The following is a 461,373-nucleotide window of genomic DNA, read 5'->3' as shown; positions in this document are numbered from 1 at the left end:
AGCGCGACCAACTCGGTGATCAGCATCGCGGCCGACGCTCCGTGCTCCGGTGCCTGCGACCGGACCAGGCAGGTGAGCAGGAACAAGCCGGCCATCACCGCGTTCACCAGGTTGAAGGCGACCGCTGTGCGGCGGGTGCGGTCGACCGGTACGTCCCACAGGTCGATCATGCCGGCCACCGCGGTCAGTGCCGCGGCGACGAGGGCCGCGACGCCGGTCCAGTAGCCGACCTCGCCCAGGAACGCCGGCCCGCCGACGACATCGGTGAAGTCGAAGACGGTGGCGCTGACGAAGAGCCCGAGTGGGAACGTGACCAGCATCGGTTGGATCGGGTGCCCCTGCACCCGCAGCCGGCTCTGCATCGGTCCTCCCCCGGGTCGGCGCAGCTAACGTGACCAGAGTGCTACCCGAGGCCGGTCGGGACGAAACGACGCCGCCCGACTCGCCGCCGAGAGAGAGAACGGGCACCGCCGGGAGAGCGGGCACGGCCACGGGCACAGGCACCACCGCGGGCACAAGCACCGGAGAACGGGCACCACCGCGGGCACACGGACCACCACGGGCACAGGCACCGCCGGGAGGTTGATCGACTCGGGTTTCAGAAAACCGGGCCATCCGCGAACCCCGGACACCCCGGATTCAAGGAACCCGAGTCGATCAAGCCGAACCGCGAACGCCGACCCGCGGGCGAGCCGCGACACGCGGTCCGGTCAGGCGTCGCGGGGGCGGGAGACCGTCCGGACCAGTCGCTCGGCCACCTCGCGCAGCGGGATGTCCAATGACGACGCGGCGGTGCGCAGCACGTCGAGGGCCTCGGCTGGCGGGCACCCGCGCTGAGTCATGATCACCCCGACGGCCTGGCCCACCACCCCGTCGTGCAGCAGCGAGGCGTCCTGCTCGCTGGCGAGCGTGAGTTGCCGCCTGCGGTCGCGGACGGCCGCCAGCAGCAGGCCGGCGTGTTCGGCGAGCAGCATCGCGGTCAACTGGTGTTGCGGGGTCAGCAGCTCCGGCGACGCGGCGTAGAGGTTGATCGCGCCGATCACCTGGTCGTCGATGTCCACGGGCGCGGAGATGACCCCGCGCACGCCGAGATCACGGGCGCGCGCCGTCCAGACCGGCCAGCGGGTCTCGCCGGCCAGATCGGCGGCGAGGATCATCTCGCGGCGTTGGATGGCGCTCATCGCCGGCGAGTCCGGCCCGTGCCGCAGGTCGTCCAGCCCGGCCAGCCGTTCGTCGGAGGCGGCCACACCGGCGGGTTCGCCGGCGCGCAGGGCGGTGAACCCGCACCAGCGCACTCCGGCCACGGCGTCCCGGGTGACCCGGACCAGCGCCAGCAGCGCCTCGTCAAAGTCGGTCAGGGCGATCAGGCCGGCGGTCAGCTCCCGTAACAGGGCCGCGGTTTCCAGGACACCGAGGGTCTGCACCGGCTCCCGCGTGTCGAGGTTCACCGGTTCGCAGCCTCCGTGTGCCCTCGCGCCCGGCCCGCGATCATCGTCACCTGTGTCATCGTCTGCTCTCTCCCGACTCGACCGACCAGCGCTACTACCCGAGGAAAGCTGGGTCGAAACGACGTAAATCGGGGCCCCTGCCGCACGCGGAGGCACGACAGGGGCCCCGATGGCCTACGTCAGCGCGAGGTGCCGCTGAGTCGCCGCCCGATCGACGCGATCAGCCGGTCCAGCTCGGAGCCGAACGGGTTGTCGTGCACCAGGTACGTCCAGGTGGCGGTGGGCCGGACCAGGGTGCCGTCGTCGGGCTGCCAGTCCTCATCGAATTCGGTCTCGGTGAAGGTGGCGATGGTGCGGGCCTCGATCTCCGGGATCAGGTCGTTGAACGCCGGCACGGCGGCCCGGTGGAACTCGTCCAGCGGGTCGAGCCGGCCCAGCGCGCGAAGGTGCACGCCCTCGCGGACCTCCGACAACTCGGCCAGGTGCTCGGCCCAGAGCCGGTCCAGGTGGAAGAGCGCGATCGAGCGGGCCGCACGGGCGAGCAGGTCCTCGTCCATCTCGCCGGCCTTCTCGGGCTCCTTCTCCAGCAGCATCACGGCGGCCACGTCACTGGTCAGCAGCCGCTCGCGGCGCGCGGCGAGAGCCTTGCGCTGCTGCTCGATCACCACGCTGTAGCGCCAGGTGTTGCGGTGGATCTCGTGGTTGACGCCCTCGGCGACCCGCTGGGCGTGCTCCACCGCGTAGTCGACCTGCTCGTCGGTCACCAGGCCGTCGGCGTTCATCCGCGGCGACGCCGGCACCGAGTCGGCGGCGTGCCGGACGACCAGGTCGTCCTCCAGGCTGACGAAGAAGACCGAACCGCCCGGGTCGCCCTGCCTGCCGGCACGACCCCGCAGCTGGTCGTCCACCCGGCGGCTGTCGTGCCGGCCGCTGCCGATCACGTAGAGGCCGCCCAGCTCGGCGACCCGCTCCTGGTCGCGTCCGTCGCTGCCGCCGAGTCGGATGTCCACGCCCCGGCCGGCCATCTGGGTGGAAACGGTCACCGCGCCGTACGCGCCGGCCTCGGCGATGATCGCCGCTTCCTCGTCGTCGTTCTTGGCGTTCAGCACGACGCAGGGCACCCCGGCCGCGTTGAGACCGGCGGCCAGGCCCTCGGACTCCTTCACGTCCAACGTGCCGACCAGCACCGGCCGCCCCTTGGCGTGCCAGCGCTGGATCTCGTCGATCAGCGCCTCGTCCTTTTCGGCCCGGGTGGCGTAGATGCGGTCCGGCTCGTCCTCGCGGATGCAGGGGGTGTTGGGCGGGATCACCGCGACCTCAAGACCGAAGAACTCCCGCAACTGGTCGCCGACCAGCACCGCCGTGGCGGTCATGCCGCAGACCTTCGGGTAGAGCGCGATGTACGCCTGCATGGCGATCGTGCCCAGCACCTCGCCCTCGGCGGTGGCGTCCAGGCCCTCCTTGGCCTCGACCGCGGCCTGGAGCCCGTCCGGCCAGCGGCGGCGCTGGGCCACCCGGCCGCGCATCTCGTCGACCAGCTCGACCGAGCCGTCCCGGACGATGTAATCCACGTCACGGTGCAGCAGGGCGTGCGCGTGCAGCGCCACGTTGACCGCGGAGAGCTGCTCGACGTGCTCCTCGTCGTACAGGTCGATGCCGAGCTTGGCCTCGATGGCGGCCAGGCCGGCGGAGGTGAACGCCACGCTGCGGCCGTCGTCCGCAACCGTGTAGTGCTTGCCCTTGCGCAGGCCACGGACCAGTGCGGCGGCGGCGTGCACCGGGTCCTGCTCGCCCGGCACGGCGCCGGCCAGGACCATCGGCACCCGGGCCTCGTCGATCATGATCGAGTCGGCCTCGTCGACGATCGCGGTGGTCAGGGCCGGTTGCACCCGGTCCTCCACGTCGGTGACGAGCTGGTCGCGCAGGTAGTCGAAGCCCGCCTCGCTGACCGAGACGTAGGTGACGTCGCAGGCGTACGCGTCGCGCCGCTCCTGCGGCGTGGAGGCCTCGTTGACCCAGCCGACGGTGAGGCCGAGCAGGGTGTAGACCGGCTCCATCCACTGGGCGTCGCGGCGGGCCAGGTAGTCGTTGATGGTGAGCACGTGCACCGGCCCGTTGCCGAGCCGGACGTGCCCGTACGCGGCGATCGTGGCGGTGAGTGTCTTGCCCTCACCGGTGGCCATCTCGGCGACCTTGCCGGACAGCAGCGACATCGCGCCGAGCAGCTGCACGTCGTACGGCCGCTGGCCGAGGCCGCGGCGGGCGGCCTCGCGGCCGATCGCGCAGATCTCCTCGTAACCGGTGGCGGCACCCGCGGCCTCGGTCAGCTCGGCGTCGTCCAGCGCGGCGAGCTCGTCCTCGCGCGCCTCGACAGCCGGCAGCAGCTTCTCCAGCGGAGCAAGATCCACGGTCGAGCCGGGGCGCTGAAGGAACCGCCGGAACTTGCTCTTGAACCGTTGCGACACACCCATGAGCGGCAACGGTACGCGATTCCGGCCGGCTTGCGCGGCCCGGCCGCCGGCAAGTCGACACCGAACGGGGAGAGCATCTCGACCCCGGCCGGGGAGCGCAGGTCGGCCCCCGAACGGACGGAGTCAGCCGACCAGCAGTTGGTGGGTGGCGAGCTCCCGGTAGAGCGGGTCGGTGGCGGTCAGTTCGGCGTGGGTGCCGACGGCCACCACCCGGCCGCCGTCGAGGACGACGATCTGGTCGGCGTCGACGACCGTGGCGAGCCGGTGCGCCACGATCAACAGTGTCCGGCGGACGGCCACCGCGTCGATGGCGCGGCGCAGCGCGGCCTCGTTGCGCGAGTCGAGGTTGCTGGTCGGCTCGTCCAGCAGCAGCACCGGCGGACCGGCGAGCAGCGCGCGGGCGATGGCCAGTCGCTGCCGCTCACCCCCGGAGAGCAGCACGCCGCCCTCCCCCACCTGGACGTTCAGACCTTCGGGAGTGCGCTCGGCCAGGTGCGCGAGGTTGACCTCGTCGAGCACCTGGCGCAACCGGTCGTCGGTGGCGTCCGGGGTGGTGATCAGCAGGTTCTCCCGCAGCGTGCCGGCCAGCACGGGCGCCTCCTGCTCGACGTAGCCGAGCCGGGCCCGCAGCGCGTCGCGGGGCAGGTCCCGTACGTCGTGGCCGTCCAGTCGGACCGCGCCGGCGCTGACCTCGTAGAAGCGCTCGACCAGGGCCAGCAGGGTGGACTTGCCGGCGCCGGAGGGGCCGACAAGCGCGGTACGCGTACCGGCGGGCACCGCGAAGCTGACCTCGTGCAGCACCGGCTCGCCGCCCGGGTAGCCGAACCCCACCCGATCGAACTCGATCATCGGGGCGGGCCGGCGCGGGGTGGTCGTCGCGGCGGCGGGAGTGGCCCGGTCGGCCGCGCCCTCGGCGGGCACGGCCAGGATCTCCTCGATCCGCTGGAGGGCACCCAGACCGGACTGCAACTGGGTGTACGCCCGCAGCACCTGGGCCAGCGGCAGCGCCAGGAGGAACAGGTACATGACGAAGGCGACCAGGTCACCGACGGAGATCGCCCCGGCGGCGACCCGTGCCCCGCCGATGCCGAGCACCAGCAGGAACGCGCCCTGCACGGTGATCGAGCCGATCGGGCCGACCAGTGACTGCACCCGGGCCACCCGCAGGCCGGCCTCGTACGCCTCCCGCGCGCTGCCGGTGACGGTCTCCGCCTCCCGGGTCTCGGCGCGACTGGCCCGGATGGTCCGGGCCGCCGAGATGGCCCGCTCCACCGCCGAGGTCATCTCACCGATCCGCTCCTGGGCTGCTCGGGCCAGCGCCCGGACCCGGCGGGCGAAGGTGGCGGCGAAGCCCAGCCCCAGTGCCACCCCGAGCAGGGTGACGCCGAACAGCAGCGGGTCGAGCAGCACCATGGCGATGCCGGCGCCGACCACCGTCACCGCCCCGGTGACCGTCTCGAAGAGCCCGGAGGTGACGACCGCTCGCAACAGGGTGGTGTCCGAGCCGACCCGGGACAGCAGGTCGCCGGTGCGCCGTCGGTCGTACTCGGCGATGGGCAGCCGCAGCAGGTGACCGGCGAGCCGTCGCCGGGTGCCCAGCACCAGCCCCTCGGCGGTGCGTTGCAGCAGGTAGTCGCGCAGCCCGCCGATGGCCGCGCCCAGCACCACGAGCGCAACCAGCACCGCCACCAGGTCGGCGACGGCATGGTCGGCGCCGATCCGGTCGAGCACCGTGCGGGTGAGCAGCGGCTGCGCCAGCGACGCGGCCGCGCCGACCAGCGACAGCACGCCCACCACGACCAGGGTGCCGGTGTGCTCCCGCAGGTACGGCAGCAGCGCGCCCAGACCGACCGGTCGGCCCGCAGCGGCGCCACCGGCCGACCGGTCTGTCGAGGTGCCGCCGGTCGGCCGGTGCGTCGAGGTGCTCATGCCGGGAACGGTAGTCCGCCGCGTCACCCGGGCGGGCGCGCTCCGGCCCGCCGGGTCGGTCCGGCCCGCCGGGTCAGGTGGACAGCACCACCTGAAGCTCCTGGCGACGACGGTCGGCCAGATCGGTGAGCAGGGTGGGCGCCTCGTCGAACGGCACCACCGCCGAGACGAGGTGCTTGCGCATCACGTCCCCGTACGTCCGGAGCAGGTCGATGGTCTCGGCGGAGAGCCGCTCGCGGTCCCAGGTGGGGGCGAGCCCGCGCGGCACCCGGCCGATCTGCGCGCAGCGCAGCGAGAGCCCGTTGTGGTGGAACTCCTCACCGAGCCGCACCGCGTCGGCGCCCTCCTGGTAGAAGGCGAGGTCGATGACCGTGCCCTGGGGGCGCAGCAGCCGCAGGGCGAGCTGCAACGCCCACGCCTGCCCCCGGCACTGGAACACCACGTCGGCGCCCCGGTCACCGGCGGTGTGGGCCCACCGGGTCTTGAGCACGACCGCCGGGTCGTCCGCGTCCGGGTCGAGGGTTTCCAGGCCGAGCGCCTCGGCGACCTGGCGACGGTGCGGGGTGGGGTCGAGCACCACCACCGAGGCGGCGCCGTTGCGCCGGGCGAACAGCGCCGTCAGCAGCGCCACCACCCCGGCGCCGACCACGGCGACGCGCCGGCCGCGTACCCCGTCGCCGAGGGCGCGGACGTCGGTGCCGTGCAGGTCGGCCGCGGCGTGCAGCAGACCGTTGGCGCAGATCGGGCCCATGTGCGCGACGTAGACACCGAGCAGCGGATCCAGGTCGTCGGGCAATGGCACGAACCGCTCGGCGACCGGGTCGGCGAGCCAGCCGGTGCGGTGCCCGTACGTCATCGCGCCGACGGTGCCCACGGCGACGGCCGGGGTGTCGCTCTCCACCACCCGGCCGACCTGCATGTAGCCGAGCCGGTTCACCGGGTACGGGGTGCTCGCCTCGCCGGGTTGGAACAGCCCCAGGTCCGCGTTCCAGGTGACGTTCAGGTAGGGGTTCGTGCCCTTGACGTAGCTCAGCTCGGTGCCGGCGGAGACGCCGCTGTGGAGCGTCTCGACCCGGAACGTGCCGGGACGCAGCGGCGCGGCGTCCTGCTCGACCAGCTCGACCCGGCCGGGGCCGGTGACCACCACGACCTTGTCACGCATCGACGGTCACCCCCGTGCTGATTGCCGCCGGGGCGGTCGGGGTGGCGAGCCGCACGGTGGTGCCGGTGCGGGCCGAGTCGGCCACCGCGAGGGCCAGCCGTTGGGTGGCCAGCGCCTCGGCGTACGGCACACGGACGTCGTCGCCGATGCCGCGGACGGCGTCGACGAAGGCGCGGTCCACCGCGATCCGGGCGGCCTCCGGGTCGGCGGGGACGTGTCGTTCCCCGTCGGCGTCGCGGATCGTCAGGCCGTCCTCGGTGAGCGAGAGGGCCAGCCCGTCGGCGAGGATCTCCAGGCCGGCGCGGTGCTTCCAGCCCAGCACGCAGGCCGCGCTGAGGGTGCCGACCGCCCCGTCGGCGAAGCGCAGCGCGGCGGTGGTCACCGAGTCGATGTCGGCGCCGTCGACCGGCGGTGGGGTGCCGTTGCCGTACGCGGTGACCTCGGTCACCTCGCCGGCGAGCACGCGGATCAGGTCCAGCACGTGGGCGGCCTGCTCGACCACTGGGCCGCCGGAGCGGTCCCGCCGCGACCACCACGCCACCGGGGGCACCTTGTCGAGCCAGGCGCCGCTGATCATCCGCACCGGGCGGTCGGCGAGCAGGTCGCGGGCCTGGTCGAGCACGCCCAGGTAGCGCCAGTGGTGGCCGACGGCGGTGCGCAGCCCACTGCGCGCGACCAGGTCGGCGATCCGCTCGGCGGTGCCCAGGTCGACCGCGACGGGCTTCTCGACGAACATCGGCACTCCGGCCTCGATCACCGCCTCCTCGGTGGGACCGTGCGCGAAGGGCGGGACGCAGACGTACACCGCGTCCGGGGCCGCGGCCAGCAGTTCGGTGACGTCGCGGTAGACCTGGCCGCCGTGCTGTGCCGTCAGCGCTGACGCCGCCTCCGGTGCCACGTCGGTCACCCCGATGAGTTCGACGTCGTCGAACCCGGACAGCACCCGGGCATGGCGCTGTGCCACTCCGCCAGCGCCCACGAGACCAACCCGGCATTTCCGCATTCGACAACCTCTTTCGAGAACGTTTCCCTTTTCGATGGGAGCAGTCCCCTGGGGTGTCCGCAATCAAACGTTCATGCCCTGGGAACGCGACAATGTCACCGTTGTGATCAAGCTGATGCCCTGGAAGCGGTTAGCGCGTGGTGGCGAATGGGAAGTAACAGTGTCGCTATTTCCACGCACGAACAGAGGGGGTGCCCGTGCGGGATACGACCGTGTCACCGGTGGTGGAGGCGTGGGCCACGTACCGGACCACCTCGGCGGCGGACTGGCCGGCACGCCGGCTGCTACGCGCCAAGGGAGGGAGCCGGGTCAGCGTGGTGCTGCCGGCGCGCAACGAGGAGGCCACCGTCGGCGCGATCGTGTCGACCATCCGCGAGCACCTGATGGACCGGGTCGCCCTGGTCGACGAGCTGATCGTGGTGGACTCGCGGTCGACCGACCGCACCGCGCAGGTGGCCCGGGCCGCCGGAGCGGAGGTGGTCAGTCAGGACGAGATGACCCGAGGGCTGCCGCAGCTCACCGGTAAGGGCGACGCGCTCTGGGCCGGGCTCGCCGCCGCCGAAGGGGACGTGGTGGCGTTCATCGACGCCGACCTGCGGGAGTTCCGGCCGCACTTCGTGAGCGGGCTGCTCGGCCCACTGCTCACCGACCCGTCGGTGGATTTCGTGAAGGGCTTCTACCATCGGCCGCTGGTGGGCACCGCCAGCGTGGAGCCGGACGGCGGGGGCCGGGTGACCGAGCTGATGGCCCGCCCGTTGCTCAACCTCTTCTGGCCCGAGCTGGCCGGCTTCGTGCAGCCGCTGGCCGGCGAGTACGCGGGCCGCCGTGACGTGCTGTCCCGGGTGCCGTTCGTCTCCGGGTACGGGGTGGAGACGGCCATGCTGATCGACCTGCTCGAGCTGGTCGGGCTGGACGCGTTGGCCCAGGTCGACCTGGGCGAGCGCAAGCACCGCCACCAGGACACTGCGGCCCTCGGCCGGATGTCCGCCCAGATCATGCTGACCGCCTGGTCCCGGTTGCAGCGGCGCGGCTGGGCGGCCCCCGGCGCGACGCCGGAGGCGTTGCTGACCCAGTTCCGCCGCGGTGGCTCGGACACGCTGCCGAACCTGGACCGGGAGATCGTGGTCAGCGACGTGTCCATCGAGGAACGCCCGCCGCTGGCCGAACTGCGCCACCGCGTACCCCGTCGCCGGGTGGCCGCCGCGTGAACGCCAGGAAGGGACGAGCGCGATGAGCCTCACCGTGTTGATGAACGCCGGTCCGTGGCTGTCCGTGCCGCCGCCCGGTTACGGCGGTATCGAGAACGTGATCGCCACGCTGGTGCCGGAGCTGCGGCGACTCGGCGTCCGGGTGGTGCTCGCCTCGGTGGGCAGCAGCACCCTGCCCGTGGACGAGCAGATGTCGGTCTTCGACGACGGGCAGTTCGCGGCGTTGCAACGGCCGTACAACCAGGTCTGCGGAATCGCCCAGGCGCACCTGGCCGGTGTGGTCCGGGAGCTGCACTCCCGCGACGACATCGACCTGGTGCACGACCACGTGGAGGCGGTCGGCCTGGCCACTCTCGCCGCGATGGGTCCCGCCGGCCCGCCGACCCTGCACACCCTGCACTGGGACCTGGCCAAGCACCCCGCGCTCTACGGCGGCCTGGACGGTGGTGACCGGGTCCGGGTCAACGGTGTCTCCGCGTCGCAGCTGGCCCGCGCCCCGCTCGCGTTGCGGGAGCACTCGGTGGGGCACGTGCACCTGTCCACCCCGCTCGCCGTGCAGGCCGACCGGCGGCCCCGACCGGAGAAGGGCGAACATCTGCTCATCCTCGGCCGGATCAACCCGGGCAAGGGGCAGGACGTGGGTGCCCGGCTGGCACACCGGGTCGGGTTCCCGCTGGTCCTGGCGGGGCCGGTCGGTCCGTACCATCGGCCGGCCGATCTGGCCGCCGCGGGCGATGAGGCCCGGCAGAACCCGGACGTGCGGTTCTTCCTCGACGAGGTGGCGCCGCACGTCGACGGTGACCTGGTCCGCTGGATCGGCACCGTGGCCGGTCAGGAGCGGGACGACCTGCTCGCCAGCGCCCGCGCGTCGCTGTTCCCGTTGCGCTGGGAGGAGCCCGGTGGCACGGCGGTGGTCGAGTCGCTCGCCCTGGGCACGCCGGTGGTGGCGACCGCCCGGGGCTGCCTGCCGGAGCTGATCGAGCACGGCCGCACCGGGCTGCTCACCACCGACGAGGAGGAGCTGGGCGACCTCGTGGTCGCCAGCGACCTGCTCGATCCCGACGAGTGCCGGCGGGTGGCCGCGCAGCGGTTCACTCCGGCGGTGATGGCCCAGCGCTACGTCGAGCTGTACGAGCGGGTCCGCCAGCTGTCCAGCGCGCCGAGGCTGCTGCCGGCCTGAACGTCAGCGCGACGGTGACTGGGCGGTGGTTTGTCGGCGGCGGCAGCGGGTAGGCGGCAGCGCTCATGCCCGCCGCGCAGCGAGGAGCCGGGAATGGTCGGACCGATGGCCCACTCCCGGGCCCGACCCAACCCCGCCGACGGCAAGCCGCTGGTCCGGCGCGCGGCGGCGACGGTCGGGGTGCTGTTCCTGCTGATCGGTGTGCTCGGCTTCGTGCCGGGGATCACCAGCGGCATGGACGACCTGCGCTTCGCCGGCCACGGCTCGGGCGCCTTCCTGTTCGGCGTCTTCCAGGTGTCGGTGCTGCACAACCTGGTGCACCTGGCGTTCGGGGTGGCGGGGCTGGTGCTGGCACGGACGGTGACCGGCGCGCGGACGTTCCTGGTCGGCGGCGGCGCCGTCTACCTGGTGCTCTGGCTGTACGGACTGGCGGTGGACCACGACACCGGGGCGAACGTCCTACCGGTGAACGACGCCGACGACTGGCTGCACCTGGGCCTGGGCATCGGCATGATCGCGTTGGGTCTGCTGACCGGGCGACCCCGCCGGTGACCTGCCTCGCCCTCGGCGCCGGGCCCGTTTGATCCGCTTCCACCCCGGGTAGTGGGGAGATCCCGACCCCGGAGCGAATCGAGGGCACCAATGTCGAGCCGGATCACCTGCGAGGTGTGCACCACGGCACCGGTGGCGGTCGTCCGACTCACCGGCGCCCTGGACCTGGGCACCATGCGGTCGGTGCACCGCGCGCTCAGCGACGCGCTGGTCGACCAGCCGGACGCGCTGGTGGTCGACCTGGCCGAGGTCGATGTCAAGGACAGGCTGGCGCTGTCCGTCTTCGCCGCGACGGCTCGTCGGGCCGAGGAGTGGCCGGCCGTGCCGGTGGTGCTCTGTGCCCCGTCGCCGGTCGCCGCGCGTTGGCTGTCCGAGTCGTCCACGTGCCGGGTGGTCCCGGTGTCCCCGGACTGCGCGGAGGCGACGCGCGTGGCGGGGGCCACGTTGCGGATGCGGGCCCGGCTGGAGCCGGTGGCCGAGGCCTGCCGACGCGCTCGGGAGCTGGTCACCGACGCGTGTACGCGGTGGAATCTGCCCGACGCGTCCGGCCCGGCCGCGCTGGTGCTCAGCGAGCTGGTCGGCAACGTGGTCCGGCACGCCGGCACGCCGATGCAGGTGACGGTGACCCTGCGCCGGCCGTATCTGCACCTGGCGGTCGTGGACGGCAGCAGCGCGCAGGCCCGGGAGGGCGGGACGGACCTGCACGCCGAGGGCGGGCGGGGGTTGCTGCTGGTCCGCGAGCTGGCGCAGCGGTGGGGCAGCGTGCGGGCCGGTCAGGGCAAGGCCGTCTGGGCGATGCTGCCCGCGACCTGAGCGATGGCGGTGGGGTGCGCCGGTACTGGCGATCTGACCGAAATTACCGCTCTGGGCTGGTTACATGGGGAGAGGGTCGGGTAGGCACGCCCGTCCTTTCTGCCGTCACGACGGGGTGAGCAACCATGCCCAAGCGGGTAACCACGGAACCCGGTCGAGATCGGGGCCCGGCGATCCTGGCTCCGGCCCGTTTCGGGGGCTTCCCCGGAGCGGTACGCGCACCGGTCCCCGGCAACTCGTTAATCAAGTTCCTCGCCACCACCGACCACAAGCAAATCGGCCTGCTGTATCTGCTGACCTCCTTCGGCTTCTTCGTCCTGGCCGGCCTGGAGGCGATGGTGATGCGGGCCGAACTGGCCCGCCCGGGGATGCAGTTCCTGTCCCCGGAGCAGTACAACCAGCTCTTCACCTCGCACGGCGCGGTGATGCTGCTGCTGTTCGCCACGCCCGCGGCCTTCGGGTTCGCCAACTACATCGTGCCGATCCAGATCGGCGCGCCGGACGTGTCGTTCCCCCGCCTCAACGCCCTCGCCTACTGGTTGTACCTGTTCGGCGGGCTGATGGTCGTCGGCGGCTTCCTCACACCCCAGGGTTCCGCCGACTTCGGCTGGACGGCGTACACGCCACTGAGCAGCTACGAGAACTCCCCCGGGGTGGGCGCGAACATGTGGGTGCTCGGCCTGGTCGTCTCCGGGCTCGGCACCATCCTCGGCGCGGTCAACCTGATCACCACGATCCTGACCCTGCGCGCCCCCGGCATGACCATGTTCCGGATGCCGATCTTCACCTGGAACATGCTGTTCACCAGTGTGCTGGTGATCCTCGTCTTCCCGCTGCTGGCCGCCGCACTGCTGGCGCTCTCCGCGGACCGGTTGCTCAACGCCCACGTGTACGACGCGGCCACCGGCGGCCCGATGCTCTGGCAGCACCTGTTCTGGTTCTTCGGCCATCCCGAGGTGTACATCATCGCGTTGCCGTTCTTCGGCATCATCACCGAGATCATCCCGGTCTTCTCCCGCAAGCCGATCTTCGGCTACACCGGGCTGGTGCTCGCCACCATCGCGATCACCGTGCTGTCCATGACGGTCTGGGCGCACCACATGTTCGCCACCGGGCAGGTGCTCCTGCCGTTCTTCAGCATCCTGAGCTACCTGATCGCGGTGCCCACCGGCGTGAAGTTCTTCAACTGGATCGGCACCATGTGGAAGGGGCAGCTCACCTTCGAGACACCGATGCTGTTCGCCATCGGCTTCCTCGTCACGTTCCTGCTCGGCGGCCTCACCGGCGTCCTGCTGGCCAGCCCGCCGGTCGACTGGCACACCCACGACAGCTACTTCGTGGTGGCGCACTTCCACTACGTGGTGTTCGGCACCGTGGTCTTCGCCCTCTTCGGCGGCTACTACTTCTGGTGGCCCAAGATGACCGGGCGACTGCTCGACGAGCGGCTCGGCAAGTTGCACTTCTGGACCATGTTCATCGGCTTCCACGGCACCTTCCTCGTGCACCACTGGCTGGGCAACGAGGGCATGCCCCGCCGGTACGCCGACTACCTGCCCACCGACGGCTTCACCACCCTGAACACCATCTCCACGATCTTCTCGTTCATCCTCGGCGCGTCCACCCTGTTCTTCATCTACAACGCGTGGAAGTCCTGGCGGTACGGGGCGGTGGTGACGGTGGACGACCCGTGGGGCTTCGGCAACTCGTTGGAGTGGGCCACCAGCTGCCCGCCGCCGCTGCGCAACTTCGACCGGATGCCCCGGATCCGGTCTGAGCGCCCCGCCTTCGACCTGAAGTACGGCCCGCTCGTCGCCGACCTGGGCCGGGACCTGCCGCAGCGCACCACCAAGCCGCCGCAGCAGTTCGCCGACGAACTGCGGATGGAACACCACGCCCCGGAGTCGCCGTCGGCCGAGGGCGCGCACGGTGCCCGCGACGCAACCGACTACCAGCCGGCGCCGCGTTCCGGTGCCCGACCGGTGGACGTGCCGGAACCCGAGGGTGTCCGTCGGCCCAGCTTCGAGGAGAGCGACCCGCCCAAGGACGCCGACGACGCGCCGAAGCCGCACGAACGCTGGCGCCACCCGCACAGCGACGGCAACCCCGAGGAGCACTGACCAGGGGTACGCGCAGAGAAGGGCCGACACCCGCCGGGTGTCGGCCCTTCGCCCGTACGTGTGCGGTCAGTCCCGGGCCGGCGCCAGGCCGGCGGCGGTGAGCGAGCGGCGCACCGCGGGCTGCACCCGGGTCAGCCGCAACGGCACCCCGGTCCGCTCCGCCGCGTCCCGTCCGGCCATCAGCGCGGCGATTCCGCCGGCGTCGAAACCACCAGCGCCGACCAGGTCGACGACCACCTCGCTGGGCTGGCCGGTGACCGCCTCCAGCATGGCCCGGCGCAGCTGGTCCGCGCCGTCGCGGTCGATCTCGCCGCCGACCTCGACGACCACCCGGTCGCCGTTCTGCTTGACCGAGATCCGGGTCTTGCCCGGGTCGGGCTCGGCGGCGCCGTTCTGCCACGGTGGCGGCGCGTCGGCGAGCATCGCCTGGCGCAGCCAGGTGAGCGCCCGCGACAGCAGCCGGGACACGTGCATCTGCGAGATGCCGAACCGGGCGGCGATCTCCGCCTGGGTCTGGTTGCCGTAGAACCGCATCGCCAGGATGCGCCGCTCACGCCAGGGGAGCCGGTGCAGCAGGCCGCTCACCGTGACCCGGTCGTCGACGGATTCGAGCGCGTTGTCCGACTCGCCGACGAGGTCCCCGAACTCCGCGGAGCTCTCCCCGCCCACCGGGGCGTTGAGTGAGGCGGGGCTGTAGCCGGCCGCCGACTCCAGCGCGGCGAGGATCTCCGCCTGCGGGGTCTCCAGTCGGGCCGACAGCTCGGCCACCGACGGGGCCCGGGACAACTCGCTGGTCAACGCCGCGGTGGCCTGCCCCACCTCGAGGATGAGGTCGCGCAGCCGGCGGGGCACGTGCACGCCCCAGGTCCGGTCCCGGAAGTGTCGTTTGATCTCGCCCACGATGGTGATCGCGGCGTACGCGGTGAAGGAGCCCCGTTCCGGGTCATACCGGTCGACGGCGTTGACCAGCCCCAGCCGGGCCACCTGCTCCAGGTCCTCCAGCGGCTCTCCACGACCCCGGTACCGGCGGGCCAGGCGCCCGGCGAAGGGCAACGCGAAGCGCACCAGGTCGTCCCGGGCCTCTCCCCGCCGCTCCGGCGGCAGCCCTTCGATCCGGGCCGCGTACGCCAGTGCCGCCGCGTCGAGATCCTCCAGACCTCGATCGGTGGGTGGTGGTGTGGTCGTGGTCGTACTCGTCTGTCCGAACATCCGCGCCTCCCTCAGGAAGGTCCCCCGCCCGGATCGGGAAACCGGTCGTGCGCGTGGTCGAGCCACGCACCGGGCCGGAAAAGTGGGTCAGTGACTGGGATGCCAGCGGGCGACACCGCCTCTACGCAGCGCAATCAGGCCGTCGCAGCCAGCGATGTTCCCGCTCCGTAGGTACTCAATCACGGGACCCAGGGTTCGCGAGGATGTTTCGGCGTCCTCCGTCTCAGGAGACCAGCAACCCCTGGTGGCCGCCGCTGTCGCGGAGCACGGCGAGGGCCTCGGCGGCCCCCAGCGGGGGCGGCACGGGCAGGTCGTACGGCTGGGCACGCATGACCTCGGTGGCCCGGCGGGTGGGCACGGAGGTCACCGGGTACCCGCGGGCGCTCGTCCGGTCCAACGCCCGACGTCGTCGCCCGAACCCGGCCACGGCCAGCCACTGGGGCAGCCCCGCCAGTGCGGGCGAGCGCATCCCGGGCGGCTCGGGCAACACGTCCACCGAGCTGAACGCCTCGCTGCCGGCCAGCCACCACTCGGCCTCGTCGACGGTGCGCCGGGTGGCGTTCTCGCACCAGTACGGCACCAGCCCCGCCCGCACCACCTGCCACGGGTCGAGCAGCCGGCCGCATTCCACCACCAACCGGTCACCGGTCTTACCGGCGCCGCGCAGCCACCGCCGGTACAGGTCGGCGACCCCCGCGCTCAACGCCGCCGGTCGGGGCACCAGCACCCGGTGCAGCGGGTGCTCGTGGCGTGCCGACCAGTCCCGCGCGGCCGTCTCGAAGCCCGGGTCGACGCCGTGCTCGGCGTGACCCGCCGGTACGGACACCTCCGGGGGCTCCCACCGGGCCACGCTGCCGCCGACGGAGCGCAGGACCTGCCGCAGCGCGTGGCTGTCCGGGTGGAAGTCCACCGGGTCCAGCCCGCTGGCCGGGCAGCCGACCTGGAAGCTGTGTCCGGCGCCGCGCTCCAGGACCGGCCAGGTGCGCGCGTCGTGGACCAGCAGCACCGGGGCGCCGGGGAGCAGGCGGTCGGCCAGGAACTGCGCGTACGCGGCCGGCAGGGCCCTCCACGCGGCGGTCAGCGCCACTGTCGCGCCGGCCAGCGCGCCACGGCTGGCCGGGCAGTGCACCTGCCGCAGGTGCAGGTCGGCGTTCCCGGCGAGCAGTCGGGCGGCGAGTGTCGCGCCGTGCTCCAGGGCGGCCGCCGGGCGGTCCACCGCTCCGTCGGACCAGTGCACGATCATGTCGAAGCCGGCCGGCAGCAGCGGCACGCCGAGGGCCACCGCGAGGTGTGCCGCACCGCCGTGCGGGGAGCCGATCAGCACTCCCGGGTAGCGCCGGCGGGGGTACTGGTCGACGAACCAGCGGGCCACCCGGGCGGCGTCCACCTCGTCGGCCTGGGCCACGGTCAGCGCGACCCGACCGGCGGCGCGGGTGACCGCGGCACGGCGTACCGGCTCGGGCGCACCGGGGAACCGCGACGTCGGCCCGGTCTGGCCGAGGTCGGCGCAGTCCACCCCGCGCAGCGCCCGGGCGGTGGCGGCGACCAGGACCCGGGCGGCGCTGCCCGCGGCCACGACCCGGTCGCCGGCCATACCGGCGCCATCGGCCGTCAGCCCCTTGTGCACCTTGTGCACCGGGCCCACCTTGCCTCGTTCGCTCACCACGCGGCCCGGCTTCCCGTCCCGATGGGGTTCAAACGGGGCATCACCCACCCGGCGGCACATTCCGCCGGTCGGCGGGGTGCCCCGGTCATCCTCGGCGTTCGGCGACGATCGACGGGAGCGGGCCGGCAACCGCCTTCTCCCACCTGCCGGGACATGGACGGTGATCGACTCGGATTTCCTGACATCGGGGTGTCCGAGTCGACGGGATACCGCGGTTTCGGCAAACCCGAGTCGATCTCGGCCGTCACCCTGAGGACGGCCGAAGGACGGCCCGGGTTTCGCCCGGGCCAGGGCGGGCACTTCCGGGGCCATGCGCACCGACGACACCAGCGAGCCAGCCGCCGCCACGATCACCCCGTACGAGGACGGCCCGCTGCTGGTCCGCGGCGACTTCGAGCTGGTCACCCCGGACGGCGAGCGCATCGACGCGCGCCGGGGCACTGTGGCGTTGTGCCGGTGCGGCAAGTCGGCGCTCAAGCCCTTCTGCGACGGCACCCACAAGGCGATCAACTTCCGCGCGGGCACCACCCGCCAGGGGTGACCGCACGTCGCCACGTCACGCAGCGAGAGCGCGCGGACGGGCCACACCAGAGGAAGCACGCCACCTTTGCTCTGCACCCGTCCACGCGACGGTTACGGAGCGTGCGTGGCGCGTGGGCGGGTGCAGAGCAAAGGGAGCCACCCGCACGGCAAGCCCCCGCCCAACGGCCGGCGCTCTCGCAGGCCCACACGGGTTGGCGTGATCCGTCGGCTTCCCGGGTGTGACGAGCCCTTCGGATCAGACGAGCGCGGACGGGGCCGGCGGGGCAACCGCGGGCGACGCGACAAGCGAGACGGTCGGTGGCACGGTCGGCGGAGCGGGTGGCCGCAGCGAGCTGCGGCCGGCGGCCCAGCTGTCCAACAGGTGCGCGGCGAACAACCGGTCCACCGCGAGTCCGGCCGCCGCGCCGAAGAGCACGTCGGGGGCGAGGGTCGGCTCGACACGGACCAGGCCGCCGCACATGTCGTGCGCGGCGATCTGCTCGTGCACCGCGTCGGCCTCGACGTGCTCGTCGTAGAAGCGGGTGGCGACCTCGTCGAAACCGAGGCGGCGTAGCCCGTTGCCGTAGCGGCGGTTCGGCAGCGAGGACGTCATCTCGAACGCGGCCAGGTGCCCGAGCAGCGCGCCGCGCAGCCGTCGGTGCAGGCCGAAGAGCGACATCAGGTTGTTGGTCGCCAGGGTCACCGCCGGCACGGCGTCCAGGTGAGCGGCGTACGCGGTGTCCAGCCCCAGCCGGTCGAGGGTGCGGCGGAACAGCTCGGCGTGCATCCGGTCCAGCTGGCCGTTGCCGTACTCGTCGGTCTGGATCTCCACGAGCGCGGCCTTGGCCGGGCCACCGAGGCGGGGCAGCGCCCAGCTGTGCGGGTCCGCCTCACGCAGGTGGTAGATGGAACGGTGGACGACGAACTCGCGGAACTGGGTGAGGTCGGCGCGCCGTTGCAGCGTCGCGGCCAGCGGCGGCCCGTCGTCGGCCGCGACCAGCTCGGTCAGGCCGGCCGCCACCCCGGCGGCGGGCACCGTCGGCGTCCCGACCAACCGGCGCAGTGCCGCCTCGAAGACCCGTTCGCAGCGGGCGCGCAGCGCGAGCAACGTCGGCTGCCACTCCCACGAGTCGTCCACCCCGAGCCAGCCCCGGTAGTGCAGCTCGTAGCAGAGGAACAGGGTCAGTTGCAGGTCCTCATCGGTGATCGGATCCGCCGGGTCGAGGTCGACGCCGAGACCGGTCGGCAGGTCGTGCGGCGGGCGCCGCAGAGCCTCGACCACCGCCGCGGAGAGCGGGCCGCGCGGCCGCGGCAGGATCGCCGGGCCGTAGCGGCGGTCAGCGGTCTCGGACATGGGACCTCCAGCATCGTTGGGCCGCTTCTGATGCCCTGGCCCAGGGCGGCTAAACGAGGTCGTCGGCGTTCGCGGTGAGCGTCACCTGCTCCCGAACCTTCCGGGCGGGAGCGCCTTCGGCGTACAGACCGCGTAGGTCGGCGAACGCCGGTTCCGGCGGCGCCAACGACACCGCCGGGTCGACAACCGCCTCCAGTACGCAGGGACGGTCCGCCGCGAGGGCCTCGTCCCAGGCCGCGCCGACCAGCTCCGGGCGGTCCACCCGCACCCCGTGCAGCCCGAGCAGCCGGGCCCAACCGGCGTACGGCACGTCGGGTCGGCGGCGGGTCGGGTCGGTCGACGGCTCCCGCCCGCCACCCATGCCGTTCTGGTCGCGGTTGTTGAGCACCAGCACCACCAGCCGGGGGTCTCGCCACTGCTGCCAGTGGTGCGACACGGTGATCAGCTCGGCGAGCCCGTTGAGCTGCATCGCCCCGTCGCCGACCAGCGCGATCACCGGTTGGTCGGGGGCGGCGAGCTTGGCGGCCACCGCGTACGGCAGAGCGCAGCCCATCGAGCCGAGCGTGCCGCACAGGTGGGCTTTCACCCCGGGTGGCAGGGTGAGGTGCCGGGCGTACCAGTAGAGGACCGAGCCGACGTCGACAGCGACCGCGCCGCTGCCTGGCATCCGGGCGGACAGCTCCTGGAGGACGAGTTGCGGGTTGACCGGGTCGGCGGGTGCGGCGACCCGCTCGGCGGCGACCTCCCGCCACCGGTCCACCGAGCTCTCCACGGTGGCGCGCCACTGCTGCTCGGGCCGGCCGCGCAGGCGGGTCAGCAGCGCCCGCAGTGTTTCGGCGGCGTCACCGACCAGCGGCACGTCGGCCGGGTAGCGGGTGCCGATCCGGCGGCCGTCGATGTCGATCTGCACCGTGCGGGCCTGCTCGGGCATCGGGAAGTAGTCGGTCCACGGGTCGTTGGTGCCGACCATCAGCAGCGTGTCGCAGCCACCCATCAGCTCGGCCGCCGCCGGGGTGCCGACCTCGCCGAGCACCCCGGTGTGAAACGGCAACCGCTCGTCGAGGACCGGCTTGCCCAGCAGTGAGGTGGCCACCCCGGCGCCGAGCCGGTCGGCGATCTCGATGATCTCGGGGGCCGCGTCCCGACCGCCCTGGCCCACCAGAATCGCGACGCGCTGGCCGCCGCCGAGCAGTTGGGCGGCGGCGTCGAGGTCCACCTCGTGGGGCAGCACCCGGGCCAGCGGCTCACCCGGGGTCGCCGTGATCACCCCGGCGGCGTACGTCTGCAGGTCGGGCACCACGGCTTCCTGCAACTGCCGGGGCAGCACGACGCAGGTCGGGCTGCGGGTCGCCGCCGCCGTCCGGAACGCCTGGTCCAGCAGCGCCCCCACGTCCTCGGGGCTGCGGCCGTAGCGGACGAACTGGTTGCACACGTCGCCGAAGAGGCGACTCAGACCGATCTCCTGGTGGGCGCCGCCGAGCGGCCCGGAGATGTCCTCCCCGACGATCGCCACCACCGGCTTGCTGTCCAGCTTGGCGTCGTAGAGGCCGTTGAGCAGCTGGACGGCGCTGGGCCCCTGGGTGGCGAGGCAGACCCCGATACCGCCGGTGAACTTGGCGTGCCCGGTGGCCATGAACGAGGCGGTTTCCTCGTGCCGCGCCGGGATGAACGCCGGCTCACCGCCGGTGCGGTCCAACGCCTCGATCAGCGGGGCGATCGCCTCACCCGGATACCCGAAGGCGCGGGGCACCCGCCAGGCCAGGAGCCGCTCCACCACCAGATCCGCGACCCGCCGCTCAGCCATTCTCGCGCCCCGGTGTGCTGGGGTCGACGTAGCGCAGCACCGCGCCGACGCCGTCTGTGAGCTCGGGTGCCTCCTCGGGGCCCAGCACGGTCAGCGCCGCGTCGGTGCCGACGAGTGCCCGGACGAGTGCCGCGTCGGCGCGTACCCGCTGCGGGTCGGTCACCGACATCGAGGCCAACTGCCCCGGGTCGACGGCGATCTCGGTCGGCTCGGCGCCGATCCACAGCTCGCCGTTGGCCGACGGGTCGTCCACGATGATCATCGTGTCCACCTGGTTGCGTTGCAGGGCCGAGACGACCGCGTCGAGCCCGCCGCCCACGTCCTCCTGCACACCGAACCTGTCCAGCGCGGCGCTGATCCGTTGATCGGCGACCTCCGCGATGGTCTGCACGGTGAGGTCGTCCAGCATCGTCTGGTCGGCGCCTTCCGCCCGCGAGCCCGCGTCGGTGCGCACCATGAGGTCCTGCCAGCGCTCGGGCATCTGGGCGGCGATCATCCCCGTGGCCCGGACGTCCCCGGCGATCACCACCACCTCCGCGCCGACCTTCTCGGCCAGCTGCACGGTCGCCGCGGTGACGTCGCCGGCGTTGCGGTGCCAGGCCTCCATGGCGGCCTTCTGGTAGATGTCCTGGGACCAGCCGCCGGGCTGTGGTTTGCGCAGCGGGAAGGTCTCCCGACCGACGACGTGGGCCCGCCGGGGCACTCCTCCGGCGCTGATCGCGATGGCGTCCGCGCCGATCCGGTCGGCCAGCACCCGCACCCACGCCACCTGTTCGCCCCGCTGGGCGAGCAACGGCATCACGTGCGGAAGCGGCGCGTAACTGGCCAGGTCGCGCAGTGGTGGCGCGGACAGGTACTCGGAGAGCACCACCCGGCCGTGACTGGCGAAGACGGCCAGGCCGTATTCGCCCACCATCGGGTCGTGGCCACGGATCACCCGGTCCAGCGCGGCGATGCTCGCCTCGTCGGCTCCCTGTTCCATGAGCCGACGCTCCAGGGCGCGCCAGCGCAGGTCCAGTGCGGGATGGGCGTCCTCCGTGTTTGCGGAGGCGTCCAGATACACCGAGCACCACGGCCCGGGACGGTCGTAGAGCGGGCGCAGGAAGGACAGCTGCATGCTCGACCCCTTTCCAGCTCGGCCCCCCGCTTACCCGGGTCGCCCGGGATGTCACCTCGTGGCCGTGAGCCCGTGACCAGGTTTCATTCACGTCGTTCAACCGAGGACGTCGATACGATCTGTGAACACATGCGGACTCTCGGTGGTGGGAATGGACAGCGGACTCGAAACCCGACGGATCGTGCACCCGACGGAGCGCATCGTCACCGGGCGGTTGATCCGCCTGCTCGACGGCTACACGCGCGAGGTGCGCATCGGGCAACCGGTGCTGGTGGCGGTGCTCGCGGCGGCGGCGTTCGCGCGGCTGCCCGCCCTGCTGCTGCGCTCGCTCTTCTCCTTCGGCGGTGGCGGCACCCGCCGGCGCTGGAAGGAGTTGAAGCAGGGTCCGGAATATCTGGTCACGCCGGTGCGACTGCGTAACACCGCGGGGCAGCTCTGCGAGGTGGAGCTGCACGGTCACCTGCCGCAGAGCGCCCTGCACCCGGCGGACCAGGTGCAGCTCACCCTGCGCCCGCAGCGGGACCCGGAGCTGCCGCCCCGCATCGAGCGGATCGTCAACCTCACCACGGGGCAGCTGCTGACCCCGCGTACCGCGACGCTCTGGTCGCACCTCGGGCCGCCGCTGCTGTTGCAGGCGTTCCTGGGCGCGCTGCTGCTGGCCGGCGTCGTGGCCTGCTCCGCGCTGACCTGACCGCTCAGGCAGGCGGCCGGCGGGTCAGCCGACCGGGGCGGGCTCGCGGGCCGGTTGGCGGTCGACGCCGAGCATCCCCCGGCGGCGGGCCCAACGCTCGAAGGCCAGGGTGGCGAACGGCGGCACCGCGCTGGCCAGAGCCACCGCCGTGGCCAGCAGGCTCCACCGGCGCAGCCGGGCCACGGCCAGCACCAGCAGGACGTACGCGACGAAGAGGCCGCCATGGATCGGCCCGAAGATCTTGACACCCAGCTGGTTGTCCGGCGGGCCGTACTTGACCAGCATGCCGACCAGCAGGGCCAGCCAGGAGCAGGCCTCGGCGATCGCCGCCGCGACGAACAACCGGGTCACCTTCTCGCGCATCCGCACGCCACCACCTCTCAGGGCCGTAATGCTAACGGGGCGGCCTGACTGGGCTATCAGGGCGGGCAGGTGGGTAGGAAGGGACCATCGGGTCTTTCCCCGCCCGCCGAGGACGTGCGAGGTTAGGGGGGACCAGCGGTGACAAGGTGGTGACCATGGGCGAGGACGTCGGCGTACGAACCTTCAGTCGAGAAGACCGGGCCCGTTATCGCGACAAGGTCCGCCGCTGCCTGGACGTCTTCGCCGAGATGCTGCGCGAGTCTCGTTTCGACGTGGACCGGCCCCTGACCGGCGTGGAGATTGAGCTGAACCTCGTCGACGAGGCGTCGAATCCGGCGATGCGCAACGCCGACGTGCTGGCGGCCATCGCCGATCCGAGCTTCCAGACCGAGTTGGGCCAGTTCAACGTCGAGATCAACGTGCCGCCGCGCCGGCTGGCCGGCACCGGCACCGCCGACTTCGAGGAGTACGTGCGGGCCAGCCTCAACGCCGCCGAGGTGAAGGCCCGGGCGATCGGCGCCCACATGGTCATGATCGGCATTCTGCCGACACTGCGCCCGGAGCACCTGACCGCTGAGACGCTCTCGGCCAACCCCCGCTACAAGCTGCTCAACGAGCAGATCTTCGCGGCCCGCGGTGAGGATCTGCCGATCGCCATCAGCGGCGTGGAGCGGCTGGCCGTCACCGCCGACACGATCACCCCCGAGGCGGCCTGCACCAGCACCCAGTTCCACCTGCAGGTCAGCCCGGCCCAGTTCGCCGACTACTGGAACGCCGCCCAGGCGATCGCCGGCATCCAGGTCGCGGTCGGCGCGAACTCGCCGCTGTTCTTCGGCCGGGAGCTGTGGCGCGAGACCCGCATCCCGCTGTTTCAGCAGGCGACCGACACCCGGTCGGAAGAGATCAAAGCCCAGGGGGTACGCCCCAGGGTCTGGTTCGGCGAACGTTGGATCACCAACGTGTTCGACCTGTTCGAGGAGAACGTGCGATATTTTCCGGCGCTGCTGCCGGTCTGCGACCCGGAGGACCCGACGCAGGCCCTCGCGGCCGGCGAGGTGCCCAGCCTCGCCGAGTTGCGCCTGCACAACGGCACCGTCTACCGGTGGAACCGCCCGGTGTACGACGTGTCGCGCGGCCGACCGCACCTGCGGGTGGAAAACCGGGTGCTGCCCGCCGGCCCGACCGTGCTGGACACCATCGCCAACGGCGCCTTCTACTTCGGACTGGTCCGCGCCCTCGCCGAATCGGATCGGCCACTGTGGTCACAGATGTCGTTCAGCGCCGCCGAGGAAAACTTCACCAGCTGCGCCCGGCACGGCATCGACGCGCAGGTGTTCTGGCCCGGCCTCGGCTACCTGCCGGTGACCGAGCTGGTGCTGCGCCGGTTGTTGCCGATGGCGCATCACGGTCTGGACCGGTGGGGCCTCGACCCGGCCGAGCGCGACCGTCTGCTCGGCATCATCGAGCAGCGCTGCCTGACCAGCCGCAACGGCGCGACCTGGCAGGTGGAGACGCTGCACCGACTGGAGTCCGCCGACCACCTGGACCGGCCGGAGGCGCTGCGCGAGGTGGTCCGCCACTACGTGGACCTGATGCACAGCAACCGGCCGGTGCACGAGTGGCCGATCCCGTGAGCGCCCCGGGTGGCCCGATCCGCGCGGGGCTCAGCCTCGCGGGGTGGGAACACCGAAGAGGTCGATGATGCCGCCGGGAAGCTGGGCGAGCAGGTCGTGTCGCTCGTCGTCATTCAGCGCCTCGGCGACGGTACGCAGCACCGCCTGGGCGTGTTGACGCACATGGTCCGCGTTCGTGACCTGCTCGCGGTCCCCGACGTTCTTCAGGAACTCGCTGACATCCCACCGGCGGCCCTCCGGATTGCGAGTGACGGACCCGCTCAACCGCTCCGGTAGCTGTGCCGCCAGGTTGTCGGCCTCCCGTCCGGCGAGCCGTTCACCGAGCACCGACAGGACGGCCTGCACGGACCGCACTGCCTCGTTCTCACCGAGGCCAGCGCGCTGTCGTACCGTGGCGATCATCTGCTCGTACTCCATGCTCCGCTCCTTCGGTCTCCTCGACATGCCGTCAGGCCTGCCTGCGGACGAACGGGGCGAGTTCCCACGCTCCCTGCCGACAAACGGGCCGCGCGCGGACCGGGCACCGGTGCTGGCACCCGGTGACCGGGTCGTGTCGCCCGGCAGCACGCCCAACCCCACGAACATGGCCCGCGGCATCGAGATCCTGCGCAGCTGGGGCCTGGAGGTCGAGCTGGGCAGGCACGTCTTCACCAGGTACGGCTACCTGGCCGGCACCGACGCGCAGCGGCTGGCCGATCTGAACGCCGCGCTCACCGACCCGGGAATCCGTGCCGTCTTCGCCGCCCGCGGCGGTTACGGCACGGTGGAGCCGGGAGTCCGCCCGCGCTAGTCGTCGCTCAGACCTGCGGCGTCGGGTCCCAGGGGGACGGGTCGTCGCGCAACCGGCTGTACAGGTAGCCGTCGCGCCACTGGCCAGCCCGAAACTCGCTGGCCCGTACGACGCCCTCAAGCTGGAAACCGGCCTTCTCCAGCGCCCGTTGCTCGGCGACGTTCTCCGGGTGCGTACCGGCCTGGATGCGCTGCGCCGGGCTGTGCTGGAAGAGGTAGTCGCAGAGCAACGCCTGCGCGCGCCAGCCGATGCCCCGACCGCGCCACGACGGCAGCAGGACGATGCCGATCTCCCAGTACGACGCCCGTCCCGCGTAACGTCCGGCGCGGTAGCTGACGAGGCCGGCGGCAGCCCGTTCCTGTTCGACCTCGACGACGAGCCGCCCGTCGTCCTCACCGAGGTAGCCGTCGACGGCGAACCGCCGCGCAGGCGCCCCAGCATCCCGGAAGCCGGCCCAGTTTAACCCGATCAGGCCCGGCTCGGTGCAGAACCGCCGGAATATCGCCAGGTCGGGCTCAGCCACCGGCCGCAGCCGGACGGCGAGATCGACTGGGACCGGCACCGAGGTGTCACCACTCTCCATGACGACACGCTAGCTGCCGGGCAACGGGAACGCTCCCGGAGCTTGCGCCGCCTGCCCGCAGAGCGACCTGCGGCGGTGGCCGAGCCGGTGGTCGGCTCCTGTAGAGCTGAATCGTCTGCGACATCAGCTCCAAAGGCAGTGCGCGAAGCACTCCCCCGCCGGCGGACCTGCCGCCCGGTCAGGCCTTGAGCAGCACCTTCGTACAGTCGTCCTGCTTCTTCTGGAAGATCTTGTAGCCCTTCGGGGCGTCGCGCAGCGGCATGCGGTGGCTGACGATGAAGCTCGGGTCGATCTCGCCGCGCTGGATGCGCTCCAGCAGCGGCCGGGTGTAGCGCTGGACGTGGCACTGACCGGTCCGCATGATCAGTGAGCGGTTCATGAACGCGCCCATCGGGAACTTGTCGACGAAGCCGCCGTACGCGCCGACGACCGACACCACCCCACCCGAGCGGCAGGCGAGGATCGCCTGGCGCAGGGCGAACGGCCGTTCCGTCTCGACCTTCGCGACCTGCTTCGCCCGGTCGTACGCGTACATGGCGGCGTTGCCGTGGTGGCCTTCCAGACCGACCGCGTCGATGCACGCGTCCGGTCCCCGGCCGGCGGTCATCTCGTTGAGGGTGTCCAGCACGTCCGTCTCTTCGTAGTTGATCGTCTCGGCGCCGGTGTGCTCCTCGGCCTTCCGCAACCGGTACGGGAACCGGTCGATGACGATCACCCGCTCCGCGCCGAGCAGCCGGGCACTGGCCGCGGCCAACAACCCGACCGGCCCGGCGCCCCAGATCGCGATCACCTGGCCGGGTTTGATGTCGCACATCTCGGCGCCCATGTAGCCGGTCGGGAACACGTCGGCGAGCATGACCGCCTGGTCGTCGGGGATCTCGTCGGGCACCTTCAGTGGGCCGATGTCGGCGAACGGCACCCGGGCGTACTCGGCCTGACCGCCGGCGTAGCCGCCGAGCAGGTGGGAGTAGCCGAAGATGCCGGCCGGCGAGTGCCCCATGATCTTCTCGGCGATGCCGGCGTTGGGGTTGGAGTTCTCGCAGACCGAGTAGAGGCCGCGCTGGCAGGACGAGCAGTGCCCGCAGGCGATCGGGAACGGCACCACCACCCGGTCGCCCGGCTTGAGGTTGCGGACCTGCGGGCCCACCTCGACGACCTCGCCCATGAACTCGTGGCCGAGGATGTCGCCCTTGCGCATCGCGGGGATGTAGCCGTGGTAGAGGTGCAGGTCAGAGCCGCAGATCGCGGTGGTGGTGATCCGGACGATCGCGTCCCGGGCGTTCATGATCTTCGGGTCGGGCACGTCGATCACCTTGACGCTGTCGGTGCCCATCCAGGCGGTGGCCTTCATGGTCAGTCCCTTTCGGATGCGTGGGCGGTCAGCGGCGCGACGTCGGCAGCGGCTGGGCGGGACGCTGCATCGCCTGCTGGCGTACGGAGATGCCGTTGGGGCTGCCCTCGGAGCGGACCACCTCGCCGGTCTCCAGCACCTGCTTGAAGCGGCGCAGGTCGTCGCGGACCTGCTGCTCGGGCTCCTCGCCGAAGAGCTTCGCCACCACCCGCCCGAGCGCGCCGGCCGGTGGCGCGTAACGCAGCTCGACCCGGACCTCGGTGCCCCGGTCACCGGGTGCGGGCACGAACCGGACCCGCCCGGCGTTGGGCACCCGGGTGCCCGGCAGCGAACGCCAGGTGATCGACTTGTTCGGCTGGTCGTCGATGATCTCGGCGTCCCACTCGACGCGGTGACCGGCCGGGCCGCGGGCGATCCAGTGCGAGCGGCGCAGGTCGTCGGCGCGTACGGACTCCAGGTGCGCCATGAACCGGGGCAGGTTCTCCATGTCCCGCCAGAACCGGTACGCCTCGGCGGGTGAACGGTTGACGGTCACGGCGATCTCCATCCGGATCATCCGGGCCCGGGCCCGTTGGGCCTGCCCGATCCGTACGGCGGAGAGCACGTCGACGGCGGTGATGCCGGCGATCGCGAGGGTGCTCAGCGCGACCCGGCGGCGTCGTTCGCCGCTGCGGTCCGCGAGGGCCCGTCCGAGCAGGGTCAGGTCCATGGCGTCGCCGGCCACCCGGCTCCAGGCCCAGCCAGCGGGGCGGCGGCCGCTGAGCAGGCCGGCGGCGCTGCCCAACTCCCGGAGGCCGACGGCCGGAAGCACGGCCCGCGCGGACGGGGAGTCGTCCACCCCGGTCAGTCGCGCAATGGGTCCGGGCGCGACCAGGGCCCCCACGCCCAGCGCCAGGCTCAGCAGGCCGAGGGCGCTCGGCAGCGTCGCCGGCACCGGCCCGTCCAGTTCGGGCAGGAGCACAGTGTCGATACGGGTCATGCCTGGTCCCTTCCGGTGGACGTGACCGCCGGTCGGCCGGCGGAGCGGCGGTGGTCCCGCCCCCGTGACGCTATGCCGTAGCCGTGACGCGCGCGCCCGGTTCGGGGCAGAACGCCCGATGTGAGGAGCGTGTGCGGATGCTCCTGCCACGACAGACCTGCCGGCCTACCACGCCCAGCGGAGCACGGTGATCAGGCCGACGACGGTGAGCGCCACCAGGACCAGCCCGATCACCGCTGCCACCAGGCAGCCCAGCTCGTCCTGCCACGAGCTGCGCTCCGCCGGCCGGGGGCCGGCCTCGGTCCAGGTGACCGGGGCGGGGCCTTCCCGCTCGGCCTGCTCGACCAGCCGGCCGAGCCGCGCACCCGCCACCGGCCCGAGCCGGTCGGTGGGATCGGCGGTCACCGTCAGCAGGCGCACACGTTGCCAGGCACCCGGGTAGGACCGCTCGAACGCGGCGATCTCCTGCGCGCTGGCGTCCTCGGTGAGGAACCCCCACCGCCCGGCCTCGGCCACGTTGCCCACCTGCCGGTACAGCGCGGCACGCCGGGCGCGCAGCTCCAGGTCGTCGGGGTACGCGGCGTTCAGACTCGCCAGGCGCTGCATCGCGGGGTGGACGTGCCCCCGCCGCAGGTCGGCCTCGACCTTCGCCAGCACGTGCTCTCTCGCCATGGCGGACATTCTGAGCGGTACGCGTGCCGCGCCGACAGCCGAATATCACCGGGCCACATATTCTGGCCGGCCACCGGAACCTTCTTCCCGGCCCGTTGGTGGGAGTGGTGGAGAAGGGGGGTGACGGTGTCCGACGGCGATCTGATCTCCGAGCTGTACGCCGGCTGTTTCCGACGCCTGGTGGTCCAGCTGTACGCGGTGACCGGCGACCTGACCGAGGCGCAGGAAGCGGTCCAGGAGGCGTTCACCCGGGCGCTGGTGTCCCCCCGGCGCTTCGCCGCGCTGGAGAACCCGGAGGCGTGGTTGCGCCGGGTCGCGGTGAACTGGGCCCGCAGCCGGTACCGGCGCCGCCGGGTGCTCGACGGGCTGCTGCGCCGCATCGGCCCACCGCCGGCTGTCGCCGACCACTCCCCGGAGCACCTCGCCCTGCTCGCCGCCCTGCGTGTGCTGCCGGAGGGGCAGCGGCACGCCCTGGCTCTGCACTACCTCGTCGACCTGCCGGTGGACGAGGTCGCGGCCACGCTGGGCGTCTCGTCCGGGACGGTGAAGTCCCGGCTGTCGCGGGGCCGGGTCGCCCTGGCGGCGCTGCTCGCCGACACCGACACCTCCGACGCCACCGGCACCAGCACTGGCACTGGCACTGGCACCAAGTGCGCCACCGACGCTACGGAAACCGGGAGGATCGATGTCCGGTCGTGAGTTCTCCGGGTTCGACGTGGACACCCTCACCGAGGCCGTGTCGCCACCGCCCTTCGACGCGCTGCGGTCCACCGCCCGGTCCCGCCGGCACCGGTCGGTCGCGATGGTGGCGGCCGCACTGGTCGCACTGGCCGGGCTGGCGGTCGTACCGCTGGTGGCGGGGGCGGACGGGGCCGACCCGGTGGTCCCCGCGCAACCGTCGCCCGTGCACGGGGACGACTTCACGCTGACCGGGCCCGAGTCGGGGGTCGACGTCGACGTGTCCGAGGACGGCTGCGTCGTGCGCTTCGCGTACACCGGCGACCGCGGCCGGACCTGGTCGGACTGGGACGCGGCCCGGTTCCAGGGCGCCAGGTGTGTGGCCAGTTCCCGCACCGCGACACCGTCCGGTCCCGTCGAGGTCGCCGTGCTCAGTGACCGGTCCTACCTGGTGAGCGACGTCGGGCTGCTCCGTCTCTCCACCGACTACGGTCGCACCTGGCGGGACGGAAACTCCGCGATCGTCGCCGTACCCAGGTTTCCGGAGACGGCCCGGCCGGTCTTCTGCGGGTTCGGTTGCGAGCCACTGTCCGAACCACTCGCGGTGGATCCGTCGAACGGGACCGTGTACCGCCTCACCACGGCACCCTCGTGGCGTCACCTGTACAGCCTCTACCCGGCTGCCGACGGCGCCATCTGGGCGGTGTACCGGATGGGAGGCGTCTCGGGGTCGAACGTCGCCCGCAGCGCGGACGGAGGCGCGACCTGGACCACCTGGGACGCGGGCGACGACGCGAACGTGGTCGCGGTGGTCGGGCTCGACGACCGGGAGGGGTACGCGCTGGCGGAACCGCGGACGACGAGCGGCGGGATGCGGCTGCTGCGCACCACGGACGGCGCGAAGACCTGGACGGACACCGGCGCCGACCTGCCGCAGCAGACGTGGGAGCTCACGGTGGGGTGGGACGGCTCCCTGCTCGCGATCACCTCCGACGGGGGCACCGAGCCCAAGCGGCTCGCGCGGCTCCTGGTCAGCCGGGACGACGGGCGGCGCTTCACGGTCGCGCGGGAGTACGGCCCGGCTGTCGGGTCGATCAGTGTGACACCCGGGTACGCCTGGCTCTTCGGCCGCGACGACGGGTCGGAGCCGGACCATCTGATCGTCACCACGGACGCGACCACCTGGACCCGCTTCGCGCTCAAACCCTGAAAAACGGCGTGCCGCCCGGAGTTAACAGTGACCCGCAGCGGGTAGCCGGCATCCGCTGCTACCGGCGGTCGGGGAGGTGGGATGACGGCGACCAGCGCCTTCTTCGAGCGGTTGACCGTTGCGGGCCAGGACCCGCGGTTCAGCAAGGTCTGTGGGAGCGTGCGGTTCGACATCGGGGACGGAGGCCACCTGGAGCAGTGGCTCCTAGTCATCGATCATGGCCGGATGCGGGTGACGAGAAGCGGTGGTCCCGCCACCACCGTGATCCAGGTGTCCGCGCGGGTAGCGGACGCGATGGCGCGAGGTGAGGTGAACGGCCTGGCGGCGATCACCCGCGGCGACATCCTGGTCGACGGTGACCTCGGCCTGGCACTGCGGCTCGGGCGGCTCTTCCCCCGCGAGGCGGGGCCGCTTCAGCGCGACGACCCCGACAGCGGCAGGTGACCGATGAGGGACATCGCGGGCACCGTGGCGTGCATCGACGGGAACACCTTCATGGTGTCCGACTCCAGTGGCGATGTGGAGTCCTCCCCCGCCACGCCGGTCGGGCTGTTCGCCGCCGACACCCGCTTCCTGTCCCGCTGGATGCTCTTCGTCAACGGCGAGTGCATGACCGCGCTGTCGGTGGACGACAGCCAGTACTACGAGGTCTCGTTCTTCGTGGTGCCGGGCGCGGCGGTCGACTACGTGCAGGCCGACGTGTCGGCCATCCGGCGCCGGCGCATCGGCCCGGACCTGACCGAATCGCTGACGATCTTCAACTACGGCGAGCGGGACACCGACCTCGACGTACGGCTCGAGGTGGCAGCCGACTTCGCCGACATCTTCGAGATCAAGTTCGACGTCGGTGAGAAGGTCGGCACGCACTACACCCACGTGGGCCCGAACGAGTTGCGCCTGGGCTACCGGCGCGGCACCTACCAACGTGAGGTGGTCGTGTCGGCGAGTGAGCCGGCCGAGTTCGACCCGGATGGCATCCGCTTCCGGGTCCGACTGCGCCCCGGCGAGCAGTGGTCGACGCAGTTGCAGGCTGACATGCGGGCGCTGCGTCCGGACGGCGTCGACCTGCGCTCGGCTCTGCGGGCTCTGCGGCCGGACGACTCCACACTGCCCACCAGCCTGCGGGCCTGGGTCGAGGCGGCCCCGACGCTGGACACCGACAGCGTCGCCCTCCAGCAGGTGTACCACCGCAGCCTGGTGGACCTGGCGGCGCTGCGCTTCGCACCGCTCTCGCTCAGCGGCGCCGCCGTACCCGCGGCCGGGTTGCCCTGGTTCATGACCCTGTTCGGCCGCGACAGCCTGCTGACCTGCCTGCAGACCCTGGCCGTCACCCCCTCGTTGACCCCACCGACGCTACGGATCCTCGCGTCGCTCCAGGGCGCCCGCACCGATGACGTGCTGGAGGAGGACCCCGGCCGGATCCTGCACGAGCTGCGCTACGGGGAGTCGGCCGCGTTCGAGGAGCAGCCGCACTCCCCCTACTACGGCACGGTGGACGCCTCACCCCTGTTCGTCGTGCTGCTCGACGAGTACGAGCGGTGGAGCGGCGACACGGCGCTGGTGACCGAGTTGGAGCAGGAGGCGCGAGCGGCCCTGGCGTGGATCGACCAGTACGCGGACCTGACCTCCACCGGCTACATCTGGTACCAGCGACGCAACCGCGCCACCGGCCTGGACAACCAGTGCTGGAAGGACTCCTGGGACAGCATCTCCTACGCCGACGGGCGGCTGCCGGGCTTCCCGAGGGCCACCTGCGAAACCCAGGGGTACGCCTACGACGCCAAGATCCGGGGAGCGCGGCTGGCCCGTACCGTCTGGGGTGACCCCGAGTTCGCCGACCAACTGGAGCGTGAGGCGGCGGCGCTGTACGACCGCTTCAACCGGGACTTCTGGTTGGAGGACCGCGGCTACTACGCCCTCGCGCTCGATCACGACGGCACTCCCGTCGACAGCCTGTCGTCCAACATCGGGCACCTGTTGTGGAGCGGGATCGTGCCGCCCGAGCGGGCCCCGCGGGTGGTCGAGCACCTGATGGGTCCGAGACTCTTCTCCGGTTGGGGCGTGCGTACCTTCGCCGACGGGCAGGGCCGTTACAACCCACTCGGCTATCACAACGGGACGGTCTGGCCGTTCGACAACTCGTTCATCGCCTGGGGTCTGCGCCGGTACGGGTTCACCACCGAGGCGGGCCGCATCGCCGAGAGCATCCTCTCCGCCGCCACCTACTTCGAGGGTCGGCTGCCCGAGGCCTTCGGCGGGTTCGACCGCGACACCACCCGGTACCCGGTCCGGTACCCGACCGCCGGCAGCCCGCAGGCGTGGTCCAGCGGAGCGTGCATGCTGCTCATCCGGACCATGCTCGGCCTCGATCCGCACGAGGACCACCTGGCCGTGGCCCCCGCGCTACCGGCCGCCTTCGGGCGGATCGCGCTCCTGGACATCCCCGGCCGCTGGGGCAAGGCCGACGCCTTCGCCCGCCAGCGCCCCAACCAGCCCTGACCAGCCCTGGGAAGATGATCAGAGCAGGCGGCACCCTCAGGCGCTGCGGAAGGTGCGCCGGTAGGCGTCCGGCGGCACGCCGACGGTGCGGTGGAAGTGTCGCCGCAGTGTCGTGGCGGTGCCCAGGCCGGCCGCCTCGGCGATGACGTCGATGCTGTCGTCGGTGTTCTCCAGCAGCTCCTGGGCGCGGCGGACCCGCTGCGTCGACAGCCACAGCAGCGGGGTGGTGCCGGTGACCGCCCGGAAGTGCCGGGCCAGGTTGCGCGAGCTCATGTTCGCCTGCCGGGCCAGGTCCTCGACGGTCAGCGGTCGGTCCAGTCGTTGCAGCACCCAGGGAAACAGGGCGGCGAGCGGGTGGTCGTCGCGGGCGGGCACCGGGGTGGTGACGTACTGGGCCTGACCGCCAGCGCGGTGCGGCGGCACCACCAGGCGGCGGGCGACGGCGTTGGCGACCGTCGAGCCGTGGTCGCGGCGGATCAGGTGCAGGCACAGGTCGATCGCGGCGGCCTTGCCGGCGGAGGCGAGCACGGTGCCGTTGTCGACGTAGAGCACGTCCGGGTCGACCCGCACCCGGGGGTAGCGGGCGGCCAGCGCCTCGGTGTGGGCCCAGTGCGTGGTGGCACGCAGCCCATCGAGCACCCCGGCGGCGGCCAGCACGAACGCGCCGGTGCACAGCGAGACCATCCGGGCGCCCGCCGCGTGGGCGGCGCGCACGGCGTCGAGCAGGTCGGGCGGCACGTCCACGTCGACGTCCTCCACCGCCGGGATGATCACCGTGTCGGCGCGAGCGAGTCGGCCCAGCCCGTCGTCGGGCTCCATCTGGAACCGCCCGACCCGGACCGGGCCGGGGCCGCAGACCACCACGTCGTACCACGGGTCCGCCTGGCCGGTGGGGTCGCGGGCGAAGACCTCGCAGGCCATGCCCACCTCGAAGTGCAGCATCCCGTCGGTGGCGGCGATCGCGACAGTGGCCATGTCCGAAACTGTACGGGTCATGGCGTTCCCGACACTGGTTGGTCGTCGGCCGCTGCTGGAGGCTGTACCCAGTCGATCTTCCCAGGGGGCAGCAATGGGTCAGCGTGTGGCGGTGTTCGGGGCGTACGGGCACACCGGACGGTTCGTGGTGACGGAGTTGCGCGAGCGAGGGTTCGTGCCGCTGCTGCTCGGCCGCGACGAGAGCAGGCTGGCGGCGTCGGGGCTCGCCTACCGGGTGGCGTCGGTCGACGATCCGGCCTCGCTCGACCAGGCCCTCACCGGCGCGGACGCCGTCATCAACTGCGCCGGCCCGTTCGCCTCGACCGCCGCGCCGGTGATCGAGGCCGCGCTGCGCGCCCGGATCCCGTACGTGGACGTGGCGGCCGAGATCGAGGCCAACGTCGACACGTTCGCGCACTTCAGCGAGCCCGCCCGGGTCGCCGGCGTCGCGGTGGTCCCGGCGATGGCGTTCTTCGGCGGGCTCGGCGACCTGCTGGTCACCACGGCGATGGGCGACTGGACGTCGGCCGACGAGGCGCACGTCGCGTACGGGCTGAGCAGCTGGCACCCGACGGCCGGGACGGTCGCCGCCGGCGTCGTCTCCCGCGAGCGCCGCGACGGCCGCCGGGTCCGCTACACCGGCGGCCGGTTGGAGTACCACGTCGGCGAGCACGACCTGCCGAGCCTGGCGTGGGACTTTCCCCCGCCGCTGGGCCGGCGCCGGGTGCTCGGTGAGTTCACCATGGCCGACGTCGTCACCGTCCCGAGCCACCTGGCCATCCCCGAGGTCCGCACCTACATGGCCGCCGACGCCGCCACCGACCTGACCGCCGCGCAGGCACCGGTCGCTGTCGACGAGTCGGGCCGCTCCGCGCAGACGTTCACCGTCGACGTCGTGGTGCGGCGCGGCGACACGCGACGGCGCGTCGTCGCCACCGGCCGGGACATCTACGCGGTCAGCGCGCCCCTGGCCGTCGAGGCGGTCCGCCGCATCCTCGCCGGTCAGACGAGGGCGAGCGGTGTCGCCTCCGCCGGGGAGATCTTCGACGCGCCCGACTTCCTCCGCGCGCTGTCGCCGTCGGTTTCCGTCGACCGGCACCCCGACGAAAATCGACCCGAACTCGTTACCCAGAATGCGTAATAAGCCAATAGCACGGCACACCGCAGACTTAAAACAAACTTAAGACCGCACGCGTGAAAAATTGTTATCCCGAGCGCCGGAGCCGGCCACCAGCGCCTTCGCGGAGCAGCCTCCTTAATTCTTTCCCCGTGAGTTGATGCAGGCTCCTGACGTGCACATACTTCTCCCGACCGGAGCGTTATCACCGACTCAAAGGACAACACTGGTAATGCGGACTCCCCCCGCGCACGTCGCACCGCCGGATCGGGCGCTGAAGCGTCATCGGCTTACTCGCATCACGCTCGCCTCCGCGGTTGTCGCCGCGCTCGGCGCCAGTGGCATCTACATCGCCGGCGCCCAGGCCGAAGAGGTCGACGTGCCCGGCCGGGTCCAGGCGGAGGCCTTCGCGGCGCACTCCGGCGCGCAGACCGAGGGCACCGGCGACACCGGCGGCGGCCGGAACGTCGGCTGGTTGGCCAACGGCGACTGGTTGCGGTACGACAATGTGTCGATCACCGGCGCCGACCTGGCGGCCCGGGTTTCCTCGCACAACGCCACCGGCGGCACCGTCGAGCTGCACCTCGGCGCGCAGGACGGTCAACTGCTGGCCGCCTTCCCGATCGCCCAGACCGGCGGCTGGCAGCAGTGGAAGACCGTCACGGCGAAGGCATCCGGTGTGCCGACCGGCGCGCAGACCGTCTTCGCCGTCATGAAGAGCGCCTCGCCGTCGGACTTCGTGAACCTGAACTGGTTCACGTTCGGTCCCCCGGCGGGCACGTCGCCGAGCGCGTCGGCCAGCGCCTCACCGACGCCCACCGCCTCGTCCGCGCCGAGTGCCACCCCGCCGGCGTCGCCCTCCGCGTCGGTGCCGCCGAGCGCACCGGCCGGCGGTTGGGTGCCGGTCGACCAGACCAAGTGGAACAAGGAGCTGGCCGCGTTCAACGCGCTCAAGCCCAAGGCGGTGCCGCCGGGCACCACCCGGGTGCCGGAGTTCCACACCGACTGCGGTGTCGCGAACTCCGCCGCGGACGACCCGATCGTCCTGCCCGGCCTGTCGGGCGCCTCGCACATGCACACCTTCTTCGGCCCGAAGGTCGACGCCTTCACGACGACGGACAAGCTGTTCGCCGCGGCGAACACCTGCAACGCCCCGGGAGACAAGAGCGCCTACTGGACCCCCGAGCTGCGCAAGGACGGCAAGCCGGTCCCGATCAAGAGCATGCGCATCTACTACGGCTCACGGGTCAAGGACCCGTCGACCGTCAAGCCCTTCCCGCCGGGCCTGGTGGTGGTCGAGGGTGACGCCAAGCGGCAGGTGGACACTCCCAAAAACGCCGGCAGCAACCAGTTCTGGTGCGCGGGCAGCGCCGAGATCGGCCGCAGCGCCGACGGCAACTGGCCGAGGTGCGCCCCCGGCGGCAACCTGATCTTCCAGCTCGTGTTCAAGGACTGCTGGGACGGCAGGAACATCGACTCGCCCGACCACAAGTCGCACATGGGCGACCCGGTGAACGGCGTCTGCACCGGCAAGTACCCGGTGGCGGTGCCGGACCTGTCCTTCATGGTCAACTACGAGTCGCTGGGCGGTGACGGTCTCAGCCTCTCCTCCGGCAAGCCGTCGTCCATGCACGGCGACTTCATGAACGCCTGGGAGCCGGAACGCCTCGCCGACCTGGTGAAGTCCTGCCTCAACCAGAACGCCAAGTGCGGCATCGACACGACGTTCGCCGGCGGCTGACCACCGCGCCAACACCGTTGTCGACGGAGGGCCCTCTCGCTCAGGCGAGGGGGCCGTCCGGCATCGTGCCCGTCCCCGCCCCGTCGCGACGCTCTCCGGTCCCGTCGCGAAGCTTCCCGGTCCCCTCGCGAAGCTTCCCGGTCCCCTCGCGGAACGTGAGGATGGATGTCGCCGTCAGCGCGACGGCACGGTCGTCGTCCTGGGACAGGCCCACCAGCGCGCGTGCGGCGGTGCTGCCCGGGATGTCCGCCAGCGCCTCGGTCAGCCGCCGACGCGCGGACGGGGCCAGGGTCCCCCAGGCGAGGCAGTCGACGAGCCTGGTTGCGATCCGGTCCGCCTCCGCGGGATCGGACGCCAGCACGCCCAACACGTCGGCCGCCTCGGCGTCCTTCGTCTCCTCGACGACCATGTCGATCAGCGTCGGGACCGCGTCCGCCGCCCCTCGTGCACCGAGCGCCAGCGCCGCGTACCTGCGGACCACGACGTCGGGGCTCGCAAGGGCGTCCCGCAGCACGTCGGTCGCCGCGTCGTGCGGGATCTCGGCGATGGTCTGGACGGCACGCTCGCGTACCTCGGCCTGCGGTGAGCGGAGGCCGTCCGCGAGCAGCGCCAAGCCGCCATCCCCCGACTGTGCCAGCGCCCATCGCAGGGCTCCGGCGACGTTCGGGTCGGTCTCGTTGAGCGCCGCCTCCACCAGTGCCTCCACGGGCACCTGAGTCCCGTCGACCGAGGACAGGGCCGCGCGCTGACGCCTGCCCGCGCTCGGCGAGCCCAGTGCCTGTAGGAGCGCGACGACCTGGAGGACGTCCTCCCAGCCTGCGGGTTCGGCGGCATCGATCCGACGCAGTCGGGTGAGCAGGTCCAGCTCATCCGCGATGCGCTGTCGCGTCCGCTGGATCAGGTCGTCGACGAGGTCGGAGGGTGTGAAACCGGGATCATCGAGTGCCCGCCGGACGTCACGCAGCGACAGGCCCAGGGACCGCAGGCTCTCGACCTGGAAGATCAGCCGGATGTCCTCGTCGGAGTACTCCCGATAGCCGGCGCCGCTCCGACCGGTCGGCCGGACCAGGCCGAGCGAGTCGTAGTGCCGGAGCATGCGGGCGCTGACCCCGGACCGGCGCGCCACGTCACCGATCAACACCTGCGCATCATCCCTCCTCACCGATCGCGCCGAGGGCCACCACGCGCTTCGCCTCCTCGATCGCGAACTCGACACCGGCATCCGGGTCCCGCGCCAGCCGTTCCGTCGCGATCGCGTGCGCGCGTACGTGCGGGTCAAGATCCGTCATCGCGGCGCGCAGGATCGGCATGGTCACCGCACCGAGCGCGACCAGCGCCCGGCTGAGGCTCAACCGCGTGTCCCGCGTGCCGCGCCCGAGCTGGGTCGCCAACACGTCGGCCAACTCGGGCTCGTCACCCGGGGGCACGAGGACGACCGCCGCTCGCCAGGCGCTTCGCGCCACCTCGTCGTCCGGGTCGGTCAGAAGCGCCCGTGTCAGCGCCGGCCAGGCCCGCCGATCGCCGATCTTGGACAACGTGTGCAACGCCTGGCTCCGGGCCTGCGCGCGCTCCGAGCGGAGTTGGTCGGTGAGCTTCGGTACGGTCAGCGCGGGCGGGTGGCGGATCAGTGCCCAGGTGAGCATCTCGCGTACGGAGAACTCGGGCTCGATCGCGCACCGCTCGACGAGGGTGTCGACGAACAGCGGGTCCGGGGCCGTGCCGACCGCCAGCGCCGCGCGCAGACGCACCGACGGGTCGCTGTTCTCCAGCGCCTGAAGCGCCCGCATGGTGTTCGTGTCCTTTTCCGGGCTGGTCATCGGGACCACCTCCTGGACCCCACTGAAGACCTTGCCACTGTGTCAAGGTCAAGGCGGCCGACGGGCACCCTGCGGGTCACCCGGAGTGCGGCGCTGGCTCGTCGGCGGACGACACCGGCCAGCGCCGTCGGTCGCGCCACGGCAGACGGGTACGGCGGTGGTAGGACAGGGTCACTCCACCGTCCAGGCGACGCCGGGAGGTCGGACGCGCGCGGACAGTGGTCCGCCTGCGGCATCGGTCAACCCGACCCGGCAGACGAGTGTCCCGCTGCCCTCGTGTGCGGCGCGCAGCAGCTCGGTCGGGATGTCGGTGAACATCAGCTTCGCTCGTCGGAACATCGCGAAGCCGTCCTCGGTCACCGCTCCCCAGCTCAGATACAGGAACCGCGCCCCGGGCCGCCCGTGCACCCAGGGGCCGCCGACGTCGAGCATCCCGTCGATCTCGCGGCTGGACACCTCGAAGCACCAGGTCGCCGTCGCCGCGTCGGCCGGCACCAGCTCGACCACCTCGGCCTTGCGCTGCACCCCGACGTGCACGTTGCCGAGCCGCAGTGCGTCGGCCTCCGCACCGGCGCGCCGCCCGGGGAGGTCGCTGCCGTCGATCCGGATCCGCATGCTGGCGACTCTAGTGAGGCCGGACGGGGGTGTGCGGCGGCCAGGCGGGTCACGGCACCGCCCGGAACGAAAAAAAGCAAAGGCAAGGAGATAACTCTCCCTGCCACTTCTAACGTATATCGCACCTGGGGGCTTGCGGCAAGACCCCGGTCCTGGCGCAGAATCTGCGGCCGGACCAGCATCAAGACGTAACGGGGGGCACGACGTGGGTGTGTTGTCGATGGACGGGGACCGCAGCGACCTCGCAATGGTGTTGGATCTTCGAGAGGTTGACGAGACGCAGGTAGCGGTCGTGGGTGGCAAGGCCGCGCACCTGGGCGGGCTGTCGCGGATCGACGGCGTCCGCGTGCCGGCCGGGTTCTGCGTGACGACGGCCGCCTTCCGGCGGGTCATGGCGCAGGCGCCGTCGATCGACGACCGGCTCGATCAGCTGTCGCGCCTGGGCCCGGACGACCGGGAGGCGATCGGCACGCTCAGCGCGGAGATCCGCCGGAGCATCGAGGAGACTGCGTTTCCGGACGGGCTGGCCGCCGCGATCACCGGCGCGCTCGCCCGGTTCGGCGACGAGGCCGCATACGCCGTGCGGTCCAGCGCGACGGCGGAGGACACTCCCACGGCTTCCTTCGCGGGCCAGCAGGACACCTATCTGAACGTGGTGGGGCCGGAGGCGGTCCTGCGGCACGTCAGCCGATGCTGGGCGTCGCTGTTCACCGACCGGGCCGTCATTTACCGCCTGCGCAACGGCATCGACCACCGCGCGGTCCACATGGCTGTCGTCGTACAGCAGATGGTTTTTCCGGATGCGGCCGGAATCCTGTTCACGGCCGACCCGGTCTCGGGCAACCGGAAGGTCGCGACCGTGGACGCCAGCTTCGGGCTCGGCGAGGCCCTGGTGTCCGGCCTGGTGAACCCGGACGTCTTCACGGTGCGCGACGGGGAGGTCGTCACCGGGGCGGTCGCCGCCAAACACCGTGCCGTCGTTGCCCTGCCGGGCGGCGGTACGCAGGAAGTGGCGATCGACAGGCAGCGGCAGGAGCAGCCGGCACTGACCGAGGAGCAGGTCGTGCGGCTGGTGCGGCTCGGGCGACGGATCGAGGCGCATTTCGGCCGCCCGCAGGACATCGAATGGTGCCTGGTCGACGACGACTTCCAGATCGTGCAGAGCCGGCCGATCACCACGTTGTTCCCCGTTCCCGCGGCCACTGACGAGGAGAACCACGTCTACCTGTCGGTTGGTCACCAGCAGATGATGACCGACGCGATGAGGCCGTTGGGGCTCTCGATGTGGCAGTTGACGGCCATGGCCCCGATGCTGGAGGCCGGCGGGAGGTTGTTCGTCGACGCCACCCGGCTGCTGGCCTCGCCCGCGAGCCGCGCCGGCTTCCTGGAGATGGTCGGGAAGTCCGACCCGCTGATGAGGGACGCGTTGGACACGATCGTCGACCGCGGAGACCTCGTTCCGACGCTCACCGGCGACGGTGGTCCGGCCAGGCTGCCGAGCGGCGGCGCGTCGATCGAGACCGACCCGGCCATCGTGACCGAGCTGATCGAGCGCAGCGAGGCGTCCATCGCCGCGCTGCGGCGCGACATCGCGACGGTGACCGGTACGGCGTTGTTCGACTTCCTGCTGGAGGCCTTCCAGGAGCACAAGCGGATCCTCGGTGAGCCGCTGAACATGCAGGCGATCATGGCCGGCATGGAGGCCACCTGGTGGCTCAACGATCGGCTGTACGAGTGGCTGGGCGAGAAGAACGCCGCGGACACCCTCACCCTGTCCGCCCCCGGCAACATCACGTCGGAGATGGGCCTGGCGCTGCTCGACGTCGCCGACGAGATCCGTCCGCATCCGGAGGTGGTGGCGTTCCTGCGGAGCGTCGAGGACGACGGCTTCCTCGACGAGCTGCCGAAACTCGCGGGCGGGACGGAGGCGCGCGAGGCCATCGAGGCGTACCTCGACCGGTACGGCATGCGCTGCGTCGGCGAGATCGACATCACCAGGCCGCGGTGGAGCGAACGCCCCAGCACGCTCGTGCCCGTGATCCTCGACAACGTCCGGCTCTTCGAGCCGGGCGCCGCCAGGCGGCGCTTCGAACAGGGGCAGCAGCAGGCGCGACAGAAGGCGCAGGAGGTGGTGACGCGCCTGCGTGCGCTGCCGGACGGGCAGCAGAAGGCCGACGAGACCGAGCGGATGATCGACCGGGTACGGACCTTCATCGGCTATCGGGAGTACCCGAAGTACGGCATCATCTGCCGTTACTTCGTCTACAAGCAGGCCCTGCTGGACGAGGCGGAGCGTCTCGTGCGGGCCGGTGTGCTCACCGACCGGGAAGACGTCTTCTACCTCACGTTCCAGGAGTTCCACGAGGTCGTGCGCTCGCACCAGGTGGACGACGGGCTGATCCGGCAGCGCAGGGACGCGTTCCGGTCGTACCAGGCGCTCACGCCTCCCCGGGTGCTGACCTCGGACGGCGAGGCCATCACCGGGGCCTACCGACGCGACGACGTGCCGGCCGGCGCCCTGATCGGTGTGCCGGTGTCCGCCGGGACGGTCGAGGGACGCGCCCGCGTCATCCTCGACATGGCACAGGCTGATCTCGAAGCGGGTGACATCCTCGTCACGACCCACACGGACCCCAGCTGGACGCCGCTGTTCGTCGGCATCGCCGGCCTGGTGACGGAGGTCGGCGGGTTGATGACGCACGGCGCGGTGATCGCACGGGAGTATGGCCTGCCGGCTGTCGTGAGCGTGCTCGACGCCACCCGGCTGATCCGCGACGGGCAGCGGATCCGGGTGCACGGCAGCGACGGGTACGTCGAGATTCTGCCCGGGTCGGCGGCCCAGGAGGAGGAACGACGATGACGATCTCTGTCCGGCTGGCGGCCGTCGTGGCGACGGCGTCGACAGTGGTGTCGCTGGCGGGGTGCGGCACCGGCGACGCACCCGAGGCCCGGACGACGGCCAGCCCCGAGGTGACGGCAGACCTGTCGCCCGCCGCCGAGGCGACGGCCAGCCCGTCGCCGGCCGCCGAGCAGGAGTTCCAGCGGCTGGAGCAGACGTTCCAGGCGCGGCTGGGCGTCTACGCCGTCGACACGGGCACCGGCCGCACCGTGGAACACCGACCCGACGAGCGGTTCGCGTACGCCTCGACGTGGAAGGCGCTGGCCGCCGCCGAGGTGCTGGACGGCACCACCGACGCCGAGCTGGACCGGGTGGTGCGCTATTCGGCGCAGGACCTGGTGTCGCACGCACCGATCACCGAGAAGCACGTCGCCGAGGGCATGAGCCTGCGTGCCCTCGCCGACGCCGCCGTGCGCTACAGCGACAACACGGCCGGCAACCTGCTGCTGCGTCACCTCGGCGGCCCGCAGGGGTTCGAGAAGGAGCTGCGCGGGATCGGCGACACGGTCACCGACCCGGCCCGCTACGAGACCGCCCTCAACGAGGCGACGCCGGGCGACCGGCGGGACACCAGCACCGCGCGGGCTCTGGCGGCCGACCTCCGGGCGTACACCGTGGGGGATGCCCTGACGCCCGCGGACCGCGACGTGCTGCGCGGTTGGCTGAAGGGCAACACCACCGGCGCGGCGCTGGTCCGCGCCGGGGTGCCCGCCGGCTGGGTCGTCGGGGACAAGACCGGGACCGGAGGGTACGGCACGCGCAACGACATCGCGGTGATCTGGCCGCCCGACCGTGCCCCGATCGTCGTCGCCGTGCTGTCCAGCCGCGACAAGTTGGACGCCACCCCCGACGACGCGCTCATCGCCCAGGCCACCAGCGTGGTCGTCGCCCAGCTGTGACCGCTCGGCTGGCACGAGCTCAGCCGACGAGCAGGAGCACGCTGATCGCCAGCATCACCAGGGCGGTGCTCGCGTGGACGCCGTACGCGATCGCCTTGGGCCCCTTGCTGCGCAGCACGATCAGCGCGTCGCCGGTGGGTATGACGGTGGCGGCCAGCATGAACCAACCCAACAGGTCCGGTGTCGCTCCGAGGATCAGGACGAAGATGAAGAGCCCCGACGCGATGTCGCGCACGCCCTTGACGGTCAGCCAGGCCTGAAAGGTCCGGTCGTCGCTCGGCGTGCCGGGGATGCCGAAGCCGGTTGCGGCCTGCGGCGCCCAGAAGACGCGCGCGCCGATGACGATGATGCCTACGCCGATCAGTGCGGCGAGCACGGTGGCGACGGTGGTGAGCATGGGTTGTCTCCCCTTGTGACGGCAGCGCCCGCAGCGACTGTTGCCGGCGCTAGTTGCGCTAGCAACGCTAGATCTAGCTGCGACAGGAAGTCAAGCGCTGCTAGGATGCAGTCATGTCCGGCATCAACGAGCGCCGCGAACGCGAACGCGCCCACCGTCACCAGCTGATCGTCACGGCCGCGCGCGAACTCGCGGAGACCGAGGGCTGGGAGGCGGTGACGACGCGACGCCTCGCCGAACGCGTCGAATACAGCCAGCCGGTGCTGTACAGCCACTTCAACGGCAAGGAAGCGATCGTGACCGCCGTCGCCATCGACGGCTTCGGCGAACTCGCCGCCCACCTGCGCCGCGCGCGACTGGCCTCGCCCGAGCCGGGGCAGGCCCTGCGTGCCGTCTGCCGCGCCTACCTGGATTTCGCCACCGAACGACCCGCCCTCTACCAGGCCATGTTCGTCCTGCCCACCGACCTGAGGTTCGGCAGCCCCGAGACACCGCCTCCCCTGCGGGCGGGCTTCGACGAGTTCGTCAGCTGCTTCGACCCGGACGACGAGCGCCGCGAACTCATCGCCGAGGTCACCTGGAGCGCGCTGCACGGCATGGCCGTCCTGTCCGACAGCGGCCGCATCCCCCCGGACGGGCAGGACGCACGGCTCGACTTCCTCGTCACCCAGTTCACCGCTCCCCGCCGGGCCGGAGACGTAACGAGCGGTGAGGTGGGGTGAGACGGACCAGGATGGAGTGTCGCTCGACGGCCCTTCGGCCTGACTGCGCACGTTGTCCGCCGGTGTCATCATCGTTCGATGAACGTTCGTCGCCTGGCGGCCGTCGACATGCACGGCACCCGAGGCACCGCCCGCCGACGGCGCATCATCCTGGCCGAGTTCCTGGTCGGCGTGGTTGCCATGGTGGCGCTGGGCATCTGGTTGCTGGCGTCGTCGAGCAGCCTCGGCAGCCGGGCGATCGGCCTGTGGTTCACCGGGGCAGGGCTCAACTACGCTCCCCTGTCCATCCACGCGCTCGCGCTGATGCGGCCGGGTGCCCTCGATGCCGAACTGACCGGCGTCGACATCGACCGGGAACGGCGCCGCTACACCGTTCTTCAGCTGTGGGTCTTCGTGCCGCTCGCACTGGTCGTCTTCGGCATACGCGACGCGCTCGCCCGGCGTCGGGCGGCTCGATGAGGCCCAACCCCGGTCGATCATGGAGCTGCGGTGCTCCGCAAAGCCACAATTCATCCCCGGACGGGCACCACAACTGGGGTCTCCCCCGGGCTAGGGGGTTGTGCGTAGCGCCTGGGCGACCGCCACGGCCCCGTCGCCGCCAGGATTGGACCGTCAGTCCGCGTTGCCGTCGTCGTACGTCGTCTGGTGGCGACGGATCTCGGCATGGTGGTCGACCGACCAGGCCGCCAGAGCCAGGACGGTCGAGAGCAGTGACCTGCCCAGGTCGGTGAGGGCGTACTCGACGCGGGGCGGAACCTCGGGGTACGAGGTCCGGGTGACGAGGCCGGTGCGCTGGAGGTGCTTCAAGGTCAGCGTCAGCATGCGCTGTGAGATGCCGGGGATCGCGTCACCCAGATCCGAGTAACGGACCGGCCCGTCGGCGAGCGTGCCGATGATCAGGACACTCCATTTGTCGCCGACGAGGTCCAGGACCTCGCGGATGAAGTCGGCGTCCTCGTCGTTCCAGTGCGCACAGGGCCCCGGAACTGCCCGGACGTTCGCCCGGACGTTGGTGCGCCTGCGCCGAAGATCCCCTGCCCTCATCCCCTGCCACCTCTCCGCCAGCCCCTTGCCACGAACATGAATGTACCTTTTGCGGCCTTCCAATTCTCACGCATGATGGCGCTACGAACAAGAAGTGAGAATAGAGGAGGAGTGCCATGAAGATCGAGTTCTGGTCGGACATCGTCTGCCCGTACTGCGGGCTGATGGACCACCGGCTCCACCAGGCCCTGGACCGGTTCCCGTACGGCGATCAGGTGCAGGTGGTCCACCGGTCCTTCCAGCTTCACCCCGACCTGCCCCGCGAGGGCGTCAGTCAACGAGAGTTGATCACGATGGCCGGGGCCCCCGCGACGACCGTCGACCGGGTCCTGCGGCCCATCGAACGGGCCGCCGAGGCGGAGGGCCTGACTCCCTACCACGCGGTGGACCGCACGCTCGGGCCGACGGACCTGGCCCACGAGCTGCTCGCCTACGCGACCGACCAGGGCTGCGGCGCCGAGATCTGGACGGCGATGTTCCGCGCGCACTTCGGGCAGGCCCGCAAGCTGTGGACCGCCGAGGAGGTCCTCGACTTCGCCGCCGAGGTGGGCCTGGACCGCGACGGCGCCGCTGAGGCCCTGCGCAGCCGCCGCTACCGGGCCCGGGTGGCGACCGACCAGCGCGAGGCAGAACGCCTCGGGGCACGTGGCGCGCCCTTCCTCGTGTTCGACGGCCGCTTCGCCGTTCCCGGGGCGATCGGCACCGACGACCTGCTCGCGGTCATCACCAAGGCGTGGGCCGAGAGCCATCCCACACCGCAACCACTGCCGGTCCTTGGCGGCACCGAGGGCGTGTGCACCCCGGACGGCTGTGCCGTACCCGACCGCACCAGCTGAGCCGCCCGCGCCCGTCGATCATGGACTTGTGGTGGGCGACAAGAGCCGCGAACCGTCTGCAAACGGGCACCACAACTCCATGATCGACCCGCCCGATGATCGGGTCAGGCCGACGAGCGCGCCGATGGACATGACCGAGGAGGAGGCGGTCGCCGCAGGGATGCCGGAGTGGGCCGGCATCTCCCACGAGCAGATGAACGTGGTCGGGCAACCGGCCCGCCCGGAGTACGCGCGAGCCCTCGGCATCCCCCTCACGACCTTCGCAGAATGGACGCGCGAAGCTCTGCGCGATTCGTCGCGGGGATGAGTAGCTGACGTGGGGCGGGCCTCATCGGGCTGCCCGTGGCCCTCGCCGTCCCGTACGGCGGATCATTGCCCTAGCGGGTGGCCTTGTCACTGAGGGACCGCGGGTATCGGAAGGCACTCAGCAGTGCGGTGACGACAGCAGCCGCCAGCAGGATCCTCACCACGTTGTACACCACCGTGTCGCCCGTGGAGTGCGGCGGGAAGACGTCCTTGACGAGCCAGCCCACGCCCAGCCCCAGCCCGAGGAAGGCGTACATCGCGGCCCGCAGGCGCGGAAGGTGCTGCGGGCGGCCGAAGATTCGGGGCACCGTATTGCCGCCACGGCTTTTGACGAGCAGAACGGCGGCCATGGCCAGGTTGGCGGCGGCGCACACGACGACCAAGGCCTTGTCCACGGAGTCCATGGGCCCAGACGGTAGCGCAGGGATGCCCGCGGTCAGGAGCGACTGACGTTGCATTTTGCGTAGCGCATTGGTGGGCGCATTGAGACACTGCGCCGGTGACCGGTCCTGGACTGCCGCAACCGCTTCTGCCTCGCGCACTGAGGCCCGGAGATCTCATCGTCATCGCATCGCTGTCCGGGCCGCTGCATGCCGTCTACGAGCCCGATCTCGACCAGGCGGTGGTCGTGCTCGAACGGATGGGATTCCGCGTACGTCGAACACCGCTGCTCCAAGCGGGGCGTCACCATTGGTGGAGCGCGGGCACGCCGACGGAGATCGCCGGAGAGTTCAACGCTTTGCTGCGTGACCCTGAGGTGCGCGCCATCGTCGCGCATGACGGCGGCCAGACTACGCTCGGCTACCTCGACCTGATCGACGTTGAGGCGATCGTTGCCGATCCCAAGCCGATCCTCGGCTACAGCGACATCTCGCTGCTGCATCTGGTGCTCTACGCACGCACCGGTCTGGTCGGGTTCCACGCCGACATGGCCACACCCGGGCTCGGCGGGGCATGGCAGCGTGCGCCCACAGCGCGCCAAGCCGAGCTGGAAAAGCTCTACGTGACGCTGCTGACCGGCACGGAGGCGATCGGCGCGCTGCCGGTCACGCCGTCGTGGGAATGCTGGCGGGCGGGTCGCGCCGAGGGCCCGTTGATCGGTGGGGTGCTCAATCGCATCATGCGGGCGCAGGCGACGCGGTACGCGCTGCCTCTCGAATGGTTCGACGGCGCGGTGCTGTTCTGGGAGGAGATGGGCGGCTACGCGTCGTGGGTGTGGAGCGACCTGCAGGTGTTGCGGCACTGCGGCATCCTCGACCGGATCGCCGGCATGGTCGTGGGAGTCCCGCACGCGATCGACGGACTCGGAGCACCCGACGCGTCCCCAACCCTCCCCGAGATCATCTTCGAGGTCCTCGGCGACCGTGACATTCCGGTCCTGGGCAACGTCGAGTTCGGACACGCCGGCCCGAACCTGCCGATGCCGGTCGGCCTCCGCGTCGCCGTCGACGCAGGGCAGCGGACGTTGTCGCTGCTCGAACCGGCGGTGCGGGCGCACGCAACCACGACATCGACCCGCTGAGCCGATCAGAAGACCCGCAGCCTCGGTGTGCCCGCGGTCGGCTCAGGTTCTGGCAACCACCGCTGTGGCTCGTCGGCTCATAAACTAATCTATGAGTATCGATTGCTGCCGGTTCTAGGAGAGGAATCCCGATCGTGAACGTCGGTAACCGAACCCTTCCGCGACTCCTCTCCATCCTGTTGGCCGCCGTGCTCGCCACCGGCCTGTCCCTGGTCGGCGCCGGGCCGGCGGCGGCCGGGCAGACCAGTCTGCGGGCCGCCGACCCGAGCGTGATCCGCGTCGGTGCCACCTACGTCTCCGTCCAGTCGCTCAACGGCGGGATCGCCGTCCGGCAGGCGACCTCCCCCGACGCGCTGGCTGCCGCAGCCGCGCGGCAGGTGTGGACGGACAGCCGCAACCTCGGTGAGGTCTGGGCCCCGGAGATCGTCACCGATGGCGGCCGCTATTACATCTACTTCTCGGCTGGGCGCGGCACCGCCCACCGCATGTACGCGATCCACTCGGCGTCGCCGGCCAGCGGCTACACGGCCGAGCGGCAGCTCGCGCTGCCCGGCGGCAAGTGGGCCATCGACGGCAGCCTGTTCACCTTCAACGGTCAGCGATGGTTCGTGTGGTCGGGTTGGGCCGGCGACACCAACGTCGAGCAGAACATCTACCTCAGCCGGATGAGCGACCCGCTCACGCCGACCGGCAGCCGGTACGTCATCTCCCAGCCGCGCGAGAGCTGGGAGCGTGTCGTGGGCAATCCGTTCATCAACGAGTCCCCCGAGGCGATCAGGGACCCCAACGGGCAGCTGCACATCGTCTACTCCGCCAACGGCAGTTGGAGTGACCAGTACTGCCTCGCCGACCTGCGGCTGCGGGCCGGCGGTGACCCCACGTACGTGTGGGACTGGTACAAGTCGAACGGCTGCCTGTTCGGCTCGAACCGGTCCACCATGATGGCCGGTTGGGATCCCACCCTGTACGTCAACGGGCCTGGCCACCACAGCTTCGTGCTGCTCAACGGCGACATCGCCACGAGTCCGCCCGCCGGGCCGAGGTTCCCGCTGATGTACCACGGCGTGCCCAAGGGCACCGCGTACTCCTGGGCGAACCGGCACTGGTACACGGGCACCTTCTGCTGGTGGGGCAACACCACCTACCGCCGCGCCAACGTGCCCGGGCCGACGGCCGACACCGGTTTCAGCATCAAGTTCTTCGAGTGATCGCTGTGTCTGCCTACGCTCACCGAAGCATGGCGAGAGCTTGATCGAGGCCGGCCAACATGGACCCTATTTGTTGGAGTTCCTGGGCAGCGGCAACCAGCGCCGGCGCCGAGGTGGTGTGACGCCTGCTCCTGCTACCGGATCCTCATCCATTGGCTCCACGATGACGGGCGGATAGCTGATGTGGATGACCCGGATCATGGAGCCGGGGACGTACAGCTTGACGGCTGCGGAAGGCGTCCTCACGGCGTAGCCGGTGCCACTGAAGAACAGGGGGCGCTGCAGGACGAGGTCGCGGCGATCCGGGTCCTCCTCTATCGCCGCATGTCGAAGGTAGCCTTCCGCCAGCCGCCCGTCGTTGAGTTCCACGGCGAGGTACGGCTCGCGACCCTTGGGCGACCGAGTCGCGAGAACGCGGACCGACATCACTCCGGCGTTGACGTGACCAACCCTGGTGGGTGCCCTGCGGCCCAGCACTTCGCCGGCCACAATGCACAGCGTCACGCTCAGGAGCAGCACCAGCCCGGCGGACAGGACGACGTGCCAGGCCGAGGCTCGTAGCGCCCGAGGATCCACCACCAGTTCGTGGAGTGAGATCAACCACGGCACGAAGCTCCCCAGCGCGAGCACCAGGACGCTGGCGACGAAGGTGGCGAGCGCGCCCGCGCTGAAGAACTCGATGATCTCCCTTGTGGGGTTGGGTTTGTCAAAGAGGACGTGGCGCCGGTATGTCTGCACGAAGCAGAAGCCAGGTGCCAGCGCGGCGATGAGAACGGCGACTGTTACCGCGTTAGCGGGCATCGGCGCCGCCTACGACGAAGGTGGGAGAGGCGGCGGTGGAGTCACCGGCGGCGGAGGTACCAGCCGTCCGGCTTCGTCGTCGTCCTCGATGGCGTCCTTGCTCACGTACGAGCGCCAATCCAACCCGAGGTCGTCGAGGTCGTCGAGCCCGTCGGGGTCAGGATTGGCGGGTTGTCGGGTCGTCATGTCATGAACCTCCACGCGTATCGCTGGGACTGCGACGGTTGACACCGAGGACGACGAGCCCGGCCCAGAGCACCGGCGGCGCCTCCGGCCGGCTCTCTCGCCACTGGCGTTGCGCCCGCCGAAGCGCAACCGACGGTGGTACGCCGGAGCTGAGCAGACCATAGAGGTGACCGAGGATCGCCGCCGTCGGGTGACTGTATTCGGGTTTCGTGGCCACCCCGTCGGGCAACGGAAACAGCCCACCCAGCACCGTCTCGGCACCCCTGCACAGAGCCACGGTCGGGATGCCCAGCGGGTCGGTGCCCTGACGTTGGTCAAGCTCGGCCGAGAGACACGCGTTGATCAGCAGAAGAGGGGGGAACCTCAGCCCGAGCATGCGTGCGGCCGACAATTCGATGCCGTCATCCAGGGCGAGGGCGTGAGCCAGACCGGGGCTTCCGTTGCCGTGCACGGTCATGGCCAGCAATCGGAGTGGTGAGCGTGCGTCACCGTCTCGCAGCACGGACAGCAACGTCTCGGGCGTCGTCAGAAATTCGACCGCGTCCCCGTAGGCGCTCGTCAGCGCTTCCCTTTCGATCCGCATCCCGTCAGGGTTGACGTTGGCGAGATAAGCCGCCGCCGGACCGTGTGACATTTCCTCCGCGTCCGATGCTGCCTCGTCCGCCAGGGCCAGACTGGGTAGATAGCTCAGGGTCGCGTGGTCGGCGAGGAACCGGTCCGTTCCTTGGTTCTCCACGGCCAGGGCCGCCCACGGGACCCGCCACAGCACCGGATCCGGGACGATCAGCAGGTGCGGCACGTCCCCGTACGGGTCGCTGCGGCTGAGGATGCTCAGGAGGCCCGCGGGCAGGAGGAGTGCCGCGAGCTCTGACCACTGGTCCCACTTGCGGGTCGCCAGCCGACGGTAGTGCCGGCTGCCCTCCCAGCCGTTTGCCTGGGCGCGGAACGCGGTTGGCAGCGAGCCGGCGGCTTCGTCAATGGCCCGGTCCGCGTGGCCGTCGGAGCCGTTGCCGGCGGGCCGACCGGGTGCCCGCATGAAATCGCGGATGATTGATGCCTGACGGTCCGTGGCCGTGTGGAGGTATGGAACGCGCACGCCGTCCGGGGAGGTCCAGATGCCGGTGATGACCAGCTCACCGTCGTCGTCGAACAGCCTGGCCTGCAGCAGATGCGAGCCGGGAGGGACCCTGCCTGCGGGCGTTCCGGGCGCTGTCTGGGCAGTTCCCTGGAACATGCGACGGAATCGGATCGAAACCAGGCTCTCCAGCCGCTCGTAGGCGGCGAGGCTGACGAGCCCCTTCCGCTCCAGGTCGCCGGGCGATCCGGTCGCGGACTCCTCGTCACTGATCGCGTCTTCATAGCTGGCTATCTCGCCGAGCAGTCTTGCGAGTTCCGGTTGAATGTCATCTGCCTGGCCGTTCACTGCGATGCCGCCTCGGAGGATCTGCCGCAGAGCGGTCCGGCTACTCAGGTCCATCACCTCGGCGAGGAAATCCAGGGCCGCGTCATCGCCTCGTTCGTAGCGTTCGTGGGCGAGCCGGAGTGCGATCAGCTCCTGCTCACCCATCGCGCTCACCAGGTGAGCCTGGGCGTCTCTCCACCCCCAACCAGCTCTGACCTCGCTCACCAAGCGCATCATCACCAGGTAGGCCTCCAGTGCGCGCACCTCGTCACCGCGGAGGGTGAACACGGTCGCTCTCATCAGGTGATGCCGGATCCAGGAATTGGGGCCGGCATTGTCCATCCGGTAGGCCTCGGCAGCTTCCAGCAGGTAGGTGTCTGCTTCGTCCGACCCGCCTTCGTCGGCGGCCACGCCGGCCAGCAGGTCGCACACATTGCCGAGGACGGTGAAGGCTCGCCATTTCCGGCTGAGTGCCCGCGCCTCCAGCGCATGCGACACCGCAGCCGCGTTATCGTCGGTCTGAACACAGATCACGGCCAGGTTGTATTCGATCCGCACTCGATTCAACCGGTACATTTTCCCGCCGGCAACGCTGATCGCCTGGGTCATCGACGCCCGGGCTTCGTCGTATCTTTCCTGAGCCAGATACAGATTCCCCAGCCCGGTGAGAGCTTCACCCAGAGCGGACGGGTCTTTGTGCTCGCTGAGATATTCAACGGCGGCCTTGAACTGCCGTTCGGCAAGCGCGTGGTCGCCTTGGACGAGCGCCCAGGCGGCACGCTGCATCGCGATGCTGTGCAGCACCTTCGGATATTTTCGGATTGCCGGATGGTTCGCGGCACGGTCCTGGAGCTCCCTGGCGGCCGCCAGCTCACCGCGTCGGGCCTCCACGTCTGCCTGCGCCACGAACTTCAGAAGCGAGTCCATCAACTGGATGTCACGCCAGCGAAGCAAGCCTCCCGTCGCGCGCCAGAGGTTCATCCTTGTCTTAAGACCTAGGCCGACGAGCACCAGTCCACCGATGACCGTCACCTGTGTGCCGAACTGGAGCCAGGTGCAGTAAGCCAGCGCGGCCCAGCTCGTGCAGGTGAGGAGTGGTCTGAATGCGCTTGCGTATATCCGGAGGACGGCGGCGTAGCCTCGGGTCGCAAGGCTGGGCAGATATACCTTATCGTTCAGGGAACGAGAGAGTTGAGCGACGATGAAGAGAGTCAAGAGCTGAAGAACGCTGGGCGACTTCTGACTGAGGATGACGCTCACGAGGAGAGTCAGGATGGCGATCTGCGCGACGATCAAGGCGGCGAGCAATCCTTGACGCCCCGCGCTCACTTCGCCTTGCTGCTCCAATTTGTAGGCTTGGGGCGCGCTGTCGACCATGCTGCGATCACCCTCCCTCGTCATCGATCCTGAGGAGTCTGAAAACCCGGGTAGGAGGCATCGCTCTCGATGGGCAAGCCTGTCACATCAGATTGGTCCTCGGGCTCGACGGATGCACCTTTCGCGACGTACCTACACATTTCCATGATGGACAGTCGGATCCCAGACAGCGCGTCAGGCACCAGGGCGAGCATCGGTGAGCCTTGACCGACTCGGCCGACCAGAGTCCCGCCGCCCCCACGCGGCGCGGTGTCCACCGAACGGGCGAAGATCGCCACGCAGGTGTGCTGCTTGAGCGACGTTCTTCGACCGCGGCGGGACCTCTTCGGGTTCCGCCGCGGTCCCGCGTTCCGGACCGGCGGCGAGATCGACTCGGGTTCCGTGAAATCGGGGTGTCCAGTGACCCAGGACTCCCCGACTTCCGTGTAGGCGAGTGGATCATGACCGGTGGGCGGCGGCACCCCGACCAGGCCGGCCGGCGCCGGGTTCGCGCCGGCGATCGCCGTACGTGCCAACAGCCGACACCGAACCTGCGGCGGGCGACCAGATTCAATGTCGCTTTAACCCACCTTATAGATAGCCGTCCCTGCAAAAGCGACTAATTCCGGCGGGGCGCAAAATAGTGACGCCGATAGATATCGTTGCGAAACATTTGTTCGGAACGCATAGACGGAGGTGTCGGTGAGGCACAGAAGACGATTGCGCTCAAGACTTGCCGCTGTGGTGGCGGCACTGGTCGTCGCACCGGTGGCGCTCGCCGCCGCCCCCGCGTCGGCAGGAGAGAAACGCCTGTGGGAGGTGGAGGTCGCCAAGATCCCCACCGCCGAGTACACCCGCGACGCCAAGGTCTACATCACCGAGTCCCTCCAGGCGCTGCGGCCGTACGTGGACGGCGGTTTGGGGCACAGCCGGATCGCCCCGGTCCTGGCGGACGTCGAGAGCCGGTATTTCGACGGCGCCCGACTCAAGAGCGCCACCGACGGTGCGACGGCGTTCGACAACCTCCAACATCTGGAGTCGTTCCTCAAGAGTCGGCTCTCCGGTGCCAGCCCGCCCAACGGCGAGGCCGAGCAGGCACATGTGGTTGCGCTGGTGGAGACCCTGTTCGGGTTGCGCCTGCTGGCGGACGCCGCGATCCAGGATGCCGAGGCGACGATCGGGCCGTTCCGGGCCAGTCCACCACCCGCGCCCGCCCCAGCGGGGCTGACTGAGGCGTTCGCGGATCTGGATGCGGCCAAGGCCAGCCTGGCCAAGGCCGACACGATGCTGGTCAAGGCCAACCCGGAGCCGGCGACGGTCCACGCGTCCAAGGCCTGGGCCGACGGCTTCCGCGTGTTGACCCGGCTGGGCATCACCTACGGCGGTGACCACGATGGCGACGGGGTCGTCGATGTGGTGGAGCTGCGGTTCGGGTCCAGCCCGCTGTTGGTCGACTCCGACGGTGACGGGTTGACCGACAAGTTCGAGATCACCGAGTTGGCCGGCTGGACCCGACCCAACGCGGTCGACACCGATCAGGACGCGGTCGCCGACGGTGCGGAGGACGTCGACGGTGACGGGCTCACCAACCTCGACGAGCAGCGGATCGGCACCTCGCCCACCGACCCGGACACCGACGGCGACGGCGCCACCGACGGCGCCGAGGTGGCTCAGGGTAGCAATCCGCTGGTCGCCGACCAGCCACGCGCTCCGCCGACGCCCGGCGACGTCCCGCCGATCGTTTCCAACCCGACGGACACCGACACCGACGGCGACGGCCTGCCGGACCTCGTGGAGGAGGACGGTCTCACCGATCCCAACAACGTCGACACCGACGGCGACGGGCTCTCGGACTTCACCGAGGACGACCTCTCGATCAACCCGCGTGTCCAGGACACCGACGGGGATGGTCTACGCGACGACTACGAGGTCGCCAACGCCGACTCCCAGGGCCTCGACCCTGGCCGAGTCGACGAGCAGATCAGCAAGTGGACGTACGTTTCCGACTTCCTGCTCGGCATGTTCGCCGGTGACTTCGCCGAGAAGGACTCGATGGCGTGGCTCGCCGGCAACCTGTGCGGCGGTGGGCTGAGCGTCATCCCGGTCGTCGGCTGGATCCTCGGCGGGCTCGCCGACATCCGCGACACGATCGCCGCGCTCATCCACGGCGAGTGGGTCAGCGCGGGTCTCAGCATCCTCGGCGTCGTCCCCTACGTCGGTGACGCGGTCGCCATCCCCGCCAAGGTCTCGAAGTTCGTCCTCAAATACACCCACCGCCTCACGCCGGCGGCGCGGTTCATCGCCAAGTACGACAAGATCCCCGACACCGTCAAGGAGCTCACCTACGAGCTCATCATGCCGGAGGTCTGGGCAGCCCTCGTCGAACCGGAGGGTCTGGCAGCAGCCGCTGCCGGCAGAGTCAGCAAGAGCAATTTCAATCGGCTGCTCAGTGGTGAGCGCACCGACCTCCAGAAGATTCACTTCGCGCTCAAGGCGGTGGGCAGCAACGGACAGAATCTGCACGTCCCCGGACCCAACGTCCGATGGGCCACGGGCCGTAACGACGGTCAGAACATCTTCGTCGACGAAATCATGGGATACCGTCAGGACAGAACTCGCGGCCAGCCCCAGCTCTGGCTGAGGCAGGCCGGCGTGCCAGGGCAGTTCGAGCCCAGCGGCCGGTCGGCCGACTATGGCGAGCACACCCCCGAAGGCTGGGTCATCCACGAGGTCAAGACCGGCGTCCCGACCGAACATGACCGCCACAACCTCATTCAGTGCGATGAGGACAAGTGGTACTCCGACCCGGCCAACCAGGACAAGATCCTGGAGGACAACAAGATCAACCCGCAGTTCCGAAACACCAGGATCAAGGGAGCCCAGTGGCACTTCATGCCACACGGTGGGTATAACTCACTCGGCCCATCAGATCTGGTGCTCGATTGTCTGAAGAAGAACAACATCCCCTTCACCATCCACTTCCCGCTGGACTAGCCGGGTTCCGTCGGGGGCCGGGCCGCCAGCCCGGCCCCCGACGCGTTCACCACGAAGGACCACGAACCCATGACCTCTGAACCACCCGCGTACGCGGTGCCGGGCGTCGAGTCCGAGGACCCCACCCACACCCCGGGCTACTTCTTCTACCGGGTCGACCGACTCGCCGGCTTTCCCCCGGTCGCCGCGGCCATCGGCCGCGCCCCGAGTGTCATGCCGGCGATCTGCTCGGACGACAGCGCGATGCGGGAGGCTTTCGCTCAGAGCCGCGGCGCGCTCTGCCGGCAACTCTGGGTCGGCACCGACGACGGGCTGCACTGGGAGTTGAGCTTCGGCGACGGAGTGAAGTTCATCGTCGACCCCGGGGACGAGCCCGTGGACTTCCTCCGGGACGCGCTCGTGGCGCAGCCGGGCGTCAGCTCAGCCGAGCACTACTGCGACGAGAACTTCAAGGTCGAGACGACCCGGGTGCTGCGCGCCGACGAGATGGCCGCCTACTTCATCGACACCGTCGTCGCCGCCCACCGCGAGTTCGCCCGCAGCCAGGGCATCGACCTGCCGTACTGAGGCACCGGCCTACGAGACAGTCCCGCCGGCCAGCGCGAAGCTCACCAGGATCGCGCGTGCCGGGGGCCCGGGCGACATCGCGGGCAGCGACTATGTGGCGTTCGACGATGCACGCAATTTCCGCGTGCCGTGGCTCAGGCCGTCGAAGAGGATCGCGGTGATCTGCCGGGCCTCCTCCTGCCACCCGTCGGTGGCACGCATCTCGCAGATGCCGCCCATCGCGCGCAGCAGTGTGCGCCCGGTGACGTCGTCGCGGATGCTCGCCGCTGCCGCTCCCGCGGCGAGCAACTCATCGAGTGACTGCGCCATCCGGGTGCGGGCGTCGTCGAAGACTGGGGAGTCCGTGGCCATGATGCTCTCCAACGCCTCGGCCATGCCCTTGCCGATGGCGGCGTGGTCGACGAGCAGCAACAGGAAACGACGCAGGGCTTCGTCCGGGGTGTGCTGGCCGAGGAGTTCCGCGGGGGCGGCGCACAGTTCGTCGACCTCTTGGCGGTAGACCGCCTCGATGAGGGCTTCCCGCGTGGCGAAGTGGCGGTAGAGCGTCCCCACCGAAACTCCCGCCTGTCGCGCGATCTCCTCCACGCCGGTGTCGGCCTCGCCGCCGAGGAACATTCCCCGGGCCGTGGTCAGCAGCGCCTCGCGGTTGCGGCGCGCGTCGGCGCGCAGCGGCCGTGATGTTGGCAACAGATCCTCCGCAAGGTGAGTCCGACTCCGCTTATGCTAGTTTTCCGGAGTCCGGTTCACCTTACTGCAGAGGTACACACATGACCTACTCGGAAGACGGCCTCAGCGGCCTTCGCGTGCTGGTCACCGGCGGCAGCCGTGGCCTGGGCGAGGCGACCGTCCGCCGTTTCGCCGCCGCCGGGGCAACGGTCCTGACCGCCTCGCGGGGTACGCCCCCGGAGGACCTGCCGGCCACCCACTTCCCCGCCGATCTCGCGACCGAGGACGGGGTGGCCGAACTCGGCCGGCTGATCATCGACCGCGTCGGCGGGGTGGACGTGCTGGTCAACAACGCGGCTGGTGCGAGCGCACCCGCGCCGACCCTGCAACGCTCCGACGCGTCCTGGTATTCGGACCTGGAGATGAACCTGCTCAGCGCCGTCCGACTCGACCGGGCGCTGGTCCCCGGCATGGTCGAACGAGGTTCCGGCGTCGTCGTGCACGTCTCCTCGATCGCCAGCCGGCTGCCGCAGCGCACCGAGGCGTCCTACGCGGCGGCGAAGGCGGCACTGAATGTCTACAGCCGCGAACTGGCCACCGAGGTGGGCCCGCACGGGGTACGTGTGGTGTGCGTCCTGCCGGGCTTCGTGGCCACCTCCGGCGCCGTCGAGCACCTGACTCACATCGCCGACCAGCAGGGCATCGGCCTCGAAGAACTCAAGCAACAGATCGTGGAGCACCTGAACGTTCCGATGGGTCGGCCCGGCGATCCGGAGGACGTGGCCGAGATGATCGCCTTCCTCGCGTCCCGGCGTGCGAAGTGGATCACCGGCGCGGAGTTCCGCGTCGACGGCGGAATCATCCCGGTGGTCTGACATGACCATCAACCTTGCCGCCATCATCATCGACGCGGCCGACGTGGACTCCGAGAGCACGTTCTGGCACCGGTTGCTCGGCGGCTCGATCACGAAAACCGAGAACCATCACTTCCTGCGCGTCGACGGGTTCCCCGCAGTCGTGATCCAGCGAGCTCCGGGACACGTTCCGCCGGCCTGGCCCCAGGACGGCGCCCAGCAGTTGCACGTGGACCTGGCCACCGACGACCTCGCCTCAGCGGACAGAGCGGCGCTCGAAGCCGGCGCACGTCGGCTGCGTCCCACGGACGACGCCGATCTCGCCACCCACCAGGGCAGCCGTGTCTACGCCAGCCCCGCCGGACACCCTTTCTGCCTGCGGCCTGCCTGACACCTCTGGTGGTCCGACCGGTCAGCGGGTGAGGCCGACCAGCGTCGCCAGTCGCGCCACGCCGGCCGGTGCCGGCTGAGCGCGGGCGATCTCGGCGATCACCGTACGCGCCAAAGGCCGGCACCGAACCTCGGCCGGCGCGACGCTGTCCGCGTCCACCAGGGCCCGTGCGGCGCCGCGCAGGTCACCCACCTGGAGGTACGCCCGCGCGATTGCGACGACCCCCGCGGCCCGGTCGGTCCTTCACCAGCAGCGACGAGGTGTTCCTGGGCGATGGCGGACGAGCAGATGATCGATCCGGTCAAACCGGCGTCGTTCACAACGGCTCCGACCCACAATGTGCAGGGCGGTATCCGCGGCCGCCATGCGCAGCGCCCGGTTGTGGCTGGGTCATCACCGCAGACCGATACGAAAGACCCAGGAACCCCGAGGGGGACTTTCCTCGCAGTGAGATCAATCGGCCGTGGCAGCAGGTAACCAACGGTCCGACCCCACCAGCGTCAGCCACTCACGCGGTGCTCATCAGATGCTCATTGGTCTGCGGCAAGGTCGAGAGGAGCGCCTGCCGACTTGCGGCAGGCGCACCGGTCGGCGACCACTCACTAGGAGAACAGCACGTGGACCTGCAGCTCAGCGGCAAGACCGCATTCATCAGCGGATCCAGTCAAGGCATCGGTTACGCAATCGCGAAGGCCCTGGCCGGCGAGGGTGTGAACGTGGTCCTCAACGGCCGTGACCCGGCAAAGCTGGCCGAGGCGGTCGACGTGTTGCGTCGGGAGGCGCCCGGCGTATCCGTCACTGGCATTCAAGCCGACTTCTCCGTTGTCGATGACGTCGACAGGCTGTGCGACGAGCTGCCCAGCGTTGACATCCTCATCAACAACGTCGGGCTCTTCGAGCTCAAACCTTTCGACCTCATTTCCGACGAGGAGTGGCGGCTCTACTTCGAGGTGAACGTGCTCAGCGGGGTCCGGCTTGCGCGGCACCTCATGCCGGCAATGCTCGATCGGGGGTGGGGCCGGATCGTGTTCGTGAGCAGCGAGTCGGGCGTCAACATCCCCGCCGACATGCTTCACTACGGCACGTCCAAGACGGCGATGCTCGCACTGGGTAACGGCCTGGCCAAGCTTACGAAGGGCACTGCGGTAACCGTTAACTCGGTGCTGGGCGGCCCCACATATTCCGCCGGCGTCGCCGAAACGGTCAAGTCGCTGGCCGATGCCCAATCCCTGCTGGAGGACGACCTGAAAGTGGCGATCATCGGCGCCAACCAGACCTCCCTGCTGGGACGCTTCATCGAACCGAGTGAGATCGCGAACACCGTGACCTTCCTCGCCAGTCCCGCCGCGTCCGCAATCAACGGATCGGCGGTACGCGTCGATGGAGGTGTGCTGACAACGATTCTGTGAGTCCGCGGCGGGATTGACCCGCCGAGGCCCGCACCGGTGGCTGCGTCGGCGGCAGGTCGTGGGATCACCGGGGCGAGCCCACAGTAGGCGGCGAGGTGGCCCGGGCGGCGAAGCTGCTGCCGTCGCCGGTCGAGCAGGAGCCGGGCTGCGGTCCTGCTCGACCGCGATGCGGGCATCGGGGTCAGGACCGCTCATCGTCACGCCCCGGCGTAGCCCCGCGCCGTCGTCCTGGGCCGGAGCAGCCGGCCAGTCAGCGGGTGAGGCCGACCAGCGTCGCCAGTCGCGCCACCCCGGCCGGCGCCGGGTTCGCGCGGCACGGCCACCGCGACGGCAAGGGCCCGCCGCCGACAAGGCGAGACGTGGCGATTACTGGCGCTGAAGAAGATTCTCGCTGAGACTACGGCGTTGCCCTTCAGCGTCGACAGGAGAGCCAGATGAACCGTTCGCCACGGTGGATGCTCAGTGCCCTCGCCGTTCCGCTGGCACTGCTCGCTGGGTACGGCGTTGCCCGGGTGGGTCACGCGCCAGCGCAGCCCGCGGCCGAACCGGTGCCCGACGTGGCGGAGTACCCGTCGATGACCGCGCTGCGCAAGGTCGAACAGGCGGGCGTCGCGTATGACCTCACCTGGGCGATCACCGGGTCACCGCTGATCGTCGTGGCCCCGCACGGTGGCGCGATCGAGTCACGCACGAGCGAGATCGCGGGTGCGATCGCCGGCAGCGACCACTCCCAGTGTCAGTTCAAGGGCAAGTTGCCGAGTGGACAGAACCACCCACGGCTGCACGTCACCAGCACCAATTGGGACGTCGAGGAGTGCCTGATCCTGATCGCTGAGCGCCGGCACGCACTGGCCGTTCACGGCACCTCCCTACCGAACAAGGTCGCCTACGTAGGCGGACGGGACGTCAACACGGGTGCCGCGCTGGCGACCGCCCTGCGCGCCGCCGGCTTCACCGTGGTTCAGCCCGCACCTGGCGAGGTCGCCGGCACGTCGGTCGACAACTTCGTCAACAAGAATGCCGACGGTGCCGGTGTCCAACTCGAACTGACCCTCGATCTGCGGATGGAGCTGTTCCCGACGAAGGACGGCCCGCCGTCGACGCGCGGGCAGGCCTTCGTCGACGCCGTGCGGAACGTCTACGCCTAGCGGATCTTCTGGCTGCTCACCGATTCAGGGCGGCACCTGGACCTCGACGGCTTGGGGGCGGAAGAGAACCTGCGGCGGACCGGGCCTGGTCACCCAAACCTGAACAGCGGACACCCCCAGGTCCTCCGCGTGAGGCAGCCGGTCAGCGGGTGAGGCCGACCAGCGTCGCCAGTCGCGCCACCCCCGCCGGCGCCGGGTTCGCGCGGGCGATCTCGGCGATGACGGTACGCGCCGACGGCCGGCACCGAACCTCAGCAGGCGCGACACTGTCGGCGTCCACAAGGGCGCGTGCGGCGCCGCGCAGGTCACCCACCTGGAGGTACGCCCGCGCGACATCAACCAGGTATGCGCCCCGATACTCGGCCGGCAACCGCCGCCACGCCTCCCGCCGAACCAACGACAGGTGCCTGCGCAGCGCCTCATCGGCGTCACCCCGCTGCGCCGCTGACACCACCCGCGCCAGGTCGACGGCGATCGGCCCGAAGCTGGTGCGGTGCGTGTCGTCGTACCCCCGAAGGTTGGTGGCGACGCCCGCGGCCCGGTCGGTCAACTCCTCAGCGCGGCGGGCGTAGCCGCAGCCAGCGGCGGCCAGTGCGGCCTGCACCAGCAGCGTCCCGCCCACAGCCCGCTCCCCCGCCCACCACCCCCGGCCCTCGCCCCCGTGATCATGAGGTTGGCGGGTGGTTTAATCTCCATCCGGCCCGTCAACCTCATGATCACCGAAGCGGGACGGGGTCGGGTCGGGGGTGGGCGGGAGGATGCGGTTCGCGGCCGTGAGGGTCGCGGCCAGGGCCAGGCGGTCGCGGTGTGACGCGCGCAGCGCCTGGGCAACCGAGATGGCCGCCGTTGCCGCCAGGATCGGGTTGTCGCCGGCGGCGGCCATCGCCCGGTCGGCGGCGAGCCAGGCGAGGTCGGCCTCGCCGAGCTTCACCAGCAGCAACGAGGTGATCCGGTACGCCTGCACCAGCACCTCCGTCGACCGCGCGCCCTGAGCGGCGTCGAGCAGACCCGGCAACACCCGCACCAACTGCCCGTAGTGCGCGTGCTGGTAGGTCAACCAGGCGTACCCGACCTGCCTCCTGACTTCCTCCGTCGTCTGGGCCGGGGCCTGCGGGATGTCGTAGCGGGCGAGCGCGGCCCGGATGTCGTCCACCCCGTCCGGAGGGCCGGCGGGCGTCGGCCGCTGCTGGCCGAGCAGCACCTCCGGGTCGACCCGCAGGACGTGGGCCAGTTCCTGGATCACCGAGTACCGGTCCAGGGCGCGGGCGCCCCGCTCGATCTTGTCCACCCAGCTCTTCGACCTGCGCAACCGGTCGGCAAGCATCTGCTGCGTCATCGACCGCCGCACCCGCCAGCTCGCCACCCGGCGGCCGATGGGGATGTCATCGCTGGTCACGCCGCCACCGCCGGTCCGGGACCGCGCGGGTCGTGTCCTCAACGGGTACGCGCTCCGCCTCGGCCTGGGCTAGAAGGCGCTGTTTGGCAGCCTCCCGCTCGGCCGCCTCACCCTTGTTCTCTGGAGCGTTGTCGTCCTGACTGCTCATCCCCGCCTCCTCCGGTGGAGACCCAGCAGCTCAGGATCGACCGTTGCCGTGCTGGACCATCAGGACGTGCTCACGTCCCAAACCGGACAGTAGGGCGGATTGGTGATGTCGCGATTACTGGCAGTTATGCGGCCAGGTTGATGCCGATGCGGCCGGCGAGCAGGCGCAGCTCGTCGGGGATGGCGCGGCGCTGGGCGCGCTGGGCCAGGGTCACCACGGCATCCCGTGCGAGGGGGTTAACGGCGAACGGAATCGGGGCGGCCCGCTCGGCCTGTACGAATGCGGGAAGCGCCTCGACGTCACGGCGACCGCCGTCCGCCATGGCGCGACCGAGGTCGAGCCAGTAGGACTGCTGGCGGATCGAGGCTGCGAGCACCTGCGGCCGGACCGTCCGAGACAGCTCAATGACCCGGCCGGATTCGCCCTGCTCGGCGGCGATGGGCATCTGCCACAGCCCGACGTTGGTTGGTCCGAACCCACAGCCGTTGAAGCCCGCGCCGTCGACCGGATCCCCGAGGGTCGCCGCCTCCCGGGCCGCCTCTGCGAGGTGATCGCGAGCTACGTCCAAGCGACCGCTGACTGTTGATGTCAACGCGGCCGAGAGATGGAGCTGTCCGAGCATCTGTCGTACCCGCTCGTCGGTGGCGTCAGCTTGCAGCTCGGTTAGTGACCGGTCGGCGGCACGGGCCGCGACCGGTGCGGACTCAATCGGGAGGCTTTGCGCATAGGAGAAGCGGGAGGCTGCGATCCATGCCGGGTCCTCGGCGTCTTCGGCGACCGCTCCAGCGAGCCGGGCGGCGTTGAGGGCCAGGTGGCGGTAGCCGAGGTTTCGCAGGCAGGTCGCGGCTTGGTAGGCGGCCTGGACGAGCACGGTGCCGCCAATGGCAGCGGCTTCAAACAGGAGACTGGGCAACATGCGCGCCATCGTCGGGTAGTTACACGAGGTACGAAGCTGCTCGGCGCGCGCGATCTCGGCCGCCAGGCGATCCATTGTGTAGGTCGACGGGCGGCGCTCGCCATCCTCGATCTCGATCAGGGCCGACCAGATCGCCGGCACGCACTCAGCGGCACTCTCGCGGGCGGGGTCACCGGACTCAGTGCCTTGGCCGAGCAGGTCGGCCACCGTGACCTGGAGTGCAGCAGCGAGAGCCACCAGAGTGGAACGACGGTCAATGGTCTTGCGACCCGACTCGACCTGCGACACGTACGACTGAGTGACACCAGCGAGTCCGGCGAGCACGGCCTGAGTCATGCCACCACGGCGCATCCGCCAGTATCGAATCCTGGCACCGATGGTGTCCGGCTTCATCACCATATCTACACCACCCCCAGGTAAAGGAGTCGATTGCGGTGCTAAGCCTCCACCCCCGCACGGTACACCGCAGAGCATCGAAGTAGTGACGCTGAGCGGCCATGTGCGGCTGCCCGCCGGACGCGTCACACCAATCAGCACCCTACCGCTCGTCGCTGCTAAGCCCGCAGACGGCATCGCACCAGGTAGAACGTAGTTCAGTGTCCTGCCAGCTAAGCCAGAGGCGCGCTACCGGGCATCAAGCGGCGGGAACATAACGGAAGAGCGTGACCCTGGCTGCAACCCGCCACGTCGAGAAGAAGCTCTTTGCCGCCGACGCCACCGCATCCGGGCCAGGCACCACCGATCCGCCTACAAGAGTCTCGACAAGATTCCGACAGAAACGACCCCTCTTCAACTCTTCACCGCATAATGTCGACCATAGTTAAGCCTATATCGAAGGACGATCGATGCCGAGGCTAATGAGCTTCCCTGATGCCGTTCGAATTATTGGTGTGGGTGATAGCAAATTAATCAAATGGATCGACGGAATACTGTCGGCCGGACTAGCAGCTGCGGCCCCGGCCACCGGTGGTCTTACCATCGGCCTATTCGATCCCAAAAATGACCTTGTTAAGTGGTTAGAGCGGCTGCGAATTGCATATTTGGATAAATTAAGCGGCGCCAGCGGCCGCCCCCGCGGCGAAGTCATGACCGCCTCTCACACTATTCTTCTGGTCTCCGCATACTTTGACACGCTGGCTGCCGGAACATGGCTCGAAGAGGAAATACTAACCCCAGACCAACAATGGCATTCGATTTTTCGCACCCTTCCGCCAGCCACCGGGAACGAGATCATTCGGCATCTCCTACAAGAACCGCCCCCTGCACCAACACCGGGACTTTCGCGAGAAGAATTTCGCACTGCTCTACGTGATTTTTTCACTACGCCCACGCGAGAAGTTCTACAGATGCTGATGAGGCATCCGTCATTCGAGCTGCAATCCGCAAACAACCAAATAGTGCTAGACGAATTCATCAATTACAAACTCCCAGCCAAGGCAATGGAACAATATGACGGCTACGTCCTTCAACTTGCAGGAATAAGCCAAGAATTTCTCTGCTGGACCTTGATTAATGAACATACGGCAACTTTCGGCGAACTCGGCCACGTCGCACAACGACTGAATGAACTAGACAAAGGGCTTGCAGGAATTATCGAGGCCCTGCCAGCTGTTTCGTCACAGTTACTAAGCCGACAGCGATGGACGGAATTGGCTAATGGATATCGCGCGATGCTTTCTAGGCCAATTCTGCCGCCTGGCTCACACGGCTCCCCGGCCGGGCTCGTAATTCCCAACCTAGGAGAGGCATACGTTAACCACGCCTTCCGGGCAGTCACTTACGACCCAGAAAAACATGTAGTGCATGATGACCATTGGTGGGGTTCCATCCCTCAACATGAAGAGATCCAAGGGTTTCTCGCCGCCTGCCTTGCCGAGCCCGCTGCAACCGAACAGCCGATACTGCTACTTGGTCACCCGGGCGCAGGAAAATCGGTCATGGTCCGCGTGCTCGCCGCACGACTGGCCGAACTCAGCTATCCAACTGTCAGAGTTGACCTACGGCGGGTCGCAGCTGACGCCTCTGTGCACCGACAGATTTCCGAGGCACTAGCGCTAGCCCTCCACCGGACAGTGGAGTGGGCCGATTTGGCCGACGTCACGGATGGGGCTGTCCCAGTAGTCCTTCTTGACGGTTTAGACGAACTAATCCAGAGCAGTCAGGCGAGCCGGAGTGACTACCTGGAGCAGGTTTCGGAGTTCCAACGGACTGAAGCCGACCGGGGATTTCCACTAATCGTACTAGTGACGAGCCGCACGACCGTGGCTCACCAAGTACGAATTCCACGTGGCGCAACAGTAGTTCACTTAGAACCGTTCGATGACCGACGCATTCGGACATGGGTGGAGATCTGGAACAGCAACAACGTGCGGTATTTCAACACCGAGATGATCGACTCATTAGCTCCCAAGGCGGTCCTTCGGCACCGCCATTTAGCCTGCCAGCCTCTGATGCTGCTGATGCTCGCTCTATACGACGCCGACGGTAATGCCTTACAGAAGGAACACGAAAGACTCGGTGACGCCGAGCTCTACGACCGCCTACTCAACTCCTTCGGGCGGCGAGAGGTACAAAAGCTCAATCCGGCAGCGTCAGGTAGTCAGATAGACGACATGGTCGCTCAAGAATTATTGCAACTATCAGTTGCCGCTTTTGCGATGTTCAATCGGGACAGCCAGGTTGTCACTGAACGCGAACTTGACAGTGACTTATCCGCAGTGACACACGATAACAACGCCCGGAGCAGGCCCTCCGACCGTCAAAAGCTTACTCCCGGCCAGCTGCTGATAGGTCGTTTCTACTTTGTACACGCCTCCGAATCCACCTACCAAAGGGTGGGCGAGGGGTCAATGCGGGCCTATGAGTTTGTGCACGCGACCTTCGGTGAATATTTGGTTGCGAGGCTAACCACTCAGACCTTGCTAGCGATGGAGGCGACCCACAGCCACCAACGTCGGGTCTTGCCGATTGGAGTTACTCGTGCCGACGACGAGCTCCTCACAGCACTACTTTCCTACCAAGTGCTGTCAATGAGGCGACCTGTCGTGTCGTTCGTAAGGAGCCTCCTCGCGGAGATAGATCAGGTTGCTCGAAGCAACGTCCGCATACTGTTGGTTGAGGCACTAGCGGCGAGCCTGCAGTCATACGACGTTGGTAGATTCGCTGAATATCGACCGCGTGAACTTGATTTAACCGCGCGGCTCGCCACCCGAAGCGCGAATCTAGTGCTACTGTTGCTTATCACGTATCGAGGCGAGGCAAGTTTTATCGACCTTTTTCCTTACAGTTCTGAACCATTTAGCGAGTGGCAACGGCTGACCACGCTGTGGCACGCCTGCCTTGACCCCAGCGCATGGACCTCACTTACTGAAGTAATAGCTGTGCCTGAACTACATGCGGCAACCGGTGTTTCACTCAAAGTCGACCTAACGTCCGAAAGTGGTTCTTACGTTGACGAATTGGATCGGGCTAACAATCTCACCGGAAATCCGCTCCAGATCGGACTCGCGGAAGCCACTTTCCACTTGCGCATCATGGATCAGCCGGTTATTCTAGCCAACCGGGCTGACTACCCTAAAACTCCTGCTGCCGCATTGATGGGACTCGCCATTAGTGGCCCTGATGACTGGCACAGCGCCGACAATTCTTACGTCATAGCGGGCGATGCCAACCAGCTCGTCCAGCGCTGCCTTGACCATGCGGATTCACTGGGGCCGCAGATCCGCTCTCCCTATCTTTATCTGACGTTTAGACAGCTACGCCTGCTCCCAGCCCCCCCGAGGTGGGAGCTGCTTCTCACTGCGACGCAACTTCTGACTGCCTGCAGTCCAAGTCCCTCCAAGGGGGAATCCGCGCGAGCGTTGATTGATGCGCTGGCCGAGTGGCACTACCACGGCGCCGTCGATGGCGACGAAATGGCCGAGCTAGCCCGCATTGTCCTGCCGTGCGCGACCGAAATAGTTGAACCCCTCGCACAGCAGCGAATCAGCATTGAAAATTTCAATCTTGCCGTCGCCTTGGCGGAGTTGGGCATAATCGCCCCAACCGACTCGCGAGTAGGACTCCAAGACATTCTAGAAAATTCTGGGGCCGCTTGGCGGATAACCCGTGGTGAAGTCTGGAAGATTGCTCGCCTAATCCGGGCAGTACGGATTTCGCAAAGCGCAGGAGCGGCCGTGGGGGCTCTTCGGCTTTTGCGAATGCTTCCGAGGCCCAAGCTTCGGCGTCTCCGAGTGCGGGATGTGCTCGCCATACTCGCCCTTGCCAATAAGTCTGATCCCCAATTCGCATCCGAAGCTGCGGCGGACTGGCAGATACGAACGCGGGCTTAACTATCCCAATCGGATCGACGCTGCTAAATTTCTGCAATCGACATTACTTCTGGGGCGGGTCGCCGAATCCTGCCCTACCAAGGCACACGCCAGAGCGTAGACACAATCCGATGACAAAACACCAGGTGAACCACCCCAGTTGGCGTTTTCGTAGTTGCGGAACCGCCAGCAACCCGCTCAGTTGCGAGAACAGCACGAAGGTGGTTGACTTTTCCCACCTGATGCGTGCTCTTGGTGATTGGCCTTGATGGTTTCATCCTGTTTTCAAGGACGTCGATAGGTAACTGTGCCGGTCGCCGTCAGATTTCTGAATTTCCGGCGAGCTGCACCTTGCTACCGATAATGCTTCGCGATGGCCAGCTATACCGACGTCGTCGAGGTCGCCAACTAATCAAGCCGTGGACCAAGCGCAGAGGACCCAGCTTCACCAGCAAGCAAGGGGCCGCTGCCCCACGTTCCGGCCCACGCTTATCCTCGTCGAACGACAGCCTCAAGGGCGTTTGACCCCCGAGCTGTCCTGAAGGCTGCCGACCATCCGACAGCGTCGGCCAATGCGGCCTGAGGAATGATGCCTGAACATTGACCTCGGGACGATTCGCTTCTTTTGTAGGCGCTCGCGGCAATTTGCACGGCGGTGCGAGTGATCCGAACACCTTACTACCCCGTCACAGGGCCACGATCGCCGCAGTCTCCGCCGGCAGCTCGATCCGGTCCCGCATCACCGTGACCCCCTCCCCCGTAGCCAGCAGCACCCGCCGCGCCACCCCCGGCAACGACACCCCCTGCCCCCGCCCCGCCAGGTTCGCCACCACCAAGGTGTCCCCCCGCCGCATCACCAAAAACTGGTCCCCGTGCTGCACCGATACCGCGTGCATCCGAGGATCAGACAGGTCCGGCAAGGACCGACGCAGCCCAATCAACCGCTGATAAAACGACAGCATCGAAGCATGCTCGGGCTTGTCCAGCTCCGCCCAGTCCAACCGCGACCGCACGAACGTCTGCGGGTCCTGCGGGTCAGGCACGTCCCCCTCCGGCCACCCGTGCGACGCGAACTCCCGCCGCCGCCCGGTCCGCACCGCAGACGCCAACTCCGGCTCCGGGTGCGACGTGAAGAACTGCCAAGGCGTAGAGGCAGCCCACTCCTCCCCCATGAACAGCATCGGAGTGAACGGCGCGGTCAGCAGCAACGTAGCCCCGACGCGCAGAAGTGAAGGCGACAGCGTAGCCGAGATCCGATCCCCGGTAGCCCGGTTCCCGATCTGGTCATGGTTCTGCAAATAGGCCACGAACCGGTGCCCCGGCACCCGAGGATCGACAGGCCGCCCATGGTGCCGGTTGCGGAAGCTGGACCAGGTCCCCGCGTGGAAGAAGCCACCGGTCAGCACGTCCGACAGCGTCTCCAGGGAGCCGAAGTCCCCGTAGTACCCCTGCCGCTCCCCCGTCAGCAACGTGTGCAGCGCGTGGTGAGCGTCGTCGTTCCACTGGGCGTGCAGCCCGAACCCACCCGCCTCCCGAGGCGTGATGAGCCGCGGGTCGTTGAGGTCGGACTCGGCGATCAGCGACAACGGCCGCCCCAGGTGCGTCGACAGAGCCTCGACCTCAATCGCCAGCTCTTCGAGCAGAGGAACAGCCCGGGTGTCGGGCAGCGCGTGCACGGCGTCCAACCGCAGCCCGTCGACGTGGTAGTCGCGCAGCCACATGAGCACGCTGTCGATGATGTAGCGGCGTACCTCGTCGGAGTGCGGGCCGTCCAGGTTGACCGAGCGGCCCCAACTGTTGCTCTGCTCGGCGAGGTAGGGCCCGAACTGCGGCGCGTAGGCCCCGGAGGGCCCGAAATGGTTGTAGACGACGTCGAGGATCACCCCCAACCCGCGAGCGTGGGCGGCGTCGACGAACCGTTTGAGGCCGTCGGGGCCGCCGTAGGGCTCGTGCGGGGCATACCAGCAGACGCCGTCGTACCCCCAGTTGTGTTCGCCGTTGAAGGCGTTGACCGGGAGCGGCTCGATCAGGTCGACACCCAGCGAAACCAGGTGGTCGAGGCGCTCGATGGCCGCGTCGAAGGTGCCGTCCGGGGTGAAGGTGCCGATGTGCAGCTCGTAGAGGATGCTGCCGGGCAGTTGCCGGCCGGTCCACGAGCTGTCGGACCACGCGAAGGCCGCGTGGTCGTAGCGTCGGCTCGGCCCGTGCACTCCCGCAGGCTGCCACGGCGACCGGGGGTCGGGCAGCGCGGTTTCGTCGTCGTTCAGCAGAAAGGAGTAGTCGAGGCCGGCGTCGGGCACCTCGACCCGCCACCAGCCGTCGGCGGCGGCGCGCATCTCGTGGTCGGCGTCGCCGGCCAGGCGCAGCCGCACCCGGCTGGCGTCCGGGGCCCAGACGGAGAACTCGGTCATGAAACGGCCTCCTCGGCAGCGGTGGGAGGAGCCAGCAGAGCGACGGGGTAATCGGCCAGAAGAGTGTCCAGCGGCGTCTCCCCGCCACTGTAGACCCGCCCGGTGAACAGGTCCTTAACCTCGTTAACGGGAAGCGACAGGGCGGTGTCACACCAGCCGCCGGCGCGGGCCAGGCCCAGCGGGAGCCGGGTCGCCACGGCGATCACGCCGCCCCGGTCGAACGCCACCACGTGCCGGCCCACCGGCCCGTGCGCCGGCACCGGCCGGTAGCCGGTGAACAGCTCCGGGTGCGCCCGCCGCAACCGCAGGGTCCGCGACACGACGAGCAGCTTCGCCGCGCCGTCGGTGTCGATCGGGGGACGCCAGCCGCCGTCGATCCGTGCCAGCAGCTCTCGGCGTACGTCGAAGTCGACCGGGCGGCGGTTGTCCGGGTCGACGAGGGAGTTGTCCCACAGCTCGGTGCCCTGGTAGGTGTCCGGCACGCCGGGCATGGTGAGTTGCACGAGCTTCTGCCCGAGGGAGTTGCACCAGCCGGCCGGGGTGATCGCCGCGGCGAGTTCGGTCAGCTCGTCGTGCAGGCTCGGGTCGTCGTACATCAGGTCGACCACGGCATGCAGGGCCTGCTCGAACGCCGGGTCGGGGTCCGCCCAACTGGTCGAGGCCCCGGCCTCCCGGGCGGCCTTCTCGACGTACGCGTGCAGTCGCTCCCGCTCGATGGGCCAGGCGCCGACGGCGGTCTGCCAGAGCAGGTGGGCGAACGACGGGTCGGGCAGCGGGGCGTACTCCATCCAGGCCTTGACCTGCTCGGCCCAGCGGCCCGGCAGCTCGCTGAGCACGGCGAGGCGGGCGCGGACGTCCTCGCCGCGTTTGGTGTCATGGGTGGAGAGGGTGGTCATGCTGGCGGGCCAGCGGACCTGGCGGGCGGCGGCGAAGCGGTGGAACTCCGCCGGCGGCACCCCGAAGTGGGCGGGACTGTCGCCGACCTCGTTGAGCGCCACGAACCGGCTCCACCGGTAGAACGCGGTGTCCTCCACGCCCTTCGCCATCACCGCGCCGGTGAGCTGCGGGAACCGCTGGCCCAGCTCGTCGTCGGGGTCGCGCAGCCGGCGGGTGACGGCGTCCAGGGCGGTGGCCAGGTCGGGGCGGCGGCGGCCGGCCTCGGAGCGGGCGGCGGCGAGGTGCCGGGCGCCGTGCGGCGGGTAGCCGCGGTAGACCGGGAACGCGGCGGCCAGCTCGGCGAGCGCCGCGCGGGCCTGCTCGGTGGGCACCTCGGGGGCGAGGGCGGCCAGCCGGGTCAGCTCGGCGGCGAGCAGCCGGGTGGCGGCGGCCAGTTTGGTGGCGTGGGTCAGGTCCTCCCAGGAGGTGTGCTGCCCGGTCAGGCGGGTGTCCAGGGCGGTGAAGTCGCCCTCGGCGTCGGTGTCGATGAAGAGCCCGCCGACCGCTGCCAGGGCGTCGTAGCCGGTCGTGCCGTCCACCGGCCAGTCCGGCAGCTCCTCGCCGTACTCCAGGATTTTCTCCACCACGAGCCAGGCCTGCGGCGCGGCGGCCCGCAGCCGGGCCAGGTAGCCGGCCGGGTCGCGCAGGCCGTCCGGGTGGTCGACGCGGATGCCGTCGACCTCCCCGGCGGCGGCCCACCGCAGGATCAGCTCGTGGGTGGCGGCGAACACCGCCGGGTCCTCCACGCGCAGACCCGCCAGGCCCGCGATGGCGAAAAATCGGCGGTACGTCAGCTCGGCGTCACCCCGACGCCAGGAGACCAGCTCGTAGTGCTGCCGGTCGTGCACCTCCCCCGCGCTGCCGTCGCCGGTGCCGTCGGCGATCGGGAAACGGTGCTCGTGGTAGCGCAGCTCGTTGTCGACCACCTTGAGGTCGTCCAGGGCGGCCGGGTCGTCGGCCAGCACCGGCAGCAGCAGTCGGCCCCGGTCCCAGTCGATGTCGAACCAGTCGGCGTACGACGAGTCGCGCCCCCGGCGCAGCACGTCCCACCAGGCGGGGTTGGCCGCGGGGACGGCGACCCCGGCGTGGTTGGGCACGATGTCGACGACCAGCCCGAGTTGCTTGTCGCGCAACGCGCGCAGGAGCCGCTGCCGACCGGCCTCGCCGCCCACCTCCGGGTTGACCTCCCGGTGGTCGACCACGTCGTAGCCGTGCTGGGAGCCGGGGGTGGCGGTCAGCAGCGGGGCGGTGTAGAGGTGGCTGACGCCGAGGTCGGCGAGGTAGTCGAGGATGGCGCCGGTGGCGTCCAGGTCGAAGCCGGGGCGGACCTGGACGCGGTAGGTGGCCTTGGGAGGGGTGGCCGGCATGTCAGATCGTCCTCTCCAGCACGACGAGGGACCGGTCCGGCACCCGGATGGTGCCGCCCGCGCTGATCACCGTGGCGTCGCCCGGCTCGGGTTCGGCCGTGCTGATCACCCGTTCCCACTTCTGGCCGTACTCGCTGCCGGGCATGGTGAAGTCCAGCGGCGCGTCGTGGGCGTTGAAGCAGAGCAGGAACGAGGCGTCGTGGTGTTTCTGGCCGTACTGGCCGCGCTCCCGGATGCCCTCACCGTTGACGAACAGCGCCACCGAGCGGCCGAAGTCGTTGCCCCAGTCCTCGCCGGTCATCTCCCGCCCGTCCGGGGTGTGCCAGGCCAGGTCCGGCAGCGGCTCGTCGCTGCCGCGCCCACCCACCGGCAGGCCGGTGAAGAACCGGCGGCGGCGGAACACCTGGTGCCGTTTGCGGAACGCGGTCAACGTCTGGACGAACTCCAACAGGTGCTCGTCGACGTTGTCCCAGTCGACCCAGGCCAGCTCGCTGTCCTGGCAGTAGACGTTGTTGTTGCCGTGCTGGGTGCGACCCAGCTCGTCGCCGTGACCGATCATCGGCACGCCCTGCGACAGCATCAGCGTGGCCAGGAAGTTGCGCCGCTGCTTGGCCCGCAGCGCGAGCACCGCCTCGTCGTCGGTGTCGCCCTCGACCCCACAGTTCCAGGACCGGTTGTGGCTCTCGCCGTCCCGGTTCTCCTCGCCGTTGGCCTCGTTGTGCTTGTCGTTGTACGACACCAGGTCATTCAGCGTGAAGCCGTCGTGCACGGTGACGAAGTTGATGCTGTGGAACGGGCGGCGCCCGTCGTCCTGGTAGAGGTCGGCCGAACCGGAGATCCGCGACGCGAACTCGGCGAGGGTCGCCGGCTCACCGCGCCAGAAGTCGCGGACCGTGTCACGGTATTTTCCGTTCCACTCCGTCCACAACGGCGGGAAGTTGCCCACCTGGTAGCCGCCGGGGCCGACGTCCCACGGTTCGGCGATCAGCTTCACCTGGCTGACCACCGGGTCCTGCTGCACCACCTCGAAGAAGGTGGACAGCCGATCGACCTCGTAGAACTCGCGGGCCAGGGTGGCGGCCAGGTCGAAGCGGAAGCCGTCGACGTGCATCTCGGTCACCCAGTACCGCAGCGAATCCATGATCAGTTGCAGCGAGTGCGGGCTGCGGACGTTGAGGCTGTTGCCGGTGCCCGTGTAGTCGACGAAGTAGCGGCGGTCCTCCTCGCTGAGCCGGTAGTAGCTCGGAGCGTCCACACCCTTGAAGCTCAACGTCGGCCCGAGGTGGTTGCCCTCGGCGGTGTGGTTGTAGACCACGTCGAGGATGACCTCGATGCCGGCCGCGTGCAGCGCCTTGACCATCCCCCGGAACTCCTGCACCTGCTGACCGAGCCGGCCCAGTGCCGAGTAGCCGTGGTGCGGGGCGAAGAAGCCGATGGTGTTGTAACCCCAGTAGTTGCGCAGACCCAGGTCGTTCAGGCGGTGGTCATGGACGAACTGGTGCACCGGCATCAGCTCGATCGCCGTCACCCCGAGCCGGGTCAGATAGTCGATCATCGGCGGGGAGGCGATGCCCGCGTACGTGCCGCGCAGCTCCTCCGGGATGTCCGGGTGGCGCATCGTCAGCCCGCGTACGTGCGCCTCGTAGATCACCGAGTGGTGGTAAGGGGTGCGCGGCGGCTTGTCGTTGCCCCAGTCGAAGTACGGGTTGACCACCACCGACTTCGGCATGAACGGCGCCGAGTCGGCCTCGTTCATCCGCTCCGGCTCCGCCATGTCGTAGTCGTAGACCGCCGGGTCCCACTGGACGTCACCGTCAATGGCCTTGGCGTACGGGTCGAGCAGCAGCTTGTGCGGGTTGCAGCGCAGCCCGTTCGCCGGGTCGTACGGGCCGTGCACCCGGTAGCCGTAGCGCTGGCCCGGCTCGATGCCCGGCAGGTACGCGTGCCACACGTAGGCGTCCACCTCGCGCAGCTCGACGCGGCGCTCCGCGCCGGTGTCCCACTCGTCGAAAAGGCACAGCTCGATCCGCTCGGCCACCTCGGAGAAGATGGCGAAGTTGGTGCCCATCCCGTCGTAGGTTGCGCCCAGGGGGTATCGCTCGCCCGGCCAGACCTGCATGTCGCTCCTTCAACCCATGGTGATGTGCGCACCGGCCGACGCTGCCCCGCGCGCACGCAGGTAGTGCCCCCGGCCCGGGCGCACCAATCCATCCTTTCAGGCGGTGCCCGGAAACCACCTGTCTGATGCGTGTTAAACCCTCAGGTGTCCTCCGTCACGATGACCCATTTAGAGATGCGTTCTTGGGCCGGATGGACTTTCCTTGTTCGGGGCGAGCGTCCGCGCGCGCCCGCCAGGCCCTCGGCCACCCCTTCCACACTCACTCCGCCGCCACTGATGCCGGCGCGTACCACCATGCATGGACGGAGATTGATGTGACGACCCTGCGGGTCGACGAGCAGCTCGCTGCCACCAAGGACCGGACCCACCGGCCCACCGTGACCTCCCGGCCCCAGCTTCCCGGTCTTGGTGTGCAGCCCGGCACGCCCGTGCCGACGCAGGCCGGCCCCGGAGTGCCCCCGCAGACCCGCCGCATCCTCATGCTGTCCTGGGAGTACCCGCCGGTGCTCGTCGGCGGCCTCGGCCGACACGTGCACGCGTTGTCGGTGGCGTTGGCCGCCGCCGGCCACGAGGTCACCGTCGTCACCCGCCACAGCGAGGGCGCACCCCTGGAGGAGTACGCCGACGGCGTGCGCATCCTGCGCGCCCCGGAAGACCCGGTGACCTTCCCCCTCGCCACCGGCTCGCTGCTGGCCTGGACCATGGCCTTCAACCACACCCTCACCCGCACCGCCCTGCGCGCCACCCAGGCCGGCTCGTACGACGTCATCCACGCCCACGACTGGCTCGTCGCCCACACCGCGATGACGTTGCGCGACCACCTGGACATCCCGCTGGTCAGCACGATCCACGCCACCGAGGCCGGTCGGCACCAGGGCTGGCTCCCGGAAGAGATGAACCGCACCATCCACGGCGTCGAGCAGTGGCTCACCAGTGAGTCCGGCCGGGTCATCGTCTGCTCCGGCTACATGCGCGACGAGGTGAACGCGCTCTTCGGCGTACCGGCCGCGCGGGTCGACGTGGTCGCCAACGGCGTCGAGCCGCACCGCTGGCGGGTGCCCGCCCGCGCGGTCGCCGCCGCCCGCGCCCGCTTCGCCGGAGACGGCCCGCTGGTCACCTTCGCCGGCCGCCTCGTCTACGAGAAGGGTGTGCAGCACCTGATCGCCGCGCTGCCCCGACTGCGGGACCGCCACCCCGGGCTGCGCGCCGTCATCGCCGGCGACGGCCCGTACCGCGCCGAACTGGAGGCCGAGGTGCACCGCCGCGGCCTCGGCGGCATGGTCAGCATGCCGGGCTTCCTCGGCGGCACCGACCTGCCGGCCCTGATGGCCGCGTCCGACTGCTTCGCCGTGCCGAGCATCTACGAGCCGTTCGGCATGGTCGCCCTGGAAGGCGCCGCAGCCGGCGCCCCCCTCGCGGTCGCCGCCACCGGTGGCCTCGCCGAGATCGTCGAGCCGGGCGTCACCGGCATGACCTTCCGTCCGCACGACACGGACGGGCTCACCGACGCCGTGGACGCCCTGCTGTCCGACTCCGACCGCGCCCGCGTCATGGCCCGACGCGCCCGCCGGATGGTCCACGACCAGTACGGCTGGTCGGCCATCGCCCAGCGCACCGCCGCCAGCTACGCCGCCGCCATCACCTCGGACGCCACGTTCACCGCCGAGCGCGCGGAGCAGCGCATGTCCCAGGGCCGCGCCCTCCCGGCGCTCCCCGAAGGCAACCTGCTCGCCGCGGCGGGCCTGCGCTGAGCCGAACGCCACGCCGCACGACGCACGACGCACGCCGCTTTTCCTTGATCGACTCGGTTTTCTTGAAGTCGGGGTGTCCCGGTGCTGAGGACCCCCCGACTTCCTGAAACCCGAGTCGATCACGCCGGGTCCCGGTGCACGGAGCGGCCGGGTCAGTCAGTGCCACGCTGTCCGGCGCGGACCGGCTGCGCCTGCCAGGATGTGCGGATGTCTCGTTCTGTCGACGCACTGGATGCCAGCTTTCCGGTTGCCGCCTCGATCGCTCTGGACCTGATCCGACGCGCGGAGGTGACCGAGCAGTGGTCACGCCCGAGCGCGCTGCCGCACCTGTCCGTGGGAGGCCTTGCCTGCCACCTGGGGCGTCAGGCGGTACGGGCGGCGGAGCTGCTGCCGATGCCGACCGACCTGCCCACCCTGGAGTCGGCCGACAACCACTACGAGCGGGCGGCCTGGGTCACCGAGGGTCCTCCGGACGAGGCGTCGGTCGCCTCCGGTTCCGACGAGGCCGAAGCGGCACGGGGGCCGGCGGAGCTGCACGCCCGCTGCGCTGACGCGCGCTGGCGGAGGTCGGCGACCTGCTCTCGCGCGGCGCCGCCCGGGACGTCGTACCCATCCCGTGGCAGGGCTGGGCCCTGCGGCGCAGCGAGTTCCTCCTCACCCGCCAACTGGAGATCGTGGTCCACTCCGACGACCTGGCGGTGAGCATCGGCGTACCCACGCCGGAGTTCCCAGCGGAGGTCTTCGCCCCCGTACGTGACCTGCTGGTGCGGCTTGCCGTACGCCGCCGTGGTCAGTCCGCGCTGATCAGCGCCCTGAGCCGTAGCGAGCGAGCCCAGAACATTTCGGCCTTCTGACGCCCCGCCATCGTCCTTCTGACGCCCCGCCATCCTCGCCGCCCGCCCAGGCCCGCCCAGGCCCGCCCAGGCCCGCCAACCAGCGTGCCGGAGCGTGATCGACTCGCCTTTCAGCAAGTCGGGCCATCCGGTCGGCGGAGCCGGCGCGTGATCGACCCGCCTTCCTGAAAGTCGGGGCATCCCCCGACGTGATCGACTCGCCTTCCAGGAAATCGGGCCATCAACCACACCCGGACACCCCGACTTCACGAAAACCGAGTCGATCAAGCGCCAGCCGGCGAAGACCGGAAGGCCAGCCGGCAAGACCGGAGGGCCAGACCCGCGGAAGACCGGAAGGCCCGACCTGCGGAGACCGGAAGGCCAGGCCCCGCGGAAATGCGGCAGGCCGTCGACCTGGATCGGTCGACGGCCTGCCGGTGTTGCGGAAAAGCGGGGAAGACGGACGTCAGCGGTCGGCGAAGGGGACGTAGTCCCGCTCGGCGGAGCCGACGTAGACCTGCCGCGGACGGCCGATCTTCGTCTCCGGGTCGCTGATCATCTCGCGCCACTGGGCGATCCAGCCAGGGAGCCGGCCGAGCGCGAAGAGCACCGTGAACATCTTGGTCGGGAAGCCCATGGCCTTGTAGATCAGGCCGGTGTAGAAGTCCACGTTCGGGTAGAGCCGCCGGGAGACGAAGAAGTCGTCGGCGAGCGCGATCTCCTCCAGCTCCATGGCGATGTCCAGCAGCGGGTCGGGCTTGGCCATCCGGCCCAGCACGTCCTGCGCGGCCTTCTTGACGATCGCCGCCCGCGGGTCGTAGTTCTTGTAGACCCGGTGGCCGAAGCCCATCAGCTTGACGCCGTCCTCCTTGTCCTTGACCTTGCGGACGAAGGACCGGACGTCGTCACCGCCGGCGTGGATCTGCTGGAGCATCTCCAGCACCGCCTGGTTGGCGCCGCCGTGCAGCGGGCCGAACAGCGCGTTCACGCCAGCGGAGACCGAGGCGAACAGGTTGGCGTTGCTGGAGCCGACCAGGCGGACGGTCGAGGTGGAGCAGTTCTGCTCGTGGTCGGCGTGCAGGACGAAGAGCATGTCCAGCACCTTCGACATCACCGGGTCGACCTCGTACGGCTCCGCCGGCACGCCGAACGTCATCCGCAGCAGGTTGTCGACGTACCCGAGCGAGTTGTCCGGGTAGAGCAGCGGCTGCCCGATGGACTTCTTGTACGCGTACGAGGCGATGGTGGGCACCTTCGCCATGAGCCGGACCGTCGAGATCTCCACGTGCTCGGAGTCGAACGGGTCCAGGCTGTCCTGGTAGAAGGTGGACAGCGCGCTCACCGCGGAGGACAGCACCGCCATCGGGTGGGCGTCCCGGGGGAAGCCGTCGAAGAAGCGGCGCATCTCCTCGTGCAGCAGCGAGTGCCGCCGAATCCACTCGGTGAACTCGGTCAGCTGCTGCTCGCTCGGCAGCTCACCGTAGATGAGCAGGTACGAGACCTCCAGGAAGGAGGACTTCTCGGCCAGCTGCTCGATCGGGTATCCCCGGTAACGCAGGATCCCCGCGTCGCCGTCGATGTAGGTGATCGCGGATGAGGCAGCGGCGGTGTTGACGAAACCGGGGTCGTACGTGGTCATCCCGGTTTCCTTCAGCAACTTGCTCACCCCGATACCGGCGGGGCCCTCGACCGCGGGATGTACCGGCATCGACAGCTGCCCACCGGGGTGATCGAGCTTGACTTCCGTCATGTGGTTCCTCGCTTCGCCGGCAGATCTACGTTGAATTGCCTTCGCTTCTACCGTAATTGCGGTTCGGGGGACAACGCCCGCCGTGGTTCGGCGGTGAGGCATGCGTCACCCGATTCCCGACCGGGCCGCCGGGAAACCCGGTATCCCGCTGGGCGGGACACGGGCCGGACAGCGGCCGGACGGGGGCGGGACAGGGGTGCAACAACACCCGGTGGCAGATCACGAGAGGGCAAGGCGTCGCAGCGTACCGTCCGTCGCGATCTCGTAGACGTCGAGCTGGTTGGTTCCGGTGCGAAACAGCCTGTCGTCGGTGAGCAGCGCGGCGAATCGGCGTCCGCCGGGGTCGGCCGGCACGACCGGGACGACGGCCCCGATCCGGCCGTTGACGGCCACCGCGAGCAGGGTGCCGTCCGGGATCCGGTCCGGGACGTCCCCCCAGACGAGCGCCGGAAGGGTGCCGGTGTCCGGGTCCATGGCCGTGAACGCGGCCAGGTCGGCGATCCGGGCGCTGCCGGCGGCCGGGCCGGCGCGCACCTCGGTGCCGACCAGGGGGTGCGGTGTGGGCAGCGGCGGCGGTGTGGGGACCCCGCCGGGGAAGGTGACCGGTTCGCCGGGGCGGTCGTAGAAGTGTTTCCTGCCGTCGGTGCGCGGGGCCTGCCGGGCGGAGCGGCCGTCGACGCGCCAGGGCAGCCGGATGTTGGCCTCGTCGGCCACGGTCGGCAGCAGGTCGACGTGTTCCCAGTTGCGGTCGTCCACCCGGCCGGTCTGCTGCCGGGGTTCCTTGACGAACATCGGCACCCAGGCGACCTCGCCGGCGGCGGCCTTGATCGCGTCCATGCCCCGGCCCTGTGCGCCGGGGCGGAAGCTGACGCCGTGGTCGGCGGTCACCACGACGAGGGCCTGGTCGTAGAGGCCGCTGGCGCGCAGCGTCCGCAGGGTCTCGCCGATGAGCCGGTCGGTGTAGCCGAGCTGGGCGAGGTGCCGTTGCCGGGCCAGGTCGACCCAGCCGGCGCCGTCGTTGGGCAGGTCCTCGGGGGCGTCGTAGCGCGCTCCGGACGGCAGGTATGCCCACGGTGAGTGCGGCATCAGCAGGTGCAGGAAGTGCAGGGTGGGCCGGGGCGTGGGCTTCAGCCCGGCCAGGAAGCTGGTGAAGCGGGCCGGCTGGTTGTCGTCGAGGCTGTCCCAGCGGAACTTCGGGTCGGCCGGCACCGGCTCGGCGGCGTCCAGGCCGGCCTCGGCGCGGGTCTGCTCCCGGTAGGAGTCCTCCGGGTCGACGGCGCTCTCCGTCGGCCCGGCGATCCGGCCGAGCAGCTTGCCGGTCTCCCGGACCAGCACGCCGAGCCCCTGCTCGGGGGTGACCGGCTGTTCGCAGCGGCTGGGCGGGCAGAGCCGGGTGATGCTCTCCTCGACGCGGATGTCGTACAGGCCGCCGAAGGCGGTGAAGATGTTGTCCGGGTACTGCGAGTAGTGCGGGGCGACCGGCTTGGTCGGGTAGCGGCCGGTGAGCATCGCCGGCAGCGCGTTGGGCGTCCACCCGCTGACGCCGGTGGCGTTGCGGTACCAGGTCGAGCCGCCGGCCAGCTCGGCGAAGTGCGGGTACCGGGTCGCGTCGATCCGCCCGTCGGCGCCGAGCAGGCTGACCAACGGCAGCTCGTCGAGGATCAGCATGACCACCGGTGGGTGCACACCGGTGCCCTGCGCGGTGCCGGCCGCGCCGCCGTCGCCGCGGGGCAGCACCACCGCCGAGGTGGGCGAGGCGAGCAGGAAGAGCGCCAGGAAGGCCACCGGCCCGGCGGCGGCCAGTCGCAGCACCCGGCCCGGTGCCCGCCACCGCCGGTGCGCGGCCGCGCCGGCGGCCCCGGCCAGCATGGCCACCAGCAGCAGGGGTACGCCCCGAAGCGGCGTCACGTGTCGGCCCACCTGCACGGCGAGGGCGGCGAGCAGCAGGCCGACCAGCCCGGTGTGGGTGAGGGCGCGGGCGGTCCGGCCGGCCAGGCGGCTGAGCGCGCCGAGCAGCGCCACCGCGACCGTGGGCAGCACCGCCACCAGGGCGACCAGCAGCAGGATCTGGGCCGGGTCGGCGCGGTGGAACAGGAAGAAGTCGGGGCTGCGGCCGAGCACGTCCAGCAGTGGCTGGGTGACCACCAGGCCGACCAGCGCCGTCACCTCCAGCAGCCGGCACAGCTCGCTCCGCCAGCCCTGGTACCACCGCGTGGAGGCCGCTGGCGACCGCTCGTCCGGGGTCGGCGGGTCGGCGGCGGCGGCTTCAGCCACCCATCACCGTCCGGTAGAGCGTGCGGGTGCCCGAGGGCAGTTCCAGTCGATCGGTGATCCGACCCCGGGCGGCCAGCAGCGTCTCGAAGGCGTCGCGCCGGTAGTCCGGGAAGAGGCCGGCGGGCTTGTTGGCCAGCAGCCGGCTTGCCATCGGGTCGTCCGGGTGGACGAACTCCACCACCACCGCGCCACCCGGCGCGGTCAGCCCGGCCAGCCAGTCGATGACCTCCGGCAGCGGCACGTTGCGCCCGATCGCCAGGTGGTGCACCACGGCAAGGGCAAGCACCACGTCGGCGGACGCCCGTTCGGCGAAGCCGGCCCGCTCGATGCCCCGCCAGCCGCCACCCGGTGACGGGTCGGCGAGATCCAGCACCAGCGGCAGGATCCGGCGCTGCCCCTCGGAGCGAAGCTTGCGGTACAGCTCGTCGACCACGGCCGGGTCCTGCTCGACGGCGACCACGTAGTCGGCGTGCCCGGCCGCCAGCCGGGAGTACCGGCCGTCGTTGGCGCCGAGGTCGAGCACCAGGCGGGGGCGGCCACCGGCGGCCACCGAGGCGGCGACGAACTGCTCCTTCGCCACCCGGTCCCGTGCCGAGTAGCCGCAGGTGCGCTGGTAGTCCGACCAGTGGGTCCCGGCCGGGCGATGGTCCAGCTTGCGGACCAGTTTCTCGATGCCGCGTACGGTGGCCAGCAGCAACTCCCGGGAGAAGCCGGCGGCCCGCAGCTGGTCGCGGACGTCGCTGGTGCTGGCGGCGGCGTTGCGCTGCTGCATGGCGCCGTGCAGGTGCAGGTGGGTCAGCACACCGGGGCGCAGCCGGCGGGCCCCGCCGAAGAGCGGGCGCAGCTCGTCGGCCTCAATGCCGTCGACGCGGGCGCGCAGCCACGGTTGGAAGTCGACGCCCAGGTGGGCGGTGAGCATCAGCGGGTAGAGCATGGTCTGGCAGAACTGCCGGTAACCGGCCCATGGTTCGCCGTCGCGGACCGGTTCGAAGGAGCCGATGTCGATGAAGACCGGCTCGGTGCCGTGCCACTGGAGGTTGTACGCCGAGCCGTCCTTGGTGGTGAAGCCCTCGCCCAGCGCGGCCCGCAGGATCTCCACGTGCAGCAGCGCGGCGTCGCGCAGCATGCCGAACGACCACTCGTACGGGTGGGAGACGAACGGGATGCGCTCATGGCGCAGCACGGCGGCCCACGGCGCCCCGGTCGCGGCGGGCACCAGTGTCGACGGGGCGTCCTCGGTGGCGCAGACCTTGCCCGCGGCGACGAGCGCCGGGAAGAACCTGCTGCCGGTCAACGCCCGCCAGTGCTCGGCGGCCTGGGTGTCCAGCCCGCGCAGCACCTCGTCGCCGACGTGGAAGACCCGGTTGGCCGGGTCGCGGAAGGAGGCCGGCTCGGGCCGTACCTCGGTGGGTGAGATCGCCATCGCGGGGACCGGCCCGCTCACCGCTGGTCGGTGGGTTGCCGGCGGAACCGGTCGACCAGCCGTCGCCAGTAGAGCTTGGCGGCGACCGCGGCACCGGCCACCCCGCCCACGACCGCCTGCACGATCAGGCTGCCGGATCCCGCGTCCAGGTAGGCCAGATGTCTCACCGATCGCTCCTTGCCCTCGCCGTCTTGATACCGGCGTCCCGGGCGTACACCGATGAGGCTTTTGACCCAGAAAGCCGGACTTGTCCCTCACCGTACGCTGGTCGTCATCGCCGTCGCGGGCACATCGGCGTACTCCCAGCCTCGCCACAGAATGTGGCCGGGAGCCCGGACCTCGCCGGTACGCTGCGGACGTGCGCTGGACGGTCGTGGACGCGCCGCTGGACTCCTCCGGCGCTGGGCGCGGTGAGGAACGGGCCCCCGCCGCGCTGCGCGACGCCGGCCTGCTGGACGCCCTGGCCGCCGACGACGGTGGCCGGGTGGACGAGGCGCGCCTCCGCGACGCTGTCCGCGACCCGGCGAGCGGGGTGATCGGCGCCGCCGGCCTGGTCCGGGCCGGCGCGGCCATCACCGCCCAGGTCGTGGCGCTGATCGCCGACGGCCGGCGGCCCCTGGTGCTCGGCGGCGACTGCGCCATCCTGCCCGGCATCTGCCGTGCCCTGCCGCCGGCTACCGAGCTGTGGTTCGTCGACGCCCACCCGGACTTCCTCGACGGCGTCACGTCGCCGACCGGCGAAGCCGCCGACATGGACCTCTCGATCGTCACCGGGCACGGCCCGGTCGCCGCCATCGGCTGCGACGGCCCGCTGCTCGACCCCGGTCGGGTCCACCTGCTCGGGCACCGCCCGGCCACCGACGACAGCAGCCGTGCCGAGGCCGCCCGGATCGACCCGGCCATCCACCAGGTGCCCGCCGCCGAGTTGCTCCGCCGGGGCGCGGGCACGGTCGGGGCGGGCCTGGCCACCGGCGGGGACGGCCCGGCCTGGCTGCACCTCGACCTCGACGTGGTGGACCCGCGGGACCTGCCGGCGGTGACCTACCCCGAGCCGGACGGCCCGCGCTGGGCGGATCTGATCGCGCTGGTCACGCCCCTGGCCCGCGCCGACCGGCTGCTCGGGATGAGCGTCACCGACCTGAACACCGACGAGGACCCCGACGGGCGTCACACACGACGCGTCGTCGAGGTCCTCGCCGAGGTGCTGGGCGGCTGACCGGCCGGCGCCTCAGGCGCGCCGGTGGTGCATGCCGAGGCGCAGCAGCACGAAACGCAGCACGGTGGCGGCCAGGTTCGCGGCCACCAGCACGGCCAGCTCCACCGGCCGGGCGGGAGCGGCGTGCGCCGCGTGCAGCACGGCCAACGATCCGCTGGTCAACGCGAGGCCCAGGCCGAAGGCGAGCAGCCCCTGAAGGTGGTGCCGGCCGGCGTGCCGTCGCCCGCTGATGCCGAACGTCAACCGTCGGTTCGCGGCCGTGTTGGCCACCGCGGTCAGCAGCAACGCCAGCAGGTTCGCCGGCTGCGCGCCGAGCGCGCCCCGGGTGGCCACGAAGAGCACCAGGTACGCGAGGGTGCTGGCCACCCCGACAGCCGCGAACCGGACCAGCTGTCGAGGCAACCCCACCGGCACCTGCCCCGCTGGCACACCGAGCGGCGCCCGGCCGGTCTGCTCCGGCCGCACGGTCAGCGGCACCCGGCCGAGCTGTGCGCGCAGGTCGGTGAGCGGCAGCGCGCCGGTCAGCAACGCCCGGCCCAGCCGACCCATCCCGCGCAGGTCGGCCAGGGCGGTGGCGACGATGTCGACCCGGCTGTCCGGGTCGTCGACCCAGTCCACCGGCACCTCGTGGATGCGCAGCCCGGCCCGCTGGGCGAGCACCAGCAGCTCGGTGTCGAAGAACCGAGGCCGTTGTAGCCGAGGGTGAGTTCCAGGACGCTGTTGCCCTGCGACCCGCCGATGTACGGCCGGGCTGGCGCGACGCCGTGCGCCGACTATGCGTCAGCTGTGGGATTCGGCAACCGGACGGTGAACACGGTCCGCCCCGGGCGGCTGTCCACCTCGACCGTGCCGTGGTGGGCCTCCACGACGGCCGCCACGATCGCCAGACCGAGGCCGGTGCTGCCGTGCGCCCGGGACCGGGAGCTGTCGCCGCGCGCGAACCGCTCGAACATCTCCGGTTGCAACTCCGCCGGCACCCCGGGCCCGTCGTCGGCGACGGTGAGCACGGCGCTGCCGGCGTCGACGGCGAGCGTGGTGGTGACGGTGCTGCCGGGTGGGGTGTGCACCCGGGCGTTGGCCAGCAGGTTCGCCACCACCTGGTGCAGCCGGGCGGCGTCACCGGGCACCCGGATCGCGACCTCGGGCAGGCCGAGCTGCCAGTGGTGTTCGGGGCCGGCGACGTGCGCGTCGCTGACCGCGTCCACCACCAGGGCGGTCAGGTCGACCGGGTCGACCGCGAGCGGCCGGCCGGTGTCGAGCGGGCCAGCAGCAGCAGGTCGTCGACGAGGCTGGTCATCCGAGTGCTCTCCGACTCCACCCGGCGCAACGCGTGCGCCACGTCGGGGGGAACCTCGTCGCGGCCACGCCGGGCCACCTCGGCGTAGCCGCGGATCGCGGCCAGGGGCGTGCGCAACTCGTGGCTGGCATCGGCGACGAACTGGCGTACCCGGGTCTCGCTGGCCTGCCGGGCGGAGAGCGCGTCGGCGACGTGGCCCAGCATCCGGTTCAGCGCCGCGCCGACCTGACCGACCTCGGTGCGCGGGTCGGTGTCCGCGGCCGGGACGCGGACGGCGAGCGCCACCTCGCCGCGGTCCAGGGGCAGCTCGGTGACCCGGGTGGCGGTGGCGGCCACCCGGTTGAGCGGGCGCAGCGTGGCCCGGACGATCAGCGCGCCGGCCGCCCCGGCGACGACCAACCCGACGGCCGCCACCCCGACCTGTGCGGCGACCAGCGCCCAGACGGTCTCCTGGACGCCGGAGAGCGGGACCGCGACGACCCGTACTCGACCGTCCCAGTACTGGCGGGCCACGGCCCGGTAGTCACCGCGATCCCCGAGGTCGACGGTGCGCGGTCTGGCGTCGACCGGCAGGGCCGCCAGCGCGGCGACCTCGCCCACCGGCACGGACTGCTCGTCCGGGAACGGATCGGTGCTGGAGGCGCTGTTGGTCAGGGTCCGGGCGGCGGTCACCCGGCCGTCGGCGATCTCGGCGACCACCGCGCCGGACGGCAACCCGGGTGGGATGCCCGGTCCGTTGCCGGGGAAGGCCGGCCGTCCCGGACGGTCGCCCCGCATCGCCGTCGCGGGAGCCAGTTGGGCGTCCAGCCGGTCGATCAGGAAGTGCCGCAGCGCCACCGTGGTCAGGCCACCGATGGCGACGCTGACCACCGCGAGCAGCGCGAGAAGGGCAAACACCAGTCGGGTACGCAGGGAGCGGCCGGCCAGCCAGCGGCGGGCGGCGCGCATCCGGCGGCGTCTACTCGGCGGGTTTGAGGACATAGCCCGCGCCGCGCAGGGTGTGGATCATCGGTGCCCGGCCGGCGTCGATCTTCTTGCGGAGGTACGAGATGTACAGCTCCACCACGTTGGCCTGGCCGCCGAAGTCGTAGTTCCACACCCGGTCGAGGATCTGCGCCTTGCTGAGCACCCGGCGGGGGTTGCGCATCAGGTAGCGCAGCAGCTCGAACTCCGTCGCGGTGAGGGTGATGAGTTGGCCGTTCCGGCGCACCTCGTGGCTGTCCTCGTCGAGGCTGAGGTCGCCGACGGTGAGAACGGCGTCCTCCCGGGTGGCGACCGCGAAGCCGGAGCGGCGCAGCAGCGCCCGCAGCCGGGCGATCACCTCCTCCAGGCTGAACGGCTTGGTGACGTAGTCGTCGCCACCGACGGTCAACCCGGCGATGCGTTCCTCCACCGCGTCGCGGGCGGTCAGGAAGAGCACCGGCACGGTGGGGGCGTGCTCGCGCAGCCGGCGCAGCACCTGGAAGCCGTCCAGGTCGGGCAGCATCACGTCGAGCACCACGGCGTCCGGCTGGAACTGCCGCGCGGCGCTCAACGCCGCCATGCCGTTGCCGGCGCTGCGGACCTGCCAACCCTCGTAGCGCAGCGCCATCGACAGCAGGTCGGTGAGGGTCGGTTCGTCGTCGACCACCAGCACCCGGACGGGTTCACCGTCGGGGCGGCGCAGCTCGATCCGGCTCGGCACGGCCTGCCCGTTCATGACCATGTCCCCCATCGTGGCCGCGATGCCTGTGCCGCGCCCCTGTGGAGGCTGTGCGCCAGCTGTGCGGCCGGGCCGACGGGACGCCGGCGTCGCCACCGGTCAGCCCCGCCTCGTGGTCACTCGGACACCCCGTACGCGTCGGTGCGCACGAAGCGCATGCTCCAGCCGCCCGCCTCGTCGGGGCGGTCGCGTTCGTAGAGGTGGTCGGGGCCGGGCTGGACCGGACCGGTGCCGTCCGGGTGCCGCATGATCCAACGCGGTGGTGGGGCGCCGTCGGACCCGGCCGGCAGCAACCGGACCAGGCCGTCCGCGGGCCCGCCGACGAAGCGTACGGTGACCTCGCTCATCGCAGCGCCCTCTCGGGTGACCGTGCCGGCACAATCGGTGACACCGGCTCTGGCTCGCAAGCTACCGCACCCGCCGCCGTCGGCGCAGCGCGCTGCGCGCGGGGGTTGCCCCGGACACCGCTGCGGTTTGCCCAGCTCGGAGGCCGGGTACCGCGACCGGTGCACCCGTCGTCGGCGGGGCGGGGACGAGGAGTGGTCGATGCGCAACCTGGACGGGCGGTATGAGCTCGAGGAGCGCATCGGCGTGGGTGGGATGTCCGAGGTGTGGCGGGCACACGACCAGGTGCTCGACCGGTCGGTCGCGGTGAAGCTGATCCTGCCCGGCCCGGACGACCAGGACGGCCCGGTGGACCGGATCCGCGCGGAGGCCCGGTCGGCCGCCCGCCTGGTGCACCCGAACGTGGCGAGCGTGCACGACTTCGGCACCTCGTCGACCTGGCCCGGCCGGCCGGTGCCCTACATCGTGATGGAGCTGGCCGAGGGTGAGACGCTCGCCGCGCACCTGCGGGCCGGGCCGCTGGACTGGCGGATCTCGGTGCGGGTCTGCGCGGAGGTCGCCGCGGCGCTGGCCGCCGCGCACGCGGAGGGCATCGTGCACCGCGACGTCAAACCGGCCAACGTCATGCTCACCCCGGCGGGGGTGAAGGTGCTCGACTTCGGCATCGCCATCCCGGCCGGCGCACCGGACCCGCTGCCGACGGGGGTCGTGCTGGGCACCCCGGCGTACCTGGCGCCCGAGCAGCTGGACGGGGAGCCGGCCACCCCGGCCGCCGACATGTACGCCCTCGGGGTGCTGCTCTACTACTGCCTCACCGCCCGCCTGCCGTACGACGCGGTCACCGCCAGCGAACTGCTCGGCGTACGCCGACGTCAGCCACCGGAGCCGCTGCCCGAGATCGACGGGCTGCCGCCGGAGGTGGTGGAGTTGTGCCACTCCTGTCTCGCCGACGAGCCCGGGCAGCGGCCCACCAGCCTGGTCGCGGCGCTGCTGCTGGCCGAGGCGGTGGACGCCCGGGTGTACGTGCCGATGACCATCCCGACGGCCCGCCAGGCGGCCGCGACCTCACCGTGGACCGAACGGGCCGCAGCGGAGCCCACCGAGGCGGTGGCGGTGTTCGACGAGTCCTACCGGGGCGCCGGGCGCTGATGCGGGTAGGGCCTCCGGCGTTTCGCCGGGAGGAGGCCGGGTAGCCGAGCCGGTGAGCGACGGGAGAAACGCGATGCCGGAAAAGAGTTCCTGGCTGCGTGAGGCCACAGCGACCGCAGAGGGCGGTCACGTACGCACCGACGACGGCGGGCTCTCCACCGCGCTGGCTTCGCCGCTGGCGCCGCACTGCACCGGGTTGACCCCGGAACAGTTGCTGGCCGCGGCCTTCGCCTCCTGCCTGCACCACGCGGCGGTGGAGGTGGCCGGGGAGATCACCGACGAGGCGCACACCGTCCAGGTCCGGGCGGAGGCGAAGCTGGGGCGCGACGACGACGGGCGGTACCGAGCCGACGTGCACGCGGAGATCTCGTCCGCCGGTCTGAGCCGGGATCAACTGGCCGACCTGGTCGAGTACGCCGACCGGCTCTGGCCGTTCTCCAGCGGCGACACCAGCCGGCACCGGCTGACCGTCACGCCGGCGGAGAACGGTCGACACTGAGATCCGGGTGACCACTGGCCAGGCGCTACGGACCGTTCGACGGAACCGTCACCGGCCGATCGGCTGAGCCTGCCGCGCGGCCGAATGCGGGGCGAGAATCGCAGTGGCGTGGTCGCATTTGACCAGCAAATCGGTAATACCCGTCTAGCCCGATCCGCGAGGTTGATCGTCGTTGCGGCGCCTTCGCCCCCTGAAATCCCCAAGATCGGGACAAACTGTGGCGCAGGCCACTGTACGGGCGGGCGAGATCGAGCAATTGGGTCTTTAGCCTCGTCAGGTGCATCCCGACGACCCCTCCGACCAGAAGCTGACCGACGCGCGCCCGACCACCCAACCGGGCGACGCCGCATCAACCGAACGGACGATCGGCCGTCACCGCGTCCCCGAACCGCCCCGGCGCACCCTGCTGGGCTCGACCCCGGTGCGGGTGGCCCTGGCCACCGGTGTCACCTGCTGTCTCAGCCTCGTCGCGGTGGCCACCGCCCGGGGCAGCGACGACGCGCCCCGCACTGTGGAGCCGCTCGCCGAGGCGGTGGCCGACCGTGCCGCCATCGCCGACGAGCGCGCCTCCCGGTCGCTGGACCGCGACCTCGCCCCCGCGCGGGTCCTGCCCAGCCCGACTGCGGCGTCGCCCACCCCGCGCCCCACCGTCGTCCGCAAGGCGCCCAAGAAGCCGGTCAAACCCCGCCGACCCCGACCGGTCGCCGGCCTCGACCAGGCACAGATGGACAACGCGAAGACCATCGTGGACGTCGGCCTGGACATGAAGATGCCGCGCCGCGCCCTGGTGGTGGCACTGGCCACCGCGATGCAGGAGAGCAACCTCTACAACCTGGCCAGCGACGTCCTGCCGGAGTCGGCGAACTACCCGAACCAGGGCAGCGGCTCCGACCATGACTCGGTCGGGCTGTTCCAGCAGCGACCCAGCAGCGGCTGGGGCACGGTGGCCGAGCTGATGCGCCCGTCGTACGCCGCACGGGCCTTCTACACGGCGCTCAACGAGATCCCCGGCTGGCAGGACATGAGCATCACCTACGCCGCCCAGTCCGTGCAGATCTCCGCCTACCCCGACGCGTACGCGCAGCACGAGGACCGGGCGACCACTGTCGTGGCGGCGCTCACCGCCTGAGCCGGGCACCCACGCCACGGCCCTCCGGCGTCAGCGACGGCCGGGCGGCTGCTCCGCGCCCGCGTCCTGCCCGCCGACTCCCACCCGACTTCCCGGTACGCCGGCAGCCGCGGTCGGGGTGTCGGCGGGCACCTGGTCCACCGTCACCTGGCTGAGGATCTCGTCCACCCGCGCCTCACGTCGCCGGCGGGCGTACAGCGCCGCCTCGAAGTCGCGTCGGGCCTGCACGGCGTCGGCGTACGCTCGCTCCCGCACCTGCCGTGCCTCCTCGCGGGCCTCGGCCAGCTCGGCACGGGCCTGGGCCCGGAGGTCGGCCGCCTCGCGCCGCGCGCCGTCACCGGTGTGCCGGCCGCCGGAGGTGTCACCGAGGTCCAGCCTCTGCAGGAGCCCGCTGAGCCAGGTGGCCTCCTCGCGGATCTCGTCCCACTCCCGGGTCGCCCCGGCCGCACCCTGCGCCCGCGCCGCCAGCCGGGACAACCGGATCCCCAGCTCGTCCAGGCAGGAATCCACCTGCCGCTGGTCGTAGCCGGTCTCAACGACGGAGAACCTCATACTGTCGCCCCCCAGGCAGCTGCTGTTACTTCCCCACCTGGATCCTCGGCCCAGAGGGCGACGGCCGAGGGGGTTCGGGAAAAATGTTCAGCATGCGTGCGCGGCGGGGCCGGCGTCAGATGCGCTTGGGCAGCACGACCACCCGACCGAAGAACTCGTCGATGCGGCGGACCACATCGTTGAAGTCGTCCAGGTCGATCGGCTTGGTGACGTACGCGTTGGCCTGCAGCGTGTAGCTGCCGACGATGTCGGTGTCGGCGTTGGAGGTCGTCAGCACGACGATCGGGATGGTCCGCAGATCCTCGTCCTGCTTCACCGCGCCCAGCACCTGTCGACCGTCCATCCGCGGCATGTTCAGGTCGAGCAGGATCACGTCCGGCCGGCGGGCGTGCTCGTGCCGGCCCTCGGCGCGGAGAAACTCCATGGCCTCCTCGCCGTCGCTGACCACGTCGATGACCTTGTCGACGTCGGAATCCGCCAACGCCTCCTCGATCATGAGCACGTCGCCCGGGTCGTCGTCGACCACCAGGATGCGTACCGGCTGCGCGCTGTCTGCGCCCATAACTACCTGCCTCGGGTCGGCGGAGACGGGACCGGACGGTCACCGCGCTGGCGGGGAAATGTAGCCCATCAGGAGGCGCTGCGCGACGCGGGGTCGACCGCCTCCGGTTCGTACCGCAGCACCTCGGCCAGGCCGGTGACCCGCAACACCCGCTCGACCCGGCCACTGGCGCCGGTGAGGCGCAGCCAACCGCCCTCGGCCGCAGCCCGGTTGTCTCCCCGGACGAACACGGCCATCCCGGTGGAGTCGCAGAACGTGAGGTCGGTGAGGTCGAGCAGCACCCGGGTCTCGCCGGCGGCGGTGAGCCGGTCGATCGCGGCACTCAGCTCGGGAGCGGTGCTCAGGTCCAGCTCGCCCGTGAGCCGCAGACAGGCGCCAGCGCCGTCGCGCTCGACGTGACTGATGCTGAACGTCACCGTGCTCCCCCTCGCTCCACCCGTCGGGTGGGACGTTTGCAGTGCGGCAAGTATACGCAGGGTCGGCTCGCCGGCCGACTGGCGCGGTGATCGGCCAAGGATGACTGGTGACGGGCCCTCAGCGGTCGGCGGCGGGCAGCGCGGCGCGCCCCAGGGCCAGCACACGCACCGCCCGGGGGAAGTCACGCAACGCGACGCCGTAGTGATCCAGAGGCCGGGCGACGGCGCCGGCGGGCACCCCACGGCTCAGCAGGATCTCCGACAGCCACTCCACGAACTCGGTGAACAACGAGGGGTCGTCGACGTAGACCGCCGCGGCCAGGAAATCCACTATGTGACCCAGGTCGCTCACTGTCGCGTCCAACTGGGTGGGGCTGTAGGCCCGAGCCGCCGGCACCCGCTCCCGCAGGTCGGCCAACGCGCCGTCGATCAGCTCGCCACGACGCCGCACCAGGCTGGCGTACTCGTCGTCGGCCAGGTGGGCCAGCCGCGCCGGCGGCACCCCGCGCAGCGCCCGCTCGTCGGCGATCAGCTCGGCCGCCGCGGGCGCGTTCGGCGCCCAGGCCACACCGAGCCGGCGCGCCCACCGACCGTCCGCACCGAACCCACGCCCACCGACCACCACCGGCACGTCGGAACGACGGCAAGCCTCGATCATCCGGTGGGCGTACGGCAACCGCATCGGCAACGCGCACGCCAGCGCGACCGCGTGGGCGTCGTAGCGGTGCAGGTACGACACGAGGTGCGCCGCCGGGACACTGGCGCCCAGGAAGGTCACCTGCCAGCCACGCAACCGCAGCACCTCGGCCACCAGCCGGGGCGGCAGCGCGTGCCACTCGCCGTCCATGCAGGCGACCACGACGCGCCCGCCGGTCGGGCGCGGGTTGGCATGCGCGGCGACCGCCGCCACCACCTGCTCGCTGATGTGCGTGGCGGCGTGCTCCTGGGCGACGCTCCACTCGTTGCGCGCCCAGCGCTCGCCCACCTCGGACTGCGCGGGCGCGACCAGGTCGAGCAGCACCCGCTCCGCCGGCACGCCCGCGTCGAGCAGGCCGATCGCCATGTCGATCGCTGCGTACTCGTCGGCGTCGGCCAGGCAGTCCAGATAGCCCGCGTACGCGTCGGTCGGGTCGGCGGCCGTCGTGGCAGCGGTCACGCGTCGGTCTCCCTCGGTCGGTCGGTGACGGCCTGCGGGGGCACCGAGTGCAGGTGCCGCGACCCGCGCCCACCCGGACCGGTCGCCCGCAGCGCCAGCACCGCGATGTCGTCGTGGTCGCCGTGCGCCAACCAGTCGCAGGTGACCTGCTCGACCCGCTCGGCCAGGGCCGGCGCGGGCATCCGTTGGCAGCCGGTCACGGCGGCGACCAGGCGCTCCGTGCCGAACTGCTCGTCGCCGCGGCGGCCACCCCGGGCCTCGGTCACCCCGTCGCTGTAGAGCAGGCAGGTCTCCCCCGGTTCGAGCCGTACGGTCACCTCGCCGACGCGGGGGTCGGGCACCACACCGATCAGCATGCCGCTCAGCGGCACCGACTCCACCTCACCGGAGGTGCGCAGCACCAGCGGCGGCAGGTGGCCACCGCCGGCCATGGTGAGGGTCAGGCCGCCGTCGCGCTGTGGGCGGGCCACGCCCAGCACCATCGTGGCGAAGCGGCCCTGGCCGTGCGCCTGGGTGGTTTCCAGCAACGCGTCGTTGAGCAGCCGCAGCAACCGCCCGGGGTGCGACTCCAACCGGTGCAACGCCTGTAAGCACTGACGCAACTGGCCGGTGAAGACGGCCGCCTCGACGCCCTTGCCCGACACGTCGCCGAGGAAGAACACCGAGCCCCCGTCGGCGAGCCGGTGCGAGCCGTAGAAGTCGCCGCCGATGCGCAGCCCCGCCTGGGCAGGCCGGTACGCGGTGCCCCACTGCACGCCCGCGGCCTCGGCCGGCTCGACAGGCAGCAGGCTGGCTTGGAGGGTGTCGGCCACCTCCGCCTGGTCGCGGTAGAGCAGGGCGGTGGTCAGCGCCGCGCCGGCACGGGCCGCGAACGCCCGAGCCAGCTCGACGTCGGCCTCGTCGTACCAGCGGGTGGAGCGGCGGGCCACCAGCAGCACGCCGACGGGCGCGTCGCGGCCGGGCAACGGGACGACCCGGGCAGCGCTCTCGGTGCCGACGAGCCCGGGCAGCCAGCCGGCGTCGACAGCCTGCTCGACCAGCCAGTCGACCGCGTGCGGCTCGACCCCGGTCAGCCCGTCGGCGATGGCGGTCGGCAGGTCCCCGCCGGCCAGCACGCCGCTGTCCACCGTCGGGGCCTCGTCGTCGGAGCGTGAGGCCCGCCACCAGCGGGCCCGACCGCCACGGGGAGCGAGCACCAGCACGGCCACCTCGGCCAGTGTCGGCACGGCGAGGCGGACGACCGCGGCAGCGGCCCGGTCGGGGTGCAGTGGGTTGCCGAGCTTGTCACCGACCACGGCCAGGAACGCCGAGCGGGCCCGCTCGGCGAGCAGCGCGTCGGCGCGGCTGACGCTGTCGGTGACGTCCTCGACGTACCAGCAGCAGCGGGCACCGGAGAGGGGCACCTGGCGGGCGGTGAGCCGACGCCCGTGATGGGTGAAGCCCCCGGCGTCGCCGTCGCTCAGCCCGGGCACGCCGGCCGCGCTGAGCAGCTCGCCGGACGTCACCTCGGGCAGCAGTCGTTCGGCCACCGGACTGACGTGTCGTACGACGCCGTCGGCGTCGCAGACGACAAGGCCCTCCCGGAAGTGCTCGACGACCTCGAACCAGTCGGGGGCGGCGGGATCCCGGTCGGGGGCGAGCGGCGGCAGTGCGGCGGTGGATCGGGGCGTGACGTCGGCGGACCACGCCGGGGGCCGTGTCGTACTCGGCGTGGGAAGCCGTCCGTCGCCCGGGTCCCAGTCCCTGACGTCGGTAGCAGTCACCAGCTGAGCCTCACTCCTTGTCGTCCACCCGAACCCGTGCCGGAACCGGCGTCCATGGTCAAAAGTCTCCGACCACCCTACGCCGGTACGCGGAAAGCGGCACCTCACAGCCGTTGCCGGCGTCGCCACCACGGCCTGAGGGACACCGGACGGTCGAATGGGCGCGCGGATGTCGCCCCCGGCGTTGCGTTCTCCAGCAGGGCTGGGAACATGGTGGGATGTCCGATCAGCTGCTGACCATCGAGACGACCCGGCTCGACGCCGGGCGCGTCCTCCTTCAGCTGACCGGCGAGCTCGACTACGACACCGCACCCGAGCTGACCGCCGCGGCGGCCGACCTGGGTGGCGACGAGGTGCTGATCGACCTGACCGGCGTGAGCCTCTGCGACTCCTCCGGGCTCAGCGCGCTGCTGGTGGTGCTACGGAGCGCCCGGGCGCTCCGGCTGACCGGGGTCAGCCCGCAGTTGCAGCGGATGCTCGACCGCACCGGCCTGGCCGAGTTGCTGGCCGTCGAGCACGCCGACGACCTCCGCGCCACCGGCTGATCTCCGGCCACCCCGGGACGGGGTGGCCCCCGACCCTGGGACCTGGGGTCGGGGGCCGGAGGAATGTCTAGGGTGCCGTCATCGCCTGGAGCCGGGGTCCGCTCTCACGCAGCTCGCCGGTCGAGGGCGGTTCGACGTCCTCGGGCTGTCCCGAATCGGGCGTCTGGTACAGGTAGCGGACGAACTGCCCACCCGCCTCGTTGTCGTCCGCGCCGGGCCACTGGCCGATGCAGTCCATGCCGACCACCTCACGGCCGGTCCCGTCGGCCTCCTCGAGCAGCGCCCACAGGCTCACCGGGTAACACCTGGTGAGATCGGCCGTGAGTTGCCAGCGCGCGTACCAGCCGGGTCGAGCGGGGACGATCTCGACGATCTGCTTCATGACGACCTTCCTTCCGCGTACCTCGGAAGAACTCCGGTCCTGAGCCGATCGTGCGGGCCGTGCGGGTGAGCACCCCTCACCCCGGCCGGATGAAGCGTGGCGCAGGTCGGTCCGACCCGGCCGGCGGCCTCCGTTTCCTTCTCGGGGACGGCGGGAAGGCGACCGGAGCAGCCACGATCCCCAGCGGAAGGGATGCCAGCATGCGCAAGCAGATGGAAGGCGACAACCAGAGGCGCCGGGCTCTGGCCCGGCAGGCCCGCGAACAGAGTCGCCAACCCAGTGAGATCGGTGCCAGCCTGAGCGCCTCCAAGCAGCTCAAGAGCCTCGATGCGGGCAAGCGAGCCGGCCCGCCGGCGGCCGGGCCGCACAAGCCGGACAGCACGCGTGGCGGGCCGGCACCGCCGCCGCTCGGCAGCGCCGACAACCCGCGGCCGCAGCCGTCCCCGCCCAGTGGCGCGGCCGGCGTGCGCAGCATGGGCTACCACGACCTGGTCGACGAGGTCCGACGTCGGGCCGGGGTCGACTTCAAGACGGCCAAGGTGGGCACCGAGGCGACAGTGCTGGTCCTCGCGTTCGCGCTGGAGGCGGCCGAGCGGCAGCGGCTGCTCGCGGCCGTGCCCGCGTCCCTGCACGACGTGCTGCCGGTCGACGGCATCGAGCGGCACCGGGACCTGCCCGGCTTCCTGGCCGAGGTGGGTCGGATCAGCGGCAACACCCCGGAGCAGGCCCGCTACCAGGCCGAGGCGACGATTGCCGCGCTCGCCGAGCAGGACGGCGACCTGGTCGAGTCGTTGCACGTACCCGACGGTCTGCGGGACCTGCTGAACCCACCGGAGGCCGGCGGCGGCCTCGTGGGCGCCTCCACCACCACGCCCACCCTGGGCGCGGACGAGATCAGTGCGGCACTGGACGACCTGCCGTACTGGGCCGGCGACAGTCAGGGCCTCTACCGGGTGGTCGCGCTGCCACCGGACAACCTGGACCGGGTGCTCGCCCGGCTCGACCGGCTGCGCCAGGACAACGGCCGCGGCCCGAGCATCGGACGCCCCGGTGGCACCGCCGCCGTGTTGACCGTACGGACCAGTCAGGCCGACGGGGTGACCGCGCTCGACGTGGACCTCGCCCACCAGATCGACGACGCGATCGACGAGGTGGGGGCCGGGATGGCCGGCGGCTGACCGGCAGCCCTGACCCGGGCGGGCCGGCGGACGGGGAGCATCCCCGCTCCGCCGGCCCGTCGGCCGTGCCGGGTCACCGGCGTCGTGGACCGTGGGTTCGGCTAGCGTGCCGCTCATGAACCGCGCCGCCGACCGGCTGGAGCTGGTCGCCGACCCGGTCCGCCGGACCGGGCGGACACTGCTGTCCGCCGGGGTCGAGCAGTCGTACGTGGATGTCTCCGATCCCCGGCACCTGCACTTCGAGTACGTCCGAAGGATCGCCTCGGCGGTGGAGGTGGCGGCCCCGGCCGGCGTCCCGTTGAGCGTTCTGCACCTGGGTGGCGGCGCGTTGACGCTGCCCCGGTGGCTGGCCGCCACCCGGCCCGGCTCCCCGCAACAAGTCGTCGAGCGGGACCCCGCCGTGGTGGAGCTGGTCGCCCGGGAGTTGCCGCCGCTGCCGCCGCAGGTGCGGGTGGAGGTCGCCGACGCCCGGGACGCGCTCACCGCCACCCCGGCCGGTTCCTACGACCTGGTGATCGCCGACATCTACCGGGCGGCCCAGATGCCCCGGCACGTGCGCACCGTCGAGTTCGCCGCCGACGTGGCCCGCACCCTCCGCCCGGGCGGGACGTACCTGGTCAACGTCACGGACCTGCCGCCACTGGTCGGCACCCGGGCGCAGGTGGCCACGTTGCGGGCGGTCTTCGCCGACGTGTGCGTCCTCGGCGACCGGCGGATGCTGCGGGGCCGGCGGTACGGAAACCTGGTGCTGGCCGCGACGTCGCGCCCCGGAGGTCTGCCGGTCGGGCGGCTGGCGGTGGCGGCCCTGCGTGACCCGGTGCCCGGCGGTCTGCTGCACGCCGCCGCGCTCGACACCTTCGTCGCCGGCGCCCACCCCGTCACCGACGACGACCGCTGAGCACCTACGCCCCGCCGGCTCGCGTCTGGACCAGAACACACCGGTCGCGCCCACAATGCCGGGTTTCCGACGGCGAGCGCGGGGAAGGCGCGGCGGATGAGCAACGCCGACGATCGGGTGACCGCCCGGCACACCCTGATCGTGATCGGCCTGGTCCTGGCGACCGCGTTCGCGCTGGCGTTCGTGTACGCGACCCGCCGGGTGCTGGTCTGGGTCGTGGTCGCCGCGTTCTTCGCCGTGGCGCTCAAGCCCCTCGTGGACCGGCTGCAACGGCGTCTCGTGCGGCGTCGGGCCCTGGCCACGCTGCTGGTGTTCCTCGCCGCGTTCGTGCTGGTGGCGCTCCTGGCCGCGCTCATCCTGGTGCCGTTGTTCGGGGAGCTGGGCCGGTTCGCCGACCGGGCGCCCGAGCTGCTGCACGACGCCCGCGCCGGCCAGGGTCCGCTGGGACAACTGCTGGAGCGCACCGGCGCGCGACGCTACGTCAGCGAACACTCCGACCAGCTCCGCGACCTGGGGACCCGACTGCGTCAACCCGCGGTGGGCGTGCTGCGCGGCGTCGTCGAGACGGTCGCCGGGCTGGTCACGGTCGTCGTGTTGGCGTACCTCATGGTGTTGGAGGCGCCGCGGATCACCCGCGGCCTGCTCGCGGCGGCCGGGGACGGTCAGGGCGACCGGCTGCGCCGGGTGGGCCGGGAGGTGTCGCGCACCGTCACCGGTTACCTCACCGGCAACCTGCTGATCAGCGTGATCTGCGGGGTGTTGACCTACGTGGTGCTGGCCCTCACCGGCGTGCCGTTCGCGGCCGTGATCGCCCTGCTGGTGGCGGTGACCGACCTGATACCGCTGGTCGGTGCGACGTTGGGCGCGGTGATCGCGGCCGGGGCCGGCTTCCTGCACTCCCCCACGGCCGGGATCGTCGTGCTCGTCTTCTTCGTGGTCTACCAGCAGGTGGAGAACCACCTGCTCCAGCCGCTCATCCTGTCCCGGGCGGTCCGGCTCAACCCGCTGACCGTGCTGGTCAGCGTGCTGCTCGCCGCGGAGCTGGCCGGCCTGCTCGGCGCGCTGCTGGCCATCCCCGCCGCCGGCATCGTGCAGACCCTGCTGCGCGAGTACGGGCCACGCCGACTCCGGCCCGCCCCACCCGCCGGTCCGCAACCGCGGTCACGCCGACCGGCCGGTCCCGCCCCGCAGGGCTGACCGGCCGGGTGGTGCGAGGTTCAGCGGGCCCGGGTCGCGACCTCGGGTGAGGTGCTCTCCAACGGCACCGCGTTGGCCGGCACCAACCCCAGCTGGACCGCCGACCGGGTCAGCGCGGCGTCCAGCGCCCAGTCGGCGGTGACCCGCGTACGGTTTCCCGGCATCGCCATCAGGTGGTACGCCCGGGTGACCGCCTTGGCCGGCAGCCCGCCCAGGTTGACGTGCAACGGGTTCGCCGCCGCGTCCTTGCCACCCAGGTCGACGACCCAGCCCAGGTCGTGGTGCTTGTACGGCTTGCGCTTGCCGAAACCGTAGGACGCGGCGATGTTGTACGCCGCACGCTTGCCCTGGCGCTGCGCGTGCTGGGCGGTCATCCCGCAGACCTTGCCCGGGTTCACCAGGTCGGGCACCGCGGCGGCGTCGCCGCACGCGTACACCTCCGGATAGCCGGGGACGTTGAGGAACTCGTCGGTGACCAGTCGACCCCGGTCGGTCCGCAGGCCCAGCTCGTTGACGAACGGGTCGGGGCGCACCCCCACACACCACACCAGAGTGCACGTCGGCACGTACTCGCCGTCGGTGAGCTTCACCCCGTCGCAGGTCGCCTCGGCCACCGAGGTGCCCATCCGCACGTCCACCCCACGCCGGTTGAGCACCTTGTGCGAGGTGTCCGACATCCGCTTGTCCAGCTCCGGCAGCACCCGCGACGCGACGTCGAGCAGCATCCAGCGGGGGCGGACGGTGAGCCGGGGCCGCTGGGCGTGCAGCGCGTCGGTGAACAGCTGCCCGTGCGCGGCGACCTCGGTGCCGGTGTAGCCCGCGCCGACCACCACGAACGTGGACCGGGCCTGCTGCTCGGCCGGGTCCTCGGCCTGCTCGGCCAGCTCAAGCTGACGAACGATGTGGTCGTGCAGGTAGACGGCCTCGGGCAGGCCGCGGAAGCCGTGCGCGTACTCGGTGACCCCCGGGATGGGCAGCAGCTTGTTGACGCTGCCCACGGCGAGCACCAACCGGTCGTACGCCAGCCGGTTCTTCTCCCCCTCGGCCTGGGTGAAGCCGACCCAGCGGTTCTGCAGGTCGACGTGGTCCGCCTCGCCGATCACCACGCGTACGCCCTTGAGCGTCCCGGTCAGCGGCACCGCGATCCGTTTGGGCTCGACCACCCCGGCCGCCACCTCGGGCAGCAACGGCAGGTAGAGGAAGTAGTCGGTGGAGTTCAGCAGCACGATCTCGGCCCGGTCCCGGGCGATCCGGCTCAACGTCTTCGCCGCGTGGTAACCGGCGAACCCGGCCCCCACGATCACCACACGAGGTTTCGTCATTGCGGGCCGTTTCCCGTCGGAGCCCGGGACAAACGTCGGACGCGCCAGCCGAGGTCAGCTGGGTTGGAGCCGGACGTGGCCGCTGGTGCGCACCGCCTCCACGCCCCACTCCTGACCGAAGGCCCGCACCCGGTCGGCAGTGATCCGCCCCAGTTCCTCGGGGATGTCCGGGTCGAGCACCAACCGGCCCTCGACCGGGTTGATGCCGAGCATGGCGCGGATCAGGGCCAGCGGCGTGCCGGCCGCCCAGGCCTGCGGGCTGCACGCGGTCGGGTACGGCACGGCGAACAGCAGCCGTTCCCGGTCGAACCCGCTGAGCGCCTCCGGCAACCGGTGGCCGAACTGCTCGGCCGCCTCGAACATCGCCAGGCTGATCCGGTTCGACTCGGCCCGGTAGCCGTACCGGGCCAGGCCGAGCGCGGCGATCGAGTTGTCGTGCGGCCAGACCGTGCCCAGGTGGTAGCCGAGGGCGTTGTAGAGCCGCTCCTCCCGGGACAGGGTGCGGATGCCCCAACCGGAGAACATGTCCGGCGACATGAGTTGTCGCACCACCGCGTCGGCCCGCTCCGGCGGCACGATTCCGCTCCACAGCAGGTGACCCATGTTCGACGTCTTGGAATCGACGCGGTTCTTGTCGCCGTCCAGCGCGACCGCGTAGTAGCCGCCCCGCTCCTCGATCCAGAAGTCCTGGTTGAACCGCGCGTGCAGGGTGTTGGCCTCGTCGCGCAGCCGGCGCGCCAACGTGGGGTCGTCCAACGGCCCGTCGAACAACTCGGCCAGTCGAAGTTTGGCGTCGTAGGTGTAGCCCTGCAGGTCGGAGGTGGCCAGCGGGAGGACGGGGATCCTGCCGTCGGCGAAGCAGACGCCGTCCGGGGAGTCCCGCCAGCACTGGTTGCCCAGCCCCTCGGGCGACCGGGTCGCGTACTCGACGTAGCCGTCGCCGTCCCGGTCGCCGTAGTCGTCGATCCAGCGCAGCGCCGCCACCGCGTTGCCCCGCAGGAGTCGGACAGTCTCGTCGTCACCGGTCCAGCGCCAGTACTCGGAGAGCAGGATCAGCCAGAGTTGGGTGGCATCGGCGGTGCCGTAGTACGGCCCGTACGGTTTCTCGCCACTGCGGGTCAGCTCACCGCTGCGTACCTCGTGCAGGATCTTGCCGGGTTCCTCGTCGGTGAAGTCGTCGCACGTGTCGCCCTGGAGGCGGGCAAGGGCGAGCAGCGCGCCCCTCGCCAGCGCAGGCCCGGCGACCAACGTCTGGTAGGCGGTGATCAGGGTGTCCCGTCCGAAGACGGCGAGGAACCAGGGCAGTCCCGCACCGGGCAGCATGATCCGCTGGCCCTTGACCTCCAGGTCGAGCCGCAGCGCCGACAGGTCGTCGCGGGACTGGCGTACGGTGCGCTCGAGCGGCACGTTGTCGCTGCTCAGCACCGCCCGGTCCTCGGTCCACCGGCGCAGCGGGTCGTCGGCCCGGCCGTGGACGATGTCGGCGATGTCGCCCCGGACCGGCTCGACGACCCCCATCCCGGGTGGCAGCGGAACGTGCAGGTCGACCTGCCACTCCTCGCGGGGGCCCAGATCCAGCTCCCAGATCAGGTCGTCGCCCTCGATGCGATCTGCCGGCCTTGAGCAGCACACCCGGGTCTGCGCGGAGAAGTCGCCGCGCCGATAGGAGAAACACAGCTCGGACCCGTCGGCGGCGTGATCACGGGTGATCTCGGCGGAGCGGTCCCGGACCGTCGACTTGACCTCGAACAGGTCGGCGAAGTCGGCGGCGACGGCCAACCGCAGCTCCACCCGGACCGGCTCCAACCGGAACGAGACCAGCCCCACGCGCTCGTGAAAACCGTCGCCGACGTAGCGCAGCCGCCGCAGGCCCAGAGCGTTCGGCGGCAGCCCGGGCAGCTCCGGGTTGGTGAGCACGTGCTGGGCGGAGTAGTGGTCGATCGTCTCGGAGCGCAGCACTAGCAGCTCGCCGCCGTTGACGGTCAGGTTCCAGCCGCTGATCAGGCGGGTGTCCAAGTGGATGAGCCCGCCGATGCTGCCTGTCGGGACATCCCCGCACGCGTTGGAGTAGAGGAACGTGGGCCCACTGAGCACCGCGAGGGAATCGGGGCCCAGCTCGGGCGGAATAGCTCGTTGGTCGCCGCTGTCCCCGTCCGCGACGAGCAGGCCGGGGGTGGGATCGGCAGGGGTCGCACGCACGGCAGACATGACACCCACCGTAGGAGCATCGACTACCAGGAGTCATCACCCGCTCCGGGTGAAAGCTGTTGCCGCGCCGCTCAGCGGTGGGTCCGCGACCCGTCGGGCTCGGCGGCCGACCCGCTCACGCCGAGGGCGCGGTGATCGCCCAACGCTCGTGGTCGCGCCAGGCGCCGTCGATGAACAGGTAGTCCGGGGAGAAGCCCTCCAGCCGGAAGCCGAGCTTGCGGGCCACCCGCCGGGACGGCTCGTTGCCCGGCTGGATGTTCGCCTCCAACCGGTGCAGCCCCACCGTGGTGAACGCGTGGTCGATCACCAGGGCGACGCCCGCCGACGCGTGCCCGGTCCCGCTGTACGGCCGGAACGCCGCGTACCCCAGGAACCCGCCGCGCAGCGCGCCCAGCACGATCCCGCTGATGTTCACGTAGCCGGCGATCTCGCCACTGGCCCGGTCACAGATCAGGTAGCCGGCGCTGTCCCGGCGGCGGATCCGGCGCAGGTAGCTGTCGTACTCCTCGGGGCTGCCAGGCGCGACCAACCACGGGTGGTGCAGGTCGTGGCTGCGCCGCACGGCGGCGACGAACTCGTCGGAGTCGGTGGGCCGGGGCCGCCGGATCGCGGCGGGACCACCGGTACGCAGGTACCTCACGGCGGACCACTCTGACCGACCGACGCCGCCGTTGTCCAACCGGCGGCCGGCCGTCGCCCCGCGTCACCGCGGCGTGGCGTCGGTGCTCTCCCGGGGCAGCACGGTGTGCGGCGCGACGATGTCGGCGAGCGCGGCGTCGGGTTGGCCGATCCGGACGGCGAGGCGGGCCACGGCCTCCCGGGCGAGAAAGCCGGTGTCCACAGCGACGGTGCTCAGGGTGGGCCGCGAGTAGCGCCCCTCCTCAATGTCGCCGATGCCGATCACCGCGACGTCGTCCGGGACGCGCAGCCCGACGTCGAAGGCGGCCCGCATCGCACCGATGGCGAGCGGGTCGGAGGAGCAGAGGATCGCGTCCGGGCGATCCGGGCCGACGAGCAGTTCGCGGGCGGCCCGGTAGCCGTCGGCCCGGCGGTGGTGCTGCGCCGGCAGCAGCCGACCGGGCACCGGCGCCAGCCCGGCCCGACGGAGCGCCCGGTGGTATCCGGGCGTACCCGGGTGCGGGCTGACTGCGGGGCGCTCACCGATCGCGGCGATCCGGCGGCGACCAGCGCGCAGCAGATGGTTCGTCGCGTCCTCGGCGGCCTGGGCGACATCGATGCTGACCCGGTCGCACCGCTGATCGGGGGGTGCGCTGCCGATCAGCACGACGGGTGGGCCGGTGGCGGCGACAGCTCGGCCCACTTCGCCCGGCGTGACGGGGGCACCGACCAGGACGCCGTCCACGGGGATCATGCGGGCGTCGTGCAGGCCCGACGACGTGGGCTGATCTTCGTGCGCGACGACGACGCGGTAACCCTGCTGTGCCGCAGCGTGGACGACCGCACGGGCGAGGTCGCCGGCGTACGGCAGGTCGGTGGTCGGTAGGACGAGGGCGAGCACGCCGGTGCGCCCGGTGCGCAGGTTCCGGGCGGACGCGTTCGGCCGGTAGTGCAGCTCGGCGACGGCCGCCTCGACCCGACGTCGCACGTCGGGGCTCACGTGGGGATAGCCGTTGACCACGTTGGAGACGGTCTTCACCGACACCCCGGCGAGCCGGGCCACGTCCCTGAGCGTGGAGGCCACGAGCCGCCCTTCCCGACCGACATCACACCAGCAAAACCATTTCACTGGTGTAGTTCCGGCCCTCGCAGGCGATTTGACACCTGTCAAGGCGATACGGTGGTGTCAAGAAGAGGGAGGTGGTCGGTGGACGACGACGCAGCGGTGCCGGCCGCCGCCCGGCTGATCCGGGACTTCGTCAACACCGTCGAGCAGCAGATCGACCACGAGACGCTGACCAGCCCCGACCACCTCCGCGACTGGTTCGTCGAACGGCAGCTGATGCCGGCCGGCACGCACCTCGGGCCCGCGGACCTCGACCTGGCCGTCACGGTCCGGGAGGGCCTGCGCGCGGTGCTGCTCGGCCACGCCGGCCACCAGGCCGACCCGGGCGCGCTCGACCGACTCAACCGGGCGCTGGCCGGGCTGCCCGTCACGCTGCGCTTCGCGGACGACGGCCACCGCCTGGTCACCACCGCCGGCACTCCCCTGGGCCAGGCCGTTGCCGGTCTTGTCGACGCCGTCCGCCGGGCCGCCGAGGCCGGCGCCTGGGCGCGGCTCAAGGTCTGCGCCCGCGACACGTGCCGCTGGGCCTACTACGACTCCTCCCGCAACCAGGCCCGCCGCTGGTGCTCGATGGCCGGGTGCGGCAACTACATCAAGATGAAGCGGGCGTACGCCGTCCGCACCGGCCGCACGCCGCCGATCTAGAGGCGCGCTGGTTCCCACCACGCCGCGTTGACGGCGGTCTGGGCCACGGGTTCGATGATTTCCCATACCTCGGCGATCAGCCCGTCGGCGACCCGCAGGACGTCGACGACCACGATCTCCGGTCCCGCGTCGGGTAGCCGGCGTCGCGAGTGCACCACGACGTGATCGGTGTCGGCCAGCAGGTGAAGGATCTCGACCTGCATGCCGGCGGTCGGGCCGAGCGCGGCATGGACAGCGGCGAGCCATTCCGCCTTGGTCGAGGTGGTCGCATCCGACCGGTGGTGGAGGAAGTCGTCGCTGAGGAACGAGGCGAGGGTGTTCACGTCGCCCGTCTCGATCAGCCCCGCCAGCGCCCGTTGGACGATGCCCTTGTTCTCAGTGGTCATGGGCCCCAGTGTTTCCACGGCCGTGGCGGTTGTCGATGAAATCGCACTTCATGGCGTACGGCGCGACGATGAGTACGCTCCTGATCGTGTACACGGTCGGGGCACTCCTGCGGCAGTGGCGGCAGCGCCGGGGGCTCAGCCAGCTCGACCTGGCGATCGCCGCGGACGTCTCGGCTCGTCACGTCAGCCTGGTGGAGACCGGGAGGTCCACGCCGAGCGCGGACATGATCCTGCGGCTCGCCGACCAGCTCCACGTGCCACTGCGGGATCGCAATCGGCTGCTGCTCGCCGCCGGCTTCGCGCCCCGGTACGCGGAGCGTCCGCTCGACGACACCGCTCTGTCGGCCGCCCTCGACGCGGTCCGCCGGGTGCTCCAGGCGCACGAGCCCTATCCGGCGCTGGCGTTCGACCGCCGGTGGAACATCGTGCTGACCAACCGCGCGGTGGACCCGTTCTTCGCGCGCGTCGCGCCCGATCTGCTGCGGCCACCGGTGAACCTGGTGCGGCTGGGCCTGGACCCGCGCGGGCTCGCTTCCCTGGTCGTCAATCTGGCAGACGTGCGAGCGGTGTTCCGCACCCGGATCTCGCGCCAGCTCGCCATCGCCCCCGACGCGGAACTCACCGCGCTCTACGAAGAACTGCTGCACCAGGTGCCCGAGGACCCGGTGGGCCAACGGGTCGACGCCGACGTGGTGATCCCGATGATCCTCCGGATCGACGGACGGGAGCTGCGGCTGTTTTCCACCATCACCACGTTCGGCACCCCGATGGACGTCACGATCGACGAGATCGCCATCGAGTCCTACTACCCGGCGGACCCGCAGAGCGCCGCCTACTTCACGCGGTAGACCCCGGCTGTCGGGGCCTCAACAGGCAGAACGCGGTGCCGTCGGGATCGGCCATCAGCACCCGGCCTGTGTCGCTCCCGCCGGCGTGCAGGAGCGTCGCCCCGAGCGAGAGCAGCCGGTCGACCTCGGCCCGCTGGTCACCGTCGGCAGGCGGGGCCACGTCGAAGTGCAGCCGGTCCCTGCCGCCGTTGGGCATCATCGGCGGCCCACCCCAGGTGATCTTCGTGCCGCCGAGCGGCGACTGGATCGCGGTCTCCTCGTCCTGGTCCCACACCAGCGGCCATCCCAGCGCTTCGCTCCAGAAATACCCGACCGCCTGCGAGCCGTCGCAGGCGAGCGCTCCCGTGAACCCGCAGCCGGCGAGGAAGTTGTTGCCCGGCTCGATCACGCAGAACTCGTTGCCCTCGGGGTCGGCGAGCACCACGTGCCTCTCCTCCGGGAGCTGACCGACGTCGGTGTGCTGTCCGCCGAGCTCCAGCGCCCTGGCCACCGTCCGCTGCTGCTCCTCCAGGGAGCCGCTGGTCAGATCGACGTGCATCCGGTTCTGCACGGTCTTCGGCTGCTGGGCCGGCACGAAGCGGAGTCGAAGCTCGGTGTCGGCGCCGGGCAGGACCAGGACGCCGTCCCGTGGGTCAGCCACCATCTCCCGACCCAGGAGCGCGGCCCAGAACCGCCCGAGACGGACGGGGTCGGCTGCGTCGTAGCTGATCGCGAACAGGTGGGACGTCATCGCTTCGCTCATCTCCGATCCGGCAGCACGCCGCGCGGTCCATGGAGCGGCAAGCCTAGGGACGAGTAGGGTCGCCCGCACCCGAGTATTCGGCAGGCCGCGCGGCGCTGTGATCCACTGGCCCGGTGAGCCCATCCCCCTCAGTCCTGCCGACCGACGTCGAGGTGCGACTCGGTCGGGAGCGGAACGTCTGGCTGTGTACGGTGCGGCGCGACGGCTCCCCTCACCTGACGCCGGTCTGGTTCGTCCACATCGCCGGGACCTGGTGGATCGGCGCCGACAGCCGCAGCGTCAAGGTCCGCAACGTCCTGGCCGATCCACGGGTGTCCCTGGCCCTGGAGGGGGGCGACGCCCCGGTCGTGGCCGAGGGCGACGCGCGCGTGCACCGCGACGGGTTCCCGAGCCCGGTCGTCGAGGCGTTCGCGAGCAAGTACGACGGCTGGGACGTCAGCCGACAGGTCGGCCTGGGCAGCGAGCGAGTGCTGCTGGAGATTCCCGTCCGGCGGTGGCTGCTCGCCGGAACGGCACGGTAAACGTGTGGATCGTCGGTGCGAGAATCGTCCGGTGGACGATGAGCTGACCACGGCCCTGGCCCGCGTACGGGACGCGTTCGCCCGGTACCCGCGCCGGGCGGTGCTCGGCGGTTGTCCGCACTGTGAGGGCTCCGTGATGGTCGACGAGCACGACCTGTTCTCACTGACCATCAGCCTCGGCAGCACGGTCGGCGACCGTGATGACGTGAAGAGCCTGCTTCCCGTACTCCTTGAGCGTCTGCTCGTGTCTGAGGAGCTGTACCCGGTCATCGTCCTGGGCACGGTCTCCCATCAGGAGTGGCGCACCTGGCCGCGCGTCGAGCAGGAGGCCGTCGACGCGTACCTCGACGCGGTGTGGCGGTCGTTGCTGGCGGACCATCCCTCCCGGCTCGGGTCGTTCACCGACCCGGCGACGTTCCTCGACGCGGCATGCGCGGCCGGGGAGCGGATGCAACGGTTCCTTGCGGTCTGGGACGCGACGCTCACCTCGTCGGCGGACCGTCACCTGGCCGCGGCGGTCAGCAGCCTCAACTTCGCCCGTCCGAAGCCGGGCGTCCTCGGCGACTGGTTACGCCGAGACACCGTCCGCGACCGCCTGCACCGCGCGTTCGAACGGGACCACGACGCGCCCTGGGCCGACGACATCGCCCGGGCCTACGACCTCCTGGGTGCCTGAAAGGGTTGACCGCTTCCCCTGGCCGAGCGGGCGAACCACTGTGCCAGCCACGGCCATTCTGCCTCCGGCGGGCAACGCCGACCGGGCCGGTCAGAGCGGGCCGGGGAAGGGCTGCTCCATCGGCATCGGCACCTGGAGGAACGTGGTGCCGCGCATGTCCAGCCAGGCCCGGTCGGGCCCGCGGACCAGCCGCAGCATCACCTGCTCACAGGACGGGCAGCGCGCGACGAGGCCCGGGGCGTGCGAGTAGACGTGCAGGCTGGCCATCGAGCCGGTCATCCCGCAGCTTTCGCAGCGGCCCGTCGCGCTGCTCAGGTCCACGGTGAACAGCTCGCGCATCGGGCCGTCGAGCATGTTGCCGTCCAGGTACGACATCTCGGTCATCGGTTCTCCTCGACGTTGCGGGGGCGAGCGGTCAGCCGGTGGGACCGAAACGTTCGGTCTTGACCTGCCGTGACGGGTGGCCGAGCCCCACCAGCAGATCGGCCACGGTTTCCACGAACGCGGTCGGGCCGCAGACGTAGGTGAGCGGTTGCAGGTCCGGTGGCCAGCCGTGCGTGTTGACGTCGGCCAGCCCGATGCGGTGCGGTTCGCCGCGCCAACCCTCGGGCGCCTCCCGGGTGTAGACGTACGCGATGTCCAGGCCGAAGTCGTCGCGGACCCGGCGGCGCAGCTCGTCGGCGTAGATCACGTCGCCGGGGGTGCGCACCGAGTAGATCAGCCGGAACGGCGCCTTGTTGCCGGCCGCCCGGCGGGCCCGGATCATCGCCATCAACGGCACGATGCCCGAACCGCCGGCGACGAGCTGCACCGGCGCGGTCTCCTCCGGCCGCCAGATGAACCAACCACCGAGCGGTCCGCGGACCTCCAACGGGTCGCCGTCACCAAAAACGTCGATGAGGTACGGGGACACCTCGCCGTCGTGCACACGCTGGACGGTCACCTCGACGCGCGGCCCGCCCGGCCCGTCCACGACGGGCCCGGCGATGGAGTACGACCGGGCCGCCTGGTAGCCGTCCGGGGCGGTCAGTCGCAGGTCGACGTGCTGCCCGGGCAGGTGCCCCGGCCAGTCCGGGACCTCGAGCACCAGGGTCTGCGCGGTCGGCGTCTCCACCCGGCGCTCCACCAGCCGGGCCACCTGCCACCGGTTGGCCGTCCGGGGCGGTCTGCTCGTCGCCACGGCGCGCTCAGTCACCCTGGTACCGCTGTTCGCGCCACGGGTCGCCGTAGTCGTGGTACCCGGCGGTCTCCCAGAACCCCGGCTCGTCCATCGTCTTGAGCCGGATGCCGCGCACCCACTTCGCGGACTTCCAGAAGTACAGGTGCGGCACCAGCAACCGCGCCGGCCCACCGTGCTCGGCGGGCAGCGGCGCGCCGTCGAAGGTGTGCACCACCCAGGCCCGGCCGCCGCGCAGGTCGTCCAGTGGCAGGTTGGTGGTGTACCCGCCGTAGGAGTGCGCGAGCGCGAAGTGCGCCCCCGTGTCCACGTCGGCGAGCAGCGTGTCCAGGGAGACGCCCTGCCAGTTGGTGCCGAGCTTGGACCAGCGGGTGACGCAGTGGATGTCCACCATCGGCGTCTCCTGCGGCAGGGCCATCAACTCCTGCCACGACCACCGGTGCTCGCTGCCGTTCTCGGCGGCGATGACGAACTCCCAGGTGTCCAGGGAGACCCGGGGCGTCGGGCCGGCCGAGAGCACCGGGAAGTCCTCGGTCAGGTACTGACCGGGTGGCAGGGCCGGCTCCTGCGTTCGGGGCCGACCCTGAAAGCCCGGTGACACGATTCCCATTGCACAGTCGTACCACCCGCGCCGGTGAGAGCGGGAGCTTTCCCGCGTACCTCCTCGTCGCCCCGGCGGGGCGCGGTCAGTGCCGCTCCGCGACCACCTTGCGGTCCTCGGGCAGGTCGCCGCCGCGGGTGGCGCGCAGGCTGGTCACGGTGACCACCACCAGCACACCGATGATCACGCCGAGCGAGGCCAGGGTGGGGATCTCCGGCACGCTGTCCCAGATGCCGTGCGCCCAGTGCAGACCCAGCTTGAGGCCGATGAACGCCAGGATGATGGCCAGGCCGTAGCTGAGGTGCACCAGCCGGCTCAGGGCCGCGTGCAGGACGAAGTAGAGCGCCCGCAGGCCGAGCAGGGCGAACGCGTTGGTGGCGAAGACCAGGTACGGGTCCTCGGTGATGCCGTAGACCGCCGGCACCGAGTCGACAGCGAAGACGATGTCGGTGGCCAGCACCGCGACGACCACCAGGGCGAACGGGGTGAGTGCCCGCTTCGCGCCCTGCCGGACGGTCATCCTGGTGCCGTGGTAGTCGTCGACCACCGGCATGAACCGGCGCAGCAGCTTCACCGCGCGCATGTTGTTGATGTCGACTTCCTGCTGATGCCCGGACATGGCGTCGCGCAGCAGCTTCACCGCGGTGGCGATGAGGATGATCGCGAAGAGCAGGAAGGCGAAGTCGAGGGTCTGCAACGCCGCCGCGCCGAGGGCGATGAAGACGGCCCGCAACACCAGCGCGCCGGCGATGCCGTAGAGCAGCACCCGCTGGGCGAGCACCGCCGGCACCGCGAACGCGGCCAGCAGCAACATGAAGACGAACAGGTTGTCGACCGAGAGCGATTTCTCCACCAGGTAACCGGTGAGGTATTCCACGCCCTGCTGGGAGCCGAAGCGCGACCAGATCCAGGCGCCGAACGCCAGCGGCAGCGCGATGTAGAACGCCGACCAGCCGATGGCCTCCCGCATCGACACCTCGTGCGGGCGACGCGTGACCAGGAAGTCAAGCACCAGCAGCAGGAGCACGCCGATGATGGTGACCGCCCACAGCGTGGGCGTGCCCACCGACGACAGGTCACTGGCGGCGGACAGGTATGACACTTCGCTCATGTGGGGTCTCCTCGAACACCGTCATGTTCGAGGTCTCCTTCACCCACCACCTGATGGGCAACCACCCGAGGCGCGCCGGGCGCGCCGTACTGACCGGAATGGTTCGTGGGAAGTACTCCCCTCGCACGACAAGGTTAGGCCAGGCTGAATCGCCATGCCAAGCGGGACATCGATGGTTGCCCTGGTAAACCGCTGTGCGTGCCCCGGACGACCGCTGTGCGTCGTGCCCGTCAGCCACGGCGCAGCGTCGCCCCGGGAGCCATCGCCTGCTCGACCAGACCCCGGTAGTCACGCGGCAGCTGAGTCGCCACGTCGTCGAACTCGCCGCCGGTGATCGCCTCGCGCAGGGTGGTGAAGACCGCCCGGCTGGCGTCCCGAGCAGCCGGCTCGTCCACGCCGGCCCGCAACGCGACCCGGGCGACGAACTCGGCCGCACCGAACCGGTCGGCCTGCTCGGTGCTCGGGCTCGGCTTGAGCACCAGCTGCAACGGCTGGGGCAGCTGGGCGGCCAGGTCCAGGTTCTCACCGCCGGTCAACCGCTCCGCGAACGTCTCCAGCACGGCCCGGGTCAACTCGACCGCCCGCTCGGACGACGTCGCGGTGCGCTGGGAAACCTGGTCGATGAAGGTGTCGTAGTTCATCGCGTACTCCCTTGGCTCGCGTCGGCGCCTGCGGGTACCCGCGACGGCCCGGTGGAAACGGCGCCGGTTTCCTGCGCCGGGTGGGCGTGACCGGCCGGCGGTCGGGTAACCGCCGCCGGTCGTCACCACATCGATGCCCGAGGGAGCCCATGCCATGGCGAGCTACGCCGACGTCCTGCAGTACCTGTCGAGCCTGGACTACCCGGCCGAGAAGAACGACGTGGTCCGCGAGGCCGAACGGGAAGGCGCCCCGCCGGACGTTCTGAAGGCGCTGCGCGCCCTCCCGCCGGTGGACTACGCCAACGGGACCGAGGTCGCCCGGTCGGCCGGGATCGAGGCGGCGCCCGAGGTGAGCCCCGCCCAGCGGGCCGAGCAGGCCCGGGACAAGAAGCACAACCGGGTCTCGCAGCATCTGCGCGGCATCTGACCCGGCGGCGGCGCCCACCACCCGACCCGGGAGCGTCCCGAATGACCCAGACCGGCCCCGACCGGCCAGCGGACGTACGTTTCCCGGCTGCTGCGAAGCAGCTCGCCGTGGTGGCGGTGGTCGGCGTCATCGCCGGCGGCGTTTTCACGCTGATGCTGCCAGTGCCGCTCGCCGCGCTGGCCGGCTGGGACGTGGGCGCGCTGAGCTGGCTCGTGCTGGTCTGGCACAAAATCTGGCCGATGGACGCCGAGCGGACCGCCCAACTGGCCGTACACGAGGACCCGAACCGGGCGATCCGGGACGCTCTGCTGCTGGTCGCCTGCCTGGCCAGCCTGCTGGCCGTGGGGTTGGTCGTGGCCAGCGCGCAGAGCGCGCCACCCGGAATGGCCCGCGAGCTGCACAGCGGCCTGGGCGTGCTGAGCGTGGTGCTCTCCTGGTTCGTGGTGCACACCGTCTTCGCCGCCCGTTACGCCCGGATCTACTACACCGGCCCGGACGGCGGGGTGAACTTCAACCAGCCCGAGCCCCCGCGCTACTCCGACTTCGCGTACGTGGCGTTCACCATCGGGGCGACGTTCCAGGTCTCCGACACCAACCTGACCAGCAACGAGATGCGTCGTACGGTGCTGCGGCACTCGATGGTGTCGTACCTGTTCGGCGCGTTCATCATCGCCGTGACCGTGAACCTGCTGGCGGGCCTGGCACGCTGAGGCTGAGCCGTTGGAGTGGCGCTGTTGGCTGGCTGAGCGGCCTGGCGACCCCGGGGGCGTCACGGGGTGGGGGCTCGCCTGAATCGCCGGGACAGGCGGGCGCCCCTGGTCACGAACCGCGACCTAGGGCGCCACGCAAACCTGCCCAGGCGGTGAGCCGCTTCCGAACCGGTCGCGGTCACCAGGCGGTGGATGCCCGCTCGAACCGAGCGGTCAGCACTGCCGGGTACAACCATACGACAGAACATCCTCCGTTTGGTCAGAATTTGGCGAAGTGTGGGCCAGGGCACGTCACGGCCTGCCGGTGACCTCCGCGTACCGGTGCTCAAGGTCGACCCGGGCCAGCGCCCCCACCAACCAGGCCAGTTGCTCCGACTCGCCGCTGGCCAGGCCGGCCAGGTCGTTCGCCGACCTGCCCAGCCCGAGCCGACGGGCCGCGGCCAACGCCCGCCGGTCGGCGACCGGGGCCACCTCCCGCCACAGTGCCTGCGCCTCACGCAGAAACAGGTCGACGACCTGATCGTCCACGCCGGGAAGCTCGGCGAGGAGCGCCCGCTCCCGGACCGGATCGTGGTGCGCCACCGCCCGCAACCGTCGCAGATCGCCCCGGTACCGCTCGACCACAGTGCGGCCCAGGTCACCGAGCACGCTGGCCAACGCGTCCACGTCGCCGCGCTGACCGCTGGCGCGCAGCACCCGTACCCGGTCCTCGTGCAACGAACGGGCCAGCCTCGCGGCGCTGTCCCACCCCTCGTCGCGCAACGCCCGGGCCCCGTCCAACGCCCGGCGGAAGTCACCCCGACGGGCCAGCAGCACCGCAAGGTAGAGCACCTGGAACAGGCTCGCCGGGTTGTTGGTCACCCGAAAGCCGTACTGCTCGGCGAAGCCCCGCCCGCTGCCCGCGAGCCGGCGCGCCAGACGCTTCCGGTCCTCGACCGGGGTGATCAGGGTGGTCGGCATGTCGACGACTACCCGCGCGACAGTGGGTCACACGGGCCGCGATGGGCTGGCGCCGTGCAAGCCCGCGGTGCGGTGTCAGCCGTGCAGGCCGCCGGTGCGGTCGCGGGCCTTGAGACGGGTCGTGGGCAGGGCGGGCGCCGGCAGCGGCGGTGCCGAATCGTCGGCGACCACCCCGAACCGCCGATCCCCCGCCATCCAGTCCTCCCGGGCGGCGGCGATCTCCTCGTGGGAGCGGCCCACGAAGTTCCACCACATCACCAGCGGCTCCTCGAACGGCGTACCGCCCAGCAGCAACAACCGCGCCCCGGCCCCACCGCGCACGGTCAGCTCGCGGCGGCCCGAGCCCAGATAGAGCAACGCCCCCGGCTCGAACCCGACCCCGGCGGCCTCCGCCGACCCGGACATCGCCAGCAACGCGTACTCGAAATCGGGCCGCAGCGACAGCGTCGTCGGCGCCTCGCCACCCAGCTCGACCTGCACACCCACCAGCGGGGTGTGCACCACCGCGGGTGACCGATGCCCGCCGAACTCGCCGACCAGCAGGGTGCAGTCCAGATCGCCGTCCCGCCAGCGCGGCAGGTCCGCGTGGTGCGCGAAGTCCGCCGCCCCGGCTCGCGCGGGGTCCGGCAATGCCACCCAGAGCTGCACGCCGTGCATCACCGGCGGGTGGACGGCGGGCGACCGCTCCGAGTGGGCGATCCCGTTACCGGAGGTCATCACGTTGAGCTGACCGGGCCGGATCGGCTGCACGTTGCCGAGGCTGTCCCGGTGCAGGATCTCCCCTTCCAACAACCAGGTCACCGTCTGCAGACCAGTGTGCGGGTGCGGCGGCACCTCCATGCCAGGCCGCTGCTCCACATCGTCCGGGCCGAAATGGTCGACGAAGCACCACGCGCCAACCATCCGGCGGGGACGCTGCGGCAGCAGTCGCCGCACCGTGGTGTACCGACCCAACGGCACGTCGTGGCCGGGCAGCAGCACGCTGCCGGGATCAACGTCGGCCACACCAGGTGGTCGGGTCTGCGCCAGCATCGATTCAGTACGCTCCACCGCCCGACTGTACGCTCACGCCCGCCCACGACCGGCGCTTCCGGCAGGGCGGGCGGGGCATGCCGCTGGCCGGCACCCGGGGTGGGGTGCCGGCCAGCGGTGCCGTCCGGTGTTCGTGCTGGGGTCAGCTGTTCCAGTGCTGGGCGACCAGGTCGGTGGCCTGCTGCTCCCACTGCGCGTAGGCGTCCGGGTACGCGGAGACCTGCACGGTCTGCGCGGCCTCGGTCAGCGGCATGTCCTGCCAGCCGTCAACCTGCTTGAGGCCCTTCAGGAACGCGGTCGTGGAGTACTCGGGGTCGGTGATCTGCTCCGGCGTGCCCCAACCGCTGGTGGGGCGCTGCTGGAACAGGCCCAGCGAGTCGTGGTCGTTGGCGTCGCCGAGGTGGCCCAGGTTCTCCAGCTTGGACTCCTGCAGGCTCGTGGCGATGGAGATGACCGCGGCGCGCTCGGGCAGGCCGGCCTTCTTCGTCGCGGCGATGATCGCCTTGACGTTCGCGGTCTGCTCATCATTGATGGTGATGTGGGACTGGTCGCCCTGCGGCTTCGGGGCGGCCGACTGCACCGCTACCGCGACCGGCTTGGCATCCACGGGGTTGGCGTGGGCGGCGATCGGGCCGGCGAAGACACCACCGGCGAACGCGAGACCAGCAACAGACAACATGCTCTTACGGAAGATCGTGTTCATGGGGGTAGCTCCTTCGGGGGTAGGAAACACCCGGCCACTGACGGGGGTCGGCGGCACAAGGGTGTGAGCACCTCGTCCGGCGCTGCAACAACATCAAGGGGGAAAGTCTGGGGGAGATCGGCGCCCACAATGCCGGGGGCTTGCGGGGCCGGGGTCGGCGGCCTACGAGCGGGGGGCTCGGGCGCCGGGTTCATGTGTAACGACCGGGGGGCCGGGGTCATTCCCGGCGGGCCGATCCGCCGACATCCGCTGGTGTGAAGCGGTGGCGGGGGGTCGCTCGTGGGGACTGCAACGACCCGGGGGCTAGGGATCATTCCGAGGGCCGGGCCATCCCGTGGCACCCGGTGGAGCCGGGTGCTTGGGAGGCTTCAACGATGCGGACCGGGGCGGCATTCCAACCCCGCCACCAGCGGTTCCAACCCCCGCGGGCGGCGCGGTGAGCAGCCGGTGGTCCTGCGATCGTCAGGGTATGTAACGACCCCGCCCCGGCCATCATTCCGACCCACCGGTGCGACCGGTCACAGGCCGAAGGCCCCGAACCTCGTGCCACGGCCAAGCCGGCATGGTGACCCGCGTTGGTCGACGGGTGGTGCATCCGACACGAATACTCATAGCGGACATAATTGCCTGCCCGGCACCCATATTGACCTTGATCCACTCGGCTTCCTGAAAGGCGGGGCATCCGAGGCGGGATGACACCCCGACTTCATGAAACCCGAGTCGATCACGGACCTGCCAAGCCGACCAGCGGGCGCCAATCCAGGCAAATGCGGCAGCGTCCTGGGAGGCCGACCGGCAGGGCACACGGTCCAACCCGGCAGGGTACGGACCGACCGGCCAGACACTGATCGACCAGCCAGACACGGACCGACCGGTACGCCGGGGTGCCGAGAAGCCGACCGGCAAGGCTGCGGGCAGACCGGGTGAAGCCAGCCGGACAGTACCCGGACGGCCACCCGGACAGGACCGGAAGAGCCACCCGGCCAGCGCCAGGAATGCCCGCCGGACAGGATCGGGAAGACCGGGGCGGGTCAGGTCGCGACGGATGGCACGAACGGGTGCCACTCAGTCCGTGAGGCGGGAGCGCACCTTCGCGGCGCAGGCGTCCAGGACCGTCTGCGCGTCCAGCCCCAGGCTCTCGATGGCCACCAACGCCGTGAAGGCGACGTCGGCCAACTCTGCCGCGACATCGTCGCGCGTGTGGGTGACACCTTTGCGGGGATTCTGCCCGAGCAGACCGATCCAGGCGGCCGACGCCTCGCCTGCCTCCTCGGTCAACTTGAGGATGCGGCAGGTCAGTTCGGTTTGCCCGGCCCCGTTCGCCGCGTCCAACCAGCTACGCGACGCGCGGGCCGCCTCCCAGATCGACTCGGTCACGGCGACCAGTCAACCTGACCAGCCGACCGGCCCATGCGACCGGGTACGGGCGAACGACAGCTACCCGATCAAGGCGAGGATCGCCGGCCAGCTACAGACGGTGAGTGTCGCGTCCGCGGGTGCAGAGCAAAGGACGTATGTCGGCACGGCACGAGGAGCGTGCCGGGCTGATCGGCCGATCAGCGTAGCCATTGACACTGGTCGACGGCGGTTCTAGGTTCAGGACGCTACCGGCCGGTAGGCAACCGTCCCGCCTGGTCGCCCCCGGGCGACGCCCGTCCGATGGGGAGCATCGATGCTGTCCGCACCCGTTCGTACCCTCCGCCGGCTGCTCGCCGCCACCGCGACGCTGACCCTCGCGGTCGGGCTGGCCGGTGCCGCGCCGGCCAGCGCCACCGGTCGCGACCCGAAAGGCGGCGAGCCGCTGCCCGGGTACACCATCGAGAATCCGCCGCTGGCTCCGCTGGTCGTGGGCGGCAAGCCGACGACGGTACGCCAGGGCGTGCACCGCCACGCCGGGTACATCATCGAGGTCCCCGCCCGGTGGAACGGTGACCTGGTGCTGTGGGCGCACGGCTACCGCGGCCAGGGCACGGTGCTCTCGCCGGAGCAGCCGGGCTTCGGGCTGCGCCAGCGACTGCTGGAACAGGGGTACGCGTGGGCGTCGTCGTCGTACGACCGCAACGGCTTCGACATCCGGTCGGGGGTGCTGGGCACCAAAGATCTCGCCGACCACTTCGGGCGGACGGTCCGCCGGCCGCAGCACACCTACATCGCCGGCGTGTCGATGGGCGGGTACGTCATCGGGCGCTCGCTGGAGCAGTATCCCGGCTACTACGACGGGGCGCTGCCGATGTGCGGGGTGCTCGGCGATCAGACCCTGCTCGACTTCTACCTGGACTACAACCTGGTGGCGCAGGCACTCGCCGGGGTGCCCGCGTACCCGACGCCGGCGGACTACCTGACGAACGCCGTACCCCGCATCCAGGTGGCGCTCGGTCTGGCCGGGCTGACCCCCACCGGGCCGGACACCACCACGGACCGGGGCAAGCAGTTGCGGGCGATCACCGTGAACCGTTCGGGCGGGCCGCGGCCGGGTGCGGACGCGGCCTTCGCGGTCTGGAAGGACTTCCTCTTCTCGATCAGCGTGCCCACCGGGAGCGGCAACTCCCCCGCCCAGCGGCCCGGTCAGCTGTCCACCAACCTGCTCACCCGGTACGCCCCGAACAGCCCGGTGAACGTCAACGCCACAGTGCGGCGGGTCGCCCCGGAGAACGTCGTGCAGCGACTCCTGCCGACGCTGACCGAGGTGCCGCGGATCGCCGGTCGGCCCACCGCGCCGGTGCTCAGCCTGCACGGCCTCGGTGACATGTTCGTCCCGTTCAGCATGGAGCAGGCGTACGCCAGTGATGTGGCGCGCAACGGTCGCAGCAAGCTGGTGGTCCAGCGGGCCATCCGGGCCACCCAGCACTGCGAGTTCTCCCCGGCGGAGGCCGGCGCCGCCTGGGACGACCTGACGTCCTGGGTACGCACCGGCAAGCGCCCGGCCGGTGACACCGTGACCGACCCGGCGGTGGTGGCCCGGCCGGACTACGGCTGCCGGTTCAGCGACCGGGACGCGTACGCCGCCGGCGTCGGCACCCGGCGCCTCTACCCCGCCTGCTGACCCGCCCGACCAACACAAACCCGACCTGCACGCGCCCGACCAGCACGACACCGAGCAGCACGAAACCGGCCGGCTCCCGTGAAGGGGAGCCGGCCGGCCTTGTGTGCGGGTGTCACCACATCTGCTGGACGATGTCCGCCGCCTGCTCCTCCCACTGCGCGTACGCGTAGGGGAAGGCCGAGACCTGGACGGTCTGCGCGGCGGTGGTCAGCGGCAGGTCCTGCCAGCCGCCGACGTTCTTGAGCGCGGTGAAGAACGCCGTGGCGGCGTACTCCGGGTCGGTGATCTGGTCGGGCGTGCCCCAACCGGACGACGGGCGCTGCTGGAACAGGCCCTGCGAGTCGTGGTCGTTGTATGCGCCGAGGTGGCCGAGGTTGTACAGCTTCGACTCCTGCAGCGAGGTGGCGACGCCGATCACCGCGCCCCGGTCACCGACGCCGGTCTTCTTGGCGGCGTCGACGATCGCCCGGGCATTGGCCAGTTGTGCGTCGTCGAGGGGTACCCGCGACTGCGCACCCTCGATGCCGTGCGGGATCAGCTGGTCGCGGCTCGGCTTGCCCGCCGGCGGCTTGCCGGTGGCGGAGCCGGTGGTCAGGCCCGACTCGACGGGCTGGTCGTCCTGGCGGGCCTGGGTGGCGGCCTTGCCGGTGGCGCGGTCGATGGCGGCGACGGCGCCCTGGTGTGGTCCGGAGGTGACCGGTGCGGCGACCGCGGTCGGCGCGAGGGCCAGACCACCGAGAGCGGCCACACCCGCCACGCTCAGCGCGGTCTTGCGGTACGAGTCCTTAGCGATGGCGGGGAGCCATCGAGTGAAGTCGACCTTCACGATGGTTGCCCTTTCGATCGTGCGGAGCGCTCCGGGGTGAACACTCCTCGGGAGATGACCGCGGAAAGGGTTTGGGCTCCGGCGGTACGGGGGACACAACCAGGTTCACGTGTCGGTCATTCCGGAAATGCCGGGGCCTGGGTGAGGTGCGGTCCCGGTCACCTGGGGAAATGGGACAGTCGACGCCAGCGGTGGAAGGTCGGCGGGAAACGGACGATCGACGCAGGCGTGACGAGCCGGCAGATCAGGTGCCGTACGGCGTGCCGAAGCGGACCAGCACGTGCCAGAGCTGCTTGAGGTGCTGAAGGGTGTCCGCGATCGGGCCGCGATCCGCCCAGCGGTGCGGTTCGGCGACCACCGAGGCCGCCGCCCGACCGATCAGCGCCGCGTCCACCGGGTCGCCCGCCCGGGCGAACTCCCGGTGCACCCGGGCTGCCAGCACGGGGATCGCCGGGCCCCGGAACTCCGCGTCGACCTGGTCGACGGCCAGCACGAAGCCGGGGTGCCATCGCAACGGGAAACCGAACCGCTCGGCGATCGATTCCAGCGTCGTGCCGGTCGGGGTGCCGGCGAAGGACGGGTCGACCACCAACTCCTCGACGTCGTACGCGAGGTCGAGCGTGCCGTGGACCTGGGCCTCCACGTAGTCGTCCAGCGCACGACCGACCGCGCCCGGGGTGGTCGGCGGGTCCAGCAACGTCCGCGCCAGCGCGGCGACGCCCGTCCCGGCACGGCCCAGGCAGTCGCCGGTGGCGGCGACGCCGGCCAGGAGCCCGGCGAGCACCGCCTCGAACGCGTCGGCCGTGCCCACCACCTCCGGGCCGAGGTGGCTGTCGCCGAGGCAGAAGGTCGCCCGGCTCAGCACCGCCGGACGCAGCCGCAGATGGCAGGAGCCGAAGCGGGGGCAGGCACCGTCCGCGTGGTTGAGCAGGTTCAGGCCGCCGTACGTGGGCCGCTGCGCCGGCGTCACGCCGGGCCGCTGGTACGCGCCGTCGAACATCCGGTGCTCCCAGCGGTCCCGGTCACCACCGGGGTACGCGGTGAGCCCACCGTTGGAGATCCCGGTGACGAACTGGCTGCGGTACACCCCGTCCTCGGCCAGGGCGGCGGCGACGGTCCGACCGTCGGCACACAACCGGTCGGGGTGGAAGTTGACGGTCAGCTGCCCGGACCCGATGGCCCCGAGCAGCTGCTCCGGGCGGTGGCCGACGTCGGCGGTGGTGAGGTGCCGGGCGATGGTGGCCAGCGCGGCTGGACGCTCGACCACGGCCGATGACCGCACGTATGCGACGGCAGCCGTCTGCGCCGGGGTGAGAGCAGCGGCGCGCCGCTCAGACGTCGCCGTCATGTCCGGGGTCATCGTCGTCCACCCCGGTGCCCAACTCCTGGAAGATGGTGATGTGCAGGTCGGCCGGGGCGTCGAGGCGGGAGTTGACCGACTGCCACGGCGTACGGGTGGGCGGGGCGACCTCGCTGGCCCCGGCGGCGACCAACCGGGCGGTGGTCGCCTCGGCGTCGTCCACCTCGAAGGCCACCCGGATGCGGGGCGCGACCTGCCGCCCCACCTCGACCTCGTCGATCATGCGCTTCTGCGCCGGGTTGGCGATCTCCAGGGTGGCGCGGCCGGCGTCCAGGATCACCACCCGGGCGTCGCCGTCGCCGCTGAACGCCGCCTCCTCGGGCAGGCCGAGTGCGTCGCGGAAGAACGCGACGGCCGCGTCGTGGTCGGCGGCCTCCACCACGAGTCGCAGCTGGCGGACAACGGGGGCGGGTGAGTCGGCGGCCATGTTCAAGATCCTAGCGCCGCGGCGAGGTTGGGTTGGGTCCGTCCAGAGGGGAGCGACGGTGGTCGAGGCGGCGACCGACGACACGTACCTGCTGCGTCCGGTCGGGCGGGTCGCCTCGCCGCTGACCGACGTGGTGAGCGCGCCACGGCAGGGCGACGAGGGCGCGCCAGCAGGCGTGCGTGCTGGCTCAGTGGCCGCGCGCCAGCCACTCCGGCAGGTGCGGCGCCTCCGCGCCGATCGTGGTGTCGTCGCCGTGACCGGTGTGCACGACCGTCTCCGCCGGAAGGGTGAGCAGGCGGGTGCGGATCGACCGGACGATGGTGTCGAAGTCGCTGTACGAGCGCCCGGTCGCACCCGGACCCCCGGCGAAGAGCGTGTCGCCGGTGAACACCACGCCCAACTCGGGGGCGTGGAAGCTGCACGCGCCGGGGCTGTGCCCGGGGGTGTGCAGCACCCGCAGCGTCGTGCCGCCCACCTCGATGTCCTGCCCGTCGTGCAACTCGCCGTGCGGCGGCAGGTGCGGGTGGACCATGTCCCACAGCACCCGGTCGGCGGCGTGCAGCAGCACCGGCGCGCCGGTGGCCTCGGCCAACCCGGGTGCCACCCGGACGTGATCGTCGTGGGCGTGCGTCGCCAGGATCGCCCGGACCTGGCGGTCACCCACCAGGGCGAGGATCGCGGCCACGTCGTGCGGTGCGTCCAGGACGACGCACTCGCGGTCGTCGCCGATCACCCAGACGTTGTTGTCGACGTCGAACGTCTGCCCGTCCAGGGAGAAGGTGCCCGAGGTGACCGCGCGGTCGATCCGGGCGGTCACGGGAACACCACCACCGAGCGCAGGACGTCGCCATGGTGCATCCGCGCGAACGCGTTCTCGACCTGGTCGAGCGCGATCTCCTCGGTGACGAACGCGTCCAGGTTGAGGCGGCCCTGCAGGTACAGATCGGTGAGCATCGGGAAGTCCCGGCTGGGCAGGCAGTCGCCGTACCAGCTGGACTTCAGCGCACCGCCGCGCCCGAAGACGTCCAGCAACGGCAGCTCGATCTGCATCTGCGGGGTCGGTACGCCGACCAGCACCACAGTGCCGGCCAGATCCCGGGCGTAGAACGCCTGCTTCCACGTCTCCGGGCGACCCACCGCGTCGATCACCACGTCGGCGCCGAAGCCGCCGGTAGCGGCCCGGATCGCCTCGACCGGGTCGGTCTCCGAGGCGTTCACAGTGTGCGTGGCGCCGAACTGGCGGGCCCAGTCCAGCTTGCGGCTGTCGGTGTCCACCGCGACGATCGTCGTGGCGCCGGCGAGGGCCGCACCGACGACCGCCGCGTCTCCGACACCGCCGCAGCCGATCACCGCGACCGAGTCGCCCCGGGTGACGTTGCCGGTGTTCATCGCCGCGCCCAGCCCGGCCATCACGCCGCAGCCCAGCAGGCCCACGGCGGCCGGCCGGGCGGCCGGGTTGACCTTCGTGCACTGCCCGGCGTGCACCAGGGTCTTCTCGGCGAACGCCCCGATGCCCAGCGCCGGTGCGAGTTCGGTGCCGTCGGTGAGGGTCATCCGCTGGGTGGCGTTGTGGGTGTTGAAGCAGTACCAGGGGCGACCCCGGCGGCAGGCGCGGCAGACCCCGCAGACGGCGCGCCAGTTGAGAACGACGAAGTCACCCGGGGCGACGTCGGTGACGCCCTCGCCCACCTGCTCGACGATGCCCGCCGCCTCGTGCCCGAGCAGGAACGGGTAGTCGTCGTTGATGCCACCCTCGCGGTAGTGCAGGTCGGTGTGGCAGACGCCGCAGGACTGGATCCGGACAACGGCCTCACCGGGGCCGGAATCGGGCACCACGATGGTGGTGACCTCGACCGGTGCTCCCTTGCTGCGGGAGATGACTCCCCGGACTTCCTGGCTCACTTCGCCTCCTGCTGGTGGTCTGCGGCAGGGCCGGGCGCCGGGTGGGCGGGTGTGCCACGGGCTCGGCGGTGGGCCCCCGGCGAACCTACCGCGACCACCACGGCCAGCCCACCCGGCCCGGCGGTTATCGCGGGCGGTCCGGGGTACGCGGGCCGCATTCGACCACTGCCATCGGGAGTGACCATGAAGCTCGCACACCTGCCGTTGCGGGTCAGCATCGGCGCGTACGTCCTCAACTCGGGTCTGGGCAAGCGCAACCTGGAGGGCGCCGCCGCCGAGGGCATGCACGGGATGGCGGTCGCCGCCATGCCCCAGCTCGGCCAGTTCGAGCCGGCGCGCTTCGCCAAGCTGCTGTCGTACTCGGAGATCGCGCTGGGGGCAGCCCTGCTCGCGCCGTTCGTCCCGGCGCCACTGGTCGGGCTCGGCCTGACCGCGTTCGGCGCGGGCCTGGTGCAGCTGTACCTGAAGACGCCGGGGATGCGGGAGCCCGGGAGCGTACGCCCGACCCAGCAGGGCACGGGGCTCGCCAAGGACATCTGGCTGGTCGGCGCCGGGCTGACCCTGGTGCTGGAGGGGCTGACCCACGGCCGTCGGTGGCACCGCTGAGCCCGGCCTGAGGAGCGGCGTTGACCGTCTCCCGTTCGGTGCGGCCGTTCTACCGGCCGATGCGTCCTCGTCGCCGCGACGAGCCGCACCGCGCGGCCACGCCGCTGGAACTCTTCTTCGACCTGTGTTTCGTGGTGGCGGTGGCACAGGCCGCCAGCAGCCTGCACCACGACGTCGCCGAGGGGCACCTCGGCCATGCGGTGCGCAGCTACGTCATGGTGTTCTTCGCGATCTGGTGGTCGTGGGTGAACTTCACATGGTTCGCCTCGGCCTACGACACCGACGACGACGTCTACCGGATCACCACGCTGGTGCAGATCTCCGGTGCGCTGATCCTGGCGGCCGGGGTGCCGCGTGCCTTCGCCGACGGCGACTTCACGGTCATCACCTACGGGTACGTGGTGATGCGGCTTGCCGCCGTCGTGCACTGGAGCCGCGCGGCGGTCGGCGACCCGGGACACCGCCCGGCGGCACGCCGCTACGCGATAGGCGTGACGGTGGTGCAGGTCGGGTGGTTGCTGCGGCTGTTGCTGCCCGCCGAGTGGGCCATCGCGTCGTTCGTGCTGCTGCTGCTGGCCGACCTGCTGGTGCCGGCGGTGGCCGAACGCCCCGGGATGACCCCGTGGCACCCCCGGCACATCACCGAGCGGTACGGGTTGTTCACCCTCATCGTGCTCGGTGAGGCGGTCCTGGCCATCTCGATGGCGATCCAGACCGGGCTCGACGCCGGGGAGCACGACCTGTGGTCGCTCGCGGCGGCCGGCGCGGTCATCGTGTTCGCGCTCTGGTGGCTCTACTTCGACCGGCCGATCGAGGCGCCCGACCGGCTGCCGTACTCCTTGATCTGGGGCTATGGCCACTACCTGGTCTTCGGGGCGGTCGCCGCGGTCGGGGCCGGCCTGGGCGCGACGGTGGACGTCGAGCGGCACCTCGCGCACATCTCCGAGCGCACCGCCGGGTACGCGGTGACCATCCCCGTCGCGGTCTTCCTGCTCACGATCTGGGTGCTGCACGTGCGCCGGCAGCAGCACGGCGCGGTGGTCGTGGCCTTCCCGGTGGTGGCGCTGCTCGCACTGCTCGCGCCGCTCGGTCCGGCCCCGGTGTACGTGCTCGCGGCCCTGCTGGTCGCCCTCGTGACGCTGACCGTGCTGCTGCGCGGCCGCGACCTCGGACCCGCAGCGACGGTGTCCGAACCGGCCTGACCCGACGCCGCGCGGAATCCGGTGCCCGACCTGTCGGACCGGCGTCGGTTGCGAGGGCCGGAAAGTGGGCAGAATTGCGGCATGTATCGCCGCCGATGGTTGCTGGCCGACCAACTCGGGCCACACTTCCTCGACGACCCCGACCAGCCGGTGCTGCTGGTGGAGATTCGAGACCTGTTCCGCCGACGGCCGTTGCACCGGCAGAAGGCTCATCTGATCCTGTCCGCGCTGCGGCACCGGGCGGCCGAGCTGGGCGACCGGGCGCTGCTGCTGCGCACGGACACGTTCCGCGAGGCGCTGGCGCAGGTCGCCGAGCCGGTGGAGGTGTGTCATCCGCACTCCCGGGCGGCCCTGAGTTTCGCCCGGTCGGTGCCGGAGCTGACAGTGCTGCCACCCCGTGGGTTCATCACCAGCCGGGCCGACTTCGCCGGCTGGGCGGATCGCCCCCGGCGCGGTCCGCTGCGGGTGGCCGACTTCTACCGGTACGCGAAGCGGCGGCACGACATCCTGACCTCGCCGGCCGGAGCGACCGGGACGGGGCGCCGACCCCGCGCCGAGGGGCGGGACGCGTCGGCGGTGTCACCGCCGCCCCCACCGATCGTCGAGGACGACATCGACGCCGAGGTCCGCCGCGACCTGGACCGGTGGGCGGCCGACGGGGTGCGGTTCGTCGGCCGGGACGGCCCCCGGCGGCACCCGGCCACCCACGCCGAGGCGCAGGCCCGGCTGACGCACTTCCTGACCCACCGGCTACCGGTGTACGGCCGCTACGCCGACGTGATGAGCGGCGACGACCCGGTGTTCGCACACTCGGTGCTCTCGTCCTCGTTCAACCTCGGCTTGCTCCACCCGGAGCCGGCCGTGCGGGCCGCCGAGCAGGCGTGGCGGGACGGGACGGCCCCGCGGACGGCGGTGGAACCCTTCGTCCGGGGGTTGCTCGGCTGGCGGGAGTTCCTCTGGCAGCTGTACTGGTACTTCGAGCCGCGGTTCCGGGGGGCGAACTGGCTGACCGCGACCGAGCCCCTGCCGGAGTGGTTCGCCGAGCTGGACGCCGACGCTGTCGAGGCCCGCTGCCTGGCCGACGTCCTCGGCGCCGTCCGGGACCACGCGTGGACCCACCACACGCCCCGACTGCTGGTGCTGGGCAACTACGCGTTGCAGCGCGGCTGGCGGCCGACCGAGCTGGCGGACTGGTTCGAGCGCTGCTTCGTGGACGGCACCGACTGGGTGATGAACGCGACCGTGATCGGCATGAGCCAGTACGCCGACCTCGCCCGGCTGGACACCCGCCCGTACGCGGTGGACGGCACCGACATCGACGAGATCAGCGACTACTGTGCCGGCTGCCGCTACGCGCCGGAGCGGGCGCTCGGCGAGCTGGCGTGCCCGTACACCGGGGGTTTCGAGAGTTTCCTGCACCGCAATCGGGGTCGGTTGGTGGGCGACCCGCGGCTCGCCGCCGAGCTGGCCCGCCGCGACGAGCCGGAGCACCGCGAGGCGGTGCTGGCCCAGGAGGAGAAGCGGGGCAGCACACCGCCGTGACCGGGCCGCCGGTCACGCCACCTCACGGGCCGGGTCGACAGCGGCGTCGCCGGGGCGTTGCGCGGGCACGCCGGGGGTCGGCGGCCCCGGGCGGACGACGCCCCGGTTCAGGCCGGTGACCAGAAGCCGGTTGTACGAGGCCGGCAGGACCCGGGCCAGCAGGTCGGGCACCTTGGCCGACCAGCCGATCAGCACCCGGCCCCGACGCCGCTCGACGCCACGCAGGATCACCTCGGCGGCGCGCTCCGGTGAGATGGTGAGCAGCTTCTCGAACTGCGCCCGGCCGGCCGCGTACTCCTCGTGCGAGACGCCGCTGCCGATCCGGGCGTTCTCGGTGATGCGGGTGCGGATCCCGCCGGGGTGCACCGACGTCACCCCGATGCCGTCGTCGACCAGCTCGTGGCGCAGCGCCTCGGTGAAACCGCGCACCGCGAACTTGCTCGCCGAGTACGCGGTCTGCCCGGCCGGCGCGATCAGCCCGAACAGGCTGGAGATGTTGACCAGGTGCGCGCCCGGCTCTGCCTTGAGGGCCGGCAGCAACGCGTGGGTCAGCTGCACAACGGCCCGGAAGTTGACGTCGATCACCCAGCTGAACTCGTCGAACGTCACCTGGTCGAACCGGCCGCCGAGGCCGACGCCGGCATTGTTCACCAGCAGTCGGACGCGCGGGTGCCGCTGACCGATCTCCGCGGCCACCTGGGCGGTGGCCGTCACGTCGGCGAGATCCAGCAGGTACGTGTGCACCTGGCGACCCGGGTGGTCGAGGCGGATCGCGGCGGTGACCGCGTCCAGCCGCCCGGCGTCACGGTCCAGCAGGACCAGCTCACTGCCCCGGCGGGCCAGCGCGTGCGCCAGCGCCGCGCCGATGCCGCTGGCCGCGCCGGTGACCACGGCCGTGCCGCCGGCGAAGTCGAACCTCTGCACGATGTGCTCCTCTCCGGGCGGTTACCTACGAGCAGACGGACGGGTCGGGACGCCGGACGCCGGCGGGTGTGGGCACCTCGCCGGCCCGGGTGAAGCGCACACCCTCGTCGGTGAGCCGGCCGTGCCGCATCAGCAGCACGTCGCGGGCGTAGTTCTGGTGCAACCGCCACGGCGCGGCCGCACCCTGCTTGGGCAGGGCGTCGACGGCGCGCAGCACGTAGGAGGAACGCAGGTCGATCAGCGGCACCCGCCGCGCGTCCGGCGGCGGCAGCGGGGTGACGACCTGCTGACCGGTGCGGTCCAGGTGCCGCAGCAGCCGGCAGACGTACCCGGCGACCAGGTCGGCCTTGAGCGTCCACGACGCGTTGGTGTAGCCGATGGTCAGGGCGAAGTTCGGCACGCCGGAGAGCATCATGCCCTTGTAGGCGACGCTGCTCGCCAGGTCGACGTCGACGCCGTCCACGCGCACCGTCAGACCACCGAGGGCCAGCAGGTTGAGCCCGGTCGCGGTGACCACGATGTCGGCGGGCAGCTCGTCGCCGGAGGCCAGCCGCACGCCCTGGGCGGTGAAGGTGTCGATGGTGTCGGTGACCACCGACGCCCTGCCCTGCGCGACGGCCGTGAACAGGTCGCCGTCGGGGGCCACGCAGAGCCGCTGGTCCCACGGGTCGTAACGGGGTGAGAAGTGCCGGTCGACGTCGTATCCGACGGGGAGCCGGCCCCTCGCGGCCCGGCGCAGCACCCGCTTCACCAGCCCGGGCGCACGCCGGCTGAGCTGGAAGTTGACGGTCGACAGCAGCACGTTCTTCCACCGCACCACCGGATACGCGGCCTTCGCCGGCAGCCGGCGCCGCAGCGCGTCGGCCAGCCGGTCACGCGAGGGCAGCGCCATGACGTACGTGGGTGAGCGCTGGAGCATCGTCACGTGGGCGGCCCGCTCCGCCATGGCCGGCACCAGGGTCACCGCCGTCGCGCCGCTGCCGATCACCACCACCCGCCTGCCGGCGTGGTCGAGATCGGCAGGCCAGTGCTGTGGGTGCACCACCTGCCCGGCGTACGCGTCGAGGCCGGGCAGCGCCGGGGTGTAGCCCTCGTCGTAGCGGTAGTAGCCGGTGCAGGCGAACAGGAACGAGCAGGTCAGCACCACGGTTTCGGCGGTGTCGGTGCGCTGGGCGTGCACCGTCCAGCGGGCGGCGGCGCTGTCCCAGTCGGCGCGCAGCACCCGGTGCCGGAAGCGGATGTGCCGCTGCACGTCGTACTCCCGGGCGGTCTCCCGCACGTACTCCCGGATGGTCGTGCCGTCGGCGATGGCCTTCGGGGCGGTCCACGGCTTGAACGAGTAGCCGAGGGTGAACATGTCCGAGTCGGAGCGGATGCCCGGGTAGCGGAACAGGTCCCAGGTGCCGCCGACGGCGTCGCGCGCCTCCAGCACCGCGTACGTCTTGTCGGGGCAGTCACGACGAAGGTGGCAGGCGGCCCCGATGCCGGACAGACCGGCACCGATGATCAACACGTCGACGTGGTCGGAGGCCAAGGCGTTCCTCCATCCGGGGCGGTGGACGGACACTAACACCGCACCCGGATGGCCGGAAACCACCGCGAGACCGCCCGCCGTCCCGCGGAGCTAGGCGGACGCCCTGGTGAAGGTCATGATCCAGTTGGTCTCCCAGGTCTGCTCACCGTCGGTGGAGAACGCCTGCTCCCAGCGGGCGGTGGTCGCGCTGATGTCCGACCAGATGAACCGGCAGCGCACCGGCCGTCCCTCGTGTTGGTCGTCGGCGTAGAAGCGGCCGACCCCGTCGACGAAGCGACCCACCATCGGCGGCAGCCCCAGCACGCCGTCAACGCTGCTCATCCAGTAGATCGACCACTCCTGCCCCACCGGGTCGAAGATCCGGATCGTGGCGCCGGCCGAGCCCCTGGTCGGGAAGGTGATCTCGTCGAAGTGACCGCCGCCGGCGAAGAAGCCGTGCGCGACCGACACCCCGGGAAACTCCTCCCACTCGTCGGAGCCGACCAACCGCTCGCGCAGCCGCCGGTTCACCACGTTCCAGGTGCCCACAAAGAAGTCGAAGTCGCCCATCAGCGGCCCACCGGCCCTTCCGCTCGCGTGTCACGCAGATAACCGATCAGATTCGGGGTCTCCGGCGTCAGCATGTGCCGGACCCAGGCGGCCCGCTCGTGCTCCAGCACCGCCAACTCCCAGACGCAGCCGACTGCCGGGCGGTGCAGGTGGACGAAGTGTGTCGGGTCGTCGTCGGGACAGTCCAGCGCCGGCTGCCCGGCCGCGGCGACACGGACCTCCACCGCGTTGTCCCACACCCAGGTGTACGCCAGCAGGTAGGCGCCGGTGTCCGCGCCCCGGTGCAGCACCACCCACCCGGCGGCCGGGGTGCCGTCGTCGACGACGTCGGCCAGCAACGCCGGCAGCAGGTCGTACGCGGCCTTCTCCACCTCCGGCTCGATCGGCCGCTCCGGCTGGTCGATGTGGTAGCGCTTCAGCTGTCGACCGTCCACCATGATCGGTCCCGGTGTTCTCAGATCCTTGTCGCGAAAAGCCATGCCGGGACCGTACGACCGCTCCCCTGACAGCTAGTGTCAGTGAAGTGCGGGCCAGTCGACTTCTCTCCGTCCTGCTGCTGCTCCAGTCGCACGGTCGGTTGACCGCCGCGCAGCTCGCCGACCGGTTGGCCGTGTCCCCCCGCACCATCTACCGCGACGTGGAGTCGCTGCACGCCGCCGGCATCCCGCTCTACGGCGAGGCCGGGCACGCCGGCGGCTACCAACTCATCGACGGCTGGCGGACCCGCCTGACCGGGTTGACCGCCGACGAGGCCGACCGGCTCTTCCTGGCCGGGCTACCCGGCCCCGCCGACGAGCTGGGCTACGGCGACGTTGTCGCCGCGCTGCAACTCAAGCTGCACGCCGCCCTCCCCGCCCCGCTGCGCGACCGGGCCGCCCGACTCCAGCAACGCTTCCACCTGGACACCCCCGGCTGGTACGCCGACGGCGACGCCTCCCCCGAGCTGGCCCGCACGGCCGAGGCGGTCTGGCGGCAGCACCGCGTCGAGGTGCGCTACCGCGGCTGGAACGGTGAGGTGACCCGGGTGCTGGAGCCGTACGGCCTGGTGCTCAAGGGCGGCCGGTGGTACGTGGTGGCCGACCAGCCCGGCCGGGGCTCGCCGGCGACGTACCGGGTCAACCAGATCCTCGCGCTGACCCCCCTTCCGCAGGAGTTCGACCGACCCGCCGACTTCGACCTGCCGACGTGGTGGCGGGCGCACGTGGTGCGGTTCCGCGCCCAACTGCACCGGGACGAGGCAACAGTCCGGCTCTCCCCCGCCGGTCGCCAGCGGTTGCGGGAGATCGGCAGCGACCCGGTGGTGACCGCGGTGGACGCCAGCGCCGGGCCGCCGGACGCGCGCGGCTGGGTGACCGCGGTGCTGCCGATCGAGTCGCTCACCCATGCCCACGGCGACCTGCTGCGCCTGGGCGCCGACGTCGAGGTGCTGACCCCGGTGGCGCTGCGCGAGCGTCTGGCCGCCACCGCGGCCGGGCTCGCCGCGCTCTACCGGCCCGACTGAGCAGCTCCGCCATCTCCACAGTGGAGGTGGCGAGGACATCGATTGTCGGCACGATGTGCCACCCTGGGGACGTTCGCCCAGCGGTCACCGGAGGTGAGGGTCACGTTACGGCTACGCGCACTGGTCGCCGTCCCCGGCACCGGGCCGGTGACCCTCGACGTCCCCGCCGGCACGCTCGCCGCCCTGGTCGCGCCGCCACGCTTCGGCACGGCGGTCGCCCGGGTGCTGGCCGGGCTCGCCGCCCCGGTGACCGGTCGCATCCTGGTCGGCGACCGGGACGTCACCACCCTGCCGCCGCCACGCCGGCAGATCGGCTACGTGCCCGCCGGTGGCGCGCTGCTCCCCCAGCTCACCGTGCGCCGCAACATCGAGTACGGCCAGCGCAAACGCGAACGGGTGCACGAGGTGGCCGACGACTGGACGGCCACCGTGGTCGACCGCCTCGAGCTGGCGTTCTCTCTCACCCTGCTGCCGCACCAGATCAACGCCGCCCAGCGGTTCCGGGTGGCGCTCGCCCGGGCGGCGGCCTGCCTGCCCGAGGTGCTCGTCATCGACCTGCCGGCCGGGTCGGCGGGCGACAGCCGGCTCGGTGACCTGATGCCTCGACTCTCCCCACCCGCCTCCCCCGGGGTGGCGGTGCTGGTCTGCACCGCCGACCCGGCCACCCTTGCCGAGATCCCGGTGCGCCACGAGCTGGTCACCGAGCCGAGCGGGGCCACCCGATGACGCCGACCGTCCGACTGGGTCGCCGTGCCCTGCTGCGGGCCGCCGCCGCGGGCGCCGCGGCCCTGGCCGCCGGCTGCTCGGGCGGGACCCGGTCGGTGCAGGTCGCGGTGGTCTGGAGCACCAGCGAGCTGGACCGGTTCCGCGACGTCGTCGCCGACTACCCCGGCGACGTGCAGGTGGTCAGCGCCGGCAACGACATCGACGCGTTCCTGCGGGCCCGGCACCTCGCCGGCACCAGCCCGGACGTGGCGATCCTGCCGCGCCCCGGCCTGGTCACCGAGTACGCCCAGCGCGGCTGGCTGAGCCCGGTGCGCCCGTCCATCGAATACGCCGTTCCCGACGCGCTGGGCGAGCTGCTGACCGCCGAGGGCCGGCGCTACGGCGTCTGGGTGAAGGCGGCGCACAAGTCGCTCGTCTGGCACCTGCCGTCCGTGCTGTCCGAGCAGCCGGCCAACTGGGACGAGCTGGTCGCGCTCACCCGCCGGCTCGGCGCGGCCGCCCGGCGCGACGGCGGCCCGGCGCCCCTGGCCATCGGCGCGGCGGACGGGTGGGTGCTGACCGACTGGTTCGAGAACGTGCTGGCCGACGTGGCACCCGAGAGCTACAACGTCCTCGCCCGGCCGGACGCCGACTGGCAGGCCAGGCCGGTGCGCGACGCCCTGGGTCGGCTCGCCGAGCTGTGGAGCGTCGACGGCGCCTTCCTCGGCGGCGGGCGGCGGGCCCTGCTCACCCAGTACGAGGAGTCGGTGATCCAGGTGGTGCACACCCGGCGTGCGGTGATGCTCTCCGGGGCCGACTTCACCGCCGACGTCGTCGGCCCGTTCCAGCGGGGCCCGGAGGCACCGACCACGTTCCCGTTCCCGGGCGCCCGACCGGGCGGCGGCCCGCTGATCGTCGGCGGGGACGCCGCAGTGGCGTTCACCGGCGCCCAGGGCGGGGTCGAGCTGGTCGAGTGGCTCACCAGGGCCGGCTCGTTCGGGCCGTGGCTGCGCGCCGGCGGCTACCTCTCGCCCAACACCAACGTCCCGATCAGCAGCTACACCGACCCGGTCGGCCGGCAGCTCGCCCGGGAGATGCAGGCGCCCGGCACGCTGCGTTTCGATCTCTCCGACCAGCTGCCCGGCGCGTTCACCGGCTCGGACGGGGTCGGCATCTGGCGGATCATGCAGAGCTTCTTCGCCGACGTCACCGACGGCGTCGGCGCCGACGAGGCGATCCGGCGCGCCACCGGTCAGCTCGCTCTGGCGGCCCGCAGCGCGGGTGGCGGCCGATGAGCCAGGTGCGGGTCCTCGGCGAGCTGGCGGTGCTCGACGACGTCGGGCCGCCCCGGCGCGGCCGGGCCTATCCGGCGGCGGGGGCGACCTCCGCACTGCTGCTGCCGGCCGCGGTGCTGCTCGGTGGGCTCGTGCTCTGGCCGGTGCTGCGGACCATGCACGCCAGCGTCACCACCGATGGCCGCTGGGTCGGCGCGGAACACTTCCGCACCGCGCTGGCTGCCCCCGGCACCGGAGCGGTGGTCGGCCGGACGGTCCTCTGGGCACTGCTGGTGCCGGCGGTCGTGACGGCACTGGGCTATCTGCTCGCCGCGGCCTCCCGCCGCTCCCAGGAGGGCGGGCTGGTCCGGTTGATCCTCCTGGTGCCGGTGGCGTTGCCGCTGGTCGTCACCGGGGTCACCTTCCGGCTTATGTACGACCCGGACCCGCGCCGGGGGCTGGCCACCCTGGTCGCGGCCCGGCTGACCGGCCGCTCGTACGACGACGCGCCGCAGCTGCTCGGGCCGGGGTTGGTCACCGTGGCGTTGATGTCGGCGTTCGTCTGGGCCTGGGTGGGGTTGGCCGTGCTGGTCTTCCGGTCCGCGCTGGACGCGGTGCCGTCGAGTCTCGCCGACGCGGTCCGCGCCTACGGCGGGGGGCGTCGACATGTCCTGTGGGACGCGCAGTGGCGGCCACTGCTGCTGCGCACGACCGCTGTGGTCTTCGCGTTGGTGGCGGTCGGCACCAGCCGCACGTTCGACCTGATCCTGGTGATGACCCCCGGCTCGGTCCGTGACGAGGCCTCCGTGCTCGCGCTGCGGATCTGGCAGACGTCGGGCGGCACCACCACCGGCGACGGCGCGGCGCTCGGAGTGGTGTGGCTGGTGGCGGTCGTCGGCGGGATCATGGTGGCGGCGCTCTTCGTCCGACAGGCCTGGCCCCCGCCGCGCGCCGAGGCGACCCCGGAGCCGGGTCCCGTCGCCCCGCCCCGGCGGGTGTTCCGGCTGCTCGCGGCGGGCGCGGCGATCGCCTGGCTGGTGCCGCTGGGTGTGCTGGTCGCCACGTCGGCACACGGCAGGGTGGACGCCGCCGCGCGGGGCTGGTGGTCGGCGCCGCCGAACGACGAGTCCTACCGCAACCTGGTCACCGGCACCGAGCTGTGGCACACGCTGGGCTTCACGCTGCTCCTGGCCTCCGCGGTGACCGCCACGGTGCTGGTGGTCGCGCTGTTGGCCGCGTACCCGTTGGCCTGGTTGACCGGGCCGGCCGCGCAGGCCACCGGGCTGGTGCTGCTGGCGGCCAGCGTCGTGCCGATCCAGGTCATCGCCGGGCCGGTCAACGAGGTGCTGGGCCTGGTGCTCTCCTCCGGCACGGCCCAGGGCCTGGCCCTGGTGCACATCGCGCTGGGTGTGCCGTTCGCGGTGCTGGTGCTGCGCAACGCGTTCGCCGACCTGCCGGTCGAGCAGGTGCGCGACGCCCGGCTGGGCGGGCGTCGGTGGTGGCACACCCTGCGCCGGTTGGCCCGGCACAACCTGTCGGCGGTGGTGGCGGTCTCCGTGCTGGAGTTCGTCCAGGTCTGGAACGACCTGGTGGTGGGTCGGCTGTTCAGCGGGCCGGGGGCTTCGCCGCTCGGCCCGTTCCTGGCCGAGCAGACCCGCAGCTTCGTGAGCAACAGCGGCGCCCTGGCGGCCAGTTCGGTGCTCGCCTCGGTGCTGCCGGTGGTGCTGGTGGTGCTGTCGCGGCGGCACCTGGTCGCCGGGCTCGTCTCGGGAGGTGTCCGCTGACCCGGCCGGGCGGTGGCCGCCGCAGCCCCCGTTGGCCGGCGCTGATCGCGATCGGCGGGGTGGTCAGCGGCGTCCTCGCCAACGTGGTCAGCAACCTCGCCAGCGACCTGCTCTCCGAGCTGGCGGCAAGCGTGCTCGGGCCCACGAGCATCGCCCTCGCCGTCGGGGGCATCGTCGGCTTCGTGGTCTACGAGGTGCGCCGCCGCCGGGCCGACCGGGAGGTCGACCCCGAACCGACGGATGTGCTCACCGCGCCGTCCACCGGCGCGCCCACCCTGCCCTACACGGCCGAGTTCACCGGTCGCGAGGACCATGTCGAGGCGGTGCTCGGGCTGCTCGCCCGCGAGCACGCGGTGGCCGTCCTGGGCCGACGCGCGGTGGGCACCTCCGCGTGCGCGGTGCAGGCCGCGAATCTGTGCCGGGAAGACTTCCCTGACGGGCAGTACTACCTCGACCTTCGGCGGCGCGGTCGAGCTCACTCGGCCCGGCAGGTGCTCACCGCGCTGGCCCGGATCCTGGGCACCGCCCCGCCGGTCTCCGGCCGGCCGGACGCGCTCGCCGCCGCCGCCGACGCCCTGCGCGGCCAGCTCGACGGCCGCAGGATCCTGCTGGTGCTCGACAACGTCGACCGGCCCGAGCAGGTGTGGCCACTGCTGCCACCCACCGCGCGCACCTGCCGGCTACTGCTCGCCGGCGGTCCGGCGCTGGTGGGGCTCAAGGGTGTGGTCGCACACTGGATCGCCGAGCCGGGCACCTCCGAGGCGGTCGAGCTGTTCGCCGCCGCCGGTGGGGCCGCCCCCGCCGCCCGGGTCCGCCGTGCCGACCCCCGCACCGACCCGGAGGTCCGCGAAATCGTCGACCTGTGCGGCCGTCAGCCGCGCACCGTCCGTGCGCTCGGTTACCGCACCGCGCAGCACGGCTGGCGGCACTCCGACCTGCTGGACGCGCTCCGCCGCGCCGTGCAGACACCGCCACACCAGCGGCTCGCCGTCTCGCCGGCCGCACGTCTGATCACCGAACGGGACACCGCGTACCGGGCGCTGACCCGCGAGGCCCGACGGTTGTACAGGGTGATGTCGCTGATCCCCGCCCCGGTGGACCGACCGACCATCGCCGCGCTGGCCGGGCGGCACCCCGAGCGGGTGACCGCGCTGCTCGACCAGTTGGCCGCCGCGGCGTTCGTGGTCGGCGCGCCCGGCGACCGGTACGAGATCCGCCCGCTGCTGGCCGCCAGCGCCCGGCTGCACCTGCGCGACGCCGATCCGGCCCGGGCCCGGGTCGCCGCGCAGGCCCGACTGACGCGGCACCTGGCCCGCAGAGCGGAACGGCACGCGGCCAACCTGGCGGTGCTCGGCACCCCGCCGGACCGGGAGTGGTCGTTGCCGCTGGACGACGACCCGTACGGCTGGTTCGACCTGCACCAGGAGCTGCTGCTGGCGGTGGTGCGGGTGCCGGCCGGCGCGGCTGAGACACTGCCCCGCCGGGTGCGTCGGTGGTGGTTCCGGCTGGCCGTGGCGCTCTGCGGCTGGCTGGCGTACGCGGAGCGGCTCGACGAGTGGGAGCAGGTCTGCCGCACCGTGCTGGCCACCCCGACGGCCGACGACCGACCGGAGATCGCCGGGTGGGCGCACAACGAGCTGGGTGTGCTGCGCCGTCGCCGGCACGACCCACACGGTGCGGCGGCCGCGCTGACCCTCGCGGTCAACGAGCGTGGGCGCCGGGGCACCGCCCAGGCCCGGATGAACCTGGGTCTGGCGCTGCTCGACCTGGGGCAGCTCGACGACGCGGTGGAGCACCTGGAGATGTCGCGTCGGCACCGCTCGGGAGCCGACCGCGCCGGGCACGCCCTGACCGACCTGGGTCTGGGCGCGGCGCAGCTGGCCCGGGGTGAGCTGGACATCGCGCACCACCACCTGGTGCGGGCGGCCAACACGTTCCGGTCGGTGGGTGACGCGCGCGGGTACGCGGCGGCGCTGACCAACCTGGTGCTGGTGCACGCGGCGCTCGGCGAGCACCTGGACGCCGCGCAGGCGTGGCGGGCCGCGCTGCGCGAGTACGAGTCGGTCAACGACCCGACCAGCCGGGCGACGGCGCTGCTCAACGCCGGGGCGACGCTGCTGAGCAGCACGCCGGGTCAGGCGCAAACGGCGTACGAGCTGCTGGCCGAGAGCCGGCGGCTGCGCGAGGAGGCACGACCCACGGCGGGGCTGGCGCGCACCCTGCTCTACCTGGGCGATGCTGCCGCCGCGCTGGGCGACCAGGCCGACGCGCGGCGGCACTGGGCGGACGCGGCGACGGTCGCCGAGGAGGTCTCCGACGATCAGGGGCTGGCCGCGGCCGACGCCCGACTTGAGGCCGACGCCACGGACCGCGTGACGTAGGTCGCTCAGGTTGGTCGGTGGCACGGCTCTGCGAGACTCTGTGATCGTGGACGCGCTCTCGGTACGGGGACTCAGTCGCAACTTCGGCAACCTGGTCGTGCTCGACGACGTGAGCTTCACGCTCCCGGCGGGCCGGATCGCTGTGGTGCTGGGCCCCAACGGCAGCGGCAAGACCACCCTGCTGCGCTGTGTCGTCGGCGCGGACCGACCGGACGCGGGCGAGGTGCTGGTGCAGGGCCGCCGGGCCGACGAGACCGACCCGCAGGTGCGGGCGCTGGTGGCGGCAGCCCTGGACGACATCGACTTCTTCCCCGACCTGTCCGTGGTCGAGCACCTGGAGCTGGTAGCGTACGCCCACGGGGGTGACGCCGAGCCGGTCGAGGAGGTCCTCGCCGAGCTGGGTCTGGAGCCGGCCCGCGACCAGCTGCCGGTGACCCTGTCCAGCGGGCAGCGCCGCCGGTTGGCGTTGGCGTCGTGTTTCGTTCGGCCGCGCCGGGTGCTGATCCTGGACGAGCCCGAGCAGCGGTTGGACGTGCGCGGGCGGCAGTGGCTCGCCGAGCGGCTGCTGCGGGAACGCGAAGCCGGAACGGCAGTGCTGCTGGCCTCGCACGACCCGGAGTTGATCGACGCGGTGGTCGACGAGCGCATCGAGATCGGCCGGTGACCGCCCCGCCGGCCACGATCGCCGACACGCCGGCCGGGGTGCCCACCGCCCGGCAGCTGCGGACACACCTGCGCAAGGCGCGCAGCCGACACCACGACCACTCCCTCGGTGACGTGCTGGGTGACGCGTACGTCATGGTCCTGTTCGTGGGCATGTACGGCTGGTTCGCGATCAGCGCGAGCCGCGACCTGCTGGACTCGCCCACGGTGGGGCGGGCCGAGCCGGGCGTGCGGTGGTGGTTGGCGGTCGCCGCGCTGCTGGCCGGCGCCGGGCTCGCCTGGCGTGGTCTGCGCGCTCTCGGGCCGCTGCTGGTCACCCCGGCCACGCAGAGCTGGGCGACCAGCGCACCGGTGGACCGGCGGGCCTGGCTGGCGCCGCGCTTCGCCCTGCTGCTGGTGGGTGCCGCGGCCGGCACCGCGGCGCTCGGGGCGGCCGTGGCGGCGCTCGGCGGCGTCACCGACCTGGTCGCACTGGGTTGGGCGGCCGGGGCCGGCGCGGGGTGGGGCGCGGCCGCGCTGGCGCTCAGCGTCGTCGCCCAGAGCAGCCGGGCCGGTCGGCGGTGGCCGACTCTGGTCGGTGCGGTGCCGATGGTGGCCGCTGCGGCCATCACCGCCCTGGTGGTGCTCGTCGGCCGTTTCGGCGACGGGCTGCCCCGGCCGGCGGCGATGCCGACGGTCGCGCTGTTCGCCGCCGCGGTGCCCCTCGTGGGTGTGGGCACCATCCTCGCGGTACGCGCGTTGCCCCGGGTCGACAGGGCCACGCTGACCACCGGCGCCCAGTTCGCCAACGCCGCCTCGACGGCCATGATCCTGCTGGACCCGAGCCTGCTCGCCGGCCTGGTGGAGAGCCGGCGTTGGCGTCGGATCGGCCGGGTTCGCAGCAGCCGCTTCCTGCCCGGCCCCGGCTGGTGGGCACTGCTTCAGGCCGACGTACGCCGGTTGCGCCGTCACCCGAGCGCCGTGCTGATCTGGGCCGCCCTGATCGGGGTGCAGTACGCTGCCGCGCTCGCCCTGCCCGGGCTGGCCGGGGCCGCGCAGGTGGTGTTCGCCTACCTCGCCGTCGACCGGCTGACGGGTGGTCTGCGGTCGGTCAGCCGCTCACCCGGGCTGCGTCGGGCGCTCGGCGGCAGCGACGCCCTGCTGCGGGGGATCCACGTGGTGGTGCCGGCGATCGGCGCGGGTCTGTGGTGGTTGCTGACCCTGCCGACTGTCGACCCGGGGCCGGCCTGGCTCGCACCGACTCTGGCGGCCGGGGTGGTGCTCGCCGCGTTCCGGGCCGGCACCCGCCCGCCGATCAACTACGGCGGCGCGACCGTCAACACCCCGTTCGGGATGATCCCGGTCGACCTGATGCGACAGGGTTCACGCGGGCCGGCGCTGCTCGCCGTGCTGGTCCTCGTCCAACTGTTCCTGGGCTGAGGCCGGGCGGACCCACGCTGAGACGCTCGGCGTGACCCTCGCCCCACCGAACGACAGGAGTCAGGCGGTGTCGCCGGGCCGGAGGTGGCGGTAGCCGGGGATCGTCTCGGTGAACCAGCCGGCGACGCTGGCCAGGCCGCGCTCGTTGAGCTGCGCGTCGTGGATCGGGTACGCCGCCGCAGCGCCCACGGCGGCGGCGAATCGGATCGCCTCGTCGAGGCGCAGCCACGACCCCTGGGCCGGGACGAGCAGGGTGTGCACCGGTTCGTCCGGCACGTGCAGTGAGTCGCCGGGGTGGTAGAGCCCGGCACCGACCAGGTAGCCGAGGTTGGGGCAGTCCGGTTGACCCTCGTGGATGACGGCGTGCCGGCCGCCGTGGGCGCTGACCTCGATGCCGGCCGCCGTGAAGCGTTGCCCGGCGCGGACCCGGGTCACCGGCAGCGGCGCGAGATCCGGCAGTCGGGCGCCCTCGGGGGCGTACACCGGGACGCCGAGGCCGGCGAGCCGCAGGACGTCCACGTGGTCGGTGTGCTCGTGGGTGACCAGGACGGCGTCCGCGCCGACCAGGGCGCGCGGCTCGCTCCACGTCCCCGGGTCGATGACCAGCACCCCGCCGTCGTGCTCGACCCGGACACAGGCGTGCGTGAATCGGGTGATCCGCATCCGGCGACGGTACGCCCTCGGCGGCCAGGGACGTGACGATTGGGTCGGCCCGCTCGGGGTAGTGCGAACCCCATGCCCCAGCGTTACGAGGACTACCCGAGGGTCGCCGTGGTCACCGGTGCGGATTCCGGCATCGGCAAGGCCTGCGCGGTCGCGCTGGCCGAGGCCGGCTTCGACATCGGCATCACCTGGTACGGCGACCCCGACGGCGCCGAACGGACCGCGACCGAGGTCCGCGCCACCGGTCGTCGCTGCGAGGTCGCCGAGGTGGACCTGACCCGGCTACCGGAGGCGGCGGCGGTCGTGGACGAGCTGGCCGACCGACTGGGCGGCATCGGGGTGCTGGTCAACAACGCCGGGACCGGCGCCTCGACACCGTTCGTCGACACCGGCTGGGAGCAGTGGCGCGAGGTGCTCGCCGTCGACCTGGACGCGCCGTTCCTGTGCGCGCAACAGGCCGCGCGACGCATGCTGGCCGCCGGCACCGGCGGGCGGATCATCAACATCACCAGCGTGCACGAGCACGCGCCCCGGGTGGGCTCCGCCGCGTACTGCGCCGCCAAGGGTGGGTTGGGTCTGCTGACCCGGGTGATGGCACAGGAGCTGGCCGCCGAGGGGATCACCGTCAACGCGGTCGCCCCGGGTGAGATCGCCACGCCGATGACCGGCATGGAGGACGTCGACCCGTACACCCAGGACCGGCCCGGCGTACCGGTGGGGCGACCTGGCGACGCTCGCGAGGTCGCCGCCGTGGTCGCGTTGCTCGCCTCCCCCGCCGCCAGCTACGTCACCGGGGCGTCCTGGCCGGTCGACGGCGGGATGCTGCTGATGGGCCCGCAGGCCAACTCGTTGACCAGCGACGACTGGCGTTCGGTCTGAGCGCCGGTCAGTTCCGCTCGGCCGCTGCCGTGCGCAGGATGTAGAGGAACTGCGCGGCGAACACCGCCAGCGCGATCACCACCCCGGCCGGGATCGCGAGCGTGTGCCCGACTCCGGCCAGGCCGGCCAGCAGGGCGACCCCGAGCCCGACCAGCAACGCGTTGACCGCGCCGACCAGCGCGGCCGTGGTCAGCAGAAACTCCCACCGCCCACGCTCGATGCCCACCAGGGACCAGGCCGACCGCATCGTGCCCTCGTCCGTCGCGGCGTCGGCAAAGAAGTCGTGCTGGCCGGCGAAGCGGTGGTGGTAGTACGCGCGGATGCGCTGGATCCTCCAAAGGTCCAACGAGTTCTCGACTGTCGTCTCGACCAGCCGCAGGAAGGTCAGCAGCCCGATGACCAGCAGGGTCGGCAGCACCGCGCCCAGGTAGGGCCGGACCAGCTTGTCGTTGCTGGCCACGAAGCCCAGCCCGATCAGGGCGGCCGACAGGACGGACAGGTAGATGGTGGCCCGGCCGGTGGACTCGGCGATGGTGCCGGAGCGGGCGGTCTCCAGCGCGAAGTGCTCGGTGGTCAGGGCGGTCAGGAGCGCCTGTTCGCGTTCACTCTCGTTCATCAGAGACCACCCTGCGTAGTCGCGCGCTGCCGTTACCGTCACCCTATGAGCGGTGGTGACGGTCCGGTCGGCGAAACCGACGGCCCCGAACGGGACAGCGAGCAGCAAACCGGGCACGTATCCTCCGCATCCTGATGATTTCCGGGCGGCGGTGGGGCCGGCCCGACGACGGAAGGGGACCGGATGCCCGAGTGGGCTGGTCGGGGCGGGCGGCAACGACGCGCCTTCGTCGTCGGTGGGGCACTGCTCGGGGTCGCCGTCGTCATGCTGGTGGCCGCCTGGCGCAGCACCGGCTTCCTCAGCGACCTGCTGCTCAACCTCGGTGCCAGCGTGGTGCTCGCGGCCATCTCGTACGTCATCTTCGACCCGCTCTTCGAGGAGGCCCGCAAGGCGCGGGTGCAGGAGCACCTGAGCTTCGACCAGCAGGCGTTCGTGACCCGGCTGAACCGCTCCGGACGCCGCGTACGCATTCTCGACACCTGGACGATCCTGCTGGAGCAGCGGCACCGCGAGGAGACCCTGACCGCGATACGAGCGGCGCTCGGCAACGGCGCCCAGGTGCAGTTGCTCCTGCTCGACCCGGACTGCACCGCCGCCCAGCAGCGCTCCGAGGAGTTGGAACGGCAGCGGGTGGACGTGCCCCGACAGATCCGCACCAACCTGCGCCACCTGGCGGCCTTCAGCGACGCCCTCGACTCCCGGCTACGGCAGCGCCTGCAGGTCCGGCTCTACGACGCGTCCCCGTCGATCCAGCTCTACCAGTGGGACGGACGGGCGTTGATCTCGTTCTTCCCGATCGGGAAGCTGTCGTTCAACGTGCCGCAACTGGAGGTGGACATGGACAGCCCGTGGGGCGGGTTCGTGCACGCCCGCTTCGAGGAGTTGTGGGAGCACGAGCAGGCCACCCTGAACCTGGAGCGGTACTGGTCGGTCGTGGTCACGCTGCGCCACGACGACTCGGACGTGGTCGAGGTGCGCGTGCCGTACGTGACGGTGGACGGGCAGCACTACGTCGACTGCCGCGGCTTCCGGGTGACCGGGCCGCTGACCGTGCGAGCCATGCTGCCGCCCCGCGCGCCCGGGGCGTCCCCCGCGGTGTTCGCGCTGGCCGAGCCCGCCGACGGGGACCACACACCGGCCGACGCCGTGAAACGGCACTTCGACCAGAAGTACGGGCACGACGACGGGGACCGGGCGATCTACCGGTTGGTGCCGCCACCGGGCAACTCCCGTACCCCGGCTCCCCGCTCGGCGGCGGCCGGGGACACGCACGGACGGTGACCCCGACCCGACCGGTCGGCTCGGCGCGCGAAACAATGGTGGCCTCGCCCCGAACACCAGAAGGACCGGCCACGTGTCACTCAGCCCCGCACCGCCGCCCGGTTCGGCGCAGCTGCGCGCCGACTGCGGACGCTGCTTCGGCCTGTGCTGCGTGGTGCCCGCGTTCGCCCGATCGGCGGACTTCGCCATCGACAAGCCGGCCGGGCGGGCCTGCCCCAACCTGGGCCCGGACCACCGCTGCGGCATCCACACCGAGCTGCGGCAACGCGGGTTCCCCGGCTGCACCGTGTTCGACTGCTTCGGTGCCGGCCAGCAGGTCTCCCAGGTCACCTTCGGCGGACGGGACTGGCGGGGCGCGCCGGAGACGCTGCCGGCCATGGCGGAGGCGTTCGCCGTGCTGCGGCCCCTGCACGAACTGCTCTGGTACCTCACCGAGGCACTGACGCTGCGCCCGCCGGCCGACCTGCGCGACGAACTGGCCCGTGCCCGCGCCGAGACGGCGGCACTCACCGAGGGTGACCCGACGCACCTGCGCACGGTGGACGTCGCCGCGCACCGGGACCGGGTCAACCCCCTGCTGTCCCAGGCCAGCGACACGGCCCGTTCCCCCGGGGGCGTCGACCACCGGGGCGCGCACCTGCCCGGCGCCGACCTGCGCCGGGTCGACCTGCGCCGGGCCAACCTGCGCGGGGCGCTGTTGATCGGCGCCGACCTGCGCGGCGTCGACCTGGGCCTCGCCGACGTCACCGGGGCGGACCTGCGCGGGGCCGACCTTCGCGGGGCCGACCTGCGGAACACGCTCTTCCTGCACCAGTCCCAGCTGGACGCCGCTCGGGGCGACGTCCGCACCGGCCTGCCGACGACGCGCACCCGGCCACCGCACTGGACGGCGCTGCCGCTCACCCCGGTCCGCCAGCAGTCCCGGGCCACGGCCCGTCGCGGCCGGCGCCGATAGCTGCCTGGTCGCAGACGGCGGGGCAGCTCGGCATCGCCGCCGGCTCCGCGACCAGCGGCGCGGTCAACGACCACCTCGGCAACACTCCGGCGTTCCTGGTGGTCTGCGGCGCGCTGGCGGTGGCTCTGACCGTCGCGCTCAGCCGTCGCCGGACGCTGCGGCTGCCGTCCGCTCCCCCACCCGCCGATGCGGTCGGACCGGCGGTCACCGCTGGCGGGCGAGGTTTCGGCCGTGACGACGCCGGGTAGCCAGCGCCGACGCGGACCGGCATCGACGGGAGGCACGGCGTGGGCTACCGAAAGCGCGACGGTGAGTTGCCGGGCGACCCGCAGCACAGCGAGGACGAGGCCGGCCAGGTGCCGTTGGTGCAGGTGGAGGCGGACACCGAGGTCCCGGCGCCGGAAGACACCGACGTACGGCCGGACATCGTCACCGAGGACAACAGCGCGGGCATGACCGGCGGCTCGTCCGGCAGCAGCAGCGGCGGGTCGAGCATGCCGGGGCACCCCGACGCGGCCCGCTGACCCAGGCTCAGCGGCTGGCCAGTGCGGCTCGCGCCTCCGTCATGCCCTTGTTGGCCAGCCCGTCGGCCCGCTCGTTCTCCGGGTGACCGTTGTGCCCCTTGACCCACAGCCAGGTGACCTGGTGCCGCTCGCAGGCCGCCTCCAGCCGCTGCCACAGGTCGGCGTTCTTCACCGGCTGCTTCGCGGCGGTCAGCCAACCGTTGCGCTTCCAGGACGCCAGCCAACTGGTGATGCCGTTGCGCACGTACGTGCTGTCGGTGTGCAGCTCGACGGTGACCGGCCGGTTCAGGCTCTCCAACGCCTGGATGGCCGCCATCAGCTCCATCCGGTTGTTGGTGGTCGGCGTGGCCTCGCCACCGCACAACTCCCGCTCGTGGTCGCCGTAGCGCAACAGCGCGCCCCAACCGCCCGGCCCGGGGTTGCCGCTGCACGCCCCGTCGGTCCAGATCTGCACGCCCCTGCCGGCCGCCGCGTCCACCATGCCCGGCAACCTACCGGGCGGTGACCTCGTCCTCCCCCCTCGGGGGGCCGGCGCGCCGAGACGGCGGCACCGCACACAAGGCCGACGTCGAGGCGTCGGCGCCGCACGCAAGGCCGGCGTCGAGGCGTCGGCGCCGCACACAAGGCCGGCGTCGAGGCGTCGGCCCCGTACACGGTGCCCCACTCCCGGGGCAGCTCGACAGGCGGTCCAGGAGACGACGCCGGTCAGGTCGGACGGGGTGCTCCACCCGCGCCGGGCTCCGAGCCCAGCGGGTCGCCCACCACGGCGGGCGGGACGGCCGGCGCCGGGCGGGTCGGGCGCAGGCGGTCGCGGACGCGGTGCGCAGCGTCGCCAGCGGTGGCGGCGATCATCGGCAGCAGCCGGGTCGAGTTCATGATCGCGACCTCCTCGGCCGGGGTGGTGACACCGTCGAGGAAGCGCAGCACCCGCTCGGCCGGGTTACGGTCGAAGAGCCGGTCGAAGAAGTCCGGACCGCCGACCCCGCCCCGGTCCAGCGCGCGCAGGGCCACCGCGTCCATCCAACGGTGCCGGCGCGGGTACGCCGCCTGCGGCACCGGCGGTCGTTCCGCCGCGAGGGCACGGGCCACCTGGTCGGCCTGTCGGTACATGGCGGAGAAGGTGAAGCCGGTGGAGGGGCGGGTCGCACCACCGGCCGTACCGAGCCGGACCACCCGGGGTGAGGGCCGGGCCGGGAACGGCGCGTCGGTCATCGGGATCACCCCGTTCTCCACCTCGCGCACGCGCAGCCCGGCCGGGTCGAGGCCGAGCAGGTCCCGGTAGCCGGCCAGCGCCGCGTCGTACCCGGCGTCGGTGAGCAGGTCGGGCGAGAACTCGGTGTACTCGACCAGGGCGTACCTGTCGCTCACCGGCAGCACGTAGCCGAAGGAGACGCCCCGGGGCGGCTGCGGGGTGCGGAAGTCCATCAGCACCGCGCGCGCCGGGTCGAAGACGGGCCGATCGGCCTCCAACCACCAGCCGCGGAAGTGCTGCAACCAGGTGGTCCGCCCCGCTCGCGCCGGTGGGCGGGGGCGGGAGTCGAGCACCCAGCCGGCCCGTACGGTCTGCCCGTCGCCGGTGCGCACCAGCACCCGTGTCCCGTCGTCGGTCACCGTCTGGGCGGGTGCGACGATCCGGGTGGCGTCCAGCCGGCGCTCGGCCGCGGCAGCCCGGTCGTAGACCGGGCCCGAGCGGAGCATGGCGTACCTCAGTGGGGTGAGGTCCAGGACGCGGCGCCGGGCCGTCGTCGCCACCTCGACCTGCTGCCAGCTCGCGCTGAGCAGCGGGTCCAGATCGGTGCCCGGGTGACCCCAGAACGCCCAGGTGCGGTCCTGACCGCGCCGGCGGACCGGATCGACGACGGCGATGCGCAGGTCCCGGACGCCGTGCCGGTCCAGTGCGGCGAGCAGCAACGACGCCGCGCCGCCACCGCCGAGCAGCGCGAGGTCGACATCGAGCGGCGCGGAATCGGTCACCGCACCACGCTGCCACACCGCCGCGGCCGGCCGCGCGCCGCCACCCGACGCCGGGCTCAGGGCACCGGCGTAGGCCGCTGCTCGACCGGGGGCGGATCGGCGTAGGCACGTGCCACCGCCGCGCGGTCGAAGACCCGCCAGGTGGCCGCGGAGACGCCCATGGCCACCACCAACCCGACCCAGTACGGCGCGGTGATGCCGAACCGGGCGGCGAGCAGCCCGCCGAGCAGTGCGCCGACGCAGTTGCCCCCCGCCGCCACGAAGAGGGTCGTGCTGGCCACCCGTCCCTGCAGTGTCGGTGGGGTGAGTCGTTGGCGCAGGGAGTTCGCCACGATGTTCCACAGTGCGCCGTGCACGCCGAAGGCGAAAAGCGCGATCCCGACCACGATGGTGCTGCGCGAGGCGGCCAGCGCCAGGTGCAACCCCGCCTCGATCAGCAGACCGACCCGGATCGTCCAGGTGGGGCTGATCCAGGCGATGAGCCGGTCGCCGAGGAGCGCGCCGAGCACCCCGCCGACGGCCATGCACGTGAACAGCAGCCCGTAACCGACGGACCCGAGTCGCAGCCGTTCCGCGGCGAGCAGCACGAGCACGGCGAGCGCGGCGGTGAGGGTCACGTTGAGCAGGCCGATCAGCACGGCCATCGTGCGCAACAACCGCTGGTGGGCCAGCCAGCGCAGCCCTTCGACGATCTCGGCCCGCATCGATCGGGTCGACCGTGCGCCGGAGTCGGTCGCGGCGGCCCGGAAGTCACCGCCGATCAGCGCCACCAGCACCGCGCTGAGGGCGTACGTGACGGCGTTGACGAGGAACGGGCTGCCCGCCGAGAGCGCGAACAGGAAGCCGCCGAGCGGTCCGGCGAGCATCCCGTTCATGAGGGTGGTGCCACCGCCGAGCCAGCCGTTGGCGCGCTCCAGGCGGTGCCGGGGCACCACGGTCGGCAACATCGCCTGGCTGGCCGAACGGAACACGATCTCGCCGGTGTTGACCACGAACAGCACCACGTACAGCAGCACCACCCCGGCTCGACCGGTCATGATCGCCGTGGCCAGGACGGCGAGCGCGACCACCCGGACCAGGTCGATGACGATCATCAGGCGGCGTCGGTCCATCCGGTCCACCAGCACGCCGCCCGGCAGGGCGAAGAGCAACCACGGCAGCCAGGCCACGGCGGACGCTGCGGCCACCACGAGCGGATCGTCGGTACGCGAGGCGACGAACAGCGGTGCGGCGACGGTGGCCAGCCCGCTGCCCAGGGCCGAGAGGGTGCTGGCCGCCCAGAGGCGGGCGAACACCGTTCCCAGGCCGGCCGCCGTGTTGTCCTGTGTCACGGCGAGCGAACCTATCAGCGCCGCCCCGGCTCCACCCGGATTTATCCCAGGGGCAGAGGCCCGACCGATTGACAGGCAACCGTCTGGTTGCCTATTTTGACAGGCAACCGCTTGGTTGCTTTTACGGAGGGCCGATGGACGACGCGTTCCGGGCGCTGGCCGATCCCAGCCGGCGTCGACTGCTCGACCGGCTCAACGACCGCAACGGTCAGACCCTGCGGGAGCTCTGTGACGGGCTGGCGACGAGTCGACAGGCGGTCAGCAAGCACCTCGCGGTGCTGGAGGCGGCCCACCTCGTCACGAGCATTCGGCGCGGCCGGGAGAAGGTGCACTACCTGAACGCCGCGCCGATCAACGCCATCGCCGACAGATGGCTCAGCCGATACGACCGCGAGCGAGCCGCCGCGCTCGCCGACCTGAGCACCGCATTGGAGCGACAGTCCATGGAGAGTCCCGCGTTCGTCTACACCACCTACGTCAGGACCACCCCGCAGCGGCTCTGGGCCGCGCTCACCGAGCCGGCCTTCACCCGCCGCTACTGGGGCGGGGTCGCCCTGGCGTCCGACTGGCAGGTCGGGTCCCCGGTGCTGTGGCAGGACACGCCGGACGGCGAGCCACGCGATCTCGGTCAGCGGGTGCTCGTCGCCGAGCCGTACCGTCGCCTGTCGTACAGCTGGCACGGCTTCCAGCCGGAGCACGCCGAGCACTTTGGCTGGTCACCCGAGCAGCTGACCGCCCGGCTCAATGAGCGTCGGTCGAAGGTGACCTTCGAGATCGAGCCACACGGCGACGCGGCCGTCCGGCTGACCGTCGTCCACGACGACTTCTCCCCGGACAGCGAGATGCACCGGGCGATCAGCGGCCAGCTCGATGGCAGCGGCGGCTGGCCGGAGCTGCTGGCCAGCCTCAAGACCCTGCTGGAGACCGGCGAGCCGATCCCCGCGTGACCCGCCGGCCGACCGGTCCCGCCCACCGGGCCCTGGACAGCCGACGCCATACCTCGCCATCGACCCAGCGGCGACAGCGCGGCCGGAGCGGACATCGATCGGAGCACCGGTGCCGGTCGGGCCGTCCGGGCCTTTCCGCAGCTCTCCCCGCCTTCGGGTGGACACGTGACGGCAACGAGGAATTCTCATTTTCACCTGATCGTGGGCCCAACCCACCTAGTGTTGGGCACACCGGTGCTAGTCACGGAGTTGGCCACCCGAACGACGTCCCACGCAGTCAGCGGACGAAAAGTGAGGGAAGACGCGTATGAAGGTCTCAACAGCACTCTGCTCGGCGGCGCTCGGCGTGGGCCTCGGCACGCTCCTGCTGCCAGGCGCCGCACTGGCCGACACCACGGTGTCACCGGCCACCACCCCGGTCGGTGGGACCGTCGTGCTCACCGCGACGACCTGCAACCCGAAGTCGGGTGACGCCCTGTTCCGGGTGACCGGCCCCAACCGCGATCAGAACGTCCGATCCACCACGGCCGCCGCTGGCGGCGGGCTCAGCGCCGAACTCTTCACCGCCGGGTTCACCCTGGGCACGTACACGGTGGCGGCGACCTGCGGCGACGGCAGCTCGGCCGGTACGGCCACGTTCACCGTCACCCCGATCGGCGGCGCACCCGCCGGTTCCGGCGGCGACAGCCGCGACACCGGCACCCTGGCCGCCGGCGGGACGCTGCTCGGCACCGCCCTGGCCGGCGCGGTGATCCTGATCCGCCGGCGACGTCCGGTGTCCACTGTCGCCTGATCGGCGACTGCTCCATCCCTGAGGACGGGTGCCCGCACCGGTGACACCGGCGCGGGCACCCGGACGATCCAGCGCGGAGGTAACCACGTGTGGTGGCGGCGGACCCTACCGGCCGTGGTGGCCCTGCTCGGCGTGACCGGGCTGGGGCTGATCACCGTCGGCCTCACCGCCGACCCGGCGCGGCCACCACGACCACCGGCCGACGCGCCGCGACGCACTCATCCGGCACCGGACCTGGCGCCGCTGTCACGCGCCGCGCCGGTCCGGGTGCAGATCACCGCCATCGGCGTACGCGCCGAGGTCGTCCCGGTCGGCGCGGACGCCGCCGGGGTGCTGGAGGTGCCGCCACTGGACAAGCCCACCCTCGCCGGCTGGTACCGGCACGGGGTGAGCCCCGGCGAGACCGGCAACGCCGTCCTGGTGGGACACGTCGACTCACCGGCCGGCCCGGCGGTCTTCTTCGACCTCGGTCGGCTGCGCCCCGGTGAGCAGATCCAGGTCACCCGCGCCGACGCGCAGGTCGCCACGTTCACGGTGGACGACGTCCAGGCGTACCCCAAGGACCGCTTTCCCAGCACGCTGGTCTACGGCCCGGCGGACGCGGCCGGGTTGCGCCTCATCACCTGCGGCGGCCGGTTCGACGCCTCGACCGGCAACTACGTCGACAACGTCGTCGTCTTCGCCACCCGCACCGCCTGAGCCGCCCGCACCGCCTGAGCCACCCGCACCGCCCGGTGTCGCCGCCCCGCTGTCGGGAGCTGGACCCTGCTCGGCAGAATGCGGTGGCACCATCCCCCGCGAGCACACCGTGACCGGGGCGGTGCGCGGGCGACGGGGAGGCACGCGGTGGATCAGCGACCGGTACGGGACCGAGCCGGTCAGGGCGTACGCGCCCTGGCCCGTCGACTGCTCGGCCGGCCCGAGACCGTCGCCCCCAACCCCCGCCGGTCCAATCCGGACGCAGTGGTCGACTGCGCCGTCTACGTCAACGGTCGGCGCGAGCCCGGTCGACCGCACTACGACGACGCGTACGCCCGCGCGCGGCACGGCCGCGACGCCTTCGTGTGGCTGGGACTGCACGACCCGGGCCCGGCCGTGCTCGCCGCAGTGGGCCGCACCTTCGGCCTGGACGAGCTGACCGTCGAGCAGGCGCTCGCCGACGGGCACCGACCCACGGTGCAACGCCACGGGTCGGTCACGCTGCTGGTGCTGCGCACCGCCGGGTACGTGGAGCACGACGAGCTGACCGACACCTCCGAGGTGATCGACACCGGCGACGTGATGGTGCTCCTCGGCGACCGGTTCGCCATCACCGTGCGGCACGGCGCCGCCGGGGCGCTACGCACCGTCCGCGCCGACATCGAGGGCCGCCCCGCGCTGCTGGCCGCCGGCCCGTGGGCGGTGGCGTACGCGGTCTGCGCCCGGATGGTCGACTCCTACCTGGAGGTGGCCGGGCACGTGGAACGGGACCTGGAACGGGTCGAGGAGGCGGTGTTCGCCCGAGACCGCAGAGCCGACATCCAGCACATCTACCAGCTCAAACGGGAGGTGGTGGAGTTCAAGCGGGCGGTTCTGCCGTTGCAGGCGCCGATGCGTACGCTGCTCGACCCCGACGGCCCGCCCCGCGCCCTGCACCGCTGGTTCGTGGACGTGGACGGCCGGCTGAGCAGGGCGGTGGACCGGGTGGCCGCGTACGACGACCTGCTCACCTCGATCGTCCAGTCGCGACTGGCGCAGCTCGCCGTCGAGCAGAACAACGACATGCGCAAGATCGCGGCGTGGGCGGCCATCGCGGCCACCCAGACCGGCATCGCCGGCATCTACGGTATGAACTTCGACCACATGCCGGAGCTGGCCTGGCGCTACGGCTATGCCGGTGCCCTCGCCCTGATGGCGGCGGCCGCCCTGTTCCTGTACCGGCTGTTCCGCCGCTCCGGCTGGCTCTGACCGCTCCGGCTGGCTCTGACCGCCCTGGCGCTCTGACCGCCCCAGCCGGCCCTGACCGCCCCGGCCGGCTGGCTTGATCGACTCGGGTTCCTTGAAGTCGGGGTGTCGGACCCTCCCGGATACCCCGATTTCCGTGAAGTCGAGTGGATCATGCCCGGCCGTACGCCGCGCCGCACCGACCGGCGGGAGTCGTCGTGGGTCGACGCCCGGCGGTGAGGCAGGATGACGACGTGGGTAAGGGTGCGGGACGCCGACGGGCGAACACGACGACGGGACGGGCCTGCCCGTGCGGCTCCGGCCAGGCGTACGCGGACTGCTGCGCCCCGGCGCACGGCGGCGACAGCCCGGCAGCGACGGCCGAGGCGCTGATGCGCTCCCGGTTCAGCGCCTTCGCCCTCGGCGACACCGGCTACCTGCTGCGCAGCTGGCACTCCTCGACCCGGCCCGCCTCCCTTCAGCTCGACCCGGGGCAGCGGTGGACCCGACTGGAGATCGTCGAGACCGAGCGGGGCGGCCTGCTCGACGCCGCCGGCACTGTCACGTTCCACGCCCACTACCGGGACGCGGGACGGCCCGGCACCCTGACCGAACACAGCCGGTTCGTCCGCGAGGAAGGCCGATGGGTCTACCTCGACGGTGACCAGCCCTGATCGTTCAAGACCCGGGTCCGCGCCCGGATGGAGAAGACCGGCGAAAGCTACACCGGCGGCCGGTGGTCCCACTCGGATCGTCGTTGGCTTCGACGCTGTCGGCGAGTCGAAGGCCCGGGTCAGCGTGCTGCACGAGAAGCTGACCGGAGCCGAGCAAGCCGCCGAGCTGAAGGCGTACTGGCGGGAGCGGCTCGCCGCGTCGAAGGCACCGCTCGAGTCGAACGGAGACAACCGATGACCATGACGTTCATCAACCTGCCGGTGCGCGACCTGACCACTGCGGCCGAGTTCTACCGGGAGCTCGGGTTCACCAGCGACCAGGCCGACCTGAGCGGGGACACCACGGTGTTCACCATCTCCGACAGCACCCGGCTGGTGCTGCACCTCCGCTCCGGCTTCGAGTCGTACACCGGTGTCGCCGCCACCGACACGGAGACCAGCCGGGAGGTCGTCGTCGGGCTGTCGGCGCAGAGCCGCGAGCAGGTCGACGAGCTGGTCGACCGGGCGGCGGTCGCCGGCGGGCAGTCGCTCGGGCCCGGCATGGCCAACGGGCCGATGTACATGCGCGGTTTCCGCGACCTCGACGGCCACCAGTGGTCGTTCCTGCACCTGTCCAGCTGAGCGAGGGCCGGCGGCGGCCACGTCGGTCGCCGCCGGGTCCTCGGTCATCGCGGGCCGTGCGCCGCAGCCGCCGTGCTGCTGGCGGGCACGACCGTCGGGTGCCGGCGGGTCAGCAGCACCAGGCCCAGGACGAGGTACGGCCCGGCTGTCACCGCGAACGCCACCGCGTTGCCGACCACCGTGGCCAGGAGGCCATAACCGGCGTACGTCCCGATGATCAGCAGGTCGGTGGCCATCCCGGCCAGTGACGTGACGGTGGCGCGGCTGTTGCCGGTGATCCTGGCCTGGAGCCGCGCGTCGGCCAGCACGGTTGCCAACTGCGCGGCACCGAACCCCAGCGCGAGCAGCACGAAGCCGGCCGGTCGCCCGGTCAACGCGCCGCCGGCCAACCCGACACCGACCAGGCCCAGCAGAGCGGCGTAGCCCCGGCGGCCCAACCGCTCCCCCACTCCGGCGAGCAGCCCGCCGACGGTCACCCCGGCCCAGAGCAGCAGGAGCAGCAGGGGTACGACCTCCGCCCGCACGCCGGTGTCCAGGGCCAGCAGCGGGGAGTACTCGTCCAGGGCGCCCCAGTCGGCGGCGACCACGGCGACCAGCAGCACTGCTGACCGCACCGGCGGGCGGGTGCGCACCTGTGTCACTCCGGCCCGCAGCGTGTCCCACCAGCCCAGGTCGCCCTCGTCGTCCGCTGGGGAGCCGTCCGGTTCACGATCCCCGGGTGTGGCCGCCGCCACGGGCCGTATGGCCGCGGCCGGTTCGTGCCCGCTGGCTGGGACGGGCACGCCAGCCGGGAGGGGCGCGTCTACCGGGGCGTCGGCCGGTGGGCGGTGTTCCGGGAACCGGGCGGCGACGATCGTGGCGAGCAGGCAGGCGAGCACGCTGGCCGCGCCGACCGCCGGGTATCCGCCGACGGCGAGCACCGGGCCGGCGAGCACTCCGGAGGCCACCACGCCCAGCACACCGGCCGTCCGCGCGCGCCCGAGCACCCGGGCGTACCGGCCGACCGCGCCGAGCCGGTCCAGCTCGGTCCAGACCAGCGCCTCCAGCGCACCGGAGACGAGTGCTCCGCCGGCACCCCAGAGGAGGAAACCGACCGCGAACGCGGGGTACGACGGCAGCAGGACCCAGAGCGCGAACCCGGCGGCGGTCACCAGCGGGGCAAGGCACAACAGCAGCCGACGGGACACCACGTCGGCCCACGCGCCGGACGGCACCTCGAACAGGATGCCGGCGGCCGACCAGATGACGAAGAGCGAGGAGATCTGCCCCACCGACAACCCGGCGTCGGCGAAGAACACCACGTACAGCGGGTAGAGCAGGACGAGGTCGCTGAGGAACGCGTATCCGTAGAGGGTGGCCGTCAGACGACGGACCGCCGGGTCGGGCACGCGCGAGGCGAGGTGAATCATGGGGCCTTCCCGTGGGAGTGGAGACGGGCACCGGACGTGCGGTGCCGGTGGCGGCCCACGGGATCGGCCTGCTCTGCTGGATCAATGTCGCCAGGTCATGTCAGCGATGCTAGACGCGCACCGCCGCGCCGCGAAAGCACTTTTGGCGTGCCGGGCAACGCGAAGCGGGGCGGGATCCGATCGATCCCGCCCCGCTTGAACGACTGCTGGTCAGCGTCGGTCCACCGGCGGGATGACAGTGGTGGTCTCGCTGTCGTCGCTGGTACGCGGACCGGGCACCGCACCACCGGTGCTCACCACCTGGGTCGTGTCCGCGTCGCCGCCACCTCGGCCGACCACCTGGGTCGTGTCCGCGTCGCCGCCACCCCGGCTGACCACCTGAGTGGCCTCCGCGTCGGCCGGGCGGGTCACCACCTGGGTGGCCTCCGGGTCGGAGGGTGCACGCACCACCTGGGTGGCCTCCGTATCGGTCGGTCGCGTCAGCATCTGGGTGCGCTCCGGGTCGTCGGCGACGAACGGCGGCCGGGCCGGCTCGGCGGGGGCGGCGGACGCCCGGGCCAGCTCGGCCTCGGCGTCGCGGCGTCCCTCGCGGTAGGCGCGGGCGTGCGCGGCGATCTGCTGCGACTCCTGCTCGGCGCGGGTCAGCCACGCCTCCCAACGGCTCTGCATCGGACGGATCAGGCCACCGCCGACCCCGACGACGAGGATGCCGCCGATCGTGGCCAGCACCGCGATGAGAACAGGGGTGGTGACCGCGGTGGCCACCCCGATCTGGTTCAGCGCGGCGATGACGCCGAGGCCGAGGATGAACACCGAGGCGATGGTGGCCAGCACCCGGCCGTACGACAGGCCGCCGAGCGCGCCGCTGATGATGTCCTTGACCGCGTTGGCGATGGCGGCGGCCACCACGACGATGACGATCGCGACGAACGCGCGCGGCAGCCACGCGATCACCGCGCCGAGCAGGTCGGAGATCGGGTTGGGCCCCCAGATGCCGAAGGCGAGTTGCAGGGTGAACAGCAGCAACCCGTAGTAGACGAGCTTCCCGACGATGTCGCTGGCGTCGTACCGGGAGCGACTCAACGCACGGCGGATGCCGCCGCGTTCGACGGCGCGGTCGAAGCCCACCCGTTCCAGGACCTTTTCCACGATCTTCAGTACGGCCTTGGCGATCAGCCATCCCGCCACCAGGATCGCCAGGAAGGCGACGGCCTTGGGCAGGAAGAGCATCACCGATCGGAGGGCGTCGCCCACCGCGTCGCTGACGTTGTCACTCATATGGTCATTCCTTCATGCGGGCAGCCGGGATGGTCAGCCCCGACCTACCCCCGGCCCGAGTCGCGGAAACCCGAGTGATCATGAGGTGGCGCGGACCTCTGGCGCGGGGGCGAGTCTTGGCAATATCCTCCGGAGTGCGTGCGGCCACTGGAGCTACTTTTCATCCCCCCCGCCGTCGGCCGCAGGAGGAGATGTCATGCACGTCGACCATTCCGAAGTGGATCGCCGGACACTGCTGCGAGCCGGTCTCGGCGCCGCCACGGTCGCCGTCGTCGGGAGCGAACTGGCCTTCCCCACCTCGGCGCAGGCCGCCGCCCCCGGCGCCGACCTGGACTGGATCATCAGCTGCGACGAGTGGGACGCCCGCCCGCCGAAGGACCCCCTGTCGGTCAGCGCCATCGCCACCAACAAGATCATCGTGCATCACATGGCGTTTCCGAACGTCACCGACTACTCCCGCGAGCAGGCGGTCAAACTGGCCCACGACTGCCAGGACCTGCACATGGACGGCAACGGCTGGTCGGACACCGGCCAGCACTTCACGGTGAGCCGCGGCGGCTACGTGCTGGAGGGTCGCCGGGGCAGCCTGGAGCGCCTCGAAGCCGGCGACCGCCAGATGATCTCGGCGCACTGCCCGGGCGAGAACGGCCGGGCCATCGGCATCGAGAACGAGGGCACCTACGTCACCGAGACGCCGCCGAAGGCGCTGACCGACTCGCTGGTCAAGCTCTGTGTCGCGATCTGCCGGCAGTACGGGCTGCACGCCCATGACATCTTCGGCCACTGGGACTTCCGCACCACCGAGTGCCCGGGCGCCGCCTTCTACCGGCAGTTCCCCGAGCTGCGTCGGCGGGTGCACGCCGCCCTCGGCACGACGCTGGGTGACGTGCCCGCCCGCCGCTGGCCGGACCTGTGGCGCTTCGTCAACTCCCCCTCGGTCCGGGTGGTGCAGCACCTGCTCGCGTTCCGGGGCTACGCGGTGACGGTCAGTGGCACGTTCGACGCCGCGACCGTGGCGGCCGTGCAGGACTGGCAGGCCCGCAACGGCATCGCGGTGGACGTGGACGCCACCCTCACCACGCCGACCTGGGAGACCCTGGTCCCCGAGCTGAACCAGCACGCCACCGGCGCGCCGGTCACGGCGGTGCAGGAAATCCTCGCCACCAAGGGGTACGCGGTCACCGTCACCGGGGCCTACGACCACGCCACCCGGGCCGCGGTGCAGGACCTCCAGGCGCTGCACGGCCTGCCCCGCAACGGCAAGCTCAGCACGAGCACGTGGTGCACGGTGGTCGGCGGGTCGGTCCGCGAGTCCTTCCGGCGCCGCTGAGCCCGGGGCGGCGGTGCGGGTACGTCCCGCACCGCCGCCGGGCGCGCCTCGTGGTCCCCGCCCCTGACCAGCGCATGGGATCGGCGGGACCGGTTTGGCCAGAGGCGCGGGCGGAAAGACTGCCGGGCATGAAATGGGCCCGTCGAGCCGTACCCGCTGCTGCCGCCGCCGTCGCCGCGCTCGCCGCGCGGGATCTGATCCAGCGCGACCACGCGTTGCTGCGCAACTATCCGGTGCTCGGTCGCGCCCGTTACCTGTTGGAGGCGATCGGCCCGGAGCTACGGCAGTACATCGTGGCCGGCAACAACGAGGAACGGCCGTTCACCCGCGACCAACGCCGCTGGGTGTACGCGTCGGCGAAGCAGGAGAACAACTACTTCGGCTTCGGCACGGACAACGACATCGAGTACACCCCCGGCTACCCGATCATCAAGCACCGCACCTTCGGCCGGGCCGTGCCGCCGTCGACACCCGCCGCCGGGCACGACGTGCGGTTGCCGTCCGCGAAGGTGCTCGGCGCGGCCCGGAAGCGGGCCCGGGCGTTCCGCCCGGAGTCGGTGGTCAACATCTCCGGCATGAGCTTCGGCTCACTCTCCGGCAACGCCATCGCCGCGTTGAACAAGGGGGCCGCACTCGCCGGCTGCCTGCAGAACACCGGCGAGGGTGGCCTGTCGCCGTACCACCGCAACGGCGGCGACCTGGTCTTTCAACTCGGAACGGCGTACTTCGGCTGCCGCGACGAACACGGCCGGTTCAGCCTCGACCGGCTGAAGGACCTGGTGGCCGGCGCACCGGTCAAGGCGTTGGAGATCAAGCTGAGCCAGGGCGCCAAGCCGAGCCTCGGTGGGCTGCTGCCCGGGGCGAAGGTGTCCGCCGAGATCGCCGCCACCCGGGGCATCCCGGCCGGTCAGGACTGCGTGAGCCCGTCCCGGCACGCCGAGTTCTCCGACTGCGACAGCCTGCTCGACTGGGTGGAGCTGCTGGCCGCCGAGACGGGCCTGCCGGTCGGCATCAAGTCGGCGGTCGGCGACCTGGGCTTCTGGCAGGAGCTGGCCACCCTGATGCGCGACACCGGCCGAGGCGTCGACTTCGTGACGATCGACGGTGGCGAGGGTGGGACGGGCGCCGCACCGCTGATCTTCACCGACTCGGTGTCGCTCCCGTTCCAGCAGGGCTTCTCCCGGGTCTACAAGGTGTTCGCCGAGCACGACCTGCACGAGCAGGTGGTTTTCATCGGTGCCGGCAAACTCGGCCTGCCGGACAACGCCATCGTGGCCTTCGCGCTCGGCTGCGACCTGGTCAACGTCGGTCGGGAGGCGATGCTGTCGATCGGCTGCATCCAGGCACAGAAGTGCCACACCGACACCTGCCCGACCGGTGTCGCGACGCAGAACACGTGGCTCACCCGGGGCCTGGACCCGGCACTGAAGTCGGTCCGGGCGGCCAACTACCTGCAGACGCTGCGCCGCGACCTGACGAAGGTCGCCGAGGCCTGCGGCGTCGAACACCCGGGCCTGATCGGCACTGACGCCGTGGAGATCCTGGACGGCCGCACCTGCTCAACCCCACTGCATGAGGTGTATGGCTACCGGCCCGAATGGGGGCTGCCCTCGCCGGCCGACCGGGCGGAGATCATCCGGCTGATGACTCCGGAGGTGCCCCAGGGCGGCAGCGCCCCACCCTCGGCCACGGCCGTGGGCTGACGTGCCAGGCCGCGATCCCGAGCCCGGCCGGTTGAGCCTTTAGGCCACGCCCGTCGACCCGTCGGCGCAGGTGATAAAGGCGTGGAGCCCGCGACGCGGTGGGCCTATGGTGGCGCGGTGCTGATCAGACGCGAGACGGACGCCGACGCCGACGCCATCCGGGCGGTTCACACCGCCGCCTTCGCCAGGGCCGACGGCGCTGGCGTACCGGTCGAGGCGACCCTGGTCGACGCGCTGCGCGCCGACGAGGGCTGGCTGCCCGCGTACTCCCTGGTGGCGACCGATTCGGACGGCCAGGTGGTGGGGCACGTGGTGGCCACGCGCGGCCGGGTGGCGGGCGAGCCGGTGGCGCTCGGGCTGGGGCCGCTCGGCGTGCTGCCCGACTGGCAGCGCCGTGGGGTCGGCCACGCGTTGATGCACGCGGTGCTCGGCGCCGCTGACGCGCGCGACGAGCCGCTGGTGGTGCTGCTCGGGCACCCTGACTACTACCCGCGCTTCGGGTTCCGGCCCGCCGTCGAGCTGGGCGTCACCCCGCCGCAGCCGTGGGGGTCGCAGTATTTCCAGGCCCGGCCGCTGACCGCGTGGCGGGAGTCGATCCGCGGTGAGTTCCGCTACGCCGGCCCGTTCGACGACCTGTGAACCCACAGCGGATCCGCCGGCGGCGCGTCACCGACCTGGACGGCTGCGTCGCGGGGCTCGCCGAGGTTCACCGCGTCGACAGGTACCCGCTGAACTGGCCCGCCGACCCGCACCGCTGGCTGCGCGAGCCGCACCCGGCGCGCGCCTGGGTCGCGGTCGACGCCGACGGGGCCGTCGTGGGTCATGTCGCGGTGCATCGGATCCCCGACCCGGCGGGCGGGCCGTCGGCGCGGCCGACGGCCGAGGTGGCTCGCCTGTTCGTGGTGCCGTCCGCCCGAGGGTTGGCGCTGGGCGGCGCGCTGCTGGACCGGGCCCGCCAGTGGGCGAGCAAACGCGGTACGGACCTGGTGCTGGAGCTGGCCGCCGGTGGTGCAGCGGCCACCGCGCTCTACGCGCGCACCGGCTGGCGGTGCGTCGGGACGAGCACGGCACCATGGACCGCCCCGGACGGCAGCCCGGTGTCGCTGCGGCACTACGCGCTGCGCCACTGCCCGCCCGGCTCCGATGGCCCACCCGCCAGCACGGCGAGGCGACGGGCGAGACGGCGGAGGGCCTCGCGCAGCTCGGGAGGCTCCAGCACCTCCATCTCGTGATCGAGGCGGGCGAGATGCGCGGCGAGCCAGTCCAGGCTCTCGCCGCCGACGACCAGCACGCACCACCCGTCGCGGTCGTCCTCGACCCGCCCGACCTGCGGTGGCACCAACGCCCGCACCCGGTCCGGCTGGGCGTGCACCCGCACCCGGGCGAGATACCGGTACGGCGCCTCGGTCACCGACCGCTGCACGTAGGCGACCGGATCCGGGTGCTCGCGAACCCGGAAGCGCCAGGTCGTCGCGGTCGCAGCGCCCATCCGTTCGAGCCGGAACGTACGCCAGTCGTCGCGGTCGACGTCCCAGGCCATCAGATACCAGCGGCGACCTGTGGTGACCATCCGGATCGGTCCGACAGTCCGTTCGCGGTCCCCACCGTCGCGGCCGGCGTAGGTGAAGCGGACCCGCACCGCGTCGCGACAGGCCCGCGCCAGGGTCACCAGCAGCTCCGCGTCGATCTCGGCCACCGGGCCCATGAGCGTCTCCGTGGCGCCGTGCACCGCCCGCACCTCGGCACGCAGCCGCGACGGCATCACCTGGTCGAGCTTCGCGAGTGCCCGCAGGGCCGCCTCGCCCGCTCCGGCGATCGTGCCGCCCGAGGCGAGGCGTAGGGAGACCGCCGTCGCGATCGCCTCCTCGTCGTCGAGGAGCAACGGCGGCAGCCGGGTGCCCGCGCCGAGCTGATAGCCACCGCCGACGCCCGACACCGCCTGCACGGGATAGCCGAGTGTGCGCAGTCGCTGCACGTCGCGGCGGACGCAGCGGTCGGTGACGCCCAGCTCGGCGGCGAGGTCCGCGGCCGTCCAGGATGGTCGCCGCTGGAGCAGCCCCAGCAACCGCAGCACCCGCTCGGTCGTTGCCTCGACGGTCACACGCCGATCGTCGCACGGATCGCGGAACGGCCCTGTCCGCTATTCACGAGAGGCTGGGATCATGACCGACCAGATCACGAGACAGGGAGCTGACATGGCCCGCGACGTGCAGATCACGTTCGACTGCGCCGACCCCGCCGGGTTGGCCGCATTCTGGGCCGAGGCCCTCGGCTACCAGTTGCAGGGCCCGCCCGGAAACTTCGAGTCGTGGGAGCAGGCGCTGGACGCGATGGGGGTCCCGCCGGAGAACCGCAACGACGCCTCGGCGGTGGTCGACCCCGAGGGTGCGCGACCGCGCCTGTTCTTCCAGCGGGTGCCCGAGCCCAAGCAGGTGAAGAATCGCGTACACCTCGATGTGCGGGCCGCTCCCGGGCTCACGGGTGACGAGCGGATGGCGGCCCTGGAGGCGGAGGCGGAACGACTCGCCGCATACGGCGCCACCCGGCTCAGTCGCCACGAGCCCGCTCCCCCACTGGGTGCCGGTCACCTCGTCATGGCCGACCCGGAGGGCAACGAGTTCTGCCTCGACTGATCGGGTGTTCGCCCAGCTCATTGCCGAGATGGCCGCCCGCCATGCGAACATGTGTACGTGTCGTCCGGCGCCAGCATCCTGCACGCCGACCTGGACGCCTTCTACGCGTCGGTCGAGCAGCGTGACGACCCGCGCCTGCGGGGGCGGCCGGTGATCGTCGGCGGCGGCGTGGTCCTCGCGGCCAGTTACGAGGCGAAGGCGCGAGGCGTACGCAGCGCGATGGGTGGTCAGCAGGCGCGCCGCCTCTGTCCGGACGCGATCGTGGTGCCGCCCCGGATGTCGGCGTACACGGCGGCGAGCCGGGCGGTCTTCGAGATCTTCCGGCAGACCACGCCACTGGTCGAGGGGCTCTCCATCGACGAGGCGTTCCTGGACGTGGGTGGCCTGTGGCGGCTGGTGGGGTCGCCGGCCGAGATCGCCGAGCGGCTGCGCCGGGAGGTTCGTGAACGGGTCCACCTGCCGATCACAGTGGGTGTGGCCCGCACGAAGTTCCTGGCGAAGGTCGCCAGCGGGGTGGCGAAGCCGGACGGTCTGCTGGTGGTCGCACCGGACGCCGAGTTGGCCTTCCTGCACCCACTGCCGGTCGAGCGGTTATGGGGCGTCGGCCCGGTCACCTCAGCGAAGCTGCGGGAACGCCGGATCCGTACGGTCGGTGAGGTGGCCCGGCTCGGTGAGGCCGCCCTGGTGTCGCTGCTCGGGTCCGGCGCCGGCAGGCACCTGCACGCCCTGGCGCACAACCGCGATCCTCGCTCGGTGCAGGTCGGCCGCCGACGCGGCTCGATGGGCGCGCAGCATGCGCTGAGTCGTACCCCGCACGCCCCGGCGGAGCTGGATGCCATCCTCGCCGGCCTGGTCGACCGGGTCAGCCGCCGCATGCGGGCAGCGGGACGGTCCGGTCGCACTGTGGTGTTGCGGCTGCGGTTCGGCGACTACACCCGGGCGACCCGCTCGCACACCATCGGCAAGGCGACCGCCGACACGACGCCGCTGCTCGCCGCCGCGCGCACGTTGCTGCGAGCCGCGTTGACCGAGATCGATCGTCGGGGTGTCACCCTGATCGGTGTCTCGGTGGGCAACCTGGACGACAACCCCGTGCAACCGGAGCTGCCGTTTCACCGCGATCCGGGCGCGGAGTTGGACGCTGCGGTGGACGCGGTCCGCGACCGGTTCGGCTCAACGGCGCTGACCCGAGCGGTCCTGCTCGGCCGGGAGCCGGGCGTCGAGATGCCGCTGCTGCCGGATTGACCGATCTGCGTGCGGCGTCCCGGCGACCGCTGCGACCGGAGACACATCACAGCAGGTCGGCGGTTTAGCCGGCGGCTGGCGGGTGACCCTTGTGGGGTACAGCCTGACAAGGGGGGACCCACAATGTCCGACGACGACACCAGCAACCGGCCGAGTCGCACTGCCGAGCGGCCGCACGACGTGACCGACCCGCTGCTCTGGCAACTGGCGATCGACGTGCTGAGCGCCCACGAGCCGGACGACGAGGGTCAGTGCCGCAACCTTCAGTGCGCCGGGCAGTCCTGGCCGTGCGCGGCCCGCGCCGGCGCGGAGCAGTCGATACGACTGGCCCGCAGCACACCGGCCCCCGCCGACGAGACCATCGACGACGACAGCGAGCAGCGCGGCACGGGCTGGTCCGGGGAGAGCAGCGCGCCGGCTCCCCGCTGGGGCTGGAACGCCGGTCCGGTCACCTCGCAGCGAGGGCCGAAGACATCCGCCTCCGCGGCGTGACGGCTTCCCCCCGGGGTACGAGCGCTCGGGCTGATGGGCATCACACGTACGAACGCTCGGCCGGTGACCCGGCCGAGCGTTCGTACGTGATCCGTCAGAGGCTGAGCCGCTGACGCGGGAAGACCGTCAGAGGCTGAGCCGCTGCCCCGGGAAGATCAGACCCGGGTCGGCCCCGATCAGCTGCCGGTTGTGCTCGTAGAGCGCCTGCCAACCGCCGGTCACCCGGTGGCTGTCAGCGATCTCCGACAGGGTGTCGCCCGGCTTGACCAGGTAGGTCTGGCCGCTCGAGGTCGGCGCGGTGCGCTCGTGGTTGCGGGTCGCCGGCTGCTCCCGCCGCGAGGGCCGCTCCTGCTGCTCGGTGGGCTTCGCCGTGGACTTGGCGGTGGACTTCTGCGTGGACTTCGTCGACGGCTTCGCGGCGGAGCCGCCCTTCTTGCCGCAGGTCGGCCATGCGCCGATGCCCTGCCCGTCGAGCACCTTCTCGGCGATGGCGATCTGCTCGCCGCGGCTGGCCAGGTCGGCGCGGGCGGCGTACTTCTTGCCGCCGTAGCCGGCCCAGGTGCCCTGGGAGAACTGCAGGCCGCCGTAGTAACCGTTGCCGGTGTTGATCTTCCAGTTGCCGCCGGACTCGCACTGGGCGATCGCGTCCCAGTTGACCGCGGCCTGCGCGGGGGCGGCCGGGCCGAAGAGGGCGACAGCACCGGTGACCGCACCGACGGCCAGGGTGCCGACGGCGAGGCGGCGGGCGGTGACCCGTCGGTGACGGGGCGTGTAGACAGACGTCATGTGAACTTCCTCCACGCCGGCGAGGTGAGCTGTCGGGTTCGGGCCGAGGAGCCCGGCCGCACGATGGCGGCTTCACCCCGAGGTGACGTGCACCGAGGAACGTTTGGGTCCCCCGCTCCTGCCCTGGTGACTGGGTTCCGCCGACCGGGGGCAGGATTTGGCGTTGCCGGCCGTGGTGTCCGCAGTGGCGAACCCGACCGACGTTAGGCACGGTCGGTGACGATCGCCCAACCCCTGTGAAGTTCTTCACCGGGGCGCGCTGGACGGTTCGCTCAGCGGTTGCGGGCCTGCCGTCTCTGTGCAGTGACCACGATGGACCGTTTGCGATCAGGTGCCCGCAGAGGTGGCCGGCCGGCGGGGTCCGCTGCGCGGGAGGCCCGCCGGCCGGAGGGGTACGCCAGCTACAGGGTGCGCGCCAGCCGGTCGGCGAGCGTCCGGGTGAAGCGGGCCGGGTCGGTCAGCTCACCGCCCTCGGCGAGCACCGCCAGGCCGTAGAGCAGCTCGGCGGTCTCGGTCAGGGCCATCTGGTCGCTGCCCTGCTCGTGGGCCTTGCGGAGCCCGGACACCAGCGGGTGACCGGGGTTGATCTCCAGGATCCGCTTGGTCGGGGGAACCTCGTGCCCCATCGCCCGGTACATCTTCTCCAGAGTTGGGGTGAGGTCGTGGGCATCGCCGACGACGCAGGCGGGCGAGGTGGTCAGTCGCGACGACAGACGCACCTCCCGGACACTGTCGGTCAGGGTGGTGCCCAGCCAGTCGAGCAGGGCGGCGAACTCCTGACGCTGCTGCTCGCGCTCGGCCTCGGCCTGCTGCTTCTCCTCGTCGGTGTCCAGGTCGATCTCGCCCTTGGCGATGGACCGCAGCGGCCGACCGTCGTACGCGCCGACCCGCTCGACCCACACCTCGTCGACCTGGTCGGTGAGCAGCAGCACCTCGTGGCCCTTGGCCCGGAACGCCTCCAGGTGCGGCGAGTTCTCGATGGCGGCCCGGGACTCGCCGGTGGCGTACCAGATGTCGCTCTGGCCGTCCTTCATCCGTGAGACGTAGCCAGCCAGGTCGGTGGGCTCGGCGGGGTCGTGGGTGGAGGCGACCGACAGGAGGTCCAGCAGGGTGTCGCGGTTGTCCGTGTCGTCGATCAGCCCTTCCTTGACCACCGCGCCGAACTCGGTCCAGAAGGTGCGGTACCGCTCGGCGTGGTTGGCCTTGAGGTCCTTGACCGTGGCGAGGATCTTCTTCACCAGGCGACGGCGGACGGTCTGGATCTGCCGGTCCTGCTGGAGGATCTCGCGGGAGATGTTCAGCGACAGGTCGTGCGCGTCGACCACGCCCTTGACGAAGCGCAGGTAGGTCGGGACCAGCGCCTCGCAGTCGTCCATGATGAAGACACGCTTGACGTAGAGCTGGACACCGCGGCGGCCCTGCGGGGAGAACAGGTCGAGCGGGGCGTGGCTGGGCAGGAACAGCAGCGCCTCGTACTCGAAGGTGCCCTCGCCCTTCATGTGCACGACCTCGAGCGGGTCGGCCCAGTCGTGGCTGACGTGCTTGTAGAACTCGTTGTACTCGGCGGCGTCGACCTCGTCGCGGGGTCGCGCCCAGAGCGCCTTCATCGAGTTGAGGGTCTGCACCTCGCTGGTTGCGGCTTCGCCGTCTGCGCCGGGCCGCTCGACGCTCATCCGGATCGGCCAGGCGATGAAGTCGGAGTATCGCTTGACGATCTCCCGGACGGTCCACTCGGCGGTGTAGTCGTGCAGGTTGTCCTCGGTGTCGACCGGCTTGAGGTGCAGGGTCACCGTGGTGCCCTGCGGCGCCTCGTCGACCGACTCGATCGAGTAGGTGCCCTCGCCGGTGGACTCCCAGCGGGTGCCGCCGGTCTCGCCGGCCTTGCGGGTCAGCAGGGTGACCCGGTCGGCGACCATGAACGCGGCGTAGAAGCCGACGCCGAACTGGCCGATCAGGTCCTGCGAGGCGTGGGCGTCGGCGGATTCGCGCAGCTTGCGCAGCAGCTCGGCGGTGCCCGACTTGGCGATGGTGCCGATCAGCTGGACGACCTCGTCGCGGGTCATCCCGATGCCGTTGTCCCGTACGGCGAGGGTGCGGGCGTCCCGGTCGACCTCGAGGGCGACGTGCAGGTCGTCGGTGTCGGCCACGAGGTCCTTGTCGACAAGCGTGGCCAGTCGCAGCTTGTCCAGGGCGTCGGACGCGTTCGAGATGAGTTCCCGCAGGAAGACGTCCTTGTTCGAATAGATCGAGTGGACCACCAGCTGGAGGAGCTGACGCGCCTCGGCCTGGAATTCCAACGTTTCGGCCTGGTTGCTCACACCGTCTCCCATCTCGGCTCGTGCGGAGGTTCGCCGAAAGGATACGAGCCGTCACCGGCAGGGTTGTGGCCGCATCGGGGTCGCATTCCCGATTCAGGGGGTCACCGTCGTGACGTAGCTGACTTTGGTTAACACAAGCCAGGTCGGATAGCGTGACGGCCATGAAGATCGCTGGAAGCACCGCCCTCGTCACCGGCGCCAACCGTGGCCTCGGCCGACACCTGGCCGCCGAACTCCTCGCCCGGGGCGCCACCGTCTACGCCGGCGCCCGCAACCCCGACAGCGTCGACCTGCCCGGCGTGACGCCGGTCCGCCTCGACATCACCGACCCCACCTCGGTGGCCGCCGCCGCCGAGCTGGCCAAGAACGTGAACCTGCTGATCAACAACGCCGGCATCGACACCCGCACCGACCTGCTCGACGGCGACCTGGACCTCGTCCGGCTGGAGCTGGAGACCCACTACATCGGCACCCTCTCGACGGTCCGGGCGTTCGCGCCGGTCATCGCCGGCAACGGCGGCGGAACGATCCTCAACGTGCTCTCCGTGCTGTCCTGGTTCGGCTCGCCGATCCACGGGGCCTACGGTGCCGCCAAGTCCGCCGAGTGGTCGATGACCAACACGGTGCGCGTCCAGCTCGCCGAGCGGGGCATCCGGGTCTCCGGCCTGCACGTCGGCTACCTGGACACCGACATGGCCGCCGACGTCACCGGCCCGAAACTGGACCCGGCGACGATCGCCCGGATCGCGGTGGACGGCATCGAGGCCGACGCGTACGAGATCCTCGCCGACGATCTCAGCCGCCAGGTGCAGGCGGGGCTGGCCGGCGGCGTCGCCGCGCTCTACCCGCAGCTCCCCTGACCCACGACGCGACGAGCCGCCGCCGGGAGGGACCGGCGGCGGCTCGACTCTTCGGGTACGCGGTCAGCTCGCCTGCAACGTCACGTCGTCGATCACGAAGCTGGTCTGCAACGACGAGTCCTCGGTGCCGGTGAACGTCAGCGTCACCGTCTGCCCGGCGAAGCCGGCCACGTTGAAGCTGCGCTGGGCGTAGCCGGCGGCGGCGTTGAGGTTCGAGTACGTTGCCAGCGTGGTCGAGCCCAACCGCACGGTGAGCTTGTCGTACGCCGTGGAGCTGGTGGTCTCGGCGGTGTCGATGTGCAGCCAGAACGACAGCGTGTAGCTGGCGCAGCCGGCCGGAATCGTCACCGCCTGCGACAGGGTCTCGGTGCGGGTGCTGCCGTACCCGTTGAGCCAGGCCTTGTACGACCCGGTCCGGGCCGGCTGGCCGCTGGCGTTGGTGATCACGCCCGAGGACGCGGTCCACGGCGTACTGCCGTTCTCGAAGCCCCCGTTTCCGATCACCTGACCGCCGGCACAGCCGCCGGTGCCGGTCACGGTGAGGGTGAGGGTGGCGGTGCGGGTGACCGAGCCGGTGCCGGTGACCGTGAGCGTGAACGTGCCGGTGGCCGCGCTGGCCGAAGCGGTCAACGTCATGGTGGCCGAGCCGCCGGAGGTCACCGAGGACGGGCTGAACGAGACGCTCACCCCGCTGGGCGCGCCGGAGGCCGAGAGACTGACCGACTGCGCCGAGCCTGCGGTGGTCGCGGTGGACACCGTGGCGGTGGTGCTGGCGCCCCGCGCCACGGTGCGCGTCGTCGGGCTGACCGCCACGGAGAAGTCGTTGGTGGGGGTGCCGCCGCCCACCGCGAGCTGCCACAGCGCGTACGCGACACCGTCGGCCGCCCGGTTCAGCACCGTCGCGCTGACGTTGGCGGTGGTGTCGCAGGCCCGGTGGTAACACGGGTCGTAGGCCGAGTTGGCGGTGCCGCCCCACTTGGCCGCCTGGGAGCTGGTCTTGCGGGCGCTGGCCCCGGCGGCGTAGCCCGAGGTGGGGATGCCGGCCTGCTGGAAGTAGTAGTCGTCGGAGCGGCCCTGGCCCTCGACGTTCTCCTCCGGCGCAAGGCCCAACGAGTCCCAGTACGCCTTCAGGGGCGCCGCCGTGGTCGACGTGACCCGGTTGATGAAGTAGCCGCCGTTGACCGAGCCGACCATGTCGAAGTTGTAGTAGCCCTTGATGTAGCCACGCTGGGTGGTGTTGAGCGAGTTGACGTAGAACCGGGAGCCGTTGAGCCCCTGCTCCTCGTCGGTCCACCAGGCGAACCGGACCTTCTTCGTCATGGTCGGGTTCTGCGCGGCCAGGACCAGCGCGTTCTCCAGCAGGGTCGCCGAGCCGGTGGCGTTGTCGTTGATGCCGGGGCCAGCCGAGACGCCGTCGAGGTGGGCGCCGAACATGACCACCTGGTCGGTCGGGCCGCCGGGCCACTCGGCGATCAGGTTGTTCGAGGGGTACGTGCAGCTGGAGCAGTACTGCTCGCTGACGGTGTAGCCGGCCGACTGGAGCCTGGTCTTGACGTACGTGAGCGAGGCGGTGTAGCCGGCCGAGCCGGCCCTGCGGTTACCGCCGTTGCTGGTGGCGATGCTGTTGAACTGGGTGAGGTGGGCCTGGAGGTTGCTGACGGAGATGTCCGGTGCTGCCAACGCGGCGGCGGTCGCGGCGATCGGCCGGGCCTCCGTCATCGTGGTCGTGGGCGACGCGGATACCGGCTGGGCAGCCAGCGTCGCCGTCATTCCGGCGAACACGGCAAGCGCGATACCCGCGCTCAGCGTTCTGCCTCTCATGGGGGCTCCTCGGGGTTGGAGAGATACCCGAGACACTTACAGATGTCGATGCATTGAGCATCGGTCGTTCGTCCCGAACCGCCGCCGCTTCGACGGTGGGTACCGGCGTCGGCACAGGTGAGTAGAGGTGCCAGGATGGGTAGGTAACGCAGCAGGGGTCGTCGGGCCCGGAACGGGGGCTAGCGATGGGGCCGGGTCGAGCGTGACACGACCCAGCATCGACCTGTTCAGCGGCGGCGGTGACACCGGTCGGCTGATGGCGGAGCTGGACTGGGCCCGTACGCCACTGGGCCCGGTCAGCGGATGGCCACAGAGCCTGCGCGCCGCGGTCCGGCTCGTGCTCTCCTCCCGCTACCCCATGCTGCTGCTCTGGGGGGACGACTTCTCCCAGCTCTACAACGACGCGTACTCCACGCTGATCGGCGACAAGCACCCCGCCGCGCTCGGCAACGACGTGCGGGTGACCCTGGCCGAGGGCTGGCACGTGCTCGCCCCGCTGATCGAGCAGGCGATGGCGACCGGGGTCGCCAGCTGGGTCCCCGCGCTGCAACTGCTGCTGGAGCGGGCCGGCTACCGCGAGGAGGCGTACTTCAGCGTCTCGCACGCGCCGGCCCGCGACGACGAGGGCCGTACCGTCGGGGTGTTCACCGTGTGCAGCGAGGTCACCGAGCAGGTGGTCGGCGAACGCCGGCTGCGCCTGCTGCGCGACCTGTCCGTTCTCGGCGACGGGCGCACCGTCGACGTGGACGCCACCGCCGCCCGACTGATCGACACGATCGACAGCCACCCGCTGGACGTGCCGTTCGCCGCCATCTACCTGCGCAACGGCGCGGTGCTGCGGCGGCTCGCCTGCACCGGCGGCGACCAGGGACACGAGGGGGCGCTCCCGGACACCGTCGAGCTGGCCGACCCCGGTCCGGTCGCGTACGCCTGGGGGCTGCCGGACGCCGCCGAGGGCCGCCCGACCCAGGTGACCGACGTGGCCGACCGACTGCGCCTGCCCGCCGGCCCGTGGGACGACCTGGTCCGCACCGCGCTGGCGCTGCCACTGCCCTCCGGCGACGAGGACCAGCCGCTCGGTGTCCTGCTGGCGGGGATCAGCCCCAGCCGAGGGCTCGACGAGGCGTACCGGTCCTTCAACCAGCTGCTGGCGCAGCAGATCTCCGTGGCCCTGCGCAACGCCCAGGAGTACGAGGAGGAGCGGCGCCGGGTCGAGGCGTTGGCCGAACTGGACCGGGTCAAGACCGACTTCTTCGCCAATGTCAGCCACGAGTTCCGTACCCCGTTGACCCTCATGCTCGGCCCTCTGGCCGACGCCCTCACCGACGCCACCGCGCCCCTGGCCCCCGTGCAGCGGGAGCGGGTGGAGACCGCGTGGCGCAACGCCACCCGACTGTTGACGCTGGTCAACAGCCTTCTCACCTTCAGCAGCCTGGAGGCCGGGCGGGCCCGCAGCGACGCCCGCGCGGTCGACCTGTCCGCGCTCACCACCGAGCTGGCCGGCGTGTTCCGGGCCGCCGTCGAGCGGGCCGGGCTGACCCTGGAGGTGGCCTGCCCACCGCTGCCACGGCCGGTCACCATCGACCCGGTCAACTGGGAACGCATCGTCACCAACCTGCTCTCCAACGCCCTGAAATACACGTTCATCGGCCGGATCCGGGTCACCCTGGACACCGACGACGAGGAGGTACGCCTCACCGTCGCGGACACCGGCATCGGCATCGGCGACCAGGACCTGCCGAAACTCTTCGAACGCTTCCACCGGGTGCGCGGCGCCCGCTCACGCAGCCACGAGGGCACCGGCATCGGCCTGGCCCTGGTGCACGAGTTGGCCCGGCTGGAGGGCGGCGAGGTCCGGGTGGCCAGCCGGGTGGGCGCCGGCAGCACCTTCACCGTGGCGCTTCCCTGGTCGGCGGCGCGCCGAACGGCGTTGACCGGCCCGCCGGTGGACGGGCGGGGCGACGCCGCCCGCGCCGCTGTCGAGGAGGCGATGGGTTGGCTCGCCGAACCGGACGGCAGTGTGACGGAGCCCGACCGTACGATCGGCCCGGCGGTGGACGAGCTGGCCGGGTCCCGGATCCTGATCGCCGACGACAACAGCGACATGCGGGCGTACCTCACCCGGCTGCTCACCGGGCAGGGCTGGCGGGTACGGGCCGTCACCGACGGCCGGCAGGCCCTCGACGAAATCTACCGAGAGCGGCCCGACCTGGTCCTCGCCGACGTGATGATGCCGGTGATGGACGGCTTCGACCTGCTGCGCAGGCTACGCGCGGACCCGGCGACCCGGGCGCTGCCGGTGCTGGTGCTCTCCGCCCGTGCCGGCGGTGAGGCCAGTGTGGAGGGCCTGAGCCTGGGCGCCGACGACTACCTGGTGAAGCCGTTCGCCGCGACCGAGCTGATCGCCCGCATCCGAGCGGCCATCCGGCGGGCCCGCGACCGCATCGCCGCCAGCCCAGCAACGGTCGACGCCGCACCGGCGACGACGCGGCCAGCCGCGGTCACCCCCACCGCACCGGCCCCGACGGTCGAGCCCGTCGGCGACACGTCCGTGGTGCCGGCGGATCCGGCCGACCGGAACGGGCTGGGCGACGTCCTGGACGTCAGGTGGGCGTACCCGTCCGCACCCACCTCGGCCGCCATGATGCGGCGGGACGTCCGGCGGACGCTGGGCGACCTCGACGTCGACCCGGACGTGCTGGAGGATCTGCTGCTCGCCGCGTCCGAGGCGATGAACAACGCCGTCGAGCACGCGCAGCGGCCCAGCCGTCCGGAGGTGCGGGTGCGGGTCCAGGTCGGTGTCGGCCTGGTCCGGATCTCGGTGCGGGACTTCGGCACCTGGCGGGACCGGCGACCGGCGATGGACCGGGGACGCGGCGCGCTGCTGATGAACGCGTACGGCGACGTGCGGCTGGTCTCCACCCTCGAGGGGACGACGGTGACCATCGAGCGCCGCTTGGCCGATCCGGCCTGAGCGACCAGCCGGCAGCGTGTCAGAGTCGGCGGCCGTTGGCGTCGCGGGCGACGATGCCGTCGAGCCGCTGCCCCGGGGTCAGTTCGGCCGGGTCGAACCAGAAGATCAACACCTGCTTGTCCTCACTCCACCGGGCCAGTCGGGCATCGACCTGCCGGGCACCCACCGTGCCGACGATGCGCTGGGCGGGGCCGACGAAGTAGCCGAAGGTGGGCACCGGCACTGTCGACGAGCGCTCGTCGTAGCCGATCTGATGAAAACCCGGGCTGCGGTCAGCCCCGTCGACGTCGTTGACCAGGATGTCCGTGGTCAGCATGCCGTCCGGAGCGCGGCGACCGGCCGCCAGCCCGACGGACACCTTCGGCTCGCCGGGCACGGAAACCCCGACGAAGTAGTAGACCCGCTGGTCGGCACCGTGTCGCACCTCGCTGTCGATCACCTGGCCCAGGGGCTTCGGGGGCGGGACGTCGCGGGCCACCGTCGGCGGCGGGGTGGGCTCCAACCAGGCCGACGCCGTCGGCGAGGCACCGGCCGGTGGCGGAGCGACAGCGACCGGCGGCGGACGCTCGGGCGTCGGCGGGCCACCCGGCCCGGCACCGACCGCCACGACGACCACAGCGGCGGCCACGCCGGCCGCGAGCGTGGCAGCACCGGCGCCGGCAACCCGCCGACGGATCCGCAACCGCCGCCCCTCGCGCATCACCGCGGCCAGATCGAGCGACGTGGCGGGGCGTTCGGTGTCCCGCATGGCCTGGCGGAGTCGTTCCAGCTCGCTCATCGGCGCGCCTCCTCGTCGGATGTCCGCGGCCCGGCGGTGCGCAGCTTTTCCAGGGCTCGTGAGCTGGTGCTCTTGACCGTGCCGACCGACACGGCGAGTTCCCGGGCCACCTGCGCCTCCGGAAGGTCGAAGTAGTAGCGCAGCACGACGATGGCCCGCTCCCGGGGGGTGAGCGCGCCGAGGATGGTGATCAACCAGCGCCGGGTGGTCACCTCGTCGGCCACGTCGCCGCGCCGCTGCTCCGGCACCTCCTCGGTCGGGTACTCCCGCAGCGGCCGCCGCCATCCGTCGACCAGGTGGTTGACCAGGGTGCGGCGCGCGTACCCGTAGGCGTCGTCGTCGTGGATCCGGGACCACGAGGCGTAGGTGCGGGCCAGCGCGGTCTGCGCGGCGTCCTCGGCCTGGTGGTGGTCGCCGGTCATCAGGAAGGCGGCATGCACGAGTCGGGCGGACGCCGCCCTCGCGAACTCGACGAACTCCGCGTCACCCCGCGCCACCGTGAACCCTCCCCCGTGCCACACCTCTATGGACGGGTCAGGTCGGCAGAAGGTTGAGCGGTGGGTCACATCAACTTTTCGCCACGGTCACCCGTCTTCTCCTCCGCGCCGCCGCCGCCGAGCGACGCGCGAGGGGAGAGACATGTCGACGAAGGTTACCCACCGGTGGCGTACCGCCTCGGCGGCGTTGCCGGTGGTGGTGGCACTGCTCACCGGATGCGCAGGGCCAGCCGCCGGGCAACCCCCGACCGGTGCCGGCCCTGCCGGGCCGCCCACGGTGGCTGTCACCGGGCGACCGACCGGGGTCGCCGACGTGACGCCCAGTTCCGCGCCTGCCGTCCCGGTCAGCTATCCCGCCGCCGGCGGTAACCGCTGGTCGACGGCGCCCGGCGAGACGCCACCCGGACGCCCGGGCGACGGCCGGTTGCTGCGGTACCGGGTCGTCGTGGAGCGGGACATCCGAGGGCTGCCGGTGGGCGACATCGCTGCGGCGATCACCGCGACGTTGAACGACCCACGCGGGTGGACGGCCGGCGGGGCGTGGCGGCTGCGCCGGGTGGGTGCCGGCGAAGCCACCGACTTCACCATCTACCTGGCCACCCCCGGCACCCGCGACACCCTCTGCCAGGACGTGCCGGACGGCTACACCTCGTGCCGCAACGGTGGCCGCGTGGTGCTCAACGTGGCGCGATGGGTCAAGGGCGTACCGGGCTACGGCGCGAGCCTGGCCGCCTATCGGCAGTACATGGTCAACCACGAGGTGGGGCACAAGCTCGGGTTCGGTCATGAGCGGTGTCCGGTGCGGGGCCGGCCGGCGCCGGTGATGCAGCAACAGACGTTGGGCCGGCACGGCTGCACCGCGAACGCCTGGCCGTACCCGGAGGGCAAGGTCCGCTACAGCGGACCGGTCGGGGCCTACGACGACGAGATCCCGCGGCGCGAGGGTGCCTACTAGGCCCTGTTTCCTAAGGGCGGTCGAGCCGAGGCAGAGTCCGGGCGGCGATCCGGCAAGGCGCGGTTTCGTTCGGATACCGGTGTCGTATCCGGACGAAACCGCAACGCCGTCGGTCGTCGTCCGGGCCCGCCGTAGGCCGGCCAGTTCTTATGAAACAGGGCCTAGGGGCAGTGAGGCCGGTGGGCGCGCCTCAGGGAGTGGGGCGACCACGCTCCTGGGCGAGCCGCTCGTCCAGCCGGCCCAGCTCGTAGATCGCGTTGAGGCTGGTCGGCAACCGGCTGACATTGTCCGGCGCGGGTCCAGGATCCGGCGCGGGTGCGGGTGCGGGTGCGGGTGCGAGGTCCGGCGCGGATGCGGCGGCGGGGGCCGACGGACGGCGGCGCAGGAGCCACAGGGCCAGCACGACCGTGGCAGCCAGGACCAGCACGTAGGACACCGGCGGCCAACTGTCGCGGGCGGGGCTGGCGAGCGTCGGCGGGGTGACCGGAGCGGGAGGGGCACCGTCGCGGCGGGGCACGGTTGCCTCACGGGTGCCGGTGACCTCGCCGCCGGCGGGGCGAGCCGGTGCGACCGGAGCGGCCGGGACCTGGACCGCGGTCGACGACCCCGCGGGCGTGGGGGCCGCGGTTGGCCGTACCGGGCTGGGCTGGTCCGTGACCGCCGGCGGGCTCGGCGTGGAGGGCGCGGTTGGCGCCGTGCTCGGCGGGTCGCCACCATCGAGGAGGTCGTCGACGATCCGGCCGACACCACCGAGGAGGTCAGCGACCGGGCCGGAGGTGGCCGACGGGGAAGGCGCGGGCGCGAGAGCGAGGGTCAGCGCGAGGGCGACGACGGCAGGCATGGGTCCACCTCGGATGTGTCGAGATGCCACGCACCGTATCGCATGGTGACACCGCGTGGGGTGACCCCACCACACCGCGAGCGGGGACGCGTCGTGCGCGCGTCCCCGCTCCACTGTCCTTGATGGTCAGACGGGCAGACCGCCGACCTGGGTGGAGATCCAGGACCGGATGGACGGCAGGTCGACGTAGATGGACGGGCCGGTGGCGCAGGTGGAGTTGTTGTTGCCGGCCCGGCTGGTGGCGCCGATCAGGTTCCACACTCCGTTGACGCGGCGCACCTGCGGCCCACCCGAGTCGCCGTAGCAGGCGCCGGAATTGCCGTTGGTGTTGTTGGTGCAGATCTCGTACGGGCCGTTGATGCCGGAGCACCGACTGTCCGCCACGATGGACGTGTCCAGCTCGTTGGCGACCGCCGGTGCCGATCCGCAGCCCCGGGGCGCGCAGGTCTGGCCCCAGCCGATGATCCGGGTCGCGGTGCCGACCGCGCCGGAGGTGCTCGGGATCGGGGCCGGGGCGTACGTGACCGAGCTGGCCAGTTGCAGCAGCTTGACGTCGACGCTCGGGTGGTTGACCGCACGGGTCACCCGCACCACAGTCCCGCCGCTGGAGCGGTTGACGCTGCCCACCCGCACCGAGGACGGCGTCGAGCAGTGCTTGGCGGTGACCGCCCAGTTGCCCTTGATCAGCGTGCCGGTGCAGCCGGAGACGTAGACCATGAACGGGTAGTTCTCCGACGCCGGTCGGCCGCCGACCACCAACGGCTCGATGTCGGAGGCACCGGTCCAGGTGTACGTCGTGCTGGCCGGCGCGGCCAGGCTGCCGGCGAACAGCGAGTTCACCCGGCTCGCCTCGGCCGAGCTGGGGTTGGCGTTGCGGCAGGACACCGGGGCGCTGCTGCCGGACATCAGGTCGGTGCACAGGCCGGTGCGCCGGTCCGGCAGGCCCAGGATGTGGCCGATCTCGTGGGCGGCGATGCGGTTGCGGTCGTAGCCCTGGTTGACGGCCGTGCGGCCCATCCAGATCCGTCCCGAGCCGAGGCCGGTCGGCTGCGCCCGGGGCCAGCCGTCGTCGACGTAGATGGTGATGCTGGCCGGGGTGCCGGCCAGCAGCCGGACGTTGCTGACCCGGCTGTTCCAGATCTGTGCCGCCTGGTCGAAGTTGGTGCGGAACTCGCCGGTCCGGCTCGCGTCGTAGTAGACGGTCCGCACGGCGGCGGCCGGAGCGCCCGTGGCGAGCTGCACCCCGGCTGCCGCCAGCACGGCCACCAGCATGGCCATCGCCGTACGTCTCAGTTGTCGTCGGAACATCACGCACTCCCCTGCGGGTCGCCCGGCGGCCACCGGCCACCGATCATCGATGTACGTGAATGCTAGAGCCCGGGCGACCGATGTCCGACATAGCGGAAGCGTCATACCGCCGAGGCGATCGGCTGTTACGCGGCGGTTACGCCGTGGCGAAGTGCCCGTGCCGAGAAGGGACGACGGTGGCGGCAGAGGGCCACCGGCAGCGCCGCCGCCACGTGGCCCCGCATCTCGAACGGAGAAACACGATGAGGATCAGAAGCGCACTGACGGCACTGGTGGTCGTCCTCGCCGGGCTGCTCGTCGGCGCGGGCAGCAGCACCGCGGCGGGCACCACGACCGGGTCGGCGTACTGCGGCATCACCTGGGGCAGCGCGGAGAAGTCGGCCGGCGCGCTCAGTGACGCCCCGCTGGTCGACGTCCGCACCGGTCGGCACGACTGCTACGACCGGGTGGTGTTCGAGTTCGCTGGCCCGGTCGACGGTTACGCGGTCGGCTACGGCGAGACGTGGACCGAGGGCGAGGGGCTGCCGTTGTCGCCGTACACCGCGGGAGGGGCGCTGCTGCGGGTCTCGCTGCGTGCACCGGCGTACGACGACGCCCACCAGGGCACCGTGCCGTACGCGGTCGGTGAGCACGTCGCGAACCTGCTGCGCTACCCGACACTGCGTGACGTCGTCTTCGGCGGCAGCTTCGAGGGCTACAGCACCTTCGCGGTCGGCGTGCGGGCGCGGTTGCCGTTCCGCACGTTCGTCCTGGCCGGCCCCGGCGGACACAGTCGGGTCGTGCTCGACGTGGCCCACCAGTGGTGATCATTACCGGACACCGAGCCGCCCCGGCAGACGCGTCCGTCGCCGGGGCGGGGGTGTCGGGACGGCTCAGACGTGCGGGGTGGGGCGGTAGACGAGTTCCTGGGAGCGACCGTCGAGTGTGCGGCTCTCGACCAGCTCCAGGTCGAAGTCGGCCGCCCCCTGGAAGATCGGCTCCGTTCCGGTCTGACCGGTGATCACCGGGAAGATCGTCACCTGGACCAGGTCGACCAGACCGGCGGCCATCAGCGCCCGGTTCATCGACAGGCTGCCGTGCGATCGCAGCGGCACGTCGGATTCCTCCTTGAGCCGGGCGACGACGTCCACGGCGTCACCGCGTACGACCGTCGCGTCCGGCCAGTCGAGGGAGCCTTCCAGCGTGTTCGACACCACCGTCGCCGGGAGGCTTCGCATCCGGGTGACCCAGGCGTCGCGGACCTCGGATTCCTCGGTGCTCGCGGCCAGCATCTGCGCGAACACCTGGTACGTCCGGGCCCCGAAGACCATGCGCTGCTCCTCGCCGTAGACGGCCAGGCGGTGCGCGAGCAGCTCGGGGCCCTGCTTGCCCCAGTAGCCGCCCCAGTTGCCGCTGGTGGTGCCGAAGCCGTCGAGGCTGGAGAAGACATCTACGGTGTAGGTGGCGGTCATGGTGTTCTCCGTTCACGGGTGACTCAGTGCGGTACGACGGGTCTGCAGGTAGACCCGCTCGGTCTCGTTGGTGGCCAGTGCCACGGCCTGGTCGTAGGCGGCTCGTGCCTCGTCGTCGCGTCCGAGCCGGGCGAGCAACTCGGCCCGGGTGGCGGGCAGCCGGTGGTAGCCGGGAAGGTCGACACCCTCCAACTCGGCGAGGGCCACCGCCGGCCCGTGCACCTCGGCGACGGCGACGGCGCGGTTGAGCGCGACGACCGGGGTTGGCGTGATCACGAGGAGTTGGTCGTACAGTGCCAGGACCTGTGGCCAGTCGGTGGCGACGCCGTCGGTGTGCACCGCGCTGATCGCGGCCTGGATCTGGTACGGGCCAGGCTGGTTGCGCCGCAGGCACCGGCGGACCAGGTCGTGGCCCTCGGCGATGAGTGCGCGGTTCCACAGTGACCGGTCCTGGTCGGCCAGCAGCACCAGTTCGCCGGTCGAGTCGAGTCGCGCCGGGCGGCGGGCCTCGGTCAGCAGCAACAGGGCGAGCAGGCCCAGGACCTCGGGCTCGTCGGGCATCAACGCGGCGAGTTCCCGGGTGAGCCGGATCGCCTCGGTGCACAGGTCCGTTCTGATCAACGGCCCGGCGGTGGACGCGTAGCCCTCGTTGAACATCAGGTAGAGCACGGTGAGCACCGGCGGCAGCCGGTCCGGCAGCTCGTGTTCGGCGGGCACCCGGTACGGAATGTTGGCGTCCCGGATCTTCTTCTTGGCGCGCACGATCCGCTGGGCGACGGTGGCCTCCTGGACCAGGTAGGCCCGGGCGATCTCGGATACGTCGAGGCCCCCGAGCAGGCGCAGCGTGAGGGCGGTCCGCGCGTCGGGAGCGAGCGCCGGGTGGCAGCAGGTGAAGATGAGTCGCAGCTGGTCGTCCTTCACCGGTCCCACCTCTCGCGGCTCGTCCTGGTGGTGCAGCAGCAGGGCCTGGGCGTGCCGGGCCTCGCGGGTCGACTCCCGGCGGAGACGGTCGACCGCCCGGTTGCGGGCGGTCGTCACGATCCAGGCACCCGGGTTGGGCGGCGGGGCCTGCCACTTCTGCAACGCCGTGGTGAAGGCGTCCTGGACCGCCTCCTCGGCGAGGTTGATGTCACCGAGGACGCGGGCCAGGGTGGCGACGCAGCGGCCGTACTCCGCGCGGTAGATGCTCGCCAGGTCCATGTCGGGTGATCGACTCTTGGTCAGGCCTGGGACAGGTCGTCGAAGGGGCGCACCTCGACCGGGCCGCAGGCCGCCGCGCACTTCTCGGCCCAGGCGAGCGCCTGGTCCAGGTCCTCGCACCTGATGACCCAGAACCCGGCGATGTGCTCCTTCGTCTCGGCGAACGGCCCATCGCTCATGGTGGTGGCGCCGTTCTCGACCCGGACGACGGTGGCGCTGTCCGGCGAGAGGAGCCCTCCGCCGAAGACCCAGGCGCCAACGGCCTGCATCTCGTCGTTGATCCGGCCGGTCTCCGCGAACATGGTCTGCATCTCCTCGTCGGACGGGGCCGGCGCGCCCTCGACGAAGTGCACGGACAGCAGGTACTGCTTCATGACGTTCCTCCGGTAGGTCGACGGGTGGATGGCGGCAGGTCAGGCGGCCAGGCGGCGCGCGACAGCGGGGATCACGATCACGGCCGCGACCAGGTGGGTGAGCATCAGCAGCGCCTTGGTGCCCGCCCCGGCGTCCGCGAGCACGTCCGGCACCAGCGACAGGACGGTCAGCACCACCGTCGTGCGGACGAACGTGCGCCGCGGACGCCGGGCGAAACGGGACAGCAACGCGGCGAGGAGCACCCCGACCAGCGAGAATACGGCGGTCAGCACGCCGAACCCCGTCACCGGGATCGGCGCGTCGGCCACGTCGAGGCTGATGCCTGCCGCGTGGCCGACGGCGGCGACGGCCATGGTGGCGGCGCTCGCGGCGACCGTGGCGATGAGACCGGTACGAATCAGCGCGCCGAAGGTCGAGGTGGTGGTGGGAGTGGTGGTCGCTGTGCTGGTCATCGTGCCCTCCAGTGGGTGCGTGGCCCGCTGTTGTGCCGGGCTCTCACCAGGGCTACGAAGAGGATCAACCCCAATCGACAGGAACGCCAGAATCTTTTCGAAGACTTGATCGACTCGACTGTGGTGAAGTCGGGGTGTCCGGACGCCGCGGATGCCCCGACTTTCACGAACGCGGGTGGATCATGCCCCGGCCAGGGTCATGGGAGGACCGTGAGCCTCAGAGCGTGCGCTGGTATTCCTCCCAGGTCCGCTTGGGGCTCACTGCCGGCCCGTCATCGGCACCCCGGTTGGCCAGGCCGTTACGACCGAGGTAGTAGTCGCCGGCCTGGTTCTGCGCACCGGTCGACTGGTCGGTGTCGGACAGCGCGATGGCGTGGATGTGGTAGCCCCAGTCTCCCTGGGCCGGGGTGCGCAGCCACGCGGCGAAGCCCACCGTCCGGAGGCGACGCAGCACATCCGTTCGCACGGCTGAGGAGAGCCCGCTGACCGAGAGATCGAGCGCGCCGCCGCCGTCGTGCGTGCCGGCGGACGCGCCCACACCGCTGCTGTACGAGCCCTGCGTGATGCCGAGCTGACGGCCGAGCAGGCGTTCGGCCTCGAACAGCATCGACCTGGTGCGCGTGTTGACCTGCACACCCCGCAGGGTCACCACGCTGCCGGGTGAGATCGCCCTGACCACTGTGTAACGCCCCTCGCCCAGCGACCGCAGCGACGACGGGCCGGGCAGGCCGGTCGCATCCAGACCGGTGTAGCCGAGGGACCGCTGGTACGCCGCGTACGCCGCGATCGTGCTGGTGCCGAAGTGCCCGTCGACGTACGTCGACGACAGCAGCCCTCGCGCCTGGAGGGCGCGCTCCACCAGCAGGACGCTGTCCTTGGCCCCGTCGGTGAGCGCGGTGTCCGGCCGACGCGGGTCGATCTGCGCCGCCTTGATCAGCGCCTCCATGTCCAGCTGCGGCAACGCCGCCGTGGCCGAGTTGGCCAGCGGTACAGCGCCGACCACCGCCGCACCGGCAGCGACGAGCAGGCTTCTTCTCGTGAGCACGCTTCCTCCGCAAAATGTTGACTGATCCCCATGGGTAGATGGAGATATTCTTCAATGCGGAAGCTGAGTTGTCACCCCACCGAGGGCGCGCCCGCTAGCTGCCGGAACCCTGCGGTGCCGGGTCGGGCGCTGGCCCGACGGCCTCGTCGGCCAGGTGCCAGACCTCCCGCATCGGCGCCCACCAGTCCCCCGAGCCGGGCTCGGCGAGCGACTCCTGACACGGGTCGGTCAGCTTCCACCACTCCTGTGTCTGCGGGTCCGCGGCGATGAGCCGCAGGTCGGCGTCGTAGTCCTCACCGACGTACTCGTAGTAGCCGAAGAGCAGGTCGTCGTGGAGGAAGATGGTGTAGTTGCGGAAGTTCGCCTCGCGCAGCGTCTGCTCGACGCTCGGCCAGACGGTGGCGTGCAGCCGAAGATAGGTTTCCCGCTGGTCCGGTCGGAGTCGGATCACGCAGCCGTGACGTTGCACGTCGTGCCCCTTCGTGTGAGCTGGTCGGATCGAGGCGGCCCGGGGGCCAATCCGAGCGATCGATGATCCCAGTAGCCCACGTCGAGATCAACGCTCGGCCCGGTGCGAGGTGGGGTTGTCGGTGCCGCTCAACGGGCCGGCCGGGCCGTGGAACCCGACCGTTTCGCCAGGCTGCGCACCGTGGCGGCGGGTCTACTCTCGGGTGATGGAGGGCCGCGTGCTGGTGGTCGAGGACGACGCCTCCATCCGGGAGGTCACCGCCCTCGGACTGCGCCGCGCCGGTTTCCGGGTCGACACCGCCGTCGACGGGCGGCAGGCCCTCGCGGCGTGGCGAGCCCACCCGGTCGACCTGATCGTGCTCGACGTCATGCTGCCCGGCCTGGACGGCCTGGACGTCTGCCGGGAGATCCGGCGCACCAGTCAGGTGCCGATCCTGATGCTGACCGCGCGCACCGACACCATCGACGTGGTGGTCGGGTTGGAGTGCGGCGCCGACGACTACCTGCGCAAACCCTTCGACCTGCCCGAGTTGGTGGCCCGGGTCCGCTCGCTGCTGCGCAGAATGAACACCAACGCCCCGTCCACCATCATCGAGGTCGGCAGCCTGGAGATCGACCCGGGCAGCTTCGTGGTCCGCCGGCACGGCCGGGAGGTGGCGCTGACCGCCACCGAGTTCCGCCTGCTGCTGGAGCTGGCCCGCCGACCCGGCCAGGTCTTCACCCGGGAGCTGCTGCTGGATCTGGTCTGGCACCACGACTTCCTCGGCGACTCCCGTCTGGTCGACGTGGCGGTGCAACGGCTGCGCTCCAAGATCGAGGAAGACCCGGCGCAGCCACGGTTGGTCCGTACCGTGCGCGGCGCCGGCTACAAGCTGTCAGTGGGCTGACGGGAGGGGCGGCGATGGTCGGACGCGCGGTGGCCCCGGGACGCCTGAGGCGCCGGCTGACCATCGCGTTCGTCCTGGTCGCTGGCGTCTCGGCTGCCCTGCTCGCCGGCGGGACCGGGCTGCTGCTGCGGCAGTCCTGGTGGGACGCGTCGCTGCAGCAGGCCGCCGCCGACGCCCGCTACCAACTCGTGCTCGCCGGACAGTTCCTCCCGCTGACCGAGCAACGCAGCACCGACCTGCTCACCAGCTTCGAGGCCAGCGGCCGGCACGTGGTCCTCGTAGACGGCCAGAGCCGCCCCTCGCACCCCGCGTACGCCCCGACGCTGGGCACCGGGTTGCGGGCCGCCGTCGCGGGTGGACAGCTCGGTTACCAGCGCTCCGCACCGGCGCACCGTCCTCGGCTGCTGGTGGTCGGCGGGCGCATTCCCGGCTCGACCGCCGAGCTGTACGTCCTCACCGTGGAGGACGACGTCGCCACCGACCTGGGCCAACTGCGTAGCGCGCTGGTGGCGGGCTGGGTGCTCGTGGTGCTGCTCGCCGCCGGGGTGGGTCACGCGCTGGCCCGCCGCACGTTGGAGCCGGTGGGCCGGGCCAGCCGGGCCGCCCGGGCGCTCACCGAGGGCCTGCTCGACACCCGCCTGCCGGTACGCGGGCGCGACGAGTTCAGCGTCTGGGCGGCGACGTTCAACGAGATGGCCGAGGCACTGGAGTCGAAGATCGCGGCACTGTCGGCCGCGCAGGCCCGGGAGCGGCGGTTCACCGCCGACGTGGCCCACGAGCTGCGTACCCCGGTGACCGCCCTGGTGGCCGCGGCGTCGCTGCTGGGTGAGCACCTCGACCAGTTGCCCGGCGATGCGCGACCGGCCGCGCGGTTGCTGGTCGGCGACGTGGTCCGGCTGCGCCGGCTGGTCGAGGACCTGATGGAGATCTCCCGGTTGGACGCCGGACGGGAGCAGCCGGCCGTCGGGTCCGTCGACTCGTCGGCGCTGCTGCACGGGATCGTCGCCGCCCGTGGTTGGTCGGAGCGGGTTCTGGTCGGCGGCGACGTGGTCACGTTGCGCACCGACCCGCGCCGGCTGGAGCGCGTGCTGGCCAACCTGGTCGCCAACGCGGTCGAACACGGCGGCGGGGAGATCCGGGCGACCGTGACCGGGGCGGGCCCGGTGGTCGTCTTCGAGGTCACCGACCAGGGGCCGGGCATCCCGGCGGAGCATCTGCCCCACGTCTTCGACCGGTTCCACAAGGTCGACCCGTCCCGCTCCGCGTCGGGCAGTGGGCTCGGGCTGGCCATCGCCCGGGAACACGCCGCCCTGCTCGGCGGTGTGCTGAGTGTCCGCAGCGAATCCGGCGCCGGCACCTGTTTCCGGCTGGAGCTGCCGGCGGACGGTCCCCCGCCGGCGAGCGACGACGGTGAGCGGGCCGGCACGGCGGCGGGCGACAGGGCATGAGCCGCAACGGTGTGATCGCCTCGGTGCTCGTCGCCGGCCTGCTGGTGAGCGGGTGCGGCACCCCGCGCTTCGGGGCGCTCGGCCCGGCGCCGACGGCGGCACCCTCCAGCACGACGCCGTCCAGCACTGCACTGCCGAGCACGGCACCGCCGAGCGCCGCAGCGACGGAACGTCCGGATCCGACCCCCTCGAAGGAGCCTCCACGATCACCCTCGACGACCCCGCCGGGGCCGGCCGGCACCCGTGACACCGTGACCATCGAGCTGTGGCTCGTCCGCGCCGGGCAGCTCGTGCCGACCAGGCGGGCGCGGCCGGCCACCGTGGCGACGTCCCGGCTGGCGTTGACCGAGCTGGCCGCCGGCCCCACGCCGGCCGAGGCCGCCGCCGGGTTGGCCACCCTCGTCCCGGCCGGCATCGAGGTCACCCGGATCACCGACGGCACGGCGACGCTGCGGGTCCCGTCCGTCGGCGACCCGGCGGAGCGGCGACTACGCGAGGCGCAGGTGGTGTGGACGCTCACCCAGTTCCCCACCGTGCGTCAGGTCAGCCTGGGCGGCACGGGCCCGGTCGGTCGGCCGGACTACGCGGACCTGCTGCCGCCGATCGTGGTGACCAGCCCGACCGCTGGTGAGCGGGTCGCCGCACCGCTCGTCGTCACCGGCACCGCCACGGTGTTCGAGGCCACGGTGAGCGTGCGGGTGCTGGACGCCGCCGGCCGGGAGGTGGCCACCGGCTTCGGCACCGCCAGTTGCGGCAGCGGCTGCCGGGGCGGCTACCGCGTGGTGGTCGGCTGGCGGGCGGCTCGGGAGCAGCAGGGCACGGTCGAGGTGTACGAGGTATCCGCCTTCGACGGTTCACGGATCAACACGACGGCGGTGCCGGTGATCCTCGCACCCGGTGCCTGACCAGCACGTTCACCCACCGGACTCCGTCCGGAAACGCAATCGTTTCGTCGACGCCCTGCGACGCAACTCACGAAAGCCTGCATGTTTGCACCCTGGCGAACTAGTGTCAGTACGACATCGTTTCATGGGGGGTGCGGGGATGCTGGGTGGTCAGCAGGTGGGCGCGGGTGCCGGAGTGCCGGCAGCCCGGGGCCCGCGCTGCACCGACAGCGACCTGTTCGCCGTCGTCACCGACCTGCTGCGCGAGGTCGGCTACGACCGGATGACGATCGACGCTGTCGCCGCTCGCGCCCACGTCAGCAAGGCCACCATCTACCGGCGGTGGGACGGCAAGGCCGAGCTGGTCGTCGCCGCCCTGGGCGACCGGCACGTGGGGGTGCACAACCCGCCCGACACCGGTTCCCTGCGCGGTGACCTGATCGAGTTGCTGCGCGCCACGGCGGCGATCTGTGTGGCCGACTGCGACCTCATGCAGGCGTTGACGTTCGCCATGCGGACCAACCCCGAGTTGGAACGCCTGGTACGCCGCCAGGTGCTGCCGGCCGGGCGGGTGGCAAGCACCGCCATCCTGGTCCGTGCCGCCGCCCGGGGGGAGATCCCGCCGGAGGCCGGCGAGCGCGAGTTGTTCCACGATCTGGCGCCCGCGCTCACCATGTCCCGCATCGTCGCGCACGGCCTACCCGCCGATGACGCGTTCCTCACCCAGGTCGTCGACCAGGTGCTGATCCCGGTTCTCCGTTACCAGCACGACCGCCCGTCTCAGGCCTGATCTCTTTCTCGACATTCGCAACACGGAAGGCTTCACCATGCCCGGAACCACCTCGACCGCCCCCGGCGCGCCCGGCGCCGGGACGTCGACAGGAGCGCCGCACCCGCGGCGCTGGATCGCGCTGGCGGTCATCGCGGTCTCGCAGCTGATGGTCGTGCTCGACGCCACGATCGTGAACATCGCGCTGCCACAGGCCCAGGCCGACCTGGGGATCAGCGACGCGAACCGGCAGTGGGTCGTCACCGCCTACACCCTGGCCTTCGGTGGCCTCCTGCTGCTCGGCGGCCGGATCGCCGACTACTGGGGCCGCAAGCGCACCTTCATCGTCGGCATGACCGGCTTCGCCCTGGCCTCCGCGCTGGGCGGTCTCGCCACCACGGGTGGCATGCTCTTCGCCGCCCGTGCGCTTCAGGGCGCCTTCGGCGCGCTGCTCGCCCCCGCCGCACTGGCGCTGCTCACCGTCCTGTTCACCGAGGCCACCGAACGGGCCAAGGCCTTCGCGGTGTACGGCGCGATCGCCGGCGGTGGCTCGGCGGTCGGTCTGCTGCTCGGTGGGGTGCTCACCGAGTACGCCGACTGGCGCTGGTGCCTGCTGGTCAACATCCCGGTGGCGGCCATCGCCATCGCCTTGGCCCTCCCGCTGGTGCCGGAGAGCCGGGCGCACGGCAACACCCGCTACGACGTGCCCGGCGCGATCGTGGTGACCGCCGGCCTGGTCTCCCTGGTCTACGGCTTCACCAAGGCCGCCGAGGACGGCTGGGACGCCACCCAGACGCTCGGCTTCATCGCCGCCGGTGTGGCGCTGCTCGCCGTCTTCGTGGTGATCGAGCTGCGCTCCAACCACCCGCTGCTGCCGCTGCGGATCATCCTGGACCGCAACCGGGGCGGGGCGTACCTCGCCTCGACGCTGATCGGCGCCGGCCTGTTCGGGGCGTTCCTGTTCCTGACCTTCTACTTCCAGGTGGTGTTGCAGTACAAGCCCCTCGAGGCTGGGCTCGCGTCGCTTCCGGTCACCGCCGGTGTGCTGATCGCCGCTGGCGGCGCCAGCCAGCTGATGCCACGGGTGGGTGCCAAGCCGCTGATGGTCGGCGGCGCCGTGCTCGCCGCCGTGGCCATGCTGGCGCTGACCCAGATCGACGTGGACACCTCGTTCCTCACCCTCCTGCTGCCCGCCCAGGTCATCCTCGGCATGGGCCTGGGCTTCACGTTCGTGCCGCTGTCCAGCCTCGCGCTGGTGGGGGTGCCGGAGCACGACGCCGGTGCGGCCAGTGCGACGCTCAACGCCACCCAGCAGATCGGCGGCTCGTTGGGCACCGCGTTGTTGAACACCATGTACACCAGCGCGGTCGCCGCATACCTGGTCGGTCGGGTGCCGAACCCGGTCAACCAGATCGAGGCTCTGGTGCACGGCTACCGCGTGGCGTTCGCCTGGGGCGCGGCCCTGATCGTGCTCGCCGGGCTGGCCACTCTGATCCTGGTCAAGGTGCGCAAGGAGGACATCCCGACCGGCAACACCGTGCACATGGGCTGAGCCGACCGACGCGGCCGCCGGCCGGACCGCCCCGACGTGGGGCGAGCCCGGCCTGCGGCCGCTTCCGGTAACGTCCCGACCATCGTCGAAAGTCCGTTTGAGGAGATCCATGTCGACCCCTGCTGACCAGATCATCACGGCTCTGCGCGCGGGCCACGAGGAGCTCGCCGCGCTCGTACGGGACCTGAAGGAAGACGACCTGCTCCGACCGTCGGGAGCCAGCGAGTGGCAGGTGTCCCAGGTGCTGAGCCACCTGGGCAGCGGCGCCGAGATCAACCTGGCGACGCTGGACGCCGCCCGCACCGGCGCGCCCGGCCCGGACGGGGACTTCAACCGTGGCGTCTGGGCACGGTGGGACGCGATGTCCCCGGCCGAGCACGCCGCCGGGTTCCTCGCCACCAACGACCGGCTGGTCGAGGCGTACGAGGCGCTGGACGCCGAGACCCGGGCCTCCATGCGGATCGACCTCGGCTTCCTGCCGGAGCCGATCGACGTGGCCACCGCGGCCCGGTTCCGCCTCAGCGAGTTCGCCCTGCACCAGTGGGACGTCGAGGTGGGGTTCAACCCGTTCGCGGCGGTCACGCCGGAGGCGGTGGCACTGCTGCTCGACCAGATCGGCGGCATGCTGGCCTGGACCAGTCGCCCGCAGGAGCTGGCCGGCCGGGAGGCCACCCTGCTGGTCCGTCTGCACGAGCCCGAGCGGACGTACGGGCTGCGGCTGGGCGAGAAGGTCGAGCTGGTCGACGCACCGGAGCAGCCCGACGGTGAGTTGACCGCTCCCGCCGAGGCGTGGCTGCGCCTCGCCACCGGACGGCTCGGTCCTCAGCACACCCCGGAGGGGGTGCGGGTGACCGGCCCGGTGACCCTGGACGACCTGCGCCGGGTCTTCGCCGGCTTCTGATCCGCTGCCGTGCGGGCCGGTCACCCCGGCCCGCACGGCCTCTCAGCCCTTCACGCAGACCACCTGCTTGAGGTGTGCCACCACCTCGACCAGGTCCTCCTGCTGGGCCATCACCTCGGTGATGTCCTTGTACGCGCCGGGGATCTCGTCGACCACCCCGGCGTCCTTGCGGCACTCCACCCCGGCAGTCTGCGCGGCCAGGTCCTCCGTGCTGAACGTCCGCTTCGCCTGCGCCCGCGACATCCGCCGCCCAGCCCCGTGCGACGCCGAGCAGTACGCGTCCGGGTTACCCCGACCCCGCACGATGTACGACCCGGTGCCCATCGACCCGGGGATGATGCCCAGGTCACCGCGGCCGGCCCGGATCGCGCCCTTGCGGGTGACCAGCACATCCACCCCGTCGTAGCTCTCCTCGGAGACGTAGTTGTGGTGACACGAGATGGGCTCGTCGTAGGAGACCTGCGGGAACTGCCCGCGCACCACGCCGCAGAGCAGGGCCAGCATGACGGCCCGGTTGCGGCGCGCGTACTCCTGCGCCCACCACAGATCCCGCCGGTACGCGTCCATCTCCGGCGTGCCGGCGAGGAACACCGCCAGGTCCCGGTCCGGCAGGTCGGCGTTGTGCGGCAGGCCCCGGGCCACCCCGATGTGCCGCTCGGCCAGCTCCTTGCCGATGTTGCGGGACCCGGAGTGCAGCATCAGCCAGACCCGTCCCTCGTCGGCGCCGCCCTGCTCCAAGCAGACCTCGATGAAGTGGTTACCCCCGCCGAGGGTGCCGATCTGCCGCCGCGCCCGCGTCTCCAGCTGCGCCACCCGCCGGTCCAGGCCGGCGAACCGACCCCAGAAGTCGTCCCAGCCCGACTGCTCCAGGCCACGGATCCGACGGGTGTCGACCATGTCCTGCCGCTGGGCGAAGCCGACCGGGATGGTGGCCTCGATCGCCGAACGCAGCGCGGCCAGGTCGTCCGGGAGATCAGCGGCGGTCAGCGAGGTGCGGACCGCCGACATCCCGCAGCCGATGTCGACGCCGACCGCGGCCGGTGAGACGGCCTGTCGCATCGCGATCACCGAACCGACAGTGGCTCCCTTGCCGAAGTGCACGTCGGGCATGACGGCGACGCCCTGCACCCAGGGCAGCGCGCCGATGTTGCGCAGCTGCCGGGCGGCCTGCGGCTCGATGGCGTACGGGTCGGTCCAGACCCGGACCGGCGCCCGGGTGCCGGCGAGAGGGGTGAATCCCATCGTGGTCTCCTTCTGTCGTGCGGTGACCGTTAATGGTCATGCGCTGATTGGCCGGGGTCCGGCGGCGGTACGCGGATACGAAAGGGCCGCCCGATCCCGGTGGGATGGGCGGCCGACGGACGCGTCAGCGTCGACGTCAGTCGCGCCACCCCGGCTCGATGCGCCGCAATGGGCGGCAGGCACGGGTTTTGGCGGTGGTGAGCACAGCGGCGCCGACGGGGAGCAGGCGCGAGGCGGCATCGGTGCGGACGCGTCGCGGCACGGCGTACTCCCCTCGGGTGTGATCGGTTGACCTTGCACCGACGAGACTAGGAGGGCCACGGCGCGTCCGCAATGGATATCGCCGCTACCGGCCGCCGACCCGGCGCGCGACCGCCAGCAGATACTCCTTGCGATCCAGCGGATTGTTGTCCCAGCGGGTCCGGACGGGGGCGGGACCACGCACCGGCCGGTAGCAGTCGAACTCGGTCTCCAGCACGCCCTCCCCCCGGGTCAGCGCAGGCAGGCGACGCTCCAGCGCGTGCACCAGACCGGCCGGGATCTCACCCTGCACCAGGTAGGACGCGCCCTGCCCGGTGGTGTCGGTCGGCACCGCGTCCAGCCGGGTGAGCGCGGGCAGCAGCGTGCCGAGGACATCGCCCGGCACCTCCAGCCGGAAGCGGTGCACCGGCTCGTGGACCCGGGTGCCGGCACGGGCGAGTGCGGCCATCAGCACCAACGGGGTGAGATTGCGGAAGTCCCCCGCAGTGCTGGACATGCTCTTGTCGAAGGTGCCGTGGGAATGGCTCTGCCGCGCCCAGTAACCGGCGTGGGTCATCGTCACCTCGCAGTCGGGGACCTCCCACCCGTGCAGGCCCTGACGCAGGGTTCGACGCACGGTCTCCTCCACGGCGGTGAAGAAGGCCGGTGGCATCGAACCCAGCTCGACGCCGAGCCGAAAAGTCACGCCGGCACCGGTCGGCGCCGGCGCGATCCGCAGCCCGACGGTGGCCAGGAACGGGTTGGGCGCCACCGCGATCACCTCGACCGCCTCACCAACGCCGCACACCCTCTCCACGTGCACCGTGCTGGTCTCCCGGAACGTCACCCCCACGCCGAAGTCGTCGGCGAGGGTGGCCTGGATGACCTCCTTCTGCACCTCGCCGTAGAGCGACACGGTGATCTCGTGCCGCCGGTCGTCCTGCCGCAGGTTGATCAGCGGGTCCTGCTCGGCGAGCTGGATCAGCGCGGCGTGCAGCGCGACCCGGTCGGCGGGGCGCGTCGGCACCACCACGGTCTCCAGGGTGGGCGGCGCGAAGTGGCGGTCCGCGCCGCCACGTTCGGGTGGTACGCCCACCGGGTCGCCGATCCGAGCGTGCTTGAGGCCCCACAACCGGGCGATGTGGCCGGCTTCGACCGCCGACGCCACCACGTCGGCCCCATGGGCGACGACTCGTACGGCAGTGACCAGTTCAGCGTCGACAGCGCCGACGCGGACCCGGTCGCGAACCCGGATGGTGCCGGCGAAGAGCCGGACCAGGGCGATCTTCTCTCCGGCTGGGCCCCGTTCGATGGCGAACACGGTGCCGGAGAGCGGGGCGTCGACGTCGCCCTGGACGGTGGGCAACAGTTCGGTGATCCCGGCGATCAGCGCGTCCACCCCGGCACCGGTGATCGCCGAGCCGGCGTACACGGGCTGCACCAGCGCGCGGCTGGTCCGCGTCGCCAACGCGGCGCGCAGCCGTGGGTACGGCAGCGAGGACGTGTCCGCCACCCAGTCGGCGAGCAGCACGTCATCCTGCCCGGTGAGCAGGTCGAGCAGCCGGTCGGTGAAGGCGAGGTCGGTGGGGCCGTACGGCGTGCAGTAGGCGCCGCGGGTCCCCGGCACCGCCACCGAGCCCATCGCCACGACGGCCGGCGTGAGCTTCTCCGCGACCGCCCGGAAAACCCGCTCGGGGTCCGCCCCGGCCCGGTCGACCTTGTTGATGAAGATCAGCGTCGGGATGCGCAGCCGGCGCAGGGTCCGCATCAGCACCCGGGTCTGCGGCTGCACCCCCTCCACCGCGGAGATCACCAGCACCGCGCCGTCGAGCACACCGAGCACCCGCTCGACCTCGGCGATGAAGTCCGGGTGACCGGGCGTGTCGATCAGGTTGACGGTCACGTCGTCCAGCACGAAGGAGACGACAGCCGAGCGGATGGTGATCCCGCGTTGCCGTTCCAGTGCCAGGGTGTCGGTCTGGGTGCTGCCCGCGTCGACCCGGCCGAGCTGGTCGGTCACACCGACGTCGTGCAACAGCCGCTCGGTCAGGCTGGTCTTACCGGCATCGACGTGAGCCAGGATGCCGAGGTTCAGGGTTTTCACGCAGCGTCAGGTCCTTCGGGTAGGCGACAGATCCAAACCGGTCGGACATCGACGCAGCGCGCATCATTGCTCCCTGAAGGTTGGGGGCGGTTTCGGATAGTTCAGCAGGTTCTCGCGGGGCGGGCAACCGGAAACCCGGCGCTCCCATGCACGTCCGCGACCCGCCGGCAGACTTGCCGCCATGGTGGAGACCTCCGTGCGGCTGCGCGGGGTCGCCGCCCGGTTCGGTCGGGCCGCTCAGGTGTCGTAGACCCCGTCCCAGGGCGGATCGAACCCCAGGTCGTCGGGGAGGAACTCGGCGTGGTCGGCGCCGTCGTACTCGTGGGACCAGTCGACCAGCCCGAAGACGTGCCCGTCGACCTCGACCTGGAACAGCCGGATGGCGATGTCGGCGAAGACCCGACCGGGCAACGCGTCCAGCCACTCGGCGAGGCGAGCCTCCGCCCGGTCGATGGAGGCTCCCTCGTCCTCGCTGGTGCCGGCGAACCAGATGTCCGAGTCGGTGTGTGTGCCATCGGCGTCGAACCGGTGCAGCACCGCGTACCACCGCTTGTGGCGGTACCAGTCGTCTTCGGCTCCGGCACCCTCGGTGAGGGTGGCGGTGACGGAGCCGAAGAACTGACCCTTGTCGTAGCGGCCGATCGTGGTGGTGCGGTAGTCGGGCTCGTGCGCGATCGGCACCAGGTCGGGAATCGCCATGGCCGAGAGGCTACGGCAGTAGATCTATGTCTGCGGCACCAGCCGGAAGGACTGCGCCGCAGTGCCGTTGCAGGTGTACTGGACGAGCTGGACGCTGTCCGCCGTGGACGCCGCCGGCACGTCGAGACACTTGCCACTGAGTCGGTTGACCAGGCGGTAGTAGCCGTCGCCCTCGGATTCGGCCCGCCACTGCTGGTTGTTGCCGCCGCTGTAGGACCAGAGCTGGATCGGCGCGGAGTCGGCGGTCGACACGTTGGTCACGTCGAGCACCTGCGCGCTGTTGTTGCGGTTGTTGACCCGCAGGTAGCCGCCGCTGGTCGGCGCGAACTGGTACTGCTGGGCGGTGCTGCCGTTGCAGGCGTACTGCTGGATGGCGGTGCCGTTCGCGCTGGCGGCGGCCCGGGCGTCGACGCACTTGCCGCTGCCCCGGTTGACCACCGTGTGCCAGGCGGTGGGCGAGATCGGGCCACCGGTCGGCGGGGGCGTCGTCGGGGGGACGGTGCCGGCGCCGGCGAGCCAGTGCAGCCCGTCGATCAGGAGCTGGTTCTGCTGGGCGCTGTCGAAGGTGGACGACAGCCCGGTGTTGGTGTTGTAGTTCATCGCGTTGTGCCCGAAGTTGGCGTAGAGCATCTTGTACTGCCGGTTGCTCCAGACCAGCGGGTAGTAGCCGCCGTACCAGGACTGGTTGGGGTCGGTGCCGACCGGGAAGCTGGACGGGTCGACCGAGGCGAGGATGTCGATGTTGGGGTTCTGCCGCAGGTCGTTGCTCCAGGAGTACCACTCGCTGATCGACGAGGGGTACGTCGCCGGCAGGTTCCGGGTGGCCGGGTGGGTGCGGTTGTCGGCGCGCATGGTGACCCGGGTGGGGCCCCAGGTGTTCGTCTGGAACGCGCCGGTGCCGAGGAAGGTGTTGTAGTACCAGCTCCAGCTCGACGGGTTGTCGGTCCACGCGCTGACGTGGAAGCCCAGCCACGCCCCGCCGTTCTGCATGTACTGCTGGAACGCGGCACGCTGCCCGGCGGGCGGCGCGTCGTCCAGGAACATGATGACCTTGTACTGGGCCAGATTGGCCGCGTTCAGCAGACCCCAGTTGTTGGTGGCCTCCCAGGAGAAGCCGTACTGGGCGGCGGCCTGCGGGAACCAGGCCCGCGCGTCCTTGACGAAGTCGATGTGCGCGGCGTCCCAGGTGCCGTTGTAGAAGGCCAGGACCTTGAACGTCGGCGCGGCCTGCGCGGAACGCGAGGCGTTGACCGCGAGGCCGGCGCTCAGCGCGACCAGCAGTGCGACGAACAGCGACACGATCCGTCTGGTACGGGAGGAGAGTTCTGCGATCACCTGATCGTCCCTTCGGTGGGGACGCGCGCCGCCGCGTCGACCTGCTTCTGTTCACAAGCCTTACAGATAGACGAAAGGTTATGTCGCCCCTCCGGCGGCGTCAATCGCGACCCGACCGATCCGGGTGGGATTCCTGCGGCAACGGGTACCCGAGCCCGATGACCAGCCCGGACGCGGTCGACGTCGACCAACCGCTCGCCGTGGACCTGCCCGCCGCCCCGCACGACGCCAGCGGCGAGCGGGTGCCGATTCGCGACCTGGCCGGCCTCGCGCCCGCGGCCCGGCCGGCGCGCCGCTGGACCCCGGGCCGGGTGGTGGCCACCCCGGCCGCACTCGACCATCCGCACGGCCAACGGATCGTCGAGCGGGTGCAGGCGCAGGGCATCGAGGTGGAACACCTGCGGTCCAACCGGCTCACCGGGGTACGCGGGCAGACCGACCGGGAGACGTACGCCCGAGCGAAGGCGACCATGGCGATCGTGGTGAGCCCACCGTCGCGGCGGGACCTGCAACCCATCGCGCCCAGCGCCGACTGGCGGGTCGACCTCGCCGAGGGCTGTCCGGCGCACTGCCAGTACTGCTACCTCGCCGGATCACTGTCCGGCCCGCCGGTCACCCGGGTGTACGCGGACCTCGACGACATCCTGGCCGGGCTCGCCGCGTACGCCGGTCGGGGGACGGTGACCAGCCGCAACGCGCGACGCGCCGACGAGGGCACCACCTTCGAGGCGTCCTGCTACACCGACCCGCTCGCCCTGGAACACCTGACCGGGAGCTGGCGGCGGGCAGTGCAGCACTTCGCCGACTGGGACGCGCCCGTGCAACTGCGCTGGACCACGAAGTACGCCGACGTGGGCACCTTCGTCGGGCTGCCGCACGCCGGCCGCACGCGGGTCCGGTTCAGCGTGAACTGCGCCCCGGTCAGCGAGCGGTTCGAGGGCGGCACCGCCCGGGTGCCGGACCGCCTGGCGGCGCTGCGCCGCCTCGCGCTCGACGGCTACCCGGTCGGGCTGACCATCGCGCCGATCATCGCGCTGCCCGACTGGCGGGAACGCTACGGCGAGTTGCTCGACCAGGTCCGCGCGGCGGTCGACGGGGTCCCCGCGCTGGACCTGACCGCCGAGCTGATCACCCACCGGTTCACCCCGGGCAGCAAGGAGGTGCTGCTCGGCTGGTACCCGCGGACCCGGCTGGAGATGGACGAGGAGTCCCGCACCCGCAAACACGGCAAGTTCGGCGCGATCAAGTACGTCTACCCCCGGGACACGATGGCCGAGCTGCGCGAGTGGTTCACCGCCGAGCTGGCCGCCCGCGTTCCGGCCTGCCGCATCCTCTACTGGACCTGACCGCCGAGGATCAGCCGACCGACGAGCGGGCGACCGGCGCGGCGAAGAAGGTGTCCGGGTACGGCTCGTCGCGGAAGCTGTAGTGCCACCACTCGCGGTCGTAGTTGACGAACCCGGCGTCGGTCATCAGCCGCTGCAACAACCGGCGGTTGTCGCGCGCCGTCCCGGTGATCCGGGGGTTGGCGGTGTGCGCACGGGAGTCGAAGCAGTCGAAGCCCGTACCCATGTCGATGCTGTTGTCGGCGAAGCGCTGCCCCCGGGGCGCGGTGCAGGCCACCAGCGGTTGCCCGACCCGGTACGGGGGTTGGCTGGCGGCCGGTTCGTCGACCAGGGTCAGGTCCAGGGTGCTGCCTCGGCTGTGCGCGGTGGGCGCCCCGATGTACCCCTCGGCGAAGAGCCGGTTCTTGGCCACGTCCGGGTAGAACTCGGCCTTGGTCTGCTGCTCGCCGGGGCGCTTCGACCACGCGACGAAGTCGTCCACCGCCGGCTGTGGGCGGTAGCAGTCGTACACCTTGAGGCTGTGCCCACCGGCCAGCGCGGCGTCCTGCACGCGGCGCAACGCCTCGGCCGCCTCCCGGGTGAGCAGGCACAGCGGCTCGGGGTAACCGGCGATCGGGCGGCCGACGAAGTTGTGCGGCGTCGCGTACCGGATGTCGGCGTGGATGCGCGGGTCGAGGTCGGTCAGGACCACGAACCCCGGCAGCCGCTCGCCGGGAGTCGGGGCCGGCGGGCTCACCGATGCCGGGGCCGGCGAAGGGCTCACCGATGTCGGCTGCGACGCGACCGGCGCGGGGCGGGGCTCCGGCCGCGAACAGCCCCCGAGCAGCGCGGCGAGTGCGAGCACGACCCCGATGCGGTTACCCACCAACCCTGTCTATCAGCCGCGCTCGGGCCACCGTGGCAACTGGACATGATCCACTCGGCTGCACGGGCGTCGGAGTGTCCGCGACGGCTGGACACCCCGACATCACGAAACCCGAGTCGATCACCGCTGGGGAGACACCCGCCGGCCCATCGACGGGAGGGATGGCACCACGGAATCGATATGTTTCCGGAAGATTTCCGCAACTTCGGTGATCATCAGCACTCACCTGGAATGTCGTCAACCCACTCCGGTGAGGCAAGATGACGCGTGGAACGGGCACGCCGTTTCGGGACACACGGTGGACGACGTCTTGTGGTCGTTCCTCCGGCTCGGTGAAGGAGACGCGGGTGGGCGCGGACGACGGACGCAGGGTGACCATCACCGCGATCGCACGGGAGGCCGGGGTCTCGGTGCCGACCGTGTCACGGGTGCTCAACGGTCGCTCCGATGTGGCCCCCGGCACCCGGGAGCGGGTCGAGGAGTTGCTGCGCCACCACGGCTACCGGCGGCGCACAAGCCGCAGCGTGCGCCGCGCCGGCCTCGTCGACCTGGTCTTCAACGACCTGGACAGCCCCTGGGCTGTGGAAATCATCCGGGGTGTGGAGGATGTCGGGCACGGCGCGGGCCTCGGCACCGTGGTCTCCGCGATCCACCGGCAGCCCACCGCGGCCCGGCAGTGGCTGCAGAATCTGCGCACCCGGGCCACCGACGGCGTCATCTTCGTGACCTCCCACCTGAGCCCGCCGCTGCACGCGCAACTGCGTCGCCTCAACGTGCCGGTGGTGGTCGTCGACCCGGCCGGCGTGCCGGCCATGGACGTGCCGACCATCGGGGCGACCAACTGGGCCGGTGGTCTCGCCGCGACCGAACACCTGCTCTCGATCGGGCACCGCCGCATCGGCTTCGTGGCCGGGCCGACGCATCTGCTGTGCAGCCGCGCCCGGCTCGACGGTTACCGGGCCGGGTTGGAGGCCGCCGGGGTGCCGGTGGACGACAAGCTGATCTACCCGGGCGACTTCTACCACGCCTCCGGGTTCTCCGGAGGGACGGCGCTGCTCGACCTCGCCGACCCGCCGACCGGCATCTTCGCCTCCAGCGACCAGATGGCCTTCGGCGTCTACGAGGCCATCCGGCGTCGAGGGCTGCGAGTCCCGGACGACGTGAGCGTCGTCGGCTTCGACGATCTGCCGGAGGCCCGCTGGGCGTCCCCACCGCTGACCACCGTGCGCCAACCGTTGGTCGAGATGGGACGGTTGGCGGCACGGACCGTGCTGCGCCTGTCCCAGGGCGAGGGCATCGATTCGCCCCGGGTGGAGCTGTCCACCGAACTGGTCGTCCGCGACAGCACCGCCGCCCCACCGACCGGGTCGCCCGACCCGTCGTGACGGCCGGAACTGCGTCGGAATCCGGTTGGACCACTTCCGATCCATTTCCGGGAATTCCGGCGCTGCGCGGCTGACGCCAGCCGACCGTACGGCGCGGTGAGCGACCGAGGGTCACCCACCGCGCCGCACCGTCAGTGGTGGTGGTGCGTGCGGGCGGCCTTACGGATGGTCACCGGCAGCGCGGGCGCGCCGTCCACGGGTGCCGGGTCCTCGGCGGTGGGCGCCACTCCCCCGGCGGCGATCCGGTCCAGCGTGGCCAGGCCGGCCGCGTCGACCTCGCCGAAGATCGTGTAGTTGGGGCGCAGCGCCGAGTTTGCGTAGACCAGGAAGAACTGGCTGCCGTTGGTGTCCGGCCCGGCGTTGGCCATGGCCAGCACGCCCCGGGCGTACACCCGACGCTCCCCGGTCGGGTCGGTGGGTGCCGGCGGCAGGTCGGTCGGCAGCTCGTCGCGGTACCGGTATCCCGGGCCGCCCTCGCCGGTGCCCGACGGGTCACCGCACTGCAGCACGCTCAGCGTCGGGTACGCGGTGAGCCGGTGGCACGGGGTGCGGTCGTAGAAGCGCTTGCCGACCATGTGCAGGAAACTCTGCACGGTGCACGGCGCGGCGGCCCGGTCGAGGGTCAGCCCGATCGGCCCGTGGTTGGTCGCCAGGGTCACCCGGACGGTGCCCCGGGCCGGCGTGCGTCGCGGGTCGGGCGGCAGCGGCACCGGCCGGGCCGCAGGCTCGTCCGGCGTCTCGGTGTACGCGCAGGGGCCGTGTGTGGTGCGCGGCGGTCGGGTGGCGGTGTCGGCAGCGGTGGGCGGCGCGGCAGACGCGGCGACCGCATCACCCGACGGGCCCGGCGCGGCGACCGCGGCGGCGGACGCGCCGACGACCAGCGCCCCGGCGAGCACTGTCACCCCCGCGAGGCGGGTCAGGGCGCGCACCGGTCGGCGGGGTGCCGCCACGCCGGGGCGCGGTGGGAGTTCACTCGACACAGGGATCCTCCTGGACTCGTGGTGCCAGAACGACCGGAGTCTATGGAGGGCAGCGCCGGATGTCGATCCGTCAGGGCAGCCGACGGCGGCGGCGCCACAGCAGCCCGCCCAGCAGCATCACCACTCCCGCAGCGCTCACCGCGGTCACCGACCAGAGCCAACCCGAGCCGGTACGCGTCGGCCCGCTGGCTGCCGCCGGCCGAGGCGCGCCCGGTGCCGCCAGCGCGGACGGCGCAGCCGACGGCGTCGCGGTCAACTCACCCGGTTCGACCAGCCGGCCGACGGAGGCGCCCCGGGGCAGCGCGAAACCCCAGTCCAGCAGGGCGGCGCCCTGCTCCCAACCGCGCATCGGCGTGGACTCCGCGCCCAGCAACGTCACCACCAGCCGTCGCCCGTCGCGTTCCGCCGCGCCCACGTAGGTGTGCCGGGCCAGGTCGGTGAAACCGGTCTTGCCGCCGAGCGCCCCCGGGTACCGGTAGATGAGCTGGTTCTCGTTCTGGATCTCGAAACCCTTGGTGCGCTGCGCCGGCTGGACGGGAATCTGCGCGTGCTCGGTCAGCGCGTACCGGCGGAAGGTCGGATCGGCGAAGCAGGCCCGGGCGATCAACGCCAGGTCGTACGCGCTGGTGAACTGCCCCCGGCCATCCAGCCCGGACGGGGTGACCGCGTGCGTCTGGAGCGCGCCGAGATGGTGTGCCTGCTCGTTCATGGCGCGTACGCCGGCGGCGCTGTCGGTCCCGCTGCCGAGTCGGGCCAGCGCGTTGGCGGCCTCGTTGCCGGAGTTGAGCAGCAACCCGAGCCAGATGGTCTCGATGGTGTACCGGCCGCCCGCGACGAGACCCACGGCCGAGGAGCCGGGCTCGATGTTCATGTCGTCCTCGGTGACGGTGACCGTCTGCTTCGGGTCGAGCCGGGGCAGCATGGTCGCCGCGAGCAGGAGCTTCTGCACGCTGGCCGGGGTGCCGTACTCGTGGGGGCCGCAACCGCCGAGGATCTGGCCGCTGTCCAGGTCGGCGACCAGCCACGAGGTGGCGCTGACCCCCGGTGGTGCGGCGACGCCGGCGGGCGCGACCAGGCCGGTCGTGTCCAGCGCCGCGCCGCCGACCACCCGCTGCTCGGGCACGGCGGGCGGTGGCGAGGGCCGGGGCGGGCGGGACACCCCCGGTGCCGGCGCGCGGGGGCACCGCACGGCGGACGCGGCGGACGCTCCGGCGGCGGCGACCGGCGCGGGGGCGAGCAGAACGGCGGACGCGGTGGCCGCCAGCAGCGCAGTCCTCATGTGCCCGACCCTAGTCAACAAGATCCTCCGGCGGGACGGGTTGCCGCGGTCGGTCGGCCCGCTTCGTCGCGAGCGCGCAGGTAGTCGTGCAGGGCGGCACTGCCCCGCAGCCGGCGCAGACTGCGTGCGTGCAGCTCCTGCTCGCGGCGGGCAAGCTCCGCGCGGACCCGCTGCGGGCTGCCGGTGGTCCGCAACTCCCCCAGCACCGCCTCGATGATCTCGAACGGATAGGCACCCCGACGCAGCAACGCGATGACCTGCGCGGCGCGTAGCTCCGCCTCGTCGTACACCCGGTAGTTGGTGCCCGGGGTGCGGCGCGGCCGCAGCAGCTCGCGCTGCTCCCACAGTCGTAGCTGCGAGGTCCGGACCCCGACCAGGGCGGCGACCTCGCCGATGCGGGCGGCGCGGCGTGGTGCGGGCCGGGCCGCCGGTGGGCTGGCCAGCACCGTCTCGAAGGCGCCGAGCACCCGGCGGATCTCGGCGCGTTCGCGGTCCAGCTCGGCATGGCCGCCGTCGAGCGCCGCGAGGGCGGCCGGCAAGTCATCCCCGTGCACCGCCGACATGATCTCCCGGGTACGAGTCCAGCCGTGCCCCTCGGCCAACCGCCGTGCCACGGTGAGGGCCCGGGCGTGCTCGGTGGTGAAGATCCGGTAGCCGCTCGCGGTGCGGCGCACCGGCGGCAGCACCCCCTGCTCGACGTAGTTACGCACCTGTTGCACCGAGATCCCGACGGTGGCCGCCAGGTCCACGGCGCGCAGCCGATCCTTCGAGGCGACGTCCACGCACGTCACCGTACCGCTTACGACGTGATTTGAGACTTTCCCGGGCGTAGTGCTGGAGCCTGCGCGCGGACTTCGCCAGAAGTATCTACATGGGGATGAATGAGACAATGGAACCCGCCAGCATCGGCGGGGGAAGAGTCCCGCCACGACTCTGTGAAGGGTTCGCATGTCGCAGCCAGCATGGTCCGCCGCCGACAGTCACGACATGATCGAGGTACGCGGCGCGCGGGAGAACAATCTCGCCAGCGTCTCGGTCGACATCCCCAAGCGCCGGTTGACCGTCTTCACCGGTGTCTCCGGATCGGGCAAGTCGTCGCTGGTCTTCGGCACCATCGCCGCCGAGTCCCAGCGCATGATCAACGAGACCTACAGCGCGTTCCTCCAGTCGTTCATGCCGAACCTCAACCGGCCGGACGTCGACTCGCTGCGCAACCTCAGCGCCGCCATCGTCGTCGACCAGGAGCGGATGGGCGTCAACTCCCGCTCCACCGTCGGCACCGCCACCGACGCGTACGCGATGCTGCGGATCCTCTTCAGCCGCCTCGGCCAGCCGTCGATCGGCGGCGCCGGGGCGTTCAGCTTCAACCTGCCCGAGGGCATGTGCACCACCTGTGAAGGGCTGGGCCGCGTCTCCGACCTCGACATCAACGAGTTGGTGGACGTCGAGCGCTCCCTCAACGACGGCGCGATCACCGTGCCGAACTTCGCTGTCGACTCCTGGTACTGGCAGACCATCGTCGGCTCCGGCCTGTTCGACCCCGACGTCAAACTCCAGGACTTCACCCCGCAACAGTGGGAGGACTTCCTGCACAAGCCGGCCACGAAGATCAAGGTGGGCAGCAACAACTGGACGTACGAGGGTCTGGCCGTCAAGGTCAAGCGGCTCCTCCTGTCCAAGGACCGCGAGTCGATGCAACCGCACATCCGCGCCTTCGTCGACCGGGCCGTCACCTTCACCACCTGCGGCGACTGCGCCGGCACCCGACTCAACGCGGCGGCCCTGTCATCGCGGATCGGCGGACACACCATCGCCGACTGCTCCGCCATGCAGATCAGCGACCTGGCGACGTTCGTCCGAGACATCGACGACCCCGGGGTGGCACCACTGATCGCCAACCTCCGGGACCTGCTGGAGTCCCTGGTCGAGATCGGGTTGGGCTACCTCAGCCTGGACCGGGAGTCGGCCACCCTCTCCGGCGGTGAGGCCCAACGGGTGAAGATGGTCCGGCACCTCGGCTCCAGCCTCTCCGACGTCACGTACGTCTTCGACGAACCCACCGTCGGCCTGCACCCGCACGACATCGCCCGGATGAACGACCTGCTGCTGCGGTTGCGCGACAAGGGCAACACCGTGCTGGTGGTCGAGCACAAGCCGGAGACCATCGCCATCGCCGACCACGTGGTCGACCTCGGGCCGGGGGCCGGCACCGACGGTGGCCGGATCTGCTTCACCGGCGACGTCCCCGGCCTGCGCCTCTCCGACACGCTCACCGGCCGGCACCTGGACCACCGGGTGACAGTGCGCGACGACGTACGCCGACCCACCGGGCAGCTCACCATCCGCCACGCCGACCTGCACAACCTGCGCGACGTGGACGTGGACATCCCACTCGGGGTGCTCACCGTGGTCACCGGAGTCGCCGGCTCCGGCAAGAGCTCACTGATCCACGGGTCGCTGCGCGGCCGGTCCGGGGTCGTGATCGTGGACCAGTCCCCGATCCGGGGGTCCCGACGCAGCAACCCGGCCACCTACAGCGGGCTGCTCGACCCGATCCGTACCGCCTTCGCCAAGGCCAACGGCGTCAAAGCGGCCCTGTTCAGCGCCAACTCCGAGGGCGCCTGCCCGGCCTGCAAGGGAATCGGGCTGATCTACACGGACCTCGCGATGATGGCCGGCGTCGCGAGCGTCTGCGAACGGTGCGAGGGACGACGCTTCACCGACGAGGTGCTCACGTACACGCTGCGCGGCAAGAACATCAGCGAGGTGCTGGCCATGTCGGTCACCGAGGCGCACGCCTTCTTCCCGCACCCCATCCTCGGCCGGCTGGTCGACGTCGGGCTCGGATACCTCAGCCTCGGCCAGCCGCTGACCACCCTGTCCGGCGGGGAACGGCAACGACTCAAGCTCGCCATCCACCTGGCGGAGAAGCCCACCACGTACGTGCTGGACGAACCGACCACCGGCCTGCACCTCGCCGACGTGGACCAACTGCTGGCCCTGCTCGACCGGATGGTCGACGCCGGCAACACGGTGATCGTCATCGAGCACCACCAGGCGGTCATGGCGCACGCCGACTGGCTCATCGACCTCGGCCCGGGCGCCGGGCACGACGGCGGCCGAATCGTCTTCACCGGCACGCCCGCCGAACTGGTCGCCCACGGCGACACCCTCACCGCCACCCACCTGCGCACGTACGTCGGTGAGGCGGTGACGGTCGCCTAGAGGGCGACCGACGGTCAGCCGGCCTGCGGCGCGCGGCGCGGCTGCGGGCGGTCGGGCGGCGCGCGGTCGGGCGGCGGTGGACGGCGCGCCTGCGGGCGGGCGGGCAGCGTGGCCCTGGTCGCGCGGCGATCAGGGCCACGCGTTGGGCGGGCAGCGTGGCGTGATCGCACAGCGGGAGGGCGGGCGGGCCACGCGTTGGCCGATGGCCGCAGCGGTCAGGCGACGCGGCGCAGCCAGCGTCGCTGCCAGGGCGTCTCCACCGCCTTCGGGTGGTAGCCCGCCCGGACCCACGGCACCGCCCGGTCGGCAGGCAGGCCGTCGAGGATCGCCAGCGCCGCCAACGCCGTTCCGGTGCGCCCCACCCCACCCCGACAGGCCACCTCGACGCGCTCGCCGTCGTACGCCCGCCGCAGCGCCACCCGTAGGGCATCGAGGGCGTCCGCCCGATCGAGCGGTACCCAGAAATCGGGCCACCGGATTTTCCGGTGCGGCCAGATCGGCTCCGGACCAGGTGCCAACAGCAGGGCGAAGTCGGCGGGCGAGGTCACCGCACCGATGCGGCGCCCGCGCACCGTCGCCCCGCTGGGGAGTACGAGTACGCCCGACTGCTCGGACCATGGCTGCGGGTCGGTCATCCGAGCATTGTGCCGCCACTGCCTGAATCATGGGCGCAGACGGCGCCGCCCCCGGCCTTGTGGGCTCGGGGGCGGCGCTGGTGTCGGTGTGCAGGTCGCCTCTCGGCGAGTGGCGCGACGCGGCTCCAGCCGAACGGTGTTCCGCGAAGGCGATATTAGGTGAGGCCCGGGGACACTGAGTCACACCGACACTGACCACAACCGGCTCGGCCCCCACGTTGTTCCCTCACCCCACCGCACGCGCCCGTCCGATGCACCGCCCGGCTGTCCGCCGTCCCGCTGGCCGGCGACCGCAACGGCTTGCCGCACCGCCGGCCACGCGGGCTGGCCGCACCGCCGGCCGCGCGGGCTGGCCGCACCGCCGGCCGCGCGGGCTGGCCGCACCGCCGGCCGCGCGGGCTGGCCGCACCGCCGGCCGTTCCGCCGCCGCCGGGTCGCACCCCCGCCGGGTTGGATCGCCGTCGGGTTGGATCGCCGTCGGGTTGGATCGCCGTCGGGTTGGATCGCCGTCGGGTTGGACCGCCGATCGCCGCACGGCCACGACACCCACCCCTCGCACCATCGAGCCGCGCTTCGGCCGTGCCCCGCGAGATCTTGGACAGTTTCCGTTCGCGCGGAACGGAAACTGTCCAAGATCTCCCGGGCAGCCACCCACCGAACCGTGCCACCCGCTCCCCCCGGACGGCGCGCGGCATCCCCCGCGGCAACCAGCACCACGTGCCTACCCGCACGGACATGGAAACGCCGCTGGCCGGCACCCCGGGATACGGGTGCCGGCCAACGGTCGGGCTGTTCGGTGTGCGTGCTGGTGGGTCAGCTGTTCCAGTACTGGCCGACCAGGTCGGTGGCCTGCTGCTCCCACTGCGCGTAGGCGTCCGGGTAGGCGGAGACCTGCACGGTCTGCGCGGCCTCGGTCAGCGGCATGTCCTGCCACCCGTCAACCTGCTTGAGACCCTTGAGGAACGCGGTCGTGGAGTACTCGGGGTCGGTGATCTGCTCCGGCGTACCCCAACCCGAACTCGGGCGCTGCTGGAACAGGCCCAGCGAGTCGTGGTCGTTGGCGTCGCCGAGGTGACCCAGGTTCTCCAGCTTGGACTCCTGCAGACTCGTCGCGATGGAGATGACCGCGGCGCGCTCGGGCAGGCCGGCCTTCTTCGTCGCGGCGATGATCGCCTTGACGTTCGCGGTCTGCTCATCATTCAACGTGATCCGGGACTGGTCGCCCTGCGGCTTCGGGGCGGCCGACTGCACGGCTACCGCGACCGGCTTGGCGTCCACGGCCGGGGTGGCGGCGTGGGCGGCGATCGGGCCGGCGAAGACACCACCGGCGAACGCGAGACCAGCAACAGACAACATGCTCTTACGGAAGATCGTGTTCATGGGGGTAGCTCCTTCGGGGGTAGGAACACCCGGCCACTGACGGGGGTCGGCGGCACAAGGGTGTGAGCACCTCGTCCGGCGCTGCAACAACATCAAGGGGGAAAGTCTGGGGGGAGGTCGGCACCGGGCAAGCCGGAGGCTTGCGGGGCCGGGGTCGGCGGCCTACAAGCGGGGGGCTCGGGCGCCGGGTCCATGTGTAACGACCGCGGGGGCCGGGGTCATTCCGGGGGTGGCCCATCCGATGGCACCCGATCGAAGCGGGGTGCTCGGGTGGTCGTTACGGGAGGCTTCAACGATGCGGACCGGGGCGGCATTCCAACCCCGCTACCAGCAATCCAACTCCCGGCGTGGCGGTGAGCCGGTGGTCCTGCGATCGTCAGGGTATTCAACGACCCCGCCCCGGCCATCATTCCGACCCACGGGTGCGACCGGTCACGGTCAGAGACCTCAGACCCGACAGATCACCCGAATCTCTCACGTCGGCGGTCACGAACCAGCCTGGCGGGGTTGATCCACTCGGCTTCAAGGAAGTCGGGGTATCCGAGGCCGGATGACACCCCGACTTCATGAAAACCGAGTCGATCAAGGTCAGCGCGCCGTGCCAGCCGCCACTCGAATCGGGACAATCCGACCTAGCGCTGGTCGGAGCCCCACGAACCGCTGCGGTAGAGCGTGCCGCGCCCAGCCGGATCAGGCACACCACTGCCGGCCCCAACCCCACGATCCACTCCAAACCCACCATCGGTCCCATAACCACCACCGGAACCGAAACTGCCACCCGAACCGGACCCGCCATCAGAATCAGAGCCACCACTGGAACCGACAACACCAGGTACACCCACCGACCGGCCCGAGTTGGGGTCGTCCGCTTCGGGGTTGCGGGCGGCGCGCCGTGCCCGCAGCACGCGCGACCCGACGAACCAGGCCAACCCCGCCGCGCAGGCCACGATCACGACGTTCTGGAGTACGCCGACGTACCCCTCGACGAGATGCCAGTTGTCGCCGAGCAGGTAGCCGGCGAGCACGAATGTCGTGTTCCAGATCAGGCTGCCCAGCGTGGTGTAGAGCAGGAACGTGGCGACGGGCATCCGCTCCACGCCGGCCGGGATGGAGATCAGACTTCGGAAGATCGGGATCATGCGGCCGAAGAAGACCGCCTTCACGCCGTGCCGGAGGAACCACGCCTCGGTCCGGTCCACGTCGGTGAGCTTCACCAGCGGCAGTCGGGCCACGATGGCGCGCATCCGGTCCCGGCCCAGCGACGCCCCGATCAGGTAGAGCGCCAGCGCGCCCACCACCGAGCCCAGTGTGGTCCAGAAGATCGCACCGATCAGGCTGATCCGCCCCTGGGCGGCGACGAACCCGGCCAGCGGCAGGATCACCTCGCTGGGGATCGGGGGAAACAGGTTCTCCAGCGCCACTGCCAGGCCGGCACCCGGCCCGCCGAGTCGTTCCACCAGGTCACTGACGTAGCCGACCATTCCATCCTGGGGTGGTTCGGCCGCGGCGGTGGGGGTTCCGGTGGCGAGCACGGCGTGGGACGTTCGAATCATGCGCCCACGTTACGAAGTCATCCTGAGAGCCGACCATGAGGCTGACCGCCCGGCCGCGCGGGTGGACCCCGCCGGCGGGGGTGCGGAAACCCGCACCCCGCTGCGGCTCGGGGTGGCGCAGCCGCTGTGCGTACCCCTGGATGTCGCGGCGAACGCGCGGGCGCACGCCGCCGCGGTCCGCGCGGCGAATTCCCGGGTGGTGGTCTTTCCGGAGCTGTCACTGACCGGGTACGAGTTGGACGCCCCGGTCGTGTCGGTCGACGACCCGCGGTTGGCGCCGTTGGTCGAGGCGTGCGGCGAGGCGGGCGCGCTGGCCCTGGCCGGTGCGCCGGTCGCGGGCGACCACATCGCGGTGCTGGCGGTGACCGGGGCGGGTGTGACGGTGGCGTACCGGAAGATGTGGCTGGGGGACGCGGAGGCCCGCCGCTTCCGGCCGGGCGATGCGCCGGTCGTGCTCGATGTGGACGGTTGGCGGGTGGGCTTGGCGGTCTGCAAGGACACCGGAGTCGCCGCCCACGCGGAGCGGACCGCGGCGCTCGGGATCGACGTCTACGCGGCGGGTGTCCTGGAGTCCGCGCGCGACGCCGCCGTGACGGACCAGCGGGCGCACCGGATCGCCACCGCCCACCAGGTCTGGGTGGCGGTGGCGAGTTTCGCCGGCTCGACCGGCGGTGGCTACACCGAGGCGGCCGGACGGTCGGGGGTGTGGACGCCGCAGGGCGAGGTCGTCGCGCGCGCGGGCACCGAGCCGGGCGAGTTGGTCGGCACAGTGGTGGACGCCTCGGGCAGGATCAGCTGATGAGCACTGTCCCCTCCCGACTGTCCGTGGTCACGCTGGGAGCACGCGACATCGCGGCGTTGCGGTCGTTCTACCGGTCGCTGGGGTGGCCTGAGCTGCCGGCCAGCGACGACGGTTGGTCGGCCTTCCTGCTCGGTGGCGTCCTGTTCGCGCTCTACCCGCTGCCGGAGCTTGCCGCCGAGGCGGCACCGGGCGTGCCCGCACCGGCCGGTGGCTGGTCTGGCGTCACCCTGGCCTGCAATGTCGACGGCCGCGAGGAGGTCGACACGGCTTTCGCCGCGGCCGTCGAGGCGGGCGCGACGGTGGTGGCGGCGCCGACCGACCGACCCTGGGGTGGGCGCTCCGGCTACATCGCGGACCCGGAGGGCAACCGCTGGGAGATCGCCTGGGCGGGCACGGCCCGCTTCGACGAGCGCGGCGCGCTCACCTCGTTCGGCTGAGCGGCTGGTGTTTGCGCCTCGACCATGACCTTGAAATGCTTCCCGGGTGACTTCTTTTCCGGGGACCTTCGCTCACGATGTCGTCGACCAGCCGGCGCAGGCGCAGATCGAGGCGTTCATCGACGAGCACCGCAGGGCGCTCGACGGCTGCTTGGACGGGATGACCGAGGAGCAGGTACGCCGGTCGTTGGTGCCGTCCCGGACCACGCTGCTGGGTCTCGTGAAGCACGCCACGTTCGTGGAGAAGGTCTGGTTCGACGAGGCCATCACCTGCCGGCCCCGCTCCGAGATCGGCATTCCCGCGACGCCGGACGAGTCGTTCACCCTCGATGACGACGACACGATCGCCTCGATCCAGCGAGCACACCGCGAGGCGTGCGAAGCCTCCCGCCGCGCGACGGCGTCGTTGGGCCTGGACGACGTGCTCCGCGGCAACCGGCGCGGCCCGCTGACGCTGCGCTGGGTGTACCTGCACGTGCTGCGCGAGCTGGCCCAGCACTGTGGGCACGCCGACATCCTGCGTGAGCAGCTCCTGGCCGAGTAGCGCGGGCGGTCAGCCGGCGTCCAGCACCTCCCGTAACCGTGCCGCGAACTCCTCGGGCTTGCCCGCGTAGCCGAACTCACCCCCGAGGAAACCGCCGTGGTGACTCGGGAACACCACCGGCTGCTGACCGAGCACGGCCGCCATGCCGAGGGCCGTCCGCGCGGTGTACGTCCCCGCCGACTCCTCACCGACCGCGACCACGATCCGGGTCGGTGCGGCGGTGAGCAGGCCCGCGTCGGGCTGGTAGTCGGTGATCGCCCACGAGTTCTGCGACAACAGCGGGTCGTCGCGGGTGCCGTCGTCGTCGGTCGACATGCCGAACATCGCCGGGTCGGGCGTGGGCTGGGCGAAGTAGGCATCGGTGAACTCGCCCTGCCACGACGTCATCGCGATGAACGCGGCCATGCCAGCGCCGGTGCCCTTCGCCTGGTACGCCTCGTAGAAACCGGCCCGCGCGCGCTCGGCGGCGCTGGCGTCGGGGAGCACCGCGTTGATCGGCGGCTCGTGCGCCACCAACGTGACGACGTCGTGCGGGTACGTCGCGACGAGTTCGAGTGCCGTCACGGCGCCGCCGCTGCTGGCGAACACGTCGACGGGGCCGGCGCCGAGCGCCTCGATCAGCAGGTGCAGGTCGGCCGCCTGCTGCTGCGGCGTGTGGTCGATGCGGCCGTCCGTGCGGACGCTGCGGCCGAGCCCGCGCGGATCGTAGGTGACGACGGTACGGTCGGTGAAGTGCGGGGCGAGCGCGGTGAAGCCCTCCGCCGTCATCGGTTGACCGATCATGAGCAGCACGGGGTGCCCGCCGGACGGGGGCAGCGGACCGCGGACGTCGTAGACCAGGTCGACGCCGGGCACGGCGAGGGTGTGTGTCTGCGTTGTCGTCATGTCGGTGAGACTACGGCCGGCGGAAACCGATGGGCGAGTACGCCGTGCCGGCGACATCCGTCGTGTGCCTCCCGCGTTCCGGGCCGCTACCGTCGCGGCATGCCCGACTTGATCGCGCCCACCGTCCGCCTGCACGCCGCCTGGCTGGAGGCGCACGACGAGTGGGGCCCCGGTCTCCACGAGGACGGTTTCGGGCTGCGGTCGACCGACGAGGTGCGTTCGTCGGAAGGGTTCGCGGCCTGGGTGACCCGACTGGCCGACCAGTCGGATCCGGCGAAGCCGTTGGATGCGGCTCGCGTGCCGTGCACGTACCGGTGGATCGTCGAGGACGACCGGGTGCTCGGCGGCATCGCGCTGCGACACGAGCTCGACGACCACCTGCTGCGGGTCGCCGGCCACATCGGCTATGGCATCCGCCCGTCCGCGCGCGGCAGGGGGCTGGCGACCTGGGCGCTGGGCCGGATGCTCGACCAGGCGCGGGCGCTCGGGTTGGATCGGGTGCTGCTGGTCTGCGAGGCGGGCAACGTCGCGTCGTCGAGGACGATCGAGCGCTGCGGTGGCGTCCTGGAAGGCATCCTGGACACCGACCTCGGCCCGGCACTCCGGTACTGGATCACGCTTTAGCCCAACCGCCGGTGTCACCGAAGCGGCGCAGCGTCCACCGGGCCGGCGGCCAACCGCCGGGGTCGTGGTCGGTGGTCCATTCGGTGATCGAGGCCGGCGGCACGTCCAGATCGAACCCCCGAAAGACCGGCTGCGCGGCGAGCGCGTGGAACGCCCCCTCGACGGTTTCGCTGTGACCGACCAGAACCACTGTGGCGCCCCGGTGCCGGTGTGCGATCTCCATGATCGCGCGGCTGACCCGGACCACCAGTTCGGCCCAGCTCTCGTTGCCCTCCTCGAACGGCCGGAACACGCCCCCGCCGGGCACCGCGTGTTCGGTGCGGAAGCGGGCGGTCGGCAGGCCGTCGGCGTACGGGGGTGTGTGCCAGGTGCACAGGCCACAGTCGGCGACGGGCCGAACGCCGAAGGCGGTGGCGATCGGTTGGGCGGTCTCGACCGCCCTGCGCAGCACTGACGAGTAGACCGCCACCGGACGGTCGGCGGCGACCTCGTTGGTGAGCCGGTTGGCGAGATCGTGTGCCTGTTCGTGGCCGAGGGCGGTGAGGCCCCGACAGCCACGTGGCCCGCCCACGATTCCTTCGAGCTGGTGGAGCGACTCGCCATGTCGCACGAAGATCAGACGTGTCCGCATCGGGACATCATGCCAGCGGTATCGACGGGGATATCAGTCGTCCGTACGGCCGGTGGTGAAGCTGCCGGTCTGCGCGAGCAGAGCGTCGAGTTGGGCACCCGTCTGCGCTGCCAGCCGGTCGCGTTCCACCAGCTCGGCGATGCGTTCCCGCAGGTCGGCGACGCGCTTGGCCCGGTCCCTGCTGTGCCGGCTCAGGTCAGCCAGGTCGTCGCGCAGATCTTCGGCGGTCCTGCGGTCGACGTCACCGCGAGCCACCGCGTTGGCGAGGACGGCGGCGAACCCGCTGGTCACCTCCCGGAGGCTGACCGGCACCTGCTGCCCGGCGGTCGGCGGCGCGGTGCTGGCGCTGGGTCGGGGCGAGGAGGGTGCCGTCGGCGTCGGCGACTGCGTCGTGGGTGTGGGCTTGGGGGCGGAGGTCGACGGTGGGGCGGCCACCTGCGGCGACTTGGGTGCGCCCGGTGTGCCGAGGGGACCCTCGGCGAGCAGTGCGCCGGCGCCGACCAGCACGGCCAGGCCGGCCGCGACCAGCACGGCGAGGGGCCGGCGCGACCGGCGGCGGGTCGGCACGGCGGCGGCCGGGGCGGGGCGTGCCGCCGAGCGGTCGATCAGGGTGGGAGGGTGAGCCGCCGGGCGGACACGCAGCAGCTCGGTGGGCGGCTCGACCGGCTGGCCGGCACCGAAGCGGCGGGCCAGGTGCGCGGCGCTCGGGCGGTCGGCCGGGTTGGCGGCCAGACAGGCGAGGGTCAGCTCGGCGATGTCGGCGGGGAGGCCGGCCACCCGCAGCGGCGGCACCGGAGTGCCGCGTCGGTGCACCTCCAGCGCGTCTTCCCAGCTCTGCACGGGCAGCGGCGCCTGCCCGGTGAGGGTGCGGTAGAGCAGCGCGCCGAGGGCGTAGATGTCGCTGGCCGGGTCGGGCGGGCCGGCGGTCAGCCGTTCGGGGGCGAAGTAGGCGGGTGTGCCCATCAGCGGCTCGCCGGACTGGCCGTCGAGCCCGCCGAGTGCGGCGATGCCGAAGTCGAGCACCTTGGCACCGGTGTCGGTCAGCATGACGTTGCCGGGCTTGACGTCGCGGTGCACGACGCCGATGCGGTGCGCGGCGGCCAGTGCGGCGGCGATCTGCCCGGCCACCCGGACCGCCTCGGGCCAGGGCAGCGGCCCGGTCCGCAGCCGGTCGGCCAGGTTGTGGCCGTCGACGAGTTCCATCACCAGGTACGGGACAACGACGCCGCCGGTCAGGGTCGCCTCGGCGTAGTCGTACACCTGGGTCACGTGTGGGTGGGTCAGCCGGGCGGCCGCGCGGGCCTCGCGTTGGATGGTGGCCCGCAGTTGCGGGTCGGCGGCGAGCTGCCCGGCGAGGACCTTGATGGCGACCGGCCGGCCGAGCACGTCGTCGTCGGCCCGCCACACCTCGGACATGCCGCCGAGACCGATCCGCTCGTGCAGTACGTAGCGGTCGTGGAGACGGAGGGTGGGCATGAAGGGCGACATGGCTTCACCAGTCTGCCTGGCCACGCCCAACTCGACCACCCTCCGTGTCCGGGCCCACACTGTTCGTCCCGTGCGTACCGGAATGGGTTTCGTGCGGGTCAGGAGCAGCGGGCGGCGCCGGGCAGCGGTCGCGGCTGGATGCGGTCGGCGAGCCGGCGCAGGGCGAGGGCGGTGGCCTGCCGGGTGGGGGCGAGCAGGGCCCGGTGGGGGCGTTCGACCTGGACCGGGGCGTCGGGTCGGGCCGAGTTGACGTGTCGGTTCATGGCGTCGAGGGCGGTGATGTAACCGGTGGGAAGTTCCATGGTCAACTCCTCGGGACAGGTCCGGTGGAGGCCCGGACGACGAGTGCGGTGGGCAGTAACACGTGACCGGCCGCGGCGTCCGCGGGCGGGTAGAGCAGCAGTTCGGCGGCGATCCGGCCCTTCTCCTCGGCCGGTTGCCGGACGGTGGTGAGGCCGGCCGCGGCGGCCTCGGGGACGTCGTCGAAGCCGGTCACCGAGACCGTCGGACGATCATGGGCCGGCCGCGCGGCCAGGGCGTCCAGCACACCGAGCGCGAGGACGTCGGAGCCGGCCAGCACGGCGGTCGGCGGTGCGGGTTGGTCGAACAGCCCGGCGATGGCTGCGGCTGCCGCCGGGCGACTGTTGCCGGGGACGTTGACCAGGGTCAGCTCGGCCCAGCCGACGCCGACCTCGGCGAAGGCGTCGGCGAACCCGGTGAGCCGACCCCGGGTGGTCGGGTGCGGCACCTGGTCGACCCCGGTCAGGGTGAGAGGGCCGGCCGGCGCGTCGGGCAGCACGGAGTCGGCGAGCAGCGCCACCCGACGGTGACCGAGGCCGGCGACGTGCGCGGCGGCACTGTGCGCGGCGGCCCGCTCGTCGATGCCGACGAACCGCTCGTCGGCGCCGGCATCCTCGCGGGCGGCCGTGCTGACGAACGGCAGCCCGCGTTGCCGGATGACGTCCAACGCCCATTCCTCGTCGGCGACGCAGTAGACGCAGAAGCCGTCGACCGCGGCGTTCTCCACCGCCCGTCGGGCGTCCGTCACGGCCGGTGGCAGCGGCACCAACAGCATGCTCGTGCCGTGCCGCTCGGCCGCCCCGCCGACCCCGGCGAGGAAGCGCACCGCGAACGGGTCGGTGAAGGCGTACGACAGTTGCGAGGTGAACAGCACCCCGATCGACCCGACGAAGCCCCGGCGCAGGGAGCGCGCGGTGGGGTTGGGGCCGGGGTACCCGAGTTGCCGGGCGGCCTCCAGAATCCGCTCACGCAGCGTGGCGGAGAGCTGGTCGGGGCGGCTGTAGGCGTTGGAGACGGTGCTGCGGGAGACACCGACGGCGTCGGCCACGGCTTGCAGTGTCGGCTTCACCGGCACCCCTCTGTATCGATCCAGTCTGTATCGATACAGAGATTAACCCGACCGGTCGGCATCGGTCAATACGTAACGACTGCGCGCCCGCCCGTCCCTCGGGTGGGAACGCCGATCGGCAAGGTCAGGGCAGGCGGGCGACGCCGCCGTACATGCTCACCTCGACCACCGACGGGCGCGGCTGCGGCTCGTTCTCGGCCCGCCACTCGGCGACCGAGGTGATGCCCGGCTCCACCACGTCGAGGTCGACGAAGAAGCGGCTGAACTCGTCCCGGGTGCGCAGGTTGATCAGCCCGTGTGGGCCGCCACCCTTGGCCGCCGCCCGGGCCTGCTCGGCGACGGCCGGCGGGAGGTGCTCGTGGGTGGCGTGCGAGGCGGCCAACCAGCTGCCCGCCGGCAGCGCGTCGAGCAGGTGCCGCACCAGCGCGTACGGGTCGTCGCCGTCGGGCACGAAGTGCAGGACGGCCACCAGCATGAGGGCGACCGGCCGGGACAGGTCGATGGTGCGTCGCAACTCCGGGTGGGCGAGGATCCGCTCCGGGTCGCGCAGGTCGGCGTCGATGTAGGCGGTGGCGCCCTGCGGCGAACTGCTCAGCAGTGCGCGGGCGTGGGCCAGCACGATCGGATCGTTGTCGACGTAGACGACCCGGGACTCCGGAGCGATGGCCTGGGCGACCTCGTGGGTGTTGTCGGCGGTCGGGATGCCGGTGCCGATGTCGAGGAACTGCCGGATGCCGGCCTCGCGGGTCAGGAAGCCCACGGCCCGCTGGAGGAAACGGCGGTTCTCCAAGGCGGCGGTGCGGATCGTCGGGAAGGCTGCCGCCATCGTGTCGCCGGACTCGCGGTCGGCCTGGAAGTTGTCCTTGCCGCCCAGCCAGTAGTTGTAGCGGCGGGCGGGGTGGGCCACCGTGGTGTCGATCCGGTCGCTCGGCGAGCCGACCGTCGAGCCCGGGGCCTCGGTGGTCATGGCTGCCTCCGTGATGACGTCCGTCCACTGTCGCCGGTCGCCGACCATGGTAGTGCCACCCGAGCGACCTTCACCGCCCCGAGCCGCCTCCCCCGAGCCGCCGCCCGGGGCAGCGGTCACGCCGGATAGAGGTCGTCCAGCAACCGGCCGAGAATGTCCGGCGTACGCTCCGGCGGCTCGGCCTCGACACAGAGCCGTTCCATGGCCACCGCGTAGTAGTCGAGGTCGTCGCGCTTGTCGAGGTAGATGGCGCTGGTGAGCTGTTCGATGTAGACGATGTCGGGCAGCTCCTGGTCGCCGAAGCGCAGGATCGTGAAGGCTCCCCCGGCGGCGGCGTGACCGCCGGCGGCGAACGGGATGACCTGGAGCCGGATGTTGGGTGACTTGGTCGCCTCGATGAGAGCGGTGAGCTGGCCGCGCATGACCGCGGGGCCACCGATCGGGCGCCGCAGGGCCGCCTCGTCCACCACGGCCCAGAGCTGCGGGGGGCTTTCCCGGTGGAGCAACTGCTGACGCTGCATCCGCAGAGCGACGCGGCGCTCGATCTCGTCCGGACCTGCCGCGCCGTGCCCGAGCAGCACGACAGCGCGGGCGTAGTCCCCGGTCTGCAACAGGCCGGGGACGAACTGCACCTCGTAGGTGCGGATCAGCGCGGCTGCGGCCTCCAGGCCCAGGTACGACTGGAACCAGGTCGGCAACACGTCGCCGTAGCGGTGCCACCAGCCGGGGCTGTTGGCGTCGCGGGCGAGCTTGAGCAGCGCGTCACGCTCGTGCTCCTCGGTGACGCCGTAGAGGGTGAGCAGGTCGGAGACGTCGCGCTCCTTGAAGCCGACCCGACCCAGCTCCATCCGACTGATCTTCGACTCAGAGGAACGGATCTCCCAGCCGGCGCCTTCCCGGGTCACCCCGCTGGATTCCCGCAGACGGCGCAGTTGGGCACCGAGCAGCATGCGCAGCACGGTCGGCCCGGTTGTCGGGCCACCCTCGGCGGGAACCATCGTCACGTGCGGACCTCCGGACACCAACCCCCGTGACCGGGTACCTGGCCCGGCCGACGTGTAAGCATGCCATGGACCGACAGTGAGATGAACTCCTCCGCACCGGTGATTCAGTCCCGTCGCCGGGACGACTCACGCGGGACGGTCAGTTGATCAGGTGGTCAAAATCCCCGTCGCGCGCTCCGAGCACGAACGCGGCGATCTCGTCCACTGTGTAGATCAGCGCCGGACCCTCCGGGTGCCGTGAGTTGCGGACCGCGATGCCCGCTCCCCCGGGCAGCTCGGCGAGTTCGACACAGTTGCCGCTGGGGTTGCTGCGTCGGCTCTTCTGCCAGCTCAGCGGAGGCAACTGGTGGATCGGTACGCCATTGGGTGGCTGATGCATGGAGGCGTCTTTCTGCTCACGAGCCCGCCGGTGACCGTGGGAGGAGCGGTGACGGGCGAGGGGTGCGGTTTCGACTTCGGACAGTTCTGCACGTGCATCTGCTATTGCATCTGCACCGGACGGCGAGCATGATAACGCACATGATCGGTGCCCATCCGTTCACGTTGAGTTACCCCCGCAGGGGCAACCATCAGGCAAAAGTGGGCCCGACGCGGTGTGACGTGTCGACCGGAGGCTGGAGGCGGTCGCGGGGATGGGAGGGTTCGTGCCGGATCCGATGAGTGTCGCCTCCGGGATCTGCGCGGCCGGCGCCCTGCTCTCCTCCTGGCAACTACGCCGACGGGCGGTGCGCGCCGAGGCCGAGATCGATCACCTTCAGGCCGAGCTCGCCGCCGAGCGGCACGCCGCGAGTCACGACCCACTCACCGGGCTGCCCAACCGGCGCGCCTTCTACCGCCTGGCGGCCACCCTGCTCACCGACGCGGCCGGCCAGCCGTTGATCGCCGTGGTGCTCGACCTGGACGACTTCAAGCAGATCAACGACCGGTACGGGCACGCCGCCGGTGACCAGGTGCTGATCAGTGTCGCCGACCGGCTCGCCGGTTTCGCCGGGGACAACCTCGTGGCCCGCCTCGGCGGCGACGAGTTCGCCGGGCTGCTCTCCAGCCCCACCGTCGACCGGCGCTGGATCGAGCACTCCACCCGCCGACTCGCCGAGACCGTCGCCGCGCCGATCCGGCTGAGCGGGTGCAGCGTCCGCGTCACCGCGTCCGTCGGGCTCGCCCCGGTGTCCGGCCCGGCCCAGCTCACCGACGCGCTCAGCCGCGCCGACGCCGCCATGTACCAGGCGAAGAGCCTCGGCGGTGCCCGGTCACCCCGGCAACTGGTCGACAGCGCCTGGCTGACCGAGCTCTGACCGTTCAGCTGGCGGCTGCGCCGAACCATCTGGGCAACTGGCCGAGCAGCTCCGTCTGGTCGTCGCCCACCCACGCCACGTGGCCGTCCGGCCGCAGGAGCACGGCGGGCACGTCCAGTTCCTCGCTGACGTCGACGACGTGGTCGACCCGGTCCGCCCACCCGGCGACGGAGAGCCGGCCGGTCTGGTCGAGCAGCAGTCCGCGGCCCCCGCGCATCAGCTCGTAGAGGCGCCCCTGTTTGAGCCGTACGTCGCGTAGGTGGCGGCCGAGCATCTCGTGGCCCTCGCCGAAGTCGTAGCGGACCCCGATCGCGGTGATCTTCTCGATCAGGTACCGGTTGACGTCCTCGAAGTCCAACAGCTCCGACAACAGTTGGCGCACCGACCGGGGCCCCGGCTCGGGTGACAGCAGCAGCATCTGCGCGCGGGTGTTGTTCAGGACGTCGGCGGCCACCGGGTGCCGTTCGGTGTGGTAGCTGTCCAGCAGCCCCTCCGGCGCCCAGCCGTTGACGGCGGCGGCCAGTTTCCACCCGAGGTTGAACGCGTCCTGGATGCCGAGGTTGAGCCCCTGCCCGCCGGTTGGCGGGTGGATGTGCGCCGCGTCGCCGGCCAGCAGCACCCGGCCGGTCCGGTAGCGCTCGGCCAGCCGGGTGGCGTCGCCGAAACGGGAGAGCCAGCGCGGTGAGTGCACACGGAAGTCGGTGCCCGCGTACGCCCGCAGTTGTCGCTTGAACTCCTCGATGGTCGGCGGGATCGAGCGATCCTCGGCCACCCCCTCGGCGGGAACCAGGACGCGGTACACCCCGTCGCCGAGCGGCCCGAGACCGAACCGCAGGTGCGTCCTGCGGACCTCGGCCACCACCTCGGCCACCGTCTCCGGTGCTACGCCCACCTCCATCTCGCCCAACAGGGAGTCGACGGTGCTGGGTTCACCGGGAAAGCCGACGCCGAGCAGTTTGCGCACTGTGCTGCGTCCACCGTCGCAGCCGACGAGATAGCGCGACCGCAACTGCCCGCCGTCGGCCAACCTCACTGTCACCCCGTCGTCGTCCTGGCTGAGCCCGACCAGTTCGCAGCCGCGCCGGATCTCGACGCCGACGTCGGCGGCGTGCTCGCCCAGCAGGCGGTCCGTCGTGGTCTGCGGGATGCCGAGGACGTACGGATGGGCGGTGTCCAGCCCGCTCGGAGACGGCTTGGGAATGGCGGCGAAGAAGCCACCGACCGGGTGCTGCTGGCCGAGCGCGAGGAACCGCTCCAACAGGCCACGCTGATCCATCACCTCGATGCTGCGCGCGTGCAGCCCGAGCGCACGGACGTACGGGGTCGGCTCGGTCTCCCTCTCCACCACGAGCACCTGCACCTCGTGCAGTCGCAACTCGCTGGCCAGCATCAGCCCGGTCGGCCCACCGCCGGCAATGACCATATCGATCATGAAATCCCCCGATTTTCCCAGTTTTGGGCTCAGGGTGGAGATCCTGCTGCACAACCCGGGTCTTGCCGCAAGGCCCCGGGTGCGATATATGTTGGAGGTGGCAAGGAGCGCATGACCTCCTTGCCTTTGTTGTTTCCCGTCGCGGACGGCCGGGTCTTGCGGTCAACGCCGCCGGTCGAGATCCCGCAGCGCCGCGTCGGCGAGGGTGACCAGACCGACCGGCGACACCAGTCCCCGCACGATCCCCGCCGCCCGATGCCGGTCGGCCGTCTCGGCGTTCGGGTCCAGCGCCTGGCGGGTCCAGTCACTGAGGTCGTCGAGCGCGCGGACCGCGAGGAACCACGCCAGGCGGGCCGGGTCGATGTCGGCCGGGCCGTAGCCGGCGAGAACGGCCTTCTGCTGACGGGCGCTGATCGGTGCGAAGGCGAGCACCCCACCCAGCACGAACATCAGGTCACACTCGGGCGGGGCGAGCACCGCGTCGTCCCAGTCGATCAACCAGACCTGCCCGTGCGGGCCGAGCAGCAGATTGCCCAGGTGCGGGTCGCCGTGGCAGACGACGCCCGGGCCGGACCGGGCGCGCTGGCCGACGGCGAGGCGTTCGACCTCGAGGGTCAGTGTGACCACCCGGTCGGCCACCGCGGACCACACGCCCGCCAGCTCCGCGGCCAGCGGCCCGGCGAAATCGTCCGGGTCCGGGTCGCGCAGCCGCTCGGCCACCGCGCGGGTCCCGGCCACGATCGAGGGGTACGTTGCTCCGCCCGCCGGCAACAGTCGTCGCACCTCGTCGGTCACCGGCACCGCGTGCACGGCGGCCAGCACCTCGCCGTACGCGCGCCAGTGCGCGTCGGTCATCGGGCCGTCGAGCGCCCGCTGATCGGAGACCCAGGGCACCACCGAGAGGCGGTGGCCGTCGTGTTCGACGGACAGCCGCCCGTCCCGGCTGGGCACCGGCGCGGCGATGCCCGGCACCCCCTGGCCGGCCAGGTACGCCGTCACGACCAGGCCAGCGGGAGTGCCGCCACCGCTCAGTTTGACCGCGTACCGGGAGCCGTCGACGCTGCGGGCCAGCCACAGCCGGGCGCGCTGGTCCGCGCCGTGGGTCACCCTTTCCAGGGTGGTCAGGCGCAGGCCGAAGCCCGCGTGGACCCGCTCGGCCACCTGCCGCGTGATGTCCTCGGTCACGTGGACACCATGCCACCGGGCGGGCCACCAGCCCACCGCTTAACGGTGGCGTGGGCGGAGTCAGCGCGGTGTGGCGAGGCGAGCGTCCGCAGCGGCGCCGGGTCGAGCCGGCAACGGCGCCGCCAGCTCGTTGACCGTCGCCTTGTCATGTGCCGCTTTCAACCGATCAACCTACGGGTTGAATATGCGGACACTGTCCGGGTATGAGGTCCCATCTGACGGCCGAAAGGAACTCGACGTGGCGACCATCCGCGCCCTCGTGCTCAACTGCACCCTCAAGCCGTCACCGGGCCCGTCCAGCTCCGAGCAGCTCGGTCGGGAGGTGCTCGACGAGTTGGCCGCTCAGGGCGTGGAGGGCGAACTGGTTCGGGTGGTGGACCACGACGTGCGCTTCGGCGTGTCCATCGACGAGGGCAACGGGGACGGCTGGCCGGCGATCCGCGCCAAGCTGCTGGCGGCGCAGGTGCTCATCATCGCCACGCCGATCTGGCTCGGTCAGCCGTCCAGCGTCTGCAAGATGGTGCTCGAACGGCTCGACGCCGAACTTTCCGAGACCGACGACGAGGGCCGGCTCCTCACCTACGGCAAGGTGGCCGGGGTGGCGGTCGTCGGCAACGAGGACGGCGCGCACCACACCGTCGGCCAGGTGCAGCAGGCGCTCAACGAGGTCGGGTTCACCCTCGCCGCCGCCGCGGCGACCTACTGGGTCGGCGAGGCACTGCACAAGGTGGACTACCGCGACGCCGGCCCCAAGCCCGACACCACCGGCCGCACCACGAAGGCCCTGGCGCTCAACACCGCACACCTGGCGCGGCTGCTCGCCGACCGGCCGTACCCGCCGCCGGACGCGAAGGGCGCCGCCGTCGGCCCGAGCCGCGAGTCGGCCTGACCATCGTCGGTCAGGTCCGCGCCGGTTCCTGATCCAGGACGCCTGCCTGCGTCGCTGTAGAGCTGCCCCGGTGATGGGGCAAGCACAGCGCACCGGCCACCGGGCCACACGGCACCACCTCGGATGCCCGTCGTTCAAGACAGCGCGACGGCCCAGCGCACCCCGGGCGCGCGGACCACCCGACGCCCCACCTGTGGGGCAGCTCTACAGGTGTGCGGGTCAGCGCCAGCCGTAGCCGGCGCGCAGCGCCTGACCGACCCGGTCGAACCGAGGCCGGTCCAGCACGGCGCCCTCGCGGCGGATGCTGTCCTCACGCATGGTGAGCACCCGGTCCAACCGGACCCAGCTCGGCCGATTGTCCCGATCCCACTCGCCCGGCCCGAGCGCGAACCAGTGCCGCTGCCCGTCCCGCTCGCTCTGGCTGGACAGCATCAGCCCGAACAGCGTCCGGCTGTGCCGCCCGACGACCAGCACCGGCCGGTCCTTGCCCTGGCGGGGGTCGTCCTCGTACGGCACCCACGTCCAGACGATCTCGCCCGGGTCGGCCTGGCCGTCGCGCTCCGGAGCGTAGGTCAGCTCCCGACGCTGCAACGCGCTCACCTGGCGGCGGCGGGCCACCTGCGCGGGGGCCGGCCCGGTGCGCCGAGGCGACGGAATCACCGCGCCTACCCGGGAGATGCGAGCCGCGACATTCCTCAACAGACCAGCCACGGCGGGCAGCCTACCCGCCGCCCGAGCGGTCGGTGCGACAGACTGGCCCGATGGACGAGCTGCCCCACGACCTGCCGATCCTGGAACGACGCGCGGTGCGGGTGGTGGTCACCGACAGCTTGGATCGGGTGTTGCTGTTCCACACCCGCGACCCCGACCACCCCCGGCTGGGCACCTGGTGGGAGCTGCCCGGCGGCGGCATGGATCCCGGAGAGACCTACCTCGACACGGCGGTGCGGGAGCTGCACGAGGAGACCGGCATCCTGGTCACCGCCGACCAGGTGGGCCCACCGACCTGGCGGCGAAGGGCGAGCTTCCTGCACCGCCAGCTGCGGCACGTCCAGGACGAGGTCGTCGTCAGCGTACGGCTCGCCGGGGCCGGTCCGGACGTGGACGAGGCGCACCGGCTCGACTACGAGCTGGAGGACTACTTCGCCTTCCGCTGGTGGCCGCTGCCGGAGGTGATCGCGAGCCCGGAACGGTTCTACCCCGGGCAGCTCCCCAGGCTGATCACCGCCTTCCTCGCCGGCGAGGAGATCGACGAGCCGTTCGAGCTGTGGTCGTGAGCCGGGCCGGCGGGCAGAGTGGGGGCATGACGACCGATCTGCACGGGCCGCTCTCCGCGTACGCCGCACGGCTGCACACCACGGTCGGCGACCGGCACCACGTCGCCTCCCCGCTCGGGGCCTGGCTACTGCTCGCGGTCTGCGCCACCGCGCCGGCCGACTCCAACCCAGCCGGCGACGGCCCGGCCGCCGAAGATCTGGCGCACGCCCTGGGCACCGACCTGGCCGACGCTGCCGAGGCCGCCCGCGTGCTGCTGGACGCGCCGCATCCGCTGGTCAGGTCCGCCACCGCGCTCTGGCACCGGGCGGGGCGGGGCGACGGCGGTTCAGCCGCCTGGCGGGCCGCGCTGCCCAGGACGACCGACGTCGGCGAGCTGCCCGATCAGGCCGGCCTGGACGCCTGGGCGCGCGAGCACACCGACGGCCTGATCGACACGTTTCCCCTGAAGGTGAGCCCGAACGTGGTCTTAGCCCTGGCCAGCACGCTGGCCACCCGGGTGTCCTGGGTGACCCCGTTCGATGTCGCCGATGCCAGCGCGCTCGGCGCCGGCAGCCCTTGGGCGCTCGGGCTACGACGGGCGTTGCGCAGCCCGAGCCATGGTCACCGCTGCGCCATCGTGTCCACCGAGCGGCTCGGTGACGTGATCGTGCACGCCGCCCCTGCCCAGACGACCGACGGCGCCGGGCTGGTGGTCCTCTCGGTGGCAGCCGACCCGCAGGTGCCGCCGAGCGAGGTGCTGGCCGCCGCGTACGACCTCGGTGTCGGCGCGGCCGACGGCGCGCAACCGGGCGGTGCCCGTTCCCTGTTCGACCTGCCGCTCGGCGAAACTCCCCTGTGGACGCTGCGCGAGGAGCGGGTGCGGACCCGTGCGCGCGACGGCCGGGAGGAGCGCCACAACGCCGTCCTCCCCTGCTGGTCTGCCCGCAGCGAGCATGACCTGACCGCGCCGGCGCTCGGCTTCACGGCGGCGTCGACGACGCTGGCGGGAATGCTGCACCTGCCGATCGAGAGCTTCGACGCGCGTCAGGTGGCGATGGCCCGGTTCGGCCGGTACGGCTTCGAGGCGGCGGCGGTGACCGGCATGTTCGGGCTGACCAGCCTGCCGCCCGAGGGCGTCGCTCGCACCGCCGAGCTGCGGTTCGGCCACCCGTACGCCGTGGTGGCCGTCGCCACCGACACCCGGGCGGACGGTGTCACCGGGCCGTGGCACGGGGTGCCGGTCTTCTCCGCCTGGGTCACCGAGCCCGAAGAGCTGCCCGAGGCCGACGCCGCCAACCGGTGAACAGAACAGCGGCCGTAACCGGGGTCACGGCCTATGACCTGGTGGGGCCACGCCGCCGTCGTCGCGCGGCAGTCGCGCCACCATCTCCCGGAACTCCCGTACGGTCATCGCCTCACGCAGGGTCGCGAAGACCGCCCCGGTTCCGGCCCGGGCGGTCGCCGGATCCACCCCGGCTCGCTGTCCCACCCGACGAAGGAACTCCGCCGGACCGGCGTCCGTAGGAGGCGGTGGAACGGCGGCGCCGACATCCAGGCCCAGCCCGGTGTCCGGCCCGTCCATGCCCGGGCCGACGACCCCACCCCGTCCCGGGGCAGGACCAACCGTCCCGACCGCGTCCGGCGCGAGGCCAAACGCGTCCGGCGCGGGACCGGCGGTTCCCGGCTCGTCCGGCGCGGGGCCGGCCAGGTAGCCGCCGACCTCGTCCGGAAGGTGTCCCACCAGGTCGTCGGGCGCGCCGCCGGTCACCCGTTCGGCCATCGTCTGGAGCACGGCGCGGGCGAGGGCTGCGGCCTGCTCGGTCGGCAGGCCGGACCGCCGGGACACCGCGTCGATGAAGTACGGAAACCCGTCGCCGTCGGTCACGCCCGGGCGGTTACCCCCGGCCGGCGTCGGCAAACTGCGCCGTCAGCGCAGCAGGCCCTCGGCCAGCAGATGGTCGAAGATGATCTGGTCGACCGGCGAGGTGCGGTGCCGGTCGGCGTACGCCAGCCAGTCCATCTCCGCGATCTCGCTGGCCGGGCGCAACCGCCCCTGGTATCCGGCCCGGTAGCAGGTCATCCGCACGGTGATGTCGGCGGCGTGGCCGTGTGCCGCAGCGGTGAAGGTGCCCAGGTGCACCGCGTCGCGAACGTCCACGTCGACGCTCAACTCCTCGTCGATCTCCCGGCGCAGGGTCTCCAGGTCGGTCTCGCCCGGCTCCCGCTTGCCACCGGGCAGATACCAGACGTCCTTGCCCGCGGACCGGGTGCTGAGCACCCGCCCGTCCTCGATGAGGATCCAGGCCACCTTGTCGATCTCGGGCACGCCACCCCTTCCGGTCGAAGACCGGGCACGCTACCAGCCGGGGCCCGCCAGACAGTCACTCGGCCAGCAGGTCGAGCAGCAGCGCGGCGGTCCAGCTGAACGCCGGTGAGCCCAACCCGACGCCGGTGTCCGGATGGAAGTACTCGTGGCAGCCGGCCCCCGCGACCAGACCGATCATCGAGCGACGCAGCCCGGCGGCCAGCTCCGGGTGCCCGTGCGCGAGCAGGCCGCGGCGGATCAGCCAGCCCGTGTTCAGCCAGCTCGGGCCGCGCCAGTAGCGCAGCGGCTCGAAGTCGGGCGCGGTCCGGTCGTGGGTGGGCAACGGCCGCTCCATGTGCCGGGCCAGCCCGAAGCGCGCCGAGCGGGCCTCGACGACCAACGCGTCGGCCTGCCGGGCGGGCAGGTCGGGCAGCATCAGCGGTGTCAGCCCGAGCACGGTACGGGCGCTGACCAGCCGGTCGGTGCGCAGGTCGCGGGGCTGGAACGTGCCGGCGTCCGGGTCGTACAGCCGGCGTACCAGGGCTTCGGTGATCTGGGCCGCGCGGGCCCGGTGCGGCCCGGGATCGTGGCCGATGAGCACGGCGATCTCGGCCAGGGCGTCCTCGGCCGCCCCGAACGCCGCGTTGAACAGCGGGCACTCCACCAGGAACGGATGGCCCTCGGCCAGACCCCGGTCGTCGTAGCCGTGGTCGCGGTAGGCGGCGACGACCGCCAGATAACGCGCGTAGTCCAGGTCCGTGGGGCGGTGCGCGGCGTCGGCGTGCGCGGTGTCATGCCGACGGTACGCACGCATCACCGCCGCCTCGGCTCCGACCGCGGCCATCGGCTCGTCCCAGGCGGGGCTGTTGTCCAGACCGGACTCCCACGGGTGCACGATGCAGACCAGCCCGTCGCCGGCCACGTCCCGCCGGTCAGCCAGGTAACGCTGCTGGGCGACCAGTGCGGGGTAGAGCTGGCGCAGGGCGGCCAGCCCCGCCGGATCGGGTGCCCGCCGGTACGCGAGCAACGCGGCGAGCGCGTGCACGGGCGGCTGGACCAGGCCGGACGTGTCCACGTCAGGGGTGCCCTGGGCGTTCGCCGAGCGCCACATCTCCGGCCCCGGGAAGTACGCGCCGACCCGCAGCGCCGGGTTGAACACGATGTGCGGCACCCGTCCGTCGGCCCACTGGGCCCGGAACAGGCTCGTCAGCTCCCGCCAGGCCCGGTCGGGGCGGACATGGGCCAGCCCGATCGCGATGAACGCCGAGTCCCAGCTCCACTGGTGCGGGTAGAGCGTGCGTGAGGGCACGGTGTGGTCGTGCTCCCAGTTGGCGTCGAGCGTGTCGACCGCGAGTCGGCGCAGCCCGGCCAGGTCGGCGGGGCCACCGGTACGGGCCACGGCGGTCCCGCCGAGGCGCGTCGGCCCGGCACCGGCGGTCACGCGGCGGCCCGCCGGGGCAGGGCGTGACGCAGCACCGTGGCGGCCTGTTGCAGGGCCCGGACCGGGTCGCCGCGCAGCCGGCACTCCAGGGCGAGCCAGCCGGAGTAGTCCAGCTCCAGCAGCGTACGCACCAGCGCCGACCAGTCCAGGTGCCCCGCGCCCGGCTGGTAGCGGTTGGAGTCGCTGACCTGCACGTGACCGAGGTAGGGCGCGGCGGCGCGCAGCGCGCGGTGCATGTCGTCCTCCTCGATGTTCATGTGGAAGGTGTCCGCGACCACGCGGACCGACGGCAACCCGACCGCTGCGCAGAGCGCCACCGCCTCGTCGAGACGGTTGACCATGTGGTCCTCGTACCGGTTGAGGGGTTCCAGGAAGAGGGTGACCCCCTCGGCCCGGGCGTGCTCGCCCAGCTCGCCCAGGGCGTCGAGGAGCACCTGCCGGTCACCGGCCGGCGGGCGCGGCGGCTCGAACGGTGGCAGCCGACGGGAGAACATGCCCCAGGCGGCCGGTGTCATCACGCCGATGCCGCCCAGCTCGCCGATGACCGACAGTTGAGAGCGCAGGTTGCGCACGGCGTCGGCGGACCGGTCGGGGTCGAAGTCGCCGATGAAGTGGTCCATCTCGACGCAGACGGTGGGCATCACCACCCCGGCGGCGCGGGCGCGGCGCAGCTCGGGCAGGCGACGGGCGAACGCGAGGTCACCGCGTCCGCGTAGCTCGATGCCCTGGTAGCCGAGGGCGGCCGCGAGGGCGTACTTCTGGATCAGGTTGGTGCCCGGCAGGAGTTGTTCCTGGCAGGCCAGCGCGATGGTGGTCATCTAGAACCTCAGCACGACTTGGAGGACGTCACCGGCGCCGCGATCGAGCAGCGCGAGGGCGTCGGCGACCGCGCTGGCGTCGACGATGTGGCTGACCAGCGGCAACGGATCGACGCTGCGTTCGGCCACCAGGTCCATGAAGGTCTGCGCGACCCGGTCCCCGGTCCACCGCCCGGCCATGCTCGGCGCGGGGGTGGGCCCGGAGACCTGGGCGGCCACCAACTGGATGCGGTTGTGGTGGAACTCCTCGCCGAGGCCGAGCGCGTCGGCCTGGCCCTGGTAGAAGCCGGCGGCCACGACCCGACCGGCGTGTGCGGTGGATCGGATCGCCTCGTGCAACGCCGGGTACGCCCCGGACAACTCCAGGCAGACGTCCGCGCCCCGGCCGTCGGTGGCCCGACGCAGCACGGCGGCTGCGGATTCGGCGCGGACGTCCACGGTGGATCGCGCGCCGTACCGGGCGGCGTGCTCCAGCCGGCCAGGCACCGGGTCGACGGCCACCACCCGGGCGCCGGAGAGCACGGCGAGTCGGGTGGCGAGCAGCCCGATGACGCCCTGCCCGAAGACGGCGACCCAGTCGCCGAGGTGCAGGTCCCCGGCGAGCACGGCGGTCAGCGCGATGGCCCCGGGGCGGGCGAAGACCGCAGCGAGGGGGTCGAGCCCGGCGGGGAGCGGATGGACCGCCTCGGCGGCGAGCACGGCCTCGGCCCGGTGCCCCCAGATGCCCCACACGAGCTGCCCGGGGTGGCGGTTGGTGACCTCCGGCGCGACCTCGACGACCTCGCCGACCTCTTCGTAGCCGAAGCCGATCAGCGGGTAGGGCACCGGGGTCTGCCGGGGGACGAACATCCGGGTGGTGTCGTCCCAGTCCTTGCTGAGGCGGGGATTGCTGCCCCGGTAGAGGGTCAGCTCGGTGCCGGCGGAGATGCCCGAGTAGGAGGTGCGGACCCGGACCTGGCCGGGGCCGAGCGGATCCGGGGGGCAGGGCTCGAGGCTGATCCGTCGAGGCCCGGCGAGAGAGACCACCCAGTTGCCCATGTGTCACATCCCGGTAGCACTGGGTTCCAGGATAGCAAAAAATAGCCATATGTCTTGCTATTGATCAATCGAAGGTGTTGGATCCGTCATGTACCCTTCGAGAGGAGTGCCACCGATGTCAGCACCTCCGAGGCGGATACTCGCCACCACCCTGATCATGGCACTGACAGCGTCCACCCTGCTGGCCTGCGGAGACGACGAACCGGACAGCAACAGCAAGAAGATCACCGTCTGGAGCCTGGAGGACGTCGCCGACCGGGTCACCGCCACCAAGGCGATCGTCGCCGACTTCACCGCGAAGACGGGCATCCAGGTCGACCTGGTGACCGTCAACGAGGACCAGTTCCCCTCCCTGATCGCCGCCAACGCCGCCGCCGGTGACCTGCCCGACGTGGTGGGTTCGGTCTCCCTCGCCGGCATCCGTACGCTCGCCGGCAACGAGCTGCTGCACGCCTCGGCGAACGCGGAGGTCGTCGACAAGCTGGGCAGGCAGACGTTCTCACCCCGGGCGCTGGAGCTCACCTCTGACGACGGCAAGCAGCTCTCCGTGCCCAGCGACGGCTGGGGCCAACTGCTCGTCTACCGCAAGGACCTGTTCGCCGCGGCCGGCCTGCCCGCCCCCGACACGTACGAGCGGATCACCGCCGCCGCGGCGAGACTGAACACCGGCGGCGTCGCCGGGATCACCGCAGCGACCGCCCCCAGCGACGTGTTCACCCAGCAGACCTTCGAACACCTGGCGCTGGCCAACGACTGCCAGCTCAGCGACGACTCGGGCAAGGTCACCCTGGATTCGCCCCAGTGCGTCGAGGCGTTCCGCTTCTACGGCGACCTGATCCGCACCAGCTCGGTGAAGGGCGCGCAGGACGTCGACACCACCCGGGCCACCTACTTCGCCGGCAAGGCGGCCATGGTGATCTGGTCGCCGTTCATCCTCGACGAGCTGGCCGGGCTGCGTAACGACGCCAAGCCGACCTGCCCGCAGTGCCAGGCCGACCCGGCGTTCCTGGCAAAGAACAGCGGCTTCGTCACCGCGATCAAGGGCCCGAACGGCACCGAGCCGGCTCAGTACGGCGAGATCAGCTCCTGGGCCGTGCTGGACGGCGCGGCGGCCGACCCGGCGAAGTCCTTCGTGGAGTACATGCTCAGTGACGGTTACCCGAGCTGGTTCGGCATGTCCCCCGAGGGCCGCTTCCCGGTCCGCAAGGGCACGCCGGCCGAGCCGGAGGCGTACCTGACCCGGTGGAACACCAGCCAGGCCGGCGTGGACGCCAAGAAGCCCCTCGCCGACGTGTACGGCGACGAGGTGCTGGCCACGCTGCGCCGCAGCCCGGACACGTTCGGGCGGTGGGGCCTCAGCCAGGGGCAGGGCAAGCTGGTCGGCGCCATGCTCGGGGAGTTGCCGGTGCCCAAGGTGCTGGGTGATCTCGTCTCCGGCAAGTCCGACGCGACGGCCACCGCCAACCGCGCCAAGAAGGACGTCGACGCGATCAAGGCGGGCGTCAATTGACGACCACCGCGCCCGGCCCCGGCCGCTCCCCCACCCGGGAGCGGCCGGCGCCACCCCGGCGCCGACCACTGACCCTGCGCCGCCGCGAATCCCGGGCCGGGCTCGCGCTGGTCGCACCGACCCTGCTCGTCACGATCGCGGTCATCGGCATCCCGATCGTGTGGACAGTGGTGCTCGCCTTCCAACGGGTCCGGCTCGCCACGCTGCGCAAAACCGGCCTGTTCGGCGACTTCACCATGGACAACATCGACCGCGTGCTGCACACCCCCGGCTTCGCCGAGACGCTGTGGGTGACGCTGATCTACAGCGTCGGCGGCACCGTCGGGTCGATAGTGCTCGGCCTGGTGGCCGCCCTGGTGGTCCGCCGGCCGTTCCGGGGCCGCACCCTGGTCCGGGCGTCCATGCTGCTGCCGTACGTGGCGCCGGTGGTCGCGGTGACCTTCGTCTGGCAGGTGATGCTCGACCCACAGCTCGGCATCGTCAACGCGTGGGGCCAGCGCCTGCTCGGCTGGGACGCCCCGGTGCCGTTCCTGTCCCAGGAGTCGACCGCCCTGACCACGGTGATCGTGTTCGAGGCGTGGCGCTACTTCCCGTTCGCCTTCCTGTTCCTGCTGGCCCGGCTCCAGGCGGTGCCCGGTGAGCTGGAGGAGGCCGCCCGGGTCGACGGGGCCACCCCCACCCAACGGTTCCGGCACATCCTGCTGCCCCAACTGCTGCCGGTGATCGCCCTGCTGGGCGTGCTGCGCTTCATCATGACGTTCAACAAGTTCGACGATGTCTACCTGCTCACCGGTGGCGCGGCGGGCACCGAGGTGGTCAGCGTGCGGGTGTACGAGTTCCTCACCGCGCGTACCGACATCGGCGCCGCGGCCGCGCAGGCGGTCGTGCTGGCCGTGGTGCTCATCGTGTTCGTGCTGATCTACCTGCGCTTCTTCGGACGGAGGGTGAGCTGATGGACCGGGACGTGGTCGAGACGGTGAGCCTGCGCTGGCTGCGCCGCCTGGTGATCGCCGCGTTCCTGGTGGTCACCGTCTTCCCCTTCTACTACATGCTGGTGCTCTCGGTGCGCCCGATCGAGCGGCTGCTGCTCGACCCGGGCGCGCTGGTGGTCGGCTTCGGTGAGCTGACCGTCGCCACGTACGCCGAGGTGCTCAAGGCCACCGGCGACGGCGGTCAGGGTTTCCTCACCTTCATCCGCAACAGTGGCCTCGTCGCCGTCGCGGCGACCGTGCTCACGCTCCTCGTCGCGATCCCCGGCGCGTACGCGGTGGCCCGGCTGCGGTTCTTCGGCCGGCGGCAGGTGGACTTCCTGTTCCTGGCGGTCTACCTGTTCCCGTCGATCGTCATCGCGATCCCGCTGTTCGTGGTGTTCAGCCTCGCCGGGCTGCGCGGCTCGTTGTTCGGCCTGGTGCTGGTCTACATCTCGCAGACACTGCCGGTCTCGGTCTACATGCTGAAGAACTACTTCGAGACCATCCCGGTCAGTCTGGAGGAGTCCGCCGCCATCGACGGCGCCGGCAGGCTCGGGATCATCCGCCGGGTCAGCCTGCCACTGGCCATGCCGTCGGTCATGGCGGTCGCGCTCTACGACTTCATGATCGCCTGGAACGAGTTCCTCTTCGCCCTGCTGTTCCTGGTCGACAAGCCCGACCGGTGGACGGTGTCGCTGGGGTTGTCCCTGCTCGCCGACGGGGTGGAGGTCCCCAAGACGGTGCTGATGGCCGGGTCGGTCGTGCTCACAGTGCCGATCGTGATCCTCTTCTTCGCCAGCGAGCGACTGCTCACCGAGGGGCTGACCAGTGGCGCGGAGAAGGGATGATCGTCTCCTCCGGGTCCCCCGCCGCTCCCCCACCGGCCCGGTTACGGTGGCCACATGGCCAACCCGACCCGCTGGGCGACCGACACCGGTCCCGAGCACTCGCAGTGGTATATCGACCGGTTCCGCAAGCTCGCGGCCGAGGGCGCGGACCTGGCCGGAGAGGCCCGCCTGGTGGACACTCTGGTCGCGCCCGGCTCACGGATCCTCGACGCCGGCAGCGGCACCGGCCGGGTCGGTGCCGCGCTGGCCGAGCGTGGGCACACAGTGGTGGGGGTGGACGCCGACCCCGACCTGGTGGCCGCGGCCCGCGCCGACTACCCCGGCCCGACCTGGCTGGTCGCCGACCTGGCCGAGCTGGACCTACCGGCGCTGGGTGAGGCGGAGCCGTTCGACGCGGCGGTGCTGGCCGGCAACGTCCTCGCCTTCGTCGCCGTCGGCACCGAACCGGAGGTGCTGAGCCGGGTCGCCGCGCACCTGCGCCCCGACGGTGTGCTGACAGTGGGCTTCGGCACCGAGCGCGGTTATCCTTTGACCGCGTTCGACGCCGACGCGGTGGCCGCCGGCCTGCGCGTGGAGCATCGCTTCGCCACCTGGGACCTGCGCCCGTGGCGCGACGACGCGCCGTTCGCGGTCAGCGTCCTGCGCCGTCCGGCCGACTGACGCCGGTCGGGCCGCGACACCTCATTCCGAGGCGGCGACGGCCCGGGCGGCGGCCGGGTCCAGGGTCGCGCCGGCGGGCACCAGACTGACCAGGCCGGCGGGCAACCGCAACGGGCGGACACTGCGGTAGCCGAGCATCGCGAGCACCTCCCGGTCGGCCAACACGTACCGCCGGCCCAGGTCGGTGACCACGGACACCGCGCCGCCGGTCGCGCCGGGCGCCGCGGCGGCCTCGACCACCGCGCCACGACCCGGTTCCACCAACACATGGTCCGCCAGCACCGCGCCGCCGGCCGGCGCGGTCCGTGGGGCGGCCGTCAGGTCCCGCAGCGGTACGCCCCACCGCACCTCACCAACCCCGCCGTCGTCGGCGACGCGGGTGCAGAGGGCGCCGTCGCCGCCCGCGGCGAGCCGGGGCGGGCTGGGTGGCGGGGCGTTCGGGCCGGTCGGAGCGAGGTCGGGCACCGTGGGCAGCGCGGCGAACTGACCCAACGTCATCGGCACCGGCTCGCCCTGCCCGGTGCGGGCCAGCAACAGCCCCGCCTGCAACTCGGTGATGCCGGCCAGGCCGGCGTCGAGCGCCACCGCGTACTGCCGGCCGCCGCCGGAGTTGCTCACCAGGTAGACCGTGCCGACGGTGGTGCCCGGCGCGCCGGTGGCGGGACCGCCCAGCCCGGGCAGGTCGAGCGGGGCGAGGTCGGTGCCGGCCGGCAGTGAGTTGAGCAGGGCGGGCGCCACCGGCACCGCCTGCGCCCGGGTGGTGGCGAGCGCGGCCAGCACCCTGCTCGGATCACGCACGAGGTAACGCCGTTGGTGCCAGACGAGGTGCAACCCGCCGTCGGGGTGGCGCAGCAGCAGCGCCTCGTCACCCAGCGGACGACCGCCGTCGGGCTCGGTGCCGATCAGCAGGGCCGAGCGAGGTGCCTCGCTGCCCGCGTCGGCCGGGACGGTCGAGCAGACCGTCCACCCCCCGTTGGCCAGCCGGCCGGGGGCGGGCAGCGAATCAGGCGCGTCCGCGATGCCCAGCGGCAGCCCGCGCGGCACACCGTCGATCGTGCGGCGGGAGACCAGCACGGTCTTCGACCGGTCCGCACCGACGATGAGCAGCGCGGAGGCGTAGTTGAGCACCGGGTGCAGCTTCTGCTCGCGATAGACGAACCGGGCGCCGGACTCCTTCTCCACGATCACCGCGCCCGGGTCGCGCCAGCCCTTGCCGCCACCGGCGAACAGGCCGTAGAGCGCCGAGCCGCCGAGCCCGATCGCCGCGACCAGGACGCTGGCCAGACCCGCGCCGGCCAGCCGCCGAAACGGCGACTGCGCGGGGTCGGTCTCCCGCATGACCAGGGCGGCGACCGCCCGTTGGACGCTGAACTGGTAGGAGTGCAGCTGGTCCTGCCGCGACGGCATGAGGTCCCTTCCGACGGATCGGCCGGGCACAGGATATGCGTTCCGTCGATGTCCCGTGTTCCCTGCGTGGCCGGCACGGGGCAACCGGTACCATCCGGGGACGAATCCGACGGCGAGAGGGCCACCCGTGGGCGCGCGTTTCGAGGAACTGGCCTGGCGGGAGACGCCGATCGGCGCGATCAGCCTGCGTCGACGCCGGGACCCGGCACTTCAGGTCGAGGTGTACGAGGTCAAGCTCGACGACGAGTACCTGATGTCCAGTCTCTTCCCCGTCGCGGAGATCGAGCTGGCCCGGCTCGGTCTCGCCGAGGTGTCCGGTGACTCGATCGACGTGGTGGTCGGGGGTCTCGGGCTGGGATACACCGCTTGCGCGGCACTGGGCGACCCCCGGGTGCGTTCGCTGTTCGTGGTGGAGGCGATCGAGGACGTGATCGACTGGCATCGGCAGGGGCTGCTGCCGTTCGCGGCGGGCCTCGCCGAGGATCCGCGGACCCGGTTCGTGCAGGCCGACTTCTTCGCGGCGGTGGCGGGTGACGTCGGCTTCGACGCCGAGGTGCCCGGGCGCCGGTTCGACGCGGTGCTGCTCGACGTCGACCATTCCCCGCGCAATGTCCTGCACCCCAGCCATGCCGCGTTCTACCCGCCGGCCGGCCTGCGTCGCCTGGCCGCCCTGCTCCGCCCGGAGGGGGTCTTCGCGCTCTGGTCGGACGACCCGCCGGACGCCGAGTTCACCTCGGCGCTCGCCGAGGTGTTCGTGGACGTGCGGGCGCACGTCGTGCCGTTCGCCAACCCGTTGACCGGCGGTGAGTCGGCCAACACCGTCTACGTGGCGCGCGCCGGCCGCTGACCGGCGCTGGTCACCGCACTCCTGTCGACGCGCCCGAACCCGAGTCGATCAATCGGCATGGTGTCGGCCGGACGGGGAACGTTGGGGCGGGCCGGCCGCACCAGGCGCGGCCGGTTACGGGAGGTCGAGATGCGTGCGTTGCTCTGGGTCGTCGGCGTTGTCGCCGGCGTGCTGATCCTGCTCGGTCTGCTTCTGGAAGCGGTCCGCTGGCTGATCATCATCGGTGTGATCGCGCTGGTGATCGTGATCGTCTGGGCCTTCATCAAGGGGCGGCAGACGGTCCAGCACCACAGTCAACGACGCTGACCGGTCAGAACCAGTCCGGCCGCATGTCGAGCGTGGTCCGGTCCCGGCTCTCCAGCAGGTCGAACTGCGGACCGGTACGAGGCAGCTCGACCGCGAAGAAGTAGCGGGCGGCCTGCCGCTTGCCGGCGTGGAACGCGTCGCCGGTCCCCTCCGGCGGCAGCGCCAGCACCTGCTCCAGCCACATCCACGCGATCACCACGTGCCCAACGGCCTCCAGGTACGCGCTGGCGTTGGCCAGCGCGAGCACCGGATCACCGTCGGCCCACAGTCGACGGGTCACCGCCGTCACCCGGGCCACCGCGTCGGCCAGCCGGTCCGCCAGACCGGCCGCCTCGCCACCGGCCTGCCGGGCCCGCTCGACGGTGTCCCCGATCGTCGCGGTCAGCAGGGCAAGGCCGGCGCCGCCCTGCATGGTCATCTTGCGGCCCAGCAGATCCAGAGCCTGGATGCCGTGGGTGCCCTCGTGGATCGGGTTGAGCCGGTTGTCCCGGTAGTGCTGCTCCACGTCGTGATCGCGGGTGTAGCCGGCGCCCCCGAGCACCTGGATCGCCAGGTCGTTGGCGGCGAGGCACCACTGCGACGGCCAACTCTTGGTGATCGGGGTGAGCACATCCAGCAGCAGGTGCGCGCGCTCGCGGTCCGCCTCGGCCGGCGCGGTGCCCTGCTCGTCGAGCAGCCGCGCGCAGTAGAGCACCAGCGCCAGCGCCCCCTCCACGTAGCTCTTCTGCGCCAGCAGCATCCGTCGTACGTCGGGGTGGTCGATGATCGGCACCTGCGCCGCCGCCGGGTCCTTCGCGCCGACCGGCCGGCCCTGCGGTCGCTCCCTGGCGTACGCCAGGCTCTTGAGATAGCCGGTGTAACCGAGCGCGGTGGCACCCGCCCCGACCCCGATCCGGGCCTCGTTCATCATGTGGAACATCTGCGCCAGCCCGTGGTGGGGCTCGCCGACGAGGTGACCGACGGCACCGGGGCGGCCGCCCGGGGTGTGCCCGCCGTCGCCGAAGTTGAGCAGGGTGTTGGTGGTGCCCCGGAACCCCATCTTGTGGTTGAGCCCGGCCAGGACCACGTCGTTGCGGTCGCCGAGGGACCCGTCCGCGCCGACCAGCACCTTGGGCACGACGAACAGCGAGATGCCCTTCACCCCGGGCGGGCCGCCGGGAATCCGCGCCAGGACCAGGTGCACGATGTTCTCGGCCAGCTCGTGGTCGCCGCCGGAGATCCACATCTTGGTGCCGAAGAGCCGGTACGAGCCGTCCTCCTGGGGCTCGGCACGGGTGGTGATGTCGGCCAGTGAACTGCCGGCGTGCGGCTCGGACAGGCACATGGTGCCGAAGAATCGGCCGTCCAGCATGGGCCGGACATAGGTGTCCACCTGCTCGGCACTGCCGTGCGCCAGCAGCAGGTTGGCGTTGCCCAGGGTGAGCATGGGGTACGCCGAGGTGGCCACGTTGGCCGCCTGGAACCAGGTGAAGCAGGCCGCCGCGACGGCGTGCGGCAGTTGCAGGCCGCCGACCGAGGCGTCCAGCCCGGCGGTGAGCAGGCCCGTCTCGGCGAAGCTGTCCAGCGCGGCGCGGACCTGCGGGATCAGCCGCACCCGCTGCCCGTCGAAGGTGGGCTCGGCGAGGTCGGCGGCGCGGTTGTGCGGGGCGAACTGCTCGGTGGCCACCCGCTCGGCGAGGTCCAGGGCGTCGTCGAAGGTCTCCCGGGAGTGCTCGGCGTAGCGGGGACGCGCGACGAGTTCAGACACCCGCAGCCAGTCGTGCAGCAGGAAGTCGAGATCGCGGCGGGAGAGCAGGGTGGACGGCACGGCACTCCTCAGCGGGCACGGGGTGGGACAGGCCGGGACGACTGCCCACGATCGCCCCGGCCCCATCCTGGCGGATCCACAGGGCCCGCACCACCGGCGCGGGCGGCGCAGGGCGAGCGGAAATTGTCACACCGGGCGGCTAGCGTCGCTGCCCGTGACCGAACCCGGAGACGTCCCGCCCGAGGTCCTCGACCGGCTGCGGCCGATCTGCCTCGGGCTGCCGGAGACACACGAGGAGCCCGCCTGGGTGGGCACCCGCTGGCGGATCCGCAAGCGGACCTTCGCCCACGTCCTCACCGTCGACCCCGACCGCCAGGTGGCACACGCCCGGGCCGCCGAGATCGACGAGCCGGCCTGCCTGCTGACCTTCCGGTCGCCACTCGACGAGATCGCCGGGCTCCTCGGCGGCGGGCACCCCTTCTACAAGCCGGAGTGGGGGCCGACCGTGATGGGCATGGTCCTGGACGCGGACACCGACTGGGACGAGGTGGCCGAGTTGCTCACCGAGAGCTACTGCATGCTGGCCCCGAAGCGGCTCGCCGCCCTGGTCGGTCCGCCTGCCCCGCCGACCGACTGAGCGCGCCCGGTGCCGACGGGCCGGCGGTTTCGCCCGGCACGCTCCGGGGATACCGCGGTGGGTGGCCGGGTCCGCCGGCCCCTGGTTGGAACCGAGAACGCCGCCGGGCGGGTGAGGAGCGGATGGATGTCCACGCTGCCCACCGAGGAGGATCCCCGGTTGACCCCGGTCTTCGACGAGGACCGGGTGTGCACGGGCGTGACGTCCCTGCGCGGGCGGGTCTTCCTGAGCTACCCGTCGGCGGACGGGCCCGGCGTGCAGGTGGCCGAGGCGCTGCCGGACGGCCGGCGAAACCCGTACCCGGATGCCGCGTGGAACCGGACAGACCAGTCTCCGGACGGCGCGTTCGTGCACGTCAACGGATTACGTGCCGGCCCGGACGGCCGACTGTGGATCGTCGACTCGGGTGCGACCCAGATCGGCGCGCGGCAGGTGCGGGGAGGTGCCCGACTGATCGTGGTCGACCCGCACGGCGACCGGGTGGTCCGGGTCTACCATCTCGACGAGGCGGTGCACCCCACCAGCTACGTGGACGACGTCCGTTTCAACGGTGCCATCGCGTACCTCAGCGACGCGGGCTCGCCCGGCCTCATCGTGCTCGACCTCGAATCGGGTCGGCCCCGGCGGGTGCTGAGCGGTCATCCGAGCACGATGGGCGGGCCGATGGTCGCCGACGAGCGAGCGCTGCGCGACCCCGACGGTGCCGAGGTACGCCTGCACGTCGATCAACTGGAGGTGTCGCCCGACGGCCGCTGGCTCTACTACCAACCGGCCTCCGGTGGGATGTCCCGGATCGACACCCGCTGGGTGGACGACCCGTCGGTGCCCGCCGACGAGCTGGCCCGGCGGGTCGAACGGTGGTGCGACACTCCCAGCACCGGTGGTACGGCGATCGACGCCAACGGCACCATCTACCTCAGCGACGTCGCGCACCGGCGCGTCCTCACCATCGCACCGGACGGCAGCGTGCGTACGCTCATCACCGATGCCCGGTTGGTCTGGGTGGACGCGATGTGGCTCGACGCCGACGCCCGGCTCTGGATGCCGGCGGCCCAACTGCACCTGACCGCCGGGCTCAACGGCGGGCACTCTGCTGTCGACTACCCGGTGCACATCTACCGGATGTCAGTCGAGGCCGGGCCGTCTCCATTGGACCATGCCTGAGCGGACGGGCGTCGATATGCTGCCTCGCATGCATCGAAGCCGTGTCTACGCCCTGCTGATCGACGCCCCCGCGGCGGAGGCCACCCGGGCGGTGGAGTTCTGGTCGGCTGCGCTCGGCGTCAGCACCCGGTCCGATCCGGCGCAACCGCAGTTCGTCGGTCTGCACGAGGCGCTGCCGGGGCTGGTCGCCGCGGTCCAGGCGGTCGACGACGAGCCGCGTTTCCACCTCGACATCGAGACCGACGACGTGCCGGCCGAGACCGCGCGGTTGATCGGCCTTGGTGCGACCGAGGTGTCGCAGTGGCTCGAGTGTCGGATCCTGCGGGCGCCCGGCGGTCACCTGCTCTGCGTGTTGCCGGTGGAGAGCCCGCCGGAGCTCTTCGCCGCCGAGGCCCGCACCTGGTCCTGACGCGTCGGGGCTGTCGGACGGTGCCGCTAGGGTCCCGCCCATGGCTGAATTCGTACTGGTGGCGGGGGCGTGGCTGGGATCGTCGGCATGGGACGAGGTGGTGGCGCCGCTTCGGGCGGCCGGCCACGGCGCCCACGCGGTGACCCTCTCCGGTCTTGCCGAGAAGCGGGGCGTGCCCGCTGGGCAGCAGACCCACGTGCAGGACATCGTCGACGAGATCGAGCGCCGTGACCTGCGCGACGTGGTGCTGGTCGGGCACAGCTACTCGGGCATTCCGGTGGGCCAGGCCGCCGAGCGCATCGGCGATCGGTTGGCCAGGGTGGTCTTCGTCGACTCGGAGGTGCCGGTCGACGGCGGGTCGTTTGCGTCCGGTTGGTGGCAGGGCCAGGCGGTCTTCGAGGCGCTGATCGCCGACAACGGCGGCTACTGGCCGCCGCTGGGTGCGGCCGAGTTCGACGGTCAGGGGCTCACCGACGAGCAGGTCGCCCGGCTGATCGTCGGCTCCACGCCGCACCCGGGGGCCACGCTGACCGAGCCGGCCGTGCTGACCCGGCCGTTGGGTGAGCTTCCGGCGACGTACGTCAAGTGTCTGCTCGACGGGCCTGAGCCAAACGACACAGTGGCCAAGCTGCTGACCAGCGACCACTGGCGACTGGTCACCATGGACACCGGCCACTGGCCGATGTTCTCCCAGCCCACCGAGCTGGCGCGGGTCCTGGTTGCGGAGGCCAGCTGACCTGAGTCGGGCGATGGCGGCGAGAGCCCGAGGTCGCTTCGATGAGCGTGCTGCCTCAGGGGCATGTTGATGACTCTGCGGCATCACGCTCATCAGGGTGAGTGCCGCCCGTCCCGACCCGCTCCAGCGTCAGGGGTGAGGTCAGGCCGTCTGGTCGTCCAGGGTTCTGATGTGGCGCACCGGTGACGCGACCAGCCAGAGCACGGCGAGCACGCCACCCAGGCCGGCGATGGCCAGGGTGGGTCGCAGCCCGATGGTGGTGGCCAGCACGCCACCGACCAGCGCGCCGATCGGTCGGATGCCGTAGTTGACGGCGCTGTACGCCCCGGCCCGGCGTGCCAGCGCGTCGTCGGGGGTCACGGCGATGAGCAGGGCGTTCAGGTTGACGTCCATCAGCATCACGCCGGCGCTGGAGACCAACTCGATGGCCGCCAGCAGGGCCACCTTCGTCCAGGTGGGGCCGGTCACCAGCGCGGTCAGCGCCAGCGGTGCGGGAAAGAGCACCGCGCCGATCATGGCGGTACGCCCCAACCCGATGGCGCGGGAGATCCGTGGGGCGAGCGCCGCGCCCGCGAGCCCGCCGAGTGCGCCGAACCCGAGGGCGACACCGATCGCGCCGGCCGACAGGCCGAGGTCCCGGCTGGCGTAGAGCACCAGCAGTGCGCTGGCGATGAAGGTGAAGAAGTTGACAGTGCTGGTGCAGCCGAGGGCGGCCCGCAGCACCGGGTGCCGCAGCACCAGCACGAGCCCTTCGCGGACCAGGCCGAGAGTGGACGTCTGACGCGGCGGCGGAGGTGTCTCGGTGACCGGGATGCGGCGCAGCAGCAGCGCGGAGCCGAGGAACGACACCGCGTCGACAAGGATCGCGACCGGCGCGCTGAGCGCCTGGACCAGCCCACCGCCGACGGCGGGGCCGGCGATGAAGGACAGCGATCGGCTCATGCTCAGCTTGCTGTTCGCGTCCACGTACGCCGAGCGCGGCACCAGGGCGACGAAGAAGGCCTGACGCGCCATGGCGAACAGCACCGCTCCGAGGCCGGTGAGCAGTGCCACCAGGTAGAGCTGGGTGAGGGTGATCGCGTCGAACAGGTAGGCCACCGGCAGGCTGAGCAGCACCGCGGCGCGGACCAGGTCCGCGATGATCAGGAGTCGCCGCTTGTGGGTGCGCTGGTCAACCCACGCACCCAGGAACAGGCCCAGCAGGTTGGGCAGCCAGATCAGTGCGGTGAGGACGCTGACCTGCACGGGTGTCGCGGTGAGCAGGGAGACGGCGATCAGCGGGAGGGCCAGTTCGCTGACCCGGTCGCCGAACGAGGAGATCGTCTCGCCGGCCCAGAAGGTGCGGAACCGTCGGTCGCGGTGCAGGGCCGGCGGAGGCACGGCGCCGGTGGCGCTCACGGTGCCGGCGGCGGTCACGACGTGGCCGCCTCGTCGTCGCCCCGCTCGGCCGGGGCGTCTTCGCCGGGCTCGGGCAGGAGGTAGCGCAGCATCCGGACGATCCGCGCGCCGTCCGGGGCCGACGCCTCCTTGCGCCGCACGTACGGAGCGATCAGCTCTTCGATCGACTCCTCCAGCTGTCGCAGCTCGTCGGCGGTGGCCACGAACCGGGTGTCGGCGATGCCGGCCAGCGCGCGCCACTCGGGATCCAGTCGGGGCTCTTCGTGCAGCAGCCACTGCTGGGGCGCGTCGGCGTTGCGGGCGAACATCTCGCCGCGCAGCTGTTGGCTGGCGGACTGCCCCTCGACACTGTCGGTCGCGGTGAACCGGAAGCCCCGGGCTGCGGCCTGCCACCAACGTTCCCGCTTGCTGGTGGCGCCCTCCCAGTCGGTGACCAGACCGAACGTCGCGAGGTGTCGCAGGTGCCAGCTGACCACCGAGGGGGTGGCGCCGACGTGCGGCGAGAGACCGGTCGCCGTGGCCGGGCCGTGCCGCTGAAGGTGTTCGAGGATCGCCAGGCGCACCGGGTGGGCCAGCGCCCGCAGCGCCTGCGGCTCGGTGATCTCGAAATCCCCGTACGGATTCTTGAGAGACATGTTTCGAAAGTAGTCTCTCAGGTTTGTCGAGGCAACCCCCGCCGCACGGGGAGGGCCGTGTCGATCAGGCGATTCCCAACCGGGCCAACGGCTCGACCAGCTCCCGCTCCTCGTAGCTGAGGTGCGACAGCAGGGCGTCGGTCAGCAGGTCCACCGCCGCCCGCAGCTCGGCGAGACCGTCCGGCGACCCGACGTACGCGACCAGCGCCCGATCGACGCCCTCCAACACGTCGTGGATGACGTGGTGCTCCTGCTCCAGCCGGTCGACGACCGGGCCGAGCCGCGGGTCACGCGCCCGCAACCGGGGAAAGAGCGACTGGTCCTCGATCGTGTGGTGGGTGGTGACGATGCGGCAGTACGACTCGCAGTAGACGCCGAGCGTCCACCGGTTCTGCCGCATGGTCATGGTGTTGATGTGCGACCGGGCCGTGCCCGCGTCGATCTCGCCGGCCGCCACCTGCTCGATCAGGTCGTGGATCTGGGCCAGCTCGGCGCGCAGGCCGTCGTGGATCTGCACCAGGTGCGCACCGGTGGCCTGCTCGTGCGGGGTGTAGGTGCGGTCCGGATCGGGCGTCGGCCCGGTCGGCCGGACCGACTCGTCCCAGACCTTCTGGTCGCTGCGCCGCACGCCGTCGTCGGGGGTCGGCACCACGGCGAACGCGCCGCCGGTCACGCTCGCGCGGCTCGCCCGTACCGACGGAGCGGCGACCGGCTCCGGCCTCGGCTCCGGCTCCGGCTCCGGCTCCGGCTCCGGCTCCGGCTCCGGCGTACGCTCCGGCGCCGCAGCCCGCTCGCGCTCGGCCGCGACCAACTCGCGGACGGCGGGGGCCACCTCGCCGGCGAACCGGCGCAGGTCGTCGGGGTCGTCGCTGGCGAGGATGAAGGTGCCGACGCCCTCCCCCAGCGCCAGCTCGGTCAGCTCCCGCGCCCACTGCTCGGCCGGCCCGTTCAGGTGGCCGCGCCCGACGGCCGAGAACTGGCCGGAGATGTTGAGCAGCCGGCGGACGTCCCGGGGTGCCCGGCCGGCCTGCTGCGCGGCGTCGTCGATGATCGCGTTGCCCTTGGCCAGGTCACCGGGTTGCAGGTAGCCCAGCGAGGGCAGCCAACCGTCGGCCCGGCGACCGGTGAGCTGGAGCATCCGAGGCTTGTACGCGCCCAACCAGATCGGCACCGCGTGCGCCGGGGCCGGCCCGCGCTTGGCGCCCACCACCCGGTGGAACTCGCCGTCGACCCGCACTCCGCCGCGCGTCTCGGCGTCCCAGAGCTGACGGATGACCTCGATGGCTTCCTCCAACGCGCGTACGCCCTCGCCGGGGGTCAACCGCCGGCCGCCCATTGCCTCGATGGCATCCCAGAACGCTCCCGCGCCGAGGCCGAGGCCGACCCGGCCGCCGCTGAGCAGGTCCAGGCTGGCCACGCTGCGGGCGAGCACTGCCGGCGGGCGCAGCGGCAGGTTCGTCACGTTCGCCGCCAGGTGCACGCGGTTGGTCCGGGCCGCCACGAAGCTCAGCAACGTCCAGGTGTCGAGGAACGCCGGCTGGTACGGGTGGTCCTGGAAGGTGACCAGGTCCAGCCCGACCTGCTCGGACAGGACGGCGACGCCGACCGTGCGGTCCGGATCGCCATTGCTGGGGGTGACGAAGGATCCGAAGACCAGGTCGTGGCCGTAGTCGCTCATCTGTGAGCCTCCCGATTCGCACGACGCCTCAGGCGATGCGTCATGACCTCAACCTTATGCCACTCAGAACATCTTCTGCCAACAAGGTCTGCGTCACTGCGCTACTGTCGGGGGATGACGGGTGCCACTCACCGGCCGGACCGGCCCGATCCGCTCGACGACGACCTGGGTTGGATGCTCGGGATCGTCTTCCGTGGCTACGTCCGGGCGGCCGAGCACACACTCACCGACTTTCCCGGCGGTCCACGCGGCTACCAGCTGCTCACTGCGGCGATCAACGGGCCGTCTCGCAACCAGGGGGCGATCGCCGAGGAGCTCGGCCTCGACCGCACCGTCCTCACGTACCTGATCGACGACCTGGAACGACCCGGCTTCGTCGCCCGTCGGGCGGACCCGGCGGACCGGCGCAACCGGCTGATCGACGTCACCGACGCCGGCCGCGCCGCCTGGGAGCAGCGGCGCTCGGCGCTGCGGCAGGTCGAGTCGCACCTGCTGGGGTCGCTCGCGCCAGCCGACGCGGCGACGCTACGGACGCTGCTCCAACAGGTCGCCTGCTCGGCCCAGGCGGTGGACCCGCTGCGCGACCTCTGCGAGGTGGTGGCGCAGGTGCAACCCACCCCGGCACCGACGACGAGCCGCACCGGCGCCGCGCCCGGACGAGGCGGGCGGACCACCGCCCCGCGAGCGCGCCGCCGCAGCACCGACTGACGACCGCTGGAGACGGAACGCGGCACGGGTCCGGCCCGCACCGCCCGACCGTCGTACGTCGAGCGGCGCGGGACGGACCCGCGGTGTTACTGCCGGGCCGGGTCAGCGCACGTGCACGAACACCGGGTTCGAGTAGAACCACAGGTCGTCCCACGGGCTCTCCAGCCCGTCGGCGAGCGGCTCGGCCTCGTCGGTGCTGGTGCCCCGCACCCGCGCGTAGGTGTCGGCCTCGACGTTGCGCAGCGTGTGCCGGATGACATAGCTGTCACCCTTGCGGCGCCAGTCCCGCGGGCCGAACCGGGCCGCCACAGTGGTGGTGGGGTTGGTGTCGGCGTCCAGGCTGGCGCTCGGGCCGGTGATCTGGCCGACGATCAGGTCGACCCGGCGGACCTCGGGGCGGTCACCGTTCGCGTTCGGGCCGCCCAACGGACGGAACGTGATCTCGATCTCGACGTCGGTACGGCTACGACGGCTGACCGTGATGGTCTCGCCCACCTCGGCGGTCCGGCCCTGGGACGTGGCGGTGACGTCGAGGCTGCGGATAAGGTCGCCGGTGGTGACCCAGATCCGGCCGTTGCGCAGACCGTCCATGATGTCGCCGTAGTCCTGCCGCGCGTGTACGTACGTCTTGCTGTACTCGCCGGGCCAGAAGTCGGAGCCACCGCGGGTCCAGTGCACGTGCGAGTCCGAGGTCGCGGTGATCCACCAGCGTCGGCCCTCGCCGAGCAGCGAGTCCCACAGGCCGCCGACCCGGGCGGTCATCTGGTCGAAGCCGCCGTAGGTGGGGTGGTTGCCGTACCCGCCGCGCTTGCCGCCGTTGAGGGGGCCGGCCTGGTGCCCGGGCGCGCCCTCGAAGCCGACGTAGACGTCCGGCGCGGCGTTGTTGCCGTTGCGGAACTCGCGCGGGGTGTCCTGGCCGTAGACGCCGAGGCCGGGCGCCGAACGGGACGCGTGGTGGGCGATCACCAGCGGCTTGTGCGGCATGCCCCGGGCCACCTTGAGGAACTCCACCATCTTTGCCTCGGTGTCCCGGGCCGGGTCGGTGGGGAACGCGTCGTACTTCGCGAACCGGCTCTCCAGCTCGAAGAGCTGCTTCGCCTCGTCGTCGTGGCGCGGGATCATCAGCGTGTGGTGGTCCAGTGAGGGCGCGTCGAACTCCATGCCCCAGAACTGGAGCACCTCGGGGACGAGCTTGCGCGAACGCAGCAGGTCCGGGTACGCCTGCTCGATGTTCACCTTCGAGTGCGTCGGTCCACCGTGGTCGGTGCACATGGCCCAGGTCAGACCGAAGTTCTTCGCCATGATGGCGTTGGTGACGATCGGGTAGACCGCGTCCGCGCCCTTGTGGAAGACAATCGGGGACTTCGTGGTGTCGAACTCGCCGCTGTACTCGGAGTGGATGTGGTGATCGCCGGCACGCCACACCCGGTTCTTGGAGCCGCCCCGGTCGCTCTTGTCGTCGTCACCGGGCCGGCGCTCCTCGTCGCCCCACGCCGCGCCCGCGCCGACCAGTGGGCTGGCCGCGGCCAGCGTCGCGCCGACGCCCGCGTACTTGACCAGCTTGCGCCGTGACAGCTGCGCGTGCTCGGTCTCTTCGGGTTGCCTGTCTCTCACGTGAGAGCCTCTCCTCGATCAAGCGAATGCTCTTTCGATCAAGGAGCTTCGGAGAGCGCGGTGAACAGCCGTCGTACGGGGCGCGTGCCCACGATGAACACCCTGCCCCGGCCTGTCCGAGGCCCGGCCGGGGACGGCAGGGTGTGACACCTCGACCGCGCGTGGTGCCCGATCGAGGCCCCGTCGGGCCGTCGGGTCAGGGCACCTGCCGTGTGTCACCGGCCCTCCGGGCGGCCGACGGGTCGGCGGGCGCGGTGACCACCGGCGGCGCGACGTCCACGGCGGGCAACCCGGCGCGGCCGGCGACCGGAAGGATCAGCTCACTGCGGCCGAGGTCGACCCGTACGGTGGCGTTCTGGTCGTCGGTCTCGGTGAACTCCGGGTCGCTCTGGCCCAGGACCAGGCCGAGCACGTGCCCAGCGGGCAGCACCACGTCGTACGCGTTGAGCGGCACGGTCACCGTGTACCAGCGGTCCGGCCGCAGGGGTGTGCTGAACCGCAGCGAGCGGTGGTGCGCGGCGTCGAGCCAGCCCCGGGTCAGCACCGCGTGGTCGGAGACCGCGGTGATCTCCTCGGTGTCCCGGTAGCAGGCGTCGTCGACGTCGGTGGAGGCTCCCCAGCAGGACTCGGTTGCCAACGTGCGCACACCCTCCGAGCTGTCATAGCGGATCCGCTCGGCGGTGCCGTAGTCGACCAGTCGGGCGGTCAGCTCGGTGGTGGGCCGGTCCACCCGCACCCGCAGCCGCACCGAAGGGCTGCCGGAGATCCGCAGCGGCGCGGTCAGGGCACCGGAGAGGAAGACCAGTCGCCCGGCGGTCGCGGTGTTCGGCTCGGTGACCAGCTCGGCCTCGGGCAGTGACGCGTCGACGTACGCCTGCTCCCGGCCCGGTCGCGCGCCGCGCCCGCCGAGGGTCCCGGTCACGCCGTCGCCGGCGCCGAGGGCGACCCGGACGTCGCGGGTGCCGGGGGCGGGCCAGTCCCGTTGCGTCGTCCAGGCGCCCGGAGCCGTCTCAAGGTCGACCCGTGGCTCGTTCATCACCCCGTTGCGCAGCCCCTGCAACCAGAAGTCGAACCAGCGGTGCAGGGCGGTCACCCACTCGGCGCGTCGAACGTCGAACGGGTCCTCGTGGCCGGCCTGGTAGAGCCAGAGCTTGCGGGGCACGCCCTGGTCGGCCAACTCCTGCCACCAGCGGGCGAACTGGTTGGTCGTGACGTTGAGGTCGTTGACGCCGTGGGCCACGAAGACACTGGCCCGGACCCGGTCGGCCGAAGGCCGGTAGTCGCGCTGCGCCCAGAACGCGTTGTAGTCACCGGTCTTCTCGGCGCTGTCCGCGCGCAGCCGGGCCAGAGCGTCCGCGCAGGCTTCGTCGGTGCGGCCACTGACGTACGAGTGCAGGTAGCCGGGGTAGTCGGTGGTCCGCAGGTTCCCCTGGTAGCGCATGTAGTCGTACCAGCTGGAGATCGCCGAGATCGGGACGATCGTGGCCAGCCCCTGCACGCCGGTGGCGGCGACCCCGTTGGCGACCGAACCGTCCCACGACTTGCCGATCATGCCCACCTGGCCGGTGCTCCAGGTGGCGCTCACCGGCCGCCCGTCGGCGGTGTACGCGCGGGCCCGCCCGTTGAGCCAGTCCACCACCGCCTTGGCGCTGCCCACCTCGGCCGGGCCGCCGACGTCCTCGCAGCCGGTGGAGCGGGCGGTGCCCGCGAGGTCCACGGCGGCGAAGGCGTACCCGCGTGGGACGAAGTAGTTGTCGTAGAACAGCGGCGCCTTGGCGATCACACCGGCCGCGTCGTACGTCTTGAGTTCACTCTCGTTGCCCCGGCCACAGCAGAGGTAGTAGGGCGAGGCGTCCATGATGACCGGTACGCGAACCCCTGCGGCTGCGGCCTCCCGGGGCCGGACGAGGTCCACGGCCACCCGGTCCCGCACACCGTCACCATCGCTGTCGGCGGCGGTCTGGACCCACACGCTCTCCCGGATCGCGTCGGCGTAGGAGTAGGCGGGGACCGTCTGGTTGCCCAGGACGTGCGCGGGCACCGGTCGATGCCGCGCCGCCGGCTCCGCCGCGACCGGGGAAGCGGTCACCGGAGAGGCGGTCGCCGGAGAGGCGGTCGCCGGAGAGGCGGTCGCCGGGGCCGCCGGTAGTGCCGCGACCAGCAGGCCGACCAGGACGACGGCGACGTGGGCGCGGATGCTGGTGGGCGACGGAGCAGGCGTCATCGGTGTCCTCCCGGGGCGCGATGCGTGGATCACATTTCATCGCATCGATGTCCCCGTTGACTAGTGCCCGCACCGGTCCGGGTGTCGTCGGGAGATCTCCGACGACCGGCGGGCCGGTGCGCCCTGGTCAGATCCGGGCCCGGGGCAGCCAGCCCAGGAATCGCAGCCGGACCCGGGGCAGCGGCACCGTGGGCAGGTCCTGAGCGGCGGCGACCAGACAGGAGCCGAGATAGACCGCGAGGCCGGCTCGTGCGCCACCGAACTCGGCGAGCAGTTGACTCTGCTTCGTGGCACAGGGCCACTCGCGACCACACCCGGTGCAGGTCCAACTCGGGGGGTTGGGAAGGTGCTCCGGCAGCTTCGTGCGGCGGTACCGGCCGACGACGCTGTTGTCCGCGCGCACGTCGCGTCGCCGTGGCGCGGGGCCGCCGTTGCGCTGCCCGGCCGGGCGCGCACCGGGCAGGTACCGCCCGACGGTGCCGAAGAGCACCCCGACGCGGATCAGGGCGTCCGGTCCGACGTGGTGGGCCAGCAACGCGGTCATCAGGTAGTGCCCCAGCAGGTCGAAGGCGTCCCGGTTGAGACCCAGGTCACGGCAGAGGTCGACGAACTCCGGCGTGGTCAGGGGCACCCGGTCGTCGAGTGCGCGGCGCAGCACCTCGCGCAGAGCGCGGCCGAGTCGCTCGACCGCGTCACCCTCGCCCAGCCCCAAGCTGTCCTCGTCCGCCACCCGGGCCAGTGCCTCGGCCACGGCCAGCCGAACGACGCGGTCAGGATCGGTACTGTCCAACGCTCCTCCTTCCTGGACCGGTCACCCGGCGGTGGCCCGGTCGTCCTCCGACTCCTGGGGGAATCATGAACAAGATTTCGCTGTCGGCCACGAGGGTGGCTAGGTCAGCAGGCGTAGAAACAGTTGGCGCGCTAGCCGGAAAGCGAAGTCGACCAACCGACACATCGCATCGATTCGCGGGACGACGCGACGTGATTGTCGTAAGGTGACATTCCCATCGACGGATATTGCGCCTCAGGACAATCAACGGTCAGAACAGATCCGACGCCCTCGCCCGGTCGCTGCCGTCCCGCTCGCGACCCCACCGCACCGCACCGCACCGCCGGACAACGACGTGCCGGGTCACCGCCGAGCATTCCGGCACGTCCCGATCCCGCCGCCGGCACCGTTTCACCAACCGGCGGCACCCGCACCGGACGGAGACAGCGGATGACGTCAACACCAGTGCAGACCCACCAGTTCGACAGCCGTGACCCGGTGGGCATTTCGCAGTTCCTGTCCACCACGTACGACACGACACTGCGCATCCACAGCAGGAACGGATACCGGCTCAGCCATCACCGTGTCGACGCCGGCCCCTTCGCCGTCTCGACCACCCGCCAGACCGGGCATCTCGAGATCGATGCCAGCACCCTCGGCGGGTTGGTCGTCGGCAGCGCCCGGACGGCCCGTGGCGAGCGCGCCTGCGACGGGTCGGCCGACCGGTTCGCGCCCGGCGACGTCCTCCTCGTCACCAGGCCGGAGGAGCCGTGCCGCGTCCGGTGGCATCCCGGCGAGGTGGAGCTCTGCATGCTGGACCTGTCGGTGCTGACGCAGGTGGCCACCACGGCGCCGACGCGGCGGCCCGGTCGGATCCGATTCACCGATCTGGGTCCCGTCAGTGGGGCCCTCGCCCGGCAGTGGCGCAACACCACCAGCTTCGTCAGTGACGTCCTGCTGAACAGCCTGACCACCGGGGCGCAGCCGCTGGTGATCGGCAATGCCGCGCGAATGCTCGCCGCGGCGGCGCTCACGGTGTTTCCCAACACCGCGTTCACCGAACCGACCGCCGCGGACCGGAACGACGCCAGCACCGCCACGCTACGACGGGCGATCGCGTTCGTGGAGGAGCACGCCGACCGGGACGTCAGCGCGGCCGACATCGCCGGTGCGGCCGGCGTCTCCCTGCGGGCGGTACAGCTCGCCTTCCGCCGTCATCTCGGCACCACCCCGACGGCCTACCTGCGTCGGATCCGGCTCGACCGCGCCCATCACGACCTGGTGCGCGCCGACCCCCGCCGGGAGACCGTCTCGGCGATCGCCAGTCGATGGGGGTTCGCCAGCCACAGCAGGTTCACGGCCCGCTACCACGCGAGCTACGGCGTACCGCCGCGCGAAACGCTCAACGCCTGAGGCGGCCCCCGGTGGCACGCCTTGTGACGCTGTCCCCCACCGGCGACGATCGGCCCCTTGACGCTCCCCTCGCGGGTCGCGTTGGCGCTGGTGGGCCTGCTGATCCTCGCCGCGTGCGACACTGCGCCGGAGCCCGCTGGTCCCACCCGCGTGTCAGCCTCCCCCGTCGCCTTCGACAGGCGCTGCACGACGAGTTGGTCGCGATGCTGGAGCGCGACCAAGCCGACCGCGAGGGCCCCCGCAGACCGAGTCCGACCAGGCGCGCACCGCCCGGCTAAGGACATCATCCGCGCCCACGGCTGGTCGGCCTTCGCTTTGGTCGGCGAGGACGGCGGCAATGCCGCCGGGCCATCGCACAACGCTCCGACCTGGATCTCGCCTTCCGGCAGGAGGCGCTGGGCCTGCTACGCGCGTCCGTCGCCGCCGGCCAGGCTTCGCCGGGCAACCTCGCCTACCTTCAGGACTGGGTCGCGACCGGCAAGGACGAGCCCCAGGAGTACGGGACGCAGATCCGCTGGGGACCCGGCGGGCCCGTCCCGGCCACCCCGATCAGGGACGAGGCCGATGTCGAACGACGCCGCGCCGAGGCTGGCCTGCCCACGCTCGCGAGCTACCTGGCCGAGGTGACCACGGTCTGCCCCCAGGACACCAACTAGACAGGTGCACGTTCTCCACGCAGAGCGCGGGCGAGGCGGCGCACGGCCTCGTCCATGAGGTCGGGTGCGGCGGCGTAGGTGAGGCGCAGGTGCGGCGCCGGAGGTTCGGCGGCGTACCAGGGGCGACCCGGAAAGACGATGACGCCCTCGGCGGCAGCGGCAGCGGTCACCGCCACGTCGTCGACGCCGTCGGGCAGGCGGATCCACAGGTGCAGGCCGCCACGCGGGACCGACTGTGGACAGAGGCTGGGGAGGTGTCGCCGCAGCGCGGCCAGCAACTCCTCGCGGCGCATGCGGAGGGCCGTGGCGAGGGTGCGGCGGTGCCGCGACCAGGCCGGGGAGGTGAGGAACTCCAGCGCCGCCTGTTGCAGTGGGCCGGCCACGAAGAAGTCGTCGAGCAGCCGTGCCGCGCGCAACCGGGCGCCGGCCGGTCCGCGGGCGCCGATCGCCGCGACGCGCAGCCCGGGCGCCGTCGACTTGGTCAACGAGCGCAGATAGATGACGTGCCCGTCGGGGTCGTCGGCCGCCAGCGGCGGTGGGGCCGGACCGTCGATGGTGAGGTCGCGGGCGTAGTCGTCCTCGATCAGGAACGCGCCCGCGTCGCGTACCACGTCGGCGACCTGGGCCCGGCGGTCAGCCGCCAGCGTCGCGCCGTGCGGGTTGGCGTGCAGCGGCTGGCAGTAGAACAGCCGCGCGCCGGTGCGGGCGAACGCGGCGGCGAGGTGGTCGGGGCGTACCCCGTCGGCGTCCGCCGGCACGGGCACCACCCGGAGTCCGGCGGCCCGGGCCACGGCCAGCGCGCCCAGGTAGGTCGGCGACTCGACGAGCAGGGCGTCGCCGGGGGCGGTGAGCGCCCGCACCGCCGAGGACAGCGCGGCCTGCCCACCGGGGCAGATCACCATGTCCTCGGCCCGCAGCCCATTTCCGGCCTCGCGGGCGAACCAGGCGCGTAGGTCCTCGCGCCCCTCGACCGGCCCGCGCTGCCAGGTCGCGGGCTGGCGGGCGGCGCGGCTGAGCGCGGCGCCCAACGCGGCGGCCGGCTGCAGCTCCGTGTCCAGGTAGCCGCCGGACAACGCGATCGCACCGGCGCGCGGTAGCGCCAGCAGAGCCTGCATCTCGCTCTCGCCGGACGGCCGGGGGCCGAGCGCGACGGTCTGCCAGGACAGGTCGGGTGCGCGCCGCTCGTCCGGCGCGGCGGCTACGAAGGTGCCTCTGCCGGGCCGTGCCTCGATCAGCCCTTCGGCCACCAACCGCCGGATCGCCTCGGCGACGGTGACCGGCGAGGCCTGGTGCCGGGCGGTCAGCTCCCGGACCGAGGGCAGTCGGGCACCGGGACCTGTGGCGGCCACCAGCACGCGTAGATCTTGGATAACGCGGGCGGCTGCGTTACCGTTCTCCATGAAGGACGATAGTAGCGCTACTGCCACCAGCACGGTAACAACGCGGCGGGCCGGCGGCCTCGCCCTCGGCGCGCTGGGCGTGCTCGGGTTCAGCCTTTCACTGCCGGCGACCCGCCTGGCCGTCCAGCAACTCGATCCGTGGTTCGTCGCGTTCGGGCGGGCGGTCGGCGCGGGCCTGCTGGCCTGGGCGTACCTGCGTCTCACCAGCGCACCACGGCTCTCGCGCGGTCAGCGGCGGCGGCTGGCGATCGTCGCCCTGGGCGTTGTTGTCGGTTTTCCGTTGTTCACCTCGCTGGCGCTGCTCACCCAGACGTCCGCGCACGGCGCGGTCGTCATCGCCGCGCTGCCCGCGATGACGGCCGTGTTCGCGGTGCTGCGCGCCGGTGAACGGCCGCCGCCGCTGTTCTGGATCGCGAGCGTCGGCGGCCTGCTGGCGGTGCTCCTCTTCCTCGCCGCCAGCGGCGAGATACGCGGCACCATCACCCTGCCCGACGCGTTCCTGCTCGCGGCGATCGTGCTCTGCGGCCTGGGCTACGCCGAGGGCGGCGCTCTCGCCCGCGAGCTGGGCGGCGCCCGGACGATCTGCTGGGCGCTGCTGCTGTCGCTGCCCGTCACCGTGCCCGTCACGATCGTCGCCGCGCTGGCCGACCGGCCGCACGCCGACGGCTTCGGCTGGTCGGCCTTCGGCTACCTCACCGTCGTCTCGATGTTCCTGGGCTTCTTCGCCTGGTACGCGGGCCTGGCCCGGGGCGGCATCGCGCAGGTCGGTCAGGTCCAGCTCGCGCAGCCAGTGCTCACCCTCGGGTGGTCGGCGCTGCTGCTCGGCGAGAACGTCACCCCGACTTCGATCACGGCGGCCGTGGTGGTGCTGGCGTGCGTCGTGTTGATCCAGCGCACCCGGCGGTCAGCATCAGCGGTGCGACGGGAGAGGTCGGGCGCGCGCTAGCCCCGCTCGCGCTCGCGGGCGGTCTGCAACTCGGGCACCGACGCCTCCAGCAGATCGGCGAGGCCACGCAGTTGCTCGGCGACCCGGGCGCCGAGCGGCGTCAGCGAGTATTCGACGCGCGGTGGGATCGCGGTGAGCACCTCGCGGGTGAGCATTCCGTCCCGTTCGAGGGTCTGCAGGGTCTGGGAGAGCATCCGCTCGCTGACCCCGTCGATGCGGCGACGCAGGGCGTTGAACCGGTATCGCCCCTCACCGAGCGCCAGCAGAGCCAGCGAGGCCCACTTCGAGGTGACGTCCTCGAAGGCCGCACGGGAGGTGCACCCCCGGGCGAAGACATCGCTGACGAATTCCTGGGTAGGCCCCGCCGGGTCCTGGGCGGGCATGTCGCTCACCTCACCAGCCTACCGCACGGTTACGTCTCGACAGGTGCTGTAGATTCGTAAGTGCTTACAGATATGCCGCTACCCACCGGAGGTTCCCATGCCCACCTACGCCGTCACCGGTGCCACCGGCCGACTGGGTCGCCTGGTGATCGGGCAGTTGCTCGACACCGGCGTGCCCGCCGCCGACATCGCCGCCATCGTCCGCAGCCCGGAGAAGGCCGCCGATCTGGCCGCGCGCGGGGTCGAGATCCGCAAGGCCACCTACGACGACCCGTCGACGCTGCCCGGCGCCGTGGCCGGCGTACGCCGTCTGCTGCTCATCTCCGGCGACACTCCCGGTCAGCGCGTCGCCCAGCACACCGCGGTCATCGAGGCCGCCAAGCTCGCCGGGGTCGAGCGCCTGGTCTACACCAGCATCCTGAAGGCCGACACCACCACGAACCCGCTCGCCCCGGAGCACAAGGCCACCGAGGAGGTCCTCGCCGCCTCCGGTCTGACCTACACCGTGCTGCGCAACGGCTGGTACACCGAGAACTACACCGACCAGCTGCCGCAGTACCTGGGGTCCGGCACGATCCTCGGCGCCACCGGTGGCAGCAAGGTCTCCGCCGCGACCCGGGCCGACTACGCGGCAGCCGCCGTGGCGGCGCTGACCCGCGAGGAGGACGGCAACGCGGTCTACGAACTGGGCGGCACCGCGTTCACCTTCGACGAGTTGGCCGAGACCGTCACGGAGGTCACCGGCACCACCGTCGTCCACCGGGACCTGTCTGCCGCCGAGCTGGCCTCGGCCCTGGAGAACGTTGGCCTCGACGCGGGCACGGCCGGATTCGTCGCCGCACTCGACCACTCGATCGCCATCGGTGAGCTGGCGACCGACAGCGACGACCTCAGCCGGCTGATCGGGCGACCGACCACCCCGCTGCGCGACGCCGTCCGGGCCGCGCGGGCCTGACCGGGCCACCGTCCAGGCCGGTGCCGGGCGGCCCCGCTCACCACCGAAGACGAGACCAGCTGGCACCGGCCGGGCGACGGATCGGCCGACACCACCTGCCGATCCGCTCAGCCCGCCTCGACGAGCAGCAGACCGGTCAGCAGGCCGCGCAGGGTGCGCTCGACGAGGTCCGCCCGGGGTGCCGGCGCCGAGGGCTGACTGAAGGCCGCGACCAGGTGCGGGTACGCCGCGAGGTCGACACCGACGAAGCTGAGGGTCCCGGCCCCGGCGGCGGCCTCGCGGCGGGCGAAGAGGCTCACGACGCCGGTCATCATCGCGATGGCCTCGAACTTGGCGGTGACCGCGCAGGGCAGGGGTTCCAGGACCCGGATGCAGTTGTCGAACCAGGCCAGACCCTCGGGGCCGACGCCGGAGGCCCGGTGGAACACGTCGAGCAGCCACGGGTGAGCGCCGAACAGCGCCAACTGCCGGCGGCCCAACAGCACCATGGTGTCCAACCAGTCGCCCTCCGCCTGCGGGTACGGCCGCAGCTCCCCGATGACCCGGTCGGTCATCAGGTCCAGCAGGTCGTCACGCGACGACAGGTACCGGTAGAGGGAGCCGGCGCCGGTGCCGAGCGCGCTGGCGACGGCGCGCATCGACACCGCGGCGAGCCCTTCGGTGTCCGCCAGGGCGACGGCGGCCACCACGATGGCGTCCCGGCTGTGGGCGGGAGCGGGGCCACGGCTGCCGCGTTCGGGCCTGCTCCAGATGGGCGGACGGTCGGGGCCACCGTCACCGGCGCTCACAGGGGGTGCGTCACTCACCGGCCCACTCTAGATAGCAGCCGCGGTTCGCAGCCTTCGTCGTGTGCGGCGGACACCACGGCCGTACCCCCGATCATTGATCTTGGATAGGCTGACGGACATGCCCGCACGCCACCCGCACCGCCACCACGACGGCCGGAGGCGGGCCCGCACAGCGGCCCCGGCGCACCTGTTCGAGCCGGCCGACTGGTGAGTGGCGCACCCGCGCCCGCCCAGCGAGGTGAGCCGACCCCGTCGCCGCAGCACCGATCCGGTTGGGCGGCCCGCTGCGCCCGGCTCGCCCGGTCGCGCCCCTTCGAGATCGTCATCGTCGTGGTCATCCTCGCCAACGGGATCGTCCTCGGCCTGGAGACATACGACGACCCGAACCGGGCCAGCACGGCACTGCACTGGCTGGAGCTGCTCTTCCGCTCCGTCTTCGTCGTCGAGATCGGTGTCCGGCTGGCGGCCTACGGGAAGCGTCCGCAGGACTTCTTCCGGCACGGCTGGAACGTCTTCGACTTCGTGGTGATCGCGGCCATCTTCATCCCGGGCCTGCACGGCGACCCGGCACTGCTGCGCGTCGTGCGGGTCGCCCGCATGGTCCGGTTGGTGCGGTTCTCGCCGGGCCTGCGGACCATCGTCTCCGCGCTGTGGCGCAGCCTGCCGGGCGTCACCGGGTTCCTCGCCCTGGCCGTGGTGACCCTCTACGTGTACGGCATGGCCGGCTGGCTGATCTTCGGTAGCAGGTACCCGGAGCAGTACGGCGACATCGGCAGGTCGCTGCTGACGCTGTTCGTGCTGCTGTCGCTGGAGACCCTGCCGGACCTCATCGAGCAGGGCATGGCCATCTCGCCGTGGACACTGCTCTACTACGTCAGCTACGTGGTCATCACCGTCAACCTGCTGCTCAACATCCTCATCGCGGTCATCGTCAACTCGATGGAGGAGGCACGCCGGTTGGAGATGACCGAGCGGCTGGCCCCCGACTACGACGAGGATGGCGACGGCGTACCGGACGAGGTGGACCGCATCGCGCTGACCCAGCGGCTGGACGACCTGCGGGCGGTCATCGGCGAGCTGGAGCGGGAGTTGCGGATCGATCGGGAGGACGGGCACGGCCGGCCGCACCGGGACGGCACGCGTACCAGAGGGTGATCCGGTGCTCGCGCTGCGTCCTCCAGGTCGGATAGTGTAGACGGCGGCCTGACCGCTTCGGTCGAAGGGGCACCCGCATGACAACCACTGTCGACAATGCCCATCCCATCACCGATGTCACGAGCACCCTCGGCACCCTCATCGACGACGTGATCCGCCCGCAGGCGACGACGGTCGACCGGGAGGGGGTCTTCCCCCGCCAGGGTGTCGACGCCCTCGCCGCGGCCGGCCTGCTCGGCCTGGCCTCCTCGACCGAGGTTGGTGGCGGCGGCCACGGCATGCGGGTGGTCGCCGCGGTCGTCGAGCGGCTGGCCGCCGAATGTGGCTCCACGGCGATGGTGGTCCTCATGCACTACGCGGCGACCGCCGTCATCGAGGCGCATGGCCCGCGCGAGGTCCGCGCCGGCATCGCGACCGGCGGGCATCTCACCACGTTGGCGTTCTCCGAGTACGGCTCCCGCAGCCACTTCTGGTCGCCGACCGGCACCGCGACAGCCACCGACGATGGCAGCGTCCGCCTCGACGCCCGCAAGAGCTGGGTCACCTCCGCCGGCGAGGTGGACAGCTACGTGTGGTCGAGCCTCCCGGTGACCCTCGCCGCCGGTCCGATGACGCTGTGGCTCGTGCCGGCCGGCAGTGCCGGCCTGAGCGTGACCGGCGACTTTGACGGGCTCGGCCTGCGCGGCAACGGCTCCCGGCCGATGACCGCCGACGGGCTCCGGGTTCCCTCGACGGCGATGATGGCGGCCGACGGCGCCGGGCTCGACACCGCGCTCGGTGCGGTCCTCCCCTGGTTCCTGGTGCTCAACGCCGCGTTCTGTCTCGGTCTCGCCCAGAGCGCGGTCGCGGAGGCGGGCCGGCATGTCACCAGGACCACTCTCGCGCACACCGGGGCCGCCCTGCGCGACGCGCCCGTCACCCGCCGCGACCTCGCCCGACTGATGATCCGCACCGACGCACTACGCGCCTTCCTGGGCGACACCCTCACCGCTCTGGAGACCGGCCGCGACGACGCGATGCTGCGGGTCCTCCAGGTCAAGGCGCTGGCCGGCGAGACCGTCGCCGACGTGACCGACGGCGCGATGCAGCTCTGCGGCGGGAGCGCGTTCCGCAAGGAACTGGGCCTTGAGCGCCGTTTCCGGGACTCTCGGGCCGCCCGGGTGATGGCACCGACCACCGACGCTCTGCACGATTTCGTCGGCCGGGTCGCCACCGGCCTGCCGCTGCTCGACGAGGCCAACCGCTGATGCCGGCGCCATCGGTCCTGATGGGTGCCGTCGCGTACGACCCCAAGGTGGTGACCATCTGGGAGGGCTTCCGCGCCTGGCTACGCGGGCGCGGCCTGGACTTCGACTTCGTCCTCTACTCGCACTACGAGCGACAGGTCGAGGATCTCGTCGCCGGACGGATCGACGCGGCGTGGAACTCACCCCTGGCCTGGCTGCGCGCCGAGCGACTGGCGGTCGCCAACGGCACGACCGTCCGCGCGCTCACCATGCGTGACACCGACCAGGACCTCACCTCGGTCGTGGTGGTTCGGGCCGACTCGCCGGTGCGCCAGCTCGCGGACCTCGCCGGCCGGGTGGTCGCCGCCGGGGCGGTCGACAGTCCACAAGCGACGCTGATCCCACTGGATCACCTCGCGGCGCGCGGGGTCACCGTCGACGTACGCCGCTTCGACGTGGGTGTCGGCCTGCACGGCGACCACATCGGCGGTGAACGCGACGCGGCCCGCGCCCTGCTGGCCGGGGAGGTCGACGCCACGTGCATGATCGACGCCAACCACCTGGCGTTCGTCCAGGAGGGCACACTGCCGCCCGACGGCACCCGGATCGTCGCGCAGACCGCACCGTACGACCACTGCAACATGACGGTCCGCGCACCGGAGTCTGAGGGGGTCCAGCTCTTCGGCACGCTGCTGCTCGGCATGTCGTACGCCGACGCACAGGTGCGTCCGCTGCTCGACCTGGAGGGGCTGACGGCCTGGCGGGAGGGCCGCACCACGGGGTACGACGTGCTCGCCGACGCGGTCGACACCAGCGGTTTCTACTCCCCCGACGGGCGGGTGACGGCCCCGGACTACCGGCCGTGAGCGCGGCACCTGTCGCCGAGCTCGACCTGGGCGACCTGGGCTTCGGTAGGGGCGCGCACCTGATCGTGCACCGCGCCCTGGCCGGTCTGCCGCCCGGAGGCCGGTTGGCGATCCGCGGACGCGACCCGGCGCTGCCGGTGCACCTGCCGGCATGGTGTCGTGGCCGGGGCCATCGGGTCGAAGCGCCGGAGCCGGACGACCGGACCGACGTGGTGGCGGTGGTGGTCCGGGGCACGGCGGACGACGACCGCTGGTTCGGCGCGGAGCGCGCCGGGCCCGCCCTCCCGACGGCACTTCGCAGCCGTCCGCCGGCGCGGTGGGGGCTCGGCGCCCGGGGTGCGCTGCTCGAAGCCGGTGGCCCCGAGGCCCGGTTCGACCTGGACGACCGCGACCTGGTGTGGGCCGATGTCGCTCCCCACCTCTACGCACAGGCGGCGGCGCGGCAGTGGGACCCGCAGACCGCGGTGCCCTGGGACGACCCGTTCGCGCTGCCGTCGGACGTCGAGGCCGCGGTGGTGCAGGTCATGACATACCTGGTCGAGAACGAGCAGGCCGCCCTCGTCGTGCCGGCCCGGTTCGTCGGGCGGATCCATCCGCACTTCCGTGAGGTGGTGCAGCTCCTCGCCGTGCAGATCGCCGACGAGGCCCGGCACATGGAGGTGTTCAGCCGACGGGCGCTGCTGCGGGGCGCCGAGTTGGGCACGTCGTCGGCCGGCGGTCGACAGTCGCTCTTCACGCTGGTCGCGGAGTCCGACTTCGCGCTGGCCTCGTTCCTGCTGTCCGTCCTGGGTGAGGGCAGCTTCGTCGATCTGCTCTCGTTCCTGCACCAGTTCGCACCGGACCCGGTGACGCGCCGGGTCTGCTGGCTCGCCATGCAGGACGAGCGCCGGCACGTGGTGTTCGGCATGGCGCACCTGGAGCATCAGGCGCAGCTCGACCCGCTGCTGCGGGACCGGCTGCGGGCGGCCATCCACCGCCGCCACGACGCGCTCGTCGACACCGCTGGCCTCAACGCGGACGTCTTCGACGCGCTGGTGGTGCTCGCGGCGGGCGGCTGGCACCCCGACGACGTGTCCGCCGGCTTCGACCGGGTGCAGGCCCTGCAACACGCGATGGATCAGGGCCGCCAGCGCCGACTGGTGCGGCTGGGTTTCCCGCCCGACGAGGCGGCCGCGCTGTCCGCCCTGCACACCCGCAACTTCATGTGAGCGACCACGCTCACGGCGGGGGTACGGTGGGGTGGCCATGGACAGGAACTCCAGCGCGGTCCGCGAGGAACTACTGCGGCTGCGTGAGCAGACCGAAGCGCAGGCCGCAGCCCTGGACAGTGACCTTCGGAGCCTCTTCGAGGCCTCCCGGTCGTCCAACGCCGACGACGAACACGACCCCGAGGGCGCCACGATCGCCTTCGAGCGCGCGCAGCTCACCGCCGTCCTGGACGCGGCCCGCCGACGCCTGGCCGAGCTGGACAACGCGCTGGGGCGGGTCGACGACGGCAGTTACGGCGTGTGCGAACGGTGTTCCCGTCCCATTCCCGCCGAGCGGCTGGTCGCCCGACCGTCGGCGCGTACGTGTGTGGCCTGCGCCAGCCGACGGTGACGGTGCCCGTCGACCGCGAGGGCCACGGGCACCGTCGTACCCGGTGGATCAGCTCGCGCAACAACCTCCCGCGGGCGCGGCGTCGAGGGCGACGAGGCTGAGCGGCGCGGACAGCAACCCGCCGGAGATGCCGGTGCTCAGTCCACGCCCTGTCGGCTCCGGCCCGCAGCAGTTGTCGCCACTCGCCGAATCGGCGGGGTTGCTGTTGCAGACGCCGGTTTCGGGCAGGTCGAGCTGGACCTCGCGGGCGGCGGCCCAGTCCCCGGCGAGGGCGGCGACGACCGAGCGGACCTGCTCGTAGCCGGTGGCCATGAGGAATGTCGGCGCGCGGCCGTAGGACTTCATGCCGACGGCGTAGTAGCCGCTCTCCGGGTGGCCGAGTTCGTCCACGCCGTGCGGCGGAACGGTGCCGCAGGAGTGCTCGTTGGGGTCGATCAGCGGGGCGAGCGCACGGGTCGCGCCCATGATCGGGTCCAGGTCCAGCCGCAGCTCGGCGGCGATGGAGTGGTCGGGTCGGAAGCCCGTGGCGGCCACGATGCGGTCGACGGTGATCGACTCGTCGGCGCCGTCGGCGTGCCGCACGACCACTCTCACCCGACCGTCGGTCGGGGCGAGCGCGTGCACGGAGAACCCGGTGAGCAGCCGGATCCGTCCGGCGTCGACGTGCGCCCGCAGGCGCGAGCCGAGCGCGCCTCGCGCCGGGAGGGCGTCGGCCGCCCCGCCACCGTAGGTACGCGTCGGCGAGGCGGTCCGGATCGCCCAGGTCACCTCGGTGCCGGGCTCGGCGGCGGACAGCTCGGCCAGGGACAGCAGGGTGTTCGCGGCCGAGTGGCCGGCGCCGACCACGAGTGTGTGCCGGCCGACGAACCGACCCCGGTCGGCACCGAGCACGTCCGGCAACGCATGCTCCAGGTGGGCGACCGAGTCGGCCTCTCCCCTCGCGGGCAGGCCGGACGCGCCGAGGACGTTCGGCGTACCCCAGGTGCCGGAGGCGTCGATGACGGCGCGGGCGAACAGCTCGTCGCCGTCGGTGAGGCGGAGTAGGAACGGCGCGGTGTCGCGTCCGACGGTGCGCAGCCGGTCGAGGCCGAGGCGGCTGATCGCCTCGACGCGTGCCCCGTAGCGCACGTGCGGCTTGAGCTGCGGCAGCTCCGCGAGAGGCTGGAGGTAGTCGCCGACGAGTTCCGCGCCGGTGGGCAGGGCCTCCGGGTCGGGGGCGACCCAGCCGGCCTCGTCTAGGAGCCGACGGGCGGCCGGATCGATGTTGTACCGCCACGGTGAGAACACGCGCACGTGCCCCCACTGCCGTACGGCGGCACCGGGGGTGTCGCCGGCTTCGAGGACGGTGAAGGGCAGGCCGCGCTGGTGCAGGTGCGCGGCGGCGGCGAGACCGGTCGGACCGGCGCCGATGACAACAACGGGAAGGCCGTCCAGAGCGTTCATCCGTTGACTCCTCGATGTGGTGGCCCGCCTGCGGGGCGCGGGCTCGTCAGGTGATGGTGGGGCTGCGACGTTCGAGCAGGACGACGTCGCGCCAGCGGTCGTGGTGGCGCCCGACCCGCTCGCGTACGCCGATCACGCGGAACCCGGCGCGCTGGTGCAGCGCCATGCTGGCGGTGTTCTCCGGAAAGACCCCGGACTGGATCGTCCAGATGCCGGCGGCCTCGGTGGAGGTGATCAGCGCGTCCAGCAGCAGTCGGGCGACACCACGGCCCTGCGCGGCAGGGTCCACGTAGACGGAGTGTTCGACCACTCCGGCGTAGACCGCGCGGGTCGAGGTCGGCGAGACCGCGATCCAGCCCAGGACGGTGCCGTCGCGGTCGATGGCCACGAAGCGGTGCCCGGTCAACCGGGCGGCGTCGAAGGCCGTCCAGGTCGGGGCGGTGATCTCGAAGCTGGCATTGCCGGCGTCGAGGCCAGCCTGGTAGATCGCCAGGACCCGCTCGGCGTCGGCCTCGGTCATGGGCCGCACGGTGAGGTCAGCCATCCAGGTGTCCTTCCCGGTGGGGTCGACTGCTCGACGACGCCTGTCTCGACGCCTGTCGAATCAGACAGTTGCACACTGATTCGATCAGTGTCAACCTAGAGCAATGTCTAATCAAGCGGTATCGGCGGCCTGCTGCCCCTCGCTGACCGAGCGACGCGTGCCAGCAGAAGCCGCCGCGGTGCTCGCGCCCGCGTTCAAGGCGCTCGGCGACCCGGTGCGGCTGCAACTGCTGTCGATGATCGCCTCCGCCGAGAGCGGGGAGATCTGCGTCTGCGATCTGACCCCCGCGTTCGACCTGACCGGGCCCACCATCTCGCACCACCTCAGGACGCTGCGGGAGGCCGGGCTCGTCGACGCCGAACGCCGGGGCACCTGGGTCTACTACCGCGCCCGGCCGGCCATCCTGCGCCAGCTCGCCGCACTGCTCACCGTCACACCCGCAGCGGCGCCCGCCGACCGACCGGACTGCTCGTGACCAGCACCGTGCAGAGCGACCCGGCAGAGAGCGCCGTCGTCGGTCGCCTCTCCCGACTCGACCGGTTCCTACCGGCCTGGATCGGGCTGGCGATGGTCGCCGGCCTGCTCCTCGGTCGCCTGATCCCCGGCCTGGACGGCGCGCTGGAAGCGGTGACGATCGGCGGGATCTCGCTACCGATCGCGATCGGCTTGCTGATCATGATGTATCCGGTGCTCGCGAAGGTCCGCTACGACCGGCTCGACACCGTCACCGGCGACCGCCGACTGCTGATCTCCTCGCTGGTGCTCAACTGGCTCGTCGGCCCCGCCGTGATGTTCGCCCTGGCCTGGATCTTCCTGGCCGACCAGCCCGCGTACCGCACCGGCCTGATCATCGTCGGTCTGGCCCGCTGCATCGCCATGGTCATCATCTGGAACGACCTCGCCTGCGGTGACCGGGAGGCCGCCGCCGTCCTGGTCGCGCTCAACTCCGTCTTCCAGGTCGTCGCCTTCGGTCTGCTCGGCTGGTTCTACCTCTCGGTGCTGCCCCGGTGGCTGGGGTTGTCCGGCGCCGAGTTGACGATCTCGGCCTGGGACATCGCCCGCAACGTGCTCATCTTCCTCGGCATCCCGCTGATCGCCGGCTACCTCACCCGCCGCCTCGGCGAGCGCGCCAAGGGCCGCACCTGGTACGAGGCACGTTTCCTGCCCAGGATCGGCCCGGCCGCCCTCTACGGGTTGCTGTTCACGATCGTGATCCTGTTCGCGCTACAGGGCGACGCGATCACCAGCCGCCCCCTGGACGTCGTCCGCATCGCGCTGCCCCTGCTGGTGTACTTCGCCCTCATGTGGGCCGGCTCCTACGCTCTCGGCCGGGCCATCGGTCTCGGCTACGAGCGCACCACCACCCTGGCCTTCACCGCGGCCGGCAACAACTTCGAACTCGCCATCGCGGTCGCGATCGGCACCTTCGGCGTCGCCTCCGGTCAGGCCCTCGCCGGGGTCGTCGGCCCGCTGATCGAGGTGCCCGTCCTGGTCGGGCTCGTCTACGTGTCCCTGTGGGCGCGCCGCCGCTTCTTCACTCCCACACCCTCGGCAACCGTGGAACCCGGAAGGCAACCCCTCATGAGCACCAGGCCCAGCGTCCTGTTCGTCTGCGTCCACAACGCCGGCCGGTCCCAGATGGCCGCCGGCTGGCTGCGCCACCTCGCCGGCGACACCGTCGAGGTCCTCTCGGCCGGCTCCGCGCCGGCCGAGACGGTCAACCCCGCCGCCGTGCAGGCCATGCGCGAGGTCGGCATCGACATCACCGACCAGACCCCCAAACCTCTGGAGTACGCGACCGCGGAGTCCTCCGACGTCATCGTGACGATGGGCTGCGGCGACACCTGCCCGGTCTTCCCCGGCAAGCGCTACGAGGACTGGCAGCTGGAGGACCCCGCCGGCAAGGGAGTCGAGGCCGTCCGCCCGATCCGCGACGAGATCCGCGCCCGGGTGGAGAAGCTCCTCGCCGAGCTGAGCCGGACGACCTGACCATCGGGCGGCACGGCACCCGCACAAACTGGCGCCTCAGCGGCTGCCGGCGTAGACAGCGCGGTCGCCGAGCTCCTCCTCGATGCGGATGAGCTGGTTGTACTTGGCCGTACGGTCCGAGCGCGACAGCGAACCGGTCTTGATCTGGCCGCAGCCGACGCCCACGGCCAGGTCGGCGATGGTGGTGTCCTCGGTCTCCCCGGAGCGGTGGGACATCACCACCCGGTACCCCGCCTTGTGGGCGGCGTCCACCGTCGCGAGGGTCTCGGTGAGCGTGCCGATCTGGTTGACCTTGACCAGGATCGCGTTGGCGTAGCCGCCCTCGATCCCGTCGCGCAGCCGGTCGACGTCGGTGCAGAAGACGTCGTCGCCGACCAGCTGCACCCGCTCCCCCGCCAGCGCGGTCAGCCGCTTCCAGCCGGCGATGTCGTCCTCGGCCATCGGGTCCTCGACGGAGCTGATCGGGTACCGGGAGACCAGGTCGAGCAGGTGGTCGATGTGCTGCTCGACGGTGCGCTCGCGCCCCTCACCGACGTAGTCGTAGACGCCGTCGCGGAAGAACTCCGAGCTGGCCGGATCGAGGCACATCGTGATGTCGGTGCCGGGTTCGTAGCCGGCCTCCTCGATGGCGCGCAGCACGAAACTCAGCGCCTCGTCGGCGGTCGTGAATGGTGGTGCGAAGCCGCCCTCGTCGCCGACGTTGGTGTGGTGACCGGCCACGGCGAGCGATGCCTTCAGGGTGTGGAAGACCTCAGATCCCATCCGGACCGCCTCGGCGAAGCTCCGCGCTCCCACCGGGGTGATCATGAACTCCTGGAAGTCGAGCGGGTTGTCGGCGTGTGCCCCGCCGTTGATGATGTTCATCATCGGCACCGGCAGCAGGCGGGCCCCGACGCCACCGACGTAGCGGTAGAGCGGCTGCCGGTGCGCCAGCGCCGCCGCCTTCGCCGCCGCCAGGGACACGGCGAGGATCGCGTTGGCACCCAGGCGACCCTTGTCCTTCGACCCGTCGAGCGCGATCATCGTCTCGTCGATCAGGGCCTGGTCCTCCGCGTCGAGCCCGGTCACCGCGTCGGCGATCTCACCGTTCACCGCGCCGACCGCCGTCGTGACGCCCTTGCCGTGGAAGCGCTTGCGGTCCCCGTCGCGCAGCTCGACCGCCTCGTTCGCCCCCGTCGACGCCCCGGAGGGCACGGCCGCCCGCCCGGTCGATCCGTCCGTGAGGACCACGTCGGCCTCCACGGTCGGGTTGCCCCTGCTGTCGAGAATCTGCCGACCACGCACCCGACTGATTGCCGTCATCACACACTCCCTGCTCACGATGCCTTTTCGCCGCCAGACTGGCAGGAAACGGCGGTCCTGGCACCGCGACGATCGACACGTTGACCCGTACCCCAGGGTGCGGGTTTAGGGTCGCGGGATGCGGGTGGGTGAGCTGGCACGACGGACCGGGACGACGGTCCGGGCCTTGCGGTACTACGAGTCGGCCGGGCTGGTCGTGCCCCGGAGGTTGGGCAACGGCTACCGGGAGTACGACGCGATCGCGGTGCGGCTGGTGGCACAGATCCGCGAGTTGATGGCGCTCGGCCTCACCGTCGAGGAGACCCGCCCGTTCGTCGAGTCGATCGCCGGTGGAGCCGACGACGCCGACGTGTGCGCGGCGGCGGTGGCCACGTACCGCAGCAGCATCACCGGCCTGCAGGAGCGGATCGGCAAACTGACCGCCCAGCGGGACGCGCTGGACGCCCGCCTCGACGCAGCCGCGTCCCAGGTCGTGCCCGGCAGCGCGGCGGCCGGCACCGACCCCGCCGCGCTGGTCGGCACCAGCCTGCCATCCCTGTCCTTCTACGGCACCGACGGCCGCCCGGTCGATCTGGGTGCGCTCGGCGACGGGCGCACCGTCATCTTCGTGTACCCACTGACCGGGCGGCCGGGCGTCGACCTGCCCAACGGGCTGCTGGAGGTCCATGGCGCCCGGGGCAGCACCGAGCAGGCCGCCTGGTTCCGCGACCACCACGCGGAACTCCGTGCGGCCGGCGCCGCCCGGGTGTACGGCCTGTCCGCGCAGTCGACCGGATACCAGCGGGAACTCGCGCACCGGCTGCGGTTGCCCTACCCGCTGATCCCCGACCCGAGGCTGACGCTGGCCGACGCGCTGCGTCTGCCGACCCGCGCCGCCGGTGACATGACGCTCTACGAGCGGTTGACGCTGATCATCGCCGACGGCGAGGTCGAACACGTCTTCCACCCGATTCCGGACCCGGCGTCGCACCCCCTGCACGTGATGCGGTGGCTCACCAAGCGACGCCAGGCCCCCGGATCGGTTGCCGCCTAGGGCCTGTGTCGAAGTCCTCGGCTCGACCGAGGACTTCGACACAGGCCCTAAAAGTCGTCGTCAAAGGCGACGGTGCCGCTCACCCCGACCTGGTACGCCGAGACGCGCCGCTCGAAGAAGTTGGACAGCTCCTGCACGTCCTGCAACTCCATGAAGGCGAACGGGTTGGTTGACCCGTAGTGCGGGGCGATGCCGAGCTGGGCGAGGCGACGGTCCGCGACGTGCTGGAGGTACTCCCGCATGTCTTCCAGGATCAGGCCGGGCACACCGTGGCCCAACAGGTCCTCGGCGAACTGCACCTCACACTCGACGGCCTCGGTGAGCATCCGCCGAACCTGGTCGGCGAGGTCGTCGTCGAACAGGTCCGGCTCCTCGGCGCGGACGGTGTCGACCACGTCGAACGCGAACGCCATGTGCATCGACTCGTCCCGGAACACCCAGTTGGTGCCGGAGGCCAGGCCGTGCAGCAGCCCACGGGAGCGCAGGAAGTAGACGTACGCGAACGCGCCGTAGAAGAACAGCCCCTCGATGCAGGCGGCGAAGCAGATCAGGTTGAGCAGGAACGTCCGTCGGTCCTCCCGGGACCGCAGCTCCCGCAGGTCGTTCAGGGAGTCGATCCAGCGGAAACAGAACTCGGCCTTGCGACGGATCGAGGGGATGTTCTCGATGGCGGCGAAGGCCTCGAAGCGCTCGGTCTCATCGGGCACGTACGTGTCGAGCAGGTTGAGGTAGAACTGGACGTGCACGGCCTCCTCGAACAGCTGCCGGGACAGGTAGAGGCGGCCCTCGGGGCTGTTGACGTGCTGGTACAGGTTGAGCACCAGGTTGTTCGCGACGATCGTGTCGCCGGTGGCGAAGAACGCCACCAGACGGCTGACCAGGTGCCGCTCGGCCGGCGACAGCTTGTCCAGGTCGGCGAGGTCGGCGTGCAGATCCACCTCCTCGACCGTCCAGGTGTTACGGATGGCGTCGCGGAACCGGTCGAAGAAGTGCGGGTAGCGCATCGGGCGGAGGGTGAGGTCCATCCCGGGGTCGAGCAGCATGTGCGTGGTCCTCGTTTCGGCGGTGTCGGCGGTAGCGGCGGTGGCGGTGTCGGCGGTCACTGGCAGGCCTCGCACGACTCGGGGTTCTCCAACGAGCAGGCCAGCGCCTCCGCGTCGGCCACCACCGGGGCGACGACGGCGACGGGCGCGACGGCGCTGACGGTGGCCTGCTGGATCCGCGTTGCTGGGCGGGAGCGCAGGTAGTAGGTGGTCTTCAGCCCGGCCTTCCAGGCGTACAGGTACATCGAGGACAGCTTGCCGATGGTCGGTGCGGCCAGGAACAGGTTCAGCGACTGGGACTGGTCGATGAACGGGGCACGGGCCGCGGCCAGGTCGATCAGGGCGCGCTGCGGCAGCTCCCACGCGGTGCGGAACAACTCCCGTACGCCGGCCGGCAGCTCGGCGATGTCCTGCACGGACCCCTCGGCCCGCTTGATGGCCGACCGGATCCGGTCGGTCCACAGACCACGGGCCTTCAGCTCGCGTACCAGAGCGGTGTTGACCTGGAGGAACTCCCCCGACAGGGTCTCGCGCTTGAACAGGTTGGACACCTGCGGCTCGATGCACTCGTAGCACCCGGCGATCGAGGCGATGGTCGCGGTCGGGGCTACCGCCACCAGCAACGAGTTGCGCAGCCCGTACGCCTCGACCCGCTCGCGCAGCGCGTCCCACCGTGCGGTCTGCGTACCCTCGACGCCCCACAGGTCGGGCTGGAGCTGGCCCCGCGCGGCCCGGGTCTGCGGATACGCCGGATGCGCGCCGAAGTCGCGGGCCAGGTCGGCGGAGGTCTCCAGCGCGGTCAGGTACAGCTCCTCGCTGATCCGGGTGGACAGCTCCCGCGCGGCCGGCGAGTCGAAGGGCAGCCGCAGCGCGAAGAAGACGTCCTGGAGGCCCATCAGCCCGAGCCCGACCGGCCGCCAGCGGGGGTTGCTCGCCGCCGCCTGCGAGGTCGGGTAGTAGTTGATGTCGATGACCCGGTCCAGGAACGTCACCGCGGTACGGACCGTGGCGCGCAGCCGCTCCCAGTCGATGCCACCGTCGGTGAGGTGGGCGGCGAGGTTCACCGAACCGAGGTTGCACACGGCCGTCTCGACGTCGCTGGACACCTCCACGATCTCGGTGCAGAGGTTGGACAGGTGCACCACGTTGCCCGGCTCGGCGGTCTGGTTGCACAACCGGTTGGCGGCGTCCTTGAAGGTCATCCACCCGTTGCCGGTCTGGGCCAGGGTCCGCATCATCTTCCCGTACAGCTCCCGCGCCGGGACCTGCCGCACGTACCGGCCCTGCGCCTCGGCCTCGCGGTACGCGGCGTCGAACCGCTCCCCCCACAGGTCGGGCAGCTCGGGCACCTCGTGCGGGTCGAACAGCGACCACAGCTCGTCGGCCTCGACCCGGCGCATGAACTCGTCCGGGATCCAGTTGGCCAGGTTGAGGTTGTGGGTACGTCGGGCGTCCTCGCCGGTGTTGTCGCGCAGTTGCAGGAACTCCTCGATGTCCGGGTGCCACGGCTCCAGGTAGACGCAGGCCGCGCCCTTGCGCCGGCCACCCTGGTTGACCGCGGCGACGCTCGCGTCCAGCGTGCGCAGCCACGGCACGATCCCGTTGGACTGCCCGTTGGTACCGCGGATCAGCGCGCCCCGGGACCGCACCCGGGAGTACGCGATACCGATGCCACCGGCGAACTTGGACAGGTTCGCGACCTGGGCGTACCGCTGGTAGATCGAGTCCAGCTCGTCGAGCGGGGAGTCGACCAGATAGCAGGAGGACATCTGGGTGTGCCGGGTGCCGGAGTTGAACAGGGTCGGCGAGCTGGGCAGGTAGGCCAGGCTGGACATCAGCCGGTAGAACCCGGTCGCCTCGTCGGGCGTGGTGGACAGACCACAGGCCACCCGCAGCAGCCAGTACTGCGGGGTCTCCAGCACCAGCCTGCTGGTGGGGTGGCGCAGCAGGTACCGGTCGGCCACCGTACGCAGGCCGAAGTACTCGAATCGCCGGTCGCCGTCCGGATCGACGGCGGCGTCGAGCATCGCGGCGTGTGCGGCGACGAACGCGGCGGTGTCGTCTCCGATCAGGCCCTCGGCGTGGCCGACCCGGATCGCCGCGCTGAACGAGGTGATTCCCTGCCGACGCACCTCCTTGTCGACGTAACCGGCCAGCAGCCGGGCGGCGAGGCGCGAGTACTGCGGCTCCTCGCCGATCATCTCGGCCGCGGTCTGGATGGACAACCGGTCCAGCTCGGCCGTCGTCGCGCCGTCGTACAGGCCGCTGATGGTGCGGGTGGCGACGCGCATCGGGTCGACGTCGGTCAGGTCGTCGGCCCACCGCTCGACCGCCCGGACGATCTTGTTCACGTCCACGGGTTCGGTGGCGCCGTCGCGCTTGCGGACCTGCATCGGCGTCCGGCGCACTGTCGCGTCGCCGCTGACCGGGACTGCCTCGGTGACTGTCACCACTCGCTCCTCGGAGTTCGAGACCTGGTGGTCCGGACGCGAGGAGACAGACACCGACGGACGCCACGCCGGCACGGCGTGGGTCAGGTGGCGTCAGCCGTCCCACGCGGCCTCGGACCGCCGCCCACCCGGGTGCGGGTACGCGGCGCGCTGGCAGGTCTTCGGACTCGTGGGCACGACCGGGCTGGCCGGTCTCCTACTGGCCGTCGCTTCCCAGGCCGCTTGGTGGCCCAGTGCTGATGACGGCGGTCGTTCCCACTCACCGCTGCGGGACAGTCCCGGATTTCCACCGGGTTCCCTCTTGCCTCGACCACACCGGATGAGCGGTCGAACCAGCTGCGCTCGACACCATATATAGGGATGCAGGCGTTGTCACACCCCACATGTCGACCCCGGGCGTGTCGGCGGCGGTCCGGTGACGACCGTCACGGCCGGGTGTCGGCACGCCGTTCAGCGGCGGATTCGTGGTTGCGCCCGTCAGCCAGGCACCGGGGTGACCGCACTCGGGCGCGCCTCGGGGAGACGACTCGGGGGGTACCGTGCTCGACCCTGCTCCGCCTATCCTCGGGGACTCAGGCGCTCCGACAGTGGAAGCGGAATCATGCCGTACGTTCTCGACACCGCCGTCATACCGCTTCCGGATCGTATCGAGGCCATCAGGACGGCGATGCTGCACGCGTCGGCGCCCTGTCACGTCATCCATGAGGATCCCGACGGCGACATCTTCTGCCGGATGGAACTGTGGGACCTCGGCAACAGCAACATCTTCATCAGCCGTTCCTCCGGCATCCGCCTGCTGCGTACGGCCAAACTCGCCAGACAGGACGCGATGCCGGTCGTCGCCCTGTCCGTGCAGCAACGCGCCCACGGCCACCTCGATCAGCACAAGCACCTACAGGTGGTTCCGCCGGGCGAGCTCCTCGCCGTCGACCTGTCAGCGCCGTACGACTACTCCTGGTCCGGCGACGGAGCGGCCGGCTGCATCCAGATTCCCAGTGACCAGCTCGGACTGCCGATCGACGTCATCCGGCACGCCATCCACCGACTGCGAGCCAGCCCGCTGTACCGCATGGTCACCGACCACATCACGAACCTCACCAGGAATCCGGCGCGGATCACGGCCGACCCGACGGCGGCGATCGTCACCACCACCAGCATCGAGTTGACCCGGGCGCTGCTGGCATCCGCCGACCGCACGGAACGGCTCGCGAGGCAGGTGCTCGCCGAGACCATCCTCACCCGCGTCCGCACGTACGTCCGCCATCACCTGGCCGACCCCGACCTCACGCCCGGCCGCATCGCCGCGGCACACAACATCTCCCTGCGACACCTCTACAAGGTCTGCGCGGACGCCGACATCAGTCTCGAGCAGTGGATCATCAGCGAACGGCTCCAGAGCGTGTGGCACGATCTGCGTCGGCCAGACAAGCGGCATCTGCCGGTCGCCGTGATCGCACGCCGTTGGGGCTTCCGGGACTCGACGCACTTCACCCGACGGTTCAAGGCCCGCTACGGCTTCTCACCCGCTCAGTGGCGCCGCTCGTGCGAGGAGACGCCGCCGTCCTGATCGTGCGCTGTGGACAACGTTCGTGCACACAGAGCCGGTCAGAAATCGAAGCGCCGAGGTTAGATTCGCACCGTCCGGGGCGAAGGTGAGGGAGGCGACGACGACCAGGTCGTCCCCTTCGCGGTGGGCGGGCAGGCATCCGCCGCCCGCATCAAGAACGCCCGTCTGCTGGTTTACCCCGGGGCGCCGCACGGCCCACCGACACGCACAGGGACCAACTCGGCCGCGACCTGCTCGACATTCTTTCTGGAAGGACGCCTGACATGGCACCCGACACGATCATGCTCGTCCACGGATTCTGGGTCACCCCACGCAGCTGGGAGAACTGGATCACCCACTACGAGAGCAAGGGCTTCCGGGTCATCGCGCCCGCCTACCCCGGTTACGAGGTCGAGGTGGAGGCCCTGAACACCGATCCCACACCGATCCTGCACTCCACGGTGCCGCAGATCATCGGCCACTACGAGAGTGTGCTCCGTGGGCTGAACTCACCGCCGATCATCATCGGGCACTCGGCCGGTGGCGCGTTCACGCAGATCCTGCTCGACCACGGCTTCGGCGCGGCCGGCGTCGCGATGAACTCAGCGCCGACCGAGGGCGTGCGGGTGGTGCCACTGTCGCAGGTGAAGTCGACGTTCCCGGTGCTGAAGAACCCGGCGAATCGGCACAGGGTGGTGCCGCTGACGTTCGAGGAGTGGCAGTACGCCTTCACCAACACGTTCACCGAGGAGGAGGGCCGGGCGCTGTGGCAGCGCTATGCCATCCCGGCCAACGGCGGCATCCTCTGGGGCAGCGTGCTGGCGAACTTCCAGCCTGGGCACCAGGACACCTGGGTCGACTACCACAATGACAACCGGGCGCCGCTGCTGTTCGTCTCCGGCTCCGAGGACCACATCATGCCGCCGGCGATCCAGGAGTCGAACGCCAAGCACTACAAGTCGAACACCATCACCGAACGCCGGGAGTACGACGGCTACGCGCATCTCCTACCGGCCCAGAAGGGTTGGCAGGAGATCGCCGACGAGGTCCTCGACTGGGCCTTGCGGCACGCACGGTGAGCGACCTGCGGATCACCCACATCGGCGGGCCGACCATGCTGGTCGAGGTGGACGGCTGGCGCATCCTCACCGACCCGACATTCGACGCTCCGGGCCGGACGTACAAGTTCGGGTGGGGCACCGCGTCGCGCAAGCTGACCGGCCCGGCACTGCCGGCGGAGTCACTCGGCCACATCGACGTGGTGCTGCTGACGCACGACCACCACGCCGACAACCTCGACGACAGCGGCCGCGCGCTGCTGCCGTCCGCCGGTCGGGTCGTCACCACCGTCAGCGGCGCCCGCCGGGTCGGCCCGCCGGCCACCGGGCTCCGGCCCTGGCGCAGCACCGAGTTGACCGCGCCCGGCCGGCCAGCCATCGAGGTGACCGCGACCCCGTGCCGGCACGGACCCCCGCTGAGCCGACCGGTGGCCGGAGAGGTGACCGGTTTCGTGCTGCGCTGGCAGGGACAGCGGCACGGCGCCCTGTGGATCACCGGCGACACGGTCCTGTACCGGGGGGTACGGCAGGTGGCCGAACGGTTCACCATCGGCACCACGCTGCTGCACCTGGGCGCGGTGCGGTTCGGCCTGACAGGTCCGCTGCGCTACACGATGACAGCCACCGACGGTGTCGAGCTGTGCACTCTCGTTGGGGCGCACACGGTGGTGCCGGTGCACTATGAGGGCTGGGGTCATTTCACCGAGGACCGGTCGGCGATCGAGGCCGCATTCGCCGTCGCGCCGGAGCCGGTCCAGCGCAGCCTGAACTGGCTGACCACGGGCGTGGCCACGTCCCTCACGGCTTGACCGGAACCCCGGTGTCGGCGGCTCGCCGACACCGGGGTTGGGTGTGTTGGGCAGGCAATCTTCCCCGCTCTGGCCGGGCCCACCGCGCCGCCACTCCCTCCCGACGAGGACGATCGCATGGCCCGGCGTCTCAGCGCCGATCATGGAACGCAGAAACGTCGGATGTATCCGATCGGATGTCGATCGACATCGTTGACGCGCCAGAAACGCCCTCCGTATACTCCGAGTGATCATCCGATCTTTTGCCTAGCCGGGCGAGGAGCGCATGCCGCAGATCACCGCCGTCACCGTCGAGGACGTCCGTTTTCCCACCTCACTGACCGCCGACGGGTCCGACGCCATGAACAAGGACGGCGACTACTCGGCGGCGTACGTCATCCTGCACACCGACGGTGTCGACAGCGTGGGCGTGCCACTCGCGGGTCACGGGCTGACCTTCACCATCGGTCGAGGCAACGACATCGTCGCCGCGGCCGCGGTGCACCAGGCACAGCTTCTGGTCGGCCTGGACGTGGCGACGATGGCCGCGGACATGGGCGCGGTCTACCGACTCCTCACCTCCGACAGCCAACTGCGGTGGCTCGGGCCGGAGAAGGGCGTCGTCCACCTGTCGCTGGCGGCCGTGCTGAACGCCTCATGGGACCTGGTCGCCCGGCTCGCCGGGAAGCCGCTGTGGCGGCTGCTCGTCGACATGTCCCCCGAGCAACTCGTCGACATCGCGGACCTGCGCTACCTGTCCGACGCGCTGACCCGGGACGAGGCACTGGCCATCCTGCGGGCCAAGGAGAGCACCAGGGCCGACCGCCTCGCCGAGCTCGACCGCACCGGCTACCCCGCCTACACCACCTCGGCCGGCTGGCTCGGCTACGACGACGACAAGCTGCGCCGGCTGTGCCAGGAGGCGGTGGACACCGGCTACGGGTACGTCAAGCTCAAGGTGGGCGCCAATCTCGACGACGACATCCGCCGCTGTGGGATCGCCCGGGAGATCCTCGGCCCGCACCGCAACCTGATGATCGACGCCAACCAGGTCTGGGACGTCGGTCAGGCCATCGAGTGGGTCAGGGCCCTCGCCCAGTTCACACCCCTGTGGATCGAGGAGCCGACCAGTCCCGACGACATCCTGGGCCACGCGGCCGTCCGCCGCGCGGTCGCTCCCATCGGCGTGGCCACCGGCGAGCACTGCCACAACCGGGTGATGTTCAAGCAGCTGTTCCAGGCCGGGGCCATCGACTTCTGCCAGCTGGACACCGGTCGGCTGGCCAGCATCAACGAGATCGTCGCCGTGCTGCTCCTCGCCGCGAAGTTCGACGTGCCGGTGTGCCCCCACGCCGGCGGGGTCGGGCTCTGCGAGATGGTCCAACACGTGTCGGTGCTCGACTACGTCGCGATCTCCGGGGATCTCACCGACCGGGTCACCGAGTTCGTCGACCACCTGCACGAGCACTTCACCGACCCGTGCGTCGTCCGGGACACCGGCTCGGGCAGCGGTTACGTCCTGCCCAGCCAGCCCGGCTACTCCACCCGGATGCGTCCCGAGTCGGTCGCGCTCTACCGGTTTCCCGACGGCCACTACTGGGCGGCGTCGGACCCGACTACCGTGTCATCCTCGGAGCCGTACGTGATCGCGGGTGGGACGGCCACCCCCGCCGGCCGCTAGGGGGTGTCATGTCGCGCACCGACGAAGTGGTGAACGGCATCAAGCGGATGATCCTCGAAGGGCAGTTCAAGCCCGGGGACCGACTGCCCATCGAGAAGGACCTCGCCGAGTCGCTCGGCGTTTCGCGGGGGTCGCTGCGCGAGGGCATGTCGGCTCTGTCGATCCTCGGCATCGTCAACATCCGTCAGGGCGACGGCACCTACGTCACCAACCTCGACGCGCCGCAACTGCTGGCTCCGATGGGCTTCGTGGTGGACTTCCAGGGCCAGGGCGACCCCCGGCACATCCACACCGTCCGGCGGCTGCTGGAGTGCGAGGCCGCCCGACTGGCGGCGACCAGGATGACCGACGAGGCCCTCGCCCAGGCCGGGGACCTGCTTGCCGAGGCGGCCCGGATGGTCGGCCAGTCACCGCAGGACCACGAGCGCATCCTCGAGATCGACATCGCCTTCCACCGCATCATCGCGGTGCACGCCGAGAATCCGGTGCTCGTCGGGCTGATCGAGGCGTTCGCCGGGCGCACAGTGCGGGGCCGGCTGTGGCGGAGCCTGCACGAGGAAGGCGCGGACCGGCGTACCCACGACGAGCACGTGGCGATCCTCAAGGCCCTTGCGGCACGCGACCCGGATCGGGCCCGCATCCGGATGGCCAACCACCTGATCGGGGTGGAGGAGTCGTTGTACGGGTTGCCCGACGACGCCGAGGCCAGCACCGGGTGAGATCGGGCGCGCCCCGGTCGACGGCCACGGTCACCGCTCGTCGCGTTCCACGCTGGTGCTCCCGGTCATCGCCGCCACCAGGTCGTCGGTGGTGACCTCGTCGGCGCGCAGTCGGGCCGCCCGCCGACCGAGGCGCAGCACCTCGACCCGGTCGGCGATCTCAAGCACCTGCGGCATGTTGTGGCTCACCAGCACCACCGACATGCCGGCGTCGCGGGCGCGCCGGACCACGTCGAGCACCCGCCCGGTCTGGACGACACCGAGTGCGGCGGTGGGCTCGTCGAGGATGACCACGCTGGTCGCCCAGATGATGGCGCGGGCAACCGCGACGCACTGCCGTTGCCCACCGGACAACATCGCGATCGGGGTGGTGACCCGGGGGATCCGTACCCCCAGCTCGTCCAGGGCGGCGGCCGCGCCCAGCCGCATCGCGCGCTTGTCGAGCAGCCCGAGCCGACCCAGCGGCCCGGAGCGCAGGATCTCCCGCCCGAGGTACAGGTTGGCGGCCACGCTGAGGTCGTCGGCGACGGCGAGGTCCTGGTAGACGGTCTCCACCCCGGCGCGCCGGGCGTCGACCGGGGTCGAGAACTGGACGGGACGACCACCCACCCGGATCTCGCCCTCGTCGGGCGGGTGCACACCGGACAGTGTCTTGATGAGGGTGCTCTTCCCGGCACCGTTGTCGCCGATCAACGCGACGACCTCACCCCGGTGGACCGTGAAGTCGGCACCGCGCAGCGCCTCGACGTGCCCGAACCGCTTGACGATGCCACGGGCTTCGAGGACCGGCGGGTCGTCGGCGGTGGGTTGGCGGCCGCTGTCGGCGGTGGCCGTCGGGATCGTACCCATCACCGCACCGGGGGGTTGGCGCAGCTGGGCTCGAGCACCGCCTTGATCTCCGCGGAGTCGATGTTCTCCTTGGTGACGAACGTGACGCCGGTGTCGGCCGACGCCAGCGGCGCCTTGTCCCGCAGGTGCTTGACCATCTTGTCGACGCCGAAGTAGCCCATCTTGAACGGGTTCTGCACGACCAGCGCGGAGATCTGGCCGCTGCGTACGCCGGCGATCTCGTCCGGAGCGGCGTCCCACCCGATGATGACCACCTTGCCGGACTTGCCGGCCGCCTGGATGGCCTGCGCGGCGCCGAGCACACTCGGCTCGTTGGCCGCGAAGACGCCCGCGAGGTCGGGGTTGGCGGTGAGGATGTTCTCGGTGACGCGTCGTGCCTCGTTGACGTCACTGCGGCTGGGCTGCTGGCCGACCAGCTTCAGGTTCGGATACTGGGCGAGGCCGGCCTTGAAACCGTCGACCCGCTCGGTGTTGGTCTGCGACCCGGGCTGGAACTCGACCAGCGCCACCTCGTGGTTGCCGGGGCCGAGTTCGGTGGCGAGCAGCTTCGCCGCCTCGGTGGCCGACGCGCGGTTGTCGGTGGCGAACAGCGGCACGTTCGACGGCTGCGGGCTGGTGCCAGAGTCGATCATCGCAACCGGGATGTTCGCGGCGAGCGCCTTGTCGGTGGCGGGCGCCAACGCACTGGAGTCGGTGGCCGCGTAGACGATGCCGTCGACCTTCTTGGTGACGTAGTTCTGGATCAGGTTGACCTGACCCTCGACATCGGTTTCGGTGGTCACCCCGTCCCACTGGACGGTGACGTCACCCGCGCGTTGCGCGGCGCACTCGGCGCCCGCCTTCACCGTGTTCCAGTAGTCGGCCCCGACCGCCTTCGGGACCACAGCGAGCTTCAACGGCCCGCTCGCGTCCTTGGTCGCGCCGTCGCCTCCGTCCCGGACCTCGACCCCGCCGCAGGCGCTGAGCAGAGCGGTCGCCGCGGCCACGGCCAGAATCGCCTGCGCGCGCAGGAGTGGCCCGCGTGTCCGCCGGCTGGTGGTGGTGTGTGCCATGGTGTGTGTCCTTCCTCGTTCGGACTCTCGGAATGGCATGTCAACCCCGTGATTCCAGCCGCCGTCGGCGGTACTGGTCGAAGTAGACGGCGGCCCAGATGATCAGGCCGACGATCACCTGCTGGTAGTGGATGCTGATGTCGAGCAGGACGGCGCCGTTGCGGACCAGGGCGATGAGGAACGCGCCGATGATCGTCCCGACGATCCGGCCCTGACCTCCGAACAGGCTTGCCCCACCGATGACCGCGGCGGCGATGACGTCGAGCTCCAGCGAGATCCCGTAGTTCGGCTGGCCGGAGTTGACCCGCGAGGCCGCGATCATGCCGCCCAGCCCGACGAGCACACCCGCCAGCACGTACACGCCGGTCAGGTGCCGCCCGACCCGGATGCCCGACCGGCGTGCGGCCTCCAGATTGGAGCCCATCGCGTACGTGTACTGACCGAAGCGGGTCTGGGAGAGCAGGAAGGCGACACCGACGGCGACCAGTACGGTGATCACCACGGCGAACGGGATGCCGACGATCTCCCCGTTGCCGAGCAGTTGGAAGGATCGGGGCAGGCCGTAGACGCCGACCGCCCCGGTGATGATGAAGACGAGCCCGCGTCCGACGGACATCGTTCCCAGCGTCGCGATGAACGGTGGGATCCGAGCCACGGTCACCAGCAGCCCGTTGAGCAGCCCGGCCAGCGCGCCGACGCCGATCGCGACCGTTGTCGCCGCCCAGAGTGGAAAGCCGAGGTCGCGTACGACCATCGCCCCCGCCACGCCGGCGAGCGCGGCGACCGATCCCACGGAGAGGTCGATGCCCCTCGTGATGATGACCATCGTCTGCGCCGTGGCGATGATGGCGATCACCGCGGTCTGCGCCCCGATGTTGAAGAGGTTGTCCGCGGTCAGGAAGTAGGGGCTGGCGAAAGTCAACACGATGAACAGCACGACGAGCGCGGTGGCGGCGGTCAGCTCGGAGACGGCGTGGGAGATCCGTTCCCGGAACCAGTCGCTGGGCGTGCCGTGCTGCGTGCCGGTGGTTGCCTCGACGGTGCTCATCGTCGGCCCTGACCTCCCCAAGCGTGGCGCCGCACGCGACGGGAGAGCCGTCGGCGAGCGGAGCACCGGTGACCGGCCGAGCCTCCTCGGCAGGGAGAGACGGGCTCGGGCCCGCGCCACCCACGGAGATAGGTCGGATGTTTCCCTTGATCAGGCGTTACCATGCCATGCACGTGCGTGTGTTGCCAAGGTCTTGCGACCATGTTTTGTCGTCGTTACGCGAGCCCTCGGAGCCCTATGTCCGATCAGAACGGCATGACCTGTTGTCGATGGCCGCCCCGCGAGCCAACGCACCACAATCCGATTGTTATCGATAACATGCTATGTCTTCGACGCCCGCCGCGCTCGCCTCCTCACGAACCCAACCGGTGTACCGGGCGGCGAGCAGACAGACCGGCCGGTCCGAGCCAAGAATCAGCAGACCCGGGCCGAACAGTCGAGCGCGTGCTCGACAGCGGGCCGCGGGTCCGCCGTCGTCCAGGCCGCGCCGTTCACCCCGGCCACCAGCCCGGAGAGCTTCGCCGTCGCGTCGGGTTCGGCCGCGGCGAAGGATGCCCGCCGACGGCGGCCGGGTTTTGATCAGACGAATCGGGCGGCGCTGAAGCCTCGGGCGCCGGTGCCTCACCCGTTGCGGGGCCGGGTTGACCGCCTGCGGCGGCACCGATACCGTCGACCCACTATCTGCGGCGACGCGAGGGAAGCCGGTGTGATTCCGGCGCGGTCGCGCCACTGTGAGCGGTTCCCCCACCTCAAATGGGGCCCGTGAGCCAGGACGCTCGGTCGTCCGCAGCCTTGCGATGGGGACGCGTCATCCCCGGGGAGGTTCGTGATCATATGTCCAGCTCCACGTCCAGCCAGCCGTTGGTGAATCCCGCTGGCACCACGCGTCTTCTGTGGACGGTCCTGGCGACCGTCGTGGCGCTCACCCTGCTGGCCTACCTCGTCGCGTTCGACCAGGGTGCGGTGTCGCGCAGCGGTATGTACCTGCACGAGCTCATGCACGACGGCCGGCACCTGCTCGGTGTTCCGTGCCACTGAACGCCACCACCGCTCCCCCGTTCCTCGCCGTCCTCGTCCGCGGCCTGCTCGCCGGCCTGATCGCTGGCCTGCTCGCCGGGACGTTCGCCTACGTCGCCGGCGAACCGCACGTCGAGGCAGCCATCGCGATCGAGGAGGCGGCCTCGCACGCCGAACCCGCCGCTGGCGGGCACCAGCACGACGAGGCCCTGGTCACCCGGAGCGGCCAACGCGGCGGGCTGTTCCTGGCCACCGGCCTGTTCGGCGCCGCGATGGGCGGTCTGCTGGCCACGGCGTACGTCCTGCTGGCCCGTCGGCGGCGGACCGACGACGACGGGCGTTCCGGCCTGCTGCTGGCCGGTGCGGCGCTGCTCGGCGCGGTGATCGTGCCGTTCCTCAAGTACCCGGCGAACCCCCCGGCGGTCGGCGACCCGGCCACCATCAACCAACGCACCGTCACCTACCTGCTGATGGTGGTGCTCGGTCTGGTGGCCGTGTGGGCCGGCTCGCTGGGCTACCGGTCGGTCGGCGCGCAGGCACCACTGTGGCAACGCGTCGCCGCGGCCGTCGGCGGCTTTCTGCTGGTCACCGTCGCGTCCTACGTGGTGCTTCCCTCGTTCCAGGAAGTCCCCACCGACTTCCCCGCGACGCTGCTGTGGAACTTCCGACTGGCCTCCCTCGGCACCCAGGTGGTGCTCTGGACCGGGATCGGCCTGCTGTTCGCGGCCCTGATGCACCACGATCGACGCCGTCAGGCCGCCGCCGCCCTGCCCAGCACATGACCGTCACCAGCCTCCGGCTGGTCGCCCACGGTCACACCGCCGCCCTGCGTCGGGCCCGCTTCGGCGGGCCCGACGACGGTCTGGACGAGGGCGGTCTGCGCGCCACCCTCGCCCAGGCCCACGCGGATCCGGACCGGCGTGGGCACCTCGGCATGCACGACACCTGCCTGTGCAGCCCAGCGGCGGCGGCCCGGCAGACCGCCGCCGCCTTCGGTCTGCTGCCGACGATCGAGACGGCGTTGGCCGACTGCGACTACGGAGACTGGACCGGACGGTCGCTCGAAGAGATCGCCGGCACGCACCCGCAGGCCCTACACGACTGGTTGTCCACACCGAACTCGGCACCGCACGGCGGTGAGTCCGTCGCGGCCGTGCGGGATCGGGTCGGCAGTTGGCTGGACGAGCAGCACCGAGCCGGCGGGCGCGTCATCGCGGTCACCCACCCGCTGGTGATCCGGGTCGCGGTCGTGCACGCCCTCGGCCTGCCAATGGCGACGTACCGGCAGCTGGACGTGGAGCCGTTGGCGATCATCCGGCTCACCAGCCAGGGCACGCGCTGGCAACTCCGACTGTGCGCGCCGCGAGCAGGTTGAGGTCACGCCAACGGCGCGGGCCGCCGCGCCCAGGCGGCCGGCGGCCACGATGCCGACACCGGCGCCGACAGGTACCGGACCGGGAGGGTGCTGTTGGCGGCGGTGTCGCGCTGGGCGCGGAGCCGAGGTGGGTCGACTCCGCGATGGTGTGGTCATGAATCCAGGGCCCGCAGTGAGCTGAGCGGCGGGTGGACGGCCCGGAGAGCGATATACCTCAGAGGTATAGATATGACTCCGAGGTATGCCGCCTGAAAGCAATACACCGTCGCCGGGCCAGCGCGATGAGAGGCCCGGCGTCGCGCTGCTGCCGCGCCGCTGAGCCCGACCGGACGGTCTGCTTCAGCCCGCCCGAGTATGGACCAGTGCGGCGGCACGGCCCAGGGCGGACTTCTCGACGGCGGTCAGCGCCGGGTCGACCCGGCGCTGACCCACCGCACGCCGTAGTTGGCTGGCCCGGGGTGGCTGCGCGCGTCGCTGAAAGGCGTCGAGGCCGTCCCGGGCAAGATCGGCGAGCTGCGGGTCCGGGCTGACCGCCACGTCGGCGAGGATGAGAGCGGTCATGGCCACGTCCAGGTCTGCCGGTCCCTCGGCCGCGTTGCGCCAATCGATGACCACGGGCCCGCGCGAGGTCACCATGACGTTCTGTGGGTGCAGGTCGAGGTGCAGGACGCGGTCCGACGGGTCAACGCTGAACCGGGCCGGCAGGCTGTGGAGGCGGTCGAGCAGGCCCACGAGCAGGTCGGCGGCCGCGCCGATGGCGGTGCGTCCGGCCAGCATCGACGCCAGGAGAGTCTCGCCGTCGAGTCGTTCGAGCACCAGGTCGGGCCCTTGGGCGTCGTACACCACGGGCACCGGGTAGCCGGCGACCCCGACATACGCCATCAACGCCGCCTCGGGCGCGCTGTCCCCACCCTGCCGGTACCGGCGCAGCACCCGCGACTCGTCGAGCACGTAGACGTCGGCGTCGCGCCCCGAGGCGAGCAGCGCGTGATCGGCCATGGCAGACGACGCTAACAGTGGTTGCGCGACAAGCGCGTGGGGCGGGCCGTGATCACGGCCCGCCCCACCCTGCTGCGCTGTCCCCGGCTCAGTGCTAGCCGGTGACGGTGAACGGCCGGGACACCTTCGTCGCCGACTTCTCACCGCTCAGCGTGACGCTGGTCGCGCCCGCCTTCGCCGCACCCGGAACGCTGACCGTCGCGCCCGAGATGACACCGTCACCGTTCGCGCGCACCGTGCTGACCGCGAGGCCGTTCCCGACGGTGATCGTGACCGCCTCGTTCGGAACGAACCCGGAACCGTCGATGGCGATCGACGTACCACGCGGACCCGAGGTGGTCAGCAGTGCCACCCGCGGCTGGTAGCTCGGCGCCTGGGCCTGCCCGGTCACCTGGACGGTGGCCGTGGCCGGCGTCCGCGTCGACGCGCCCGTCGCGGTGACCGCGTACCGGCCGGGTTGTGCGTCACCGGAGGTCGGGACCGAGACGCGGACCGTGCCCGTCGCGGAGGCCGCGACCTTCGTGGTCCGGGCCGGGTCGGTGCCGACGCTGACGGTCACCTGCTCACCGGCGGCGAACCCACTGCCGTCGACGGTGACAGTGCCGCCGGTGGTGACGGGGCCAGCCGCCGACAGCGCGATCGTCGGCTGGGAACCGCCCCGCGCGACGGTCACGGTGAAGGCCTCGGTGCTGCTCGACAGCGTGTCCCACGCGGTGACGTGCACCGTGTAGGTGCCCTCCCGCGAGTAGGTGTGCTGACCGCTCATCGCACCGGACGCACCGATGGTGACGTCGTCCGGAGCCGTGCCGTCACCCCACTGGACGCGGGCACGGTAGCCGGTCGTGCCGGGAACGCCGCCGGTCACCGAGCCGAGGTTCGCCGCGAGGGCCTGGCCGGCGTTCGCCGTCTGGTCCTTCGGGGCGACAGTGGCCAGCGCGGGGGCCGGCGTGCCGTCGTTGGCGACGGCGAACACGTGGATCCGGCCCGCCGAGCGAGGGTCACCGGTCTGCGTCGGCAGGGTCACCGACACCAGCGTCTTGCCCGCCGGAATCTGGTACGGCGCGGTCGCGAACAGGAACGGCTGGGCGCCGTCCCGGCTCGTGCCGTGCAGCCGGTACGCCGTCCGGGCAACGATGATGTTGCCGTAGGACGGGCTGGCGTTGGCGTTGCCGCCCAGCGTCCAGTCGCTCATCTGGATCGGGACGCTGGCCGTGCTGCCGTCACTGAAGTTCGCCGTGCCGGTGGTGCTCTGGTTGCCCTGCGTTCCGGCGCCGATGAAGGAGATGCTCTTCGCGTCCTCCGGCAGGTCGAGCAGGACCGTCGCACCGTTGCCGGTGGCGTTGTCCGGCTGCCCGGCCGGGATCATCGGCAGCGTGAACTGCAACGCGGTCCCCGGGACCTGCTGCCGCTGCCCCTGCGTCGCACCGCCCGCCGCCAGGGCGGCCCGCGAGTACGCCCACGACTTGGCGTCGCAGTCCGCCGCGAGGACTCCCTCGTCGCCGACGCAGACGGTGTCGAACGCGGCGGTGAGGCCGGACGTCGGGGCGTACGCCACCTCGACGCCGACCGTCGCGGAGCTCTGGCTCTCGCCGTCGGTCACCGTGACGTTCGCCTGGTGGAAGCCCGGGGTGGCGTAGGTGTGCGACCCGCCGATGTTGTAGACGGCCCGCGAGCTCAGCGTCACGGTGCCCTCGGTGACCGGCGTGCCGTCACCCCAGTCGATCGTTGCCCGGTAACCGGTCGCGGTGCCCCCGGTGACGGACGCCAGCGGTACCGAGACCGGTACGCCGGACGCCGCGTGCACGCTGCCCGCGGCGGTCACCGCGATGTCGCCGCCTCCGATGGACACGTCGCCACCGGCGAGCAACTCGATCTCGGCGAGACTGGTCTGCGCGGCGCCGACGGTCTTCGTGACCGCGAGACGGAACTGCGCGAACCGGCCCGGCTTGTCGATCGTGTACGGGCGGGTCTGACTGCGCCACCGGAACACCTGGTCCCTGCGGGAGTCCACGGTGGTCCAGGTGATGCCGTCGTTGGAGCCCTGCAGTCGCCAGTCCGCCGGATCGCCCGCACTCGCCCCCGACGTGACGGTGTAGTACGTCGGCTTCTGCTTGCCACCACGGAACGCCCAGGAGATCTGCGGGGTCGCCGAGGTGAAGGTCAGCTGCGTGGTGGACGAGTCGTCGAACAGCTTCGACGCGTCCTGACCACCGGTGGCGGTCGCGGTGCCGAGGCCGGGGCCGGTGGTGTCCTGCAACGGCTTCGGCGCCTGGTCACCCTTGGTCAGCGACGGCGGCGCGTCGTTCCTGCCGCTGCCCCAGGAGGACGGGTTGGGGCCCATCTGGAAGTCGATGGTGCCGCCCTTGGCGAGTGCGGCCACGTCCACCGACAGACCGCGCTGCTTCTTGCCGTTGACCTTGACGTCCTGCACGTAGACGTTGCGGGTGCTGTTGCTCGGCGCGTTGACGACGATGTCGCCAGTGGTGCGACGCACTGTCATCTTCGTGAACTGCGGCGAACCGATGGTCCACTCGGACGACCCGGCCTGCAGCGGGTAGATGCCCAGCGAGCTGAGGATGTACCACGACGACATCTCGCCGTTGTCCTCGTCGCCCAGGTAGCCCTGGCCGATCTCGCTGCCGACGTAGAGGCGACGCAGGATCTCCCGTACCGTCGCCTGGGTCTTCGCCGGTGCGCCGGCGAAGTTGTACATGTACGGGATGTGGTGCGACGGCTGGTTGCTCATGCCGAGCTGACCCATCCGCACCGCACGCGCCTCGATCATCTCGTGGATGACGCCGCCGTACCCGCCGGGGCGGTCGGCGTTCTCCGGGGTCGAGAAGAACGTGTCGAGCTTGTCCCGCAGCGCCTTCTGCCCACCGAACAGATTGGCCAGACCCTGACCGTCCTGCTGGGCGGTGAAGGCGAAGTTCCACCCGTTGGTCTCGGTGTAGACGCCACCCCAGTCCAGCGGGTCGCCGGCGAGGAAGTTACCGGCGGCGTCGCGACCCTGGAAGAGCTTCGACTTCGGGTCGAAGAGGTGGACGTAGTTGCGGGCGCGCTCCAGGAAGTAGCGCGACTCCTCCTTGAGCCGGGCGCGCTCCGACTTCGGCGTGGCCGGGTCCTTGGCGAGGGCCGCACCCATGTTGCCGATGCCGTAGTCGTTGATGAAGCCCTCCAGCGCCCACGACACCGACTCCCCGGTGGAGGTCGGCGTGTAGCCGAGGAACAGTGACGTCTCGATGCCCTTGCGCCCGACCGCGCTGCGCCCGGACGCGACGGTCGCGTCCTTGACGGCCGCGTCGTACGCCGCGAGCGGGTCCGGCAGTTTGACCCCGGTGAGGTACGCCTGGGCCAGAGCCACGTTGGCGCTGGTGCCGGTCATCAGGTCGGCGTAGCCGGGAGACGACCAGCGGGCGATCCAACCGCCGTCGCGGTAGTGCTGGACGAACCCGTCGGAGATCTTCGCGGCGACGTCCGGGTACAGCAGCGCGTAGGCGGGCCACACGGTGCGGTACGTGTCCCAGAAGCCGTTGTTGACGTAGATCTGCCCATCGACGATCTTCGCGCCGGTCTGGGTGGGAGTCGAGGCGCCGGTCGGCGCCGAGACCGGGCTCGCGTACTGCCAGCGCGGCGCGGCGGCGGTGCCGGTGTTCTCCGACTGCGAGTTCGGGTAGAGGTTCAGCCGGTACAGGTTCGAGTACATCGAGACCAGCTGCGGTTCGGTGGCGCCACGCACCTCGACCCGGCCGAGCCGGTCCTTCCACATCGCCGTCGCCGCGGCGTGGACCTGGTCGAAGCTCTTGCCGGTGACCTCCAGATCGAGGTTGCGGCGCGCCTGGTCGACGGAGAGGAACGACGTCGCGAGGCGCATCGTCACCTCGCGGGTGGTGGAGACGTCGAACGTGGCCGAGGTCGAGGCGGTTGCCGTCGGCGCCCGGTCGAAGGCACCGGACACGAACATGCGGCTACGACCGGCCGACAGGCCGCTTCCGTTGTCGACCCAGCCGGTCAGGGTGCCGTCCGTGCCGATGGTGAAGGTGCCGTTGTGGAAGACGAGGCTTCCGGTCGCCTGCCCGGTCGGGAAGGTGAACCGCATGATCCCGGCGTGGTCGGTGGGCGACATCTCGGCGACCAGGCCGTTCTGGAGCGTGACCCGGTAGAGGTCCGGCTGCGCGATCTCGTCGTCATGGCTGAAGGCGAGCGCGCGGCTGGCGGGCTGGCCGGTGAGGGAACCGCCGCCGACGACCGGCATGACCGACATCTGGTTGCGGTCACCCATCCACGGGCTGGGCTCGTGGGAGATCGCGAGCCCCTGCAACATCGGCAGGTTGGCCTCGTTGTTGACCCGGTGGTACTCGTACTCCCAGGAGTTGGACGTCGCGTCGGTCACCGGGGTGAAGAAGTTGAAGCCGTTCGGCACCGCGGTGATCGGCAGGTTGTTGCCGCGCGAGAAACCGCCAGTCGAGTTGGTGCCCCGGCGGGTGTCCACGTAGTTGGTCAGCTTCGTGCCGTCGATCGACGCCGGCGCGGCCGTCAGCTCGATGTCGTCGAGCCACCCCTGGAACTGGGTGTCCCCGGTGGACTGCGGGTTGTCGTACGCCAGCAGGATGCGGTCGATCGTCTTGCCGCGGGCGATGGTGCCGAGGTCGGCCTGCACCAGGTTCCACTGGTCGGCGAAGAGCACCTTCGACGCGCCCTGGCCGGCACCGGTGAGCAGGTAGCCGTGCTGGTCGACGGGCGAGCGCCCACTCAGGTAGCTGCCGTCGGTGAAGTGCAGGTCGACGGCGGCGTAGGTGGACGGGTACCGGGCGTTGCCCGTGGTGAACTCCGGGAAGATCTTGTATGACAGACGGGTCTTCGGCCCGACCGGGACGTTGACGTCGAACAGCTTGTTGGTCGCGTACGAGCGGCCGTCGCCCTCGGCGCCACCGGAGTAGCGCAGCGCGGCCAGCCCGGTGAACCCGGCGTCCGGCTTCGTGGTGTAGCCGCCGTTCGGGCCGGCGGTGGCTTCGCTGACCATCGGCGTGGCCGGCGAACGGACGTCGGAGCCGTCGCTGATGTTCCAGTCGGCGAGCTGCACGAGCGAGTCACCGGAGTTCGCGGTGATGTTCAGCCGGTAGAAGGCGTAGGCGCTCGTGTTGGTGAAGCTGTACCTGTTGGTGGCGTACCGGCCGCTGAACGTCTGGCCGACGCGCTTGTCCAGGTCGGTCCAGGTGCTGCCGTCGTTGGAGCCCTGGACGACGAAGTCCCTGGGGTCGCGCGACGGTGCGTCGTTGGCGGAGGTCAGCGAGTAGCGCAACACCGTGGCCGGCTTGGCGAGCTGGTAGGTCACCCAGCCGCTCGACTGGAAGATCAGCCACTTGGTCGACGAGTCGTCGTCCTTGAGGTTCGCGGCGACCTCTCGCGGCTGGTTCTCGTCGCTCGCGGTCACGGCGCTGACCTGGCCGAGCAGGCTGCCGGGCAGGGTCGTGACCTTGCCACTCAGGTTGCCCTGGACCGGTTTTCCGTTCGCGCCGACCTCCACGGTGCTGGTGGCGGGTTGCGGGTCGGCGGTCTCGAACGAGGAGCTGAAGTTGCCGGGCGTCGCCGAGGTGGGGGCGGCGTTGGCCAGGGGCGCGGCGACGAGCAGCCCCAGCGGTAGCAGGACGGCTGTCGTCGCGGCGATCAGGCGGGGAGACAGGGAACGCGCAAGAGGGGTATGCGACATGAGGGACGGGGCCTTTCGACTCGAACAGGTCGAGTACGTCGAAGGTCTGGACTGAGTGGAGCGTGGTGGGCGGCACCCTGACATCGTTGTCATTGGAGTTGGCGAACAGCGAGAGTCGGGGCGGTGGACTGTCGCTGATAGTTCCGGGCGCGGCACGGCCGTGTCAACGGGTTGATGGCGATGAAATCGGTCGGCGTCCCCGAGCCGGACCACCAACGACCGGCTGCCGGGCCCCGACTCCGTAGGGCGACGTGCGCCGAGGCCCGGCCGCGGATCAGCAGTAGAGGTTGGCTCCGGCGGACACACCGAGGATGCCGACGAACTGCTGGTACTTCGTGACGCGGCTCTGCACCTGGGCGGGGTTTCCGCCGTTGCACTCGATCGAGCCGTTGATGCTGCGGATCGTCTCACCGAACCCGGCACCGCCGACCATCGCATTGTGGGCGGTCATGGTGCCCGGCCCGTTCTGGGTCATCCAGTACCAGATCCCGGTCTTCCAGGCCACCGCGGCATCGGTCTGCACCAGCCACGGGTTGGTCAGCAGGGGCAGGTTGAGGGCGTTGCCGGCGGCGTTGTAGTTGAAGTTCCAGCTGAGCTGGATCGGCCCACGCCCGTAGTAGGCCGCCTGCCCGGCCGGACACCCGTAGGACTGGCCGGGGTCGCAGTAGTGCGGGTAGTTCGCGGTGTTCTGCTCGACCACGTGCACGAGGCCGCCGGTCTCGTGGTGCACGTTGGCCAGGAAGGCGGCCGCCTCCTGACGCTGGACGGTGGCGCTGCCGCTCTTCGCGAACGCCGGGTAGGCGCTGAGCGCGGCGACCAGCCCGGAGTACGTGTAGAAGGAGTTGCGGCCCGGGAACATCTGGTTGAACTGGGCCTCGGTCACCACGAAGCCGCCCGGGTCGGTGGGCGGCGGGGTGGTGGGTGGCTGGCCGCCGCAGGTGTACGGCTCCCAGTACCAGGTGCTGACGACGGGGTCGTAGCCGGGATTGTCGTGCTCGGCGATGTAGTAGAGACCGTTGGTGTACCGCACGATCGCGCCGGCGGTGTACCAGGTCCCGGCGGCCCAGTTCGGGTGGTTGCAGGTGCCTCCGGTGGGCGGCGGGGTGGTGCCACCCCCGCATGCGCCGAGATCCTCCCAGACGCCGGTCGTACCCGGTGGTGCCTCGTTCTGGGTCCACCACTTCGCCCGGTAGTTGCGGCCGTTGTGGGAGACCTGGGCGTCTCCCCAGTAGACGGCCGAGGCCTGCCACGATGCTGAACAGGCGGCCGCCGAGGCAGCGGTCGACGGGATGACCGCAGCCAACCCGCCGACGATGGTCAGTGCCACCAGCGCGACCAGCGCGCGCAGTCTCGTCATGTGATCACTCCTTCCTGGGATCCCACTGGCCGCAGACCCGGCCAGGTATTGACACGGGTGACTGTAACATTTTCTGTTTACTTTCTTTACTGTTGCGGCGGAGCCACCCTGTCGACGGCCCGGCGGCGGGATGTCGAAAGTTTCGGCCATTTTCCGGATCACCTCGTGTGCGGCCATCGGGATCGACCCATCTAACCTCGATTGACCACCGTCAGAACCAGCTTGCCGGAGCAGGCGATGGGGGCACAGACCGCCGACCCGCCTCGTTTCGGAGGGCTTCCGGAACTTGTTGACGTGCCGGAAATCCCGCTGCAATACTCCGATCCATCACAGTCGATGCAACGGCTTCGTGATGTCCCGGTTATGCCTCCCGCGAGAAGGGGCACCAGATGAGCAAGCTCTTCCCCCGCACGGCGCTGTGGTCGAGGCGGTTGCGCGCCGCGCTCGCCGTCCTCGCCACCGCCGTCGCGATGTGCGGCGTGGTCCTCGCGGCCACCTCGACCCCGTCGAGCGCCGCCACCTGCAACGGCTACGTCGGTCTCACCTTCGACGACGGTCCGACCGGCAGCACCAGCGCGCTGCTGAACGTGCTGCGCAGCAACGGCGCACGGGCCACCATGTTCAACGTCGGGCAGAACGTCCAGAACAACCGCTCGGCGGCACAGGCACAGGTGGCCGCAGGCATGTGGGTCGGCAACCACAGCTGGAACCACGCCCACATGACCTCGATGAGCCAGGCTCAGATGCAGTCCGACCTGTCCCAGACCAGTTCGGCGATCCAGTCCGCCACCGGCATCCGGCCACAGCTGTTCCGTCCGCCGTACGGGGAGACCAACTCCACCCTCCAGTCCGTCGCGTCATCGCTGGGCATGCGGCAGGTGATCTGGGACGTGGACTCCCAGGACTGGAACGGCGCGAGCGTCAGCCAGATCGTGGCCAACGCGAGCCGCCTCCAGGCCGGTCAGGTCATCCTCATGCACGACGGGATCCAGAACACCCGCGACGCCATACCTCAGATCATGGCCAACCTGACCAGCCGCAACCTGTGCCCCGGCATGATCTCGCCGTCCACCGGCCGGGCGGTCGCGCCCGACGGCACGACCCCGCCGCCCACCACCACCCCGCCGCCGGCCGGCGGCACCTGCACCGCCACCGCGACGACCACCAACGTCTGGGGCGACCGCTACAACACGTCGGTGACGGTCAGCGGCGCCAGCACCTGGACCGTGGTGGTGGCCATCACCGCACCGCAGCGGGTCTCCACCATCTGGAACGGCACCGCCACCTGGGACAGCAGCGGCACCGTGATGACCATGCGGTCCAACGGCAGCGGCAACACCTTCGGCTTCACCACGATGACCAACGGCAACAGCGGCGCTCGTCCGCAGATCCGCTCCTGCACGGCGGGCTGACACCGAGCCGGTGTGCGGCGGGCGCCCGGTTGCCCGCCGCACACCCCGTCGCGCGGATCGGGGCCACTAACCTGCACTGATGCGACACACCCTCACGCCCTCCGACGACAGCCTGCACGGCCACTTCTCCCCCGACTTCCCGCCGGTGCTCACCATCGACCCCGGTGACACCGTCACCTACCGCACCCTGGACTGCTGGTGGTCGGCCGGTCCGTATCCCGGCGGACCGAACCGGGACCGGCCCCGCGTCGCGCAGCATCAACCCGACCACGGTCACGCGTTGGTCGGTCCGGTCGCGGTCCGCGGTGCGCGCGCCGGCCAGACCCTCGCGGTACGCATCGACGCGGTCGTCCCGGCCACCTGGGGCACCACCGTGGCCGGTGGCTGGCCGAGCGGATTCAACCAGCGCTACGGCGTGCAGGAACAACCGGTGGTGCATGCCTGGACGCTGGACCCGGCGACGATGACCGGCCGCAACCAGCATGGCCACACTGTCGCGCTGCGGCCCTTCATGGGGGTGCTCGGCATGCCACCCGCCGAGCCGGGGCGTCATTCGACGATCCCGCCGCGCCCGTGGGGCGGCAACCTGGACTGCCGGGACCTCACCGCGGGAAGCACCCTCCTGCTGCCGATCCCGGTGGACGACGCGCTGTTCTCGGTCGGGGACGGCCACGCCGCACAGGGCGACGGCGAGGTCGGCGGCACCGCGATCGAGTGCCCGATGGACGAGGTGACGCTGACCTTCGACGTCCGCGACGACTTCCCGGTCACCGGCCCGGTGGCGCGCACCGCGGACGCGTGGCTGGCCCTGGGCGTCGGCGCGTCCCTCGACGACGCCTCGTTCATGGCCCTGGACTCGATGCTGACCCTGATGCAGCGGTTGCACGGCCTCAGCCGCGCGGACGCGGTGGCGCTGGCCAGCGTCGCGGTCGACGTGCGGGTGACGCAGATTGTCAATCAGACCGTCGGCGCGCACGCGGTCCTCCGCGACGACGCGCTGGGCTGGCCGGGCGCCGATTCTGTCGGGGGCCGCCGTTAGCGTGTGCGTACTGTCGCCGCGCCGGCCACGTCGGGCCGGTCGCTGACCCCTCGGAGGCCCCCATGTCCCAGGAGACGACCTACCTCGAACTGTCCGAAGTGGACGGTGCACACAAGTTCTACGAGGTCATCGTCGACAACGCCACGCTGACCGTGCGCTACGGCCGGATCGGCGACCAGGGGCAGATCAAGGCCAGCGCCTACCCGGACAACGCACGGGCCCGCGCCGCCGCCGCGAAGAAGATCGGGGAGAAGGTCCGCAAGGGTTACGCGCCGGCGGTTCCCGGCGTCCGACAGAAGCGCACCGTCTCCCGGCGGCAGATCGTCAGCACCCGCTCCACCGCCCACACCGCTCCGGTGCTCTGGCGCTACGACTCCGGCGCTCCCGCCTTCGGCATCTTCGTCGACGGGCAGCACTGCATGGTCGGCAACGAGCATGGTGTGATCACCACGCTCGACCACGACGCCCAGTGCGCAGCCAGGTCCGCCTCCCCGACGGGGTCAAGTGCATCGTCGCCGACGACGCCTGGATCTACGCCGGCTGCGATGACGGCAACGTCTACGACCTCTCCGGCAAGATGCCCCGGGTGGCGTACGCGATCGCTCCGGAGATCGACATCTACTGGCTGGACATCCACGACGGGGTGCTGGGCGTCTCGGATGCCGACGGCGGGATCACGGCGGTCGACCACGAGGACGAGTTCCTGTGGCGTCGGCCCGGGCGGGGGCGCTCGGCGTGGATGGTGCGGTGCGACAGCGACGCCATCTACCACGGCCATTCGCAGGGGGTGACCGGCTACGAGTGGCGGACCGGCGGCGAGCTGTGGCACACCAGGACCGGTTCGGTGCTCTTCGGCTGGCAGGAGCACGGCAGCGTGTTCGCCGGCACCGGCACCCGCGAGGTGGTGCGACTGTCCAAGGCAGGGCGGCTGGAACGCACCTACCGGTGCGACGCTCCGGTGTTCTCCTGCGCCACAGCGGAAGGCGGCCAGTACGTCTTCGCCGGTGACAGCCAGTCCTCGATCTACTGCTTCGACGCCGCCGGCACGCGGCTGTGGAAGCTCGGCACCGGCTGCGGCTCGGCATACTCCATGCAGTACCACGACGACCGGCTGTACGTCGTCACCACCGGCGGCCACCTGGCCTGCATCGACGCGAGCGAGCCGGCGATCCGCGCGGCGCAGGCCGGGGACGTGCCCGAGGTGCGCGACGTCAAGGCCCCCCGCCAGGCACCGCGGCCCGTGCAGCCGACGGTCGTCGAGGTGACCAGCGACGTCGACGGGGGCGTGGTGGTGCAGTGCCTGGACGATCGGGGGCGGTTGCGGGTCCAGGTGCTCTCCGACGGTTACCGGCGCGACTGGTCGGTGCAGTTTCCCAAGGGGATCCGCGAGCCGGGCGCCCGCTACCTGGTGACCGAGGTCCGCGAGTCCGGCAGGGGCGGGTTCTACCGGGCCTTCGGCGACATCCGCCGCCTGCGCTGAGCGGCGATGCACGGCAGCCGGGGGCAGGCGGCAGACGGCGCTGCTGCCGCGATGGGTGTGCCGGGGGTAACGGCTGCGGCGCTACCCCCGGTCACTGCCGATCCGTCGACCATCCGCAAGGCGGGCGTCAGGACAGGTCGTAGTCGAACCAGATGCTGTGAGTGCCATCTTCGTCGACTGTCAGGCCTCCCGTTCCACGGATGCCAGTCAGGCCGCCGGTGCCGCTCGTGGGGACGATCGTCAGGAACTCGGCCTGCCGGTCCTGACCGGTGGTGGTGGCGGAGTGCACGAAGTTGAAGGTGCCCGCGTGGCCGGCGACACTGCCCTCGAACGACTCCATGGCGACGTACGTGCCGGTGCCGGTCGCGGGATCGAAGGCGGCCGTGAAGAGTGTTTCGGATCGGCCGTCGACCTCTCCGGTGAACGTCTTGCGCATGGTGGCGAAGCCGACCGGCAGGCCAGTCTTGACCTCGGGGCTCGGCACGGGGACCGCGGTGAACTCATCCACGTCGAACGTTCCGATTGCTCGCATGTCCCGCACGGTAGTCCGCTCGGCTGACATTTCCGTCGGGATGGCGAGCGCTTCCAGGCTGACCATGACTGTGGCTCGGGCAGAGGTGCGCGGGTCCGGCCGGCTGTCCGGCTGACGTCGACGGGTGACCCGTCCGGCTGGGTAACCTGATGCCATGATCTTCATTACCGCCAAGTTCCGGGTCCTGGCCGAGCACGCCGACCGGTGGCCGCAGATCGCCGCCGAGTTCACCGAGGCGACGCGGGCCGAGCCGGGCTGCCTGTGGTTCGACTGGTCCCGCAGTGTGGACGACCCGACCGAGTACGTGCTGGTCGAGGCGTTCCGCGACGACCAGGCCGGTGCGGCCCACGTGCAGTCCGCCCACTTCCGCGCGGCGCAGGAGACACTGCCGCCGCACCTGGCCGAGACGCCGCGCATCGTGAACGCCACAGTGCCACAGGAGGACTGGTCGCTGCTCGGCGAGATGGCCGTCCCCGAGGGCCGCTGACCGCCGCGGGCACCCGGCAATGCCCGGGCCGACCGCGTCGAGGCGTTCCTCGACGCGTCGGCGGTCGGCGTCGACCTGTCGTCAGCGCAGGCGGCGGGCGGTGAACCGGGCCGGCGGGTCGGCGATCACGTCCTGCGCGGCGATCAGCTGGATCTCCCGGGTGCCGGCAGCGACTGTCGCTTCGAGCACGGCGTAGACGGAGGCGATGGTGCGTTCCAGCGCGATCGCGGGTGAGCGGGTGGTCCACAGGTGCGCGAGATACAGCGCCGCGGTGACGTCACCCCCGCCGTTCGGGTTGATCGGCAGCAGCGGCGTGGTCACCGCCCAGGCGCCCTCGTCCGAGACGGCCACCACCTCCAGCGAGTCCGGCGGCAGGTCGCCGTGGAGCACGCTGGTCACCAGGACGTGCCGCGGCCCGGTCGCGCGTACGACGTCGACCGCGTCGAGCACCTCCGCGAGCGAGTTCGTCGTGCGGCCGGCGAGGAAGTCGAGCTCGAAGTGGTTGGGCGTGATGATGTCCGCACGCGGCACGACGGTGTCCCGCAGGTACTCGGGAATGCCAGGGCGGACGAACATTCCGCGACCGGCGTCGCCCATCACCGGGTCGCAGCAGTACAACGCGGCCGGGTTGACCGCCTTGACCTTCGCCACCGCGTCCAGGATCACCGCGCCCATGGCCGGGTCGCCCTGGTAGCCGGACAGCACCGCGTCGGCGCCGCCGAGGGCTCCACGGTCCGCGATGCCCTCGATCACCTCGGCCACGTCGGCGGCCGCCAGCATCGGCCCCCGCCACGCGCCGTACCCGGTGTGGTTGGAGAAGTGCACCGTCAGGACCGGCCAGACCTCGTGGCCGAGCCGCTGCAGGGGAAACACCGCCGCCGAGTTGCCGACGTGACCGTAGGCGACCGACGACTGGATGGACAGGATCTTCACCGGCTCATCATGGCCGCTCGGGCGGGGGCCGCACGCGCGGCCCGCCGAATCTGTCGGGTGGCCCACTCGCCGCGTACCCCTCGGTGACGAGCACGAGCGGGCGGCCCGGACGTCGTCGTCCGGGCCGCCCGATGGTTCCTCCGGTCAGCCGCCGAGGCTCGCCGCGGCCGAGGCGATCGACGAGGCGAAGTAGCTCACCTGGGTGTAGACACCCGGGTAGTTGGGCCGGGCGCAGCCGTTGCCCCAGCTCACGATGCCGACCTGGATCCAGGCGTTCGAGGCGTCGCGGCGGAACATCGGGCCACCCGAGTCACCCTGGCAGGTGTCCGTGCCGCCGCTGGCGTAGCCGGCGCAGATCTCCTGGGCGGGGATGAGGTCGCCACCGTAGTTGGCATTGCAGGTGGAGTCGCTCACGAACGGCACGGTCGCCTTGAGCAGGTACCGCTGCTGGCCGCCGCCCTCGCGCGCGGCGCCCCAGCCGGCCACGGTGAAGGTGCCGCTGTCGTAGGCGGTCGTGGTGGCGATCGGGAGCGTGCTCAGCCCGGTGACGGGGCTGGCCAACCGGATCAGTGCCCAGTCCCGGCCGGAGCCGTTGTAGCCGGGAGCCCGGTAGACGTAGTTCGACCGGACGGTGATGCGGCTGGACGACTGGAGGTCGACTGTCCCGAGCGTCGCGGTGATGCTGGTGTTGGTGCCGGTCGAGCCCACGCAGTGCGCGGCGGTGAGCACCAGCCGGGGGCTGTACAACGCCCCGCCGCACCCCATCGAGAGTCGCACCATGAACGGGAACTCGCCCTGCGCGGCGCGGGTGCCGCCGACGACGTTCGGCGTCACGGGGTTGTCGGCCGCGGCGGCCGGCGCGGTGAGAGTGAGGCTGGCCGCGGTCACCGCGGCCAACGCGGTGGCCAGCAGGCCAGTGAGGGTACGCCAGCGAACCATGCATTCCTCCGCATCAGGATGGCACGCCTCGTGAGCGCACCCCGTTCGAGATAGCGGTCATCATATTGAGGTCCATGGATCTAGCGGGTCATCCTCTCTGGGTCGTACCACCGGGGCTATGGATCTCGCCCGGTGTGCGCACCGGTCGTCAGCCGCCGGGCGTACCCGTGCTCTCCCGGCGGATGAGCCGAAACGGCGTCTGCACGGTCAGCGGTGCCGCGACCTGCGCCCCCTCGATCCGGGCGACGAGGCGGCGCACCGCGAGACGGCCGATCTCCCGCTTGTCCGGGGCGATCGTGGTGAGGGTCGGGGTGCTGAACCGACCCTCCTCAATGTCGTCGATCCCGATCACCGCGACGTCCTCCGGCACCCGCAGACCGGCCTCGGCCAGCGCCCGCAGCGCACCGACGGCGACCAGGTCGTTGTAGCCGAACACCGCGTCCGGTGGGTGACCGAGCGCGAGCAGGTCACGCATCGCCCGCTTGCCGTCGAGCCGGCCGAACGCGTCGGTGCGGGCGACCAGCCGCGAGCGGTACGGCAGGCCGGCGGCGGCCAGGGCCTCCCGGTAGCCGCGTACCCGCAGGTGGGCGGACTGCCGGTCGCCACCCTGCGTGGCGCCGATGAACGCTATCCGACGGCGGCCGATCGCCACGAGGTGCTGGATCGCGGCGTGGCTGGCGGCGACGTTGTCGATGGCGATGTGATCGTGCGGCACGTCGTAGACGCCCTCACCGATCAGCACGAGCGGGGTGCCCGCGGTCCGGGCCAGCACCTCCTCCCGGCCGATCCGCACCGGACTGAGGATCAGGCCGTCGATGATGTGCCGCCGGGACCCGTCGAGGAGCGCCAGTTCCGCTCCCCGGTCCGCGGCGGTGTTCTCCATGACCAGGGTGTAGCCGAGCCCGGCGGCCTCGCCGATGGCGATCTCGGCGAGCTCGGCGAAGTAGGGATTGTTCAGTTCCGGGATGGCCAGGGCGATCAGCCCGGTACGCCCCCGACGCAGATGTCGGGCACCCAGGTTGGGGCTGTAGCCGAGTTCGTCGATCGCCTGCTGCACACGCAGCCGGGTCCGCTCCCCCACCGGCCGGTATCCGTTTACCACGTTCGAGACCGTGGCCAGCGACACGCCCGCGCGCTGGGCGATGTCCTTGAGGTTGACGCCCATCCACCAACCCTTCGCCAAGGGGACCGCCGAGCCGGGCACGCATCGACGGACAAGGATTGACGGGAGGCCGGTGCGGCTCTATAACGTTATACAGGCGATGATGGATGTCAATATGCCAGTCCCGCCGACGCGTGGAGATCCCACCGGCATCCGTCGATGACGCCCGTCCCCGTCAGTGACCACCCGATGCCCACCACCCACGCGCTTCGGGCCTGGCTGCACCGCCCGCGGCGCCTCGCCCCTCGGAGACGGCATGACACGTCAGGTCCCCATCCGCCCCGCCCTGCCGCTGCTGCTCATCCTCGCCCTGGTCGCCGGCGTTCTCGCCGCGCCGACCCCACCGGCGTACGCCGCACCGGCCAAGACGCCGCCACTGACCACCCCCTGGACCGGCCAGGCCCTGGCCGGCACACCCCTGCCCGAGTACCCGCGCCCCCAGATGACGCGACCGGACTGGCTCAACCTCAACGGCGAGTGGCAGCTACGCCAGTCGGCCACCGACGACGCCCCGCAGTTCGGCGTCAACCTGCCCGAGCGGGTCAACGTGCCGTTCCCGGTGGAAAGTGCGCTCTCCGGCATCCAACGGGCCGCGAACGACAACCGCAACTACCTGTTCTACCGGCGCACCGTCACCGTCCCGGCCAACTGGTCGGGTCGGCGGACCCTGCTGCACTTCGGCGCCGTCGACTGGCAGAGCACCGTCTGGGTCAACGGCGTGCGGATCGGCGCGCACACCGGCGGCTACGACGCCTTCACCTTCGACGTGACCCCCCAGCTCACCACCGGGGCGAACGAGATCGTCGTCAAGGTCTGGGACCCCACCGACACCCGGCAGAACGGCAGCCTGCCCGCCATCGGCAAGCAGACCAAGACACCTGGCGGGATCTTCTACACCCCCAGCTCGGGCATCTGGCAGACGGTGTGGATGGAGCCGGTGCCCACAGCCTCCATCAGCAGCGTGGACGTCTACCCGAACCTGAGCACCAACACGTTGCGGGTGCGGGTCTTCACCCGGGGCGACGTGAGCGGTCACAGCGTGCTCGCCGAGGCGCTGAACGGGAGCACCGTGGTTGGTTCGGCCACCGGCGGCTTCACCGAGTTCAGCGTGCCGGTGCCGAACGCGCGCCGGTGGTCGCCCGACGACCCGTTCCTCTACAACCTCCGCGTCACCCTCCGCAACGGCTCATCGGCCACCGTGGACCGGACGGCGCACTACTTCGGCATGCGGGAGATCACCACGGGTGTGGTGAACGGGGTTCTGCGCCCCAAGCTCAACGGCCAGTTCGTGTTCCAGGTCGGCACCCTCGACCAGGGCTTCTGGCCGGACGGCCTCTACACCGCGCCGACCGACGCCGCTCTCGCCTTCGACCTGCAGAAGCACAAGGACCTGGGCTTCAACATGGTGCGCAAGCACATCAAGGTCGAACCGCAGCGCTGGTTCTACCACGCGGACCGGCTCGGCCTGCTGGTCTGGCAGGACATCCCGTCGCTGACCGCGCAGGACGTCAACCCCACCGACGCCCAGCAGGCGCAGTTCGAGGCCGAGGCACGCGAGATCGTCGACGAGCACCGCAGCTCGCCGGCAGTGGTCGCGTACACGCCCTACAACGAGGGGTGGGGTGAGCGATCCCTCGCCGACACCCGGCGGGTCGCGCAGAACATCAAGAACCAGGACCCGACACGTCTGGTCAACCCGCACAGCGGCCACAACTGCTGCCAGTCCCTCGGCAACCCCGGCAACGGCGACATCGACGACTGGCACGTCTACCTCGGGCCCGACTCGCCCGCACCGTCGAGCAGCCGGATCGCCGTCCTCGGTGAGTTCGGTGGGCTGGGCCTGCACACGCCGGGCCATGAGTACAGCCCGAGCGGCGGCTTCTTCGCCTACGAGTGGCAGACCAGTTCGAGCGCCCTCACCGATCGGTACGTGGGTCTGGTGCAGGGCAGCCAGAACCTGATGGTCGGCAAGGGGCTCAGCGCCTCGGTCTACACCGAGATCACCGATCTGGAGGGCGAGCTGAACGGCTTCCTGACCTATGACCGGCAGGTGATCAAGATGGATCAGGCGCGCGTCCGCGCCGCCAACACCGCCCTGATCAACGCCTCGAAGACCATCGGCAGCTCGGCGCCGGTGGCCCTGCCGGTCAACACCCGGCGGTCGTTGCAGGTGACGACGCCCGGCTTCACCAACCGCTACCTGCGCCACCAGGACAGCCTGGCCTACACCGAGGTGGTCGCCGCCACGAGCCCCAGCCTGCTCAAGGCCGACGCCACGTACACCATCCGGACCGGCCTGGCCGATGCCGGCTGCTACTCGTTCGAGTCGGTCAACTTTCCCGGGCAGTACCTACGCCACCAGAACTCCCGGGTCCGCAACTCGCCGGACGACGGCTCGGCGCTCCTGCGTGCCGACGCCACCTGGTGCGCACGGGTCGGGCTGACCGGCTCGGGCGTGTCGCTGGAGTCGTACAACTTCCGGGGCAGGTACCTGCGGCACTACAACTCGGAGGTCTGGCTCAGCAACGGCACCGGCGGCGACGCGTACAACACGCCGGCGTTGTGGACCGCCGACAGCACCTGGAACATCGCCAGCCCCTGGGCGCCCTGACCGCTGACCCCGGAGGGTCGTCACGCCAGAGCATCGCGGGGGTTCCGGCCTGGGCCGGGGCCCCCGCGACGCGCGCGGGCTCCGCTCCCACCGGCGAGCCGGTGGCCCGAGCCCGGCGTCACCTGCCGGTCCGGAGATCGTTTTTCCGGTCATGAGGGAGACCGGCACCGTGATTCCACCGTCCATCATGGGCGGTCCTTCGCCTCATCCCTTCCTGATCGTCTCGCTGTCGCTCGCAACGGGCATCTCGTCGTGAAATGGGGCTGACCGACGGCAAGGACCTAGGCGCAAGTTGCATCCAGCCGGATTCAGCCGTCCGTTGCAGCACGCATTATGTGACGCACTAAATAGACGGTCACCAATCTTGACTTGTGCGGCTACTCAGCGCACCGTAAAGAGCCAGAGGCAGATGCGCGCCATTATCGACCCGAACTGACTGGATCCAAAAAAATGGAGGCGCTGCCGGTTTCGCGCCGCGTGCATCAGGAGGGTTTCCATGCGGTTGAATCCGTTCGCCGGGGTCTATCTCACCGACCCGGCAAGCATGTGGCGGCGCATTCTCGACGATCCCGACGGTGTGCACTACGCCGAGGATCTGGGGTTGTGGTTGATCAGCAGGCACGCGGACGTCCGGCGTGCACTCGCCGACGCCGCCACGTTCGGCAACGCCCTCACCCTCGCCCCGGTCTACGAGGTGTGCCCGGAGGCGATGAGCGTGATCATGCAGATCGACGCGCCCCCCACGACGGCCGCCGCCGACCCTCCGGTGCATCCCCGCACCCGTCGGGCCCTACGGGCGACCTTCGCCAACACCCCCGACCGGGTCGAGGCCGAGTATGGCCCGATCGTCCGGCGCCGGGTCGACCAGCTGGTGTCCCGGCTCACCGCCCGCCAGGGCGATCAGGTCGACCTGATCCCGGAATTCGCCACCGAACTCCCCCTCCTGGTCGTCCTGGACATCCTCGGGGTGCCCGACGCCGACATCGGGCGGATCCGGAGTTGGGCGGACGGCCAGATCGCGCTCATCTGGGGGCAACCGGAACCGGCCGAGCAGGTACGCCTGGCGCAGGATCTGCTGGAGTTCTGGCACTACTGCGAGGAGCTCGTCCGTCGACGGGTGGACAGTGGACACCAGGGCGACGACTTCATCAGCCGCGCCCTGGCGTACCGGGACGACGACGACGCGGTGCTGACCGTGCCCGAGGTGGCGAGCCTGGCCTTCAACCTCCTCGTCGCCGGCCACGAGACCACCGCCGGGTTGCTCGCCCACGCCCTCGACCAGGCGCTGTCCAGTCCGCGGCACTGGTCGGAGCTCACCGCCGACCCGGGGGCCGTCTCCGCGTTCGTGGGCGAGACCCTGCGCTTCGCGCCCGCCATCGACGGCTGGCTGCGGGTGACCAACCGGGACGTCACAGTGGGAACGGTGACCATCCCCGCCGGGGCGCGCTGCCTGCTGCTGATCGGGGCGGCGAACCGCGACCCCGCGGTCTTCGCCCACCCGGACCAGTTCCATCCACATCGGGCGGACGGGGGCAGTCACCTGTCGTTCGGCCACGGTCCGCATTTCTGCATAGGCGCGGGATTGGCGCGGCTGGAGGCCGAAATCGCCATCACCCGACTCACCGATGCCATTCCCGGTCTCCGCCTGGCGACTGGGCAACAGCGCTCGTACAAGGCCAATGTCGCGTTTCGCGCCCACCACACGCTGCTCGCGGTAATCGATATCACGACACCGGCCGACGTTCCGGCGGCGAGAGGTGAGGCGGCCGCCGAAGCGCACGCCGCCTGACAGTGCGGAGCGCCAACGGGCCTGCCGGCGCCCGGACGAGTGCGGGAAGGGTGGCTTGCCCACCCCTGCCCGGCACCGGCAAGGGGCCCGGCACGCACCCTTTTCCGCTTTGCCCGACAATCCAGGTCGGTGAACGTCTTCACACCCATCGCATCCTGGGTTAAGAATTGTCCCCTATGAATGTTCAGCTAATCAGCCAATCTCGATCTGGCTTCCGCCGCTGACCCCCGAAGCCACGAAGGTGAGCGCATGGAGCACACGTCCCCGTCGAGTCCCGCTCCCTCTGCGGCCAGCGAACGGTTCCGATGGGAACTGCGCAACTGCCGCGTCCGACGGGGCCTGACCCAGCGGGCGCTGGCGGATCTGGTGCGGTTCAGCCGGGAGACGGTCGCGGCGGTCGAGTCCGGTCGCCGGTTCGGCAGTCACGAGTTCGCGCTGCGCTGCGACGACGTGCTCGGCACCGACGGCCGACTCGCGGCGCTGTGGCCGCAGGTGGCGGCCGAACAGGTGGCGGCCGACGGCCGCCGGGGCCCCCGCGCCTCCCCACCGGGCCGGCCGGTGCCACGTCAGCGTGATCGACGCGACGCGCGCGACCCCGGCGCCGTGGTGGACGCGATCGACGAGCTGCGTGAGCTGATCGGGCAGGTGCTCAACGGCCCGTCCGATCCGGACGGCGCACAGCGGCAGCAGCCGCCGGTCGGCCCCCGCGACGACCAGCGCTGACCCCACGATTCCGGCTCGGTCTCACGGCGTCACCGGCCGCTGACGTTGGGTACAGATGCTGGTACGGCCAGTTTGTACCACGGTCAGGTCTGGCCTACGAGCGCGACTTCCGGCCGAATGGGACTTGCATTCGGCAACGTGCGGATAGACCGTCATCGACGAGTCGTGGGAGTAAATTTTGGCGTCGAGCACCCGGTCCCACGCGGCCAGACCCTACCCGACCCGGCGACGCGGTTGGAAGATTGCCGGCCGGATGCGCCTCATCGTCGCGGCGCCGCTCGTCGCCGTGATCGGCTTCGCCGGTCTCGCGCTGACAGAGAGCGCACGCCAGACAACCCGGGCCAGCGACCTGCGGGTCCTGGCCCAGGTCGGCGCCGAGGCCGGTGACCTCGCCTACCGCCTGCAACGCGAACGCATCGCCGCGGCCGACCTGCTCACCTACGGCGGGCCGGAGCAGCAGGACGCCTTCGGTGCGGAGATGGCCGCCACCGACGACGCTGTCACGCGCTACCGGGGGCAGCGAGATCGGCTGTCCGCCGACGCCGAGGCCAACCGGGCTCTCCTGCGCCGCATCGACGCGGCCCTGGGCAGCCTCCCCCCGCTGCGCACCCAGGTACGCACGGCGACGCACGCCTCGGTGTCGGCGATGACCTTCAGCTACCGCATCGCCATCGCCGACCTGATCAACTTCCGGGAGACCGTCTCGCACGGCGTGGTGGACGCCCGGCTCGCCGACGGAATCCGGGCCTCGGCGGCACTGTCGAAGACGGCCGAGGCGATCGGTCAGCAGCAGGTCGCCGTGCTGCGGGCGGTCGCGGGCGGCGAGCTGACCCCGGCCATGCAGCAGGACATCACCGCCGCCCGCACCAGCTACACCGAGTCGAGCCTGTCGTTCCTGGCCCTGGCTCCGGCCGAGTGGAGCCTCTGGTGGGAGCAGGCCGGCACCGGCAAGGAAGCGCTCGCCCTGCAACGGATGCAGGACGAGGTGGCCCGGGCCCAGCCGGGGTCGCGGTTGCAACTGGAGACCGGCGGCTGGGTGTCCACCACCCAGACGCGTGCCGCCCGTCTGGCCGAGCTGCGGGGGCGGGTCGACGCCGCGGTCCGCGACGACGTCCGATCCGCGCACGCCGACCAGCGCCGCCGGGCCGTCGCCGAGGCGGTCGGCGTCCTCCTGGCACTCGTCCTCACCGCGCTGGTGACCTGGGCCGTCGCCCGGCAGATCACCCGGCGGCTGCGTCGCCTGCGGGACGCCGCGAACGCGGTGGCGTTCGAACAGCTCCCCGCCGTGGTGGCCCAGCTCCAGAAGCCGGGTAGCGCCACCGTCGACCCGGACAAACTGGCCCGCCAGCAGTCCAGCGCCGCCCTCGAACCCTCCACCGACGACGAGATCGGCGAGGTGGGCCAGGCGTTCAGCGCCGTCCACCAGGCCGCCGTGCGGACCGCCGCCGAGCAGGCCGTCATGCGCGCCAACACCGCCGACATCTTCATCCACCTGAGCCGCCGCGAACAGCGACTCGTCGATGCCGTCCTGGCCCAGGTCGACCTCGTCGAACGGGACGAGACCGACCCCGACCGGCTCCACCAGCTGTACACGCTGGACAACCTGGCGACCCGGATGGGCCGCATCAACGCCAGCCTGCTGGTGCTCGGCGGCGTCGGCGTCGGTCGCGTACGACAACGCGACGTCCCCCTGCAACAGGTGCTCCAGGCGGCGCTTTCCCAGATCGAGCACTACGCGCGGATCCGGCTCGGCATGATCGACGGGGACGTCGCGGTGGCGGCCAAGACCGTCGACGAGGTCGTGCACCTGATCGCCGAACTCATGGACAACGCGACGACGTACTCGCCGCCGGCCAGCGAGACCTGGGTGAGCGGCCGGAGCCTCGGTGACCGCGTCATCATCCAGATCAGTGACGAGGGCGTGGGGTTGTCCCCGCAACGGATGCAGCAGCTCAACGAGCTGTTGGCCCGCCCACCGGCGATCGACGTGGCCGCCGTACGGGCGATGGGGTTGGTCGTCGTGGGTCAGCTCGCGGCCCGGCTGGGCGCCACCGTCCAGCTGCGACGCGGCCCCCGACGCGGCATCCTCGCCGAGGCGACGCTGCCCGCGACGATCATCCGGTCTCTGCCACCGGAGGAATACCTCCTCGCACCCGGACGGCTCTCGCGGAGGGCGGCGCGCACGGCCAACCCCCCGCCGCCGCCCTACCAGCCGCGGCCCGAGCCCACCGCCGGGCGACCCCCGGCCGAGCGGACCCTCCCGGCCGCGCCGGTGTTCCGACCGGCTCCCCCACCCCCGGACCGGGGTGACGCGCCCACCGAGGAGCTCCTCATCTTCGAACAGGTCAACCACTGGTTCCAGAGCGACGTCACCGAGGGTCACGACGGCCAGGAATGGTCCAGCCCCGCCGACGACGCCTGGCGCACGGCCGCCCAGGCGCACACCCCCGAGGTCGCCACCACCACCAACTCCGGCCTACCCAAACGGCAACCGCAACGGCAACTCGTCCCCGGCGGCGTGACCGTCCCCCAGCAGCAGCAACGGTCCGAGTACCGCGATCCGGCCCAGGTGGCGACGGCGATGGCCGCGTACGCCCGGGGTGTGGCGAACCGCCGGCGCACCCCGATCAACCTCGGCAACAAATGACGCGACAGGAGAGCACGTGACCGACCAACAGGATCTCGGCTGGCTGCTGGACAATTTCGCCGCGCGGGCGACCGAGGTCAGCCACGCGATCGCCATCTCCAGCGACGGTCTGATGGTGGCCGCCACCCGCGACCTGCCGCCGGACCGGGCCGACCAGTTGGCCGCGACGGGTAGCGGGCTTGTCAGCCTGCTGCGGGGCGCGGCGGCCTTCTTCGACGCCGGCGCGGTGATCTCCAACGTCACGCAGCTCGAGGGCGGCTTCATGTTCTCGATGGCCTTCAACGACGGTGCCTCGCTGCTGGTGTTGGCCGCACCCGAGTGCGACGTGGGCAAGGTCTCCTACGAGATGACCGAGCTGGCCAACCGCATCGGGGACGCCCTGACCCCCGCGGCCCGAGCGGCACTCGCCCGCAGCCGCTGACCACCCCGGCGCCCCCACGCCGGAGACCCCTTCCCCTTCCTCTGGAGTCAGACATGCCTCTCACCACGCCTTGGCGCAGCCGTGCCCTCACCGCCGCGCTGCTCGCGGCCGTGCTGACCACCAGCACGGCCTGCGGCGACGACGCGCCGGGCACCAGCGCCAGCGGCTCGATAAAGATCGGCCTGCTCGCCTCGTTGTCCGGGACGTACCAGGCGGTCGGCACGGAGATCCGCGACGGCTTCCAGCTCTACCTGGACACCCACGACGGCAAACTCGGCGGTCGACAGGTCGACCTCGTCGTCGCCGACGAGGGCAACGGCGCCCAGACCGCGGTCCCGGCGGCGACCAAACTGCTCAAGCAGGACCGGGTGTCCGCGCTCACCGGCATCGTCGGTGGAGGCTCCGTCGCCGGGGTCACCCCCCTGCTCGACGAGACAAAGGTGCCGCTCGTCGGTTCCAACGGGCGACCGGAACTCAAGGACGTCTCCCGGGTCTGGCACACCTCCTACCTCTCCGACGAGCCCGGGGCCGCGATCGCCCAACACGTGCGCGACAACGTGAAGGGCTCCGTGTACGCGATCGGCCCGGACTACCAGGGCGGCTGGGACGAGCTGCGGGGGTTCACCGACGCGTTTGGGAAGATCGGTGGGAAGCTCGCGAACTCCGACGGCAAGACGACCTTCACCCCGTTCCCGGCCACCACCAACTTCACCCCGTACTTCGCCCGGATCAAGGCCTCCGGCGCGGCGGCCGTCTACACGTTCTACGCCGGCAGCGCCGCTGTCGACTTCGTCAAGCAGTACGCGCAGTCCGAGATCAAGGACGTCCCGCTGTACGCGGCCGGGTTCCTCACCGAGGGCGGCGTGCTCAACGCGCAGGGCGAGGCAGCCCGGGACATCTTCTCGGTGCTCAACTACTCGCCGGACCTCGACAACGCGGAGAACCGCGCCTTCGTGGCGGCGTGGAAGGCCAAGCACGACGGTTCACCGACGACCTACGCGCTCGCCTCGTACGACGCGGCGGCGGTGCTGGACCGGGCGATCGGCGCCGCCGGAAGCGACCCGACTCCGGAGGCCATCAACACGGCCATCGGTCAGCTCGGCCAGATCGCCAGCCCGCGCGGCACCTGGCAGTTCTCCACCACCACGCACTCCCCCGTGCAGAAGTGGTACCTGCGGCAGGTCCGCCAGGACGGGCGGGCTCTGTCCAACACCGTCGTGGGTGACCTCGCGACCGTCGGCCGATGATGGTGGTGGCGGCCGGCACGATCCGGATCGACCCGTACCTGATACCGGCGCTGGACGGGGTCGCCTACGGGCTGCTCGTGTTCGTCGCCGCGTCGGGCCTGGTCTTCTGTTTCGGCGTCGCCAACATCCTCAACCTGGCACACGGCATGCTCTACGCGATCGGCGGCTACACCGCCGCGGCGCTGCTCGACGGCGGCTGGGCGAGTCTGGCGTTGGCGCTGACGGTCGGTGTGCTGGCCGCCGCCGCGGCGGGTGTGCTCCTGGCCGGCCTGCTCGCACCGGTCGCCGCCGGTAACCACCTGAGCCAGGCGCTGCTGACGTTCGGTGTGGCGCTGGCCGGCGGCAGCCTGCTCGTGGCCGGCTTCGGTCCCGACGATCCGCAGGTCCTGGTGCCCGCCGCCCTGGAGGGGTCGGTGGTGGTCGCCGGTCACCGCTATGCGGCGTACCGGTTGGTCTTCATCGTCGTCGCCGCAGTGATCGCCGCCGCGCTCTACCTCGTCATGCGACGGACCAGGGCCGGCATGCTGGTCCGGGCGGCCGTCGACGACCCCGAGATGGTCGCCTGTCTGGGCGTGAGTCCCGCGCGCATCCGCGCCGGCGTGCTCGCCGCCGCCGGCGCGCTGGCCGGTGCGGCCGGCGTCCTGGGCGCGCCCATCATCGGCCCCGGCACGGACACCGCCGACACAGTGCTGCTGCTGTCCCTGGTGGTCGTCGTTCTCGGCGGGCTCGGGTCGATGGGCGGCACTCTGCTGGCCGCTCTCGCGATCGGCGAGATCCAGACGCTGGGAGTGGCGCTGCTGCCGTCCGCCGCACCGTTCCTGCTGTTCGCCGCCATGGCGGCGGTGCTGGCCGTGCGGGCGCGTGGCCTGGCCAGCAGGTGGAGGGCGGCATGAGGGACGAGGTGATCCGGCGCGCGCGGGGCGCTGTGGCGGCCCTCGCCCTGGCCGGCCTGGTGGTGGCGCCCTGGGTGGTCGACGACTACACCACGGCGATCCTCGCCCGGACGCTGGCGCTGGCCCTGGTCGGGGTGAGCGTGGCCCTGCTCACCGGCGTCGCCGGCATGCCCACCCTCGGCCAGACCGCACCGTACGCGGCCGGCGCCTACGCCTGCGCGGTGGTCGGCAGCCGGATCTCCGATGTCGGCGTCGTGCAGCTCGCCGTCGCGGCGGCCGCCGGGGCGGTGCTGGCCGCGCTCACCGTGCCGCTCGTCGTCCACGCCCGAGGGGTGATCGTCCTGATGATCACGCTGGCGATCGGTGAACTCGCCGTCACCGTCCTCGGCCGGTGGCGGTCGGTGACCGGCGGCACGGACGGGTTGGCCGGCATCGCCGCGGTCCGCCCGTTCTGGGGGCTCCCGGTCCTGGCCAACGACCAGGCCCGTTACCTGTACGCCCTGGTTGTCGTGACCGTGCTGGTCGGCGCGGTGCTGTTGCTGCTGCGTACCCGGGCGGGGCTGCTGCTGCGGGCCGGCCGGGACGACGAGACGCGGCTGCGGGCCAGCGGGCACCGGGTGCCGCTGTACCTGTCCGGCGCGCACATGGCCGCCGGGGCGATAGCCGGTGCGGCCGGTTCGCTCCTGGTCGTCGCCCAGCAGTACATCTCCCCCGCCGATTTCGGCTTCGACACCTCCGCGCTGCTGCTGCTCGGTGTCGTCATCGGTGGCACCGCCTCGGTCGGCGGCGCCCTGGTGGGCGCGGCGCTGGTCATCGCCGTACGGGACTGGTTGTTCGGGGTGCTGCCCGGCCACGCGCCGCTGGTGCTGGGCGCGCTGTTCGTGGCGACGGTCTACCTGCTGCCCACCGGCGCGCACCGGGCACGGGGCCGGTGGCGTCTGCCGAGCGCGCCGGCGACTCAGCCGGACGCGCCACCCGCCCGTGAACAGGCCACAGTCCCGGAGCTGCACCGATGACCGGTCTGCTGAACGTCGAGGATGTCAGCGTGCGGTACGGCTCGCTCGCCGCGCTGGCAGGCGTGGACCTGTGCATCCACGACGGTCAGCGGCACGCGCTGATCGGCCCCAACGGAGCCGGCAAGACGACACTGCTCAACGTGATCGGCGGGTCCACGAAACCCCAGCGCGGCAGGGTGATCTTCAATGGACGCGACCTCGGTCGGCTCGGCCCGGCGGCCCGGGCCCGACGAGGTATCAACCGCATCCATCAGCGGCCCGCGGTCTTTACGACACTCACCGCGATGGAGAACGTGGTGGTCGCCGCGCTGCCCCGGCTCACACCCCACCGCAGGTGGTGGCCGGGCGGACGCCGGCGCATCGCGCAACACCGAGCGGGCCCGCTGCTGGATCAGATGGGCCTCGCCGACGTCGCGACGGTGCCGGCCGGGCACCTCGCACACGGCCAACGACGCCAGTTGGAGATCGCCATGGCCCTTGCCGGTCGCCCCCGCCTGCTGCTCCTCGACGAACCGGCTGCCGGACTGTCCGCCGTCGAGGTCGGCCGGCTCGTCGAGTTGCTCCAGGCGCTGCCCAGGGCGGTCGCCGTGTTGCTGGTCGAACACCGACTGGACCTGGTGTACGCCCTATCCGACACCGTCACCGTCCTGCGCGACGGTCAGACGTTGGCCGCCGGCACGCCGGACGAGATCCGCACCTCGCCGCTGGTGCGGCAGGCCTACGCCGACGGGGTGGCGTGATGCTGTCGGTGGATCGCCTGTGCGCCGGCTATGCCGGAGGGATCGTGCTGCACGAGGTCAGCCTGCGGGTCCGCCCGGGCAGCATCCAGGCCGTGGTGGGTCGCAACGGCGCGGGCAAGAGCACGCTCGTGCACACGATCGCCGGGCTGGTGCGTGCCTCCAGTGGGCGCATCGAGATCGGCGGCGTGCACGTGGCCGGTCGGCAACCGCATCGCATCGCCCAGTCCGGCGTCGGTCTCGTCCCGCAGGGCCGGCGGGTCTTCTCCCGGTTGACCGTGGCCGAGCACCTGCACCTGGCGGCCGCGCCGTGGCGGGCGCCCGTCTCCGGTGGCGAGGGCTGGACGGTGGCCCGGACCCTCGAACTGCTGCCGAGGTTGGCGGCGCGGCTGCGACACCGCGGCTGCGAACTCTCCGGCGGCGAGCAGCAGATGCTGGCGATAGCGCGGGCGCTCCTCGGCCAACCACGGGTGCTGCTGCTCGACGAACCGTGTGAGGGCCTCTCACCTGATCTGGCGGCGCGGGTCCGTGAGCTGGTCAACGGCCTCGCCGCCGACGGCCTGACCGTGCTGCTCGTGGAACAACAGCTCCAGCACGCGATCGACGTCGCGGACCGGGTGGCGGTGCTGGAGTACGGCCGGGTGGTCTACGACCGTCCGACGGCCGAGGCGCGCGTCGATCCGGCCCCGCTGGCGGCGATGTTGAGCGTCGCTGCCGCCGCCCCGCCGCCACCACCTGACCGACCGGCCCCTCGGCTCTGGGCCGACACCCCCACGTCACCCGACCCCTCGGAGAGGTAGACACCCGATGGCAACCGCTACCAGCGATGGCACGTACACGTTCGACAACGGCCAACCGGACGCCGTTCCCCAGATGCAGGCGCTGGAGTCCTTCCTGGACCCGATCACGACGCGCCGACTGGCCCAACCGGTGCTGCGACCGGGAGCGACCTGCTGGGAGGTCGGTGCGGGCGGCGGCTCGATGGCCCGGCGGATCGCCCGCGCGGTCGGCGACGACGGCCACGTGCTGGCCACCGACATCGACCCCACGCACCTCGCGGCGGACGGCAACCTGCACGTACGCCGACACGACGTGCGCACCGAACCGCCACCCGGGGACGCGTTCGACCTGATCCACGCCCGGCTGGTGCTGCTGCACCTCCCCGACCGACGGCGGGTCCTCCGTACGCTCACCGGCGCGCTGGCTCCCGGCGGGTGGCTGGTGGTCGAGGAGTTCGACTGCACCGCGCCGCTGCGGGTCCTGACCGCGCCGACCGACGACGCGGCGAAGCTCTTCGCGCAGGTGATGGACGCCATGATGGGTGTCCTGGAGAACCACGGCGCCGACCTGGGGTGGGCGCAGGATGTGCACACCGAGATGGCCCTCGCCGGTCTGACCGACCTGGACACCATCACCCACTCGCAGAGCTGGGCCGGCGGCTCGACCGGAACGTCGCTGTACGAGACGAACTCCCGCCAGTTGGAGCCGGACCTGCTCGCCGCGGGGCTGTCGCCCAGCCAACTGAACGCCTTCCGGCGGCTGGTCCGCGATCCCGGCTTCGCCGTCATGTCGTACCACTTCGTCTCCACGCGGGGTCGCCTGCCGAACTGAGCAGGCGGACCACCGCGCGGAGGGCGGTCGCGCCGTGCGTGACTCTCCCGCCGCAGCACCCCCCGGCTGAGCCGGACAGCTCCACGGCGGCGTTTGACCGCACCGGCCGGGCTCCCCGCGAGGGAGCCCGGCCGGCCCGCGCCGGGACCGCATCGCAGAAGGGAGCAGCGGGCCACCTCCTGGGCCGGCGGTGTGCTTGATCGACTCGGTTTCCCCTGATGTCGGGGTCTCGCGGGCATCTGGATACCGCGTGTTTCGCGGAGGTCGAGTCGATCACCAGCTCACCGAGGAAGCGACTCCTGGTCGGCCAGGACAATCAGGTCGTCGGCGCGGGCCGACTGCGGCGCCGTCGCCGCGTCGGGCCACACGAGATAGCCCACCGGTGGACCCGACGACCCCCACGTGGCCCCGATGATCGTGGCCAACCCCACGTCGTCCGGATGCCTGCGCAGGCGTACCCGGGTGCCCGGCGCGTGTCCGTCGTCGGCGACGATGAGCAGGGCGTCGAGGATCTGCCGGACACCGGCGACGGGCAGCCCCGGCACGTACGGCTCGCCCGCGTACCCGATCCGCGGCGTCATCATCGTGTGGAAGAGCGCGGCCTGCCTTATCGCTTCCTGGCGGATCTGCCAGTCCGCGCTGTGCTCGGCGACGGCCAGCGCCGCCTCGATGACCGACCAGAGCGCCAGGGGCTCCCGATCGAGCACCCGGCGGGCCTCGCGGTCGACCTCGGCGCAGGCCGTGTCGAGCGCGGTGTCCTCGCCCAGCTCCGCGATCCAGGCGAGATCCCCCACCTCGGGCAGCAGCCCCGGGGACTCGGCCGCGATCACCACGTACACCATCGCGAGCAGTTCCACCCGGCCCTCGCCGTGGTAGAGCGCGCCCACTCCGCTGCCCGTACGCCCACGGCTGGGCGGGAACCGCTCGACGAGGTGCTGCGCGCGGCCATGAGGCAGGACCGCGGCCCGCCTGGTGTCCGCCACCCGATCCTCGAACGACCGCCGCTCACGGCGTTCGACGAGCAGTTGGCGATGCGGGTCGAACCCGATCGGATAGATCGTCCGCCCGTACGTGGCGAGGGTTTCGCCGGGTCGCAGACCCACCGACTCGAGGTGGCGGGCAGCCACCGAGTAGGCGACACCGGCCTGGGCAGCGTGCTCCCGGATGGCGCGCTTGCGGGCACGTCCCGGGGTGGGGGTCCGTCGCGGGTGGTGATCAGACATGACGCCTCCGGTGCAGCCCCACGCGCTCCACCGAACAGGCGGCGTGACCGGCACACCGTGAGTCGACATATCGGCGCGGAGTCGGAGACTCTTGGCCCCGGGATGCGGTCAGGCGTGGGCCACCACATCGGGCGCTGGCAGGCGCTCTGCCGCCCACAGCATATCGCGACTTCGACCACTGCTGCGGCCGCGCAAGCGCTGGCCGGCCTGTACGGCGGAAGTCGAGTCCGCATCGCGGGCCGGCCGACGCCAAGCGGTCACTTCGGGACGTGGAAGCGCAGGTGCGTGACGTGTGGTGACTCGATCACCGCGGTGCGTTCGAGCTCGATGTGGTCGGTGCCGAGGTCATCGAACAGGCGCGTGCCGGTGCCGAGGAACACCGGTACGAGTTGGACGTGGATCTCGTCCACCAGCCCGGCCCTGACGAACTGTCGTCCTGTGGTGGGCCCGCCCATGATGAGGACGTTCCGGTCGCCTGCTGCTTGTCGAGCCTGGCGCAGCGTGCTGTGGAGCCCGTCGTTGACGAACGTGAACGCGTCGCTCTCCATCCGCAACGGGTCGCGTGACTCGTGAGTGACCACGAAGCACGGCACCGGAAACGGAGTGTCCTGCCACAGGTCCACGCCGACATCGAACGTCCGTTTGCCGATCACCACGGCGCCGGTCGTGGCATGACGCTCTCGTACCTGCGCGGCGTCGACCCCGACCGGGGTGACGCCGTCAGCCGCCACGGCGCGATCCCCGTCATCCTGGAACAGCCACTCGTGCAGCCGCTCGCCACCCCTGCCCATCGGCTGTCCGGCGGTGACGTCGGGACCGGCGGCGAAACCGTCCAACGACACGCTCATGCTCAACACCGTGCGGCCCATCGGGCCCTCCTCACCATTGAAGCTGCGGTCGCGCGGGCGGGATCGGTCCAAGATGGCCGGCTGCGCTCGATCGCCGGTTGCCGGAAACTCATGTTCGGCGCGGTACAGCTTTGTCCTGCCAGCGGTAGAGGTCGCGCAGCAGGGAAATCTCGGCGCCGTGATGGATCAGCTCCCTGTTGACGTGCAGGACGATGCCCTCCATGGGAAACCACTCGGGACCAACCGTGGGCGGATTCTCCAGGTCAATGTCCGAGAGCTCGCGGACCCCCGCGTTCCATCTCCCGTACATCTCATCGAGCTGTCTCAGTGCCTCGTCAGCGGTCCCCGCGTAGGCGAACGTCTGGGAGTCGACCTCCTGGCCGCCGAAGTGCCAACCGACCCGATAACCCAGGCAGGAGACGATGATGTGTGCCAGCCGCCAGGCAATCGTGGTCACCGGCGCCGGCACCGGGTCGGGGGACGCGGAGTCCATCGTCCATTCCACCGAACCTGCCGACATCGGTGCGGCCGACGTGCCACGTGGACGGATGCTCCAGCAGCCACGCACCGGCTCCCAGAAGTACTCCTCATCGACAAGACCGTGCAGCCGCGGCCGCAGGTTCTTCTGCCAGTGCCGGTCCAGCTGGTCCGCGATTCGCTCGCTTCTTGTCACTTCCGCAACCTACACACAACGGAAACCTGACTACACCCCTGCGAACGGCGTCGCCGGTCGGTCTCGGCCGTAGCGGCTCGTGCACGGGGACAGCCCGGTCGCCTCATTGACCTCAACACGACTTGAGGTCCTAGGGTCGCGCTCAGTCGAACACCCCCAGGAGGCACCCGTGGCAACCCCGCACCTGTCCGACGCCGAACTCGCGACCCAGCCCGCCGCGTACTGGACCGGCGTGGCCTACGAGGCCCTCATCGCCTTCACGCGGGCCCGCCACGCCGAGTTCGGCTTCACCCAGCCCCAGTTCTGGTTGCTCCGCAATCTGTCGGGCAACGACATCTCACCCGACGGTCACGGCATGACCATCGCCGAGCTTGAACTGGCGATGAGCACCTACCTGAGGTCCGAGGACGATCTGGAGGCCGAGGCCGGCGTTCTGCTGGATCGGGGTTGGCTCACCCGGGACGACCGGGAGCGACTGTGGATCACCGAGGCGGGCGAGGCGGCTCGCCTCACCATCAAGCAGCACGCTCCGGCGATCCGCGCTCGCATTCACCACGGGATCGACGACGCCGACTACGTGACGACCCTGAAGGTGCTCCGGCAGATGATCCGGAACACGGACGGTTCGGCGGCCTGACCCTGGTCCGTGTCGCGCTGTCGCGGGCGGGTGGACAGCGCGTCCTTCGCGAAGTCGAGTCGATCACCGAGCCGCGGCCGGCACCGCCCTGGCCGTCGGGTGTCAGCCGGTGTCGGTGGCTTGTCAGGGCGGTGTCAGCCGACCCGCGCAGGCTGCACGCATGACAACTGACCTGGTGATCGAGGCCGAGGGCCTCGTGAAGAACTTCGGGAAGACGAGGGCGCTGCAGGGCGTGGACCTCGCCGTTCCCCGCGGGACGGTGCTCGGGGTGCTCGGCCCCAACGGCGCCGGCAAGACCACCGCCGTGCGCATCCTCTCCACCCTGCTGACCCCGGACGGCGGAACCGCCCGAATCGGCGGTTTCGACGTGGTACGGGACGCCGAGCGCGTCCGGCAGAGCATCGGCCTCACCGGCCAGTACGCCTCGGTCGACGAGGACCTGACCGGACGGCAGAACCTGGAACTGTTCGGCACCCTGCTGGAGCTGGGGCGCACCGGCGCCCGGCGGCGGGCCGCCGAACTGCTCGACTGGTTCGACCTGACCGACGCCGCGAACCGGCAGGCCAAGACCTACTCCGGTGGCATGCGGCGGCGGCTGGACCTGGCCGCCAGCCTGGTCGGCTCTCCCGACGTGATCTTCCTGGACGAGCCGACGACCGGGCTCGACCCGGCCAAGCGCGAGGACATGTGGGACGTGGTCCGCTCACTGGTCGGCAACGGCTCGACGGTCCTGCTCACCACCCAGTACCTGGAGGAGGCCGACGCGCTCGCCGACGCGATCACGGTGATCGACCACGGCCGGGTCATCGCGCACGACACCCCCGAAGGGCTCAAGCGGGTGGTCGGCGGGCAGACCCTTGAGGTCCGGCCGTCCGATCCGGCGCAACTGGCCCGCACCGCGGCGATCCTGACCCAGGTCGGCTCCGGCGGGCAGGCCGACGAGATCCGCAAGGGCGTGCTCGCGGTGCCGGTCACCGACGACACGGCCCTGACCGAGAGCGTCGCGCGCTTCGCCGCCGCCGGCATCGCGGTCACCGAACTCTCCCTGCACCTGCCGAGCCTCGACGAGGTGTTCTTCACCCTCACCGGGCGTACGGCATCCGACGATGACACCACCCGCCTCACGGAGGTCGCGGCATGAGCACTCTGATCGACGCGGCGCCCACGAGAAGCCGCGCACTCTCGACAACGACCCCGAACCCGCGACCGTTCCGGCTGGTCCGGCACTCGTTGGCGCTGGCCAAGCGCAGCCTCATCAAGACCTGGCGTACGCCCGAGGCGCTCATCGACGTCACGCTGCAACCGGTGCTGTTCCTCATCATCTTCGTGTACATCTTCGGCGGCGCGGTCGCCGGATCGACCCACGACTACCTCCAGTTCCTGCTGCCCGGCATCCTGGCGCAGACCATTGCCACCGGCGCCATCGCGATCGGCGTCAACCTCAACACCGACATCGCCAAGGGCATCTTCGACCGGTTCCGGTCGCTGCCGATCCCCCGCTCCGCACCGCTTGTCGGCGCGGTCCTCGGCGACGTCGTCCGGTACGTCATCGTCACCGTGTCGACCCTCGCGATCGGCTACGTGATGGGCTTCCGGATCGAGACCGACCCGTTCCGGGCGATCGCCGGGTGTCTGCTCGCGGTACTGTTCGCACTCTGCCTGAGCTGGTTGCCGGTGCTGGTGTCGATGAAGGTGCGCACCCCGGGTGCCGTCCAGGGTCTGATGTTCGCGCTGATCATGCCGCTGAGCTTCGCGTCGAACGTGTTCGTCGGCGCCGACACCCTGCCGGGCTGGATGCAGGCGTTCGTGGACGTCAACCCGATGACCCACCTGGTGGCGTCGGTACGCGGACTGTTCCTCGGCACGCCGGTCGGCAACCACGTGTGGTGGACGCTCGCCTGGTGCGCCGGCTTCGTCGCGCTGTTCATGCCGCTGGCGCTGCGCGCGTACCGCAAGAAGATCTGACCTGGTCACGGCGTCGGCACCTCGACCTGCCGACGCCGTGCCCGAATGCTGGCCCGGCCGGATGCACCGCCGACGGCAGCAACCCCGGACGGCGTCAGTCGTCGCGCCCGACACCACGATCGGGCGCTGACATGTCGCCCGTCCGGGGTGTGCCGGCGGCGATCCCGTAGCGCAGATACACGGTGCCCTTCGGACTGGCGACCGGCGGTTCGAGAAGCGTGACGTTGGTGGGCACCGCGCCGCCGTCGAACACCTTCTTTCCGACGCCGAGCACGATCGGGTGCACCCAGAGGTCGAGTCGGTCGAAGAGTTGCTCGCGCAGCAGGGTCTGCACCAGGTTCAGGCTGCCGACGACCTTGATGTGCTGGTGGCGGTCACGGATCTCGCGCACCGCGCCCGCCAGATCCGGGCCGAGCTGTGTGGACCTGGCCCAGGAGAGGTCGGGCGCGCCCCGGGAGGCCACGTACTTGGGGATGCGGTTGAAGAGGTTGGCGATGGCGTTGTCCTCGCCGCCCTCCTGGTGCGGCCAGTAGGCGGCGAAGATGTCATAGGTCCGCCGGCCGAGCAGCAGGGCGTCCGTGCCCTCGTACGCGGCGGCGACCTGCGCCCCGGCGACCTCGTCGAGCAGGGGCGCCTGCCAACCGCCGAACGCGAACCCCTCCGGGTCCTCCTCGGGGCCGCCGGGCGACTGCCCGACCAGGTCGAGGGTGGCGAACAGCTCGATGTGGATGAGGCCCATGCCCTGCTCCCGATGAGTTCGTTGGCCCGGCCGGAACGTGGACCCGCAAGGCACCAGCACACCGTCCCGGACGCCGCACCGGCACTTCCCCGCTCACGATAGACCAGAGTCCGCGCCCAGCCCGCGCTATCGAACAGATGCGGCGGGGTCGCAGGCCGGGCCGGCGTGCCGCTGCACGCCGCGCGAACCATTGACCGGGGTCGGGGCGTCCGCCATGATTCCCCTCAACTCAATACTGACAACCGTCGCTGTGCATTCACTGGTGATGCGAGGCGGCGGTTGCGCGTCGGCGTCTCACGGGGGAGATCGTTGCCGAATGACCATGTCCAGAGTCAGGGCTGCCACCACATCGGAATTCCAGGCGCAGGCGGCCGAGGGCGACAAACCGAGTGATCGGCGACTGACCGTCGGTCGTCGCCGCCTGCTCACCGGTGGGTCCATCGTCGCCGCGTCGCTGGTTGGCCAGAGCCTCCTCGGCAGCTCCGCGCTGGGTGCGGCGGGCACCGAGCTGTCCGTCGGAAAGGTGGATATCACTCCGGCGGTGGACACGTACCTGGCCGGTTACGGCGTGGACGAGCCACGCAAGGCGACCGGGACGGCTGCCCCGCTGTTCGCACGGTGCACGATCCTCTGGCATGCGGGCGTGCCCCACGTCATCGTCACCGCCGATGTTCTCGGCTTCGCCCGTGGCCTGCACAGGTCGATCCGCAGCCAGGTGCTCGCTCTCGGCCTGGCGTCGGAGAACTTCGCGCTGACGGCCACGCACACCCACAACGGTCCAGTGCTCCCCGACAAATTGGACCCGTTCATCTCGTACGCGATGAACTCCACTCTGCAGGCACAGGTGCGTGCCTACGGCGAGCAGTTGGCCACGAAGATCGTGCAGCTGGTCCGGGACACACTTGAGGGCCCACGAACGGCGTGCACCCTCGACTACCAGGTCGTCGACCAGCACTTCTCGAAAAACCGGGAAAGTCTGCCGTACGTCGAGTCGGACGTGCCTGTCCTGACGGCTCGTACGCCGGGTGGTGAGCCGCTGGCCGTGCTGTTCAGCTACGGGTGCCATCCGGTGGTGGCGGGGTCGCAGACCATGTTCGACCCGGACTACCCGGGGGACGCGGTCACCCGGATCGAGCAGACGACCGGCGCCTTCGCCCAGTTCCTTCTCGGGCCAGCCGGCGACCAGAACCCTGCTGGCACGCGGGGTTGGGCCCAGCGGAGTCTGCGGGGCGCCGAGCTCGCGCAGGCCGTCACGACGGCGCTGCTGCGGCCGGGACGGCCGGTCGCCGGCCCGACGACGAGCCATTACCGGGAGGTGAGCCTGCCGCTGGATGTGACGCTGACCGCGGGCAATCTTCGGGATGTGTCCGCGGCTTACGCCGTGCGGTCGAACAATCTCTCCCTGCCGGGTTACTACCGGCGGCACGCGCGGCAAATGATCGCGCAGATCGACGCCGGCACGTTTGCGACCTCAATTCCGGTGCCCGTGCAGTCCTGGAGGTTCGCCGGCAGCCCGGACCTTCGACTGCTGCTGGCCGGCGGCGAGATCGTGTCCGGATACGCCGTCTATTTCCGGGCGCGATACGGCACGTCGAGCCAACTGATGTTCGCCGGCTACGCGAACGAGGTGCCCGCGTACCTGCCCAGCGATGAACTGCTGCGGAGGCCCGCGACGTACGCCGGCGGGATCGACACCGACTTCCCTGGCATCGCCGGCGGCTCGATGACGGTCTACGGCTGGTTGGGGCACCTCAAAGGAAAACCCACCGCCGCCTCTCCCGACGGAGCAGAACAGATCCTCATCAGAGCGATCGCCGCGGCACTGGCGGCCTAGGCGAGCAGGTCGTCCATCAGCTCGCGGACCCGGGCGACGGTCGCGGAGACCGACCGCCCGCGCCACGCGGCCACCAACGGCTCACGCTGCTCCTCGTCTCCGAGGGCGGCGTTGAGCCGTTCGGCGTCGCCGGGTGGGAAGAACGTCCCGGCGTGGGCGCCGATACGCGTTGCTAACGCGAACAACTCGCGAGCGGCCGCCACGTCGCCCCGGTGCGCAGCGAGTTCGGCTCCGCCCTGCGCCCACGCCCCGATGACCGGCAGGTCCCGCGAGGAGAGCGCCTCGTCGCTGGCCAGGATCAGCGCGGCGACCGCGCGCGCGTCGGCGTTCTCTCCCGGCACCGGTCGCACCTGCGCCACCCGCAGGTGCAGGACCGCCACCGCGACCCGGAGCATGGCGCGGGGCTGTGGCGGCGGGCCGGTCCAGCCGGCCAGGATGCGGATCACCCCGTCGCCGTACGCCCGGGCCTCGTCGTACCGCTCGCGCTGCCACGCCACGTGAGCCAGCCCGAGGCACGCCACCGCGGCGTCCACGGCCTCGGCTTCGCCCGGCGCCGCCGTCTCGACCAGTCGCCGCTCGGCGTCCGGGTCGCCGGCGAGGGCGAGCTGCACGTCCAGCCGCACCCGGATGGACCGGGCATCCTGCGTGGCACCGATCAGCTCCATGTGGCGGACGCTGCGCGCCAGCCACTCGGCGGACCGCGCACCCTTGCCCGGCACCAGGAACTGCCCGACGGCACCCGCCGCCATCGCCATGCCCCACTGGTCACCGGCCATCTCGAAACGACGGTAGGCCTGCTCGGCGTCGACGATCGACGCCTCGTACATGCCACCGTTCTCCCGGACCGCGGCGCGGGCGAACAGGCCGAGCCCCTGCACGTACGGATCGGGGTGCCCGACCATGTCGACGGTGCCCTTCATGCTCTCCTCCGGGTCGACGGCGTCGAACAGGGGTAGCGCCGTCGCGAGCACGGTCAACCGGGACGACACCTCGTCCGGCCGTTCGGCGAGGACTGTCCGAAGTGCCCGACGGGCGAGCACGGCGAGCCGGAGGTCGCCGCTGATGCCGGCGTTGACCCCGATCAACAGGCACATCCAGGCCAGCCGGTCGGCGTCGGGCAGCGGCCTCCCGCTGCGACGACCGTAGGTGATCGCCGAGTGGAGCCGTCGCTTCGGGTCCTCGACGTGCAGCAGACCCGCCGCCCACCCGGACACCTCCAGGTGCAGTCCCCGAACCGCCCAGAGGTGGAACAGCGCGGTGGCGATCTCGACGGCGGCCGGCTCGTCGTCCTGGCCGAGTGCCCAGCGCAGACCCGCGACCAGGTTGTCCTGCTCGTCGGCGCAGCGGGTGAGCGCGTCGATCTGACCGGGGCCGACGAACTGGTCGGCGAGCGCGACCGCCTGCTCCCGCGCCCACTCGACCAGGCCGCCCATGGCCAGACCCCGTGCACCGGCCGCGTCGAGGCGGGCTTCGCCGTACTCACGGACCGTCTCGAGCATCCGGTAGCGCGGCGGACCGTCCCCCTCGACCAGGGTCAACAGGGACTGTTCCACGAGGTTCGCCAGGCCACGACGGACGTCCGAAGTCTGGGCGACCGCCGCGGCGAGGTCCGCGGTGAACGGCGCGGGGATGACCGCGACCCGCTGGAGCAGGTGACGGTCGTCCTCGGCGAGCAACTCCCTGCTCCAGTCGACCATCGCCCACAGGCTCGCGTGCCGCTCTGGCAGGCCGCGCAGGGCGTCGTCGAGCAGCGCGAAGCGGTCGCTCAGGCCGGCGAGGACGTCGTCGATCGGCATGCTGCGCAGTCGCGCGGCGGCGAGTTCGAGTGCCAGCGGCAGGTTGTCGAGCCGGTGGCACAGAGCGAGTGCCCGCGCCGTGTCCCAGGTGGGCACCGCGCCACCGGCCCTCGCCCGGGTCTCGACCAGGGCGAGTGCGTCGCTGTCCGGCAGGGCGGTCAGCCGGTGGACCAGTTCGCCGGCCAGGCCCAGCGGTGCCCGGCTCGTCGCGAGCACGGTGACCTCGGGCGAGGTCACCGCGACCAGGTCCGCGACGACGGTGGCCACCGCGTCGAGGACGTGTTCGCAGTTGTCCAGCACGACCAACCCGTCGAGGTCGGGTGCCACGGCGCGAAGCCGCTCCTCGGGGCTGAGCACCCGCCGCTCCAGGCCCAGGTTGCCGCCGGTCGCCGACGTGTCCGCGCCCCCGAGGGCCGCGAGCACCGTGGGCAGCACCTCGTCGGACGAGCGCAGGCCGGCCAGTTCGATCACGCGTACCGATCGCCCGGCCGCCGCCGCGCGACGCGTCACCTCGGCGGCAAGACGGGTCTTGCCCGCACCGCCGGCTGCCACGATCGTCACCAGCGGCGCGTCGGCGAGTCCCTCCACCACGGCCGCGACATCGCGTTCCCTGCCGACGAGGGCGGTCATCGGCCGACGCCACGCGGCGGGCAGGGCGATCCGCATCGGCTGCCGGGGCGTGGGCTCGACGGCCGGGGTGGTCAGCTCGCCGCGCAGCAGCGCCAGGTGGACCTGTGTGATCACGGGTGACGGGTCGGTGCCGTACCGGTCGGCCAGTTCGACCCGGAGTCTCTCCACCACCTCCAGCGCCTCCGCCTCCCGCCCCTGAGCGGCGAGGACCCGCACGAGCAGGGCGGCGGACGGCTCGTCCGGCGGTGTACGCGCGACGAGCCGACCCAGGTCGACCTCGTCGAACGGGCCCGCGCCGGCGAGTGCCGCCTGTGCGCGCAGCGCGGCGACGTCCGCGAACAGGCGGGTGTCCTCTGCGGTGTCGAGTTCGGGGACCTCGGGGAACAGGGCTCGCGCCTGATCGGCAGTGCTGCGGGCGGCACCGGCGTCGCCGGCCTGGAGCACGGCGCGCGCCCGGTCGACGAGCGCGCGCGCCTCGACCGCGTCGACGGTGATCTCCTCGGCGGGCAGCCGGTACCCGCCGGGCACCGCGACAACGGGCAGACCGAGACGACGTACCCGGGACACGAGCGCCTGGACGGCGCCGGTCGCGTCGTCGGGTGGCGCGCCGTCCCACACGGCGTCCATGAGCAGGCTCGTGGACACCGCCCGTCCACGCGCGTCGACGAGTACGCGGATCACCGCGGCGAGCCGTTCACCCCGGACCGGTCGGCCGTCAACGGCGAGTGGGCCGAGGGTCGTGATCTGCACGGAACCAGCATCCCCCACGCGTGCACGGACCCGACCACCGACGCTCTCCCCGCGGACCTCGGCTGAGGGACCGGCTTGACACGCGGGCATTTCCTTAGGTTAGCCTCACCTAATGCAGAGCGAGTTGGCGTCGGCCAACGGGGAGCGCAGCCTGTCCGGCGTCGACCTCCGTCTGGGCTACCACGGTGTGCCGGTGGTGCACGGTGCCATGATCAGCCTTCGTGCGGGTGCCGTGACCGCGCTGGTGGGGCCCAACGGCAGCGGCAAGTCCACCCTGCTGCGGGCCCTGGCCCGGCTGCACCCGATCCAGTCCGGCGTGGTCCACCTCGCCGACGGCATCGCCGCCGCCAGCCTCCCGTCCCGGGAGTTCGCCCGTCGGGTCACGCTGCTCGCCCAGAGCCGGCCGGTGCCCAGCGGGGTCACCGTCCACGACGTCGTGGGATACGGCCGCCACCCCTACCGGGGGCGCTGGCGCGCGGAGGATCCGAACGGTCCGGCGGCCATCGCCCGCGCCATGGACGTCACCGGCGTCGCCGCGATGGCCGATCGACCCGTCGACGAGCTGTCCGGCGGCGAGTTGCAGCGGGTGTGGCTGGCCACCTGTCTGGCCCAGGACACCCCGGTGCTGCTGCTCGACGAGCCCACCACGTTCCTCGACCTGCGCTACCAGGTGGAGATCCTCGACCTGGTCCGTGACCTCGCGGACGACCACAACGTCGCCGTCGGCGTCGTGCTGCACGACCTCAACCAGGCAGCCGCCGTGGCCGACGAGGTGGTCCTGCTGCAACAGGGCCGGGTGCGCGCCACCGGAACCCCCGCGGCGGTCTTCACCGAGGACGCCCTCACCGAGACCTACGGGATCCGCATCGAGGTGACCACCGATCCGATCAGCGGACTGGTCACCACCCGCCCGGTCGGGCGGCACGCGATCCGCGCCCTGGTCTGAACACCCCTCATCCCCAGCAGAGAAAGACCGTCATGACCCGTACCCGTTTCACTGCCCTCCTCGCCGTCGTGGCCGCGCTGACGCTCGGCGCCTGCGGCACCACCGAGAACGCCGCGGCCCCCGAGACCTCCTCCTCGGCGGCCGGTGGCCCGGTCACCCTCACCGACAGCCGCGGCAAGGAGATCACCCTCAAGGCCCCGGCGACCAAGGTCGTCGGGCTCGAGTGGGGCGAGGTCGAGATGCTGGTCAGCCTGGGCGTCATGCCCGTCGGTGTCGCCGACCCCAAGGGCTACGGCACCTGGGTCACCTCCGCGAAGCTCGACCCGGGTGTCAAGGACGTCGGTACGCGCGGCGAGCCCAGCGTCGACTCGATCGTCGCCCTCCAGCCCGACCTCATCGTGATGGAGGACGACCGGGGCGCCAACATGGTCAGCCAGCTGGAGAAGTACGCCCCCGTCGTGGTCGCCAAGGGCAGTGACGCCACCGACAACCTCGGCCGGATGCGCGCGGACCTCAACATGATCGCGAAGGCCGTCGGCAAGACCACCGAGGCGGAGAAGCTGCTCGCCGACTTCGAGGCGGCCATCGCCGACGGCAAGAAGAAGATCGCCGACGCGGGTGCCGCCGGCCGGCCGTTCGCCTTCGCCGACGGCTGGAAGGAGGGCAGCACCGTCAGCATCCGGATGTTCGGCAAGGGCTCTTTCGTCTCCGAGATCGGCACCCAGCTCGGCCTCACCAACGCCTGGACCGGCAAGGTCGACGAGGCGTGGGGCCTCGGTCAGACCGACGTCGAGGGCATGACGGTCCTCAAGGACCCGAACCTGCGCTTCTTCTACAACGCCTCCGACGGCGACGACGTGTTCGCCGACGGTCTCGCCGGCAACGCCATCTGGAAGTCGCTGCCCTTCGTCCAGAAGGGCAACGTGCGCAAGATGCCCAACGGCATGTGGACCTTCGGCGGCCCGATCTCCGGCAGGCAGTACATCGACGAACTCGTCAAGACGTACGCGGTGTGAGCGTGCTGAGCGCACCCCCACGTCCGGAGCCGGCCACCCGGCCGGCTCCGGGCGGACGCCCGACCATGCCTCGCGTCGTCGGTGTCTTCGTCGCCGCGATCCTGCTGCTGCTCGTGGTCGGCGCGGTGCACCTGACCCAGGGCACCTCGACGGTCGGCGCCCTCGACCTGCTGCGGCTCGCGACGGGCGCCGACGACGAGGCGGCCCGTGTCCTGATCGCCTCCCGGTTGCCTCGGCTGCTCGCCGGGTTGGCCATCGGCGTCGCGCTCGGGTTCGCCGGCGCCGCGTTGCAGTCGATCGCCCGCAACCCACTCGCGTCCCCCGACACCCTCGCTGTCAACGCGGGCGCCCACCTGGCGATCGTCGCCGTGGCCGCGTTCGGCGTCTCGCTGCCCGCGCTGCCCGCCGGTGGCCTCGCCTTCTGCGGAGGGCTCGCCGCCGCCGGCCTGGTGATGGCGATGTCCTCCGGTGGGCAGGCCGGCACCACCCGACTCATCCTCGCCGGCTCGGCGACCGCGCTGGCCCTCGGGTCGGTGACCACCCTGCTGCTGCTCCTGTTCGAGCAGGCCACCATCGGTCTGTTCGCCTGGGGCAACGGCTCGCTGGTGCAGAGCGACCTGACGGCGCTGACCCAACTGGCCCCGGTGATCGTCGGCGCCATCGTCGTGCTGATGCTGCTCGGGCACCGCCTCGACATCCTCGCCCTCGGCGACGACACCGCCACCGTGCTCGGTCTCGACGTGCGGCGCACCCGACTAAGCGTCATGGTGCTGGCCGTGCTGCTGTCCGCCGCGGCCGTCACCCTCACCGGCCCGGTCGGCTTCGTCGGCCTGTGCGCCCCGGTGATCGTCCGGCTGCTCGCCCCCGTGGTGCCGGGGGTGCACCGGCACCGGATCCTGCTGCCGTTGTCCGGCATCGCCGGGGTCATCATCGTCCTCGGCTCCGACGTGCTGCTGCGCGCGGTCATGGGCGGGCAGGCCGGTGTCGACATTCCCACCGGCGTGGTCACCACCCTGTTCGGCGCGGCGATCCTCATCTGGCTCGCCCGCCGGCACCGCGACGCGGGCCCCACCCGCCGCCCGCCCGGCGGCCACGCGGCCGTCCGCTCCGCCGCCTTCCACCGCGGTGTCCTCACCGTCACCGCCGTACTGACCGTCGGCGCCGTGGCGGTCGGCATGCTCGCCGGTGACACCTGGGTGCTGCTCGGTGACGTGCTGAACTGGCTCAACGGCAGCACCGGGCCCGCGTACACCTTTGTGCTGGACCAGCGGTGGCCGCGCGTCGCCGCGGCGGTCCTGGCCGGCGCGGCGCTGGCGGTGGCCGGCACCACCGTGCAGGCGGTCTGCCGCAACCCGCTGGCCGAGCCCGGCATCCTCGGCATCACCGCCGGCGCCGGGCTGGGGGCCGTCTCACTGCTCACCTTCGTGCCGCTGGCCGGGGTGTGGGCCGTCTCCGGTGTCGCCGGGCTCGGCGCGATGCTGGCCTTCGCCCTGGTGTACGGCCTGGCCTGGCGCGGCGGGCTGAGCTCCGACCGACTGGTGCTGATCGGCTTCGGCGCCTGGCAGGGCGGCATGGCGGTCATCACCTACCTGGTCGTCGCCTTCGACCCGTGGAACACCGGCAAGGCGTTGACCTGGCTGTCCGGCTCCACCTACGGCCGGATGCCCACCCAGGTGCTGCCGGTGCTGATCGCCCTGCTGGTGCTCACCCCGGCCGTGGTCGCCGCCCGTCGCGAACTCGACCTGATGGCGCTGGACGACGACACTCCCCGGGTGCTGGGCGTCCCCCTGGAACGCACCCGGCTGGTCGCGCTCGGCGCGGCGGCGCTGCTCACCTCCACCGCCGTCTCGGCCGTCGGGGTCATCGGCTTCGTCGGGCTGGTCGCCCCGCACGCCGCCCGGGCGCTCGTCGGTGGCCGGCACTCCCGGGTGCTCCCGGTGGCCGCGCTGCTCGGCGCGGCGCTGGTCAGCATCGCCGACACCGTCGGACGGACGCTCATCGCTCCGGCCCAGATTCCCGCCGGCCTGGTCACCGCCATGATCGGCGCCCCGTACTTCGTCTGGCTGCTGTGGCGGTCGCGCGCAAAGACGAACAACCCCCGGTAGACGCCGGACCGAACCCGGAGAGGCACCCCATGACCAACACCCTGCCCATCGCCCCGTGGCGCGTGTTCACCGTCACCGTCCGTGCCGTACGCCGACTCAGCCCGTCCTTCCTCCGGGTGACCTTCACCGGAGTGGACCTCGACCGCTTCGCCGACAACGGTTACGACCAGCGCATCAAGTTGGCGCTGCCGCTACCCGGCCAGCACGGGGTGGATCTCCCCGAGGGCGCGGACTGGTACGCGCAGTGGCGGGCGCTGCCCGAGCACCGGCGTAACCCGATCCGCACCTACACCGTGCGGGCTGTCCGGCCGCACCTGGCCGAGGTCGACGTCGACCTGGTGCTGCACGGTGACGGCGGGCCGGCGACCCGCTGGGCCCGGCGGGTGGGCGCCGGCGACCAGATCGCCATCGTCGGGCCGGACTCCGGCTACGACGGCAACCACGGCGGGGTCGAGTTCCGACCGTCGGCCGGGAGTTGCCTGCTGCTGGCCGGGGACGAGACCGCCGTGCCGGCGATCGGCAGCATCTGCGAGCGACTGCCCCTCGACACCCGGGGGGTGGTTCTGCTGGAGGTGCCCGACGCCGACGACCTGCTGCCGCTGGTGGCGCCCCCCGGCGTCGAGGTCCGCTGGATGACCCGGGGTGTCGACGGGTACGGCAGCCGCCTGGTGCCCGCCGTCGCCGTCGCCGCCGACCAACTGCTGGTCCCCCGCGCGTCGGCGACCACGCAGCCCGTCCCAAACGTGGACGTGGACACCGAGATCCTCTGGGAGGTGCCCGACGAGGTGGCCGCGGCGCCCCTGTACGCATGGCTGGCCGGGGAGGCCGGCGTGATCCGCACACTGCGCCGGCACCTGGTCGCCGAGCGAGGTCTGGACCGGCGGGCGGTGGCCTTCATGGGCTACTGGCGCCTCGGCCACGCCGACGCCAACTGACGCACGAGGTGCGTCGCGGGCCGCACGGTGCGTACAGTTTCGGGTCGGACGTGGGGCGAGCCGGTTGGATCCGGCAGGATACGGGACGAGACAACGACGCATGACGGTGGACAAAATTACCGAAAACGGTCAGGACGGCATTGACCGAAGCCGGCTGGAGGCCTGCCTCAGCGTCTTCGAGGCGTTGGAGGCGCTGCCCTCCGACCATCCCGACGTGGTGCGGGTGCAGCGGGCCACCGCGCGGCTCTACAAGGTGATCAAGCAGAGGCGACGCGAGGAACGGCGGGACGCCATCCTCGCGGCCGACCGGGCGGTGACGGAGGCCACCGCCACCGGCGCTCCGGGACGCATCGACGACGAGACCCAGGGCATCCCGCTCGCGACCTCCGTCGCGGGCGAGACGGCGGGCTTCCTGCACAACCCACGCGGCTGCTATGTCTGCAAGCAGCGCTACCGCGAGGTGGACGCCTTCTACCACCAGCTCTGCCCGTCCTGCGCCGCGCTCAACCGGGAGCGCCGCGACGCCCGTACCGACCTGACCGGCCGGCGCGCCCTGCTCACCGGCGGCCGGGCCAAGATCGGCATGTACATCGCTCTGCGGCTGCTGCGCGACGGCGCCCACACGACGGTGACCACGCGGTTCCCGCACGACGCGGTCCGCCGGTTCGCCGCGATGCCCGACAGCGGGGACTGGCTGCACCGCCTGCGCATCGTCGGGATCGACCTGCGCGACCCCGCCCAGGTGATCGCCCTCGCCGACTCGGTCAGCAGCCAGGGCCCCCTCGACATCCTGATCAACAACGCGGCGCAGACCGTCCGCCGCTCCCCCGGGGCGTACGCGCAGCTCGTCGCCGCGGAGGCCGCGGCCCTGCCGGACGGCCCGCTGCCGGAGCTGATCACCTTCGCCAAGCCGGACGGCCAGGGTGGCCCGGTGGGGAGCCTGACCGCCGCGCCACAGTCGACGGCGCTCACCCCGCACGCGCTCACCGCACTGGCACTCACCAGCGGTTCCGCCTCGCCGGAACGCATCGCGGCGTCCACGGCCATCGACGCCGGTGGCCTCGTACCGGACCTCGACTCGGTCAACAGCTGGGTCCAGCGGGTGCAGGAGGTGGACCCGGTCGAGTTGCTCGAGGTGCAACTGTGCAACGTCACCGCGCCGTTCGTGCTGGTCAGCCGGCTGCGCCCGGCGATGGCCGCGGCGGCGGCCCGCCGCAAGTACGTGGTGAACGTGTCGGCGATGGAGGGCCAGTTCGGCCGGGGCTACAAGGGGCCGGGGCACCCGCACACCAACATGGCCAAGGCCGCGCTGAACATGCTGACCCGCACCAGCGCCGAGGAGATGCTGACCGACGGCATCCTGATGACCAGCGTCGACACCGGCTGGATCACCGACGAGCGCCCCCACCCCACGAAGATGCGACTGGCCGACGAGGGCTTCCACGCCCCACTGGACCTGGTCGACGGCGCGGCCCGGGTGTACGACCCGATCGTCCGCGGCGAGCTGGGCGAGGACCTGTACGGCTGTTTCCTGAAGGACTACGCGCCCTGCGCCTGGTGATCGCCCTGTTCGACGAGGAGAAGAAACATGTCAGCTGACCGTGACGCGTGGCCGACCCTGGACGAGCTGATACGCGAGGAGGGCGAACTGGAGCTCGCGGGTCTGTCCGAGACGGACGCGTACGAGCTGGGGATGCTAGCCGTCACCGCCGCGACCGAGCAGCGGCTGCCGGTCTCGGTCGGGGTGTGGCGGGCCGGGCGCCAGCTGTTCCACTGTGGCCTGCCGGGATCGACGGCCGACAACGACGCGTGGCTGCGCCGCAAGGGTCGGGTCGTGATGCGGTTCGAGCACTCGTCGCTGTACATGGCCCGGTTGTGCCAGGACAAGCAGGTGACGCTGGCCGAGAGGTACGGCCTGCCGGCCTCGCGGTACGCGGCGGCCGGTGGCGCGGTGCCGCTGCGCGTCCGTGGCACCGGCGTGGTGGGCTGGGTCGGTGTCTCCGGGCTGCCGCAGCTCGACGACCACCGCTTCGTCGTCGACGTCCTGCGCAAGCTCCCCCGCTAGACGATCGGACCCGGCGGCCTCGTCACGAGGCCGCCGGGTCGTCAGTGCTCAGGTGCGGGGTCGTCAGCGCGCGCGTCGGTTGGCGCGCAGCGCGCCGAGGAGCACGCCGGGCCGGGCCAGCGCCCGTGGGTGCTCGCGCATGGAGACGACGTCGTTGAACCGGCGCGCGGTCGCCACGTCCGTGACAGTGGCGGCGATGATCTGCCGGCTCGCCCAACTGGAGATCCGGTAGCCGCGCGGGTAGGGCCCGTCGACGTGGGGCAACGCCAGGTCGGCGGAGGTCGAGATCGACCACGCCGCGTCGACCACGACCTGTTGCAGCGCGAGGAAGTGGTGCGCGGGCGCCCGCAGATCGGGGCCGGACCGCAGATACATCGACAGGCAGGCCGCGTGCAGGGCCGCCGACGTCATCCCCTGCCCGTACACCGGGTTGAACGACGCGACGGCGTCGCCGACGCTGACCAGGCCGGCCGGAAACCGCTTCAGCGTGTGGAAGTCCCGTCGCCGGCTGTCGGCATGGTGGTAGGTCTGAACGTCGCCGAGCATCTCCTGATTGGCGACCTCGCCGAACTCGGGTGGGAACTGCTCCCGCAGACGGCGGACGAAGTCCTCCGCGGTGCGCCCCGGGCGGTCGTTGCCGTAACCAGCCATCATGGCCATCCACCGGCCGTCCTCAATGGCGAAGAACGCGGCCCCGGCCACGTCCAGCCCCATCTTCGGGGTGTGCAGCGCCAGCACGACCGTCGAGGGCGGGGTGACCGCCGGGCGCCGGAACAGGGCGGTCGCGTAGTTGAGGTGCACGGTCATCCGCCGGGTGACCGGCCGGTCCCAGCCGGCCTGCTCCAGCCAGTCCGAGAGTCGGCTCGACCGCCCCATGGCGTCCACCACGAGGTCGCCCCTCTCAACGCCGACCACCCCGCCGACCTCGCAGCGCACACCGGTGACCGCGCTGCCCTCGAACACGAGGCCGGTGGCTCGGGTGGTGACCGTCTTGACGTTGGGAAGCCGCAGCACCTGCTGACGGATCAGGCCCTCCAGCAGCGGCCGGCTGCCCGCCAGGCTGTCGGCGTCGTCGGGGACGACGACCTTCGCGCGGCCGTCGAGGTAGTTGCGTCGGGCTTCGGGTGGCGCCTCGATCGCCCCGTGCGCCAGCGCCTCTTCGCGGAATCCCGGGAACAGGCGCTCCAGCTGGAGGAGACCGCCGGGCAGCAGCGCGTGCAGTTGCGTTCCCTGGGGTACGCCGGGCCGCGCGCCGGCCACCTGGGGGTCGTCCCGGTCGATGATGACGACGCTGTCGGCGTGATCGGACAGCACCCGGGCGGCCAGCAGGCCGGCGACGCTGCCACCGACCACGACGGCCGTACCCATCATCGGGGCGGCCTGGTCAGGGGGTCGAGCCGCGTTCAGCTCTGCGAAGACCCGGGATGGGGAGAGGGACATCGTGCTCTCCAAGGGATGCGAGGTGTGGTGCCCTCCGCCGTGCCCGCCAGCGTTCGGTGCGCGGTCGGTCCGGTGGACGGTCGTTCGGCGTGATGCCCGCCGATCGTCGCACAAGCGTCAGTCGTCGACCGGACGTGTCCACAAGGTGACCAACTGTTGACCGATGCGGCGGACGACATCGACGTTCGGACGGCTCGGTTGGCGCGCGCCCGGGCCAACTGTCACGATCTCCGGCATGCTCGTTGCGCGTCGTACTCTGCTCGGGGCCAGCCTGGCCGCTGCCGCCTCCGCCATTGCCGGGTGCGGCGACAGTGGCCCGCCGGACCCGGGTGTGGCCGGTCCCGGTGACGCGGTGACCGCGACCGACGCCGCCGGGAACAGGGTGGGTTTCGGCGGGGCCGGGAACGCCACGTCGCCGTCGGGCTCACCGAGCGCCGCCGCGTCCCCGAGCGGCGCCGCCGCGCCGGCCGGGCAGGCCCGCTACGCGCAGGACGTGACCGCGCTGCTGCGGCGGCACCTGCCCGCCACACCGCAGACCGTCCAGCACAAGGGCTTCGCCGGTGCTGTCGCCGTCGTCCTGGTCGACGGGAAGACCACCGTGCACACCGCGGTCGGGGAGGCGCTGCGCTACGGCGCGGGCCCCAAGCTGCTCGCGGCGAGCCAGCGCGTCGAGATGCGCCCCGACTCCGTCTTCGACCTCGCCTCGGTCACGAAGGTGTACACGGCCATCCTGCTGTTGCAGCAGGTCGACAAGGGACGCGTCGACCTGGGCGCGCCGGTCCGCGACTACCTGCCCGCCTTCGCCGGCGCGGGCACCGAGCGGATCACCGTCGAGATGCTGCTCACCCACACCAGCGGTCTGCCCGTCGGCGCCAAGGTCACCGGGCTTGCCGACAACGCGGCTCGCTGGAACGCCGTGCTCACCACCGGGCTGGTCTCCGGTGCCGTGCCCGGCAACACGTTCCGCTATTCCAGCGTCGGGCTCATGGTCGCCGGCAAGATCGTCGAGAAGGTCACCGGCCAGCGTCTCGACCAGGCGCTCAAGAGCGGCCTCACCGGCCCGCTCGGCCTGCGCGACACCGGCTTCAACCCGAACACCTGGCTGTCCAGCAGCGCGAAGGCCGGTCGTCTCGTCGCCACCGACGCCCGCTCGTCGCGGGGTCTGCTCCGGGGCACCGTCCACGACGACGTCGCCAACCACCTCGGCGGTGTGGCCGGTCACGCCGGCATCTTCGCCACCGCCACCGACCTGGCGGTGATCGGTCAGATGCTCCTCGACGGGGGCACCCACCAGGGCAGGCGGGTCCTCGCGGCGGCGACCGTACGCCGGATGCTCACCAACCAGAACTCCGGGAAACCCGCCGTCGACCCGGAGCGGCCCAATCGGACCGCCGCCCACGGTCTGGGGGTCGTGCTCAACCAGAGCTGGTTCATGGGTCGGCTCGCCTCGGCCCGGACGTTCGGCCACACCGGTTTCGCCGGCCCCTCGCTCCTGGTCGACCCGGGCCGCAGACTCGTCCTGGCCCTGCTCACCAACCGCGCGCATCCCAACTGGAGCTGGGCGAACCCCGACCCGGTCCGGGCCGCTGTCGGCGACCTGCTCGCCAAAGAGGTCAACTGACCGAGAAGGTGTGGACCGCCGCGCCTCACCCTGACACGATACTTGCGCTAACAGTGCACATACTTTGTCGCTCAGGGTGGAGGACCGATGCACACGTTCCGCCGGAGACTGCTCTGCGTGCTGGCCGGAGGCGCCCTCGCCGTCGGCTTGTCCGTCGCTCCCGTTCCGCGCGCTGCCGACGCCGCCGCCACGCCGACGTACCGCCCGGTGATCTTCGTGCACGGCAGCGCCGGGTCGGCCGCACAGTTCCAGACCCAGGCCAAACGTCTCGCCAGCAACGGCTACCCGATCGACATCATCGAGGCCCACGAGTACGACTCGCCGAACATCGCCACGATCCTCCCCCAGGTGTACGCGGGGCTCGACGCGCGGATCTCCCGCCTGCTGACGACGACCGGCGCGGACAGGGTCGACCTGCTCGCGCACTCCCTGGGCACCTTCGTCCTGCAGGGTTACCTCACCAGCTCACCGGCGCGTGCCGCCCGGGTCGCGCACTACGTCAACCTGGACGGGCGCACCGCGACGTCCACGCCGGGCGGTGTGCCCACGCTCGCGATCTGGGGTGAGGGCGATCCGGCCCGCGCCATCGTCGGTGCGACGAACGTGCACCTCCCGGACCAGTCCCACACGCAGACCGTGTCGTCGGCGGAGTCGTTCGGCGAGATCTTCCGCTTCCTTCGGGGTCGCGCGCCACACACGACGCGGATCGTGCCGCAACTCTTCGGCACGGCCCAGGTCTCCGGTCGCGCGGTGCTCTTCCCGAGCAACGTCGGCGTCACCGACGCCACCCTGGAGGTCTACCCGGTCAACTCGCTGACCGGCGGTCGATTGTCGGACCGACCCACTCATCGGCTGCCCCTGACTGGCGACGGCGCGTTCGGTCCCGTCCCGGTGCTCGCCACGGCCCGCTACGAGTTCGCGATCGTGCGCTCCGGCGCGCCGACGCACCACTTCTACTCCCAGCCGTTCCTCCGCTCGGACTCGTTCGTCCGCCTGGCGACCAGCGTTCCCGGCGAAGGGCTCGGCGCGCTGGTGGACACCAGCGACCGGCACACCGCGCTGACGATCCAACGCCAGAAGGAGTGGTGGGGTGACCAGGGCGATTCCGGTGACAACCTCTGGATCAACGGCCGGGATGTCCTGAACGCGGCGAACACGCCGCGGGTCAAGCGGACGATCGCCATCTTCGCGTTCGACGACGCCAGCGACGGCGTGACCGATCTGACCGCGCCGCTGCCGGAGTTCTTCAGCCAGACCTTCATCACCGGCGTGGACCTGTTCATCCCGTCGGCGCCGGCGCACCTCGGCCTGGTGCGGATCACCGTGGGTCAACGCGGCGGCGGGTACGACGTGATCAACCTGCCGAACTGGAGATCGAGTGCCCATCGCGTGACGGTCAGCGTCGACGACTTCTGACCCGGTCGCGGGCAGCCCGGCCCCGTCAGCTCGCGACGGTGGCCGGGACCCGCTCACGCGTACGGCGTCCGACGGCGAAACTCACCATCCCCAGGGCCAGCCCGGCAATCGCCAGGACGACGCCCACCCGGGCCGGCGCGAGGTAACCGAGCCCGGCGGCGATGGCGACGCTGCCCAGGGCCGCGCCCAGACTGTTCGCGATGTTCATGGCGGACTGGTTGAGCGCCGCGCCCATCATCTGTGCTCGGGGGGCGACCGTGATCAGGCGCGCCTGTAGGACCGGCCCGAGGTAGAGGCTGGTCGCGCCGACCAGGAACGCGCCGACGAAGAGGCCGACCCGTGTCGACGCGACGAGGCTGAACGCGGCGATGCTCACGGTCATCGCCACGAAGCCGATGACCATGCTCCGTTGCAGGTCACGGTCGGCGAACCAGCCACCCAGGGCATTTCCCACGGTCATCCCGAGCCCCACCGCGACCAGAGCCCACGGCACCGTCGTGGCCGAGAGGCCGGCCACGTCGGTGGTGACCGGGGCGATGTAGGTGTTGACCGCGAAGAACCCGGCAAACCCGACCGCCCCCGTCGCCGCGACAAGCCAGACCTGCGAGGACCGCAGCGACCTCAGCTCGGCGGCCGGTGAGCCGTCCACCGTCGCGGCGACCTCCGGCACGACCGCCAGCACCGCCAGCAGCGTGAGCAGGAAGACACCGGCGATAACCAGGTACGCGACGCGCCAGTCGGCCGCCTGCCCGAGCCGGGTGATGAGGGGTACGCCGACCACGTTGCTCACGGTCAGGCCGCTGAGCACTGTGGCGAAGCCCCGGGCCTCGTTGCCGGGGCCCATCAGGGTCGCCGCGAGCAGACCGGCCGCCCCGAAGTACGCCCCGTGCGGCAACGCCGCAGCGAACCGGGCCACCAGCACCAGGTCGAACGTGGGGGCGATCGCGGAGGCGACAGTGCCGACGGCGAAGAGCGCGAGCAACCCGAGCACGAGCTTCTTGCGGGGTAGGCGGGCGCTCAGCGCGGCGATCAGGGGCGCGCCCACGACCACGCCGAGAGCGTAGGCGGTGATCGTCCATCCCGCTCGGGCAACCGCGTCCGAGGACGACCGGGCGTACTCCTGCGGGAGCAGGCCGCGCGCGATGTCGGGCAGCAGGCCCATCGCCGCGAACTCGGTCAGGCCGATCGCGACGCCACCCAGTGCCAGCGCGACCAATGCCGCCACCCGTCGACCTCTGCTCAACTCGATCACCGGAAAAATTTAGCAACAGCGTTGCGTAATAGGGTGGTGAGATGACTCGCATCACTGCCGACGTGCGGTTCCTGCGCGGCTACAACCAGGCACGGGTCATGGCACTGGGGCGCACCGTTCGAACGTTCGAGCGGTCGACCGTGGTCGAGGCCACCGGGCTGACACCGCAGGCGGTCTCCAAGGTCATCGCCCGTCTGAGCGCCGACGGCCTGATCCGTCCCGCCGGTGTGCGCCGTACGGGCATCGGCAAGCCCGCTGTCGTCTACGAACTCGTCCCCGACAGCCGCTACGCGATCGGCGCGCACGTGGCCCGGCGCACCCTGCGGCTGGTCCTGGTCGACCTGGCCGGCACCGTGCGCCACTCGATGGTCAGCCCACTGCCCGGCGACTTCACCCCGGAGCAGCTTCTCGACGCCCTGACGGCCGGCATCGACGCGATGACCGGCAGCAGCGACCTTCGGGGCCGGCTCACCGGGGTGGGCATCGGCATGATCGGCCCGCTGGACCACGCCCACGGCCTGGTCCGTGACGCCCACGGCCTGCGGCACTGGCACGACGTACCGCTGCGCGAGATCGCCGAGAAACTCCTCGGCCTGCCCGTCCACCTCGACAAGGACGTCACCGCCGGGATCACGGCCGAGGCCTGGCGCCACGGCGCCACGTTCGGCGACGCGGCACTCATCATGATCGAGTCCGGCATCGGTGGCGGATTCTGGCTGGGCGGCACGGCCCACCGGGGCGCGCACACCAACGCGGGCGAATTCGGCCACACGGTCGTCGACCTGAACGGACCTCGCTGCGTCTGCGGTCGCCACGGGTGCCTGGAGATCGTGCACAACCAGGCCACCGATGCCGGAGACATCGACCTGGCCTCCCGCGTCGTGGCGGTGGGCGTGGTCAACCTTCTCCAGACACTCGACCTCGCCCACGTGGTGCTGGCGGGCGCGGATCTCCTACGGCATTCGCGGACCTATCTCACGGCGGTCACCGAGGCCGTCCAGGCCGACGCGCGACGCGCGGACTGGCTCACCACGAGGGTGACCCTGTCCAGCCTCGGCGCCGACGTCATCGCCGCGGGTGCCGCCATGCAGGTCCTCGACCAGCACTACGGCGTCCCGGAACTCGCCCCGGCCTGAGCCACGGCCACCGACCCGCCGCGCAGCTAGCCGGACACCTGCGGGTTCAGCCGCCGGAGGCGGCGGGACCCGGCGTCGGCGAACCGCCGCCGACCGCGTCCGCGTGCGGCACCGGGGTCGGAGCCGGTCGAAGAGCGGGGGGTACCGGCAGTGCGCTGCCCTTGACGAACTGGTCCCAACTGGTGTTCCAGGCCGTCCACCCGTTGCCAGGCTGCAGCCGGACCTCGGTGCCGGTGAAGGTGACCAGGTCACCGACCTGGGTGACGCCCATCAGCCAGTCGGCGTTGGCCGCCGAAATGTTCGTGCAGCCGTGCGAGACGTTGCGGTGCCCCTGGTCCGACACCGACCAGGGCGCTCCGTGGATGAACTCGCCGCCCCAGGTGAGCCGTTGCGCGTCCTGGACGTTCACCACGTAGCCGCCGTTCGGCTCGCCGCGCGTGTCGAACGTGGTGCGCTGGTGCTTCTCCATGATCACCATCTTGCCGCTGGAGGTCGGCGTGCTCGGCTTGCCGAGGCTGACCGGGATCCTGCGGATCAGCTTGCCGTCGCGCAGCACGCGCATCTGCTTGGTGGCGTTGTCGACCTCGATTGCCACCTGCCGCCCGATCGTGGACGTCGCGGTGCGGTCGGCGTCACCGACGTGGTTCTTGCCGATCGGCAGGCCCTCCAGGCCGGCCCGGACGCTGATGGTCGTGCCCGGCCGCCAGAAGTCCGGAGCGCGGTAGTAGACCTGACTGCCGTCATCCACCCAGGACCAGGCACCCGGCTGCGGTGGGTTCGTGCTGACGAACAACCGGCGCTGGACGTCGGCGCGGTTCGCCTTGGCGATGGGCGGATCGAAAGCGAGGGTCACCGGCATGGCCGTGCCGTACGTCTGCTTGTCGGCGAAGTACAGCGTGCTTGTCACCTGCGGCTTCGTCGACGCCGGCATGGTGGTGAAGGTCGTCGTGCGGGTGGTGGCCCGTCCGGAGTCGCCGGTGGCGGTCACCTCGGCCGTGTAGGTGCGCTGTGGTTGCAACGGCGCCGTCGGCACCCACGTCGAGCCGTCCTCCCGTGGTGCCGCACCGACCAGCACGCCCTCGTCGTCGGCGATGCGCACGGCGGTGATCGTCCCGCCCTTGACGTGCACTGCCACCTCGGCGCTGAGCGGCACGTCCCGGGACAGGTCGGCGGGCGTGAGGGTCAGTTCGGGCGATGGCACCACCTGCTCGGCGGGTCGGGCGACGGGTTTCCGCTCGACAGTGCACCCCCCGAGAAGCAGCGGTGCCGCCGCGACGGTCACCACCACGAGCGCCATTCGCCTTCGCGACTCCATCGAACGTCCCCCGGGCTCTCGTGCTTTCCGTGGCCGCAATTCTCTCCGCGTCCACTGCCCGCTGCGCTGTTTCCGAAAATCACGCAGCGAAGGGGGGAACCTGCTCTCCTCCTCCTGACCGCCTGCACCCCACGGGCCTGGACGAGTGCTTCCCTACTCAAGAGGGGGACAGCGTGCGCTTCAGCTGGCCCGCTATGTCGATGTGCTGTTGAGCGATATACCTCAGAGGTATGAATATGACTCTGAGGTATATCGCTCACTACCGCATCCTCCCCAACGGAGGTGACTGACGGTCACCGACGGCCGCCGGCTGCGCCCACCGCCCCAGCCAGGTCAGGACTCCCTCGTCTAGAGCCTCGCGACGCCGGCCGCGGTGGCCTCCTGCACCGCCGAGGTACGGCGGACCTCGGCCCGCTGGTCACCGGCGTCCTCCCGGTCCCCGGCGGCCACCCGTGCCGCCCGGTTGGTGGTCGTGGCCGCCTGGTCGCCGGTCACGCCACCACGGATCCGGTTGTTGGCGGCCACCTGGGCCGCCGGGTCGTTGCCGGTCACCGTCAACTGACCGTTGATGATGTTGTCGTCGATGGTGACGCCACCGGTGGTGCTGGTGATGCTGACGTCCCCACCCCAGTAGCCACCGGAGGCGCAGCTGTCGAGGGCGCCGTTCGGGCCGACCTGCACGCCGCCCAGGTTGCCGGCGAAGGTGGCCTTGCCGCGTACCGCACTGCCGCACACGACACTGCCGGTGGCGCTGTTGAGCACCGACAGCGTGCCGTCGACGAACGAGTCGTGCAGGTCGGTGTAGTAGGTGCCGGTGCTGCTGAGGTTGCGCTGCACCTGGGTGCCCCGGTCGAGCCGGACCTCACCCGCGCCGACGGTGACGTTCCCGGCGACCGTCGACTCCTCGGCGAACAGGAAGCTGTCAATGGTCGCGCTGCCCTTCGGCCGCACGGTCACGGTGCCGGTCTGGGCGTCTTTGAGGAAGATGCCGTACCCGCCGGCGGCCAGCACCACCTGGCCGTCGACGGTGGTGTCGGTGGCGTCGAGATAGCCGTCCGCGGCGACGCGTACCTCGCCGCTGACCCGCCCACCGGTCACCACCAGGTTGCCGCCGGCCGCGACGGTGACGTTGCCGGTGATCGTGGTGCCGGTGAGCGCGCAGGACTCGCCCGCCGGCACGTACAGGTCGTTGGGCACGGTCACCGCCCCACCGGTGCCGATGCAGTGGGTGACCAGGTCGGCGTGGGCGGTGGGTGCCACGGCCAGCACCGAGGCGGCGATGACGGCGCTCACGGTGGCCAGCTTGGCGACGGTACGTCCGGGCATCGTTGTACTCCCTGTCGATGAGATTCGAGGACTCATGCGCCGACGTCCGATCGGGCCGCGGCCCGGACGATGGCGCCCTGCTGCCGCCGGTCGAGCGTTCCGCCGGCCACCAGCGCGGCGGTGACCGCCTCGACGTGCCGGACGAAGTGGGCGTGGTCGGGGTAGTCGGCGTGTTCGTCGATCAGATCGTTGATGGTGCAGCCGTCGCCGGTGTCGACGTTGCCGACCCCGGTGTCGTCACCGTCGATGACCACTGTGGCCCGGGTGTCGGACCCGGGGCAGGCGTCGGTGCCGTCCGCCACCACGGTGAACGTCGTCGACTGCTCGGTGGAGGCGTTTCCGGCGGCGTCGGTCGCCCGGTACCGCAGGGTGTGCGCGCCGGTGGCGCGGACCGTGACCGGGGTGGCGTACGCGGTCCAGCCCCCGGTGTCGAGCGCGTACTCGACCGACGCCACGCCGGAGCCGGCGTCGGTCGCGGTGACGGTGACGGTCGCGGCACCGACGTACGCGCCGTCGCCGTTGCGCTCGCCGGTCACCGCGGCGGCCACGGCCGGCGGAGTGTCGTCCTCCTCCGGCGGGGCGACGACGGTGAAGTGGGACATCTGCTCCGCCGACGTGTTACCGGCGACGTCGGTGGCCCGGTAGTGCAGCATGTGCATCCCGGCCGCGTTCACGACGATCGGATTCGTGTACGCGGTGAAGGCTGCCCCGTCCAACGCGTACTCGATGGTGGCGACACCGGATCCGGCATCGGTGGCGGTCAGCGTGGCGGTGGCCGTACCGATGTAGTTGCCGTCGCCGTCCTGCTCGCCGGCCAGTGCGGCCGTGACCACCGGCGCGGTGGTGTCGTCCTCCCCCGGCTCGACGATCCGGAACGACACGGAGCCGACCGCACTGACGTTGCCGTCCTGGTCGGTGGCCCGGAACTGCACCGAGTGGTCACCGATCGCGGTCACCCGCACCGGCTCGGTGTACGGCAGGAAGCTGGTGTCGTCGACCTGGTACTCGACGGTCTCCACACCGGAACCGGTGTCGGTGGCCGTCACGGTCACCGTGGCCGCGCCCAGGTAGTTGCCGTCGCTGTCGCGGTCACCGGCCACGGCGGCGGTCACCGTCGGCGGCGTGGTGTCGCCGCCTCCACCGCCGTCGGTGACCACCAGCTCACCGACCATCTGGCTGTGCCCCGGGATCGAGCAGAAGTAGCGGTACCGGCCCGGGGTGAGCGTCACTGTCGCCTGGTGGCGGCCGTTGTTGGCGTCGAACGGGCTGGCCAGGATGTTCAGCGTGACGTCGTGGTTGTAGCCCTCGGTGCTGGTGTCGAAGGTCAGCGTGTGCGGCATCCCGATGGTGTTGCCGGTGGCCTCGCTGTTCTCCCAGATGATCGTGGTCTCGCCGGCCACCGCCTGGGCGGGTGCGGACTTGTAGCGGGTGATGTCGCCGTCGGCGGTCCAGGTCAACACCTGTTCCGCGACGCGCGGGGCGGCGGAGGCGGGCGTCGCGGCCCACGGGATCACCGTGAGCAGGAACGCCGCCAGCGCAGCCGTCAGTCGTCGGGTCATCGTCTCTCCTAGAGCTCGCGCACGCGGACGTTGCGGAACTCGGTCAGGTCGTTGTCACCGTGGTTCTGCAGGCCGATGAAGCCGCGCAGGAACTGCCGCAGGTCCGTCGGCGGGTCGCCGGCGCGGGAGGACTGCTTGCCCGGCGTGTTGTCGAACTCGTTGATCACCACGCCGTTGCGGACCATCGTGTAGTGCTGCCCGACGACGCGGATCTCGTAGTCGTTCCACTGCTCCTTCGGGGTGACGCCGGCCTGGGCGAGCGGCACCGGGTCGAAGTTGTAGACCGAGCCGGTCTTCTGCGGCTCGCCGGTCTCACCGTCGTAGATCTGGATCTCGTGTCCGCAGTAGATCGCCACCCACGCCTGCGAGGTGCGGGCCGATCCGACAGTGCCGCAGCTGCCCGGCGGGCGTTGCTCCAGCGGGATCCGCGGGTCCGGGAAGCGGGTGAAGACGCCGGTGTTGGCCCGGCCGGTGCCCGGTGCGATGTCGCGGAACTGCACCTTCAGCGAGAAGTCGCCCAGTTCCTTCGTGTGCCAGAGCATGCCCAGGCCGCCGCTGGAGCGCAGCGACCCGTCCGGCTGGATGGCGAACGAGCCCGTCGGCGCCTGCTCCCAGCCGCGCAGCGACTCGGCGGTGCCGTCGAAGAGCGGCTCGTAGCCGGTGCGCCCGTTCCTCCCGACCTCCGACGCCGCAGCCAGGCGGGTGAGGGTGCCGGACTCCCGGGCCGTGAGCAGGTCGTCGTCCTGCAACGCGCGGGTCACCGCGCCCACGTGTCGGACGAAGGCGTCGTGGTCGGCCCAGGTGCTCTCGTCGTCGATCAGGTCGTTGATCGTGCAGCCCTGCCCGACCGGGCGACTGGGCACCCCGGTGTCCGTCTCGTCGAGCCACACGTTCTGCCGGCTGTCGGGCACCGCACAGCCCACCGTGACCGTGCTCTGCACCGTCGCGGTCTCACCGTCGGCGTACGTGACGGTCAGCTTCGCGGTGTAGGTGCCGACAGTGGCGTACGTGTGCCGGGGGTTCGCCTCGGTGGACGTGGCGCCGTCGCCGAACTCCCACCGGTGGCTGACGCCGCCGGAGCGGGCGCCGTCGAAGGCGATGGTCAGCGGCTTGTTCTGCACGGCGACCGAGTTCGCCGCCGGCACCGGGGTGGGGGCGCCACCGGTGTAGGTGATCCGGATCAGCTTCTGGTTGGGGTGCAGGCTGAAGAACCCGCCGCCGTAGTCCAGCAGGTAGAGCGCGCCGTCCGGGCCGAACTTGGCGTCCATCCAGCTCTGCAGCCGGGTGTCGCCGTTGCCTCCCGGAATGATGGCGCGCAGGGACTCGGCGTACACCGGTGGGGTGGCCTGCGGCACACCGGCCGGGTCGACGGTGACCGCTACCCGGTTGGCGGCGTTGGACTGGTCGCCGATGAACCACTTACCGTCCCAGTGCTCCGGCCACGCCACACCGCTGGTGGTGTCGACGAGTTCCCGGTGGTACGTCGGGCCGGACATGATGGCCTGCCCGCCGCCTCGCAGGTACGGCTGGGTGTAGGTGGCGTCGGCCGCGACGTAGGTCGGCAGGCCGCTGCCGTCGGTCCGCTTCGGGAAGACCGGGCCGCCGCCGTCGGGCGAATACCAGATCATGTTGTCCCGGGCGGCCGGGATGTCCACCAGACCGGTGTTGCGGGGCGAGGTGTTCTTCAGGTTGTCGCAGTCGTACCAGCCGGTCAGCACCGTCGCGTCGGTGCTGCTGCGGTCCCGGTACGGCTGCCGGTTGCCCATGCAGTACGGCCAGCCCTGGTTACCGGCGGAGGTGATGATGGTGGCCGTCTCGTACTTGGCCGGGCCCAGGGTGGGGCTGGGCGACGAGGCGTCCGGGCCGACCCAGCCCGCGGTCAGCCACTGGTGCACCGGGTCGATCTGGAGGCGGGCGATGTTGCGTACGCCCATCACGTAGATCTCCGGGCGGGTCTTCTCGGTGCCCGGTGGGAACAGGTTGCCCTCCGGGATGGTGTACGTCCCGTCGGCCTCCGGGTGGATCCGGATGATCTTGCCGGCGAGGTCGTTGGTGTTGCCCGAGGTGCGGCGGGCGTCCTGGAAGGAGATCCCCTGGTACTCCTGGGTCCAGTTGTTGCCGGAGTAGCCCTGCGACCCCTCGGAGGAGTTGTTGTCGCCGGAGCCGACGTAGAGGTTGCCCTTGGCGTCGAACGCCATGCCGCCGCCCGCGTGGCAGCAGCTGTGGACCTGCACCGGGAACTGCAACAGGTCCTTGCGGGTGGTCTGGTCGATGGTCTGCGCCTGGCGGTCGTAGGTGAACCGCGAGATGGTGCGCTGCCCGACCCGCTGCACCCGGTCGACCGACTCGTGCGGCATCCAGTAGACGTAGAGCCAGCCGTTGTCGGCGAACTTCGGGTCGGGCACGATGCCGAGCAGGCCCTCCTCGTTCTTCACCAGCTCCGAGCCGCTGCCCCGGTTGCCCATCACCTCCAGGGTCGTGAGCAGTTTGGCCTGCTTGGTCCGTGGGTCCCAGGAGTGGATAGTGCCGCAGCCCAGGCCGACCTTCGGGTTGTTCCAGTCCGCGATCGGGCCGCTCGGGCAGGCCGCCTTGCCGACGTAGAAGACCGTGCCGTCCGGCGCGATGGTGAGCCCGTGCGGCTCGCCGATCTGGTCCAGTTGCCCGGTCTGGTTGGCCGCGGTGAGCCGCTCCACCTTGTAGTTCGCGGCGATCGTGGCCTGGCAGTCACCGCGTACGCGGCCGGTGGTCCAGTTGAGAGCCCCGGTGAGGTGCGTGCGGAACGCCTCCTCGCCGTAGCTGCCCTCGGTGTGGCCCATGCCGGTGTAGAACGACCGGCCGCCGTCGTAGTCCCGGCACCAGGACACCGGGTGGAAGGCGCCGTTGGCGGCCGCTCCCGGGTTGTAGTGCCGCTCCTCGACCTGGGCGAGGGTGTGCACAGTGCCGATCGGGTTCGGGTCCCAGTTCTCCCAGCGGTCCGAGCGGGTGATGGTCAGCGGCAGCGACGCCGTGGCCGGGTGCTTCCGGTCCAGGATGTCGACCACCGCGCGGTTCACCGCGGGCGGCTCCGGGGCGGTGGTGCTGCCGGTGAACAGGCGCAGGTCGGCGAGCTGGACCAGCGGTTCGCCGCTGTTCGCGGTGACGTTGAGCCGGTAGCGCGTGAACTCCTGCGGGGTGGCGATGTCGAACCGGCGGGTCTGGTACCGGTCCGGGAAGCTCTGGCCGGTGCGCCGGTCCAGGTCGGTCCAGGTCTGGCCGTCCGTGGAGCCCTGGAGGGTCCAGTCCTTCGGGTCCCGGCCGGAGGAGTCGTTGGCCGACGTCAACGCGTACCCGGTGATCCGTTTGGGTGCGCTCAACTCGTACGCCACCCAGGCGGTCGGGGTGCGGACGAGCCACTTCGTGTTGGCATCGCCGTCGGTCAGCTTCTCCTTGGTCTCGTTGGGTGGGTTCTCGCCGCTGGCGGTCACCCGGGCCACCGGCTCGGCCACCGGGATGGCGCCCGCCGGGCGGGTGCCGATCAGGCCGGTGAACCAGGTGGAGTCGACCTGGGCGCGGGCGGCGTCGGCGATGCCGACGAAACCACCGCCGGCCTTCATGTAGCTCTGCAGCGCCGACTCCTGGTCGCGGTTGAGCGCGGCGCCCGTCGCGGAGAGAAACACCACGCTGCGGTACGCGGACAGCTTGGCCGTGGTGAAGACAGCGGGGTCCGTGGTGGCCGTGACATCGATGTCATGACCGGCAGCAAGCTGTTTGATGGTGTCCACCGCGCGGGACACCGGGTCCTGCTGCTCGGCCACCGGCCCGTGGAACACCAGGACGGCGGTCCGCTGCGGCTGCGCTGCCTGCGGGGCGGCTGCCGGTGGCGGCGCGGCTGCCGCCGTCGTCGCGGGAATCAGTGTGGCGAATGCCGCTACCGCGGCAAGGGCTCGTCGTATTTTTCTGGTCATCCCCGTCCCCACTTTCGGTTAACTTCCGTGCGTGTGGGTGTGGCCCTGGAACCGGTGGATCGCCTCCTCGGCACCCGGTGGCATGCTGCCGTCGGCGTTGCGCACCAGGAAGATCCCGGCCATGCCGCCGTCGGAGTGGGTCTGCACGTGGCAGTGGTACATCCACGCCCCGGGTCCGACGCCCTCCCCGGCCAGCACCTGGAAGCCGAACGAGCTGCCCGGGTTGAGGTCCTTGTTGTCGACGACCAGGCTCGGGTCGCTCGGGCCCTCCAGCATTCCGGTGCGGTTATCCGCCCAGCGGTGGGCGTGCAGGTGGAAGGTGTGGAACAGGTTGCCGTGGCCGATGGCGATCCACTCCACCCGCTGACCCAGGTTGGCCTCGAACATGGGCGTGGCCGGCGCCATAAGGTTGTTGATCATCATGTCGTGGAACACGACAGTGAACTGCTTCTCCGGCAGGATGTCGCCACGGCGCCGGACGATCAGCGCCCCGTACAGTCCCTTCGCGACACCGGCGGTGCCGTGGTCGGTGCCCATCGCGTGATCGTGGTAGTGCCAGTAACCGGCGCTGCCCGGCATGTACCGCCGACCCGCCGCGGCGACCATCTCGTGTGAGCGCCAGACGTACGTCCGTGTCTCACCGGGATTGTTGAACGAGGCGTTGAACGGGCTGCCGTCGGACTCGGTGCTGTAGTCCACCCCGTGCGGATGGATGGACAACCGCTGGTTGGTCGTGTTGACCAGGGTGATCTCCAGGGTGTCGCCCTCGTACATCTCCAGCAGTGGCCCGGGCACGGTGGCCTGACCGGGCGCGAGGCCGTAGCCGAACAGGTTGCCGGGCAGCTGCTCGGCGTAGATGGTGATCTTCTTGGTGACGCCGGCGGCAGCCCGGGCGGGGCTGCCTCCGAACGCGGTGCCGATCGTCGGGGCGGACGCGCCCAACGCCCCGGCGGCGAGCGCGCCGGTGGCGATCAGCGATCGGCGGGACAGGTGGCGGTGGGAGCCAACGGCGTGATCGTCCATGGGTCTCCGTTCCCAACCGGGCGAAGACGCGACGAGGACAGGGTGCATCGACCCGAGCACGGGGGCGGTAGCACGACTGAGGGTGAGGCTCGTCGCGAACTTTGCTCGGAAGACTCAAGACTTTCGGTGGATGACAGCAACTTATGTAATCCATCGACGAAAGTACAGGGTCTGATTGCAAGAAGATTACCTTGACATCACGACGGCCGTCGATTGACATGAAGCTGACACACAGCGGCCCGCAGGGATCCGGGCTGGTCAGTCAGTCGGTGGCGGACGCCGACGCCCACCGGCACGAGCGCGGACGCGCGCACAGGTCGACGCCGGGTCGCCCTCGATGAGGCAACCCGGCGAGAGACGTACGGGATCGTTTGTCAGAGGTGGTGGCGGTCGTCCGCCGGCAGGGCGGGAGCCTCCGGCGGCTCGGGCGACTGGTCGGTCTGACCGAGCTGGGCGACCCGGGTCGGGTCGAGGACCCGGGAGAGGAACGCACGGGTCCGCTCGTGCTTCGGGGCGCCGAGCACCTCCTGCGGTGGCCCCTGCTCGACCACCACCCCACCGTCCATGAACACGACCCGGTCGGCGACGTCGCGGGCGAAGGCCATCTCGTGGGTGACCACCATCATCGTCATGCCGTCCTCGGCCAGTTTGCGCATGACGGTGAGCACGTCGCCGACCAACTCCGGGTCCAGCGCGGAGGTGGGCTCGTCGAAGAGCATCACCTTCGGCTCCATCGACAGCGACCGGGCGATGGCCGCCCGCTGCTGCTGCCCACCGGAGAGCTGCGCCGGGAACACGTCGGCCTTGTCGGTCAGCCCGACGCGTTCCAGGTTGGCCCGGGCGACGCGCTCGGCCTCGGCCCGGCCGCGCCTGAGCACCCGGCGCTGGGCGATGGTGAGGTTGTTCAGCACGGTCAGGTGCGGAAACAGGTTGAACGACTGGAAGACCATGCCGATGCCACGGCGCACCGCGTCGACCTCGACATCCGGGTCGGTCATCTCGACCCCGTTCACCCAGATCCTGCCGGCCGTCGGCTCCTCCAACAGGTCGACGCAGCGCAGCAGTGTCGACTTGCCGGACCCGGACGGCCCGATCACGCAGACCACCTCGCCCTGGCCGACCTCGAAGTCGATGCCCTTGAGCACCTCGAGCGGCCCGAAGGACTTGTGCAGGTCGCGGATCTCGACGGCAGGGCGGGATGGGGTCGTCGTCATGCGGTCACCGGGCCTTGGCGTAGCGGAGTTCGAGGCGACGTACCACCTGGGACAGGGGCAGAGTGATGATCAGGTAGGCGAGGCCGGCCACCAGCAGCGGCGTGGCGTTCACCCGGTCGTTCAGCATGTCCCGACCGAACTTGGTGATCTCGATGGTCTGCGCCGTCACACCCAGCACGTACGCCAGCGACGAGTCCTTGGTGAGCAGGATGAGCTCGTTCGTCAGCGGCGGGATCACGATCCGGAACGCCTGCGGGATGACGATCGTGCGCATGGCCGTGAAGTGCGACATGCCGAGGGTGCGCGCCGCCTCCATCTGCCCCTTGGGGACGGCCTGGATGCCAGCGCGGATGGTCTCGGCCATGTAGGCCGCCGCGGTCAACCCGAGGCCGATGGCGATCGAGCCGAACACCCCGCCCGGGATCTCGCGCTCCGGGAAGGCGATCGGGATGCCGTACCCGACGAGGAACAGCACCAACAGGGCGGGCAGACCCCGGAACAGCTCGATGTACGCCGTCGCCACCCAGCGGTACGGCGCGACCCGGGACAACCGCATCAGCGCCAGGATGGTCCCGAACACGAGACCGAAGGCGAACGCGCCCAGCGTGTAGAGGATGGTGTTGCGCAGCGCCACGGTGATGATCGTCGGGAACATCGACTTGATGATGTCGACGCGGAAGAACGCGTCGGCCAGCCTGTCCCAGTCGGCGGCGAAGAGCACCGCGGCGATGACGGCGATGAAGACCAGGTACTGGAGCCCGAGGGACAACCGCTCCCGCTGGCGGCGTCGCAGCTTCACGTTCGCTCGTTGCCTTCCCGGAGGTTACCGACACGGAGGGCGCGCGGGGCGCACGCCCTCCGTTACCACGCGATGATCAGGCGCTCGGCCGCTTGCCGATCCACTTCTCGTAGATCGTGTCGTACGTGCCGTCCTGCTTGGCCTTGGCCAGCACCTCGTTGATCTTCTTGAGCAGCTCCGGGTTGGCGTCCTTCTTAACCGGGAAGCCGTACTGCTCGCCGGTGTCGAACTCGGCGGCAACCTCGAACCCGCCCGGGTTCTTCTTGAGGTACTCGCTCCAGACCGGCAGGTCGTTGATGGCGGCCTCGACCTGGCCGTTGGAGACGGCCTGCTGCAGGGCGGCGAGGTCCTCGAACTCGACGAGCTGGAGGCCCTTCTCCGCCTCGAACTTCTTGGCGTAGTCACGACCCGTGGTGGCCGCCTGGACGCCGAACTTCTTGCCCTTGAGGTCATCGAGCGACTTGTAGGGCTTACCGGTCTTCACCAGCAGCGCCTGGGTGGCGTCGAAGTACGGGTCGGAGAAGTTCATCACCTTCTGCCGTTCCTCGGTGATGGTCATGCCGGCGGCAGCCGCGTCGCACTTGCCGGTGTTCAGGTCCTGGCCGGACTTGATGCCCTCGAACGGGGTGTCGATGATCGTCTGCTCGACACCCAGCTCCTTGGCCACCAGGTCCATGATCTCGACGTCGAAGCCGGTGACCTTGCCGCTGGCGTCCTTCGACTGGAACGGCGGGTACGGCAGGTGGGTGCAGACGGTCAGCTTGCCCGCCTCGACCAGCTTGACTCCGCTCGCCTGGACCTCGCTGTCATCCTTCTTGGCGCAACCCGCGCTCAGCGCGAGGGCGGCGATCGCCGCGACGAGACCGGCCCGACGGACGGCAGTTGGGAACCTCACGGCTGTGTCCCTCCGATTCGGCTTCCATTGCACAGAAAGCCAATCTGGTTCATAGACTTTGCGATAAGCGACCGTACCCGATCAGGCGGGCCACTCCCAGATCTTGACCGGCCGCTCGGCCGGGCTCGGCAGCGGCGCCCGCTGGCGAACCCGACATCGAGCAGCAAAGCGCCGCTCAGCCGCCGGTTCCCTCGGGTGACCCGTCCGGCGTGAGGGGCCCCTCGTGGGAGTCTGTGTCGAGGAACACGTGCTGATGGCCGTGCCCGGCGTCGACACTGACCTGGTCGAGTTGGGTCGCCGCGACCGACCACATCGTCACGGCCTGGGCCGCCTGTCGCGCCGTGACGGCCAGCAGGGCCGCACGCTGCGCCGCCGGGACGTCGGCGGCCAGCGCGTACGCGTCGACGGCCAGCGACGCCTGCTGGATCGCCGCGCGCAACCCTCCTCGCGCCACGTTGGTGGCGGTGGTGCCCGACGGTGGGTCAGCGAACGGCTCGGCCGCCTGGCGCATGATCTCCTGCCATTGGCGCGCCTGGCCCGGGTCCGGCGCACGCCCAGCTGACGTCTCCGTCTTGACGGCGGCCAGGACGGGGGCGATCTGGTCGCGGACGCGTCGGGCCGTCCCGGTCAGCTCCAGGATCTGCTGAGCGTCCCGCTTCGCCTCGGCCTCCTGGATGGTCGCGATGGCCGCCTCGGTGGCGTCCGGGCGGCCCACCTGGTAGCCGACCAGCCCACCCAACAGGGCGGTGACCAGCGCGACCGCCCCCGCGACCGCCACGAAGCGTGTCGTGCGGCGATGACGCACATCGGCTCTGTCCGACAGGTAGGAAGGCCGGCCGGTGCGACGCGCCATCGCATCTCCTCACATCGATGGAGTGTGGGGCCACAGATTAATCGCCTTTCCAGACGCCCGTCGACAGTGGCGCGAGTGGTGTGAACGCCGACGAGCCCCGGCCGATCCACTAGCGATCGGCCGGGGCTCGTCGGTGTCAGGCGGTCAGGCGATGTCGAAGCGGTCGAGCTCCATGACCTTGGTCCAGGCTGCCACGAAGTCGGCCACGAACTTGTCGCGGGCGTCCTGGCTGGCGTAGACCTCGGCGAGGGCCCGCAGCTGCGAGTTGGAACCGAAGATGAGGTCGACCGCGGTGGCGGTCCACTTCACCTCGTCGGTGGCCAGATCGCGGATCTCGTACACGTGCTCCTCGGACTTCGACGCGCTCCACCGGGTGCCCGGGGACAGCAGGTTGGCGAAGAAGTCGTTGGTGAGCACACCCGGCCGGTCGGTGAGGACACCGTGCTGGGCACCAGCGGTGTTCGCGCCGAGGGAACGCAGGCCGCCGACCAGGACGGTCATCTCGGGCGCGGTCAGGTTGAGCATGTAGGCGCGGTCGATGAGCAGCACCTCCGGCTGGGTCTTCTCGCCGGGACGCAGGTAGTTGCGGAAACCGTCGGCGCGCGGCTCGAGGACCCGGAACGACTCGACGTCGGTCTGCTCCTGCGTGGCGTCGGTGCGGCCCGGCCGGAACGGCACGGTCACCTCGACGCCGGCGTCACGCGCCGCCTTCTCGACGGCGGCCGAACCGGCCAGCACGATCAGGTCGGCGAGCGAGATCTTCGCGCCGCCGGCCTCGTTGAACTCCCGCTGGATGCCTTCCAGAGTGGTCAGGACGGTCGCCAGCTGCTCCGGCTGGTTGACCTCCCAGTTGCGCTGCGGCTCGAGACGGATCCGCGCGCCGTTGGCGCCACCGCGCTTGTCGGTGTAGCGGAAGCTCGCGGCGGACGCCCAGGCGGTGGAGACCAACTGGGCGGTCGTCAGACCGGACTCCAGGACCTTCGCCTTGAGCGCGGCGATGTCGGCGTCACCCACGAGCTCGTGGTCGACGGCCGGCACCGGGTCCTGCCACAGCTGCGGCTCCGCCACCCACGGTCCGAGGAAACGCTCGATCGGACCCATGTCGCGGTGCAGCAGCTTGTACCAGGCCTTGGCGAAGGCCAGCGCGAACTGGTCGGGGTTCTCCAGGAAGCGGCGCGAGATCTTCTCGTACGCCGGGTCGACGCGCAGCGACAGGTCGGTCGTGAGCATCGTCGGCTTGTGCTTCTTCGACGGGTCGTGGGCGTCCGGGATGATCGCCTCGGCGTCCTTGGCGACCCACTGCTTCGCGCCACCCGGGCTCGTGGTGAGCTCCCACTCGTAGCCGAACAGGATCTCGAAGAAGCGGTTGCTCCACTGCGTCGGCACGTCGGTCCACGTCACCTCGAGACCGCTGGTGATCGTGTCACCGCCCTTGCCGCTGCCGTGGGTGCTCAGCCAGCCCAGGCCCTGCGCCTCCAGCGGGGCACCCTCGGGCTCCGGACCCACGTGGTTGTCGGCGACACCGGCACCGTGGGTCTTGCCGAAGGTGTGGCCACCGGCGATGAGGGCGACGGTCTCCTCGTCGTTCATCGCCATCCGGGCGAAGGTCTCGCGGATGAAGTGCGCCGCCGCGAGCGGGTCGGCGTTGCCGCGAGGCCCCTCCGGGTTGACGTAGATGAGACCCATCTCGGTCGCCCCGACGCCAGCCGCCATCTCCTTCTCGGAGGCGTAGCGCTCGTCACCGAGCCAGGTGTCCTCCGGGCCCCAGAAGATCTCCTCGGGCTCCCACACGTCCTCACGACCGAAGCCGAAACCGAAGGTCTTGAAGCCCATCGACTCCAGGGAGACGTTGCCGGCCAGGACCAGCAGGTCGGCCCAGGAGATCTTCTGGCCGTACTTCTGCTTCACCGGCCAGAGCAGCCGACGGGCCTTGTCGAGGTTGGCGTTGTCCGGCCAGCTGTTCAGCGGAGCGAAACGCTGACCGCCGTCGCCAGCTCCACCGCGACCGTCCTCGATGCGGTACGTGCCGGCGGCGTGCCAGCTCATCCGGATCATCAGGCCGCCGTAGTGGCCGAAGTCGGCCGGCCACCAGTCCTGCGAGGTGGTGAGCGTCTCGGTGATGTCCCGCTTGAGAGCTTCGACGTCGAGCTTGGCGAACTCCTTGGCGTAGCTGAAGTTCGCACCCAACGGGTTGCCCTTGGACGAGTGGGCGTGCAACACCGAGAGGTCGAGCTGGTTGGGCCACCAGTCCCGGTTGGTGCGCGGACGACCGCCGGTCTTGGGAGTCGGCGAGTCGATCGCCGGGTTCTCGCTCTCGCTGCCGTGCGCGGTCACCGAGTCGTGCGCGACCGGGCAGCCGGCCGCTGCCTTCTGGTCCACGCCCTGCGCACTGGTGGGGCCGTTGTCCTGGGTGTCGCTCATGTGCTTCCTTCCGAGCTTGCGGATCTCTGGGGCGTGCGTTCGGTCGCGCAGTCGGGACAGGTGCCCCAGTAGACGACCTCCGCCTCGTCGACCACGAAACCATGATCGTCGGAGGCGGTGAGACAGGGAGCGTGGCCGACGGCGCAGTCGACGTCGGCGATCGCGCCGCAGGAGCGGCACACGATGTGGTGGTGGTTGTCCGCGACCCGGGACTCGTAGCGGGCGGTCGCCCCGGCAGGCTGGATGCGCCGCACCAGACCAGCGTCGGTGAGCACCCGCAGCACGTCGTACACCGCCTGGTGGGACACCGTGGGATGATCCGCCCGGACCAGCGCGATCACGGCGTCGGTGCCGACGTGCGGGTGGTCGCGCAGCGCCGCGAGCACCGCCAGTCGAGGCCGGGTCACGCGCAGCGAAGCGGCCCGCAGTTGCGCCTCGAAGTCGGACATCACCCGACGAACACTAGCTCACTATTTTGGAACGAATCAAGTTTCACGCCGGTCCCGCGCCACCGTGTCCGACCGGTTCCACCCACGCTCCTGAGCCAGAGTAAAAATAATCCGGACGGCCATGTCGAGAACCGGCGACCAGCTCCGTCCCCGGGGTGAAGGCGGCCACGAAGGGCCCCACACCCGCACCGAGGAGAAGACGATGGCGAAGTACCTGCTGCTCAAGCACTACCGCGGCGCCCCGAGCGCGGTCAACGACGTACCCATGGACCAGTGGACGCCGCAGGAGATCTCGGCGCACATCGCGTACATGAACGACTTCGCGGCACGGCTCGAGCAGACCGGCGAGTTCGTCGACGGTCAGGCCCTGGCCCCCGACGGGGTGTTCGTCCGGTACGACGGTGAGGGCCGCCCGCCAGTCACCGACGGCCCGTTCGCCGAGACGAAGGACCTCATCGCCGGCTGGATGGTGATCGACGTCGACAGCTACGAGCGCGCCGTCGAGCTGGCCGGGGAGCTGTCCGCCGCCCCCGGAAAGGACGGGAAGCCGATCCACGAGTGGCTCGAACTGCGCCCGTTCCTGACCGAGCCGCCCACCATCACGGAGTGAACGAGGCACTGATCCGGAGCCTCACGCCGAGTGTGCTCGGGGTCCTCGTCCGCCGCGGAGCTGACTTCGCGGCGGCCGAGGACGCCGTACAGGACGCGCTGGTCGAGGCGGTCCGCGTCTGGTCGGCCGACCCGCCGCGGGACCCGAAGGGCTGGCTGGTCACCGTGGCCTGGCGTCGGTTCCTCGACGCGACCCGGGCGGACGCGGCCCGCCGTCGGCGTGAGAACCTGGTCGACGAGGAACCCCCGCCCGGCCCCACCCCGGCGGTGGACGACACGCTCCAGCTCTACTTCCTGTGCGCCCACCCGTCGCTGACGCCGTCGTCCGCGGTCGCGCTCACGCTGCGCGCCGTCGGCGGGCTGACCACCCGCCAGATCGCCCAGGCCTACCTGGTGCCCGAGGCGACCATGGGGCAGCGCATCAGCAGGGCCAAGCGCACCGTCGCCGGAGTGCGGTTCGACCAGCCCGGTGACGTCGCCACCGTGCTGCGCGTCCTCTATCTGGTCTTCAACGAGGGCTACTCCGGCGACGTCGACCTCGCCGCCGAGGCCATCCGGCTCACCCGGCAGCTCGCGGCCGCGATCGACCACCCCGAGGTGGCGGGGCTGCTCGCCCTCATGCTGCTGCACCACGCCCGGCGCACCGCCCGGAGGGCGGCCGACGGCAGCCTGGTGCCGCTGGCCGAGCAGGACCGCGGCCGGTGGGACACCGCGTTGATCGCCGAGGGCGTCGGAATCCTCCAGGCGGCCCTCGCCCGGGACCGACTGGGCGAGTTCCAGGCCCAGGCCGCCATCGCGGCGCTGCACGCCGACGCGCGCACCGCCGGGGAGACCGACTGGGTGCAGATCGTCGAGTGGTACGACGAACTCGCGCTGCTGACCGACAGCCCGATCGTCCGGCTCAACCGCGCGGTCGCCGTCGGCGAGGCCGACGGCCCGCGCGCCGGTCTCGCGGCGCTCGCGGCACTGGACGACGCACTTCCCCGCCACACGGCGGTCGCGGCCTACCTGCACGAGCGCGACGGCAGCGTGGCGACAGCGGCGCGGCTGTACACCGCGGCGGCCCAGAAGGCCGCCAACCTCGCCGAGCGCGACCACCTGACCCGCCAGGCCGCGCGGCTCAACGCCCTCCGGAGCTGACCGGCGTCTGCCTGCCTCGCACGCCTCGACCGGCGGGTGATTGCGGTCCGGAAAGTCTCCGGAAGTTTTCGGCGGGTTCTTCTCGCGTCCTCGTCGACCACCGCAGCTCCCCGGTAGCGCATCTCGACTTCTGATCGACTACTGACCTGGATAGATATCGCTCCCATGGCAGATGGCCGGTCGCCGCGACGTTGCCGGCGTGTTTCCGAAAATTGTTGACAAGTCGACGGCGGGGTTAATACGGTCGCCATCGACGGTGTTCAATCGCCGTCAGCACCAGTCACCGCGACCCACTCCTCCGGTCGTCGCGCAGGACGACCGGCCACCACCACGCGGTACGACGCCGATGGCCGTCCCGGGCCACCGACAGCCTGCGGGCCGTATCGCACCGCTGGCCCCCGCCAGCCGCCACAAGGAGGAACACGTTAATGATCGACACCGGCGAGATCCCCACCAGACCCAGGAGGCGTGGCCGCATGCGGCTGCTCCTCGGCGCCGCCTGCGCCGCCGTCCTGGCCGTCACCGGCACGATGACCGCCACCAACGCGTACGCGGAGGCCGACCGGACCCTCACCTCGAACCTCACCGGCACGCACAACGGCTACTTCTTCTCGTTCTGGAAGGACAGCGGCAACGCCAGCATGACGCTGCGCGCCGACGGCCGATACACCAGCAGTTGGGACAGGAGCACCAACAACTGGGTCGGCGGCAAGGGTTGGGCCACCGGCAACCGGCGGACGGTCACCTACTCGGGCAGCTACAACCCGGGCAACAACAACACCTACCTCGCCCTGTACGGATGGACGCGCAACCCGCTCATCGAGTACTACGTGGTGGAGAACTTCGGCAGCTACAACCCGAGCAGCGGCGCCACCCGGATGGGCACGGTCACCACTGACGGCGGCACCTACGACATCCTGCGCAGCCAGCGGGTCAACGCCCCGTCGATCGACGGCAACCAGACGTTCTACCAGTTCTGGAGCGTCCGCCAGCAGAAGCGCTCGAGTGGCACCATCACCACCGCCAACCACTTCGACGCCTGGGCCCGTGCCGGCTTGAACCTCGGCACCAACCACAGCTACCAGATCATGGCCACCGAGGGCTACCAGAGCAGCGGCAGCTCCGACATCACCGTCCGGGAAGGCAGCGGCGGTAACCCGACCTCCGGCCCGACCACCACCAACCCGCCCAGCAACGGCAACTGCAACGCGACGCTCTCCGCCGGCCAGCAGTGGGGCGACCGGTTCAACCTCAACGTCGCGGTCAGCGGCACCAACAACTGGGTCGTCAGCCTCGGCCTCGGCGGCGGCCAGAGTGTGCAGAACAGCTGGAACGCCTCCGTCAGCGGCACGAGCGGCACCGTCACCGCGAGACCGAACGGCAACGGCAACAACTTCGGAATCACGATCATGGCCAACGGCAACTGGAACTGGCCGACGGTCACCTGCAGCACGGGCTGACCTGATCAGCTCCTGACACCACACCTCTGGCGTGGCGGCCCCGGCCGCCACGCCAGAGGTGCGCCATGGGCGTCCCCGTCGCCTCGGCGGCAGATCATCGCCGACATCACCGGCCGCCACCGGCCCGGCGCGACCCGGCTGCCGACGCGCGTTCCCGGCGGGCTCGGTGGACTGGTGCGGGAGCGTGCGGCCGCTGCCGTCGTCCGCTAGACCTGCGGCACGGCGGCCTGCCCCGTCGGCGATTCCTCCCCCGCCGCCTCCTCCCCCGCCTCCGACTCGTCGGTCGACGGCTCGTCGGTCGGGCCCGAAGCTGGGTCGTCCGTCGGTTCACCCGTCGGGGCCCCCGTCGGTCCCGCCGGGGCACTCTCGGACGTGGTGGGCTCGGGCGTATCCACAGTGCCCTCACCGAGCGACGCCGACGGGCTCGCCGTGGTCCCGCCCGCCGAGCCGGTGGCCGTCGGGGTCGGGGATCCGGGCGCCCGCACCGGCAGACCCGCGGAATCGCGGGTGGCCGGTTCGCCGCCGCCGGCACCGGGGCCGGGCTCCCCCTGCGGCGGCACCGCGGGTGGCACCACGGGAGGCGTCGACGGCCGCCCGGTCGGGCCCGTCATCATCCCGGTGGGATCGGCGAACACCAGGACGGCAGCCGCGGCGGCCAGCGATCCGAGGAGCACCGCGAGCCCGGTGGACCCAGGGCTGCCCGCCCGCCGCGCCGCGCCGCCGAGGGCGGAGCGCCGGGCAGACCGGTGCTCGGCCGGCACCGCGATCGAGGTCGCCGCGGTGGCGGTCCGCAGCAACTCATCTGACGCGTCGGTGACCGCCTGCGCCGCCGTGGCCATGGCCGCCGCCGTCGGAAAGCGGTGGGCGGGCTCCTTGGCCATCGCGGTGGCGACCAGCCGACGGACCGCCTCCGGAACGTCCTCGGGCAGCGGAGGCGGTTCCTCTCCGAGGTGCCGCAGCGCCACCGCGAGGGCGGTCTCTCCCTGGTGCGGCGGCCGGCCGGCCAGGCAGTGGTAGACGACGGCGCCCAGCGCGTAGATGTCGATCGCCGGGGAGGTCTCGTTCTTCGCGATCTGCTCCGGAGCCATGTACAGGGCGGTGCCGACGACCTGGTTTGTAGCGGTCAGGCTCACCGCCTCCTGCGTCACCGCGACGCCGAAATCGACGAGGACGACGTGCCCGTCCGGCTCGATGATCAAGTTGCTGGGCTTGACGTCCCGGTGGACGACCCCGGCGTCGTGCGCCGCCTGGAGGGCACGGGCGGTCTGCGCGGCGATCGACATCGCCTCGGCGACGTCCAGCCGGCCGACCTCGGCGATCCGCTGCGACAGAGGCTGCCCCTGCACGCATTCCATCACGATGTAGGCGAGGACCGGCGCTCCGGCACGGGACACCTCGCCGTAGTCGTAGACCTGGGCGACACCCGGGTGACGCAGAGCCGCCATCGCCCGGGCCTCGCGGCGGAACCGTTCGCCGAAGCCGGCGTCGGTGACCAGCCGAGGTTGCAGCATCTTGATCGCCACGCAGCGGTCCAGAGTTTCGTCGACGGCCCGCCACACATCACCCATACCGCCACTGGCGATGCTCTCGACCAGACGGTATCGGTCTCCGACGACTTGCCCCACACTCGGCATGAAGCTTTCGGTACCCCGGACTTCCCGATCTCAAGCACCGCCCGGTCGGTCGACCGTCCTCGTGGGTGCGCGCGACCGGGCGCTTCCGGACCGCCCCCACCGTCGACACCGACGGCGAAGTCGCACGTCAGACGGTGATGACGACCTTGGCCCGCGCGTGTTCGGTCTCCAGGTATCGCATGGCCTGGGGCACCTCGTGCAGCGGATAGGTCCGGTCGATGACCGGGGTGAGGCGGCCGGTTTCGACGTGGGCACGGAGCGCGTCGAGGTGCTGCCGACCGGGCACCGCCGCGAGGATGACGATGCGCTGTCGGACGAAGGGTGCCAGCAGCCTCCCACGCGCGATGAGCCCGACCGGGCCGATGAGGCTGCCGCCCCGGTACACACCGCCGCCGGAGAGCACCAGCGTCCCGGTCGGGGACAGGACCCGTCGGAGCGCCGCGAGGGAGCGGTTGCCGACCAGGTCGAACACGACGTCGTAGCGACGGGTGTCGCGGGCGAAGTCGTCACGGGTGTAGTCGACGACGTGCTCGGCGCCGAGCGACCGGACCAGATCGACGTTGCGGGTGCTGCACACGGCGGTCACGCTCGCGCCGAGCACCGTGGCCAGTTGGACCGCCAGCGTGCCGACGCCGCCGGAGGCACCGTTGATGAGAACGCGGTGGCCGGGCTCGACCCGCCCGGCGCTGGTCAGACCCATGAGCGCGGTGATGCCGGCCAGCGGCAGGGCCGCCGCCTGCTGCGGCGTCAGGTTCGCCGGCGCCGTCGCGATCAGGGTCTCGGGCACGGACACGTACTCGGCGAACGCGCCGTTGGCGTCGCCGAGGTCGCCGAAGACGGCATCACCCGGGCGTACATGTCGAACGCGGGCGCCGACGGCCTCGACCCGACCGGCGAAGTCCCGGCCCTGGTGTACGCCGTACACCTTGTAGAGAACGGTAGGTATACGGCGTACACCTGTCAAGGGGATTAGGGTTCGAATGCCCGCCCGACGACGAGGAGCGAGATGGCTGAGCAGGCTGAGACGCTGCGCCGTGCGCCGCTGAGCAGGGACCGGATCCTGCGCGCCGCCGTCGCGCTCGCCGACGAGGCCGGGATCGAGTCCCTCAGCATGCGCAACCTCGCCCAGGACCTGGGCGTCGTGCCGATGGCCCTCTACAAGCACGTGGCCAACAAGGACGAGTTGCTCGACGGCATGATCGACGTGGTCGTCGGTGAGATCGACCCGCCCGTGCCCGGGGCCGACTGGAAGCACGCGGTCCGCCAGCGCATCCTCTCGGCGCGGCAGGTGCTGCTGCGCCACCCCTGGGCACCGCTGGCGATCGAGACGCGGAACATGGCGACGCCGGCCGTCCTGGCCTACCTCGACTCCATGATCGGGGCGTTCCGGGCCGGCGGATTCTCCGTCGATCTCGCGCACCACGTGATGCACGCGATGGGCAGCCGAATTCTGGGCTTCAGCCAGGAACTCTTCGACGACTCCCGGCGCGCCGGCCGGTCGGGCAGGGCCGACCCGGCTCCACCGCCGGCGGCCCTACCACCGGAGATCGCGGCCAGGTTCCCGCACGTCGCGGAGATCGCCATGGCGGCGTCGCACGACGACGAGTCCGTCCTGGGGCAGGGCTGTGACGACCAGTTCGAGTTCGAGTTCGCGCTGGACCTGCTGCTGGACGGCATCGAACGGCTGCACCAGCGCGGCTGGGCATCGCCACGTCGCTGAGACGGCAGCCGCGAACCTGCCCCGCCGTTGCCGACGGGGCAGGTTCAACCGATCGCGGGCCGGCTCAGCTGTTCAGCTTGGCGAGCAGGGCCGTGGCCATGCCCTGCTCACCCCGGGCGTTCGGGTGGAACGGGGCGGCCGCGTTCTGGGGCACCAGCCCCTCGACCCACCGGGTACCGCTGCTCTTGCACGTGTCGCGGCCGATCGACGGGGTGTAGACGTCGGCGTAGGTGGCGCCGTTGGCGTTCGCGGCGCTGGCCAGCATGGCGTTGAGCGACTTTTCGACGCCCCGCAGGTACGGCACGTCCTGGTAGGCGATCGGAACGACGGGCCAGCACCCGTACCCGGTGTCCGGCAGGATCGCCGGGTATCCCAGCACCACGACCCGCGCGCTCGGCGCGGCCCGGCGGACCGCCTGGAGCACCGCGGTCACCTTCGGCGTCGCGGCGACGATCCTCGCCTGCAGCTGGTCGACACCTCCGGCGGTGAAACGGTTCTTGCACGGCGAGCCGAGCGGGCTGCTGAGGCTCGCCTCCGCGCAGTCGGTGATGATGCCGGAGAAGCCGATGTCGTTGCCGCCGATCTGCACCGTCACCAGCGCCGTGTTCGACGTGACCGCGCTCAACTGTGGCGGCAGTGCGATGCCCAGCGCGCCGCTGCCGCCGGAGAGGATGTCCTCCGTGGTGGCCCCGGAACAGCTCACGTCGGCGAACGACGACGAGCCGGCGGCCGTAGCCACCAGCGACGGGTAGTTGCGGTTGGACCGCAGGCAGTTCAGGTCGACCTGGGTGGGGACCAGCGGACCGGAGGTGTACGAGTCGCCCAGCGCGACGTAGCGGCCGGCGGGCACGGCCGCGCTGGCGGGTGTGGCGACGGTGAGCAGCACGCCGGCGGTGGCGAGGGCGAGTGCGGCCAGCCGGGTGGCTGACCGCAGGAGGGGCAGGCGAGGACGGTTCATGGGGTCTCCCAGACGGGATCACGGTGGGGGTGGTGCCAAGATCCTGTCGTCGCCAACGCCGAACGTCAATATAGATGAGCCTCATTGATTGGTGTGTCAGGGTGTGGGACGGCCCGATGGTGCTCACTGCAACGGCGAGTACCACTGCGCGCCGGTGACCCGGATCCGCCTGGGCCGGGTAAACGGCCGGAGGGGCACCCTCCGTGCACAAGGGCCTGCTTCACAAGGGCGGTCGAGCCGAGGCGGAGTCCGGGCGGCGACCCGGCAAGGCGCGGTTTGGTCCGGATACCGGTGTTGTATCTGGACCAAACCGCAACGCCGCCGGTCGTCGTCCGGGTCCGCCGCAGGCCGGCCAGTCCTTGTGAAACAGGCCCTAGTTTCCGGCCGGCACCTGGTCCTTGACGTCGTCGTAGCCGGCCGCGTTCGGGACCCCGCCCGGCGCGTAGATGAGGCGCAGCACCCCCGTCGGAAAGGCTTCCGACGCCAGCAGGCGCAGGTGGTACGCGGCATCGCCCTCGTCGAACAGCTTGCGGCCCTTGCGGGCCGCGACCGGATGCACCAGCAGACGCAGCTCGTCGACCAGCCCCGCGGCGAGCAGCTGCTGCACCACCGAGATCGACCCGGGGATGAGGATGCCTCGGACACCCGCGTCGGCCTTGAGCGAGGTGACGGCCTCGATGAGATCGCCCTGGATCAGCTCCGAGTTGCGCCAGGACAGGTCGAGCGACTGACGCGAGACGACGACCTTGCGGACGTCGCCGAGTTGTTTGGCGAACGAGGCGTCGTCGCCACCGGCGGCCTCACGGTCGGGCCACGCTCCGGCGAAACTGTCGTAGGTCTCGCGGCCGATGAGCAGCACGTCGGCGGTGTCGTAGTCCTCGCTGACGGCGCGACCCATGTTCTCGTCGAAGTACGGGAAGTGCCAGTCCGGGTCGATCTCGGCCACACCGTCGGCCGAGATGAACAACGTCGAGATGACCTTTGCCATCGCGGAGGTCCCTTCGAGTCAGGTGATGGGTGGCGGCACCGAACTGATTGCCAGAGCGGGTCAGTCTCCGCTGGACCCGCCGGTCTCGACGATCGAGACCGGAGAGCCAAGCTCGACGGTACGGGAGACCGTGCAGAGTCGATCGTGCGACTGTTGCAGCGAACGGGGCAGTGCCTCGCGTGCCCGGTCGCCGTCCGCGCCCTCCGGAAACGTCACGGTGAACTCGACTCGGATGTTCTGCATCCGGTTGCCTCCGGTCTCGTCCCGGATCTTGTCGCCGGTGACCTCGACGGAGAACTGGGTCGGCTCGGCACGGCGGCTGGTGATGTAGTCCACGTCGACCGCGGTGCAGCCGGCGATGGCGGCCAGCAGCAGCTCCACCGGCGTGAAGCTGGTGTCCTCCCCCGTGCCCAACGACATCGACCCGCCGCGGACGTTGCGCGCGACGTAGTTTCCCACGCTGGTGCGCTCGATCTGCACCGAGCGGAAGCTGTCCTCACTCATGACAGGAAAACTACCCACGCCTTCGGAGGGGCGTACACCGGATCCGGATCAGGCGTCGGCTTCGAGGGCGAAGGTGTTGCCGTCCGGATCTTGAAACCAGGCGATGCGGCCACCACCGGCCCGAGGCGTGATCCCCCTGGCGTCGTGTTCCACCTGCTCGTAGCGGATGAACTCGACACCGGAGGCGACGAGTTCGTCGACGGTCTGGTCGATGTCGTCGACGTACCAGGTCGCCAGCGTCGCCGGGGTCTTCCCGGCGGTGGCCGACTGGTAGACGTTGAGTGCCGGCCCGCCGCCAGAACCATAGACGCGGCTGCCGCCGGCGACATGGGCGCTGGGGCCGGACCGCAGCACCGGCAGGCCGAGTGTGCCTTCGTAGAACCCGATGGCCCGCTCGATGTCCGAGACGGCGACCGAAGCTCTGAGGTGATACCTGCTCAGCGGCATGAACCACTGTGGCACGCCGCCGCGCCGCCGGTCATCGCCGACACGACCCGAGGGCTCGGTCAGCCACCCCCGTCCGCACACGGTGAAGTCGCGACGCACTAGCATTGCCGCCGTCCACGGCGGCTCTGCTGAAACGAGGCGACATGCGTTGGCTCCGGCGGTTGCTGGGCGGTGGGCGGGTCCAGCTCGACCCGGGACGACAGCAGGCGCTGCTCCGCGACGTCCAGTCCCGGTACGGCACCCACGCACAGGTCCGGTTCCCCGAGCAGGTCGAGGCACTGACCGCGGCACTGAACAGCGACGACGGCCTGGTGGTGGCCGCCCGGATCGTGAGCCAGGTCGCCGACGAGGCCCACCTGGACCTCCAGGCCCAGGCCCAGGAGATCCACCGACGGACGGGCCGGCGGCTGCTGGTGCACCGCCGCAACTACCGGCCGCTGTGGATGGAGGCCGGCCACGCCCTGCGCTGGCCACTGTTCGCGCTGCCGTGCGGCTTCCACCCGTACGCCCAGGTGGCCGCCGCCGTCGCGGTGGTCGGCAGCCAGGCGCCCCGGCTCGACCGGGTGACCGACCCGAACCCGCTGCTGACCCGCGTGTTCGAGGTGCTCGACCTCACCACCGCGGCCTGGGAGTACGGACGGGTGCGGGTGGACACCGACGCGGCGGCCCTGGCCGATCGACTGATCCTGAGCGCCGGGCAGATCCTCGCGGCCATGGACGACCCGCCCCGGCTGCCGCCCGCGGTCCGTGAGCTGATGCGGCGCAACAACACCGTCAGCGTGCACGACCCGGCCGGGCCCCGCGCGGTCGGTGGCATCAATCTGGGCGCGAGGATGCGAGAGAACTTCCTGGTCTGAGCGCCCGTAAGCGCTACTGCTCGGTGCGCCGACGCGCGAGGTGCACGACGATGTCGGCGGAGAGCTCGACCGTCCCGGGCAGGATCCGCATGATCTGGCCGAAGACCTGCTCCTGCTCCGAGGTCGGCAGCTCGAGATACGCCGAGATCGTCGACAGGTGCCCGACGTAGTCGCGCGCACTCATCGTCAGGCGACGCTCGATCACGATCTGCTGGACATCGGCGAACCAAACGGAGCGTTGGAGCTCCGTGCCCGGCCACTGCATGGCATGTCCCGGCGGCGTGCCATCGGGAGATGGGACCTCGTCACTCTCCAGGAAGGGCGCCCGGGCGGCGCGGACCGCGTCCGCCACGGTCGGGTCGGCCAGCTGGGTTGGCCCGCCGAACGAGGCGAACACGCCGCCGGGTTCCAGCAACGCGGCCATGCTCGACCATCGGCCCTCCGGTTTCGTCCAGTGCAGTGCCGCCGCCGCGTAGACCAGGTCGTACCTCTCGCCCGGTCGCAGGTCCTCGAAGGCGGCCTGCACGGTCCGGACGCCTGCTGGCACGTGCTTGCGCAGCTCGGCGAGCATGGCCCCGTCCGGCTCGGTCGCGGTGACCGTGACCTCCCGTCCGGTGAACAGACGGGTCGCCTTGCCTGTCCCGGCGCCAATCTCCAGGGCCGTTCGAATCGGCCGACCCGCGTACGTCAGCACCAGGTCGAGAAGCTCGGCAGGGTAACCGGGCCGGTACCGCTCGTATTGTTCCGCCACCATCCCGAAGCTCAGTGCGCGAGCAGACATGCCGACAATCCTGTCACGACTCGCGTCGGCGATGCTCGATCTTCCCCCCGCAAACCGGTTGTATTCCACCACTTCCGGGGTCGGGAGCAGGGGTGGGCGGGGTTCGTCGGCGCCCGACGGGCCGGGCCCGTCCCGGTTGGGACGGGCCCGCTCCCCCGTTGCGGGATCCGGAGCCGTCAGCCCCCGATCGCGATGGCGAAGATGTGCATGGTCGGTACGTTGGCCGCGGGCCGGGCGCTGATGTTGGGCAACACGACCGAGGCCACCGCCTTGCTCTGCAACGCGACACCCACGTAGTAGATGCAGGCGGCGGTGTTCTGCCGCTGGTTGTTGGGCCTGTTCTGGTACGCGGACACGATGGCGGCGGTCCCCCCGGAGTGCGGTCCGCCGTACCAGTCGGGCGTGCTCAGCGTGAACGTCTGGCGGGTGCCGTCGGCGTAGACCACCGTGCCGGTCCCCGACACCGCGCCGTAGGTGCCGGTCAGCAGGAAGCCGAGCGTGCTGCCGGTGCCGGTCACGCCGATGGTCTGGCCCGAGGCGATGGCGTTGTCCGCGGTGCCGGGGCTGACGTTGGGCCAGCGGAAGGTGACCCCGTTGCGGCTGACCGTGCCGCCCGGGCTGGCGCCGGCCGACGCCAGTGCCTGCGCGGAGAGGCTGGCCCCGCCACCGTCGAAGTTCCCGACGTTGGTGTTGCTGTCACTGGTGATGCCGACGTTGCTGAAGCTCTGCTCCAGCGTGGGCGTGGCGACGCCGGAGCTGGTGACCCGGTAGGTGCGCCCCGCCTGCACCGTGATCTCGATCAGGTCGGACTCGATCCGGGTGACCCGCGCCGCCGTACCGTCGGCGGTGTCGACCACGGTGACGGTGCCGGTGAGGATCCGGGAGCGCAGGCGGACGGTGCCGGCGCGGTCCGGCCGGACGAGCACCTCGGTGGCCTGACCGCTGCTCCACGTGATGCCGACCGTGTGCCCGCCCCGACCCCGCAGGCCGGAGACCCGCCCGCTCGGCCAGGCCGGCGGCAGCGCGGGCAGGATGTGCAGCTCGCCGACGTGGCTCTGCAGCAACATCTCGGCGATGCCGGCCGTGGCGCCGAAGTTGCCGTCGATCTGGAACGGCGGGTGCAGGTCGAACATGTTGGGGGCGAGTCGCGCGGTGGTGGCGAGGTAGCGGATCAGGTCGTGCGCCCGCTTGCCCTCCTCCATCCGAGCCCAGAAGTTGATTTTCCAGGCCAGCGACCAGCCCGTGCCGTCGTCGCCGCGCAGCGCCAGTGTCCGACGGGCCGCCTCGAACAGCTGTGGGGTGCCCCGCTTGGTGATCTGGTTGCTGGGGGCCAGCCCGTACAGGTGCGAGATGTGCCGGTGGTTGGGCTCGGTCTCCACCCAGTCGTAGAGCCACTCCATGATGTTGCCGCGCGAGCCGATCTTCATCGGTGGGAGCCGGTCCCGGGTGGCCCGAACCTGGGCCCGGAAGGTGCTGTCCACGTTGAGGATCTCGCTGGCCCGCGCGCAGCCGTCGAAGAGGTCCCGCAGGATCTGGTTGTCCATGGTGGGTCCGGCGCACACGCTGGCGTTCGCGTGGTGACTGAGCTCCGGTGAGTTCGACGGGTTGGTCACCAGGTAGCCGAGGGTCGGCTCGGTCACCAGGGTGTTGAGGAAGAACTGCGCCGCGCCCTTCATGGCCGGATAGTTCGCCCGCAGGAACTCGATGTCACCGTTGAACAGGTAGTGGTCCCAGATCATCGTGGCCAACCACGCGCCGCCGGTCTGCCACATGCCCCAGAACGCGCCGTCCACCACGGCGGTGGCCCGCCACGCGTCGGTGTTGTGATGGGTGACCCAGCCACCTGCGCCGTACTGCACCTGGGCGGTGCGCGCGCCGGCCACGGACAGATCGTTGATCATGTCGAACACCGGGTTGTGGCATTCGGCGAGGTTGGTCGTGTTGGCCGGCCAGTAGTTCATCGGCAGGTTGGCGTTGATGGTGTACTTCGAGTCCCACGACGGGGTCAGCGAGTCGTTCCAGATGCCCTGGAGGTTGGCTGGCTGGGTGCCGGGCCGCGAGGACGAGATCAGCAGGTACCGGCCGAACTGGAACAGCAGCGCCGAGAACTGCGGGTCGTTGACGCTGTTGTGCTGGGCGATCCGGACGTCGGTGGTCTGGTCGGCTGCGGACGTGCGGCCCAGGTCCAGGCTGACCCGGTTGAACAGCGCCTGGTAGTCGGCCACGTGCCGGCTGCGCAGCTGGTCGTAGCTGCTGCCCCGCGCGGCGCTGAGGCGCTGCCGTGCGATGCCCCCGTAGTCGCCGCCGACGTTGCGGTAGTTGACGTAGCTGGACCCGATGGAGAGCAGCAGGACCACGCTGGTGGCGTTCGTGACCCGCAGGGTGCCACCGGAGCTGGACACCGAACCGCCGGTGACGGTGGCGTTGGCCAGGGCGAGGAAGCGGACCGCGCCGGTGATGCCCTCCATGGTGCCGGAGACACCGTCGAGGGCGATCGTGGCGCCGTCCGGGCTGGACACCGTCGTGCGTTGCGGGCTGTCGAAGGTGGCGGTGAAACTGATCGAGCCGCTGCGGTCCGCGGTCAGTCGCATCGCGATGACCTGGTCGGGCGCGCTGGCGAAGACCTCACGCTGGTATCGGACGCCGTTGAGCACGTACGTCGTGGTGACGGTGGCGGTGGTGAGGTCGAGCGTCCGGTCGTACTGGGACGCCCCGCTGGCGGATCCGAAGGCGAGCCGGAGGTTGCCGACGGTCTGGTAGGCCAACTGGCCGCCCGGGTTTCCCATCATGGTCTGGTTGATCAGATCCTGGGCCTGGGTCCACTGGTTCGCGTTGACCAGCCGCCGGATCTCCGCCAGCGCCCCCGCGCCCCTGGGGTTGCTGGGGTCGTGGGGCCCACCGGCCCAGACGGTGTCCTCGTTGAGCTGAAGGCGTTCCGTGTCGACGTTGCCGAAGACCATGGCGCCGAGCCTCCCGTTGCCGATCGGCAGCGCCCGTAGCCAGTCGGTGCCGGCTCCCTCGTCGTACCAGAGCGCGAGGTCCCCGGCGGCCAGCACCTGCGGCGGCGCGGCCGAGTCTGCTCGGGCCGCGGCGGTCCAGGGCAACGGCAGGAGAGCGCCGCCCGCGCCGGCCGCGCCGACTTTGAGGGCCTGCCGTCGGGTCAGGTCGGACATCGATCCTCCAAACGACTGGGACAGCCAGACATCCGATGTGTTTCGCGAAGGTTACTCCGAGGCGACGGAATAGGCAATGGTCGATCGATGCGCGGAATCGGCAGCGTCTGCGCCCATCGGCAGGGCTCCGAGCGGGGTGTCGAGAAGGGTCCGCCCCTGGCCGGCAGGCGTGGACCAGCCAGGAACGGCCACTTCAGACACACATACATCAGATGTACGACGAGCGCCGGTGCGGTGGTGTCCGTGGGTCGCGCGGGGCTCATCGAGAAGGACCGCAAGCTGCTCTTCGCCGGTTTCCGGCCGCAGCGGGTCAGGGCCTACGTCGACGGGCGACTGGTCGCCGAGGGCAGCGCCTGAGGACGGTGACCCCGACCTCCGGCACCGCGCCCCCACAGAAGCCGCCGGCTACCGCAGGATGTAGCCAGTCGAGGGCCGACGGCGGGGGCCGCCGGTCGACGTACACGGGGGCTTTGGTCATGGGTTTCGACGTCGACGTGGCCGCGCTGCGCGGCCTTCCACCGCTGTTCGACCGTCTCGGGGAGGACGCCCGCTCCGGGTTGACCTACTTCGACGCCAACACCGCACTGGAATACGGGCCGGGTTTCATCAACCGGATCAACGGCAAGCACGAGCAGGCCATGCTGGTCATCCGTGACCTCGTCGAGGACATCGCCAAGTACACGGCGGCCGACACCGGCGCGGCGTTGCGGCGGTCGCTCGACTACTACGAACGCACCGACGCCGCGGCGGCCGAGAAACTGGACCAGGCGTTCCAGCGCACCTGGATGGTGGACCGTTCCGAGTTCGCGGGCCTCTACCGGGAGACTGGCCTGCCGGCGCCGTTCGCCGACAGGGCCGACCCGCAGCAGCTCCTGCGCGCGGTGCCCGACTACAACAAGGACGAGGCGTTCCAGTTCGAGCCACAGATGTGGGACCTGGCCAGCCCCACGTCGCTGACCCGGGACGCGATCTGGGGCGCCACCTGGCTCGCCGCCAAGCTGGGCATCTGCGAGCGCGCCTACGACCCGTACGAGTCGTTGGTCAAACCGGTCGCCGGTGACTGGGCGGGGGTACGGGGCTGCGCGGACGTCTTCGACAGCCTCGCCACCGCCCTGGCCGGCATGGCCGACAACCTCCGGTGGGGGGCCCTCGGCTCCGAGCAGCACTGGCAGGGCAAGGCCGCCACCGCCTTCCACTCACACCTGCTCGACTCGGCGAGGAAACTCGACACCGCCGGCGGTCCGCTGCTCGCGCTCGGCGTCGAATACCGCAGGACGGCCGAGGCGATGTTCGAGATCGGCAAGGTGCTCGGCTCGCTGCTGTCCGACCTCACCGACGCCGCCATGATCTTCACGGTGGCCGCCAGCTCGGCCGCCGCCACCTCACCGACCGTCATCGGTGGCATCGCGATCGGCGCGGCGGCGCTCTACGAGGGCTACAAGATGTGGGACATCCTGAAGGAGGCGCTGGACCTGGTGGGCCGCGCCGACTCGCTGACCAGCGCCTTCACCGCCACCGTCGGCAACTTCGGGATGGCGGCCACCGTGCAGGAGTTGCCCGTGCTCGCCCCGGCGCCCAACGGGCTGCCCCGCTGAGCGCACGTCGGAAAGGATGGTCCACGTGAACGACACCCCGAGCACCCGCCCGGAGGACGTCCTCGCCGCCGTCGACCGCACCCCGTACGGTGCTGTCGTGCGCGACGAGGCCCGCCGACGGCAGATGGTCTACGAATCGTTGATCTCCGGCCCCGACCCGATCGGCCGGGAGATCGGCCAGCAGCTGCGCGACGGCAACCTCAGCCCCCGCGACCTGCTCACCGTCGGCGACTACCAGGCCTTCCTCAGCCGGGCCCGCGTCCAGGCCGAACGACTCGACCTGGCCGACCTGGCCGCCGCCGCGCGTTCCGCCGCGACCGACGACCTCACGTCCGACCCCGACGCCGAGCGGTCGGACGCCGACCGGGGTTGGGCCGGCTACGGCGACGAGTCGTCCGGGGAGCGCCCGTGGCGCTGAGGTCGCTGTCGAAGCGGGCCAACACCCTGCTGGGCCGAGGGCTCGTCGCGCTCGGCTGCGTGGTCGCCGCCCTGTGCCTGGCGCTGATGGGCTACGCCCGCACCGGTGCCGTCGGGGCGGGCCACACCTGGGACGGCGCCGGCCCCGCATACCTCACCAGCGCCGTCCGCGGCGGCACGCACACCTGCGCCGTCACCCCGGACAGCGGCGAGGAGCGGACGGTCGACGTCCCGTCCTGGCCCAACCGGGGCCCGCACGTCGACGGACGGCGGCTCGACCCGTGGTTCTCCGGCCCAGCCCAGGTGGCCTGCACCGATGACGTGACCTTCACGCACGGGTGGGTCGTCCGGGTCTACCCGTTGGTCGAGCAGTGGTTGGCGCTGCTGGCCGGGATCGTCCTGGCACTGGTCGGTCTGGACCGACTCGGCCTGTTCCGCCACACCTCCCGCTACCCGTGACGATCGGGCCGACCGGGTGCCAGGCACGCCGGTACGGCCTGCTCGGCAGCCAGCAGGGCCGCGAAAGAAAGCCGACACTCAAAACCGGCCCGTCGGCCGCAACCGCCACCGACCGCAGGGCGTCTAGCGGGAAACCCATCCCTGCTGGACTGGAGGACCCAATGACACCGACAGCACTGCGTGCCCTGGTGCCCGTCACCGTACTGGCGGGCCTGGCGGCCTGCACCACCACCTCGCCCGCTCCGCTGGCCAGCGGAAACACCACACCGCCCGCGCCCAGCGTCGCGCCCGCCTCCTCCGCCGCGTCGCCGACCGGCAACGTCTCGCCCGCGACACCCACCTCCCGCGCCGCCTGCCCGGTGAGCGCGACCACCCTGCACCGGGCGTCTGGGCTGGGCGACACCCACCGGATCGACCCGGATCACATCAACTGCGCACGTCGGTGGGCGACCGCCGGGGTGATCGCTGTCGACCCGACCATGCAGGGCGACGGCGTGCTGGTGTTCGAGTACACGGGCGGTGGGTGGAAGAAGCTGGGCGAGGGCAGCGCGATCGAATGCAGCCCGTTCGGCATCCCGAACGAGCTCGGCGACCAGCTCGGCTGCCGTGACCAGTGAGCGCAAGGGCTGCCCGGCGCCGCGGGAACCGGAGGCGGACGGAGGTGGCGCGACTAGACTCGGCACCGGCGTCGATCGGGGGAGCGTGCGCAGGTGAGTTCGTCCCAGCTTCTCGTCGCACTGGACCGCGCCAGTTCGGTGCCGTTGCAGCAGCAGCTCTGCGACCAGATCAGCGGGTCCGTCCGGACCGGTCGGCTGCGCCCCGGCGACCCGGTGCCGCCAAGCCGTGAGCTGGCGCACCAGCTGCGGGTCTCCCGGACCGTGGTGACCCGGGCGTACGAACTGCTGCGGGCCAACGGGGTGCTCACCTCGCGGCGCGGATCCGGCACGCGGGTCAGTGACGCGCTGACCGACACGCCGCCACCCGCCCAACGCGCCGCCACCCGCGCGCACCTGTGGCCGGAGCCCCCGCTGCCCACCGACGCGGGCAGCCCATTGTGGAAGCCGTGGGAGCCAGCGCCGATGCACCGGCCGGACGGGACGTACGACTTTCGGCACGGCACACCGGCGCTGGCCAGCTTTCCGGTGACCCGGTGGCGACAGTCGCTCACCGCGGCGGTCAGCCGAGCCGACGCGGTGGCGCTGGGCTATGGTCCGGCCGAGGGCTCCCCGACGCTTCGTGCCCAGATCAGCGCGTTGCTGCGGCGCAGCCGGGCACTCGACGCCCCGCGCGAACACACTGTGGTGACCAGCGGCGCCACCCAGGCCATGGACATCCTGGTCCGGTTGCTCGTCGGCCCCGACGACGTGGTGATCATCGAGGATCCGAGCCACACCGTGCTGCGGCAGATCTTCGGCTACTCACGGGCCGCGGTGGTGCCGGTCGGTGTCGACGAGGAGGGCCTACGGGTCGACGAGATCGACTCCCAGGTCCGCGCGCACGGCCTCGACCCGGCCCGGGTACGCCTGATCTACGTCACCCCGTCGCACCAGTTCCCGACCGGGTTCATCATGTCCGAGCGGCGGCGACGAGCGCTGCTGCGGTGGGCCCGCGAACACGCGGCCACGGTGCTGGAGGACGACTACCACAACGAGTTCACCTTCGCCGAGGAGCGGCTCCCGTCGCTGGCCGCCGACCCGCAGGACGCGGACGTCGTCTACGTCGGCAGCTTCAGCAAGACCCTCTTCCCCTCGCTGCGCATCGGCTACGCGGTGCTGCCGCCGCACCTCGTCCGACCCTTCCTCGGGGTCAAGTGGATCACCGACCGGCTGACCCCGACGCTGACCCAGGAGGCACTGGCCGAGTTCATCTCCTCCGGCGCGTACGCCCGGCACATCGGCCGGATGGACCGCCTCTACCGGCAGCGACGCGCCCGGCTGCTGGAGGCGCTCTACGAACACTTCGGCGCGGGGGTGCGGATCTCCGGCACGGCGGCCGGACTGCACGTGCTGGTGACCCTGGGCGGCGCGCCCGACGCCGACGAGGCGGCCATCGTGCGCGCCGCCGCCGCGCGAGGCGTCCGGATCTACCCGGCCTCGGGCTACTTCGTCACCCGGTCACCGGCCGAGCCGACCTTCCTGATCGGGTACGCGGCGCTGCCCACCGCCCGGATCACCGAAGGCGTGGCGCTGCTGGCCGCCGCGGTGCGGGAAGTGACGGCTCGGTGAAGCGGGGCCGCTGGAACCGGGCACGCTGGGCGTACGGCACGGTGCAGTCGAAGACCGCCTTCGCCGTCCGGCCGTCGGCCGAGAGCGACGGGGAGTAGCCGGTGTGCTGGCTCGGGTCGAGGGGGAAACCCTCCCGGTCCGGCAGCACGTGCAGGTCCTGGTCGGCCTGGAAGCGGGTGACCATCGCCCACCAGAGGTCCTGATCGGACTCGATGTCGATGTCGTCGCCCACGCACAGCACCAGCTTGGCCATCCGGAACTGCTCCAGCACGGCCTCGGCGGCGACGCGTACCGCCACGTCGTCCTGCGGGCCGCGCTTGGCCGGCCACTGGAGCACCACCATGAGCTGACCGCCACCCGCGGTGTGACAGTGCGCGGCCAGCGCCGGCGTGCCCCGACGGCGCAGCAGGTCCAGCACCGCGGCCTCCATCCCGAAGCCGAGCAGCACCGACTGCTCGTGCCCGGGGCCGGACACCGCCTGCAGGATCGGGCTCTCCCGGGCGGTGATCCCGATGACCCGGATCAACGGCAACGAGGGGTGCGCCCGACCCTGGTAGCCGAGGAACTCCGGTGTGGCGACAGTGCCGTGCCGGCTCTCGGGTGCCCGGTCGGCCAGCAACTCCCCCTCGATGACGTACTCGGCGTGCGCGATGAACTCGGTGTCCACGGTGCGGCAGGGCAGCAGCTCCACCGGCTGCCCGGCGAGAGCACCGGCCACCGCCAGCTCGTCGAGGTCCGGGGGCACCAGTGAGGTCGGGCAGCACGAGGAGAGCAGCACCGCCGGGCACAGGCCTAGGTGAATGGCCACCGGCAACGGGCTCCCCCGGCGCAGCGCGGCCTGGTGCGCGAGCTCCAGGTCCCGTCCGGGCACCATCCAGATGGTCAGCGTGTCCGGACCCTGTACGCACATCCGGTGCACGGACAGGTTGCGGACACCGGTGTCCGGGTCGGTGGCGAGCACCGCGCCGAGGGTCAGGTAGGGCCCGGCGTCCTCGTCGGTGAGCACCGGCACCGGCAGCGCGGTCAGGTCCACCGGCAGCGTCTCGCGAGGCCAGCGGGCCGGGTCGGGTGCGGGCACCGGTGGGCGGGGGGCGGCAACCGCGTCGAGCAGCCGGTGCGGCAACTCGGCCGGTGTGCAGCCGAGCAGGCCGGCGGCACGCCGACGGGTGCCGTACAGGCCCATCAGCACCGCTCGGGTCGGGCCGTGGTCGGGGCGTACCCGGTCGAAGAGCACCGCCGGGCCGGCGCCGGTGGGCGGGGCGGCGGGCGCACCTGCCCAGCGGGCGTAGTGGGCGGAGACGCCGTACCGGGCCGGCAGCTCCGTGGCGACCCGGACCAGCTCGCCGGGGAGCGGGTCGAGGGTGGCCAGGGCGTGCCGCAGGTCGACGGGTGCTCGGCTCACCGCTCCTCCCCCGCTGACGCGGCGGCGCGGCGGGCTGCCAGCATGTCGAGCTGCATCCGGGTCAGCTCGTCGATGAGGGAACGGTAGGTGCCGACCGCCACCTCGGGCGGCATGCCGTGCCGGCTGGCCAGGTCGTGCACCCGGTCGAGCACCTGCCGCACCCGGTCGGGTGAGCGGACGGTCGCCTCGTCCGTCTTGTGCGCGGTCAGCTCCTGCACCACCCGGGTGCGCTCGGCCAGCAGGGCGATGATCCGCTGGTCGAGCCCGTCGATGGCACCGCGCAGCTCGGCGATCCGGGCCGGGCCGTCGGTGGCGCCGGCCGGCGGGGAGCCGGCCGGCGCGGTGATCCGGTGCTGGTCGCTCACGGTTGGGGAACCTGGTCGACCACGAAGACGACAGTCGGCTCGGCGTCGCTGCCCTGGGACCGGTGCTCCTCGTCGTCGGGGATGACGAAGCCCATGCCGGGTCGGCACGGCACCGACCGGTCCCGGAAGTGGATGGTGAACTCGCCCTGCAGGACGTAACCGGTGTGCCCCCGCAGGCACCAGTGATGCTCGTCGAAGCCGGGCGGCAGCTCCAGCAGGCGCAGACGCTGCCCCCCGACGTACGAGATCTTGACGCGCCCCTCGGCCCCCGGCTTGTCCCACCTCTCCCACTCGCTGGCCGGGAAGTCGATGCCGACCGGCGCGGCAACCTGCTCAGTGGACATTCTCGATATCTCCTCTGGTCTGGGCGGATTCGTTGCGGCGGGGCCGCGGAACGCGTTCGTTGCGGTCCCGGCGCGGAAGCACCGGGTCCCCGTCGACCCGCTGGTGTCGCTTGAGCAGCTGCACCATGTCGAGCATCCGGTGCACCATCCGCTCCAACGCGTCGATGCCCTCGGGGTCGGTCAGGCCGGGCGTGGCGGTGGTGTTGCGCAGCAGGACGGGGAACCCGCTGCCCACCAGGATCATCCGGTTGAGCAGCAGGTTGTTGACGATCTGGTTGTGTACGGAGGAGTCGCTGTAGCGCCGTCCGGTGACGATGATGCCGCCGACCTTGTCCGCCAGCGGACGGGTGAAGCGCAGGTAGCCGACGCCCGCACGCTCGATGAAGACCTGCATGAGGTGGGCCAGGCCGAAGCCGTGCACCGGGGCCGCGTAGATCAGCCCGTCGGCGTTGGTCATCTGCTCCACCAGGGCGGGGACGTCGTCGTCCAACTGGCAGGGCACTGTGCGGCTGTTGCAGTCGCCGCACGGGCTGCACGGCGAGATCCGGTGCTCACGTAACTGGATGGTGCGCAGGATCGCACCCCGCTCGGCGATGAGCCGACCCGCGTACGCGATGGCGTGGTCGGTGTTGCCGCCGACCCGTTCCGATCCGTTGATGGCGAGGATGGTCCCTGCTTCGCTGTGCACATTCACCCCCGGTGCTCGTCGCGGGGTGGGCGCCGCACCGCGCCCACCCCTGTGCGAGGTCAGTCCGTCAGCTTTCCGGCGAAGTAGTCGATGTAGGCCTGCATGTCGAAGTGGCCGTGCCCGGACAGGGAGAAGACGATCGCCTTCGACTCGCCCGTCTCCCGGCAGTGGATCGCCTCGTCCACCGCCACCCGCACCGCGTGGGTGGACTCGGGTGCCGGCACGATCCCCTCGCTGCGGGCGAACAGCACGCCCGCCTCGAAGCAGGCGGTCTGCGGCACCGCCCGCGCCTCGATCAGGTCGATCTCCCGCAGCGCGCTCACGATCGGCGCCATGCCGTGGTAGCGCAGCCCACCGGCGTGGATCGCCGGCGGGTGGAAGTCGTGGCCCAGGGTGTGCATCTTGGTCAGCGGGGTGAGCCCGGCGGTGTCGCCGAAGTCGTAGTCGTAACTGCCCTGGGTCAGGGACGGGCAGGAGGCCGGCTCCGCCGCGATGAAGCGCACCGCCGGGCCGCCGCCCCACTGCCGGCGCAGGATCGGCAGGGCCAACCCCGCGAAGTTGGACCCGCCGCCGGCCGCGCCGACCACGATGTCCGGGTAGTCGTCGGCCATCGCCAACTGGAGCAGCGCCTCCTGGCCGATGATCGTCTGGTGCATCAGCACCAGGTTGAGCACCGAACCGAGGGCGTACTTGGCGGCGCCACCGCTGCTCATCGCCGCCTCCACCGCCTCGGAGATGGCCAGGCCCAGACTGCCGCTGGACTCCGGGTCGGCGGCGAGGGCCGCCCGACCCGCCCCGGTACGGTCGCTCGGGCTCGCGGTGACCGACGCGCCGAACGTCTCCATCAGGCCCCGCCGGTACGGCTTCTGGTCATAGCTGACCCGCACCATGAAGACCTCGCAGTCGAGGCCGAAGTACGCGCAGGCCATCGACAGCGAGCTGCCCCACTGGCCGGCCCCGGTCTCCGTGGTCAACCGCTGCACGCCGTCCTGCTTGCTGTAGTACGCCTGCGGGACGGCGGTGTTCGGTTTGTGGCTGCCGGCCGGGCTGACCCCCTCGTACTTGAAGTAGATCCGGGCCGGCGTGCCGAGGGCCTGCTCCAGGCGACGGGCCCGCACGAGCGGGCTGGGCCGCCACTGCCGGTAGATGTCGAGCACCGGCCCGGGAATGTCCACCTCCCGCTCGGTGGAGAACTCCTGCTCGATCATGCCGCTGGCGAAGAGCGGTTCGAGGTCCGCCGGCGTGATCGGTTCCCGGGTGCCGGGGTGGAGCATCGGGGGCAGGCCCTTGGGCAGATCGGGGACCACGTTGTACCAGGTCGTCGGGATGTCACTGTCGGGCAGCACGAACTTCGTCGCGGTCATGGCCTCTTCCAGGGTGGGTGTCAGGGACTGGCGGTGGCCGGCTCGGCGGGCGTCGGCACGGGCCGGGCAGCCGGTCGGATCCGCAGCACTGCGAACGCGACCACGCCGACCACCGGGGTCAGCAGGAGCAGAAGGAGGACGGGGCGGTGCCCACCGGCCTGCCAGACGAAGCCGAGGCCCATCGGCACGACCAGCCGGGCGGAGCTGAGCACGAAACCGTTCAGCGCCATGAAGCTGCCGACCCGGTGCTCCTGGACGTGGTCGGCGATGTAGGTCGGAACCACCACCGAGGCGATGATCTCCCCGAGGGTCCAGACCACTGTCGACAGCAGCACGGCGGGCAGCGAGAACGCGAACACCAGGATGGCCATCCCGGTCGACCAGAGCAGGCCCGCCGCGATCAGCAGGGCCCGGGTCGAGTACGCCTTCATCCGCTTCTCGATCAGCAGACTGGCACTGACCACGACCACGCTGTTGATGGTGTAGACGGCACCGACCACCGCCACCGACGAGTGCAGCACGGTGGTGACCGCGAGGGGCAGCGTGTATTCCAGGCCGATCAGCGGCGCCACGAAACAGATCGAGACCACCACCAGCACCGCCACGTCGATGTCGCGCAGCAGGCCGGCCCGACGGGTGGTGCCGGCCGGCGAGGCCGTCGGCACCCGCCGGGTGTCCGCCGGTACGAAGAACCAGATGGTGGCCGCCGCGAGCAGGCCGAGCAGGATGTTCCCGGCGAACATCAGCTGGTAGGAGTAGGCCGCCGCGAACCCGCCGAGCAGCGGGCCGACGCCCATGCCGAGATTGTTGGCGAGGTAGCTGACCGTGTACGCGAAGGGGCGCTGTTCGGGTTGGGTCAGGTCGGCGATCAGCGTGTTCGCCGCAGGGGCGAACATCCCCATCCCGACCAGCGCGACGAAGAGCAGCACCGCGTACGTCCAGGTCGGACCGTCGAGCAGGGCGAGACCCAGGTAGCCGACCGCGTTGAGCAGCAGGCTCGACACCAGCGCGGCACGTCGACCGGCCCGGGCGCAGATCGGGCCGCTGAGCAGGCTGCCGGCGAGCAGGCCGGTGCTGCCCACGGAGATCAGCACACCCGCCTCGCCGGTGCTCAGGTGCCGGCTCTGCACCAGGTAGACCGCGAGCAGCGGGAAGACGAACATGCCGGCCCGGTTGATGAACGAGGCGTACACCAGCATCCGCAGCGGGCGCGGCAGCGCCTGGAACCGACCGAGCCAGCTCACGCGTCACCGACCGGCTCGGTGACCACCTCGAAGGCGTCCCGGATCACCTTGAACCGGGCGCGTACGTCGTCGAAGTCGCGGCCCTCGCAGACGTACCAGCCGAGCACGTCGTTGGAGGCGGTCGGCACGGCGAGCACATCCCCGACGGTCTTCCACACGTCCGCGTCGAGCACCGAGTCGAGCGCCCGCAGCTCCTCGGCGGTGGTGATTGCGGTGATCCGGCCGTACCGGTCGGAGCAGAGGTATTCGGTGCCGATCTCCGGGCCGAGGGTGGTCGTCGGCACGTGCCCCGGGTCCAGCTCCAGCCGGCACCACTCCCCCGCCAGGTTGATGCCCCGCCCGGCCTGGATCGCGGGGACGATCGAACCGCCGCCGGCCCGGGCGGCCGCCTCGCCGAACACCAGCTCGCCGTCATCGCGCAGGAAGAACTCCACGTGCGCCACCCCGGTACGCATCCCGAAGCCGCGCAGGACCGTGGCGCTGGCGGTCAGGATGCGCCGCTCCGCCGGGGTCAGATCGTGCTTGCGGGACACAGTGCCGCCGGGCTCGGCACGGAACTCCAGCACCGAGTACGTGTAGCGGGACAGCTGGTCGAAGACCACCTCGCCGTCGCGCAGCAGCGAGTCGACGTGGTACTCGACGCCCCGGACGTACTCCTCCACCCGGTAGTCGTGCCGGTCGTCGGCGATCAACGGCCAGACCCGGGCCAGGTCCTCGGTGGAGTCGACCCGGTGGGTGTCGCCGCAGGCCCAGCCCGCGTACGGCTTGATGACCACCGGCCAGCCCACCTCGGCGGCGAACTCGGCGACCGCGCCCACCGTCTCGGGGCGGCACGAGCGGGCCACCGGCACGCCCAGCTCGACGGCCCGGCGGTGCATCACGTTCTTGTCCCGGAAGGTCAGCGCCTCCTCCGGGTCGAGCCCTGGAATGCCGTGGTCGCGGCGGCAGTGCGCGGCGGTGAGCACGTCGCCCTCGAAGAGGGGGAAGATGCGCTCCACCGGGTGCACGGCGAGAATCGTCGTGACCGCCGAGCGGACGGCGTCACGGTCGTCGAGGTCGGCGTGATAGCAGGGCAGACCGGCGGCTTCGACGGCCGGCTGCCCGGTCGGCAGCAGCGCGACGGTGGCCACACCCAGCTCGGCGGCGGCGGCGGCGGCGACCACGCTGCGGAACTGGGCCGCGTACCGGCCTGCCGCCGGTCGGTAGATCACCAGGATCGCGCGGTTCACGAACGGCTTCCACGATCGCTGCCGACCGGGCCCGCGGTGCGCAGGACGGCGCTGGTCGTCGCCAAGTCGAGCACCGCCTCCTGCCGCGTGCCGTCGGACAGCTCGTCGAGGGCGGCGGCGAGCCGGGCCAGCGCGTCCGTCACCTCGGCCCGGCCGTCGGGGTGGGCCGACTCGACGGTGAGCAGCAGCCGGTGCCGGCCCAGGTCGGTGCGGACCAGGTGGCCCTGCCGCCAGTTCCAGCGCCGCGAGTGGGCCCTCCCGTCGGCGTCGGCGTAGACGACCTCGCCCGGCTCGGGCTGCTCCGGCGTCTCGGGCGCGCCGAGCGGCAGGTAGGTTTCGGTGCCGTCGGCCGGCCGGACGACGAGGTCGGCGAGGCCGTCGACAGCGCACGAGGCCACCGGCAGCGCCGCACCGAGCGACACCGCGTTGCAGAGGTCGACCAGGGCGTTGATCCGGGGCAGCCGGTCGCCCTTGGCGACCCGCCGGGCGATCGACTCGGCGGCGCACGGGAACCGGTTGGGGTTCACCCCCACCGCCCGGTACGCCTCCCGCCACGCGGCGATGCCCGGCAGCTCCGCCACCCCCGCCTTGTCCAGGCCTGCCGCGTGCAGCGCGTCCTCGGCGGCGGTCAGCAGTGCCGACACGGCGGGAGGCGCCGGGGCGACCTCGACCGCCGGTACGGCGATCACGCCGAGCACGTAGTCCGGCACTGCGGTCAGCACCCGGTCGTCGATGCGCACGGTGAGGGTGTCCACACCGTCGCTGAGCTGGGTCATCGTGATCCTCGCGTGGTTCGGGTCCGATTGTCGGTCCGACCGTACGCAGCCCGACGACCACCGTGTGTGGCCAATCCGGGGCGATCCGGTGAGGCCAATCCGACGGTCGGCGGCTGCTCGTCGCGACGGCCGGCACGGGCCCGGGCACCGAGCAGCGTGGTGCCCAGCGCCAGCACGCAGAGTGCCGCGCCGACCGGCCCGAGCAGGTCGAGAGCGTCCGTGCCGCCGTGTCGCAGCAGCCGGTTGCCGAGGAAACCGCCGAGGGCGATGCCCACGAACGTGGCCGACGAGTTGAGGGAGAGCAGCAGCGGCCCGGAGCTGGGCGCGACAGTGAAGAGCCGGTGTTGCTGGGCGGGCTGGGTGGCCATCGCGGTGACGCCCCAGGCCGCCATGGCCAACGCGGCCGGCAGCAGCGCCTGCCGGGTCCACGGCAGCGTGACCAGCACCAGGGCGAGCCCGGTGACCGAGACGAGCAGCACCGGCACGCCACCCCACCGGTCGGTGGCCCGTCCGCCGAGCACGGTGCCGGCGACCGCCGGCACACCGAAGACCAGCAGCAGCACCGCGAGCAGTGTTCCGTCGCCGTCGGTGGCCGGGGCGAGCAGCGCCCCGACGTACGTCAGCGCGAGGTAGCCGCCGGTCATGAAGAGCGCGGTGGTGAGGACCGCCAGCCCGACCCGGCGGTCGCGTGCCGGGGCGAGCCGGGCGGCCAGCGACGGGCCGGGCGGCAGGGTCAGCGCCGGCAGGCCGACGGTCACCGCGACCGCGCAGGCCGCGCCGATGGCGGCGAGCAGCCAGAAGGTGGCGCGCCACTGAAGGTCGGCGGCGAGCCAGGTGCCGAACGGCACCCCGGCCACGGTGGCTGCGGAGAGGCCGCCGAGCACGACGGCCATGGCTCGGCCGCGTCGCTCGGGCGGGGCCAGCGCGGCCGCTGACGCGGTGGCGGCGGGGATGTAGAGCGCGGCGCTGACCGCGGTGAGGACCCGGGCCAGCAGCAGCAGCGGCAGGTCGGGCGCCAGCGCGGAGGCGACGTTGCCCACTGTGAACCCGACCAGCGAGACCACCAGCACGGTACGCCGCTCCAGCCGGCCGGTCAGGGCGCCGAGCACCGGAGCGGCGACCGCGTACGCCAGGGCGAAGACGGTGCTCACCCAACCGGCGGAGGCGACACTGACCCGCAGCGTACGGGCCACCTCGGGGAGCACACCGGCGACGACGAAGGTGTCGGTGCCGATGGCGAAGGCGCCCACGGCGAGCAGCGGGACGACCGGCACGCTCCGGCGCATCACGCCACTCCCGCCGGCTGTCCGGCGCGGTAGCGGGTGGCGTCCCCGGCGACCACCCGGCCGCCCAGCAGCACCAGCTCGATCGCCTCCGGGCGGCCCAGCACCGTGATGTCCTCGGCCGGGTCCCCGTCGGTGACCACCAGGTCGGCCAGCCTCCCCGGCTGCACCGTGCCCGCGTCGTCCCCCCGACCCGCCAGCCGCGCGCCGTTGGCGGTGGCCCAGGTCAGCACCACCGGGGCGGGAATGCCGGCCATGGTCACGTACGTCTCCAGTTCCTCGGCGTAGCGGCCGTGCGGGGTCCACGCGAAGCCGAAGTCGTCGCCGGCCACGATCGGGATGCCCATCTGCACCATCAGCGGAAGGATGCGCAGGGTGTTCTCGACCTCGGCCTGGAATTCGAGGGTCTCCAGGTATTCCGGGGTCTTGCCGTACCGGGTGCCGGTGGTGAGCAGCCGGTGCGGCTGGTGCAGGCTCGGCACCACGAAGATGCCCCGCTCGGCGATCGCCTCCAGGGCCGCGTCGTCGGCGTACGTGGCGTGGTCGATCACGTCGACCCCGGCCGCGATGGCGTTGCGGATGCCGGCCAGGCCCCGCGAGTGCGCCCGGATCCGGACTCCCCGCCGGTGCGCCGCCCGGGCCGCGATCACCAGTTCCTCGGCGGTGAAGAGCAGCTCGTGCGAGCGACCGTTGGGGAAGGTGTCGTCGCCGGTGGAGAAGACCTTGATGATCTCCGCGCCCTGGGCGACCTCGGTGTCGACGTACTCGATCAGCTCTTCCGGGGTGTCGGCCAGCCGCATCAGGTCGCTCGGGATGCGTTGCTTGACCCCCGGGTTGCGGCGCTCCGGTGGGCCGGACACCATCAGGTCCCGGCTGCACGGGGTGATCCGCGGGCCGGGCAGCCGGCCGGCGTCGATCGCCCGGCGCAGGGCCATGTCGATGCCGGCCACCGAGCCGGCACCGACGAAGGCGGTGTAGCCCAGCCGGAGCATGTCGGCGGCGTTGGCGGCGGCGCCGAGGGTGACCTCCGGGATGCTGTATTTGAAGAGCATCTCCCGACCGTCGAGCACGTTCAGGTAGGCGATGTGGGTGTGGCCCAGCGTCATGCCCGGCATGACCGTCCGGCCGTCGAGGTCGAGGACATCGGTGTCCGGGTCGTGCAGCGGGGCCTGCGCCTCGGGCAGCACCGCGACGATCCGCTCGCCGTCGAGCAGCACGCTGTGGTGCGGTCGGGACGCCACCCCCAGTCCCTCCTGGACCGTGGCGCGGTGCAACAACGTTCGTCGGGACACGACGATCACTCCGGTTCTCTCGGTGTCGGGGCAGGAAAGCCGACGTGGCTCTAGCGGTGGCCGAACAGGGTCCACACGATCTCGGCGCCCGGGCGGCGGGCCACCCACCGCAACGCGTGGCGGTGGACCCCGGGCGCGTTGGTCACCGCCAGGTCGGCGCCACCGGCGGCGAGGATCTCGGCGGCGTGCTGGGTGGAGTCGGCGTCGACCCACCGCATCGGGCGGTCCCGCAGGGCAGGTGGCGCGAGGTCGGTGAAGAGCCGCCGGACCTCCCAGAGGGCGGCCACCGCGAGCTGACCGGCGGCCGGCTCACGGTCCGGATCGGCCGCGATGCCGTACTCCGGTGTGGCCTGCGCGAAGTACGCATCCAGCCGCAGGTCGCGGTGCCAGTGGAAGCGGGTGAGCCCCTGGTACGCGCTCGGCACGAGGGCCTGGTCGACCCGGCGGTCCACAAGCGCCGCGAGCACCGCGTCGAAGGTGTCGGACAGCTCGACGCGCAGCCCGTGCCGCTCGGCGAGGAAGGCCGCCGTCAGGTGGCTGGACGTCCCGGGAGGGCCCAGGGTGGCCAGCGTCGTGCCGGGCCGGCTCGCCCACCGGTCCACCACGGCGCGCCAGCGCCGCCCGTACGCCTCGGCGAGCGGGCCGGGCAGCGCCGGCACCCACTCGTCGGCGGCCGTCTCAGGTGGTGTAGCCACGGTTGCCCGCCATCCGCTGCGCCACCCGGGTCTCGTGGTCGACCTCGACGCGTCGGTCGACGATCCGGGCGGCCTTCCAACTCACGAAGGCGCCGGTGCTCGTGATCGGGTCGAGCCCGTCGGTCAGCTCCACCTCGACCGGTACGCCGAGCGCGGCGGCGGCCCGCTGCCGGACGCCGTCGGCAATCGCTCCGGGGTCGTCGACGAGGTCCTTGAGCAGTTCCAGGCGGACCGTCAGCCGGTCGCCGCCGCTGCTCGGGTCGTGGTCGATCACCACCTGGTATCCGCCCGAGCCGACGACCCCGGTCAGGACGGCCATCTCGATCTGCCCGGCGGTGAAACGTCGACCGCCCAGCTCGATCCGGTCCAGGGTGCGGCCGACGATCTGCACCAGGTCGCCGGCCATCTCGCAGTCGCAGTCCGACGACTCGATGATCACCGCGTCGCCCGTGCGGTAACGGACCAGCGGCTTCACACCGTCGATCAGCATGGTGACGGTGAGTTCCCCGCTGCCGCGCGAGCCGTGCGACACGCCGGTCTCCGGGTCCACCACCTCGATGAGGTAGTTGGTCTGGGAGAGGTGCATCCGCTTGTTACGGCAGGCGGTGGCGATGACGAACGCCTCCTGCGAGCCGTACAGGATGTTGTAGACGTCCGCGCCCCAGACGGACTCCAGGTTGCCCGCCAGCGCCGGGGTGCACATCTCGCCGGTGACGAAGAGCAGCTTGACGGCGAAGTCCTCGCGCAGCCGGTAGCCGTAGTGCTCGGCCGCCTTGGCGAGCATCATTGCCACGCCCGGCGTGCAGCAGATGACCTCCAGCTCAAGGTCCTTCATGAGCTGCAACGCCTTGGCGAACCCGATCACCGGCGAGTACGGCCAGATCTTCGCGTTCAGCGAGCCGACGTTGCGCGCGACGTCACCGAGGGTGTCGCCGAAGGAGTGCACCTCGGTCGGCCCCATCAGCCCGATCCGGGGCGCACGGTCACCGAAGTGGTGCCGGAAGATCGACGCCCAGGACTCGGTGACGTGGGCGTTGCTGGCCACCACCTCCCGGCCGTCGCGGGGACAAGGGGTCGCCCGGCCGGTCGTGCCGGTCGTCTCGTAGAAGAAGACGCCCTCGGACAGTGGCCGGCTGAGCACGTCGAGCATCTCCTGGCGCAGGTGCGTCTTCGTGGTGAAGGGCAGCCGGTCGAGGGTCGCCGGGGTGATCGTGGCGAGGTCGACGTCGGCCAGGTGACGGGCGTAGAACGGCGAGCCGGTGGAGACCTGGTCGAGCACCGTGCGCAGCTGTCGTGCCCGCCAGGCCTCCAGGTCGGCGGTGTCGAGGGTGCGGTCGTAGAAGGCCTGGTGCAGGGCCAGGTAGCCGGCGGCGAAGTCCGCCGCTGGGCCGGTGGTCGGAAGCCACATGGTCGGATCCTCTCCAGGGGTGAGCCGGCTGCGGTGCTGTCGCGACCGGCCGCGGCGCAGGTCAGTGCAGGCCACCGTTGACGTCCAGAACCGAGGCGGTGACGTAGCTGCTCTCCGGGCCGGCCAGCCAGGCGACGGCCGCGGCGATCTCGGCCGGCGAGCCGAACCGGCCGACCGGGATCCGGGCCCGGTAGTCGTTGCGGCGCTCGACCGGGATCCGGTCGGCCATCGGGGTGTCGACCAGGCCGGGAGCGACCGCGTTGACCCGGATGCGGTGCTCGGCGAGCGCCCGGCCGAGGCTGCGGGTCAACGCTATGCAGGCGCCCTTCGACGCCCCGTACGCCGCGTCCGGGCTGCCGAACTGCCCGCTGATCGAGGCCACGTTGACCACCGCGCCGGGCCGGCCGGCGTCGACCAGTGCACGGGCGAACGCCTGGGTGCAGAAGAACGCGGCGCCCAGGTTGACGTCGAGCACCTGCGCGTACGTCTTCGGGTCGTAGTCGAGGAAGTCCCGGGCGTGGTAGACGCCGGCGTTGTTCACCAGCACCGTGGGCTGGCCGTACCGCTCGTGGATCCGCGCGAAGAGCCTTTCCACCTGCCCCGGCACTGCCACGTCGGCGACCAGCGAGGCGTACGCCGCCGGGTCGCCGGCCGGCTCGACGTCGACGCCGAGCACCCGGTGCCCGGACCCGGTCAGCGCGACGGTCACGGCCCGGCCGATGCCGCCCGCCGCGCCGGTGACCACGGCGAGCGGGGCTGGCTGGTCGGTCATGGCGATCCCACCGCCCCGGCGCCGGCTGCCGGCTGAGCCGCCGACGCCCGGCCCAGGAAGTTGTCGAACAGGCGCAGCCCGTCCTCGGTGAGCACGCTCTCCGGGTGGAACTGCACCCCCTCCACCGGCAGGGTCAGGTGTCGTACCCCCATCACGTAGCCGTCGTCCGACGAGCGCGCGGTGATCTCCAGAGCCGGCGGGGCCGGGTCCGCGACGATCAGCGAGTGGTAGCGGGTGACGGTGAGCGGGGCGGGCGCGCCGGCGAAGACACCTCGGCCGTCGTGGGCGACCACGCTCGTCTTGCCGTGCATCAGGTGCCGGGCGACGGTGACCGTGCCACCGTAGGCGAGGCCGATCGCCTGATGGCCGAGGCAGACGCCGAGCAGCGGCACCTGGCCGGCGAAGGCGTGCACCAGCTCCACGTGCCCGGACTCGGCGGGGTGTCCCGGCCCGGGGCCGAGCACCACCGCGTCCGGCCGCAGGGCGGCGAGCTGCTCGGTGGACCGCGACCGGGAACGGACCACCATGGTTCGCGCGCCGAGGGTCCGCAGGTACTGGTCGATGATGTGGGTGAAACTGTCGTACGCGTCGACGAGCAGGACCTTCACGGCAGCAGCTCCGTACCGGTCAGGGCCCAGAAGGTGGCGCTCATCTTGGCCAGCGTCTCCCGCCACTCGGCGCCGGGTGTGGAGTCGGCCACGACCCCGGCGGAGGCCTGGGTGCGGTAGCGGCGACCGTCGTGCACGGCGGTGCGGATGCAGAGCGCCAGCACCGCGTACCCGCGGACGTCGACCAGGCCGATCGAGCCGGCGTAGACGCCCCGGGGTTCGTCCTCCAACCCGTCGATGATCTCCATGGAGCGCAGCTTCGGCGCGCCGGTCATGGTGCCGGCCGGGAAGGCGGCGCAGATCGCCGCCCAGACGTCGGCGTCGTCGGCGAGCTGCCCGGAGACGGTGGACACCAGGTGGTGCACGTACGCGAACGGCTCGACGTCGAACATCGCGTCCACGCTGAGCGTCCCCGGTACGCAGACCCGACCGATGTCGTTGCGGCAGAGGTCGACCAGCATGACGTGCTCGGCCCGCTCCTTCTCGCTGGCCGTCAGCTCGGCCACCAGCCGGCGGTCGGTCTCCGGGTCGGCGCTGCGGGCGGCGGTGCCCGCGATCGGGCGCATGGACAGCCGGCCCTGGTCGACGCGGAGGAACAGCTCGGGGCTCGCCCCGATGACGGTTCCGCCGGCCCAGGGCGTCAGGTACATGTACGGCGACGGGTTGCGGTGCCGCAGCCGCCGGTAGACCTCCAGCGGGGTGAGAGTCGTCTCCACGTCGATCCGGTGGCCGATCTGGACCTGGTAGCTGTCTCCCACCTCGATGTGCCGCAGGCACTGCTTGACCCGGGCGGCGAACGTCTCCTCGTCGACGGTGTCCCGCACCAGGGTGGGCGGCGGGGCGACCGGCACCGCCGCGTGATCGTCGGGAAGCCCGGCGAGCAGCTCCGACAGCCGTGGAGCGCCGCTGTCGGGCGGCAGGTGCGGGCCGCTGGCGGTGAGCTGCCGGACGGTGCCGGCGCGCAGGTCCCACCAGACGGTGTGCCGGAACAGCACGAGAGTGCAGCGCGGGATGTCGTCGACCACCCGGTCGACGGAGAGCTCGTCCATGTCCCGCGCGGCCTCGTACGCCAGGGTGGTGAGGAAGCCGAACGCGAAGCTGTCGGCGGGGGCGGTGGTCCGCACCGCGAACGCCCGCTGCACGGCCCGGACCGCCGCCCACACCTCGGGTGGCCCGGAAACCGACCAGACCCGCTCCGGCGCGCGGTGCCGGACCGGCTCGCCCAGGACCGCCGTGAGCACGGCGGACAGGGCGTCGCCGAGCGGACCGTCGCAGATCACCTCAAGCCGGTCGGCGATGAACCGCAACTCGGCGAGAGTGTCCCAGCCGACTGCCGCCGCATAGCGGTCCTGAGCCGGGCCGTCTAGGCTTTCGAAGAGATACAGGTCGTCGTGCGGACGACATTCGGAGAGTGCCGTGTAGAGCGACAACGGATCGATTGCCGACAGTGTGACGGATGTCACTTCTATTGGAATTGAGTTGACCAGTGGCGTAGGCCGCATCGCCACAGAATGCGACCGAATGGGCCATGTAGCGGTCTTGGTTGACAATGAGGACACTGCGAAACCCCCTCTGAGCAGCCCGATTTCCGCGCCACCGTTGGCGCTGAGCCCGCCGCGTGACACGGCAGATCGGACTTCCCCCCCGGCACAAAAGGACTCGCACGACCGGCCCCGCGCCGGCACCAAGGACGTTAACGAGGTCCATATTGGACAACTCGGAACGTACGCCCTGATTCGCCGGTCGCTGGACGGTTGCGCGTCCGGCCAACACTTTCCTCAAGTGCAGATCGCGCTGTCCATACCACTTCGACTACGCCGGAGCGGACCACTTGTTGTTGAATCTAAACCTGTCAATAGATGGTCAGTCGCGTGAAACGCTGGCAGTGCAGCTCCGTAACGCATTTCGTACGCGGGTCGAGGAGGGTGTGCTGCGTCCCGGCACCCGCCTGCCGTCGAGCCGGCAGTTGGCCGCCGACCTCGGGGTGTCCCGCAGTGTGGTCGTCGAGGCGTACGAGCAGCTCTGCGCCGAGGGCTACTTCGTCTCCCAGCACGGCTCGGGCACCTCGGTGGCGGCGGCGGCACGTGACGAGATCGGCTCGGCGCTCACGCCAGGCGACCGCACACCGACGGCGGCGCTCCGGGACCTGCGCACCGGCGGCCTGCACGCCTCCACCTTCCCCGGGCAGGACTGGATCCGGGCGGTCAGCGCGGTGGTCACCTCGGCCGGCCTCCGCGAGCTGGGCTACGCCCCGCCGTCCGGTCTGCCAGTCGTCCGGCACACCCTCGCCGGCTACCTCGGTCGGGTGCGCGGCGTGCGTACCCGACCCGACCACCTCATGATCACGTCCGGCTTCGCCCAGGGGCTCGCGCTGCTGTGCCGGGAGCTGCGCGACAGGGGCCACGACACGGTCGGCGTGGAGGACCCGGGTCACCCCGGCGAGTGGGAGTTCATCGCCGACGCCGGCCTGCGTCCGGTGGGCCTCCCGGTGGACACCGACGGCATCCGGGTCGACGCGCTGGCCGTGAGCGGGGTACGCGCCGTGCTCGTCACCCCGGCCAGCCAGTTCCCGACCGGGGCCACGCTCAGCGCGCAACGCCGGGAGCAGCTCGTCGCCTGGGCCGAGGCGGTCGACGGCTACATCGTCGAGGACGACTTCGACGCCGCCTTCGTCGCGCCGGCGCAACGGATGCCGGCGTTGCAGAGCCTCGCCCCGGACCGGGTGATCTACGCCGGCAGCGCCAGCAAGGTGCTCGCCCCGGCGCTCCGCCTCGGCTGGCTGGCCACCCCGCCCACGCTGACCACGCCGATCGAGCGCCTGCGCGCCGGCTGGGACCTCGGCTGCTCCAGCCTGGAGCAGCTCGCCTTCGCCCGGCTCATCGACACCGGAGCCTTCGACCGGCACCTGCGCCGACTCACCGCCGACATCCAGAAACGCCGTCAGGTGGTCCACCAGTTCGTCGCCCGCGAGCTGCCCGGCGCCACCCTGCGCAACGGGCACGGCGGGTTGCAGGCGTACCTGGAACTGCCCGCGCGGTGCGCCGAGGAGGCGCTGGTGCAGGCCGCCCGACGGCGCTCGGTCCTGGTCCGTGGCGGTCGCTTCTACGCCCTGCGCGCCGACGACCGACCGCCGGCACTGGTCGTCGGCTACGCCGGGTTACGCGGCACCGAGCTGGGCCGCGGCCTGGCCGGGATCGCCGGGGCGTACCGGGAGACGATGGGCCGCACCGGGTCCAGAACCCCCCGGGTGACTCCGACGGCCGAACCGAGCGGCACGGGGGTCCGCGGTGGACGGTGAGGGCGACCGGTGACCCCTGTCGTCCCGGCACCGCCACCCTGGGCGGGCTCGCGTCCCAGGCCAAGCTAGGGGTGTCGGCTGCTCCCACGGGCGCGTTACGGTCCGGCCGTGCCCGTACCGCGATACGCGCGCGGGTCACTTAAGAATCGTCGTCTGTCGAAGCGTCAGGCGTCGGGGGAGGGGTCGACCGGTGTTCAGGCGTATCGCGATCATCAATCGGGGAGAAGCCGCTATCCGGCTGATCCATGCCGTACGGGACCTGTCGGCGGAGTCGGGTGACCACGTCGAGACGGTCGCCCTGTTCACCGACGAGGACCGTAGCGCGACATTCGTCCGGGCGGCCGACCTGACGTATCCACTGGGCGCCGCGGCCACCCGCCCCTACCTCAACCACGAGCTGCTGGAACGCGCCCTGGTCGAGACCGGTGCCGACGCGGCCTGGGTCGGTTGGGGATTCGTCGCGGAGGATCCGGCGTTCGCCGAGCTGTGTGAGCGGATCGGGGTCACGTTCGTGGGGCCGAGCGCGGAAGCGATGCGCAAGCTCGGCGACAAGATCGGCTCGAAGCTGATCGCGGAGGAGGTCGGCGTCCCGGTCGCCCCGTGGAGCCGGGGCGAGGTGGCGACCCTTCAGGACGCTCTTCGCGCGGGCGAACAGATCGGTTACCCGCTGATGCTCAAGGCGACCGCCGGCGGTGGTGGGCGTGGCATCCGGCGGGTCGACTCGCCGGTGGACCTCACCGACGCCTACGAGCGCACCAGCCAGGAGGCGCTGCGGGCCTTCGGCTCCGGCGTCGTCTTCCTGGAACGCCTGGTGACCGGCGCCCGGCACGTCGAGGTGCAGATGATCGCCGACGGGCAGGGTGGCGCCTGGGCGCTCGGGGTGCGGGACTGCTCGGTGCAGCGCCGCAACCAGAAGATCATCGAGGAGTCCGCGTCGCCGGTGCTGGCGGCGGAGCAGGTCGCCGAGGTGAAGGCCGCCGCGGTGCGGCTCGCACTGGCGGTCGGTTACCGCGGCGCCGGCACTGTCGAGTTCCTGTACCACCCGGCCCAGAAGCTGTTCGCCTTCCTGGAGGTCAACACGCGGCTCCAGGTCGAGCACCCGATCACCGAGATCACCACCGGCACCGACCTGGTCAAACTCCAACTGCACGTGGCCGGCGGTGGCCGTCTCGACGGCCCGGCGCCGGTGGAGGTGGGTCACGCGGTCGAGGCCCGGCTCAACGCCGAGGACCCGGACCGCGACTTCGCGCCCTCCCCCGGCCGGATCGTCCGGCTCGCGCTGCCGGCCGGCCCGGGCATCCGGGTCGACACCGGTGTCAGTGAGGGCGACAGCATCCCGGCGGCCTTCGACTCGATGATCGCCAAGATCATCGCGTACGGCCGGGACCGCGACGAGGCGCTCGGCCGCCTGCGTCGCGCCATGGCCGAGACCACTGTCATCATCGAGGGTGGCGCCACCAACAAGAGCTTCGTGCTGGACCTGCTCGACCAGTCCGAGGTGATCGACGGGTCCGCCGACACCGGCTGGATCGACCGCGTCCGCTCCGAGGGCCGCCTCGTCACCCACCGCCATTCCGCGATCGCCCTCGCCGCGGCTGCCATCGAGGCCTACCAGGACGAGGAGGAGGTCAGCCGGCAGCGCCTGTTCACCACCGCGCACGGCGGCCGCCCGCAGGTGCGCCACGAGACCGGCCGCGCACTCGACCTGAAACTGCGCGGCGTCGCCTACCGGGTGGCAGTGTCCCGCGTGAGCCGCAGGTGTTTCCGCATCGGCCTGTCGGCCGGCGGCGACGTCCACCGCGTGGACGTGCAGACGGAGCGGTTCGACGAGCACCGCGGGCAGATGCTGGTCAACGGCAACCGCTTCCGGTTGGTGACCGCGACCCACGGGCCGATCCACACGATCGAGGTCGACGGCGTCACCCACCGGGTCAGCAGGGACGAGGGCGGCGTGGTCCGCTCCCCCGCGCCGGCCCTCGTCGTCGCGACTCCCCTGACCGTCGGCGACGAGGTCGAGGCCGGCGCGCCGATCCTGGTGCTGGAGAGCATGAAGATGGAGAACGTGCTCCGGGCCCCGTTCAAGGCCCGCGTGCGCGAATGTCCCGTCGCGGTCGGCAGCCAGGTCGAGACCGGCACCCCCCTGATGCGCCTGGAACCATTGGCCGACACCACCGCCGAGGAGACGACCACTTCGGCCGAGGTCGTCGAGATCGACCTGCCGGCGGCACCGGCCGGGCCGTCGGCGGAGCAGATTCTCGACGATCTGCGCGCGCTGCTGCTCGGCTACGACGTCACCCCGGGCGAGATCGGGCGCTGCCCGGCCGTGCCAACCGGGCCGCCAGCCGGCCACCTCGACCTTCTGACGATCTTCGCGAACCTGGCAGAGCTGGCCCGCAACAAGCCGCGTCGGACCGCCGACGCCCAGCCGGGCAGCGCCGTGCACACCCCGCGCGAGTTCTTCCACAGCTACCTGCAGAGCCTCGACGCCGAACGAGCCGGCGTCTCCCCCGGGTTCGTGGCACGCCTGGAACGGGTCCTGGCCCACTACGGCGTGGCCGGGCTGGACCGCACACCGGAACTGGAGGACGCCGTCTTCCGGATCTTCCTGGCCCAGCAACGCCTGGCCGCCGCGACGCCGGTCGTCTCCGAGGTGCTGCGCCAACTGCTCGCCGGGCCCGCACCCGTCGGCGACCTGCGCGAACCCGCCGGTGTCGTGCTCGAGCGCCTGATCGAGGCGACCCAGGTCCGCTTCCCGGTGATCGCCGACCTGGCACGTGGTCTGGTCTTCCGCTGGTACGCCCAGCCCCTGCTGCGCCGCACCCGCGCCGAGGTCTATGCCGAGGTCCGCGCCGACCTGCGCCACCTCGACCAGCACCCGGACGCCCCGGACCGGGCCGACCGCATCCAGCGCATGGTCTCCTGTCGACAACCCCTCGTGCGGATCATCGGCCAGCGCATCCGACGCCCCGGTCACACCGGGCACGGCCCACTGCTGGAGGTGCTCACCCGCCGCTACTACGGCAACCGGGGCCTGACCGCGGTGACCGCGCGGGACGGGTTCCTCACCGCCGAACACGGCACGACCCACATCGTGGCGGGCGCCACCGACATCGCCCGTCTTCCCGGCACCCTCACCGCGCTCGCCGAGCTGGCCGCCGACGCCCCGGCCCCCCTGGTCGTCGACCTGTACGTCGCGGTGCAGGACCAACCCGACGACGACGCCGTCGCGGTACGCCTCGGTGAGCTGTTCGCGGCACACCCGCTGCCGTCGACCGTCCAGCGGGTCACCGCGACCGTCGCCAGCTCCAACGGCGCGGTCATGCACCACTACTTCACGTTCCGGCCCGGGGAGGCCGGCTTCACCGAGGACCGGCTGATCCGTGGGCTGCACCCGCAGATCGCCCAGCGCCTGCAACTGGAGCGGCTGCGCGAGTTCGACCTGACCCGGCTGCCCTCGGCCGACGAGGAGATCTACCTCTTCAAGGCCGTGGCGCGCAGCAACCCCGCCGACGAACGGCTCATCGCCATGGGCCAGGTCCGCGACCTGACCCCGCTGCGGGAGACCGACGGACGCCTGGTGGCGCTGCCCGCCCTGGAGGAGGCCACCACCCTGGCCCTGGACGCGATCCGCGACATCCAGGCGCGGCGGCCACAGGACAAGCGGTTCGACACCAACCGGATCCTGATGTACGTCTGGCCGCCCACCAACCTGTCGCTCGACGAGTTGAACGCGCTGGTCCAGCGGATCCTGCCCACCTCGACCGGGGCCGGGCTGGAAGAGGTGCAGTTCATCGCCCGGCAGCCGCACTCGGCCGGGGACGTGGCGGTGACGATCACCCTCGACCCGGGCAACGGCGCCCGCCTCAACGTGGGCGCGCCGTCCACCGAGCCGGTGCGACCACTCGACGACTACCGGCAGAAGGTGCTGCGTGCCGTACGCCGCGGCACCACCTACCCGTACGAGCTGACCGGGCTGCTGGGCCGCTTCACCGAGTACGACCTCGACCCGTCCGGGACGCTCGTACCCGTCGAACGACCCAAGGGAAAGAACTCGGCGGCCATCGTGGCCGGTGTGGTGACCACGCCGACCGAGCGCTACCCGGAGGGCGTCACCCGCGTGGTGCTGCTCGGCGACCCGACCAAGGCGCTGGGCGCGCTCTCCGAACCCGAGTGCGCCCGCGTCATCGCCGCCCTCGACCTGGCCGAGACCATGCGGGTGCCCCTGGAGTGGTTCGCCCTGTCGGCCGGCGCCCGCATCTCGATGAGTTCCGGAACCGAGAACATGGACTGGGTCGCCGCGGCGCTCAAGCGCGTCGTGACGTTCACCCAGGCCGGTGGTGAGATCAACATCGTGGTGGCCGGCATCAACGTGGGCGCGCAGCCGTACTGGAACGCCGAGGCGACGATGCTCATGCACACCAGGGGCATCCTGGTGATGACCCCGGACTCGGCGATGGTGCTCACCGGCAAGCACTCCTTGGACTTTTCCGGTGGCGTGTCGGCCGAGGACAACTTCGGCATCGGCGGCTACGACCGGGTCATGGGCCCCAACGGGCAGGCACAGTACTGGGCACCCAGCCTGCCTGCGGCACGGGACGTGCTCATGGCCCACTACGACCACACCTACGTCGTCCCCGGGGAGACCGGGCCTCGGCGGGCCGACACCGACGACCCGGTCGACCGGGACGTCTCCGACTACCCGCACCTCGTCGACGGCAGCGACTTCACCACCGTCGGGCAGATCTTCTCGGCGAGCCACAACCCGGACCGCAAGAAGGCCTTCGACATCCGTACGGTCATGCGCGCCCTGTCCGACCAGGACCACCCCGTCCTCGAACGTTGGGCCGGGATGGCCGACGCGGACACGTCGGTGGTCCAGGACGCCCACGTCGGCGGCTATCCCGTCTGCCTGATCGGCATCGAGTCGCGGCCGGTCCCCCGGCGCGGGTTCCCGCCCACCGACGGTCCGGACACCTACACGGCGGGCACCCTGTTCCCCCGCTCGTCGAAGAAGACGGCACGGGCGATCAACGCGGCCTCCGGCAACCGTCCGCTCGTCGTCCTGGCGAACCTGTCCGGCTTCGACGGCTCCCCCGAGTCGATGCGCAACCTCCAACTGGAGTACGGCGCCGAGATCGGCCGGGCGATAGTCAACTTCGAGGGCCCGATCGTCTTCACGGTGATCTCCCGCTACCACGGCGGCGCGTTCGTGGTCTTCTCCAAGGCCCTCAACCCGAACATGTCCGTGCTCGCTTTGGAGGGCTCGTTCGCCTCGGTGCTCGGCGGCGCCCCGGCTGCGGCCGTCGTCTTCTGCGGTGAGGTCACCAACCGCACCGCGAAGGACCCCCGCGTCGCCGAGCTGCACGCGCAGGTCGCGGGCGCGACCGGCGCGGAACGGGCGGCCCTCAACGTCCTGCTCACCGAGGTGCGCTCGTCGGTCCGCGCGGAGAAGCTGGGCGAGGTGGCCGCGGAGTTCGACCGGGTGCACAGCATCCAGCGAGCCGTCCAGGTCGGCTCGGTCGACGCCATCGTCAGCACGGCCGAGCTGCGGCCCCGCATCATCGAGGCGATCGAGCACGGCCTGAAGAGGTGATGCCCTCCCCACCCCGGCATCGGGGTGCTAGGGGTCTGTGTCGGCGCCGGAGACGCCCCCATGCTGAATTCGGAGCGACGAGGCTCCGTGGCAGAGAGGACCCATCCGATGCCTCAGTACCTGACACTCGACCCGCCGGCCCTGGCACCGTCCGAGCCCGTGCTGGTGTTCCTCCAGGGTGGACCGGCCGACATCCCCCGCACGGTGGTGGCCAGCGTCGAGCAGCTGGTCTACGGAAAGATCAAAGTGCCCTACCTGGCCGGTTACGAGCACTTCGAGCGCCGCTTCGGCGACGGCTCCCCCCTGTTGTTCACCTGGACCGCGCGGACCAAGATCGCGGAATGACCCGGGACGGATCGCGGGTCGCACCCTTGGCGTCGGCGCCGAGGCGGCGGCCCGCGATCGGACGCCCACCGACTGCCCGGGCCCCTAGCCGGGAAGGGCACTCCCTTAGCTGCGCGAGCGCGGCCCGTGAAAGCCGCAGCGTTCGTTCCCTACGGCTACCAGCGTCGATACTGTTGAAGCGTGACCAATGCCAGCCGTGCCCGTGCACTGCCGCCCGAGGGCGTCAGGTCGGCCACCGCTGACTCCGGAACCGTTTCTCCGGCGCGGAGGAAGCCATGATCGAGTCCATCCTTCCCGGCGCCGTGACGGCCGTCGACACATTCGTGGACCCGCCCGGCGCCGACCTCTTCCCCGAGGAGGAGGCCGTCGTCCGCAAGGCCGTGGACAAGCGCCGCCGCGAGTTCACCACCGCCCGCTGGTGCGCGCGCCAGGCGATGCGCCAGATCGGGATCGCTCCCGCGCCGGTCCTGCCCGGCACCCGCGGCGAGCCCCAGTGGCCCTTCGGGATGGTCGGCAGCATCACCCACTGCGCCGGCTACCGCGCCGCCGTCCTCGCCGAACAGGAGAAGGTCACCACTGTCGGCATCGACGCCGAACCCAACGAGGCTCTCGCCAACGGTGTGCTCGAAGCCGTCTCCCTGGCCGAGGAACGGGACCGCATCGCCGTCCTGCTGCGCGACCATCCCGGCATCGCCTGGGACCGGATGCTGTTCAGCGCGAAGGAATCGGTCTACAAGGCCTGGTTCCCGCTGACCGCGCGGTGGCTCGACTTCGAGGACGCGAACATCGTCATCGACCCGCTGAACGGCACCTTCAACGCCGCGCTGCTGGTGACCGGGCCGTGGGTGCACGGGCGGCGGCTCAGCGGGTTCAGCGGCCGGTGGCTCGTCGAGCAGGGCCTCGTCGTCACCGCCATCACCGTCCTCGCGCCGGTGGTCCCGAAGACCCGGCCGGCCGGCCGCCTCGCCGCGCACCGCTGAGCCCTCACGTCCCCGCGTACAGCACGGTGGCCGCCCCCCGAATGGGAGGCGGCCACCGTGTCGTCCGGGGTCAGGCCGCGACCGGGGAGCGGGTCGCCGTACTCATCGCTGGAGCCGTTCCAACAGGTCCACCGCGGCCTCGGCGAGGACAGTGCCGGGCGGGAAGACCGCCGAGGCGCCAGCCCGGCGCAGGGCGGCGATGTCACCGGGCGGCACCACCCCACCAACCACGATCATGATGTCCGCGCGGCCCAGGGCGGTCAGCGCCGCACGCAGCGCGGGCACCAGGGTGAGGTGGCCGGCAGCGAGTGAGTTGACGCCGACGATGTGCACGTCCGCGTCGGCCGCCTGCCGGGCGACCTCGTCCGGGGTCTGGAACAACGGACCCACCTCGACGTCGAACCCCAGGTCGGCGAAGGCCGTGGCGACCACCTTCTGACCGCGGTCGTGACCGTCCTGGCCCATCTTGGCGACCAGGATGCGGGGACGGACCCCGCGCCGGTCGGCGAACGCGTCGGCGGCGGCGCGGGCCCGGGCGACGCCGGGATCGGTGCCCGCCTCGTCGCGGTACACGCCCCTGGTCGTACGGATGTGGGCGACGTGCCGGCCGAACGCCGTCTCCAGGGCCGTGGAGATCTCCCCGACGGTGGCGTGCGCCCGGGCGGCGGTGACGGCCAGGTCGAGCAGGTTGGCCGCCGGGTCGGCGGCGCCCCGGGTGAGGGCGGCCAGGGCGGCGTCGCAGGCCGGCTGGTCGCGTTCGGCCCGCAGCCGGCGCAGCTTGGCGACCTGCTCGGCGCGCACCGCCGTGTTGTCCACCCTGCGCACCTCGATCGGGTCCTCGACGACCGGTCGGTGCCGGTTCACACCGATCACCGGCTGCCGGCCGGAGTCGATCCGCGCCTGCGTACGAGCGGCGGCCTCCTCGATCCGCAGCTTGGGCAGCCCTTGCTCGATGGCCCGGGCCATGCCGCCGGCCTGCTCGACCTCCCGGATGTGACCCCACGCGCGCTGGGCCAGGTCGTGGGTGAGCCGCTCCAGGTAGGCGCTGCCGCCCCACGGGTCGATCACTCCGGTGGTGCCCGACTCCTGCTGGAGCAGCAGTTGGGTGTTGCGGGCGATCCGGGCGGAGAAGTCGGTCGGCAGCGCCAATGCCTCGTCCAACGCGTTCGTGTGCAGCGACTGCGTGTGGCCCTGGGTCGCCGCCATCGCCTCGACGCAGGTGCGCACCACGTTGTTGTACGGGTCCTGCGCGGTCAACGACCAGCCGGACGTCTGGCAGTGGGTGCGCAGCGACAGCGACTTCGGGTCGGTCGCGCCGGCGTCGCGCAGCAGCCGCGCCCACAGCAGGCGGCCGGCCCGAAGCTTCGCCACCTCCATGAAGAAGTGCATGCCGACCGCCCAGAAGAACGACAGCCGGGGGGCGAACGAGTCGACGTCGAGCCCGGCGGTCTTGCCGGCTCGCACGTACTCGGCGCCGTCGGCGAGGGTGTACGCCAACTCCAGGTCGGCGGTCGCCCCCGCCTCGTGCATGTGGTAGCCGGAGATCGAGATCGAGTTGAACCGCGGCATCCGCTGCGAGATGTAGGCGAAGATGTCCGCCACGATCCGCATCGACGGCTCCGGCGGATAGATGTACGTGTTGCGGACCATGAACTCCTTGAGGATGTCGTTCTGGATGGTCCCCGCCAGCTGCTCGGGCGTGACCCCCTGCTCCTCGGCCGCGACGATGTAGAGGGCGAGGATCGGCAGCACCGCACCGTTCATGGTCATCGACACGCTGATCCGGTCCAGTGGGATGCCGGCGAACAGCTCCCGCATGTCGAGGATCGAGTCGATCGCCACGCCGGCCATGCCCACGTCACCGGCCACCCGGGGGTGGTCGGAGTCGTAACCACGGTGGGTGGCCAGGTCGAACGCGACCGACAGCCCCTTCTGCCCGCCGGCCAGGTTGCGCCGGTAGAAGGCGTTGGACTCCTGCGCGGTGGAGAAGCCCGCGTACTGGCGGACCGTCCACGGGCGGGTGGCGTACATGGTGGGGTAGGGACCACGCACGAACGGGGCGATGCCCGGCAGCGAGTCGAGGAAGTCCACACCGGCCAGGTCGTCGGCGGTGTAGAACCGCTTGACGCCGATCCCCTCCGGGGTCTGCCACACGTCTGTCGACTGCGGAGCGGGGCCGCTCGGCGCGGGTGGGGTGCCGAGCTCGACGTCGGCGTACGAGGGGATCATCGCGGGACTCCGAGGTCGTCGAGGGTGGTCTCCAGCACGCGGACGGCGTCGCACCCGGCGTACAGGTGGTCGTCGACGCCCGTCTGGCCGCCCGGCCGCCCGGCCAGCCAGATCTTCGCGGCGCCGGCCTGCCGGAGCGCGGCCGTGACCGGCGCGGCCTGCTCGGCGTAGAGACGGTCGGACGAGCAGACGCACGCCACGGCGCCCGGCGGAACCGGATCGTCGGCAGCGGTCGTCACGGTGCGGATGCCGCCGGCCGCGAACAGGTTCGCGGCGAAGGCGACCCGGGCGCTGTGGTCGGACGCCCGGCCGATCGTGACCAGGTGCACCACCGGGGCCGTGGTCGCGCCGTCGGCCCGTCGGCGCAGCTCCTCGAACCGCTCCGCGTAACGCTGGCGGGGCAGACCGCCCACCGGAGCCGGTGGCACGGCGTGGCGCGTCGGGACCTGCTCGTCGAGATCGGGGAACTCGCTGACCCCGGTGATCGCGTCCTGACGGCGGGCCACACGCGTCGCCCGGCGCTCCCAGGTCGCGGCCAGCCGGTCCGCGACCAGACCGCTGCGCAGCGCCGTCCCGATGCCGCCCGCCCTCTCGATCGTGGTGAACCAGTCCCACGCCGCCCGGGCCAGCTCGTCGGTGCGCGACTCGACGTACCAGGACCCGCCGGCCGGATCGGTGACCCGGTGCAGGTGCGCCTCGTCCAGCAGGATGAGCTGGGTGTTGCGGGCGATCCGCTGGGCCGTCTCGTCGGGCCGGCCCAGGGCCACGTCGAACGGCTGCACCGTGATCGCACCGGCGCCGCCGATGCCCGCCCCGAAACAGGCGAGCGTGGTACGCAGCAGATTGCTCCACGGGTCGCGGGCGGTCATCATCGCGCCCGAGGTCACGGCGTGCTGCCGCTGCGCCGACTGTCGGTTCGCGCCGGCGACCTCGGTGACCCGGTGCCAGAGCCGGCGGGCCGCCCGGAGCTTGGCGATCGTGGCGAACTGGTCGGCGGTCGCGGCGTACCGGAACTCGAGTTGGTCGAGCGACCCGGTGAGCGGGATCCCCCGGTCGCTCATCGCCCGCAGGTACGCGACACCGGTGGCCAGCGCGCAGCCCAGTTCCTCGGCGTCGCTGCCGCCCGCGTCGTGATACGTGGTCACGTCCACGGTCAGCGCCCGCAGCTCGGGGTGTGCCGTCACGGACTGGGCCGCCAGGTCCGCGGCGACGTCGAGTTCCGGTTCGATGCCGGTTGCCGCGAACGCGCCGTACGGGTCGGCGCCGAGGTTCCCCCGCAACACGCGGGGCTCGATGTTCTGCCGAGCGGCCACGTCCAGCAGGGCGGCGGTGGCCTTGTCGGTCTCGGTGCCGGCATCGAGCACGATGCCGGTGCGGTCCAGCGGGACACCGGTGAGCAGCTCGCCCAACTGTTCGGGGGCGGCCGCCCGCAGCCACAGCGAGGTCGCCCCGCCGTGCAGGTCGGCACGGGCCGCCGCGGCGGTGCGTACCGGGTCGGGGTCGGTGTGCACGGTGCGCACGTCCCACCGGCCGGCGACGCCGCCGCCCCGGGTGAACGGCGCCTGCCCGGGCAGCCCGTCGGGCACGGTGGTGTCCCGCGAGGTGTAGAGCGGCGCCAGCGGGAACCCGTCGTACGTGGTGGTGGCCAGCAGGTCGGCCGCCTCACCCGCGGCGGTGTTCTCGTCCGCCCTTCCGGACCTGCGCAGCACACTGAGCGTGAGCCGCTGCCAGTCCTCGATGGCGGGCACCGGGAAGTCGCGTGTCATGAGTGTGTTCCTCCTTGCCCCGGCGCGTTCAGGCGCGGCCGAGCTCACTGCGGATGAAGGCGAACAGTTCCTCGTCGCTGGCTTCTTCGAGCGGTGGTGCCTCCTCGGTGACCGGCTCGACGACGTCGTTGAGGCGGTTGATGAAGGCCTGGAGTCGCAGAACCGTCCGGCTGCGGGTGGTGCTGTCCGGCGTGGACACGGCGAGGCCCGCTTCGAGACGGTCCAGTTCGGCGAAGAGCCCGCCGGTCAGGTCCAGACCGTCGCCGATGACCGTGTGCCGGATGTGACCGGCGAGGGCCAGCGCGGTCGGGTGGTCGAACGCGGCCGTGGGCGGCAGGTTGAGGCCGGTGACCCGGCCGAGCCGGTTGCGAAGCTCGACCGCGGTGAGCGAGTCGAAGCCGAGTTCGGTGAAGGCCCGGGTGGGTGGGACGGCTTCCAGGGTGCCGTGCCCCAGGACGGCGGCGACGGTGCCGCGTACCAGGTCGAGGGCCGCCCGATCCTGTTCCGGTTCGGTCAGGGCGCGCCACTCGTCGCGCAGCGCGGCGGTGGCTCCGGCGTCCCCGGCCGGGGCCTGCCCCGCCACCGAGACGGGCACCTCGGGCAGGTCGGTGAGCAGCCGGCTGGGTCGGGTGCCGGTGAAGGCGCGCGCGAACCGGGGCCAGTCGACATCGGCGAGGACGACCCGGCCGGCCGTGGCGGCCGCTGCCGCCATCGCATCGAGGGCGGCGTGCGGCGCAAGGGCGGTCAGGCCGTGGCGGCGCAGGCGTTGGTCGCTCCCGGTCCACGGGCCCCAGGCGATCGCGGTGCCGCCGGCCCGCTGGGCGAGCGCTTCCACTGTGGTGGCGGCCACCGCCGCGGCGGCCTGCAGACCGCCGCCCCAGGTGCCGGCGACCGAGGTGAAGACGACGAAGGCGTCCAGGTCCTCGTGGATCAGGTCGGTCAGGTGCCGGGCTCGGCGTACCGCCGGGGTGTCCCAGGCGTCGGGGTCGGTGTCGGTCAGGGGCGCGGGGGCGGGCTCGCAGCGGTCGGCGAGGACGACCGCCGTCAGCGCGACGCCGTCGGCCCGGACGCGGGTCAGCAGATCGGCCACGTCGGCGCGGTCGTTGCCGGTGCACGCCTGGTAGGTGACCACGCCGTCGTCCACCTCGGCGATGCTCTCGGTGACGATCACCTGGTCGGCGCCCTCGGCCGCCACCCAGCGGGCGATGTCGCCGCTGGTGTCGCCGACGACCAGGACCGTGCCGCGCGGGCGCCACCGGCCGACGGGCGCGGGAGCGTGCCGCAGGCGCCGAGCGAGGACCCGGTCACCGCGAATGGCGAGCTGGTCCTCGCCGCCACCGAGCGCGGCGGCGAGATGCTCGCCGGCCCAGTCGGCGGGAACGTCCAGGAGGCCACCCCAGCGGTGCGGCAGTTCCAGGGCGGCGACCCGGCCCAGGCCCCACACCGCCGAGGCGGACGGGTCGACCTGGTCACCGGGGTCGGTGGCGACGGCTGCGGTGGTCACCATCCAGAGCGGCGCGTCGACAGCGGCATCGGCGTACGCCTGGACGAGGACGAGCGCCGCCTCGGGGGTGCCAGCGGACGCGACGGCCCCGGCGATCGGACCGCCGGCGTCGGCCAGGCGGAGCTGGTCGGCCACGGCAGCGCGGTCCAGGCCGAGGACCGGGACGGTACGCACCTCGGCGCCGGACGCGGCGAGAGCTTCGGGGGCGGCAGTCGGGTACGCGTCGTCGCCGAGCACCAGCCACGCCCCGCTGACCGTCGTGGCGGTCGGGGTGGTCGGGGTCCACGCCTCCTCGTAGCGCCACGAGTCGCGGGCTCGGGTGGCCCGCCGATCCTGACGCCACGCGGTCAGGGCGGGCAGCAGGTCGCTGCCGTCTCCGGTGATACCCAGCGGGCTGAGGTCGCCCTCCTCGACGGCCTGCCAGAACTCGCTGTCCACCGGGTCGACGGTGGCCCGCTCGACCGGGGACGGCCAGAAGCGGACGCGCTGGAAGGGGTAGGTGGGCAGGTCGACGCGTCGGCCGCCGGGGCTGCACGTGTCCCAGTCGACGGCGACCCCGCGGACGAAGGCGCCGGCCAGAGCCGTCAGGAAGGTGGTGGGCTGGTCCCGGTCGGCGCGCTGCACCGGCACGAAGACGGCATCGGCCACGCAGTCCGCGCCCATCGCCGACAGCACACCGTCCGGGCCGATCTCCACGAACGTGGTGACACCGAGGCCCTCCAGCGTCGCGATGCCGTCGGCGAAGCGAACCGCCTCCCGCACGTGCCGCACCCAGTACGCGGCGTCCTGCGTCTCGGCGATCTGCCCCGTCACGTTGGAGATGACGGGAATCTGCGGCTGCCCGTACGCCAACCCGGCAGCCACCGACGCGAACTCCACCAGCATCGGCTCCATCAACACCGAATGGAACGCGTGAGAAACCCTGAGCTGCTTGGACTTCTCAAAATGGGCGGCCACGGCCGCCACCCCGTCGGCCACACCGGACAGCACCACCGAACGCGGACCGTTGACCGCCGCAACCGACACCCCGTCAACCAACAGCGGCAACACCTCCGCCTCGGTCGCCCGCACCGCCACCATCACGCCACCAGCCGGCAACGCCTGCATCAACCGACCGCGCGCCGCGACCAGCTTCGCCGCGTCGGCCAGCGACAACACCCCGGCCACGTGCGCCGCCGCGATCTCACCGATCGAGTGCCCCACCAGGAAGTCCGGGGTGACGCCGAACGACTCAACGAGGCGGAACAGTGCCACCTCGACAGCGAACAACGCAGCCTGCGTGTAGGCCGTCTGGTCGAGGTCGCCGCCGTCGGCGATGACCGCGCGCAGCGGCCGGTCGAGGTGACGATCCAGCTCGGCGCAGGCGGCGTCGAACGCCTCGGCGAAGACGGGGTACGCGGCGGCCAGTTCCAGGCCCATGCCCGGGCGCTGCGACCCCTGCCCGGAGAACACGAACGCCGTACGTCCACGCACCGCCGATCCGGTGACCAGCGCAGCGTGGTCGCCGCCGGCGGCCAGGGTGTCGAGCGCCGCGACCAGGGCCTCGGTGTCGGCGCCGACCACCACCGCCCGCTCCTCCAGGACGCTGCGGGTGGTGGTGATCGAGTGGATCACGTCCTTCGGATCGGCCCCCGCCGAGAGCTGCTGCCGCAGCCGCGCACCCTGCTCACGCAGCGCGGGCACGCTACGCGCCGACAGCGGCAGCGCCATCACCGGCGCCTGCTGCGGCTCGGGCTCGGCGGCCACCGACGGCTGCGGGGTCGGCGGTTCCTCCAGCACGGCGTGCGCGTTCGTGCCGCTGAACCCGAACGACGAGATCGCCGCCCGACGTGGCCGGTCGCCGGTGCGCGCCCACGGCTGCTCCTCGGTGAGCAGCGCCACCGCCCCCGCGGTCCAGTCCACGTGCGGGCTGGGCTGGTCGGCGTGCAGCGTACGCGGCAGGGTCTCGTGCCGCATCGCCTCGACCATCTTGATGATGCCGGCGACACCGGCCGCGGCCTGGGTGTGGCCGATGTTCGACTTCACCGACCCCAGCCACAGCGGCTGGTCGGCGGACCGACCCTGCCCGTACGTCGCGAGCAGCGCCTGCGCCTCGATCGGGTCGCCCAGTCTGGTGCCGGTGCCGTGCGCCTCCACCACGTCGACGTCGGCGGCCGACACACCAGCGTTGGCCAGAGCCGCCCGGATCACCCGTTGCTGCGACGGCCCGTTCGGGGCGGTCAGCCCGTTCGACGCGCCGTCCTGGTTGACAGCGCTTCCCCGGACCACCGCGAGCACCGGGTGACAGTTGGCGACGGCGTCGCTGAGCCGTTCCAGCAGGAGCATGCCGACGCCCTCGCCCCAGATCGTCCCGTCCGCGCCAGCGGAGAAGGCCCGGCACCGGGCCGTGGCGGACAGGCCACGTTGGCGGCTGAATTCGATGAACGCGCCCGGGGTGGACATCACTGTGACACCGCCGGCCAGGGCAAGGTCGCACTCGCCCTGCCGCAGGGCCTGGCTCGCCCAGTGCAGGGCGACCAGCGAGGACGAGCAGGCGGTGTCCACTGTGACCGCGGGTCCCTCCAGCCCGAAGGTGTAGGAGATCCGTCCGGAGACGACGCTCGCCGCGTTGCCGGTGCTGACGTAGCCCTCGGCGGCTTCCTGCTCACCGGTGAGCAGCGGACCGTAGTCGAGGTTGTTGGTGCCGACGAAGACCCCGGTCTGGCTTCCGCGCAGCGCGTCGGTCGGCACACCGCCGCGCTCGAACGCCTCCCACGCTGTCTCCAGCAGCAGCCGCTGCTGCGGGTCCATGGCCAGGGCCTCCCGGGGCGAGATGCCGAAGAACCCGGCGTCGAACTCGGTGGCCCCGGCCAGGAAGCCGCCCTCGCGGACGTAGGTGGTGCCGATGGCGTCCGGGTCCGGGTCGTAGAGGGCGTCCAGGTCCCAGCCCCGGTCGGTGGGGAAGGCGCCGATGGCGTCGCCACCGTCGGCGAGCAACCGCCACAGCTCCTCGGGGGAGCCGATGCCGCCGGGGAAGCGGCAGGACATCGCGACGATCGCGATCGGTTCGTCGGTGCGGCCCGCGACGGCGGCGGCCGGCGTCGTGTCGGTCACCCCGGCAACCTCGTTCTCGAGGTACGCGGCGAGCGCCTTCGGCGTCGGGTGATCGAAGATCAGCGTGGTGGGCAGCCGCAGCCCGGTGGCGGTGCCGAGCCGGTTGCGCAGCTCGACACCGGTCAGCGAGTCGAAGCCGATCTCGGTGAACGAACGACCGGGGTCCACCGCGTGCGCCGACGGCAGCCGGAGCACCTCCGCGACGTGTGTCCGGACGGTCTCCAGCACCGCGTGCGTCCGCTGGGCCCCGGTGAGGGCCAGCAGCTCGGTCCGCCAGCCGTCGTCCGTCTCGGATTCCGGCTGGGCGGTGAGGGCGTGCACCTCCGGAACACCGTCGAGCAGCGGGCTCGGCCGGACGGCGGTGAACGCCGGGGCGAACGTCGCCCAGTCGACGTCGGCGACGACGACACTCGTACGGTCGTCGGCGACCGCCGAGCGCAGCCCGCGCAGGGCCCGTTCGGGGGCCATCGGGCGCAGGCCGCGTCGGCGCAGTTGCTCGTCCACCGCGTTGTCGGCGGCCATGCCGCCGTCCGCCCATGGGCCCCAGCCGATCGAGGTCGCGGTGAGCCCTCGGGAGCGGCGCTGTTCGGCGACCGCGTCCAGGGCCGCGTTGGCGGCCGCGTAGGCGGCGTGGTCTCCGCTGCCCCAGACACCGGCGATGGACGAGAACAGCACGAAGGCGTCCAGCGGCGTGTCGCGGAACAGCTCGTCCAGCTGCGTCGCTCCGAGCACCTTGGCGGCCATGACGTCGGCGATGGCGTCGGCGGTCAGCTCCGCGAGCGGGGCGTGGGTGGCGACGCCGGCGGTGTGCAGTACCGCGGTGACGGTGTCACCCGCCGCGTTCAGATCCGCGACGACCGCACCGAGAGCGTCCCGGTCGGCCAGGTCGACGGCGCTGATCGTGACGCGCGCCCCGGCGGCGGCCAGTTCGTCGCGCAGGTCGAGGGCCCCGGGTGCCGCCTCCCCCCGGCGGCTGAGCAGGACCAGGTGCTCGGCGCCGTGGCCGGCAGCCCACCGGGCGGCGTGCGCGCCGAGTGCGCCGGTGCCGCCGGTGATCAGGACGGTGCCGCGCGGCTGCCACTGTCGACCCGTACCGGTCGACGGGACGAGTCGCCGGCCGAGCAGCCCGTCGCGGACGGCGATCTGGTCCTCGCCCCCGGAGCCGGTCAGCGCGGCGGCGAGCAACGGTCCGTCGACCGGGCCGGCGGGCAGGTCGACGACGCCGCCCCACCCATGGCGGAGTTCCAGGGCGGCTACTCGGCCGAGGCCCCAGACGGCCGCGGCGGGCGTGGTGGGCGCCCGGTCGTGCGGGCTGGCGGCCACGGCGCCGCTGGTGATCAGCCAGAGCGGGATGTCGGTGCGCAGGGACTGGTGGGTCTGCACGGCGTGCAGGGCCTGCGCGGGGTCGTCCACCACGGCGGCCACGCCGGTGACGTCCCTCATCGTGGCCTCGTCCGGAGTGCCGCGCCGCAGGTCCAGGCCGGCGGCGGCGAGGGCGTCCGAGACGCGGGTGTCACCGGCCGGTTCGGCGATCAGCCAGGTCCCGGTGGGTGCGGCGGCCGACGGCAGCGGGGCCCAGTCGATGCCGTAGCGGCCGAGCGGCCCGGCCGTGTTGTCGCGCCGCCAGGAGGCCAGGGCCGGGAGCAGCGGGGTGAGGGCGGCGCTGTCGTCGAGTTTCAGGATCGCGGTGAGGGCGTCGAGGTCCGCCCGTTCGACGGCGTCCCAGAAGGCGGCGTCGGTGGCGTTCGTCGTCCGGGCGCCGGGCCTCGGCCAGTAGCGCTGGTGCTGGAAGGCGTAGGTGGGCAGGTCGATGAGGCGGCCGCCGGTCAGGCACGGCGTCCAGTCCACCGCGACGCCGCGCACGAAGACCTGCGCCAGGGCGGTGAGCAGGGTGGTCGGTTGGTCGCGGTCAGAGCGTTGCACGGGTACGAACACCGCGTCGGTCACGCAGTCGGCACCCATCGCGGAGAGCACACCGTCCGGGCCGATCTCCACGAACGTGCTGACACCCAGGTTTTCCAGGGTGGAGATGCCGTCGGCGAAGCGCACCGCCTCCCGCACGTGCCGCACCCAGTAGCCGGCGTCCTGCGTCTCCGCGACCTGCCCCGTCAGGTTCGACACCACCGGGATCCGGGGCTGCGCGTAGGTCAACGTCTGCGCGACCTGAGCGAACTCGGTCAGCATCGGCTCCATCAACACCGAGTGGAACGCGTGACTCACCCGCAGACGCTTCGACTTCTTGAATTTCGCCGCCACCGCAGCGACCTCGTCGGCCACACCCGACAGCACCACCGAACGTGGGCCGTTGACCGCCGCGACAGACACGCCGTCGGTCAACAGCGGCAGCACGTCGGCCTCGGTGGCCCGCACCGCGACCATCACCCCACCCGGCGGCAGAGCCTGCATCAACCGACCACGGGCGGCGACCAACTTCGCCGCATCCGACAGGGACAGCACCCCGGAAACGTGCGCGGCGGCGATCTCACCGATCGAATGCCCCACCAGGTAATCCGGCGTCACGCCGAACGACTCAACGAGGCGGAACAACGCCACCTCGACCGCGAACAACGCCGCCTGCGTGTGGACCGTCTGATCCAGGGCCTCCGCGTCGTTCAAGATCACCTCGCGGATCGGCCGGTCGAGATGACGATCCAGCTCCACGCAGGCCGCGTCGAACGCCTCGGCGAACACCGGGAACGACGACGCCAACCCCAGACCCATACCCGGCCGCTGCGACCCCTGACCGGAGAACACGAACGCCGTCTTCCCGCGCACCACCGACCCGACGACCGGACCCGACTCACCAGCAGCCAACGCCGCCAGCTCCTCCGACCCGAACACCACCGCCCGATACGCGTGCAACGACCGCGACGACACCAACGAGAACCCGACATCCACCGAATCCACACCCGTCACCGCCGCCAACCGCGACGCCTGACCCCGCAAACCCTCCGGCGACCGGGCCGACAGGACCCACGGCACCATCTCGCTGGTGGGGGGCCTCTCCTGCGCCGGGACCGCTGCCGAGGGGGGTTCCTCCAGGATGACGTGGGCGTTGGTGCCGGAGATCCCGAACGACGACACCCCCGCACGACGCGGGCGCCCGTCGGCCGACCACGGCTGGGCCTCGGTCAGCAGCCGGACCGCACCGGCCGACCAATCCACCTGCGACGTCGGCGCATCCACATGCAACGTGCGCGGCAACACCCCATGCCGCATCGCCTCAACCATCTTGATGACCCCCGCGACACCCGCCGCGGCCTGCGTGTGACCTATGTTCGACTTGATCGAACCGAGCCACAACGGCCGATCATCAGAACGACCCTGACCATAGGTCGCCAACAACGCCTGCGCCTCGATCGGATCACCCAGAACCGTCGCCGTCCCATGCGCCTCCACCACATCCACATCACCCGACGACAACCCCGCAGCACCCAACGCCGCCCGAATCACCCGCTGCTGAGACGGACCATTCGGCGCCGTCAAACCATTCGACGCACCATCCTGATTAACCGCACTCCCCCGCACCACCGCCAAAACCCGATGCCCACCCCGCACCGCATCCGACAACCGCTCCACCAACAACACACCAACACCCTCAGACCAACCCGTCCCCCCCGCCCCCTCCGCAAACGACCGACACCGACCATCCACCGACAACCCACGCTGCCGCGAAAACTCCACAAAAGCCGACGGCGTCGCCATCACCGTCACCCCACCAGCCAACGCCAACGAACACTCACCACGACGCAACGCCTGCACCGCCAAATGCAACGCCACCAACGACGACGAACACGCCGTATCCACCGTCACCGCCGGACCCTCAAACCCAAACGAATACGAAACCCGACCCGACACCACACTCCCCGAATTACCCGTCCCCAGGAATCCTTCGAGGCCGTCGGGGCTCTGTTGTGCGAATGGCCCGTAGTCGTGGTACATCAGGCCGGCGAAGACCCCGGTGTCGGATCCGCGCAAGGAGTGCGGGTCGATTCCGGCCCGTTCCACGGCTTCCCAGCTCGCCTCCAGCAACAGGCGCTGCTGCGGGTCCATGGCCAACGCCTCACGCGGCGAGATCCCGAAGAACTCCGCGTCGAACTCGGCGGCGGTGGAGAGGAAGCCACCCCGGCGCGTGTACGAGGTGTCCGTCCGAGACTGGTCCGGGTCGAACAGCGTCTCCAGGTCCCATCCGCGATCGGTCGGGAAGTCGGTGATCCCTTCTCCGTCGGACTCGACCATCCGCCAGAGGCTCTCCGGGGAATCCACCCCACCCGGGAAACGGCAGGCCATCCCGACGATCGCGATCGGCTCATCCACATCCACCGTCGCCGCCACCGCCGCGACCGGAGCCGCCGCCCCCACCAACTCCGCCACCAGATGATCAACCAGGACATCCGGAGTCGGATAATCGAACACCGTCGTCGCCGACAACCGCAACCCGGTCACCGCCGCCAACCCATTCCGAAACTCCACCGCCGTCAACGAATCAAAACCCAACTCACCAAACGCCTGACCACCATCCACCGACCACCCCTGCGGATGACCCAAAACCACCGCCACCCGCGACGACACCACATCCAGAAGAACAGCCCGACGAGCGTCATGACCGAGGTCGGCGAGCCGCGCTCGCAGCGACGACGTGTCGGTCGCGGCGGCGGCCACCCGGCGCGCAGGACGGACCAGCCGCCGCAGGAGCGCGGGTACGCTGCCGGACGCGGCGACCGCCGCGAGGTCCAGCAGGATCGGCACGCTGACCGGCGGTGACGACACACAGGCGGCGTCGAGCAGGGCGAGTCCCTGCTCGGCGGTCAGCGGGAGCACCCCGCCACGGCCGAGGCGCCGCTGGTCGGCGTTCGCGCTCAGGTCGCTGGCGTCGGCCCAGAGCCCCCAGGCGAGGGAGACCGCTGGGAGTCCCAGCCCGTGGCGGTGCTGTGCGAGGGCGTCGAGGAACGCGTTGCCGGCCGCGTACGCGCCCTGGCCCGCGTTACCGAACACCCCCGCAGCCGACGAGAACAACACGAACGCCGACAACTCCCGATCCCGCGTCAACTCGTGCAGATACCACCCCGCATCGACCTTCGCCCGCAGCACCGCCGACAACCGCTCCGCGGAGAGCCCGGTGACGACGCCGTCGTCGAGCACACCGGCGAGGTGTACGACGCCGGTCAGCTCCGGGGCCTCGGCGATGGCCTGGGACAGTGCGGTCCGATCGGTCGCGTCCGCGGCCACCAGCCGGGCGGACGCACCGAGCGCGGCGAGGTCCGCCAGGAACTCGGCCGCTCCGGGGGATTCCGCGCCGCGACGGCTGAGCAGCAACAGGTCGCGCACACCGTGGGTGGTGATCAGGTGTCGCACCACGAGTCGGCCGAGTGTGCCCAACGCGCCGGTGACCAGCACCGTTCCGGTGCCGAAGGAGAACGGGTGCGGTTCCTCGGCCGGCGGTCGGACGAGTCGCGGCACGCTGACCACTCCGCCGCGGATCGCCAGCTGCGGCTCACCACAGTGCGCGGCGGCGGGGAGCAGCGCAAGAGAACCGGGCCCGTCGTCGATGTCGACCAGCACGAACCGGTCCGGGTGTTCGGCCTGGGCGCTGCGCACCAACCCGTGCACAGCGGCTCCGGCGAGATCGGTCAACGGCTCGTCGCCGGTCCGCACGGCGTGCCGGGTCGCGACGACCAGCCGCACACCGGCGAGCCGATCGTCGGCCACCCAGGACTGCAGCACCTCCAGGGTGCGGGTGGTGGCGGCGTGCGCGGCGATCACGGGGTCGGTGGCGGGGCCGGGCTCGGCGTACCAGAGGACAGGGCCGGTCGGCACGCGGCCGGCGGCCAGCATCGCGGCCAGATCCGCGTGGTCGGTGAGCAGTGTCGCGGGGACGTCGAGCTGGGGAATCGGCGTCCATTCCACCCGGTACGGGCGCAGCGTCGCGCCCGTCGTCGGCGTGTAGGGGCGGAGCACGAGCCGGTCCACTGTGGCGACAGGCCGGTTCTCGGCGTCGCGCAGATCGAGGGTGATCGCGTCGGCGCCGGCCCGGCTGATCCGTACCCGGGCTGCGCGCGCCCCGGTGGCGTGCACGGTGACGCCGGTCCAGGAGAACGGGAGGCCGGTCGTGTCGCCGTCGAGGACACCGAGGGCGAGGCCGTGCAGGGCGGCGTCGAGGAGCGCGGGGTGCAGCAGGAAACCGTCCGGGGTGAGGTCGTCGGCGAGGGCCACGTCGGCAAGAAGCTCACCGTCGCGGCGCCACGCACCGTGCAGGCCCCGCAGGTGCGGCCCGTAGTCGAACCCGACCTCGGCGAAGCCGGGGTAGACGCCGTCGACCGGCACCTCGTCGGTTGCTCCCGGCGTCCAGTGACCCGGGGTGTCGGCCGCCTCGACGGTGGTGAGGGTGCCGGAAGCGTGTCGCTGCCATTCGCCGGTGTCGTCGGGGCGGGCGTAGAGCGTGATGTCGCGCCGTTCGCCGTTCGCGGCCGGGTTGTCCCCGGTGAGCGGGCCGACAAGGGCGCGGATGGTCAGGGTGCCGCCGCTGGTGGGCAGCACCATCGGGGCTTCGATGGTGAGTTCGTCGAGGTGGTTCAGGCCGGCGTGGTCGCCGGCGGCCAGGGCGAGGTCGACCAGCGCGGCACCGGGCACCAGCAGTGCGCCGCCGATCACGTGGTCGGCCAGCCAGGGCTGGGCGCGGGCGGAAAGGCGGCCGGTGAGCAGCACGCTGTCCTGCTCGGGCAGGTCGGCGGCGGCGGCCCAGAACGGGTGGTCGACGGTCGCGAGCCCGATGCCGGCCGCGTCGGTGGCGGTGTCGGGTGCGGTCGGCCAGTAGCGCTGGTGGTGGAAGGCGTAGGTGGGCAGGTCGATGAGGCGTCCGCCGGTCAGGCACGGCGTCCAGTCGACCGCGACGCCGCGCACGAAGACCTGGGCGAGGGCGGTGAGCAGGGTGGTCGGTTGGTCGCGGTCAGAGCGCTGCACGGGTACGAACACCGCGTCGGAAACGCAGTCCGCGCCCATGGCCGACAGGACCCCGTCGGGGCCGATCTCCACGAACGTGGTGACGCCCAGGTTCTCCAGGGTGGCGATGCCGTCGGCGAACCGGACGGCCTCCCGCACGTGCCGCACCCAGTAGGCGGCGTCCTGGGTTTCCGCGACCTGCCCGGTCACGTTCGACACCACCGGAATCCGGGGCTGCGCGTAGGTCAACGACCCCGCGACCTGGGCGAACTCGGCCAGCATCGGCTCCATCAACACCGAGTGGAACGCGTGACTCACCCGCAACCGCTTCGACTTCTCGAAGTGGGCGGCGACGACCGCGACCTCATCGGCGGTCCCGGACAGCACCACCGAGCGGGGGCCGTTGATCGCCGCAACCGACACGCCGTCGGTCAGCAGCGGCAGCACCTCCGCCTCAGTGGCCCGCACCGCAACCATGACCCCACCGGCCGGCAGGGCCTGCATCAACCGACCACGGGCCGCGACAAGCTTCGCCGCATCCGACAGGGACAGCACCCCGGAAACCTGCGCGGCGGCGATCTCACCAATCGAATGCCCCACCAGGAAATCGGGGGTAACACCGAACGACTCGACCAGGCGGAACAACGCCACCTCGACGGCGAACAACGCCGCCTGGGTGTAGACGGTCTGATCTAGGTCGTCGCCCTCGGCGATCACCTCGCGGATCGGCCGGTCGAGGTGACGGTCCAGCTCCGCGCAGGCAGCGTCGAACGCCTCGGCGAACACCGGGAATGACGCCGCCAACCCCAGACCCATACCCGGGCGCTGCGACCCCTGACCGGAGAACACGAATGCCGTCTTCCCGCGCACCACCGACCCGGTGGCCGGACCCGGCTCACCGTTGGCCAGTGCCGCCAGCTCCCCCGGGCCGAACACGACCGCCCGATGCGCGTGCGTCGTACGGTGTGCGGCCAGGGTGAACCCGACATCCACCCGGTCGGCCTCCACCGGCATCAGCCGGGCGGCCTGCCCCCGCAACGCCTGCGGCGACCGGGCCGACAGCACCCACGGCACCACCTCGGGTGCTTCCGGCTTCGCGTCGGAGGAGACGTCCACGATGGGTGGCTCTTCGATGATGACGTGGGCGTTGGTGCCGGAGATCCCGAACGACGACACCCCCGCACGACGCGGGCGTCCGTCGGCCGACCACGGCTGGGCCTCGGTCAGCAGCCGGACCGCACCGGCCGACCAATCCACCTGCGACGTCGGCGCATCCACATGCAACGTGCGCGGCAACACCCCATGCCGCATCGCCTCAACCATCTTGATGACCCCCGCGACACCCGCCGCGGCCTGCGTGTGACCTATGTTCGACTTGATCGAACCGAGCCACAACGGCCGATCATCAGAACGACCCTGACCATAGGTCGCCAACAACGCCTGCGCCTCGATCGGATCACCCAGAACCGTCGCCGTCCCATGCGCCTCCACCACATCCACATCACCCGACGACAACCCCGCAGCACCCAACGCCGCCCGAATCACCCGCTGCTGAGACGGACCATTCGGCGCCGTCAAACCATTCGACGCACCATCCTGATTAACCGCACTCCCCCGCACCACCGCCAAAACCCGATGCCCACCCCGCACCGCATCCGACAACCGCTCCACCAACAACACACCAACACCCTCAGACCAACCCGTCCCCCCCGCCCCCTCCGCAAACGACCGACACCGACCATCCACCGACAACCCACGCTGCCGCGAAAACTCCACAAAAGCCGACGGCGTCGCCATCACCGTCACCCCACCAGCCAACGCCAACGAACACTCACCACGACGCAACGCCTGCACCGCCAAATGCAACGCCACCAACGACGACGAACACGCCGTATCCACCGTCACCGCCGGACCCTCAAACCCAAACGAATACGAAACCCGACCCGACACCACACTCCCCGAATTACCCGTCCCCAAAAAACCCTCAAGACCGTCGGGACTCTGCTGGGCCAGGCCGGCGTAGTCGTGGTACATCAGACCGGCAAAAACTCCCGTGTCAGATCCGCGCAAGGAGGACGGCTCAATTCCGGCCCGCTCCAACGCCTCCCAACTCGCCTCCAGCAACAACCGCTGCTGCGGATCCATCGCCAACGCCTCACGCGGCGAAATGCCAAAGAACTCCGCATCGAAATCCGCCGCGTTCGGCAGGAAACCGCCCCGGCCCGTCAGGGACGTCTCCGCCAACGTCTCCAGATCCCAACCGCGATCGGTCGGGAAGTCGCCTGTCCCCTCACCGTCGGACTCGACCAACCGCCAGAGGCTCTCCGGGGAATCCACCCCACCCGGGAAACGGCAGGCCATCCCGACGATCGCGATCGGCTCATCCACATCCACCGTCGCCGCCACCGCCGCGACCGGAGCCGCCGCCCCCACCAACTCCGCCACCAGATGATCAACCAGGACATCCGGAGTCGGATAATCGAACACCGTCGTCGCCGACAACCGCAACCCGGTCACCGCCGCCAACCCATTCCGAAACTCCACCGCCGTCAACGAATCAAAACCCAACTCACCAAACGCCTGACCACCATCCACCGACCACCCCTGCGGATGACCCAAAACCACCGCCACCCGCGACGACACCACATCCAGAAGAACAGCCCGACGAGCCTCGTGGTCGAGGTTCGCGAGGCGGTCACGCAGCGGCGCGGAGGCCGCAGCGGTACGACGGACGCGTACCAGGTGCTGGAGGACGGCCGGGACGGCCCCGGCTGCCCGGATCGCCCGCAGGTCGAGTCGCACCGGCACGGCGACGGCCGTGTCCTCGGCAGCCGCCCGGTCGAAGAGCGCGAGGCCCTGCTCCGCGGTGAGTTCCCGGGCGCCGCCTCGGAGGAGGCGTTCCCGGTCGACGGCGTCGATGCTGGCCGCCATGCCGACGTCCCAGGGTCCCCAGGCCAGCGAGGTGGCCGGCAGTCCGAGCCCGTGGCGGTGCTGTGCGAGGGCGTCGAGGAACGCGTTGCCGGCCGCGTACGCGCCCTGACCCGCATTGCCGAACACCCCGGCGGCCGACGAGAACAACACGAACGCCGACAACCGCCGATCCCGCGTCAACTCGTGCAGATACCACCCCGCATCGACCTTCGCCCGCAGCACCGCCGACAACCGTTGCACCGACAGCCCGGTGACAATGCCGTCGTCGAGCACACCGGCCGCGTGCACCACGCCGGACAGCTCCGGGGCGCCGGCGATCACCTCGGCCAGTGCCGCCCGGTCGGCCACGTCCACCGCGACCAGCCGCGCGGACGCCCCCAGCTCGGACAACTCCGCCAGGAGCTCCGCCGCACCCGGCGCGTCAGCGCCACGGCGGCTCAGCAGCAGCAGGTCGCGTACGTCGTGCGCCGTGACCAGGTGCCGCGCCACGTACCGGCCGAGCTGTCCGGTGGCGCCGGTGACCAGCACCGTACCGTCGGCCAGATTGAGGGCCCGCAGCTCGGTGCCGGACGGTGGTCGGGTGAGCCGTGGCGTGGTCGCGTCGCCGTCGCGCAACGCGGCCTGCGGCTCCCCGGTGGCGAGCAGCCCGGGCAGCGCCGCCTCGGACTCGTCCGTGCCGTCGACGTCGACCAGGACGAAGCGACCGGGGTGCTCGGACTGAGCCGCCCGGACGAGTCCCCAGACGGCTGCGGCCCCGGGGTCGGTGACCGGCTCGCCGGCCGTGGCGACCGCGCCGGTCGTGACGACGACCAGCCGTTCGCCCTCCTGCGGCCCGGCGCCCAGCCAGGACTGGAGGGTTTCCAGGACGGCGGCGGCGCGGTCGTGGGTGCCGGTGACGACGTCGTCACCGGCGGGGTCGACCCGGTGGATCACCACCGGGCCGGCGACGCTCGCGCCGGACGGCGCCAGCGGAAGCCAGCCGAGGTGCAGCAGCGCGTCGGCGGTGGCGGTGCCGGCGGTCGGGGTGGTGAGCGGGCGCAGGACGAGACGGTCGACGGTGAGGACCGACTGGCCTGCGGCGTCGGTCAGGTCCAGTCGGACGGCGTCGGCGCCGAGGGAGCGGATCCGGGCGCGAACGGCCGCGCCGCCGATCGCGTGCAGGGTGACGCCGGACCAGCTGAAGGGCACGCTGGCGCCGTCGGCGTGGGCGGGCAGCAGGTTCCCGGCGCCGATGGCGTGCAGGGCGGCGTCGAGGGCCGCCGGGTGCAGCTGGAACCCTTCGGTCTGCACGGTGTCGTCGAGGGCGATGTCCGCGTACACCTGCTCGTGGTCACGCCACGCGGCGCGCAGCGCGCGGAAGGTCGGGCCGTAGACCAGGCCGCGGTCGGCGAAGGCCTCGTAGAGGCCGTCCAGGGCGACGGCGGTCGCGCCGGGCGGCGGCCAGGCGGTCGGCGGCGGGTTCACCGCGCCGCGGTCAGGCATGAGTACGCCAGCGGCGTGCTCGACCCACGATTCGCCGTCGGGGCTCGCGTGGATGCCGACGGCACGACGCCCGTCGGTGTCGGCGGGCCCGACCCGGACCTGGACGTGCACGGCGTCGCCGCCGAGGGTGAGCGGTGTTCCGGTGGTGAGTTCCTCGACCCGGTCGCAGCCGACCCGGTCGCCGGCGGCCAGGGCCAGGTCGACGAGGGCCGCTCCGGGGACGACGACCGTCCCGGCGAGGGCGTGGTCGGCGAGCCAGGGGTGGGTGGCGAGGGTCCACCGGCCGGTGACGACGAGTTCGTCCGCGCCGGCGAGGGTGATGGCGGTGTCCAGCAGCGGATGGCCGGTGCCGCCGCTGCCGGTGGGCGTGCCGGTGCCGACCGGCCAGAAACGCTGGTGGTGGAAGGCGTAGGTGGGCAGGTCGACGCGCCGCGCGCCGGGGTAGCACGGCGTCCAGTCGACCGCGACGCCGCGCACGAAGACCTGGGCGAGGGCGGTGAGCAGGGTGGTCGGTTGGTCGCGGTCAGAGCGTTGCACGGGAACGAACACCGCATCCGTGACACAGTCGGCGCCCATCGCGGACAGGACCCCGTCCGGGCCGATCTCGACAAACGTGCTGACGCCCAGGTTTTCCAGGGTGGAGATGCCGTCGGCGAAGCGCACCGCCTCCCGCACGTGCCGCATCCAGTAGTCGGCGTCCTGCCTCTCGGCGATCTGTCCGGTCACGTTGGACACGATCGGAATCCGCGGCGACTCGTAAGTCAACGTCTCCGCGACCTGGGCAAAGTCGGCCAGCATCGGCTCCATCAACACCGAGTGGAACGCGTGACTCACCCGCAACCGCTTCGACTTGTACTTCTTCGCCACCGCGGCCACCTCGTCAGCGGCACCCGACAGCACCACCGAGCGGGGACCGTTGATGGCGGCGATGGACACCCCGTCGGTCAGCAACGGCAGCACCTCCGCTTCCGTGGCCCGTACCGCGACCATCACCCCGCCGGTCGGCAGGGCCTGCATCAGGCGACCCCGCGCGGTAACCAGCTTCGCGGCGTCGGCGAGGGACAGCACCCCGGAAACGTGCGCGGCGGCGATTTCACCGATCGAATGACCAACCAGGTAGTCCGGCGCGACCCCGAACGACTCAATGAGGCGGAACAGGGCGACCTCAACCGCGAACAAAGCGGTCTGCGTGTAGACCGTCTGATCCAGGTCGCCGCCCTCGGCGATCACCTCGCGCAACGGGCGGTCGAGATGACGGTCCAGCTCCGCGCAGGCAGCGTCGAACGCCTCAGCGAACACCGGGAACGACGACGCCAACCCCAGCCCCATACGCGGCCGCTGCGACCCCTGACCGGAGAACACGAACGCCGTCCTGCCCCGCACCACCGACCCGGTGACCGGACCCGGCTCACCGTTGGCCAGCGCCGCCAGTTCCTCCGGCCCGAACACCACCGCGCGCTGCGGGTGTGCCGTGCGGTGCGCGGCCAGGGTGAACCCGACATCCACCGGGTCCGCCTCCACCGATACGAGTCGGGCGGCCTGCCCCCGCAACGCCTCCGGGGAGCGCGCCGAGATCACCCACGGCACCACCCCGGTGGCCGGAAACCGCTCCCCCTCCGGGACGGCGGCCGGCGTGGGCTCTTCGAGGATGATGTGGGCGTTCGTGCCGGAGACGCCGAACGAGGAGACACCCGCCCGGCGGGGTCCGGGGCGTTGCGGCCACGGCTGGGGCTCGGCGGCGACGCGGACCGCTCCGGCGGTCCAGTCGACGTGCGTGGACGGCTGGTCGGCGTGCAGGCTGCGGGGAATCCGGCCGTGGCGCATCGCCATGACCATTTTGATGATGCCGGCGACACCGGCGGCGGCCTGGGTGTGGCCGATGTTCGACTTGATCGAGCCGAGCCACAGTGGCTGGTCGGCGGGCCGGTCCTGACCGTAGGTGGCCAGCAGGGCCTGCGCCTCGATCGGGTCGCCCAGCGTGGTGCCGGTGCCGTGGGCCTCGACCGCGTCGACATCGGCGGTGCCCAGGCCGGCGTTGGTCAGCGCGGCCCGGATGACGCGTTGCTGCGACGGCCCGTTCGGGGCGGTCAGGCCGTTCGAGGCGCCGTCCTGGTTGACCGCGCTCCCCCGCACCACGGCGAGCACCGGGTGACCGTTGCGGACCGCGTCGGAGAGACGCTCCACCAGCAGCATGCCGACGCCCTCGCCCCAACCGGTTCCGTCGGCGTCGTCGGAGAACGGCTTGCAGCGGCCGTCCGGGGCGAGGCCACGCTGGCGGGAGAAGGCCAGGAACGCCCCGGGGGTGGCCATCACGGTGACGCCGCCGGCCAGCGCGAGGTCACACTCCCCCTGGCGCAGCGCCTGGGCGGCCAGGTGCAGAGCGACCAGCGACGACGAGCAGGCGGTGTCCACGGTGACGGCGGTGCCCTCAAGGCCGAACGTGTACGCGATCCGGCCGGACGCGATGCTGCCGGTGCTGCCGGTGCCCAGCGAACCCTCAGCGGAGTCGCCCAGCTCACCGACCAGCGCGGCATAGTCGTGGTACATCACGCCGGTGAAGACCCCGGTCCGGCTGCCCTTGAGGGCGACGGGGTCGACGCCGGCCCGCTCGAAGGCCTCCCAGGACGTCTCCAGCAGCAGGCGCTGCTGCGCGTCGGTGGCCAGCGCCTCCCGAGGTGAGATGCCAAAGAACGCGGGATCGAAGTCACCGGCGTCGTGCAGGAAGCCACCGTGCCGGGTGTACGACGTGCCGGGGTGGTCCGGGTCGGGGTGGTAGAGCTTCTCCACCTCCCAGCCGCGTTCGGCGGGGAACTCCCCGATGGCGTCGACACCCGAGTCGACGAGTTGCCACAGCGACTCCGGGGAGTCCACGCCACCGGGGAACCGGCAGCTCATGGCGATGATGGCGATCGGCTCGCGGTGCCGGGCCTCCACTTCCTGCAACCGCTCGCTGGTCTCGTGCAGTTCGGCGGTGACGCGCTTGAGGTACTCGCGGAGCCGATCTTCGTTCGCCATGGGAATCACCTGTCCGAGAGAGTGTGCGAGCCGGTCAGGACGCGCCGAGGCGGCGGTCGATGAACGCGAAGAGCTCGTCGTCGCTGGCTTCGTCGAGCGTTTCGGTAACCGGTGCGGCCGCCCCGGTCACCTCGGCCCACTGGCCGGTGAGTGCTTTCAGCCGGGCCGCGACGCCGTCGCGTACGGCCAGTTCGGCGACCTCGTCCGGCAGGAGGGCGGTCAACGCCTGCTCCAGCCGGGCCAGTTCGTCGAGCAGACGCGGCGTACGGGTCGGGGCGAGCGTGCTCAGCAGGTGGTCGGCGAGAGCGCGCGGCGTCGGGTAGTCGAAGGTGAGCGTCGCCGGCAGGCTGAGCCCGGTGGCGGCGTTGAGGCCGTTGCGCAGTTCGACGGCCGCGAGCGAGGTGAACCCGAGGCCGGTGAACTCCAGGTCCGGGTCGACGGTGTGCGCCGCCCCGTCGCCGATCGTGGCGGCCACCTGGGTGAGGACCACGGTCAGCACCGCCTCGTTCCGGCCGGCCGGGTCGGTCGAGGCGAGCTGCTCGGCGAGCGTACGGTCCGGTCCGCGCCGGCTGGCCCGACGCTTCGGTGCCTCCCGCAGCAGGCCGCGCAGCACCGCCGGCACACTGGCCGGGGTGGCCGTCGGGTCGAGCCGTAGCGGCACCAGGGCCGGTTCCGCGGCGCCGAGGCTCAGGTCGAACGCGGTCAGTGCCTGGGTCTCGGTCATCGGCAGGATGCCCGTGCGGGCCATCCGGGCCAGGTCGGTCCCGGCGAGGGTGGCGGCCATGCCGGCCGCCCATGGCCCCCAGGCCAGGGAGGTGCCGGGCAGGCCGGCACGCCGCCGGTACGCGGCGAGGGCGTCGAGGAACGCGTTGGCGGCGGCGTAGTTGCCCTGCCCGGGGCCGCCGACGACGCCGGCCGCCGAGGAGAACAGCACGAACGCGGTCAGTTGCCGGTCCCGGGTCAGTTCGTGCAGGTGCCAGGCGGCCTCGGCCTTGGGGCGCAGGACCGTGGCGACGCGCTCCTCGGTCAGCGCGGTGACCACCCCGTCGTCGAGCATCCCGGCGAGGTGCACGACACCGGTCAGGTCGGGGAGGCCGTCGAGCACCTTGGCGAGCGCGGCGCGGTCGGCGGCGTCACAGGCCACCACTGTGGCGGTGGCTCCGGCGGCGGCGAGGTCGCGGACGAGAGCGTCCGCGCCCGGCGCGTCGGGGCCCTGCCGGCTGAGCAGCACCAGGTCGGTGACGCCGTGCCGGGTGACCAAATGGTGGGCGACGACCCGGCCGAGCCCACCGAGGGCGCCGGTGATCAGGACGGTGCCGGTGCCTGGGTTGGCGACCTCGTCGCCACTCACCGGGTACGGCGTGAGGACGGGGGTGAAGACGCCGTCCACACCGATGGTGATCTGGGACTGCTCGGCTGCCGCCGCGGCACGGATCTCCTCCTCGCCGGTGCCGGGTTCGGCGTCGACCAGGGTGAACCGGCCGGGGTGCTCCGACTGGGCGGCGCGGACGAGCCCCCAGACGGCGGCTCCGGAAAGGTGGGTGACGTCGCGGCCGGTGGCGCCGGCGGTGACCACGGTGAGGCGGGTGTCGTCCGCGATGGCCGACTGGAGGGCGGTGAGCGTCCGGGCGGTCGCGGTGCGGGTGGCTGCCAGGGGGTCGCCGCCGTCCGCCGCGATCCGCAGGATCACGGTCTCGGTGTCGCCGGTGCCGGGCAGGTCGATCGGCGTCCAGTCGAGGCGGTGCAGCACCGACGGCGGCGCGTACGCCCGCAGTCGCAGGGCGGCCACGGAGACGACCGGGTCGCCGACGGCGTCGGCCAGCGTGACCTGGACCGCGTCGCCGACGCTCAGGCGGACCTGGGCGGCGGTGGCGCCGGGCTGGTGGATGGTGACCCCGGACCAGGCGAACGGCACCTTGGCGGCGCCGTCGCCGGTGTGGTCGTCGAGGCCGAGGGTGTGCAGGGCCGCGTCGAGCAGGGCCGGGTGGATGCCGTAGCCGCCGGTGTCCACCTCGTCCGGCAGGACGACGTCAGCGTGCAGGGTGCCGTCGGTGTCGCGCCAGGCGGTCCGGACCCCCTGGAACGCCGGGCCGTAGTCGAGGCCGCGTCGGAACAGCTCGTCGTAGAGTCCGTCCACGTTCAGCGGTGCCGCGGCGGCCGAGCGGCTCACCGGGAGGACCGGTGCGTCGTCGGTGGGAGCGAGGGTGCCGGTGGCGTGGGCGGTCCAGGTCGCGCCGTCGGTGCTGGCGTGGATGGTGACCGGGCGGCGGCCCTCGTCGGTGGCCGCGCCGACCCGTACCTGGATCTGGGCGCCACCCTCGTCCAGGATGAGCGGGGCGGCGAGGACCAGGTCGTCGAGGCGGTCGCCGGTGCCGGCGGCGAGGGCGGCTTCCACCAGCGCGGTTCCGGGCACCAGGAGGGTGCCGTCGACCCGGTGGTCGGCGAGCCACGGCACTGTCGCGACCGACCAGTGACCGGTGAGGACGCGTTCCCCGCCCGCCTCGGCGAGGGTGACGGCGGTGTCGAAGAGCGGGTGGCCGGTGCGGTCGCGGCGCGCGGCGGCGGCCGGGCCGGTGGGCCAGTAGCGGCGGTGTTGGAAGGCGTAGGTGGGCAGCTCGATGAGGCGTCCGCCGGGGTGGCACGGTGCCCAGTTCACCGCGACGCCGCGCACGAAGGCCTGGGCCAGGGCGGTGAGCAGGGTGGTCGGTTGGTCGCGGTCAGAGCGTTGCACGGGTACGAACACCGCGTCCGTCACACAGTCCGCGCCCATGGCCGACAGGACCCCGTCGGGGCCGATCTCGACGAATGTGGCGACGCCCAGGTTCTCCAGGGTGGAGATGCCGTCGGCGAAGCGCACCGCCTCCCACACGTGCCGCACCCAGTACGCGGCGTCCTGCGCCTCCGCGACCTGCCCGGTCACGTTCGACACCACCGGAATGCGCGGCGACTCGTAGGTCAACGATTCGGCGACCTGCGCGAACTCCGCGAGCATCGGCTCCATCAACACCGAGTGGAACGCGTGACTCACCCGCAGACGCTTCGACTTCTTGAATTTCGCCGCCACCGCAGCGACCTCGTCGGCCACACCCGACAGCACCACCGAACGTGGGCCGTTGACCGCCGCGACAGACACGCCGTCGGTCAACAGCGGCAGCACGTCGGCCTCGGTGGCCCGCACCGCGACCATCACCCCACCCGGCGGCAGAGCCTGCATCAACCGACCACGGGCGGCGACCAACTTCGCCGCATCCGACAGGGACAGCACCCCGGAAACGTGCGCGGCGGCGATCTCACCGATCGAATGCCCCACCAGGTAATCCGGCGTCACGCCGAACGACTCAACGAGGCGGAACAACGCCACCTCGACCGCGAACAACGCCGCCTGCGTGTGGACCGTCTGATCCAGGGCCTCCGCGTCGTTCAAGATCACCTCGCGGATCGGCCGGTCGAGATGACGATCCAGCTCCACGCAGGCCGCGTCGAACGCCTCGGCGAACACCGGGAACGACGACGCCAACCCCAGACCCATACCCGGCCGCTGCGACCCCTGACCGGAGAACACGAAAGCCAGCTTGCCGTCGACCACGTCACCGGTCACCAGGCCGGGATCCGTCCGCCCCTCGGCCGCCGCGTCGAGGGCGTCCCGCCCGAACACCACCGCCCGATGGGGGAAGGTGCCGCGCGTGCTGAGGGTGTGTCCGATGTCGGCGGGGTCCAAGCCGGGGTGGGTCCCCAGGTGGGCCAGCAGCCGGGTCGCCTGGTCGCGTACACCGTCGGTGGTGGTCGCCGTGAGCGGCCAGATCGCCGGCCCGGTGTGCGGCTGCCGGGGTGCCGGGGCGGGCTCGGGAGCGGCTTCGAGGATGACGTGGGCGTTGGTGCCGGAGACACCGAACGAGGAGACGGCGGCGCGGCGGGGACGGCCGTTCACCGTCCACGGCCGTTCCTCGGTGAGCAGGGCGACGGCGCCGGCCGACCAGTCGATGTGCGGGGACGGGTCGTCGGCGTGCAGGGTGCGCGGCAGGACGCCGTGCCGCATCGCCTCAATCATCTTGATGATGCCGGCGACGCCGGCGGCGGCCTGGGTGTGGCCCATGTTCGACTTGATCGAGCCGAGCCACAGTGGTCGGTCGTCGGGGCGGTCCTGACCGTAGGTGGCGAGCAGGGCCTGCGCCTCGATCGGGTCACCGAGCACGGTGCCGGTGCCGTGCGCCTCGACGGTGTCGACGTCGGCGGTGCTCAGGCCGGCGCTGGCCAGTGCGGCGCGGATGACCCGCTGCTGGGCGGGACCGTTCGGGGCGGTCAGGCCGTTGGAGGCGCCGTCGGAGTTGACGGCGCTGCCGCGGATGACGGCGAGGACCGGGTGGCCGTTGCGGCGGGCGTCGGAGAGGCGTTCGACCACGAGCATGCCGACGCCCTCGGACCAGCCGGTGCCGTCGGCTCCGGCGCCGAAGGACTTGCAGCGACCGTCGGCGGAGAGCCCACGCTGGCGGGAGAACTCGATGAAGGTGCCGGGGGTGGCCATCACGGTGACCCCACCGGCGAGCGCCATCGTGCACTCGCCGCTGCGGATCGCCTGGATGGCCAGGTGGAGCGCCACCAGGGAGGACGAGCAGGCGGTGTCGACGGTGACCGCCGGGCCTTCCAGCCCGAAGGTGTACGCGATCCGGCCGGAGATGACGCTGCCCGCGTTGCCGATGCCGAGCAGACCTTCGACGGCGTCGCCGTCGGGGTCCAGGCGGGACACGTAGTCGTGGTACATCACTCCCGCGAAGACGCCGGTGCGGCTGCCGCGTACGGTCGCCGGGTCGATGCCGCCCCGCTCGAAGGCCTCCCACGAGGTTTCCAGCAGCAACCGCTGCTGGGGGTCCGTGGCGAGCGCCTCGCGTGGGCCGAGCCCGAAGAACGGGGCGTCGAAGTCGGCGGCGTCGGCGAGGAAGCCACCGGAGCGGGTGTACGAGGTCCCGGGGTGGTCCGGGTCGGCGTGGTAGAGACGGTCCACGTCCCAGCCGCGGTCGGCGGGAAAGTCACCGACCGCGTCGCTGCCGGACTCGACGAGGCGCCACAGGTCCTCGGGTGAGCTGATCCCGCCGGGATAGCGGCAGGCCATGCCGACGATGGCGATCGGCTCGTCGGCCCGGACTGGCGCGGTGGTCTCCGGGGTGCCGGTCACGTCGGCGCCGAACAGCGTCTCGTGCAGGTGGGCGGCGAGAGCGGCCGGGCTCGGGTGGTCGAAGACGAGGGTGGCCGGCAGCCGCAGGCCGGTTGCCGCGTTCAGTCCGTTGCGCAGCTCGACGGCGGCGAGCGAGTCGAAACCGGTCTCCTGGAACGCCCTGCCGGGGGCGACGGCCTGACCCGAGCCGTGGCCGAGCACGCTCGCGACGTGGGTGCGGACCAGGTCGAGGAGCGCTTCCCGCTGGTCGGCCGGGCGTAGTGCGCCGAGGCGCTGGACCAGGGAGGCGTCACCGGTGGCGGCCCGGGCGGTGCCACGCCGCCCGGCCCGGACGAGGTTGCGCAGGAGCGGGTGGACGGTGGTCGGCGCGGTACGCCCGGAGGTGAGCCGCAGCGGGACGACAGCGGTGCGCTGACCGGCCGCGTCGAGGAGGCCGAGGCCGTCCTCGGGTGTGATCAGGGCCAGTCCGCCACGGCTGATCCGCTGGACAGCGTCCGGGTCCAGGTCGGCGGCCATGCCGGCGGCCCAGGGTCCCCAGGCGAGTGAGGAGGCCGGCAGCCCGGCGCGGTTGCGCAGGTCGGCCAGGGCGTCGAGGAAGGCGTTCGCGGCCGCGTAGTTGGCCTGGCCGGGACTGCCGAGCAGACCGGCCGCCGAGGAGAACATCACGAACGCGGTCAGCGGGTGTTCGGCGGTGAGTTCGTGCAGGTGCCAGGCGGCGTCGACCTTTGGTCGGAGCACCGCGCCGAGTCGTTCCGGCGTGAGCGCGGTGACGACACCGTCGTCGATCACGCCGGCGATGTGGACGACCCCGGTCAGGCTGCCCGCGCTGCCGATCGACGCGGCGAGAGCGTCGCGGTCGGCCAGGTCACACGCCAGGACGGTGCTGGTCGCGCCGAGCGCGGCGAGTTCCGCGGTCAGGTCGGCCGCTTCCGGGGCGTCCGGGCCGCGGCGGCTGAGCAGCAGCAGGTCGGTGACGCCGTACCGGGTGACCAGGTGTCGGGTGACCAGCCGGCCGAGGGTGCCGAACGCGCCGGTGACCAGGACCGTGCCGGTGCCGAAGTCGTGGCTGGCGGCGGGTTCGGTGACCCGGGCCAGTCGGGGTGCGCGCAGGGCGCCGTCCCGGATCGCGATCTGCTCCTCACCGGTGGCGAGCACCGCGCCCAGTTGCTCGTCGCCGTCGGTGTCGATGAGCAGGAACCGGCCGGGGTTCTCGGTCTGCGCGCTGCGGACCAGGCCCCAGACGGCTGCGGCGGCCAGATCGGTGACCGGGTCGCCGGGAGCGCAGCCGACCGCGCCGCTGGTGACGATCGCGAGCCGGGTGTCCCGTTCGACGGCGTCGCGCAGCGCGGCCAGGACGGCAGCGGTGGTGGCATGGGTGGCGGTGACCGGGTCGTTGGGGTCGGTGGCGGGTACGCGCAGCACCTCGGTTCCGGTGCGGTCGGACGTGCCGGGCGCCTCGACCGGGATCCAGTCGAGGTGGTGCAGGCCGTCGGTGCTGGCGGTGCGCTCGGCGTAGCGGCGCAGCACCAGGGAGTCGGCGGTCAGCAGGGTCCGCCCGAGGGGGTCGGTGAGGTGGACGCTGACGGCGTCGGTGCCGCTGTCGGCCAGCCGTACCCGGGCGGTCACCGCGCCGGAGGCCCGCAGCGTGACGCCGGACCATGCGAACGGCACCCGGGCCTGACCGTCGTCGTCGCCCAGCAAGCCGAGGCCGAGCGGGTGCAGGGCGGTGTCCAGCAACGCCGGGTGTACGCCGTATCGGCTGCCGTCCACTGTCTCGGGTAGCTCCACTTCGGCGTACACGGCGCCGTCGGTACCCGACCACGCCTGGCGCAGCCCCTGGAACGCGGGACCGTAGTCGAGGCCCCGACGGCGCAGGGCGTCGTAGAGGCCGGTCGTGTCGATCGCCTCGACCCCGGCGGGCGGCCAGGTGGTCGTCGTGGTGTCGTCGTCGCGCCCGGCGGTGCTGAGGGTGCCGGTGGCGTGGGTGGTCCACTGGGTGCCGTCGGAGCTGGCGTGGACCGTGACGGCGCGGTGGCCGGAGTTGTCCGCCGCGCCGGTGCGGACCTGGACCTCCACCCGCTGTTCGCCGAGGATCAGCGGGGCGGCGAGGACGAGATCGTCGACCTGGTCGCAGCCGACCTCGGCACCGGCGGCGAGGGTGAGTTCGAGCAGCGCGGTGCCCGGGACGACGACGTCGCCGGCGACCCGGTGGTCGCCGAGCCACGGCAGAGCGGTGCGCGACCAGCGCCCTGTGAAGATCCGTTCGTCGCCGTCGCCGGCCACTGTGAGCATGCCGCCCAGCAGCGGGTGGTCGACCGCGTCGCCGTTGCCGGTGACCGTGGCGGCGGGCCAGTAGCGCTGGTGCTGGAAGGCGTAGGTGGGCAGGTCGATGAGACGGCCGCCGGTCAGGCACGGCGTCCAGTCGACCGCGACGCCGCGCACGAAGACGTGGGCCAGGGCGGTGAGCAGGGCGGTCGGTTGGTCGCGGTCAGAGCGTTGCACGGTAACGAACACCGCGTCGGTGACGCAGTCGGCACCCATCGCGGAGAGGACCCCGTCGGGGCCGATCTCCACGAATGTGGTGACGCCCAGGTTCTCCAGGGTGGTGATGCCGTCGGCGAAGCGCACCGCCTCCCGCACGTGCCGCACCCAGTAGGCGGCGTCGTGGACATCGGCGATCTGCCCGGTCAGGTTGGACACGACGGGGATGCGCGGCGACTCGTAGGTCAACGTGTCGGCGACCTGGGCGAACTCGGCCAGCATCGGCTCCATCAGCACGGAGTGGAACGCGTGGCTGACCCGCAGACGCTTCGACTTCTTGAAGTTCGCCGCCACCGCGGCGACCTGGTCAGCGGCACCCGACAGCACCACCGAGCGCGGACCGTTGATCGCCGCGACGGACACCCCGCCGGTCAGCAGCGGCAGCACCTCCGTCTCGGTGGCCCGCACCGCGACCATCACCCCACCCGACGGCAGGGCCTGCATCAACCGACCTCGGGCGGTGACCAGCTTCGCCGCGTCAGGCAGGGAGAGAACCCCGGCGACGTGCGCGGCGGCGATCTCACCGATCGAGTGCCCGACCAGGAAGTCTGGCCTGACATCGAAGGACTCGACGAGGCGGAACAGGGCCACCTCGACGGCGAACAACGCCGACTGCGTGTAGACGGTCTGGTCCAGGTCGCAGCCGTCGGCGATCACGTCGCGGATCGGGCGGTCGAGGTGCCGGTCCAGTTCGACGCAGGCCGCGTCGAACGCCTCCGCGTACACCGGGAACGACGACGCCAGGTCCAGGCCCATGCCGGGGCGCTGGGAACCCTGGCCGGAGAAGACGAAAGCCAGCTTGCCGTCGACCACGTCACCGGTGACCAGACCGGCGTCCGTCCGGCCCTCGGCGAGCGCTTCGAGGGCGTCCGGCCCGAACGCCACCGCCCGGTGCGGGTGGGAGCTGCGTCGGGTGAGTGAGTAGCCCAGGTCGACCGGGTCCGCGTCGAGGTACGGCAGCAGCCGCCCGGCCTGGGCGCTCAGCGCGCCCGGTTCGGCGGCGCCGAGCGTCCACGGCACCGGCAGGGCGGCCGGCGTCGGCGCGGTCAGCGGCTGCGGGGCGGTCTGCGGCTGCGGGGCGGGTGGCGCTTCCAGGATCGCGTGGGCGTTCGTGCCGCTGATGCCGAAGGAGGAGACCGCGGCGCGGGCCGGACGGTCCACGGCGGGCCACGGCTGGGCCTCGGTGAGCAGGGACACCGCCCCGGAGGACCAGTCGACGTGCGGGGTGGGTGCGTCCACGTGCAGCGTGCGCGGCAGCACCCGGTGCCGCATCGCCATGACCATCTTGATGATCCCGGCGACGCCGGCCGCCGCGACGGTGTGCCCGATGTTCGACTTGACCGAGCCGAGCCACAGCGGTCGAGCGTCCGGACGATCCTGGCCGTACGCGGTGAGCAGGGCCTGCGCCTCGATCGGGTCCCCGAGTCGGGTGCCGGTGCCGTGCGCCTCGACTGCGTCCACGTCGGCCGGGTGGAGGCCGGCGTCGGCCAGCGCCGCCCGGATGACCCGCTGCTGGGAGGGGCCGTTCGGGGCGGTCAGACCGTTGGAGGCGCCGTCGGAGTTCACGGCGGTGCCACGGACCACGGCGAGGACGCGGTGACCCTTGCGGACCGCGTCGGAGAGCCGTTCGACCAGCAGAAGGCCCGCGCCCTCGGACCAGCCGGTGCCGTCCGCGCCCGCCGCGAACGACTTGCAGCGCCCGTCGGCGGACAGACCCCGCTGGCGGGAGAACTCCACGAACGCGTCCGGGCTGGCCATCACCGTGACGCCGCCGGCCAGGGCCAGGGAGCACTCGCCGGACCGCAGCGAGCGGACCGCCAGGTGCAGCGCCACCAACGACGACGAGCAGGCGGTGTCCACGGTGACGGCCGGGCCCTCCCAGCCGAGGGCGTACGCGATCCGACCGGAGGTGACGCTGGCCGCCGTTCCGGTGAGCCGGTAGCCCTCGACACCGTCGGCGATCTGGTCACCGGTGCCGTAGCCGGAGAAGGACGCGCCGACGAAGACACCGGCGGGCTCGCCACGCAGGCCGGCAGGGTCGATGCCGGCCCGCTCGACCGCCTCCCACGCGGTCTCCATCAGCAGCCGCTGCTGCGGGTCCATGGCCAGTGCCTCGCGCGGTGAGATGCCGAAGAACGCCGCGTCGAAACCGGCGACGTCGGCGACGAAGCCGCCGGCCCGGGTGTAGGAGGCGCCGGGCTGGTCCGGGTCCGGGTCGTAGAGGGAGTCCAGGTCCCAGCCACGGTCGGCGGGGAAACCGGCGATCGCGTCGGTGCCGGACTCGACGAGCCGCCACAGGTCCTCGGGTGAACCGACGTCACCGGGGTAGCGGCAGGCCATCCCGATGATGGCGATCGGTTCGTCGGAGACGCCGACGGCCGGCGCGACGGTGGTCGCGGTGCGATCCGCGCCGGACAGCAGCGCGTCCAGCTCGGCGGCGAGGACGGCGGCGTACGGGTAGTCGAAGGCGACAGTGGTGGGCAGGCGCAGGCCGGTCGCGGCGGCGAGGCGGCTGCGCAGTTCCACGGCGGTCAGCGAGTCGAAGCCGAGTTCCCGGAACGGGCGGTCGGCCGGGACGGCGTCGGCGGACTCGTGGCCGAGGACCGCGGCGGCCTCGCTGCGCACCAGGTGCAGCAGGTACGCGCGGCGCTCGTCGGCGGTGCGGCCGGCCAGGAGATCGCCTGCCGGGACGGTGGACGGCGCCTCGTCCGGCGCGCTGGCGAGCAGCGGCGTGAGCAGAGGGCTGTTGCGTCGTACGGTGAAGGCGGGTCCGAAGCGCGACCAGTCCACGTCGGCGACCACGACCGTGGTGTCGCCGGCGGAGACGGCGTGGGCCAGCGCGGCGATGGCGCGGGTCGGGTTCATGGCGGTGATGCCGCGCCGGGCGAGCTGGGCGGAGACGTCGGCGTCGGCCATGCCGCCGCCGGCCCACGGGCCCCAAGCGATCGCGGTGGCGGGCCGACCGTGGGCGGCGCGGCGGGCGGCGAGGGCGTCGAGGTACGCGTTCGCGGCGGCGTATCCGCCCTGGTCGCCGCTGCCCCACGCGCCCGCGATCGACGAGAAGAGCACGAAGGCGTCCAGCTCGTCGCCGAGGATCTCATCGAGGTGCCGGGCACCGAGCACCTTCGCGGCGCCGAGCTCGCTGATCTCGGCGGGGCTGAGGCCGGTGAGCGGGGTCAGGTGGGCGACACCGGCGGTGTGCACGACCGAGCGGACCGGCGCGCCGTCCGCGCGGAGCGTCGCGACGAGGGCGGCGAGGGCGGCGCGGTCGGTGACGTCGCAGGCCGCGGCGGTGATCTGGCAGCCGGTTGCGGCCAGTTCGGTGGTCAGGGTGTCGAGGCCGGGCGCGTCCGGGCCACGGCGGCTGACCAGGACGACCCGGTCCGCGCCGGAGTGCGCGGCCCAGCGGGCGACGTGGGTGCCGAGCGCCCCGGTGCCGCCGGTGACCAGGACGGTGCCGGTCGGCTGCCAGGGTTCGGTGGCGGTGGCGGGGGCGCGGTCGATGCGCCGGGCGTGCAGGCCGTCGGCGCGGACCGCGATCTGGTCCTCGCCGGTGGTGCCGGTCAGAACCGCGACGAGTTGGTCGGTGACGTCCCCGGCCAGGTCGACGAGACCGCCCCAGGTGTCCGGGAGTTCGAGGGCGGCCACCCGGCCGAGGCCCCAGAGCGCGGCCTGGGCGGGGTCGGGCGCGACGCCGTCGGCTCCCGTGGTGACGGCGCCGGTGGTGACGGTCCAGATCGGTGCGGTGCTGCCGGCGGTGTCTGCCGCGCTGATGAGGGCGAGCAGGCTGGCCGTGGCGTCGAGGTCGCCGGTGCGGGAGGGCACGTGCAGGACGCCGGCCAGCCCGTCGGTGATCTCCAGGGCGATGCCGATGTCCGGGGCGGCGCCGTGCCGGGTCAGCAGGTCGTGCAGCTGCTGGGCGGTCGGGTCCGCCGGGTCGGCGACGATGCACCACCGCCCGGCGAGGGCCTCGGTGGGCGCGACGTCGACGGGCTGCCAACTCTCCCGGTAGCGCCACTCGTCGGGCGTGCCGCTCACCGGTTTCGGCAGGTCCGGCCAGTAGTAGCGGCGCTGGAACGCATAGGTGGGCAGGTCCACAGTGCGAGCGCCGGGGTGGCACGGCGTCCAGTCCACCGGCACGCCGCGCACGAAGACCTGGGCCAGCGCGGTGAGCAGCGAGGTGGACTGGTCGCGGTCTGCGCGTTGCACGGGTACGAACACCGCGTCCGTCACACAGTCGGCACCCATCGCGGAGAGCACGCCGTCCGGGCCGATCTCCACGAAGGTGCTGACACCCAGGCCCTCCAGGGTGGCGATGCCGTCGGCGAAGCGCACCGCCTCCCGCACGTGCCGCACCCAGTACGCCGCGTCCTGCACGTCGGCGATCTGCCCGGTCACGTTGGACACCACCGGGACCTGCGGGGGCGCGTAGGTCAACGTCGATGTCACCTGCGCGAACTCGGCCAGCATCGGCTCCATGAGCACCGAGTGGAACGCGTGACTGACCCGCAACCGCTTCGACTTCTCGAACTGGGCGGCGACGGCCGCGACTTCATCGGCGGCACCGGACAGCACCACCGAACGGGGACCGTTGATCGCCGCGACCGACACCCCGCCGGTCAACAGCGGCAACACCTCCGCCTCGGTGGCCCGAACCGCGACCATCACCCCGCCGGTCGGCAGGGCCTGCATTAACCGACCACGGGCCGCGACCAGCTTCGCCGCGTCGGCAAGAGACAACACCCCGGCCACATGCGCGGCAGCGATCTCACCGATCGAATGACCCACCAGGTAATCCGGGGTAACACCGAACGACTCCACGAGGCGGAACAGCGCAACCTCGACGGCGAACAACGCGCTCTGCGTATAGACGGTCTGGTCCAGGGCCCCCGCGTCATCGGCGATCACCTCGCGGATCGGCCGGTCCAGGTGACGATCCAGCTCCGCGCAGGCCGCGTCGAACGCCTCCGCGAACACCGGGAACGACGACGCCAACTCCAGGCCCATGCCCGGCCGCTGTGACCCCTGACCGGAGAACACGAACGCGAGCGGGCCGCGCGTGACGGTGTCCCGCACCACGCCGGCCGTGCCGCGTCCCTCGGCGAGTGCCGTCAGGGCGGCGAGCCGTTCCGCCGGGTCGGTTGCGGTGATCGCGGCGCGGTGCCGCAGACCGGCGCGGGTGGTGGCCAGCGAGTGCGCGATGTCACCGGGGTCGCTGTCGCGCTCGGTGAGGTGGCGGGCGAGGCGGGCCGCCTGGGCGTACAGGGCGGCGTCGTCGTGGCCGGAGAGCAGCAGCGGCGCCGGGACGGTGACCGGTTCGCGGGCCGGCTCCTCGTCGCCGGGCGGGGCCTGCTCGACGATGACGTGGGCGTTGGTGCCGGAGACGCCGAAGGCGGACACCCCGGCCCGGGCCGGGTGATCGCCGGACGGCCAGGGACGGGCCTCGGTGAGCAGCTCCACCGCACCGGTCGACCAGTCGACGTGCGGGGTGGGCGCGTCGACGGACAACGTCTGCGGCAGGGTGCGGTGCCGCATCGCCATGACCATCTTGATGATCCCGGCGACACCGGCGGCGGCCTGGGTGTGGCCGATGTTCGACTTGATCGAGCCGAGCCAGAGCGGGTCGCCCGCTGCCCGGTCCCGGCCGTAGGTGGCGAGCAGCGCCTGCGCCTCGATCGGGTCGCCGAGCACGGTGCCGGTGCCGTGCGCCTCGACCGCGTCCACGTCCGCGCCGGTGAGCCCGGCGTTCTCCAGGGCGGCGCGGATGACCCGCTGCTGGGACGGGCCGTTCGGGGCGGTGAGGCCGTTGGACGCGCCGTCCTGGTTGACCGCGGTGCCGCGGACGACGGCGAGCACCGGGTGGCCCAGCCGGCGGGCGTCGCTGAGCCGTTCCACCAGCAGCAGCCCGACGCCCTCACCCCAGCCGGTGCCGTCGGCAGCCGCGGCGAACGACTTGCAGCGGCCATCGGCCGCGAGCCCGCCCTGTCGTTCGAACTCCTCGAACGCGCCGGTGGTGCACATGACGGTCGCGCCGCCGGCCAGCGCCATCGTGCACTCGCCCTGCCGCAACGACTGGACCGCCAGGTGCAGCGCGACCAGCGACGACGAGCAGGCGGTGTCGACGGTGATCGCCGGGCCCTCAAGACCGAAGAAGTACGACAGGCGGCCGGAGACCACGGCGGCCGCGTTTCCGGTGAGCAGGTGACCCTCGTCGGCGATCGGCGTACGCATCAGCACCGACGCGTAGTCCTGCGTGTTGGAGCCGACGAAGACGCCGACCTGGCGGCCCCGCAGCGAGAGCGGGTCGACGCCGCCGCGCTCCAGGGCCTCCCAGGCCGTCTCCATGAGCAGCCGCTGCTGCGGGTCCATGGCGACGGCCTCCCGGGGCGAGATGCCGAACAGCGCCGCGTCGAACTCACCCGCCGCGTCCAGGAAGCCGGCCGGGCGGGCGTACGAGGCGGCCGGGTCCCAGCCGCGGTCGTCCGGGAAGCCGGACAGGGCCCCGGCGCCGTCGGCGACGAGTCGCCAGAGGGCCTCGGGCGAGTCGACGCCGCCGGGATACCGGCAGGCCATTCCGACGACGGCGATGGGTTCCCGCTGCGCCTCGGTGAGTCGGCGGTGCTGGTGGCGCAGACGCTCGTTCTCCTTGAGGGAGGAGCGCAGTGCCTCGACGAGCTTGTCGTTGGAGGTGGCCATCATGAGCTCCGCACGTCGGTGGTTCAGCGAGAGGAATCGAGTGCCAGCCGGATGAGGTCGTCCTCATCCAGTCCGTCGAGGTCGGTGCCGTCCGGCTCCTCGGCGGTTGGTTCGGCGTCGTCACCGGTGCCGTCGGCGAGGCGCAGCAGGGCGTCCAGCAACCCGGCGGCCCGCAACCGGGCCGGGGATATCTCGGCGAGCGCCTGCCGGATGCGGGCGTCGTCGTCGAGCTCGTCCGGTCCGAACAGCTCGTCGTGCAGGTGCTCGGCGAGGACCAGGGCGTTGGGGTAGTCGAAGATGAGGGTGGTGCTGAGCCGCAGGCCGGTGCTCGCGTTGAGCCGGTTGCGCATCTCGATCGCGGTCGCCGAGTCGAAGCCCAGCTCCCGGAACGCCCGCTCCGGCTCGACGAACTCGGCCGACGGGTGGCCGAGGACGGCGGCGGCCTCCGCCCGTACCGTCTGGAGCAGGGCCCGGTGCCGCTCGCCGCGGGACAGGTCGCGCAGTCGGGTGTAGAGGGCGGACGCCCCCTGGCCGCTGATGGCGGCCTGGTCGGCCTCGCGGATCCGGCGCACCTGCGGCAGGTCGTGCAGCAGCGGCCGGGGTCGGGCCGACTCGTAGGCGGGCGCGAACCGCTGCCAGTCGACGTCGGCGATGGCGACGAAGGTCTCGTCGTGGTCGAGGGTCCGGGCCATGGCGGCGATGGCCAGGTCGGGTGCCATCGCGGCGAGGCCGCGTCGGCGCAGCTGCTCGACGATCGCGGCGTCGGACATGCCGCCGCCGTCCCACACTCCCCAGGCGATCGAGGTGGCGCGCAGGCCGCGGGCCCGGCGCCGGGCCGCGAGCGCGTCGAGGTACGCGTTGGCCGCCGCGTACGCACCCTGCCCGCCACCGCCCCAGACACCGGAGTTGGAGGAGAACAGGACGAACGCGCTCACGTCTCCGACGAGGTCGTCGAGCAGCGCGGCGCCTGCCGCCTTGCCGTCGACCACGTCGGCGAACTCGTCCAGGCCGGTGTCGGCGAGCGACGCCGAGCGGGCGACACCGGCGGCGTGGAAGACGGCGGTGAGGTTGTCGATGCCGTCGAGCAGGCCGCTGAGCCCGTCGCGGTCGGCCGTGTCGCAGGCGGCGATGGTCACCCGGGCGCCGAGCTGTTCCAACTCGACGCGCAGGTCACCGGCGCCGGGGGCGTCCGGGCCTCGGCGGCTGGTGAGCACCAGGTGCTCGGCGCCGCGTCCGGCCAACCAGCGGGCCACGTGCGCGCCGATGGCGCCGGTGCCGCCGGTGATCAGGGTGGTGCCGGTCGGAGTCCAACCGGTCGTCGGTGCCGGGCCGCTGAGGGGGGCGGGGCGCAGGCGTCGAGCGTGGACGCCGTTGTCGCGTACCGCGATCTGGTCCTCGTCGTCGATGCCGGCGACGGCGGCCTGGAAGCGGGTGAGCGCGGCGTTGTCGAGCCGGGCCGGCAGGTCGATCAGCGCGCCCCAGCGGTCCGGCTGCTCCAGGCCGAACACCCGGCCGGTGGCCCAGACCTGGGCGGGCCCGGTCAGCGGCGGCTCGTCGGTGGCGGTGACGGTGACCGCGCCGCGGGTGACGATCCGGAGCCGGCCGGGGATCCCGGCGTCGGCCAGGGCCTGAATCAGCAGCACGGTCGCGGTCAGGCACGGCGGGACGGCGCCGTGGGTGTCCGGGGCGACCGCCAGCAGGGACAGCACACCGGAGACGGCGGGTTCCGGGCCGTTCGCCGCGCTCAGTTGTGCGGTCAGGGTGGCCCGGTCGGTCGTCGCCGGGTCGACCTCGACGACGACGGCGGTGCCGCCGGCCTGCTCGATCGCGGCGGTGGCGAATGTGGTCTCCGTCCGCGCGGTGGGGGTGGTGAGCAGCAGCCAGGTGCCGGTGAGCAACGCGTCGGTCGGCTCGGGCAGGGCGGTCCATCCGACGGTGTAGCGCCAGGTGTCGGTGGTACCGCGTTCCTTGCGGGTACGCCGCCAGGCGGTCAGGGCGGGCAGCAGGTCGGTGCCGTCGTCGGTGATGCCGAGTGGGGTGAGGTCGCCGTTCTCCACGGCCTGCCAGAACTCGCTGTCCATCGGGTCCACGACCGGCACTGGCGCATCGCCGACCGGCCAGAAACGCTGGTGCTGGAACGGGTAGGTGGGCAGGTCGACGGTCCGGGTGGCCGGGATGACGGTGGTCCAGTCGACGGGTGCGCCCTGCACCCACGCCTCGGCCAACGACCGGACCAGCTGCTCGGGCCCGCCCTCACCACGACGCAACGTGCCCACCGTGGCCACGTCGGCGGTGTCGGCGATCGCACCGGTCAACACCGGGTGAGCGGAGACCTCGATGAAGATCCGATGCCCCGCCGCATAGGCCGCTTCGATCGCCAGATCCAGGCGCACCGGCTGACGCAGATTGCGATACCAGTAGCCGGCGTCCATCTCCCCGCCGCCCTCCACCGTGGAGAACACCGGCACCGCACCGGGCTGCGGTCGCACACCGTCGAGCAGGCGGGCCAACTCCGCCTCCACCGGCTCCACCAGAGCGCAGTGCGAGGCGTAGTCGACCTTCACCCGCTTCGCCCGCACCCCGGCCGCCTCGGCAGCGGCCAGGAACGCATCCAGGTCGGCACCGGCGACGGCGACGCTGGTCGGACCGTTGACCACCGCGATGCTCACGCCGTCGGTCAACAACGGGGTGACCACGTCCACGCCGGCGTTGACCGACACCATCCCACCAGTGCCCGCGATCGACAGCAGAGCCTTGCTCCGCAACGCCACCACCTTCGCCGCGTCGCTGAGCGACAGCACCCCGGCCACACACGCCGCAGCGATCTCCCCCTGCGAATGACCAATCACCGCGTCCGGGACGACGCCCCTGGCCCGCCACACCTCCGCCAGGGACACGTGCACCGCCCACAACACCGGCTGCACCGCATCCACCCGCTCCAACGGGTCGTTGGAGCGCAACACGTCGAGGAGGTTCCAGTCCACGAACGGGTCCAGGGCCGCCGCGCACTCCGCGATCCGCGCCGCGAACACCGGCTCCGCATCCAACATCTCCACGGCCATGCCGACCCACTGCGAACCCTGACCGGGGAAGACGAACACCACACCCGAGTCCGGGTGGGCCGAACCGGAGATCACCGTGCTGGACGGCAACCCGTCGGCCAGGACCGCGAGCCCGCTGCGGTGCTCCGGACCGAGCACGACCGCCCGGTGGTCGAACGCCGCACGCGACACCGCCAGCGAGTACGCGACCTCCCCGGCGGCGCCGCCCCACTCGACGAGCCGCTGCGCCTGACCTGCGACCGCCTTCGGGCTGCGCCCGGACAACAACCACGGCACACCCGGCTCGCTCACCACCGACTCGACCACCGGTGCGACCGGCGGCTCCTCGATGATCACGTGCGCGTTGGTGCCGGAGACTCCGAACGACGACACACCGGCCCGCCGCGGGCGCTCCCCCGCCGGCCACGGCCGCGCGTCCACGAGCAGCTCCACCGCACCGGCCGACCAGTCGACGTGCCCGCTGGGCCGCTCGACGTGGACGGTCCGCGGCATGGTGTCGTGCCGCATCGCCTCGATCATCTTGATGATCCCGGCGACACCCGCGGCGGCCTGGGTGTGGCCGATGTTCGACTTGATCGAGCCCAGCCACAGCGGCTCGTCGGTGGGCCGGCCCTGGCCGTAGGTGGCCAGCAGTGCCTGCGCCTCGATCGGGTCACCCAGTCGGGTGCCGGTGCCGTGCGCCTCGACCGCGTCGACGTCGGCGGTGCTCAGGCCGGCATCCGCGAGGGCGGCCCGGATCACGCGTTGCTGCGACGGCCCGTTCGGGGCGGTCAGGCCGTTCGACGCGCCGTCCTGGTTGACCGCGGTGCCCCGCACGACGGCGAGCACGCGGTGACCGTTGCGCAGCGCGTCGGAGAGTCGCTCCACCAGCAGCACGCCGGCGCCCTCGGCCCAGCCGGTCCCGTCGGCGTCGTCGGAGAAGGACTTGCACCGGCCGTCCGGTGCCAGGCCCCGCTGCCGGGAGAAGTCGACGAACGTACCCGGGGTGGCCATCACTGTCACACCGCCGGCCAGGGCCATGGCGCACTCGCCGTTGCGCAACGCCCGCACCGCGAGGTGCAGTGCGACGAGGGAGGACGAGCACGCGGTGTCCACTGTGACCGCCGGGCCCTCCAGGCCGAAGGTGTACGCCACCCGGCCGGAGACGACACTGCCGGCGTTGCCGACGCCCAGCAGACCCTCGACTCCGTCAGCCGCCCCGAGACGGCTGACGTAGTCGTGGTACATCACCCCAGCGAACACACCCACCTGCGCTCCCCGTACGACCGCCGGGTCGATCCCGGCCCGCTCGAACGCCTCCCAGGAGGTTTCCAACAGCAGCCGCTGCTGCGGATCCATGGCGAGAGCCTCCCGTGGTGAGATCCCGAAGAATCCCGCGTCGAAGTCGCCCGCGTCGTAGAGGAAACCGCCCTCCTTGGTGTACGTGGTCCCAGGATTGTCAGGATCGGGATCGAACAACACCCCTACATCCCAGCCCCGGTCAGGGGGGAACTCCCCGATCGCGTCAGCGCCCGCGTCGACCAGCCGCCACAGGTCCTCCGGCGTGGTCACACCGCCCGGGTAGCGGCACGCCATACCGACGATGGCGATCGGTTCGTCGGCCGTGACCGCCCTGGTCACACCGGCGGTGGGACTCTCGTCGCCGCCGCCGAGAGCGGTGTTCAGGTGCTCGGCCAGGGCCACTGGGGTCGGGTAGTCGAAGACCAGGGTGGCGGCCAGTCGCAACCCGGTCGCGGCGTTCAACCCGTTGCGCAGCTCGACGGCGGCGAGGGAGTCGAAGCCGAACTCGCTGAACGGGCGGTCGGCGACGACTGCCCGCCCGGAGCCGTGGCCGAGCACTCCGGCCACGTGGGTGCGTACCAGATCGAGCAGCTGGTCCCGGCGCGCCGCCGGCGCCAGACCGGCGAGCCGGCGCACCAGGGCCTCGTCGCCGGACGCGCGGCCCGCGCGCTGCCGGGGGATCGCGCGGATCATGCCGCGCAGCACGCCGGGAACGTGCGACGGGGTCGCCGACGGGTCGAGCCGGACCGGTACGAGAAGGGCCTGACTGTCGGCGCAGGCCTGGTCCAGCGCGGTGAGCGCCACGTCGGTCGTCAGTGGCAGCACACCGGAGCGGGCCATCCGGTCCAGTTCGGCCGGGGCGAGACCGGCCGCCATGCCGTCCGCCCATGGTCCCCAGGCCAGTGAGGTGGCGGCCAGTCCGGCGCAGCGGCGGTGCGCCGCGAGGGCGTCGAGGAAGGCGTTGGCCGCCGCGTAGTTGCCCTGCCCCGGCCCGCCGAAGACCCCGGCCGCGGAGGAGAACAGCACGAACGCGGAGAGGTTGCGGTCCCGGGTGAGTTCGTGCAGGTGCCAGGCGGCGTCGACCTTGGGGCGCAGGACGGCGGCGACGCGGTCCGGAGTGAGGCCGTCGACAGTGCCGTCGTCGAGGACCCCGGCGACGTGCACGACAGCGGTCAGGTCGGGTGCTTCGGCGAGGACGGCCGCGAGGGCGTCCCGGTCGGCCGCGTCGGCGGCCACCACTGTCGCGGTGGCGCCGAGTGCGCTCAGGTCGGCGACCAGCTCGGCGGCACCGGGAGTGTCGATGCCACGGCGGCCGAGCAGGATCAGGTCGGTGCTGCCGTGCCGGGTCACCAGGTGCCGGGTGACGATCCCGCCCAGGGCGCCCAGGGCACCCGTGACCAGGACGGTTCCGGCGCCGAAGGCCGGGCCGTCGCCGGTCGCGCGATGAGGAACGAGCCGAGGTACGAGGACAGCGCCCCCGCGTACCGCGACCTGATCCTCGCCGGCGGCGGTGATGGCCGCGAGCCGGGCGTCGTCCAGGTCGTCGCCGGGTTCGGCGTCGGCCAGCAGGAAGCGGCCCGGGTGCTCGGACTGGGCGCTGCGGATCAGGCCCCAGACCGCGGCGCCGGCCGGGTTCGGGACGGCGTCGTCCGGGGTCGCCGCCACCGCGCCGGTGGTGAGCACGAGCAGACGGGTGTCGTCCTGCGCGAGGATGGCCTGCGCGGCGGCGAGGGCCTGCACGGTCAGCGTGTGCGCGGCAGCGGCCTGGTCGCCCGGGACCTGCGGGACGCGCAGCACGGTCAGGTCGTGCGTGGTCGACTCCACGGGCACCGGGATCGGCGACCACGTCAGCGTGTGCAGCACCGAGGGCGGGGCGTACGGCCGGAGCAGCAGGGATTCCACTGTGACAGTGGGCCGGCCGAGGTCGTCGGCCAGCTCGATCCGGACGGTGTCCGTCGCGGTCACGGTCAGTCGGGCCCGGGCCGCGCTGCCGGTCTGACCGTGCTGGGTGACGCCGGTCCACGAGAACGGGACCTTGGCGTCCCGGCCGGCGTCGCCGGTCAGGCCGAGGACGTGCAGGGCGGCGTCCAGCAGCGCCGGGTGCGCCGCGTACCCGTCGGCGTCACCGTCGAGGGCGAGGTCGGCGTGCAGCGTTCCGTCGGTGGCACGCCAGGCCGCGCGCAGCCCACGGAAGACGGGACCGTAGTCGAGGCCGCGGTCGGCCAGGTCGGGGTAGAGGTCGCCGACGTCGAGCGGGGTCGCGCCGGGCGGAGGCCACTCGCCGGTAACCGGGGCCGGCAGGGTGGCGGGGCTGACCGTACCGGTGGCGTGTGCCGCCCACCGTACGCCGTCGGTGGTGGCGTGCACCGCGACCGGACGGCGGCCGGCGTTGTCCGTCGGGCCGACCCGGACCTGGAGCTGCACGCCGCGTTCGCCGGCCACCACGGGAGCGGAGAGGACGAGGTCGTCGACGTGCTCGCAGCCGGCCTCGGTGCCGGCGGCGAGGACCAGTTCGAGCAGCGCGGTGCCGGGCACGACGACCGATCCGGCGATGCGGTGGTCGGCCAGCCAGGGCACCGAACCGGTGGTCCAGTGGCCGGTGTGCACCCGCTCGTCGTCGCTGCCGGCCAGTGGGACCATCGCGCCGAGCAGCGGGTGCCCGCCGGTGCCGGCCTCGCCGACGGCGGTGGCCGGCCAGTAGCGGCGGCGCTGGAAGGCGTAGGTGGGCAGGTCGATGAGACGTCCGCCGCTCAGGCACGGCGTCCAGTCGACCGCGACGCCGCGCACGAAGGCCTGTGCCAGGGCGGTGAGCAGCGTGGTCGGTTGGTCGCGGTCGGCGCGTTGCACGGGTACGAACACCGCATCGGTGACACAGTCCGCGCCCATCGCGGAGAGGACCCCGTCGGGGCCGATCTCCACGAACGTGGTGACACCTTCGGCTTCCAGGGTGGCGATGCCGTCGGCGAACCGCACGGCTTCCCGGACGTGCCGCACCCAGTAGTCGGCGTCCTGCCTTTCGGCGATCTGTCCGGTCACGTTGGACACCACCGGGATCCGGGGCTGCGCGTAGACCAACCTTGCCGCTACCTGAGCGAACTCGGCGAGCATCGGCTCCATCAGCACCGAGTGGAACGCGTGACTGACCCGCAGACGCTTCGACTTCTCAAAGTGGGCGGCAACGGCGGCAACCTCGCCGTCCGTGCCGGACAGCACCACCGAACGCGGACCGTTCACCGCCGCGACCGACACCCCGCCAGTCAGCAGCGGCAACACCTCCGCTTCGGTGGCCCGTACCGCGACCATGACGCCACCCGACGGCAACGCCTGCATCAACCGACCACGGGCGGCGACCAGCTTCGCCGCGTCGGACAGGGACAGCACCCCGGACACGTGCGCGGCGGCGATCTCCCCGATCGAATGACCCACCAGGTAATCCGGAGTCACACCGAACGACTCGACCAGCCGGAACAGCGCGACCTCGACCGCGAACAACGCCGCCTGCGTGTAGACGGTCTGATCCAGGTCGTCGCCCTCGGCGATCACCTCGCGGATCGGCCTTTCGAGGTGGCGGTCCAGCTCCGCGCAGGCCGCGTCGAACGCCTCGGCGAACACCGGGAACGACGACGCCAACTCCAGACCCATGCCCGGTCGCTGCGACCCCTGACCGGAGAACACGAACGCCGTCCGGCCGGTCACCGATGTGCCGGTGACCAGGGCGGGGGCCGTCTGACCGGCGGCGAGGGCATCCAGCGCGGCCCGGCCGAACGCCACCGCCCGGTGCGGGAACCGGGCCCGGCCGGCGAGAGTGTGCGCGACATCGGCCAGGTCCAGGTCACCGTCGGTCAGCAGCCGGGCGGCCCGCGCGGTCAACGCCTCCGGGCTGCGGGCGGTGAGCACCAGCGGTACGTCGTCGGCGGCGTCCGCCCGCTCACTGTCGCGGACCGGGTCCGGTTCGGGCGCGGCTTCGAGGATGACGTGCGCGTTGGTGCCGGAGACACCGAACGAGGAGACCGCCGACCGGCGCGGACGCCCGTCTCCCGTCCACTCGCGGGCCTCGGTGAGCAGGGCGACCGAACCCGACGACCAGTCGACGTGCGTGGTCGGCTCGTCCGCGTGCAGGGTGCGGGGCATCAGTCCGGCCCGCATCGCCATGACCATCTTGATGATGCCGCCGACCCCGGCGGCGGCCTGCGCGTGACCCAGGTTCGACTTGATCGAGCCCAGCCACAACGGCCGGTCGGCGGCGCGGCCCTGGCCGTACGTGGCGAGCAGCGCCTGCGCCTCGATCGGATCGCCCAGCACCGTGCCGGTGCCGTGGGCCTCCACCACGTCGACGTCGGCAGTGGACAGACCGGCGTCGGCCAGCGCGGCCCGGATCACCCGCTGCTGGGCGGGACCGTTCGGGGCGGTCAGACCGTTCGACGCGCCGTCCTGGTTGACGGCCGTGCCACGGACCAGCGCGAGCACCGGGTGACCGCGCCGGACCGCTGTGGACAGCCGCTCGACCAGCAGCACACCGACGCCCTCGGACCAGCCGGTGCCGTCGGCGCCCGCCCCGAACGCCTTGCAGCGCCCGTCGGCGGCGAGCCCGCCCTGTCGGGAGAACTCCAGGAACATGGTAGGCGTGGCCATCACCACGGCGCCGCCGGCGACGGCCATCGCGCACTCGCCGTTGCGGATCGCCCGGATCGCCAGGTGCAGCGCGACCAGCGACGCCGAGCAGGCCGTGTCCACAGTGACGGCCGGGCCCTCAAAACCGAACGTGTACGCGAGCCGGCCGGAGATGACGCTGGCGGCGGTGCCGGTGAGCAGGTAGCCGGCGCTGGCGTCGCGGCCATGGAGCAGGGTGTCGTAACCCTGGGCCGAGGCGCCGACGAAAACGCCGACCGGCTCGCCGCGGACCGTCTCCGGGTCGATGCCGGCGCGTTCCAGGGCCTCCCAGGTGGATTCCAGCAGCAGCCGCTGCTGTGGGTCCATCGCCAGTGCCTCGCGGGGCGAGATGCCGAAGAAGTCCGCGTCGAAGTCGGCGGCGTCGTGCAGGAAGCCCCCACGGTCGGTGGCCGAGCCGCCGTCCCGTCCGGCGTCGAAGAGGTCGGCCCGCCACCCACGGTCCGTCGGGACGGCGGTGATGCCCTCGGCGCCGTCGGCGACCAGCCGCCACAACTCCTCCGGGGTGCTGATGCCACCCGGGTAGCGGCAGGCCATCGCGACGATCGCGATCGGGTCGTCGTCCCCGGCGACCTCGGCAGACGGTTGCGGTGCCTGCGGGATCGCGCCGCCGAGCAGTTCGTCGCGCAGGTGGGCGACGAGCGCCAGCGGGCTCGGATGGTCGAAGGCGAGGGTCGCGGACAGCCGGAGCCCGGTCGCCGCGCCGAGCCGGTTGCGGAGTTCGACGGCGGTCAGCGAGTCGAACCCGAGTTCCTTGAAGGCACGACCAGCGACGATGCCGGACGGGTCGTGCCCGAGGACCGCCGCGACGTCCGCCACGACGATCTCCAGGAGGATCCGTTCGACCTCGGCGGGGGCGGCGGCCAGGCGACGGCGCAGCGCGGTCGCCGCGTCGGCCGGCCCGGCGGTGCCGGCCGGGCGGGTGGCGCCGCGGACCAGACCGCGGAGCAGCGGCGGCGGGGTGGTGCCGGCCGCGACCGTACGAGCCAGCCGCACCGGGACGCTCAACGACTCGTCGATGCCGAGCGCCGCGTCGAGCAACGCCAGTCCCTCGGCGGTGCTGAAGCCGAGCACACCGGTGCGGTCCATCCGCCGCGCGTCGGTGTCGTCCAGCCGCCCGGCCATGCTGGTCGTGGCGGTCCAGGGGCCCCAGGCGAGCGAAATCGCCGGCTGGCCCTGGGCGCGCCGGTGCGCGGCGAGCCCGTCCAGGAACGCGTTCGCGGCCGCGTAGTTGCCCTGGCCCGCCGCGCCGAGCAGCCCGGACAGCGACGAGAAGAGCACGAACGCGGCGAGTGGCTGATCCCTGGTGAGGTCGTGCAGGTGCCAGGCGGCGTCGGCCTTGGGGCGCAGCACGCCGGCCAGCCGGTCGGGTGTCATCGCGTCGAGCACCCCGTCGTCGAGGACGCCGGCCAGGTGGACGACAGCGGTCAGCGGCCGGTCCGTGGTGCTGGCCGCGACCAGGGCCGCTGCGGCGCTGCGGTCGGCGATGTCGCAGGCGGCCACTGTCACCCTCGCGCCCAGCCCGCGCAGTTCGTCAGCGAGGTCGGCGGCGCCGGGCGCGTCCGGGCCACGGCGGCCGGCCAGCACCAGGTGCCGGGCGCCGTGGGTGGTGACCAGGTGCCGGGCGACGGCTGCGCCGATCGCGCCGGTGCCGCCGGTGAGCAGGACGACACCATCCGGGTCCAGGACGGGCGGGACGGTGAGGACCACCTTGCCGACGTGGGCGGCCTGGCTGACGTGCCGGAACGCGGCACCGGCCGAGCGGACGTCCCAGGTGGTCACCGGCAGCGGTCGCAGTGCTCCGGCCTCGAAGAGTTCGACCAGGGCGCGCAACATCTGCTGGATCCGGTCCGGTCCGGCCTCGATGGTGTCGAAGGCCTGATAGCTGACGCCGTACGCGGCCGTGATCGCGGCGGGGTCGCGGACGTCGTTCTTACCCATCTCGGCGAACCGGCCGCCGCTGGCCAGCAGCCGCAGCGAGGCGTCGACGTGTTCGCCGGTGAGCGAGTTGAGCACCACGTCGACCCCGTGGTCGCCGGTCGCGGCGCGGAACCTCTCCTCGAACCCGGTGGTCCGGGACGAGGCGATCCGGTCGCCGGCGACGCCAAGACCGCGCAGCGTGTCCCACTTCGCCGGGCTGGCCGTGCCGTAGACGGTGGCGCCGAGATGGTGGGCCAGCTGCACGGCGGCCATGCCGACACCACCGGTGGCGGCGTGCACCAGCAGCGACTCCCCGGCACGCAGGCCGGTCAGGTCGACCAGGGCGTAGTAGGCGGTGAGGAAGACGATCGGCACGGCGGCGGCCTGCTCGAACGTCCAGTCGGCCGGGATCGGCGTGATCAGCCGGTGGTCGGTGACGGTGACCGGGCCGAACGCGCCGTAGAACATGCCCATCACCGCGTCGCCGACCCGCACCCCGTCGACGCCGGGGCCGATGGCGGTGACGACACCGGCGCCCTCGCTGCCGAGCTGGGCGACATCGGGGTACATGTCCAGGGCGATCAGGACGTCGCGGAAGTTGAGGCCGGTGGCGCGGACGGCGATCCGGACCTGGCCCGGGCCGAGCGGTTCGTCGACCTCGGGGCACGAGACCAGCGTGAGGTTGTCCAGTGTGCCCTTCACCGGGACGTCGAGTCGCCAGGGGACGCCGGCCGGCGGGATCAGGGCGGGGCCGGTCGCGGCGCGGGCCAGGCGGGGGGCGAACAGGGTGCCGTTGCGGGTGGCGATCTGCGGTTCCCCGGTGGCGAGCGCGGCGGCGAGAGCCGTGTCGTCGTCGTGGCCGTCCAGGTCCACCAGGACGAAGCGGTCCGGGTTCTCGGTCTGGGCGGTGCGGACCAGGCCCCAGACCGCCGCCCCGGCCAGGTCGGGAACGTCCTCGTCGGGCGAGGTCGCCACCGCACCGGAGGTGACCACGGCGAGGCGGTTGCCCGGGTCGGTGGTGTCGCGCAGGAACCGCTGGAGCAGGTCGAGCGTGACGGCGGTCGCGGAGTGCGTCGTCGTCAGGAGGTCGTCGCCGGTGGTCGGCGGTCGCCAGATCTGCGTCGGGGCGGTGGCGGTGGCGGCTGCGGTGACCGGCGCCCACGCGAGGCGGTGCAGGGCGTCGGCGACCGGGAGTGCCTTCGCGGTGGGCGGGGCGTACGGGCGGAGCACCAGGGAACCGACAGTGGCGACCGGCTGCCCCGTGGTGTCCCAGACGTCCAGGGCGACGGTCTCGGTGCCGCGCAGCCGAACCCGGATCGTGTCGGCGCCGACCGCGTGCACTGTGACGCCGTTCCAGGCGAACGGGACGGCGGCCGGTTCGTCGCCGGTGCCCGTGCAGCCGAGGGCGTGCAGGGCGGCGTCGAGGAGCGCGGGGTGCAGCCCGAAGCCTGTGGCGTCGATGCTCTCGGGGGCGCGTACCTCGGCGAACGTCTCCCCCAGCGGGCCGCGCCAGACCGCTTCCAGGCCACGGAACGCGGGCCCGTAGGCGAGGCCGCGTTCGACCAGCGCGGGATATAGGTCGGTGAGGTCGACGGGTTCGGCGCCCGGCGGCGGCCACTCGGCCGGGGCGGGCGCCGCGCTGCCGGTGACGGCGAGGGTGCCGGAGGCGTGCACGGTCCACGTCTCGCCGTCACCGCTGTGGACGCTGACGCTGCGGCGCCCGTCGGCGTCCGGGGCACCGATTCGGACCTGCACCTGCACGCCAGTGGGCGGCAGCACGAGCGGGGTGGCCAGGACCAGGTCCTCGACCGTCTCGCAGCCGATCTCGGCACCGGCCGCGAGGACCGCCTCGAGCTGGGCGGTGCCGGGGACGACGAGGTCCCCGGCGACCTGGTGGTCGGCGAGCCACGGGTGCCCGGCGGCGGACCAGTGGCCGGTGAAGAGGTGTTCGTCGGCGCCGGCCAGGGAGACGGAGGCACCGAGCAGCGGGTGGTCGACACCGGTGAGGCCGAGCCCCCGGGTGTCCCCGGCCGGCGCGGCGCCGGTGGCGGGCCAGTACCGCTGCTGCTGGAACGCGTAGGTGGGCAGGTCGACGCGGCTGCCGCCGGTGGCCAGCACGGTCCAGTCCACCGCGGCGCCCCGCACAAATGCCTCGGCCAGCCCGGTGATCAGGGAGGTCACCTCGGGACGGTCCCGGCGCAGCAGGGGCAGGTAGGCGGCTTCGGTGTCGTCGCTCTCCCGTGCCATCGCGGTGAGGACGCCGTCCGGGCCGATCTCCAGGAACCGGGTGACGCCGCGGCCCCGCAGCCAGGCGATGCCGTCGGCGAACCGGACCGCGTCGCGCACGTGCCGGACCCAGTAGTCGGCGTCCTGCGTGCCGGCGAGCTGTCCAGTGAGGTTGGAGACGACCGGGATCACCGGCGCGTGGTGGGTCAGGGTGCTCGCCACCTGCGCGAACTCGGCCAGCATCGGCTCCATCAACGCCGAGTGGAACGCGTGACTGACCGTCAGCGGCTTGGACTTCTCGAAGTGGGCGACGACCGCCGCCACCGCGTCGGCGGCACCGGACAGCACCAGCGACCGGGGACCGTTGACCGCGGCGATGTCCACGCCCTCGGACAGCAGCGGCAGCACCTCGGCCTCGGTCGCCCGTACCGCCACCATCACCCCACCGGCCGGCAGCGCCTGCATCAGTCGGCCCCGCGCCGCCACCAGCGTCGCGGCGTCGGCGAGGGACAGCACGCCGGCGACGTGGGCGGCGGCGATCTCCCCGATCGAGTGCCCCACCAGATAGTCCGGCGTGACCCCGAACGACTCCACCAGCCGGAACAGGGCGACCTCCACCGCGAACAGGGCGGCCTGCGTGTAGGCCGTCTGTTCCAGGTCCACCCCGTCGGCGATCACCTCGCGCAGCGGACGGTCGAGGTGTGGGTCCAGCTCCGCGCAGACCAGGTCGAGTGCTTCCGCGTACGCCGGGAAGCGCACGGCTAGCTCAAGCCCCATGCCCTGACGCTGGGAGCCCTGACCGGAGAACAGGAACGCGGTGCGGCCGTCCTGTACCGAGCCGGTGACGGCCCCGGCGGTGGCGACGCCGTCGGCCAGGGCCGCCAGGGCACCCGGCAGGTCGGCGCCGGCGACCACGGCCCGGACCGGCAGCGGCGAGCGGGTCGCGGCGAGCGAGTAGGCGATGTCGGCGTGGCTCGCCGTGGCGGTGGCCGCGAAGGCGCTCAGACGGGCGGCCTGGGCCCGCAACGCCTCCGGGGTGTGGCCGCTGAGCACCCAGACCGGGTCGGTGCCGGCCGGCGCTGGCGTCGCCGGGGCGTCCGCCGGCGGGGCCTCCTCGATGATCGCGTGGGCGTTGGTGCCGCTGATGCCGAACGCGGAGACCGCCGCACGACGTGGTCGCTCCCCCGGCGCCCACGGGCGCTCGGCGGTGAGCAGCTGGACGTTGCCGGCCGTCCAGTCCACGTGCGGGGTGGGCTCGTCGACGTGCAGGGTGCGCGGCATGACGCCGGCCCGCAGGGCGAGCACCGTCTTCATCACGCCACCGACACCGGCCGCGGCCTGGGTGTGGCCGAGGTTGGACTTGAGCGAGCCGAGCCAGAGCGGTTCGCCGTCCGGACGGCTCTGGCCGTACGTGGCGAGCAGCGCCTGCGCCTCGATCGGGTCGCCGAGGCGGGTGCCGGTGCCGTGTGCCTCCACCAGGTCGACGTCGGCCGCGGTGAGTCGGGCGTTGGCGAGCGCGGCCCGGATGACGCGCTGCTGGGCGGGCCCGTTGGGGGCGGTGAGACCGTTGGAGGCGCCGTCCTGGTTGACCGCGGTGCCCCGGATGACGGCGAGCACCGGGTGGCCGTTGCGGCGGGCGTCGGAGAGCCGCTCCAGCAGGAGCAGTGCGGCACCCTCGGACCAGCCGGTGCCGTCGGCCGCGGCGGCGAACGGCTTGCAGCGGCCGTCCGGGGCGAGGCCACGCTGACGGCTGAACTCGACGAACGCCTCCGGGGTGGCGAGCACTGTGGCGCCACCGGCGAGGGCGAGGGAGCACTCCTGCTGCCGCAGCGACTGGACCGCCAGATGCAGCGCGACCAGTGAGGCCGAGCAGGCGGTGTCGATGGTGACCGCCGGCCCCTCCAGGCCGAACTGGTACGCGATCCGCCCGGAGAGCACGCTGGCCGCGCTGCCGGTCAGCCGGTAGCCCTCGATGCCGTCCTGGGTGTGCCGCTGCAGCAGGGTGTCGTAGTCGCGGCCGCTGATCCCGACGAACACGCCGGTCCGGCTGCCGCGCACGCTGTCGCTGGGGATACCGGCCCGCTCGAACGCCTCCCAGGCGGTCTCCAGCAGCAGGCGCTGCTGCGGGTCCATGGCCAGGGCCTCGCGCGGCGAGATGCCGAACAGCGCCGGGTCGAAGTCGGCCGCCTCGGCGAGGAACCCACCCTCGCGGGCGTAGCTCTTGCCCTTGGCGTCCGGGTCGGGGTCGTAGAGCCCGTCGACGTCCCACCCACGGTCGTCGGGAAAGTCACCGATCGCGTCTCCGCCGGCGACGACCAGCTCCCAGAGCTGCTCCGGCGTGCTGACCCGGCCGGGGTAGCGGCAGGTCATCGCGACGATCGCGACGGGCTCGCCGGCCGCCGTCTCCACCTCTTCGAGCCGCCGCTTGCTGCGTCGCAGCTCGGCGGTCATCCACTTGAGGTGGTCGAGCAGCTTCTCGTCGTTCGCCATGACACGTACCCCGTTCCCGCTGCGCGGATCAAGATCTGCCGAATTCGTTCTGGATGATCTGGAGCAGTTCGTCGGCGGTCGCGTCGCCAATTTCGTCGCCGCCCGCCTCCGCCGGTTCCTCGGCGGTGGCCCAGCGGTGTGCGAGCGCCTGTAGGCGGGCCACCAGGGCCGGCCGGTCGGCGTCGTCGACCGGCGTGGCGGCGAGGGCCGCCTCAAGGTCGTCGAGCCGGCCCACCACCGTCGGCGCGGTCGGACGGTGCTCGCGCATCAGTTGCGTGTCCAGGTGCGCGGCGAGCACCGCCGGGGTCGGGTGGTCGAACACCAGGGTGGCCGGGAGGCTGAGCCCGGTGACCGTGGTGAGCCGGTTGCGCATCTCGACAGCGGTCAGGGAGTCGAAGCCGAGTTCGCGGAAGGCACGATTCGCCTCGAAGCCGCCGCCCGGGCCGAGGACCGCGGCCGTCTCGGTCCGGACCAGGTCGAGCAGGAGGTGCCCGCGTTCGGCCTCGGGCAGGTCGGTGAGCCCGTCGATCGGCCCGGCGGCCTGGACCTGCGCGACCGGTTCGGCGACCGCCGCGCGGACCTCCGGGACACCGTCGAGCAGCGGGCTGGGTCGGGCGGCGGTGAAGGCGGGGGCGAAGCGGGCCCAGTCCACGTCGGCGACCGCGACGGTGATGTCGCCGTGGTCGAGGCTGCGGGCGAAGGCGTCGACCGCTGCCGACGGCACCAGCGGGGTGAGCCCGTGGCGTCGCAGGTGCTCCTCGGTGCCGGTGTCGGCGACCATGCCGCCCTCGCCCCACGGCCCCCAGGCGATCGCGCTGCCGGCGAGGCCTCTCGCGCGGCGTCGTTCGGCGAACGCGTCGAGGAAGGCGTTACCGGCGGCGTAGGCGGCCTGTCCGCCGCTGCCCCAGACACCGGAGATGGAGGAGAAGCAGACGAACGCGTCCAGGTCACGGTCCCCGAGGAGGTCGTCCAGGTGCCGGGCGCCGCCGATCTTCGCGGCCACGATGCCGGCGAGCAGCTCCGGGGTGGTCTCGGCGAGCGGGGCCGAGTCGCCGATGCCGGCGGTGTGCACCACGGCGCGCAGCGGCAACGCGTCGGCGTCGGCCCGGCGGAGCAGTTCGGCGACGTCGTCGGGGTCGGTCAGGTCGCAGGCCACCACTGTGACCCGGGCGCCGAGCGCGGTCAGCGCCGCGGTCAGGTCGTCCGCGCCGGGGGCGTCGCCACCGCGTCGGCTGGCCAGGACCAGGTGACCGGCGCCGTCCTGGGCGAGCCGGCGGGCCACGTGCCCGGCGAGCGCGCCGGTGCCGCCGGTGATCAGGACGGTGTCGCGCGGTGTCCACGGGGTGGCTGTGGTGGTCGGCAGTGGTGCGCGGACCAGGCGGCGGACGAACGTGCCGGCGTCGCGCAGGGCCACCTGGTCTTCGCCGCCGTCGGCGAGCACCCGGCAGAGCGCGGGGCCGTCGATGCGTTCCGGCAGGTCGATCAGACCACCCCAGCGGGCGGTGTGTTCCAGGGCGGCGACCCGGCCGAGGCCCCAGACGGCGTTCTGCGCAGGGTTGGTGACCTCGGCGGTGGCGGAGACCGCACCCCGGGTGACGGCCCACAGCGGCGCGTCGAGGTGGGCGTCGCCGGCCGCCTGGATCAGGGCCAGGGTCGCGGCCAGCCCGTTGGGCACCCCGGGGTGGCCGGGCAGCTCCCGGTCGTCCAGGGCGAGCAGCGACAGGATGCCGGAGACCTCGTCGGCCGTGGCCAGTTCGGCGACGATCGCCGCGCGGTCGCGGCCGTCCAGCACCATCGGCCGGGTGCGGGCGCCGGCCTCGGTCAGGGCCTCGATGACGGTACGGGCGTACGCGTCGACCGGGCCGGGAAGAGCGACCAGCCAGGTCCCGGTCAGACGGGCGGTCCCGTGCATGGCGACCGGTTCCCACTGGGCCCGGTAGCGCCTGCGGTCGGCGGAGCTACGGGCCAGGCGGCCACGGTGCCAGTCGGCCAGGACCGGCAGCGCCGGCGCCACCTCGCCGACCCGGGCATCGCCGAGCATCGTGCCCAGCGTGTCCAGGTCGTTCTGCTCCACTGCGGACCAGAACGGGTCGTCCGACGGATCAGCGGCGGTGCCGCCGACCGGGGCCGGGGCGATCCAGAACCGGCGGCGCTGGAACGGGTAGGTGGGCAGCGGCACGGTCCCGGTGCCGGGCAGCGCGGTCGACCAGTCGATCGGCACGCCGCCGACGTGCAGGCCGGCCACCGCCTCGGCGACGGCGGTGGGTTCACTCCGATCGCCGCGCAGTGCGGCGACCAGAACGGCGTCCACCTGCTTCGCGGCGGGCAGGCAGTCCCGGGCCAGCGCGGTCAGCACCCCACCCGGGCCGACCTCGCAGTACGCGGTGACACCCCGGGCGTCCAGGGCGGTGACTCCGTCGGCGAAGCGCACCGCCTCGCGTACGTGCCGCACCCAGTAGTCGGCGTCCGGCTGGCCGATCGGCTCGCCGGTCAGGTCGGAGATCAGCGGGATGCTCGGCGGCGCGTACGTGAGCCCGGCCGCGATCCGCCCGAACTCGTCGAGCATCGGGTCCATCTGGGCGGAGTGGAACGCGTGGCTGACGGTGAGCCGCTTGGCCCGTCGCCCGTCGGCGCGCCAGCGCTCGGCGATCAGTTCGATGGTGTCCGCGTCGCCGGAGATGACCACCGAGTCGGGTCCGTTGACCGCGGCGATCGACACGTCGCCGGTGAGCAGCGGTCGGATCTCCGCCTCGGTGCCCTGCACGGCCAGCATCGCGCCGCCGGACGGGAGCGCCTGCATCAACCGGCCCCGCGCGGCGACCAGCTGCGCGGCGTCGGGCAGGGACAGCACGCCGGCGACGTGGGCGGCGGCGAGCTCACCGATGGAGTGGCCGAGCAGGTAGTCGGGGGTCACTCCGCGTGCTTCGAGGAGGCGGTACAGGGCCACTTCGAGGGCGAAGAGCGCCGGCTGGGTGAACTCGGTCCGGTCCAGCAGTGCCGCTTCGGGGGTGCCCGGGTCGGCGAACATGACGTCGAGCAGTGGGCGGTCGAGGTGCGGTTCGAACGCGGCCCGGATCTCGTCGAGCGCGGCGGTGAAGACCGGCTCGGTGGCGTGCAGGTCGCGGCCCACGCCCGCGCGCTGGCTGCCCTGGCCGGTGAAGAGGAAGGCGAGCTTGCCGGTGGCGGTCGCGGCGCCACCGATCACCGACGGGTCGGGTTCGCCGGTCGCGACGGCGTGCAGGCCGCCGCGCAGGGTGGCGGCGTCGGCGGCCAGGACGACCGCCCGATGGTCGAGGGCGGAGCGGGTGGTGGCCAGGGAACGGGCGAGGGTCACGCCGGCGCCGGCCTCGACGTGCCGGTCCACGCCGGCCGCGAGGAGCCGCTCCGCCTGCTCCCGCAGCGCCCGGTCCGACCGTCCGGACAGGACGTAGGGCAGGTGCTTCGGCGGTGTGTCCGCGTCTGGCGCGGTCACCGGCTGCACGGCGGGTTCCGGCTGTTCGAGGATGACGTGGGCGTTGGTGCCGCTCACCCCGAACGCCGAGACGGCGGCACGACGCGCCCGTCCGGTCTCCGGCCACGGCTGCGCCGAGGTCAGCAGCCGCACCGCGCCGGCCGACCAGTCCACGTGGGGGGTCGGCTCGTCCACGTGCAGGGTCCGCGGCGCGAGGCCGTACCGCATCGCCTGGATCATCTTGATGATCCCGCCGATGCCGGCGGCGGCCTGGGCGTGCCCGATGTTCGACTTGAGCGAGCCCAGCAGCAGCGGTTGGTCGGCCGCCCGACCCTGCCCGTACGTGGCCAGCAGCGCCTGCGCCTCGATCGGGTCGCCGAGCGTGGTGCCAGTGCCGTGCGCCTCGACCACGTCGACGTCCGCTGTGGACAGACCTGCGTCGGCCAGCGCCTCGGCGATCACCCGCTGCTGCGCGGGGCCGTTCGGGGCGGTCAGGCCGTTGGAGGCGCCGTCGGAGTTGACGGCGCTGCCGCGCAGCACGGCGAGTACGTGGTGCCCGTTGGCCAGGGCGTCCGACATCCGTTCCAGGACCACGAAGCCGGCGCCCTCGGCCCAGCCGGTGCCGTCGGCCCCGGCGGCGAACGCCTTGCAGCGGCCGTCCGGGGCGAGCCCGCCCTGCCGGCTGAACTCGACGAAGACCGCCGGGCTCGACATGACCGCGACCCCGCCGGCCAGGGCGAGCGTGCACTCCCCCTGCCGCAGCGCGCGGGCCGCCCAGTGCAGGGCGACCAGCGACGACGAGCACGCCGAGTCGATCGTGACGGCCGGTCCCTCGAAGCCGAAGGTGTAGGCGACGCGGCCGGACATCACGCTGGTGGCGTTGCCGGTGAGGCGGTAGCCCTCGACTCCGGGTGGTGGTGCCGCGCCCTCCCCGTACCCGAGGTGGGCGCCGCCGACGAAGACGCCGGTCCGGCGTCCGCGCTGAGCGCGCGGTGGCAGGCCGGCGTTCTCCAGTGCCTGCCAGGCGGTCTCCAGCAGGAGTCGCTGTTGCGGGTCCATGGCCAGGGCCTCGCGGCCGTTCACCCCGAACAGGTCGGCGTCGAAGTCGGCCGCGTCGTGCAGGAAGCCGCCGGAGCGGGTGTACGCGGTGCCCTGGTGGTCGGGGTCCGGGTGGTAGAGCGCGTCCAGGGCCCAGCCACGGTCGGCGGGGAAGCCGGAGACGACGTCGGCCTCGTCGGCGACCAGCCGCCACAGGTCGTCGGGCCCCTGCACCCCGCCGGGGAACCGGCAGGACATGCCGACCACGACGATCGGGTCGTCGTCAGGCGCCACGGCCGACGCCGGGACCGGTGCCGGTGCGGCGGCGGGCTGGTCGAGCAGCCGGTCGCGCAGGTAGCGGGCCACCGCGAGCGGGTTGGGGTGGTCGAAGACGAGGGTGGCGGGCGGCGCGAAGCCGACCTCGCGTCGCAGCCGGTCGCGCAGGTCCACGCCGGTGAGCGAGTCGACGCCCATCTCCCGGAACGCCTGCTCGGCGCCGACCGCGTCCGGCCCGTCGTGGCCGAGCACGGTGGCGGTGACACCCCGGACCACTGTGAGCAGGTGATGTTCCTGTTCGGCCGGTGCCAGCGCGGCCAGCGTCTCGGCCAGCGGCGTCGCGGTGTCCTCGACGGTCTGGGCGGTCAGCGCCCGCACCTGCGGCAGGTCGGCGATCAACGGCCGGGGCCGGGCGGCGCAGAAGGTGGGCGCGAAACGGGACCAGTCGACGTCGGCGACCGCCACGTAGGTCTCGTCACCGTCCAGGGCCTGCCGCAGCGCGGCGACAGCGGCTTCCGGGTCGAGCACCGGCAGGCCACGGCGGAACAGCAGCGTTTCGGTGCCGGCGTCGACCATGCCACCGTCGCCCCACGGCCCCCAGGCGATCGAGGTGGCGGTCAGACCGCGGGACCGCCGGTCGTCGGCGAGGGCGTCCAGGTAGGCGTTGGCGGCGGCGTACCCGCTCTGCTCGCCGCTGCCCCAGAGCGCGGCGATCGAGCTGAACAGCACGAACGCGTCGAGCGGGGTGTCGGCGAGCAGCCGGTCCAGGTTGGCGGCGCCGGCCACCTTGGCCGCCGCGACCGAGGCGAGCCCGGCTGGGTCGTCGTCGAGCACCCCGGCGAACCGTAGGGCGCCGGCGGTGTGGAAGACGGCGCTCAGGTCCCCGACGGTGGCGAGCAGGTCGGCGAGGGCGTCGGCGTCGGCCACGTCGCAGGCGGCGATGGTGACCCGGGCGCCGAGCGCGGTCAGTTCGGCGTGCAGCTGGTCGGCGCCCGGTGCGTCCGCGCCGGCCCGGCTGGTCAGCACCAGGTGCGGGGCGCCGGCGCCGGCGAGCCAGCGGGCGACGTGCGCGCCGAGCGCGCCGGTGCCGCCGGTGATCAGGGTGCTGCCGCGCGGCGACCAGGGCCGTGGCGTCGCGGGCGGGGCGGCCGGTACGACGCGGCGGACGTGCACGCCGGTGTCCCGGATCGCGACCTGGTCCTCGGTGCCGGTGCTGCGCACGACCGCCCAGAGCCGGGTGAGTGCCTCGGCGCCGGGGTTCTCGGGCAGGTCGGCGAGGCCGGCCCAGGTGTCGGGGAGTTCGAGGGCGGCGACCCGCCCGTATCCCCACACGGTGGCCTGGTGGGGGCTGATCCGGGGTTCGTCGCCGACCCGCACGGCGCCGCTGGTCACGGCCCAGAGCGGCGTGCCCGGCGGGAGGTCGCGGAGCAGCGCCGCCGTGCCGGTCAGACCTCGGGACAGGTGCGGGTGGTCCGGGTCGGGGCGCTCGTCCAGGGCGAGCAGGGACAGCACGCCGGCGACCTCGTCCGGGTCGATGGTGGGCAGGTCGCCGGCCGGCACCGCGACGACGTCGGGACCGCCCGCGACCAGGACGTTCGCGGTCACCGGCAGGTCGAGGCTGGGGACGACGACCAGCCAGCGACCCGGGCGGGCGGCGGTGGCCGTGATGTCGCGGACCGGCCAGTCGAGGCGGTAGCGCAGGCCGGGGTCGGTGTCGTGCCGACGCCAGGCGCGCAGCGCGGGCAGGACCTTGTCGAGGGGCCGGTCGGCGGCCACGCCGAGCAGGTCCGCCAAGTCTCCACTGTCGACGGCCTGCCAGAACGGGGTGTCGGGGGTGTCGCCGAGGCTGTCGTCCTCGAACCAGTAGCGCTGCCGCTGAAAGGCGTAGGTGGGCAGGTCGACGACGCGACCACCGGGCAGGCACGGCGTCCAGTCGACCGCGACGCCGCGCACGAAGAGGCGGGCGAGGGCCGCCTGGAGGGCGGCGGTCTGGTCGCGGTCGGCGCGTTGCACGGGTACGAACACGGCGTCGGTGACGCACTCCGCGCCCATCCCCGAGAGGACCCCGTCCGGGCCGATCTCCACGAACGTGCTGACACCCAGGTTCTCCAGGGTGGCAATGCCGTCGGCGAAACGGACCGCCTCCCGCACGTGCCGCACCCAGTACGCCGCGTCCTGCGCCTCCGCGACCTGACCGGTCACGTTCGACACCACCGGGATCCGCGGCGACGCGTAGATCAACGTCTCGGCGACCTGAGCGAACTCGGCCAGCATCGGCTCCATCAACACCGAGTGGAACGCGTGACTCACCCGCAACCGCTTCGACTTCTCGAAGTTCGCCGCCACCGCAGCGACCTCGTCGGCGGCACCGGACAGCACCACCGATCGCGAGCCGTTGATCGCGGCAACCGACACCCCGCCGGTCAGCAGCGGCAGCACCTCGGCCTCGGTAGCGCGAACCGCCACCATCACGCCACCGGACGGCAACGCCTGCATCAGCCGACCTCGGGCCGCGACCAGCTTCGCCGCGTCGGACAGCGACAGCACCCCGGCCACATGTGCGGCGGCGATCTCACCGATCGAATGGCCCACCAGATAGTCCGGCGTCACACCGAACGACTCGACCAGCCGGAACAGCGCCACCTCGACGGCGAACAACGCGGTCTGCGTGTAGAGCGTCTGGTCCAGGTCGTCGCCCTCGGCGATCACCTCGCGCAACGGACGGTCCAGGTGCAGGTCCAGCTCCGCGCAGGCCGCGTCGAACGCCTCCGCGAACACCGGGAACGACGACGCCAACCCCAGGCCCATGCCCGGCCGCTGCGACCCCTGACCGGAGAAGACGAAGGCCAGACCTCCCGCTCGTACGCCATCGGTGTGGATGCTCGTGTGGTCCCGGCCCGCCGCCAACTCGCGCAGCGCACCCACCGCGTCGCTCTCGCTGGTGAGCAGCACCGCGCGGTGCGCGAACGCGGTCCGGGCGGTGGCCAGGGTCCAGCCGGTGTCGCACAACGAGGGTGCGCCCGGCTCGGTCAGCCGGTCCGCGAGGCGGCCCGCCTGCGCGCGCAGCGCCTCGGCCGACTGCCCGCTGAGCACCAGCGGCACGACCCCGGACGGCTCGGCGGTCGGAGAGGCGTCGGGCGGCGCTGCGGCTGCGGCCGGCGCCTCCAGGATCACGTGGGCGTTCGTGCCGCTGATGCCGAACGACGACACGGCGGCCCGGCGCGGCAGCTCCGCCGGCCACGGTTGCGGCGCGTCGAGCAGTCGCAGCGGGCTGTCCGCCCAGTCGACGTGCGGGCTCGGGGTCCCGGCGTGCAGGGTGCGGGGCAGCACCTGGTGCCGCATGGCCTCGACCATCTTGATGATCCCGGCGACACCGGCCGCGGCCTGGGTGTGCCCCAGGTTCGACTTGACCGAGCCGAGCCACAACGGCCGCTGCGCCGGGCGGTCCGGGCCGTAGGTCGCCCCCAAGGCCTGCGCCTCGATCGGGTCGCCCAGCGGGGTGCCGGTGCCGTGCGCCTCCACCACGTCGATGTCGGCGGGCGCCAGGGCCGCGTCGGCGAGCGCGGCCCGGATCACCCGCTGCTGGGCGGGGCCGTTCGGGGCGGTGAGACCGTTCGACGCGCCGTCGGAGTTGACCGCGGTGCCACGGACCACGGCGAGAACCGGGTGGCCGTGCCGTTGCGCGTCGGAGAGACGTTCGACCAGCAGCATGCCGACACCCTCGGCGGAGCCGAAGCCGTCGGCGTCGGCGGAGAAGGGCTTGCAGCGGCCGTCCGGGGCGAGACCACGCTGGCGGCTGAACTCCACGAACATGTGCGGCGTGGACATGATGGCGACGCCACCGGCCAGTGCCAGGTCGCACTCGCCGGCCCGCAGGGCCCGCACGGCCAGGTGCAGCGCTACCAGCGACGACGAGCAGGCGGTGTCCACGGTGACGGCCGGTCCGTCGAGGCCGAAGGCGTACGCGATCCGGCCGGAGGCGACGCTCGCGGTGCTGCCGGTGAGCAGGTAGCCCTCCAGGTCGGCGGGCGCCTGCCGGACCCGGGACGCGTAGTCCTGGTAGGTGAGGCCGACGTAGACGCCGGCGTGCCGGCCACGCAGCGTCCCGGGGTCGATGCCGGCCCGTTCGAACGCCTCCCACGAGGTCTCCAGCAGGAGCCGCTGCTGCGGGTCCATCGCCAGGGCCTCCCGCGGCGAGATAGCGAACGGGGTCGGATCGAAGTCGGCGACGTCGTAGAGGAACCCGCCGTGCCGGGTGGTCGAGGTGCCCGGGTGGTCCGGGTCCGGGTGGTAGAGGTGGGCCAGATCCCACCCACGGTCCGCGGGGAAACCGCCGATCGCGTCACCGCCGTCGTCCAGCAGACGCCACAGGTCGGCGGGCGAGTTGATGTTCCCCGGGTAGCGGCACGCCATCGCCACGATCGCGATGGGCTCGTCGGGCCCTCGTACCGTGGCGGGGTCGTCGGTGGGCCGGGCTGGCAGCGTGCCGGTCAGCTCGTCGTGCAGGTGCGCCGCGAGCACGGCCGGGGTGGGGTGGTCGAAGACCAGGGTGGTCGACAGGCGCAGGCCCGTGACGGTACGCAGGCGGTTGCGCAGCTCGACACCGGCGAGCGAGTCGAAACCCAGCTCGCGGAACGGGCGGTTCGGGTCGACCGCGTCCGGGCCGGCGTGGCCGAGCACGAGCGCCGCCTGCTCGCGCACCAGGCCGATCAGGGCCCGCTCGCGGGCCGCCTCGGGCAGCGCGGCGAGCGCGGTGGCCAGGCTCTCGGCGGGACCGCCGGCGGCGAGGGGGCCGGACGCGGCGACCGCGCCGGCACCGATGGCGCGCTGCACCTCCGGCAGGTCCTCGATCAGCGGGCGGCGACGCCCGGCGGTGAGCGCGAGGGCGAGCCGGTCCCAGTCGAGGTCGGCGACGGTGAGGGTGGTGGCGTCGTCGTCCAGTGCCTGTTGCAGGGCGGCGAGCGCGATCTGCGGGTCCATCGGGGTGATGCCGTGGCGCTGCATCAGGTCGCCGACCGCGGCGTCGGCGGCCATGCCACCGCCGGCCCACGGGCCCCAGGCGATCGAGGTGGCGGCCAGGCCGTCGGCGCGGCGCTGCTCCGCCAAGGCGTCGAGGTACGCGTTGCCCGGCGCGTAGTTGCCCTGCCCCGGGATGCCGATGCTCGCCGCGATCGACGAGAACAGGACGAACGCGCTGAGGTCCCGATCCCGGGTGAGCTCGTCGAGGTGACGGGCGGCGGCGACCTTCGCGGCCAGCACCCGGTCGACCTGGTCGGTGGTGAGGGTGTCGACGGTGCCGTCGTCGAGCAGCCCGGCGGCGTGTACGACAGCGCGCACCGGATGCGCGGCGAGCACTGCCGCGAGGGCGTCGCGGTCGCCGGCGTCGCAGGCCACCACCGAGGCGGTGGCGCCGAGTTCGGCCAGTTCGGAGACCAGGTCGGCGGCGCCGGGCGCGTCCGGACCGCGCCGGCTGAGCAGGATCAGGTGCGGCGCGCCGCGTTCGGCGAGCCAGCGGGCGACAGTGGCGCCGAGGGCACCCGTACCGCCGGTGATGAGCACCGGCCCGTCCGGGCGCAGGCCGCCGGCAACCCGGGCCGGGCGGGGGGCGTGGCCGAGCCGGCGCAGGTAGCGACCGTCGACCCGGATGGCCACCTGGTCCTCGTCGTCCTCCCCGGTGACCGCGGCGAGCAATCGCTCGGCGGCCCGCTCGTCGACATCGGTGGGCAGGTCGACCAGGCCGCCCCAGCGGTCGGCGTGTTCCAGGGCGACGATCCGGCCGAGACCCCAGATCAGGGCCTGCTCGGGGTCGTCGACCCGGTCCGCGGGCCCGGTGTCGACCCCACCTCGGGTGACCAGCCAGAGCGGGGCGTCGGCGCCGGCGTCACCGAGCGCCTGGGTGAGGGTCAGGGTGCGGCGCAGGCCCTCACCGAGGGGTCCTTCCGCGAAGGCGAGCAGGGAGAGGACACCGTCGGCACGCACCGCGAGCCGCTCGGCGAGGGTGGCCCGGTCGGCGTCGGCCGCCACGACGACCACGTCGAGGGTGAGCCCGGCCTCGCCGAGGGCGTGCAGGACGGCCGTGGTGGTGGGGTCGTACCCGGCGACGGCGACGATCCAGTGCCCGTCGGCGGCCACCGGGGAGTCCGGCTGTGGCTTCCACTCGACGACGTAGCGCCAACCGGCGGCACCTGCGCGGATTCGCTGCTCACGCCGCCAGGCGGCCAGCACCGGCACGATCTCGTCCAGGGTGCCCGGCGCCAGGGCCAGGTCGGCGGCGAGCGCGGCGGCGTCCCCGCGCTCCACGGTGGCCCAGAAGGGGTCGTTGGCCGGGTCGTCGGCGCTGCCCGGCACGGCCGGGTGATGCCAGAAGTGCTCCCGCTCGAAGGAGTAGGTGGGCAGGGCCACCAGCGAGCCGTCCGGGGTCAGGTCCGTCCAGTCGACAGCGAGCCCCCGCGCGTACGCCTCGGCCAGCGCGACCCGGAAGCGGGCCGGACCGCCGTCGTGGCGTCGCAACGTCCGCAGCGCGGCGGCGTCCACTCCGGCCTGCTCGGCCGAGTCCTGCACGGCGGCGACGAGCACCGGGTGCGGGCTGGCCTCGACGAAGGCCCGGTACCCGTCGGACAGCAGCACGTCGACCGTCTCGGCGAAGCGGACCGGCCGGCGCAGGTTGGTGTACCAGTAGTCGGCGTCCAGCTCGGTGGTGTCCAGCCGGGAGCCGTACACGGTGGAGTAGAACGGGATGTCGGCGGTGCGGGGCTCGACACCGCCCAGGGAGTGCAGCAGCTCGTCGCGGATCGCCTCGACGTGCGCAGAGTGCGAGGCGTAGTCGACCTTGATGCGCTTCGCCTCGATGCCGGCGGCGGCCAGCGCCGGTTCGAGGTCGTCCAGGTCGGCGGGCTCCCCGGCGACCACCACGACGGTCGGTCCGTTGACGGCGGCCATGCTGATCCGGCCACCCCAGCGGGCCAGGATCGGCTCCACTGTGGCGGCGGACGCCTGCACCGCGACCATTCCGCCCCGCCCGGCCAGCGCGACGATGGCCTGGCTGCGGCGGGCCGCGATCCGGGCCGCGTCGTCCAGGGTGAGGGCTCCGGCGATGTGCGCGGCGGCGACCTCGCCCTGGCTGTGCCCGATCACCGCGGCCGGTTGGACGCCCGCGGCCTGCCAGAGGCGGGCCAGGGAGACCATCACCGCCCACAGCGCGGGCTGGACCACGTCGACCCGGTCCAGCGACGGCGCGTCGTCGCCGCCGCGCAGCGCGGCGAACAGATCCCAACCGGTGTACGGGCGCAGTGCCTCCCCGCAGGCCGTCAGGTGGCCACGGAACACCGGCTCGGCGTCGGCCAGGTCGACCGCCATGCCCAGCCACTGGGAGCCCTGTCCCGGAAAGACGAACGCGATCCGGCCCGGCTCGGCCGGGTGTGCGGTGACGACGTTCCCCGCCGACCGGTCGTCGGCCAGGGCGGCCAGACCGTCGCGCAGGTCGTCCGGGCCCTCGGCGAGGACGACCGCGCGGTGCGCGAACCGGGTCCGGGTGACGTTCAGGGTGTACGCGACGTCGGCGAGCGGGGTGTCGCCCTCCCCGATCCGGTCGCGCAGCCGGGCGGCCTGGCGTCGCAGGGCCTGCGGGGTACGCGCGGACATCAGCACCGGCACGGTCCGTCGCACGTCGGGGCGGGCCGGGGCGTCAGCTTCGGGTGCCTCTTCGAGCACCAGGGTGGCAACCGGTGCCTCTTCGAGCACCAGGTGGGCGTTCGTGCCGCTGATGCCGAAGGAGGAGACGCCGGCCCGGCGGGGGTGCTCGGAGCGCCGCCAGTCGCGGGGCTCGGTGAGCAGTTGGACGGTGCCGGCGGACCAGTCGACGTGCGGTGACGGCTCGTCGGCGTGCAGGGTGCGGGGCAGCACCTCGGCCCGCAGCGCGAGGATCATCTTGATCACGCCCCCGACACCGGCGGCGGCCTGGGTGTGGCCGATGTTCGACTTGAGCGAGCCCAACCACAGTGGAACGTCCCCGTGCCGGTCGGCGCCGTAGGTCGCGATCAGCGCCTGCGCCTCGATCGGGTCACCGAGGGTGGTGCCGGTGCCGTGCGCCTCGACCACGTCGACGTCGGCGGCGGTGAGACCGGCGTCGGCGAGGGCGGCCCGGATGACGCGCTGCTGGGCGGGGCCGCTCGGGGCGGAGAGGCCGTTGGAGGCGCCGTCCTGGTTGATCGCGCTGCCCCGGATCACGGCGAGGATCTGGTGGCCGTTCGCCTGCGCGTCGCTGAGCCGTTCCAGGACCAGCACCCCGACGCCCTCGCCCCAGCCGGTGCCGTCGGCACCCGCGCCGAAGGCCTTGCACCGGCCGTCGCCGGCAAGACCCCGCTGGCGGCTGAACTCGACGAACATGCCGGGGCCCGCCATCACCGTGGCGCCGCCGGCCAGGGCCAGTTCGCACTCACCCCGGCGCAGCGACTGGGCGGCCAGGTGCAGGGCGACCAGCGACGACGAGCAGGCGGTGTCGACGGTCAGCGCCGGGCCTTCGAGGCCGAGCACGTACGAGATGCGGCCGGAGGCGACGCTCATCGTGCTGCCGGTCAGCACGTAGCCGTCGAGGCCGTCGGCGGGTTCGGCGAGGCGTGCCCCGTACTCGTGGGAGGTGGCGCCCACGAACACGCCGGTGCGGCTGCCGCGCAGCGCGCCCGGCACGATGCCGGCCCGTTCCACCGCCTCCCAGGAGGCCTGCAACAGCAGTCGCTGCTGCGGGTCCATGGCCAGCGCCTCGCGGGGCGAGATGCCGAAGAAGCCCGGGTCGAACTCGGCGGCGTCGTGCAGGAATCCGCCGGATCGGGTGTAGCTGGTGCCCGGGTGCCCGGGGTTCGGGTGGTAGAGAGCCGTCAGGTCCCAGCCCCGGTCGGTGGGGAAGCCGGTGATCGCGTCACCGCCGCCGGACACCAGGTGCCACAGCTCGTCCGGCTCGGTGATGCCACCGGGGTAACGGCAGGCCATGGCGACGACCGCGATCGGCTCGTCGGCGCCGGACCGCCCCGGCTGCCCGGGCTGCTCGGCGACCGAGGGCCGGGGACCGTCCGAGGCGGTGTGCAGCCACCGGGCGAGCGTCACCGGGTCGGGGCTGTCGTAGAGCAACGTGGCCGGCAACGCCAGGTCGAGGGCGGCGCCGAGCCGGTCGCGCAGTTCGACGGCGGTCAGCGAGTCGAACCCGAGCTGCTTGAAGGAGTGGGTGGGGTCGAGGGTGAAGGGATCCGGGTGGCCGAGGACGGCGGCGGCGTGCGTCCGTACCAGATCGAGGAGCTCGTCCTCGGAGCGCGCGGCGCTGGGAGCGGCCGGTGCCACGGCGGCGTCCGAGGACAGCCAGTAGGACTCCCGCTGGAAGGCGTACGTGGGCAGCGGGACGCGGATCCCGCCGGTCAGCGACGGCGTCCAGTCGACGGGGACGCCGCGGCCGTGCAGCTGGGCCAGGGCGGCGACGAAGGTCTCCGCCTGCGGGCGGTCCGGGCGCTGGGCCGGGACGAACGCACCGGCCGGGACGCAGTGGGCGCCCATCGCGCTGAGCACACCGTCCGGGCCGATCTCGACGAACGTGGTGACGCCTTCGCCTTCCAGGGTCGCGAGACCGTCGGCGAACCGGACCGCCTCCCGGACGTGCCGCACCCAGTAGGCCGCGTCCTGCATCTCGGCGATCCGCCCCGTCACGTTGGAGACGATCGGGATGCTCGGCACCGCGTACGTCAGCGTGTCGGCGACCGCGCCGAAGGCGACGAGCATCGGTTCCATCAGCGCCGAGTGGAAGGCGTGGCTGACCCGCAGCTGCCGCGTCTTCTCGAACCTGGCCGCGACCGCCGCGACCGGGTCGGCGGCGCCGGACAGCACCACGGACCGGGGACCGTTGACGGCCGCGATGTCCACGCCGTCGGTGAGGTACGGCGTCACGTCGGCCTCGGACGCCTGCACCGCGACCATGACGCCACCGGCCGGCAGCTCCTGCATCAGCCGGCCGCGGGCGGTGACCAGCCTCGCCGCGTCGGGCAGGGACAGCACCCCGGCGACATGTGCGGCGGCGATCTCACCGATCGAGTGTCCGACCAGGTAGTCCGGGGTGACCCCGAACGACTCGACGAGACGGAACAGCGCCACCTCGAAGGCGAACAGGGCGGCCTGGGTGTAGACGGTCCGGTCCAGCTCCGTCCCCTCCGCGATGACCTCGCGCAGCGGGCGGTCCAGGTGCACGTCGAGCGCGGCGCAGGTGTCGTCGAGGGCCTCCGCGAACACCGGGTAGGTGTCCGCGAGGTCGAGGCCCATCCCGGCCCGCTGGGATCCCTGACCGGCGAACAGGAACGCCACCGGGCCGTCGCCGACCCGCTGCACCGGCGACTCACCGTCGGCCAGTGCGGTCAGACGCTCCTTCAGGGTGGCCAGGTCCGCGCCGACCACGGCCGCCCGGTGGTCGAAGCCGCTCCGGTGCCGGGCCAGGGAGTACGCCACGTCCACCGGCCGCGCGTCCTGCGTGAGCGTGTCACGCAACTGACCGGCCTGCGCCCGAACGGCGGCCGGGGTACGCCCGGACAGCAGCCACGCCACGGGTTCAGTGGCATCGGTCTCGTTGGTCGCTGGTGGTCGGGCCGGCGCTGACGACAGCACGACGTGACAGTTCGTGCCGCCCATGCCGAACGAACTCACCCCGGCGACCAGGGGCCGGTCCGTCTCCGGCCACGCCCCGTGGGTCGTACGCACCCGCAGCCGCAGCTCGTCGAACGGGATATGCGGGTTCGGCGTGGCGAAGTTCAGGCTCGGTGGCAGCTCCCGGTGATGCAGCGCCAGGACGGTCTTGAGCAGCCCGACCACACCCGCCGCACCCTCCAGGTGCCCGACGTTCGTCTTCGCCGACCCGACCAGCAAAGGATGCCGCCGGCCGGACGCCACCCCGAGGACCGCACCGAGCGCGTCGGCCTCCACCGGGTCACCGACCCGGGTGCCGGTGCCGTGCAGCTCCACGTACTGGACCGCGGACGGGTCCACCCCGGCCTGCCGGTACGCCTCGCGCAGCACGTCGGTCTGGCCGTCGCTGGTGGGCGTGGTGAGGCTGTCGCCGCCACCGTCGTTGTTGACCGCGCTGCCGCGGACCACGCCGTAGATCTGGTCGCCGTCGGTGAGCGCGTCGGTGAGCAGCTTGAGGGTGAGCACCACACCGCCCTCGCCGCGGACGTAACCGTTGGCCCGGGCGTCGAAGGTGTAGCAGCGCCCGTCGGGCGACAGACCACCGAACGCGGCGGCGGTGAGGGTGCTCTCCGGGACCAGGTTGAGGCTGACGCCGCCGGCCAGGGCTACCTTGCAGCGCCCGTCACGCAGGCTCTCCGCGGCCAGGTGGACGGCGACCAGCGAGGAGGCCTGGGCCGCGTCCACGGTGAGGCTGGGACCGCGCAGCCCGAGCACGTAGGACAGTCGGTTGGCGATGATGCCCCGGTTGGTGCCGGTCAGGGTCCACGGGGTGATGCCGTCGGTGCCCAGGCCGCGCAGCAGGGTGGCGTAGTCGTCCCCGATCGCGCCGACGAAGACACCGGCCCGCGTGCCGGCGAGGGCGTCCGGGACGATGTCCGCGTCCTCCAGGGCCTCCCAGCCGAGCTCCAGCATGAGGCGCTGCTGGGGGTCCATGGTGGCCGCCTCGCGCGGGGCGATACCGAAGAAGCCCGGGTCGAAGCCGTCGACGCGGTCCAGGAAGCCGCCGCGCGGGCGATCCGCGGCGCTCCCCCAGCGGTGCGTCGGTGCTTCGGTGACCGCGTCGCGGCCGTCCGCCAGCAGGCGCCAGAACGCGGCCGGATCGTCCGCGCCGGGCAGTCGGCACGCGATACCCACAATGGCGACGCCGTCACATTCCGCATTTCCATCGGTGAATGCTGATTCGCTCTTCATGACGATCCGCGGCCCCCACTCGTCCACACGACCCGATGGCGCGTTCGGTTCGGACGGTAATGAGCGTCGGAGGAGGCCGGACACCCCTAAGCGATCGAGCGCACCCCGGGGGAAGGCCATTCGGACGGGACCCCTACTCCCCTGGATCGACCCCCGATCCGGATCGCGGCGCATTTCCTGACGGCACGTTCTTCCTATGGTGGAGACAATGTCCATGCGGAAATGAGTGGTGACGATGACCAGTGCGACGCAACATCCCGCCCCGGCCGGATCGGGCACCGGGGAGCCGGCTCCGCTGCCCCGACAGCGCGGCAAGTGTCCGTTCTCCCCACCCGACGAACTCCTCCAGCGCGCCGAGGAGCACCCGGTCAGTCCGCTGATCATGGCCGACGGTTCGGTCGGCTGGCTGGTCACCCGGGCCGAGGACGTCCGCGCGGTGCTCGCCGACAACCGGTTCAGCGCGGACATCCTCAAGGCGTCCAACCCGATCCAGGTGATACCGGAGGAGGCCAAGCAGCTCCCACCGGACCCGGCGTTCTTCATCCACGTCGACCCGCCGCACCACACCCGCTACCGCAAGATGCTGATGGGCCAGTTCACCATGCGCCGGGTCCGCGCCCTGGAGCCGCGGATCGCGGAGATCGTGACCGACCGTCTCGACGCGATCGAGGCCGCCGGCGCGCCCGCCGACCTGGTCCGGGACTTCGCCCTGCCTGTGCCCTCGCTGGTCATCTGCGAGCTGCTCGGCGTCCCCTACGCCGAA

At 71.7% G+C, this 461,373-nt stretch carries 359 protein-coding genes, 8 pseudogenes and 3 riboswitches (2 of these 370 only partly in view); of the genes and pseudogenes, 172 read left to right on the top strand and 195 right to left on the bottom strand.

The window, feature by feature from the left end; genetic code table 11:
* The 6 genes from HNR22_RS02800 to HNR22_RS02775 form a co-directional block, all read right to left on the bottom strand.
* Positions 1–362: the 5' portion of a DUF2231 domain-containing protein gene (locus tag HNR22_RS02800; RefSeq protein ID WP_179778931.1), read on the bottom strand. 130 nt of this gene lie to the left of the window's left edge; the window shows 362 of its 492 coding nt (coding positions 1–362); its start codon is at positions 360–362; the stop codon falls past the left edge of the window.
* A 348-nt stretch (positions 363–710) separates the two neighbouring features.
* A complete protein-coding gene (locus tag HNR22_RS02795; RefSeq protein ID WP_179778929.1) occupies positions 711–1,448 on the bottom strand; it encodes an ANTAR domain-containing protein in 738 nt (245 codons plus the stop codon).
* A gap of 179 nt (positions 1,449–1,627) precedes the next feature.
* Positions 1,628–3,919: an accessory Sec system translocase SecA2 gene (gene secA2 / locus HNR22_RS02790; RefSeq protein ID WP_179778927.1), complete on the bottom strand. Its 2,292-nt coding sequence runs from the start codon at positions 3,917–3,919 to the stop codon at positions 1,628–1,630.
* A 123-nt stretch (positions 3,920–4,042) separates the two neighbouring features.
* Complete coding sequence (locus HNR22_RS02785) at positions 4,043–5,848, bottom strand: ABC transporter ATP-binding protein (RefSeq protein WP_246380632.1); 1,806 nt, start codon at positions 5,846–5,848, stop codon at positions 4,043–4,045.
* 73 nt (positions 5,849–5,921) lie between these two features.
* Entirely contained in the window at positions 5,922–7,010 is a 1,089-nt protein-coding gene (locus tag HNR22_RS02780; protein ID WP_179778925.1) for a zinc-binding dehydrogenase, read from the bottom strand.
* Positions 7,003–8,013, bottom strand: a complete 1,011-nt coding sequence (locus tag HNR22_RS02775; RefSeq protein ID WP_179778924.1) for a Gfo/Idh/MocA family protein — start codon at positions 8,011–8,013, stop codon at positions 7,003–7,005. Before HNR22_RS02775 ends, HNR22_RS02780 begins: the two co-directional genes overlap by 8 nt.
* 224 nt (positions 8,014–8,237) lie before the next feature.
* Between HNR22_RS02775 and HNR22_RS02770 the strand changes: the two genes are divergently transcribed.
* The 5 genes from HNR22_RS02770 (at position 8,238) to ctaD (ending at position 13,883) form a co-directional block, all read left to right on the top strand.
* Complete coding sequence (locus tag HNR22_RS02770) at positions 8,238–9,221, top strand: glucosyl-3-phosphoglycerate synthase (RefSeq protein WP_343060025.1); 984 nt, start codon at positions 8,238–8,240, stop codon at positions 9,219–9,221.
* Between the two features lie 22 nt (positions 9,222–9,243).
* On the top strand, positions 9,244–10,401 hold the full coding sequence (locus HNR22_RS02765; RefSeq protein WP_179778920.1) for a glycosyltransferase: 1,158 nt from the start codon (positions 9,244–9,246) through the stop codon (positions 10,399–10,401).
* Between the two features lie 93 nt (positions 10,402–10,494).
* On the top strand, positions 10,495–10,953 hold the full coding sequence (locus tag HNR22_RS02760; protein WP_179778918.1) for a DUF4383 domain-containing protein: 459 nt from the start codon (positions 10,495–10,497) through the stop codon (positions 10,951–10,953).
* A 90-nt stretch (positions 10,954–11,043) separates the two neighbouring features.
* Positions 11,044–11,766 carry an ATP-binding protein gene (locus tag HNR22_RS02755; protein WP_179778916.1) on the top strand — a complete coding sequence of 241 codons (723 nt, stop codon included), beginning with the start codon at positions 11,044–11,046 and terminating at the stop codon, positions 11,764–11,766.
* A 125-nt stretch (positions 11,767–11,891) separates the two neighbouring features.
* On the top strand, positions 11,892–13,883 hold the full coding sequence (ctaD, locus tag HNR22_RS02750; RefSeq protein ID WP_179778914.1) for an aa3-type cytochrome oxidase subunit I: 1,992 nt from the start codon (positions 11,892–11,894) through the stop codon (positions 13,881–13,883).
* Positions 13,884–13,949: 66 nt separating this feature from the next.
* Here the strand turns inward: ctaD and HNR22_RS02745 are convergent, their stop codons facing one another.
* Positions 13,950–15,092, bottom strand: coding sequence for a SigB/SigF/SigG family RNA polymerase sigma factor (locus tag HNR22_RS02745; protein WP_141909278.1), 1,143 nt, complete (start codon positions 15,090–15,092; stop codon positions 13,950–13,952).
* Positions 15,093–15,315: 223 nt separating this feature from the next.
* Entirely contained in the window at positions 15,316–16,686 is a 1,371-nt protein-coding gene (locus tag HNR22_RS02740) for a hypothetical protein (protein ID WP_179783372.1), read from the bottom strand.
* A gap of 382 nt (positions 16,687–17,068) precedes the next feature.
* On the opposite strand from HNR22_RS02740, the gene HNR22_RS02735 reads away from it, so the two are divergent.
* Entirely contained in the window at positions 17,069–17,299 is a 231-nt protein-coding gene (locus HNR22_RS02735; RefSeq protein ID WP_179778912.1) for a CDGSH iron-sulfur domain-containing protein, read from the top strand.
* 237 nt (positions 17,300–17,536) lie between these two features.
* On the opposite strand, the gene HNR22_RS02730 is transcribed toward HNR22_RS02735, so the two are convergent.
* The 3 genes from HNR22_RS02730 to HNR22_RS02720 are packed head-to-tail and all read right to left on the bottom strand — an operon-like array spanning position 17,537 to position 21,555.
* Complete coding sequence (locus HNR22_RS02730) at positions 17,537–18,634, bottom strand: iron-containing redox enzyme family protein (RefSeq protein WP_179778911.1); 1,098 nt, start codon at positions 18,632–18,634, stop codon at positions 17,537–17,539.
* A gap of 49 nt (positions 18,635–18,683) precedes the next feature.
* Positions 18,684–20,438 carry a thiamine pyrophosphate-binding protein gene (locus HNR22_RS02725; RefSeq protein WP_179778909.1) on the bottom strand — a complete coding sequence of 585 codons (1,755 nt, stop codon included), beginning with the start codon at positions 20,436–20,438 and terminating at the stop codon, positions 18,684–18,686.
* On the bottom strand, positions 20,431–21,555 hold the full coding sequence (locus HNR22_RS02720; RefSeq protein ID WP_179778907.1) for a baeRF2 domain-containing protein: 1,125 nt from the start codon (positions 21,553–21,555) through the stop codon (positions 20,431–20,433). Before HNR22_RS02720 ends, HNR22_RS02725 begins: the two co-directional genes overlap by 8 nt.
* A gap of 142 nt (positions 21,556–21,697) precedes the next feature.
* Here HNR22_RS02720 and HNR22_RS02715 point away from each other — a divergent pair, with 142 nt between their 5' ends.
* Positions 21,698–22,246: a hypothetical protein gene (locus tag HNR22_RS02715; protein ID WP_179778906.1), complete on the top strand. Its 549-nt coding sequence runs from the start codon at positions 21,698–21,700 to the stop codon at positions 22,244–22,246.
* A gap of 24 nt (positions 22,247–22,270) precedes the next feature.
* Here HNR22_RS02715 and HNR22_RS02710 read toward each other — a convergent pair whose 3' ends face one another.
* Positions 22,271–22,609: a DUF3817 domain-containing protein gene (locus HNR22_RS02710; protein WP_179783371.1), complete on the bottom strand. Its 339-nt coding sequence runs from the start codon at positions 22,607–22,609 to the stop codon at positions 22,271–22,273.
* A 155-nt stretch (positions 22,610–22,764) separates the two neighbouring features.
* Between HNR22_RS02710 and HNR22_RS02705 the strand changes: the two genes are divergently transcribed.
* Positions 22,765–24,243 (top strand): glutamate-cysteine ligase family protein, encoded by a 1,479-nt coding sequence (locus HNR22_RS02705; RefSeq protein ID WP_179778904.1) that lies wholly within the window; start codon positions 22,765–22,767, stop codon positions 24,241–24,243.
* A gap of 30 nt (positions 24,244–24,273) precedes the next feature.
* Here HNR22_RS02705 and HNR22_RS02700 read toward each other — a convergent pair whose 3' ends face one another.
* Positions 24,274–24,660: a DUF2267 domain-containing protein gene (locus HNR22_RS02700; RefSeq protein ID WP_179778902.1), complete on the bottom strand. Its 387-nt coding sequence runs from the start codon at positions 24,658–24,660 to the stop codon at positions 24,274–24,276.
* Between HNR22_RS02700 and HNR22_RS02695 the strand changes: the two genes are divergently transcribed.
* A complete protein-coding gene (locus tag HNR22_RS02695; protein ID WP_179778900.1) occupies positions 24,659–25,033 on the top strand; it encodes an LD-carboxypeptidase in 375 nt (124 codons plus the stop codon). The two genes, HNR22_RS02700 and HNR22_RS02695, sit on opposite strands and share 2 nt — an antisense overlap.
* 7 nt (positions 25,034–25,040) lie before the next feature.
* On the opposite strand, the gene HNR22_RS02690 is transcribed toward HNR22_RS02695, so the two are convergent.
* The 4 genes from HNR22_RS02690 to HNR22_RS02675 all read right to left on the bottom strand — a co-directional run bounded on the left by HNR22_RS02690 (position 25,041) and on the right by HNR22_RS02675 (position 28,618).
* The gene (locus tag HNR22_RS02690; RefSeq protein ID WP_179778898.1) at positions 25,041–25,616 is read right to left on the bottom strand and encodes a GNAT family N-acetyltransferase; all 576 of its coding nucleotides are present in this window, start codon (positions 25,614–25,616) and stop codon (positions 25,041–25,043) included.
* Between the two features lie 178 nt (positions 25,617–25,794).
* Positions 25,795–26,967, bottom strand: a complete 1,173-nt coding sequence (locus tag HNR22_RS02685; RefSeq protein WP_179778896.1) for a zinc-dependent alcohol dehydrogenase — start codon at positions 26,965–26,967, stop codon at positions 25,795–25,797.
* Between the two features lie 28 nt (positions 26,968–26,995).
* Positions 26,996–27,946: an SRPBCC family protein gene (locus HNR22_RS02680; protein ID WP_179778895.1), complete on the bottom strand. Its 951-nt coding sequence runs from the start codon at positions 27,944–27,946 to the stop codon at positions 26,996–26,998.
* Between the two features lie 165 nt (positions 27,947–28,111).
* Complete coding sequence (locus HNR22_RS02675; RefSeq protein ID WP_179778892.1) at positions 28,112–28,618, bottom strand: DUF6584 family protein; 507 nt, start codon at positions 28,616–28,618, stop codon at positions 28,112–28,114.
* A gap of 126 nt (positions 28,619–28,744) precedes the next feature.
* On the opposite strand from HNR22_RS02675, the gene HNR22_RS02670 reads away from it, so the two are divergent.
* The 4 genes from HNR22_RS02670 (at position 28,745) to HNR22_RS02655 (ending at position 33,005) form a co-directional block, all read left to right on the top strand.
* A complete protein-coding gene (locus HNR22_RS02670; protein ID WP_179778890.1) occupies positions 28,745–29,317 on the top strand; it encodes a sigma-70 family RNA polymerase sigma factor in 573 nt (190 codons plus the stop codon).
* A complete protein-coding gene (locus HNR22_RS02665; protein WP_179778888.1) occupies positions 29,304–30,506 on the top strand; it encodes a WD40/YVTN/BNR-like repeat-containing protein in 1,203 nt (400 codons plus the stop codon). Before HNR22_RS02670 ends, HNR22_RS02665 begins: the two co-directional genes overlap by 14 nt.
* An 81-nt stretch (positions 30,507–30,587) precedes the next feature.
* On the top strand, positions 30,588–30,950 hold the full coding sequence (locus HNR22_RS02660) for an SCP2 sterol-binding domain-containing protein (RefSeq protein WP_179778886.1): 363 nt from the start codon (positions 30,588–30,590) through the stop codon (positions 30,948–30,950).
* A gap of 3 nt (positions 30,951–30,953) precedes the next feature.
* Positions 30,954–33,005 (top strand): amylo-alpha-1,6-glucosidase, encoded by a 2,052-nt coding sequence (locus tag HNR22_RS02655; protein WP_218906140.1) that lies wholly within the window; start codon positions 30,954–30,956, stop codon positions 33,003–33,005.
* 36 nt (positions 33,006–33,041) lie between these two features.
* On the opposite strand, the gene HNR22_RS02650 is transcribed toward HNR22_RS02655, so the two are convergent.
* The gene (locus tag HNR22_RS02650; RefSeq protein WP_179778885.1) at positions 33,042–33,980 is read right to left on the bottom strand and encodes a helix-turn-helix domain-containing protein; all 939 of its coding nucleotides are present in this window, start codon (positions 33,978–33,980) and stop codon (positions 33,042–33,044) included.
* Positions 33,981–34,074: 94 nt separating this feature from the next.
* Here HNR22_RS02650 and HNR22_RS02645 point away from each other — a divergent pair, with 94 nt between their 5' ends.
* Positions 34,075–35,121: a saccharopine dehydrogenase family protein gene (locus tag HNR22_RS02645; protein WP_179778883.1), complete on the top strand. Its 1,047-nt coding sequence runs from the start codon at positions 34,075–34,077 to the stop codon at positions 35,119–35,121.
* A 208-nt stretch (positions 35,122–35,329) separates the two neighbouring features.
* Positions 35,330–36,838 (top strand): DUF1996 domain-containing protein, encoded by a 1,509-nt coding sequence (locus HNR22_RS02640; RefSeq protein WP_179778882.1) that lies wholly within the window; start codon positions 35,330–35,332, stop codon positions 36,836–36,838.
* Between the two features lie 40 nt (positions 36,839–36,878).
* Here HNR22_RS02640 and HNR22_RS02635 read toward each other — a convergent pair whose 3' ends face one another.
* The 3 genes from HNR22_RS02635 to HNR22_RS02625 all read right to left on the bottom strand — a co-directional run bounded on the left by HNR22_RS02635 (position 36,879) and on the right by HNR22_RS02625 (position 39,270).
* Positions 36,879–37,979, bottom strand: a complete 1,101-nt coding sequence (locus HNR22_RS02635; RefSeq protein ID WP_179778881.1) for a HEAT repeat domain-containing protein — start codon at positions 37,977–37,979, stop codon at positions 36,879–36,881.
* A gap of 7 nt (positions 37,980–37,986) precedes the next feature.
* Positions 37,987–38,655 carry a HEAT repeat domain-containing protein gene (locus HNR22_RS02630; RefSeq protein ID WP_179778880.1) on the bottom strand — a complete coding sequence of 223 codons (669 nt, stop codon included), beginning with the start codon at positions 38,653–38,655 and terminating at the stop codon, positions 37,987–37,989.
* A gap of 171 nt (positions 38,656–38,826) precedes the next feature.
* A complete protein-coding gene (locus tag HNR22_RS02625) occupies positions 38,827–39,270 on the bottom strand; it encodes a DUF5990 family protein (protein WP_179778879.1) in 444 nt (147 codons plus the stop codon).
* Positions 39,271–39,517: 247 nt separating this feature from the next.
* Between HNR22_RS02625 and rph the strand changes: the two genes are divergently transcribed.
* Together rph and bla are read left to right on the top strand one after the other, a co-directional pair.
* Positions 39,518–42,130 (top strand): rifamycin-inactivating phosphotransferase, encoded by a 2,613-nt coding sequence (rph, locus tag HNR22_RS02620; RefSeq protein ID WP_179783369.1) that lies wholly within the window; start codon positions 39,518–39,520, stop codon positions 42,128–42,130.
* Entirely contained in the window at positions 42,127–43,068 is a 942-nt protein-coding gene (bla, locus tag HNR22_RS02615) for a class A beta-lactamase (RefSeq protein ID WP_179778878.1), read from the top strand. The genes rph and bla overlap by 4 nt, the downstream gene beginning before the upstream one ends.
* Positions 43,069–43,087: 19 nt before the next feature.
* On the opposite strand, the gene HNR22_RS02610 is transcribed toward bla, so the two are convergent.
* Positions 43,088–43,444, bottom strand: coding sequence for a DUF4267 domain-containing protein (locus tag HNR22_RS02610; RefSeq protein WP_343059651.1), 357 nt, complete (start codon positions 43,442–43,444; stop codon positions 43,088–43,090).
* Positions 43,445–43,578: 134 nt separating this feature from the next.
* On the opposite strand from HNR22_RS02610, the gene HNR22_RS02605 reads away from it, so the two are divergent.
* Together HNR22_RS02605 and HNR22_RS02600 are read left to right on the top strand one after the other, a co-directional pair.
* Positions 43,579–44,187, top strand: coding sequence for a TetR/AcrR family transcriptional regulator (locus HNR22_RS02605; RefSeq protein ID WP_179778875.1), 609 nt, complete (start codon positions 43,579–43,581; stop codon positions 44,185–44,187).
* 78 nt (positions 44,188–44,265) lie between these two features.
* Complete coding sequence (locus tag HNR22_RS02600) at positions 44,266–44,646, top strand: hypothetical protein (protein WP_179778874.1); 381 nt, start codon at positions 44,266–44,268, stop codon at positions 44,644–44,646.
* A gap of 153 nt (positions 44,647–44,799) precedes the next feature.
* Here HNR22_RS02600 and HNR22_RS02595 read toward each other — a convergent pair whose 3' ends face one another.
* Positions 44,800–45,231, bottom strand: coding sequence for a winged helix-turn-helix transcriptional regulator (locus tag HNR22_RS02595; protein ID WP_179778872.1), 432 nt, complete (start codon positions 45,229–45,231; stop codon positions 44,800–44,802).
* A gap of 116 nt (positions 45,232–45,347) precedes the next feature.
* Here HNR22_RS02595 and HNR22_RS02590 point away from each other — a divergent pair, with 116 nt between their 5' ends.
* Together HNR22_RS02590 and HNR22_RS02585 are read left to right on the top strand one after the other, a co-directional pair.
* Positions 45,348–46,067, top strand: a complete 720-nt coding sequence (locus tag HNR22_RS02590; RefSeq protein ID WP_179778871.1) for a DsbA family oxidoreductase — start codon at positions 45,348–45,350, stop codon at positions 46,065–46,067.
* A 31-nt stretch (positions 46,068–46,098) separates the two neighbouring features.
* The gene (locus HNR22_RS02585; protein WP_218906138.1) at positions 46,099–46,374 is read left to right on the top strand and encodes a hypothetical protein; all 276 of its coding nucleotides are present in this window, start codon (positions 46,099–46,101) and stop codon (positions 46,372–46,374) included.
* Between the two features lie 70 nt (positions 46,375–46,444).
* Here the strand turns inward: HNR22_RS02585 and HNR22_RS02580 are convergent, their stop codons facing one another.
* The gene (locus tag HNR22_RS02580; RefSeq protein ID WP_179778870.1) at positions 46,445–46,777 is read right to left on the bottom strand and encodes a hypothetical protein; all 333 of its coding nucleotides are present in this window, start codon (positions 46,775–46,777) and stop codon (positions 46,445–46,447) included.
* 95 nt (positions 46,778–46,872) lie between these two features.
* Here HNR22_RS02580 and HNR22_RS02575 point away from each other — a divergent pair, with 95 nt between their 5' ends.
* Entirely contained in the window at positions 46,873–47,895 is a 1,023-nt protein-coding gene (locus tag HNR22_RS02575) for an LD-carboxypeptidase (protein WP_179778868.1), read from the top strand.
* Between the two features lie 134 nt (positions 47,896–48,029).
* A complete protein-coding gene (locus HNR22_RS02570; protein WP_343059650.1) occupies positions 48,030–49,103 on the top strand; it encodes a glycoside hydrolase family 43 protein in 1,074 nt (357 codons plus the stop codon).
* Between the two features lie 66 nt (positions 49,104–49,169).
* Here the strand turns inward: HNR22_RS02570 and HNR22_RS02565 are convergent, their stop codons facing one another.
* Genes HNR22_RS02565 through HNR22_RS02555 form a run of 3 tightly spaced genes read right to left on the bottom strand, consistent with a single transcriptional unit; the run spans position 49,170 to position 52,869 of the window.
* Positions 49,170–49,904 (bottom strand): DUF6338 family protein, encoded by a 735-nt coding sequence (locus HNR22_RS02565; RefSeq protein WP_179778867.1) that lies wholly within the window; start codon positions 49,902–49,904, stop codon positions 49,170–49,172.
* A 9-nt stretch (positions 49,905–49,913) separates the two neighbouring features.
* Positions 49,914–50,090, bottom strand: a complete 177-nt coding sequence (locus tag HNR22_RS02560) for a hypothetical protein (RefSeq protein WP_179778864.1) — start codon at positions 50,088–50,090, stop codon at positions 49,914–49,916.
* Between the two features lies 1 nt (position 50,091).
* A complete protein-coding gene (locus HNR22_RS02555; RefSeq protein ID WP_179778862.1) occupies positions 50,092–52,869 on the bottom strand; it encodes a CHAT domain-containing protein in 2,778 nt (925 codons plus the stop codon).
* A 681-nt stretch (positions 52,870–53,550) separates the two neighbouring features.
* Between HNR22_RS02555 and HNR22_RS02550 the strand changes: the two genes are divergently transcribed.
* Together HNR22_RS02550 and HNR22_RS02545 are read left to right on the top strand one after the other, a co-directional pair.
* A complete protein-coding gene (locus HNR22_RS02550; protein WP_179778860.1) occupies positions 53,551–55,842 on the top strand; it encodes a hypothetical protein in 2,292 nt (763 codons plus the stop codon).
* 69 nt (positions 55,843–55,911) lie between these two features.
* Positions 55,912–56,409 (top strand): hypothetical protein, encoded by a 498-nt coding sequence (locus tag HNR22_RS02545; protein ID WP_179778858.1) that lies wholly within the window; start codon positions 55,912–55,914, stop codon positions 56,407–56,409.
* Between the two features lie 90 nt (positions 56,410–56,499).
* Here the strand turns inward: HNR22_RS02545 and HNR22_RS02540 are convergent, their stop codons facing one another.
* Complete coding sequence (locus HNR22_RS02540; RefSeq protein ID WP_246380630.1) at positions 56,500–57,096, bottom strand: TetR/AcrR family transcriptional regulator; 597 nt, start codon at positions 57,094–57,096, stop codon at positions 56,500–56,502.
* An 80-nt stretch (positions 57,097–57,176) separates the two neighbouring features.
* On the opposite strand from HNR22_RS02540, the gene HNR22_RS02535 reads away from it, so the two are divergent.
* Together HNR22_RS02535 and HNR22_RS02530 are read left to right on the top strand one after the other, a co-directional pair.
* Positions 57,177–57,950, top strand: a complete 774-nt coding sequence (locus tag HNR22_RS02535; RefSeq protein WP_179778856.1) for an oxidoreductase — start codon at positions 57,177–57,179, stop codon at positions 57,948–57,950.
* 1 nt (position 57,951) lies between these two features.
* On the top strand, positions 57,952–58,320 hold the full coding sequence (locus HNR22_RS02530) for a VOC family protein (protein ID WP_179778855.1): 369 nt from the start codon (positions 57,952–57,954) through the stop codon (positions 58,318–58,320).
* A gap of 21 nt (positions 58,321–58,341) precedes the next feature.
* Here HNR22_RS02530 and HNR22_RS02525 read toward each other — a convergent pair whose 3' ends face one another.
* A complete protein-coding gene (locus HNR22_RS02525; RefSeq protein WP_179778853.1) occupies positions 58,342–58,512 on the bottom strand; it encodes a hypothetical protein in 171 nt (56 codons plus the stop codon).
* Between the two features lie 425 nt (positions 58,513–58,937).
* Here HNR22_RS02525 and HNR22_RS02520 point away from each other — a divergent pair, with 425 nt between their 5' ends.
* Complete coding sequence (locus tag HNR22_RS02520) at positions 58,938–59,729, top strand: SDR family NAD(P)-dependent oxidoreductase (RefSeq protein ID WP_179778851.1); 792 nt, start codon at positions 58,938–58,940, stop codon at positions 59,727–59,729.
* Between the two features lie 434 nt (positions 59,730–60,163).
* Positions 60,164–60,877 (top strand): poly-gamma-glutamate hydrolase family protein, encoded by a 714-nt coding sequence (locus HNR22_RS02515; protein WP_179778850.1) that lies wholly within the window; start codon positions 60,164–60,166, stop codon positions 60,875–60,877.
* A gap of 142 nt (positions 60,878–61,019) precedes the next feature.
* On the opposite strand, the gene HNR22_RS31150 is transcribed toward HNR22_RS02515, so the two are convergent.
* The 4 genes from HNR22_RS31150 to HNR22_RS02500 all read right to left on the bottom strand — a co-directional run bounded on the left by HNR22_RS31150 (position 61,020) and on the right by HNR22_RS02500 (position 63,730).
* Positions 61,020–61,499: a hypothetical protein gene (locus HNR22_RS31150; protein WP_246380629.1), complete on the bottom strand. Its 480-nt coding sequence runs from the start codon at positions 61,497–61,499 to the stop codon at positions 61,020–61,022.
* Positions 61,500–61,562: 63 nt separating this feature from the next.
* Positions 61,563–62,273, bottom strand: coding sequence for a helix-turn-helix domain-containing protein (locus tag HNR22_RS31145; RefSeq protein ID WP_343059649.1), 711 nt, complete (start codon positions 62,271–62,273; stop codon positions 61,563–61,565).
* Entirely contained in the window at positions 62,260–62,421 is a 162-nt protein-coding gene (locus HNR22_RS02505; RefSeq protein WP_179778848.1) for a hypothetical protein, read from the bottom strand. Before HNR22_RS02505 ends, HNR22_RS31145 begins: the two co-directional genes overlap by 14 nt.
* Before the next feature lie 124 nt (positions 62,422–62,545).
* Entirely contained in the window at positions 62,546–63,730 is a 1,185-nt protein-coding gene (locus HNR22_RS02500; RefSeq protein ID WP_179783366.1) for a helix-turn-helix domain-containing protein, read from the bottom strand.
* Between the two features lie 452 nt (positions 63,731–64,182).
* Here HNR22_RS02500 and HNR22_RS02495 point away from each other — a divergent pair, with 452 nt between their 5' ends.
* Positions 64,183–67,668 carry an NACHT domain-containing protein gene (locus HNR22_RS02495; protein ID WP_179778847.1) on the top strand — a complete coding sequence of 1,162 codons (3,486 nt, stop codon included), beginning with the start codon at positions 64,183–64,185 and terminating at the stop codon, positions 67,666–67,668.
* A 665-nt stretch (positions 67,669–68,333) separates the two neighbouring features.
* On the opposite strand, the gene treZ is transcribed toward HNR22_RS02495, so the two are convergent.
* The 3 genes from treZ to glgX are packed head-to-tail and all read right to left on the bottom strand — an operon-like array spanning position 68,334 to position 74,480.
* Positions 68,334–70,058: a malto-oligosyltrehalose trehalohydrolase gene (gene treZ / locus HNR22_RS02490; protein WP_179778845.1), complete on the bottom strand. Its 1,725-nt coding sequence runs from the start codon at positions 70,056–70,058 to the stop codon at positions 68,334–68,336.
* A complete protein-coding gene (gene treY / locus HNR22_RS02485) occupies positions 70,055–72,361 on the bottom strand; it encodes a malto-oligosyltrehalose synthase (protein ID WP_179778844.1) in 2,307 nt (768 codons plus the stop codon). Before treY ends, treZ begins: the two co-directional genes overlap by 4 nt.
* A gap of 1 nt (position 72,362) precedes the next feature.
* Entirely contained in the window at positions 72,363–74,480 is a 2,118-nt protein-coding gene (gene glgX / locus HNR22_RS02480) for a glycogen debranching protein GlgX (RefSeq protein WP_179778842.1), read from the bottom strand.
* Positions 74,481–74,794: 314 nt separating this feature from the next.
* Here glgX and HNR22_RS02475 point away from each other — a divergent pair, with 314 nt between their 5' ends.
* The 3 genes from HNR22_RS02475 to HNR22_RS02465 all read left to right on the top strand — a co-directional run bounded on the left by HNR22_RS02475 (position 74,795) and on the right by HNR22_RS02465 (position 77,085).
* Complete coding sequence (locus HNR22_RS02475; protein WP_179778840.1) at positions 74,795–76,231, top strand: glycosyltransferase; 1,437 nt, start codon at positions 74,795–74,797, stop codon at positions 76,229–76,231.
* A 207-nt stretch (positions 76,232–76,438) separates the two neighbouring features.
* Positions 76,439–76,933: a maleylpyruvate isomerase N-terminal domain-containing protein gene (locus tag HNR22_RS02470; protein WP_179778839.1), complete on the top strand. Its 495-nt coding sequence runs from the start codon at positions 76,439–76,441 to the stop codon at positions 76,931–76,933.
* A complete protein-coding gene (locus HNR22_RS02465; RefSeq protein ID WP_179778837.1) occupies positions 76,906–77,085 on the top strand; it encodes a hypothetical protein in 180 nt (59 codons plus the stop codon). The genes HNR22_RS02470 and HNR22_RS02465 overlap by 28 nt, the downstream gene beginning before the upstream one ends.
* A 445-nt stretch (positions 77,086–77,530) precedes the next feature.
* Here HNR22_RS02465 and HNR22_RS02460 read toward each other — a convergent pair whose 3' ends face one another.
* From HNR22_RS02460 to HNR22_RS02445, 4 genes are all read right to left on the bottom strand, one after another.
* A complete protein-coding gene (locus HNR22_RS02460; protein WP_179778835.1) occupies positions 77,531–78,814 on the bottom strand; it encodes a citrate synthase in 1,284 nt (427 codons plus the stop codon).
* A gap of 219 nt (positions 78,815–79,033) precedes the next feature.
* A complete protein-coding gene (locus HNR22_RS02455) occupies positions 79,034–81,088 on the bottom strand; it encodes a sulfatase-like hydrolase/transferase (RefSeq protein ID WP_179778833.1) in 2,055 nt (684 codons plus the stop codon).
* On the bottom strand, positions 81,081–82,511 hold the full coding sequence (locus tag HNR22_RS02450; protein WP_179783365.1) for a class I SAM-dependent methyltransferase: 1,431 nt from the start codon (positions 82,509–82,511) through the stop codon (positions 81,081–81,083). Before HNR22_RS02450 ends, HNR22_RS02455 begins: the two co-directional genes overlap by 8 nt.
* A 17-nt stretch (positions 82,512–82,528) precedes the next feature.
* Positions 82,529–82,678, bottom strand: a complete 150-nt coding sequence (locus HNR22_RS02445) for a hypothetical protein (protein ID WP_179778832.1) — start codon at positions 82,676–82,678, stop codon at positions 82,529–82,531.
* A 191-nt stretch (positions 82,679–82,869) separates the two neighbouring features.
* Here HNR22_RS02445 and HNR22_RS02440 point away from each other — a divergent pair, with 191 nt between their 5' ends.
* Entirely contained in the window at positions 82,870–83,727 is an 858-nt protein-coding gene (locus tag HNR22_RS02440) for an arginase family protein (RefSeq protein ID WP_179778830.1), read from the top strand.
* 12 nt (positions 83,728–83,739) lie between these two features.
* Here HNR22_RS02440 and HNR22_RS02435 read toward each other — a convergent pair.
* The 4 genes and pseudogenes from HNR22_RS02435 to HNR22_RS02420 all read right to left on the bottom strand — a co-directional run.
* A pseudogene (locus HNR22_RS02435) lies at positions 83,740–84,408 on the bottom strand (GtrA family protein); the annotation flags it as partial.
* 92 nt (positions 84,409–84,500) lie between these two features.
* Positions 84,501–86,005 (bottom strand): annotated as a pseudogene (locus HNR22_RS02430) (sensor histidine kinase).
* Positions 85,983–86,729, bottom strand: coding sequence for a response regulator transcription factor (locus HNR22_RS02425; protein ID WP_179778828.1), 747 nt, complete (start codon positions 86,727–86,729; stop codon positions 85,983–85,985). The pseudogene HNR22_RS02430 and the gene HNR22_RS02425 overlap by 23 nt, the downstream one beginning before the upstream one ends.
* A 113-nt stretch (positions 86,730–86,842) precedes the next feature.
* A complete protein-coding gene (locus tag HNR22_RS02420) occupies positions 86,843–87,073 on the bottom strand; it encodes a hypothetical protein (protein WP_179778827.1) in 231 nt (76 codons plus the stop codon).
* A gap of 199 nt (positions 87,074–87,272) precedes the next feature.
* Between HNR22_RS02420 and HNR22_RS02415 the strand changes: the two genes are divergently transcribed.
* The 3 genes from HNR22_RS02415 (at position 87,273) to HNR22_RS02405 (ending at position 89,848) form a co-directional block, all read left to right on the top strand.
* A complete protein-coding gene (locus tag HNR22_RS02415) occupies positions 87,273–88,220 on the top strand; it encodes a serine/threonine-protein kinase (protein WP_179778825.1) in 948 nt (315 codons plus the stop codon).
* Between the two features lie 73 nt (positions 88,221–88,293).
* Positions 88,294–88,719: an OsmC family protein gene (locus HNR22_RS02410; RefSeq protein ID WP_088947958.1), complete on the top strand. Its 426-nt coding sequence runs from the start codon at positions 88,294–88,296 to the stop codon at positions 88,717–88,719.
* Positions 88,720–88,996: 277 nt separating this feature from the next.
* Positions 88,997–89,848, top strand: coding sequence for a hypothetical protein (locus HNR22_RS02405; protein WP_179778824.1), 852 nt, complete (start codon positions 88,997–88,999; stop codon positions 89,846–89,848).
* A gap of 30 nt (positions 89,849–89,878) precedes the next feature.
* Here the strand turns inward: HNR22_RS02405 and HNR22_RS02400 are convergent, their stop codons facing one another.
* The 5 genes from HNR22_RS02400 to HNR22_RS02380 form a co-directional block, all read right to left on the bottom strand.
* Positions 89,879–90,400 carry an ATPase gene (locus HNR22_RS02400; RefSeq protein WP_179778823.1) on the bottom strand — a complete coding sequence of 174 codons (522 nt, stop codon included), beginning with the start codon at positions 90,398–90,400 and terminating at the stop codon, positions 89,879–89,881.
* Positions 90,401–90,515: 115 nt separating this feature from the next.
* Entirely contained in the window at positions 90,516–90,962 is a 447-nt protein-coding gene (locus HNR22_RS02395; RefSeq protein WP_179778822.1) for a response regulator, read from the bottom strand.
* A gap of 68 nt (positions 90,963–91,030) precedes the next feature.
* Positions 91,031–91,378: an anti-sigma factor antagonist gene (locus tag HNR22_RS02390; protein ID WP_179778820.1), complete on the bottom strand. Its 348-nt coding sequence runs from the start codon at positions 91,376–91,378 to the stop codon at positions 91,031–91,033.
* Positions 91,379–91,496: 118 nt separating this feature from the next.
* On the bottom strand, positions 91,497–92,534 hold the full coding sequence (locus HNR22_RS02385; RefSeq protein ID WP_179778819.1) for a cobalamin-dependent protein: 1,038 nt from the start codon (positions 92,532–92,534) through the stop codon (positions 91,497–91,499).
* Entirely contained in the window at positions 92,531–94,297 is a 1,767-nt protein-coding gene (locus HNR22_RS02380; RefSeq protein ID WP_179778818.1) for a SpoIIE family protein phosphatase, read from the bottom strand. Before HNR22_RS02380 ends, HNR22_RS02385 begins: the two co-directional genes overlap by 4 nt.
* 218 nt (positions 94,298–94,515) lie before the next feature.
* Here HNR22_RS02380 and HNR22_RS02375 point away from each other — a divergent pair, with 218 nt between their 5' ends.
* Positions 94,516–94,842 (top strand): STAS domain-containing protein, encoded by a 327-nt coding sequence (locus tag HNR22_RS02375; protein ID WP_179778816.1) that lies wholly within the window; start codon positions 94,516–94,518, stop codon positions 94,840–94,842.
* 67 nt (positions 94,843–94,909) lie between these two features.
* Here the strand turns inward: HNR22_RS02375 and HNR22_RS02370 are convergent, their stop codons facing one another.
* The gene (locus HNR22_RS02370; protein WP_179778815.1) at positions 94,910–95,224 is read right to left on the bottom strand and encodes a hypothetical protein; all 315 of its coding nucleotides are present in this window, start codon (positions 95,222–95,224) and stop codon (positions 94,910–94,912) included.
* Between the two features lie 200 nt (positions 95,225–95,424).
* On the opposite strand from HNR22_RS02370, the gene HNR22_RS02365 reads away from it, so the two are divergent.
* From HNR22_RS02365 to HNR22_RS02355, 3 genes are all read left to right on the top strand, one after another.
* The gene (locus HNR22_RS02365) at positions 95,425–96,402 is read left to right on the top strand and encodes a DUF2267 domain-containing protein (protein WP_179778814.1); all 978 of its coding nucleotides are present in this window, start codon (positions 95,425–95,427) and stop codon (positions 96,400–96,402) included.
* Positions 96,403–96,517: 115 nt separating this feature from the next.
* Positions 96,518–97,300, top strand: coding sequence for a spermidine synthase (locus HNR22_RS02360; protein ID WP_179778812.1), 783 nt, complete (start codon positions 96,518–96,520; stop codon positions 97,298–97,300).
* Between the two features lie 96 nt (positions 97,301–97,396).
* A complete protein-coding gene (locus HNR22_RS02355; RefSeq protein ID WP_179778811.1) occupies positions 97,397–98,497 on the top strand; it encodes an AI-2E family transporter in 1,101 nt (366 codons plus the stop codon).
* A gap of 20 nt (positions 98,498–98,517) precedes the next feature.
* On the opposite strand, the gene HNR22_RS02350 is transcribed toward HNR22_RS02355, so the two are convergent.
* The 4 genes from HNR22_RS02350 to HNR22_RS02335 all read right to left on the bottom strand — a co-directional run bounded on the left by HNR22_RS02350 (position 98,518) and on the right by HNR22_RS02335 (position 103,729).
* Positions 98,518–99,819, bottom strand: a complete 1,302-nt coding sequence (locus HNR22_RS02350; RefSeq protein WP_179778810.1) for an NAD(P)/FAD-dependent oxidoreductase — start codon at positions 99,817–99,819, stop codon at positions 98,518–98,520.
* A gap of 54 nt (positions 99,820–99,873) precedes the next feature.
* Positions 99,874–102,027 carry an amylo-alpha-1,6-glucosidase gene (locus HNR22_RS02345; protein WP_179778809.1) on the bottom strand — a complete coding sequence of 718 codons (2,154 nt, stop codon included), beginning with the start codon at positions 102,025–102,027 and terminating at the stop codon, positions 99,874–99,876.
* A gap of 115 nt (positions 102,028–102,142) precedes the next feature.
* A complete protein-coding gene (locus tag HNR22_RS02340) occupies positions 102,143–102,667 on the bottom strand; it encodes a GNAT family N-acetyltransferase (RefSeq protein ID WP_343059648.1) in 525 nt (174 codons plus the stop codon).
* A gap of 63 nt (positions 102,668–102,730) precedes the next feature.
* Positions 102,731–103,729: a substrate-binding domain-containing protein gene (locus tag HNR22_RS02335; protein ID WP_179778806.1), complete on the bottom strand. Its 999-nt coding sequence runs from the start codon at positions 103,727–103,729 to the stop codon at positions 102,731–102,733.
* A gap of 123 nt (positions 103,730–103,852) precedes the next feature.
* Between HNR22_RS02335 and HNR22_RS02330 the strand changes: the two genes are divergently transcribed.
* On the top strand, positions 103,853–104,416 hold the full coding sequence (locus tag HNR22_RS02330) for an ABATE domain-containing protein (protein ID WP_179778804.1): 564 nt from the start codon (positions 103,853–103,855) through the stop codon (positions 104,414–104,416).
* Here HNR22_RS02330 and HNR22_RS02325 read toward each other — a convergent pair.
* Positions 104,413–104,802, bottom strand: coding sequence for a nuclear transport factor 2 family protein (locus HNR22_RS02325; RefSeq protein ID WP_179778802.1), 390 nt, complete (start codon positions 104,800–104,802; stop codon positions 104,413–104,415). The genes HNR22_RS02330 and HNR22_RS02325 overlap by 4 nt on opposite strands.
* 68 nt (positions 104,803–104,870) lie before the next feature.
* On the opposite strand from HNR22_RS02325, the gene HNR22_RS02320 reads away from it, so the two are divergent.
* Entirely contained in the window at positions 104,871–105,650 is a 780-nt protein-coding gene (locus HNR22_RS02320; protein ID WP_218906136.1) for a helix-turn-helix domain-containing protein, read from the top strand.
* Here the strand turns inward: HNR22_RS02320 and HNR22_RS02315 are convergent.
* Complete coding sequence (locus HNR22_RS02315) at positions 105,640–106,380, bottom strand: VOC family protein (RefSeq protein WP_179778801.1); 741 nt, start codon at positions 106,378–106,380, stop codon at positions 105,640–105,642. The two genes, HNR22_RS02320 and HNR22_RS02315, sit on opposite strands and share 11 nt — an antisense overlap.
* A gap of 125 nt (positions 106,381–106,505) precedes the next feature.
* Between HNR22_RS02315 and HNR22_RS02310 the strand changes: the two genes are divergently transcribed.
* Together HNR22_RS02310 and HNR22_RS02305 are read left to right on the top strand one after the other, a co-directional pair.
* Positions 106,506–106,913, top strand: a complete 408-nt coding sequence (locus HNR22_RS02310; RefSeq protein WP_179778800.1) for a pyridoxamine 5'-phosphate oxidase family protein — start codon at positions 106,506–106,508, stop codon at positions 106,911–106,913.
* 31 nt (positions 106,914–106,944) lie between these two features.
* Positions 106,945–107,589 (top strand): hypothetical protein, encoded by a 645-nt coding sequence (locus HNR22_RS02305; RefSeq protein WP_179778799.1) that lies wholly within the window; start codon positions 106,945–106,947, stop codon positions 107,587–107,589.
* A 90-nt stretch (positions 107,590–107,679) separates the two neighbouring features.
* Here the strand turns inward: HNR22_RS02305 and HNR22_RS02300 are convergent, their stop codons facing one another.
* From HNR22_RS02300 to HNR22_RS02280, 5 genes are all read right to left on the bottom strand, one after another.
* On the bottom strand, positions 107,680–107,973 hold the full coding sequence (locus HNR22_RS02300; RefSeq protein ID WP_088947944.1) for a DUF6510 family protein: 294 nt from the start codon (positions 107,971–107,973) through the stop codon (positions 107,680–107,682).
* Positions 107,974–108,004: 31 nt separating this feature from the next.
* On the bottom strand, positions 108,005–108,769 hold the full coding sequence (locus HNR22_RS02295) for an FAD-binding oxidoreductase (protein WP_179778798.1): 765 nt from the start codon (positions 108,767–108,769) through the stop codon (positions 108,005–108,007).
* 7 nt (positions 108,770–108,776) lie between these two features.
* Positions 108,777–109,376, bottom strand: coding sequence for a sulfite oxidase-like oxidoreductase (locus HNR22_RS02290; RefSeq protein ID WP_099852975.1), 600 nt, complete (start codon positions 109,374–109,376; stop codon positions 108,777–108,779).
* A gap of 76 nt (positions 109,377–109,452) precedes the next feature.
* Entirely contained in the window at positions 109,453–110,478 is a 1,026-nt protein-coding gene (locus HNR22_RS02285) for a TerC/Alx family metal homeostasis membrane protein (protein WP_179778797.1), read from the bottom strand.
* A 230-nt stretch (positions 110,479–110,708) separates the two neighbouring features.
* Entirely contained in the window at positions 110,709–111,119 is a 411-nt protein-coding gene (locus tag HNR22_RS02280) for a DUF2267 domain-containing protein (RefSeq protein WP_179778796.1), read from the bottom strand.
* 154 nt (positions 111,120–111,273) lie between these two features.
* Between HNR22_RS02280 and HNR22_RS02275 the strand changes: the two genes are divergently transcribed.
* Both HNR22_RS02275 and HNR22_RS02270 read left to right on the top strand, forming a co-directional pair.
* Positions 111,274–111,546 carry a DUF2795 domain-containing protein gene (locus HNR22_RS02275; RefSeq protein WP_088947940.1) on the top strand — a complete coding sequence of 91 codons (273 nt, stop codon included), beginning with the start codon at positions 111,274–111,276 and terminating at the stop codon, positions 111,544–111,546.
* Between the two features lie 41 nt (positions 111,547–111,587).
* On the top strand, positions 111,588–112,256 hold the full coding sequence (locus HNR22_RS02270; RefSeq protein ID WP_218906134.1) for a DUF1345 domain-containing protein: 669 nt from the start codon (positions 111,588–111,590) through the stop codon (positions 112,254–112,256).
* A gap of 291 nt (positions 112,257–112,547) precedes the next feature.
* Here the strand turns inward: HNR22_RS02270 and HNR22_RS02265 are convergent, their stop codons facing one another.
* From HNR22_RS02265 to HNR22_RS02250, 4 genes are all read right to left on the bottom strand, one after another.
* Positions 112,548–113,216, bottom strand: coding sequence for a hypothetical protein (locus tag HNR22_RS02265; protein WP_179778795.1), 669 nt, complete (start codon positions 113,214–113,216; stop codon positions 112,548–112,550).
* Positions 113,217–113,291: 75 nt separating this feature from the next.
* Positions 113,292–114,266: a pirin family protein gene (locus HNR22_RS02260; protein WP_141909206.1), complete on the bottom strand. Its 975-nt coding sequence runs from the start codon at positions 114,264–114,266 to the stop codon at positions 113,292–113,294.
* A 124-nt stretch (positions 114,267–114,390) separates the two neighbouring features.
* The gene (locus HNR22_RS02255) at positions 114,391–114,951 is read right to left on the bottom strand and encodes a hypothetical protein (protein ID WP_179778794.1); all 561 of its coding nucleotides are present in this window, start codon (positions 114,949–114,951) and stop codon (positions 114,391–114,393) included.
* A 1,065-nt stretch (positions 114,952–116,016) separates the two neighbouring features.
* Positions 116,017–116,328, bottom strand: coding sequence for a pyrophosphohydrolase domain-containing protein (locus tag HNR22_RS02250; RefSeq protein WP_179778793.1), 312 nt, complete (start codon positions 116,326–116,328; stop codon positions 116,017–116,019).
* A gap of 295 nt (positions 116,329–116,623) precedes the next feature.
* Between HNR22_RS02250 and HNR22_RS02245 the strand changes: the two genes are divergently transcribed.
* The gene (locus HNR22_RS02245) at positions 116,624–117,994 is read left to right on the top strand and encodes an alpha/beta hydrolase family protein (RefSeq protein WP_179778792.1); all 1,371 of its coding nucleotides are present in this window, start codon (positions 116,624–116,626) and stop codon (positions 117,992–117,994) included.
* Between the two features lie 112 nt (positions 117,995–118,106).
* On the opposite strand, the gene HNR22_RS02240 is transcribed toward HNR22_RS02245, so the two are convergent.
* The 5 genes from HNR22_RS02240 to HNR22_RS02220 form a co-directional block, all read right to left on the bottom strand.
* Positions 118,107–118,820, bottom strand: a complete 714-nt coding sequence (locus HNR22_RS02240) for a hypothetical protein (RefSeq protein WP_179778791.1) — start codon at positions 118,818–118,820, stop codon at positions 118,107–118,109.
* Between the two features lie 244 nt (positions 118,821–119,064).
* The gene (locus HNR22_RS02235; RefSeq protein WP_179778790.1) at positions 119,065–120,168 is read right to left on the bottom strand and encodes a DUF3626 domain-containing protein; all 1,104 of its coding nucleotides are present in this window, start codon (positions 120,166–120,168) and stop codon (positions 119,065–119,067) included.
* Positions 120,152–120,607, bottom strand: a complete 456-nt coding sequence (locus HNR22_RS02230; RefSeq protein ID WP_179778789.1) for a VOC family protein — start codon at positions 120,605–120,607, stop codon at positions 120,152–120,154. The genes HNR22_RS02235 and HNR22_RS02230 overlap by 17 nt, the downstream gene beginning before the upstream one ends.
* A gap of 187 nt (positions 120,608–120,794) precedes the next feature.
* The gene (locus HNR22_RS02225; protein WP_179778788.1) at positions 120,795–121,424 is read right to left on the bottom strand and encodes an MBL fold metallo-hydrolase; all 630 of its coding nucleotides are present in this window, start codon (positions 121,422–121,424) and stop codon (positions 120,795–120,797) included.
* On the bottom strand, positions 121,421–122,509 hold the full coding sequence (locus HNR22_RS02220; protein WP_179778787.1) for an S-(hydroxymethyl)mycothiol dehydrogenase: 1,089 nt from the start codon (positions 122,507–122,509) through the stop codon (positions 121,421–121,423). Before HNR22_RS02220 ends, HNR22_RS02225 begins: the two co-directional genes overlap by 4 nt.
* A 183-nt stretch (positions 122,510–122,692) precedes the next feature.
* Between HNR22_RS02220 and HNR22_RS02215 the strand changes: the two genes are divergently transcribed.
* The 3 genes from HNR22_RS02215 to HNR22_RS02205 all read left to right on the top strand — a co-directional run bounded on the left by HNR22_RS02215 (position 122,693) and on the right by HNR22_RS02205 (position 125,859).
* Complete coding sequence (locus tag HNR22_RS02215; RefSeq protein WP_179778786.1) at positions 122,693–123,115, top strand: hypothetical protein; 423 nt, start codon at positions 122,693–122,695, stop codon at positions 123,113–123,115.
* A gap of 20 nt (positions 123,116–123,135) precedes the next feature.
* A complete protein-coding gene (locus HNR22_RS02210; RefSeq protein ID WP_218906131.1) occupies positions 123,136–124,317 on the top strand; it encodes a low temperature requirement protein A in 1,182 nt (393 codons plus the stop codon).
* An 81-nt stretch (positions 124,318–124,398) separates the two neighbouring features.
* Positions 124,399–125,859 carry a cryptochrome/photolyase family protein gene (locus tag HNR22_RS02205; RefSeq protein WP_179778785.1) on the top strand — a complete coding sequence of 487 codons (1,461 nt, stop codon included), beginning with the start codon at positions 124,399–124,401 and terminating at the stop codon, positions 125,857–125,859.
* 12 nt (positions 125,860–125,871) lie between these two features.
* Here the strand turns inward: HNR22_RS02205 and HNR22_RS02200 are convergent, their stop codons facing one another.
* The 4 genes from HNR22_RS02200 to HNR22_RS02185 form a co-directional block, all read right to left on the bottom strand.
* Positions 125,872–126,783, bottom strand: a complete 912-nt coding sequence (locus HNR22_RS02200; RefSeq protein WP_179778784.1) for an SDR family NAD(P)-dependent oxidoreductase — start codon at positions 126,781–126,783, stop codon at positions 125,872–125,874.
* 25 nt (positions 126,784–126,808) lie between these two features.
* A complete protein-coding gene (locus tag HNR22_RS02195; protein WP_179778783.1) occupies positions 126,809–128,317 on the bottom strand; it encodes a flavin-containing monooxygenase in 1,509 nt (502 codons plus the stop codon).
* Between the two features lie 90 nt (positions 128,318–128,407).
* On the bottom strand, positions 128,408–128,866 hold the full coding sequence (locus tag HNR22_RS02190; protein WP_179778782.1) for a hypothetical protein: 459 nt from the start codon (positions 128,864–128,866) through the stop codon (positions 128,408–128,410).
* Positions 128,866–129,345, bottom strand: coding sequence for a hypothetical protein (locus HNR22_RS02185; RefSeq protein WP_179778781.1), 480 nt, complete (start codon positions 129,343–129,345; stop codon positions 128,866–128,868). Before HNR22_RS02185 ends, HNR22_RS02190 begins: the two co-directional genes overlap by 1 nt.
* Positions 129,346–129,389: 44 nt before the next feature.
* Here HNR22_RS02185 and HNR22_RS02180 point away from each other — a divergent pair, with 44 nt between their 5' ends.
* From HNR22_RS02180 to HNR22_RS02150, 7 genes are all read left to right on the top strand, one after another.
* Complete coding sequence (locus tag HNR22_RS02180) at positions 129,390–130,367, top strand: WYL domain-containing protein (RefSeq protein WP_179778780.1); 978 nt, start codon at positions 129,390–129,392, stop codon at positions 130,365–130,367.
* A gap of 93 nt (positions 130,368–130,460) precedes the next feature.
* Complete coding sequence (locus HNR22_RS02175; protein WP_179778779.1) at positions 130,461–131,093, top strand: ATP-binding cassette domain-containing protein; 633 nt, start codon at positions 130,461–130,463, stop codon at positions 131,091–131,093.
* The gene (locus tag HNR22_RS02170) at positions 131,090–132,367 is read left to right on the top strand and encodes an extracellular solute-binding protein (RefSeq protein ID WP_179778778.1); all 1,278 of its coding nucleotides are present in this window, start codon (positions 131,090–131,092) and stop codon (positions 132,365–132,367) included. The genes HNR22_RS02175 and HNR22_RS02170 overlap by 4 nt, the downstream gene beginning before the upstream one ends.
* Complete coding sequence (locus HNR22_RS02165; RefSeq protein WP_179778777.1) at positions 132,364–134,130, top strand: ABC transporter permease; 1,767 nt, start codon at positions 132,364–132,366, stop codon at positions 134,128–134,130. The genes HNR22_RS02170 and HNR22_RS02165 overlap by 4 nt, the downstream gene beginning before the upstream one ends.
* A gap of 59 nt (positions 134,131–134,189) precedes the next feature.
* Positions 134,190–136,511 (top strand): tetratricopeptide repeat protein, encoded by a 2,322-nt coding sequence (locus HNR22_RS02160; RefSeq protein WP_179778776.1) that lies wholly within the window; start codon positions 134,190–134,192, stop codon positions 136,509–136,511.
* A 46-nt stretch (positions 136,512–136,557) separates the two neighbouring features.
* A complete protein-coding gene (locus HNR22_RS02155; RefSeq protein WP_343059647.1) occupies positions 136,558–137,175 on the top strand; it encodes an ABC transporter ATP-binding protein in 618 nt (205 codons plus the stop codon).
* Positions 137,172–138,593, top strand: coding sequence for a DUF6297 family protein (locus tag HNR22_RS02150; protein WP_179778774.1), 1,422 nt, complete (start codon positions 137,172–137,174; stop codon positions 138,591–138,593). Before HNR22_RS02155 ends, HNR22_RS02150 begins: the two co-directional genes overlap by 4 nt.
* Positions 138,594–138,653: 60 nt before the next feature.
* On the opposite strand, the gene HNR22_RS02145 is transcribed toward HNR22_RS02150, so the two are convergent.
* Complete coding sequence (locus tag HNR22_RS02145) at positions 138,654–139,256, bottom strand: MBL fold metallo-hydrolase (RefSeq protein WP_179778773.1); 603 nt, start codon at positions 139,254–139,256, stop codon at positions 138,654–138,656.
* A gap of 72 nt (positions 139,257–139,328) precedes the next feature.
* Between HNR22_RS02145 and HNR22_RS02140 the strand changes: the two genes are divergently transcribed.
* Positions 139,329–140,135, top strand: coding sequence for an SDR family oxidoreductase (locus HNR22_RS02140; RefSeq protein ID WP_179778772.1), 807 nt, complete (start codon positions 139,329–139,331; stop codon positions 140,133–140,135).
* A gap of 7 nt (positions 140,136–140,142) precedes the next feature.
* Here HNR22_RS02140 and HNR22_RS02135 read toward each other — a convergent pair whose 3' ends face one another.
* Entirely contained in the window at positions 140,143–140,751 is a 609-nt protein-coding gene (locus HNR22_RS02135) for a hypothetical protein (protein WP_179778771.1), read from the bottom strand.
* A gap of 183 nt (positions 140,752–140,934) precedes the next feature.
* On the opposite strand from HNR22_RS02135, the gene HNR22_RS02130 reads away from it, so the two are divergent.
* The 3 genes from HNR22_RS02130 (at position 140,935) to HNR22_RS02120 (ending at position 143,511) form a co-directional block, all read left to right on the top strand.
* The gene (locus HNR22_RS02130) at positions 140,935–142,032 is read left to right on the top strand and encodes a DUF5919 domain-containing protein (protein ID WP_179778770.1); all 1,098 of its coding nucleotides are present in this window, start codon (positions 140,935–140,937) and stop codon (positions 142,030–142,032) included.
* Positions 142,033–142,105: 73 nt separating this feature from the next.
* A complete protein-coding gene (locus tag HNR22_RS02125; RefSeq protein ID WP_179778769.1) occupies positions 142,106–142,987 on the top strand; it encodes a pentapeptide repeat-containing protein in 882 nt (293 codons plus the stop codon).
* Positions 142,988–143,274: 287 nt separating this feature from the next.
* On the top strand, positions 143,275–143,511 hold the full coding sequence (locus tag HNR22_RS02120) for a preprotein translocase YidC (protein WP_179778768.1): 237 nt from the start codon (positions 143,275–143,277) through the stop codon (positions 143,509–143,511).
* A 7-nt stretch (positions 143,512–143,518) separates the two neighbouring features.
* On the opposite strand, the gene rnhA is transcribed toward HNR22_RS02120, so the two are convergent.
* From rnhA to HNR22_RS02105, 3 genes are all read right to left on the bottom strand, one after another.
* The gene (gene rnhA / locus HNR22_RS02115; RefSeq protein WP_088947908.1) at positions 143,519–143,992 is read right to left on the bottom strand and encodes a ribonuclease HI; all 474 of its coding nucleotides are present in this window, start codon (positions 143,990–143,992) and stop codon (positions 143,519–143,521) included.
* Positions 143,993–144,216: 224 nt separating this feature from the next.
* Entirely contained in the window at positions 144,217–145,503 is a 1,287-nt protein-coding gene (locus tag HNR22_RS02110; RefSeq protein WP_425488038.1) for a lycopene cyclase family protein, read from the bottom strand.
* A 38-nt stretch (positions 145,504–145,541) separates the two neighbouring features.
* On the bottom strand, positions 145,542–146,816 hold the full coding sequence (locus tag HNR22_RS02105; RefSeq protein WP_343059646.1) for an MFS transporter: 1,275 nt from the start codon (positions 146,814–146,816) through the stop codon (positions 145,542–145,544).
* 134 nt (positions 146,817–146,950) lie between these two features.
* Here HNR22_RS02105 and HNR22_RS02100 point away from each other — a divergent pair, with 134 nt between their 5' ends.
* The 6 genes from HNR22_RS02100 to HNR22_RS02075 all read left to right on the top strand — a co-directional run bounded on the left by HNR22_RS02100 (position 146,951) and on the right by HNR22_RS02075 (position 151,774).
* A complete protein-coding gene (locus tag HNR22_RS02100) occupies positions 146,951–147,763 on the top strand; it encodes an ArsR/SmtB family transcription factor (protein ID WP_179778766.1) in 813 nt (270 codons plus the stop codon).
* 307 nt (positions 147,764–148,070) lie between these two features.
* Positions 148,071–148,556, top strand: coding sequence for a hypothetical protein (locus HNR22_RS02095; RefSeq protein WP_099852881.1), 486 nt, complete (start codon positions 148,071–148,073; stop codon positions 148,554–148,556).
* Between the two features lie 87 nt (positions 148,557–148,643).
* Positions 148,644–149,255 (top strand): class F sortase, encoded by a 612-nt coding sequence (locus HNR22_RS02090; RefSeq protein ID WP_179778765.1) that lies wholly within the window; start codon positions 148,644–148,646, stop codon positions 149,253–149,255.
* A gap of 147 nt (positions 149,256–149,402) precedes the next feature.
* Entirely contained in the window at positions 149,403–150,503 is a 1,101-nt protein-coding gene (locus tag HNR22_RS02085) for a CorA family divalent cation transporter (RefSeq protein ID WP_179778764.1), read from the top strand.
* Between the two features lie 230 nt (positions 150,504–150,733).
* Positions 150,734–151,153: a YchJ family metal-binding protein gene (locus tag HNR22_RS02080; RefSeq protein WP_179778763.1), complete on the top strand. Its 420-nt coding sequence runs from the start codon at positions 150,734–150,736 to the stop codon at positions 151,151–151,153.
* A gap of 234 nt (positions 151,154–151,387) precedes the next feature.
* Positions 151,388–151,774: a VOC family protein gene (locus HNR22_RS02075; protein ID WP_179778762.1), complete on the top strand. Its 387-nt coding sequence runs from the start codon at positions 151,388–151,390 to the stop codon at positions 151,772–151,774.
* Between the two features lie 44 nt (positions 151,775–151,818).
* Here the strand turns inward: HNR22_RS02075 and HNR22_RS02070 are convergent, their stop codons facing one another.
* Entirely contained in the window at positions 151,819–153,183 is a 1,365-nt protein-coding gene (locus HNR22_RS02070) for an MFS transporter (protein ID WP_179778761.1), read from the bottom strand.
* A 566-nt stretch (positions 153,184–153,749) separates the two neighbouring features.
* Positions 153,750–154,461, bottom strand: a pseudogene (locus HNR22_RS02065) (mechanosensitive ion channel family protein); the annotation flags it as partial.
* 196 nt (positions 154,462–154,657) lie between these two features.
* Here HNR22_RS02065 and HNR22_RS02060 point away from each other — a divergent pair.
* The 4 genes and pseudogenes from HNR22_RS02060 to HNR22_RS31140 all read left to right on the top strand — a co-directional run.
* Entirely contained in the window at positions 154,658–155,791 is a 1,134-nt protein-coding gene (locus tag HNR22_RS02060; RefSeq protein WP_179778759.1) for a peptidoglycan recognition protein family protein, read from the top strand.
* Positions 155,792–155,919: 128 nt separating this feature from the next.
* On the top strand, positions 155,920–157,494 hold the full coding sequence (locus HNR22_RS02055; protein ID WP_179778758.1) for an FMN-binding glutamate synthase family protein: 1,575 nt from the start codon (positions 155,920–155,922) through the stop codon (positions 157,492–157,494).
* A 117-nt stretch (positions 157,495–157,611) separates the two neighbouring features.
* Positions 157,612–158,133, top strand: coding sequence for a GNAT family N-acetyltransferase (locus HNR22_RS02050; protein WP_179778757.1), 522 nt, complete (start codon positions 157,612–157,614; stop codon positions 158,131–158,133).
* Positions 158,130–158,543: pseudogene (locus HNR22_RS31140) on the top strand (GNAT family N-acetyltransferase); the annotation flags it as partial. The gene HNR22_RS02050 and the pseudogene HNR22_RS31140, both read left to right, overlap by 4 nt.
* Before the next feature lie 62 nt (positions 158,544–158,605).
* Here HNR22_RS31140 and HNR22_RS02045 read toward each other — a convergent pair.
* Positions 158,606–159,595 carry a WYL domain-containing protein gene (locus HNR22_RS02045; RefSeq protein WP_179778756.1) on the bottom strand — a complete coding sequence of 330 codons (990 nt, stop codon included), beginning with the start codon at positions 159,593–159,595 and terminating at the stop codon, positions 158,606–158,608.
* Between the two features lie 94 nt (positions 159,596–159,689).
* On the opposite strand from HNR22_RS02045, the gene HNR22_RS02040 reads away from it, so the two are divergent.
* The 3 genes from HNR22_RS02040 to HNR22_RS02030 all read left to right on the top strand — a co-directional run bounded on the left by HNR22_RS02040 (position 159,690) and on the right by HNR22_RS02030 (position 161,864).
* A complete protein-coding gene (locus HNR22_RS02040) occupies positions 159,690–160,127 on the top strand; it encodes a VOC family protein (protein WP_179783360.1) in 438 nt (145 codons plus the stop codon).
* 57 nt (positions 160,128–160,184) lie between these two features.
* Complete coding sequence (gene dinB / locus HNR22_RS02035; protein ID WP_179778755.1) at positions 160,185–161,372, top strand: DNA polymerase IV; 1,188 nt, start codon at positions 160,185–160,187, stop codon at positions 161,370–161,372.
* Between the two features lie 123 nt (positions 161,373–161,495).
* Positions 161,496–161,864, top strand: coding sequence for a hypothetical protein (locus HNR22_RS02030; RefSeq protein ID WP_179778754.1), 369 nt, complete (start codon positions 161,496–161,498; stop codon positions 161,862–161,864).
* Between the two features lie 126 nt (positions 161,865–161,990).
* Here the strand turns inward: HNR22_RS02030 and HNR22_RS02025 are convergent, their stop codons facing one another.
* Positions 161,991–162,650, bottom strand: coding sequence for a LysM peptidoglycan-binding domain-containing protein (locus HNR22_RS02025; protein WP_179778753.1), 660 nt, complete (start codon positions 162,648–162,650; stop codon positions 161,991–161,993).
* A riboswitch (cyclic di-AMP (ydaO/yuaA leader) is annotated at positions 162,651–162,822 on the bottom strand.
* A 229-nt stretch (positions 162,823–163,051) separates the two neighbouring features.
* Positions 163,052–164,980 carry a molecular chaperone HtpG gene (gene htpG, locus HNR22_RS02020; protein WP_179778752.1) on the bottom strand — a complete coding sequence of 643 codons (1,929 nt, stop codon included), beginning with the start codon at positions 164,978–164,980 and terminating at the stop codon, positions 163,052–163,054.
* A gap of 149 nt (positions 164,981–165,129) precedes the next feature.
* Between htpG and HNR22_RS02015 the strand changes: the two genes are divergently transcribed.
* Positions 165,130–165,828, top strand: coding sequence for an SDR family oxidoreductase (locus HNR22_RS02015; protein WP_179778751.1), 699 nt, complete (start codon positions 165,130–165,132; stop codon positions 165,826–165,828).
* A 63-nt stretch (positions 165,829–165,891) separates the two neighbouring features.
* Here HNR22_RS02015 and HNR22_RS02010 read toward each other — a convergent pair whose 3' ends face one another.
* Positions 165,892–167,649 carry a M28 family peptidase gene (locus HNR22_RS02010; RefSeq protein WP_179778750.1) on the bottom strand — a complete coding sequence of 586 codons (1,758 nt, stop codon included), beginning with the start codon at positions 167,647–167,649 and terminating at the stop codon, positions 165,892–165,894.
* Positions 167,650–167,851: 202 nt separating this feature from the next.
* On the opposite strand from HNR22_RS02010, the gene HNR22_RS02005 reads away from it, so the two are divergent.
* On the top strand, positions 167,852–170,623 hold the full coding sequence (locus HNR22_RS02005; RefSeq protein ID WP_343059643.1) for an ATP-binding protein: 2,772 nt from the start codon (positions 167,852–167,854) through the stop codon (positions 170,621–170,623).
* A gap of 19 nt (positions 170,624–170,642) precedes the next feature.
* Here the strand turns inward: HNR22_RS02005 and HNR22_RS02000 are convergent, their stop codons facing one another.
* A complete protein-coding gene (locus tag HNR22_RS02000; RefSeq protein ID WP_179778749.1) occupies positions 170,643–171,401 on the bottom strand; it encodes a hypothetical protein in 759 nt (252 codons plus the stop codon).
* Complete coding sequence (locus tag HNR22_RS01995; protein ID WP_179778748.1) at positions 171,398–171,898, bottom strand: SigE family RNA polymerase sigma factor; 501 nt, start codon at positions 171,896–171,898, stop codon at positions 171,398–171,400. Before HNR22_RS01995 ends, HNR22_RS02000 begins: the two co-directional genes overlap by 4 nt.
* 142 nt (positions 171,899–172,040) lie before the next feature.
* On the opposite strand from HNR22_RS01995, the gene HNR22_RS01990 reads away from it, so the two are divergent.
* Positions 172,041–172,853 carry a DUF3152 domain-containing protein gene (locus HNR22_RS01990; protein ID WP_179778747.1) on the top strand — a complete coding sequence of 271 codons (813 nt, stop codon included), beginning with the start codon at positions 172,041–172,043 and terminating at the stop codon, positions 172,851–172,853.
* Positions 172,854–173,043: 190 nt separating this feature from the next.
* Here HNR22_RS01990 and HNR22_RS01985 read toward each other — a convergent pair whose 3' ends face one another.
* Both HNR22_RS01985 and HNR22_RS01980 read right to left on the bottom strand, forming a co-directional pair.
* Positions 173,044–173,694, bottom strand: a complete 651-nt coding sequence (locus HNR22_RS01985) for a hypothetical protein (protein WP_179778746.1) — start codon at positions 173,692–173,694, stop codon at positions 173,044–173,046.
* A 126-nt stretch (positions 173,695–173,820) separates the two neighbouring features.
* Positions 173,821–174,966, bottom strand: coding sequence for a snapalysin family zinc-dependent metalloprotease (locus tag HNR22_RS01980; protein WP_425488090.1), 1,146 nt, complete (start codon positions 174,964–174,966; stop codon positions 173,821–173,823).
* A gap of 278 nt (positions 174,967–175,244) precedes the next feature.
* Between HNR22_RS01980 and HNR22_RS01975 the strand changes: the two genes are divergently transcribed.
* The gene (locus HNR22_RS01975) at positions 175,245–175,808 is read left to right on the top strand and encodes an AMIN-like domain-containing (lipo)protein (RefSeq protein ID WP_179778744.1); all 564 of its coding nucleotides are present in this window, start codon (positions 175,245–175,247) and stop codon (positions 175,806–175,808) included.
* A 66-nt stretch (positions 175,809–175,874) separates the two neighbouring features.
* Here the strand turns inward: HNR22_RS01975 and HNR22_RS01970 are convergent, their stop codons facing one another.
* From HNR22_RS01970 to HNR22_RS01945, 6 genes are all read right to left on the bottom strand, one after another.
* Positions 175,875–176,453, bottom strand: a complete 579-nt coding sequence (locus tag HNR22_RS01970) for a dihydrofolate reductase family protein (protein WP_179778743.1) — start codon at positions 176,451–176,453, stop codon at positions 175,875–175,877.
* 12 nt (positions 176,454–176,465) lie between these two features.
* Positions 176,466–177,653, bottom strand: a complete 1,188-nt coding sequence (locus HNR22_RS01965) for an RNA polymerase sigma factor (protein ID WP_179778742.1) — start codon at positions 177,651–177,653, stop codon at positions 176,466–176,468.
* A gap of 20 nt (positions 177,654–177,673) precedes the next feature.
* Positions 177,674–178,027 carry a YciI family protein gene (locus tag HNR22_RS01960; protein ID WP_179778741.1) on the bottom strand — a complete coding sequence of 118 codons (354 nt, stop codon included), beginning with the start codon at positions 178,025–178,027 and terminating at the stop codon, positions 177,674–177,676.
* 39 nt (positions 178,028–178,066) lie between these two features.
* A complete protein-coding gene (locus tag HNR22_RS01955) occupies positions 178,067–178,480 on the bottom strand; it encodes a DUF6069 family protein (protein WP_179778740.1) in 414 nt (137 codons plus the stop codon).
* 217 nt (positions 178,481–178,697) lie between these two features.
* Positions 178,698–179,525 carry a peptidoglycan-binding domain-containing protein gene (locus tag HNR22_RS01950; RefSeq protein ID WP_099852825.1) on the bottom strand — a complete coding sequence of 276 codons (828 nt, stop codon included), beginning with the start codon at positions 179,523–179,525 and terminating at the stop codon, positions 178,698–178,700.
* 94 nt (positions 179,526–179,619) lie between these two features.
* Positions 179,620–179,994 carry an L-rhamnose mutarotase gene (locus tag HNR22_RS01945; protein ID WP_179778739.1) on the bottom strand — a complete coding sequence of 125 codons (375 nt, stop codon included), beginning with the start codon at positions 179,992–179,994 and terminating at the stop codon, positions 179,620–179,622.
* 205 nt (positions 179,995–180,199) lie between these two features.
* Here HNR22_RS01945 and HNR22_RS01940 point away from each other — a divergent pair, with 205 nt between their 5' ends.
* The 6 genes from HNR22_RS01940 (at position 180,200) to HNR22_RS01915 (ending at position 186,434) form a co-directional block, all read left to right on the top strand.
* On the top strand, positions 180,200–180,880 hold the full coding sequence (locus HNR22_RS01940; protein ID WP_179778738.1) for a response regulator transcription factor: 681 nt from the start codon (positions 180,200–180,202) through the stop codon (positions 180,878–180,880).
* A 14-nt stretch (positions 180,881–180,894) separates the two neighbouring features.
* Positions 180,895–182,328 (top strand): sensor histidine kinase, encoded by a 1,434-nt coding sequence (locus HNR22_RS01935; protein WP_179778737.1) that lies wholly within the window; start codon positions 180,895–180,897, stop codon positions 182,326–182,328.
* Positions 182,325–183,233 carry a Gmad2 immunoglobulin-like domain-containing protein gene (locus HNR22_RS01930; RefSeq protein WP_179778736.1) on the top strand — a complete coding sequence of 303 codons (909 nt, stop codon included), beginning with the start codon at positions 182,325–182,327 and terminating at the stop codon, positions 183,231–183,233. Before HNR22_RS01935 ends, HNR22_RS01930 begins: the two co-directional genes overlap by 4 nt.
* Before the next feature lie 139 nt (positions 183,234–183,372).
* Positions 183,373–184,002 (top strand): TetR/AcrR family transcriptional regulator, encoded by a 630-nt coding sequence (locus HNR22_RS01925; RefSeq protein WP_179778735.1) that lies wholly within the window; start codon positions 183,373–183,375, stop codon positions 184,000–184,002.
* A 37-nt stretch (positions 184,003–184,039) separates the two neighbouring features.
* Positions 184,040–185,533 (top strand): MFS transporter, encoded by a 1,494-nt coding sequence (locus tag HNR22_RS01920; RefSeq protein WP_179778734.1) that lies wholly within the window; start codon positions 184,040–184,042, stop codon positions 185,531–185,533.
* 109 nt (positions 185,534–185,642) lie between these two features.
* Entirely contained in the window at positions 185,643–186,434 is a 792-nt protein-coding gene (locus HNR22_RS01915; protein ID WP_179778733.1) for a maleylpyruvate isomerase family mycothiol-dependent enzyme, read from the top strand.
* Positions 186,435–186,476: 42 nt separating this feature from the next.
* Here HNR22_RS01915 and HNR22_RS01910 read toward each other — a convergent pair whose 3' ends face one another.
* From HNR22_RS01910 to HNR22_RS01895, 4 genes are all read right to left on the bottom strand, one after another.
* Positions 186,477–187,676, bottom strand: coding sequence for an RtcB family protein (locus HNR22_RS01910; RefSeq protein WP_179778732.1), 1,200 nt, complete (start codon positions 187,674–187,676; stop codon positions 186,477–186,479).
* 346 nt (positions 187,677–188,022) lie between these two features.
* Positions 188,023–190,020: a GTP-binding protein gene (locus HNR22_RS01905; protein ID WP_179778731.1), complete on the bottom strand. Its 1,998-nt coding sequence runs from the start codon at positions 190,018–190,020 to the stop codon at positions 188,023–188,025.
* A 237-nt stretch (positions 190,021–190,257) separates the two neighbouring features.
* The gene (locus HNR22_RS01900) at positions 190,258–190,719 is read right to left on the bottom strand and encodes a hypothetical protein (RefSeq protein WP_179778730.1); all 462 of its coding nucleotides are present in this window, start codon (positions 190,717–190,719) and stop codon (positions 190,258–190,260) included.
* Between the two features lie 24 nt (positions 190,720–190,743).
* Positions 190,744–192,054, bottom strand: a complete 1,311-nt coding sequence (locus tag HNR22_RS01895) for an RICIN domain-containing protein (RefSeq protein ID WP_343059642.1) — start codon at positions 192,052–192,054, stop codon at positions 190,744–190,746.
* Between the two features lie 158 nt (positions 192,055–192,212).
* On the opposite strand from HNR22_RS01895, the gene HNR22_RS01890 reads away from it, so the two are divergent.
* Positions 192,213–193,400 carry a spore photoproduct lyase family protein gene (locus HNR22_RS01890; protein ID WP_218906130.1) on the top strand — a complete coding sequence of 396 codons (1,188 nt, stop codon included), beginning with the start codon at positions 192,213–192,215 and terminating at the stop codon, positions 193,398–193,400.
* 10 nt (positions 193,401–193,410) lie between these two features.
* On the opposite strand, the gene HNR22_RS01885 is transcribed toward HNR22_RS01890, so the two are convergent.
* Complete coding sequence (locus HNR22_RS01885; RefSeq protein ID WP_343059641.1) at positions 193,411–194,265, bottom strand: M15 family metallopeptidase; 855 nt, start codon at positions 194,263–194,265, stop codon at positions 193,411–193,413.
* Positions 194,266–194,612: 347 nt separating this feature from the next.
* On the opposite strand from HNR22_RS01885, the gene HNR22_RS01880 reads away from it, so the two are divergent.
* Positions 194,613–195,650 (top strand): substrate-binding domain-containing protein, encoded by a 1,038-nt coding sequence (locus HNR22_RS01880; protein ID WP_179778729.1) that lies wholly within the window; start codon positions 194,613–194,615, stop codon positions 195,648–195,650.
* Between the two features lie 131 nt (positions 195,651–195,781).
* Here HNR22_RS01880 and HNR22_RS01875 read toward each other — a convergent pair whose 3' ends face one another.
* The 3 genes from HNR22_RS01875 to HNR22_RS01865 all read right to left on the bottom strand — a co-directional run bounded on the left by HNR22_RS01875 (position 195,782) and on the right by HNR22_RS01865 (position 198,691).
* On the bottom strand, positions 195,782–196,630 hold the full coding sequence (locus HNR22_RS01875) for a peptidylprolyl isomerase (RefSeq protein WP_343059640.1): 849 nt from the start codon (positions 196,628–196,630) through the stop codon (positions 195,782–195,784).
* A 70-nt stretch (positions 196,631–196,700) separates the two neighbouring features.
* Positions 196,701–197,909, bottom strand: a complete 1,209-nt coding sequence (locus tag HNR22_RS01870) for a D-alanyl-D-alanine carboxypeptidase family protein (protein WP_179778728.1) — start codon at positions 197,907–197,909, stop codon at positions 196,701–196,703.
* Positions 197,910–197,923: 14 nt separating this feature from the next.
* Positions 197,924–198,691 (bottom strand): MerR family transcriptional regulator, encoded by a 768-nt coding sequence (locus HNR22_RS01865; RefSeq protein ID WP_218906128.1) that lies wholly within the window; start codon positions 198,689–198,691, stop codon positions 197,924–197,926.
* A 166-nt stretch (positions 198,692–198,857) separates the two neighbouring features.
* Between HNR22_RS01865 and HNR22_RS01860 the strand changes: the two genes are divergently transcribed.
* A complete protein-coding gene (locus tag HNR22_RS01860; RefSeq protein WP_179778726.1) occupies positions 198,858–201,134 on the top strand; it encodes an ATP-binding cassette domain-containing protein in 2,277 nt (758 codons plus the stop codon).
* Between the two features lie 215 nt (positions 201,135–201,349).
* Here the strand turns inward: HNR22_RS01860 and HNR22_RS01855 are convergent, their stop codons facing one another.
* From HNR22_RS01855 to HNR22_RS01845, 3 genes and pseudogenes are all read right to left on the bottom strand, one after another.
* Complete coding sequence (locus HNR22_RS01855) at positions 201,350–201,769, bottom strand: protein-tyrosine phosphatase family protein (protein ID WP_179778725.1); 420 nt, start codon at positions 201,767–201,769, stop codon at positions 201,350–201,352.
* An 813-nt stretch (positions 201,770–202,582) separates the two neighbouring features.
* The gene (locus HNR22_RS01850) at positions 202,583–203,149 is read right to left on the bottom strand and encodes a hypothetical protein (RefSeq protein ID WP_179778724.1); all 567 of its coding nucleotides are present in this window, start codon (positions 203,147–203,149) and stop codon (positions 202,583–202,585) included.
* Between the two features lie 890 nt (positions 203,150–204,039).
* A pseudogene (locus HNR22_RS01845) lies at positions 204,040–204,702 on the bottom strand (DedA family protein); the annotation flags it as partial.
* On the opposite strand from HNR22_RS01845, the gene HNR22_RS01840 reads away from it, so the two are divergent.
* Genes HNR22_RS01840 through HNR22_RS01830 form a run of 3 tightly spaced genes read left to right on the top strand, consistent with a single transcriptional unit; the run spans position 204,701 to position 206,485 of the window.
* Positions 204,701–205,501 carry a carbon-nitrogen hydrolase family protein gene (locus HNR22_RS01840; RefSeq protein WP_179778722.1) on the top strand — a complete coding sequence of 267 codons (801 nt, stop codon included), beginning with the start codon at positions 204,701–204,703 and terminating at the stop codon, positions 205,499–205,501. The pseudogene HNR22_RS01845 and the gene HNR22_RS01840 sit on opposite strands and share 2 nt — an antisense overlap.
* The gene (locus HNR22_RS01835; protein WP_179778721.1) at positions 205,501–205,941 is read left to right on the top strand and encodes a VOC family protein; all 441 of its coding nucleotides are present in this window, start codon (positions 205,501–205,503) and stop codon (positions 205,939–205,941) included. Before HNR22_RS01840 ends, HNR22_RS01835 begins: the two co-directional genes overlap by 1 nt.
* A gap of 46 nt (positions 205,942–205,987) precedes the next feature.
* Positions 205,988–206,485 carry a mycothiol transferase gene (locus tag HNR22_RS01830; RefSeq protein ID WP_179778720.1) on the top strand — a complete coding sequence of 166 codons (498 nt, stop codon included), beginning with the start codon at positions 205,988–205,990 and terminating at the stop codon, positions 206,483–206,485.
* Between the two features lie 9 nt (positions 206,486–206,494).
* Here HNR22_RS01830 and HNR22_RS01825 read toward each other — a convergent pair whose 3' ends face one another.
* A complete protein-coding gene (locus tag HNR22_RS01825) occupies positions 206,495–207,370 on the bottom strand; it encodes an alpha/beta fold hydrolase (RefSeq protein ID WP_179778719.1) in 876 nt (291 codons plus the stop codon).
* Between the two features lie 99 nt (positions 207,371–207,469).
* Here HNR22_RS01825 and HNR22_RS01820 point away from each other — a divergent pair, with 99 nt between their 5' ends.
* On the top strand, positions 207,470–207,994 hold the full coding sequence (locus HNR22_RS01820) for a GNAT family N-acetyltransferase (RefSeq protein WP_179778718.1): 525 nt from the start codon (positions 207,470–207,472) through the stop codon (positions 207,992–207,994).
* On the opposite strand, the gene HNR22_RS01815 is transcribed toward HNR22_RS01820, so the two are convergent.
* From HNR22_RS01815 to HNR22_RS01785, 7 genes are all read right to left on the bottom strand, one after another.
* Positions 207,984–208,625: a histidine phosphatase family protein gene (locus HNR22_RS01815; RefSeq protein WP_088947860.1), complete on the bottom strand. Its 642-nt coding sequence runs from the start codon at positions 208,623–208,625 to the stop codon at positions 207,984–207,986. The two genes, HNR22_RS01820 and HNR22_RS01815, sit on opposite strands and share 11 nt — an antisense overlap.
* A 33-nt stretch (positions 208,626–208,658) precedes the next feature.
* On the bottom strand, positions 208,659–210,101 hold the full coding sequence (locus HNR22_RS01810; protein ID WP_246380613.1) for a serine/threonine-protein kinase: 1,443 nt from the start codon (positions 210,099–210,101) through the stop codon (positions 208,659–208,661).
* A gap of 110 nt (positions 210,102–210,211) precedes the next feature.
* Positions 210,212–210,415, bottom strand: coding sequence for a hypothetical protein (locus tag HNR22_RS01805; RefSeq protein ID WP_246380605.1), 204 nt, complete (start codon positions 210,413–210,415; stop codon positions 210,212–210,214).
* A gap of 2 nt (positions 210,416–210,417) precedes the next feature.
* The gene (locus HNR22_RS01800; RefSeq protein WP_179778715.1) at positions 210,418–211,482 is read right to left on the bottom strand and encodes a substrate-binding domain-containing protein; all 1,065 of its coding nucleotides are present in this window, start codon (positions 211,480–211,482) and stop codon (positions 210,418–210,420) included.
* Between the two features lie 124 nt (positions 211,483–211,606).
* Positions 211,607–212,449, bottom strand: coding sequence for an SAM-dependent methyltransferase (locus HNR22_RS01795; protein WP_179778714.1), 843 nt, complete (start codon positions 212,447–212,449; stop codon positions 211,607–211,609).
* Positions 212,450–212,565: 116 nt separating this feature from the next.
* Complete coding sequence (locus HNR22_RS01790; protein WP_218906958.1) at positions 212,566–213,447, bottom strand: helix-turn-helix domain-containing protein; 882 nt, start codon at positions 213,445–213,447, stop codon at positions 212,566–212,568.
* 145 nt (positions 213,448–213,592) lie between these two features.
* On the bottom strand, positions 213,593–213,832 hold the full coding sequence (locus HNR22_RS01785) for a DUF397 domain-containing protein (RefSeq protein WP_088947853.1): 240 nt from the start codon (positions 213,830–213,832) through the stop codon (positions 213,593–213,595).
* 265 nt (positions 213,833–214,097) lie between these two features.
* Between HNR22_RS01785 and HNR22_RS01780 the strand changes: the two genes are divergently transcribed.
* Positions 214,098–214,748: a diguanylate cyclase domain-containing protein gene (locus HNR22_RS01780; RefSeq protein ID WP_179778712.1), complete on the top strand. Its 651-nt coding sequence runs from the start codon at positions 214,098–214,100 to the stop codon at positions 214,746–214,748.
* A 4-nt stretch (positions 214,749–214,752) separates the two neighbouring features.
* Here the strand turns inward: HNR22_RS01780 and rox are convergent, their stop codons facing one another.
* Together rox and HNR22_RS01770 are read right to left on the bottom strand one after the other, a co-directional pair.
* Positions 214,753–216,180, bottom strand: a complete 1,428-nt coding sequence (gene rox / locus HNR22_RS01775; RefSeq protein WP_179778711.1) for a rifampin monooxygenase — start codon at positions 216,178–216,180, stop codon at positions 214,753–214,755.
* 162 nt (positions 216,181–216,342) lie between these two features.
* A complete protein-coding gene (locus tag HNR22_RS01770) occupies positions 216,343–217,365 on the bottom strand; it encodes a phosphotransferase (RefSeq protein WP_179778710.1) in 1,023 nt (340 codons plus the stop codon).
* 238 nt (positions 217,366–217,603) lie between these two features.
* Between HNR22_RS01770 and HNR22_RS01765 the strand changes: the two genes are divergently transcribed.
* Positions 217,604–218,254, top strand: a complete 651-nt coding sequence (locus HNR22_RS01765; protein WP_179778709.1) for an NAD(P)H-dependent oxidoreductase — start codon at positions 217,604–217,606, stop codon at positions 218,252–218,254.
* A 219-nt stretch (positions 218,255–218,473) separates the two neighbouring features.
* On the opposite strand, the gene HNR22_RS01760 is transcribed toward HNR22_RS01765, so the two are convergent.
* Positions 218,474–218,965, bottom strand: a complete 492-nt coding sequence (locus tag HNR22_RS01760) for a type II toxin-antitoxin system PemK/MazF family toxin (protein ID WP_030336385.1) — start codon at positions 218,963–218,965, stop codon at positions 218,474–218,476.
* 50 nt (positions 218,966–219,015) lie between these two features.
* Between HNR22_RS01760 and HNR22_RS01755 the strand changes: the two genes are divergently transcribed.
* Both HNR22_RS01755 and HNR22_RS01750 read left to right on the top strand, forming a co-directional pair.
* Entirely contained in the window at positions 219,016–219,531 is a 516-nt protein-coding gene (locus HNR22_RS01755) for an NUDIX hydrolase (RefSeq protein ID WP_179778708.1), read from the top strand.
* 26 nt (positions 219,532–219,557) lie between these two features.
* Complete coding sequence (locus HNR22_RS01750) at positions 219,558–220,814, top strand: serpin family protein (RefSeq protein WP_179778707.1); 1,257 nt, start codon at positions 219,558–219,560, stop codon at positions 220,812–220,814.
* A gap of 24 nt (positions 220,815–220,838) precedes the next feature.
* Here HNR22_RS01750 and HNR22_RS01745 read toward each other — a convergent pair whose 3' ends face one another.
* The 5 genes from HNR22_RS01745 to HNR22_RS01725 are packed head-to-tail and all read right to left on the bottom strand — an operon-like array spanning position 220,839 to position 225,113.
* Positions 220,839–221,396: a DUF2267 domain-containing protein gene (locus HNR22_RS01745; RefSeq protein WP_179778706.1), complete on the bottom strand. Its 558-nt coding sequence runs from the start codon at positions 221,394–221,396 to the stop codon at positions 220,839–220,841.
* A gap of 42 nt (positions 221,397–221,438) precedes the next feature.
* A complete protein-coding gene (locus HNR22_RS01740) occupies positions 221,439–221,837 on the bottom strand; it encodes an NUDIX domain-containing protein (RefSeq protein ID WP_179778705.1) in 399 nt (132 codons plus the stop codon).
* A 55-nt stretch (positions 221,838–221,892) separates the two neighbouring features.
* Positions 221,893–223,257 carry an MGH1-like glycoside hydrolase domain-containing protein gene (locus HNR22_RS01735; protein ID WP_343059639.1) on the bottom strand — a complete coding sequence of 455 codons (1,365 nt, stop codon included), beginning with the start codon at positions 223,255–223,257 and terminating at the stop codon, positions 221,893–221,895.
* A complete protein-coding gene (locus tag HNR22_RS01730) occupies positions 223,254–224,075 on the bottom strand; it encodes a sugar phosphate isomerase/epimerase family protein (protein WP_179778704.1) in 822 nt (273 codons plus the stop codon). The genes HNR22_RS01735 and HNR22_RS01730 overlap by 4 nt, the downstream gene beginning before the upstream one ends.
* The gene (locus tag HNR22_RS01725; RefSeq protein WP_179778703.1) at positions 224,076–225,113 is read right to left on the bottom strand and encodes a zinc-dependent alcohol dehydrogenase; all 1,038 of its coding nucleotides are present in this window, start codon (positions 225,111–225,113) and stop codon (positions 224,076–224,078) included.
* Between the two features lie 115 nt (positions 225,114–225,228).
* Here HNR22_RS01725 and HNR22_RS01720 point away from each other — a divergent pair, with 115 nt between their 5' ends.
* From HNR22_RS01720 to HNR22_RS01705, 4 genes are read left to right on the top strand one after another with little or no spacing between them, the layout of a single operon-like run.
* Positions 225,229–226,623: an ABC transporter substrate-binding protein gene (locus tag HNR22_RS01720; RefSeq protein WP_179778702.1), complete on the top strand. Its 1,395-nt coding sequence runs from the start codon at positions 225,229–225,231 to the stop codon at positions 226,621–226,623.
* Entirely contained in the window at positions 226,620–227,576 is a 957-nt protein-coding gene (locus tag HNR22_RS01715) for a carbohydrate ABC transporter permease (protein WP_179778701.1), read from the top strand. The genes HNR22_RS01720 and HNR22_RS01715 overlap by 4 nt, the downstream gene beginning before the upstream one ends.
* Positions 227,576–228,442, top strand: a complete 867-nt coding sequence (locus HNR22_RS01710; protein WP_179778700.1) for a carbohydrate ABC transporter permease — start codon at positions 227,576–227,578, stop codon at positions 228,440–228,442. Before HNR22_RS01715 ends, HNR22_RS01710 begins: the two co-directional genes overlap by 1 nt.
* A gap of 54 nt (positions 228,443–228,496) precedes the next feature.
* Positions 228,497–229,102, top strand: a complete 606-nt coding sequence (locus tag HNR22_RS01705; protein WP_179778699.1) for a class I SAM-dependent methyltransferase — start codon at positions 228,497–228,499, stop codon at positions 229,100–229,102.
* A 21-nt stretch (positions 229,103–229,123) separates the two neighbouring features.
* Here the strand turns inward: HNR22_RS01705 and eccB are convergent, their stop codons facing one another.
* Positions 229,124–230,509 carry a type VII secretion protein EccB gene (eccB, locus tag HNR22_RS01700; RefSeq protein WP_179778698.1) on the bottom strand — a complete coding sequence of 462 codons (1,386 nt, stop codon included), beginning with the start codon at positions 230,507–230,509 and terminating at the stop codon, positions 229,124–229,126.
* A gap of 127 nt (positions 230,510–230,636) precedes the next feature.
* Here eccB and HNR22_RS01695 point away from each other — a divergent pair, with 127 nt between their 5' ends.
* On the top strand, positions 230,637–231,356 hold the full coding sequence (locus tag HNR22_RS01695) for a polyamine aminopropyltransferase (protein WP_179778697.1): 720 nt from the start codon (positions 230,637–230,639) through the stop codon (positions 231,354–231,356).
* A 129-nt stretch (positions 231,357–231,485) separates the two neighbouring features.
* Positions 231,486–231,662, top strand: a complete 177-nt coding sequence (locus HNR22_RS01690) for a hypothetical protein (RefSeq protein ID WP_179778696.1) — start codon at positions 231,486–231,488, stop codon at positions 231,660–231,662.
* A 4-nt stretch (positions 231,663–231,666) separates the two neighbouring features.
* Here the strand turns inward: HNR22_RS01690 and HNR22_RS01685 are convergent, their stop codons facing one another.
* On the bottom strand, positions 231,667–233,469 hold the full coding sequence (locus tag HNR22_RS01685) for an acyl-CoA dehydrogenase C-terminal domain-containing protein (RefSeq protein ID WP_179778695.1): 1,803 nt from the start codon (positions 233,467–233,469) through the stop codon (positions 231,667–231,669).
* A gap of 154 nt (positions 233,470–233,623) precedes the next feature.
* On the opposite strand from HNR22_RS01685, the gene HNR22_RS01680 reads away from it, so the two are divergent.
* The 4 genes from HNR22_RS01680 (at position 233,624) to HNR22_RS01665 (ending at position 236,355) form a co-directional block, all read left to right on the top strand.
* Entirely contained in the window at positions 233,624–234,046 is a 423-nt protein-coding gene (locus HNR22_RS01680; protein ID WP_179778694.1) for an MmcQ/YjbR family DNA-binding protein, read from the top strand.
* Positions 234,047–234,172: 126 nt separating this feature from the next.
* Positions 234,173–235,210, top strand: a complete 1,038-nt coding sequence (locus HNR22_RS01675; RefSeq protein ID WP_179778693.1) for an L-dopachrome tautomerase-related protein — start codon at positions 234,173–234,175, stop codon at positions 235,208–235,210.
* Positions 235,211–235,238: 28 nt separating this feature from the next.
* Positions 235,239–235,619 (top strand): VOC family protein, encoded by a 381-nt coding sequence (locus HNR22_RS01670; protein WP_179778692.1) that lies wholly within the window; start codon positions 235,239–235,241, stop codon positions 235,617–235,619.
* A 40-nt stretch (positions 235,620–235,659) separates the two neighbouring features.
* Complete coding sequence (locus HNR22_RS01665; RefSeq protein ID WP_179778691.1) at positions 235,660–236,355, top strand: alpha/beta fold hydrolase; 696 nt, start codon at positions 235,660–235,662, stop codon at positions 236,353–236,355.
* Between the two features lie 141 nt (positions 236,356–236,496).
* On the opposite strand, the gene HNR22_RS01660 is transcribed toward HNR22_RS01665, so the two are convergent.
* From HNR22_RS01660 to HNR22_RS01650, 3 genes are all read right to left on the bottom strand, one after another.
* The gene (locus HNR22_RS01660) at positions 236,497–237,771 is read right to left on the bottom strand and encodes an MFS transporter (RefSeq protein ID WP_343059638.1); all 1,275 of its coding nucleotides are present in this window, start codon (positions 237,769–237,771) and stop codon (positions 236,497–236,499) included.
* Entirely contained in the window at positions 237,768–238,388 is a 621-nt protein-coding gene (locus HNR22_RS01655) for an ArsR/SmtB family transcription factor (RefSeq protein WP_179778690.1), read from the bottom strand. The genes HNR22_RS01660 and HNR22_RS01655 overlap by 4 nt, the downstream gene beginning before the upstream one ends.
* 64 nt (positions 238,389–238,452) lie before the next feature.
* A complete protein-coding gene (locus HNR22_RS01650; RefSeq protein ID WP_179778689.1) occupies positions 238,453–240,066 on the bottom strand; it encodes an LLM class flavin-dependent oxidoreductase in 1,614 nt (537 codons plus the stop codon).
* Positions 240,067–240,180: 114 nt separating this feature from the next.
* On the opposite strand from HNR22_RS01650, the gene HNR22_RS01645 reads away from it, so the two are divergent.
* The gene (locus HNR22_RS01645; RefSeq protein WP_179778688.1) at positions 240,181–240,774 is read left to right on the top strand and encodes a MarR family winged helix-turn-helix transcriptional regulator; all 594 of its coding nucleotides are present in this window, start codon (positions 240,181–240,183) and stop codon (positions 240,772–240,774) included.
* Positions 240,775–240,876: 102 nt separating this feature from the next.
* On the opposite strand, the gene HNR22_RS01640 is transcribed toward HNR22_RS01645, so the two are convergent.
* From HNR22_RS01640 to HNR22_RS31135, 3 genes are all read right to left on the bottom strand, one after another.
* Positions 240,877–242,388, bottom strand: coding sequence for a CehA/McbA family metallohydrolase domain-containing protein (locus HNR22_RS01640; protein ID WP_179778687.1), 1,512 nt, complete (start codon positions 242,386–242,388; stop codon positions 240,877–240,879).
* A gap of 196 nt (positions 242,389–242,584) precedes the next feature.
* Positions 242,585–244,612, bottom strand: a complete 2,028-nt coding sequence (locus HNR22_RS01635; protein WP_179778686.1) for a Xaa-Pro dipeptidyl-peptidase — start codon at positions 244,610–244,612, stop codon at positions 242,585–242,587.
* 127 nt (positions 244,613–244,739) lie between these two features.
* The gene (locus HNR22_RS31135) at positions 244,740–245,402 is read right to left on the bottom strand and encodes a hypothetical protein (RefSeq protein ID WP_246380603.1); all 663 of its coding nucleotides are present in this window, start codon (positions 245,400–245,402) and stop codon (positions 244,740–244,742) included.
* A gap of 429 nt (positions 245,403–245,831) precedes the next feature.
* On the opposite strand from HNR22_RS31135, the gene HNR22_RS01625 reads away from it, so the two are divergent.
* Both HNR22_RS01625 and HNR22_RS31980 read left to right on the top strand, forming a co-directional pair.
* A complete protein-coding gene (locus tag HNR22_RS01625) occupies positions 245,832–246,794 on the top strand; it encodes a helix-turn-helix transcriptional regulator (RefSeq protein ID WP_179778685.1) in 963 nt (320 codons plus the stop codon).
* A gap of 299 nt (positions 246,795–247,093) precedes the next feature.
* Positions 247,094–247,450 (top strand): DUF6624 domain-containing protein, encoded by a 357-nt coding sequence (locus HNR22_RS31980; protein ID WP_425488089.1) that lies wholly within the window; start codon positions 247,094–247,096, stop codon positions 247,448–247,450.
* On the opposite strand, the gene HNR22_RS01620 is transcribed toward HNR22_RS31980, so the two are convergent.
* Positions 247,447–248,850, bottom strand: coding sequence for an aminotransferase-like domain-containing protein (locus HNR22_RS01620; protein WP_179778684.1), 1,404 nt, complete (start codon positions 248,848–248,850; stop codon positions 247,447–247,449). The genes HNR22_RS31980 and HNR22_RS01620 overlap by 4 nt on opposite strands.
* On the opposite strand from HNR22_RS01620, the gene HNR22_RS01615 reads away from it, so the two are divergent.
* Complete coding sequence (locus HNR22_RS01615) at positions 248,849–249,796, top strand: DMT family transporter (RefSeq protein WP_179778683.1); 948 nt, start codon at positions 248,849–248,851, stop codon at positions 249,794–249,796. The two genes, HNR22_RS01620 and HNR22_RS01615, sit on opposite strands and share 2 nt — an antisense overlap.
* Here the strand turns inward: HNR22_RS01615 and HNR22_RS01610 are convergent.
* Positions 249,793–250,179, bottom strand: coding sequence for a winged helix-turn-helix transcriptional regulator (locus HNR22_RS01610; RefSeq protein WP_099857360.1), 387 nt, complete (start codon positions 250,177–250,179; stop codon positions 249,793–249,795). The genes HNR22_RS01615 and HNR22_RS01610 overlap by 4 nt on opposite strands.
* 97 nt (positions 250,180–250,276) lie before the next feature.
* On the opposite strand from HNR22_RS01610, the gene HNR22_RS01605 reads away from it, so the two are divergent.
* Entirely contained in the window at positions 250,277–251,134 is an 858-nt protein-coding gene (locus tag HNR22_RS01605; RefSeq protein ID WP_179778681.1) for an NAD(P)H-binding protein, read from the top strand.
* Positions 251,135–251,241: 107 nt separating this feature from the next.
* Here the strand turns inward: HNR22_RS01605 and HNR22_RS01600 are convergent, their stop codons facing one another.
* Positions 251,242–251,940, bottom strand: a complete 699-nt coding sequence (locus HNR22_RS01600) for a TetR/AcrR family transcriptional regulator (RefSeq protein WP_343059637.1) — start codon at positions 251,938–251,940, stop codon at positions 251,242–251,244.
* Between the two features lie 189 nt (positions 251,941–252,129).
* On the opposite strand from HNR22_RS01600, the gene HNR22_RS01595 reads away from it, so the two are divergent.
* The 5 genes from HNR22_RS01595 (at position 252,130) to HNR22_RS01575 (ending at position 256,768) form a co-directional block, all read left to right on the top strand.
* Positions 252,130–253,077 (top strand): ion transporter, encoded by a 948-nt coding sequence (locus tag HNR22_RS01595; protein ID WP_179778680.1) that lies wholly within the window; start codon positions 252,130–252,132, stop codon positions 253,075–253,077.
* A gap of 77 nt (positions 253,078–253,154) precedes the next feature.
* Positions 253,155–254,324 carry an acyl-CoA dehydrogenase family protein gene (locus HNR22_RS01590; RefSeq protein ID WP_179778679.1) on the top strand — a complete coding sequence of 390 codons (1,170 nt, stop codon included), beginning with the start codon at positions 253,155–253,157 and terminating at the stop codon, positions 254,322–254,324.
* Positions 254,324–255,169 (top strand): phosphate/phosphite/phosphonate ABC transporter substrate-binding protein, encoded by an 846-nt coding sequence (locus HNR22_RS01585; RefSeq protein ID WP_179778678.1) that lies wholly within the window; start codon positions 254,324–254,326, stop codon positions 255,167–255,169. Before HNR22_RS01590 ends, HNR22_RS01585 begins: the two co-directional genes overlap by 1 nt.
* Positions 255,166–256,377 carry a sulfurtransferase TusA family protein gene (locus tag HNR22_RS01580; RefSeq protein WP_179778677.1) on the top strand — a complete coding sequence of 404 codons (1,212 nt, stop codon included), beginning with the start codon at positions 255,166–255,168 and terminating at the stop codon, positions 256,375–256,377. Before HNR22_RS01585 ends, HNR22_RS01580 begins: the two co-directional genes overlap by 4 nt.
* A gap of 37 nt (positions 256,378–256,414) precedes the next feature.
* Positions 256,415–256,768 (top strand): TraR/DksA family transcriptional regulator, encoded by a 354-nt coding sequence (locus tag HNR22_RS01575; protein WP_179778676.1) that lies wholly within the window; start codon positions 256,415–256,417, stop codon positions 256,766–256,768.
* Positions 256,769–256,816: 48 nt separating this feature from the next.
* Here HNR22_RS01575 and HNR22_RS01570 read toward each other — a convergent pair whose 3' ends face one another.
* On the bottom strand, positions 256,817–258,211 hold the full coding sequence (locus HNR22_RS01570) for an FAD-dependent oxidoreductase (protein ID WP_179778675.1): 1,395 nt from the start codon (positions 258,209–258,211) through the stop codon (positions 256,817–256,819).
* Positions 258,212–258,257: 46 nt separating this feature from the next.
* Entirely contained in the window at positions 258,258–258,755 is a 498-nt protein-coding gene (locus tag HNR22_RS01565; RefSeq protein WP_179778674.1) for a GNAT family N-acetyltransferase, read from the bottom strand.
* Between the two features lie 103 nt (positions 258,756–258,858).
* Between HNR22_RS01565 and HNR22_RS01560 the strand changes: the two genes are divergently transcribed.
* The 3 genes and pseudogenes from HNR22_RS01560 to HNR22_RS31125 all read left to right on the top strand — a co-directional run bounded on the left by HNR22_RS01560 (position 258,859) and on the right by HNR22_RS31125 (position 260,744).
* Positions 258,859–259,230, top strand: a complete 372-nt coding sequence (locus HNR22_RS01560; RefSeq protein WP_179778673.1) for an ArsR/SmtB family transcription factor — start codon at positions 258,859–258,861, stop codon at positions 259,228–259,230.
* A pseudogene (gene arsB, locus HNR22_RS31130) lies at positions 259,227–260,252 on the top strand (ACR3 family arsenite efflux transporter); the annotation flags it as partial. The gene HNR22_RS01560 and the pseudogene arsB, both read left to right, overlap by 4 nt.
* 84 nt (positions 260,253–260,336) lie before the next feature.
* A complete protein-coding gene (locus HNR22_RS31125) occupies positions 260,337–260,744 on the top strand; it encodes an arsenate reductase ArsC (RefSeq protein ID WP_246381055.1) in 408 nt (135 codons plus the stop codon).
* Between the two features lie 36 nt (positions 260,745–260,780).
* Here the strand turns inward: HNR22_RS31125 and eno are convergent, their stop codons facing one another.
* Positions 260,781–262,046 (bottom strand): phosphopyruvate hydratase, encoded by a 1,266-nt coding sequence (gene eno, locus HNR22_RS01550; RefSeq protein WP_179778671.1) that lies wholly within the window; start codon positions 262,044–262,046, stop codon positions 260,781–260,783.
* Positions 262,047–262,164: 118 nt separating this feature from the next.
* Here eno and HNR22_RS01545 point away from each other — a divergent pair, with 118 nt between their 5' ends.
* Positions 262,165–263,079 (top strand): MerR family transcriptional regulator, encoded by a 915-nt coding sequence (locus HNR22_RS01545; RefSeq protein WP_179778670.1) that lies wholly within the window; start codon positions 262,165–262,167, stop codon positions 263,077–263,079.
* 47 nt (positions 263,080–263,126) lie between these two features.
* On the opposite strand, the gene HNR22_RS01540 is transcribed toward HNR22_RS01545, so the two are convergent.
* Together HNR22_RS01540 and HNR22_RS01535 are read right to left on the bottom strand one after the other, a co-directional pair.
* Complete coding sequence (locus HNR22_RS01540) at positions 263,127–264,122, bottom strand: ribonucleotide-diphosphate reductase subunit beta (protein ID WP_179783350.1); 996 nt, start codon at positions 264,120–264,122, stop codon at positions 263,127–263,129.
* A 56-nt stretch (positions 264,123–264,178) separates the two neighbouring features.
* Positions 264,179–266,515 (bottom strand): ribonucleoside-diphosphate reductase subunit alpha, encoded by a 2,337-nt coding sequence (locus HNR22_RS01535; protein WP_218906935.1) that lies wholly within the window; start codon positions 266,513–266,515, stop codon positions 264,179–264,181.
* A 192-nt stretch (positions 266,516–266,707) separates the two neighbouring features.
* Positions 266,708–266,924: riboswitch (cobalamin riboswitch) on the bottom strand.
* Between the two features lie 249 nt (positions 266,925–267,173).
* On the opposite strand from HNR22_RS01535, the gene HNR22_RS01530 reads away from it, so the two are divergent.
* The 5 genes from HNR22_RS01530 to HNR22_RS01510 all read left to right on the top strand — a co-directional run bounded on the left by HNR22_RS01530 (position 267,174) and on the right by HNR22_RS01510 (position 272,364).
* Positions 267,174–268,139 (top strand): helix-turn-helix domain-containing protein, encoded by a 966-nt coding sequence (locus tag HNR22_RS01530; RefSeq protein WP_179778669.1) that lies wholly within the window; start codon positions 267,174–267,176, stop codon positions 268,137–268,139.
* Between the two features lie 263 nt (positions 268,140–268,402).
* Complete coding sequence (locus HNR22_RS01525; protein ID WP_179778668.1) at positions 268,403–269,197, top strand: alpha/beta hydrolase; 795 nt, start codon at positions 268,403–268,405, stop codon at positions 269,195–269,197.
* Complete coding sequence (locus tag HNR22_RS01520; RefSeq protein ID WP_179778667.1) at positions 269,194–269,985, top strand: MBL fold metallo-hydrolase; 792 nt, start codon at positions 269,194–269,196, stop codon at positions 269,983–269,985. The genes HNR22_RS01525 and HNR22_RS01520 overlap by 4 nt, the downstream gene beginning before the upstream one ends.
* A gap of 265 nt (positions 269,986–270,250) precedes the next feature.
* Positions 270,251–271,645 (top strand): enolase C-terminal domain-like protein, encoded by a 1,395-nt coding sequence (locus tag HNR22_RS01515; RefSeq protein WP_179778666.1) that lies wholly within the window; start codon positions 270,251–270,253, stop codon positions 271,643–271,645.
* Positions 271,646–271,653: 8 nt separating this feature from the next.
* Positions 271,654–272,364, top strand: a complete 711-nt coding sequence (locus HNR22_RS01510) for a FadR/GntR family transcriptional regulator (protein ID WP_179778665.1) — start codon at positions 271,654–271,656, stop codon at positions 272,362–272,364.
* A 30-nt stretch (positions 272,365–272,394) separates the two neighbouring features.
* On the opposite strand, the gene HNR22_RS01505 is transcribed toward HNR22_RS01510, so the two are convergent.
* From HNR22_RS01505 to HNR22_RS01495, 3 genes are read right to left on the bottom strand one after another with little or no spacing between them, the layout of a single operon-like run.
* The gene (locus HNR22_RS01505; protein ID WP_179778664.1) at positions 272,395–273,213 is read right to left on the bottom strand and encodes an ATP-binding cassette domain-containing protein; all 819 of its coding nucleotides are present in this window, start codon (positions 273,211–273,213) and stop codon (positions 272,395–272,397) included.
* Complete coding sequence (locus tag HNR22_RS01500; RefSeq protein ID WP_179778663.1) at positions 273,213–274,265, bottom strand: ABC transporter substrate-binding protein; 1,053 nt, start codon at positions 274,263–274,265, stop codon at positions 273,213–273,215. Before HNR22_RS01500 ends, HNR22_RS01505 begins: the two co-directional genes overlap by 1 nt.
* 40 nt (positions 274,266–274,305) lie before the next feature.
* A complete protein-coding gene (locus HNR22_RS01495) occupies positions 274,306–275,313 on the bottom strand; it encodes an ABC transporter permease (protein WP_179778662.1) in 1,008 nt (335 codons plus the stop codon).
* 653 nt (positions 275,314–275,966) lie between these two features.
* Positions 275,967–276,112: riboswitch (cobalamin riboswitch) on the top strand.
* A gap of 35 nt (positions 276,113–276,147) precedes the next feature.
* Between HNR22_RS01495 and HNR22_RS01490 the strand changes: the two genes are divergently transcribed.
* Genes HNR22_RS01490 through HNR22_RS01480 form a run of 3 tightly spaced genes read left to right on the top strand, consistent with a single transcriptional unit; the run spans position 276,148 to position 277,705 of the window.
* A complete protein-coding gene (locus HNR22_RS01490) occupies positions 276,148–276,351 on the top strand; it encodes a CbtB domain-containing protein (RefSeq protein WP_179778661.1) in 204 nt (67 codons plus the stop codon).
* Complete coding sequence (locus tag HNR22_RS01485; RefSeq protein ID WP_179778660.1) at positions 276,342–277,112, top strand: CbtA family protein; 771 nt, start codon at positions 276,342–276,344, stop codon at positions 277,110–277,112. Before HNR22_RS01490 ends, HNR22_RS01485 begins: the two co-directional genes overlap by 10 nt.
* Complete coding sequence (locus HNR22_RS01480; RefSeq protein WP_179778659.1) at positions 277,109–277,705, top strand: histidine phosphatase family protein; 597 nt, start codon at positions 277,109–277,111, stop codon at positions 277,703–277,705. The genes HNR22_RS01485 and HNR22_RS01480 overlap by 4 nt, the downstream gene beginning before the upstream one ends.
* 339 nt (positions 277,706–278,044) lie before the next feature.
* On the opposite strand, the gene HNR22_RS01475 is transcribed toward HNR22_RS01480, so the two are convergent.
* The 3 genes from HNR22_RS01475 to HNR22_RS01465 all read right to left on the bottom strand — a co-directional run bounded on the left by HNR22_RS01475 (position 278,045) and on the right by HNR22_RS01465 (position 285,771).
* Entirely contained in the window at positions 278,045–278,704 is a 660-nt protein-coding gene (locus HNR22_RS01475) for a phosphotransferase (protein WP_179778658.1), read from the bottom strand.
* A 94-nt stretch (positions 278,705–278,798) separates the two neighbouring features.
* Positions 278,799–284,414 (bottom strand): GH92 family glycosyl hydrolase, encoded by a 5,616-nt coding sequence (locus HNR22_RS01470; protein ID WP_179778657.1) that lies wholly within the window; start codon positions 284,412–284,414, stop codon positions 278,799–278,801.
* A gap of 274 nt (positions 284,415–284,688) precedes the next feature.
* Positions 284,689–285,771, bottom strand: a complete 1,083-nt coding sequence (locus HNR22_RS01465) for a glycoside hydrolase family 19 protein (protein WP_179778656.1) — start codon at positions 285,769–285,771, stop codon at positions 284,689–284,691.
* A 389-nt stretch (positions 285,772–286,160) separates the two neighbouring features.
* Between HNR22_RS01465 and HNR22_RS01460 the strand changes: the two genes are divergently transcribed.
* From HNR22_RS01460 to HNR22_RS31115, 4 genes and pseudogenes are all read left to right on the top strand, one after another.
* Positions 286,161–287,183, top strand: coding sequence for a polysaccharide deacetylase family protein (locus tag HNR22_RS01460; protein WP_179778655.1), 1,023 nt, complete (start codon positions 286,161–286,163; stop codon positions 287,181–287,183).
* Positions 287,184–287,262: 79 nt separating this feature from the next.
* A complete protein-coding gene (locus HNR22_RS01455) occupies positions 287,263–288,222 on the top strand; it encodes an acetamidase/formamidase family protein (RefSeq protein WP_179778654.1) in 960 nt (319 codons plus the stop codon).
* A gap of 62 nt (positions 288,223–288,284) precedes the next feature.
* A pseudogene (locus HNR22_RS31795) lies at positions 288,285–288,440 on the top strand (WGR domain-containing protein); the annotation flags it as partial.
* A 251-nt stretch (positions 288,441–288,691) separates the two neighbouring features.
* Positions 288,692–289,702: an outer membrane protein assembly factor BamB family protein gene (locus tag HNR22_RS31115; protein ID WP_343059636.1), complete on the top strand. Its 1,011-nt coding sequence runs from the start codon at positions 288,692–288,694 to the stop codon at positions 289,700–289,702.
* A 127-nt stretch (positions 289,703–289,829) separates the two neighbouring features.
* Here the strand turns inward: HNR22_RS31115 and HNR22_RS01445 are convergent, their stop codons facing one another.
* The gene (locus HNR22_RS01445; RefSeq protein WP_179778653.1) at positions 289,830–290,234 is read right to left on the bottom strand and encodes a DUF3224 domain-containing protein; all 405 of its coding nucleotides are present in this window, start codon (positions 290,232–290,234) and stop codon (positions 289,830–289,832) included.
* A 154-nt stretch (positions 290,235–290,388) separates the two neighbouring features.
* Here HNR22_RS01445 and HNR22_RS01440 point away from each other — a divergent pair, with 154 nt between their 5' ends.
* Complete coding sequence (locus tag HNR22_RS01440; protein WP_124853383.1) at positions 290,389–290,721, top strand: putative quinol monooxygenase; 333 nt, start codon at positions 290,389–290,391, stop codon at positions 290,719–290,721.
* 81 nt (positions 290,722–290,802) lie between these two features.
* On the opposite strand, the gene pdxY is transcribed toward HNR22_RS01440, so the two are convergent.
* From pdxY to HNR22_RS01425, 3 genes are all read right to left on the bottom strand, one after another.
* Entirely contained in the window at positions 290,803–291,654 is an 852-nt protein-coding gene (pdxY, locus tag HNR22_RS01435; protein ID WP_179778652.1) for a pyridoxal kinase PdxY, read from the bottom strand.
* Positions 291,655–291,798: 144 nt separating this feature from the next.
* Entirely contained in the window at positions 291,799–292,593 is a 795-nt protein-coding gene (locus HNR22_RS01430; RefSeq protein WP_179778651.1) for a S1 family peptidase, read from the bottom strand.
* 148 nt (positions 292,594–292,741) lie between these two features.
* Entirely contained in the window at positions 292,742–293,758 is a 1,017-nt protein-coding gene (locus tag HNR22_RS01425) for a LacI family DNA-binding transcriptional regulator (RefSeq protein WP_179778650.1), read from the bottom strand.
* A gap of 253 nt (positions 293,759–294,011) precedes the next feature.
* On the opposite strand from HNR22_RS01425, the gene HNR22_RS01420 reads away from it, so the two are divergent.
* From HNR22_RS01420 to HNR22_RS01370, 11 genes are all read left to right on the top strand, one after another.
* Positions 294,012–296,366: an AbfB domain-containing protein gene (locus tag HNR22_RS01420; protein WP_179778649.1), complete on the top strand. Its 2,355-nt coding sequence runs from the start codon at positions 294,012–294,014 to the stop codon at positions 296,364–296,366.
* A gap of 496 nt (positions 296,367–296,862) precedes the next feature.
* A complete protein-coding gene (locus HNR22_RS01415; protein WP_179778648.1) occupies positions 296,863–298,155 on the top strand; it encodes a cytochrome P450 in 1,293 nt (430 codons plus the stop codon).
* 249 nt (positions 298,156–298,404) lie between these two features.
* A complete protein-coding gene (locus HNR22_RS01410; protein WP_179778647.1) occupies positions 298,405–298,878 on the top strand; it encodes a helix-turn-helix transcriptional regulator in 474 nt (157 codons plus the stop codon).
* A gap of 253 nt (positions 298,879–299,131) precedes the next feature.
* Positions 299,132–301,525, top strand: coding sequence for a sensor histidine kinase (locus tag HNR22_RS01405; RefSeq protein ID WP_179778646.1), 2,394 nt, complete (start codon positions 299,132–299,134; stop codon positions 301,523–301,525).
* A 16-nt stretch (positions 301,526–301,541) separates the two neighbouring features.
* A complete protein-coding gene (locus tag HNR22_RS01400; protein WP_030490280.1) occupies positions 301,542–301,946 on the top strand; it encodes a roadblock/LC7 domain-containing protein in 405 nt (134 codons plus the stop codon).
* A gap of 53 nt (positions 301,947–301,999) precedes the next feature.
* On the top strand, positions 302,000–303,193 hold the full coding sequence (locus HNR22_RS01395) for an ABC transporter substrate-binding protein (protein WP_179778645.1): 1,194 nt from the start codon (positions 302,000–302,002) through the stop codon (positions 303,191–303,193).
* On the top strand, positions 303,190–304,086 hold the full coding sequence (locus tag HNR22_RS01390) for a branched-chain amino acid ABC transporter permease (RefSeq protein ID WP_179778644.1): 897 nt from the start codon (positions 303,190–303,192) through the stop codon (positions 304,084–304,086). Before HNR22_RS01395 ends, HNR22_RS01390 begins: the two co-directional genes overlap by 4 nt.
* Positions 304,083–305,102 carry a branched-chain amino acid ABC transporter permease gene (locus HNR22_RS01385; RefSeq protein WP_179778643.1) on the top strand — a complete coding sequence of 340 codons (1,020 nt, stop codon included), beginning with the start codon at positions 304,083–304,085 and terminating at the stop codon, positions 305,100–305,102. Before HNR22_RS01390 ends, HNR22_RS01385 begins: the two co-directional genes overlap by 4 nt.
* Positions 305,099–305,842, top strand: a complete 744-nt coding sequence (locus HNR22_RS31110) for an ABC transporter ATP-binding protein (RefSeq protein WP_179778642.1) — start codon at positions 305,099–305,101, stop codon at positions 305,840–305,842. Before HNR22_RS01385 ends, HNR22_RS31110 begins: the two co-directional genes overlap by 4 nt.
* Complete coding sequence (locus tag HNR22_RS31105; RefSeq protein WP_179778641.1) at positions 305,842–306,639, top strand: ABC transporter ATP-binding protein; 798 nt, start codon at positions 305,842–305,844, stop codon at positions 306,637–306,639. Before HNR22_RS31110 ends, HNR22_RS31105 begins: the two co-directional genes overlap by 1 nt.
* A gap of 7 nt (positions 306,640–306,646) precedes the next feature.
* A complete protein-coding gene (locus tag HNR22_RS01370; RefSeq protein WP_179778640.1) occupies positions 306,647–307,450 on the top strand; it encodes a class I SAM-dependent methyltransferase in 804 nt (267 codons plus the stop codon).
* A 281-nt stretch (positions 307,451–307,731) separates the two neighbouring features.
* On the opposite strand, the gene HNR22_RS01365 is transcribed toward HNR22_RS01370, so the two are convergent.
* The 3 genes from HNR22_RS01365 to HNR22_RS01355 form a co-directional block, all read right to left on the bottom strand.
* Positions 307,732–308,673, bottom strand: a complete 942-nt coding sequence (locus HNR22_RS01365) for a hypothetical protein (protein WP_179778639.1) — start codon at positions 308,671–308,673, stop codon at positions 307,732–307,734.
* 257 nt (positions 308,674–308,930) lie between these two features.
* A complete protein-coding gene (locus HNR22_RS01360) occupies positions 308,931–309,542 on the bottom strand; it encodes a dihydrofolate reductase family protein (protein ID WP_179778638.1) in 612 nt (203 codons plus the stop codon).
* Positions 309,543–309,630: 88 nt separating this feature from the next.
* Complete coding sequence (locus HNR22_RS01355) at positions 309,631–310,194, bottom strand: DinB family protein (protein ID WP_179778637.1); 564 nt, start codon at positions 310,192–310,194, stop codon at positions 309,631–309,633.
* Between the two features lie 169 nt (positions 310,195–310,363).
* Between HNR22_RS01355 and HNR22_RS01350 the strand changes: the two genes are divergently transcribed.
* From HNR22_RS01350 to HNR22_RS01340, 3 genes are all read left to right on the top strand, one after another.
* The gene (locus HNR22_RS01350) at positions 310,364–310,831 is read left to right on the top strand and encodes a MarR family winged helix-turn-helix transcriptional regulator (protein WP_179778636.1); all 468 of its coding nucleotides are present in this window, start codon (positions 310,364–310,366) and stop codon (positions 310,829–310,831) included.
* Between the two features lie 160 nt (positions 310,832–310,991).
* The gene (locus HNR22_RS01345) at positions 310,992–311,972 is read left to right on the top strand and encodes an ATP-binding cassette domain-containing protein (protein ID WP_179778635.1); all 981 of its coding nucleotides are present in this window, start codon (positions 310,992–310,994) and stop codon (positions 311,970–311,972) included.
* The gene (locus tag HNR22_RS01340; RefSeq protein WP_179778634.1) at positions 311,969–312,796 is read left to right on the top strand and encodes an ABC transporter permease; all 828 of its coding nucleotides are present in this window, start codon (positions 311,969–311,971) and stop codon (positions 312,794–312,796) included. Before HNR22_RS01345 ends, HNR22_RS01340 begins: the two co-directional genes overlap by 4 nt.
* 94 nt (positions 312,797–312,890) lie before the next feature.
* Here HNR22_RS01340 and HNR22_RS01335 read toward each other — a convergent pair whose 3' ends face one another.
* A complete protein-coding gene (locus HNR22_RS01335; RefSeq protein WP_179778633.1) occupies positions 312,891–313,535 on the bottom strand; it encodes a dihydrofolate reductase family protein in 645 nt (214 codons plus the stop codon).
* 190 nt (positions 313,536–313,725) lie between these two features.
* Between HNR22_RS01335 and HNR22_RS01330 the strand changes: the two genes are divergently transcribed.
* A complete protein-coding gene (locus HNR22_RS01330) occupies positions 313,726–315,369 on the top strand; it encodes a hypothetical protein (protein WP_179778632.1) in 1,644 nt (547 codons plus the stop codon).
* On the opposite strand, the gene HNR22_RS01325 is transcribed toward HNR22_RS01330, so the two are convergent.
* The gene (locus tag HNR22_RS01325; RefSeq protein ID WP_179778631.1) at positions 315,366–318,545 is read right to left on the bottom strand and encodes a winged helix-turn-helix domain-containing protein; all 3,180 of its coding nucleotides are present in this window, start codon (positions 318,543–318,545) and stop codon (positions 315,366–315,368) included. The two genes, HNR22_RS01330 and HNR22_RS01325, sit on opposite strands and share 4 nt — an antisense overlap.
* A 112-nt stretch (positions 318,546–318,657) precedes the next feature.
* On the opposite strand from HNR22_RS01325, the gene HNR22_RS01320 reads away from it, so the two are divergent.
* The 6 genes from HNR22_RS01320 to HNR22_RS01295 all read left to right on the top strand — a co-directional run bounded on the left by HNR22_RS01320 (position 318,658) and on the right by HNR22_RS01295 (position 325,612).
* The gene (locus HNR22_RS01320) at positions 318,658–319,491 is read left to right on the top strand and encodes an ABC transporter ATP-binding protein (RefSeq protein WP_179778630.1); all 834 of its coding nucleotides are present in this window, start codon (positions 318,658–318,660) and stop codon (positions 319,489–319,491) included.
* 32 nt (positions 319,492–319,523) lie between these two features.
* Positions 319,524–320,507 carry an ABC transporter substrate-binding protein gene (locus tag HNR22_RS01315; protein WP_179778629.1) on the top strand — a complete coding sequence of 328 codons (984 nt, stop codon included), beginning with the start codon at positions 319,524–319,526 and terminating at the stop codon, positions 320,505–320,507.
* Between the two features lie 5 nt (positions 320,508–320,512).
* Positions 320,513–322,612 (top strand): iron ABC transporter permease, encoded by a 2,100-nt coding sequence (locus tag HNR22_RS01310; protein WP_218906916.1) that lies wholly within the window; start codon positions 320,513–320,515, stop codon positions 322,610–322,612.
* Between the two features lie 29 nt (positions 322,613–322,641).
* A complete protein-coding gene (locus tag HNR22_RS01305) occupies positions 322,642–323,547 on the top strand; it encodes a siderophore-interacting protein (protein WP_179778627.1) in 906 nt (301 codons plus the stop codon).
* 100 nt (positions 323,548–323,647) lie between these two features.
* The gene (locus HNR22_RS01300; protein ID WP_179778626.1) at positions 323,648–325,108 is read left to right on the top strand and encodes an SDR family NAD(P)-dependent oxidoreductase; all 1,461 of its coding nucleotides are present in this window, start codon (positions 323,648–323,650) and stop codon (positions 325,106–325,108) included.
* Positions 325,109–325,135: 27 nt separating this feature from the next.
* The gene (locus tag HNR22_RS01295; RefSeq protein ID WP_179778625.1) at positions 325,136–325,612 is read left to right on the top strand and encodes a heme-degrading domain-containing protein; all 477 of its coding nucleotides are present in this window, start codon (positions 325,136–325,138) and stop codon (positions 325,610–325,612) included.
* Between the two features lie 63 nt (positions 325,613–325,675).
* Here HNR22_RS01295 and HNR22_RS01290 read toward each other — a convergent pair whose 3' ends face one another.
* The gene (locus HNR22_RS01290; protein WP_179778624.1) at positions 325,676–327,052 is read right to left on the bottom strand and encodes an FAD-dependent oxidoreductase; all 1,377 of its coding nucleotides are present in this window, start codon (positions 327,050–327,052) and stop codon (positions 325,676–325,678) included.
* A 235-nt stretch (positions 327,053–327,287) separates the two neighbouring features.
* On the opposite strand from HNR22_RS01290, the gene HNR22_RS01285 reads away from it, so the two are divergent.
* Positions 327,288–328,673 (top strand): serine hydrolase domain-containing protein, encoded by a 1,386-nt coding sequence (locus HNR22_RS01285; protein WP_179778623.1) that lies wholly within the window; start codon positions 327,288–327,290, stop codon positions 328,671–328,673.
* 87 nt (positions 328,674–328,760) lie between these two features.
* A complete protein-coding gene (locus HNR22_RS01280; protein ID WP_179778622.1) occupies positions 328,761–330,089 on the top strand; it encodes an alpha/beta hydrolase in 1,329 nt (442 codons plus the stop codon).
* Positions 330,090–330,114: 25 nt separating this feature from the next.
* Here HNR22_RS01280 and HNR22_RS01275 read toward each other — a convergent pair whose 3' ends face one another.
* Positions 330,115–331,314 (bottom strand): MFS transporter, encoded by a 1,200-nt coding sequence (locus tag HNR22_RS01275; RefSeq protein ID WP_343059635.1) that lies wholly within the window; start codon positions 331,312–331,314, stop codon positions 330,115–330,117.
* Positions 331,315–331,382: 68 nt separating this feature from the next.
* Between HNR22_RS01275 and HNR22_RS01270 the strand changes: the two genes are divergently transcribed.
* Positions 331,383–332,477, top strand: a complete 1,095-nt coding sequence (locus tag HNR22_RS01270) for an ROK family transcriptional regulator (RefSeq protein WP_179778620.1) — start codon at positions 331,383–331,385, stop codon at positions 332,475–332,477.
* 46 nt (positions 332,478–332,523) lie between these two features.
* On the opposite strand, the gene HNR22_RS01265 is transcribed toward HNR22_RS01270, so the two are convergent.
* The 11 genes from HNR22_RS01265 to HNR22_RS01215 form a co-directional block, all read right to left on the bottom strand.
* Positions 332,524–333,792, bottom strand: a complete 1,269-nt coding sequence (locus HNR22_RS01265) for a L,D-transpeptidase (RefSeq protein WP_246380598.1) — start codon at positions 333,790–333,792, stop codon at positions 332,524–332,526.
* Positions 333,793–334,140: 348 nt separating this feature from the next.
* Positions 334,141–335,118, bottom strand: a complete 978-nt coding sequence (locus tag HNR22_RS01260; RefSeq protein ID WP_179778619.1) for a hypothetical protein — start codon at positions 335,116–335,118, stop codon at positions 334,141–334,143.
* Between the two features lie 32 nt (positions 335,119–335,150).
* Positions 335,151–336,677: an OmpL47-type beta-barrel domain-containing protein gene (locus tag HNR22_RS01255; protein WP_179778618.1), complete on the bottom strand. Its 1,527-nt coding sequence runs from the start codon at positions 336,675–336,677 to the stop codon at positions 335,151–335,153.
* 8 nt (positions 336,678–336,685) lie between these two features.
* Positions 336,686–340,621: a ThuA domain-containing protein gene (locus HNR22_RS01250; protein ID WP_179778617.1), complete on the bottom strand. Its 3,936-nt coding sequence runs from the start codon at positions 340,619–340,621 to the stop codon at positions 336,686–336,688.
* Between the two features lie 18 nt (positions 340,622–340,639).
* Positions 340,640–341,644, bottom strand: a complete 1,005-nt coding sequence (locus HNR22_RS01245) for a multicopper oxidase domain-containing protein (protein ID WP_179778616.1) — start codon at positions 341,642–341,644, stop codon at positions 340,640–340,642.
* Positions 341,645–342,018: 374 nt separating this feature from the next.
* Complete coding sequence (locus tag HNR22_RS01240) at positions 342,019–342,858, bottom strand: amino acid ABC transporter ATP-binding protein (RefSeq protein WP_179778615.1); 840 nt, start codon at positions 342,856–342,858, stop codon at positions 342,019–342,021.
* A 4-nt stretch (positions 342,859–342,862) separates the two neighbouring features.
* Positions 342,863–343,657, bottom strand: a complete 795-nt coding sequence (locus HNR22_RS01235) for an amino acid ABC transporter permease (protein WP_088947763.1) — start codon at positions 343,655–343,657, stop codon at positions 342,863–342,865.
* A gap of 76 nt (positions 343,658–343,733) precedes the next feature.
* Positions 343,734–344,552 (bottom strand): transporter substrate-binding domain-containing protein, encoded by an 819-nt coding sequence (locus HNR22_RS01230; protein ID WP_179778614.1) that lies wholly within the window; start codon positions 344,550–344,552, stop codon positions 343,734–343,736.
* Between the two features lie 175 nt (positions 344,553–344,727).
* A complete protein-coding gene (locus HNR22_RS01225; RefSeq protein ID WP_179778613.1) occupies positions 344,728–345,405 on the bottom strand; it encodes a hypothetical protein in 678 nt (225 codons plus the stop codon).
* Positions 345,406–345,549: 144 nt separating this feature from the next.
* A complete protein-coding gene (gene katG, locus HNR22_RS01220) occupies positions 345,550–347,826 on the bottom strand; it encodes a catalase/peroxidase HPI (RefSeq protein ID WP_179778612.1) in 2,277 nt (758 codons plus the stop codon).
* Entirely contained in the window at positions 347,823–348,278 is a 456-nt protein-coding gene (locus HNR22_RS01215) for a Fur family transcriptional regulator (RefSeq protein ID WP_308194534.1), read from the bottom strand. The genes katG and HNR22_RS01215 overlap by 4 nt, the downstream gene beginning before the upstream one ends.
* A 199-nt stretch (positions 348,279–348,477) precedes the next feature.
* Between HNR22_RS01215 and HNR22_RS01210 the strand changes: the two genes are divergently transcribed.
* The 3 genes from HNR22_RS01210 (at position 348,478) to HNR22_RS01200 (ending at position 351,484) form a co-directional block, all read left to right on the top strand.
* The gene (locus HNR22_RS01210) at positions 348,478–348,885 is read left to right on the top strand and encodes a YciI family protein (protein ID WP_179778611.1); all 408 of its coding nucleotides are present in this window, start codon (positions 348,478–348,480) and stop codon (positions 348,883–348,885) included.
* The gene (locus HNR22_RS01205; protein WP_179778610.1) at positions 348,882–350,024 is read left to right on the top strand and encodes a sigma-70 family RNA polymerase sigma factor; all 1,143 of its coding nucleotides are present in this window, start codon (positions 348,882–348,884) and stop codon (positions 350,022–350,024) included. Before HNR22_RS01210 ends, HNR22_RS01205 begins: the two co-directional genes overlap by 4 nt.
* Positions 350,025–350,500: 476 nt before the next feature.
* Positions 350,501–351,484: a glycoside hydrolase family 11 protein gene (locus HNR22_RS01200; protein ID WP_246380596.1), complete on the top strand. Its 984-nt coding sequence runs from the start codon at positions 350,501–350,503 to the stop codon at positions 351,482–351,484.
* A gap of 206 nt (positions 351,485–351,690) precedes the next feature.
* Here HNR22_RS01200 and HNR22_RS01195 read toward each other — a convergent pair whose 3' ends face one another.
* Positions 351,691–353,118 (bottom strand): serine/threonine-protein kinase, encoded by a 1,428-nt coding sequence (locus HNR22_RS01195; RefSeq protein ID WP_179778608.1) that lies wholly within the window; start codon positions 353,116–353,118, stop codon positions 351,691–351,693.
* Between the two features lie 127 nt (positions 353,119–353,245).
* Positions 353,246–354,028, bottom strand: a pseudogene (locus tag HNR22_RS01190) (NAD(P)-dependent alcohol dehydrogenase); the annotation flags it as partial.
* Between the two features lie 96 nt (positions 354,029–354,124).
* Here HNR22_RS01190 and HNR22_RS01185 point away from each other — a divergent pair.
* Entirely contained in the window at positions 354,125–354,838 is a 714-nt protein-coding gene (locus tag HNR22_RS01185) for a TetR/AcrR family transcriptional regulator (RefSeq protein WP_179778607.1), read from the top strand.
* A 64-nt stretch (positions 354,839–354,902) separates the two neighbouring features.
* On the opposite strand, the gene HNR22_RS01180 is transcribed toward HNR22_RS01185, so the two are convergent.
* From HNR22_RS01180 to HNR22_RS01165, 4 genes are all read right to left on the bottom strand, one after another.
* The gene (locus tag HNR22_RS01180) at positions 354,903–355,796 is read right to left on the bottom strand and encodes an SGNH/GDSL hydrolase family protein (protein ID WP_179778606.1); all 894 of its coding nucleotides are present in this window, start codon (positions 355,794–355,796) and stop codon (positions 354,903–354,905) included.
* Between the two features lie 373 nt (positions 355,797–356,169).
* Positions 356,170–356,784 carry a dihydrofolate reductase family protein gene (locus HNR22_RS01175; protein ID WP_179778605.1) on the bottom strand — a complete coding sequence of 205 codons (615 nt, stop codon included), beginning with the start codon at positions 356,782–356,784 and terminating at the stop codon, positions 356,170–356,172.
* 60 nt (positions 356,785–356,844) lie between these two features.
* On the bottom strand, positions 356,845–357,288 hold the full coding sequence (locus HNR22_RS01170) for an OsmC family protein (RefSeq protein ID WP_088947750.1): 444 nt from the start codon (positions 357,286–357,288) through the stop codon (positions 356,845–356,847).
* Positions 357,289–357,336: 48 nt separating this feature from the next.
* Complete coding sequence (locus HNR22_RS01165; protein ID WP_343059634.1) at positions 357,337–357,750, bottom strand: VOC family protein; 414 nt, start codon at positions 357,748–357,750, stop codon at positions 357,337–357,339.
* 128 nt (positions 357,751–357,878) lie between these two features.
* On the opposite strand from HNR22_RS01165, the gene HNR22_RS01160 reads away from it, so the two are divergent.
* Entirely contained in the window at positions 357,879–358,592 is a 714-nt protein-coding gene (locus tag HNR22_RS01160) for a hypothetical protein (RefSeq protein WP_179778604.1), read from the top strand.
* A gap of 13 nt (positions 358,593–358,605) precedes the next feature.
* On the opposite strand, the gene HNR22_RS01155 is transcribed toward HNR22_RS01160, so the two are convergent.
* A complete protein-coding gene (locus HNR22_RS01155) occupies positions 358,606–359,373 on the bottom strand; it encodes a class I SAM-dependent methyltransferase (RefSeq protein ID WP_179778603.1) in 768 nt (255 codons plus the stop codon).
* A 176-nt stretch (positions 359,374–359,549) separates the two neighbouring features.
* Positions 359,550–362,546: a glycoside hydrolase family 95 protein gene (locus HNR22_RS01150; protein WP_179778602.1), complete on the bottom strand. Its 2,997-nt coding sequence runs from the start codon at positions 362,544–362,546 to the stop codon at positions 359,550–359,552.
* A 476-nt stretch (positions 362,547–363,022) separates the two neighbouring features.
* On the opposite strand from HNR22_RS01150, the gene HNR22_RS01145 reads away from it, so the two are divergent.
* The 5 genes from HNR22_RS01145 to pdxR (HNR22_RS01125) all read left to right on the top strand — a co-directional run bounded on the left by HNR22_RS01145 (position 363,023) and on the right by pdxR (HNR22_RS01125) (position 367,242).
* A complete protein-coding gene (locus tag HNR22_RS01145; protein ID WP_179778601.1) occupies positions 363,023–364,141 on the top strand; it encodes a hypothetical protein in 1,119 nt (372 codons plus the stop codon).
* A 25-nt stretch (positions 364,142–364,166) separates the two neighbouring features.
* Positions 364,167–364,559, top strand: coding sequence for a hypothetical protein (locus HNR22_RS01140; protein ID WP_179778600.1), 393 nt, complete (start codon positions 364,167–364,169; stop codon positions 364,557–364,559).
* Positions 364,550–365,017, top strand: coding sequence for a hypothetical protein (locus tag HNR22_RS01135; RefSeq protein WP_179778599.1), 468 nt, complete (start codon positions 364,550–364,552; stop codon positions 365,015–365,017). Before HNR22_RS01140 ends, HNR22_RS01135 begins: the two co-directional genes overlap by 10 nt.
* A gap of 161 nt (positions 365,018–365,178) precedes the next feature.
* Complete coding sequence (locus tag HNR22_RS01130; protein WP_179778598.1) at positions 365,179–365,634, top strand: hypothetical protein; 456 nt, start codon at positions 365,179–365,181, stop codon at positions 365,632–365,634.
* A 93-nt stretch (positions 365,635–365,727) separates the two neighbouring features.
* On the top strand, positions 365,728–367,242 hold the full coding sequence (gene pdxR / locus HNR22_RS01125) for a MocR-like pyridoxine biosynthesis transcription factor PdxR (protein WP_179778597.1): 1,515 nt from the start codon (positions 365,728–365,730) through the stop codon (positions 367,240–367,242).
* On the opposite strand, the gene HNR22_RS01120 is transcribed toward pdxR (HNR22_RS01125), so the two are convergent.
* The 15 genes from HNR22_RS01120 to HNR22_RS01050 all read right to left on the bottom strand — a co-directional run bounded on the left by HNR22_RS01120 (position 367,187) and on the right by HNR22_RS01050 (position 382,175).
* Entirely contained in the window at positions 367,187–368,644 is a 1,458-nt protein-coding gene (locus HNR22_RS01120) for a UbiD family decarboxylase domain-containing protein (RefSeq protein ID WP_179778596.1), read from the bottom strand. The two genes, pdxR (HNR22_RS01125) and HNR22_RS01120, sit on opposite strands and share 56 nt — an antisense overlap.
* Entirely contained in the window at positions 368,641–369,009 is a 369-nt protein-coding gene (locus tag HNR22_RS01115; RefSeq protein WP_179778595.1) for a chorismate mutase, read from the bottom strand. The genes HNR22_RS01120 and HNR22_RS01115 overlap by 4 nt, the downstream gene beginning before the upstream one ends.
* Complete coding sequence (locus tag HNR22_RS01110) at positions 369,006–369,353, bottom strand: cupin domain-containing protein (RefSeq protein ID WP_179778594.1); 348 nt, start codon at positions 369,351–369,353, stop codon at positions 369,006–369,008. Before HNR22_RS01110 ends, HNR22_RS01115 begins: the two co-directional genes overlap by 4 nt.
* Complete coding sequence (locus HNR22_RS01105; protein WP_179778593.1) at positions 369,343–370,047, bottom strand: NAD(P)H-dependent oxidoreductase; 705 nt, start codon at positions 370,045–370,047, stop codon at positions 369,343–369,345. Before HNR22_RS01105 ends, HNR22_RS01110 begins: the two co-directional genes overlap by 11 nt.
* 53 nt (positions 370,048–370,100) lie before the next feature.
* On the bottom strand, positions 370,101–371,405 hold the full coding sequence (locus tag HNR22_RS01100; RefSeq protein ID WP_179778592.1) for a TrpB-like pyridoxal phosphate-dependent enzyme: 1,305 nt from the start codon (positions 371,403–371,405) through the stop codon (positions 370,101–370,103).
* Between the two features lie 20 nt (positions 371,406–371,425).
* A complete protein-coding gene (locus HNR22_RS01095; protein WP_343059633.1) occupies positions 371,426–372,649 on the bottom strand; it encodes an MFS transporter in 1,224 nt (407 codons plus the stop codon).
* On the bottom strand, positions 372,646–373,878 hold the full coding sequence (locus HNR22_RS01090) for an ATP-grasp domain-containing protein (protein ID WP_179778591.1): 1,233 nt from the start codon (positions 373,876–373,878) through the stop codon (positions 372,646–372,648). The genes HNR22_RS01095 and HNR22_RS01090 overlap by 4 nt, the downstream gene beginning before the upstream one ends.
* Positions 373,875–374,654 (bottom strand): B3/B4 domain-containing protein, encoded by a 780-nt coding sequence (locus HNR22_RS01085; protein ID WP_179778590.1) that lies wholly within the window; start codon positions 374,652–374,654, stop codon positions 373,875–373,877. Before HNR22_RS01085 ends, HNR22_RS01090 begins: the two co-directional genes overlap by 4 nt.
* A complete protein-coding gene (locus tag HNR22_RS01080) occupies positions 374,651–375,940 on the bottom strand; it encodes an MFS transporter (protein ID WP_179778589.1) in 1,290 nt (429 codons plus the stop codon). Before HNR22_RS01080 ends, HNR22_RS01085 begins: the two co-directional genes overlap by 4 nt.
* Positions 375,940–377,229: an amidohydrolase family protein gene (locus tag HNR22_RS01075; RefSeq protein ID WP_343059632.1), complete on the bottom strand. Its 1,290-nt coding sequence runs from the start codon at positions 377,227–377,229 to the stop codon at positions 375,940–375,942. Before HNR22_RS01075 ends, HNR22_RS01080 begins: the two co-directional genes overlap by 1 nt.
* A 50-nt stretch (positions 377,230–377,279) precedes the next feature.
* Positions 377,280–377,924: a nitrogenase component 1 family protein gene (locus HNR22_RS01070; RefSeq protein ID WP_343059631.1), complete on the bottom strand. Its 645-nt coding sequence runs from the start codon at positions 377,922–377,924 to the stop codon at positions 377,280–377,282.
* The gene (locus tag HNR22_RS01065) at positions 377,908–379,332 is read right to left on the bottom strand and encodes a phenylacetate--CoA ligase family protein (protein ID WP_179778587.1); all 1,425 of its coding nucleotides are present in this window, start codon (positions 379,330–379,332) and stop codon (positions 377,908–377,910) included. The genes HNR22_RS01070 and HNR22_RS01065 overlap by 17 nt, the downstream gene beginning before the upstream one ends.
* A gap of 61 nt (positions 379,333–379,393) precedes the next feature.
* The gene (locus HNR22_RS01060) at positions 379,394–380,104 is read right to left on the bottom strand and encodes an SDR family NAD(P)-dependent oxidoreductase (protein WP_179778586.1); all 711 of its coding nucleotides are present in this window, start codon (positions 380,102–380,104) and stop codon (positions 379,394–379,396) included.
* On the bottom strand, positions 380,101–380,712 hold the full coding sequence (locus HNR22_RS01055) for a glutamine amidotransferase-related protein (protein ID WP_179778585.1): 612 nt from the start codon (positions 380,710–380,712) through the stop codon (positions 380,101–380,103). The genes HNR22_RS01060 and HNR22_RS01055 overlap by 4 nt, the downstream gene beginning before the upstream one ends.
* Positions 380,709–382,175 carry an anthranilate synthase component I family protein gene (locus HNR22_RS01050; RefSeq protein ID WP_343059630.1) on the bottom strand — a complete coding sequence of 489 codons (1,467 nt, stop codon included), beginning with the start codon at positions 382,173–382,175 and terminating at the stop codon, positions 380,709–380,711. The genes HNR22_RS01055 and HNR22_RS01050 overlap by 4 nt, the downstream gene beginning before the upstream one ends.
* A gap of 422 nt (positions 382,176–382,597) precedes the next feature.
* Between HNR22_RS01050 and pdxR (HNR22_RS01045) the strand changes: the two genes are divergently transcribed.
* From pdxR (HNR22_RS01045) to HNR22_RS01030, 4 genes are all read left to right on the top strand, one after another.
* Positions 382,598–384,010, top strand: coding sequence for a MocR-like pyridoxine biosynthesis transcription factor PdxR (gene pdxR, locus HNR22_RS01045; protein WP_343059629.1), 1,413 nt, complete (start codon positions 382,598–382,600; stop codon positions 384,008–384,010).
* Between the two features lie 190 nt (positions 384,011–384,200).
* A complete protein-coding gene (locus HNR22_RS01040) occupies positions 384,201–389,603 on the top strand; it encodes an ATP-binding protein (protein WP_179778582.1) in 5,403 nt (1,800 codons plus the stop codon).
* A gap of 108 nt (positions 389,604–389,711) precedes the next feature.
* Positions 389,712–389,948 carry a DUF5988 family protein gene (locus HNR22_RS01035; protein WP_088947727.1) on the top strand — a complete coding sequence of 79 codons (237 nt, stop codon included), beginning with the start codon at positions 389,712–389,714 and terminating at the stop codon, positions 389,946–389,948.
* 275 nt (positions 389,949–390,223) lie between these two features.
* Positions 390,224–390,928: a 4'-phosphopantetheinyl transferase family protein gene (locus HNR22_RS01030; RefSeq protein ID WP_179778581.1), complete on the top strand. Its 705-nt coding sequence runs from the start codon at positions 390,224–390,226 to the stop codon at positions 390,926–390,928.
* A gap of 102 nt (positions 390,929–391,030) precedes the next feature.
* On the opposite strand, the gene scpA is transcribed toward HNR22_RS01030, so the two are convergent.
* The 6 genes from scpA to HNR22_RS01000 form a co-directional block, all read right to left on the bottom strand.
* Positions 391,031–393,082, bottom strand: coding sequence for a methylmalonyl-CoA mutase (gene scpA / locus HNR22_RS01025; RefSeq protein ID WP_425488088.1), 2,052 nt, complete (start codon positions 393,080–393,082; stop codon positions 391,031–391,033).
* A 71-nt stretch (positions 393,083–393,153) separates the two neighbouring features.
* Positions 393,154–394,923 carry a methylmalonyl-CoA mutase subunit beta gene (locus HNR22_RS01020; protein ID WP_179778579.1) on the bottom strand — a complete coding sequence of 590 codons (1,770 nt, stop codon included), beginning with the start codon at positions 394,921–394,923 and terminating at the stop codon, positions 393,154–393,156.
* A gap of 28 nt (positions 394,924–394,951) precedes the next feature.
* Entirely contained in the window at positions 394,952–413,887 is an 18,936-nt protein-coding gene (locus HNR22_RS31100) for a type I polyketide synthase (protein ID WP_179778578.1), read from the bottom strand.
* Between the two features lie 34 nt (positions 413,888–413,921).
* Positions 413,922–428,294, bottom strand: coding sequence for a type I polyketide synthase (locus HNR22_RS31095; protein ID WP_246380580.1), 14,373 nt, complete (start codon positions 428,292–428,294; stop codon positions 413,922–413,924).
* Between the two features lie 23 nt (positions 428,295–428,317).
* Positions 428,318–443,941, bottom strand: a complete 15,624-nt coding sequence (locus tag HNR22_RS31090; protein WP_179778576.1) for a type I polyketide synthase — start codon at positions 443,939–443,941, stop codon at positions 428,318–428,320.
* Between the two features lie 28 nt (positions 443,942–443,969).
* The gene (locus HNR22_RS01000; protein WP_246380572.1) at positions 443,970–460,610 is read right to left on the bottom strand and encodes a type I polyketide synthase; all 16,641 of its coding nucleotides are present in this window, start codon (positions 460,608–460,610) and stop codon (positions 443,970–443,972) included.
* Between the two features lie 235 nt (positions 460,611–460,845).
* Here HNR22_RS01000 and HNR22_RS00995 point away from each other — a divergent pair, with 235 nt between their 5' ends.
* Positions 460,846–461,373: the beginning of a cytochrome P450 gene (locus HNR22_RS00995; protein ID WP_179778574.1), read on the top strand. It continues 714 nt past the right edge of the window; only the first 528 of its 1,242 coding nucleotides appear in the window; the start codon lies at positions 460,846–460,848; its stop codon lies beyond the right edge, outside the window.

Origin of the sequence: Micromonospora jinlongensis, assembly GCF_013410645.1 — a bacterium.
GTDB classification, from domain to species: Bacteria; Actinomycetota; Actinomycetes; order Mycobacteriales; family Micromonosporaceae; genus Micromonospora; species Micromonospora zamorensis.
Note: the sequence above shows the minus strand (reverse complement) of the source record. Positions and strands in the feature narration are given on the sequence as shown.

Bases quoted from the DNA above. Each gene is read 5' to 3' on its own strand.
- secA2 (WP_179778927.1), bottom strand. From the start codon at position 3,919: ATGGGTGTGTCGCAACGGTTCAAGAGCAAGTTCCGGCGGTTCCTTCAG.
- HNR22_RS02785 (WP_246380632.1), bottom strand. From the start codon at position 5,848: ATGAGCACCTCGACGCACCGGCCGACCGGCGGCACCTCGACAGACCGG.
- HNR22_RS02780 (WP_179778925.1), bottom strand. From the start codon at position 7,010: ATGCGTGACAAGGTCGTGGTGGTCACCGGCCCCGGCCGGGTCGAGCTG.
- HNR22_RS02775 (WP_179778924.1), bottom strand. From the start codon at position 8,013: ATGCGGAAATGCCGGGTTGGTCTCGTGGGCGCTGGCGGAGTGGCACAG.
- HNR22_RS02765 (WP_179778920.1), top strand. From the start codon at position 9,244: ATGAGCCTCACCGTGTTGATGAACGCCGGTCCGTGGCTGTCCGTGCCG.
- HNR22_RS02760 (WP_179778918.1), top strand. From the start codon at position 10,495: ATGGTCGGACCGATGGCCCACTCCCGGGCCCGACCCAACCCCGCCGAC.
- HNR22_RS02755 (WP_179778916.1), top strand. From the start codon at position 11,044: ATGTCGAGCCGGATCACCTGCGAGGTGTGCACCACGGCACCGGTGGCG.
- ctaD (WP_179778914.1), top strand. From the start codon at position 11,892: ATGCCCAAGCGGGTAACCACGGAACCCGGTCGAGATCGGGGCCCGGCG.
- HNR22_RS02745 (WP_141909278.1), bottom strand. From the start codon at position 15,092: ATGTTCGGACAGACGAGTACGACCACGACCACACCACCACCCACCGAT.
- HNR22_RS02740 (WP_179783372.1), bottom strand. From the start codon at position 16,686: ATGGCCGGCGACCGGGTCGTGGCCGCGGGCAGCGCCGCCCGGGTCCTG.
- HNR22_RS02735 (WP_179778912.1), top strand. From the start codon at position 17,069: ATGCGCACCGACGACACCAGCGAGCCAGCCGCCGCCACGATCACCCCG.
- HNR22_RS02730 (WP_179778911.1), bottom strand. From the start codon at position 18,634: ATGTCCGAGACCGCTGACCGCCGCTACGGCCCGGCGATCCTGCCGCGG.
- HNR22_RS02725 (WP_179778909.1), bottom strand. From the start codon at position 20,438: ATGGCTGAGCGGCGGGTCGCGGATCTGGTGGTGGAGCGGCTCCTGGCC.
- HNR22_RS02720 (WP_179778907.1), bottom strand. From the start codon at position 21,555: ATGCAGCTGTCCTTCCTGCGCCCGCTCTACGACCGTCCCGGGCCGTGG.
- HNR22_RS02710 (WP_179783371.1), bottom strand. From the start codon at position 22,609: ATGCGCGAGAAGGTGACCCGGTTGTTCGTCGCGGCGGCGATCGCCGAG.
- HNR22_RS02705 (WP_179778904.1), top strand. From the start codon at position 22,765: ATGGGCGAGGACGTCGGCGTACGAACCTTCAGTCGAGAAGACCGGGCC.
- HNR22_RS02695 (WP_179778900.1), top strand. From the start codon at position 24,659: ATGCTCCGCTCCTTCGGTCTCCTCGACATGCCGTCAGGCCTGCCTGCG.
- HNR22_RS02700 (WP_179778902.1), bottom strand. From the start codon at position 24,660: ATGGAGTACGAGCAGATGATCGCCACGGTACGACAGCGCGCTGGCCTC.
- HNR22_RS02690 (WP_179778898.1), bottom strand. From the start codon at position 25,616: ATGGAGAGTGGTGACACCTCGGTGCCGGTCCCAGTCGATCTCGCCGTC.
- HNR22_RS02685 (WP_179778896.1), bottom strand. From the start codon at position 26,967: ATGAAGGCCACCGCCTGGATGGGCACCGACAGCGTCAAGGTGATCGAC.
- HNR22_RS02680 (WP_179778895.1), bottom strand. From the start codon at position 27,946: ATGACCCGTATCGACACTGTGCTCCTGCCCGAACTGGACGGGCCGGTG.
- HNR22_RS02675 (WP_179778892.1), bottom strand. From the start codon at position 28,618: ATGGCGAGAGAGCACGTGCTGGCGAAGGTCGAGGCCGACCTGCGGCGG.
- HNR22_RS02665 (WP_179778888.1), top strand. From the start codon at position 29,304: ATGTCCGGTCGTGAGTTCTCCGGGTTCGACGTGGACACCCTCACCGAG.
- HNR22_RS02660 (WP_179778886.1), top strand. From the start codon at position 30,588: ATGACGGCGACCAGCGCCTTCTTCGAGCGGTTGACCGTTGCGGGCCAG.
- HNR22_RS02655 (WP_218906140.1), top strand. From the start codon at position 30,954: ATGAGGGACATCGCGGGCACCGTGGCGTGCATCGACGGGAACACCTTC.
- HNR22_RS02650 (WP_179778885.1), bottom strand. From the start codon at position 33,980: ATGGCCACTGTCGCGATCGCCGCCACCGACGGGATGCTGCACTTCGAG.
- HNR22_RS02645 (WP_179778883.1), top strand. From the start codon at position 34,075: ATGGGTCAGCGTGTGGCGGTGTTCGGGGCGTACGGGCACACCGGACGG.
- HNR22_RS02640 (WP_179778882.1), top strand. From the start codon at position 35,330: ATGCGGACTCCCCCCGCGCACGTCGCACCGCCGGATCGGGCGCTGAAG.
- HNR22_RS02630 (WP_179778880.1), bottom strand. From the start codon at position 38,655: ATGACCAGCCCGGAAAAGGACACGAACACCATGCGGGCGCTTCAGGCG.
- HNR22_RS02625 (WP_179778879.1), bottom strand. From the start codon at position 39,270: ATGCGGATCCGGATCGACGGCAGCGACCTCCCCGGGCGGCGCGCCGGT.
- rph (WP_179783369.1), top strand. From the start codon at position 39,518: ATGGTGTTGGATCTTCGAGAGGTTGACGAGACGCAGGTAGCGGTCGTG.
- bla (WP_179778878.1), top strand. From the start codon at position 42,127: ATGACGATCTCTGTCCGGCTGGCGGCCGTCGTGGCGACGGCGTCGACA.
- HNR22_RS02605 (WP_179778875.1), top strand. From the start codon at position 43,579: ATGTCCGGCATCAACGAGCGCCGCGAACGCGAACGCGCCCACCGTCAC.
- HNR22_RS02600 (WP_179778874.1), top strand. From the start codon at position 44,266: ATGAACGTTCGTCGCCTGGCGGCCGTCGACATGCACGGCACCCGAGGC.
- HNR22_RS02595 (WP_179778872.1), bottom strand. From the start codon at position 45,231: ATGAGGGCAGGGGATCTTCGGCGCAGGCGCACCAACGTCCGGGCGAAC.
- HNR22_RS02590 (WP_179778871.1), top strand. From the start codon at position 45,348: ATGAAGATCGAGTTCTGGTCGGACATCGTCTGCCCGTACTGCGGGCTG.
- HNR22_RS02580 (WP_179778870.1), bottom strand. From the start codon at position 46,777: ATGGACTCCGTGGACAAGGCCTTGGTCGTCGTGTGCGCCGCCGCCAAC.
- HNR22_RS02565 (WP_179778867.1), bottom strand. From the start codon at position 49,904: ATGCCCGCTAACGCGGTAACAGTCGCCGTTCTCATCGCCGCGCTGGCA.
- HNR22_RS02560 (WP_179778864.1), bottom strand. From the start codon at position 50,090: ATGACGACCCGACAACCCGCCAATCCTGACCCCGACGGGCTCGACGAC.
- HNR22_RS02555 (WP_179778862.1), bottom strand. From the start codon at position 52,869: ATGGTCGACAGCGCGCCCCAAGCCTACAAATTGGAGCAGCAAGGCGAA.
- HNR22_RS02545 (WP_179778858.1), top strand. From the start codon at position 55,912: ATGACCTCTGAACCACCCGCGTACGCGGTGCCGGGCGTCGAGTCCGAG.
- HNR22_RS02535 (WP_179778856.1), top strand. From the start codon at position 57,177: ATGACCTACTCGGAAGACGGCCTCAGCGGCCTTCGCGTGCTGGTCACC.
- HNR22_RS02530 (WP_179778855.1), top strand. From the start codon at position 57,952: ATGACCATCAACCTTGCCGCCATCATCATCGACGCGGCCGACGTGGAC.
- HNR22_RS02515 (WP_179778850.1), top strand. From the start codon at position 60,164: ATGAACCGTTCGCCACGGTGGATGCTCAGTGCCCTCGCCGTTCCGCTG.
- HNR22_RS02505 (WP_179778848.1), bottom strand. From the start codon at position 62,421: ATGAGCAGTCAGGACGACAACGCTCCAGAGAACAAGGGTGAGGCGGCC.
- HNR22_RS02500 (WP_179783366.1), bottom strand. From the start codon at position 63,730: ATGAAGCCGGACACCATCGGTGCCAGGATTCGATACTGGCGGATGCGC.
- HNR22_RS02495 (WP_179778847.1), top strand. From the start codon at position 64,183: ATGCCGAGGCTAATGAGCTTCCCTGATGCCGTTCGAATTATTGGTGTG.
- treZ (WP_179778845.1), bottom strand. From the start codon at position 70,058: ATGACCGAGTTCTCCGTCTGGGCCCCGGACGCCAGCCGGGTGCGGCTG.
- treY (WP_179778844.1), bottom strand. From the start codon at position 72,361: ATGCCGGCCACCCCTCCCAAGGCCACCTACCGCGTCCAGGTCCGCCCC.
- glgX (WP_179778842.1), bottom strand. From the start codon at position 74,480: ATGCAGGTCTGGCCGGGCGAGCGATACCCCCTGGGCGCAACCTACGAC.
- HNR22_RS02470 (WP_179778839.1), top strand. From the start codon at position 76,439: ATGTCTCGTTCTGTCGACGCACTGGATGCCAGCTTTCCGGTTGCCGCC.
- HNR22_RS02460 (WP_179778835.1), bottom strand. From the start codon at position 78,814: ATGACGGAAGTCAAGCTCGATCACCCCGGTGGGCAGCTGTCGATGCCG.
- HNR22_RS02450 (WP_179783365.1), bottom strand. From the start codon at position 82,511: ATGGCGATCTCACCCACCGAGGTACGGCCCGAGCCGGCCTCCTTCCGC.
- HNR22_RS02425 (WP_179778828.1), bottom strand. From the start codon at position 86,729: ATGGTCATGAACGGGCAGGCCGTGCCGAGCCGGATCGAGCTGCGCCGC.
- HNR22_RS02420 (WP_179778827.1), bottom strand. From the start codon at position 87,073: ATGAGCGAGGTCACCGTACGCTTCGTCGGCGGGCCCGCGGACGGCCTG.
- HNR22_RS02415 (WP_179778825.1), top strand. From the start codon at position 87,273: ATGCGCAACCTGGACGGGCGGTATGAGCTCGAGGAGCGCATCGGCGTG.
- HNR22_RS02410 (WP_088947958.1), top strand. From the start codon at position 88,294: ATGCCGGAAAAGAGTTCCTGGCTGCGTGAGGCCACAGCGACCGCAGAG.
- HNR22_RS02400 (WP_179778823.1), bottom strand. From the start codon at position 90,400: ATGAGGTTCTCCGTCGTTGAGACCGGCTACGACCAGCGGCAGGTGGAT.
- HNR22_RS02395 (WP_179778822.1), bottom strand. From the start codon at position 90,962: ATGGGCGCAGACAGCGCGCAGCCGGTACGCATCCTGGTGGTCGACGAC.
- HNR22_RS02375 (WP_179778816.1), top strand. From the start codon at position 94,516: ATGTCCGATCAGCTGCTGACCATCGAGACGACCCGGCTCGACGCCGGG.
- HNR22_RS02370 (WP_179778815.1), bottom strand. From the start codon at position 95,224: ATGAAGCAGATCGTCGAGATCGTCCCCGCTCGACCCGGCTGGTACGCG.
- HNR22_RS02365 (WP_179778814.1), top strand. From the start codon at position 95,425: ATGCGCAAGCAGATGGAAGGCGACAACCAGAGGCGCCGGGCTCTGGCC.
- HNR22_RS02360 (WP_179778812.1), top strand. From the start codon at position 96,518: ATGAACCGCGCCGCCGACCGGCTGGAGCTGGTCGCCGACCCGGTCCGC.
- HNR22_RS02355 (WP_179778811.1), top strand. From the start codon at position 97,397: ATGAGCAACGCCGACGATCGGGTGACCGCCCGGCACACCCTGATCGTG.
- HNR22_RS02350 (WP_179778810.1), bottom strand. From the start codon at position 99,819: ATGACGAAACCTCGTGTGGTGATCGTGGGGGCCGGGTTCGCCGGTTAC.
- HNR22_RS02345 (WP_179778809.1), bottom strand. From the start codon at position 102,027: ATGTCTGCCGTGCGTGCGACCCCTGCCGATCCCACCCCCGGCCTGCTC.
- HNR22_RS02325 (WP_179778802.1), bottom strand. From the start codon at position 104,802: ATGACCACTGAGAACAAGGGCATCGTCCAACGGGCGCTGGCGGGGCTG.
- HNR22_RS02320 (WP_218906136.1), top strand. From the start codon at position 104,871: ATGAGTACGCTCCTGATCGTGTACACGGTCGGGGCACTCCTGCGGCAG.
- HNR22_RS02315 (WP_179778801.1), bottom strand. From the start codon at position 106,380: ATGACGTCCCACCTGTTCGCGATCAGCTACGACGCAGCCGACCCCGTC.
- HNR22_RS02300 (WP_088947944.1), bottom strand. From the start codon at position 107,973: ATGACCGAGATGTCGTACCTGGACGGCAACATGCTCGACGGCCCGATG.
- HNR22_RS02290 (WP_099852975.1), bottom strand. From the start codon at position 109,376: ATGGGAATCGTGTCACCGGGCTTTCAGGGTCGGCCCCGAACGCAGGAG.
- HNR22_RS02285 (WP_179778797.1), bottom strand. From the start codon at position 110,478: ATGAGCGAAGTGTCATACCTGTCCGCCGCCAGTGACCTGTCGTCGGTG.
- HNR22_RS02280 (WP_179778796.1), bottom strand. From the start codon at position 111,119: ATGAACTACGACACCTTCATCGACCAGGTTTCCCAGCGCACCGCGACG.
- HNR22_RS02275 (WP_088947940.1), top strand. From the start codon at position 111,274: ATGGCGAGCTACGCCGACGTCCTGCAGTACCTGTCGAGCCTGGACTAC.
- HNR22_RS02270 (WP_218906134.1), top strand. From the start codon at position 111,588: ATGACCCAGACCGGCCCCGACCGGCCAGCGGACGTACGTTTCCCGGCT.
- HNR22_RS02265 (WP_179778795.1), bottom strand. From the start codon at position 113,216: ATGCCGACCACCCTGATCACCCCGGTCGAGGACCGGAAGCGTCTGGCG.
- HNR22_RS02255 (WP_179778794.1), bottom strand. From the start codon at position 114,951: ATGAACACGATCTTCCGTAAGAGCATGTTGTCTGTTGCTGGTCTCGCG.
- HNR22_RS02245 (WP_179778792.1), top strand. From the start codon at position 116,624: ATGCTGTCCGCACCCGTTCGTACCCTCCGCCGGCTGCTCGCCGCCACC.
- HNR22_RS02235 (WP_179778790.1), bottom strand. From the start codon at position 120,168: ATGACGGCGACGTCTGAGCGGCGCGCCGCTGCTCTCACCCCGGCGCAG.
- HNR22_RS02230 (WP_179778789.1), bottom strand. From the start codon at position 120,607: ATGGCCGCCGACTCACCCGCCCCCGTTGTCCGCCAGCTGCGACTCGTG.
- HNR22_RS02215 (WP_179778786.1), top strand. From the start codon at position 122,693: ATGAAGCTCGCACACCTGCCGTTGCGGGTCAGCATCGGCGCGTACGTC.
- HNR22_RS02205 (WP_179778785.1), top strand. From the start codon at position 124,399: ATGTATCGCCGCCGATGGTTGCTGGCCGACCAACTCGGGCCACACTTC.
- HNR22_RS02190 (WP_179778782.1), bottom strand. From the start codon at position 128,866: ATGGGCGACTTCGACTTCTTTGTGGGCACCTGGAACGTGGTGAACCGG.
- HNR22_RS02185 (WP_179778781.1), bottom strand. From the start codon at position 129,345: ATGGCTTTTCGCGACAAGGATCTGAGAACACCGGGACCGATCATGGTG.
- HNR22_RS02170 (WP_179778778.1), top strand. From the start codon at position 131,090: ATGACGCCGACCGTCCGACTGGGTCGCCGTGCCCTGCTGCGGGCCGCC.
- HNR22_RS02165 (WP_179778777.1), top strand. From the start codon at position 132,364: ATGAGCCAGGTGCGGGTCCTCGGCGAGCTGGCGGTGCTCGACGACGTC.
- HNR22_RS02145 (WP_179778773.1), bottom strand. From the start codon at position 139,256: ATGCGGATCACCCGATTCACGCACGCCTGTGTCCGGGTCGAGCACGAC.
- HNR22_RS02140 (WP_179778772.1), top strand. From the start codon at position 139,329: ATGCCCCAGCGTTACGAGGACTACCCGAGGGTCGCCGTGGTCACCGGT.
- HNR22_RS02135 (WP_179778771.1), bottom strand. From the start codon at position 140,751: ATGAACGAGAGTGAACGCGAACAGGCGCTCCTGACCGCCCTGACCACC.
- HNR22_RS02130 (WP_179778770.1), top strand. From the start codon at position 140,935: ATGCCCGAGTGGGCTGGTCGGGGCGGGCGGCAACGACGCGCCTTCGTC.
- rnhA (WP_088947908.1), bottom strand. From the start codon at position 143,992: ATGGTGGACGCGGCGGCCGGCAGGGGCGTGCAGATCTGGACCGACGGG.
- HNR22_RS02100 (WP_179778766.1), top strand. From the start codon at position 146,951: ATGGACGACGCGTTCCGGGCGCTGGCCGATCCCAGCCGGCGTCGACTG.
- HNR22_RS02095 (WP_099852881.1), top strand. From the start codon at position 148,071: ATGAAGGTCTCAACAGCACTCTGCTCGGCGGCGCTCGGCGTGGGCCTC.
- HNR22_RS02075 (WP_179778762.1), top strand. From the start codon at position 151,388: ATGACCATGACGTTCATCAACCTGCCGGTGCGCGACCTGACCACTGCG.
- HNR22_RS02070 (WP_179778761.1), bottom strand. From the start codon at position 153,183: ATGATTCACCTCGCCTCGCGCGTGCCCGACCCGGCGGTCCGTCGTCTG.
- HNR22_RS02060 (WP_179778759.1), top strand. From the start codon at position 154,658: ATGCACGTCGACCATTCCGAAGTGGATCGCCGGACACTGCTGCGAGCC.
- HNR22_RS02055 (WP_179778758.1), top strand. From the start codon at position 155,920: ATGAAATGGGCCCGTCGAGCCGTACCCGCTGCTGCCGCCGCCGTCGCC.
- HNR22_RS02040 (WP_179783360.1), top strand. From the start codon at position 159,690: ATGGCCCGCGACGTGCAGATCACGTTCGACTGCGCCGACCCCGCCGGG.
- HNR22_RS02030 (WP_179778754.1), top strand. From the start codon at position 161,496: ATGTCCGACGACGACACCAGCAACCGGCCGAGTCGCACTGCCGAGCGG.
- HNR22_RS02025 (WP_179778753.1), bottom strand. From the start codon at position 162,650: ATGACGTCTGTCTACACGCCCCGTCACCGACGGGTCACCGCCCGCCGC.
- htpG (WP_179778752.1), bottom strand. From the start codon at position 164,980: ATGGGAGACGGTGTGAGCAACCAGGCCGAAACGTTGGAATTCCAGGCC.
- HNR22_RS02015 (WP_179778751.1), top strand. From the start codon at position 165,130: ATGAAGATCGCTGGAAGCACCGCCCTCGTCACCGGCGCCAACCGTGGC.
- HNR22_RS02010 (WP_179778750.1), bottom strand. From the start codon at position 167,649: ATGAGAGGCAGAACGCTGAGCGCGGGTATCGCGCTTGCCGTGTTCGCC.
- HNR22_RS02000 (WP_179778749.1), bottom strand. From the start codon at position 171,401: ATGAGCGAGCTGGAACGACTCCGCCAGGCCATGCGGGACACCGAACGC.
- HNR22_RS01990 (WP_179778747.1), top strand. From the start codon at position 172,041: ATGTCGACGAAGGTTACCCACCGGTGGCGTACCGCCTCGGCGGCGTTG.
- HNR22_RS01985 (WP_179778746.1), bottom strand. From the start codon at position 173,694: ATGCCTGCCGTCGTCGCCCTCGCGCTGACCCTCGCTCTCGCGCCCGCG.
- HNR22_RS01980 (WP_425488090.1), bottom strand. From the start codon at position 174,966: ATGCTGGTGGCCGTGCTGGCGGCAGCCGGGGTGCAGCTCGCCACGGGC.
- HNR22_RS01975 (WP_179778744.1), top strand. From the start codon at position 175,245: ATGAGGATCAGAAGCGCACTGACGGCACTGGTGGTCGTCCTCGCCGGG.
- HNR22_RS01970 (WP_179778743.1), bottom strand. From the start codon at position 176,453: ATGACCGCCACCTACACCGTAGATGTCTTCTCCAGCCTCGACGGCTTC.
- HNR22_RS01965 (WP_179778742.1), bottom strand. From the start codon at position 177,653: ATGGACCTGGCGAGCATCTACCGCGCGGAGTACGGCCGCTGCGTCGCC.
- HNR22_RS01960 (WP_179778741.1), bottom strand. From the start codon at position 178,027: ATGAAGCAGTACCTGCTGTCCGTGCACTTCGTCGAGGGCGCGCCGGCC.
- HNR22_RS01955 (WP_179778740.1), bottom strand. From the start codon at position 178,480: ATGACCAGCACAGCGACCACCACTCCCACCACCACCTCGACCTTCGGC.
- HNR22_RS01940 (WP_179778738.1), top strand. From the start codon at position 180,200: ATGGAGGGCCGCGTGCTGGTGGTCGAGGACGACGCCTCCATCCGGGAG.
- HNR22_RS01935 (WP_179778737.1), top strand. From the start codon at position 180,895: ATGGTCGGACGCGCGGTGGCCCCGGGACGCCTGAGGCGCCGGCTGACC.
- HNR22_RS01930 (WP_179778736.1), top strand. From the start codon at position 182,325: ATGAGCCGCAACGGTGTGATCGCCTCGGTGCTCGTCGCCGGCCTGCTG.
- HNR22_RS01925 (WP_179778735.1), top strand. From the start codon at position 183,373: ATGCTGGGTGGTCAGCAGGTGGGCGCGGGTGCCGGAGTGCCGGCAGCC.
- HNR22_RS01920 (WP_179778734.1), top strand. From the start codon at position 184,040: ATGCCCGGAACCACCTCGACCGCCCCCGGCGCGCCCGGCGCCGGGACG.
- HNR22_RS01915 (WP_179778733.1), top strand. From the start codon at position 185,643: ATGTCGACCCCTGCTGACCAGATCATCACGGCTCTGCGCGCGGGCCAC.
- HNR22_RS01910 (WP_179778732.1), bottom strand. From the start codon at position 187,676: ATGGGATTCACCCCTCTCGCCGGCACCCGGGCGCCGGTCCGGGTCTGG.
- HNR22_RS01900 (WP_179778730.1), bottom strand. From the start codon at position 190,719: ATGGCGATTCCCGACCTGGTGCCGATCGCGCACGAGCCCGACTACCGC.
- HNR22_RS01890 (WP_218906130.1), top strand. From the start codon at position 192,213: ATGACCAGCCCGGACGCGGTCGACGTCGACCAACCGCTCGCCGTGGAC.
- HNR22_RS01870 (WP_179778728.1), bottom strand. From the start codon at position 197,909: ATGAGGACTGCGCTGCTGGCGGCCACCGCGTCCGCCGTTCTGCTCGCC.
- HNR22_RS01860 (WP_179778726.1), top strand. From the start codon at position 198,858: ATGTCGCAGCCAGCATGGTCCGCCGCCGACAGTCACGACATGATCGAG.
- HNR22_RS01855 (WP_179778725.1), bottom strand. From the start codon at position 201,769: ATGACCGACCCGCAGCCATGGTCCGAGCAGTCGGGCGTACTCGTACTC.
- HNR22_RS01850 (WP_179778724.1), bottom strand. From the start codon at position 203,149: ATGAACACGATCTTCCGTAAGAGCATGTTGTCTGTTGCTGGTCTCGCG.
- HNR22_RS01840 (WP_179778722.1), top strand. From the start codon at position 204,701: ATGCGCCCACGTTACGAAGTCATCCTGAGAGCCGACCATGAGGCTGAC.
- HNR22_RS01835 (WP_179778721.1), top strand. From the start codon at position 205,501: ATGAGCACTGTCCCCTCCCGACTGTCCGTGGTCACGCTGGGAGCACGC.
- HNR22_RS01825 (WP_179778719.1), bottom strand. From the start codon at position 207,370: ATGACGACAACGCAGACACACACCCTCGCCGTGCCCGGCGTCGACCTG.
- HNR22_RS01820 (WP_179778718.1), top strand. From the start codon at position 207,470: ATGCCCGACTTGATCGCGCCCACCGTCCGCCTGCACGCCGCCTGGCTG.
- HNR22_RS01815 (WP_088947860.1), bottom strand. From the start codon at position 208,625: ATGCGGACACGTCTGATCTTCGTGCGACATGGCGAGTCGCTCCACCAG.
- HNR22_RS01810 (WP_246380613.1), bottom strand. From the start codon at position 210,101: ATGCCCACCCTCCGTCTCCACGACCGCTACGTACTGCACGAGCGGATC.
- HNR22_RS01805 (WP_246380605.1), bottom strand. From the start codon at position 210,415: ATGGAACTTCCCACCGGTTACATCACCGCCCTCGACGCCATGAACCGA.
- HNR22_RS01795 (WP_179778714.1), bottom strand. From the start codon at position 212,449: ATGACCACCGAGGCCCCGGGCTCGACGGTCGGCTCGCCGAGCGACCGG.
- HNR22_RS01790 (WP_218906958.1), bottom strand. From the start codon at position 213,447: ATGGTTCCCGCCGAGGGTGGCCCGACAACCGGGCCGACCGTGCTGCGC.
- HNR22_RS01785 (WP_088947853.1), bottom strand. From the start codon at position 213,832: ATGCATCAGCCACCCAATGGCGTACCGATCCACCAGTTGCCTCCGCTG.
- rox (WP_179778711.1), bottom strand. From the start codon at position 216,180: ATGATCGATATGGTCATTGCCGGCGGTGGGCCGACCGGGCTGATGCTG.
- HNR22_RS01755 (WP_179778708.1), top strand. From the start codon at position 219,016: ATGGACGAGCTGCCCCACGACCTGCCGATCCTGGAACGACGCGCGGTG.
- HNR22_RS01750 (WP_179778707.1), top strand. From the start codon at position 219,558: ATGACGACCGATCTGCACGGGCCGCTCTCCGCGTACGCCGCACGGCTG.
- HNR22_RS01730 (WP_179778704.1), bottom strand. From the start codon at position 224,075: ATGACCACCATCGCGCTGGCCTGCCAGGAACAACTCCTGCCGGGCACC.
- HNR22_RS01725 (WP_179778703.1), bottom strand. From the start codon at position 225,113: ATGGGCAACTGGGTGGTCTCTCTCGCCGGGCCTCGACGGATCAGCCTC.
- HNR22_RS01720 (WP_179778702.1), top strand. From the start codon at position 225,229: ATGTCAGCACCTCCGAGGCGGATACTCGCCACCACCCTGATCATGGCA.
- HNR22_RS01710 (WP_179778700.1), top strand. From the start codon at position 227,576: ATGGACCGGGACGTGGTCGAGACGGTGAGCCTGCGCTGGCTGCGCCGC.
- HNR22_RS01705 (WP_179778699.1), top strand. From the start codon at position 228,497: ATGGCCAACCCGACCCGCTGGGCGACCGACACCGGTCCCGAGCACTCG.
- eccB (WP_179778698.1), bottom strand. From the start codon at position 230,509: ATGCCGTCGCGGCAGGACCAGCTGCACTCCTACCAGTTCAGCGTCCAA.
- HNR22_RS01690 (WP_179778696.1), top strand. From the start codon at position 231,486: ATGCGTGCGTTGCTCTGGGTCGTCGGCGTTGTCGCCGGCGTGCTGATC.
- HNR22_RS01675 (WP_179778693.1), top strand. From the start codon at position 234,173: ATGTCCACGCTGCCCACCGAGGAGGATCCCCGGTTGACCCCGGTCTTC.
- HNR22_RS01670 (WP_179778692.1), top strand. From the start codon at position 235,239: ATGCATCGAAGCCGTGTCTACGCCCTGCTGATCGACGCCCCCGCGGCG.
- HNR22_RS01665 (WP_179778691.1), top strand. From the start codon at position 235,660: ATGGCTGAATTCGTACTGGTGGCGGGGGCGTGGCTGGGATCGTCGGCA.
- HNR22_RS01655 (WP_179778690.1), bottom strand. From the start codon at position 238,388: ATGTCTCTCAAGAATCCGTACGGGGATTTCGAGATCACCGAGCCGCAG.
- HNR22_RS01650 (WP_179778689.1), bottom strand. From the start codon at position 240,066: ATGAGCGACTACGGCCACGACCTGGTCTTCGGATCCTTCGTCACCCCC.
- HNR22_RS01645 (WP_179778688.1), top strand. From the start codon at position 240,181: ATGACGGGTGCCACTCACCGGCCGGACCGGCCCGATCCGCTCGACGAC.
- HNR22_RS01635 (WP_179778686.1), bottom strand. From the start codon at position 244,612: ATGACGCCTGCTCCGTCGCCCACCAGCATCCGCGCCCACGTCGCCGTC.
- HNR22_RS01625 (WP_179778685.1), top strand. From the start codon at position 245,832: ATGACGTCAACACCAGTGCAGACCCACCAGTTCGACAGCCGTGACCCG.
- HNR22_RS01615 (WP_179778683.1), top strand. From the start codon at position 248,849: ATGAAGGACGATAGTAGCGCTACTGCCACCAGCACGGTAACAACGCGG.
- HNR22_RS01620 (WP_179778684.1), bottom strand. From the start codon at position 248,850: ATGGAGAACGGTAACGCAGCCGCCCGCGTTATCCAAGATCTACGCGTG.
- HNR22_RS01610 (WP_099857360.1), bottom strand. From the start codon at position 250,179: ATGCCCGCCCAGGACCCGGCGGGGCCTACCCAGGAATTCGTCAGCGAT.
- HNR22_RS01605 (WP_179778681.1), top strand. From the start codon at position 250,277: ATGCCCACCTACGCCGTCACCGGTGCCACCGGCCGACTGGGTCGCCTG.
- HNR22_RS01590 (WP_179778679.1), top strand. From the start codon at position 253,155: ATGACAACCACTGTCGACAATGCCCATCCCATCACCGATGTCACGAGC.
- HNR22_RS01585 (WP_179778678.1), top strand. From the start codon at position 254,324: ATGCCGGCGCCATCGGTCCTGATGGGTGCCGTCGCGTACGACCCCAAG.
- HNR22_RS01575 (WP_179778676.1), top strand. From the start codon at position 256,415: ATGGACAGGAACTCCAGCGCGGTCCGCGAGGAACTACTGCGGCTGCGT.
- HNR22_RS01570 (WP_179778675.1), bottom strand. From the start codon at position 258,211: ATGAACGCTCTGGACGGCCTTCCCGTTGTTGTCATCGGCGCCGGTCCG.
- HNR22_RS01565 (WP_179778674.1), bottom strand. From the start codon at position 258,755: ATGGCTGACCTCACCGTGCGGCCCATGACCGAGGCCGACGCCGAGCGG.
- HNR22_RS01560 (WP_179778673.1), top strand. From the start codon at position 258,859: ATGTCTAATCAAGCGGTATCGGCGGCCTGCTGCCCCTCGCTGACCGAG.
- HNR22_RS31125 (WP_246381055.1), top strand. From the start codon at position 260,337: ATGAGCACCAGGCCCAGCGTCCTGTTCGTCTGCGTCCACAACGCCGGC.
- eno (WP_179778671.1), bottom strand. From the start codon at position 262,046: ATGACGGCAATCAGTCGGGTGCGTGGTCGGCAGATTCTCGACAGCAGG.
- HNR22_RS01545 (WP_179778670.1), top strand. From the start codon at position 262,165: ATGCGGGTGGGTGAGCTGGCACGACGGACCGGGACGACGGTCCGGGCC.
- HNR22_RS01540 (WP_179783350.1), bottom strand. From the start codon at position 264,122: ATGCTGCTCGACCCCGGGATGGACCTCACCCTCCGCCCGATGCGCTAC.
- HNR22_RS01535 (WP_218906935.1), bottom strand. From the start codon at position 266,515: ATGCAGGTCCGCAAGCGCGACGGCGCCACCGAACCCGTGGACGTGAAC.
- HNR22_RS01530 (WP_179778669.1), top strand. From the start codon at position 267,174: ATGCCGTACGTTCTCGACACCGCCGTCATACCGCTTCCGGATCGTATC.
- HNR22_RS01525 (WP_179778668.1), top strand. From the start codon at position 268,403: ATGGCACCCGACACGATCATGCTCGTCCACGGATTCTGGGTCACCCCA.
- HNR22_RS01515 (WP_179778666.1), top strand. From the start codon at position 270,251: ATGCCGCAGATCACCGCCGTCACCGTCGAGGACGTCCGTTTTCCCACC.
- HNR22_RS01510 (WP_179778665.1), top strand. From the start codon at position 271,654: ATGTCGCGCACCGACGAAGTGGTGAACGGCATCAAGCGGATGATCCTC.
- HNR22_RS01505 (WP_179778664.1), bottom strand. From the start codon at position 273,213: ATGGGTACGATCCCGACGGCCACCGCCGACAGCGGCCGCCAACCCACC.
- HNR22_RS01500 (WP_179778663.1), bottom strand. From the start codon at position 274,265: ATGGCACACACCACCACCAGCCGGCGGACACGCGGGCCACTCCTGCGC.
- HNR22_RS01495 (WP_179778662.1), bottom strand. From the start codon at position 275,313: ATGAGCACCGTCGAGGCAACCACCGGCACGCAGCACGGCACGCCCAGC.
- HNR22_RS01490 (WP_179778661.1), top strand. From the start codon at position 276,148: ATGTCCAGCTCCACGTCCAGCCAGCCGTTGGTGAATCCCGCTGGCACC.
- HNR22_RS01480 (WP_179778659.1), top strand. From the start codon at position 277,109: ATGACCGTCACCAGCCTCCGGCTGGTCGCCCACGGTCACACCGCCGCC.
- HNR22_RS01475 (WP_179778658.1), bottom strand. From the start codon at position 278,704: ATGGCCGATCACGCGCTGCTCGCCTCGGGGCGCGACGCCGACGTCTAC.
- HNR22_RS01470 (WP_179778657.1), bottom strand. From the start codon at position 284,414: ATGTCGCATACCCCTCTTGCGCGTTCCCTGTCTCCCCGCCTGATCGCC.
- HNR22_RS01465 (WP_179778656.1), bottom strand. From the start codon at position 285,771: ATGACGAGACTGCGCGCGCTGGTCGCGCTGGTGGCACTGACCATCGTC.
- HNR22_RS01460 (WP_179778655.1), top strand. From the start codon at position 286,161: ATGAGCAAGCTCTTCCCCCGCACGGCGCTGTGGTCGAGGCGGTTGCGC.
- HNR22_RS01455 (WP_179778654.1), top strand. From the start codon at position 287,263: ATGCGACACACCCTCACGCCCTCCGACGACAGCCTGCACGGCCACTTC.
- HNR22_RS01445 (WP_179778653.1), bottom strand. From the start codon at position 290,234: ATGCGAGCAATCGGAACGTTCGACGTGGATGAGTTCACCGCGGTCCCC.
- HNR22_RS01440 (WP_124853383.1), top strand. From the start codon at position 290,389: ATGATCTTCATTACCGCCAAGTTCCGGGTCCTGGCCGAGCACGCCGAC.
- HNR22_RS01430 (WP_179778651.1), bottom strand. From the start codon at position 292,593: ATGGTTCGCTGGCGTACCCTCACTGGCCTGCTGGCCACCGCGTTGGCC.
- HNR22_RS01425 (WP_179778650.1), bottom strand. From the start codon at position 293,758: ATGGGCGTCAACCTCAAGGACATCGCCCAGCGCGCGGGCGTGTCGCTG.
- HNR22_RS01420 (WP_179778649.1), top strand. From the start codon at position 294,012: ATGACACGTCAGGTCCCCATCCGCCCCGCCCTGCCGCTGCTGCTCATC.
- HNR22_RS01415 (WP_179778648.1), top strand. From the start codon at position 296,863: ATGCGGTTGAATCCGTTCGCCGGGGTCTATCTCACCGACCCGGCAAGC.
- HNR22_RS01410 (WP_179778647.1), top strand. From the start codon at position 298,405: ATGGAGCACACGTCCCCGTCGAGTCCCGCTCCCTCTGCGGCCAGCGAA.
- HNR22_RS01405 (WP_179778646.1), top strand. From the start codon at position 299,132: ATGCGCCTCATCGTCGCGGCGCCGCTCGTCGCCGTGATCGGCTTCGCC.
- HNR22_RS01395 (WP_179778645.1), top strand. From the start codon at position 302,000: ATGCCTCTCACCACGCCTTGGCGCAGCCGTGCCCTCACCGCCGCGCTG.
- HNR22_RS01390 (WP_179778644.1), top strand. From the start codon at position 303,190: ATGATGGTGGTGGCGGCCGGCACGATCCGGATCGACCCGTACCTGATA.
- HNR22_RS01385 (WP_179778643.1), top strand. From the start codon at position 304,083: ATGAGGGACGAGGTGATCCGGCGCGCGCGGGGCGCTGTGGCGGCCCTC.
- HNR22_RS31110 (WP_179778642.1), top strand. From the start codon at position 305,099: ATGACCGGTCTGCTGAACGTCGAGGATGTCAGCGTGCGGTACGGCTCG.
- HNR22_RS31105 (WP_179778641.1), top strand. From the start codon at position 305,842: ATGCTGTCGGTGGATCGCCTGTGCGCCGGCTATGCCGGAGGGATCGTG.
- HNR22_RS01370 (WP_179778640.1), top strand. From the start codon at position 306,647: ATGGCAACCGCTACCAGCGATGGCACGTACACGTTCGACAACGGCCAA.
- HNR22_RS01365 (WP_179778639.1), bottom strand. From the start codon at position 308,673: ATGTCTGATCACCACCCGCGACGGACCCCCACCCCGGGACGTGCCCGC.
- HNR22_RS01360 (WP_179778638.1), bottom strand. From the start codon at position 309,542: ATGGGCCGCACGGTGTTGAGCATGAGCGTGTCGTTGGACGGTTTCGCC.
- HNR22_RS01345 (WP_179778635.1), top strand. From the start codon at position 310,992: ATGACAACTGACCTGGTGATCGAGGCCGAGGGCCTCGTGAAGAACTTC.
- HNR22_RS01340 (WP_179778634.1), top strand. From the start codon at position 311,969: ATGAGCACTCTGATCGACGCGGCGCCCACGAGAAGCCGCGCACTCTCG.
- HNR22_RS01335 (WP_179778633.1), bottom strand. From the start codon at position 313,535: ATGGGCCTCATCCACATCGAGCTGTTCGCCACCCTCGACCTGGTCGGG.
- HNR22_RS01320 (WP_179778630.1), top strand. From the start codon at position 318,658: ATGCAGAGCGAGTTGGCGTCGGCCAACGGGGAGCGCAGCCTGTCCGGC.
- HNR22_RS01315 (WP_179778629.1), top strand. From the start codon at position 319,524: ATGACCCGTACCCGTTTCACTGCCCTCCTCGCCGTCGTGGCCGCGCTG.
- HNR22_RS01305 (WP_179778627.1), top strand. From the start codon at position 322,642: ATGACCAACACCCTGCCCATCGCCCCGTGGCGCGTGTTCACCGTCACC.
- HNR22_RS01300 (WP_179778626.1), top strand. From the start codon at position 323,648: ATGACGGTGGACAAAATTACCGAAAACGGTCAGGACGGCATTGACCGA.
- HNR22_RS01295 (WP_179778625.1), top strand. From the start codon at position 325,136: ATGTCAGCTGACCGTGACGCGTGGCCGACCCTGGACGAGCTGATACGC.
- HNR22_RS01290 (WP_179778624.1), bottom strand. From the start codon at position 327,052: ATGTCCCTCTCCCCATCCCGGGTCTTCGCAGAGCTGAACGCGGCTCGA.
- HNR22_RS01285 (WP_179778623.1), top strand. From the start codon at position 327,288: ATGCTCGTTGCGCGTCGTACTCTGCTCGGGGCCAGCCTGGCCGCTGCC.
- HNR22_RS01280 (WP_179778622.1), top strand. From the start codon at position 328,761: ATGCACACGTTCCGCCGGAGACTGCTCTGCGTGCTGGCCGGAGGCGCC.
- HNR22_RS01270 (WP_179778620.1), top strand. From the start codon at position 331,383: ATGACTCGCATCACTGCCGACGTGCGGTTCCTGCGCGGCTACAACCAG.
- HNR22_RS01265 (WP_246380598.1), bottom strand. From the start codon at position 333,792: ATGGAGTCGCGAAGGCGAATGGCGCTCGTGGTGGTGACCGTCGCGGCG.
- HNR22_RS01260 (WP_179778619.1), bottom strand. From the start codon at position 335,118: ATGCCCGGACGTACCGTCGCCAAGCTGGCCACCGTGAGCGCCGTCATC.
- HNR22_RS01255 (WP_179778618.1), bottom strand. From the start codon at position 336,677: ATGACCCGACGACTGACGGCTGCGCTGGCGGCGTTCCTGCTCACGGTG.
- HNR22_RS01250 (WP_179778617.1), bottom strand. From the start codon at position 340,621: ATGACCAGAAAAATACGACGAGCCCTTGCCGCGGTAGCGGCATTCGCC.
- HNR22_RS01245 (WP_179778616.1), bottom strand. From the start codon at position 341,644: ATGGACGATCACGCCGTTGGCTCCCACCGCCACCTGTCCCGCCGATCG.
- HNR22_RS01240 (WP_179778615.1), bottom strand. From the start codon at position 342,858: ATGACGACGACCCCATCCCGCCCTGCCGTCGAGATCCGCGACCTGCAC.
- HNR22_RS01225 (WP_179778613.1), bottom strand. From the start codon at position 345,405: ATGGCGCGTCGCACCGGCCGGCCTTCCTACCTGTCGGACAGAGCCGAT.
- katG (WP_179778612.1), bottom strand. From the start codon at position 347,826: ATGAGCGACACCCAGGACAACGGCCCCACCAGTGCGCAGGGCGTGGAC.
- HNR22_RS01210 (WP_179778611.1), top strand. From the start codon at position 348,478: ATGGCGAAGTACCTGCTGCTCAAGCACTACCGCGGCGCCCCGAGCGCG.
- HNR22_RS01200 (WP_246380596.1), top strand. From the start codon at position 350,501: ATGCGGCTGCTCCTCGGCGCCGCCTGCGCCGCCGTCCTGGCCGTCACC.
- HNR22_RS01195 (WP_179778608.1), bottom strand. From the start codon at position 353,118: ATGCCGAGTGTGGGGCAAGTCGTCGGAGACCGATACCGTCTGGTCGAG.
- HNR22_RS01185 (WP_179778607.1), top strand. From the start codon at position 354,125: ATGGCTGAGCAGGCTGAGACGCTGCGCCGTGCGCCGCTGAGCAGGGAC.
- HNR22_RS01180 (WP_179778606.1), bottom strand. From the start codon at position 355,796: ATGAACCGTCCTCGCCTGCCCCTCCTGCGGTCAGCCACCCGGCTGGCC.
- HNR22_RS01175 (WP_179778605.1), bottom strand. From the start codon at position 356,784: ATGGCAAAGGTCATCTCGACGTTGTTCATCTCGGCCGACGGTGTGGCC.
- HNR22_RS01170 (WP_088947750.1), bottom strand. From the start codon at position 357,288: ATGAGTGAGGACAGCTTCCGCTCGGTGCAGATCGAGCGCACCAGCGTG.
- HNR22_RS01160 (WP_179778604.1), top strand. From the start codon at position 357,879: ATGCGTTGGCTCCGGCGGTTGCTGGGCGGTGGGCGGGTCCAGCTCGAC.
- HNR22_RS01155 (WP_179778603.1), bottom strand. From the start codon at position 359,373: ATGTCTGCTCGCGCACTGAGCTTCGGGATGGTGGCGGAACAATACGAG.
- HNR22_RS01150 (WP_179778602.1), bottom strand. From the start codon at position 362,546: ATGTCCGACCTGACCCGACGGCAGGCCCTCAAAGTCGGCGCGGCCGGC.
- HNR22_RS01145 (WP_179778601.1), top strand. From the start codon at position 363,023: ATGGGTTTCGACGTCGACGTGGCCGCGCTGCGCGGCCTTCCACCGCTG.
- HNR22_RS01130 (WP_179778598.1), top strand. From the start codon at position 365,179: ATGACACCGACAGCACTGCGTGCCCTGGTGCCCGTCACCGTACTGGCG.
- HNR22_RS01110 (WP_179778594.1), bottom strand. From the start codon at position 369,353: ATGTCCACTGAGCAGGTTGCCGCGCCGGTCGGCATCGACTTCCCGGCC.
- HNR22_RS01100 (WP_179778592.1), bottom strand. From the start codon at position 371,405: ATGACCGCGACGAAGTTCGTGCTGCCCGACAGTGACATCCCGACGACC.
- HNR22_RS01085 (WP_179778590.1), bottom strand. From the start codon at position 374,654: ATGACCCAGCTCAGCGACGGTGTGGACACCCTCACCGTGCGCATCGAC.
- HNR22_RS01080 (WP_179778589.1), bottom strand. From the start codon at position 375,940: ATGCGCCGGAGCGTGCCGGTCGTCCCGCTGCTCGCCGTGGGCGCCTTC.
- HNR22_RS01065 (WP_179778587.1), bottom strand. From the start codon at position 379,332: ATGTGGCTTCCGACCACCGGCCCAGCGGCGGACTTCGCCGCCGGCTAC.
- HNR22_RS01060 (WP_179778586.1), bottom strand. From the start codon at position 380,104: ATGACCGACCAGCCAGCCCCGCTCGCCGTGGTCACCGGCGCGGCGGGC.
- HNR22_RS01035 (WP_088947727.1), top strand. From the start codon at position 389,712: ATGCCTCAGTACCTGACACTCGACCCGCCGGCCCTGGCACCGTCCGAG.
- HNR22_RS01030 (WP_179778581.1), top strand. From the start codon at position 390,224: ATGATCGAGTCCATCCTTCCCGGCGCCGTGACGGCCGTCGACACATTC.
- HNR22_RS01020 (WP_179778579.1), bottom strand. From the start codon at position 394,923: ATGACACGCGACTTCCCGGTGCCCGCCATCGAGGACTGGCAGCGGCTC.
- HNR22_RS31100 (WP_179778578.1), bottom strand. From the start codon at position 413,887: ATGGCGAACGAAGATCGGCTCCGCGAGTACCTCAAGCGCGTCACCGCC.
- HNR22_RS31095 (WP_246380580.1), bottom strand. From the start codon at position 428,294: ATGGCCACCTCCAACGACAAGCTCGTCGAGGCACTGCGCTCCTCCCTC.
- HNR22_RS31090 (WP_179778576.1), bottom strand. From the start codon at position 443,941: ATGGCGAACGACGAGAAGCTGCTCGACCACCTCAAGTGGATGACCGCC.
- HNR22_RS01000 (WP_246380572.1), bottom strand. From the start codon at position 460,610: ATGAAGAGCGAATCAGCATTCACCGATGGAAATGCGGAATGTGACGGC.